Origin of the sequence: Herbaspirillum seropedicae (assembly GCF_001040945.1) — a bacterium.
In the GTDB taxonomy this organism is placed as follows: Bacteria; Pseudomonadota; Gammaproteobacteria; order Burkholderiales; family Burkholderiaceae_D; genus Herbaspirillum; species Herbaspirillum seropedicae.
The window spans coordinates 3,236,815-3,698,187 of sequence record NZ_CP011930.1; the positions used below are offsets into that span (position 1 = coordinate 3,236,815).

The following is a 461,373-nucleotide window of genomic DNA, read 5'->3' on the forward strand; positions in this document are numbered from 1 at the left end:
TGAGAATCTTGCCAGACCTCGCCGTTGACCTCCAGATAACCTCGGCTCGGACGCAGCAGGCCCGCCATGCAGCGCAGGAAGGTGGTCTTGCCGCAGCCGGAGGGTCCGCTCAAGGCGCTTACGCCCTGTCCCGGCAATGTCAGATCCAGGTCAAGCTGGAACTCGCCTGCGCCACCATAGCCATAGGCCATCTTCGCGATGATCCCGGGCTGTGCGATGCTGGGTCCAACCATGGCTTGCTTCATGTCGTCCTCCTGGTGGCATCGCCGGATTGTGCCGTCGCTTCCTGCGGTGCGCGGCCACTCTTGCCTGCCTTGAGCCTGGTCTTGCCGGCACGCCCCAGACGCATCATCACCAACAGCACAAGGAAGGAAAACACCAGCATCGCGCCCGCCAGGCGGTGCGCCTGGGCGTATTCGAAGGCTTCCACGTGGTCATAGATCTGCATCGACAAGACCCGTGTCTTGCCGGGGATGTTGCCGCCGATCATCAGCACCACGCCGAACTCGCCCACGGTATGGGCAAAACCGAGTACCGCTGCCGTCAGGAAGCCCGGCCCGGCCAAGGGTACGGCCACGGTAAAAAAAGCATCCAGCGGCGAGGCGCGCAAGGTGGCCGCTACTTCCATGGGCCTTTCGCCCACGGCCTCGAAGGCGTTCTGCAAGGGTTGGACCACGAAGGGCATCGAATAGAGCAGCGAGGCCAGCACCAGTCCGCCAAAACTGAAGGGCAGCAAGCCCAGCCCCAATGCCTGGGTGAGCTGGCCCACCGGCCCTTGCGGTCCCATGAGCACCAACAGATAGAACCCCAGCACGGCCGGCGGCAATACCAGCGGCAAGGCCACGACTGCGGCCACCCCATGGCGCCAGCCCGAGCGCGTGCGTGCCAGCCACCAGGCCAGCGGGGTACCCAGCAACAGCAGCAGCACCGTGACGATGCTGGCCAGGCTCAGTGTCAGGCGCACCGCGCTCCAGTCTTCGGCGGTCAACCACATGGCTGGCCTAGCGATCGAGCTCGTAGCCGTAGCCACGGATGACCTGGCGCGCCGGTTCGCTCTTGAGGTAAGTCATCAGCGCCAGCGCGGCCGGATGGTCACGGCCTTTTTCCAACAGGACTGCGTCCTGCAGGATCGGCGCATATAGGTCGGCCGGCACGATCCAGGCCGAGCCGTCGGCGATCTGTCCGTTCCTGACCACTTGCGACAAGGCCACGAAGCCGAGCAAGGCATTGCCGCTGGCGATGAACTGGTAAGCCTGGTTGACGTTTTCTGCCTGCACGATCTTGGGCCGCAATGCCTCTTCAAGCCCCAGCTTCTGCATCGTCTGCACGCCCGCCAGGCCATACGGCGCCAGCTTGGGATTGGCCAGCGACAGATGCTCGAAGGCGCCCTTCTTCAGGATCTCGCCCTGCGCGTCCACCACGCCCGGCTTGGCGCTCCAGAGCACCAGCTTGCCGCGGGCATAGGTGAAGCGCGTGCCGGCTACCGCGGTCTTCTGCTTTTCCAGCAGAGCGGGCGTGTCGGCGTCCGCCGCCAGCAAGATCTCGAATGGCGCGCCATTGTTGATCTGGGCATAGAACTGACCGGTGGAGCCGAACGCCGCCACCACCTTGTGACCGGTGGCCTGCTCGAACGCGGCGGCGATCTGCTTGAACGGCTGGGTGAAATTGGCCGCCACGGCCACGTGGACTTCCTCGGCATGGACAACTGGCATCAGCAGCCACAGCCAGGTACAGGCCAGCATCAGGGTGCGCAACATGGACTTGTTCCTTGAAAAAAGATGCGAATGAAGACGTCAGCGCCAGCTCAGTTCAAGCCGAGCAATGGATTGGCGTCTTCCGGACCGAAGCACTTGAGGTAATCGGAACAATTGCCGCAGCTGGGGGCCTGGCACAGCACCAGCCCTTCGCGTTCGCACAATTGCCGATAGAAGAACTTCTTCCACTTCATGTCGCTGACGTTGCGCTCGGCCAGGACGGAAAAGTAATGACTGATCAGCCGTGACAGGGCCGTGCGGTTGGGCAAGCCCATGTCTTGCCAGAGATGCTTGGATCCCATGCAGGCCGTGGCGACGGCGTGGGCCAGCCAGGTACTTTCCTGGTCGTCGTAGGTACGGCAATCCATCAGCATGGCCAGCAGGTCATCGAATTCGTCGATCGGTGGCGGCGCACAGGCTTCACCGGACAGTGCACTGCGGGCGCCATACAGAGGCGCCGTCAACTCCGGAAAATAGCGCTCACGCAAGGCCGCCAGGGCCTCGGCATCGAGGGCGGCGATGGGTACGTCATAGGGGGCCGGACGATGATCGGCCAGTGCGATCAGGCCGGCAAAGGCCAGCGTCACCACATGGTCCGGGTCGCGCGCTGCTTCCATCAATTCCACATAACCTGCCTGGCTGTAGCTCATTTTGGGGCCTCCTGGGTCGGTGTCAGAGAACGAAAAAAGCTTCAAAGGGAAATGGACGATCAGACCTGCGCGCTCCCATGGGTGTAGCACTTCTTGGGACAAATCCGTGAGCAGGCCTCGCAACCGATGCAATTGTCACGGTTGGCGATGGTCATGATCTTTCTTTCGTACTCCTCATCCTCGTCATCATCAGGATCGACCGCGATGCGCTGCCCCTCGTCATTGATACCGACCAGGGCCAGCACGTCGCGGCCGCATACCTTGAAGCAACGGCCACAGCCGATGCATTTGTCTTCATTGATCTGGCCGACGAACTGGGGCGTCCAGTCGGCACCGCCGGGAAGCTTGACCGTGAATGTCGTCATGGCTGTCTTTCCTTCTCATCCTCAAGTGCGCGCCGTGCCTGGGCCAGCGCGGCATGGGCGTCATAGGCCTTTTGCGCGACCTCCAGGATCTTTTCCCAGCCGGTCGGCAAATCCTCGGACAGATCGTGCAAATCCATCTTCAAGGCGGTGGCCTGCTGGTTGAGCTTCTTGACTAGCGCCTTGAGCGCTTCCCTGTCCTGCATATCCGTTCTCCTTGTGGCCGATGCCCTCAGCCGTAATTGACCACTTCGGGGAACTGCCGGATCATCTCGACCCCGGCCGTGACGATCTTGTCGCCCTCCTCGGCCAGCTTGTCCACGCTCTCGAAGCCGAAGCGATGCACATCCCGCAAGTGCTTGTTGACCACCACCAGGCGCCCGGCCATGAGCACCATGCGTCCGAAGCCCTCATGCGACATCTTCATCATCGGCGTGGCGATGCTGCCGGTCTGGCGCTCGATCGCCAGCCCCACGGCGTTGTAGAACAGTTCCAGGCGCCACAGGGTTTCAGGATCGGGGTCGCCGATGATGGGAATCTCGCGGCGCTGCTCGCGCGTGATGATGTAGGGTGCCAGCAGGTCGGCGTTGCTCTTGCCGTCCCAGGCGCCATGGGTATCCTGCGCCCGCCATTGCTTGATGAGCTCCTGCACGAATGGGCTGTCAATGGCGGCCGGGGCCTCTTGAGTGGCGATGGCAGTCATGGTTCACACTTCCTCTTCAAAGTTGATGTCGCGTTCCTGGCCCTTTTGCATGGCCTTGCGCAGCCACGGTGCTGGTGTGCCCTTGAGCACTTCCTGCAGCTTGTCGAGGATGTCCAGGATAGGTTCGGCCTGCGCCACCTTGACCGGGTGGATACGGTTGGCCACCACCCGCGCCGCGCCCGAGCCACCGATGGCGGCGACATACAGAATGGCGCAATCCTTGATGGCCTCGATCTTGGGGGCCAGCTTGTCTTCGTCGCCGTCCTCCTTGAGGTCGCCGTCGAAGCTGTGCGTCTGCACGAAGCTGTAGCCATTGGGCCAGACCTCGAACACCGCCAGGTTCTTGGCCCAGCCGAAATGCGCATCCACGCGTTGCAGATCCTGGGTTGCAAATGCCACTTTCATGAGCTTTCTCCTTGAACGGGCGTGGCCAGCGCCAGGGCATCGCGCGTGCTCTGCGGCAGCTGCCAGTCATCCGGGGTATGTGCATGGCCTGCGGCCAGCAACAGGTTGCCGATCTCGAAAATCAATCCACGTGTGCCGCGATAGCCGACCGAGAGACAGTGCCCGGCCCCCAGACGGTCGAACATGGGCAAGCCGGCGCGATGGAAGGGAATGTGCAGGCGCTCGGCCGCCTGGCGTCCGTGCGAATGCGTTACCAGCAGACCGGCGCTGGCCCGGCGCGCGCCCTGCTCCAGGTCTTCCAGGTCGCCGATCACCACCCTGGCTGCGGGAACGCCATCGAGCACCGGCGAGGTCGTGGTGGTCACGGCACAGCCGATCTCGCAGCCCATCTCGGCCAGCCATGCCGAGAGTGACAGCAACAGGTCCGGCTCGGCACCGATGGCGACCTTGACCCCGCCGAAGAAGAAATGGCCATCCAGCATGGCATCCTGCAGCTGGCTGCGCTGACGCCGATAGCGCGCCGGAATCGGCTGGCCCGACACATATTCCAGATAGGCCAGGAAACGGTCATTGGCCTGCAGGCCGGTGAGCCGGTCGAAGACCACATACGGCACTCCGCTCAACTCCTGCACGGCCTGGGCACTGGCGCGCATCTGTTCGCCGATGGCGATGCTGACGATGGAAGCACCGAGCGCACGCATCTCGGCCAGGGTGGTGCCGCCCATCGAGGTCGGGCTGAAATTGTCGGGAAGATGGCCATCGAGCGAACTGGACACATCCGGCAACACGATCGGTTCCAGTCCGAAGGATTGCACGATGTCGCGCAATTCCTCGATGTCGGCCGGTGTCAGATGGCACCCCGCCAGCAGATTGATCTGCTTGGCGCGCGTCTGCAGGCCCGGCTGCGGCTCTCCCAGCGCCCGGATCAATGCTTCCACGGCCTTGGCCCAGCCGTCCTGGAAGGCGCCCGTGTAGTCAGGCGTGGAGACATAGGCCAGTGCAGTATCGGCCAGGTCGGGATGCTTCTGGCGGATCAGTCTGAGATAGGCATTGACGTCATCGCCCTTGGTTTCGGTCAGCCCAGTGGAACAGATGGCGATGAGGTCCGGCTTGGCCCGCAGGCGGATGTTCAAGACCGCCTTTTCGATGTTCTCCATACCGCCCAGGATGCTGGAGACCTCGTTCATGGCGGTGGTCTGCAAGGGAATCGCTTCGCGGAAATGACGCACCAGCAATACCAGCCCGAAGGAGGTACAACCCTGCGAACCATGCATGACCGGCATGCAGCGGTTCATGCCCAGGAAGGCATAGGCCGCGCCCAACGGCTGGCTCATCTTGAGCGGGTTGACGGCCGCGGCCTTGGAGGAAGTCTCGATGATGGCCATGCGGCTACTCCCAGGGCGCCGGTGCGCGCACCTGCTCCCACACCGGGTTGTACAGGGCGCGATCGATTTCCGAGACCAGCGTGATCATGCCCTCATAACCGGCATAGGCGTGATGGCGCTCCTGGTTGATGTCCAGCCAGGGCATCTTGGCCTTGAGCGCGATGAATTGCGAACGTCCGCCCGAGAGCATGATGTCGGCGCGCGCCTCTTTCAACATGGCATACATCTCGCGCGGCGTCATGTCGTCGATCATGTGGGCTTCATCCCCCATGATTTCCTTGATGCGCTCCTTGTCCTCGCGCGTCGATTTCTTCACACTGGTGCCGACGATTTCGATGCCGACCTCCTGCAAGGCCGCCACCACTGACCAAGACTTCACACCGCCGGTAATCAACAGCACACGCTTGCCCGCCAGGCGTTTCTTGTAATGCGCCAGACGACTCCAGGCGCGCGCCTCTTCCACCGCGATCAAGGCTTCGGTGCGGTCCATCAATTCGGCTGGCGCCCCCTGCTGCACCAGCAGGCGCGCGATCTGGCGCAACGAATCGGAGACGTCGCCGATGCCATAGAAAGATCCTTCAAAGAAGGGAATCCCATAACGCTCCTCCATCTTGCGCGCCACGTTGATCATGGCCTTGGAACACACCATCATCGATGCCCGAGCCCGGTGTGAAGAGGCAATCTCGCGATAGCGCCCATCGCCGCTGATGCAGGAAAGTACCCGCACGCCCATGGCATCGAGCAAGGGCGTGATCTGCCACAACTCGCCGGACAGGTTGTATTCGCCGATGATGTTGATGTCGTAGGGCGTCGTGAATTCAGGTTCGACCGTCCCGATCACGTAATCGAGCAAGGCTTCGCCGGCCAGCTTGTTGCCCAGGTTCTTGACCCCGGCAAAGCCGGGCGAATTGACGGGGATCACCGGCTTGCCGAACTTGGCGCTGGCGGCCTTGCAGACGGCCTCGATGTCGTCGCCGGTCAGGGCGGTGACACAGGTCTGGTAGACGAACACCGCCGGCGGATCATATTTTTCGATGATTTCCTTGACCGCCTTGTAAAGCCGCTTTTCACCCCCGTAGATGACGTCGAGCTCATTGATGTCGGTAGTAAAACCGGTGCGATAGGTCTGGACACCGGACGAAGCCGCATGGCGGTTATCCCAGGAATTGCCTTCGCAGGCGATCGGGCCATGCACCAGATGGGCCACGTCCACGATGGGTTGCAAGGCGATCTTGGCGCCATCGAAGGCGCAGCCGCCGGCAGCTGCCCCCGGTGCCAGCTGCTTGCTGCAGCCGGCCTTGCGTTGCTTCTCCGTCTTGGCCTGGTTCTTCTCGCAGGCCGGTTCTTCGAAGACTTCCTGGATCTTCAGCTTCAAGGCCGTCATGATCGCTCTCCATGCTTACCGGGGTTGCTGCCGAGGTGCTACGCATCCCGCCTGGCAATCCTTCCGCCTGGCGGGACGTCCACCGCGCTCAGCGGATGATGTCGTAGGAATAATCGGTCTCGCCGGCCACCACCGTATTGGCATCCAGGGCTTCGAAGTATTCGTCGAGGATCATCACCAGCACGCGCATCGCACCGGCATAGCCCCAGATGGGGAAACGATGGTAGTGATGGCGGTCGAAGACCGGGAACACCAGGCGGATCAGCGGCACGCCGCAGTCGCGCTCGAGGTACTTGCCGTAGGTATTGCCGATCAGGAAGTCCACCGGCTCCGTGAACAGCAGGGAGCGCAGGTGCCACAAGTCACGCTTGGGATAGACCTTGCAGTCCTTGCCGAAGGGAGAGGCATCCAGCAGCGCCTGCACCTTGGCCGCCCATTCGGCGTCGCCGTTGGTGGACAGGATATGGGTCGGCTCGCAGCCCAGCTCCAGCAGGAACTGGGTCATGCCGATCATCATGTCGGGGTCGCCATACAAGGCAAACTTCTTGCCATGCAAATGCGCCTGCGAATCGGCGATGGCGTCGACCAGGCGGCCGCGCTCCAGCTCCAGTTCGGCCGGGATGGGCTGGCCGCTCAGGCGCGACAGTTCCATCAGGAACTGGTCGGTGCCGGCCACGCCCATCGGGTGGTTGAGCGTGACCACTTCCTGGCCCTTCTCGGCGATGTACTTGGCGGTCTTGAGCGTGCTGAATTCCTGGAACACCACGGTGGCCTTGGCGTCGAGGGCCTCGATCACTTCCTGCTTGGTGGTGCCGCCGCTGTACATGCGGAACTGACCATCGGTCGGGGTGTTCCAGACCTCCGAGGGATCACACACGATGGTGCCGTCCACGCCCATCAGCTTGAAGATGCGCTTGACCTCGGGCAGGTTACCCACCACGAAGCCATCGAAACCGCCGATAAAATTGATGCGCTCGTTGGGCTTTCTCTCCAGCGCCGGCACCGTACCGGCCTTGCCATCCCAGAAGTGCGTCAGGATGCCTTTCAGAGCATTGTCATAGCCGGTCACGTGGCTGCCGACGAAGGCCGGGGTATGGGCGAACGGCACGTCATATTCCGCCGGCACGCTGCCCTTGTCCTTGGCATTCTTGATGAAGGAGTCGAGGTCATCACCGATCACCTCGGCCATGCAGGTAGTAGAGACGGCGATCATCTCTGGCTTGTACAGGCTCAGCGCGTTGGCCAGGCCGTCGATCATGTTGTTGAGGCCACCGAAGACGGCGGCGTCTTCGGTCATCGATGACGACACGCAGGAGGTCGGCTCCTTGAAATGACGCGAAAAGTGCGAGCGGTAATACGCCACGCAGCCCTGCGAACCGTGCACGAACGGCAGCGTGTTCTGGAAGCCGACGGCGGCATACACCGCCCCCAGCGGCTGGCAAGCCTTGGCCGGATTGATGGTCAGCGCCTCGCGGGCGAAGTTCTTTTGCTGGTATTCCTTGGTCTTGGTCCATTCGGCCACGTCCTGCACCTTGTCCAGCGGAACGGCAAACTCGAACTCTTCTTTCTTGCGGGCGAACAGTTCGCGGTATTCCGGCTGGCGGAACAGATTCTCGTGGTCCAGAACGCTATCGGCGTTTTGCGGCATGATGATACCCCTTCAATTCAACTGATCAAATGATCCAGGCTCGGGTCGGATGGACGATGAGCGATCGACACAGTCCTGCGCCCATCCATCCCGAATCGATTCAGCTCAGGCCTTCCACGGAGCCTTGGCCATGCCCCACACCGGGCTGTTGATGGCCATGTCCATGTCGCGGGCGAAGATGGCGAAGCCGTCATAGCCGTGATACGGGCCCGAGTAATCCCAGGAGTGCATCTGGCGGAACGGCACGCCCATCTTCTGGAAGACGTATTTCTCCTTGATCCCGGAGCCAACCAGATCGGGCTCGATCTTCTCGACGAACTTCTCGAATTCATAGCTGGTCACGTCGTCGTAGATCAGCGTGCCGTCTTCCACGTAGTGGGTGGTGCGCTGGTAGTCGTCGTTGTGGCCGAATTCATATCCGGTACCGACCACCTTCATGCCCAGGTCACCATAGGCATCGATCACGTGGCGCGGGCGCAGGCCACCGACGAACAGCATCACGGTCTTGCCTTCCAGGCGCGGGCGGTACTTGGCGATCACGGCATCGGTGAGGGCCTTGTACTTGGCGATGACACGCTCGGCGCCTTCCTTGATCTTGTCGTCGAAGTGGCTGGCAATCTGGCGCAGCGACGCCTCGATCTGGCTGGGGCCGAAGAAGTTGTACTCGACCCAGGGAATGCCGAACTTCTCTTCCATGTGGCGCGAGATGTAGTTCATCGAGCGATAGCAGTGCAGCACGTTGAGCTTGGCCTTGGGGGTGTTTTCCATTTCGGCGAGGGTGCCGTCGCCGGACCACTGGGCGATCACGCGCAGGCCGATTTCTTCCAGCAGGATGCGCGAGGACCAGGCGTCGCCGCCGATGTTGTAGTCGCCGATGATGGCCACGTCATACGGAGTCGCCACAAACTGGTTCTTGTCCGGGTCCATCTTGTCCAGCACCCATTCCTTGATGGCGTCGTTGGCCACGTGGTGGCCCAGCGACTGCGACACGCCACGGAAGCCTTCGCAGCGCACCGGCACGATGGTATGGCCCTCGTATTGCTTGGACTTTTTCTTGGAGACCGCTTCGATGTCGTCACCGATGAGACCGATCGGGCATTCGGATTGCACCGAAATACCCTTGTTGAGCGGGAACAGTTCCTGGATCTCGTCGACGATCTTTTCCAGCTTCTTATCGCCGCCGAAGACGATGTCCTTTTCCTGGAAATCGGACGTGAACTGCATGGTCACGAAACTGTCGATGCCGGTCTTGCCAATGTAATAGTTGCGGCGCGAGCCCCAGGAGTACTGGCCACAGCCGACCGGACCATGGCTGATGTGGATCATGTCCTTGATCGGCCCCCAGACCACGCCCTTGGAACCGGCATAGGCGCAGCCGCGAATGGTCATCACGCCGGGGATCGACTTGATGTTGGATTTGACGTTGCAATCCGACTTGCCCTCTTCCTGGGTGGTCAGGTGCTTGGCGCGACGCTTGGCGGTCTTGTCCGGATAGGCCTTGAGGACCTCATTGATCAATTCCGTATTGCGTGCCGTGGTTTCTTCAACTGTGAGGCTCATGGGCCCTCCGATAAAAATTAGTCGCGGGGGACATACCCGGTCGTATGCCAGTCCGGTAAACAAACCTGCGCTACCCTTTTTCTTGCGGTCCCGGCTGCCTTCGCTTCTGAACACAGAGGCGCGAGCGGCCAGGACCTTGCAGCATCAACAGCAGGCAGACGACGATGCTCAGGCCGCTACTTCAGCCGACTTGCCCACCATCGATTCATCAACGACAGGCATCAGGCCATGCTGCATCAGCAGGTCTTCCAGCTCGTCCATGGTGATCGGGGTGGGGATGGTGCCGTTGCCGGCGTTTTCGTGGATCTTGTTGGCCAGGGTGCGGTATTCGCCAGCCTGCTTGGAATCGGGTGCGTATTCCAGCACCGTCATGCGGCGCAGCTCGGCGTGCTGCACGATGTTGTCGCGCGGCACGAAGTGAATCAGCTTGCTGTTGAGCTTGGCCGCCAGGGCGGTGGCCAGTTCCAGTTCCTTGTCGGTCTTGCGCTCGTTGCAGATCAGGCCGCCCAGGCGCACGCCACCGGAGTTGGCGTACTTCAAAATGCCCTTGGAGATGTTGTTGGCGGCGTACATGGCCATCATCTCGCCGGACATCACGATGTAGATTTCCTGCGCCTTGTTTTCGCGAATCGGCATGGCGAAGCCACCGCACACCACGTCGCCCAGCACGTCGTAGGACACGTAATCGGTGTCATCATAGGCGCCCTCTTCTTCGAGGAAATTGATCGAGGTGATCACACCGCGGCCGGCGCAGCCCACGCCCGGTTCCGGGCCGCCGGATTCGACGCAACGGATGTTCTGGTAGCCGATCTTCATGACGTCTTCCAGCTCCAGATCCTCCACCGACCCGGCATCGGCGGCCAGCGACAGGATGGTGTCCTGGGCCTTGGCGTGCAGGATCAGGCGGGTCGAGTCAGCCTTGGGATCGCAGCCGACGATGAGGATGCGCTGCCCCATCTGGGCCAGCGCGGCCAGGGTATTTTGCGAGGTGGTGGACTTGCCGATGCCGCCTTTGCCATAGAAGGCGATTTGTCTGAGTGAGGCCATTTGATTCTCCTAGAAATAAGCGGTGTAGCTCTGGTGTAAGAAATTAAGGTTTCGTTCAAAGCAGTTTTGTCATCACACTTGCAGCCGTTGGGGCGCCGCTTCGAAACTTTTATTGGTCTTCGTCTCAAGTCACGCATTCGGCAAGTCATCGTCGGTGCACACCTCTCTTTGCAAATGCCGTGCCACCATCAAAAAACGATTCCAAGCCATTGATTTAATTGGTGAAAACAGCATTTCGCGCAGCCTCTCGACCCACTTCTTTCTGGTGTTACAAACCGCACAAACGGCACCTGGTCTGTAGGGAACGATACAAGCCCGCATCCCCGACACAACCGTGTACCCAACCACCCTGTTGCACCCCTCTCGGCCCGCTGGCCCGCAGCCACGGGCCTTGTCACGCCCTGCTGAAGACAAGCAGAGGCGGCTCGCTGATAACGGGAACGATGTTTGCTATCGGGATGAATGGCAGGGCAAAGAAGGCTGCGCCAAGCGGCCCGGTCAGTGATCCACTCACGCAAGGAGCAAACCATGCAAATCGGTGTAGACAGCCAGCGCGCGGTCGACAACAAACGGGTCTTCATCGTCGACTGTGATGAAGTCAGCGGCTTGGCGCTGCAGTTCATGCTCGCCGACGAGTGCGAAGCGCATCTGCTGGCGGATGTGGACAATGCCTTGCGCAAGGGCCGGGATTGGCCGCCCGACCTGCTCTTGCTGGGCCAGGGCAATCTCGTCAAGGAGGGCATGGAGGTGCTGGCCCAATTGCGCCAGCAACATCCGGCCTTGAAGATCGTAGTGGTGTGCGACAGCGCCAATGACCGCCATGTTCGCCAAGCCCTGGCGCAAGGGGCCAACTCCACGCTGCTGCGCCCGCTTACGCTGGAGAGCGTGCGCCGCAAGGTCGATGCCCAACTGGGCCGACGCACGCCCTTGGGCCTGGGCATCGCGGTGACGGTGATGTAAGACCATGTGCGCGACTCGCATCCCCTTGAAGCTGCCGCATCGGGCTACCCCGATGCCGGGCGCATCGAAGTCTGCGCCGCTGGCCAATCCGCATTACCAGCAGATCGGCGGCGAGCCGGTCGTGCGGCAACTGGTCGACCGTTTCTACGCCCTGATGGACCAGTTGCCCCAGGCGGCCGTGGTACGCGCCATGCATCCGGGCGACCTGACCCCGGCCAAGCAGCGCCTGTTCATGTTCCTCTCCGGTTGGCTGGGCGGCCCGCCGCTGTATGCCGAGGCCTTCGGCCATCCGCGCCTGCGTCACGCACACGCGGGCTTTGCCGTCGATGCTGCCGCACGTGATGCCTGGATGGCCTGCATGAACCAGGCACTACAAGAACTGGTACCCGACGAGGTGTTGCGGCAGCAACTGGGTGCCGCATTTTTCAAGACTGCCGATTTTCTGTGCAACCAATAAGGAAACTTCATGAGCACTCTCGCAAATACCCCCCTGGCCGATCTCGACAATGATGGCCGTCTGCTGAGCCCGGTCTTCAAGGGCCCGACCAAACGCAATGGACGCGTCGCCTTCCGTGGCGAAATCGCGCTCAAATACCAGGCCAGCCTGGCCGATGAAAAGCGCCCCCCGGAAATCAAGCTCGACCAGGTGATGACGGTGGCCGACGTGGGCGCCACCACCATTCCTTTCCTGGCCGGCATGGCGCCTTCGCTGGAACATATCAAGCTGCTGTGCGAAGTGCTGGGGGACAAGCTGGCTGCCGATGGCAAATATTTCTTCTTTGCCTGCAACCTGGACATTTCGCTGCGGTTCCAGATTCCTTATGGCGGCGCCACCTTCTACGTGATGCCGCTGGACGAATCGACGGTCTATAACGAGCTGCTGGAATTGTTCCGCATCGAGCGTGGCGATCTCAAGAAACTCGACACCGCCGAAAAGATTCTGGCGGTGGCCGACGGTGCCCTGCGCTTCAAGGGCAAGTTCGAGGAGATCAGCTTCCAGCGCGGGCTGGAGGTGATGGGGCCGATCAAGATCAAGGAAAACCGCCCGGTATGACGTCACAGGGTCGGGCGGCAGCCAGCTATCAGGAATGCTGCCCCACCCTGCGCAAACGCCCCTTCAACACCAGCGAGCCGACCATGCCCCTTTTCGACTTTCTCTGTACCGCCTGCGACACCCATTTTGAAAAACTGGTCCGCGCCGGCGACACGCCAGCCTGCCCGAGCTGCGGCAGCCATGCAGTGCTCCGGCAGGTATCGGCGCCGCAAGCGCCGGGCAAGAGCGCCGGCATCCTGCAGCGCGCCCGCGCGCAAGCCGCCCGTGAGGGACACTTCAGCAATTACCGTCCGTCGGAACTGCGCAACAAACTGAAGTGAGCCATCACACCGGCACCCCCAGTTGCGCACACAGCAGGGTGGAGAAGTCCGCCGTGGCCATGGGCAGCACCTCGATACCATGTTCCTCCAGGAAGCGCTGTTCATTGCGCGATGGCGTCTCCGCCAGCACCGCCCAGTGCCGCGCCGACGAGCGCTTGGTGATCTGGTGCGCAAAACTGCGCTGCAGCTGATCGTTGAAGCGGCAGCCGATGAACAGGAAATGACGGCCGTGCCGCAGTCCCTGCACGTGTGCCGGAATCGGCGTCTGGATGTCGATCTCGGTGAGCACTTCGACGAAATCGGAGTCCGACACCAGATAGTTGGCGGCCGGTGCATGTGCGCCGATAGGCTGATACAGCAAGGTGTTCCAGCTCGACGCGATGCTCTCCTGAACTGCCTGGCCGGCGCCATCGTAATACTGGTACCAAGTACCGAAGTGCTCGGACTGCGACAAGCCCTGCACCTGTCCCCAGTCATCCCGCCCGCTGGCCAGCATGGCGCTGCGCATGGCATCGTCATACCAGAGTGCGACGATCATCGGGATCTCCGCCATGCCGGCCAGCACCTGCTGTAGCGGCAACGGCGGCACAGTGGCAGAGAATGCCCCCTGCATCAGTTGCACCAGGCTCTTGCGATGCTTGAAGTTCTCGATGAATTGCGCAGTCGCCGTGAGGCGGTTGCGGATCTTGTGCGGCACCGTGACCTGAGCGGCCAGCAGCGCCGCCAGTTTTTCCTGTGAATCCGGCAGCGGGCAATCCGGCGCCTGCGTCAGCAAGCCCGGCCCCAGGTAAGGAATGAGCTCCCCCTTGGCGAGTGCATCGAACAGGTCTTGCAAGGTGTCCTCAGTGGTAGGCATGGCGATGGCTCCTCGGCGCAGGTGTGCAGGCTGGTTCAGCGCCCGGAGGCGAAATTGAGCAATTCGAGGGTGACGTCTTCCTCGCCCACGATCACCTGGCAGGCCAGGCGCGACTTGGAACCGACGCCCACGATGCTGTCGAGCTTGGCGTTTTCAGACGGGGTGGTACGCGAGACGCTCTTGCGGCCTTCCAGCACGAAGATATGGCAGGCGCCGCACTCAGCCTTGCCCTGGCACTTGTTGGCAATGGCTTCGCCAGCCTTCATCACGGCGGCCAGCAGCGTGGTGCCGATGCTCACCTCGATGGTCTTGCCGGAGGGTTGGATAGTAACGACGGGCATGGTCAGGACTCCTTTGTGGTGGATGCGGTCAATGAGACCGGAGAGGAAAAATGGGACAAGGCGCGGGCCGCGCTCAGTAGATTGCCGCCCCCGCGCCGACATTGCTGGAGGCATCCTTGGCCGCCTGCACGATGAAGTGCACTTCATCGGTATTGAGGTGCCCGTGCAAGGGCAAGGCAATGCAGCGGTCAGCGATCTTCTCGGTGAGCAACAGATCTCCGCGCTTGCAGTCAAAACGGCTGTAGTAGAACTGCTGGTGCAGCGGCTGGCACCAGGCGGCGGCTTCGACTTCCTGGCTGGCCAGGTCTTCGATGATCTGGTTGCGCATGGTGCGGGTGAAGCGTGTGCCGAGGTGAACCAGGTACAGCATCCAGTACACCTCCTCGACATCGGGGCCGATATAGGGTGGCTTGATGCCCTCGAAGAATTGCACGTGCTCCAGGTAGTAGGCCTCGACCTGCTTGCGCCGCATCAGGATTTCATCGAGCCGCTCCAGTTGGGCAATGCCGATGGCGGCGCTCAGATCGCTCATCGAGCCCTGCATCGGCACCCGGCTGGCCACGGCGATGGACTGGCGATCGCTCAGGTTGCGGTTGCGCATGTAATGCAATTCACTGGCCAGTTCGGGATCATCGGTCACCAGCATGGCGCCCTCGCCACAGCACAGGGCCGAAGGCTGCGAAAAATCGAAGATGGCGATGTCGCCGAAATTGCCCACCACGCGGCCTTGGTAACGCGAACCAATGGCTTCGCTGGAATCTTCGATCAGGCGCAGGCCATGCGCCTGTGCCAGCTGGCGGAACTCGGTCCAGGCGGCCGGATGGCCGTTGCAATTGCCTACCACGATGGCACGCGTGCGCTGGCTGATCTTGTCGGCCACCTTGTGCGGCGCCAGATTGCCGCTCCAGTAGTCGATGTCGGCAAACACCGGGGTGGCACCGACCAGCGTGATGGCGTGGACGATCTGATGCCAGGAGTACGCGGAGGCAATCACCTCATCGCCGGCGCGAATGCCCATGGCACGCAAAGCCAGCATCAGCGCCACCGTGCCGCTGGCAGCGGCTACGCCATAGGTACGGCCGAGGTAGGAGGCGAATTCGTTTTCAAAGGACTCGACCACCGGGCCAGCGGACAGGCCCGACGAGACCAGCACCCGTGTGACGGCTTCCAGCTCGCGGGTGCTGACGTCGGGGTCCGACAATTTGATCCATTCCTGTTCCATGTGATGCACTCCTCCGGGTATTGGCTCAACTCAGGACAAACGGGCGACGACCACGCCACTGGCCTCATCCGGACCATCGACCACACGCCAGCAATGGGCATCGGTATCGACCAGGAACACGGCATAGCTGTGCCCGCGCCAGTAAGGTGATTCGCCGCGCATGTCTTCCTGGTCGCAACGGCTGCACACCAGGCCCGGCAAGGCACTGCGCAGGGTCGCCAGGACGTTGACCTGAGCGGCATCCTGCAGCACGTCCTGGATGGTGGCTAATTGCTGGGCCGACAGGCTCATCGCGGCTCCTCATTCGCCCAGACGGCGTGCATCGATGGTCACCGGCAATACGGTGGCCGCATCCATCACCGGCAACACCAGTTGCCAGCCATTGGCCAGGGTGACGTGGCCGCCCCACATGTCGGGCTTTTCCATCGCCACGATGGGTTCTTCCAGGTCTTTCTTGGGCACATAGGCCGACAGCAAGCCTGCCGAGTTCTTGCGGATCATCACTTTCACGTTGGGCTCCTGATGGGTTGGTCCGGTAAGGCTGCCTAGGCCGCTCTTGCCTGCAAGGGCTGGACGATCTGCAACAAGGCCGCCAGCACTGCATCGATCTCGTCCTCGCGGGTATCGCGGGAGAGCGAAAAGCGTATCGTCGCCACGGCCTGCTCGCTGGACATGCCCATGGCCATCAACACGTGGGAAGGCATGTCGCCGCTGGCCGTACAGGCCGACCCGCTGGAAGCGCAGATGCCCAGGCGGTCCAGGCGCTCCAGCACCAGCTCGGCATGGACCTGGCCGAAACGCACGCTGACCGTATTGGGCAGACGCGCTGCGCCCGCACCATTGATCTTGACCTGCGGCAGGCGTGCCAGACCGCGCTCGAAGCGCTGTCGTAATGCGCTCACCGCTTGCATCCGTGGCAGCGCCGCACGCGCCTGGGCCGCTGCCACGCCCAGCCCGACGATGCCCGCCACGTCCTCGGTACCGCCGCGCCGGCCGCGTTCCTGGTGGCCGAACAGCAAGGGCGGCAACTTGATCCCCTTGCGCACGTACAGGGCGCCGATTCCTTTGGGCCCGTGCAGCTTGTGCGCTGACAAGGACAGCAGATCCACGCCCAGGCCCGCCACGTCGCACGGAACACGGCCCACTGCCTGCACCGCGTCGGTATGGAACAGCACACCGCGCTGGCGCGCCAGTTCGGCCGCCTGGGCAATCGGAAACACCACGCCGGTTTCATTGTTAGCCCACATCAGGCTGACCAGGGCGGTATCCGGCGTGATGGCTGCTGCTAGTTCATCGAGTTGCAGCTGGCCATGCTCATCCACGGCGATCCAGCTGATGCGCACGCCCTGTGCCTGCAGATGCCGTAGCAGCAACAAGGTGGAAGGATGTTCGACCAGGCTGCTCACGATATGGCGCCGCTGCGGCTGCAGAGCCAGCGCGCCCAGGATGGCCATGTGATTGGCTTCGGTGGCGCCACTGGTGAACACCAGTTCGGCCGCCGAGGCCGCGAGCAAGGCCGCCACCTCCGCGCGGGCACTGTTCATGCGCTGGCGTGCAGCGTCGCCGACCCGGTGCTTGCTGGAGGGATTGCCCCAGGCTTCATCCTGGCAGGCCTGCATGGCCGCCAGTACTTCCGGTGTGGGCCGGGTGGTGGCGTTGTTGTCGAGATAGATGGTGGTATCCATGGGCGCCGCTCTCATTGCCAGAACAACCTTGCGGTGTCCCGGTTGATGCAATCCATCAAGACTTGCAGGCTGCGTTCGAGCATGAAGAATTCCCAGCCGCCTTCCGTGTGATCTTTGCGGAAAAGTTTCCATACCCCCAGCCCGGCGTCATATTCCAGCAACGCGATATCGACCATGCCGCCCTCGGCATCGATATTGCGCGAACAACAGGGGCTCTGGATCAGGTAGCCACTTGCCGTCATCTCCACGCGCGGCACGACATACAGGTAGCGTGCGCGCTTCTGCAACATGCGTTCGATACGCCGCAGATCCAGTTCATTGGGCTGCCAACTGCGGATGCCACCTGCGGTGGACATGCCATTGGCCTGGGCGATGATCTGGTTCATGCCGGCTCCAGCAAGACGATTTCTTCTTCCAGACAACCCACTACACGGTTGCCGGGAAACTCCACCAGATACACCGGGATGGTGGACTCTTCATGCATGCCCACCTGCACCACTTCGCCCGGCGTTCCCTGCGCCACCAGCAAGGCCTCGGCCTCGCAGTCCGGGTAAGAGCCATCGTTGAACAGGTCGATGCTGGCTTGCACCCGCTGTCCCCAGGCATATCTGGCCACGCGTGGTTCGATCATGTTGCCGCTCCTTGGATTCAGACTGCCTGCCCGGACGTGACGGGCTGGTCGAGCGATTGCAGCTCGCGCCCCTTCATGCCGACCCGGTAACCGTGTTCGACGAATTCGATGCCGTAGATGTAGAACTGCTGCAAGAAGGTGCCGATACTGGTCACATAGCCGATGTCGCCCTTCTTGACCAGAATGTCGCCGATCTCCCGGCCCGCGAAGGTGCCGTCGTTGCGGATGGTCTTGGTACTTCTGACCTTCTCGCCATAGCTGAATTGCGGCGGCCCGTCCAGTTCGACCCGGCCATCATCACGGTTGATCTTCATGGTCCCAGCTCCTGTTGCTATGTCATCGTGGTTCCGGTCAATCCACTGCGCTGGCGTGCCAGGGTGCGCACGGCCTCGTCTTCATCGTCCGCCAGCAAGCCCAGATGCGCTGCATCGATACGTTCGGCCACGCTGTAGCGCACGCGCCAGTCCGGGTCATGGCACAAGGCCACCAACTGCGCCGGCGCCAGACGCTGCGCCACCACCGTACGCACCGCGGCGTCTTCATCCTTGACCATCGCGCCCAGCAGCGCCGATCCCACCCTTGCTGCCACTACCCGGCGCACCTCGCGATCTTCATCGTGCAACATGCGCACCAGCCATTGCGGTTCGATACGCTGCGCCACGATCAGACGCACGCCATAATCGCCATCGCCCATCATCTGGTGCAGCTGCTCGACGTGCAGCCGCCGCGCCACCTGGATACGGACCTCGCGATCCGGGTCCTGCCGCAACATCAGCAGCTGGCGCTGCGGCAAGCGCTGCGCCACACTCCAGCGCACCGTGGCATCCGGGTCATCGATCATGCGCGGCAGGTAAAACACTTCCACGTGCTTGGCCGCTACCGCCCTCACCTCGAAATAGGGATGAGTGAGGAATTCCTTGGCCAGGGCCGGATTCCACGCAAAGAAACGGTCGATGCGCCGTGCATAACGATCATGCACGCAGGCCTTGGCCAGTTCGCACCGCGTGGAGGGGCGGCCCATCTGCGCGCAATCGGCACACGACAATGCCTGTCCCTGCCAACCGGTCGCCGCGAAGGGCTCCGTATCCAATTGCTCAAGCCTTGCGCCGGATGCTGGAGATCGACACTGCAGCCGTGGCTGGCGGCGCAGAGCCATGCGTCCCGCAACTGGCAGCCGGCGCATTCGGGTTGCGGAAGGTCAGCCCGGATTCACTCAGGGTGTCGGCAAAATCGATGGTCACGCCTTCCAGCAGCAGCCGGCTTTCGGCCGGCAGGAAGACGGCCAGGCCGTTGCAATCGAGGCTGACGTCGCCCGGCGTGGGCTGCGCCTGGACCGAGAATTCCGAACTCAGCCCGGAACAACCGCCTGCACTCACCTGCAGACGGAAGCCGGATTGGGCCGAACCGCCATTGAAGCGCACCATGCGGCGCATGAATTTTTCGGCGGCGGGGGTGATGGTGATGTTCATCGGCCCTCCCTACGCCTGGTAACGCGGCTGGGCATTGTCGATGACGCAGGTGCCATCGACCGGGCACACGGCCACGCATTGTGGTTCATCGAAATGTCCCATGCATTCGGTACATTTCTTGGGATCGATCACGAAGATCCCGTTCTTTTCGCGAATCGCCACGTTCGGGCATTCGGGCTCGCAGGCGGAACACCCTGTGCATTGCGAGGCAACGATCTTGTAGGCCATGCTTTTTCTCCTTGCGTGAAACTGATTGGCTGCTTACGCTGCGGCGGACGTCGACTGCACCGAGGTATACGCCCCCTGGCGGATATCGGCGTCGCCTCGTGGCCGATGCTCGATCTGTCCGCTGCGCACGCGTTCCAGGTAATCCATGAAGTAGGCGATGACGGATTGCTCGATGAATTCATGGGCATACCGGTCCACCGGCTCGATGCCCACCTTCTGCAGATCATCCTTGGGACAGCCGCCGATCTTGGCCACCAGCACTGCATGGCAGTCGTTGATGGCGCGGATGACGGTCTCCAGTGCATCCTCCTCGCCATAGCCGCCCTGACAGTACTGGTCCACGCGCCGGTGTCCGACGAACTTGCTGCCGGCGCTGCTGACTTCATAGATCTGGAATTCGCTGACGTGTCCGAAGTGCTCGTTGACGCGTCCCTGCCCCTTGGTCGCCACCGCCACCAGCAAGGACAGGCCGCTCTGGTCTGCCATCTGGGCCAGCTCCTGCTGCTCGGCGGCCTTGGCGGCCGACTTGGCCTGGCGTTCCTGTTCCACCAGCTCCTGGTAAGCCTTGCGGGTGGCGCCGTCATAGGCCACTTCCATGGCCTCGATCTTTTCGGTGGTGAATTCGGCGCTGCGGTCTTCACCCAGCAGGCCCACCGCATCGGCGCGGCACTGGCGGCAGTGGCGCATCATGTTCATCTCGCCTTCACAGGCATCCTGCAAGGCCTTGAGCTCCTGCGCGCTGGGGCCGCGCTGGCCGTTCAGGCCAAACACGGTGCCATGCTCGGGCGCTGAAATGAGCGGCATGATGTTGTGCAGGAAGGCACCGCGTGACTTGACGGCGCGATTGACTTCCACCAGATGCTGGTCATTGATGCCCGGGATCATCACCGAGTTGACCTTGCACAGGATGCCGCGCGCCGTGAGCATCTCCAGTCCCAGCATCTGCCGTTCGTGCAGGATGCGGGCCGCGTCGATACCGGTCCAGCGCTTGTTCTGGTAATAGATCCAGGGATAGATGTGCTGTCCGATCTCGGGATCGACCATGTTGATGGTGATGGTGACGTGATCGACGTTAAAGGCAGCAATGGTATCGATGTGGTCAGGCAAGGCCAGGCCATTGGTCGACAGGCACAGCTTGATATCGGGCGCGGTCTGCGAAATCAGCTCGAAGGTCTTGAAGGTCTTGGCCGGATTGGCCAGCGGGTCGCCAGGACCGGCAATGCCCAGCACCGTCATCTGCGGAATGGTCGAGGCCACCGCAAAGACCTTCTTGGCCGCTTGTTCGGGCGTGAGCTTTTCGCTGACCACGCCTGGACGCGACTCGTTGGCGCAATCGTATTTGCGGTTGCAGTAGTTGCACTGGATGTTACAGGCCGGTGCCACCGCCACGTGCATACGCGCATAGTGGTGATGAGCCTCTTCGCTGTAGCAGGGATGGTTCTTGACCTTTTCCCAAACCTCGGGCGCCATGTCGGCGGGACCATCGGATGAACCGCAACTGGCTTTGCCGCCTTCACTGCTGGTGCCACAGCCTTTGTGTTCGGCTACCTTGTCCAGCAAGGTGCCTAGCGATTTGATGTCCTGGATACCGACGTATTGTGTGGGCTGCATGGATAGTCCCTTTCAGGAAAGTGATGCCTGGGCCTTCTCCTGAGGACATAGCCAAAACCGTGCCAGACAAAATAATCAATCAATTCAATGACATAGCGGAGAATTGCGTCGTACGGCGATGTGAGGATAGCGACAATCGGCGATACATTGTGGGTGGCGCTTGTCATGAACACGACAATGCAGCACGGGCCGGCGCCTGCAATTGAGCGCGCCGCAATGAGCCTGACGCAGTGGAGAAGGAGAAGGAGAATGCGAGGACGTGCCAGCCGGGGAATCCATCAATACAACCGGCTGGCGCGACGCCGAAGAGACCGCGCGCGCAGGGCGAGGACGGCAATGAGAAAAAGACTTTGGATCTGGCAGCGTATTACGTCACGCTCGCAGATGAGTTTCAGAACTTCTTGACCTCGATATTGAATTTCTGCAGCGCATAGCCCATCTGGCGCGGCGAGATGTTGAGTGCGCGGGCTGCCTTGGCTTGCACCCAGCCACATTGCTCCATGGCCCAGATAAGACGTTCGCGTTCGGAGGTCGGGGGCGCGGCCGCCAGTGGCTTGTCCTTGGCCATCCCACTCGGCGAAGATGGCGCCGTATGCGCGGATATGCGCTCCAGCGGCACCACCACGACCGGTTGCTGCTGGCCGGGTTCATGCAAGACCTTGGTCAGGCATTTGTTCTGCTGACAGGAGAAATGCACCTCGGTGATCAGATCGCCGCGCATCATGGTGGCAGTACGCTCGACACAATTTTCCAGTTCCCGTACATTGCCCGGCCAGTAGCAATTCATCATGACCTTCATGGCCTGCGGTGACATGGCCACCATGGCGCGCTGGTTCTCCACACGGAATTTTTCCAGGAAGTGTTCCACCAGATAGGGAATATCCTCGCGCCGTTCGCGCAGCGGAGGAATGAAGATGCTGACCACATTGATACGGTAATACAGGTCGGCCCGGAACTCGCCCTTGGCCACGGCCTTCTCCAGGTCGCGGTTGGTGGCGGTGACCAGACGCACGTCCACCTTGATCGAACGCGACCCACCGACCCGCTCGAATTCACGCTCCTGCAATACCCGCAGCAGCTTGGCCTGGAAGGCCGGCGAGATCTCGCCGATCTCGTCGAGGAACAAGGTGCCGCCATGGGCGAGTTCGAAACGCCCCTTGCGTTCACCCTGGGCCCCGGTGAAGGCGCCCTTCTCGTGGCCAAACAATTCGGATTCCAGCAAGGTTTCCGACAAGGCCGCACAGTTGACCTTGATGAATGGCCCATCCTTGCGCGGACTGAGGTAATGGATGGCGCGCGCGATGACTTCCTTGCCGGTGCCGCTCTCGCCGCGCAACAGCATGGTCGAGCGCGAGGGGGCGGACTGGTGTACCTGCGCGAACACTTCCTGCATCGCCTTGGAAATGCCGATTACGTTATCGAGCTTGTACTTGCCCTGGAGTTGCCGGGACAGCTGGCGCTTTTCCTCTTGCAGCTGCTGGCGCTCGGCCGCTACGCTGCGATACAGCCGGACGGTTTGTCCGATCAGGTTGGCCACCATGGTCAGCAGGCGCACCTCATGGTCGACACTACGCGAGGGCGATTGTCCATCCCGAAAAACGCACAACACACCCAGCATTTCACGGGCAGCCTTGATCGGCACGCCCACAAAGGAAATGACTTCCCCGTCTTGCGACTGGCGCGGGCTGGTGCGAGCCAGGAACAGCGGCTCCTGGGCCAAGTCGCGCACCACGATGGGAGTTTCCGTCTGGAAGATCTTGCCGGTGATGCCCTCGCCGACCCGGTATCTGCCACTCTGGAATTCTTCGTAACTCAGGCCGATGGCGCTGACCAGTTGCAATTCACCGGAGTCCTGCATCAGACTCAGCAATACCCGTTTCGTTTCCAGGTGGGCGGAGAGGACGTTGAGGACTTCGCGCAAGGTCTTGGATAGATCCAGCGATGAACCCAATATCTTGCTGATCTCGTAAATCGTTACGAGTTCTAAATTCACACTGCGGTCGTCGAGAATAGTGGCCATCTGACTCTCCTAACGTGAATACTGGAACCCCATGCGCTGCCTGAGAGCGCTAGAACCCGCCTTGCTACTCTGTCGTGAGATCCGAGATCCTGAAAAACGGCAGAAAAAGCGCCGTGTAATTACCGAATAGTTACCTTGCTGGTCAAGCAAACTTCATGCCCAAGCAGATGCATGAATCGATCTCGCCAAGCAACCCCACACAATGCCGGCTTTCCTCGATGTCGCCTTGGCGGGTTGGCGACAACGGTGTCGTCTTTGTCGGATTTACGACAATCATCGCCACTGGCGCAGCAATCAGAAATCGTCGCTATCCCATTGATTTAAAAGAAAAATATTGTATGGCATGGTTTTGGCTATTCATACCTGCATCGGCCGCTCACCGGCCAAGCGAAACGACAAAGCAGAGCAAGCCGGTAGCCCAGCCAGCGTTATGTAGCGAGATATACAGACCTCCAACATCCACCATCGCCCACTATGAATGTGCCTTCGACTTCCGAACCCGGTGCACCACGTGCGTGCTGGGCGCCCTGCTCCCAGGCATGTTATCTGACCCTGAACTGGCCGGTCGCCGGCCCGGCGATGGCGCGCGGCACGCAACAGGTGATATGTGAGCCGCCACAATTACCTCAACCGGCGCACCGGTTGCTGGCGCTGTGTGATGAATCCGGCTTGCGCAAACTGGTGCTGCATCATATGCGGCGCCTGCGCCATTCCCCGCTGTTCGCACGTTCGCACAATTGTTTTGATTGCGTCAGCTCGCGCATCGCCGACTTCGTGGTGGAGTCATGCGGCGGTCCGCTCTACTACAGCCAACGCCATGCCCATCTGCAAGCGGGCGCAGGCTTGCCGTTGCTATTGGACGAAGCTGGGCGCGAACTGTGGCTGGTACAGCTTTGGCATACCTTTGACGATATCGGTTTCCCGCCCGCGCTGCGGGCCGACTTCTGGGCCTGGGCCGAACCCTTGTCGATTCATCTGCTGGTACGTCATGCGCGCGTCGAACCGCCGCGGCGCTACCCCTATGAGCTGGTACGCAGCTGGTTCCACTCGCCCGCCACCGACATGCTGCCGCCGATAGCGGATCTGATCCGGCCATCGGGAAGATCCGAATCATGACCTGCGCCATCCGGCATCGCATCCCCGCATCTGTTTCTTGATGCGGCCGGTCTGAGCGATGTCCAACTCTTTTTCCCGTGAACCTGCCATGCCGGATTACCCGCAACGCTACGGCGTCTTCCTCAATGTCGAAAATCCCCATGGCAACGCACGCGATGCGCTGTTGCAGACCGTCGATCATGCCGTCGTGGCAGAGGCCCTGGGCTATCACGATGTCTGGGTCGCCGAGCACCATTACAGCAGCTTCGCCATCGGCAGCGCCTTGATGGTGCTGCTGGCCCAGATCGCCGCACGCACTTCGCGCATCCGCCTCGGTACGGGCGCTTCGTTGCTGGCGCTCAATGATCCCTTGCGGGTTGCCGAGGACGTCGCCACGCTGGACCTGCTCAGCAACGGCCGGATGGAATTCGGCGTGGCACGCGGCGGCCCGTTTCCCGAGCAATATCGTCACGCCGGATTGAGCGGTGCCGATCAGGCGCGCGCACGCATGATTGAAGCACTGGACGTCATCCAGCGCGCATGGCAAGGCGTGCCATTCAGTACCGAGGGACGATTTTTTCACTACGACAGAGTGCAGTTGCAACCGCAGCCGCTGCAACGTCCCATCCCGGTATGGCTGGCCAGCATGAGCGAAGATTCGCTTGATCTGGCCGCACGCCAGGATTACGGATTGATGGCCACACCCTCCGCCGATCTTGAGCAGGTGCTCACGCGGGTGGCTGCACAGCGTGCGCAGCGCGGTCACTTCCCGTTTGCCATCGCCCGCTTTTTCCATTGCGAACCCGAGGCGCACAAGGCGCTTGCCCATGGTCTGGCAGGTGTGCGTGCGTATCCGCGCATGATGCAAGTGCAATTCGCGCCCGGTGGCACCCCGCCCATGTTCCAGGCCGATGCCTCCGATCAAGTCATCCTGGCCAACGCCATCATCGGCGACCCGGCGCAATGCGTGGCACGCATCGGCCAGCTGCAAGAAAAACTGGGGCCGCATCGCCTGCTGCTCAAGCCTGCCAGCCACGATCCCCAGCAAGCGCGCGCAGCCCTGAGCTTGCTGGCGGGCGCGCTGGGACTGCAGCCATCGGCAAGGACATGAGTACCTTGCCTGCCACCGATACCACCTTGTTGAGCAGCGAACTGAAACTGGTGCATCGCCTGGACCAGCGCTTCTTTGCCCTGCTCGACGCCATCGCGCAAACCGGCTCGATCAATCGCGCGGCCAGTACGGCGGGCTACAGCTACAAGGGCGCATGGATGCTGCTGGAGTCAGCCGGCAACCTGGTCAATGGCGCATTGATTGAAACGGTCACCGGCGGCAAAGGCGGCGGCGGCACCCGGCTCACGCCCGCCGCGGTGGAACTGCTGGCCGTGTGGCGCGAGCTGCAACGGCGCAATCTCGAATTCCTGCATCGGCAGGAGACATGGCTTAATCAACTGCCAGCCTTGGCTGGCCTGCTCAGGAGAATGTCAATGAAAACCAGCGCACGTAATCAATTCGCCGGGGTCATCAGTGCGATCGATACCGGCCCTGTCACTACGCAAGTCACCGTCACCATCGCCGGCGCGCAAGAGATCGTGGCCACCATGACTACGACCGCCGCCAATCGGCTCAAGCTCAGGATCGGCAGCAATGCGATTGCCCTGATCAAGTCCTCGGCGGTGGTGCTGGTCACCGATTTTGCCGGTTTTTCCCTCTCGGCACGCAATCAGTTTGAAGGCACGGTCTCGCGCGTAGAGCGTGGCGCGGTATCGTCGCTTGTGGTGTTGACCTTGCCTGGCGGCGCCTGTATGACCGCCAGCCTGACCAATGACGCCATCGATGCGCTGTCGCTGGCGGTCGGGCAGACCGCTACCGCCGTCTTCAAGGCGTATGCAGTGATGGTGGCCGTGCAGCAGGATTGATTACCTACTGCGGTCATCCTTCATTCTGGGTTGCTGACACCAGTGTGTCAGGGTCAAGTGCCGGATCCGATCACCACGCAGCGCTGCCATTTACGCAATGGCAGCTATTGGCAAGTTTCTTGTACAGGATTTGTGAGCCCGGAAACGAGAGGCACTCTGCCAATCCAATATATCTTCAGGAAAAAAACCTGATGGATTTGAAAAGAGCATCTTTATTCCTCGCTGCCGATGAGAAGCAGAGAGGAAAACATTGTTAAGCCAATAACGTAAGGAGTTTTCCCAACTTAATTTACGGGTTCCGAAATCTCAATCAGATTCAAATCCGGATCCCGCACATAAACCGACCGTATCTTCTGCGTCGCCCCCGTCCGCAGAACTGGCCCCTCAATGATAGGCCAGTTCATTTCTTCCAGGCGAGCGATCACCTTCTCCAACGGCACGGACGCCATGAAGCACAGGTCCAGCGCGCCCGGGACAGGTAGATGCGCTTTCGGCTCGAATTCCTTGCCGCGTACATGCAGGTTGATTTTCTGGTTACCGAAACGAAAGGCGATACGCCCTTGCCCGAAGGTCTCCAGCGTCATGCCCAGCACTTCCACATAGAAGTGGGTCGTGGCGTCGGGGTTGATCGAAGTCAGTACGAGATGGTCAAGATGGTCAATCAGGCTCATGTCAGGTCCGTGGAGTGTTCAGCCTCAAGCGGATAGAGCAGATGAGTGACCAATCCCTGCGGGGTCTTTCACGCTTCAATCCGCTGATATAGCCGCAGCAGATAAAAACAGGAACGATCGGGATTAATTAAAAAGCTGCAAAACTTTTTAACTCATATTAACTGGCACCGACCGATGCCGAGCGATGCGAACTGATATTAACTGATACCAGCTGATGCAATGATGGGAATATCCCATCCGGAAAAACAGGAAATAAGCGCCGATCTGGCCTGCAGATCGGAACGGGAAGAAACAAGAATGACCTCTCTCCCTTCCCGTTCTTTGTTTCAGCTTATTTCTGCATATTTCTGCTTGTTTCTCTTATTGCTGTTCCTGATCCTGGCTGATCAGGTATTTCTTTTTCAGGCGTTCGCTGACTTCGCCATTCTTGTCCTTGAGCCACAATGGAATACGGCCACGACCGCTCCAGGTCAGGCCATCCTCATTCTGATAAAGCGCGGGCAGTGTGGTTTTCCCGGCACTTGCCTTGCCCGCCTTGCCGGATTTCGATTTGAAACCCAATTCCTTGAGCGTGATGTTGTGAAGCGCGATCAAGGCCTTGATCTGCTCGATGATGGGCTCTCTTTCCTTGGCCCGTGCTTCTTCAATTTTCTGCGCCAATTCTTCTTGCTGCGCCAACAGTTTTGCCAATTCGCTATTTGCCATAGATCCTCCGGGGGGAAAAAATTCAGGTGGGACCGACAATAAGCCAGCTGGCAAACTAGAGCAACTATTTTTTCAATTTATTCTTTCAGGATGATAAAAAGACTTTTATCTGGCGCTGCTGCTGAGCTGATGTAAATTGCGGATAAGGCAATCCATTGAGCGTTCTTATCTTCATTCTGCCTGCGCAGAAAATAACAAAAGCAAATAAAAGCAAATAAAAACAAGAAGAAAGAATTCCAAAAAATCAGAAAGAAAGTCGGTATTGGCGCCCTTCCAAAAAGTTCCCCTTAACGGCTCACCATACCAGTTCGCCCCAGCGGGGTCGCGAAGACCCCGCGGAAGCTGCCTGCCGAAACCATTCACCATCCCACGAAACACCCACAGGTGCCGGCAGCAAGGCTGCGCCGGCTAGTGGGTCACCGTCAGCAAGACCTTGCCCTTGCTGGTCTGGCCATCGGTCCAGCTGGTCTGGGTGGCCGCGGGCGGGTCGAAGCTGGCCATGGCCTGCACCAGCTTGTCCACGTCGCTGTCGTAGAGCGTCTTGCCATCGGCAGTCTTGATGCGCTCGACGCGATTATCCGCGCCGGCATACCAATCCTTGACGGTGACCTGGTCAGTGCTTCCCAGCACGTCGATCTGCAAGTCCTTGCCGACCTGACTGAACCACAGGTTGGTTTGCCTGGCGTCGCTGAACTTGATCGTATCAATATTGCCCGCCGTGGCATCCTGGTCCACCACCAGATCGCGACCATCGCCCTTACCGAAGACGTAGGTGTCATTGCCCGCTTGCCCGGTCAGCGTATCGTTACCCTTGGCGCCGGTGAGGAGGTTGTTATCCTGATTGCCCACCAGGATGTTGTCGAGTTCGTTGCCGGTGGCGCTGCTGTCGCGATGGAGCAGCTTGGCCGGGTCCACGCTGTAGATGAGGGCTGATTCGTGCGCGTCCATGTTGCGCAAGTCCCCTACTGACAGGAAGCGGTTCATTTCGCTGTAACGTCCTGGTCCCGAGTCGGTGATATAGAAACCCAGCACCTCACCCGTCTTGGCCGAGCAAGCCACGCCGCTCACCGCCACCGCATGGAATCCCACTCGCTTCCCCGCAAGGTAGCCACTCATGTCCCGGAACACCGCGGCGTCCGCGCACAAGGTAACCACATGGCCGCCCTTGAGCAACTTGACCAGCCGTGCCTCGTCGTATCTGTAGTCGACCTCGCCAGCCACACCGAAGCTGCCCATCAACTCGGCCAGGTCATTGCAGGTGACTCCCCCGCGCAGTGTGATAGGCAGACTGGGATCGCTGTCGCACCAATCTCGATCGATGGCGCGCTGCAGCGTCTCTTTCTCGGTGACATTGACCCCGGCCATCGTCAGCATGTTGGCCACGCTGGTCACGCCGCAAGTGCCAAGGAAACCAGGGCGCGCGTCACCTTGGCGGTAGTCCATCAGATAGGATTTGGGCGTGCCGTAGATCAGGGCGTCCTGGCCGTAGATTTCGCCGTGGACGGGTGTCCTGGCATCCATCAGGGTCAGGTTTTCGACATTGGCGCCCAGGGTCATGCTCACGGTCGAATAGACGGTATCGATGCCTTCGCCGGCCTCTTCGATCACCTGGTCGCCGACGTTGTCGACGAAGTAGCGGTCGTTGCCCTGCCCGCCCATCATGGTATCGGCCCCGGCCAGGCCGTCCAGGATGTTGTCCTGGCTGTTGCCAGTGAGGCGATTGTCGAGGAAATTGCCGGTGCCGTTGTAGCTACCGCCTTCCAGCAGGCGCAAGTCTTCCACGTTTTCGCCCAGGGTAGTGCTCATACCGGCAAGGACCGTGTCGCGGCCGGCGTCGGCGTTTTCAAAGACCCCGTCGCCAGCGCTGTCCACAACGTAGATATCGTCTCCCGCTCCGCCGTACATGCGGTCATCGCCTGTGCCACCGTCCAGAAGATCATTGCCGACTCCGCCGCTCAGGCTGTCCTTGCCTGCGCCTCCGTAGAGCACGTCGTTATCGGTCTCGCCTCGCGCCAGCGCAGAGTAGGTCCCGCCGACCAGGGTGTCATCACCGTCACCGCCGTAGATCACATCGTCGCCCCCATTGCCATTGATCTCTTCGCCGTTGGTCGCGAACAAGACATCATTGCCGGCGCCGCCCTGGTTCTTTTTGCCGCTGGCCTGAGCGGCCGATCTCATCGCCTGCACTTGCTCGGGGGTGCGGAAGGAGGCGTTGCCTCGGAGATAGACCTGATAGTCCGCCACGCGCAGACCACTAGCGAGACCGGCGGCGGTCATGGCCGACGGCAGGCTAGTCAACTCACCGGCCTGGGCGATGCCGTCTTCGTTGAGGTCGGTCCAGGCGTGCAGGCCGGCCAGTTCGTCGCTGTCGAGGTGCGCGTCCTTGTTCTTGTCCAGGGCTGCCAGTTGTGCCTCGGTGAGCGGCTTGTCGGCACCGTCCAGGAAATGCAGCTTGCGGATCAAGGCTGCCTTGGCGCTTTCAGGGGCGGCGCGCGCCCAGCGCTCGACCTGGGTGCCGCGCACGGTCAGCGCTTCCGGGGTCAGGGCTTGAGGTCCGCTGGACGCCGTCGCCACGGCTGCCTTGCCGCCCGCTGACGAGGCGGCCGTGCTGCTCGGTTTGGCGGAATCTGTACTCTTGGGATCCAGTGGCTTGCTGGTGCTGGCAGCGATGTCGACGGCTGGCTTGACCGGGGCCGGTGTAGCAGTCGTGCTGCTCGGCTTGGTGGCGTCTGCGTTCTTGGGATCCAGCGGCTTGCTGGTGCTGGCAGCGATGTCGACCGCGGGCTTGGCCGGGGCTGGTGTAGCAGCCGTGCTGCTCGGCTTAGTGGTGTCTACGTTCTTGGGGTCCAGCGGCTTGCTGGTGCTGACCGCGATGTCGACGGCGGGCTTGGCCGGGGCCGGCGTGGCAGTCGTGCTGCTCGGCTTGGTGGTGTCTGCGTTCTTGGGATCCAGCGGCTTGCTGGTGCTGGCAGCGATCTCGACGACTGGCTTGGCCGGGGCCGGCGTGGCAGTCGTGCTGCTCGGCTTGGTGGTGTCTGCGCTCTTGGGATCCAGCGGCTTGCTGGTGCTGACAGCAATATCGACTGCGGGCTTGGCAGGGGCTGGCGTGGCAGCCGTGCTACCCGGTTTGGTGGTGTCTGCGCTCTTGGGATCCGGCGGCTTGCTGGCGCTGCCGGCAACGTCGGCAGCAGGCTTGGCCGGGGCCGGCGTGGTGGTAGTGTTGCTTGGCTTGGCGCCATCCGCACTCTTGAGTTCGGCAGGCTTGCTGCTGCTCGGGAGGTCCGCGGTGGATTTGGCTGGAGCGGTGGAGGAAGTGGACGTGCCAGTGGTGGTGGTGGCTGCCTTGCCGCCAGCGCCGGCAGAGGCTGGAAAGTTCTTGGTGATGGGCGGCAAGCTCTCCACCGTCAAGAAACTGATCCCCGGCCTGATCGGTGAAAACCGGACCTCCGTGCGGCTACCGGTCTGGATGCTGATGAAACGATCATCGATACGACGGATGACGGGGTGGTCGATCACAGCGGTAGATGTGCTCGCTGAACCGCTCTTGCCGTTGCTATTGCTGTTAATGCTGGTGGTCACGATATTCTCCCTGGAAAGTGCGCCCTTGACGGCGCTGGCATGCAGGGGAACGCCCATCCTTCTGCACCTTCCCCCGGGGACCTGTCGCCTGCAACGCAGTGTGGGGACACTGCGCCGCAAGTCTTCTGTTTTTTTGTCCCAATCCTCATTGAACCTGAGCCCGGAAACAGGGTAAATCGCCCCATGGGGACTTGTCCGCTGGGACAGCCAAGCAGCCATCCCCCGTCCCTGCTCCGGTAACCGTGTCAGTGATTCACGGTCAGCAGTACGGCTCCCTTTTCCTGCTGCCCATCGCGCCAGCTGGTCTGGGTGGCCGGGGGTGGCGCAAAGCTGGCCATGGCCTGCACCAACCTGTCGACATCGCTGTCGTACAGGGTCTTGCCATCGGCAGTCTTGATACGTTCGATGCGGTTGTCCGTCCCACTGTCACCGCCCACGTACCAGTCCTTCACCGTGACCTGGTCCGTCGTGCCCAGGACGTCGATCTGCAGATCCTGGCCGACCTGGCGGAACCACAGATTGGTCTGCCGGGCGTCGCTGAACTTGATCGTATCGATGTTGCCCGCCGTAGCGTCGTGGTCTGCCACCAGGTCGCGACCATCGCCCTTGCCGAAGACGTAGGTGTCGTTGCCTGCCTGCCCCACCAGGGTGTCGTTACCCTTGGCGCCGGTGATGAGGTTGTCGCCGCGATTGCCTACCAGGTGGTTGTCCAGTTCGTTGCCCGTGGCTTCCAGGTTCTGCTGGCGCAGCTTGATCGGATCCAGCGTGTAGACCATGCTGGCGCCGCGCACGTCGGCCATGGCCCGCAGTTCATCCGCACTCACGTAACGGGTCGCATCCTCGGCCAAGCCCCTGCCGGAATCAGCGATGTAGAAGCCGATGAGCTCGCCCTTCTCTGCGGCATAGGCCACGCCGGTCACGGTGACCACATGGTCGGTGAAGTTCAGTCCCTTGCCGCCCGACCAGAGCCGACGGCTGTCCACGGAGACCATCACGCCCCGCCCTTCCTTGACCAAGGCGGCCAGTTTGTCCTGGTCGTACTTGAGGGTGTATTCGGCCCGTAGGCCATAGCTTTCCAGCAGGCGTTTCTGGTCCAGCGCCGAGCTGCCGCCCTTGGCTGATGCGCTCGGTGCATCGGTGATGCACCATTTCTTGTCGATCGCCCTTTGCACCACCTCCTTCTCCGACACCCACTGGTCGGCCATGCGCAAGACATTGACCACGCTGGTTTCGCCGCAGGTGCCGTCGTAGCCGGTCACGCCATTGCCTTGCTGATAGTCCAGGTCATAGGCCTTTGGAGCCCCATAGATCAAGGCCGCCTTGCCCTCGACCGTGCCACGCAGCGGCGTGCCGCCATCCAGCAGGGTCAGGTTTTCGACGTTGGCGGCCAGCCGCATGCTGATCCGGCTGTAGACGGTATCCACGCCCTCGTCTGCAGCTTCGGTCACCTGGTCGCCCGCATCGTCGACGAAATAGCTGTCGTTGCCCAGGCCGCCGATCATGGTGTCGGCGCCGACGCCGCCATCGAGGATATTGTCCTGGCCATTGCCCACGATCAGGTTGTCCAGGGTATTGCCGGCGCCATTGAGATTGCCGCCTTCCACCAGGCGCAGGTCCTCGACGTTGGCGGCCAGGATGGTGCTGCAGCTGGCGATGACGGTGTCATGACCACCATTGATGGTTTCCACCACGCGGTCATCGCTGCTATTGACGATGTAGGTGTCGTCGCCATCACCGCCGTACAGGGTGTCCGCACCGAGGCCGCCATCGAGAACGTCATTGCCGTCGAAACCGAACAGCCAGTCCTTGCCATCACCGCCATGCAAGGAGTCTTCTCCGGTGCTGCCCAGCAACTGGTCATCGCCGGCCGTTCCGGCCTGGGGCGTGGCGGGGAGCACGAAGAAGAAAGCGCCCTGCCCCGACAACGTCGCCAGCAGCGACTTGAAGTTCCATTCCTGGCGCGGCCCCTTGCCCACAGTGTAGATGGAATAGTCGGTGGCGCGCAGGGTGTTGGGCAGCCCGGCGGCCTTCAGGGCATCCGACAGGCTGGTCAGTTCACTGGCCTGGGCCAGGTCGTCTTCGTTGCTATCGGTCCAGGCCTTGAGGTCGGCCAGTTCGCCGGCCTCCAGCTTGCCGTTGTGGTTCAGGTCCAGCGCGGCGACTTGCGCGGCGCTCATGGCCTTGCCGTTGTGGTCGAGGATGTGCAATCTGCGCGCCGCTGCCGAGCTCGTCGATTCAAGCTCGGGCTTGGAGGGACGCTCGTTGATGGCGCTGATCGGCAACAGGCTGTCGGGGCTGAGATTGATTGACTTGCCGGGCTCGGGCTTGCTGAGGTCCTGCTTGCCGGCGGCAGGCTTGGTGGTGTCAGGTTTGTCCTTGGCTGCTGTACTGGTACTGTCAGGCTTGGCGACATCGACCGTCACGATTGGGGCTGGCTTGGTGATCGCGACCGTTGGCGCGGCATCTGCCTTGGATGGGGTGGACGCAGCAGGCTGGGCGGCAGGTTTGCTAGCGGGGCTTGCCGGCACATTGGTGCTGACTGAACTGGTACTGTCAGGCTTGGCGACATCGACCGTAACGGGTGGAACCGGCTTGGTGATCGCGACCGTTGGCGCGGCATCTGCCTTGGATGGGGTAGCCGCAGCAGGCTGGGCGGCAGGTTTGCTCACCGGGCTTGCCGGCGCATTGGAGCTGACCGAGCTGGTACTGTCAGGCTTGGCGACATCGACCGCAACGGCTGGAACCGGCTTGGTGATCGCGACCGTTGGCGCGGCGTCTGCCTTGGCTGGAGTCGGCTTGGGGGTCGTGACAGCCGGTGTCGCATCGGCCTTGGACGGCGGCGGCGCACTCTGCGCGGCGGGAGGGTTGGCAGGCTTGACGCTGGGCGCGGGGAAACCCGCATCGAACAAGCCGAGCCCCGGCCGGATCGGCGAAAAGCGGACTTCCGAGACGCTGCCGGTCTGGATGCTGATGAAACGGTCATTGATGCGCCGGATGATGGGTTGCACGGTGCTCTGGGCAACGGATGCGGCTGCGCTGTCGCGCTTGATGTCAGTGCTGGTGGACACGCTGTTCTCCCTGGAAAATGCGCCATCAACGGCGCTGTAGCTCAGGGGAACGCCAACCGGTCTGCACCTTCCCCCGGGGACGTGTCGCTTGCGTACGCGGCCTTGAGCCTCGTGGTGCAAGTCTTGAGTTTTTTCTTGTCCCGCATCCATTGAACCTGACCCAAGGACCAGGGTAAATCGCACCATGGTGCCGTTGGCGCAATGACAGCACCGGCCTCGGCGAGGCCGATGCAAGCTGCGCCCGCAAGCACACCGCATCGGCCAAATGAAAGGGACGGGCCCCATTGCTGCAGGCCCGTCCCCTGGAACACGCTGTCTTGCGAGGCCTCCCTCCGGCAGGGCTGTCGGCCCCTTCCCCGCAAGCTGGATCGCGCGTCCCACTGCCATTGAAGCGCAGTCGTCCACATCGGTAAATCGCACCAAGGTGTGCTTGTGGCGATCGCCGCAACAGCGCGCCGGCGCTGCCTCAGCGCGCGTTACCCGCCACCGCCCAGCGCCCCATCCGACCGGCGTTGGCCAGCAGTCGCAAGCGCGCCGAACGCCAGTCCGACATGGCCTTGACGCGTTCCTGGTCGGCCTCGCTCAACGCCGTCTGGGCATTGAGCATCTCGACGATATCGGCGGCGCCCGCGTCGTACTTGCGCCGCACCGAATCCACCGCGCCCTGCGCGGCATCGAGCAACCTGCGCGAGGAGGACAGGCTGTTGAGCGCCGTCATCGCCTCGGCATAGGTACTGGCGATATCGCCCAGCACCTGGGTCTGCACCTCTTGCAGTTCGGCCTCGCGGGCTTCGATCTGGGCCTGGGCGCCGCCGACCTTGTAGTCCCGCGCAAAGCCCTCGAAGATCGGAACGGTCAGGTTCAGACCGACCATGCGTTCGCGGTCGCCCCGGTTGCCGGCCTGGTTGGGGCGGCCGTTGGCGTACTGTCTGGCGCTCAGGTCCAGCGTGGGCATGCCTTCGGAGCGGGCCACCTGCAATTTCTCGCGGGCCGCTTCCAGCTGGGCGCGCGCCGCCAGGATCGCCGGGTGGTATTGCCGCGCTGCCTGCAACCAGGCCGGCAGGTTCTGCTCCAGCCCGTCCGGATATTCTTCCTGCTCGGGGACCAGGGTGAGCACGGGGACATCCTGGGCCTCGCGCAACAGGCCCATGGCCGCCGCCAGCATGGCCTGCGCCTTCTTATGCTGACCGCTGGCGCGCGCCTGCTCCAGTTCGGCCTTGGCCAGGAAGGTGCGCGCCTGCAAGGTCTCCGGCAAGGAACCGACGCCGCGCTGTTCGCGCCGGATGGCCGTCTCCAGCAGCTGGCGCGCCAGTTGCTGGCTCTTCTCGCGGGCCTGCTGGCTGGCGCTGCTGCTCTGCACTTCGTAGTAGCTGGCGACCACGCTGGCCAGGGCCTTTTGCACGGCCGCGTCATGGCTGGCCAGAGCCGACTGCAACATGGCGTCGGCGGCGCGCTGGTTGGCGCTGCGGCCGCCGAAGTCGAGCAGCCGCCAGGTCAGCGTGGCATAGAGAGTGGTGAGCGAACGTCGGCCGCTGCCGCCTTCGTACTGGGTGGCGCTATTGAGCTTGCTGGCGCCGCTGGTGACGGTGGGCAGGTAGCCGGCCCGCGCCTCGCCCAACTGGGCGGCCTGGAGCTTGATGGCGGCCCAGGCGGCCTGGATCTGCGGCTGCTGGCACAGGGCCTGGTCGATGGCGTCGGCCAGGCTCAGCGCCTTGCCGGCTACATAAGGCGAGGCGGCGCACTCGACCCGCTGGTCGTCGCCGGGCAGCAGCCTGCCGGTGATCAGGTCGGGCGGGCGCGCCAGCAAGGGGTCGCCGATGCGCAGCGACTCGGTGTCCGCCGCCGCCACCGGTGCAACCGGGGCCAGCAGACAGATCAGCAGGATGGCCAGGGCCTTGCGTATCGCTGCTTCATCGCTCATGCAGAGCCTCCTTCTGGTGCCGGATCAGCGGCGAGAGCGCATATTCGATGACCCGGCGATTGCCCGTCTTGATTTCCACATTGGCGGCCATGCCGGCCGAGAGCTGCACCTTGCGCCCATCGACGATGAGGCTGCTCTGGTCCAGCACGATGCGGGCCGAGTAGAGCAGGCCTTTCTTTTCATCCTGGATGGCGTCGCGCGAGATGTGGACCACCCTGGCCGGGAGGGTGCCGTACTTGGTGTAGTCGAAGGCGTCGATCTTGACCTCGGCCGCCTGACCGATCTCGACAAAGCCCACGTCCTTGTTCTCCAGCATGGCCTCGACTTCGATCTGGCTATCCTGCGGCACGATCTGCATGAGCGGCTGCGCCGCCGGCACGACCCCGCCGATGGTATGCACGGTGAGTTGCTGCACGGTGCCCGTGACCGGCGCGACCAGCTTGAGCAGCTTGCTGTGCTCGTCGGCGCGGCGCTGGTCCTGTTGCGATGCCTCGATGGTCTTGTCAGCCTCGATGCGGCTGTCGTGGGCATCCTTGCGGGTCTGCGCCACCAGGGTGGCGCGCTGGTTGCGGGCGTCGTCGAGCTGGCCTTGCAGGTCCACCCTGGCCTGCTCCTTCTCCAGCCAGGCATGGCGCGACACGGTGTGGTCGGCCACCAGCGTCTGGTAGTCGCTGGCACGCTGGGTCGCCAGTTTCAAGGCAGCGCCATAGCGGCTGATCTCGTCATCGAGCCGTCCAAGGCGGGCGCGGAAATCCTGGTACTGCGCCACCAGTTGGCTGCGCACCGCTTCCCATTGGGCCTGCGCCACGCCCGGCACCTGCGCCAGCTCGGGCGTACGCAGGTTCTGGATGGCCTCCATCATGGCCTGCGCCCGCGCGGCCTGCAGACGCGCCTGGGCCACCGCGTCGGCAGCCTTGTCGCGCTCGGCGTCGCTGCTGCTGGAGTCGAGTTCGATGAGCACCTCTCCGGCCTTGACCAACTGCCCTTCGCTGACCAGGATGGCGCGCACCGCTGACACATCCACCGAGGCAATGGTCTTGGTGCGCGCCGAGGGGATCACCTTGCCATTGGCGCTGACCACGATATCGATGCGCCCCAGCAGCGACCAGAGCAGCGCAAAGATCACCATCCCCACCAAGAGCCGCGCGGTCCAGCGCAGGCTGCGCGAGTCCGGAGCTTCCTGCAGGGACAGCGCCGCCGGCAGGAATTCGGCTTCGTCCTTGTTGAAGAAATCGCTGCGATAGTGGCCGCGCTGTCTCCAGGCATGACCAAACACGCGCAGGTAGCGCCGCCACAGATCCGTCCAGGCTTGCCAACGATGACGCAGGCTCATGCCGTTCTCTCCTCGATGAGGCCCGCGTGACCGGCCTGGAGCCGGTGCAGATGGGCGTAGATGCCGCCGGGCAGGTCGATCAGTTCATCATGGCTGCCGCTCTCGGCCACGCGACCGCGTTCCATGACGATGATGCGATCGGCATCGCGCACTGCCGAGAGCCGGTGGGCGATGATCAACACGGTGCGGCCGGCGCAGATCTGGCGCATGTTGTCCTGGATGATCTTTTCCGATTCATAGTCCAGGGCGCTGGTGGCTTCGTCGAAGATGAGGATGCCGGGATTGGTGATGAGCGCACGCGCAATGGCGATGCGCTGGCGCTGGCCGCCGGAGAGGCCGCTGCCCTGCTCGCCCACCATGGTGTCGTAGCCCTCGGGCAGTTCGCAGATGAAGTCGTGGGCGCCGGCCAGCTTGGCCGCCTCGATGATCTGCTCGATGGGCGTGGAGGGATCGGCCAGGGCGATGTTGTCGCGGATGGAGCGCGAGAACAACGTGTTCTCCTGCAGCACCACGCCGATCTGCTGGCGCAGCGAGGCGGTATCGATGATGGCGATATCCTGCCCATCCACGCTGATGCGCCCGGTCTCGCAGATGTAGAGACGCTGCACCAGCTTGGCCAGGGTGCTCTTGCCGGAGCCGGAGCGGCCGACGATGCCGATCACCTCCCCCGGCCTGATCTGCAGCGACAGCCCGCGAATCACCTCCGGCGTTTCGGGGCGATAGCGGAATGACACCAGGTCGAAACTGATTGCGCCATTGACACGCGGCAAGCGGGTGCGGTTGCCCGCCACCTCGGTGCGCGCATCGAGCACGTCGGCCAGCCGGCTCATGGAAATGCCGATCTGCTGGAAGTCGTTCCACAGTTGCGCCAGCCGCAGGATGGGCGAGGCCACCTGGCCGGCCAGCATGTTGAAGGCCACCAGCTCGCCCACCGACATCTCGTTCTTGACCACCAGCAGCGCCCCCAGCCACATGATGCCCACCGTCACCAGCTTGCTCACCAGTCCCACTGCACCGCTGGCCAAGAGGCTGATGTTGGTCGTGGTCAGGCCGGCGGCGACATAGGCGGCCAGCTGCTTGTCCCACTTCTGCTGCCAGCGCGGCTCCACCGCCATGGCTTTCACGGTATCCATGCCGGTCAGGGTCTCGACCAGGAAGGACTGGTTCTCGGCGCTCTTGTTGAACTTGTCGTTGAGGCGCTCGCGCAAGAGCGGCGTAAAGACCAGCGAGAGCAGCACATACACCGGAATGGAAGCCAGCACGATCAGGCTCAGGCTCACGCTGTACCACAGCATCACGCCCAGGAAGACGAAGGAAAACATGATGTCCAGCACCAGCGTCATGGCATTGCCGGTGAGGAAGCTGCGGATGTTTTCCAGCTCGCGCACGCGGGCAATGGAGTCACCGGCGCGGCGTACCTGGAAGTAGCTCAGGGGCAGGCTCAGCAGATGGCTGAACAGGCGCGAGCCCAGCTCGACATCGATCTTGCTGCTGGCGTTGGCGAAGATGGCCGTGCGAATACCTGTCAGCACGGCCTCGAAGACGGTGGCGGCGATCAAGCCGACGGCGATGACATTGAGCGTCATCATGGCGTGGTTGACCAGCACCTTGTCCATCACCACCTGGAAGAACATCGGCGTGATCAGGCCGATCAGTTGCAGCACCAGGGAAATGAGCAAGACCTCGGCCAGGGTCTTGCGGTACTTCACCACAGCGGGAATGAACCAGGAGAAGTCGAAGCGCGAGGACTCCTGCGCGTAGCTGGCCTTGCTGGTGAAGAGGATCACCTGGCCCGACCAGAGCGCCTCGAAGTCCCGCTGCGAGAGCACCTGCGGCGCCTGTCCCGGCTGCTGCACCAGGATGCGCTGGCCGTGCGCGCTCTCGCCCTGGGCCTGCTCGACCTTGGCCAGCACGAAGAAGCGGCCATTGCGATCAATCCCGATCGCCGGCAGCGGCGTGCGTTCAAGCCGTTCGCGCTGCTGGTGCAGGCACTTGGCGGTCATGCCCAGCACCCGTGCAGCCAGCAAGATGGTCTGCATCTCGAAGGGCTGGCGGCCGAAGCGATGCTGCAATTGCTGCGCATCGGCGGCAATGCCATGCAGCCTGGCCATCATCATCAGGCACTGCAGGCCGCTGTCGATGTCAGCGGGCGGATGGTCCTTGTCGGTCTCGTTCATACTTTCCCGATTGGATGATGACGTGGTTCAACGGCGGCCTCGCAGCACCAGGCGCCGTGGCAATCACCGCGTCCGGCCCACGGATGCCGGACGCAGTCCCCTGCAGCAGGGGTCTCAGTGGGTGACGGTCAGCAAGACCTTGCCCTGGCTGGTCTGCCCCGGCGTCCACTCGCTCTGCAAGGCCGGCGGCGGGGCGAAGCTGGCCATGGCCTGCACCAGCTTGTCCACGTCGCTGTCGTAGAGGGTATTGCCGTCTGCGGTGCGGATGCGTTCGATATGGTTGTCGCTGCCGCTGCTCCCACCTTGGTACCAGTCCTTGATGGTGATGCGGTCGTTACCGCCCAGCACGTCGATGCGCAGATCATTGCCAGACTGGCTGAACCACAGATTGGTCTGGCGCAGGTCGCTCAGTTGCAGCGTATCGATATTGCCGCGCGTGGCGTCCTGGTCGGCGATGACGTCCTGGCCATCACCGCGGGCGAACACATAGGTGTCGTTGCCGGCCCCGCCGATCAGCGTGTCATTGCCGCGCCCGCCCCGGATCACGTTGGCGCCGCGGTTGCCGGTGATGACGTTGTCCAGCTCGTTGCCGGTGGCGTCGAGGTTTTCGTTGGGGACCTTGATGGGATCGACGGTGGCGACCATGTAGCCATCGGTGACGTCGGCCACCTTGCGCAGTTCGTCCTTGCTCAGGTAGCGGCAGGCGTCCTCCGGACGTCCACGGCCCGAATCGGCGATGAAGAAGCCCTGTGCCTCGCCGGTGCCGGGGTCGCAGACCACACCGGTGACCGTGATGACGTGGTTGCCATTGCCCAGCTGCACCGCGCCGGGGTTGTCCCAGAGCTTGCCCGCATTGACCGACACTAGCGCACCCCGGCCCTCCTTGAGCACCTTGACCAGGGCTTTCTCGTCGTAGCCATAGCCGGCCTTGGCGCGGATACCGTAGCTGGCCAGCAGCGCGACCTGGTCATACTGATTGCTGCCGCCGAGCTGGCTCTCGCCACTGGTGACGCACCAGCCATTGGCGATGGCGCGCTTGACCGCCTGGGCCTCGGTGACAGCCAGCCCGGCCATGAGGCACAGGTTGACCACGCTGGTCTCGCCGCAGGTGCCGGTATAGCCGGCCACGGCGTCGCCCTGCGAATAATCCAGCTCGGCATAATGCGGATAGCCATAGACCAGCATGTCCCGGCCATTGACGATCTCGTGCTGCGGCGTGGCGCTATCGAGCAGGGTCAGGTTTTCCAGGTTGGCGCCCAGGGTGGTGCTGATGCGGGAGAAGACGGTATCGACGCCTTCCCCGGCCTGCTCCACGACCTTGTCGTTGACGTCATCGACGAAATAGCTGTCGTTGCCGGTCCCGCCCATCAGGGTGTCCGCGCCCCGGCCACCGTCGAGGATGTTGTCCTGGCTGTTGCCGGTGATCAGGTTGTCCTGCGCGTTGCCGGTGCCATTGAACTGGCCGCCCTCGGCCAGCCGCAGGTCTTCCAGGTTACGGCCCAGCGTGTAGGAGCAAGAGGCGACGACAGTGTCATGCCCTTGGTCGGCGTCTTCCCTGATGGTGTCGCCGGCGCCATCGACGACATAGGTGTCATCCCCCAGCCCGCCGACCAGGCTATCATTGCCGCTGCCGCCATCAAGTACGTCATTGCCTGAGCCACCGAAGAGGCTGTCGTTGCCGGCGCCGCCATAGAGCAGGTCATCGCCACCGGTGGTGTCGGGCTGCATCCAGAAATACTCCATGTCGTCGCCGTAGATGAGGTCATCACCATCACCGCCCTGGATGACGTCATTGCCTTTGCCGCCGTAGATGTGATCATTGCCGGCTTCACCGTAGAGCTTGTCGTCGCCTTCATTGCCGTAGAGACCATCGTCACCGTCGCCGCCCCACATCTGGTCATTGCCGGCGCCGCCGAACATGCCATCCTTGCCGGCGCCGCCAAACATGATGTCGTCATCGGTCTGCCCGGCCGGCAGCGGCCTGCCGGTGTTGCTGACGTCGCTGCCCATCATCGTGTCGTCGCCATCGCCGCCCCACATCTGGTCGTTGCCCAGGCCACCGAAGAGCTGGTCGTCACCGGCGCCGCCGTCGAGCAGATCAAAGCCCTCGCCGCCCAGGAGCTGATCGTCGCCGTCTTCGCCGAAGAGACGATCATTGCCCTCGCGGCCGAACAGGGTGTCGTTGCCCGCGCCGCCCCATAGGGTGTCATCGCCCGTGGTCCCTACCAGCGTGTCCTTTCCGCTATTGTCCTTGCTGCCTGCGGGGCGCTGAGGTATTGGCGGCGGCGCCAGCGAGGCCACGGGAACAGCCTCGGGAATGGAGATCAGCGCCGCCAGCGGCTTGACCGCTACCGCAGCGGTTGCGGGTACCGGCGTGGCAGCCGCAGGAACGACCGCCGCCGGCGCAGGGGCGGCGGCCGGCGTGACCGGGCTCGCCACTGGCGGCGTGGTCGCCGGCGCTACCGATGGCGCGACGGATGGAGTGGAGGCAGGCGCGGGGGTGGGCGCGGGGGTGGCCGATGGTGTAACTGTCGGCGCACTTGCTGGCGCACTTACTGGCGCACTTATTGGCGCAATTACCGGCTTACTTGCCGGCGCGATCACCGGGGTGACCGTAGCGCCTCCTGCCGGGGCTACCGTCGGCGTAGCCACAGGCGCCGTGCTCACTACGGGTGAGGGTGCGGGCGCAGGTGTGGCTGCAGGCGTGGGCGACGAGGCGGACGGGGAAGGCTTGATGATCAGGTCCGGGAAGAGCCGCTTGATCAGGGTCGACAGCGGCACCGGGACGCAATCGCTGACGGAAATCTGCACGCCCGGTGGAAACGCCTCCGACAAGGGAACGCATTCGGACGTGCCGGGAAGGACCCAGACCGTCTCGGTCTGGTCGCACGGCGATGGCGTCACGTTCACCACAGGGCAGATGCTGGGCGGATTGGCAGCGGCCTTGCCGGAGCCGCCGGGATCGGCTGGCTGGACTGCACTGCGCAGCGGTGCTGCAATGGGCAGCAGGCAATCCTGCGTGGCAGGACAGGCGGGAGCAGATGTCACGACCATGGCGTCCTCCGCACGCAAACGCTTGATCGTGGGTGCGCTCTCTTGCGCAGACTTGGCCGATGGTGTTGCCGCTACGCTGGCGCTCTGGCCGCTGGCTGCTGCCGCCACGCTCATCGGCGCCGCAGGACTGGCGAGCGCCACTGGCAGGCTCTGTTGGTGCGGCTTGTTCACCGCCAACTCATGACGCGCCTGCACTACGGGTCTACGCACCGGGCAACACGAGATGATGGGCTGGAACGTACGCCAGCGCGCAGCGCTCCAGCCCTGCCAGGGTAGAAAGGCCGCCGTTGGCGTGATACCCTGCGCAGCCGCCACGGCGTGCCACCGGTTGCCCTGGAGCCACAGGGCCAAGGGGCCGGCACGGACCAGCCCTTCCCTCCTTTCCGCTGCGTCGTGCTGTGCAGCGCCCGAACCGCCAGGCACGTAGGCTTTGGCTGAAGCCAGCGTACTCATACGATTGATGGTGATGGTGATAGCCATGGCAAACTCCCTGTGTGTGATCATCTGTTGGCCCTCATCAGGATCGGTACCCGCGCCATTGGAGTGGTGGTGTCGTTTTCCTGTGATGCCAATCTTTTTTTCCCGACCCCATTGAATCGGAGCGCGCCAACGCGAGCAATCGCACAAAGGTGCGCCTCCGCGCAGCCGCGCACACGCCGCCTGGCCTTGCTTCGCCAAGCGATGTGAACGATTCTTCAAAGGGAAAAAGATGGATTTCCTCTGGCAAGGCAGAGGAATGGCAGGCGAAATGCAGGGAGATCTATATGAAGAAATATTCTGATCGGCAGGCGGAAGAAATCTTCACCTCTGCACCAAGAGACAAGGCTGCGCACGATCATCCGGCGCAGCGCCAACCGGTCAAATGGATGGGCTGCGCCGAGAGGGGAGTGTCACAGAGGGCTAGAACTTGTGACGCAAGCCCACCCGCAACACATTCTGGCTGCTGTCATCGGCCGGAGCGGAAGAATAGGCCGCGCTGATGATGCCCGGATTGAGCACGTCGCGCGCCTGCTGGCGGCTGGCCATGGCATAGACATCAGTGCGCTTGGAGAGCAGCAGATCCACGCCCAGGTTGACCTGGGTAGTGCTGCCACGAGTAGCGCCTCCGGCTGCCCGCGAGAGATCGGCGCGATCATGGATGACGCTGGCCAGCAGGTGCAGCTTGCTATCGAGCGCATAGTCCACGCCGACATCGAGCACATTGGCGCGCGTGGCGCTGGTGATGGCGACCAGGCCGCTGCTGGCCAGCGGCTGCTGGGTCGGGCGGCGGATCTGCGACCAGGCCGCAAACAGCTTGGCCGGTCCGGCCTGGTAGCTGGCGCCGAGGGTAAAGGTCTTGAGCTCCGTATCACCCGCACGGGCCGGCAAGGCGTCAGACGCCAGCTTGCTCTGGAAATAGGCCGCGCCGACGCCAACGTTCCCACGACGGAAATTGCCGCCTACGCCCAGCGATTGCCCGGACCTGGTCGAGCCGGCCACTTCGCCCGCACCATAGTAGAAACTGCCGCGCAGGCCGCCGTACTCGGCCGTATCGAAGCGCAGCGAATTGTTGCTGCGCGCCCCGGTGATGCGATCGAGGCTATTGAAGTGGGCCGCGCGCACGCCGCCACCGCCGAAGATCTGGAAGGACGTGTATTGCTGGCCGATCTCTTCCAGGTAATCGGTCTGGCGGCCCACCGTCAGGGTGCCGAAACGGCCGGCCAGGCCAACGACGGACTTGCGGTCGAACAAGGTACCGGGCGTGGCCATGGCGCCATCGTCGCCGGCAAAGCCGGTCTCCAGCTGGAAGATCGCTGCCAGGCCGTCGCCCAATTCTTCGCGGCCACGCAGGCCGATGCGGGAGGCCATGGCGTCGCCCGAGTCCAGGCTGGCCCGGCTGCCATTATCGGGACCGACCTTGCTGGTATAGACCAGGCTCATGTCGATGACGCCATAGACGGTGACGCTGGAGGAACTGGCCGCGCTGGCAGCTGCCGGAGATTGCGCCAGGGCCGCATGGGCAAAGGCATAGGCGCACAAGCTGAGTGAGATTTTTTTCATGGACAGGACATGCGGCGATGGGAATCACCGCTGAGGATGAAAGAGGGTATGGTGCAGAAAAGGTCAATGACGCTTTCTGCACATCGAGGGGGATTGGCACAGCACCGGCATGGTAGAAGCGCCGCCCGTGCCGCGACAATTACCTCTTGGGATAGTCCCGCAGGCGGCGTGGCGACTTGACCCCACGGCTGGCGCACTGCCCTGCCCTCATGCAATACTTGGCACTGACTGATGAAAAATTGACCGCTTTGGACAACAACGCCAGCTTCCGCCTCGATTCTGCCTCCCCTCCCGTGCTGCACGTGGAAGGTGACTGGACCTTGCGCAACTACCGCGCACTGTCGCGCCAGATCGCCCAGGCGCGCCCGGCCCTGGGCGAGCAGACGGTCCTGGAGTTTTCGGCACTGAGCGCCTTCGATACCGTGGGCGCCAAACTGCTGGTGGACTTGCTGGGCGTACCTGCCGCCCTGCGCCAGACGCAGGCCGACAGCACCCTCGCCCCGGCCTGGCGCGCGCTGCTGGCCGTGGTGGCCGAAGCCAAGGCCATTGCCATGCCCAAGCCCGCGCCGCCGCGCCAGGCCTGGATCACCGACATGCTGGAGCGGGTGGGTGCGGCCACCTTGAGCCTGCGCGCCTGCGCGCTGGGGCTGCTGGGCTTCATGGGATTGTGCCTGCAGACGCTCTTGAGCTCGTTCTGGCGTCCCTCGCGCTGGCGTGTGACCGCGGTGGTGGCGCAGATCGAGCAGACCGGGCTGGATGCGGTGCCCATCGTTTCCCTGCTGACCTTCATGGTGGGGGCGGTGGTGGCCTTCCTGGGCGCCACCGTGCTGGCCAATTTCGGCGCCAGCATCTACACGGTGGACCTGGTGGCCTTTTCCTTCCTGCGCGAATTTGCGGTGCTGCTGACCGCCATCCTCATGGCCGGACGCACGGCCAGTTCATTTACCGCCCAGATCGGCTCGATGAAGGCCAATGAAGAGATCGACGCCATCCGCGCCCTCGGGCTGGACCCGATCAAGCTGCTGGTGCTACCGCGACTGATCGCGCTGCTGGTGGCCATGCCCGCCCTGACCTTCATTGCCATGCTCTCGGGACTGTTTGGCGGGGCCATGGTCTGCGCCTTGTCGCTGGACATCAGCCCGACCATGTTCCTGTCGCTGCTGCAGCAGGACGTGGGCATCCGCCACTTCATCCTGGGCATGGTCAAGGCCCCGCTGTTCGCCTTCGTGGTGGCCGTGATCGGCTGCAACGAAGGCTTCAAGGTCAGCGGCAGCGCCCAGTCGGTGGGCCAGCACACTACCTCCAGCGTGGTGCAGTCGATCTTCGTGGTGATCCTGCTGGATGCGCTGGCCGCCCTGTTCTTCATGGAGATGGGATGGTGAGGCCACAGCATGCGCCTGCCACCCGCGGTGGCGACGGCGTCGATCCCATCATCGAGGTACGCGGCCTGCGCAACCAGTTCGGCACGCAGGTCGTGCATGAGCAACTGGACCTGCAGGTGCGGCGCGGCGAGATCCTGGGCGTAGTCGGCGGCTCCGGCACCGGCAAGTCGGTCCTGCTGCGCAGCATCGTCGGCCTGCTGCGCCCAGCAGCGGGTGAGGTCCGGGTATTCGGGCAAGACCTCACGGCCTTGTCCAGCGAAGCACGCTCTGGCTATGAACGGCGCTTCGGGGTGCTGTTCCAGCAGGGCGCACTGTTTTCTTCCCTGACCGTGCTGGAAAACATCGCCCTGCCCCTGACCGAATATGGCGGCCTCAACGCCGACGAAGCGCGCGGCGTGGCGGCCATGAAGCTGGCCCTGGCGGGCCTGCCCATCGCCGCCGGCGACAAGTATCCGGCCGCCCTCTCCGGCGGCATGATCAAGCGCGCCGCCCTGGCGCGGGCACTGGCGCTGGACCCGGACATCCTGTTCCTGGACGAACCCACGGCCGGGCTGGACCCCATCAGCGCGGCCGCCTTCGACCGCCTGATCCTGACCCTGCGCGATGCCCTGGGACTGACCGTGTTCCTGGTCACGCATGACCTCGATACGCTCTACGCCATCTGCGACCGCATCGCCGTGCTGTCGTCCCGGCGCGTGCTGGTGGCCGACCGCATCGAGGCGGTGGCCGCCTATGACGACGCCTGGATACGCCAATACTTTCAGGGCCCGCGTGGCCGCGCCGCCAGCCTGGCCGCGCTGCGCGCCCACCCAACGCAAGGACAACCGTAATGGAAACGCGTGCACATCACGTCCTCATCGGACTCTTCACCATCCTGGTCGCCCTGGGCGCGCTGGGATTCTGCCTGTGGCTGACCAAGGCCGGGCAGGACCGCGATGTCGACTACTACACCGTCATCTTCAACGAAGCCGTCAGCGGCCTCTCGCGCGGCAGCCCGGTGCAGTACAGCGGCATCAAGGTGGGCGACGTGGTCGGCCTGAGCCTGGACCCGGCCGATCCGCGCAAGGTGCGTGCACGCATCCGCGTGGTGGGCCGCGCACCCATCAAGGAAGACACCGGCGCCAAGCTGGCCCTGGCGGGCATCACGGGCACCGCGCTGATCCAGCTCACCAATGGCTCGCCGCAGAGTCCTAGGCTGGAATCCAAGGATGGCAGCGATCCCGTCATCATCGCCTCGCCCTCGCCGCTGTCGGCCTTGCTCTCCAATGGCGAAGACCTGCTGGGCAATGTCAATGAAGTGCTGATCAACGCCAAGCAATTCCTGGCCCCCGACAATGCGCGCCGCCTCAACGCCACCCTGGCCCATCTCGAAGAACTCACCAGCACCCTGGCCGCCCAGCGCAACAACGCCGGCGCCGCCATGCAGGAACTGGCCGAAGCGGCGCGCCAGGCCAACCTGGCCATGCAGAGCGCCAACCAGTTGCTGTCCACACGCGGCAATGATGCAATGAGTAACCTGCAACAAGCCATGCGCTCGCTGGCCGCCAGCAGCCAGCAAGTCGAAAGACTGATCCAGCAGAACCAGGCCGCATTGAACAATGGCGCGCAAGGCGTGGCCGAGATCGGACCGGCCATCGCCGAACTGCGCGCCACCCTGTCCTCGGTACGGGCGGTGAGCCGCAAGCTGGAAAGCAATCCCGGCGCCTATCTGCTGGGCCACGACAATGTCCAGGAATTCCAACCATGAACACCCTCTTGCTGCGCACCAGCCTGGTCGCTGCCAGCCTGATGCTGGCGGCCTGCTCCATCCTGCCCAAGCCGGACCCACAGGCGGTCTATCGCCTGCCCACCGCCACGGCCATGCCAGCCCAGGCATCCACGACAGCTGGCGACATCAGGCTGCGCGCCCTGCGCATCGCCACGCCCTACGCCAACCGCAGCATCGACAGCGAACGCATCCTGGTGCTGCCCGAGGGCGACGTGATCAAGTCCTATGCGGGCGTGCGCTGGAGCGATGCGGCTCCGCTGCTGTGGCGGGATCGGCTGCTGGAAGCCTTCCGCGCCGACGGGCGCTACCAGCGGCTCTCGTCCGATACCGGCAATATCGCCGCAGACATCGAGCTCGACGGCGCTCTGAGCGCGTTCCAGACCGAGTATCGCCACGGCGTGCCGACGGTAGTGATCGTCTATGACGCGCGCCTGATCGACACGGCCAATCGCCAGCAGTTGGCAAGCCAGCGCTTTGCCATCCAACGCGCCGTCGATGGCAGCAAGGTGCCGGAAGTGGTCAGCGCCTTCGGCCAGGCTTGTGACCAGCTTGCCAAGGAGGTGGTGAACTGGGCGGCAGCACAACGTTGAGCAAGGCCACCGCAATCGTGGCCGCTGCGCCATTATCCGAAGGTAGCATTACCTGCGCGGTGGATCCGTGGCACCCTTGGGCCGGTTTATTCGCTCATCTCGCCCAACGGAGTCGTCTTGGACAAACTGCAAGCCATGCAAACCTTTGTCGCCGTGGTGGAGAGCGGCAGCTTCGTGGCCGCCGTGGATGTCACCGGCCAGTCCAAGCCGGCCGTCTCACGCCAGGTCTCGGAGCTGGAACAATTTCTCGGCATCCGCCTGCTCCATCGCACCACGCGCCGGCTCTCGCTCACTGATGAAGGTCGCGTCTATTTCGCCCGCTGCAAGGAATTGCTGGAGACCATCCAGGACGTGGAGAGTGAAGTCGGCCTGAACTCCGACCAGGCTTGCGGCCGGCTACGCATCGGTGCGCCGCAGGATTTCGGTGTTGAACAGCTGGCGCCGCTGTGGGGCAAGTTCACCGAGCAGCATCCGCTGATCACCCTCAACATCACCCTCTCGGACCGCACCATCGACCTGCTTGAAGAAGGCTTCGACATGGCCATCCGCATCAGCGCCCTGGGTGACAGCCGCATGGTAGCCCGCCCGCTTGCGCCGGTGCGGATGATCGCCTGCGCCGCGCCAGAGTTCCTGGCCCGGCATGGCACACCCGGCACGCCGGCCGAACTGCGCGACTATCCCTTCATCTCCTACAGCTATCGCGCCGGCGGCGACGACTGGAGCTTCAGGCACGTGCATGGCGACACCTGCCAGGTGCGCGTGCGTTCGACGGTCTATGTCAACAACGGCGCCACCTGCCGCGCCATGGCCATCGCCGGGCAAGGCATTGCCATCCAGCCGGACTTCATCGTCAACGCCGCCATCCAGGCCGGGCAACTGGTGGAGCTGTTCGAGGGATGGAGCACCGGCGAACAGTTGGTGGTGCATACCTTGTACCCCACCCGTACCCATCTGCCACCCAAAGTGCAGCGCATGCGCGATTTCCTGATCGAGCAATTCAGGGTGCCGCCCTGGTGCCCCAGGCCGCAGGACAGCGCTGCCTGAAGCACGCCGCGGCTGCGCTATCGGCTGATCCTTCAGCCTATCCAGCGCAGCAGCAGCGGCATCACCACCGGCACCAGCACGGCCGTAAAGACCCCGTTCAAGCCCATCCCCAGGCCGGCGAAGGCGCCCATCTCAGCGCTGACCTGCAGGGCGCGGGCCGTCCCGATGCCATGCGAGGCCACGCCCAGGGCAAAGCCGCGCACCGGATGGCTATCGATACGCAGGAAATTCAGGATGAAGCGCACCAGCACCGCGCCCAGGATGCCGGTGCAGATGACCAGCACCGCAGTCAGCGAAGGCAGGCCGCCGAAACGCTCCGAGATCGCCATGGCGATGGGCGTGGTCGCCGACTTCGGGGCGAGCGAGACGATGACCTGGCGGGAAGCGCCCATGGCATAGGCGATGCCAATGGCCGACGCCACTGCCGTCACTGAGCCGGCGGCCAGGCCCAGCATCAGCGGCAAGGCCGAGCGGCGGAAATTGTGCCACTGCCGGAACAACGGCAAAGCCAGCGCCACGGTAGCCGGCCCCAGCATGAAGTGAACGAATTGTGCGCCCTCGAAATAGGTCTTGTAGGGAGTACGGGTGACGAAGAGGATGCTCACCACGATAGCGATGGCGATGAGCACTGGATTGGCCAGGGGATTGAAGCCCAGACGCCGGTAGACCTGCAGCGCCACGATATAGGCAGCCAGGGTCGTGGTCAGGCCCAGCAGTGGCGAGGCCGCCAGATAGACCCAGACATCGCTGAGACGGTCCAGGCCATGCATCAGCGCGACTCCTCGTCAGCGGGGCGGGAGAGCCGTTTCATGGCCGCCTGGGTCACCAGCGCGCCCACCGCGATGGCCAGCACCGTACTGACCACCAGCGCCACGACGATCGCCGCCAGATCCCCTTGCAATTGCCCCGCCGCTGCCATCACGCCTACACCGGCTGGCACGAAGAGCAGGGAAAGGTGCTGCAGGATACCCCAGGAAGTCGCCTCCATGAGGTCCGCCAGGCGCGGATAGGCCAGGAAGGACAGCAGCAGGAACAGCATGCCGATCACAGGGCCGGGAACAGGAAGGCCCAGCAACTGGGCGGCTCCTTCACCCAGGCATTGGAAGATGAGCAGGAGGGTCAGGGCGGTCAGGGTCATGGGGGCTCCGGAGTGAGACAAGCAGTGGCCGGCTGATTTTATGGGCTGGTCGCGATGTACGCCAGTGGAATACGACTTGCTGGCAAAACACGCCGCTGCCAGCTTGAACTTATCCGCACCAAGCCTGACGTTTTCTGCACCACACCCCTCGTTCCCACTCCCTAAGATGAGCGCTTTCAACCCCTTGTTTCAACGCTCACCGAGGACTTTCCATGACCCTGATCCGCCCCACCCTGGCCGCTGCCGCCCTGACCTTTTCCGCACTGACCCTGCCCGCACAGGCGGCCGAATTCACCCTCACCAGCAGCGACATCGCCGAGGGCCAGTCCCTGTCGATTGCGCAGGTCTTCAATGGCTTCGGCTGCATCGGCCTGAACAAGTCGCCACAACTGTCCTGGTCGGGCGCGCCCGCCGATACCAAGAGCTTCGCCATCACCGTCTACGATCCGGACGCGCCGACCGGCAGCGGCTGGTGGCACTGGACCGTCTTCAATATTCCCGCCAGCGTGCGCTCGCTGCCGGCCGGCGCCACTGCGCCAGGCAAGGGCCTGCCCGCGGGCAGCATCCAGGGACGCACGGACTTCGGCAGCAGCGGCTTCGGCGGTGCCTGCCCGCCCGAAGGCGACAAGCCGCATCGCTACCAGTTTGTCGTTTGGGCGCTGAAAACCGAAACACTTCCGCTGGATGCGCAGGCCAGCGGTGCTATGCTCGGCTTCTACCTGAATGCCCAGGCACTCGCCACGGCCAAGCTGACCGCCGTCTACGAACGCCAGAAACCCAATGTCAAGTAACAGCACACTCCCGCCCGCGCACGCGACTAACCCGCGTCCCGTTCTCTCGCGCATCCGCTGCCGTGAAGAACAGCAGCTGCGCCAGGTCTTCATCGGCCTGGCCAGCATCTGCCACGTGCGCCAGGGCAAGAAGCGCCTGCAGTGGCATCACCGCAATCTGCACTGCGGACCGGAAGGCCTGCTGCTCATTGCAGCGGGTACGCAACTCAACGTCGCCAACCTGCCCAGAAACGGCGAATACGCCGCTGACATGGTCTCGCTGCCGGCTTCGCTGATCGAGCGCTTCCGCCTGCACTACCCCGGCCAGGGCAGCCTGGCCTCAGCGCCGCCGGCGGTGTCGACGACCGCGCTGGCGCCCGATACGCTGCGCGCCTGGCGGCATCTGCACGCCTGCATGCAGGAAGACGCAGCGCCGGAGCTGCAATGCCAGGCCGCCGAAGGCTTGCTGCTGGCCCTGAGCCTGCAGGGCGCAGGTGCGGCGCTGCTGCGGGACCGCAGCGACGCCCTCAGCCATCGCATCGAACAGCAACTGCTGATGCTGCCGCCCGAACATCGCAGCCTGGAGCAGATCGCCGCCAGCCTGCATTGCAGCGTCTCCACGCTGCGCCGGCGGCTGGTGCGCGAGCAGACCGGGTTCCGCGAATTGCTCGACAAGGTGCAGCTAGGCCAGGCGCTGGAACAGTTGCAGGCCTCGTCGCTGTCGATTGCCGACATCGCCGCCCGTTGCGGCTATGACTCGCCGTCGCGCTTCGCGGTGCGCTTCCGCCAGCATTTCGGGCTCAGTCCCAGCCAGTTGCGGCAGACCCTGCAGTAGGCCTTGTCTGACCAGGGTCGGCCAGACTCAACAACATGCGCCGTCATCCGGGTACGAAATACACCGACATGCGTTTGAAGCGACGTCCGACTGTGGGCCTTGCCGCCAGCACCTACTATGGCTGCAACGTCTCGCAATCGCGGGACGCCCAGACTTCATACCCATACAAGGAGATAAGCATGTCCAAACCGACCCTGAAGTTCCTCGGTACCGCATTGGTGGTGGCCGCTTTCAGCACGGGCGCCATCGCCCAGAACTCTGGCTCTGGCACGGCCGGCGGCTCCGGCTCTGCGGGCGCCGGCGCAACCGGTGCAACCGGCTCGACCACGACCCCCGGGACGGGCGCCAGCGGTTCCGGCAGCAGCTCGTCTGGCAAAAGCATGCGCAACCACGACAGGTCCGACAAGAGCCACAGCAAGTCGCGCTCGGGGAATAACCCGAATGCGACCGAGATGAAGGACGGCCCGATGGGTACCTCGCCGGGCGGTGGTGGCGGCGGTAGCGGCAGCGGCGCCGGTAATGGCAGCGGCACGGGCACCGGTGGTGCTGGCGGCGCGGGAGCGGGCGGTACTGGTGCAGGCGGTGCTGGTGCAGGCGGTGCTGGTGCAGGCGGTGCTGGTGCAGGCGGTGCTGGCGCAGGCGGCGCAGGTGCTGGTGGCGCCGGCGGTGGCGGCAGCTGATGCGTCTGCCTGACATCCTTGAGAGTTTTGCGTGAAGCTTGAGCGCAGCATGGCGTAGTCTCCCATTCCTCCCGCCATGCCTGATTTGCCCCGCTGATACTGGCGGGGCTTTTTTACGTCCATGGGGCGACGTCAAAGGGATGGCCGAGCTTACCAGTTACAATCCCGGCTGATCTCAACCCGCTGTGCAGCCCATCTGCTGCCACCTGATGCCACCTGACGCCACCATGACCGATTACCTGGAAATCTTTCACCGCCTGCTCTTTGCCATGCTCATCGGGTGCGCCATCGGCATCGACCGCAACCTGCGCGGCAAGCCGACCGGGATGAAGACGCTGGGTCTGGTGGCGCTGGGGTCGGCGCTGGTGACAATGGCGGCGATGAATTTTGCGCTCGGTGCGGAAGACCACAACCGTGACGCCGTCAGCCGCGCCATCCAGGGCGTCATCACCGGCATCGGCTTCCTGGGTGCGGGCGTGATCATCCATGAGCAGTGGACCGAGAAGGTGCGCGGCCTGACCACGGCCGCCTCGATCTGGGTCACCGCGGCCGTGGGCATCGTGTGCGGCGCGGGCTGGTGGCAGGTGGCGCTGATGGCGACCGGCCTGATCCTGATCCTCTTCGTCATCGGCCGGCCGCTGGAGCAGTTCCTGCACCGCCAATGGATGCGCAAGAGCGATGACGAACGCGCCGACATCAGCGCCCGCGAAGAAGACTGAGCACCACCCTGGCCCTGATCTGCCCCATGAAGACCCTGCTGCTCTACCTCTGCACTGCGCTGGCCGAAATCGTCGGCTGCTACCTGCCCTATCTCTGGCTGCGGCAAGACCGTTCGGTCTGGCTGCTCTTGCCCGCCGCCCTGAGCCTGGCGCTGTTCGCCTGGCTGCTGAGCTTGCATGAAGCCGCTTCCGGGCGGGTCTATGCGGCCTATGGCGGCGTCTACATCGCCGTGGCGATGCTATGGCTGTGGGCCGTGGATGGCGTGCGCCCATCGGCCTGGGACTGGGCGGGCATGGCCGTCGCCCTGGCCGGAATGGGCATCATCGCCTTCCAGCCGCGCTGAGCGGATGCACCACGGCAGCGAGCGCACCCGGACGATGCACTGCACCACGAACGCGCAGCCTGCACTGCAATACATCACGCGATGATATATAACGGGCCGATCAGCTCATCAGCGCGGTTCCCCCTGCAAGCCCCCTTCCCTCCCGCAAACCCGCTCCAGGCCTGGACCTGCGGATAAACCCTGTTGCTGGCACGACCTTTGCTCAATGAGGGACAGGGTCGAGGATGACCCCACATCTGATGCCGATCCAACGAGGGATCAGCAGCGCACACGGACAATGGCGTCCGCTTGAACCGAGGCACGGCGCCTTGGGGTCAGGCGGGCGCCTTTTTGTTTTCAGGACACGCCATGAGCAAAGCCAATCGTATCGAGCTGTTTTCCCTGCGGTCGCCGCAGATGCGCGCCTTCCACCTGACCTGGATGGCCTTCTTCGTCTGCTTCTTCGCGTGGTTCGCCTGCGCTCCGCTGATGCCGGTGATCAAGGGAGAATTCCACCTCACACCAGGCCAGATCGCCAATATCAACATCGCCGCAGTCGCCGTGACCATCCTGGTGCGCCTGATCATCGGCCCCATGTGCGACCGCTTCGGCCCGCGCAAGACCTACACCGGCCTGCTGCTGGCAGGCGCGGTGCCGGTCATCGGCGTGGCCTTTGCGCAGAGCTACGAGAGCTTCCTGTTCTTCCGCCTGCTCATCGGTGCGGTGGGGGCGAGCTTCGTCATCACCCAGTACCACACCTCGGTCATGTTCGCCCCCAACGTGGTCGGCACCGCCAACGCCGCCACCGCTGGCTGGGGCAATGCTGGTGGCGGTGTGGCGCAAGGCGTGATGCCGCTGCTGATGGCGGCCTTGCTGATGCTGGGCGTCTCGCAGGGCTGGGGCTGGCGCGCGGCGCTGCTGGTGCCGGGCGTGCTGATGCTGGTGATGGCCGCGCTCTACTGGCGCTTTACCCAGGATTGCCCGGAAGGCAACTATGACGCATTGCGCGCCGCTGGCGTGACCATCGAAAGCGGCAAGCGCGGCGGCTGGGCCAGCTTCCGTGCGGCGGCCGCCAACTATCGCGTGTGGATGCTCTTCATTACCTACGGCGCCTGCTTCGGCGTGGAAATCTTCATCCATAACATCGCTGCCATCTACTACGTCGAACACTTCAAGCTCTCGCTGGAATCGGCCGGCATCGCCGCCGCCAGCTTCGGTCTGCTGGCGCTGTTTGCGCGTGCGCTGGGCGGCTTCATCTCGGACAAGGTGGCGCTCGCAGGCGGCCTGAATCGCCGCGCCACCCTGCTCTTCGTGATGATGCTGGGCGAAGGCCTGGGCCTGCTGTGGTTCGCTCATGCCGGCAGCGTCGTGGCCGCCGTCATCGCCATGCTGTGCTTTGGCCTGTTCACCCACATGGCCTGCGGCGCGACCTATGCGCTGGTGCCCTTCATCGACCGCAAGGCGCTGGGCGGCGTGGCCGGCATCATCGGTGCGGGCGGCAATGTCGGCGCGGTGCTGGCGGGCTTCCTGATGAAGGGCCTGGGCAACACCCAGCAGACCCTGTCCATGCTCGGCGTGCTGGTGACCATTTCGGCACTGTGCGCTGTGGCCATCCGTTTCACCGCGTCGGACAAGAGCGGCGAGGCCGTCCTGGCCGACAACAAAGTTGCAGCCTGAGGAGAGACCCCATGAAGATCATCGTCATCGGCCACGGCATGGTGGGCCACAAGTTCCTGGAGTGCCTGGCCGAGAGCGGCGCCGGCGACCTGCAGGTCACCATCCTGTGCGAAGAACCGCGTCCGGCCTACGACCGCGTCCACCTGTCCGAATTCTTCGCCGGCAAGACCGCAGAAGACCTGTCGCTGGTGGCGCCGGGCTTCTTTGATCGCGGTCGCAGCGCGGTGCAGTTCGACCTCAAGCTCAACGCCAAGGCCCAGCAGATCGACCTGGAACGCAAGCAGGTGCTGGTCAACGTGGCGGGCGTGGAAGAGACGATGTCCTATGACAAACTGGTGCTGGCCACCGGGTCCTATCCCTTCGTGCCCACCGTGGCGGGCAACCAGCGCAAGGATTGCTTCGTCTATCGCACCATCGAAGACCTGGAAGCGATGCTGGAATGCGGCAGCCGGTCGAAGATCGGTGTGGTCATCGGCGGCGGCCTGCTGGGCCTGGAATGCGCCAAGGCCCTGCGCGACCTCAAGCTGGAGACCCACGTGGTCGAATTCGCGCCGCGCTTGATGGCGGTGCAGGTCGATGAAAGCGGTGGCCGGGTGCTGCGCCAGAAGATCGAAGAGCTGGGCGTGACCGCCCACACGCAAAAGAACACGGTCGAGATCGTCGATGGCAAGCACCATACCCATCGCATGAACTTCGAAGACGGCTCGCACCTGGAAACCGACATGATCGTCTTCTCCGCCGGCATCCGCCCGCGCGACGAACTGGCGCGCCAGGCCGGGCTGAAGGTGGGTGACCGGGGCGGCATCGCCATCGACAACAGCTGCCTGACCTCCGACCCGGCGGTCTACGCCATCGGTGAATGCGCGCTGTGGAATGGCAAGATCTTCGGCCTGGTCGCACCGGGTTACGACATGGCCCGCACCGCCGCCAAGCACCTGCTCTCGCACCGCGACGAGGCCATCGAAGTGCCCGCCTTCAACGGCGCCGACATGAGCACCAAGCTCAAGCTCATGGGCGTGGACGTGGCCAGCATCGGCGATGCACACGGCAAGGAAGCCGGCAGCCGTTCCTATCAGTTCACCGACGAGCGCAAGCAGATCTACAAGAAGATCGTGGTTTCCGAATCCGGCAAGCATCTGCTGGGTGCGGTCATGGTGGGCGATGCTTCGGAGTACGGCACGCTCTTGCAGATGATGCTCAACAAGATCGAACTGCCGGAGTCGCCCGAATTCCTGATCCTGCCGCAATCCGACGGCAAGGCCAAGCCAGGCCTGGGCGTGGATGCGCTGCCGGAGTCGGCGCAGATCTGCTCCTGCAACAATGTCTCCAAGGGCCAGCTGTGCGCCGCCGTGGCCTCGGGCGTGACCAATATCGGTGAGCTCAAGGCCTGCACCAAGGCCGGCACGGCCTGCGGCGGCTGCGTGCCGCTGGTCACGCAGGTGATGAAGGCCGAGATGAAGAAGCAAGGCTTGGCCGTCAACAACCACGTCTGCGAACACTTCCCCTACTCGCGCCAAGAGATTCATCACCTGGTGCGCGTGGGCCAGATCAAGAGCTTCGACGAACTGCTGAGCAAGCATGGCAAGGGACTGGGCTGCGATGTCTGCAAGCCCATGGTGGCCAATGTGCTGGCTTCGCTGTGGAATGACTTCGTGCTCAAGAAGGAACACGCGGGCCTGCAGGATTCCAATGACTACTTCCTCGGCAATATCCAGAAGGACGGCACCTACTCCGTCGTGCCGCGCATGGCCGGGGGCGAGGTCACGCCCGATGGCCTGATCGCGGTGGGCCAGATCGCCAAGAAGTATGGCCTCTACACCAAGATCACCGGCGGCCAGCGCGTGGACCTGTTCGGCGCGCGCGTGGACCAGTTGCCCGATATCTGGGAAGAACTGATCGCCGCCGGCTTCGAGACCGGTCACGCCTACGGCAAGTCGCTGCGCACCGTCAAATCCTGCGTGGGCTCGACCTGGTGCCGCTATGGCGTGGGCGACAGCGTGGGCTTCGCGGTGCGTCTGGAAAACCGCTACAAGGGCCTGCGCTCGCCGCACAAGATCAAGTTCGGCGTCTCCGGCTGCACCCGTGAATGCGCCGAGGCGCAGGGCAAGGATGTGGGCATCATCGCCACTGAAAAGGGCTGGAACCTGTATGTCTGCGGCAATGGCGGCATGAAGCCGCGTCATGCCGAACTGATCGCCTCGGACCTGGACGAAGCCACGCTGACGCGCTACGTGGACCGCTTCCTGATGTTCTACGTACGCACCGCCGACCGTCTGCAACGCACCAGCACCTGGCGCGAGAATCTCGAAGGCGGCCTGGACTATCTCAAGAGCGTGGTCCTCGATGACAAGCTGGGCATCGCCGCCGAACTGGAGGCCGAGATGCAGCGCGTGGTCGATACCTATGAATGCGAATGGAAGAAGGCCGTCACCGATCCGGAGACGCGCAAGCGCTTCCGCCACTTCGTCAACAGCAAGGCGGCGGATGGCAACATCAAGTTCGTCGAGGAACGCGGGCAGATCCGCCCGGCCACGGTGGCCGAGAAGAAGCTGCTCGACATTCCTGTCGTCGTCGAGACCGTCTGATATCCGGCCGTAGTCGCGCCTTCGATACGCGGCGTTGCCGCTACTCAGGACGAACGGCTCTTTGTTCATTGACGACCGTTCGGACTGAGTAGTCGCGCCGCGACGTATCGAAGGCGCACCCGCCGTACAACCATGAGGAGCCCCGCATGCACAGCGATCAACAAATCAAGCACTGGACCCCGGTCTGCGAACTGGGCGAGATCGTCCCCAACACCGGCGTAGCCGCCCTGGTCGGCGACCAGCAGGTGGCCGTCTTCCACGTCATCGACCGCAGCCAGGGCGAGCCACAACCGCGCGTCTTCGCCGTCGGCAACTACGATCCCAACTGCGATGCCGCCGTTCTCTCGCGCGGCCTGGTCGGCAACCTGGGTGAACGCATCGTGGTGGCCTCGCCCATCTACAAGCATCACTTCGACCTGACCACCGGCGAATGCCTGGAAGAGCCCGCCAACTCGATCCCGGCCTGGCCGGCGCGCATCGCTGACGGCAAAGTCTGGATCGGAGCCTGAGATGGAGACCCAGGCCAACAAGAGCACTGCCCGCCCCTCCCTGGTGGTGGTGGGCAACGGCATGGCCGGCATGCGCACGGTGGAAGAGTTGCTCAAGCTGGCCCCGGACCTCTACGACATCACTGTCTTCGGCGCCGAGCCGCATGGCAACTACAATCGCATCATGCTCTCGCCGGTACTGGCGGGCGACAAGAGCATCGATGACATCATGCTCAATCCGCGCGCCTGGTACGACGACAACGGCATCACCCTGCATGCCGGCGACCCGGTCGTCCACATCGACCGCCGCCAGCGCACCGTGCACGCCAAGAGCGGCCTGACGGTGCAGTACGACCGCCTCTTGCTGGCCACCGGCTCCACGCCCTTCATCATCCCGGTGCCGGGTCATCAATTGCCGGGCGTGATCGCCTTTCGCGACATCCAGGACGTCGACGCCATGCTGCAGGCCGCCCGCACGCACCGCCACGCAGTAGTCATCGGCGGCGGCCTGCTCGGGCTGGAAGCCGCCAATGGCCTGATGCGCCAAGGCATGGACGTGACCGTGGTGCATGTCACCGACGCCCTGATGAACCAGCAGCTCGACAAGCCCGCCGCCGCCTTGCTGAAGAAGGCGCTGGAAGACAAGGGCTTGCGCTTCTTGCTCAATGCCCATACCGAAGAGATCGTCGGACCGGATCGTGTCACCGCAGTGCGCTTCAAGGATGGCAGCAGCATCCCCGCCGACCTGGTGGTGATGACGGCGGGCGTGCGTCCCAACATCGCGCTGGCCAAGGCGGCCGGCCTGCACTGCGAACGCGCCATCATCGTCGATGACACGCTGCAGACCTACGACCCGCGCGTCTATGCCGTGGGAGAATGCGTGCAGCACCGCAAGGCCACCTTCGGTCTGGTTGCGCCGATCTGGGACCAGGCCCGCGTCTGCGGTGCGCACCTCGCAGGCGCAGGGCATCGCCGCTATGTCCAGCAGGCCACTGCGACCAAGCTCAAGGTGACCGGCGTGGACCTGTATTCGGCGGGCGATTTCATCGGCGGCGACGATACCGAAGACCTGATCGTGCGCGACCCGCGCCGTGGCGTCTACAAGCGGCTGGTGCTGCGCGGAACGCGCCTGGTGGGGGCGGTGCTGTATGGCGACGTCAAGGATGGCCCGTGGTACTTCGACCTGATCCAGAGCGGACGCGACATCAGCAGCTTCCGCCGCGAACTGCCGTTCGGCCAGGCGATGTGTCAGCAGGCCGCCTAGGCATGGCATCTGGCCAGGGCAATTAGTAACAGAGGATACCAATGAATCTTTCCCAGACTCCGCTGGCGCTGGCCGTGGCCACCACATCGACTACCTGCCCCTACTGCGGCGTAGGTTGCGGCGTGAGCGCATCGATGAAGGACGATGGCCGCATCGGCATCCAGGGCGATGCCCAGCATCCTGCCAACTTCGGCCGCCTGTGCGTGAAGGGCTCGGCCCTGGGCGAAACAGTGGACCTCGACGGCCGCCTGCTGCATCCGCAACTGCGCGACGCCCAAGGCCAGCTGCAACAGCTTGCGTGGGACCAGGCGCTGGATCATGTGGCCAGCAAGTTCTCCGCCATCATCGCCGAGCACGGCCCGGATGCGGTGGCGCTGTATGTGTCCGGACAATTGCTGACCGAGGACTACTACATCGCCAACAAGCTCATGAAGGGCTACATCGGCAGCGCCAACATCGACACCAATTCACGCCTGTGCATGTCCTCGGCGGTGGCCGGCCACAAGCGCGCCTTCGGCGAAGACCTGGTGCCGGTCTGCTACGAAGACCTGGAACTGGCCGACCTGGTGGTGCTGGTCGGCTCCAATGCGGCCTGGTGCCATCCCATCCTGTTCCAGCGTATCGCCCGTCTGAAGGAAACCCGGCCCGCCCTGCGCCTGGTCGTCATCGACCCGCGCCGCACCGCCACCTGCGAACTGGCCGACCTGCACCTGCCCATCAAGCCCGGCACCGATGTCTGGCTCTTCAATGGGCTGATGAGCTACCTGGCCCATCGCGGGCTGCGCGACAACGCCTTCATCGAAGCGCACACCAAGGGCTTTGACGAAGCACTGGCCGTGGCCGACGCCGACTGCGCCGATCCCGCCACGGTAGCGCGCCTCTGCAAGATCGATCTCAAGGATCTGCTGGCCTTCTACGAGGCCTTCGCCAATACCGAGAAGGTCGTCACCGGCTTTTCCATGGGCGTGAACCAATCCTCGGCCGGCACCGACAAGGTCAACAGCATCATCAACTGCCACCTGGCCACGGGCCGCATTGGCAAGCCCGGCATGGGACCGTTCTCCATCACCGGCCAACCCAACGCCATGGGCGGGCGCGAAGTCGGCGGCCTGGCCAACATGCTGGCCGCCCACATGGACCTGGACCAGCCGCTGCATCGGCAGATCGTGCAAGACTTCTGGCAATCCCCACGCATCGCCGACAAACCGGGCCTGAAAGCCGTGGACATGTTCCGCGCCATCGAAGAGGGCCGCATCAAGGCGGTGTGGATCATGGCTACCAATCCCATGGTCAGCCTGCCCGATGCCGACCTGGTGCAGCGCGCCTTGCAGAAGTGCGAGCTGGTGGTGTCCTCCGACGTGATCACCCAGACCGACACCAATGCCCTGGCCCACGTGCTGCTGCCGGCGCTGGCCTGGGGCGAGAAGGATGGCACCGTCACCAACTCCGAACGCCGCATCTCGCGCCAGCGCGCCTTCCTCTCCGCTCCCGGCGAAGCACGCGGCGACTGGCGCATCATTTGTGACGTGGCGCGCCGCATGGGCTTTGACGGTTTCGACTTTGCCGGGCCGCATGAGATCTTTGACGAACATGCGCGCCTGTCGGCCCATCGCAATGGCGAAGCCGACGCCAGCCGCGTGCGCCGCGTCTTCAACCTGGCGGGTCTGACCGGCATGGACCGCGCCGCCTATGACGCCCTGGCGCCCATCCAGTGGCCGGTGCAGCGGCTCTCCGACGGCAGCGTCAGCGGCACCGCCCGCGTCCTGGAAGACCATCGCTTCAGCCACGCCGATGGCCGCGCCCGCTTCGTTCCTACGGCCCCGCGCAGCGCCGCCCACGCCGCCTGCGAAGACTATCCCTTGATCCTCAATACCGGCCGCGTGCGCGATCACTGGCACACCATGACCCGCACCGGCAGATCTGCCACGCTGGCCAGCCACATCCCTGAATCCTTCATCGACATCCACCCGCAGGACGCCCTGCTCTATGGTGTACGCGAAGGCGGCCTGGCGCGCATCAGCAGCCGCTGGGGCGCGATGGTGGCGCGCGTGCAGCACGGCGGCGGCATTGCGCGCGGATCGGTCTTCGTGCCCATCCACTGGAACGGACAATCGGCCTCCGACGCCCGCGTGGGAGCCGTCGTCAATCCGGTGGTCGACCCAGTCTCGGGCGAACCCGAGTTCAAGCACACCCCGGTGGCCATCGAGGAATTCCGGGTGTCCTGGCATGGCTTCATCCTGACCCGTCATGCCCTGGACCTGGACCAGGTGACGCACTGGACCCGCGTACAGGGGCGCGACTTCATGCGCTACGAACTGGCCGGCCGCAACCACATCCCCGACCACAGCGCCTGGGCGCGCAGCCTGCTGGGCGTGCAAGACCCGCAGGCCGACTGGCTGGAGTACGAAGACCTGAGCGACGGCAGCTATCGCGCCGTGCATGTGGTGGAGGACCGCATCGATATGTGCCTGTTCATGTCAGCGCGCCCCGACCTGCCCTCGCGCTCCTGGCTGGCCGGCCTGTTTGCGAAAGAGAAACTGGAAGAGGCCGACCGCGTCGGCCTGCTGGTGGGCCAACCCATCGAGAAAGGCGCGGACACCGGCCCGACCGTGTGCTCCTGCTTTGGCGTGGGGCGCAACACCATCTGCAACGCCATCCGCACGCAGGGGCTCAGTGAAGTGGGCCAGGTCACAGCCTGTCTAAAGGCCGGCGGCAATTGCGGCTCGTGCGTACCCGAGATCAAGAAGCTGATCGTCGAGGTCAGACTGCAGGACGCGGCCGAATTGCGGGAGGGGGCGAAGGCCGCCTAAAGGAGATTGAGGGAAAAAGCGATCGTGGTTGACCATCTGCAAGAGATGCTGTTATTATCTCGCTTCTCGGAGTGTAGCGCAGCCCGGTAGCGCACCTGGTTTGGGACCAGGGGGTCCAAGGTTCGAATCCTTGTACTCCGACCACTCATGAAAAACGGGCTGTCGTGGACAGCCCGTTTTCTTTTCTGGATCGTTGGCGGTAGCGCATCCGCGCAGCATCACGCCGCCAGCCACGCCGAACTGCCCTTAGCTCAACTGGATAGAGCAATGGCCTTCTAAGCCATAGGTCGGGGGTTCGAGTCCCTCAGGGCAGGCCAAGCTTCCTCGCATTTTTCCTTGCAGATCAGGCACTTAGCGGTTCATCAGGCGGGACGCATTCACCACGATGACCACTGTATTTTACACGCGCACTGCACCAGAACTGCACCAAGCGCAGTAACTTGATTAGCTTGCACGATTCGGCTACACCCACGGCGGAACAAAATCCTCATCCACGCTTTGGGGCGCCCGGCTTACCACGGCCACCTGGAATGCCTCTGGCGGGGATTCGCTAGCCAATGTTGTACGAACGACCTTAAGCCGTGCCTTGAGGGCTTGCCCCATCGTCGGGTGCATACTCGCAAGACGCCCCACTCGACTAGATGCGCTCGCCAAAGCTTTTACCAAATCTGCACCTCGGTCGCCCTCCAGAACTCTCCGCTCAATCGCAAATACTTGCGCACGGATGTTTTGTCGCGTCTCTTTAGGGAGTGCCACCCGCTTGTTTATCACGAGTTTCGTGGCCGTCATCCTTTTGGATCGGGTCGACACTTCGTGTTTGGTGCGCTTCGGACGCAGAGAATAACGTCCCAACATTCCGTAAATCTTTGCCACAACCAACGACTGAACCTCTTTAGTGACATGTTGGCGCGACGAGACGATTACGTCATCCACGTACCGCGTATACGTCAGACCCATAGCTGCCAACTGCTCAACTAGTCGCGGCTCGTAGTCCCAAAAAACAAGATTCGCCATGTAGGAGCTAGTTATAGCTCCCTGCGGAATTCCATCATCTTTCACTGTTAGCGCAGTCAATAGCTCAGAGACCTCGTCCGAAAATCGGAAAAAGTCTCGCCAAATACTCACGACGTGATCCCGCCCGACGCTCGGGAAAAAATTCTGAATGTCCTCGGAAATGGAAAGATGCGCGCCTTTATGAGACTCGGCGTTTAATCGGGGACTACGCCCCTTGAGGCTCCCCTGCAAGTAAGGAGGGAATTTGACCTTCTGCAGCAGTCGCTCTTTGATCTTTCTTTGAATCTCTTTTAGCTTGGGCTTAGCATCAAATGTTTGACGGATTGAGCCATCCGCTTTTTGCTCTTGAGCTGCAATCCGGTAAAGAACCTCGGCCCTACTCGCCACCGTCAGTAGTTGATCCTTGGGAACGGCCAGCACACGTGCTAGCGCATCAAGCGTTCCAATTCTTTGGTGGGGATAATTGGGAAACTCACTCGTCATGTCGCGTATTGAGCAGATTGAGAGCCGTATCCGCAAGCTGACCTGCTAGGTCTTTGTTTATTCCTGCCAGTTCACCCTCATCTGCACCCAAGAAGAACAGTATTTCAATGGGCACACCCAAAGCGCCTGCAATTGACTTTATTGTCGACAGCGTTGGGTCTCTCTTCGAGTTCTCTAGCATCGAGAGATAAGACACGGAGCAGTTTGCCTTCTCAGCCAAGGCGGACTGAGAAAGCCCCTGCTTTACCCTGCATAGTTGGATGGCGGAACCGAGATTCATAAAATAAAAATTTGATGGGCTTGCTGCGCCTACGGGCTGAACCTTCACTTAATTAGATCCTTGATGTTGCTAATCAAATTAAGCACTACAGCGATCACCTGAAGCGCACGCAAGCCAATTGACTCCAGCTGCGGGCCCTTCACTTGTGCGTCAATGCGCTCAAGTTCGCCGATCACACTATCCAGTTCAGCCACGACGCTAACGTCGAGTTGGCCGTGATGCGCGTCTCGCAGCTTTTTCAAAGTGCGAACGCTGCTCTCAAGAGAGTTGTACTGCATGATGCTGCTCCTTTTTCAATCCGGGCGAAATTGCCCAGTCCCGTTAAGCAAAGAGCCGGAAGGAGCCAACCCGACATAACAAGCCCATCACCAGTCGTACGTCTTAGAGCAGTCCCGATCGGATCGTCGTTCCGGTTTCTGGCACGATCAAAGCGCGGGGGGGGAGCTCGTTACGCTGCGCCATGTGGCACGCAGCTCAGACAACATAGCCCGCTTCTGGAAGAAGGCGGTCTCGGTAAAAAGACAGTTACGCAACTCTTACTTACTGAGAAAAAAGGATCTCTGAGAACACCTGAGCGATAACACTCAGCCGATACGTAGTAGACCATGTATTTCACCAACAGTCAAATAAATTTACTGACAGTGAAATTTGGAAGTAGTTATCGGCAGCTATGCCTGTCGCGATGGGTCGTGCCCGCCGAAACCCGAGGCTAAAATTTATCCCGATTATTTGCGAGCACAACGGCGCTACCTCGCGGCCATGTTGCCCCCTGCCCCCCCAACATAATCTCTCACCGCGCTTTGGACCACCTCAGATAGGCAGAACCATCCACAGAAGCCCCCTATCTGGAGAAAGTGGCACATCTCAGTATGACCTCGATAATCATGGTCAACGCACTGGAAATTAAACGACCGTTTCATTACCAGCCGCAACCCCGCCCAGAAGCGGTAATAAAGCCCTTGTAAACGCATTGATTACCAGACCGGCCAAAAGCTCAATCCGTACGAGCTTCATCTTATGTTGGATGTGTTCTTGCTTCACGGGCGGCTAGCATCTGCTGCTGCGTCTCATACCCAACTGTGACTTGGCAGCGGCCCGGATGGTCAGCGCGCCGCATCCATCGGCAATGCGGTTGAAGCCTTCCAACTTCGCGGCTTGCTCCTCCACCACAGCCTGCAAGGCCAGTTTCTCCTTCTCGGCATCCTTCGCCAGTTGGATCAGTTCCATGCGGGACAGCTCGGCGGGTACCGGCGCGGCCTTGGCCTTGGGCTCGCACTCGATGAAGTACAGGCGGGCCTCCTTGCCCTTGTCGTTACGCTCCACCATCGCCAGTTCCTTCGCCATGTCGAGGGACAGGTGGTACTCGATGCTGGGACGGCCTCCCGAGGTTTTCCCCAGTTTCGGGGAGAACTCCAGAACGTAGTCCACGCCCTCTGCGAAAGCGTACTTTCGGACGCGGTCCTTGATCAAAGTCGAGAAGTCCTTACTCGCCTGCAAGAATGCATGCAGGTCGCGGGCATTGACGGTCTGGACAAGAGAGAGCGGTTGATGTGGGTCGGGTTGATGGCGATCAGTAGAGGTAGCCAGCGCACCCGCCTTGCCCTGCTCCGCAAGGCCACGATGCAGTCGTCGCAGCGGGCGATTGATGCGCCGCGCCCTGCTCTATCTGTTGATTGCTTACACGCTGCTCGCGGACGTGGTGATTGCCTCGTACCTCGCCAGCGTTGCCATGCACAAGCACCTCCCGTCCTGCGCCTGGACGAAGCCTACCCATTAACACGACGGACGGTTTTTCGTCCGTCCTCCAAGGACACCTAATGAACGTACCTACTCTGATCGTAGCAGGCCCGACCATGACTACCGTTGAAATCGCCATGCTCACCGGTAAGCGGCACAAGCATGTGCTCTCTGACACCCGCAAGATGCTGGAGGAACTGCACGGCGCAAGCAATCTCCTCAAATTTGAGGCCACCTACCGCAATGAGCAGAACAAGGAGCAGCCTGCCTTCGCCCTGCCGTACCGTGAAACCATGATCCTCGTGTCGGGCTATAAGCTGGCCCTGCGTGCGAAGATCGTTGACCGCTGGCAAGAGCTGGAACAGCAGAGGGCGCAGCCGCTACCGCAACTCAATGACCCGGCGTTTCTCCGCTCCACGCTGCTGACCTACACCGAGAAGGTTCTGGAGCTGGAAGCCACCGTCGCAGAGCAGGCACCGAAGGTGGAGGGCTTCGAGTGCATCGCCAACAGCAGCGGGGCTATGACCATCCGGGCTGCTGCCAAGGCGGCGCAGATGAAGGAGATGTACTTCAGGGCGATGCTGATGGAAATCGGCTGGACGTTCAAGCAAGGCAAGAAGGTGCATGTGTAGGCGGCAAACCTGTTGCACAGCTACTGCGCGTTGAGATGACAAGCTGCGTGACGGAGCGAGAAAATTCCCAATTGATCAAAGAAAAGATTTCTTCTATTTGATATGTAGTATCCAAGTGCATTTGATTTTATGTTAATTTTCGATGGGGTAGTACATGCTTATACGTTTAATCCATTTCTCATAGGTTCGTATCGCTTGGTCGAATAGCGAACTGAGTAACTTAAGTTTTGGCGTGGGCAGGGAGGATAATTTTGTTTGCTTGAGGGGGGGCGGCATGACGAGTCTAAGAACGCCTGCGCGGTTGGGCGTTAGCATATATTTGCTTAAAGCATCAAAGGTAGGAGCGGCCAGAGAACAGATAGACGCACTTGGCGTCGGAAGCTTTCCGCTAACTGAAACGATTCCGGAAGGGAGATTCTTTGCGCTTCCATCTGAGGCGGAACCACCAAAATGGATGGCCGCAATTTCAAATTTGTTGCCGGCAGATGCTACGCCGCAACTTGAGAGTCAATCACCCGGAGGCCTACTTTGGATTCCTCGGAATGGGAAGACGTTCGTCTTCACCTTTGGTCATGGACACTCGAAGATCAAGGACGAGTGGGTAGAGCCAGAGTTTGGAAAGATTGTTGCCTTAGCCATCGTTCCTCAGGGGCAGGTTCGAGAGGTTAGAGCGGAGCAGGTATTTGCCAAACGCCATATTTCAAGCGAACGAGCTCCTCGCGCTTCCGCAGTTAGGGAGTTCGGTTTTGAAGCGGATCGCGACTTGGTATCAGCCGTAGAGGGGGTACCAGAACTTCTGTACAGGGGAGTGTTTGGCACAAAAGTACGCGGCGGAATGTCGATCAAGTTTGAAATCGACACAACGGCCATCTTGGCAACCTTAGATCAAATTATCGAGCGGTTTGATTCAAACGACCACCGTGTTAGATGGCCGCAAGCAAATAACTTAGTTCATGTGCGTGACGAGACAACGCTCTCCCATCTCGAAACATTGTTAGACGGTATTTTAGGTGGAAGGGACCCTCAAAGGGAGATTTCCCTCGCGGCCCCAGGTGAGCGCAGCGGGGATAAGCCTTATCCGCAGCATTTTGTCATTGGACGGATGAATGCCAATGCAGCTACATCACCATATCTCATGTTCGCTAGTTGGCAAGGTCATGCTCGATCTAAAGGCCAACCTCCAAATCTGGAAACAGCTAAATCCACTGCTGTTCATCTTCTGGATGAAAACAAAGAAGAAATTGGCGTATGTACGATCTACTCCTGTATGGGAGCAGAGATTACTCATAACGGAATAACGTATGTTTTGTCATCGGGATCATGGTACGTGGCGGATCAAAACTTTATCGTAGGTACAAACCGAGTTTTGGGACAAATTGATCCTCCAATGTTTGCTTTACAAGCTTGGAACTCCTTGGACCACGAAGGGCCATATAACGAAGCCGCTGCAGCTGCTGACGTAGATCTTTGGCTTTTTGATAAGGAGCTTGTTAGCTATGGTGGTGGAAGATCGCGATTTGAGTTTTGCGACATCATGCACCTTCCGAGCAAGACCCTGTATTTCGTGAAGCACCCCGCTGGTTCCGCTGGAGTTAGTCATTTATGTGAGCAGGTGCGTCGCACCGCTGAGACGTTTTTTGATACTGATCCGGCATATCGCCAAATATTAGAGAGTCGAATAGGTGCTCTTGGAAAAGGGTGGAACACTAGCTGGTTACGCGAAAGACCTAAGAGACACGAATGGAACCTGTGTTTGGTGCTAATGGGAAAGCAGCTTAATGAATTGCCATTCTTTGCCAAGTGCGGAATTTCACGTCTGGTCGGCGAATTGCAAAAACGTGGATTTAATCTTTCTTTTTTGGCAGTTTAGAGGCGTGGGGGGATGTATGACTTAGCTGTTTGGTATGCTGTTTTTGGTGGGGACTCTTGCCTTTGGAGTTGCGCAGTTCGTCGCTGGGTTCGCTGGGCGCGCCATGCTTCGATCCGGTAACGAGCTTCATGCAAGGTCGAGAACAAGTGGTCATTAAGGCATTCGTCCCTGAACCGACCATTGAAGCTTTCAATGTAGGCATTCTGCGTTGGCTTACCCGGCTGCGTAAATGCCAATTTCACGCCACGTCCAGCCGCCCAAGCATCGAGTGCCAGACTGGTAAATTCTGGACCGTGGTCAACGCGGATCATGGTCGGCAACGGCCTTTCCTGGGCGACTTTATCCAATACTCGGCCTAATCGTAATCCAGAGATCGATGTATCGACTTCAATGGCCACGCTTTCCTTGGTGAAGTCGTCGACGATATTCAGGCAGCGGATGCGACGTCCGTCGGCCAGGCGATCATGAACGAAGTCCATCGACCAGGCGTAGTTGGCCTGTTCCGGCAGCAGCAGTGGTAACCGTTCGGTCATTCCGATACGCTTTCGGAGGCGCCGCCGTACGCTCAAGCCAGCTTTGAAATACAGCCGATAGACCCGCTTCACATTGACCATCCAGCCCTCCGCAGCAGCAGAACATGAATGCGCCGATAGCCAAAGCGTCGGCGCTGGCCAGCCAGTGTAGTAATTCGCTCAGTCAGCGCCGCATTGTTATCGCCCCTGGCTTGGTAGCGAAGCACTGAGGTCGATATGTTCATCAGCCCACAACAGCGGCGTTCAGACAGCTGCCAGTTCGCTTTCAAAACAGCAACCGCTTCGCGCTTTTGCTGTGGGCTCACCACTTTCGGGAGACGACGTCTTTCAGAGCTGCATTGTCGAGCAACGCATCCGCCAGTAAACGCTTGAGCTTGCTGTTCTCGTTTTCCAGCGCTTTGAGCCGCTTGGCCTCTGACACGTCCATTCCACCGTACTTGGCCTTCCACTTGTAGTACGAAGCATCCGAGAAACCAAGCTTGCGGCACAGCTCAACGACCGGCAAACCTGAATCGGCTTCTTTCAGAAACCCGATGATCTGCTCTTCAGTAAAGCGTTTCTTCATGATCCAACTCCTTTCAGAATTGGATTCTACTCACTCTTGTTGCTAATCTTGGGGGCAGGTCAGTAAGGGTATGCACCCGGTAGTCGCCGAGGGCTCCATACAGGTGCTGCGAGCGGGATACGTCGGCCTTGTGGGAAGCCTTGGAGACGGACACCTCTTCGAGGTATCTCTTCAGGATTTCTCGGACTGTCATAGTCTGCCCCGAGGTAGAACCCACGAACTGCTGCCGGGCCATCTGGGACTCAACCTCGCGGCCCCATGCTTGGTCTTCGGCTTTGATAGTGAATGTTCTGCTCTGAGTTGGGAACCCCTCAATGCGGACCTGGCAACGCCAGTTGCTCCCGTTTTTGTAGATAGACACCATGCGACCCTCTTTCGGTCGCGTCCAATAAAGTCGCTGCACCAAAACTGCACCGAACCCCGCTCAACTGGATACAGCGCCGCGTCCCGTAAGGGATGCAAGCCAACGAGCAATGGCCTTCTAAGCCATAGGTCGGGGGTTCGCGTCCCTCAGGGCAGGCCAGTTCCTGATTCCATACGACCACCTTTCTCACTGCGGCTGTTGGATTGCCAACGGCTCAAGATCAAGCTTCGCATCCCTACACCAACGCGGTCACATTTCTTTCGGAAATCAGCAAGTTAGACGCCTTGCCAAGCGATAGTTAAGTGGAACATCCTCGCAAGATCGTGGACCACTGACCTCCCCCCTAAGCTTCAGCGCTGACATTTGATGAACGACAAATATCGGAAGCTCCTGATTTCCTTTTGCCTGCTGGCCTTGCCTATGCTCGGGCAGGCACAACATCGTTTTGTTTCGTTGGCTGAAGCCGATCGCACCACCGAGCCCCCTCAGCCAGGCATTTGCCATACCTACGACCAGCCCCTTAAAATGCCCTGCGTAGCAGACATCATATTCGCCTGATTGTCTTCTCCGTAACGCCTGACCACATCACAAAATAACAGGGGGAAAAATGAAAATAGTCCTTTCGGCATCTGCGTTAGCCTTGATCCTCACCGGCTGCGCCTCGCCCCAGCCGGGCAATGGGGCCGGCGACATCTCGGTGTTGGGACCTGGCGAGACCCTGGTCTGCAAGCGAACCACCGGTAAGGAAATTGCCGCATTGTTCGACCGCTGGAACCAATCGCTGCAAACACTCGAGCCCGAAGCGGTCGCGGCCAATTACGCGCCTCGCTCAATACTCTTGCCGACCGTTTCCAACAAGCCACGATTTACCAACGAAGAGCGTATCGATTACTTCGAACACTTCCTGCACAACAAGCCGGTAGGCAAGATCGATCAGCGTTGGCTTTCGATCGGCTGCAACACTGCGATCGACGCTGGCCTCTACAGTTTTACCTTTGGCACCACCGGCCAGGTCGTTCATGCCCGTTACACCTTTACCTATGAATGGGATGGCAAGCAATGGCTGATCAGCAGCCACCATTCGTCGGCCATGCCGGAGAAGTGATGCGGCATTGAGCGATGGCATGCAGTGGAACAGACGATGGTTCTGATCTACGCCGATGATGAAAGCGACAAGGGCGCAGAAATGCGCCCTTGTCGTTATGAAATCACTTAACCGCGAAAAATAATTCCATCAGACCATACCTTGCCCTCGATGCAAGCAACTGCCCTCATCGCTTGGGAAGCGGAGGATCCTGATAAGAGGTGTTTATCTTTTTTCCTGCGACAAGCGCCTGCGCCTCACGTTGGGTGCGCCTCTCATTGAGCGCTTTCCACAGCGACGGAAGTTCGTTGCGCCAGTTCGTTCTCGCCTTGGGCGGGACAAAGGCGCGGAAACCTTCGTTTTCACCCATCAGGTTCAGGACCAGGATGTAATGTCCGGGACGACTCACGTCCAATGCACCCTGGTCTCGCTGCATGGTCACGGTCAGAAAAACACCATCGGCATAGAAGGACCAGTGACTGAGATCTTCAAGACGCATCCACTCATCCAACGTGGGCACGTAATCGATATTGAGACCGCTGGCCGGGGATTGCCCGGTTACGTAATCGAAACGTTCTTTTCCCGTCAATCGTGGATCATCCGGATCAATCAGCACGCGCCAAGCTTTTTTCTCAAGTGCGGCCAGAATGGCATAGATCTTGTTCCTTGCCTGCTCATGACTCATCACGCTGCCACTGGACAGGCCGATATAGATCTTCCAATTCGCAATATGCTCTTCGGGAAACTGGGCATCCTCCTCCCCCTGCAGCACACGGACATCAGGAATCTGAACTGAAGCAGCACCGTGATGAATGTGGACATCTCCAAGCTGCGCACCACCCCATTGCATCAGATAGAAGTTGATGCCCGCCGGTTGCTTGATGACCTTGATGGCCGAAGGAGCCTGGTCAATGAACGCCTTACTGGGCTCATTGGCGCGAATGGCGATACTCGACGGCATCTGAATTTCGCTTCTCTGCGCATAGGTGATTGCTGGCAATGCCAGCCAAAACGTCATAATCAAAAAAAGGTAACGTGACATGAAGAGAACTCTATAGGCGGTAGATCTGGGGCGCCTTCAATACCGGAGACTCACTATCGTCCATGGTTACCCTGCCAGCCATGGTGCGCAACCCTGCCTCCATGTAATCAGGTTTCTGTTGCATCAATGAATGAAAACTATCAGCAGCGCGTTTAATCCACATCATCCGGCTTTCTACCCCTTCCAATACAGTATCATCCGCAGCCAGAGTGCCATTAGCTACTTACGCGGTCAATGCCAGCATAGCCGGCTGCTCCTGCACCGGCTCAGTCGATTCAGGTTGGGGCGCTTCGGCACTACGTTCCAGACGGAACACGGACACTGCCTGCGCCAGCCCCTTGGCCTGTTCGCGCAAGGATTGCGACGCGGCGGCGGCCTCTTCCACCAGCGCGGCATTCTGCTGAGTAGTCTGATCCATCATGCCGATGGCCTGGTTGACCTGGGCGATGCCGTCGCTCTGCTCGCCGCTGGCCACGCTGATATCGCGCACGATGCCGCTGACGCGCCGCACGCTAGTGACCACTTCTTCCATCGTGCTGCCGGCCTGCAGCACCAGGCGACTACCGCTCTGGACCTTGTTGACCGAGTCATCGATTAGCTCCTTGATCTCGCGCGCCGCCGAGGCCGAGCGCTGGGCCAGCGAGCGCACTTCGGACGCGACCACGGCAAACCCGCGCCCCTGCTCCCCAGCGCGAGCAGCTTCGACGGCGGCATTGAGCGCCAGGATATTGGTCTGGAAAGCAATGCCATCGATCACACTGATGATGTCCACGATCTTCAGTGAAGACGCATTGATCGCCTCCATGGTCAAGATCACCTCGTCAACCACCTTGCCCGCCTGCCCCGCCACGCCTGATGCTGACTGCGCCAGTTCGTCGGCCTGACGGGCGTTGTCGGCGTTCTGCTTGACGGTGGTAGTGAGCTGGCCCATGGCGGAGACGGTCTCCTCCAGCGAACCGGCCTGGGCTTCGGTGCGCGAGGAAAGATCCAGATTGCCGCTGGCAATCTCGCGGGTGGCTGTTTCAATGGTGGCGGCGCTGTCGTTGACCTTGCCCAGGATCTGCACCAGGCTGCCCGTCATCCGCTGCAGCGACAGCATCAACTGCGTGACTTCGTCACGTCCGCGCAAGACGATCTGCGAACTGAGGTCGCCACGCCCGATGGTGTCGGCCAGCTCCGTGGCGGCGTGCAGCGAATGACGGATATTGCGCACCAGCAGCAGGCTCAGCGCGCTGACCATCACGATCACCAGCGTAGCGGCGGCAATGGTCAGATAGATGGACAGCTGCAGATGCTCGTCAGCAGCTTCGGCGCCCTGCCTGCCGAGCTGCTCGTTGTAGTTCTTGTGTTCATTGAGCACGGCCATGAGGCGCTGGCCGGTAGGCGCCATCTTCTCTTCCATGGCAACGCGCAGCGCATCTTCCTTGCCGGCACTGCCGAGGTCGACCATGGCCATGCGGTGCTTCTCGTACTCGGCAAAAAAACGACGATCCGCTTCCAGCATGCGCCGGTCGGTGTCGTCGGAAATACAGCATCGCTCGAACTGGTCGAAGAAGTCCTGCGCCTTCTGATGCAGGGCGGCCATATTGGCCACGGTCTTCTCGCGTGCGGTCGGTTCGATCACGTAACGCGCGATGTTGAGCCGGATGCCATAGATGGCGTCGGTGGCGCCATTGAGCGCCAGCACGCTGGGAATGGTATCGGTCGCGGAATAGCCGGCTGAGCTGGCGATCCTGTGGCTCTGGTAGAGACCCACCACGGCCTGCATGATCACGCCGAGTACGACGGCAACGATCAGAAGATAAAGTTTTCTTGCTATGGTCATGTCCCCGACTCCCCCGGTATCTCCGCTGCGCCGGATGGCGCAGTCCACCATGCCAATGCTGGCGAGTCGAAACATAGCGCAAAAATACATCTTCAAAGATTACATTTGCTGACCTTTCCTGACCATTGCTGACCTCTGCCGAGCAATACCGCCGTGCTTATGCGGTCAATGCCAGCATGGCCGGCTGTTCCTGCACCGGCGCAACCACTGCAGGCTTGGCCGCCGCAGCACTGCGTTCCAGACGGAACACCGACACCGCCTGCGCCAGGCCCTTGGCCTGTTCACGCAGGGATTGCGAGGCGGCGGCGGCCTCTTCCACCAGCGCGGCATTCTGCTGGGTAGTCTGGTCCATCATGCCGATGGCCTGATTGACCTGGGCGATGCCGTCGCTCTGCTCACCACTGGCCACACTGATGTCGCGCACGATGTCGCTGACGCGCTGCACGCTCGTCACCACCTGTTCCATGGTGTTGCCGGCCTGCATCACCAGGCGGCTGCCGCTCTGGACCTTCTCCACGGAGTCGTCGATGAGTTCCTTGATCTCGCGCGCCGCCGAGGCCGAACGCTGGGCCAGCGAGCGCACTTCGGAGGCGACCACGGCGAAGCCGCGTCCCTGCTCTCCAGCGCGGGCGGCTTCGACGGCGGCATTGAGCGCCAGGATGTTGGTCTGGAAAGCGATCCCGTCGATGACGCTGATGATGTCCACGATCTTCAGCGACGAGCTGTTGATGGCATCCATAGTGTGCACCACCTCCTGCACCACCTTGCCGCCTTCGGAGGCCACCGACGAAGCGGAGCTGGCCAGGGTATCGGCCTGGTGGGCGTTGTCGGCGTTCTGCTTCACGGTGGCGGTGAGCTGTTCCATGGCTGAAGCAGTCTCTTCGATGGAGCCGGCCTGCGCTTCAGTGCGGGCCGACAGATCGAGGTTGCCGGAGGCGATCTCGGAGGAGGCGGACTCGATGGCTGCCACACTCTGGCGCACATTGCCGACGATATTGACCAGGCTGGCCGTCATCTCGCCGATGGCGTGCAGCAGCTGGCCGACCTCGTCCTTGCCGGTCATCTTGACCTTGGAACTGAGGTCGCCGTGTGCGATGGCGTTGGCCACGCGGATGGCGTCATCGAGCGAGACCGAGATCCCGCGCGAGATCAACAGGCTGGTCGCGCCCACTATCGCCGCCACCAGCAGGCTCACGAGAATGGCCTGGTAGGTCGAGGACTGCAAGATGCCCTCAGCGGTTTCCACGCCCTGGCGACCCAGTTGCTCCTTGTACTTGCGATGCTCGGCGAGCGCGGCGATGAGCTTGTCGCCGGGCGGCACCACCAGTTGCTCGATGGCGCGCAAGGCCTCTTCATTGCGGGACTCGGCGCCGATGCGCAGCACTACGGCGCGCTGCTTTTCGTAGTCGGCGAAGGCCTGGCGATCGGCCTCAAGCAGCTTGCGGTCGGTGTCGTCGGAAATGTCTTCGCGGGCATAGCGATCGAAGGCGGCCAGCACGCGGTCATGCTGTTCGGCCATGGCTTTTTCCAGGCGGGTGCGCGAGACCGGATCGGTGGCGGCGGCGTATTTCCAGATGCCCACGCGGATACCGAAAGCGGCTTCGCCTGCATCCCCCAGCGCGAGCAGGCTGGGGACGGTGTTGACGGATGAATAGCTGGCGGCCTTGGCCACTTCCCTGCTTTGATAGATGCCCAGCAATGACAGGCTGGCCAGACCGAGGATGACCGCGAGGGTCAGGAGATGGAGTTTCTTAGCGATGGTCATGTTCGACGTCCGATGCGCACATCCCAGATGATGTGCAGGTGTGTTCCATTAAGGTGCATCGAAATTATATGTCGCTCAAAAACTTAGAAACTCCGCATCTGGCCTTGGCTTGATGCGGATCATGTTCCACCTGCCGCGGCTTGCAGGACAGCAACATCGGCGGCGATGAGAAGCGCATGACCAACTTTAAGAATACGTAACTATCGCTCAAGCATCTTGCTCGGGACTCTTGTACGTCAGCATGGAGGAAAAGGATGGCCGTGGCCGAAGCGCCAGCGTTCAGGTCGCTCCGGCCAGGTGCAATGGTGCTCAGTCGGCGGAGCCGGTGCGGTAGATGTCAGGACGGGAAATGTGCCAGACGAAGTCGCCGCGATTGATCGCCTCGAAACCACAGCGCGCATACAGCCAGGGCGCGGTAGACGTGGTCAGCATCACGCGACGCAGTTTGAGCAGGGTCGGATGCTGGTTGCAGGATTCAATGAGCCAACGTCCCAGACCCTGGCCGCGCAAGTCTTCGAGGACGAACACATCGCACAGGTAGCCGAAGGTGGCGTGGTCGGTCACCACGCGGGCGAAACCGATCTGCCGGGCGCCGCGATAGAGGCCAAAGCAGAGGCTGTTGGCAATGGCCGTGCGCACGGTGTTGATGTCGATGCCGGGAGACCAGCTCGAATGGGTGAGAACGTCATGGATGAGGGGGATATCCAGCCGGTCGGGATCGGTGTCGATGAGAAAATCATCGCGCCGCCAGATCAGATGATGGCTCATGGTTTTTCCTTGTTGTGTTGATTGGCTGTGCGCCTTGGAAACAAGGCTATAAATAATTTACTGATACGGATACTGATAATCCAGTAATCCAGTTCCTTCGCGCGCCCTCCTCGCATCGACACTTCGGGCAGCGGCGCAACCCGTGAGCAGTCGACGCCATGGATGAGCGCAATCGCGTGGCCATTCATGATGCCACAGCCCGCGAGGGGCTGCGCTGATCTTGCACGACGGGAATGCTGATGGCAAGCAAGTGGCGCCGCTGAAACATCGCTTGCAATTCCGTTACACCTGCCTGAGACGTCCTGGCCGACCATAGCCCTCATCGTCCATGGTCGGCGTCGCTGTTCTTGTCTATGCTCAAGCTCATCCTTGCGCCGACCGCATCAAGAAGGAGAACGACGTGAACAAGTCAACCCTGGCCTGGGCCGCCTGCCTGGTCTTTTCGCTGGTCTCGGGCATGCCGGCGCAGGCGCAGAGCGCCTATCCCCCTGCCCCGGCCGTCTATACCCAGCAGCAGCTGGACCAGATGCTGGCGCCGGTGGCGCTGTATCCCGATTCGCTGCTGGCCCAGGTGCTGATGGCCTCGACCTATCCGCTGGAAGTGGTGCAGGCGCAGCGCTTCATCGAAGCGCGACCGGGCTTGCAGGGCGACGGGCTGGCGCGGGCGGTGGCGCCCATGCCGTGGGACCCTAGCGTGAAGGCGCTGGTGCAGTTTCCCTCGGTGCTGGCGATGATGAATGATCGCCTGGACTGGATGCAACAGCTGGGCCAGGCTTTCCTGGGCCAGCAACCGGCGGTGATGGATACGGTGCAGAACCTGCGCGAACGCGCTCGCATCGCCGGTACGCTCGAATCCAGTCCGCAGCAACGGGTGGTGGTGCAGGATGATTTCATCGAGATCGTGCCGGTCAATCCGCAGGTGGTCTATGTGCCCTACTACAATCCGGTCGTGGTCTACGGCGACTGGTGGTGGCCCTCGGCGCCGCCGGTGGTGTGGGCGCCGCCACCGCGTTATCGCCCGCCCAGCTACAACCCGGGGTTCTCGGCCAGCATCAGCTTCAGCACTGGTATCGGCGTGATGAGCGCGGTCTTTGGCGAGGCTCGCCCGGATTGGCGTGAGCGCCAGGTGATGGTGACCCAGACGCGCATCACCAACGTCAACAACATCAATAACAATGTGGTCAACAACCGCATCGTCAACAACAACGTCACCATCAACCGTAACGTGACCGTCAACCAGCGCCCGGTGGTATGGCATCACGAAGGGCGTTATGGCGCTGGGCGCGCTGTCCCGCCGCCGCCCGCATTGGCGGCACAGGCGGCGCCCCGTCCCTCGCCCCAGGGGCAGCCGCAGGCTGCGGCAGGCATGCCTTCCTGGCGTGACCATGGTCCGCAACCCGGCCCCGCGCGACCTTTGCCGGTGGCCGACAACCCGCAGCAGCGCATCGCCCAGCAAGACCAGATGCGCCAGCGCCAGGCCGTCGAGCAGCAGCGCCAGCGTGAACAACAGGCCAATGACCAGCAACGCCAGCGCGAACAGATTGTGCGCGAGCAGCAACGCCAGCACGAGCAGCAGGCCCAGGACCAGCGTCAGCAGCAACAGGCGCAGGAGCGCCAGTGGCAACAACGGCAACAACAGATGCAGATGCAGATGCAGCAGCAACACCAGCAGCAGATGCAACAACAGCAATTGCAGCAACAGCAACGTGAACAGCAGATGCGCCAGCAGCATCAGCAACAGGAACAGCAGCGCGAACAGCAACGCCAGCAGCAGATGATGAACCAGCAGCGCGAGCAGCAGCAGCGCCAGATGGAGCAGGCCCGCCAGCAGCAGGAGCAGATGCGCCGCGAACAGCAGGCGCGCCAGCAGCCACCGCGCGAGCCGCACCCGCGCCGGGAGGAGCGGCGCGATGACCGACGCGACGAGCGCTCCTGAACGCTGCTGAACGTGCAGGAGCACGGCCGCACAGGCATTGCCTGAAGGCAAACATGGGGAGGAGCAGGCCGCTTCAGTTATAATCTCGGGTTTTCCAGAGCTTTTGGAACATGCCTGCAGCGCCCGCCCCTGGGCGCGCAGGCAAGGCCTTGCGGGGCTGGATCGTCCAGCCCTTCGCCCAGCCCTTTGGCGGCCGCGTTCCCCCGACCTCCGACCCGATCGATCCGCCATGCAAGAACCCAGCAACGAACTCCCTGATGTCGCCAGCAGCGCTGCCGACGATGCCTCCGACGCCGCCAGCGGCAACCGCAAGGTCTCGACCGACCTGATCGCGCGTGAAGTCAAGCGCCGCCGCACCTTTGGCATCATCTCCCACCCTGACGCGGGTAAGACCACGCTGACCGAAAAGCTGCTGCTGTTCTCGGGCGCGATCCAGCTGGCCGGCACGGTGAAGGCGCGCAAGAGCGGCCGTCATGCGACCTCGGACTGGATGGAAATCGAAAAGCAACGCGGCATTTCGGTGGCCAGCTCGGTGATGCAGTTCGAATACCGCGACCACGTGGTCAACCTGCTCGACACCCCCGGCCACCAGGACTTCTCCGAAGACACCTATCGCGTCTTGACCGCCGTGGACTCGGCGCTGATGGTGATCGACGCCGCCAAGGGCGTGGAAGAGCAGACCATCAAGCTGTTGAACGTCTGCCGCATGCGCAACACGCCCATCATCACCTTCATGAACAAGCTGGACCGCGAAACCCGCGATTCGCTGGAGCTGCTCGATGAGCTGGAGTCGGTGCTGAAGATCCAGTGCGCGCCGGTGACCTGGCCGATCGGCATGGGCAAGAATTTCCGTGGCGTGTATCACTTGCTGCGCGACGAGATCATGCTGTTCAAGGCGGGGGAAGAACGCGCCAATGGCAACGTGGAAATCATCAAGGGCATCGACAATCCCAAGCTGGCCGAGATGTTCCCGCTGGAAATCGAACAGCTGAAGATGGAAGTGGAGCTGGTGCATGGCGCCTCGCATCCCTTCAACCTGGACGACTTCCTGGCTGGCGTCCAGACGCCGGTCTTCTTTGGCTCGGCCATCAACAACTTCGGCGTGCGCGAGATCCTGGATGCGCTGCTGGACTGGGCGCCAGGCCCGGGTGGACGCGATGCCACGGTGCGCGAGGTCAAGCCGACCGAAGAGCCCTTCTCCGGTTTCGTCTTCAAGATCCAGGCCAACATGGACCCGGCCCACCGCGACCGCATCGCCTTCCTGCGCGTGTGCTCGGGCCGCTTCGAGCGCGGCATGAAATTGAAGCACCTGCGCCTGAACCGCGATATCAAGGTGTCCTCGGTGGTGACCTTCATGGCTTCCAGCCGCGAACAGGTGGAAGAAGCCTATGCCGGCGACATCATCGGCCTGCCCAACCACGGCAACATGCAGATCGGCGACAGCTTCTCCGAAGGCGAGATGCTGCAATTCACCGGCATCCCCTACTTCGCACCGGACTTCTTCCGCGTGGCGCGCATCCGCAATCCGCTCAAGATCAAGCAATTGCACAAGGGCCTGCAGCAGCTGGGCGAAGAAGGCGCGGTACAGGTCTTCAAGCCCGTCACCGGCAGCGACCTGATCCTGGGCGCGGTGGGCGTGCTGCAGTTCGAAGTGGTGGCCAGCCGCCTGTTGAATGAATATGGCGTGGACGCGGTCTTCGAAGGCACCAGCATCAGCAGCGCGCGCTGGATCAGCTGCGACGACAAGAAGAAGCTGGCTGACTTCGAGAAGTCTTCGGCCGGCGCCAACCTGGCCATCGATGCCGCTGGCAACATGGCCTACCTGGCCAGCTCGGGGGTGAACCTGCGCCTGACCCAGGAGCGCTGGCCCGAAATCACCTTCCATGCCACCCGCGAACACGCGGCCAAGCTGGACTAAGGTGTTGCGCTTGGGCTGCGTACGCTCCTGCCGTTCGGGCTGAGTAGACGCGCAGCGTCGTATCGAAGACGCGACTACGGCGGGACATCCACTGAGGAAGCGCCCCTTCGCCAGGCTCAGGACAGGCTTCGATACGACCCATTCGGGCCTACTCAGTCCGAACGGTCAATTGAAGATTTTGCTCCACTGCAGCCCCCTCACCGTTCGGACTGAGTAGACGCGCAGCGTCGTATCGAAGACGCGACTACGGCGGGACATCCACTGAGGAAGCGCCCCTTCGCCAGGCTCAGGACAGGCTTCGATACGGCCCGTTCGGGCCTGCTCAGTCCGAACGGGTGTGCTTGGTAATCGACGGATCAAAAAACAATCGCCCGACAGGTTTGCGCCTGTCGGGCGATTTTTTCAGCTGCGCAGAGGCAGCGCGAAATTACTTGGCGTTCTTGTATGCTTCCACGCCCGCCAGGATTTCGGCGCGGGCGGCGTCCGGGCCTTCCCAGCCTTCGACCTTGACCCACTTGCCCTTTTCCAGGTCCTTGTAGTGCTCGAAGAAGTGCTTGATCTGGTTCAGGCGCAGTTCGTTCAGGTCTTCCGGCTTTTGCCAGTGGGTGTAGATCGGCAGGATCTTGTCGACCGGCACGGCCAGCAGCTTGGCGTCGATACCGGATTCATCGGCCATCTTGAGCACGCCGATAGGACGGCAACGCACCACCACGCCCGGGATCAGCGGGAACGGGGTGATCACCAGCACGTCGACCGGGTCGCCATCTTGCGACAGGGTCTGGGGGATGTAGCCGTAGTTGCACGGATAGTGCATGGCGGTGCCCATGAAACGGTCGACGAAGATGGCGCCGGTGTCCTTGTCCACTTCATACTTGATCGGATCGGCGTTCATCGGGATCTCGATGATCACGTTGAAGTCATTGGGCAGGTCGCGGCCAGCGGGGACGTTGTTCAGGCTCATGGGATTCTCACTTGGGAAAGAAACGGAAAGCGGTTTTTCGGATCGGCAACTCAACAGTGGGCAGGATCGCGGAAAGCCGCAATTATAGCGGCAATCTGGCGGCAATCGGCGCTTGCCGGGCATCTTGGCGGGTGCAACTTACGCCAACATGACAGTGCCTCCATGCGGCGCCAGGCCGGCAAAAAAAAGCGGAAGGGCTTGCGCCGCTTCCGCCTTGGTCTTTTCAGCTGCCCACAAGTTCAACGGATGGCTGTGGCCAGCGCGCATTGCTTGTAGTGGGCGGCGGCCTGGTCGGGCTGGTCCAGCGCTTCATGCAGCTGGGCCAGGGCCAGGTGCGATTCGCGCACGGTGCGCGGCTCGATGGCGTCCGACAGGGCTTGCTCCAGGTGGCGCTGGGCCTTGCCCCACAGCTTCTGGCGCAGGCAGAACATGCCCAGGGTCAGCGCCAGCTCGGCATCGGTGGGGTTCTTGGACAGCCAGGATTCGCAATGCTCGATCTGCGAGAGCAGCGCCGGCGAGCCGGCTTCGGCGGTCGATTCGCGGTAGGCGCGCAGCAAGCGGATATCCCAGTCAGCGGCCAGCCCGCGTTCCAGCAGGCTGCGCGCCTCGTCGTGCAGGCCGCGGCTGGAGAAGGCCTGGGCGGCGCGCACGGCGATGTAGGGCTTGAGCTTGTCGGCGCTGGGCACGGCGTTCCACAGCAGGCGGATCGACTCGGCGTCATGGGAGCGGTCCGACAGCAAGGCGTCGTAGGACATCTCGCGCAAGCGGTTCGACAGGGCCGGATGGAGGGCGTTGCGCTTGTCCAGGGTCTGCACCAGGCGCAGCACTTCGGGCCAGTTCTTGGCTTGCTGGTTGGCCTTCAGGGCCCATTGCAATGCCTGGATGTGGCGGGTGCCGTTGGCGTTCAACTCTTCCACCGTCTCCAGGGCCTGCTTGAAGTGGTGCTCGTCCACCTGCAGTTCCAGGGCGGTCATCAGGCGCGCGGCCTTGAGCGTGGGATCGACTTCGGTGCTGGCCAGCCAGATGTCACGGCGCTCGCCCTGGCGCATGCGATGCGCGGCGCGCGCGCCGATCAGGGCGGCGATGCCGGCATTGTCGGGCAGGTCCGAAGCCCGCGTGGCGGACTTCTCGGCCTGGCCGAAACGACCTTCGAAGTAGGCCTTCAGAGCGTCGCGCAAGGCCTTGTTGCTTTCGTTCTCGCGCTTGGCGCGGCGATAGGCGATCACGCGGCCCGGCAGCTTCTGGGTCAGGCGGATGGCGCGGATGACCACGTAGATCACCAGGAACACCGCCAGCACGGCGAAGATGAAGAAGTTCAGCGACAGGTCGATGCGGTACGGCGGGTAGAACAGCACCACATTGCCGGGATTGAAACGCGCCAGCACGGCCAGGCCGATAGCGGACGCGAAGAGGGTCAGAAGCCAGAGCAGTATTTTCATATCAGGTTCCCGTCAGCGGCTCAGTGGCGGGCCTTGTAGTTGCGCACGGCGTTGAGGCTCTCGGCCAGGGTCGGCAGCTGGATGGCCAGGTTGCTGCCCTGCACCTGCTTCAACAGCGCCTGGGTGGTCTGCACCTGCTTGGCGCGGGTATCGAAATACTTGGCGATGGTGTCCTGGGCCGAGGCGAGGTCGTTGCGGAAGGCGAACTCATTGCGCGAAAGCAGCGCCAGACGCGCATTCAACAGGCGCAGCTTGAGGTTTTCGCGGACGAAGTAGGCCTGCCCCGGCGAGAGCAGGATGGCTTCGGGCGTCTGCACTTCACGGATGCGCACCAGCTGGCGCAATTCGGCCCACATTTCGGTGCTCATGCTCTGCCAGGTCTCGCGCGCGCCGGCCAGCCATTGCGACCAGGCCGAGGCCGGGGCCTCCTCCGGGACGGCGGCGGCCGCCTTGCTCTTGGCGGGGGCGGCGCTGGCCTTGCCGGCTACCGCCGGGCTCACGCGCTGCGGCTTGGGTTCGCTGGCCGATTCCACTGGCTTTTCATCGACCAGCAGGGGCATGTTGTCGATCTGGCCGATGGCGCTGTCCAGGCGTACGGCGATGCCGGGGATGTCGACCGTGGGCAGTGCCTTGAGGCGGTCGATATCGCGCGCCAGGGCGCGGCGGATGGCGATGAATTGCGGCTTGTCCGAGCGCGACAGGCTCTTGTCGGCGTTTTGCAGGGCGATCAGCGCGCCCTGTACGTTGCCGGCCAGTTCCAGCTGCTGGTCAGCCGTGGAGAGCACTTCCTCGATCTCGGAGAGGGCCCAGTCGTCGCGGTTCTTGTTCAGGTCCTGGTACATCTGTTCCAGCGCCAGCTGCTGGCTCTGGGATTCGGCCTGCTTGCTGTCGAGCACGCTGACCCGCGATTGCAGTTCCTTGGTGCTTTCCTGCACGGCCTTCAACACGCCCTTCAATTCATTGTTGCTGTTGTCGCCGCTCTGCAGGCGCTGCGCCACTTCGCTGCGCAGGTCGCGCAGTTCGGCGTGGGAAACCCACCACTGTGCGCCCAGGCCGGCGATGACCAGCAGCAGCAGGACGGTCTGGGCGCGCTGGCGACGGCGCAGCGCAGCCGTGCCGTCCGGCGCGGTGAAGGTGTAGGAGGCCTGCGAGGCGGCCGCGCCAGCAGTCTGGCTGGCTTGCGGCTGGGGCTCCGGCAATTGGGGGGTGGATTGCTGTTCGGTCATGGGCAGGATTGTAACGCGGCAAATTAAACGGCCTATACGGCAGCGGGGGCAGCAAGTGCGGCAAGCAGGCGCTCATCGCCCGAACCGGTCAGGACCACCCGCTCGAAACCCTGCTCCCGAGCGGTCTCGGCGATCCTGTGATGCGAGACGAAAATGCGCTGCCGTTGCAGTTTTACCACACGTTCCTCGCCCCCGGCTAGTCTTGTCAAGTCGACCAAATTGCGCAAGGCCTCGGAACTGGTGATGACCCAGTCGGCCCCGCCATCGAGCAAATCCAGCAAGAGCGGGCCATTCTGGGCGTCCAGCCGGGGGGCGGTACGCCGATAGGCGGTGAGGTACTCGACTGTGACGCCCTGTTGTTGCAATGCTTCACTGAGGAAGTCGCGACCGCTCTGCCCGCGCACGATGAGGGCGCGCTGCCCGCGCAGCTGCGCCAGCGGCAGCGACTTGAGCAATTCTTCCGAATCCATCTTGTCGGCCCGCTGCGGTCCATAGAGGGTGGCGCAAGCGGCGTCCACGCCATGGGCGCGCAAGGCCAGCCGACTGCCCTCGCCGACGATGCCGATGGCGACCTTGGCCGGCCAGGGACGCCCGGCGGGCAACTGTGCAAAGGCTGCATCGATGGCGTTGGGACTGACGAAGACCACCAGCGCGAACTCTTCCAGCCGCGCCAGCATGGCCTGCAGCGTCGCCACATCCTCGACGGCGCTGATCTCCAGCAGCGGAAACACCACCGCCGGACGACCCAGCGCCTGGACGCTGGCGGCAAAGGCATGCGCCTGTTGCCGGGGCCGGGTCACGACCACCGGCAGCGCGGCGCCGGACTCAGGCAGAGGCGGCATCGGCCTGGGCCTTGCAAGCGGCCAGGATGTCATCGGCGCCACGCGCCTTGAGCAGCTCGGCGACCTGCGCACCCAGCGCCTCGGGGGCGGCCGCCGGTCCTTCGGCTTCGGCGGCGGCGGCATGCAGGCCGTCAGGGGTGGCGATCATGGCGCGCAGGTGCAGGCGCTGGCCATCCAAGGTGGCGTAGGCGGCCAGCGGGATCTGGCAGCTCGCGCCAAAGATGCGCGAGACCGAGCGTTCGGCCGCCGAGACCACGGCAGCGGGTTCGTCGTGCAGCGGGGCCAGCAGGCGCTTGATGTCCTCGCGGCCCTCGGGGATCTCGATGGCCAGCGTTCCCTGGCCGGGGGAAGGCAGGCTTTGCGCGGGGTCGAGGAAGGAGCGGATGCGCGCCTTGAGACCCAGACGGTTCAGGCCAGCCACGGCCAGGATGATGGCAGCGTAGTCGCCACGGTCCAGCTTGGCCAGGCGGGTGTCGAGATTGCCGCGCAGGGGCTTGACCACCAGTTGCGGATAGCGTGCAGCGATCATGGCCTGGCGGCGCAGGCTGCTGGTGCCGACCACGGCGCCGTCGGGCAGCTCGTCCAGCGCGGCGTAGTCGTTGGAGACGAAGGCGTCGCGCGGGTCTTCGCGCTCCAGGATGGCGGCCAGCTCGAAGCCTTCGGGCAGGTCCATGGGCATGTCCTTGAGGCAGTGCACGGCCAGGTCGGCGCGGCCTTCGGCCATGGCCACTTCCAGTTCCTTCACGAACAGCCCCTTGCCGCCGACCTTGGACAAGGCGCGGTCAAGAATCTGGTCGCCCCGGGTGGTGGTGCCGAGGATACTGATGCTGCACTGCGGATATAATGCCGCCAGACGGTCCCGCACGTACTCGGCCTGCCACATGGCGAGGCGGCTTTCACGCGAGACGATGACGATGTTGGAAGGAGGAAATTCTTTCAAGACGGGCTTTCCGATTCAGTCGTGGCACCCGCGGCAGAGGAGACAAGGAAAGCAGGAGACCGGCGAATCCAGACTGTAAGCTGATTAAAAAACGCAATTAAAAACAAAGTTCAGAGGCGACACGCAACCCATAAAAACGAGGCAAATTCTAGCACGCACACCCACGGCAATCCGATCCACAAGCACGACTTTCTCTCTCGAAAACCGCAGCAACCGTTGATCATGGCGACTACAAATCCAACTAAACGCAGTGCCCGTTCGGCTCCATCCACCTCCCGTTCCGCCGGCGCCAACCCCGCCGCAACCAGCATTACCCCCAGCAAACCCGCCCGCGGCGCCGACAAGGATGCGCCGCTCAAGGAAGACATCCGCCTGCTCGGCCGCCTGCTCGGCGAGGTGCTGCGCGAACAGGAAGGCGATGAGGTCTTCGAGGTCGTGGAAACGATCCGCCAGACTGCCGTGCGCTTTCGCCGCGAATCCGACGCCAAGGCCGGCGCCGAGCTGGACAAGCTGTTGAAGAAGCTGACCCGCGACCAGACCAATTCGGTGGTGCGCGCCTTCTCCTACTTCTCGCACCTGGCCAACATCGCCGAAGACCAGCACCACAACCGCCGCCGCCGCGCCCACCTGCTGGCCGGTTCCGAGGCCCAGCCGGGCAGCGTGGCCTATGCGCTCTCGCGTCTGGACGACGCTGGCGTCTCGGGTGCACAGGTGCGCAATTTCCTCAAGGAAGCGCTGGTGTCGCCGGTGCTCACGGCCCACCCGACCGAGGTGCAGCGCAAGTCCATCCTGGACGCCGAGCGTGAGATCGCCCGCCTGGTGGCCGAACGCGACCTGCCGCTGACGCCCCGCGAGCTGCGCCACAACACCGAACTCTTGCGCGCGCGCATCGCTACGCTGTGGCAGACCCGCATGCTGCGCTATACCAAGCTGACCGTGGCCGACGAGATCGAGAACGCCCTCTCCTACTACCGCACCACCTTCCTGCGCGAACTGCCGGCGCTGTATGAGGACATCGAAGCCGAGATCGACAGCCAGTTCCCGGCACGCGGCAAGAGCCGTCCCACCGAACTGCCGCCCTACGTGCAGATGGGCAGCTGGATCGGCGGCGACCGCGACGGCAACCCCAATGTCAATGCCGGCACCATGCAGCATGCCTTGCAGCGCCAGTCCACGGTGGTGTTCGACTACTACCTGGAAGAAGTGCATACGCTGGGCGCAGAGCTGTCCATCTCGACCCTGATGGTCGATGCCAGCCCCGAATTGCTGGCCCTGGCGGCGACCTCTCCGGATCATTCCGAGCACCGTGCCGACGAGCCCTACCGGCGCGCCCTCATCGGCATCTATGCGCGCCTGGCGGCTACTGCCCGCGCGCTGGGCGCGATCAACATCCTGCGCCAGGAAGTGGGCGCCGCTGCGCCCTACGAGACGCCCGAGCAATGCGTGGCCGAGCTGGACGTGCTGGTCAGTTCGCTGCAGGCGCATCACGGCGCTGCGCTGGTCAAACCACGCCTGGCGGGCTTGAAGCGCGCCGTCGAGATCTTCGGCTTCCACCTGGCCACGCTGGACATGCGCCAGAGTTCGGACATCCACGAGCGCGTGCTGGCCGATCTGTTTGCCAAGGCCCAGGTCGAGGCCGACTATGCCGCCCTGAACGAGGAGCGCAAGATCGCCCTGCTGCTGGGCGAGCTGTCGCGCCCGCGCCTGCTGCATTCGCCCTACCTGGAATATTCCGAGCAGACTGATTCCGAGCTCTCCATCCTGCGCGCGGCCCGCGAGATCCGCCGCCGCTATGGCGAGCGCGCCATCCGCAACTACATCATCTCGCACACCGAAACCCTGTCGGACCTGCTGGAAGTGCTGCTGCTGCAAAAGGAAACCGGCCTGCTGCACATCGAGGGCAACCAGTTGCGCGAACTTGAGCTGATGGTCATTCCGCTGTTCGAGACCATCCCCGACCTGCGCTGCGCCGCCGAGATCATGCGCGGCTGGCTGAGCCTGCCGCAGGTCAAGGGCCTCATCGCCAAGCACGGCAAGCTGCAGGAAGTCATGCTGGGTTATTCGGACTCCAACAAGGATGGCGGCTTCCTGACCTCCAACTGGGAGCTGTACAAGGCCGAGAACCAGCTGGTGGAACTGTTCAACGAAGCCGGCGTGAAGCTGCGCCTCTTCCACGGTCGCGGCGGCACCGTCGGCCGGGGCGGCGGCCCCAGCTACCAGGCCATCCTGGCGCAGCCGCCGGGTACCGTCAACGGCCAGATCCGCCTGACCGAACAGGGCGAGATCATCGCCTCCAAGTTCGCCAATCCGGAGATCGGCCGCCGCAACCTGGAACTGCTGGTGGCCGCCACGCTGGAGGCCAGCCTCATGCCCACCAATGCCGACGACAAGGAAGCCCGCAAGCTGGCCGAGTTCGAACGGGTCATGGAAGAGTTGTCCGAACGCGCCTATCGCGCCTATCGCAACCTGGTCTATGAGACCCCGGGCTTCACCGACTACTTCTTTGCCGCCACCCCGATTGCCGAAATCGCGCAACTGAACATCGGTTCGCGCCCCGCTTCGCGCAAGGCCACCCAGCGCATCGAAGACCTGCGCGCCATTCCGTGGGGCTTCTCCTGGGGCCAGTGCCGCCTGCTCTTCCCCGGCTGGTATGGCTTTGGCAGCGCCGTCTCGGGCTGGCTGGAAGACGCCGGCAATGCCAAGGAAGCAGCGCGCCGCCTGGCCACGCTGCGCGCCATGTGCAAGGAATGGCCATTCTTCGCGGCGCTGCTGTCGAACATGGACATGGTGCTCTCCAAGACCGACCTGGCCGTGGCCTCGCGCTACGCTGGGCTGGTGGCCGACCGCAAGCTGCGCAACGCCATCTTCGGGCGCATCACCGACGAGCACGAACGCACCAGCGCCATGCTCTCCACCATCACCGGCAGCAAGGAGCGGCTGGCAGCCAATCCGCTGCTGGCGCGCTCGATCAAGAACCGCTTCGCCTATCTCGACCCGCTGAACCACCTGCAGGTCGAGCTGATCAAGCGTCACCGCGCCACGGTGGCCGCCAAGCGCACGCCGGAAGAACGCGTGCAGCGCGGCATCCACCTGACCATCAATGGCGTAGCCGCCGGCTTGCGCAACACCGGCTAGCCCCCTGCCGCACGGCAAAGCTGCCAGGAAGGGCCGCCCGGGATGACCGGGCGGCCCTTTTTCCTTGGACGTGGGAATCAGGACAGCGCGCGTCAAAAGATGAAACGCCCCGTCTCAAGATCGCCGTTTGCATGCCGATAACCTATGGCTAGAATGGCATTTGACTGCCCGACAACTGTGTTGCAAACGGCGCACAGTCAGGCCCATTCCTGTGCCAAATCAACATTTTGCACTGCAGAAAAAACTATTGCCGAGCTCGCTTGTCTCAACGGTTTTGTAGAATAGAATCTGAATAGATCTTGTGCATGTAGCCGTTGCACCCGGTGAATGGAATTGCCTCGCATTTCCTTTCCCGGCGCGTGGGGACAACAGATGCGACGGCACGGCTTATATACGGGGAAACGACATATCATGCGTATCTGGGGAACACCTCTGGCCACATTTTGCGCTGCGGCATTCATGCTCGCGGCCAGCGCGCTGACACACGCCGCGCCCAACTCCGCACCGCCTGCGCCGCTGGAAGCGCGCCGCGTCGCACTGACCAGCGTGGATGGCAACGGCGGCAAGGCCACATCGCTCTATGGCGTGTGGATCAAGGCGCGCAAATCCCTCAACAGCAAAGGCCCCTATCCCACCGTGATCGCCCTGCATGGCTGCGGCGGTCTCTACAGCATCGTCAAGGATGGCCGCGGGGAATTCACCCCGCGTCACCTGGCCATGGCGCGGGTGCTCACCGATGCCGGCTACAACGTGCTGTTCCCGGACAGCTTCACCCCGCGCGGCCGCCGCTCGACCTGCCAGGATACCGTGGCCCAGCGCGAGATCAGCGCCATGAACCGTCGCTTCGATGTGCAGGCTGCCATGCGCTGGGTCACCACCCAGCCCGACGTGGACGTCAAGCGCATCGCCCTGCTGGGCTGGTCGCATGGCGCCTCCACGGTGCTGGCTTCGCTGAACCTGGCCGAGACCGACGTGGCGGTGCGCAAGATCCAGCCACGCGCCGCCGTGGCCTTCTATCCGGATTGCCGTCCCTACGCCAAGCCCAGCGAGCCCTTCAAGCCGGCCGCGCCGCTGCTGATCCTCATGGGCGAGAACGATGACTGGACCCCGCCGCAGGCATGCGAGGCGATCGAGCAAAAGATGCAGGGCAGCGATACCGAACTGGCCCTGCGCCTCTACCCCGACACCTACCACGACTTCGATGCGCCGGGGCTGCCGGTCCACGTGCGCATGGATGTGGCCGGCGTGGGCAAGCGCGGCGAAGGCGTCACCAGCGGCGCCAATCCGGACGCGCGCACCCAGGCCTATCGCTCCATGCTCAACTTCCTGGATGCCAAGCTCAATTACTGAGACTGAGTAGCGACGGCGCCCGTAGGCGCTTGCCACCATGAAAAATTCCGCCCGGGTTCAACCGGGCGGAATTTTTTTGGGACATGGGCGCGAACGGCTCAGGCGATCAGCTCCTGCATGCCCTCGCCCAGTTCCTCCAGCGGCGGCATTTCCTGGGTGAAGGTCTCCAGGCGCACTCCCAACCGCTCGGCGACCTCGGCGGGGAAGGTGGCGGCCAGTTCCTCATCCGAATACTGGTTCTCGTGCGCCCGGGCGCGCCAGGCGGCCAGGTGGACGATGGCTGCGAAGGGGTCGAACTCTCCCTGCAGCGGCTGCGGGAAGGCCTCGATGACCTTCGCGAACTCGTCCGGGAAGCGCCAGCGCCGCGCCAGCTCAGCGCCCACGTCGGCAAAGTCGTAGCCAAAGGACTTGCGCTCCACGTCCAGGCGGCGCGCATCCAGGGGGCCCGCCACCTTGTCCACCTGCAGCGCCTGTTCGGGCATGCCGGCGTGCATCACCAGCTGGCCGATGGCATGCATCAGCCCCACCGTGAAGGCAAAATCGGAATTGAGCTTGCCCCGCTTGGCCAGCCACTTGGCGACCAGGGCCGTATCCAGGCTATAGCGCCAGAACAGCTTCAGATCCACACCGGGCAGCTTCTTGAAGCTGCCTGCCATGCCGGTGCTCACCACCAGCGTGCGCACGGTCATGAAACCCAGCATCAGCACGGCATCATCGACCGTGCCGATGGTGCGCGAGACATGGTAATAGGATGAATTGGCCAGGCGCAGGATCTTGGCGCTCAGGACCTGGTCGGCGGCCAGCTTTTTGGCGATCTCTTCGATCGAGACCGATTCATTGTTGAAGCTCTCGATGACTTCCTGCACCACCTTCGGAATGCTAGGCAATGCAGTTTGCTGCTGAAACAGTGCTTCCAGATTCATGCTTCTCTCCTTTAAGACGACCCCCACACATCGACTTCATGAGCACTTACTGGACCACCCCCGTGGCATCTGCGACCGGATGACGCCACCCCTCAGTGTTGACATCGGCATCGTTTCCGGTTGCTCCATGGCGGTAGCCCCGGCTTTTCCGGCGACCGCGAGGTCGCCCGAATCAGTCATCGCGCTTCGAGTATAGCGGCAGGTTTTGTCAGCAGTACAAGTTATTTTGCGCCGCAGGAAGACTTGCGTAAAAACAACAAGCAAAAATGATGCCACATGGAAACAAGCGCTTCCCCGTAGCGGTTTTCGCGGCCGCAGCCATCGGCTGGGAAGTGAGGAAAAAAACGTGCAGCAAGCCGCAGCGGGAACGCGAAAAATCCGCGCGCCGCAGCATTTCCGGCTGCATGGCCGTGGCTTGGCGCAGTTGTGCTTGCTATAATCGCCCATTCTCCGGAATTCCCTATATGACAGACCAATTTGCTAAAAAGGGCGAAGCCTGGTCGGCTCGCTTTTCTGAACCCGTCTCCGATCTCGTCAAGCGCTATACCGCATCGGTGTTCTTCGACAACCGCATGGCCCAGGTCGACATCCAGGGCTCGCTGGCGCACGCCGAGATGCTGGCGCACCAGGGCATCATCAGCGCCGCCGACTACGCCGAGATCCAGCGTGGCATGGCCCAGATCAAGGGTGAAATCGAAGCCGGCCAGTTCGAATGGCTGCTGGATCTGGAAGACGTCCACCTCAACATCGAGAAGCGCCTGACCGAGCTGGTCGGCGACGCCGGCAAGCGCCTGCACACCGGCCGTTCGCGCAACGACCAGGTGGCCACCGACATCCGCCTCTACATGCGCGGCGCGGTGGACGACATCATCGGTCTGCTGCGCGAGTTGCGCCTGGCCCTGCTGGACTTGGCCGAACAGCATGCCGACACCATCCTGCCGGGCTTCACCCACATGCAGGTGGCGCAACCGATCACCTTCGGCCACCATGTGCTGGCCTATGTCGAGATGTTCGGCCGCGATGCCGAGCGCATGATCGACGCCCGCAAGCGCATCAACCGCCTGCCGCTGGGCGCGGCCGCCCTGGCCGGCACCACCTTCCCGATCGACCGCCTGCGCGTGGCCAAGACCCTGGGCTTCGACGACGTCTGCCGCAATTCGCTGGACGCCGTCTCGGACCGCGACTTCGCCATCGAATTCTGCGCCGGCGCCGCATTGGTGATGACGCACATCTCGCGCATGTCCGAAGAACTGGTGATCTGGATGAGCCCGCGCGTGGGCTTCATCGACATTGCCGACCGCTTCTGCACCGGCTCGTCCATCATGCCGCAGAAGAAGAACCCGGACGTACCCGAACTGGCGCGTGGCAAGACCGGCCGCGTCAACGGCCACCTGATCGCCCTGCTGACCCTGATGAAGGGCCAGCCCCTGGCCTACAACAAGGACAACCAGGAAGACAAGGAACCGCTGTTCGACACCGTCGACACGCTCACCGATACCCTGCGCATCTTCGCCGACATGGCCCGCGGCATCAGCGTCAAGCCGGAAGCCATGCGCGCAGCCGCCCTGCAAGGCTACGCCACCGCCACCGACCTGGCCGACTACCTGGTCAAGAAGGGCCTGCCCTTCCGCGACGCCCACGAAGCCGTGGCCCACGCCGTGCGTACCTGCGTGGACAAGGGTTGCGACCTGGCCGACCTGTCGCTGGCGGACCTGCGCGCCTTCTCCGACCTGATCGGTGAAGACGTGTTCGCCGTCTTGACGCTGGAAGGCTCGGTGGCTGCACGCGACCACATCGGCGGCACCGCACCCAAGCAGGTGCGTGCGGCCATTGCGCAATTGCGCAAGGAACTGAACTAACCGCTGAAACGAACGCGTGGCGCCATCGTTCACCCGTTCGGACTGAGTAGCGGCGCAGCCGCGTATCGAAGGCGCGCAGTCGCTGCGCCCTCGATACAGCCCTTCGGGCCTACTCAGTCCGAACGGGAACAGATGGTTTGCGCGACAGCATCAAAGAAGAGCACCACCCTTCGTCCGCAGGCCGGACGTTGTTCGCATGCCGCCGTGGCGCGCCCTACCCGGGTGCGTTGCAGCGGGTTGTAATTGCTGGCGCAGCCTGCCTTTTCGGGTATGCTGTGGCGGCTGTATCGAAAGAGACCGCAAAACGGTCTTCAGAGGATGGAGCACAAGTCCCGGCCATCCCGGGCGTCTTTTGCATCATCCTCGATGAAGGAATCGCCACATGACGTCGCGCCGCGCTGTTGCGCACGGCGCACCGTGATGCGGACGATTTCTACAATATCTAACTGAGGAGAGAACTCGATGCAATTCAATACCATGCTCAAGACCATTCCGGCCCTGCTGATCGGCGCCACCCTGTCGCAGGCGGCGCTGGCCGCCGACATCAAGCTGGGCGTGGCCGAAGCCCTGACCGGCCCGGCCGCCAAGTATGGCGTGGCCATCAAGAACGGCTTCACGCTGGCGTCCGAAGAAATCAACGCCAAGGGCGGCGTCAACGGCGACAAGCTGGCCCTGGTGATCGAAGACGAACAAGGCAAGAAGGAAGAAGCCATCAACGTCTTCAAGAAGCTGATCTTCCAGGACAAGGTGCTGGCCGTCTTCGGTCCCACCCTGTCGAACTCGGCCTTCGCTGCCGACCCGATCGCCAACGCCGCCAAGGTGGTGGTGTTCGGCACCAGCAACACCGCTGACGGCATCACCGCCATGGGGCCCTTCACCTTCCGCAATTCCGTGATGGAAGCCGACGTGCTGCCCGTCACCGTCAAGGCCGCCGTGAAGCACTTCGGCATCAAGAAGGTCGCCGTGATCTACGGTAATGACGATGCCTTCACCAAGTCCGGCTACGACGTCTTCAAGGCCACCCTGGAACACCAGAAGATCCCCGTCACCACCACCGAGGCCTATGCCAAGGGCGACGTCGACTTCAAGGCCCAGCTGACCAAGATCAAGGCCGGCAACCCGGACGCCATCGTCTGCTCCTGCCTGGCTGAAGAAGCCGCCAACATCATCCTGCAGACCCGCGCGCTGGGCATGAAGCAGCCCTTCATCGGCGGCAATGGCCTGAACTCACCCAAGCTGTTCGAGATCGCCAAGGATGCCGGCGACAACACCCTGATGGGCAGCCCCTGGTCGGCCGAGAACCAGACCCCGGCCAACAAGGCTTTCATCACGGCCTACAAGGCCAAGTTCGGTGCCGATCCTGACCAGTTCGCCGCCCAGGCCTATGACGCCATGTACATCGTGGCCGATGCGCTCAAGAACGTGAAGCTCTCCGGCAATCTGGCCAAGGACCGTGACGCCCTGCGCGCTGCGCTGCCGGCGGTCAAGATCGATGGCGCCACCGGCAAGTTCGCCTTCCGCGCCGCACCGGCGGTGGCAGGCAAGCAGGTCGGCTTCGATGCCGACCAGGAAGCCATCGTCAACATCGCCAAGGGCGGCAAGTTCGTCCTGCTGAAGTAAGCAGCCCAAGGCCGTAAGACGGTCGCAGCCGGGCAACCGGCGGCGACCGCCTGCAAGCGATCGCGCAGCGCGCGGCGCTGGCCATCTCATCACCTATTGCAGGTTCCCATGTTAGAACAACAGCTCATCAATGCCCTCTCGCTGGGCAGCGTGTACGCGCTCTTTGCGCTCGGTTTCACGCTGGTCTTTGGCGTGCTGGGCGTGATCAATCTTTCGCACGGCGCCATCTTCATGCTGGGCAGCTACGCCGCCCTGCTGCTGGTGGAGCAGATGGCCCTGCCCCTGTGGGTAGCGCTGCTGCTGGCCATGGTGGCCACGGGCCTGTTGGGCCTCATCATCGACGTGCTGGTCTTGAAGCCCTTGCGCAAGCGCAATGCGCCGCACCTGATCCCGATGATCGCCACCATCGGTGTGGCCATCATGATCACCAACATCTCGCAGGGCCTCTTCGGCGCCGAGAACAAGCGCTTCCCCCAGGGCACCATCCCTGAAGAGAGCGTGAGCCTGGGCAACCTGCACATCACCGCCGTGCAGGTGGCGATCATCGTGATCGCCTTCGTGCTGATGGTGGTGCTGCTGGGCGTGATGCGCAAGACCCAGCTGGGCCGCGCACTGCGCGCCATTGCCGAGTCGCCCAAGGCGGCGTACCTGCTGGGCATCAACGTCGAAGGCCTGTTCCTGCTGACCTCCTTTGCCGCAGCGGCCCTGGGTGGCGCGGCCGGCGTGCTGGTGGGCGTGTCCTTCAATGCGATCTCGCCCTTCATGGGGCAGCCGATGCTGCACAAGGGCATTGCGGTCATCATCCTGGGCGGCATGGGCGATATCCGTGGCGCCATGATCGGCGGCCTGTTCCTCGGCTTTGCCGAGGTGTTGACGGTGGCCTATATCTCCAGCGACTTCCGCGATGCGGTGGCGTTCGGCCTCCTGTTCCTGATCCTGCTGGTAAAACCCTCCGGCATGTTTGGCAAAGTGCTGGAAAGGAAGGCATAAGATGGGCTTCATGGAATGGTGGGATGGCTTCTGGGCCACCTACAACACGGTCATTTTCAGCATCGGCGTCAACGCCATGCTGGCGCTGTCGATCTACGTCACCCTGTCCTGCGGCCTGCTGTCGCTGGCCAATGCGGCCTTCATGGGCATCGGCGCGTACACCGCGTCGCTGTTGACGATGCAGTTCGAGATGCCCTTCCCCATCGCCCTGGCCGCAGGCGGCGTGCTGCCTGCGCTGGTGGCGCTGGTGATTGGCATCCCCACGCTGCGCCTGTCCGGTGTCTACCTGGCCATGGCGACCTTGGGCTTTGGCGAAGTGGTGCGCGTGATCGTCCTGAATCTGGACATCACCGGCGGCCCTATGGGCTTAAACGGCGTTCCGCCGATCACCGAGTGGTGGCACATCGTGCTGCTCCTGGGCGTGACCATCTATGTGCTGGCGCGCCTGCGCCGTTCCAAGATCGGCCGTGCCTTCGAGGCCATCAAGGAAGATGAAATCGCCGCGCGCCTGATGGGCGTGAACGTGGCCGGCTACAAGCTCCTGGCCTTCGTCATCGGCGCGGCCATCGCGGGCGTGGCCGGGGGCCTGAACGCGCACTTCACCTTCACCATCGGCCCCAACAACTATGGCTTCGAGAATGCGGTCGACATCCTGACCATGGCCGTCTTTGGTGGCACCAGCAACCTGATCGGCCCGATGATCGGCTCGACCATCCTCTCGCTGCTGCCGGAAGTGCTGCGTCATTTCAAGGACTTCCGCCTGGCCATCAATGGCCTGATCCTGATCCTGGTGGTGCTGTACCTGCCCAAGGGCATCTGGGACCCGCGCCGCATCCGCGCCTTCCTGGGCCGCAACGCTGAGAAGAAGGTGAAGTAATGCTTTTACAACTGAACGACATCAGCAAGAACTTCGGCGGCCTGCAGGTGCTGCAGGGTGTGAATTTCAACGTCAGACAAGGCGAGATCTTCGGCCTGATCGGCCCCAACGGCGCCGGCAAGACCACGGTCTTCAACCTCATCACGGGCCTCTTGCGCGCTTCATCGGGCAGCATCCGCTTCAATGACGACGACATCGGCGCGGTCGCTCCGCACAAGATCACCGAGCGCGGCATTGCCCGCACCTTCCAGAACATCCGCGTGTTCAAGGAAATGACGCTGCTGGAAAACGTCGTGGTCGGCATGCACGATCACCTGAACTATGGCGTGGCCAGCATGCTGTTGAACCTCGGCGGCTTCCGCAATGCCGAGAAAGAAGCCCGCGAACGCGCGCTGGAGCTGCTCTCCTGGGTGCGCCTGGACCACAAGGCGCACATGCTGGCCGACAGCCTCTCCTATGGCGAGCAGCGCAAGCTGGAATTCGCCCGGGCTCTGGCGACCAAGCCCAAGCTGCTGTTGCTGGATGAACCGGTGGCCGGCATGAACCCGGCCGAGAAGACCGAGTTGATGAGCGAGATCGTCAACATCAAGCAGCGCGGTTTCACCATCTTCATGATCGAGCATGACATGCGCTTCGTCATGGGTCTGTGCGAGCGCATCGCCGTGCTCAACTTCGGCAAGATCATCGCCGAGGGCACACCGGACCAGATCAAGAACAACCAGGAAGTGATCGAGGCCTATCTCGGCAAGGAAGAAGCATGAGCGCCAGCGGTAACAAGCAACCCATCCTGCAGGTCGAGGACCTGGCCGTGGCCTATGGCCACATCGAAGCGGTCAAGGGCATCAGCCTGTCGCTGAACGAAGGCGAGATCACCGCGCTGGTCGGCGCCAATGGCGCGGGCAAGAGCACGTCTCTGTTGGCCATCTCCGGCCTGGTGAAGGCGCAGCGCGGGCGCGTGCTGCTCCACGGGCAAGACCTGCTGCAGATGTCGCCGCACCGCATCGTCGAATCCGGCGTGGTGCAAGTGGCCGAAGGCCGCGCCACGCTGACCACGCTGACCGTGGAAGAAAACCTGGCCTTGGGCGCTTACACGCGCAAGGACAAGGACGGCGTGGCGCGCGATCTGGAGTGGGTGTATTCCCTCTTCCCGGTATTGAAGAACCGTGCGGCCGGACTGGCGGGCAATCTCTCGGGTGGCGAGCAGCAGATGCTGGCCATTGGGCGCGCGCTGATGGCCAAGCCCAAGGTCCTGTTGCTGGACGAACCGTCGATGGGGCTGGCGCCGTTGATCATCCAGGAAATCTTCCGCATCGTGCAGGAGATCAACAAGACCGGCATGACCGTGCTGCTGGTGGAACAGAATGTGCGCCAGGCGCTGCGCATTGCGCAACGCGGCTATGTACTGGAGACCGGCAAGATCGTGCTGGAGGATAGCGGCGCCAATCTGCTGGGCAATCCCAAGGTGGTGGAAGCCTACCTGGGTGGTTGATGGGATGGATGTGGATGTGGATGTGGCCTGGGAAAAATAATAAAGAATTTTTCAATTAGGTGTTGACCACCAGGCTGATAGGCCTTAATATGCAGCCTCTTTCAAGCACAGCAAGTTATCGCTGATGCCAGAAGGCCCACGTGGCGGAATTGGTAGACGCGCATGGTTCAGGTCCATGTGCCGCGAGGTGTGGGGGTTCGAGTCCCTCCGTGGGCACCAACATAGAAAAGGTCGATTGACGCAAGTCAGTCGGCCTTTTGTGTTTTGGGGTCCACGGATAAAGCGCCTACGCTTTGCTTTTCGCCCACTCATGCCCCCTCCCCGTTCGGACTGAGTAGCTGCGCCCTGCGCAGCGTATCGAAGGCGCGCCGTCCAACACATTCCGCCTTGCGGGCTTCTATCCCGATCACAAGCATCCGCGCGCCTTCGATACGATCCTTCGGATCTACTCAGGTCGAACGGTTGTCAGTAGCTTCAGCGATCCATGGAACCATCCCGCTGCATGGGATGATTTGATGACACCTAGATTATTTAGTTTTTAGGATCATCCATCCCTCTGCACAGGGCATTTTTTGCTTAGTTTTTTGGAGCATAAAAAACTTCAAAAAAAAGATGACAACACAAAATTTTGCCCTTAGAATGCAGCCTCTTTCAAGCAATGCAGTTTGATCGCATGTGCAGAAGGCCCACGTGGCGGAATTGGTAGACGCGCATGGTTCAGGTCCATGTGCCGCGAGGTGTGGGGGTTCGAGTCCCTCCGTGGGCACCAAAATAGAAAAGGTCGATTGACGCGAGTCAGTCGGCCTTTTGTATTTTGGGGACCACGAGCAAGGCGCCTGCGCGCCTTGCGGGAGGGACGAGAAAGTCCGGCCTTGCAAGGCCGGACGGGGTCGAGGGACGTGACCGAGTCCCTCCGTGGGCACCAAAATAGAAAAGGTCGATTGACGCGAGTCAGTCGGCCTTTTGTATTTTTTACCCTCAAAAAAACGTCAGCCGACTTTGCGGTAGGCTTAGGCTTCCTCGTCGTTATCCATCACCAGGGAGACTATGAAAACCACCATCACCTTGCTCACCGCCCTCCTCGGCGCGGCTGCCATGGAACAGGCCCACGCCGCCGGCGCGACACTCAAGCCAGCCGGCTATATCGAGCAGCTCGAGATCACCCAGACCGCGGACGCCTTTGGCGGGGCCACGCCGGCCGGCGCAGCCGGTCCCTACCAGCTGGTCTCGGGCATCGTGCATGGAAAGCTCGACGCCCATCATCCCGACAACGCGATGATTACCGATCTCGACAAGGCGCCAAGGGATGCCCATGGTTATGTCTCCTATACGACGGACTTCGTGATCCTGCGCCCCAAGTCAGCCGCCCAGGCGCGCCGCGTACTCTTCTATGACGTGGCCAATCGCGGTCGCAAGTTGGCCGAGGAATTCTTCATCGGCGGCAAATCTTTGCGCAATGGCCCCGCCCCCGGCGACAACTACCCTTCCCTGCTGCGAGCCGGCTATACCATCGTCTGGAGCGGCTGGCAGGGCGACCTGAAGCAATCAGGGGCAGCCATCGACGGCGCGCTGGGCACACGGTTCCCGGTGGTCGCCAACAAGGACGGCTCGGCCATCACCGGCTTGAGCCGCGAAGAATACATCCCCGATTTCCATCAGGGGCACAAGGAATTCAAGCTCGCCTACCCTCCAGCCTCCCTACGCGACAAGTCGCAGGTCAGCTTCACCGTGCGCCAGACCTGGCGCAACGGACAGGGCCAGCAAGACTACCAGGCGCCCTCCGCCCCCGTGACTGAGTGGCATTACGAGCCCAAGGCGGATGGCAGCGTGAGTGTGGTCTTCACGCCGCCCTCGGCAGTGCCCGGCCCGGCTGGCACAAGCGTGCCGGCCGACCAGGGCAGCATCTACAGTTTCGTCTATCCGGCCAGCCATCCCCGGGTGATGGCCATCGGTTTTGCGGCCGTGCGTGATCTGGTGAGCTTCCTGCGCGATGCGTCGGCCGATGCCAAGGGTGCGGCCAATCCCCTCAACGACATGAAAGACGCCGCCTGCGTCAGCCAGCAGGCTTGCACGGCGCACGACAAGCGTAATTTCGACTTGACCATTGGTGAAGGGATCTCACAGTCGGGCCGCTTCATGCGCGACTTCCTCTACATGGGATTCAACAAGAACGCGCAGGGAAACAAGGTCTTCGACGGGATGATCGCCATCATCCCGGGTGGACGCCGCACCTGGATCAATGAGCGTTTTTCGCAACCGGGCCGCTGGTCCAAGGGTCACGAAGAACACTGGATGCCGGGCGACCAGTTCCCCTTCGCCTACAACGTCATGCAAGATCCGGTCAGTGGCGTGACCGATGGCTTGCTCAAGCAATGCAGCGCCAGCATGACCTGCCCGAAGATCATGCAGATCGATGGCAGCTTTGAATGGTGGGGTGGTCGTGGCGCACTGGTGGTCACCGATGGTGCGGGCAAGGACCTGACCTTGCCGGACAACGTGCGCTACTACCTGATCTCCGGCACCCAGCATGCAGGCGGGCCTGGCATCAAGAACGGCGTAGTGAAGCAGAACGGCCAGGACAGCATGTGCCAATTCCCGCCTAGCCCGGTGACCCAGGCGCCAGTGCTGCGGGCCATGATTCCGGCGATGGAAAACTGGCTGGCGAAGGGACAGTTGCCACCGCCCTCGCGCTATCCGACCGTGAGTGACGGCACGGCGGTCACGCCTGACCAGGCCTCGGTCGGATTCCCTGCGCTGGACAATGTGCTGGCGCCACTGGCCAATGCCGCAGGAACAGTAAGGCCCACAGAACTGCATCTGTCCTATAGCGGCATCCACAATCCGCTCGCCGTCACCGACTATCGCGCTGCGATACCGGTAGCCGATCCCACGCGGCCGTATCGCATCCTGGTGCCGAAGGTCGATGCCGATGGTAATGAACTGGGCGGCATTGCCCAGCCTGAAGTGGCGGTCCCTCTAGCAACCTATACGGGATGGAACCTGCGCGCTGCCGGTCATGCGCAAGGGGAAACCTGCTCTTCTCTGGGCAGTGCGATTCCCTTCGCCGTGAGCGGCGCGACCAGGAGCAGCAGCGATCCCCGGCCTGCACTCGACCAGCGCTACCAGGGCCGCGCCGACTATGCTGCGCAGGTCAAGGCAGCCGGCGACAGACTGGTACAGGAAGGCTATCTGCTGCCACTGGATGCCGAACACATCTTTGCCGCGCACGCCAGGCAGGTATCACCGCAACTGATCCCGCAACCCTGAGCAGTTGCAAGCGTCCATGGGCGCAGGCTGGCCCATGGACCGCCTGTTCAGCGCCGCCGCTTCTCTTCCGGTCGGGCCACCGCCCCACGCACCTCAAACCGCACCCTATCCAGTTCCTGGCCGCCCTTGTCCTGCAACACCAGCACATGCTTGCCCGGCCAAGGCATCCAGTCAAAGCCCAGTTCTTCCTCACCCGAGGCCGATGCGTTGGTGCTGACCTTCTGCGCCTTCACCCTGCCCGCCTGCATGACTTCCTGCGGCATCAGCTTGCCATCCAGCACCCAACGGCTACCCGCTGGCACCCCCTGCGCGCGAAAACGGATGCGCTGCCGTGCCGGTGGGATATCCGGATCCAGCGCGGCCAGCATGCCTGCGGTCGGATAGGTAATGGCGGGACGGATGTCGCGCGCGTGGGCAAGCCGGATCTCGGCCTGCGCGGTACCGGGCAAGAAATATTCGGTGCGGGCGGCTTCCACCTCCTGCTCATATCGGATCATCTGCGCCTGCACGCCAGCGGGCTTGGCTGGAGGGCCGTTGCCGGCCTCACGTCCACCGTTGCGTCCGCGTTCATGCAGGTACTGCATCACCTCCTGCCACACCGGCGCGGCGCCCGTCACGCCCGAGACATCCCACATCGGCGCCCCCGATGCATTGCCGACCCATACCCCTACGGTATAACGCGTGGAGTAGCCAACACACCAGTTGTCACGCATATCCTTGGAGGTGCCGGTCTTGACCGCGGTCCAGATGCGCGTGGACAGTGCATTCTCCAGGCCGAAGGTCCGCGCACGCGCACTGCGGTCGGAGAGAATGTCGCCGACGATGTAGGCCGCGTCGGCGTCCATCACCTGCGTGGCGCGCGCTGGCGTGCGCGCTTCGTCGAGCCGCGTGCGCAAAGGTGTGTAGCGACCCTGGTTGGCCAGCACGCGATAGGCATTGGCCAGATTGGCCAGCGTCACGTCGGCACTGCCCAGCGCCAGGCTGTAGCCGTAGTAATCGCCACTCTCGCGCAGGTTGAAACCCAGTGCCTGAAGGCGACGGAAGAAACGCTCGGGCGTCACCATCACCAGCGTGCGCACGGCCGGGATGTTCAGCGATGAACCCAGCGAAGTGCGCAGGCTCACCAGCCCCTTGTATTGTTTGTCGTAATTCTGCGGAATGTAGAGCCCGGCGGAGGTGGCCAGATTGACGGGGGAATCGTCCAGCAAGGAGGCGGCCGTCAGCCATTTCTTTTCGATGGCCAGTTCGTAGAGGAAGGGCTTCAAGGTCGAACCTGCCTGCCGCTGCGCCACCACGCCATCCACATTGGCCGCTGCCGAGAGCGGGCCGCTGGAACCGACCCAGGCCAGCACGTCGCCCGTGGCGTTGTCGATGACGATGATGGCGCCATCCTCGATATTGCGATCGGCCAGCCCTGCCAGCTGATGGCGCAAGGCCTGCGTGGCAAAGCGCTGCAAGCGGGCATCGAGGGTGGAGCGCAATTGCTGCCCCGGTGCACTCAAGAGCTTGCGCGCCAGGTGCGGAGCCAGTTGCGGTGCGTCGCTGGTCCCGGGCAGATCGCGCTTGGCCGAGACCCGCGCCAAGGCCAGTTCGGTGCGGCCATCCATGCCATTGCACTGCTCGCCCGGGCCCTCTTCCTTCAAGATGGCGCAGGCGCGGTCGGCCACGCGGCGGGGCGTCGCATTGGGCGCACGAATCAGCGCCACTGCGATGGCGGCTTCACCCTGGTCGAGTCCACTCGGATGCTTGCCGAACATGATGCGCGACAGTGCATGCACGCCGACCAGCTCCCCCCGGAAGGCCACCAGGTTGAGATAGGCTTCCAGGATCTGGTCCTTGCGCCAGTTGCGCTCCAGCGATTGCGCAATCCACGCCTGCGACACCTTTTGCGTGAGCGAACGCGCCCCGGACTTGCGGCGCAGATCGTCATAGATCAAACCCGCCAGTTGCATCGTGATGGTGGAGGCGCCGCGTGTCTTCGAATTCCACAAATTACCCCAGGCCGAGGCTGCCACGGCGCTCCAGTCGATGCCGCTGTGCTGGTAGAAACGCCGGTCTTCCGAGGCGATCAGCGCATGGCGCAAGGCGGGCGAGACGTCTTCCAGCCTGACCCAGGCCAGCTTGCGCTCGTCCATGTTGATGCGCATGCGCTGCAGCAGCTCGCCGTTGCGGTCCAGCAGGCTGGCCTCGGACGGCAGGAAGTCGCGCTGCACTTCCTTGAACGAGGGCACGGCATGGGCCGCCACGGGCATGAGCAGCGCCAGCACCAGCGCACACAGTGCGCCGGTGCTGGACTTGCGTGCAGTCATGGCGCTCACTGCGCTGCCTTCACGACCAGCTTGCCATTGGGGACTTCCCCGAACATCTCGGGCGCATACATGGCTTCCACCCGCGTGGGCGGCATGTTGAATTCGCCGGCATTGTTCAGGCGCACGGTATAGCTGATGCTGGTGCGGCCCTTGGGCATGGCTTCGTAGTAGGCGCGATAGGCTTCGAAGCTGCGCTCTTCATAGGCCAGCCAGCCCATGCCGCGCTCACGCGGGGCGTCCTGCTTGCCCTGGGCGATGGCGGAGTCGCGGCCCAGGCCGGAACCCAGCAGCGTGGCGCCGCCCGGCACCGGATCGCTCACCACGACCCAGGTCATCTCGGCTTGCGCGTCGATATCCAGCGTCACGCGCAACACGTCGCCACGGGTGTAGACGCCGGCCTGCTTCTGCTCGATGGCCTCGACCTTGCGGGTGATGCGATAGCCGGCCGCGAAGGGCTGCTTGAGCGGCACTGCCGCCAGGCTCTGCAGGGTAACCCAGGGCTTGCCGTTACCCTCTTGCGCCAGACGCACGCTGCCACCCTGGGCATTGCCTTCCGGCCACGGCAGTTGCAGCTTGCCGCCATTGGGCGCGCCGCTCCAGGCCAGGCTTTGTGTCGCAGCGCTGGCGCCGTTCTGCTCCAGCGTAGCGCGGGTGGCGCCGGTGACCGGTTCCGATTCGAACTTGCGGGCGAATTTCTCCAGCGCCAGGCTGCCCCAGACGTTGGCGGTGGTGGTGCTCCAGTGACCGCGCTGCTGGCGGCCGATGGCGCCGGCGATCAGGCGCGGCATGTCTTCGCGCCAGGCCGGGTTGTTCAGCTCCAGCAGGATCAGGCGGTTGGCGTTGGCGTCGCCACTGCTCATGAGCCACCACCAGTAATCGCCTTCTTCATTGGAGAAGCCCATGCGCGTGCCCTGGAAATTCAAGCGGGCGCGCAGGATCTGGTCGGCTTCGTCCAGCTTCTTCTGGCGGTCGGGGATGGCCGGGACGCGCTGCAGGATGCCGATCCAGTCCAGCAGTCCCGAGGTCGGCCAGACATTGGGATTGATCTGGAGCGAACCCAGCATCGCCGGTTGCACGCGGTTGTAGCGCGACAGTGCTTCGAGGGCGGCCAGCTTGCGCACATCCAGGTCCTTCTGCGGTGACCAGAAATCACGCATCACCTTGCCTTCCACGAAGGCGGCCAGACCATCCAGCATCTTGTCGCGGCTGGCCTGCGGGATGGCATAGCCGGCTTCGTTGGTGGCGGCCAGCAGATAGGCCGTCAGCGTGTCGCTGCCACGGCGTGCGCCGCTGTCGCTGGGCGGGAAGTAATAGGCCAGGCCGTCGCCATCGAGATAGGTGGGCAGGTCGGCCACGATCTTCTGCCAGGCGGCTTCATCGCGCAGGCCGATGGCCTTGGAGGTCTTCTGTTCCAGGCAGGCGAAGGGATAGTTGACGAAGTAACGGGTCAGCGCATCGCTGCCACCAGCCAGGCTGGGCTTGAGCGAGATCGCCAGGCCGCCGCGTCCCGGCAGGCTGTCGGCGGGCCGGGCCACGTCGAGGGCGGCGTTCTTGTCCAGCTGGAACAGCGTGGCTTGCTGCACCGTGACCGGCACGGCAGGAACGACGCGCTGGGTGAACTTCATGGCGTCGCGCGCCTTCTGGCCGCCCTGCTCCTGGGCGCTGATTTCCCAGGCCAGCTGGTTGATGCCTTCCGGGGTCTGCACCGGCCACATCACTTCGGCGGACTGGCCGGCGGCAATCTTCACCTCGCGTTCAGGCAGCGTCAGCGTGCTCGCTGCCGTGCCGCCCTGGGCGCGCGCGGCGACCTTGATCGTCATGTCGTGCGTGGTGGTGTTGCGCACGGTCACGGCGCCGTTGAAGCTGTCGCCCTCGCGCACCAGCGGCGGCAAGCCGGAGATGACCTGCACGTCCTGCGTGGAGCGGATGCTGATACTGCCAGTGCCGAAATCACTGATGCCATTCTCGGCGATGGCGACGATGCGGAAGGATGTCAGCGCATCATTGAGCGGAACATCCAGTTGCGCCCTGCCCTCGGCATCCAGCGTGACATTGGGCTTCCATACCAGCAGGGTATCGAACAATTCGCGCGTGGGTGCGCGGCCCCCGCCGCCACCGGCGGGCGTGGCCTTCTTGCCATAGTGGCGCTTGCCGACCACCTGCATCTGCGCAGTGGAAGTTTCCACGCCATAGCTGCGCCGTTGCAGCATGGCGTGCAGCACGTCCCAACTGCCATTGGGCTGCAGCTCCAGCAGCGCTTCATCGACGGCGGCCAGGGCGAATTCGCCACCGGCGGCGGGCTTGCCGTTGGGCAGCTTCACCTGCACTTGCACCTTGGCGATGGCGCGGATGGGATAGGTCGGCTTGTCGGTACTGACCGCCACTTGCAGCCGATGGCCCGCATCGCCGACGTTGACTTCGGCGATGCCGAATTTCCAGGCTGGTTTGGAGAGATCGACGATGGGACCCGGTCCCTGGTATTCGCGGAACTCATGCCACCAGTTGATGGGCTCTTTCCAACCCCAGATGAAGAAGGAATACCACGGCACCTCACGCATGCGGCCGCGCACGGCCAGTACCGACACATAGACGTTGGGACCATACTCGGCCTTCATCGGCACGCTGATGGTCGGGTCCTGGCCTGACAGCTGCACGACGCGGGTGTCGATCACGCCCTCGCGCTCCACCGCTACCAGGGCGGTAGCAGAGCGGAACGGCATGCGCACCTGGAAGTTGGCGGTCTCGCCGGGCTGGTAATTCTTTTTCTCGGGCAGGATGTCGATACGATCCTGGTTCTCGCCATCGAACCAGACTTCGCCGCGCCCGGTCACCCACACCGAGGAGCGGGCGGCGGCGGCGTTGCCATTGCCATCCTTGGCGCTGGCGATCAATTCCACATTGCCTGCTTCGGAGAGTTCGGTATCGCAGGTGAACATGCCGTGCTGGTCGCTCTTGCCGGAGCAGAGCTTGCCCAGGTCTTGCTTGCTCTCATCGTTTTCATAGGCGTAGAAGCCGCCCACCATGCGCTTGCGGTGCGAATTGGTCTTGCGCGCGATGCCACGGATTTCCACCGGCACGCCCGCTTGCGGCTGGCCGGCGGTATTGAGGGTGACGGCTGTCAACGTAAGCTTCTTCTTCACCGACACCCAGTTGCCAGTGCGCAGGCCCACCACCACTGCCGAAGGCCACAGCGGCGTGACGTTGGAGATGGTCTGCACCTCGCCATTGGGATCGCTGTAGGTCATCTCGGTCAGCAGTTCCTGCGGGCGTTGCAGCGCGGGGAGCTTGCTGATCGTGGCGCGGCCTGCGCCATTCTTGTCGAGTGTGATGGCCAGCTTGTCGGCGACGATCTTCTGGTCATCGGCATTGCTGTCGTCATCGCTGCGCGGAGCATCGAAGGAGAAGCCATCGTAACCGGCGATGTTGAGCGAGCGCGAACGCAGCAGCGACGACACCTGCACCGCCTGGTTGGCGGCAGCACCGCCGTTGATGTAGTTCAGTTGCAGGTCCAGCGGCATTTCCTTGACGGCGACCTGCGCGCCCTTGGGTGGGGTGATGCGCCCTTGCATCAGCGGCAGGCGGAATTCTTCCACGCGGAAGCTACCGGTGACATAGGTGCCACGTCCGTAGCCGCCCTCGTAGTCGCCGTCGTCGGATTGCTCAGTGGGCTCGGCGCTGGCGTTCGCGTCCACCTTGCCCTGATCGAGCACGACCTCATAGCTGCCCAGCTTGGCCTGCTTGGGCAACACGAAGGTGGTCTCGGCGCTCTTGTTGCCACGCCAGGTCAGCGGGAACTGGTATTGCTGGCCGCTGCCGAGATGGCTGATGCGCACCCGCGTGGGCAGGTCTTCCTTGCGCATCAGGCCGAAGCCTTGCAGGGTCTCGGTGCGGATGACGTGCTTCATCGAGACGGTCTCGCCAGCGCGGAACAGGGTACGGTCGAAGACAGTGGTGGCGCGGACGGTGGCCGACTTGTCCATGTCGGTGGGCAGGTTGAAGCGCCAGGATTCGATGCCCTCGTTCCACGAGGTCAGCGCAAAGGCCATGTCCTGGCGGCCCTTCTCGTCGGTCTTGCGGGCGCTCACGAAGAGGCCGTTGATCTTGTCAGCATTGTCGGGACTGTAGCCACGGTTGGCGCAGGCATCTTCCAGGGCCGGCATCATGGCCACGCCGCTGGCGTTGGTCTTGCCCTGCCAGATCTGGGCGCCATCGCAATTGGAAACGCGGATCTCGGCATCGGCCACCGGCTTGGCGTCATCCAGCCGGGTCACCCAGACCGCGCCATTGGCACGGCCCAGCTTGACGTGGACAGACAGGTTGGTCACCAGCGCGCTGGTGCGCACATACATCGGCTGTGGCTTGCCCAGCAGCGAGGCGCCCAGCTTCTGCGATTCCAGTTCGACCACGTAGAAGCCGGGATCCTTCAGGGGAATACCGATCACTTCGAAGGGCCACTCGCCCTCCTTGGCGTCCTTCTGGGCGGGCAGGTCGAGTTTCTTTGCACCTGGTTCCTTGGCCAGCAGGCTGACACTGCGGGTATCGACCTTCTTGGGATCGCCCCATTTCTCATGGTACTTGTTCAGGCGTGTGAGCCAGGCGATGACTGCCTTGTCGCCATTGACCTTGAGGTCGGCGACCTGGCCGGGCATGGCGCGGCCATCCTTGCCGCGCACCTGCAAGCCGGCTTCCACGCGGCGCAGCGTGACCGGCAGCGTGGGATCGGCATTGAGCTCGATGATGCCAAAGGGCGCCGCCGGGAACTTGGCCAGCGGCGGGAAATCGGCCAGCGCCGACTTCAGCGGGAAGGCGCCGGCATTGGCCAGGGTGCGGCCATCCTCATCCTTGAAGCCAGACGGCAGGCTGATGGTGAAGTCGGATTTCTCCGGGAACGGCGGCTTGAAGCGCAGCTCGCGCACGGCTTCATCCTTGTCGCCTTCCAGGGTCGGCTTGATCTTGCCGGTGGTGGCGTTCATCACCACCTGCTCGGCCAGCTTGCGCGGCACGGGGGCAGAGAACGACAGGGTCACGGGCAGGATCGGCGAGCAGGCCGCATTGGCGTTCTCGCGCTGGCAGGACAGGCTGGCGGCAAATTCGCTGCGCACCTGGAAGTTGAAGACCTGCGGCTGCGACGTGACCACGGCGGGGGCATTGGCCGCCGCAATGCCGCGATCCCAGACCAGCTTCACGTGCGCTTCGTTGGGCAGGCGTTGCTGGCACTGCACGATGGTGACCGATGCGGGATCCACGCCCTTGGCGAATTGCTGCAGCAGGGCCTTGCGGTCGGCCTCGCCGACGGCCTTGGCGGGAATGCGTTCGTTGATGCCTTCGGCTTCGCAATACAGATGCTGACGCACGGAGGGCTCGGTGGCCGGTCCGTTCTGGAACAGGATGAAGGCCTGGTCTTCGGCGATCTGCGCGCCGCTATAGGGTTGCACCCGGCTCACGGCCGGACCGCCAGTGCTGAACTGGAAGCGGGTCTTGCCGCCCACGCTATTGCCGGCGACCGATTTCGCCTCTGCGCGCAGGGTGAAGCTGCAACGGGTGCCGGGCGGCAGGTCGCGCTCGAAGTCGTAGACCCAGTTCCGGTCATCGGCCCAGCGCGCGGTGCCGGCGACGGCGCAATCGGCGTCGAAGGGAGAGGCGGCCTTGGGGTCGCCGAACTTGACCATGGATTCCGAGAAGCGCGCCCGTACCTGGCGGATGCGCTGCACTTCGCCCTGCGGCGAGAAGGATTGCACGGTGGCGCTGGCGGCCTGGGCTGGCTTAACCGGCAGCAGGGACATGGTCGCGCCGAGGGCGAACGCCAGGGCTGCTGCGTGCATCGTGCGGCTGCCCCTGCTGATGCTGCTGATGCGGCCTATGGCGGATAGGAGGGTCGGGCGTTGGCGCGCACCGGTTTCCGTTGGTTTCATGTTCTTCTCCGGATCAATCTTGTTGTGATAACGGCCACAGGTCGTTTTCCCCCTTGCGGCGACGCTGGCGCTCAGACCTGGATAACGGCAAAACGTTTCCGATTTACAGCTTTTCCTGCAAAAAATCCAGGAAGCAGCTGATGCGGCGCGATAACTGGGTGCTGTAGTAGTAGACCGCCGATATCTTCTGGCGATAGCCGCTATCGGCCTGCGGCAGCAGACGCACCAGCCGGCCGGCGGCAATGTCGGCATCGCTCATGAAATTGGACAGGCAGGCAATGCCCTGCCCCTGCAAGGCCAGGTGGCGGATGGTTTCGCCGCTGGAGGCGCGGATGGCGGGCCGGGTCTGGTAGCGGTCACCGGCGCTGTGGCGCAAGGGCCAGTGATTGAGTTGATCCGGCTGGGAAAAGCCGATCAGCTGATGCTGTTCCAGCGCCTCCACCGACTCAGGCTCGCCATGGCGCGCCAGGTAGGCGGGACTGGCCACCACGTTCAGGCGCGCCGAGGAGAGTGCGCGGGCGTGCAGGCTGGAATCCTGCAGCTCGCCGATGCGGATGGCGATGTCGGCACGGTGCTCCACCAGATCGATGAAGCGGTCATTGGTGGTGAGCTCCAGTTCGATATCCGGATAGGCTGCGCGAAACTGGCCGACATGGGGAACCACGCAATGCAGCATGAAAGGCGCCGACGCATCCACCCGCAGCTTGCCCACGGGCTTGCGGGTGCGCAGGCGGATACTGTCCTGGGCCGACTCCATGGCCGCCAGGATGGCGCGCGCCTGCTCCAGGAAGGCGCGGCCTTCTTCGGTGAGTTCCATGCGGCGCGTGGTACGGGTCAGCAGGCTTGCGCCCAGCTTGTCTTCCAGCCGCGACAGTGCGCGGCTGACACCGGACGTGGTCTGGGCCAGCAATTCGGCGGCCGCCGACAAGGTGCCGGCCTCGACCACGGCCACGAAGGTACGCAATTCTTCCGATTGCAGGCTCATTGTTGACTCCAGATCAAAGATTCTTTGATTTTAAAGGCATTTTTCTCAACAAAGAGCAGGTGCACAATCCTTCACATTGCTGGCCGGGCCTCCCTCCGCCCTGATCACGCCGGCGCAACCGACCACCCTACAAGGATTTGCCATGCCAATTGCACTCTGGGCGCTGACCATCAGCGCATTCGCCATCGGGACGACCGAATTCGTCATCATGGGGCTCTTGCCCGAGGTCGCCGCCAATCTGGGGGTGAGCCTCTCCTCGGCCGGGCTGCTGGTCACAGGATACGCGCTGGGCGTGTTCGTGGGCGCCCCGCTGCTCACCGCCACCACCGGCCGCCTGCCGCGCAAGACCTTGCTGGTGGCCCTGATGGTGGTGTTCGTGGTGGGTAACCTGGCCTGCGCGATTGCGCCGGACTATACGACCTTGATGATAGGCCGCGTGGTGGCCTCGTTTGCGCATGGCGCATTCTTTGGCGTCGGTTCGGTGGTGGCCACGAGCCTCGTGCCGAAGGAGAAGCAGGCTTCGGCCATCGCCTTGATGTTTACCGGCTTGACGGTGGCCAATGTGCTGGGTGTGCCCTTTGGCACCTGGCTGGGCCAGAGCTATGGCTGGCGCGCCACCTTCTGGGCCGTGACCGTCATCGGTGTGATCGCACTGGCGGCTACCGCGGTGCTGGTGCCGCGCTCGCAGGGCGGCGAGGAAACCGACTTTGGCAAGGAAGTGCGCGTGCTGATGCGGCCGCAGGTGATGCTGGGGCTGTTGATGACGGTCCTGGGTTTTGGCGGCGTGTTTGCGGCCTTTACCTACATCGCCCCTATCCTGACCGACCTCAGCGGCTTCCCGGCCTCGGCGGTCTCGCCCATCCTGCTGCTGTTCGGCCTGGGACTGGTGATCGGCAACCTGGCCGGCGGCAAGCTGGCCGACAAGAAGCTCATGGCCACGCTGCTGGGCAGCCTGGTGCTGCTGGCGGCGGTGTTGGTGCTGTTTGGTCTCACCGTCGACAACAAGGTCGCCGCCATCATCGGCGTGGGCCTCATGGGCATGGCCGCCTTCGCCACCGTGCCGCCGCTGCAGATGCGGGTGCTGGAGAAAGCCACCGGCGCGCCGAACCTGGCCTCCTCGGCCAACATCGCCGCCTTCAACCTAGGCAATGCAGCCGGCGCCTGGCTGGGTGGCGTAACCATCGATCATGGTCCGGGCCTGCATGCAGTGCCTTATGTGGCGGCGTTGTTGCCGCTGGCCGGGATCGTGGTGGCGCTGGTGAGCTGGAAGATGGATGCAGGGCGCGCCACTGCGCAACACGGTTCATCCTCGGATACCGCCGCCTGCTGAAGCGACAATAATGACAGCGAAAAAAAAGAGCTTGCCGTGGCAAGCTCTTTTTACGTGGGCATTCACAAGCCGCAAGGCTGGCGATCAGGCCCCGCCCTTCTTGATCCAGGCCGCCAGCTGGTGCGGACCCAGACCGTCGTACTCTTCGAAGGGCTGGTGGATCCAGGGGTTGGTGGCCAGGTAGTCGATATGGAAATCGGGTTCCACCACCGAGCAGGCCTTCCACCACAACACCGCACTCTTGATCTCGGTGACCGCCGGATAGTGCTCCTTGAGGTGCAGCATCACCTTTTGCAGGGTGACGCCGGAATCGACCAGGTCGTCCACCAGCAGGATGCGGCCACCCAGGGTTCCCTTGGTGATGGTGATGTACTTGGCGATGTCCAGGGAGCTACGGATGGTGCCGGCGGCTTCGCGGTAGGAGCTGGTCGAGAGGATGGCCAGCGGGACATCGAAAATGCGGGACATCACGTCACCCGGGCGCAGGCCGCCACGCGCCAGGCACAGCACCTGGTCGAACTGGTAGCCGGATTCATAGACCTTCAGCGCCAGTCGTTCGATCAGGCGGTTGTAGTCATCCCAGGAGACCCAAAGGTCCTTGTCGTCAGAGATCTTCATATTATTGATTGCTTCGTGTTGCTTTGTTACATGTTACGGCGATAGCCTGCCGGTTTGCTTACTTGAACGGGTGACGCAGGACGATGGTCTCTTCGCGGTCCGGGCCGGTGGAGATCATGTCGATGGGCACGCCCACCAGTTCTTCGATGCGCTTGATGTAGGCGCGGGCGTTGGCCGGCAGTGCCTCCAGCGACTTGGCGCCGACGGTGGTCTCGGACCAGCCGGGCATTTCTTCGTAGATCGGCTCGCAGGCAGCGGCTTCTTCGGCGCCGACGGGGAAGATGTCGACGGTCTTGCCGTTCAACTTGTAGCCGGTGCACAGCTTCAGCGAATCCAGGCCGTCGAGCACGTCCAGCTTGGTCAGGCACATGCCGGAGACGCCATTGATCTGCACCGAGCGCTTCAGCAGCGCGGCATCGAACCAGCCACAACGACGGGCGCGGCCCGTGACGGTGCCGAATTCATGGCCCACCGAGGCCAGGTGCTTGCCGGTGCCGGCGTCGGTCGGCAGTTCGGCCGGGAACGGGCCGGAACCAACGCGGGTGGTGTAGGCCTTGGTGATGCCCATGATGTAGTGCAGCATGCCCGGGCCCACGCCCGCACCGGCGGCGGCATTGCCGGCCACGCAGTTGCTGGAGGTGACGAACGGGTAGGTGCCGTGGTCCACGTCCAAGAGGCTGCCTTGGGCGCCTTCGAACAGGATCTTGCCGCCGGCCTTGTGGATGGCGTACAGGTCGCTGGAGACGTCGGTGACCATGGGCTTGATGCGCGGCACGTTGGCCAGTGCTTCATCCAGGGTCTTCTGGTAGTCCACCGGCTGGGTCTTGAGGTAGTGGGTCAGGACGAAGTTGTGGTAGTCCAGGTTGGCCAGCAGCTTCTCGGCGAAGCGCTTTTCGTTCAACAGGTCAGCCACGCGGATGGCGCGACGGGCCACCTTGTCTTCGTAGGCCGGGCCGATGCCCTTGCCGGTGGTGCCGATCTTGTCGGCGCCGCGAGCGGCTTCGCGCGCCACGTCCAGGGCCACGTGATAGGGCAGGATCAGCGGACAGGCGTCCGACACCTTCAGGCGCGAGCACACTTCCACGCCGGCGGCTTCGAGCTTGTCGATCTCGCGCAGCAGGTCGGGCACCGACAGCACCACGCCGTTGCCGATGTAGCAGGCCACGCCTTCGCGCATGATGCCCGAGGGGATCAGTTGCAGCGCAGTCTTCTTGCCGCCGATGACCAGCGTGTGGCCGGCATTGTGGCCGCCCTGGAAACGCACCACGCCCTGGGCGTGATCGGTCAGCCAATCGACGATCTTGCCCTTACCTTCGTCGCCCCATTGCGTACCGATGACGACGACATTCTTTGCATTGCTGTTCTGTAACATGACTCAACCCAAGTTTTTGATAATCCAGTTTCCATTGCTGAAATCGAGTGCGCGATCGCAATCGAATTCGTCCTGATCGTGTTCGTGGCCGGGAAGGCTTTGGATCACGATCTCTCCCGCTTGCCGCAATTGCGCTATTTTCTCACGCAGACCGGCGTCCCTGCCCCAAGGGGCGAGGATGGCGCGTTTTCGTTCTGCGCCCGGCATCAGTCGTGCCAGTTCACGCAGGTCCAGGGAGAAGCCCGTCGCCGGCCGCGCGCGGCCGAAGGCTTCACCCACATGGTCGTAGCGGCCGCCGCGCACCACCGCATTGGGCAGGCCCGGCACATAGGCGGAGAACATCACGCCGCTGTGGTAATGGTAGCCGCGCAGGTCGGCCAGATCGATGGTGACGGCTGCGCCTTCATGGCCGGCTGCCAGTTCCACCAGCGCCTGCAACTCGTCCAGGGCCTGGGCGATACCGGGCAGCGCCGGCAAGGTGATGCGGGCGCGGGCGATGACCGAAATGTCGCCGTACAGGTTGGGCAAGGCCAGCAGTGCGGCGCGGGTGCCTTCCTGGTAGGTGGCGGTGATCTCTTGCAGGCCCGGCACGTCCTTGGCCTGCAGCAGCGCGAACAGTTGCGCTTCGTCGCGCTTGGCCGCTGCGTCGTTGGCGATGATGGCGCGCAGCACGCCCACATGGCACAGGTCCAGGCGGATGGTGCGCATGCCGGCCAGGGCCAGCGAATTCAGGGCCAGTTCCTGGATCTCGGCGTCGGCTTCCAGACCGGCATGACCGTAGATTTCAGCGCCGATCTGGATCGGCTCGCGGGTGGCGTGCAGGCCCGTGGGACGGGTATGCAGGACGCTGCCGGCATAGCACAGGCGGGTGACCGAGGCGCGGTTGAGCAGGTGGGCGTCGATGCGCGCCACCTGGGTAGTCATGTCGGCACGCACGCCCAGGGTGCGGCCAGACAACTGGTCCACCAGCTTGAAGGTGCGCAGGTCGGTGTCCTGGCCGGCTCCGGTGAGCAGGGATTCGAGGTACTCCAGCAGCGGCGGCATGACCATTTCGTAGCCGTAGAGGCGGAAATTGTCGAGCAGGCGGCGGCGCAGCTCCTCGATCTTGCGCGCTTCGGAGGGCAAGACATCGGCGATGTTTTCGGGAAGAAGCCAGTTAGGCATAAACAAGAGTGAAAGCAGAAAAAACGGTTTGCGTAACGAATTGCGGGGCTTGCATGCATTGCGAAACCAGGCGTAGCAGCCAACACCAAGGACAAGCCCAGGTACAGGTTGCGACAAACAGGTCCGCCAGACGAAAAACCGGGGCGGTCCGGGAAAACCTGCCGCCCCTCGTCTCACATTCCGGGAAAATTGCACACCGGAACATTCTGCGTCACAAAAAAAGGAAAGATGCCCTCTACCAGCGGCATCCGTCCTGTTCGCCCTCCCCTCCAGCCAGGCTGGCGGGGCGGACATATTCACATTATCGCTTGTTCAGCGGAATTTTACTTCTTGGAAGTGCTGGCGCTGCCTGCGCCGATGCCCTTGAAATACTTGAAGAATTCCGAGCTCGGGTCCACCACCATGACATCGTGGCGGTTCTTGAAGCTGGCGCGGTAGGCTTCCAGGCTGCGGTAGAACTTGAAGAACTCAGGGTTCTGGCCGAAGGCCTGGGCGTAGATCTGCGACGCCTTGGAGTCGCCAGCGCCACGGATCTTTTCGGATTCGCGATAGGCTTCGGCCAGGATCACCACGCGCTGGCGGTCGGCGTCGGCGCGGATCTTCTCGGATTCTGCCGCACCGGTGGAACGCAGCTCGTTGGCCACGCGCACGCGCTCGGACTTCATGCGTTCGAAGACGGAATTGTTGATCTGGTCAACATAGTCCACGCGACGCAGACGCACGTCGATGACTTCCACGCCGATCTGCTTGGCTTCGTTGGCCACGCGCGCCTGGATGGCGTCCATGACGTTGTTGCGCTGGCTGGAGATGACTTCGCGCACGGTGCGCTTGGTGATCTCGTCGTTGAGCGCAGCCTTGACGATCTGCGAGAGGCGGTCCTGGGTGCGGCGTTCGTCGGCGCCGAAGCTGACGAAGTACAGGCGCGGATCGACGATGCGCCACTTGACGTAGGCATCGACCAGCACGTTCATCTTCTCGGCGGTGATGAAGCGGTCGGCGTCCGGCGTATCCAGGGTCTGGATGCGCTTGTCCAGGTACATCACGTTCTGGAACGGCGGCGGCAGCTTGAAATGCAGGCCGGGTTCGGTGATGACCTGCTTGACTTCACCCAGGGCGAAGACGATGGCCGAGGAACGCTGGTCGACCACGAAGATCGTGGACGAGGCCAGCCAGATCGCCACCACGGCGACGATGACGGAAGTAACGAGGCGGCCCATCAGCGCACCTCCCTTTCGCGCGATTCGCGCGGATCGCGGTTTCTCATGTCACGCATCAGCTCGGAAGAATACACAGTGTCATTGCCCGCATTCGACGCGGGATTCGCAGCGCTGGCGGCCGGGGCCGCAGCCGAGGCGGCCGGCTTGCCCGCCGCAGCGGCTTCGGGGCCGGTCTGCTGGATCAGCTTGTCCAGCGGCAGGTACAGCAGGTTGCTGCCGGACTTGGCATCGACCATGACCTTGGTGGTGTTGGCGAAGATCTGCTGCATGGTTTCGATATACATGCGGTCGCGGGTGACGGCCGGGGCCTTGGCATAGGCTTCTTGCACCTGGGTGAAGCGCGAGGCGTCACCTTCGGCGTTGGCCACTACGCGCGAGCGGTAGGCTTCGGCTTCTTCCAGCAGGCGCGAGGCGGCGCCGGAAGCGCGCGGAATCACGTCGTTGGCGTAGGCCTGGCCTTCGTTCTTGAGGCGTTCGCGGTCCTGGCCGGCCTTGACGGCGTCATCGAAGGCGGCCTGCACCTGCTCAGGCGGTTGCACGCCCTGCATGGTCACGTTGGTGATCTGCACGCCCGACTTGTAGCGGTCCAGGATCTGCTGCATGCGCTGGCTGACGTCGAGGGCGACCTTTTCGCGGCCTTCATAGAGGACGAAGTCCATCTTGCTGCGGCCGACGATCTCGCGGATGGCGGTCTCGGCGACCTGGCGCACGGAGTCATCCGGGTCGCGGTTGTTGAACAGCCATTCGGCGGCGTTCTTGAGCTTGTACTGGACGGCAAACTGGATGTCGATGATGTTCTCATCATCGGTGAGCATCAGCGATTCCTTGAGCTGCTTGTTGCGCACGTTGCCGCGATAGCCGATCTCGGCGGTCCGCACCTGGGACATGTTGACGATCTCATGGCCCTGGATGGGATATGGCCAGCGCCAGTTGAAGCCTGGCAGCGTGGTATGGCTGTAGCGGCCGAAGGTGGTCACGACCGCGGTCTGGCCTTCCTGCACGATGAAGAAGCCGCTGGCCAGCCAGAGGAAGGCCACGATGACCGCAATGACGCCCACGCCGATACCGGCGCCCTTGACGTCGCCACGGTTGAAGCCGCCGCCATTGCCGCCATCGGACGAACCGCCACCGCCCTTGCGGCCGAACAGGCCGGACAGACGCTGATTGAAGTCGCGCCAGAGCTGGTCGAGATCAGGCGGACCGTCATTGTTGCCGGACGGTTTTTCTGGCCGTTTGTCGCCGTTATTTCCGTTATTCTGATTGTCGCGGTTGTCGTTTTGCGAACCACGTCCCCATTGGGGGTCGTTCAACGAAAACTTGACACCGATTTTCCTGAATAAAGACACAAGCATGCGTTTGCGATCCGGCTGTAGTGATGGATTAAGAGAATCTAGGAGGAATGCGCGCCAGGAACGGGCGAAATGCCGTCCCCTCGAACGGCTCAGGCGTGCATGTCTACGGAATCGACTGGCTCGGAACGGCTGCGACCCCTGGCCTCCAAGGCGGCCTTGAGCGAAGCGGCGATCGCTTCGCGCAGCAGATCCAGGCCAGCACCAGACTTGGCACTGACGAAAACCCGCTGGATTTTACCATACTCGTCATACTCGACCGTCGGCTCCAGGCCGGCAGCGTCGATCTTGTTCCAGACCAGGATCTGCGGCACGTGGTCGGCGCCGATTTCCTTGAGGACCAGGTTGACCTCCTCGATCTGCTCCATGCGCACCGGGCTGGCGGCATCGACCACGTGCAACAGGAGGTCGGCATGGATGGTTTCTTCCAGCGTGGCGCGGAAGGCTTCCACCAGCTGGTGGGGCAGTTCGCGGATGAAACCGACGGTGTCGGAGATCACCACATGCCCTACTTCACCCAGGTAGACGCGACGGGAGGTCGTATCCAGCGTAGCGAAGAGCTGGTTCGCAGCATACACGCCGGCCTTGGCCAGCGCATTGAAGATGGTTGATTTGCCGGCGTTGGTATACCCCACCAGCGACACCGAGAACGTCTCGTTGCGCCCCCGCGCACGACGCTGGGTGGCGTGTTGCCGGCGCAGCTTGGCCAGCACCGCACGCAAGGCCTTGACGCGCTCGCCCAGCAGGCGGCGGTCGGTTTCGAGCTGCGTTTCACCCGGGCCGCGCAGGCCGATACCGCCCTTTTGCCGTTCCAGGTGAGTCCAGCCGCGGATGAGGCGGGTAGACAGGTGCTGCAACTGCGCCAGTTCGACCTGCACCTTGCCCTCGTGGCTCTTGGCGCGCTGCGCGAAGATATCCAGGATCAGGCTGGTACGGTCGAGCACGCGCACCTTGAGCAGACGCTCCAGGTTACGTTGCTGGGCCGGGGACAGTGCGTGATTGAAGATGACCAGCTCAAGCTGGAGATCAGCGACGGCGTCGGCCACTTCCTGGGCCTTGCCGGTACCGATGAAGAGAGCGGCATCCGGACTGGCGCGGCGACCGGTGATGGTGATCACGGGTTCAGCGCCAGCGGATTTCGCCAACAGATACAGCTCATCCAGACTAGCGGCAAAATCGTTCTTGCCGAAGTCCAGGCCGACTAACGCGGCACGCATGTCAGAATGCCCACGGCGTCAAGCCGGCCAGGTAGACCATTATTCGTCGGACGAGGATTCGAGACTGAGGTTGACCGCACGTGCAGGCACGACGGTAGAGATGGCGTGTTTGTAAACCATTTGCGTAACGGTGTTACGCAGCAGGACCACGTATTGATCGAAAGACTCCACATGGCCTTGCAGCTTGATGCCGTTGACCAGGTAGATAGAGACGGGAACGTGCTCTTTTCTCAATGCGTTCAGAAATGGGTCTTGTAACAATTGCCCTTTGTTGCTCATGGCAGCTCCACGGTGTTGTTGTGATTAGGACTTGGAGGCACTTCAAGGAATATCAAGTGCTTTACCAATTTTATGCTATTCAATTTAAACGATTTTAGCTTCAACGCCAAAAACATTGATTCAATAGCGAACTTTTCGATTACTTTTCCTGCCGGATGAAAGGATTCTTGCCGGATCGGAACTCGATACGCAGTGGAGTGCCGACCAGGGAGAAAGTTTCCCGGAAGTGCTTTTCCAGATAGCGTTTGTAGTTGTCATCGATGGCTTCGAGGGCATTTCCGTGGATGACCACCACCGGCGGATTCTGGCCACCCTGGTGCGCATAGCGCAGCTTGGGACGGATCGAACCCTTGCGGCGCGGCTGCTGGTGCTCCAGCGCCTCTTCCAGCGCGCGGGTCAGGCGCGGCGTGCTCAGCTTGGCCATGGCCGCGGCGTAGGCGGAATCGATGGACTTCATCAGCGGGCCGATGCCGGTCGATTTCAGGGCCGAGATGAAGTGGAACTTGGCGAAGGAGAGGAAATTGAGCTTGCGCTCCAGATCCATCTTGATCTGGTTGCGCTGGTCGCTTTCCATGCCATCCCATTTGTTCACGCCCACCACCAGCGCCCTGCCCGACTCCAGCACGAAGCCGGCGATGTGGGCGTCCTGCTCGGAAATGTCCTGCTGGGCATCGAGCAACAGCAGCACGACATTGGCGTCGGAGATCGACTTGAGGGTCTTGACCACGGAGAACTTCTCGATGGCCTCGAACACCTTGCCGCGACGACGGATGCCGGCGGTGTCGATGAGGGTGTAATGGCGGCCCTCGCGCTCGAACGGGATTTCGATGGAGTCGCGGGTGGTGCCGGGCATGTCGAAGGCGATGACGCGCTCTTCGCCCAGGAGCGTATTGACCAGGGTGGACTTGCCCACGTTGGGACGGCCAACGATGGCGATCTTGGTGCCGCGCACGGCCGTTTCTTCCGGCTCCGGCTCGGGGGTGCGCTGGGCTTCGGCCACATCCAGGGCTTCGGTGACCAGATCGGCCACGCCGTCGCCGTGGGCGGCCGAGATCACGTAGGGATCACCCATGCCCAGCTCGTAGAAGTCGGCGGTGACCGAGGTGTACTTCATCCCTTCGGACTTGTTGACCACCAGCAGCACCGGCCGGCCGCACTTGCGCAGGAAGTCGGTGATGGTCTTGTCGTGCGGGGTCAGCCCCTGGCGGCCATCGACGATGAACACCACGACATCAGCCTCGACCACTGCCTGCTTGGTCTGCTTGGCCATCTCGTACATGATCCCGTCCTTGGCCACGGGTTCGAAGCCACCGGTATCGATCACCAGGAACGGGCGTTCGCCGACCCGGCCTTCGCCGTAGTGACGATCGCGCGTCAGGCCGGGCAGGTCCGCCACCAGCGCATCACGGCTGCGGGTGAGCCTGTTGAACAACGTCGATTTGCCGACGTTGGGACGGCCTACGAGTGCAATTACCGGTTTCATTTCTTTTCTTTAAGGGCCTGCGTCACTTATTCAGTGACAACGGAGACCACGGTTCCTGATTTGGTTTGGAAAACGACAGACGAGCCGGTCGAGACCGGCGGCGCCTGGATGGGGCTGCCGTCAGTGGACAGGCGAGCCACGAAGCTGCCATCCTCACGCGACAGGAAGTGAATATAACCCTCGTAGTCGCCCACCGCCACTGCCTTGCCAGCGCCGATGGGGCTGGAGAGCTGGCGATTCTTCAGGCGCTCGTTGCGCCAGACGACGGCGCCGGTGTCACGGGAGAATTCGGTGACGATACCACCGACGTCGGCCGCATAGACATACGAGTCGTCCAGCGTCACGCCGACATCGCTGGAGAATTCCTTGATCCAGCGCACATTGCCATTGAGCAAGTCAAAGCAGCCGATCCGTCCCTGGTAGGCCACGGCGCAGATATCGCGCGAACCCAGCGCCGGCACACCGGACACATCCGAAATGCGCTCCAGCTCGGTGGTGCCGCGCGGATCGCCGACCGGCACTTCCCAGCGCGGACCGCCATTGTTGAGCGCCAGCGCCGACAGACGGCCGCCCGGCAGCGCCACGAAGGCGGTCTGCGAGCCGATCACGATGCCAGGCGCATTGCGCAGCGTCAGCGAGGGCACATTGCGCTGGACCATCCAGCGCTGGTTGCCGCTGTCGGCGTCATAGGCGGTCACGCGGTTGTCGATGCTGCGAATGACCACCAGGCCCTCACCCACTGCCGGGGCGGACAGGACCTCGCTGGCGGCCTGGGCGTTCCAGGTCGGCTTGCCGGTGTTGGCGTCGAAGGCCTGGATGCGGCCCTTCTCACCCACCACCACGACGGTGCTGCCATCGCTGCCCACGCCGGCGGTCAGCGACATGTCGGTACGGGCGCGCCACAGGGTCTGGCCGGTCTGGGCATTGATGCGCACCACGGTGCCGTCATTGCCGGCGGCAAAGATGCTGCCGGCGGCGTAGACCGGGCTGAACTGGAAGTTGCCCGCCTTGCCCACCGAGACCGACCAGGCTGTCTGCACGCGCAGCTTCTGGGTGAACTCGACCAGCGGAGCCGGCGGGTTCGGGTTTTTCTTGCTGGAGAACCAGGAACAACCGGACAGTGCCACGACGGCGGCGACGGCGGCCAGTTTGAGCGCCATCTTGCCGGCACGGCGGGATCGGGCAATGGAGCTTGCCTGGGCAGCGGTGGCTGTCACACTACGCATATTCTTTTTCCTCTAAGCGATGGATGGGTTCGCGATGGGATTGCGATGATTGCGGTTCAATGCGGGGCTGCACGAAGCGCCCCACTGCGGCAAGGCGCCGGCCTGGGGCCGGCGTCACCGCGCTGGTCGGATTCAGGCCTTGGGCGCTTCGCCGCCGATGGCGTCGAGCTTGATCTGGATGAGCTGACGGCCCGGGTCCTTGGCATCGCTCTTTTCCAGCGCCAGCTTGTAGGCGCTGCGCGCTTCATCGCGCTTGCCCTGGGCCAGCAGCACGTCGCCCTTGCGGTCAGCGATGGCGCCGGCGAACTGCGCCGGGTAGTCGCCGCCCAGCACCTTGAGCGCCTCGTCATAGGCCTTGGCGTCCAGCAGGACACCGGCCAGACGAACCGCCGCGATGGCCTTGTATTCCTTGCCACGGCCGTGGTCGATCACCCATTGCAGCTGCTTCTTGGCAGTGTCGGCGTCATTGGCGTCGAAGGCCGACTTGGCCGCCACCAGGGCGCTCATCTGGGCGTAGGCGGTGCCGCTGAACTTGTCCTGGATATCCGCGGCGGCGCGCTGCACCTTGGCGTTGTCCTTGGCCGCCAGCGACTTCTGCTGCTCTTCATACAACACCGAGGCTTGCGCCGACTGGCGGCCCTGGTAGGTATTCCAACCGGTCCAGCCAGCATAGCCAGCCAGCGCGATGATCAGCACCCAGGTGACCAGGTTGCCGTATTTCGCCCACCAGGCCTTGATGGAGTCGAGCTGTTCTTGTTCTTCGAGATCGTATGCCATTTAACTCTGCAATAAGTAACTGTTCAATGGAGGCCGGGGAAGGCTTAGGGGTGGTAATGCACGTGGTCGTGATCGTGGTCATGATCACCGACGATCTGCTCCACGATGTAATCGACCACACCATCAAAGGGCAGGCTGTTCTGGTTGGCGCGCCCTTCTTCGGCATTGCCTTCGCGCATGTGCTTGACGGTGGCGGTGCCGCCCTTGAGCTCATCTTCGCCGATGATCACGGCGAAGGCGGCGCCACTGGCGTCGGCGCGCTTCATCTGCGCCTTGAACGAACCACCGCCGTTCGACGATGCGCAATGTAGCACAACATCGAGCCCGGCAGTCCGCAAACGTTCCGCCAGCACGAAAGATTGCAGCTGGGCATCTTCGCCCTGGTGCACCAGGTAGACATCGCACTGGTTGGGTGCGTACTGCTCGCCGCTGGCCTTCATCAGCTCCAGCAGACGCTCCACGCCCATGGCGAAACCGCAGGCCGGGGTCGGCTTGCCGCCGAACATCTCGATGAGCGGATCATAGCGGCCACCGCCGCAGACCGTGCCTTGCGAGCCCAGCTGGTCGGTCACCCACTCGAACACGGTGCGGTTGTAGTAGTCCATGCCGCGCACCAGGCGCGGGTTGATGGTGAAGGGAATATTGTTGTGGCGCAGGATCTTCTGCACGCCTTCGAAGTGCGCGCGCGACTCTTCCCCCAGGTAATCCAGCAGCTTGGGCGCCGCATTGACCATTTCCTGCATGGCCGGATTCTTGGTATCGAGGATGCGCAGCGGATTGGCATGCAGGCGGCGCTGGGCGTCGGTATCGAGCAAGTCCTTGTGCTGCTCGAAGTAGGCGATCAGGTCGGCGCGGTGCTTGTTGCGCTCTTCGGCGTTGCCGATGGAGTTGAGCTCCAGGCGGATGTCGGACAGGCCCAGGTCATCCCACAGGCGCTGGCACATCATGATCAGTTCGGCATCGATGTCGGGACCGCTGAAGCCCACGGCTTCGGCGCCCACCTGGTGGAACTGGCGATAACGGCCGCGCTGCGGACGCTCGTGGCGGAACATCGGGCCGACGTACCACAGGCGCTTGGGGCCGTCGTAGGTCAGGTTGTGCTCGAGGGCCGCGCGCACCACGCCGGCGGTGTTTTCCGGACGCAGGGTCAGGTTGTCGCCGTTCATGGAATCGGTGAAGGAATACATTTCCTTCTCGACGATATCGGTCACTTCGCCCAGGCCGCGTGCGAACAAGGCGGTCGGCTCGACGATGGGCGTGCGGATCTGCTGGAAACCGTAGCTCTTGAGCACCGATTGCACGGTGTTCTCGAACAGTTCCCACAGCGGCGCATCAGCGGGCAGGATGTCATTCATCCCTTTGACGCCAACGATTTTTTCGACTTTCTTTTGTTCTGACATACCGAATACCGGAGAGTGTGGTCTTGTTTATCTTGTTTATTCAATTGATTTGGCAGCCACGCGAAGCTCGCTTCACTCAGCCTGATAGCCGCCAGTGTACTGCATACGCTCGCGGCGACCGCCGCAACCGACCTGCGCTCAGGCTGGATGCCCCTGCCCGTAGTGCGATTCGACGTAGTCCAGCACCACCTTCTGGAATTCCTCGGCAATGTGTTCGCCGCGCAGCGTCATCTTCTTTTCGCCATCGATGAACACCGGCGCGGCCGGCGATTCGCCGGTGCCAGGCAGGCTGATGCCGATATTGGCGTGCTTGGACTCGCCCGGACCGTTGACGATGCAGCCCATGACGGCCACGTTCATCGCTTCCACGCCGGGATACTTGCCCTTCCACACCGGCATCTGCTCGCGCAGGAAGGTCTGGATCTTGTCGGCCAGGTCCTGGAACACGGTGGAGGTGGTGCGACCGCAACCCGGGCAGGCGATCACCATCGGGGTGAACTTGCGCAGGCCCATGGTCTGCAGGATTTCCTGGCCGACCACGACTTCCTTGGTACGGTCGCCGCCCGGTTCGGGGGTCAGCGAAATACGGATGGTGTCGCCAATGCCTTCCTGTAGCAGCACCGACAGCGCCGCCGTGGAAGCCACGATGCCCTTGCTGCCCATGCCGGCCTCGGTCAGGCCCAGGTGCAAGGGATAGTCGCAGCGGCGCGCCAGTTCACGATAGACCGCAATGAGATCTTGCACGCCCGAGACCTTGCAGGACAGGATGATCTTGTCGCCCGCCATGCCCAGTTCTTCGGCGCGCTGGGCGTTCTCGATGGCCGAGGTGACCAGCGCCTCATACATCACCGCCTGGGCCGACCAGGGTTCGGCGCGACCGGCGTTCTCATCCATGATGCGCGCCAGCAGCGCCTGGTCCAGGCTGCCCCAGTTCACGCCGATGCGCACTGGCTTGTCGTACTTGCAGGCCACTTCGATCATCTGGGCGAACTGGGTGTCGCGCTTGGCGCCCTTGCCCACGTTGCCGGGATTGATGCGGTACTTGGACAGCGCCTGGGCGCATTCCGGATATTCGGTCAGCAGGGTATGGCCGTTGTAGTGGAAATCGCCCACCAGCGGCACATCCACACCCATGCGGTCCAGCTGTTCACGGATGGCTGGCACGGCCGCCGCCGCTTCGGGGGTGTTGACGGTCAGGCGCACCACTTCCGAGCCGGCGCGGGCCAGGTCCTTGATCTGGATCGCCGTTCCGATGGCGTCAGCCGTGTCGGTGTTGGTCATGGATTGCACCATCACCGGCGCGCCGCCGCCGACCACGATCTCGCGCCCACCGTGGCTGATGACCACGCGGCGGCTGTTGCGGCGGACCAGCGGTCCGGAAGCGATCGGAGAGGAAGACATGGCGTTGGCTAGCTGTTAATTCAGGTTGATACGGGCGACATTGCTGCCGCCTGGCGTCTTCAGATCCAGCGGCTGGCCTCGCAGCGTCGCATCGACGCCGGCGGCATTGCCGATGGTCAGCGAGGTGGCGTCGGAGACATCGAAGGCTTCGGTGGTACCGGCCTTGAGCAGGCGCGAAATGATGGTGCTCTTGTCGGCGCGACGGATCTCGACCCAAGAATCCTCACGGAAGGTCAGGCGCAGCATGTCCTTGCTGTTGACGATGTTCAGGCCGCTGGGCACCGTGGTGCCAGAAGCCTGCGCCGGTGCAGGGGCCGACCCCGATGCAGCGTTGGCGGCGGACGCCGCGCTGGCCGGCACGGAGGCAGCTGGTGCATCAGCCGCATGGGCCGGCGCAGAAGCCGTTTCGGCAGCCGCGGGCGTAGCCGCCTGAGCGGGCGCCGCCTCCACCGCTGCAGCAGCGGACTTGGCCGCCTCGTCGCTAGCGGGCGTAATCGTCTCCACGCGGGCGTTGACGGGCGTCTCGCTCGATCCGGCATCGGCATTGGCAGGCAGCTCCGGCGCGGCAGCCGACTCGCTCTTGTGCGACTTCAGCCAGGCCAGTTGCGGCACATTGGCGCCCAGATCACTCCAGCGCACGGCCGCGCCGCCTGCCAGCAAGGCCACCACGACCACACCGGCAATGATGGGCAAGGGCGAACTATTGCCGCGGGTGCTCATCATCATGGCCGGCAGCGGCCCTTCCGAGAACGGCGTAGACAGCGAATGCTGCGGCACGATATGGTCGCGCTGCGCCACATCCGACTCCTGCGGCATGGCCGCGGTCAGCGCATTGGCGTCGAGCCCGACCACCTTGGCATAGCTGCGCACGAATCCGCGCGCCACCGCCAGACCCGGCAGGGCGGCGTAGTTGTCGGCTTCGATCGCCTGGATCTGGCGCGGCGCCAGCTTCACCAGACTGGCCACCTGCTCCACCGACCAGCCCTTCTTCTGACGTTGCGCAGCCAGCATCGCGCCCGGCAGGCTCGGCCCCTGAACAGGCTGAGCGCCCTCTGGCGATGGTTGCGATGGCACTTCGTTCATTTGTTGATCACTCATCAAATGCTCCACATGGAAAAGCTTTTTTTAGCCGGACCTGGCCGGATTCTTCTGGAGCGTCCCTGCGCGGCAAACGCCGCGTCCCTCCGGGGAAATTCGACAACTTCAGTGCGTCATGCCGACCTGCAGCATGGTTTGCAATCGTTTCAACAAAAACACAAAAAGGACGTACGACGAACGCGCCCCAGCGCGCCATCGACGACCTGACAGACAATTCGGAAAAGTGGTGCGCCACAGCCCTCTGCGCGAGGACCAGGGCCGGCGCAGCGCGGCCAGTGAAAACGTTCAGCAGGCCTGCCGTCACCCGGAGATCTCCACGATGCGGCCAAAATCCTTGCCGAACTTGTTCTGGTATTCGGCCATTTTCTGCATGCGCTCCTGCACCCGGGTGCGATCCTTGACCTCACCGGCCAACTGGCCGCAGGCGGCGTCGATATCGTCGCCACGGGTTTTGCGGATGGTGGTCACGATGCCGGCGTCCATCAGGATCTGGGCAAACGCCTTGATACGCGGATTGTGCGAACGCTTCAAACCCGACTCAGGGAAGGGATTGAAGGGAATCAGGTTGAACTTGCAGGGGATGGCCGTCTCGCCTTCCTTCACCAGCGCGACCAGTTCGCGGGCATGGGTGTCGGTGTCGTTGACGCCATCGAGCATGCAATACTCGAAGGTGATGAAGTCGCGCGGCGCGAATTCGAGGTGGCGCTTGCAGGCCAGCATCAGCTCGCGCAGCGGGTGCTTGCGATTGAGCGGAATGAGCGAATCGCGCAACGCATCGTTGGACGCGTGCAGCGAGACGGCCAGCGCCACCGGGCATTCCTGGGACAGCTTGCCGATCATCGGCACCACGCCGCTGGTGGACAGCGTCACGCGGCGGCGCGACAGGCCGTAGGCATTGTCGTCCAGCATCAGGCGAAGCGCCGTGACGGTGGGCTCGAAGTTGAGCAGCGGCTCGCCCATGCCCATCATCACCACATTGGTGATCTGGCGCTCGCCCTTGGGGCCGCCTTCGATGCCCTTGGTCTTGCGCAATTCAAACTCGGCCATCCACAACTGGCCGATGATCTCGGCCACCGAGAGATTGCGGTTGAAGCCCTGCTTGCCGGTCGAGCAGAAGCGGCAATTGACGGCACAGCCCGCCTGCGTGGAAACGCACAGCGTGCCGCGATTTTCTTCAGGGATGAACACGGTTTCCACCGCATTGCCCTGGCCCACGTCGACCAGCCACTTGCGTGTGCCGTCGGTGGAGGTATGGTCGCTGATGATGGCCGGCGCGCGGACTTCGGCGCGGGTCTTCAGCTTGTCGCGCAGCGACTTGGCCAGGTCGGTCATCTGATCGAAATCAGCGACGCCGAACTGGTGTATCCAACGCTGCAACTGCTTGGCGCGAAACGGCTTCTCACCCAACTCGCCACAGTAAGCGACGAGTTGCGCGGGATCCATATCCAGCAGATTGGTGAGAGCTGTATTCATGACGCATTCGGTCGGGACCAGGACAGAAAGGCGCTGCAGGGATTGCCGCGCCGGTTTCCGCCCGGATCCGGGAAACCGGTAAAAACTGGAAACAGATTAACGCGAATAGACGTTCAGCGCCGGGAAGAAGTAGGCGATTTCGACCTTGGCGGTCTCATCAGCGTCCGAACCGTGCACGGCGTTGGCGTCGATGGAGTCAGCGAAGTCGGCACGGATGGTGCCCTTCTCGGCCTTCTTCGGATCGGTAGCGCCCATCAGGTCGCGGTTCTTCAGGATCGCGCCTTCGCCTTCCAGCACCTGGATCATGACCGGGCCGGAAACCATGAAGTCCACCAGATCCTTGAAGAAAGGACGCTCGCGGTGCACGGCGTAGAAGCCTTCTGCCTCAGCGCGCGACAGTTGTGCCATGCGGGCGGCGATGACCTTCAGGCCAGCGTTTTCGAAACGGGTGTAGATCTGGCCGATCACGTTCTTGGCGACGGCGTCGGGCTTGATGATCGACAGGGTGCGTTCAATTGCCATGAGAAAAACTCCAATAAAAATAAAGGCTTAAAGCCAAGAATTGATAATTCGATGAACCTTGTATTTTAGCATGAAACCATTAGATATCATGTCAATTCACCTCCTTTGACATCCCATCTGCCGGACCTGGACGACATGCACCACAACGGAGCAGCGTCCATGCAGCCATCATTCATATATTGCTGCCGGATATCGAACCAGAGCGAGGGAAGACTTGTCTTAGCAATGAGCCGCCGTGCTATCCTGTGGCTCGCATTCAACGCCTTGGAGGACACATGAACAACCTGGACACGACCTTTGGCCACTCGACCACAAGTCTGGCCACCCGCAACCGCGTGCTGCGCAACACCTACTGGCTGCTCGCACTGTCGATGATTCCGACCGTGCTGGGGGCGTGGCTGGGCGTGCAGCTGCACTTCAGCCTCTTTGCCGGCAGCCCGATGATCAGCTTCGTGCTGTTCCTGGCGATTGCCTTCGGCTTCTTCTACGCCATCGAAAAGACCAAGAATTCCGGCCTGGGCGTGGCTTTCCTGCTGGGCTTCACGTTCTTCATGGGCCTGATGCTGTCGCGCCTGATCGAGTTCACGCTGGGCTTTTCCAACGGCGCCGGGCTGATCATGACCGCCTTCGGCGGCACCGCGATCATCTTCTGCGGCATGGCGACCATCGCCACCGTGTCCAAGCGCGACTTCTCGGGCCTGGGCAAGTGGCTCTTCGCGGGCGTGCTGGTGATCCTGGTGGCGGCGCTGGCCAACATCTTCCTGCAACTGCCGGCGCTGCAGCTGACCATCTCGATGGTCGCCATCGCGATCTTCTCCGCCTACATCCTGTTTGACGTGCAACAGGTAGTCAATGGCGGCGAAACCAACTATATCTCGGCCACGCTGGCGATCTACCTGGACGTCTACAACGTCTTCGCCAACCTGCTGTCCATTCTGGGCATCGTAGGCGGCAACCGCGACTGAACCTTGCCTGAACTGCAATAAACCGCAATAAAAAAGCCGGCGCAAGCCGGCTTTTTCACATCGGGCGAGCCCGGCTCATTCGGGCAAGTCAAAGACAGCGATCGACTCGACGTGCGCCGTATGCGGGAACATGTTGACCACGCCGGCATACTTGAGCGCATAACCGCCCAGATGCACCAGCATGCCGGCGTCACGCGCCAGCGTGGCCGGGTTGCAAGAGACATAGACAATGCGCTTGGGCTTGAGATGCTGCTGCTCGGGCGGCAGCTCGACCAGCGCCTTGCATACTTCCATGGCGCCCTCGCGCGGCGGATCGATCAGCATGCGATCAAACTTGCCCAAGGCGACAAAGTCCTCCGGCTTGGCCTCGAAGAGGTTGCGGCAATAGAAGCTGGTCTTGGCGTCCACGCCATTGACCTTGGCATTGTCCAGCGCCCGCTCGGTCAAGGCGGTACTGCCTTCGATCCCCACCACTTCGCGCGCCAGCGTGGCGATGGGCAGCGTGAAGTTGCCCAGCCCGCAGAACAGGTCTGCCACGCGGTCTTGCGGCTGCACGTCCAGCAGACGCAAGGCGCGCGCAACCAGCACCCGATTGATCTGGTGGTTGACCTGGGTAAAGTCGGTGGGCTTGAAGGGCATGCGGATGCCGAATTCCGGCAGCGTATATTGCAGGCGCGATTGCGCCGGATAGTACGGCGCAGCCGTATCCGGACCCTTGGTCTGCAGCCACCACTCGATCTTGTGCTCGTCCGCAAAGCTCTTGAGCAGGACCTCATCGGCCGGCGACAGCGCTTCCATGATGCGCAAGACCAGCACGGTCACCTTGTTGCCATCGTCCCCCTCACCCACGGCCAGTTCGATCTGCGGCATACGGTCCCGGATGGACAGCCCGGCCACCAGCTCACGCAGCGGCACCAGCATGGCCGAGACATTGGGCGGAAGGATTTCGCAGGTCTTCATGTCGGCGATGAAGGAAGAGCGCTTCTCGTGGAAGCCCACCAGCACCCCGCCCTTCTTGGCCACATGGCGCACCGAGATGCGGGCGCGGTAGCGATAGCCCCAGGTCGGGCCATAGATGGGACGCAGCATCACCTCGGCCTTGGTCTTGCCCAGGTGCCAGAGGTTGTCTTCCAGCACGCGCTGCTTCATGGCGACCTGGGCCGAGGGCTCCAGGTGCTGCATGGCGCAGCCGCCACAGGTGCCGAAGTAGTCGCAGCGCGGCTTGACCCGCAGCGAGGACTCGCTGTGCAGCGTGGTCATCACGCCGGCTTCCCACTTGGGCTTCTTGCGATAGGACTGGAAACTGACCCGCTCGCCCGGCAAAGCGCCTTCGACGAAGATGACCTTGCCTTGCGTGCCGTCCTCGTTTTCGAGGTGGCCAACGCCGCGCCCGTCCATGTCGAGCGACTTGATTTCGATGATGATGTCTTGTTGCATGAGGGAAACCACGAGGGTGGGACCGGAGTCCGCTGCCAAAAAACAAAAGCGGTATTGTCCGCGATCCGGCGGCGCGAGGGAAGCGCGATGCGCCTGTCGCAGCGCACCGTTCACGCAAAAGGTGATCAAACCGGAAAGAAAACAGCCGCGCCAGGCCGCCGCGCAGCTTAGAACAAGGCGTCGCGCCCCACCCCGCGCGACGTCAGCAGGCGCTTGAGCTTGATCAGCGCCTCCTGTTGCACCTGACGCACACGCTCGCGGGTGATGCCCATCTCGCTGGCCAACTGCTCCAGGGTGGACGGGTCGTCATTGTCCAGGCCGAAACGCCGCGCCACCACCACCCGTTGCTTTTCCGACAGGCTCTTGAGCCATTCGCGGATCAGCACGGCCATCTCCTGGCTCTCGGCACGGGTATCGGGATGCTCTTCCACGGCGCTGGGCAAGAGGTCCATGAGGCTGGCCTGCGGGTCGTTGTCCAGCGGCGTATCCAGGGAGGCGGCGTGCTCGGACAGGGCCAGCACGTCCTGCACCTCTTCCACCGGGCGATCGACCAGATGGGCGATATCCTCGGCGCTGGCGTCGCGACCGTCGCGCTGCTGCGCCTCCAGGTGATACTTGGCGCGCAGGATCTGGTTCAGTTCACGCACCATGTGGACCGGCAAGCGCACCGTGCGCGCCTGGTTCATGATGGCGCGCTCGATGCTCTGGCGTATCCACCAGGTGGCATAGGTCGAAAAACGGAAACCGCGCTCGGGCTCGAACTTGTCGATGGCGCGCATGAGGCCCAGGTTGCCCTCTTCGATGAGGTCCAGCAGGGCCACGCCGCGGTTGATGTAGTGCTTGGCAATGGACACCACCAGCCGCAGGTTGTGCTCGATCATCTTCTGGCGCGCCACGAATTCACCCGCCTTGGCCTGGGTGGCGAAATGCAACTCCTCGGCGGCCGTCAACAGGGGCTTGGCGCCGATCTTGTTCAGATAGTGCTGGGTGGTATCGGTGGAAAGCTCGGCGGCGAGCACCTTCTTGAGCTCGTCCACACCCTCGGCGGGCGCGGCTTCCTGGACTTCTTCGCCGGCATCGCCGTCGATCACTTCCGGTTCATCTATCTCATCAACAGAATCGTCCAATTCCTCTTCACGAGGGTCCTGGTCTGGCAAGTGATCGCGGCGATTGCTTGTCATACGCTAACGTGGCGGTAAGTATTTGGAAGGATCAACAGGCTTGCCCTGCTGGCGGATTTCGAAGTGCAGCTTGACGGTATCACTGTCGGACTTGCCCATCTCGGCGATCTTCTGCCCCTTGGTGACGCTCTGGCCTTCCTTGACCAGGATGGTCTGGTTGTGCGCATACGCCGACAACAGGTTGCTGGTGTGCTTGATGATGACCAGGTTGCCATAGCCACGGATGCCGCTGCCGGCATACATGACCTTGCCCGCACCGGCGGCCAGCACGGCCTGCCCGGCCTTGCCGGCGATGTCCACGCCCTTCTTGCCACCTTCGAAGGTGCCCACCACCTTGCCTTCGGCAGGCCACATCCACGAGACGCCTTCATCATCGGCCGCGGCCTGGCTGGCAGCGGCGGCCGGCTTGTCGGCTGCATGCGGCTGCTCGGCCTTGGCCGGGGCGGAAGGCGCGGCCGATGCAACCGATGTACCCGAGGCAGCCGGCGCGGAAGGCGCGTCAGGCTTTTCCAGCTCGGCCAGTGCGCTTTCCGAATACGGACGCTTGTCGCCGCGCGGACCGGTCTTGTTGCTGCCCACCGGCACCGGCGCTGCCGGCGCCGAGGTGCCAGGCGCGCCCAGCGGCTTGACCTCCAGACCCGCCGCCGGCGAAGCTGCAATCGCCGCGGTCTGGGCCGTACCCGGTGCGCGGTCCGGAGGGGCCACGCGCAAGGTTTGATCGACCTTGATGTCATTCGGGTTGGTCAGGTTGTTCCAGGCCACGATGTCGCGCCAGTTCTGACCTGCCTCCAGGGCGATACGGTACAGGGTATCGCCTTTCTTGACGGTATAGTACCCACGTCCCGACGGCGCAGGGGCGGCGGGCGCGGTCGCCGCATCGACAACCTTGCCAGTGCTGCTGGTGCGCTCCACGACGGGGGCCGGCTGCTGATTCGGTGTCGAGCCGCAGGCGGCCAGCAGACTCACGACACTCCCCAATACAGCCAAACGAATTTTCTTCATGCTCTTACGTTAGATTTTGTACGACGCTAGTTGACCCGCAGCCAGCGCCAGAAGTTCATCAGGGAAAGACAGCCCACCCTCTGCATGCGAGCGTCATCCGATGCGGCTTGACCTGCTTGTGCCTGGTGACGCCCATTCCCCGTATCGACGATTGCCGGCAGATCCCGGTCTGGACCGGCCCTGCCATTCATTTTAAATTGCCCATGCCGCCGAGGCTGGCCGCGCCATTACACGGTACCCGGGCGCAGCGGCACGAAATGGCATTGCTCCAGCGTGGTGCGGCGCCAGTCGCGCGGTCCTACCCGTTCTATCAACTCCAGTACCTGCTGCCGTTCACCCACGGGGGCGACCAGGCGGCCACCGACGGCCAACTGCTCCAGCAAGGCCTGCGGCACCTCCAGCCCGGCAGCTGCCAGGATGATGCCGTCAAAAGGCGCCACCTGCGGCAGGCCAAGCATACCATCTCCGTAATGCAAGCGGATGTTTGCCACCCGCAATGGACGCAGATTGGTCTTGGCCAGTTCGTGCAGAGGCTTGATGCGCTCGATGGAATACACCTCACCCGCCACCCGGGACAGCACGGCCGCCTGATAACCGCAGCCGGTCCCGATCTCCAGCACCCGGTCCAGCCGGCCGCCATGGCGGTTCTGGCGCATGATCTCGATCATCCGCGCCACGATATAGGGTTGGGAAATGGTCTGGTGATGGCCGATGGGCAAGGAAGCATCGATATAGGCCTGACTGGCCAGACCCGGCTCCACGAACATGTGGCGCGGCACCGCCTCCAGCGCCGCCAGCACCTTGGCGTCAGCTACCCCCTGCTTGGCCACGCGCGCCACCATGGCCTTGCGCACGGCTTCGGAAGCCAGCGGCGAGGCGTGATGGGAAGCGTTGGTCTGGGTCACCGTCATGACATTGCTGACCGCAGTGCGCGGCACCGGCGCGGCGCTCAGCAGGGGCTGGGCTGGCGGCACGGGCGCGCGCGGTGGCGCCGGAGGCGGGCGCAATGCCTGCGCCAGCCCCTGCTGCACCGGCTTGAGCGCAGCGCGCTGGGACGACTGGGCGGCATTCTTGGCGGCCGTCTGGGTGGTCGCCTGGGGGCGGCCAGCCGCGTCCCGCCCGACTCCTGCAGCCTTCTTCTTGTCCACCACCGAGGACAGCGAGAGCGGAAAGCGGCTGGTCTTGTCGCTCATGCAAGCGCTTTCTTCAGGTTGGCCAGTTGGGCGGTATGGGTCAGGTCGATCTGTAGCGGGGTGATGGAGACATACCCCTGCGCGGTGGCATGGAAATCGGTTCCCTCGCCGCCATCGCGGGCCGCACCGGCCGGGCCGATCCAGTACAGGTCGCGGCCATGCGGATCGGTCAGCTTGTGGACCGGCTCGGACACGTGGCGCTTGCCCAGCCGCGTGGCCTGAGTGCCCTTGATCTCTTCATAGGGCAGATTGGGAATGTTGACGTTGAGCAGATAGGGCTGCGGCAGCGCATCGAAGCGGCGCTCGACGATCTCGCGGGCGATGCGCGCAGCCGACTTCAGCTCGGCCCATCCCTTGTGCAATTGCGAAAAGGCGATCGAGGGGATGCCGAACAGGAACCCCTCGGTCGCGGCCGCCACGGTTCCCGAATACAGCGTGTCGTCGCCCATGTTCTGCCCCTGGTTGATGCCGGAGACGATCAGGTCGGGACGTTCCTTGAGCAAGCCCGTCAATGCGACGTGGACGCAATCGGAGGGCGTGCCGTTGAGATAGTAGAAGCCGTTGGCGGCCTGCTCCACCCACAGCGGACGATCCAGCGTCAGGGAATTGGAGCTGCCTGAGCGGTTGCTGTCGGGGGCCACTACGGTAATGTCGGCGATGGGCGCCAGCACCTCGGCCAGGGCGTTGATGCCGGGCGCGAGATAACCATCGTCGTTGCTGATGAGGATTTTCATGGGCTGAATTTTAACCGAAGCCGGGCCTTGGACAGCCCTCTCGCCAGACATTCTGATGCAGCCTCGCGCACCCGGCGGGACGGCCTATTCCTGCGCGCTCAGTTCCTGGTAGACGTAGGCCGACAACACCAGCTTGTCACGCACGGTCATGTTGGAAAATTCCACCCCGTACTGGTAGAAATCGGCCTCCCCCAGCGCTTCCACGGTACGCAGCACCACCCGCAGATCCAGGGTCAGTTGCTGGTCGGCTACAGAAGCCACAAAGCGCAGCCTGCCGACCACGCCCTTCTGCGCAGCCACCCTGCCAGACAAGGACGTCGCCACCAGCGACGCCCCGGCCAGGCTCAGGTCGATCACGCTGGCCGCCACGGGAGTATTACCGTCCACCTCCAGATAGCCCTCTGCCCCCACCGGCACCCGGGTGGCCTGGCGGATCACGGTGGAGCGGACCTCGCGCGGCATCGCCAGGTGCAGGTAGACGAAAGGCGTCTGCTGGTACTTCAGCAACTGGGACGAAAACGCATAGGCCCGGCGCCCCGTCAGGGCTCGCACCACGAAGGCCTGCCCATCGCGCATGAACAATTGCTTGCCATCCTTCTGCGGCGCGGTCACCAGGATACTGCGGCCGGGCAGGCAACCCACGAGGTTGACCGCATAGCGCTGGGCGGCGTCCTCAGCCAATTGCAGCCACAAGGTGTCGCCGATCTGCCAGCGCACTTCTTCCATGGTGATCACCGTCTGCTGGCCACGCGCAGCGGCAGCAGGCTTGACGGGCCGCTTGCCGCCGACCTTCTTGCGCAATACATCGCGCGCCTGGGGCAAGGGCACTGACTCGGTATCCGGCTCGGCCACCCAGCGGGCATTGCGGTAAAGACCATTCTCGATCAGGCCGGCCAGTTGGTCGGGCGTGTCGATCATGGTGCCGCGCGCCAGCAGCAGTTTGCCGACCTCGTTGTAAATGGGCCAGGGCGCGGGCTTGCCCAAGACCAGCTCGGTGGCGCGCACCGGCACCAGGGAAGTGTGATCAGCCATTTCAGTGTTGCTCCGGACCAGCGCCCTCGCCTGCAGCCGCCGCCCGGCGCGCATCCTGCTCGCGGAAGAAGGCTTGCACCACCTCCTGCTCGCGGGTGCGCTTGAACGGTGGCAGGCTCTGCCAGATGCGGCGGCCATAGTTCTTGGTAATGATGCGGGGGTCGCAGATCATCAGTACGCCCCGGTCGCCCTCGTCACGGATCAGGCGGCCCGCGCCCTGCTTGAGGTTGATGATGGCCGCAGGCAGTTGATGATGGACGAAGCCGTTCAAGCCCTGCTTTTCCATCTCGCTGATGCGCGCTGCCAGTACCGGGTCATCGGGCGGGGAGAACGGCAGCTTGTCGATGATGACCAGCGAGAGCGCATCGCCGCGCACGTCCACGCCTTCCCAGAAGCTCTGGCTGCCGATCAGCACGCCATTGCCGGCGGCACGGAAACGGTCCAGCAATTCGGTGCGTCCAGCCTCCCCCTGCACGAACAGCGGGAAGGCATGGCCGCGCGCCTCGAATTCGGCGCGCAGGCGTTCGGCCGCACGATTGACCGCGCGCAGCGTGGTACAGAGGAAGAAGCAGCGACCACCGGCCGCCTCGATGATGGGCAGCGCGGCGTCGATGACCGCGTCGGTGTATTCGAAGGAATTGGGTTGCGGCAGGTTTTGCGGCACGTACAGGATGCCCTGCTCGCCATAGTTGAACGGGCTGGGCCAGGACTGCGCCGGTGCATTCCACAAGCCCATCTGGGCGGCGTAGTGATTGAAATCCTTCTTCACCGCCAGCGTGGCCGAGGTAAATATCCAGGAACGCGGCGTACCTTCCCGCTGCTTGTTGAAGATGGGAGCGATCGACAGCGGCGTGCGGTGCAGTTGCAGGGAGGACTGGAAAGCCTCCACCCACAAGACGTAGAAGGGTTTCTGGCCAGACGGCTCCTGTTGCTCATCACCCGACTCCGCGCGCTTGGCTTCGGCAGGCTTGGCCGCCGCCTTGGCGGCCGCTTCGGCCTGGATCTTCTCCAGCTCCTCGGGCGTACCCCAGTTTTCCAGTTGGCGCAGCAATTCGTTGGCGCGGTCGCGACACTGCTCGATGGTCTCGGCGCGCTCGGCCTGCTTCTCCAGCACGGTGATCATGTCGTCCATGCAGTCCTTGAGCGTATCGAGGGCCGGGAAGAAGGTGCTGGAGGGTGCGATCTGGTTCAGCGCCAGGCGCACCGAGTCTTCGGAAAACGCCAGCCGCAGATCGCGCGCGGCACGCTCTACCGGAGCCACCAGACGCGCCCAGTCGGCGCCGTCACGGGCATGCGACAGGCCTTCGGCCAGCACGTCGCGGCACAGCTCCAGGATCTGCGAGGTCGAGATCGTCTCGCCAAAGAACAGCGTGGCGGTATCCGGCAACTGGTGGGCCTCATCGAAGATCACGGTATTGGCCGAGGGCAGCAGTTCGGCGATGCCGGTGTCCTTCAGGGCCACGTCGGCAAAGAAGAGGTGATGGTTGACCACCACCACATCGGCCTGCTGGGCTTCCTTGCGCGCCTTCATGACAAAGCAATCCTGGTAATACTGGCATTCCGCGCCAAAGCAGGTATCGCGGGTAGACGTCACCAGATTCCATACCGAGGCTGTTTCCGGCACCTTGGTCAGCTCGGCCTTGTCGCCGGATGAGGTGGATTTGACGAAGCGCGAAATCTCGCGCAGATAGCCCACATCCTCGCGCGCGGTCAGGCGGCCGTTCTGCAGCGTGCGCTCCAGGTGGAAATGGCAGACGTAGTTGCTGCGCCCCTTGAGCAAGGCCACCGAGACCGGTGCGTGCAGGGCCTTGCGCACGGTCGGGATGTCGCGGTTGAACAGTTGGTCCTGCAAGGTCTTGGTGCCGGTGGAGACGATGGTCTTGCCGCCCCACAGCAGCGCCGGCACCAGATAGGCGAAGGTCTTGCCGGTGCCGGTACCTGCCTCGGCGATCAGGGTCCCCTGGCCGGCGATGGCCGTGGCGATGGCCTTGGCCATCTCGGTCTGGGCATGGCGGGGCCGGTAGCTGCCCACGGCGCCGCCCAAGGGGCCGCCCGCGCCGAACAGACGGTCGATCTCGGCGTCGTGGACGCCCGGCGCCGCGACCGCAGCCGCGTCTTCGGGCGTTGCGGGAGTGAGGTCGCTGGCACTGCGATCGGGGATCTCGGCGGGGGCTTCTGGAGCAGTCACTGCGGCAAACCTGTAGAAAAGAGTGAGACAGCGCAGCCCACAGCAATGACTGCGCACGGCCCCTCAAAGGGAACAAGCCGCTATTTTACGCGGAGTCGGGCGCTGGCTCCGATATCGGTGCACAGGCGCTCCCTGCGTAGCAGGAATTCGGCATGGGGGTACGGCGCAGCGCGCCGACGGACAGGCTCAGGCGGGGATATCAGGGACCAGCTGCATCTTCAGCAGCGCGATATGGTCTTTCAGTTGCAGCTTGCGCTTCTTCAGGCGGCGCAATTGCAGGTCTTCCGAACGGGCATCGCGGATCAGCATATCGATCACGCTGTCGAGATCACGGTGCTCGACTTCGAGTTCGATGATGCGGCGCTGGATGTCTTCGCGATGCGTACTGGTCATGATGAGCTGGCTCGTTGCTGATGTGCTTGCTAGTGTAATGCACCCGCTTGCGCACGCCAATCGGCATGCGCAAGTCCTGATCGCAAAGTTGCCCGCCTAGCGGGCTGCCGGGGCGGTCGTCGGCGAGTCCTGCTGCTGGTTCTGCAGGTTCTGCTGGCGCTGGGCGCGTTCGCGCTCCTTCTCCGCCTTGTTGCGTTCTACCTCCAGGCGGTGCTGCTCGGCCTCCTGGATGCGGCGCTGGCGCTCGGCGGCATTGGCGGCGCGCTCCGGCGCACGGGCAGCGTCCTCGGCCCGCTGCTGACGCTGCTTGGCCTCGTGCTCGCGCACGCGGTAATCGGCGGGCACGTCCTTGTTGGCGTCGATGCGCTGCTGGACTTCACGATTCTTGGCGTTGCTTTCCTGCACCTTGCGGGCCGAATCGGCTTCCTTTTGCTTCTGCTCGGCCTGGCGGCGGGCGGCGTCTTCCTGATCCTTGGCGCGCTGGTCGGCCAGCGAACGGTCGCGGTCATCGACGTTGGCCTGGCGCTGGAACACATTGGCCTCGTACTCGGCCTGCTTGAGGTCCTTCTCGGCCAGGCGCTTGCGGTCCCTGGCTTCTTCCAGGCACTTGTTGACCAGGAACTTGGGGGCGCAGGCGCGCTGGTCGAGCACATAGCGCAGCTGGACCGCCTGGCGATCCTCGGCCACCTCATCGAGCACCGCCTGAGCCATTTCCACCGACTTGATCGAACCCGCAGGGTAGCGCTGGCGGATCGGCGTACGCGCCTCGATCTGCTCGAAGCGCTCGCGCGTCATGGGCGCAGCTGTCACAGGCGCCGGCGCTGCAGCGGTGGCGGCGCCGCCCGCTGGCGCTGCGGCCTGGCGGGTATCCGGTGCCTGGGCTGCGACGCCGCCAGCGGCCAGCATCAGCACCAGCGCGCACAGGGAAACGGAGACGCCCTTGGCATCGGCAAAGAAAACTTGCATGTCGTTCTTGATCATCGGTTGAGGGTTCAGGAGAGGCTGTCGGCGATGGAGCGGCGATCCGCATCCAGGTATTCCTTGGACTGCATCTCAATGATACGTGAAACGGTACGGTGGAATTCGTTGGACAGCGTACCCACGGTGTAAAGCTCGTCCGGTTCCACGGCGGCCGACATGATCAGCTTGACCTTGTGGTCGTAGAACACGTCGATGAGCCAGGTAAAGCGGCGCGCCTCCGACGACATGGCCGCCGACATGCGCGGAATGCCCGACAGGATCACGGTCTGGAAGCGGCTGGCCAGTTCCAGGTAATCGTTCTGCGAACGCGGCCCGCCGCACAGGGTGGCGAAATCGAACCAGATGGCGCTGCCGGCGCGACGCAAAGCGCGAATCTCGCGGGCTTCGATGTGCACGCGCGGATCCTCTTCCGTCGCCTCGGCCACAGCGGCAAAGGCGGCCCGCAGCTCTTCGTCGGTCTTGGCGTTCAGGGGCGTGTGGTAGACCTTGACCTGCTCCAGCACGCGCTTGCGGTAGTCGATGCCGGCGTCGATGTTCATGACGTCCAGCTTTTCCTTGAGCAGCGCAATGGTCGGCAGCATGCGGTCGCGGTGCAGGCCATCCGGATAGAGCGTGCTGGGCTCGTAGTTGGACGTCATGACGAAGGACACGCCGTGATCGAACAGGCCCTTCAAGAGGTTGTAGAGGATCATCGCATCGGCGATGTCGGAGACGTGGAATTCGTCGAAACAGATCAGGCGGTACTTCTTGGCGATGCGCTTGGCGACCTCGTCCAGCGGGTCGGCAATGCCCTTCAATTCATCGAGCTGGCGATGCACATCGCGCATGAATTCGTGGAAGTGCAGGCGCGTCTTGCGCACCACCGGCACCACCGAATAGAAGCTGTCCATCAGGAAGGACTTGCCGCGCCCTACCCCGCCCCACATGTAGACGCCGCGCGGCACGGCCGGCCGGCTGATCAGGCGCTTGAAGGTGGAGGCGCGCTGGGCCTTGTAGGCCACCCATTCCTCATAGGCGCGCTGCAGGCGCTCGATGGCGCGCAACTGCGCTTCATCAGGTTGGTAACCGCGCTGGGACAGCGACTGTTCGTAGAATTGACGGACATCCATGGTGTGGTCTTGTAAAACGACAATGGGCGAGCCAGGCTCGCCCATTGGGTTGGCATCTCAATGCGCACTATGCGGGCAACTCGAACGCGGCCAGCCCCAGGGGCTGGCCAGGCGTCGGCGACCCGTATTGTCGCACTGATCGCGCATCAGAAGTTCAATGCGCGCTTGTCGACGGCCAGAGCCGCTTCCTTGGTCGCTTCGGACAGCGAGGGGTGAGCGTGGCAGATACGGGCGATGTCTTCGGAGGAAGCACGGAATTCCATCGCCACGACGGCTTCGGAAATCAGCTCGGAGGCCATCGGGCCGACGATGTGCACGCCCAGGATCTCATCGGTCTTGGCATCGGCCAGGAACTTCACCATGCCCGAGGTATCGCCCAGCGCACGGGCGCGGCCGTTGGCCAGGAACGGGAAGGTACCGGCCTTGTACTGCACGCCTTCGGCCTTCAGTTGCTGCTCGGTCTTGCCGACCCAGGCGATTTCCGGCGAGGTGTAGATGACCCAGGGAATGGTGTTGAAGTTGACGTGACCATGCTGACCAGCGATACGCTCGGCCACGGCAACGCCTTCTTCCTCAGCCTTGTGGGCCAGCATCGGACCACGGACCACGTCACCGACCGCCCACACGTTGGGCAGGTTGGTCTTGCAGTCGCCGTCCACGGCGATGAAGCCGCGCTCGTCCAGCTTCAGGCCCACGCCTTCGGCGTTGAGGCCAATGGTGTTGGGGGTACGGCCGATCGAGACGATCAGCTTGTCGAATTCGCCGGTGTGGGCGTCGCCCTTGGCATCGGTGTATTCGACGGAAACGCTGTTCTTGCCAGCCTTGATGGCGCCGATCTTCACACCCAGGTTCACGGCCAGGCCTTGCTTGGTCAGCAGCTTCTGGGCTTCCTTGGCGATCTGCTCGTCCACTGCACCCAGGAAGGTCGGCAGCGCCTCCAGCACGGTCACTTCCGCGCCCAGGCGACGCCAGACCGAACCCATTTCCAGGCCGATCACGCCGGCGCCGATCACGCCCAGCTTCTTCGGCACTTCGGTGATGGACAGTGCGCCGGTGTTGGAGAGGATCAGCTTTTCATCGAACTCGGCGCCCGGCAGTGCGCGGGCGTTGGAGCCGGTAGCGACGATGACGTGCTTGGCGGTGATGGTTTCTTCGGCAGCACCCGCGACCTTGATTTCGTAGCCATTGGCGTCGCCCTTGACGAAGGAGCCGCGGCCGTGGAAGAAGCTGACCTTGTTCTTCTTGAACAGGTACAGGATGCCGTCGTTGTTCTGCTTGACCACGGTATTCTTGCGGCCCAGCATCTTTTCCAGGTTCAGGCCCAGGCCCTTGACTTCGATGCCGTGCTCGGCGAAGCCGTGGCTGGCGTGCTCATAGTGTTCGGAGGATTGCAGCAGCGCCTTGGAGGGGATGCAGCCGACGTTGGTGCAGGTGCCGCCCGGTGCGGGGCCGCCCTTTTCGTTCTTCCATTCGTCGATGCAGGCGGTGTTGAAGCCCAGTTGCGCTGCGCGGATGGCGGCGATGTAACCGCCAGGGCCGCCACCGATGACGACCACGTCAAAATTCTTGCTCATGTGTGTATTCCTGATTCGTTGTGCGCATCCGCTTCTAGCTCAACTTCCAGCCTGAAGCGGATGCAAAAAGGCGCTGAATGCCTGGGGCCGTTCAGCGCCTAGCTCACGCCGTGATGGCCGGTTGCTTACAGATCCAGCAGCAGACGGGCCGGGTCTTCCAGGGCTTCCTTGATCGCGACCAGCGACAGGACGGCTTCGCGGCCGTCGATGATGCGGTGGTCATAGGACAGCGCGAAGTAGTTGATCGGACGAACCACGACCTGGCCGTTTTCAACCACAGCGCGTTCCTTGGTGGCGTGGATGCCCAGGATCGCCGATTGCGGCGGGTTGATGATCGGGGTCGACAGCATGGAACCGAAGGTACCGCCGTTGGAGACGGTGAAGGTACCGCCCGACAGTTCTTCGATGGACAGCTTGCCGTCCTTGGCCTTCTGGCCGAATTCACCGATCTTCTTCTCGATGTCGGCAATCGACATCTGGTCCGCATCACGCAGGATGGGCACCACCAGACCGCGCGGCGAACCGACGGCCACGCCGATGTCGAAGTAGCCGTGGTAGACGATGTCGTTGCCATCGACCGAGGCGTTGACGATCGGGTACTTCTTCAGGGCATGCACGACCGCCTTGACGAAGAAGGACATGAAGCCCAGCTTGACGCCGTGTTCCTTCTCGAACTTGTCCTTGTACTTGTTGCGCAGGTCGATGACCGGCTGCATGTTGATTTCGTTGAAGGTGGTCAGGATGGCGTTGGTCGATTGCGACTGCACCAGACGCTCGGCCACGCGGGCACGCAGGCGGCTCATCGGCACGCGCTGTTCCGGACGGCTTTCCAGACCGGCCTTGACCGGGGCGGCGACTTGCGCCAGGGCCGGCTTGGCAGCGGCGGCAGGTGCGGCAGCAGGAGCCGACAGCGCGCCCAGCACGTCGCCCTTGGTCACGCGGCCATCCTTGCCGGTGCCGGTGACTTGCGAGGTCGACAGGTTGTTGTCGGCCAGCAGCTTGGCGGCGGCCGGCATGGCGACGTCGCCCTTGGAAGCCAGCTCGGGAGCGGCGACCGGGGTCGGTTCGTTGGTCGCTTGCGGTGCGGGAGCCGCCTTGACTTCGGTCGGGGCCACTTGGGCGGAAGCGTCGGTGTCGAGGATGGCGATCACTTCACCGGCCACGACGGTTGCGCCGTCGGCCTTGATGATCTGGGTGATCACGCCGGCGTCCGGCGAGGGCAGTTCCAGCACGACCTTGTCGGTCTCGATGTCGATCAGGTTTTCGTCACGGGAAACGGGTTCGCCAACCTTCTTGTGCCATTGCAGCAGGGTCGCTTCGGCGACGGATTCCGACAACTGCGGGACTTTTACTTCGATTTGAGCCATTTTCAGGATTCTCCGATTTTCGGGTGATTTCGTTCTTATGGAAACAGGGACGCCCTGCCCTCGCAGCGCGTCCCGTTTGCATCGATGATTACTTGGTCAGCACAAAGCCCTTGAGCTTGGCGAAGGCGGTTTCGATCAGCGCCTTTTGCTGTGCGTAGTGCTTGTCGTAGTAACCGACGGCCGGCGAGGCGCTGGCCGGGCGGCCTGCATAGGCCAGCTTCTGACCTTCGGAGAGATTCTCGAAGATGTTGTGCTGGATCTGCAGCCATGCGCCCTGGTTCTGCGGCTCGTCCTGTGCCCACACCAGTTCGTTGAAGTTGGGGAACTGCTTCAACGCGGCCGCGAAGGCCTTGTGCGGGAACGGATACAGCTGCTCGACGCGGATGATGGCGGTATCGGTCTGGCCACGTTCCTTGCGGGCGTTGACCAGGTCGTAGTACACCTTGCCCGAGCAGGCGACGATGCGCTTGACCTTCTTGGCGTCGATGGTCTCATCGACTTCCGGAATCACGGTCTGGAACGAACCCTTGGCCAGGTCGGACAGCGGGGAACCGGCATCCTTGTTACGCAGCAGCGACTTCGGCGTCATGATGATCAGCGGCTTGCGGAACAGGCGGATCATCTGGCGACGCAGCAGGTGGAAGATCTGCGCAGCGGTGGTGGGCTGCACGACCTGCATGTTGTTGTCGGCGCACAGCTGGAGGTAACGCTCGATACGTGCGGACGAGTGTTCCGGACCCTGGCCTTCGTAGCCGTGGGGCAGCATCTGCACCAGGCCCGAGGCACGGCCCCACTTCACTTCGCCGGAGCTGATGAACTGGTCCATGACGACCTGGGCGCCGTTGGCGAAGTCGCCGAACTGGGCTTCCCAGATGGTCAGGGTGTTCGGTTCAGCGGTCGAGTAGCCATATTCGAAGGCCAGCACGGCTTCTTCGGACAGCACCGAGTCGATCACGGTGAAGGTGGACTGGTTTTCCGCCACGTTCTGCAGCGGGATGAAGGTACCGGCATCCCAACGCTCGCGGTTCTGGTCGTGCAACACGGCGTGACGGTGGGTGAAGGTGCCACGGCCGGCATCCTGACCGGTCAGGCGCACGGCATAGCCGGACGAGACCAGGCTGGCGTAGGCCAGGTGTTCGCCCATGCCCCAGTCCAGGTTCATTTCGCCACGGCCCATGGCGGCGCGGTCGTTCAAGACCTTCTCGACCAGCGAGTGGACCTTGAAGCCTTCCGGCACGGTGGTGATCTTGGCGGCCAGGCGCTTCAATTCAGCCATCGGCACGGCGGTTTCGGCGGCGTCGGTCCACTTGCGGTTCAGGAACGGCAGCCAGTCGACGGCGTACTTGCTCTTGAAGTTGGTCAGCACCGGATCGATGGCGTGCTTGCCGGCGTCCATCGCGGCGCGGTAGGCCTTGACCAGCTCTTCGCCGCCATCGGCGGGGATGGTCTGCTGGGTCACCAGCTTGTCGGCGTAGAGCTTCCGGGTGCCGGGGTGCTGGGCGATCTTCTTGTACATCAGCGGCTGGGTCAGCGCAGGGGTATCTTGCTCGTTGTGGCCCAGCTTGCGGAAGCAGATGATGTCGACCACGATGTCCTTCTTGAACTTCATGCGGTAGTCGACAGCGATCTGGGTGGCGAACACGACGGCTTCCGGATCATCGCCGTTGACGTGCAGCACCGGGGCTTCGATCATCTTGACCACGTCCGAGCAGTACAGGGTCGAGCGGGAGTCGCGCGGATCGGAAGTGGTGAAGCCGATCTGGTTGTTGATGACGATGTGAACCGTGCCGCCGGTGCCGTAGCCACGGGTCTGCGCCAGGTTCAAGGTTTCCATCACCACGCCTTGGCCGGCGAAGGCGGCGTCGCCGTGCACCAGGATCGGCAGCACTTGCGAGCCATCCTTGTCGCCGCGGCGATCCATACGGGCCTTGACCGAACCCTCGACCACCGGGTTGACGATTTCCAGGTGGGACGGGTTGAAGGCCAGCGACAGGTGGACCGGGCCGCCAGGGGTCGACACGTCCGAGGAGAAGCCCTGGTGGTACTTGACGTCACCGGCCGGCAGGTCGTCAGCGTGACGGCCTTCGAATTCGGAGAACAGTTCCTGCGGGGTCTTGCCCAGGATGTTGACCAGCACGTTCAGACGGCCACGGTGGGCCATGCCGATGACGATTTCCTGCACGCCCTTTTCACCGGCGCGCTGGATGGTTTCGTCCAGCGAGGCGATGAAGGACTCGCCGCCTTCCAGCGAGAAGCGCTTCTGGCCGACGTACTTGGTGTGGAGGTAGCGTTCCAGGCCTTCAGCGGCGGTCAGGCGTTCCAGGATGTGCTTCTTCTTCTCGGAGGAGAAGCTGGGCACGGCACGGGTCGGCTCCAGGCGCTCTTCCAGCCAGCGCACTTCGGCCATGTCCGAGATGTAGGTGAACTCGGCGCCGATGGAGCGCGTGTAGGTGTCGCGCAGCATCTGCAGCAGGTCGCGCAGGGAGGCGGTTTCCGGGCCGAAGTAGGTGTTGTTGATGTTGAACACGATGTCCATGTCGGCATCGGTGAAGCCGTAGAAGGAGGGATCGAGTTCGGGGATATTGGGGCGTTCCTGGCGCTGCAGCGGGTCCAGGTTGGCGAAACGGGAACCGAGGTCACGGTAGCCGGCGATCAGTTGGGTGACAGCGACGCGCTTGCGGCCCATGTCGGAGTCGGCGGAAGCGATGACGGTGCGGATCGGGCCTTGCTTGGCGCGTTCGGCGAAGGAAGCGATCACCGGAGCGTGGGCCACGTCAGGACGGGTGGAGCCGTCGGTAGCGGGAACGTGTTGCACGGCGTCGAAATAAGCACGCCAGTTGTCGGGGACGGAGCCGGGATTATTCAGGTAGGCTTCGTACAGTTCTTCGATGTACGGAGCATTCCCACCGAACAGGTAGGAGTTGATGTTGTATTGCTCGTAGAGCTTTGTCATTTGCTCACCTTTCTTCGCGCTTCGCGAGATTAGCGGGTTTCTACACCTTCCGCGACACGGCCTGACCGGTTAGCGGATTGCATCAAGTTGTGGGGGAAGGACCTTGTCTACCTGAACTTCTGTACGTCATCCAGTCAGCGCTTCGGAATTATATCTCCTAATATCAAATAAAAAAGCGAATCCACAGGGATTCGCTTTTTTATTTGAAACCGGATGCGACGGGCGTTTCCTATCACCAACGCCCAGCCGCAAAGCCTTGCCGCACGGCCTTTCCGCCCTCCTCCATGGACTCCCGGAGACTAGGAACGGGTCGCTCCGCACGAACCGCCGTTGTCGGCCAGACAAGTCTGGCCGACAACGGCGGCGACCGATCAGCGCTTGTCGATCGGCGGCACGTCGCGACGCGGCGAGCCAACGAAGAGCTGACGGGGACGGCCGATCTTCTGTTCCGGATCCGAGATCATTTCGTTCCATTGGGCGATCCAGCCAATGGTACGGGCCATGGCGAAGATGCAGGTGAACATCGAGGTCGGGATGCCCAGGGCGCGCTGCACGATGCCCGAGTAGAAGTCGACGTTCGGGTACAGCTTGCGGGAGACGAAGTATTCGTCTTCCAGCGCGATCTTTTCCAGCTCCATGGCCAGCTTGAACAGCGGGTCGTCGTGCAGGCCCAGTTCGTTCAGGACTTCGTAGCAGGTTTCGCGCATCAGCTTGGCGCGCGGGTCGTAGTTCTTGTAGACGCGGTGACCGAAGCCCATCAGCTTCACGCCCGAGTTCTTGTCCTTCACTTGCTTGATGAACTCGGGGATCTTGTCCACGGAACCGATCTGTTCCAGCATGTTCAGTGCGGCTTCGTTGGCGCCGCCGTGAGCGGGGCCCCACAGGCAGGCGATACCGGCGGCGATACATGCGAACGGGTTGGCGCCGGAGGAGCCGGCCAGACGCACGGTCGAGGTCGAGGCGTTCTGTTCGTGGTCGGCGTGCAGGATCAGGATGCGGTCCAGCGCGCGCACCAGGACTTCATTGACCTGATACTCTTCGCACGGGTTGGCGAACATCATGCGCATGAAGTTGGCGGTGTAGGACAGGTCGTTGCGCGGATACACGAACGGCTGGCCGATGCTGTACTTGTAGGCCATGGCCACCAGGGTCGGCAGCTTGGCGATCATGCGGATGGCCGACACTTCGCGGTGGTTGGCGTTGGAGATGTCCAGCGAGTCGTGGTAGAAGGCCGACAGCGCGCCCACCGAACCCGTCAGCACGGCCATCGGGTGCGCATCGCGACGGAAGCCACGGAAGAAGAAGTTCATCTGCTCGTGGACCATGGTGTGCTGGGTCACGGTGTTGACGAAGACCTTCTTTTGCTCGGCATTGGGCAGCTCACCGTGCAGCAACAGGTAGCAGGATTCCAGGAAGTCGCAGTTCACCGCCAGCTGTTCGATCGGATAGCCACGGTACAGCAGCTCACCCTTGTCGCCATCGATGTAGGTGATGGAGGAGTTGCAGGAAGCCGTCGACATGAAGCCCGGGTCGTAGGTGAACTTGCCGGTGGCGCCGTAGAGCTTGCGGATATCGATCACATCAGGACCGATGCTGCCCTTGTAGACAGGAAAATCTACGGACGGAGACCCGTCGGAGAACGACAGGGTAGCTTTGATATCGGTGTTGGACATAGCTTTTCCTTTTGCTGGGATGGTGAAACCGTTAATCAAACGCCGCGACCGCAAGCCGGGCGGCATCATGGTTCGGATGCGCCGGGTGGCGAGATGGAACAGGCCGCGATCGGGCAAATCGGTCTGGCTTGTGGCCAGGCGCAACAAATAGGCAACAATCAGGCAAGAATCAGGCAGTACGCAGTTTCTTCAGCAACGCATGCACCTGGGGCAGATCAACCGCCGCCTCGGGCTCCTTGCGGGCCAGCAGCAAGTCCATCAGGTCATTATCGGTCAGGTCCATCAGGCGCGAGAATGCATCAACCTCGTCGTCGCTCATCTGCGCCTCATGGGCGTCGAGATAGCGTGTCAGGATCAGGTCGTTCTCCAGCAGCCCGCGGCGCGCACGCCAGCGCAGTCTTGCGCGTTTGGCCGGATCATCCTGGTGACGTTCAGCAGTCATGAACTCGCTCATTTCTTGTGTCTTCTCTTTCACATCAACCGGACCGGCACAGACCGGACCGGCCGCGGGGAGCCCTACTGCCCTGCTCCCCGCTGCGGCCCGCCGGCATGGCGGGCCTGGCTGGCATACAAGCCGATAAGACTTATACCGAACGGCGGACCATCAGTTCCTTGATCTTGCCGATGGCCTTGTTGGGGTTCAGACCCTTGGGGCAGACATCGACGCAGTTCATGATGGAACGGCAACGGAACAGGCGGTACGGGTCTTCCAGGTTGTCCAGACGCGCGCCGGTGGCTTCGTCGCGGCTGTCGGCGATGAAGCGGTAGGCTTGCAAGAGGCCAGCCGGGCCGACGAACTTGTCCGGATTCCACCAGAACGACGGGCAGGACGTGGAGCAGCAGGCGCACAGGATGCACTCGTAGACGCCGTCCAGCTCTTCCCGTTGCTCGGGCGACTGCAGACGCTCCTTCTCGGGCGGGATGCTGTCGTTGATCAGGTAGGGCTTGATCGAGTCGTACTGCTTGAAGAAGTTGGTCATGTCCACGATCAGGTCGCGGATCACCGGCAGGCCAGGCAGCGGCTTCAGAACGATGGGTTCGGTCAGCTCGTTCAGGTTGGTGATGCAGGCCAGGCCGTTCTTGCCGTTGATGTTCATGGCGTCGGAACCGCACACGCCTTCGCGGCAGGAGCGGCGCAGCGCCAGGGAATCGTCGACGTCGGACTTGATGCGTTGCAGGGCGTCCAGCAGCATCTTGTCGGTGGGCTTCAGTTCCACCGTCAGGTCTTGCATGTACGGCTTGTCGTCCTTGTCCGGATCGTAACGGTAGATCTTGAATTTCAGGGTGCGAGTCATGTTGCGACCTCTTAGAAAGTACGTGCTTTAGGTTTGAAAGTCTCAACAGTCAGCGGCTGCATGTTGACCGGCTTGTAGTCGAGACGATTCCCCTCGGAGAACCACAGCGTGTGCTTGAGCCAGTTCACGTCGTCGCGCTGCTCGTAGTCGCTGTGCGCGTGGGCGCCGCGCGATTCCTTGCGGGCTGCTGCAGAAGTGATGGTGGCCTTGGCGGTTTCGATCAGGTTGTCCAGCTCCAGCGCTTCCACGCGGGCGGTGTTGAAGACCTTGGACTTGTCCTTGAAGGAGACGTGCTTGCGGCGCTCGTCCAGCTCCATGATCTTGGTGTAGCCTTCTTGCAGCAGGGCGTCGGTACGGAACACGCCGCAGTACTTCTGCATGGTGGCGCGAATGTCGTTGGCCACGTCCTGCACGCGCTCGGAACCGGTGCTGCTTTCCAGGTGCGCAATGCGTTCCAGCGAACGGTCCAGGGCGCCGGCCGGGATCGGCTTGTGGCTCTGGTCCTGCAGGCGGCTGCCGACGATGTGGTTGCCAGCGGCGCGGCCGAACACCACCAAATCCAGCAGCGAGTTGGTGCCCAGGCGGTTGGCGCCGTGCACCGACACGCAGGCGCATTCGCCGATGGCGTACATGCCCTGCACCACTTCCTTCATCGAACCGCCCTTGGGGGCGACCACCTGACCGTGGATGTTGGTGGGGATGCCACCCATCTGGTAGTGGATGGTCGGCACGACCGGGATCGGTTCCTTGGTCGCATCGACGTTGGCGAACTTGTGGGCGATTTCCAGGATCGAGGGCAGACGCTTCTTGATGGTATCGGCGCCGATGTGGCGCAGATCCAGCAGCACGTGATCCTTGTGGGGACCGACGCCGCGGCCTTCCTTGATTTCCTGGTCCATCGAACGCGAGACGAAGTCACGCGGGGCCAGATCCTTCAGGGTCGGCGCGTAGCGTTCCATGAAGCGTTCGCCGTTGCTGTTGATCAGGATGCCGCCTTCGCCGCGCACGCCTTCGGTGATCAGCACGCCCGCGCCGGCCACGCCGGTCGGGTGGAACTGCCAGAACTCCATGTCCTGCAGCGGCAGGCCGGCACGTGCGGCCATGCCCATGCCGTCGCCGGTGTTGATGAAGGCATTGGTCGAGGCCGCCCAGATACGGCCGGCACCGCCGGTGGCGAACAGGGTGGTCTTGGCGTGCAGCATCATGATTTCGCCGGTTTCCATTTCCAGCGCGACCACGCCGAGGACGTCGCCCTCTTCGTTGCGGATCAGGTCCAGCGCCATCCACTCCACGAAGAAGTGGGTCTTGGCGCGCACGTTGCGCTGGTACAGGGTGTGCAGCAGCGCGTGACCGGTACGGTCAGCGGCGGCACAGGCGCGTTGCACCGGCTTTTCGCCCAGGTTGGCGGTGTGGCCGCCGAACGGACGTTGGTAGATGGTGCCGTCGGGGTTGCGGTCGAAGGGCATGCCGAAGTGTTCCAGCTCGTAGACGGCCTTCGGTGCTTCGCGGCACATGAATTCGATGGCGTCCTGGTCGCCCAGGTAGTCCGAACCCTTGACGGTGTCGAACATGTGCCAGTACCAGTTGTCTTCGGACATGTTGCCCAGCGAAGCGCCGATGCCGCCTTGGGCAGCCACGGTGTGCGAGCGGGTCGGGAAGACCTTGGACAGGACAGCGACGTTCAGGCCGGCTTCGGCCAGTTGCAGCGAGGCGCGCATGCCGGAGCCACCGGCGCCGACGATGACCGCGTCAAAGCGGCGGGTAGTGATGGCGGATTTGATTGCAGCCACGATTAGTTTCTCCACAGAATCTGCGCGGCGTAGCCAGCGCAACCGATCAGCCACACGATAGTGGCAACTTGCAGGACCAGACGAACGCCAACGGGCTTGACGTAGTCCATCAGCGCATCACGCACGCCGATCCAGGCGTGGAAGAACAGCGCCATGAACACGGCAAAGGTGGCGACCTTGAACCATTGATGCGAGAACAGCGCCGCCCAGCCCTGATAGCTGAAGTTGGTCGAAGTGAAGAAGCACACCAGCAGGATCACGGTGTACACAGCCATCACGACGGCGGTGGCGCGTTGCGCCAGCCAGTCACGCAGGCCATAGTGGGCGCCCACGACCAGGCGCTTGGGTCCGATGTTGTTATCAGCCATTTTCAGAAAGCTCCGAACAGTTTCAATGCGACCAGGACCATCAGCGCGATGCTGATCACCAGGACAGTTGCCGAGGACTTGCGCGCGCTGTCCTTGTCCAGACCGATGTGGTTGTCCATGATCAGGTGGCGGATGCCGGCGCAGAAGTGGTGGAGGTAAGCCCAGGACAGGGCCAGGATGACCAGCTTGACGAACCAGCCCGAGGTGAAACCCTTGAGGTAGTCGAAGGTACCTTCGGAGAGCAGGCTGCTGTCCAGCAGGTACAGGATGAAAGGCAGCATCAGGAACAGGAACAGACCGCTGATGCGGTGCATGATCGAGACGATGGCAGCCAGAGGCATGCGGTAACCGGCAATTTGGGTTAGGTGTATGTTACGAAATTGCGGCCGTTGTGGTTTAGCGGCTTCAGACATACAAGGTTCTCCTCAGATTAAAACAATCATGCAATTTTCGCCGATTTTCTAAATCACCATCAACATTTATTGCGCTTCGCAGCATGCCTGCCGGGTCTTGACCCGGCTTTGAATCCGCTCCCCTGCGCCGCGCAGGCCCTACCTGGCGGCACTCCGGGAAGAACCTCACCGGCCGCTCAGCTCAACTCGCTCTGGTAATGATGATTCGTCGTCAGGTACAGCCCGCGCCGCATTTCCACCGGCTTGTCGCCATAGGTGAATGAAGCCCGTTCCACACTCAGCAACGGCGTTTGGGGCGTTACGCCCAGAAACTCTGCCGCATCCGGATCCGCCCCGACGGCACGGATGCGCTCTTCGGCACGGATCATGCGCGTGCCGAACTCAGACTCGAACAGCCCGTACAGCGGGCCGCGGTATTCCACCAGGCGCTCGGCCGTCAAGCCCTTGAAGATGGCGCCAGGCAGCCAGATGTCTTCCAGGATGATGGGAACGCCATTGAACGATTTTACCCGGCGAATGAAAATGACCGAGTCGCCCGACTTCATATCGAGCTGACGGGCCACTTCGGCCGAGGCGCGTACGCGCTTGACTTCGATGATTTTGTTTTCGGGACGCTGCGGCTCGTCGCTGTCGGCCATCAACCGCAGGAAGCGGAACTGCGCCTGGGTCTCGTGATGGGTGGCCACGAAGGTGCCCTTGCCCTGGCGGCGCACCACCAGGTTTTCGGCCGCCAGTTCGTCGATGGCCTTGCGCACCGTGCCCTGACTGACCTTGAAACGACTGCCTAGCTCGACTTCGCTGGGGATCAGCTCACCGGGCTTCCACTCCCCCGCCTCCAGGCGCTGCATGATGAGCGCCTTGATCTGCTGGTACAACGGACTGAAGGTGGGCGCCGGACTGGCAACACCCGCCCCCGCGGCGTGCGCGTCAGCGTTGTTTGAATTGGGCAGGATCGAGCTCATAACCTCGAATTTCACCACAAAAGTCCTTCCGGCGTCCAGCAAAAACTAGGCAATAAGATGTCTTATATAAGACATAAGATATTGATTGACAGCCGACTTTCCCAGGCCTACACTCGCGAGCAAGCTGAAGACCGCCAACGCAGGCAGCAAGCGGATGACAGGCCGGCAGACGATAACGAGAATCGCTCTCATCCAGCACTCTCCGATCCGGCGTTTTCATGCAGGCAGAATCCAAGTTTGACAGGTTTTTGATTTGTCGGCAGGACCCGACCCGAAAGCAACTGACTCGCTGCGTTTTCGACGGTATCATGGCGGCCTAACAAGAATTCGAGGAAACCGCGCATTTATCATGCGCACCCCTGAAGCAACCGCTACACGGCCCTGCCGCGCCTTGCGCGACGTGACCGCAACGTACGCTTCAATGCAGTCTGAATGCTTTTTTTCATCACCTCTTTTGGAGATTCAACATGGCTAAAGCCCCCATGCGTGTTGCCGTCACTGGCGCCGCCGGTCAGATCGGTTACTCCCTGCTGTTCCGCATCGCCAACGGCGATCTGCTGGGCAAAGACCAGCCGGTCATCCTGCAACTGCTGGAAATCCCCGATGAGAAGGCACAGAAGGCGTTGAAGGGCGTCATCATGGAAATCGATGACTGCGCCTTCCCGCTGCTGGCTGGCGTGACCGCCCACAGCGATCCGATGACCGCCTTCAAGGACGCCGACATCGCCCTGCTGGTGGGCGCCCGTCCGCGCGGCCCCGGCATGGAGCGCAAGGACCTGCTGGAAGCCAACGCCCAGATCTTCACCGTGCAGGGCAAGGCGCTGGACGCCGTGGCCTCGCGCAACGTCAAGGTGCTGGTGGTGGGCAACCCGGCCAACACCAACGCCTACATCGCCATGAAGTCGGCCCCCAACCTGCCGGCCAAGAACTTCACCGCCATGCTGCGTCTGGACCACAACCGCGCCCTGTCGCAAGTGGCCGCCAAGATCGGCAAGCCGGTCTCGGCCATCGAAAAGCTGTGCGTCTGGGGCAACCACTCGCCCACCATGTACGCCGACTACCGTTTCGCCACCGCTGATGGCGTGTCGGTCAAGGACACCATCAACGACCAGGAATGGAACAAGAACGTGTTCCTGCCCACCGTCGGCAAGCGCGGCGCGGCCATCATCGAAGCCCGCGGCCTGTCCTCGGCCGCTTCGGCAGCCAACGCGGCCATCGACCACGTGCGTGACTGGGTGCTGGGCACCAACGGCAAGTGGACCACCATGGGTATCCCCTCCGACGGTTCCTACGGCATCCCCGAAGGCACCATGTTCGGCTTCCCGGTGACCACCGAAAACGGCGAGTACAAGATCGTCCAGGGTCTGGAAATCGATGAGTTCTCGCAAGAGCGCATCAACATCACGCTCAAGGAGCTGATGGAAGAGCGCGAAGGCGTCAAGCATCTGGTCGGCTAATTGACCACGGCGCGGTGGCAGGCTCCTGCTGCCGCGCCGGCTTTCCCGACATCGAACAATACGACAACCCCTACCCCAGTCTCATTCGCAGCAATGCATCCTTCCCAGGTCTTGTTCCCAGGTGCCCAGCAGCCGGTTTTGCTTCCGGTATGCGATCACTACGCCGGCTCCGAAAAGCTGATGCGCAAGTCGATGGCCCTGCAACAGGAGCTCGGCCCCTTGTTCGACATCACCTTCGACTGCGAAGATGGCGCTGCCGCCGGCAATGAAACCGCGCACGCCGAGCTGGTCGCCGCTCTCATCACTGGCCCTGACAATGTCCACCGCCGTATCGGCGCGCGCCTGCATGATGTGAGCCATCCGCACTTCGAACAGGATGTGGCCATCCTCTGCGGCGCCGCTGCGCGCGAGCTGGCCTATGTGATGCTGCCCAAGCCGGAAGGCATCGATGACGTGCTGCGCGCACTGGAAAGCATCCAACGCGCAGCCCGCGCCGCCGGTCGCAGCGACCTGCCGGTGCAGGTGCTCGTGGAGACCCATGGCGCGCTGGCCGATGCCTGGAAGATCGCCGCCCTGCCCCAGGTGCAGTCGCTGTCGTTCGGGGTGATGGATTTCGTCTCCGCCCATTACGGCGCCATCCCCGGCAGCGCCATGCGCTCCCCCGGACAGTTCGACCATCCGCTGGTGCGCCGCGCCAAGCTCGACATTTCCGCCGCCTGCCATGCGCACGGCAAGGTGCCGTCGCACAACGTGACCACCGACATCAAGAATCCCGCCGCCGTGGCCGACGATGCGTGCCGCGCGGCACAGGAATTTGGCTATACCCGGATGTGGAGCATCCATCCGGACCAGATCCGCCCCATCGTGCAGGCCATGTCCCCGGCCACCGAAGAAGCCGACCTGGCGGCACAGATCTTGCTCAAGGCGCAGGCGGTGCAGTGGGGACCGATCCAGCACCTGGGCAACCTGCACGACCGCGCCAGTTACCGTTATTACTGGAGTATCCTGCAACGCGCCCACGCCACCGGTGTGACGCTGCCACCGGAGACTGCAGTGTGGTTCGCCCCTGGCGACACCCCATCAACCCAGCCGTAAAGACCCTTACGACCGACGCCTATGAAAAAGCACCTGACCCTGATCGCCCTCCTGGGCGCCCTGTTCGCCACCGCCGGCATCACTGCGGCGCACGCTGAAACCGATACCAAACCGGCTGCCAAGAAAAAGGTAGTCAAGAAGGCGCCGGCCAAGAAAGCCGCAGCAGCAGCTGCCGCCGCACCGGCCGCCAAGATGCCCTTCTCCTCGGACGCCGAGGACGATGACAGCGAACCCGAGCTGGGCGGCACCCTGTCGGCCGACTTCCAGTGCGAAATGGGCCACAAGCTGACCATCTGGAAGAATGAAACCGACGACAAGCACATCGCCATCCGCTGGGACAAGCGCATCCACCGCCTGACCCGCGTGGAGACCACCACCGGCGCCAACCGCTTCGAGAACCGCAAGATGGGCCTGGTCTGGATCGGCATCCCGGCCAAGGGTCTGCTGCTGGACTCCAAGAAGGGCCAGCAACTGGCCAACGAATGCAAGAACGCCGACCAGATCAAGGCCGCCGCTGCTGCATCGGCAGCACCGGCAGCCACGGTCGCTGCGGCGCCTCACCAGAACTGAACCGGGAAGGCTGACATTCCCGACAGGACGTATCCGTAACAAAGAATCAAAGAATCAAAGAATCACAGAATCAGGCAGCACCCCGCAGTTCACCATTGCAGCGCAAACCGGATTCGACTAGCTAGCATCACTAAATTGCCAATTAAGGAGAAGAGGCCATGTCTCGCAACACATTGAACACCCTAAAGGAATTCAAGATTTCCGGTTCCAAGAAGGGCAAGTTCTACTCCCTGCCCGCCCTGCAAAAGTCGCTGGGCGTGAATATCTCGCGCCTGCCGGTGTCCATCCGTATCGTGCTGGAATCGGTGCTGCGTAACTGCGATGGCCAGAAGGTCACCGAAGAACACGTCAAGCAACTGGCCAACTGGGGCGCCAAGGCGGCCCGCGTAGATGAGATCCCCTTCGTGGTCGCCCGCGTGGTGCTGCAGGACTTCACTGGCGTGCCGCTCTTGGCCGACCTGGCCGCCATGCGCAACGTCGCCAGCAAGCTGGGCAAGAACCCCAAGAACATCGAACCGCTGGTCCCGGTGGACCTGGTGGTGGACCACTCGGTGCAGATCGACCACTTCCGCGAGAAGAAGGCTCTGGACCTGAACATGAAGCTGGAATTCTCGCGCAACAACGAGCGCTACCAGTTCATGAAGTGGGGCATGCAAGCCTTCGACACCTTCGGCGTGGTGCCCCCGGGCTTCGGCATCGTCCACCAGGTCAACCTGGAATACCTGGCGCGCGGCGTGCACAACAAGACCGGCGTCTACTACCCTGACACCCTGGTCGGCACCGACTCCCACACCACCATGATCAACGGCATCGGCGTGGTCGGCTGGGGCGTGGGCGGCATCGAAGCCGAAGCCGGCATGCTGGGCCAGCCGGTCTACTTCCTGACCCCGGACGTGGTCGGCGTGAACCTGACCGGCGCCCTGCGCGAAGGCGTCACCGCCACCGACCTGGTGCTGACCATCACCGAACTGCTGCGCCAGACCAAGGTGGTGGGCAAGTTCGTCGAATTCTTCGGTGAAGGCACCGAATCGCTGTCGCTGACCGACCGCGCCACCATCGCCAACATGGCGCCGGAATACGGCGCCACCATGGGCTTCTTCCCGGTCGACGACGCCACCATCGAATACTTCAAGGGCACCGGCCGCACCAAGGCCGAGATCGACGCCTTCGAAGCCTACTTCAAGGCCCAGGAACTGTACGGCGTGCCCAAGGCTGGCCAGATCGACTACACCCAGGAAGTGTCGCTGGACCTGGGCACCGTCGCCCCGTCGCTGGCAGGTCCCAAGCGTCCGCAAGACCGTATCGAAATCGGCAACGTCAAGTCGACCTTCTCCGATCTGTTCACCAAGCCGACCGCTGAAAACGGCTTCAACAAGAAAGCCGAAGACCTGGGCGCGTCCTACAAGAACGCCGACGGTGTGGACCTGCACAACGGTGACGTGCTGATCGCCGCCATCACCTCCTGCACCAACACCTCCAACCCGAGCGTGCTGCTGGCCGCCGGCCTGTTGGCCAAGAAGGCAGTGGAAGCCGGCCTGAAGGTCGCTCCGCACATCAAGACCTCGCTGGCCCCTGGCTCGCGCGTGGTGACCAAGTACCTGGAAGCCGCAGGCCTCTTGCCCTACCTGGAAAAGCTGGGCTTTGGCGTGACCGCCTACGGTTGCACCACCTGCATCGGCAACGCTGGCGACCTGACCCCGGCCATGAACGAAGCCATCGTCAAGAACGACGTGGTGGCGGCCGCCGTGCTGTCGGGCAACCGCAACTTCGAAGCCCGTATCCACCCGAACATCCGCGCCAACTTCCTGGCTTCGCCCCCGCTGGTGGTGGCCTACGCCATTGCTGGCAATGTCACCCGTGACCTGATGACCGAGCCGGTCGGCAAGGGCAAGGGCGGCAAGGACATCTACCTGGGCGACATCTGGCCGACCTCGCAAGAGATCGAAAAGCTGCTGAAGTTCGCCATGAACGCCAAGACCTTCAAGGAAAACTACGCCGATGTGAAGGGCGCTCCGGGCAAGCTGTGGGAAGCCATCAAGGGCGTCGCCAAGGGTGAAGTCTACAACTGGCCGAGCTCGACCTACATCGCCGAGCCGCCGTTCTTCGAGAACTTCAGCGAAGAGCCCAAGGCCGCTGCCGCTGGCATCACCGGCGCACGCGCACTGGGCGTGTTCGGCGACTCCATCACCACCGACCACATCTCCCCGGCCGGTTCCATCAAGGAATCCAGCCCGGCCGGCAAGTGGCTGCAAGCCAATGGCGTGTTGAAGGCGGACTTCAACTCCTACGGTTCGCGTCGCGGCAACCACGAGATCATGATGCGCGGCACCTTCGCCAACGTGCGTATCAAGAACCTGATGATCCCGGCCAAGGAAGACGGCTCGCGTGTGGAAGGCGGCATCACCATTCACCAGCCTTCCGGCGAAGAAATGTCGATCTATGACGCCGCCATGAAGTACGTGGCTGAAGGCACCCCGACCATGGTCTTCGGTGGCGAAGAGTACGGTACCGGCTCCTCCCGTGACTGGGCCGCCAAGGGCACCCAGCTGCTGGGCGTGAAGGCCGTGATCGCCCGTTCCTTCGAGCGTATCCACCGTTCCAACCTGGTCGGCATGGGCGTGCTGCCGCTGCAGTTCCTGGGCAACGACAGCGTGCAGTCGCTGGGCATCACCGGCGATGAAACCTTCGACCTGAAGGGCCTGGAAGGCGAAATCAAGCCGCAACAGGAAGCCACCCTGGTGATCCATCGCAAGAACGGCGAGACCAAGGAAGTCAAGCTGCTGCTGCGTATCGATACCCCGATCGAAGTGGACTACTACAAGCATGGCGGCATCCTGCCGTTCGTGCTGCGTCAGCTGCTGGCCGCCTAAGCAGAACAACGCAGGACCTCACCGCGGGCTTGCCCTGCGGCGCATGCAAGAGTGAAAACGCCGGATTCGTCCGGCGTTTTTTATTGCCCTTTGGACATGCACGCCCCGCCGGGTCGCTGACAGTGCTGCCAAATCATCTACAATAGACGGTTCCGTTTCCACCGATTACAGATTGCCTACATGCGTCGTCCCGCCAAACGTTCCTCCTCCAAGCTTTCTGCCGATAGCCAGCACCTGGTGACCTTTGCGCAAGCCATTGCCCAGGCCTCCAGCCGGCTCGAAGAGCGGGCCTGGCTGCAACCTCTGGACGCCCTGCTCAACAAGCTGCTGCGCACCGGCCACCAGGGCTTGATCGACGCCGCCCTGGATCACCTCTTCAAGGCTGACCTGGACGCCTACGACGTGCTGATCGAAGCCGTCGAGGCCGGCAGCGAAGCGACCTCGCTGGAACACGAAGGCCAGGACTACGATGTGCAGTTGCTGGTCCTGCCGGTGCTGGCCTGGACCCGCTTTGCCATCGCCTCCGGCCCCATCGCCAGCGAGATGCTGAGCGCCATCGGCGCCCACCTGCACGCCCATGTGCTGGCCAAGGATGCGCGCCTGGCGCTGGCGCCGGCCCTGTTCTCCATCGAACAGCTGCCACGCATGCACGCCGACGTCTTCGCCCTGACCCGCCAGATGGGCCAGACGGCGCTCAAGACCGGTCCGGTGCAACTGCGCGGCGAACAGCCACCCACCGCCGCCTTCCTGGCCGATACCCGCTACGTGATTGCCGCCGTGGTGGTGCCGGCCGGCGGCGCCCTGTTCCACTGGCAGGAAAGCGAACAGCAGAGCCACTTCTCGGCCAACAAGGCAGCCGCCTTCGAGGCCTGGAAACAGCAGGCCACGCCGCTGTTTACGCGCCTGCTGCCCGGCTGCAGCGTGGAGCTGCTGCTGCCGCAGGCCTACTTCTTCGGCTGCCGCGAAGCCGACAAGCGCATCCGCCCGGCCTCCATCCGCGCTGCGGACTACTTCCTGACCCAGACCCTGGACATCTCCTCGGCCGACCTGCACGCCAGCATCGGCGGCTTTTCCGAAGACATCAACGGCCAGATCGATGAATACCGCATCGGCTTTTCCATCGGCGGCGATCCTACCGTGGTCTATGGCACGGTATGGCCGCTCTACGAGCAGGAAAGCGGCGAAGACCTGCCCATGATGATCCCGGGCGGCGCAGGCCTGCTGGAGGGCTTGCCAGCCAGCCCGCTGCAGCAGATCCTGACGGTGCTGCGCGAATGCGGCATCGTCCACATCAAGCATCATGCCGAACGCTTCACGATGGAATTCTGCGATGACTGCGGCGCCCCGCTCTTCCCCGACCGCGAGGGCGAGCTGGTGCACGCCGAGATGCCGGAAGACACGCCCCCGCCGGTGGAGCACTTCCACTGAAGCACAGCGCCCCGTGCAGGCATGGACGGGGATCACGCGCAATAAAAAAGGCATCCACCTGAGGCGGATGCCTTTTTCTCTTTTGCATCGGGCTATCGAGCCCGTTTTTCCAGCGCTGCCGAATGACGATAGGCGTCAGATCCGGGCTGCGTCTCCTCCGGATCCCTTGCTGCCGGCCTCCTGTGGATCAGGCTGCCAGCTTTTCGATCAGACCCATTTCGGCGCTGGACATCAGCTTGTCGATGTCCACCAGGATCAGCATGCGCTGTTCCAGGGTGCCCAGACCGATCAGGTAGTCGGAGTCGAAGGTGGTGCCCATCTCCGGCGCCGGCTTGATCTGCTCCTGGGTCAGGGTGATCACGTCGGAGACGCTGTCGACCACCATGCCCACGACGCGGCCGCCGATGTTGAGGATGATCACGACCGTGAACTGGTCATAGGTCGGCTCGCCCAGCTGGAACTTGATGCGCATGTCCACGATGGGGACGATGATGCCGCGCAGGTTCACCACGCCCTTGATGAAGTCGGGCGAGTTGGCGATGCGGGTAACGGCTTCGTAGCCGCGGATTTCCTGAACCTTCAGAATATCGATGCCGTATTCTTCCTTACCCAGGGTGAAGGCAAGAAATTCGTTTCCGTTGCTGTCGGTCTTTTCGCCGAAGCCGGAAAGATTCTTGGATGCAGTGTCAGACATGTTGAGGCCCTTTAAAAATCAGGAAAATACAGATTCGTCATTCAGTTGGCGGCTGGATCGCAGCAAGGCTGCCACATCGACAATCAGGGCAACGCCGCCGTCGCCCAGAATAGTAGCACCGGAAATGCCAGCGACCTTCCGGTAGTTGGATTCCAGATTCTTGACAACGATCTGCTGTTGTCCGATCAGGTCATCCACGAAAAGTGCCGCCTTCTTCCCATCTGACTCCAAAATGACCACCAATCCTTGCGAGGGATCGGTGAATGAAGGTTCGATGTTGAAAATTTGATAAAGCGGAATCAGCGGCAGGTATTCTCCGCGTACGCGCAGCACCTGCCCCTGGCCGGAGATTTCCTTGATATCTTGCGCCAATGGCTGCAAAGATTCAACCACATATCCCAGCGGCAATATATAGACTTCTTCGCCAATGCGGATCGACATGCCATCCAGGATGGCCAGCGTCAGCGGCAGCGAAATCGAAATGGTGGTGCCAAAGCCCTTGCTGGAGCGGATGTCGACCGCCCCGCCCATGGCCAGGATGTTGCGCTTGACCACATCCATGCCCACGCCGCGGCCGGAAACATCCGTGACCTGCTCGGCAGTGGAAAATCCCGGCTCGAAGATGAGCTGCCAGACCTCGGCGTCGGAAAGGTTGTCGGTCACCGGCATGCCCTGCTGCTTGGCCTTGGCCAGGATCTTCTCGCGGTTCAGGCCGCCACCGTCGTCGGTGACTTCGATGATGATGTTGCCGCCCTGGTGTTCGGCCGACAGGGACAGCGTACCGGCCTCGCTCTTGCCGCTGGCGCGGCGGGCGTCCGGCAACTCGATGCCATGGTCGATGCTGTTGCGCACCAGGTGGGTGAGCGGATCGACGATGCGCTCGATCAAGCCCTTGTCCAGCTCGGTGGCGGCGCCGTGGGTGACGAATTCGACCTGCTTGCCCAGCTTGTGCGCCAGATCGCGCACCATGCGCGGGAAGCGCGAGAACACGTAATCCATCGGCATCATGCGGATGGACATCACCGATTCCTGCAGGTCCCGGGTATTGCGGCTCAACTGGCTGACGCTGTTGAGCAGGTGTTCGTGGGTCATCGGGTCCAGCTTGCCTACGCGCTGCTCGATCATGGCCTGGGTGATCACCAGTTCGCCCACCAGGTTGATGAGCTGGTCGACCTTTTCCACGCTGACCCGGATGGACGAGGACTCGTGGCCGGCAGCGGCAGCCGCGGCGGCCTTGGCGGCCTTCTTCTCGGCTGCGGCGTGTTCGGTCACGGCCAGCGGCGCATCGTCAGGATGCGGCTGGCTCAGGGTCTCGGCGTCGGGCTTCTTGGCACTGATGTCCAGCGGCACGAACGGCGCGAAGAAGCCGTATCCCTGCTCGCGCTCCTTGTCTTCGATGGCGGTATGGTTGTCGAAGAAACCGTAACCCTGGGTGCGTTCGCGCTCTTCCTGGGTCACGAAATTATCGAAGAAGCCGTATCCGCGCTCCTGGTCGGCCGATGGTGCAGACTCAACCGCCTGCGAAATCTTGAGGTCGGCCACATTGACGATGAAGGCGCAGATGGCGACCACGTCATCGAGCGGCTCGGCCGTATCGAGGATGAAGACCCACTGCCCCTCGGGTGACTTGGTCTTCTCGATCTTGCCCAGCATGGCCAGTTCATCGGCCAGGGCCTCGGCATCCTTGTCGGCGATGACGGGCATCTCGATCCGGTAGCGGCACACGCCGCCGGGAGCAACCGGCACGCCGCCGGCCGCAGGGGCTGCAGCCTTGGCCGGCGCGGAGCTCTTGCCCTGCGACAGCGCTTCGAGCAGGCGGCGCACATCGGCCACCGCGCCCTGATCGACATCGGCGCCATGCTTGTGACCGTCCAGCATGGACTTCAGTACATCCTTGGCGGCCAGGAAAGCATCCACGTGTTCGGAGGTCAGGGCCATCTGGCCCTGGCGGATGCGGTCCAGCAGCGATTCCAGCACGTGCGTGACCTCGGCGATATCCGTCAGACCGAAGGTCGAGGAACCGCCCTTGATCGAATGGGCGGCACGGAAGACCGCATTGAGGTCCTCCGGATCCGGCGAGGCCACATTGACGGCCAACAACAGCTTTTCCATTTCGGCGAGGCCTTCCTCGGCCTCGTCGAAAAAGACCTGGAAAAACTGGCTCATATCAATGCTCATGCCTGGGCTCCATCCTGGATCAGTTCATATCGTTATTCTTGTCCTGGCAGATCAGCCAATCACCTTCCTGACCACTTCGGTCAGGCGCTGCGGATCGAAGGGCTTGACCAACCAGCCGTTCGCGCCGGCGGCCTTGCCCTTGGCCTTCATCTCGTCGCTGAACTCGGTGGTCAGCATGAGGATGGGCACGCGTGCATAGCTGGTCAGCTCGCGCAAGGAGCGGATCAGGGTCAGGCCATCCATGCGCGGCATGTTCTGGTCGGTCAGAACCAGGTCGAAGGTCTGCGACTTGGCCTTTTCCAGCGCATCCACCCCGTCTACGGCCTCGGTGACGTTGTAACCCGCGGCCTTCAGACTGAATACCACCATCTGACGCAGTGACCCGGAATCATCTACTGCGAGAATCGTTTTGGACATCGTTACTCCCTGTTTCTTCAATAAGGCTCATGCGCTCTCGCATTATGCCGCACCCTTGGCTTCGGTCCTAATGATGAGCATGGACCGAAATGACCTAGTTCAAGCTTGTCCCACTCAGAACAACTCGATGTCGCCACTTTCCATGCGCGTCTGGCGCACAGCCTTCCACAACCCACTGTCCAGCACCGTCAGGCGCTCTTCCATTGCCTGCACCGTGCTGGCCAGCAGCTCCTGCAATTCATCGTTGCTCTGCCCCTGTTCCGGGACGATCTCGAAGCTGTTGGCGCTCAACACGCCCAGCGCTTCGCGCAGTCCGATCACGCGGCGTACGATACGCTCCAGCAACTGGCTGGTCATGTCCTGGAACTGCAGGCCGGTGACGGCCGCATTGACGTAATGGCTGACCTGCCCCTGGGTATCCTTCAACTGCTCGATGCTCTCGCTGTTGATCTCGCCGCTGCCGTTCATCAAGCCTTCGAGGATGGTCTGCTGCATCTGGACTGCACGATGCAACTCCATGAAGCTGGTGCCGAGCTTGCCGATGGCTTCGCCCAGCAGGATGTTGGTCTGCACCAGGTCCGACTCGACTTCCGTCAGCTGACGGCTGCCACCACTGGCAGTATCGAGCAACAAGCGCTTGAGCTCCTGCAGCATGGTCTTGGTCGGCATATCCGGCTCTCTTCCCTTGTTCAAATGGAAAACACGTACATCAATTCCGCGCAGGGACATTGAGGCCCTGCTGCACTTCACCATCGCTGGCGTCGGTGGGGACGTTGAGCGATCCGCTGTCCTTCTCCACCATTTCCTCGGCCTTCTTGTTCATGACGATGATGCTGATGCGGCGGTTGATCGGGTTGAACGGATCTTCCTTGTCCAGCAGCACCGCCGAGGACAGCCCCACCACCCGCAATACCTTGGATTCATCCATGCCGCCGATGATCAGCTCGCGCCGCGAGGCATTGGCGCGGTCAGCCGACAGCTCCCAGTTGCTGTAGCCCTTCTCGCCCTTGGAATAAGGGGTTGCATCGGTGTGGCCGGACAGGCTGATCTTGTTAGGCACATCGTTGAGGGTGCGACCGATCTCGTGCAGGATTTCCTTGGTGTAGGGCTGCAACTGCGCGCTGGCCAGGGCGAACATGGGACGGTTCTTTTCATCCACGATCTGGATGCGCAGGCCCTCGGAAGTGATATCGATCAACAGCTGGTTCTTGAACTGCTTGAGCGTAGGATTGGAATCGATCGCCTTTTCCAGCCGCGACTTCAATTCTTCCAGCCGGGTGCGCTCCATCTTTTCCAGCTCTTGCTGGGCCTGCTTGAGGTTCTGCTTGCGCGCCGTGACATCCGTCTCGCCCTTGCGCAGTTGTCCATCCTGGCGCGTCAGGTCCTTGCCGCCCCCGGGCAGCACGGTGTTGGCGTCACCGCTGCCGGAACCGCCAGCCATGGCCACCTTCAGCGGCGTCTTGAAGTATTCGGCGATGCCGTTCAAGTCACCCTTGGCGGTAGAGCCCAGCAGCCACATCAGCAGGAAGAACGCCATCATCGCCGTGACGAAGTCGGCGTACGCAATCTTCCAGGCGCCGCCATGATGGCCACCGCCGCCCTTCTTGATGCGCTTAACGATTATGGGACGTAGCCCTTCGTCGGCCATGCCTTACTCCTGCTTCAATGCTGTAGATGTGTATCGGTCTGCGGCCTGTGGACGCATTACTTGCCCCTGGCTTGCTTGACGTGTTCTTCCAGCTCCAGGAAGGTCGGACGCTCGGTCGAGAACAGGACCTTGCGGCCGAATTCGATCGACAGCGCCGGCGCATAGCCATTGAGGCTGGCCAGCAGGGTCACCTTGACGCACTGGTAGATCTTGGTCGATTCATGCAGCTTCTGCTCCAGGAGGCTGGAGAGCGGACCGACGAAACCATAGGCCAGCAGAATACCGAGGAAGGTACCCACCAGCGCGTGCGCGATCAGCATGCCCAGCTCGGAGGGTGGGATACCCACCGACTCCATGGTGTGGACCACGCCCATGACCGCCGCCACGATACCGAAGGCCGGCATGCCGTCGCCCAGCTTGGCGATGCAGTGGACCGGGATCTCACCCTCGTGGTGGTGGGTCTCGATTTCATTGTCCATCAGGTTTTCGATCTGGAAGGCATCCATGTTGCCCGACACCATCAGACGCAGGTAATCGGTCATGAATTCGATCAGGTGATGGTCAGCCAGCACGCCCGGGTACTTGCTGAAGATGGGGCTGCTCTCAGGTTCTTCGATATCGCCTTCGATCGACATCAAGCCTTCCTTGCGGGACTTGGTGAGGATCTCGAAGAGCAGCGCCATGAGCTCCATGTAGAGCGCCTTGGTGTAGGCGGAGCCCTTGAACACAGTCGGCAGGGCCTTCAGCGTGGCCTTGATCGCCTTGCCGTTGTTGCCGACCAGAAAAGCGCCCCCCGCGGCGCCGCCGATCATGAGCAGTTCGATTGGCTGGAACAGCGCCCCCAGGTGCCCACCCGCCATGGCAAAGCCGCCGAAGACGGACGCCATGACCACGATATATCCAATGATGACTAACAAGTGCCTACTCCCGTCCCTGTGGCGTTGAGTGTATTTTCACGTTCATCAGATTACAGGTATTCCAATCAAGCAAATGAGGGAATACATATCCGAAAAACGCTCTTCCTTTTTGATTTACGGTCAAAGATGGGCAAACTTAAGACGTTACGTCTCGCAGCCCCTCCCCCGGCCATCGGAACATCCGGAACATCCGCTACATCCGCCAGCCATGCAACACCGGCCCGCCCCCTTCTGGCTGGATCACCACGTCCGGCGTGGCACCAGGAATATGGAATTCATAGCTTAGCAACAGGGAACCGGGCCGCATCTCGGCGCGCGCCTTGCGCCACAGCGCCACCATCGCGGCGGGCGAGAGGTAGGCAAAAATCACGTCGTAGTCAGCAAAATCAAGTAACAGATAATCACCCCGCACGAAACGGCAGCGATGCCGCCCCAGTGCGGCGCGCAGGCGGCTGACCAGCCAGGGCAAGGGGGCGATCTCGATGCCGATGAATTCGCTCTCGGGGCGCCGGCGGGCCAGGTCCAGCACCGCGCCGCCCAGGCCGCTGCCGATATCCAGGAAGCGGATCGCCCGGTCCGCCGGCAGCAAGCCCGCTACCGCATCCCAGGCCGCCTGCCCCGAGGGATAGAACGGCACCTGGCTGCGGAAGGTGGACCAGAACAGCAGCAGCATGAACAGGAATACCGCCAGGAACAACCACGAGGGCAAATGCAGCCGCCCCACCCCCAGCGCCGCCAGCGGAAACACCAGCAGGATCACCCACCACCAGACCGCCATGCGGCGCAGGCGCGCGGCCAACGCGGCCAGTACGCCATGCAGCAGGGAAATCTCGATGGAGGAAAAAGCCGACAGGCCCATGCGCTGGCACAGCACATCGATCAGGTTGGCCCCGATCAGGCCCAGCACAAACAGCAACAGCGCCTGAATGGCCGGCGCCTGCCGCAGCGGACGGCGGCGTGCGCCGACGTGGTTCTGGTGTTCGGACATCAGTTCAAACGGCCCCTATTGCGGATGCGACCTGCCGGGGCCGTTGCAATGCGCAGCTCCCTCAGGCGACCGCAGCCAGCGGCACGGCCACGGGAGCAGCCAGCGGCCGTGCCGCTTCGGCCAAGCCCAGCACCACAGCGTCCTTGGCCTTCTTGGTCTTGCCAGCGCGCGAAGGCATGTGGCACAGACCGCACAGGTAATCCTGGTGCAGGTCCAGACGATGCACGACAAAGTGGCCATTGCACTTGCAGCAGGGCGTGGTCATGAGCATCTTGCTTTCGAAGAAGCGCACCAGCGTCCATGCACGGGTCAGCGAGAGCACCGGCTCACCGGCGTCGTTCTGGCCGACCTGTTCCAGATAGAGCTTGTAGGCCTTCATCACGGCTTCGATGCCACTGATGCGCGCATGCTCCACCAGGTAGCGGTGAATGTTGATGAACAGCGAAGAATGGATATTGGGCTGCCAGGTGATGAACCAATCCGTCGAGAACGGCAGCATGCCCTTGGGCGGCGAAACGCCCTTCAATTCCTTGTACAACTTCAAGAGACGCTCACGCGACAGCGACGTCTCGGACTCAAGCAACTGGAGGCGTGCCCCCAGGTTGATCAATTCTATGGCCAACTGAATTTCCTGCGCCTCTGTGACAACGCTTTTCTTAGCCATGCTGCTACCCCCCGGTGATTTCGTAACAAAACTGCCTGACCCCAACCCGCTGCTCTATGCAGCCAGCTTCAGGCTTTTATTCAAGACACAAACATCGAACTGCTACTGAACGTCTTCTCCCTCCGGCGCGTGTACATCCCCTAGACACGCCGGCCCTGCTCGTCTTGTTGTTTTACGAAATTTGTTCGCTGGGCTGACAGGCCATCAGGATGGCCGCATGCGACTGGGCCAGGCTCTTGTCCTTGTTGTAATTGGTCAGCATACCGAGGATGGCGCCATCGTCGAAACGGAAACGCGTCAACATCATGTTGGTCGCGGCCAGTTTCATGATCTGCACATTGGACAGGCCTTCGATCAGGTCGGCGATCTCCGCGCTGATGCCGAGGCGGAAAATCGCTGTCGGCTTGTCGGATCGGATCATCTGCTGCGCCAGCATGAGATAGCTCAGGTTGGCGTCGCGGATTTCCGCCATCATGTCGTTGGTATTCATTTGCACCCCACCTCGGTAAGAATCTTGCATCGCTTACAGTCGGTTACATTTACTTGACTGCAAGCCAATTCTGAGGGGGGCAGGACAGGCGGGAAATTAGACTTGGTCGGTATTTTTCGTCAGCGCCGAACCAGTGCGATTCGTAGGAATTTGTCCTACAAATTTGAGATTATTCCTATATATTTTTCTTATTTCTTCTGAACAATTCAGTCCGACTGTGACTTTCAGCGCCAATCAGGAATTTCCTGATCAAAAGATTTCTAGCCTGAAATGCCGTTTTAAACTTGTCTTCCCGATAACGAAACACAGTGTAAATTATGAGGCGATCCGGCTCGCTTGTTGTTGCAGGGCGACTAGCTCAGCCACAAAAACCTTGTTCCTGATGCATCAACAGCTGCGCTCAATGTACCGGCTGGGTCGCCAACACTTAAGAAAACTTGCGTTTTTTTACAAGCGCTTGCGCTTTTTCCGCCACAAATCCGACCGGCATCGAGAATGACTACCATTCTATGACCACACAGCCGGGCTTAAAACGACGATAAGAAGCAACATTTACCTTTATTCAATTTCTGGGCGGCAAACCCGCCGCCCAGCGAGCTGAACAGAACTGAACTGAGCTGAGCGGAGCAGACACAACGCCTTACAGCCGCGCCAGCGCCTGCTCGATATCGGCAATCAGGTCCTCGGGCGATTCCAGGCCGATATTGAAGCGCACCAGCTGTCCTTCGCGCATCCAGGCGCGCCGCATGCCCTTCATCCGGTACGGCACGCACAGGCTGTGCGCCCCGCCCCAGCTGTAGCCGATCTTAAACAGACGCAGGCTGTCGACGAAGCGGTCGGTCTGCGCCTCGACATAGCGCGGATCGAAGATGACCGAGAACAGGCCGCCTGCGCCGCTGAAGTCACGCTTCCAATGCGCATGGCCAGGGCAATCCTCGAAGGCCGGATGCAGCACCGCCACGATCTCCGGGCGCTGCTTGAGCCAGGCCGCCACCTTGCGCGCAGCGGCATCATGCGCCTCGAAACGCAGGCGCATCGACGACAGGCTGCGCAGCACCATATAGACGTCGTCCATGCCCACGCCGAAGCCCAGGCGCATGTGCGCCAGCTCCAGCTTTTCATTGAGCGCCTGGTCACGCACGATCACCGCCCCCATCAATACGTCCGAGCCGCCGGACTGGTACTTGGTGACGGCTTGCATGACGATGTCCACGCCGTGCTCGAAGGCCTTGAAGGCGATGCCGGCGGACCAGGTGTTATCGATGGCCACCAGCACGCCCTTGGCATGCGCCGCGCGGCACAGGGCCGGGATATCCGGCACTTCCATGGAGACGGAGCCGGGCGCTTCGGTCCAGACCAGGCGGGTAGTGGGGCGGATCAGTTCGGCCAGGCCCTCGCCTATCATCGGATCATAGAAGCGCGCCGTGATCTGGAAATCGCGTTCCAGCCACTGGCCCAGATCCTTGCTGGGGCCATAGACATTGTCGGGCAGCAGCACATCATCGCCACTCTTGAGGAAAGCGAAGTTGACCATGGCGATGGCCGCCAGCCCGCTGGGCGTGACGCGGCAATACTTGCCGCCTTCGATCTCGGCCAGGCGGGCTTCCAGCACGAAGCTGGTCGGTGTGCCATGCAGGCCATAGGTGTAACCGAGCTTTTCGCGCCAGTCGCGCGAGCGCATGGCGGCGACATCGGGAAAAAGTACGGTGGAAGCGTGGTGGATGCCCACCGGGAAGGCCTCGAAGCCATCCGGGGCGCGATAGCTGCTGTGCACCAGCGAAGTTTGCGGGGTAAGGGAAGTCTGCTTGGGGTCGGACACGAGTCTGCCTCTGGAAACGAGAGGCGCAGCAGGAAGCTGCGCGCAAAGGCTTCACTATACGCGCAGCGCGCCGGCGCCGGAAGGCGCTCGGCCCGGTAGAAACGCCCTCAGGCAGGACTCAGGGCAATTGCAGAGCGAAAGGCTTGGTGACCGCGCCGTCGGCGCTGGACCAGGTGCCAGTGATGGACTGGCCCTGGCGGCGCCCTTCCCACTGGCCAGAGACATCCTTGCCGTTGACCGACTCTTCCATGATGAGATCGTCGCCGTCGACCTCCCCCGCCACCAGGATCTCGGGGGAACCGCCGAAGAAGAAGTAGCGCCCTTCCAGGCCATCTTCATTCTTCTTGGGTTGCAGCGAGAGCTGGATCTCCCGCCCATCGATCTGACCGCGCAACACCAGGGCGTGCGTCATCAAGGTCTGCTGCAGGGAGCCCTCCGCAGCATTGGCCGCCGGGCCGGATGAAGCGGCCTCCGAGGGCGCGGGCGCCGTAGCGCTCACTAGCGCCAGCGCAGCCGCCAGCAGGCCACGCCGCAACATCAGACTCCCCATCACTCCGCCGCGCCCCACAGATCGTGGGCGTCGGCAGCGGTGATACGCACATCGACGAACTGGCCGACTTCCAGCTTGCGATGCGGCTCGAAAGGCGGCTTCACGTAGACCACGCCATCGATCTCGGGCGCATCCGAATAGGTGCGGCCGGTGCCGCCGTTGCGATCCACCTCATCGATGAGCACGCGCAGGGTCTTGCCGACCTTGGCTTGCAGGCGCTTCTTGGAGATTTCTTCCTGCAGCTGCATGACGCGACCGCGGCGCTCTTCGCGCACTTCTTCGGGTACCGGATTGGCGATCTCGTTGGCGGTCGCACCTTCCACGGGCGAATAGGCGAAGCAGCCCAGGCGATCGATCTCGGCTTCCTTCAGGAAGTCCAGCAGATACTCGAACTCGGCCTCGGTCTCACCCGGGAAGCCAGCGATGAAGGTGGAACGGATCGTCAGGTCCGGGCACATGGCGCGCCAGGCCTGGATGCGCTCGATGTTCTTTTCGCCGTTGGCCGGACGCTTCATGCGCTTGAGCACGTCAGGATGAGCGTGCTGCAGCGGCACGTCCAGGTAGGGCAGGATCTTGCCTTCGGCCATCATCGGGATGATCTGGTCCACGTGCGGATACGGGTAGACGTAGTGCAGGCGCACCCACGCGCCGTACTGCTGGGCCAGTTCGCCGAGCGCGCCGACCAGCTGGGTCATGTGGGTCTTGACCGGCTTGCCGTTCCAGAAGCCCGTGCGGAATTTCACGTCCACGCCATAGGCGCTGGTGTCCTGCGAGATCACCAGCAATTCCTTCACCCCGGCCTTGAAGAGGTTCTCGGCCTCCAGCATGACATCGGCGATCGGGCGCGAAACCAGGTCGCCGCGCATGGAGGGGATGATGCAGAAGCTGCAGCGATGGTTGCAGCCTTCGGAAATCTTCAGGTAGGCAAAGTGCTTGGGCGTGAGCTTGACACCCTGCGGCGGCACCAGGTCGATGAAGGGGGCATGCGGCTTGGGCAGGTGCTTGTGCACTGCCTGCATGACCTCGCCCACGGCGTGCGGGCCGGTCACTTCCAAGACCTTGGGGTGGATCTTCTGGATGATGTCATCGCCCTCGGCATCCTTCTTGGCGCCCAGGCAGCCGGTCACGATGACCTTGCCGTTCTCGTTGAGGGCTTCGCCGATGGCGTCCAGCGACTCCTGCACGGCGGCGTCGATGAAGCCGCAGGTATTGACGATCACCAGGTCGGCGCCGTCATAGGACTTGGCGGTATCGTAGCCTTCGGCGCGCAGCTGGGTCAGGATCTGTTCGGAATCGACCAGCGCCTTGGGGCAGCCGAGGGAGACGAAACCGACCTTGGGCAGGGCCGGGGTAGCAGGAGAAGACGGGTTGGACATGGCAGATGGCTCAATGAGACGGGCCGGGAAACGGCCGGAAAGACGGAAAAAGCGAAAAAGGCTTTAAAAATCAGGGCGCTATTGTACATCGTCCGCTACCCGGCGCTCGCTTTTGCCCGTTTCTGTCCTCTCTTGACGGCGATCGCCGTGGTCCCAGTCATGGGATTGGCCTAGGACGACCATGTAGACCTAGGGCCACATCAGCCATGCAGCCACGCATCAAATCTTATGAGCAACGTCACAATCGATACGGGTGTTGCACATGAGGGACGAGATGGTGGCACACCGCCAGTCTTGATGTGCCATCTTCAGTTTTTTGACATTCTTCAACTTGGCGTAGATGGGTTGCGGCATGTCCAGCGCCGGAATACCCGGGAAAATATCGATTGAGAGCCGGCGCATCCATAGCGTACTGCTGGTTTCACGAGAAAGATTATCCAGCTTGTACAACAGCACTTGTCCCAATTGAAGCCCAGCGGCAAAGCAACTCGACAGCGCCCAGCTCTCGGCCGTATTTTTGCGTTCCGGTGACACGATCGCAGAGGCGTTGAGCGCCCCCTGATTGAGCATCAGCTCATTGATGACGATCGCTTGTTTTTCCTGGCCGACGCCAAATTGGCTCCTACGCTTCTCGTGGAAAAAAACCAGACTGACTCTCATGCTGGAGATACCCATCTCCAGCACATAGGCACCCGGTCGGGCTTCCCGAATACTTCCATGGAGCGTGATCGCGTCCAGGGACTCTTCCACTGGCTCTTTTCCAGCGAACACCTCCATTTTTTCAACCAGTTCAAGGGAAAATTCATCTTCAGGAAAAACCTGACGAAATACGCTGCCCAGGCACAGGATGGCGAACTCAATGGCATCGATGCTGCTGAGATGGGGCTTTTGCCTGCTCTCCCCCTTTTCCGACCAGACTTCCGGCAGGAGCACCGAACCGATGCATGAGAAGTTCAGAACATCGTCCTTTTCCTCCAACGCAAAGTTCGACATCACCTGCCTAGTATTTACGTAGCCACACCCGAAATACCGCGATTCACGGGCGCCTAAAAATTCGTCGATCGATTGGTAGTAACTGAATGACATATTTGCCGTCCGCAAATAAAGGTAAATTACATGATCAGTTGGCTGTATCTGGCTTGGGCCATGGCGATCGCATCGGAGATAGGCATGACAGGCTTTCGTCCGAGAATGCTGGTGATGCGATTGGCGCGCTCTTCGATGGAACCGCCAATCATGTAATAAGGAATCGACAATTCGTCAAAAGTCGCCTTAAGCAGGTCATCCGACGCCGAACGAAATAGCTCATTGACTGGACGATGCCCGTCCTTGGCAAGTGGCAGTTCGTTAGGCAGGTGCACGAACAGGTCGAAGGATTTTTTCACGTGCCGCTTAAAGACCTTCCCTAACTCGGCCATGACCGCTTCAAAGTAGGCCAGTTCGTCGGTGCGTGCGACGCGCTGGCCGGGTTGCAGACTGATCGACGCATTCGGATTGATGCCATAGGCCACGCGCACGCTGCCGTAGATCCATTCCTGCAGCGAACATCCGTCCGATACAAAATCGGGTGACCGGTCATGCTCATGAACGACTCGCTCCATGTGACGAATCACAATCATCTGGATCAACTCCAGTGAGGTGCACTGGTCGAGATCCTTCCCTGGCGCTGCTTCGGGAAGGATCTCGCGCATGGTGCGCGCCTCAGTGCGCGGCAACGCCAGGTAGTGGCTGAGCACGAGCGAGGTCAGCGTCTTGCCTGACGAGTAGGTTCCTGTTATGCCCAGGCGCATGTGCTTGCCTCCGGGTCAGAAGTAGGAAGCGATACTGGCAGCCTGATGTTCCACTCGCCGCCGGATCCCCTCAAGATCAGCATTGACGACCGTAGGCGCATAATGAATCTGGTGGATATCTGCTTCCTCTATCCCCACGAACTTCAGCCAGTCGGTCAGATAGGGGGTACTAAAGTCCGATCCAAAGTTCGTCGGAATGCCAGGGTGATACACACCGCTGGCATGTATGATGCAAGCCTTCCTGTTCTTCAGCAGGCCGCTGTATCCATTCTCAAGATCGAAGCCGAATGCCCAGCCCGGCTGGGTGACGACATCGATGAATTGCTTGAGGACATAGGGCAGCCCGTTGTTCCAGAGGGGCACGTTGATCACATAGGCATCGGCAGACGCAAACCGATCAAACACAGCCTTGATGCTGGCCCATGCATGTTTTTGTTCAGAGGTCGCCTCGGCACCGGTAAACATCGCCATCTTGGCACCGACGGCCAGTTCGCCGAACGCCGGTAGCTCGCCGGAGAACAAATCGAAACGATCAACTTCAATGGCCTTGTGCTTTTCCAGCTCACGCAGGAACACTTCCGTAAGCTGTAACGAACGGCTGTCTGCACCACGAGACGACGAATTGATATGCAAAATCTTCATGCTGCAAATCCTCCTTGAATAAAATCGAGCCTTAACTTTAATGCAATGATTTCCTCGAAGGAATTCCCAAAAAAACGCCACTCTGTGTGCATAAATACCCCGATGAATACCTTGCAATGGGACGATGTCCGATACTTTCTGACCTTGAGCCGGGAGGGCAGTTTGTCCGCGTCGGCCAGGGTGCTGAAGGTCGAACATTCGACGGTCGCACGCCACGTTGGCAATCTCGAAAAGACGCTGAGAGTCAAACTGTTTGACCGCCTGGCGCGGGGATGGGTATTGACCACGGAAGGCGCCGAACTGTCCAAGCAGGCTGAACAGCTGGAAGTGGAAATGCATTCGCTGTGGCGCGCCGCTCTGGCGAACACAACGCTATCGGGCAAGGTGCGCGTGTCGGCACCACCTATCCTGATGAGCGATTTTCTCGTTCCGCGCCTTCCTGCTTTTCAGGAAAAATATCCCGATATCGAGCTGGAGGTCATCGGGGAGGCTCGAGGCGTCGACTTGACGCGCGGCGAAGCGGATATCGCGTTACGCATGGGCGAACCCGTCAGCCCGCTGCTGGTAGCGCGGATGTTGTGCAATGTGAGCTACAGTGTCTATGGCATTCCAGCGTGGCTGGAGCGGCCGGAATCAGAGCGCAGCTTCATCGGACTTGACCAGGAAAGCCCCTGTAGACAGAAGGCCTGGCTGGAGAGTCAGGTGGACCAACGCCGATATGCGCTGCGGACCAATGACATTCGCGCCATGTGTCACGCTGCGATGTCCGGGATCGGCCTGGCGCTTTTGCCGCGATTCATGGTGGCAGAAGACACTCGTCTGGTAGCTATTCCCATGCCGGAGACTCCACCACCCTGCCCTTTGTATCTGGTCATGCATTCCGACGTTCGCAGGGCGCCGCGCATCCGCGCGACGGCGGACTTTCTGATCGACCTGATTCAGTCGCAAGCCCACAACTTCTGAGCAGACCAACATTGTGCGGAATGTTTTCGTTCGGGTGAGTTACGCGTCGGCGCGAACTTGCTGGCGCGCTGTTTGCACTTCCGGAGCCTTTACCTGCTTTTATGCTGACGAGGCAGACAAGGAGCTTCACTACTCGAGGAAATGAACTAGTTGGCAATGCGGGCCTGAGAAATGCCATAAGATGGGGCCGATCACGGCAAGGTCATCGCTGCATCATGCTTCGCTTCAAGGTACTGAAGCTCTGCCGGCACCAACAGGTACCGGCAGAATGAAAGCTTACTTCTTCTGGTCCGGACCGGCGCCGGGATTGCCGAAGGGGAAGGTGCCGAACATGTTCTTGGTCTGGCTCTGCATCTGCTCCTGCATCTGGATGAACAGGTTCTTGCTCTGCTCGATGTAGTTGCTCATCATGCCCTGCATCATCGGCCCCTGTACGTTCATGAACTGGGTCCACATCTCCGGGCTGAAGGGCTTGCCCTCGTAGAAGCCCTTGGAGTTCTCGGCCAGCTTGTTCTGGATGTCGATGAAGGTCTGGATGTTCTTTTCCAGGTAGTTGCCCATCATGCCCTGCATGGCGTGGCCATAGTAGCGGATGATCTGCGAGAGCGCGCCGCTGGAGAACATCGGCACGCCATGCGACTCTTCTTCCAGGATGATCTGCAACAGGATGCTGCGGGTCAGGTCGTCGCCGCTCTTGGCATCGACGACGGTGAATTCCTCATTGTCCAGCACCAGCTGCTTGACGTCGGTCAAGGTGATGTAGGAACTGGTCTGGGTGTCGTAAAGACGGCGATTGGGGTATTTCTTGATCAAGCGATCTGCCGAATTTTTTGCAGTAGTCATCTGAAGTCCAGTCTCTCTCATTACAGCCGTTTGACGGCCTTGGTTTGCAGCGGTTGCGGGCCGCGTCGCTGCGTTCCCGACCCGCGGGCGTCCGGGGCATTGATCTTGCCCTCTCCTTGCTTCTTCTACTGTGTTGCCTGCTCTGTTGCAGCTTGCTCCGCCGTGGCGTAACTTGCCGCCTGCTTTTTGCAGGGCAGCAACGCAGGCCATTATAGGGGGGAAGACAAGAAAATGGGGAGCCCATTCATGCCTGGCGGAGAAAATCCCCGCCAGTGAGAAGCCGGATGCGGCGATGCACCGCGTCCGGCCCCATCCAGCTACGGCCGGTCAGCCCATGTAGAGGCCGCCGTTGAGGGAGAAGTCCGAACCGGTGGCGTAGCCGCCTTCGGACGAGGCGATCCAGGCGACGATGGAGGCGATTTCCTCCGGCTCGCCCAGGCGCTTGACAGGGATGCCCGAGACGATCTTCTCCAGCACTTCCGGACGGATCGCGCGCACCATGTCGGTACCGATGTAACCCGGCGAGACGGTGTTGACGGTCACGCCCTTGGTCGCCACTTCCTGCGCCAGCGCCATGGTGAAGCCGTGGATGCCGGCCTTGGCGGTGGAGTAGTTGGTCTGGCCGAACTGGCCCTTCTGGCCGTTGACCGAAGAGATGTTGATGATGCGACCGAAACCGCGCTCGCACATGCCTTCGATGACTTGCTTGGTGACGTTGAAGAGCGAGTTCAGGTTGGTGTCGATGACGGCGTCCCAGTCATCCTTGCTCATCTTGCGGAACTGGCCGTCGCGGGTGATGCCGGCGTTGTTGACCAGCACGTCCACTTCGCCGATCTCGGCGCGCACCTTCTCGAAGGCGGCCTTGGTCGACTCCCAGTTGGAGACGTTGCCTTCGGATGCATGGATATCGAAGCCCTGTTCGCGCATCGTGGCCAGCCACTTGTCCTTGCGCGTGGAGTTGGGGCCGCAGCCGGCCACCACGGTGTAACCGTCCTTGCACAGACGGGTGCAGATAGCGGTCCCGATGCCGCCCATGCCACCGGTCACATATGCGATACGCTTGCTCATTTGCTGCCTCCTTATTGGATGGTGATTATTGGGGTACTACCCTGCACCCCTGTTTCGCGTCTGCTGTGCGCCGCATTGGTCGGGAGGCCGCGTCTTGACTGGCTTCCCTGTATTGGTCCGACCTGCGCCGCCGCGGATGCGGCGCTGGCCGTCTCTCTCTGCCGGCGGCTCCGGAATGGCCGGGTCACCGCCCTCTTTTTTATCTCCGCCGGCTTCTGGTCCCTCCCCTGGCCGGCTGGCTGATTGCTTCAGGCCGCCAGCTGGTCGGCCTTGACCTTGACGTAGCGGCCCGGGGCCGGCTCGATGTGCTTGTAGCGCGTGGAACCGGCTGCCTTGGGCGCGGCCACCTTGCGCCCGCCATGCTTGGCCAGGAACGCCGCCCACTGCCCCCACCAGCTGCCGGGATGCTCGGTGGCGCCCGCCAGCCAGGCGTCGGCACCGCTGCCGGCCTTGGCCTTGTCGTTGATCCAGTAGTTGCGCTTGTTCTTGGACGCCGGATTGATCACGCCCGCAATGTGGCCCGACGCGCCCAGCACGAAGCGGTTGTTGCTGCGCTTGGCGGTGTTGATCAGGCCCAGCGAGGCATAGGCCGACTTCCACGGCACGATGTGGTCATCGCGCGAAGCGTAGATGAAGGCCGGCGCATTGATCTTGCGCAGGTCGATCTTCTCGCCGCCCACCGTCAGGCGACCAGGCTCCTTGAGCGCATTCTCCAGGTACATGTGCCGCAGGTAGTAGCAGAACATGGGGCCCGGCAGATTGGTGCTGTCGGCGTTCCAGTACAGCAGGTCGAAGGCGCTGGGCTTTTCGCCCTTGAGGTAATTGGATTCGACGTAGTTCCACAGCAGGTCATTGGGACGCAGGCTGGAGAAGGCGCTGGCAAAATCGCGCCCGGCCATCAGGCCGCGCTGGCCGATCATCTGCTCGCGCAGGGCCAGTTGCATCTCGTCGATGTAGACGTCGATGGCGCCGGTGTCGGAGAAATCGAGGAAGGTGGTCAACAGCGTGAGGCTGGCCACCGGGTCTTCGCCACGCGCAGCCAGCAGGGCCAGCGCGCAGGAAAGGATGGTGCCGCCCACGCAGAAGCCCAAGGCATTGATCTGCGGCTGCTTGCTGATTTCCTGGACGATATGGATGGAACGCACCACGGCGTCGTCCACGTACTGGTCCCAGGTGGCGGTCTCGACGGCGGCGTCGGCATTGCGCCAGGAGATCAGGAACACCGTATGGCCCTGCTCCACCGTATAGCGCACCAGCGAATTGTGCGGCTGCAGGTCAAGGATGTAGAACTTGTTGATGCACGGCGGCACGATCAGCAGCGGCACTTCGTGCACGGTCTTGGTCAGCGGCTTGTACTGGATCAGCTGGAACAGCTCGTTCTCGAAGATCACCGAACCTTCGCTGGCGCCGACATCGCGACCCACTTCGAAGGCGGTCTCGTCGGTCTGCGAGACGTGGCCCTTCTGCAGGTCGGCCAGCAATTGCGCGATGCCCTTGGTCAGGCTCTCGCCGCGCGTCTCGAGGATCTTCTGCTGGGCCACCGGGTTGGTGGCCAGGAAGTTGGCCGGCGACATCGCATCGATCATCTGCTGCACTGCAAAACGCAGCTTGTGGCGCACCTTCTCGCTACCCTGCACTGCATCGGCCAGGGCCAGCAGGAAGCGGGAATTGAGCTGGTAGGCGGCAGCCTGGAATGCGAAGTAGGGATGCTCCTGCCAGGCCGGGGCCGACAGGCGGCGGTCGGTGATGGCCGGTGTCTTGGCCGCCAGCATCGATTGCCACAGCGCACCGAACTGCTGGGTATAGTCCTGCTGCAGGCGCACCAGTTCGGCCGGGTCGATGGTCGCACCGTTGTCAGCGAGCTGCTTGAGGAACGCTGTCGGATCGACCTGGCTGCCGGCCGGCGGCGCGCCCATGGCGGCAAAGCCAGGGAAAGCCTGGGCCGGCGGCTTGAATGGGGCGAACTGGGATTGGAATTGCGACTGCAGAGCGGTCCAGAACTTCGGATCGGACATCTGTGCCAGCCACGCGGATACATCGGGAGAGGGTTGCTGCGGATTCTGCTTGTTCATGCTCGGATCTGCAATTTTCGCGTATCTTTACGGTTTGTATCGAAGCGCCATATCACCATGTACATCGTCGCTATCGCGTGGCTCTACGTCGTCTTCATGATGTCGATCACCGAACAGTCAGCAGTCGCTGGCGTAGCCACTTTCCTGCTGTACGGGATATTTCCCTTGACCGTTGTTTTATACCTGATGGGTACGCCGCAACGCAAGCGGAATCGTCAAAAGAAAGCGAAATTGAAAGCTGGCCGCAAGGAAGAGGCCGGATATGACAGCACGATGAAACGCGAGCACCAGGACGGCGGACAAGATACCGAGACACCGCCGCGCTGAATGGCGGGCAGTGATGGATAGTCCTAAAGACTAACAAAACTGCTGCCCGGCAATTGAGCGGCATACGTCCAAAGCCCTTGTCGCAGGCCGGTTTGCGCAGCGCAACATCCTCCGCCTTCGATCCAGAAACTCAGTTTTTCCTCAGTTCTTCCTCAGTTCTTCAGACTCCGCCGCAGGTCGATGCGACGATAGCGGTGTTTCAACACGGCAAGCATGTCGCGCAAGACGGCCGATCCGCGCCAGGGCGGTGAGACATAGGCCATACGTAACTGCACGATGTCACTTTCGCGTAATTCACAGTCAAGCATGGCGATCATGCTGCCCTCCAGGTAGGCATACACATGGACCTCGTTGGGCTGCCGCTCGCGCGGCCCCTCGATCTTCCAGGCCGCAGGCAGGGGCAAGGCGTTCACGCAGCACCTCCCTGGCGCAGCAGTGCCGAGGCCAGATGCAGGCCCAGCAGCAGCAATCCGATGAAGAAGCAGCGCCGAAAAGTCACCGCCTGCACCCGGCCGCGCACGCGCGCACCGATGGACATGCCCAGCAGCGCCGGCAGCAGCAGCACCAGCGAAGCCCAGCCTACGCCACCGCTGAAGGCTCCGCCCTGCCCGAGGTTGACGGCCAGCGCCAGCGTGGAGACCGTGAAGGACAATCCCAGCGCCTGGATCAGTTGCTCGCGCGGCAGTCCCAGCGCCTGCAGATAAGGCACGGCGGGAATGACGAACACACCAGTGGCTGCCGTCACCAGCCCGGTCGCCAACCCGACCGCCGGCGACCACCACTGCTCCTGCGCCGGACTCACGGACGGCGTCCAGGAAGCCAGTCCGGCCAGCGCATAGAGCACCAGCGCCAGGCCCAGCACGATGATGGCGCGGCGGCCGCCATCGGCATTCATGAAGCTGCCGCCAGCCAGCGTTCCCAGCACGATGCCGGCCAGCAGCGTCCACAGGCGCCGCACCAGCGCGCGCAAGGCGCCGCCGGTGAGCAACTGCCAGCCATTGGTCACCATGGACGGGACGATCAGCAAGGCCGCTGCCTGCACCGGCGGCATCATCAGGCTCAACAAGCCCACCGCCACGGTCGGCAAGCCCAGGCCGATGACCCCCTTGACGAAGCCGGCCAGCAGGAACACCGCCAGGCTGGCGGCCAGCACGGTAGCGCTCATGTCGATGCTGGAAAGGAAGCTGCTCATGACGAAAATGGAAAAGCGCCCTGCGGCGGAAAGGTTGAGAAGGCTTGGAAGGCTGGCACGTCTTCGAAGGCTTACCAGTCTGCCAGTCCTCGCGCCGACTGGAAATGTGGAATACACTTAGCCAGCCTTCGGCCAAGGCGAAGGCTGAAGGCTGAAGACTGAAGGCTGATCCCTCCCGTCCCTTCCTCCCCCCTCTTCCATGAGCAACCGATTCGAACTATCCGACCTGCGCCTGTTCCTGCACATCGTCGAGAGCGGCAGCATCACCGGCGGAGCGCAGCGCGCCCACATGGCGCTGGCCTCAGCCAGTGCGCGCATCCGCAACATGGAAGACGCGCTGGGCACACCCTTGCTGGAACGGGGCCGGCGCGGCGTGCAGACCACCGACGCCGGACGGGCGCTGGCGCATCATGCGCGCATGATGGCGCAGCAGATGGAACAACTGCGTGATGAACTGGGCCAGTACGCGCGCGGCCTCAAGGGCCACATCCGCCTGCTGTGCAATACCTCGGCCATGACCGAGTTCCTGCCGGAAGTGCTGGCGCGCTTCCTGGCGCGGCACCCGCATACCGATATCGAGCTGGAAGAAAAGCTGAGCTATGAAGTGGTGCAGGCCGTCATCGATGGCGTGGCCGACGTCGGCATCATTGCCGACTCTACCGACAGCGGCCCGCTGCAGACCTATCCCTTCCGCCAGGACCACCTGGTGGCAGTGCTGTCCAAGCGCCATCCCCTGGCGCGCCGCAAGTCGCTGGCCTTTGCCGAACTGCTGGGCGAGGATTTCGTCGGCCTCTCCGGCGACAGCGCCTTGCAGCAGCATCTCTCGGGCCACGCCACCCGCGCCGGCAAGCGCCTGCAATACCGGGTGCGCCTGCGCAGCTTCGATGGCATCTGCCGCATGGTCGAGCATCAGGTGGGCGTGGCCGTGCTGCCGGAGACAGCGGCCCTGGCCAGCACGCCCCACATGGATATCCGCGCCATCCCGCTCTCCGATGGCTGGAGCCGACGCCAGTTGCTGATCTGCGTACGCGGACTGGAGGGCTTGCCCGGCCCCACCCGCGAACTGATCCAGGCGCTGCAGGCCCATCCCTGAGCCCATGAAAAAAGGCGGCTGTGAAAGCCGCCCTCCGCCCTGATGATCGCTGCAGTCTTACCGGATCAGATCACTTCAGCCAGACCAGCGAGGCCATCCGCCCCGTGGTCTTGTCGCGCCGGTAGGAATAGAAGCGCGTATCGGCCACGGTACACAGGCCGCCGCCACTGACCTCGGTCACCCCCACGGCGGCCAGCCGCTGGCGCGCCAACTGGTAGATGTCGGCCAGGTACTTGCCGGGACGGCCCGGATAATCGCGGAAAGCGGCGGCCGCTGCGGCCTGCTGCGCCACGAAAGCCTGCCTGACCTCGCCGCCGACCTCGAAGTGACCCGGACCAATGGCCGGACCCAGCCAGGCCATGATCTCTTGCGCACCGCGCGCGCGCATGGCGGCCACGGTCTGCTCCAGCACTCCGGCCGCCAGCCCGCGCCAGCCGGCATGGGCCGCACCGACCACGCTGCCGGCGCGGTCGCAGAACAGCACCGGCAGGCAGTCGGCCGTCATCATCACGCACACCGCACCGGGGGTGCTGCTGATGCAGGCATCGGCGGTGGGCTGATCGGGCAGCGCGGCGGCGTCGAGCACGGTCACGCCATGCACCTGCGTGAGCCACGCCGGTTCGCTGGGCAAGAGCCGGCCCAGCAGCGCGCGATTGCGCGCCACCAGGGCGGCATCGTCTTCCACATGCAAGCCCAGGTTCAGGCCGGGGCCGCCCTGCCCGTCATCATAGGGGGCAGGACTGAAGCCGCCGGCGCGCAAGGTGGTCAGCGCGCCGATGTTGGCCGGCGCAGTCCAGTCGGGAAGAAGCAATTCCATGGGGCGGGCGCCTCAATAGTCGTCATCGAAGTCATCATCGCTGATGACCTCGTCGGGCTCGTCGCTCATCTCGGGGATGACCGCCAGCGCCGGGTCGATGCCGGCGCGTTGCAGCAGCGCCACGATATCCTCGGGCAGCGGCGCCGCCCACTGGCGGAACTTGCCCGTGCTCGGGTGCAGCAGTCCCAGGCGCCCGGCCAGCAAGGCCTGGCGGGGGAAGACCGAGACCAGGTGATGCTTGCCATAGAGCGCATCGCCCACCAGCGGGAAACCCAGCGATTGCAGGTGCACCCGGATCTGGTGGGTGCGCCCGGTTTCCAGGCGGCAATGGATCAGGCTGACCGGCTTGCGATCGATCTCGCCAGTGGCCAGGCGACGGTAATGGGTCACTGCGGGCTTGGCCCGCATGCTCTGCGACACCGCCATCTTGATGCGGTCACGCGGATGACGCGCCATGGGCGCATTGATGGTGCCGGAGAGCTGTGGCAGCCCCCACACCAGGGCCAGATACTGGCGCTTCATGCTGCGCGCCTGCAGCTGACGCACCAGATCGGTCTGGGCGGCCAGGGTCTTGGCCACCACCATGATGCCGCTGGTGTCCTTGTCCAGCCGGTGCACGATGCCTGCGCGCGGCACCTTGGCCAGCGCCGGGCAGTGGTGCAGCAGGCCGTTGAGGAGCGTGCCGCTCCAGTTGCCGGCGGCAGGATGCACCACCAGGCCGGCCGGCTTGTTCAGGACGATCAGGGCCTTGTCCTCGTGCAGGATGTCCAGCGCCATCGGCTCGGGGCCATAGGGCTGGTCGGACGGCACGGACTGCGGGGCCACCTCCACCAGCTCATCGCCCAGCATGGTCATCTTGGCCTTGGCCGGCGCGCCGTTGACGGTCACATGGCCATCCTCGATCCATTGCTGGATGCGGCTGCGGGAAAACTCGGGCAGCAAGCCCGAGAGCACCTTGTCCAGACGCTGCCCGATGACCTCGTCGTCCAGGCGCAGGGTGAGTGGCTCCAGGCCGGGGCCGATCTCGTCGCCATCGTGGGCGTCATCGAAATCGTCCGCCTGCGGGAGGTCGGTATGGACTGGCGTATCGCCATTTGTAATCTGAAGGGGTTTCTTACGTGACATCAGCTATAATCGCCGGATCGGGTTGATTGTATTTCGGGTATCGATGCAGCCGGCTCGGGTAGGCGCACAGCGCCATGCACAACTGATAAGTCCCAGACAAGCACACAAGAGTCATGCACAAAATCTTATTGAAGTTCTTCATCATCGGTTTTGCCCTCTCGCTGACCGCCTGCGGCCTCTTGCCGGAACAAAAGGACGAGACGACCGGCTGGTCTGCCGCGAAATTATACTCGGAAGCCAAGGACGAACTGAATGCCGGCGGCTACGACAAGGCCATCAAGTACTTCGAGAAGCTGGAATCGCGCTACCCGTTCGGCACCTACGCGCAGCAGGCCCAGATGGACATCGCCTATGCCTACTACCGCCAGAACGAGCAGGCGCAAGGCCTGGCGGCGGTGGACCGCTTCATCAAGCTGCACCCGAACCACCCCAATGTGGACTACATGTACTACCTGCGCGGCCTGATCAATTTCAATGACCGCACCAGCATCTTCGATACCTTCACCGACCAGGACAACACCGAACGCGACCCCAAGGCCATGCGTGACGCCTTCGACTCGTTCAAGCTGCTGGCCGAACGTTTCCCGGACAGCAAGTACACCCCGGACGCCATTGCCCGCATGAAATACCTGGTCAACGCCATGTCCCAGTACGACGTCCACGTGGCCAGCTACTACTTCCGCCGTGGCGCCTACGTCTCGGCCGCCAACCGCGCCCAGTCGGCCATCAAGCAATACCCGGACTCGCCGGCCAACGAAGAAGCGCTGTTCATCCTGATGCGCTCCTACGAGGCGCTAGGCCAGACCAAGCTCAAGGAAGACACCGAGCGCATCATCCAGGCCACCTACCCCAACAGCCCCTGGTACAACGGCGGTCCCAAGCCCAAGTCCAAGCCCTGGTGGAAACTCTGGTAAGCGCCCCTCGACCGGATTGGCCTGCCCCACAAAAAACCCCTGTCTGCCGACAGGGGTTTTTCGTTTCTGCGCGTGCCGCTCACCTCATGTGGCGCAGACTGGCGGCCGGCGATGCGCCCAGGGCGCGGCCTGCTCCAGTTGTGCGGCCACGGCCAAGAGCAGCGTGTCGTCGCCAAAGCCGGCGCAGAAGTGCGAACCGATCGGCAAGCCCTGGTCGTTCCAGTGCAGCGGCACCGACATGGCCGGCTGGCCGCTGGCGTTGCATAGCGCCGTGAAGGGAGAAAAACCATGGAAGGTGTGGATCAGCTCAGCCACGGACTGCTCCTCCCGCACGGTCAGGGCGCCGATGCGCGCCGGTGGCTGCGCCATGGTCGGTGTGAGGATCAGGTCATAGCGCTGCATCAGCTCGGCCATGCGGCGTCCGAATGCATGCAGGTAATCCACCGCCGCCGCATAGTCAGCCCCTGACAGCTGGCCCTTGTCGCGCAGGATGACGCGGTGGCGCGCTTCCAGCGCCTGCTCGTCCAGCGGCTGGCCCGCCATGCGCGCCAGCAGGTTCATCAGGTTGCGGGTCTGCGAACCGATGATGGTGAAGACGGTGTCGTAGAACTCCAGTCCATCCACTGGCAAGCAGGTCTCTTCCACATGATGGCCCAGTTGCTGGCACAGCGCCGCCGTCCTCTGCACGGCCTCGCTGCAGTCAGGATGGGTGGGCCAGGGCGGCAGATGCGTCACCAGGCCAATACGCAAGCCCTGCGGCGCAGCGCCGGTGGCCGCCGCCAGGAAACTCTGGCGGTAATGCGGCGCTGCATAGGGCGCGCCCAGATCGGCCCCCGCCAGTTGATCGAGCACGGCGGCGCTGTCACGCACCGACAGGCTCATGACATGGCTGGTGCTCATGCCCGCCCAGCCCTCGCCAGCCAACGGCCCCATCGGCATGAGTCCGCGCGAGGGCTTCAGCCCGAACACCCCGCAGGCCGAGGCCGGCACCCGTAGCGAGCCGCCGCCATCGTTGCCGTGCGCAATGGGCAGCACGCGCGCGGCCACCAGCGCCGCCGCCGCACCACTGGAACCACCGCAACTATGATCCAGCGACCAGGGATTGCGGGTGGCGCCGAACAGCCGCGACTCGGTCGTATAGGAGGTGCCGAATTCAGGCGACGTGGTGGTGCCGAAGATCGTAAAGCCGGCCTTCTTCAAGCGCGTCACCAGCTCGGCGTCGACCGGCATGACATTGTCCTTGAGCAGCAGCGAACCATTGCTCATCCTGGCGCCCGCCAAGGGCGTAAACAGATCCTTGGTCAGCAGCGGCACGCCACGGAAAGGCCCATCGGGCAAGCCCTGGGCCACGCTTTGCTCACCCAGGTGGTAGAGCTTCTCGGCAACGGCGTTGAGCGCAGGATTGACCTGCTCGAGGCGCTCGATGGCCTGCGCCAATGCCTCGCCGGGAGAAAGTTCACCCTGGCCGATGCGCTGGGCCAGATCAAGTCCATCCTGCGGACGGACCAGGGAAGAAGAAGAGACGGTATGCATGGATGGATCGCTTTCGTGCAAAGAGGTGCGCGACGCCCGGCGGACATCGCGCAACAGTGAAAGAAAACAGCGAAAAAAATCAGGAAATGCGCGCAAGCGCCTGCACTCAGTGCGCCACTGGCCCCGACTGCAGCCGCGCATGGCGCAGGCCGACCACCAGCCAGACCAGCGCCAGCACCATCGTCAGCAGGGCCCAGACCAGGATGGCGTTGGCCAGCCCGGCCGGCATGCCGCCCAGCGGCTGGGCGATGGCGGTGATGATGAGCGGACTGGCGAACTGGCCCAGATAGAGACAGGCGGTGAACGCCCCCACGCCGCGCGCCCGCAGATGCGGCGGCAAGCCCAGCAACAGCGGCAAGGATGCATTGGAGACCAGGAAGCCCGCGCCCACCCCCTGCAGCACCATCGCCGCCAGCACGACCGCATAGGACGGCGCCAAGGCCAGCACGCACAGCCCTGCGGCCATGCAACCCAGCAGCAAGGCATTGACGCCCGCCACGCCGATGCGCTCACGCACGAAGGGCCAGGCGATCGAGCCGATCAAGGTACACAGGATGGCCAGGCCGGCCGCCGCACCGATGAGCGAGGTCGAGGTGACGCCGCGCATGACCAGCACCGTGGGCGTCATCACCGTCACCACGAAGCAGGTCACCATGCCGGCAAAGATCAGGAAGCAGGCCGTCAACACGGTGCGCCGCACCCCGCCGTTCAGGGCAGGCGCGGCATGGCTGTCTTCCTGGCGCCGATCCGGCTCCCACAGCCAGGCGGCGATGGCGGGCAGCATCAGCAGCGGCGTCAGATACAGCAGGAAAGGCGTGCGCCACGAGCCCTCCCCGGCCACACCGCCAATGACGAAGAACAAGGCGCCCACCACGCCGATGGTGATCACCTGGCGGTTGATGTAGCGCATGCGCTCACGCGGCGGCCAGTAGTCGGCAATGAGCGTGGTGCAACAGGTCATGATGAGCGCTTCGGCGCAACCGAACAGCAGGCGGCTCAACAGGATCAGCCTGAGCTCATGCAGCAGCACCGGCAGCGCGCCGAACAGCGCATACAGCAGGCAACCCAGCAGCAGCATGGACTTGCGTCCGAAGCGGTCGGCCAGCATGCCGGCCACGGGCGCGAACAGGGCGATGGCCAGCGCCGGCCCGGCCACGATCAAGGGCGCCAGCGTGAGCGCGTCCGCTTCGACGGCGGCAAATTCGGCGGTGATCTTGGGCAGCATCGGGGCGATCATGACCGACCCCATGATGGTGAGGCTGCTGGCCAGCTGGATGACCAGGCCCTGCCGTGGTCCGGCCACGGAACGAGGGAACAGCGAGGCGTGCATGGTGATCCTCCTCAGAACGTCATGGCCAGGCGCAGCGCCAGGTTGTAGCCCTCGGCGCGATTGCGCGCACCGAACTCCTGATAGCCGTGCAGCGTGACCAGCGGCAGCCCAGGCTGGGCGAAACTCACCGCGGGTCCCAGCGCATAGACTCGGCCGCGATTGCCGTCCCCGGAACCGGGGCCGCTGTCATCGCTCAGTTGCCGGTAGACATACCCCGCCAGCCCTGCGGTCCAGGACTGGATGTGCTGGCCGATGGCGAACTCCTGGCGGTATTCGACGCCGCTGCGGTAGCGCGTGGCCGGGTTGACGGTATTCACATTGAGCGACACCTGGGTCGAGAGCTCCAGGCCGGAGGACGTGATGTAGGTCGCCCCGACAAAGGGGGAATAGGTCCAGTGATTGACCCCGGCGTTGAAGGCCTTGCTGGTGCTGTAGGCGCCGGTCGGCGCCTGGATCATCAGGCCGGCATTGACGAATACGCTGGGCGGCAGTTGCCAGGCCAGGATGAAGGGCAACACCTGCATGTCGCCCAGGCCGGAATCCCGGCCTGAGACCGACAAGGGGCCTGCGGGCGTGCCGACCTTGAGCCCGCCGCTGATGTCGATGAAGGGCAGCACGCCACCCACACCGAACCTGGCGCCGAGCACCTCGACATCGGTCATGTAGAAGTAGGCCAGGGCCAGCGTCTTGACGTCGATGTGGAAGTCATTGGGGATGGACTTGCCCGCGCCATCCTTGAGGGTCGAGGCCGAATAGTAGGACGCCCGCACGCCGACGGTGCCGAAAGGCGATGACGGCGGCAGCATGCCCGCGCCGAAATCGGTGATGCCGATGGGCGTGATGGTGGCGCCCCGCTCGACCGCCTGCGCAGGCAGGGAGAAGAACGCGCCAAGACAGACTACGGAGAGTGCGGAACAAGCGGCGGCGCTGGCGCGGCGCCCGGTGCAGCAGATGTCATTCATGTTATGCCCCAAACCTTTCTTGTGAAGTGGTTCGGGGATTCTAGAAAGAGGCTTCTGCGCGCCGTTATCCGTTTTGGGAAGTGATCCGTTGTGCAGCGCGGCGCGCCGCCGGCGGCGCGTAGGGCCGCAAGGTCTTGGAGGGCAGCTCGCCGAACATGTCGCGGTAGTCGGCGGCAAAGCGGCTCAGGTGCCAGAAACCCCAGTCGGCGGCGATATCACCGATAGAGACCTCCAGGCCGGCGCGACGCGCCTCTACCAGGGCCTTGCGCACCTGGTTGAGCCGTTCGGCCCGTACGAATTCAATGGCGGGAATGCCCACGGAGGTATTGAAGCAGGTCTGCAAGTGCCGCCGGCTCACCCCCAGATGGGCCGCCACCTGGGTCATGGTGGCGCGTTCGGGGGCGTCGCCGCGCATGAGCCGGCGGGCCTGGTCGATCAGGCGCTTGTGATCGGTCTCGCGCAGCGCTTCGACACGATGCACCGAACCCAGCACGTCCAGCAAGGCCTCCAGCACCATGTCCTCGGCCAGGCTGCCGCCGCCCGCGCTGGAGCGCGGCGCCAACGCGCAGTGGCCGATGGACGGGCTCGGCTGGCCCAGGCGCGCCTGGCCGGGCAAGAGCGGAAACAATCTGCGCAGCACCAGCGCGTGCTCATGCCATGCTGCGAAGCAGCGCAGGTCGCGTGCGCTGCCAGCGATCTGCCGGCTGGCGCCGTCGCCGATGCGCTCGCTGAGCCATTGCCGGTCTACTACGATGAACACCAGGTCCAGCTCTGCGGGGGTAATGATCTCGGGCAACGCTTCGCCATCGGCCACCAGGCTGGCCTGCGGATCGACCGCCCGGCCCGAGAGCCAGCCGCGCCCACGCGCCTGGACCACGAAGCTGAACACCAGCGAGCCCGGCCAGTTCACGCCGCGCTTGAGCAAGGGCTTGTCGGAACGTTCGCGATAGATCTGGATATGCCCCAGCTGGCTCATCGACAGCGAGTAATTGAGCTTGCCCGGCGACATCTGCAACAGATCGAGCTGGCCGGCCTTCAGGCTCAGGCGGGCCTCATCGAGCGAATAGACCGTGAAACTGCCTACCGGCAGCGGCGCGGCGAAGTACTGCGGCTGGGCATCATCGGGCTTGACGGTCACCATCGGCTTGGGGTCTCCGAACAACACCAGGCTGCCAGCCTGGACCTGGCAGCAACAAACCCGCGCACAGGACGGGGCTGGATTGCCACGGGTGCGGTGGTCTGCGCCGCCCTCACCCGTTTGCAGTGAGCATAGCGCAGCCAGTGTTCAAATGACCATAGGGAATGTGCCGGGGAAGGAAATACTGCGCATTTGCAACGCGGCACATCGTTGCAAATGATTTATATCTTTTACGCCATGATTGCCGGCAGGACAGGCCTTGCTTGCCCGCCGGCCGGCAATCATTTGCAGTCAGCTGCAGTCAACGACAGCCACCCGCGATCAGGCTTCCAGCTTGCGGCGGAACACCCAGTTCTTCTCGCTGGAGGCCTCGGGGGCGAAGGCATAGCCTTCCAGGTCGAAGGCCTTGAGCTTTTCAGGCTGGTTGATGTTGTTCAGGGCCGCATAGCGGGCCATCAGCCCGCGCGCGCGCTTGGCGTAGAAGGAGATGATCTTGTACTTGCCGCCCTTCCAGTCCTCGAATACCGGTGCGATCACCTGGGCCTTGAGCAGCTTGGGCTTGACCACCTTGAAATATTCCTCCGAGGCCAGGTTCACCAGCACCGGCGTCTTCTGCGCCACCAGCTCGCCATTAAGGGCCTCGGTGATCTCGCTGCCCCAGAAGGCGTAGAGGTCCTTGCCACCCGGATTGGCCAGCTTGGTGCCCATTTCCAGGCGATAGGGCTGCATCAGGTCCAGCGGTCGCAGCATGCCGTACAGGCCCGAGAGAATGCGCACGTGGCCTTGCAGGTAGTCGAGCTGGCGGGCGTTCAGGGACGCCGCATCCAGCCCTTCGTAGACATCGCCATTGAAGGCCAGCACGGCCTGCTTGGCGTTCTTGGTGCTGAACTTGCGCGACCAGCTGGCATAGCGGTTCACGTTGAGCACGGCCAATTGGTCGGAAATACCCATGAGGCTGCCGATCTCGGCCGGCGACTTGGTCTTGAGCACCTCGATCAGTTCAGCCGAGCGCGGCACGAAGGCCGGGGTGGTATGGACATCGGTGGTGGGGGGCGTGTCATAGTCCAGCGACTTGGCGGGAGACAAAACAATCAGCATGAGGCGTTCATCCAATGATCAGGTTGGGACAAGTTGGCCGCCATGATACCGAAAGCGGGCAGCTTGCGCCCACCGGCCCATCCGCAAGCGCGGCGATGCCCTGATCTGGCCAGCGAAAACGCAGCTGTCGCGCCTTTGCTGATGAGCTTGCAGCTTCTACACTGAAACAGGCATCAGGTGCATAGACCGCACCCCGCATGCACCAAAGCGGGGCGAGACCAGGGGATGAATCGCAGGATTCAAGTTCAAGCCGTAACTTGCCGTTAATCAACAGGAAATCAACAGGACAAGCAGGCAAGCGTAACTGGCCCGGCACTTCAGCCGCAAGCCGTTGTCCATACCAGCAGGAGCCGCGCCCCGCAGCTCCCCATACGCCAATACGCCCATGCCGCCAACACCGCCAATGGCAAGGAGGAGATCATGAAACGCGACAAAGCCCTCATGGGAGAAATCCTGAAGCAGCTGGCATCCTTCGGCACCCTCTACGGCGACGTCGAGAAGATCCAGAGCGCCCTGCCCGGCCAGGTGGCGCCGGAAGTGATCCTGCACCACCTGCGCCTGCTCTATGACCGTGGGCTGGCGGCGGTGGACATGCATAATTTCTGGCGCGTCACCGATCAGGGGTATGATGCGCTCGAGGCGGGCGGCGATCTCTTCAGCAAGCACGACGCGCCGCCGCCCGGCCACCGTGGCATCGACAACTAGTTTCATCCCTGGCATTCAATGAGCATCCTGGCAACACCCTCCGTCCCCGCCCCGCTTTCCCTCCCGCCGACCGCTGCCGCGCCCCCAGGGCGCCAGCGGGTGGTGCTGGACACCAATGTCTGCCTGGACCTGTTCGTCTTCCGCGATCCGCGCTGGGCCGCCTTGCTGCAGGCCCTGGAAGACGGCAGCGTGGAGGCCTACACCCGCGAGGATTGCCGCAGCGAATGGCTGGCCGTGCTGGAGTATCCGCACCTGCCGGTCACTGCCGAGAACAAGCCGGCCATCTGCGCCGACTTCGACCGCCTGCTGCACTGCCTGCCGCTGGCCGAGGTCAACACCTTCGGCCTGCCGCTCTGCACCGACCGCGACGACCAGAAATTCCTGGAACTGGCCCTGCAATGCCGCGCCCATGTCCTGGTGAGCAAGGACAAGGCCGTGCTCAAGCTCGCCAAGCGCACCCTCAAGCGCGGGCTGTTCGCCATCGTGCCGCCGCAGCATTGGCGCGCCGACGCCTTCCTCGCGCCGCCGGCCTGAACCGCGCCAGGAATCCGGCTAGAATATCGGGCTTGCGATCATCACAAGAACGAGCCCGCTGCCATGAGCACCCCCAACATCGTCACCAAGCTGCCCAAGGTGGGCACCACCATCTTCACCGTCATGTCGGCCCTGGCCAGCGAAAAAGGCGCGGTCAACCTGGGCCAGGGATTCCCTGACTTCCATTGCGACCCGGCCCTGGTGGCCGCCGTCACCCAGGCCATGCAGGAAGGGCTGAACCAGTACCCGCCCATGGCCGGCGTGCCGGTGCTGCGCGAAGCGATCGCCGAGAAGGTCGAGAAGCTCTACGGTCATCGCTATGACCCGGTCTCCGAGATCACCGTCACCGCCGGCGCCACCCAGGGCATCCTGACCTCGGTGCTGTGCGCGGTCCATCCGGGCGATGAAGTCATCGTCATCGAACCGGTCTACGACTGCTACGTGCCGGCCATCGAGCTGGCTGGCGGCGTGCCGGTGTTCGTGCAGATGGAAGTGGGGGCGCAGGGCTACAGCATCCCCTGGGACAAGGTCAAGGCGGCCGTCACCCCCAAGACCCGCATGATCATGGTCAACACCCCGCACAACCCGACCGGCAGCGTCATGCGCGCGGCCGACGTGGCGGCGCTGGCCGACATCGTGCGCGGCACCGACATCCTGATCCTCTCCGACGAGGTCTATGAGCACATGGTCTACGATGGCCAGCCGCATGAATCGCTGGCGCGCCATCCCGAACTGGCCGAGCGCAGCTTCATCAATTCCAGCTTCGGCAAGACCTACCACGTCACCGGCTGGAAGGTCGGCTATGTGGCCGCACCGGCGGCGCTCACGGCGGAGTTCCGCAAGGTCCACCAGTTCAACGTCTTCACCGTCAACACCCCCGTGCAATACGGCCTGGCCGCCTACATGAAGGACCCGGCCCCCTACCTGGACCTGCCGGCCTTCTACCAGCACAAGCGTGACCTGTTCCGCACCGGCCTGGCCAATACCCGCTTCGAACTGCTGCCTTCGCAAGGCACCTACTTCCAGTGCGTGAAGTACGGCGCCATCTCCGCGCTGCCCGAGGCCGAATTCTGCAAGTGGCTCACCAGCGAGATCGGCGTGGCCGCCATCCCGGTCTCGGCGTTCTACAACACGCCCAGGGAATCGGGCATCGTGCGCTTCTGCTTCGCCAAGAAGGATGAAACGCTGCAACTGGCGCTGGAGCGGCTGGCAAAGCTGTAAGGCCATCGCCCCGTAAATCATTTATATCATTTTCCGTTCCGTGACCTCCCCCCTCAACACGACACGCAAAAAAAGGACATCCATGATTGACGTCTACAGCTGGGCCACGCCCAACGGCCACAAGGTCCACATCATGCTGGAAGAATGCGGCCTGCCCTACACCGCCCACGCCATCGATATCGGCGCCGGCGACCAGTTCACGCCTGAATTCCTGAAGATCTCGCCCAACAACAAGATCCCCGCCATCGTCGATCCCGATGGTCCCGATGGCGAGCCGATCTCGCTGTTCGAGTCCGGTGCGATCCTGATCTACCTGGCCGGCAAGACCGGCCGTTTCCTGGGCGAGACCACGCGCGAGAAGTATGAAGTGCTGCAATGGGTGATGTTCCAGATGGGCGGCCTGGGACCGATGCTGGGCCAGGCGCACCACTTCCGCCTGTATGCGCCCGAGCAGATCGAATACGCCGTGAACCGCTACACCAACGAAGCGCGCCGCCTCTATCAGGTGATGGACAAGCAGCTCGGCCAGCACGCCTACCTGGCCGGCGAGCACTACACCATCGCCGATATAGCCTGCTTCCCCTGGACCCGTTCGCACAAGAACCAGGGCATCGATCTGGACGACTTCCCCAACGTCAAGCGCTGGTACGACGCCATCAGCGCGCGTCCGGCCGTGCAGCGCGGCGTGACCGTGCTGGCCGACAAGCGCAAGCCGCTGCATGACGACAAGGCAAAGGAACTGCTGTTCGGCAAGAGCCAGTACCAGAAACGCTGAACCCGCAGCTGACGGAGTCAGCGGGCGGCGCGATCAGCCGCTCCGGGCAGACCCAAAGGGCGCAAACTCGACACGGTTGCGCCCTTTTTCCTTGGCGCGGTACAAGGCGTCATCGCTGGCCCGCAAGACCTGCTCCTGACCGGCGCTGTCGGCCTGCATCAGGGCCACGCCGATGGACAGGGTCACCTTCACTTCGCGCTCATCATGGATCAGCGGCTGGCCGGCGAAGCGATTCTGCAGGCGTGCGGCAAAGTCCGCCGCCGCCTGCTGGTCAGCACCGGTCAGGATGATGGCAAACTCTTCCCCGCCCAGGCGACCGGCGGTATCACTCCGGCGCAACTGGCTCTTGAGCACGGTGGCGAAGTGCCTCAGCACCAGATCGCCGACGGCATGACCCAGGCTGTCATTGATGCGCTTGAAATGATCCAGGTCGCACATCAGCACCGCAGCGCCCGCCGTGACGCTGCGCTGGATGCGGCTGTATTCCTCTTGCAGGCGCTGCATGAAGTAACGGCGATTGGGCAACTGCGTGAGGTAGTCGGTCAGGGCGAATTCCTGCAGCTCCAGCTCGATGGCCTTGCTCTGGCTGATATCGCTGATGAAGCCGTGCCACAGCGTGGTGCCATCGTCGAGCCGGCGCGGCCTGGACTGGCCGCGCAGCCAGCGCACGCCCTGGCCCGGCGGCAGCACCCTGAATTCCAGCGTCCAGTGCGCCGCCCCACCCAGCACGGCCTCGCGCGCCGCCTCGTAGAGCGGCATGTCGTCCGGATGGATCACGGTATCGATGATGGCCGGGTTCTCCAGCAGTTGCTGGGGCGTCAGGCCATAGGTCTCGCGCGCGCCCTCGCTGACATAGGTGAAATAGCCGGGCGCACCCGGCGGCACCTTGAACTGGAACACCATGCCGGGAATTTCACTGGTGAGGTAGTCGAGCATGCGGCTGCTCTTGCCCAGCTTTTCGGTGAGCCGCTTGATCTCGGTGATGTCGGTGGTGGTGCCGATCATGCGCAGCGCATTGCCCTGTGCATCACGCGCCACCACCTTGCCGCGACTGCTGATCCACTTGTAGCTGCCATCCTGGCAGCGGATGCGGTGCTCGACCTCGTAGTGATCGGACCTGGCCTCGAAATGCTGGCGGATGGTCTGCTGCACGTAAGCCAGGTCATCGGGATGGATGCGCTGGTAGGCGTCGGCCAGGTGACTGGACAGCTCCCAGTCCTCGTAACCGAGGATGGCTTTCCAGCCGCGCGAGTAATACATCTCGCCGGTGACCGCGTTACGGTCCCAGATCCCGGTGCCGCTGCCCTCGATGGCCAGCGCCATGCGTTCGTAGGCCTGGTCGGGGGCGTCGCGCGGGGTGAGCACATGGCCCGGCACCAGCGCACGCTCGATGGCCAGCATGGCCATGGACACGGCCGCGCTGACCGTCTGCCGATAGGCCTGGTCTTCCTCGAAGCCGCTGTCGGCGTCGGTGGCCGCGATCATCATGAGGCCGGCAAGCTGCCCGGCAAAGGAACGCAGCGGCAGCATCTCGGCCAGGCGTACGCCATGGCGGCCCGCCAGCTCATCGAAACGCTGCCAGACATCGGGGGTGTCGGCGGCCTCGGCCGGCAAGTCCTGGATCTGCGCTACCAACGCCGGCGCCATGTACGGCACCGCGCCTGCCTGCATGCGGCGGGCCTGGTCATCGTAGAGGAAGATGGCGAGCCAGCGTTCGGGATAGGCCTGGGCAAAACCGACCGCGATGCGATCGAGCAATTGGTCCAGCGGTGCGCCGCGGGCGATATAGGTCAGCGTGAGCTGATGGTAGGCCAGCGCCTTCTCATGGAAGGCGCTGTCGGCACGGTGTGGAGGTCGTTCTGACGTCATGGCGGCTTCATCGACAAACACGCGGCAGTCCGGGGCACAGTTACCCGGCGGGTGCAGTGGCGCATCGTCGCCACATGCAATGGCACCTTAGCACCATCCATTGCCAGACTGCACGAAATGATTGGCTGCGCGGCAACGACGATGCAAGCAGGCCACAAACTCCGTGAGCATCTGCGAGGAATCCTGCGGCCATGCCGACTGGATTGCTCAATAGCGACGCACCAGGAACTCGGCCACGCAGACCGGCTTGTCCATGCCTTCGCATTGCACCGTCACTTCCCAGGCCAGCTGCACGCCGGCGGGGATGGCTTCCACCGACTGCAGCACGATCACGCCGCGCACGCGTCGTCCCACCGGCAGCGGCGCAGGAAAACGCACGCGGTTGAGGCCGTAGTTGAGCAGCATCTTGACGTCCGGCCCGAGGTCGATGGCCTCGGTGAGCATGCGCGGCAGCAAGGCCAGCGTGAGGAAGCCATGCGCCACGGTGCCGCCATAGGGCAAGGCGCGCGCGGCGCGTTCGGGATCGACGTGGATCCACTGGTGGTCGCCGGTGGCCTCGGCAAAGCGATTGACCTGTTCCTGGGTAACGGTGATCCAGTCGCTGGTGGCCACTTCCTGGCCGGCCAGCGCCTGCAGTTCGTCGAGCGTGGCGATGCTGCGCATGCGGTTTCTCCTTGGTATGCCGGTCCGTCTGGTCGGCTCAGCCGTCCTGCCAGACCACGCGATTGCGTCCTTGCTGCTTGGCCAGGTACAGACGGCGGTCGGCGGCCTCGATCAGCTCACGCAGCTCCTGTTGCTCCTGCGGCACCAGGGTAGCCGCGCCCACGCTCACGGTGAGCCAGGCGCTCACGCTGGAGCCTTCGTGCGGCACCTGCAGCGATTCGACCAGATGGCAGACCTTCTGCGCGATGGCGTGGGCGCCATCCAGACCCGTGCGCGGCAGGATCATGGCGAACTCTTCACCGCCAAAGCGCGCCGACAGGTCGGCCGGACGCTGGATGCTGCTATCGAGGGCCTCGGCGACCTGGCGCAGCACGGCGTCGCCGGCAACGTGGCCGTAGTTGTCGTTGTAGAGCTTGAAGAAGTCCACATCGATGAGCAAGAGCGCCAGGTCCAGGCCGTCGCGCCGCGCCCGCCGCCATTCCGCACCGAGGTAGTCGTCGAAGTAGCGGCGGTTGGCGATGCCGGTCAGGCCATCGGTATTGGTCAGGCGCTGCAGCTCGAAATTGCTCTTCTGCAACTGCTGCTGGCTTTCGCGCAGGGCGCTGTAGGCGGCGTCGCGCTGCAGCAGGTTGATGTAGGAACGCGAATGGTAACGGATGCGCGCCACCAGCTCGATGACGTCGGGCAGCTTGACCATGTAGTCATTGGCGCCGCCGGCAAACGCATCGCGCTTGACCACGGCGTCATCGCGCGAGGACAGCACGATGATGGGCACATTGACCAGCACGGCGCTGGCGCGGTATTGCCGCACCAGGGTCATCCCGTCCACCCCTGGCATGACCAGGTCCTGCAGGATCACGGTGGGCCGGGTCCTTTCAGCCACGGTCAGCGCTTCCTCGGCACGGGTGCAGAAATGGAAATCGATGTGCGGCTCATTGGCCAGGGCGCGGCGGATCGCCTCGCCCACCATGGGCTGGTCATCGACCAGCAAGACCATGATCTTGTATTCATCCGCCGGCAGCGCTGGACTGACCAACGGGATGTCGGTATGCACCGAACTCATGCTGTATTCCTTCAGACGATAATGGCTTGCAGCCGGGCGGCCATGCCGGTGACCGGCAGCACTTCCACGGCGGCATTGAGCGCAACGGCGGCCTTGGGCATGCCGTAGACTGCGCAACTTTTCTGGTCCTGGGCCATGGTGTGGGCGCCACTGTCGCGCAAGGCCTTCAGGCCAGCCGCACCATCGCGGCCCATGCCGGTCAGCAGGAGACCTGCAACCTTGCCTGGCCAGTGCCGCACGATGCTCTGGAAAAACACGTCCACCGAAGGCCGGTAGACGTCATTGGGCGCGCCCTCCACATAACCGAGCCGCCCGCCCTCCTTGACCACCAGATGGCGATTGCTGGCCGCCAGCAGCACCGCGCCGCGTTGCGGGGCCTGGCCCTCCTGCGCCAGCCCGACCTTGAGCGCCGATTGCTGTTGCAGCCACTGCGCCATGCCCGGCGCAAAGGCGGCATCGATATGCTGGACGATCACCACCGCCCCCGCAAAGCCCTGCGGGATCGCCTTGAGCAGCGTGGCCAGCGCTGCCGGCCCGCCCGCCGAGGCGCCCACGGCCACCAGCGGCGGCAGGCTGTCGGCACGCGCCGGCTGAGCCGGCGCCAGGGTCTCGGCACGGCCGCCGCGCACCGGCGGGCTGACCATTTCGGGAGAGAGGCGTCCGAGATTATCGATCTTTTCGATCAAGGCTGCTGCGTCACGCTTGCCGGCGGCCCCGATCAAGGCCGGCGTCTGGGTGGCGTCGAGGGCGCCATAGCCCATGGCCTCATAGATCTTGTCAGCCGAGGTATCCATGTCGGAGGTCACCACCAGAATCGGACAGGGGGTGGCTTCCATGATCCGGCGCGTGGCCTCGGCCCCATCGACCTTGGGCATGAGCAGGTCCATCAGGACCACGTCGGGCAATTGCCAGGCGCACATCTGCACTGCCTGTTCGCCATCGCGGGCGATCCAGATCAGTTCATGGCGGCCGCTCTCGGCGATGACCCGTCGCAGCACTTCCACCATCATGGGTGTGTCATTGACGATGCCGATCTTCACTATGTCGCCTCTCCAATCAAATCCGTGACGGCCTGCAACAGGCTTTCGTCGTGGAAGCTGCTCTTGGTGAAGTAATGGTCAGCACCGGCTTCCAGGCCGCGCTGCCGGTCTTCTTCACGGTCCTTGTACGAGACGATCATCACCGGCAGCGACTGCAGGTTCGCAGCGCCGCGGATGAGGCTCACCAGTTCGATGCCATCCATGCGCGGCATGTCGATATCGGTGATGACCAGGTCGAAGCTGTCGGCGCGCACAGCATTCCAGCCGTCCATGCCATCCACCGCCACGGTCACCTGATAGCCGCGGTTGGTGAGCAGCTTGCGCTCCAGCTCGCGCACGGTCAGCGAATCATCCACCACCAGCACTTTCTTGCGCGCCGCCGTGGTGGTCGGCGCTGCGCCATCCTGGTCCACCGTCTGCAGGCGGCCGGAGGAGGTCAGCTTCTCCACCGTGCGCAACATGTCGGCCACGTCCAGGATCAGCAAGGGCGTGCCATCTTCCATGAGCGCGCCGGCCAGCACATCGGCAATCTTGCCCAGGCGTGGATCCAGCGGCTGCACCACCAGCATGCGCTCGCCCAGGAAGGCATCCACCGCCAGCCCATAGGTATGTTCCTGCTCGCCGATGACGACCACGCAGACGCTGCCGTCGCGCGAGCGCCACTGGCCCTTCTGCAAGACCTGATGGGCGCTGACCAGCCCGACCTGGCGCCCGCCATGGCTGAAGTGCTGGTAGCCCTCCAGCGTCTGCAAGGCCTCGGCGGGCAAGCGTAGCGTACGATTGACGTAGGCCAGCGGAAACGCATAAGGTTCACCGGCGATGTCCACCAGCAGGCTGCGGATCACCGACAGCGTCAACGGCAGCTGCATCAGGAAGCGGCTGCCCTGGCCGGCCTGGGTGGTGATGCGGATGGTGCCGCGCACCTGCTTGAGCATGTCGGCCACCACATCCAGTCCGACCCCACGGCCAGAGATTTCGGTGACGGTGTCGCGCAGGCTGAAACTGGGCAGCAGCAGGAATTCCAGCAATTCGGCTTCCGACAGGCGCTCGGCGGTTTCCTGGTTGGACAGCCCGCGCGCGACCACGGCGCTGCGCACCTGTTCGATATCGATGCCGGCGCCGTCGTCGGCCACCTCGATCAACAGCATGCCGGCGCTGTGGCGCGCCTCCAGCCGGATCACGCCCTGCTCGGGCTTGCCCGCGGCGCGCCGCTGGGCGCTGCTTTCGATACCGTGGTCCACGGCGTTGCGCAGCAGGTGGCCGATGGGGGCTTCCAGTTTTTCCAGGATGTCGCGGTCGATCTGGGTGGTATTGCCCACGATGTCCAGCCGCACCGACTTGCCCAGCGTATTGCCGACATCGCGCACCATGCGCGCCAGTCCCGCCGTGCCATCGGCAAAGGGCCGCATGCGGCAGGCCAGCGCCTCATCGTAGAGGCGCTGCGACAGATTCACCGAACGGCGATCGAAGGCGTCCAGCGCGCTCAATTGCTCGCCCAGCAATTGCTGGTTCTGCTGCATCAACGTGCGCAGTTCGGCAAAGGCGGTCTGGGCGAATTCATCGAGCTGGGTGGTGGCCAGTTTCTGTTGCAGCAGGTCCAGCGCCTGCATGGCCTCGCGCTGTGTGCGCTTCATGCGCAGCATGCTGGCCGAAAAGGGCTTGAGCTGGCGTGACTCTACCAGCGACTCCCCGGTCAGTCCGAGCAGCCGGTCCAGGCTGTCGGCGCTCACGCGCACCGCGCGCGCACCGCTTGCGTTGGCCAGATGCGCGCCGGCCACCGGTGCTGCCGGGACGGGCGCAGGCTCGGCAAGCTCGGGCTCGGGGAGCTGGGCTGCTGCCGCGACAACGGGCTCGGCCGCCGCCGGGGCGGGAGCGGATGTGGCAGCGGATGTGGCCGCAGGCCAGGGAGCGGCGTCACCTCCGCTCATCACGCTGGGCAGCGCCACCAGGAAAGCCTGCACCTCGGCGCTGCCGGCATGGTCGGCCCAGGCCTCGTCGCCGTCTGGCGGCGCAGCGATGCGCGCCAGCAAGTCTGCTCCGCGCAGGAGCACGTCGATATGTTTTTTCTGCAACAGCAAGCGGCCCTGCTGGGCCAATACGAAACAATCTTCCAGCACATGGGCCACCTTGACCGCCGGCTCCAGGCCGACGATGCGGGCCGCGCCCTTGAGCGAATGGCCGGCGCGCATGCAGGCTTCCAGATGATCAGCCGCGGTGGGCTGCTGCTCCAGCGCCAGCAGGCTGGCGTTGAGCTGGGCGATCTGGCTTTCCGCTTCGAAGCGGAACAGGTCCAGCATGGACATCTGGCTCAAGTCGGGCGTACTCATGTCATGCTCCGGTTGAGTACATAGAACAGCAATTCGTGATCCAGCAGGCCGATGGCGTGGCCGCGCCATTCCAGCATGCCCCGGGTGTACTGGATGGCGGCCTGGGCCAGGGTGGTCGGCACCGGCCCCAGGCTGCCATCATGGCGATGGACCCCGGCCACCTCGTCGACCGGAAACACCAGCGTCTGGCCGTCATGCGAGGCCACCAGCAACTTGGGCGGCAAGGCCTTGGGCGCTGCCGCCCCGAACTGGAACAACTGCGCCAGCGAGACGCAGATACGCAAGGCTCCCCGGATGTTGAGCACGCCCAGGATAGCCGGATTGCGCTGGTGCGGCAGGCTGTGCACGACACGCGCCTCGGCCACTTCCTGCACCACCGTGGTGGCGATGGCCCACCATTCCACGCCGATGCGCACCACCAGCACCGAACTGCGTCCCGCAGCCAGTTCCGCAGCGGGCGCGGGGCTGGCCGGCTCCTGCCAACTGGGCAAGGCGTCGTTGGCCAGGCTCACGCGATCGAGCTGCTGGACCGCCGCACGGGCGAAGGTCGGGCAATTCAGGCAGCGCACATGCTGCTGCAATTGCGGACAAGAACCATCGCCCTTGATGCCGATGCGGTTCCAGCAATCGTCGATGGCCATCAGTGCGTTCTCAACCATGCGCGCCCTCCCCTGGCTTGGCCATGCGCTCGGCGCGCTGGCGCATGCGTTGTGCGCCGCTGGCGTCACCCTGGGCCTGCAGCAGCGCCGCCAGCTGCAGCAAGGCCGCCTGGTGCTCTGGCTCCAGATACAAGGCCTTGCGGTAGCAGCGCTGGGCCAGCTCTTGCTGGCCGCCGGCGTCGTGGATCAGGCCCTGCAGATAGAAGGCCTCGGCGCTGGGCCCTTGTTGCTGCACAGCTTGTTCACACAGCTCCCCCGCCTGGGCAAACCGCCCTTGGTCGGCCAGCGCGCGGGCGCGCTCCAGCAAGCCTGCCGGCAGCGCCGTGGCAGGCGATGCCGGACGGGCCGCAGTAGCGGTACCCACGGCGCCCAGGGCAGCCGAGGCAACAATGCGCCGCGCGGGGGCGCGATGTGCAGCGTCCGGCCTGACTGGCGTCGGCGCGGGCGGGGCTGCCTGCACCAGTGACGCCCAGGCAGGCGGCAACGGCGGCACAGCGGCCGCCACGCGCTTGCGGAAGCCGAAAGCCAGGGCGATGCCGGCCGACTCCATGGTCGGGCCCAGCAGGATGCCGCCCTCGGCGGGACCGACGAAGATGAGCGCATCGGGTTTCATCACCGACGCCAGCAATTGCACCACCTGACGCTGCACGTCGCGCTCGAAGTAGATCAGCACATTGCGGCAGAAGATGAAGTCATAGGGCTGGCTGTGCCGCAGGAAGTCCGGCGCGAGCAGGTTGCCGGGCGCAAAGCGCACCTGGCTGCGGATGCGCTCATGCAGCCGCCACTGGCCCTGCTCGAGGTCGAAATGACGGTCCCGGAACGCCAGCTCCTGGCCCCGGAAGGAATTGCGCCCATACAGGCCGGCTGCCGCGATCTCCAGGGAACGGGTGCGGATGTCATAGGCATCGATGACGAACTGCCCTGGCGTGAGGCCGGCATCGAGCAAGGCCATCGCCAGGGAATACGGCTCCTCGCCGGTGGAGCACGGCAGGCTGAGGATGCGTATGACGGCTGCCGGCTGGGCCGCCAGCTTGTCGCTGGCCAGCCGGGCTACCGCAAGAATGGCTTCGCGGTCGCGGAAGAACCAGGTCTCCGGCACCACCGCCAGTTCGATCAGGGCCTGCAATTCGGCCGCCGAGCTCAGCAACAGGGAGAGGTATAAGGCATCATCTTCCATCTCCAGCACCGCCATGCGTTCGCGCACCACGCGCTCGATCAGGCTGGCGCCCACCGTGGCCATGTCCAGCCCCATGGCGGCCTTGAGCTTGTCGGCGATGGCCTGCAGCGACTTCATGCATCCTCCCGGGCATAGAGCACGGCGCGCGTGGCCGCGTCCAGCAGCGCCGACACCTGCACCCGTTGCAGCAGGCCGCCCTGATAGGGCATCACCGGCCCCAGGTACGGCGTCTCGTCATGCGCCACCGTGGCGCGGACGAATTGCTGCTCGGCACAGCGCAAGGTATCGGTGGCCTGCTCCAGGATCAGGCCCAGCAAGGCCGGCTCGCCCGCCGGCGAACGGTCATGCACCAGCACCAGACGGGTGCTCACCCGCTGTGCGGCGGGGCGGCCCAGCGTACGCTGGCTGAGGTCGATCACCGGTACGTGGCGACCTTCATAGGGCAGCAGGCCGGCGACCCAGGCGGGCGCGCCAGGCAGCTGCTTGCAGGGCGTCAGCGGCAGCACCACGGCTACTTCCGCCACGGGCAAGGCATAGCGGTCCGCGCCTAGCGAGAACAGCAGGAACAAGGGATCAGTCACGACAGCCATGTCAGGGCGCGGATCAGTCCTGCACCTTGAAGCGCGAGACGCCGTTGCGCAACTCATTGGAGACCACGTGCAATTCCTCGATGGCCTGGCTGGATTGCTGCAGGGATTCCACGGTCTGCTGCGCGGCTTCGGACAACTGCACCAGCGCCTGGTTGATCTGTTCGGCGCTGTTGGCCTGGGCCTGCATGCCTTCGTTGACGATCTGGAAGCGCGGCGCCAGCGCCTGCACCTGGGCGATGATCTGCGAGAGCTGGCTGCCGGCCGTCTGCACGTCCTGCATGCCGCGCCGGACCTGGTCGGAGAACTTGTCCATGCCCATCACGCCAGCGGCCACGGCGGACTGGATTTCCTTGACCATGACCTCGATGTCATAGGTGGCCACGGCCGTCTGGTCGGCCAGGCGGCGGATTTCGGTGGCCACCACCGAGAAGCCGCGCCCATGCTCGCCGGCCTTCTCGGCTTCGATGGCGGCGTTCAGCGACAGCAGGTTGGTCTGGTCCGCCACTTTGGTGATGGTGGTGACGACCTGGTTGATGTTGCCGGCCTTCTCGTTGAGGATGGCCAGCTTGGCGCTGACCGAACCGGCTGCGTCCATGACGTTCTGCATGGTGTCTTCCATGCGCGTCAAGCCCGCCTGTCCATTGCCGGCCAGGGCGGAGGTCTGCTCGGAGACTACCGACACCTCGTTCATGGTGCGCACCAGGTCGCGCGAGGTGGAATGGATCTCGCGCGAGGTCGCGCCGATCTCGGTGGTGGTAGCGGCGGTTTCGGCGGCGGTGGCCTGCTGCTGGCGGGCGGTGGCGGCGATCTCGGTGACCGAGGTGGCCACCCGCGCCGAGGACTTCTGCGCCTGCGAGACCAGCGCGGTCAGCTCATCGGTCATGCGGTCGAAACCGCTGCCGAGGTGGCCGAACTCGTCATTGCGATCCAGCGCCACCCGGCGCGAGAAATCGCCCGAACGCATGTAGTCGAGGATGCCCATGAGCTTCTGCAGCGGCTCGTTGATGGCGCGCATCAGGAAGAAGCCGCATACCAGCGCCGCCAGCAGGGCCGCCATGAGCGAGCTGAGCATGGCGAACTGGGCCGAGGTGACAGCGTCGTTGATGCGGCTGGCAGCGTCATCGGCAATGCTCTTGTTGGTATCGACCATGCGCTGGGTCAGCTGGTAACCCTGGCGCCACTGCGGCCGGATCTGTTCATTGAACATCTTGTCGATGGGAGCGCGCTGGCTGAAATCCATCTTCAGGACTTCGCTGATCATGGCGCGGTACTTCTGGCGCGTTTCCTTGAACTGATCGAAGAGCTTGCGATCGCTATCGCTGAAGATGGTCTTGTCGTAGTCTTCCTGCAGGCGGTCCAGACGCTCGCCATTGCGGCGCAACAGGGCCAGGTCGGCCTGGCGTTCGGCTTCGTTGGTGTCGATCTGGGCGATCTGCTGGCTCATCAGCAGGTTTTCGTACCAGGCGGCATTGATCATGGTGCTGTAGTACAGTCCCGGCGTGGAATCCTGGCGCAGCGCAGTGGCGCCGTTCTCGATACGGCCCAGGTTGACGGCGGAAATCCCGGCCATCAAGGCCATCAGCAGCAAGATGAGGGCAAAGCTCCCCAGGATGCGTTGTTTGATCGTCCAGTTCTTCATGCGCAGGATTCCCCCTTGGATGGAATGCACACCTCGGTGCGCGCATTAACTGGCGCGCACGCGGAAGCGTACATTTAGTTCTGTCTAGTAATACTTCGACATTATCATTGAAATCTTTCAATATCACTATTATCCGCGCACAACTGAACAACGCTTCACCAAAATAACAAAATGACAACGGCGCCCGCTAGGGGCGCCGTTGCTCAATGGATCGTGGACCGTGGATCGATGCGGAAAGGGGAAACCGGCTCAGGTGGGCATGGGCTTGTTGTCCTGCAGGTCGAGGAAGCCCTTGATCAGACGATAGGCCTTCCAGATCCAGGCCAGCGTGAAGACCAGCACGGCCAGCGGGATGCCGATGACGGTGAGCCACAACGCGCCACCGGCGAACAGCCAGAACAGGTACCACCAGAAGGAGCGGATCTGCCAGCGGTGATGGCTGTAGAGGAAGGTGTCACGCACGTCCCCGCGCTTGAGGTAATTGACGATCAAGGGCAGCCAGGACAGCATGCCCAATGAAAACACCAGGCAGATGGCATGGGCCAGATAGAGCCACCAGACCAGGTCGCGGCCGGTCTGGGTCTGTGGATCGAATACCAGTTCCTGGTTCATTGCGTCTCCTGAAGTGAAGGAAAAGCCGCCCGACAATCAGGCCAGCAGATTCAAGATGCCGTCCAATCCCACGAAATTCAAGCCCACGCTGGCTTGAGCCCGCACCACCGGCTTGGCGCGGAAGGCCACCGACAGGCCCGAGATACCCATCATCCGCAGATCATTGGCGCCATCGCCCATGACGATGGCCTGGGTCGGCTCGGCGCCGATCTCGCGGCAGACACGCTCGACGGTAGCGCGCTTCTCGTCGGCATTGACGATGCCGCCGACCACCTTGCCGGTGAGCTTGCCATCGACCACTTCCAGCGTATTGGCGTGGGTATAGTCCAGGTTCAGGCGCGCCTTCATGCGGTCGGTGAAGAAGGTGAAACCGCCCGAGACCAGCAAGGTCTTCAGGCCGGCGGCCTGCACCGCCTTGAGCATGTTTTCCGCCCCCGGCGACAATTGCAGGCGCTCGTCATAGACGCGCTGCAGCGCGCCCGCATCCAGCCCCTTCAACAGCGCCACGCGGCGCGTGAGGCTTTCGTTGAACTCGATCTCGCCGCGCATGGCCGCTTCGGTGATCTCAGCCACCTGCGGCTTCAAGCCCTGCATGTCGGCGATCTCGTCGATGCATTCGATGGTGATGAGGGTCGAATCCATGTCCATGGCCACCAGGCGGAAGTCGGCCAGCTTGCGGTCTGCGTCGATGAAGGCGTAGTCCAGGCGCGCCTGCAGGCAGGCGGCGTCGACGCTGGCCTTGAGCGCCTCGTTCAGGCTCACCCCGGCCACGCGCCAGACGTCGGCATCGGGCACGCGCGCATCGCTGATGCGTTCGACGTCGCCGCCCGCCAGTGCGGCGATGGCCTCGATGGCGGAAGAAGACACGGCGTGTTGCTTGGGGGCTTGCAGGATCAGGTTCATATTGTTCTGTTGATTCATTGATGCGGTTGGATTCGGTAATGCCTGGCCGGCACAGTGGCTCAGCCGGTGAGCGCCTTCATGGTCGCCTTGACCTGCTGCACGCGGGCATTCAGATCGGGCATGCTGGCCGTGATGCGCAGCTTGTCGGGACCGTTGAGCTTGACCTGGCGGTTCTTCTGCACCAGCTCGATGATGCGCATGGCGTCGATCGGCGGATTGGGAACGAACTGCAGCAGCGCCGCTTCCGAATGCGCATCGATCTTGATGATGCCCAGCGGCTTGGCGGCAATGCGCAGGCGATGCGTTTCGATGAGCGCCTTGGCCGCATCGGGCAGCTTGCCGAAGCGGTCGATCAGCTCTTCCTGCAAGGCATCAATGGCGTCGGACTTCTCGCAATTGGCCAGGCGCTTGTAGAGCGACAGCCGCTCATGCACATCGCCGCAGAAGTCATTGGGCAGCAGCGCCGGAGCGTGCAGGTTGATCTCGGTGGTGGTCGACAGCGGCGCAGCCAGGTCGGGCTCGCGGCCATCCTTCAGGGCGCGCACGGCTTCGTTCAACATGTCGGAATACATCTGGAAACCGATCTCGTGGATCTCGCCCGATTGATGATCGCCCAGCACTTCGCCAGCGCCGCGGATTTCCAGGTCATGCATGGCCAGATAGAAGCCGCTGCCCAGTTCCTCCATCTGCTGGATCGCCTCCAGCCGGCGCTGCGCCTGCTTGGACAGGCCCTGCACATCCTGCACCAGCAGGTAGGCATAGGCCTGGTGATGCGAGCGCCCCACCCGGCCGCGCAACTGGTGCAGCTGCGCCAGGCCGAACTTGTCGGCGCGATGCATGATGATGGTGTTGGCGGTGGGCACGTCGATGCCGGTCTCGATGATGGTGGTGCAGAGCAGGATGTTGAAGCGCTGCGCCACGAAGTCGCGCATCACCTTTTCCAGGTCGCGCTCGTGCATCTGGCCGTGCGCCACGCCGATGCGCGCTTCCGGCAGCAACTGTTCCAGCGCGGCCTTGCGGTTGGCGATGGTTTCCACTTCGTTGTGCAGGAAATAGACCTGGCCGCCGCGCTTCAATTCGCGCAGGCAGGCTTCGCGGATGGTCGACTCCTGCTCGGCACGCACGAAGGTCTTGATGGCCAGGCGCTTCTGCGGCGCGGTAGCGATCACCGAGAAATCGCGCAGCCCTTCCAGGGCCATGCCCAGGGTACGCGGGATGGGCGTGGCGGTCAGCGTCAAGACATCGACCTCGGCGCGCAGCGACTTCAGGGCTTCCTTCTGGCGCACGCCGAAACGGTGTTCTTCATCGATGATGACCAGGCCCAGGCGCGAGAACTTCACTTCATCGGAGAGCAGCTTGTGGGTGCCGATGACGATATCGATGGTGCCATCGCCCAGGCCCTTGATGGCCTGCGTGACTTCCTTGCCAGTGCGGAAGCGCGACAGTTCGGCGATCTTGACCGGCCAGTTGGCGAAACGATCAGCGAAGGTGGCGGCATGCTGTTCGGCCAGCAGCGTGGTGGGGGCCAGGATGGCGACCTGCTTGCCGCCCATCACCGCCACGAAGGCGGCGCGCAAGGCCACTTCGGTCTTGCCGAAGCCGACGTCGCCGCAGATGAGGCGATCCATGGGCTTGCCGCCGGTCATGTCCTTGATGACGGCATTGATGGCGGCGGCCTGGTCGGCGGTTTCTTCGAAGCCGAAACTGTCGGCGAAGGCTTCATAGTCATGCGCCGAATACTGGAAGGCATGCCCCTGGCGCAATGCGCGGCGGGCATACAGGTTCAGCAGTTCGGCGGCGGTATCGCGCACCTGCTGGGCGGCCTTGCGCTTGGCCTTTTCCCACTGGCCTGAGCCGAGTGCGTGCAGCGGTGCGTCTTCCGGCGAAGCGCCGGAGTAACGCGAGATCACATGCAGTTGCGATACCGGCACGTAGAGCTTGGTCTCCTTGGCGTATTCCAGATGCAGGAATTCGGTCTCGCCCTCGCCCAGGTCCATGCTGACCAGGCCCATGTAGCGGCCGATACCGTGGCTGCTGTGGACCACCGGGTCGCCGATCTTCAGTTCCGACAGGTCGCGCACCATGTATTCCACATCGGTGGCGGCCTGCTGCTTGCGACTGCCGACCCGGCGGCCACTGCCAGCGTACAGTTCGGTCTCGGTCACCAGGGCCAGGCCAGCGGCGGTGACGAAGCCGGCATGCAGCGGCGCCACACCGAGCATCAGCGGCTCGTCGCTGGCAAGGAAGCCGTTCCAGTCCTCGCACAGGACTGGATGGAGGTCGTATTCGGCAAAGTATTGCTGCAGCGTTTCGCGTCGACCATTGCTCTCGGCGCAGATCAGCACGCGCTCGGCGCCCTTCAGCAAGAAGCTGCGCAGGTTGACCAGCGGGTCATCGGCGCGGCGGTTGACGGCGATGTTGGGCAGCGGGGCCGAGATGGCCGAGGGTGCATCGTCGGTCTTGAGCACCCAGCGGGCGTGGGGTTTCAGGAGCGTGAAGAAATCCTCATCGTCCAGATAGATGGCCTGCGGCTCCAGCACCGGGCGCTCGCGATCGGCATGGAGGAAATTCCAGCGCGAGCGGGTATCGCTCCAGAAGCGCTTGATGGCTTGCTCGATATCGCCCACGGTGGCGAACATGGCATTGGCCGGCAAGTACTGGAACAGCGTAGCCGTCTCTTCGAAGAACAGCGGCAGGTAGTATTCGATACCCGCCGAGGCGATGCCGTTGCCGATGTCCTTGTAGATGGCCGAGCGCGACGGATCACCCTCGAACACTTCGCGCCAGCGATTGCGGAAGGCCAGGCGCGACGCCTCGTCCATGGGGAATTCGCGGCCCGGCAGCAGGCGCACTTCCGGCACGGGATAGAGCGAGCGCTGGGTATCGGCGTCGAAGGTACGGATGGTTTCGATGGTGTCGCCGAACAGGTCCAGGCGGTAAGGCAACACCGAGCCCATCGGGAAGATGTCGATCAGGCCGCCGCGCACCGAGTATTCGCCGGGCGACATGACCTGGCCGACGTGGGTATAGCCGGCCAGGGTGAGCTGGGACTTCAGCTTGCCTTCGTCGAGCTTTTCACCCTGCTTGAAGAAGAAGGTATAGGCAGCCAGGAACTGCGGCGGCGCCATGCGCAGCAAGGCCGTCGTCGCGGGCACGATGAGCAGGTCGCACTGGCCGGACTGCACTTCATAGAGCGTGGCCAGGCGCTCGGAGACCAGGTCCTGGTGCGGCGAGAAGGCATCGTAGGGCAGCGTTTCCCAATCCGGCAGCAGATGGCAGCGCAGACGCTCGCCCTCGCTGGGCTGGAACCACGGGATTTCGGCCAGCAGGCGCTGGGCATCGGTGGCCCCGGCCACCACCACGGCCAGCATGCGGCCTTCGGCCTTCAGCGCCAGCGCGGCCTGGGCCAGCAGATAGGCATCGGCGGAACCGTGCACGGCAGGAGGCTGGAAACGGATACCTGCCTTGGGCAGGCTTTTTTTCGGATCAAAAGACATCAGGATCGGGAGGATCGGCTTGGTTGGACTTGATTCGGGTACAGCAACGGCGCAGGCCCGGCGGCGGCCATGCTGGCAGCGCCGCAAAATGCCGGTCGCTTGCAAGGGATTGGCATTAGAATTCAGCCTCTCATTATAAACGAAGGCCCCATCGCAGACCGCCGCCAGGCGGGTGCCGGGGCCAGGTGCCTGGCATGAACCCTTCGCCGTCCGCTTCTTCCCTGCCCCCTGCGCCGGCCTCGCCGCCGGCCCGCCATTTCGCGCTGATCCCCGCCGCCGGCGTGGGCGCGCGCATGGGAGGCCAGATCCCCAAGCAATACCTGCCGCTGGCCGGCCAGCCGATGCTGTTGCATGCGCTGCAGCGCTTCGCTGCCCATGCGCGCATTGCGCATACCTTCGTGGTGGTCAGTGCCGAAGATGGCTGGATAGACGCCCTGATGACGCCGGCCCTGCGGCAACGCGTGAGCATCCTCCGTGTCGGCGGGCCGACGCGCCAGGACAGCGTTTTCAATGGCTTGAACGCCCTGCGCGAGCAGCTCGCCGATGCCGACTGGGTGCTGGTGCACGATGCCGCCCGTCCCGGAGTGGATGCAGCGCTGATCGACAGGCTGCTCGACGCCCTCGCCCAGGATGAGGTTGGCGGCCTGCTGGCCTTGCCGGTGGTGGACACACTCAAGCGCGGGGACGGCGCCTCCTCCCCGCGCTCGCAGCAGACCGTGCCACGCGCCGGCCTGTGGGCCGCACAGACACCGCAGATGTTCCCCTACGCCCTGCTGCACCGCGCCCTGCGCCAGGCCCAGGAGCAAGGCCGGCTGGGCGAGATCACCGATGACGCCAGCGCCATCGAAATGCTGGGCCTGCGTCCGCGCCTGGTTGAAGGCAGCCCTCGCAATCTCAAGGTCACGCTGGCGCAGGACGCCGCGCTGGCCGAATTCTTCCTGAAAGGTCCCCATCCATGAGCCACCCCATTGCCTTCCGTATCGGCCAGGGCTATGACTGTCACGTCCTGGTCGAAGGCCGTCCGCTGATCCTGGGCGGCGTCACCATCCCGCACCATAAGGGCCTGCTGGGCCACTCGGACGCCGACGCCCTGCTGCACGCCATCACCGACGCCCTCTTCGGCGCGGCCGCGCTGGGCGACATCGGCCGCCATTTCCCCGATACCGACCCGCAATTCAAGGGCGCCGATTCCCGCGTGCTGCTGCGCGAAGCCGGCAAACGCCTGGCGGCGGCGGGCTACCGGGTGGGCAATGTGGACGCCACCATCATCGCCCAGGCGCCCAAGATGGCCCCGCATATTGGCGCAATGGTGATCCACATTGCCGAAGACCTCGGAATTTCCCCTCAACAAGTCAACGTAAAGGCGAAAACCAACGAAAAAATGGGATTTTTGGGGCGAGAAGAAGGGATTGCCACCGAAGCAGTTGCACTCATCTACCGCCCAGATGAAGGAAATTAACGCGTAGGAAGTCGCCCGACAGCCCTGCGTAGGACAATGCCCGACACCCGCAAAGCCGCACCAGACAAGGGATTGCGGGCGGCTTTCTGCACCATCGGGCGGCATTGAGCGAAATCTAAAGCACCCGAAAAAGTCATTAAATATTTAAATTGAAGTTTCGTGCCGAAAATCTCTTGCATTCTCGATTTAATGAGTATAATCGTCGCGTCGTTAGGATTCGAGCTGGTAGTGCGGTCATCTCGCTGTCATTCCTCCCGAGTAACGATAAAGAGCCGGGCGCAAGCCCCAATCAATTAAATTTAGGAGTCCGTAATGGCAACTGGTACCGTCAAGTGGTTCAACGATGCAAAAGGTTTTGGTTTCATCACCCCCGATGAAGGCGGCGAAGATCTGTTCGCTCACTTCTCCGCTATTCAATCGAATGGCTTCAAGTCGCTGAAGGAAAACCAACGCGTTTCCTTCGAAGTGACCACCGGCCCGAAGGGCAAGCAAGCTTCGAACATCGTTCCGGCTGCTTAAGCTTTTCAAGCTAAAAAAAATCCCCGACCTGTCGGGGATTTTTTTCGTCTGCTGCTTTTGCAGTCCGCCCCGGCGCTACCATGAAAAATCCCCGCCCTCTTGCGAGCGGCGGGGATTTTCATTCCTGCTGAAGTGAATCTGGAATCTCGAATCTGAATCAGATTTCTTCGTACAGCGGCAGCGTCAGGAATTCGGCAAAGGTCTCGGAAGTGGACATCTCTTCGAAGATCTTGGCGGCGCGGTCATAGGTCGGGCCATCGCCTGCCACTTGCTTCACCTTGGCCAGCTCTTCCGGAATCATTGCACGGACCATGTCGGCCGTGACCTTGCGGCCATCTTCCAGATTGCCCTTGGCGCTGCGGATCCACTGCCACACCTGCGCACGGCTGATCTCGGCGGTGGCCGCGTCTTCCATCAGGTTGTGGATGGGCACGCAGCCATTGCCGGCCAGCCAGGCGCCCAGGTAGTGGATGCCGACGTTGATGTTGTAGCGCAGGCCAGCCTCGGTGATCGGCGTTTCCGGCTGGAAATTGAGCAGATCGGCGGCCTTCACGTCCACGTCCGGACGCTGCTTCTCGAACTGGTTGGGCTTGTCGCCCAGCACGGCGACGAATTCCTTCATGGACGCCTCGACCAGGCCCGGGTGCGCGACCCAACCGCCATCGTAGCCGTCGGTAGCATCACGGCGCTTGTCGTTGATGATGCCTTGCATGGCGATGGCGTTCTTTTCCGGATCGTTCTTGATCGGGATCAGCGCGCTCATACCGCCGATGGCCGGGGCGCCGCGCTTGTGGCAGGTCTTCAGCAGCAGCAGCGCGTAGGCGCGCATGAAGGGCGAGGTCATGGTGACCTTGGCGCGGTCGGCCAGGCAGAAGTCCTTGTCGTTCTTGAACTTCTTGATGCAGGAGAAGATGTAGTCCCAACGGCCAGCGTTCAGGCCCGCGCTGTGCTCGCGCAGCTCGTACAGGATCTCTTCCATCTCGAAGGCAGCGGTGATGGTTTCGATCAGCACGGTCGCCTTGATGGTGCCTTGCGGCAGGCCGATTTCATTCTGCGCCATCACGAAGATGTCATTCCACAGACGGGCTTCCAGGTGCGATTCCATCTTGGGCAGATAGAAGTACGGGCCAGCGCCGCGCGCCAGCTGTTCCTTGGCGTTGTGGAACAGGAACAGGGCGAAGTCGAAGATGCCGCCGGAGATACGCTTGCCATCCAGGGTCACGTGCTTCTCATCCAGGTGCCAGCCACGCGGGCGCACCACCAGGGTGGCGATCTTGTCGTTGAGCTTGTAGCTCTTGCCGTTCGATTCCAGCGAGATGGTGCGGCGGATCGCGTCATACAGGTTGATCTGGCCGCTGATCTGGTTATCCCACACCGGCGAGTTGGAATCCTCGAAGTCGGTCATGTAGCTGTCCGCACCCGAGTTGAAGGCATTGATGACCATCTTGCGCTCGACCGGGCCGGTGATTTCCACGCGGCGGCACTTCAGCGCTTCGGGGATGGGGGCGATCTTCCAGTCGCCGGTGCGGATGGATTCGGTTTCCTTCAGGAAGTCGGGGCGCTCGCCGGCGTCCAGGCGCTTGACGCGCTCGGCGCGGGCGGCCAGCAGTTCCTGGCGACGGCCTTCGAAGGCGCGCGAAAGCTTGGCGACCAGCGACAGGGCTTCAAAGGTCAGGATGTTCTCGTAACCCGGCTTGATGTCGCCGGAGATTTCCATGCCGGTGGGCAGCTTCAGTTGCGTCATGCTGGACTCCTCAAAAAGAAAGATGGACAGGTTGATCTTGTTTTCATGATTGTGCCTGAGTCGGTGCCGCTTTTTGCATCGCATCAGACACTTTATGTAAGCAGTATATTTAAACTAAATCGATATGAGTGAAAGCTTTTATCAATTTATCTTTGCGTTTTAGTCACAAGTGAGCCGATAATCTCCCTGCCCACCCAGCCAACACCGGTGCGGCTTTGCCGCCTATCTGGCGGCCTATCGAGGAGACCCGCATGGACCAGTTCAAGCAGATTTCGACCTTTGCCGAGGTAGCCGCCCGCGGCAGCCTCTCGGCGGCCGCCCGCGCCGAGGGCATCGCCCCGGCCATGATAGGCCGCCGACTGGACGCGCTGGAGGAACGCCTGGGCGTGAAGCTGTTGCAGCGGACCACCCGCAAGATCGTACTGACCAACGAGGGCGCGGCTTTCCTGGAAGACTGCCAGCGCATCCTGGCCGACCTGGAAGATGCCGAATCGGCCGTCTCCGAACGCAGCGCCCGCGCCAGCGGCCAGCTGCTGATCTCGGCCCCGGCCGGTTTCGGGCGTCAGCACGTGGCGCCGCTGCTGCCGTCCTTCCTCGCTGAACATCGGGATGTCACGCTCACGCTGAACCTGAACGATCGCATTGCCGACGTCATCGGTGAAGGCATCGACGTCGCCATCCGCATCGCCACGCTGACCGATTCCAACCTGGTGAGCGTGAAGCTGGCCGAGAATCATCGCGTCATCGTCGCCGCGCCCGCCTACCTGCGCCGTCATGGCACACCGCAAAGCCCTGATGAGCTGATGCGCCACAACTGCCTGGCCATGAGCAGCGAAGGCAGCCAACGCGGCTGGACGCTCAGGCAATCGGGCAAGGTCAGTGTCTACAAGGTGGGCGGCAACATGGTCTGCAATGATGGTGAAGTGCTGCACAACTGGGCGCTGGCCGGGCGCGGCCTGGCGTGGCGATCGATGTGGGAAGTCGGCGCGGCCATCGAGGCCGGGGAACTGGTGACGGTGCTGGACAAGTTCGCCGCCCCCGCCCCTTCCATCTACGCGGTGTTTGCGCAGCGGCGGCACCTGCCGCTGCGCATCAGGGCTTTCGTGGATTTCCTCCGGCATGCGTATGCGCAGCCGGATTATTGGAAGAAAACCGGCTGATCCCGCCCCCTACCAGCTCCCATAGGCAGCCACCACCCCACGCCAGAGCGCATCGCGTTCCTGCCCGAAGTGGGTGCCGCTGGCGTCACCGGCGGCATCCCTGCCCACGCCGGTATGCACCATCACCAGCTTGAGTTCAGGATCGACGAACACGGCCTGCCCATAGATGCCCAGCAAGGCAAAACGCCGATGGCTGCCGGGCATGATCCAGACCTGATAGCCATAACCAAAATAGGTACGACCATGGCTGTCCAGCATGACACCGGGCCGGAAAGCCGGCGGCTGCCGCGCGGGATCCGTCATCGCCAGCACATGCTCGCGAGCAATCACCTGCTGGCCGTTGGCAACGCCGTCATTAGCCAGCAACATGCCCAGGCGGGCATAGTCGTAGACGGTGGCGTTGAAACCGCCCTGCGCCAGCGCCTGCTGGTCCACTGGATTGAGCAGCCAGGTCGCCTCGGCGGCGGCGCCCATGGGCTGCCAGATCTGCTCGCCTATCCACTGGCACATATCCTGGCCGGTAGCGGCCTGCAATACCAGGCCCAGTACCGAAGTCTGGGCGCCGGCGTAATTGAAGCGTTCGCCTTCGGGCGCAGCCCGTTCGCTGATGCTTTGCACGGCCGCCAGCGTACCTTCGCGACGCAGCTTGCGCACGAAGATGGCGCGGTCATCGTTGGAGGTATAGTCTTCGGTGAAACGCGCGCCAGAGGCCATGCGCAACAGGTTCACCAGCTGGGTTCGGCCGTACAGCGTCCCCTTGAGGGCGGGCACATAGTCTTCGGCGTGGTCGTCCAGCGAGGCAATCTTGCCCAGCTCCAGCGCCTTGAGGATGCCCAGCGCCACTACCGTCTTGGCCATGGAATTGGAGAGCATGCGCATCTGCGGCGTGCGCCCGTAGTTGAAGCGCTGCGCCACGATGCGGCCATCCTTGACCACCACCACGGCCGTGGCGCGCTGGTGCGCCATGTAATCGTCCAGCGTCCAGCTGCCATTGCGATAACGGTAATGGATCGTGGTTTCCGGATCCGCCGCCGGTAGCGGCACCGGCTGTGCTGCCGGCGCTTGTCGGCAGGACGGCGCGATACTGTCCATCGCGCTGAAGGAACCCACCAGATAAGGCTGCTGATAGGCCTGCTGGAGATTGGCCCCCGCCGGATAACCGGCCTCGCGTCCCAGCACTTGCTCATCCGGCGCCGCCAGCGCCGCTGCGGCAGACGTGGCCAGCCATGCGCTGGCCAGCAGCATGCGCACGGACATCACTGCGGCAGGACCGGGCTCGATGGCGTCACGTCGATTTCGCGCCGCACCAGCGGCTCGCGCTCGCTGAGGCGGAATACGCTGACCATCTGCATGAGCCTGCCGGCCTGGGTCTGCATGGAAGCCGCTGCGGCGGCGGCCTCTTCGACCAGCGCTGCATTCTGCTGGGTGACCTGGTCCATCTGGGTGATGGCCAGATTGATCTGCTCGATGCCATGGGTCTGCTCGGTGCTGGCTGCGCTGATCTCGGCCACGATGTCGGTCACGCGGCGCACGCTGCTGACCACTTCCTGCATGGTGTTGCCGGCCTGCTCCACCAGCCGGCTGCCATCGTCGACCTTCCCCACTGAATCGTTGATCAGTTCCTTGATTTCCTTGGCGGCTGAGGCCGAACGTTGGGCCAGCGTGCGCACCTCGGAGGCCACCACGGCAAAGCCGCGGCCCTGCTCCCCGGCACGGGCTGCCTCGACGGCGGCGTTCAGCGCCAGGATATTGGTCTGGAAGGCAATGCCGTCAATGACGCTGATGATGTCGACGATCTTGCGCGAAGACGCATTGATTGCTCCCATGGTATCGACCACCTGGCTGACTACGCCGCCGCCCTGCTCGGCCACGGCCGAGGCGGAGTTGGCCAGCTGGCTGGCCTGGCGGGCGTTGTCGGCGTTCTGGCGCACGGTGGAAATCAGTTCTTCCATTGCCGAGGCCGTCTCTGCCAGCGAACTGGCCTGCTGCTCGGTGCGCGAGGACAGATCGAGGTTGCCCGCGGCGATCTCCGAGGACGCCGTGCTGATGGTATCGGTGCCGCTGCGCACATTGCTGACGATGCCGCGCAGGCTCTGGTTCATGTCCTTGAGCGATTGCAGCAGTTGGCCGGTCTCGTCGCGGCTGGTCACCGCGATCTCGCTGGAGAGGTCGCCCTCGGCCACGCAACGCGAGACGTCCACTGCCCGGTGCAGCGGCTTGGTGATGCCCAGCGTCAGGTAGCGCGCAAAGACGATGCCCAGCAGCAGGATCAGCCCTTCCAGCACCAGGATCAGGGTGCGGCTCTTGGCGGCGATGGCGTCGATTTCCCGGGCGGTGTCATCCATCTCCTTGCGCTGGAAGTCGACCAGCTTGCGCATGGTGTCCTGGTAGGCGGTGGCATTGGGAACGAAGACCTGGTCGAGGATGCGCATGGCTTCTTCGGTGTTGCCGGCGGCCTTGGCCTTGTTGATCTCGTCGCGCGAGGACAGGTAGAGCTTGCGCAACTCGCCGATCTTCTGGAACAGCGCCTTTTCTTCGGGCGTGCTCAGCAAGGCTTCGACCTGCTTCTGGTACTCGCCCGAGCTCTTGGACGAGGCCGCTACTTCGGCGGCGAAATACGGTCCCAGCGCCGGATCGCTGCTCTTGGCGATGGCGATGGTGCGGCGGATGCCGGCCACCAGGTTGGTGTACCAGTCGGCCATGAGGCGCTCGGTCTTGAGCGGTTCGGCCATCATCTCGCGGGTGGCTTGGGCGACATGGTCCAGTCGCCACAGGCCGATACCGGCGATGATGATGGAAAAAGTGAGAATGAGTGCAAAGCCTAGCGTCAGGCGTCTGCCGATGTTCATGTTTCCGATGATGTTCATGTGATCCCCGTCCCGGACAGGAGCGCATGGCGCATACAGCATGCACCGCCCCCCTGTTGATATTGTTTCATTGTTTTTTTGCTACTTCAGGAAAATCCTGACGTAGTCTGACACTATGGCACTTCACCAACGGGCAAACAACCGAACTAAGCGAAGAATAAAAGGCGATTGGCCGCTCTCTTCCGGATGTGGTCAAACCGGGGAGGGAAATGCGCTCAGCGGGTGGCCTGGCGCTCCTGCGCTGCACGAATGTCCATCATCGCGTCAGCAAAGCGGGCATCGGCCAGCAGGCCCACATTGAAGCGCGACCAGGGCTGGGTCTGTTCGGTATCGACATGGAAGATGCTGCCCGGCGCCAGCACGATCTGGCGCTGCATCAACCGCTGCGCGAGCCGCTTGGCGTCCTCGAACCAGGGAAACCTGGCCCACAGGTACATGGCCTGCTGGGGCGCGCAGAACAGTTCGGCGCCCAGCCCTTCCAGCTGGGCGCGCGCCTGTTCGGTGGCCTGGGCCAGGCGTTCGCGCAGGCGTGCGGTGTGGCGGCTGAAATGGCCGTCCGAGAGAATCACGTCCAGGGTGCGCTCGCAATACTCGGAGCTGCTCATGTGGACCAGCATCTTGATGTCGGCCAGGTCGCTGGCCAGGTCACGGTGACAGGCGATGAAGCCCACCCGCAACGCGGCCGAGACCGACTTGGAAAAGCTGCCGACGTAGACAGTGCGGCGCAACTGGTCCAGGGTGGCGATGCGTGGTGCGGTGGCGGGCTTGAAATCGGCAAAGGCATCGTTCTCGACGATGATGGCCTGATAACGGTCGGCCAGTTGCAGGATGCGGTGAGCCTTGTGGGGCGAGGTGTCGGAGGCGGTGGGATTGTGCGCCAGCGACTGGGTGAAGAACAGCGGCGGCTTGCCGGGCCTGTGCAGCTCGCGCTCCAGCACCGCCACGTCAGGGCCATCGGGCAGGCGCGGGATGCCGATGATGCGCGCGCCGGAAAGCTTGAGCTTCCCGTAGAGCATGTAATAGCCCGGCTCGTCGACCAGCACCCGGTCACCGGGCCGGATGAAATGCCGGATCACGATGTCCAGCGCCTGGTTGGCGCCATGGGTCAGCACGATCTGCCCGGTGCCGGCCTCGATGCCGTGCTGGGCCAGCTTGTGGACCAGGTGCTGGCGCAGCGGCAGGTAGCCGAACCGGCTGCCATAGCCAAACAGCGCGCCGATGCCGGTGCGCACCACCTTCTGGTGGAACTTGTCCAGCCGCACATCGTGCAGCCACTCCACCGGCGGAAAACCATCGCCCAGGCGCAACTGCCCGGGGTCGTGCTTCAACTGCTCGCGCATGAGCCAGACCACGTCCATGGCGCGGCTCAGGTTGCCCTCCTCATCTTCCTTGGGACGCGGCGGGGCGACGCAGACGAAGAAGCCCGCGCCTCGGCGCGGCTCGGCCAGTCCTAGGGCCGTGAGTTCATCGAAGACATTGACGATGGTGTTCTTGGCGCAGCCATGGCGCGCGGCCATCTCGCGGATCGATGGCAAGCGGCTGCCGGGGGCATAGACGCCCTCGGCAATCTGTCGGCGGATCAGTTGCACCAGCGTGCTGGTGAGCGTGGTGCTGGCCTCGGCCATGAGGGCGGTCTCCCTGGAGGATGCGGTTCTTGTTGCAATGCATACCAATTGTCCTGGGTACAGTTGTCTCACTGTTGGCCCCTACTGTACCCATGCGCCATGGTACACGCTTGCTATCCTGCCTGCGCCCTATCCACCCTGATTCGGAGAGACGAGCGCATGTCCCAAGATGTCCACGCTGGCGCCACGCCAGATTCCCGCCTGCCGGGCTTTCGTACCTACACCCCCGCCCAGCGCCTGGCCGAAGTCGGCCGCCTGGCCCAGCTCGACCAGGCCGAGCAAGCCCTGCTGGGGCAGCCCGGCGCACTACCCCTGGGCACCGCCGACGGCATGATCGAGAACGTGGTGGGCAGTTTCCAGCTACCGCTGGGCGTGGCCGGGTATTTCCAGTTGAACGGGCGCGACGTGCTGGTCCCCATGGCGGTCGAAGAGCCCTCCGTGGTTGCCGCCGCGTCCTTCATGGCCAAGCTGGTGCGCACCTGCGGCGGCTTCCAGACCTCCAGCAGCCTGCCCCTCATGCGCGCCCAGATCCAGCTGACCGGCATCAGCGATCCGCACGGTGCGCGCCTGGCCATCCTCAAGGAAAGGCAGGCCATCATCGACATCGCCAATAGTCGCGACCAGTTGCTCCAGCAGCTGGGTGGCGGTTGCCGCGACATCGAGGTGCAGGTCTTTCCCGACACCCGACGCGGCGCCATGGTGGTGACCCACCTGATCGTGGATGTGCGCGACGCCATGGGCGCCAATACCGTCAACACCATGGCCGAGGCAGTGGCCAGTCATATCGAACGGGTCACCGGCGGCAAGGTGCGCCTGCGCATCCTCTCCAACCTGGCCGACCTGCGGCTGGCGCGGGCCCGCGTGAAGGTCTCGGCCGACGTGCTGAGCACCGCGCAGTACCGTGGCGAGGAAGTCATCAACGGCATCGTGGACGCCTATGAACTGGCCGCCGTCGATCCCTATCGCGCCGCCACCCATAACAAGGGCATCATGAACGGCATCGATCCGGTCATCGTTGCCACCGGCAATGACTGGCGCGCGGTGGAAGCCGGGGCGCATGCCTATGCCTGCCGCCACGGGCGCTATACCTCGCTGACCCACTGGGAGATCGCCGCCGACGGCGACCTGGTGGGCACGCTGGAAATTCCCATGCCGGTAGGCCTGGTGGGCGGCGCCACCAAGACCCATCCCGCTGCACGGGTGGCGCTGAAGATCCTGGGGGTGCAGTCGGCCCAGGCGCTGGCGGAGGTGGCCGTGGCGGTGGGCCTGGCGCAGAACATGGCGGCCCTGCGCGCGCTGGCTACCGAAGGGATACAACGCGGCCACATGGCCCTGCATGCGCGCAACATTGCACTGGCGGCCGGCGCCGAGGCCAGCGAGATGGACTGGCTGGTGCAGCAGATGGTCGCGCGCCATGACGTGCGGGTGGATTACGCCAAGGCGCTGCTGGCCGAGCGTCGGCGCGGCTGAACTGGTTCTGCAGGTAGTCGGATATTGATCATGTGCCGCCCTGCGGCGGCCGATAGAAAAACGAGGAGACAAGCATATGAGCACATCGACCCCGCTGCGCCGCCTGGCGGCAGCCTGCGCCATCGCAGGTATTTTTTCGGGAGCGGCGCTGGCCCAGGTATCCAATGACGCGGTGCGCATCGGCTTCATCACCGACATGTCCGGCCCCTATGCCGACACCGACGGCCTGGGTGGCCTGGAAGCCATCCGTATGGCGGTGGCCGACTTCGGCGGCACGGTGCTGGGCAAACCCATCGAGGTGATCTCGGCCGACCACCAGAACAAGGCCGACATCGCCGCCACCCGGGCCCGCGAATGGGCTGACGAGCGCGGGCTGGACATGTTGATCGGCGGCGTCAATTCGGCCACGGCCCTGTCGATGAACAAGGTCATGGCCGAGAAGAAGCGCGTCTACATCAACATCGGCGCGGGTACCGCGCGGCTGACCAATGAAGAGTGCACGCCCTACACCGTGCATTATGAATACGACACCGTGGCCCTGGCCAAGGGGACGGCCAGTGCGGTGATCAAGCAGGGTGGCAAGTCCTGGTTCTTCCTGGTGGCCGACTATGCCTTCGGCCATTCGCTGGCCAACGATACCAGCGCCGTGGTCAAGGCCAGCGGCGGCACGGTAGTGGGCTCGATCAAGCATCCGCCGCAATCCTCGGACCTGTCGTCCTTCCTGCTGCAGGCGCAGGCGTCCAAGGCGCAGATCCTGGGACTGGCCAATGCCGGGGAAGACACGGTCAATTCGATCAAGGCCGCCAAGGAATTCGGCGTGACCAAGACCATGAAGCTGGTGGGCCTGCTGATGGTGATCAACGACATCCACGCGCTGGGCCTGGCCAATGCCGAGGGCCTGATGATGACCGACAGCTGGTACTGGGACAAGGACGAGCCTTCGCGCAAGTTCGCCGAGCGCTTCTTCCAGAAGATGAAGAAGATGCCCAGCACCCACCAGGCGGCGGCCTATTCGGCCACCACCACCTATCTGAAGGCAGTGCAGGCCATCGGCACCGATGATTCCACCAAGGTGATGGCGCAGTTGAAGAAGACCCGTATCGATGACTTCTACAACAAAGGCTCTATCCGCGCCGATGGCCGCAACATCCACGACATGTACCTCTACCAGGTGAAGTCGCCGGCCGAATCGAAGAAACCCTGGGATTACCTGAAATTGCTGGAAACCATCCCAGGTGAACAAGCCTTCACCAGCGTGGCGGATTCCAAATGTAGCCTGCTCAAGCAATAAGACCTTGACAGTGGCAGCGGGAGGGCACAACAAAGGCCCATATCGTCAGACCTGACCGTCTCTGCTCAGTTGGCTTGCATGGCTTGCCTTCTACCCGGCTTGCGCCTACTCTTGCACACCTGCCCATACGTGCTGTGCCGGCTTGCTGCGCCTGAGCCTGAAGGGCGGCACAATATCGGCCAACGTCAGCCGTCTGCCAGTAATAGCGCCCTGCCAGGCGCGTGGCTGCGAGCAAGCGGCCAGCCCAGCCACTCGCCAAGGAGTTCCTTTGAATCATCCCGCCACACCCAGCCTCTCGCCGCCCGTCCAGGGATTTACCCCCTACCAGAAAATCGTCACCGGCCTGCTGGCCTTCCTGCAATTTGCGGTCATTCTCGACTTCATGCTGATGTCGCCGCTGGGCGCGCTGATCATGCCGTCCATGCAGATCACGCCGCAGCAGTTCGGGCTGGTGGTGTCCGCCTACGCTTTCAGCGCCGGGGCATCGGGCTTGCTGACGGCGGGCTTTGCCGACCGTTTCGATCGCAAGCGGCTACTGCTGTTCTTCTATGGCGGCTTCGTGCTGGGCACCGTCTGGTGCGGCCTGGCGCAGAGTTTCGAGAGCCTGCTGTTGGCGCGCATCGTCACCGGGCTCTTCGGTGGGGTGATCGGCTCCATCACGCTGGCCATCGCCACCGACCTGTTCGCGCCACATCTGCGCGGTCGCGTCATGGGCGTGATCCAGACCTCGTTTGCGGCCAGTCAGGTGCTGGGCATTCCGATCGGACTCTATCTGTCGAACCGCTGGAACTGGCACGTTCCCTTCCTGGCCATGGCGGCGCTGGGTCTGGCCGGCGGACTGGTGGTGCTGGTGCGCATGCAGCCGGTGGATGGCCACCTCACGCTCAAGCAGGAGCACAGCGCCTGGATGCACCTGTATCACACGCTGGCCGAACCGCGCTACCTGACCGCCTTCGCCACGACGGCCCTGCTGATGACGGGCGGGTTCATGCTCATGCCCTTCAGCAGCGCCTACCTGGTGGGCAACCTGGGCATCGACATGGCGCACCTGCCGACGATCTACCTCGTCACCGGACTGTGCACCATCGCTTTCGGCCCGCTCATTGGTCGCGCCGCTGACAAGCTGGGCAAGCTGCGTGTCTTCCTCTTCGGCGCGGTGCTCTCGATCATCATGGTGCTGATCTACACCCACCTGGGACGGGTGACCGTACCCATGATCGTGGCGGTCAATGCGGTGCTGTTCCTGGGGATTTTCTCGCGCATGATTCCCTTCCAGGCGCTGGTGTCTTCGGTGCCGGCGGCCACCCAGCGCGGCTCCTTCAACGCCATCAGCGCATCCATCCAGCAGCTCTCCGGCGGGGTGGCGTCGGTCATTGCAGGCCATATCGTCACGCTGGCGCCCGATGGGCGGCTGGGGCATTTCGATATCGTCGGCTTTGTCATTGTCGGCACGACCTTGCTGGCGTCGGTGCTGGTGTGGCGGCTGCACCGCGACCTCCAGGCGCGGGAAAGCGCAGCCGCAACGCCAGCCTAGCCGGTGGAGGGCTTCTTCTCGCGGCCTACATAGCTGGCCAGGCTGCGGAGGATCTCCCGCCCCTGGAGATCGACGCGGCAATAATGGTCTACCAATTGCCGCACCTCCTCATCCGTTTCCATCACGCCAGGTTCGCCCTCCTCTCCCGTGAGCAGCCAGTTCAGGTCTACCGAGAATTCACGGTGCAACTGCAACAACAGCTCACCGCCTGGCATGGCCTTGCCGGCTTCCAGCCAGCTGATGTGACCGGTGGATGTATCAAGTCGCTGCCCCAGCTCACGCTGGCTCAGCCCGTTGGCCAGCCGCACCTCCTTGATGCGGCCGCCGATTTCCTCGCTGAACATGTCCTCTCCTTGAACCCGGCGGCTCTGCGGCGCCTGTTTCCCTGACGATGGCGCTGATGGCGCCATCGCATCCATTCCCGTCATGCGCCCTGCCCCACCAGATAGGACGCCACCGCCATGATCAGCGACCTGCCGGCCTGCGATGCGCCGCCATAGTCGCTGACCAGAGACCGTACGTGAAGGCCGTAGCGCGGCGGCAGGCTGGGCTCCTGCCCGGTCAGCAACCAGTTGACGTTGACATCGAACTCGTGATGCAGACTGCGCAGGAAGCGACCGCCGGGCATGCTATGCCCCAGTTCCACGCAGCTGATGTAAGCCCCCGAGGTCTTCAGGCGCGCAGCGAAGTCGCGCTGGTTCATCCCCGCCAGAAGGCGCACGCTCTTGAGGCGCTCACCGATGGCGTCCTTGGAAATGCGCATGCCGGAGGTATCGGATTTACCGATGTGTTTTCCCATATCAGACTCCGAAAGGATAGGAGGCCATGACGCTGGCCTCCGGGGAGGCGGCCAGCGCGGCCAGGTGCTGGGCAGCAGCGCCCGGCCCATCGGGCGCGGAGGAATCATTGTTGAAGAAATCGAAGCGCTCGCTCTGTGTGAAGATCTGCTGCAAGGTCAGCACGCCATCGCTGAACTGCAGGCGACGCTGGGGATGCACCAGCGCCTCCAGCGCCCCCTCGCGCAAGAGGATCTGGCCGCCGCTGCTGAACACCAGCAACAAGTCGATGCCGAGACTGCGCACATCCTTGATCGATTCGATCGGGATCTTGCGCAGGGCGGTACCGGCCTGGGCGATGTCCAGCGTATAGGTGGTCTTGCCCGCCAAGGCTTCCTCGGCGGTCTGGGCTTCCTGAGACATGTTGCGCCCTCACTCCGATTTCTGGATGCGGATTTCCAGGCCTTCCACGCCGCTCTGGCTGGCCGCCTGCACCGGTTCGATACGCTGGCGGATGCGTGAGGCCGGCACGCCCAGGCTGAGCAGGTGGTTACGCACGGCCACGACCCGATAGAAGGCCATGCGGTTGGATTCGGACAGGCCTTCCACTGCCGTGGAGCTGATGGTGAAGGTCTGTTCGCGATTGGCGTTCCAGTTGAAATGGCTCACGAAGGTCTCGGTCATGCGCTTGGCCTCGATGCCGCTGAGGTCCACCGTACCGGGACGGAAGCGCACGATCAGCACGCTCGGACGCAGGGCCAGTGCTTCCAGCCCTTGCGGCAGGGAGCCGGCCGTGCCGCTGGCGTCAACCACGCGCTCGGCGGCGCCTTCCTTGGCCAGGTCGGCATCCGGAGTGGACTTGAGATTGTTGCCACGCTCCTTCTGGTTGGGCTTTTCAGTCTTGGACAAGCCTGAGGCCTTGAAGCGCAACTCGCTCTCGCGCAGCTTTTCCTTCAGTTCGGCAACGTCGGCCTTGTAGCGGATCTCGCTCTCATGCATGCTCTGCCGCAGGCGTTCCAGCTGGGCATGCAGCTCGTCCTCGGCGGCGATCTCCGGTTTGGCCTCATTGGGGCCGGGATAGGCCTTGGGATGCGGCTTGCCCAAGGCCAGCTTTTCGGTGGCCTTGGCGTCGACGGCCTCGTCGCGCGCCCGCATCGAGAAATACATCACCGCCATGGCCAGGATGGCGATGAGCAAGAGCAGGTACATGACCATGTTGACCATGGAGTCCACATAGCCCGGCCAGAAATTTTGTTCGTCGGAATCGACTGCTGCCATTTTTTTCTCCTTCATTTGTTTAAAGAAATACCGGATGGGCGCCCTGCTGGCCCCGTCCTGCGAACTTTGATGCGCCGGCCAACCGGCCGGCGCTTGCTACGATGCGACGCACTGCGGTGGGCTACCCGCTCATACGCCAAAGATCGTATGGGTATTGCTCTGGGCATACTGCACGTTCACCAGCAGCAGTGTGTAGGTCAAGCTGCCCGGCCCCGGGCCGTCCAGGTCGATGGACAGGATGGTCCCGTTCGCCGGGGCGGCCGAGGCCGTCACGAAGCGATCCAGGTTGGCCGCCGTCACGGTCTGGCCGGCCACGCTCACCTTGTCCATGCCGACCATGAAATCGGACACTCTGGCCATCAGCCGCGCCGAGTCGGTCGCACCGGAGGCGCCCACTACCAGCGTGTCCTTGCCCGCCCCGGTCTGCACCTCGGTGTTGTAGATGCCATTGGCGGTGGCGGCGGCGCCCAGCGGGATCATGTCATCCCCCGCCCCGGCGGTGAGGTTGGTCAGGCTCTGCGGCGCCCAGTACCAGCCCAGGGTCTGACCGCCAATGGCGGTGCTCTGGCCATTGGAAGGCCCGTCGGTGACATCGGTGGCGACGATGCTCAGATCTTTGTAGAACCCCGGTGCGAGCACGTTGGCCGGCGCCTCCAGCTTGAAGTCGCCCGCCGCGAACTGGTTGAACGCCAAGAGCTTGCCGCCCATACTGACCGTAACCAGGTAGCTGTGTCCCGAGCCTGCCGTCCCCACCGTGCCGGTGAAGCTGAGTTGATGCTGCAAGCCGCTGGAACCGGTCGAGTCACCGGCGGCTGCCGAGACCATCGCATAGCGCGTGGTGGAATCGTTGATTGCCTGGGCCGCCTGGCCGTCGCCAGAGACCTTCAGGTTGCTCAGCACTGGCGCCGTCGCCCCGCCCTGGACATTGAACACAATGTCATTGCCCGTCACCGTATTGCCGGCCACGTCGATGTACTTGCTGCTCAGAGTGTGCTGCCCCGCGCCCAGACTGCTGGCCGGAGTCAGGCTGAGCGTGACGTTGCTGCTGCCAAGGTCGGCGTCGCTCAGGGTGCGGCTGGCCAGGACCTGGCCCCCTTCCATCAGGCGGATGACATCCCCCGCTGCTGCTCGGGTTCCATCGAAGCTGACCTGGATGGTCGGCTGGGTATTGACATTGGCCGTGGGCGCCTGGAACAGCAGGCGCAGGTTGCCGATGTCGTAGCCCTTATCCATCGGCACGCCGTCAGGGTTGAAAGCGAAGACATCGGTATTGACGTCGTCAAAGCCGGCCTGTGCATTGAGGACCAGCGTCTTGGCGTCGGGAGCGGTAAAGAAGTAGCTCTCACCCATCACCAAGCGATTGTTCTGGTGGATCAGCCTGAAGCTGTGGTCGAAGCCTGGCGAGCTGGAGAAGCCGATCACGCTCCTGTCGTTCGGGTTGGTGGTATTGCCATTGCCGCTGAAGGCCAGGCCACCCCACTCGCCATAGATACCCTTGAGCGACGACAACAGGCTGACCGCGTCGCCACTGCCGGGCATCAGGCTGCTCAGATCCACGCTTTCACCATTGCTCAGGGTGTGCTTGTTGATCGGCCCCAGCACATCGGGAACCGACAACATCTTGTAGCTGAGCTGGTTGCCCGCTGCCAGCGTCGCCTTCAGCGAAGCCGGTACGGTGGTATCGACGCTGAGCTTGACGCTGGCCGTGCTCCTGTTGCCGGCCAGGTCGGTCAGGGTCAGGCTGGCGAGCCTGTCTCCGGCTTGCGGCGCGGCGTTCTTGAACTGGATGGCCTTGACGATGCTGCTGACCTCGTCGGATGTCATTGCGGTGCCAGCGGTCTTGCTGATGCTCAGGGTGCGGCTGGCGTCGTCGTAGCCATAGCTCAGTCCGGCCACGCCGCCTACCACGCGGTTGCCGATGGTGGTGGCGCTGGTGTTGAGATCAAGCGGCTGATCCAGCACCAGCTTGTCGCGCGCCAGGTCCAGCGCGGCGCCGCTCATGGCCAGCTTGATGCTGACGATGTCATTGGCCTGCTGGACCACGGTCTCCTGCGGGAACAGGCTCTCGCCCGCCGTCGCCCGCGCCGCACTGATGGACTTGCTGGCGCTGTTCTGCACACCCGGCAGCGCGCCATCCAGATCGACCAGCGGTGCGCGGGTATCGACCATCAGCGCAGCGGTGGAGGCGCCGCCGGTCTCGCCGGTGGTGCTGACCAGGGCGAAGCTGGCCGTACGCACTCCATCGCCCAGCGCTGCACCGCCCAGCTTGATGCTCTGCACCAAGGACTGCACCTGGCTGCCGCTGAGGGTGCTGCCATCGGTCTTGGCGATGTCCAGCGTGCGCGAGGCGGCGTCATAGGTATAGCTCAGGCCGGTGATGCCGGCCACGGTCCGGCCACTCACGGTGGCCAGCGACGCGCTCAGATCCAGCGGCGTATCCAGCATCAGCTTGTCGGACTTGGGATTCAGGCCAGCCCCGCCCAGGCTCACCCGCAGGAGGCGCGCGGTGGTGGCCGAGGGAGCGCCGACGTTGGCGTCGAAGGCCACGCCAGCTGCCAGCACGGCGGCGTCGGTGACGATCTGCGTGGCAGCGAGCTGCGCGCCAGTGGTCTTGGGATCGAGATCGATCAGCAGGTTGTCGCTGCTGATCGCCAGCGTGGCCTGCACCACTGGACTGGCCAGCTTGCCGGCATCGACCAGGCTGATGTCGATGGTGCGGCGGCCCGGCGTGGGGGCGACGTTCTGCAGCTTGATGTTCTCGACGATGGCCTCCACCTCCTGGCCGGTAAAGGTGCCGCCCAAGGTCTTGGTCAGCGACAGTGTCCGGGTAGCCGCGGTGTAGACGTAGCTGACGTCATTGACGCCGCCCACGGTCTTGCCCTTCACCGGCGCCAGGTTCTGGTCCAGCGCCACCAGGGCGTCCAGCAGCAACCTGTCGTCAGCCACGCGCAGCTCGGGGCCGCCAAAGACGACCTTGATGGTTGTGGTGCTGTTCTTCAACGGCGCGGCCACGTCGGCCAGGAAAGCCGTGCCGGCGCGCAGCTCGCTGTTGCTGGACTGGCGCAGCGCGGTGGTCTGGGTACGCGCTACTGCCGCGTCCAGGTCCAGCGTGGGCGGCGCGGCCGTCTCTACCAGCACGTTGAAGGTCGCACGCGGGCTGAGGTTGCCGGCCAGGTCGGTCTGCTCGACCCAGTAGGTCCAGGTGCGGGTGCGGGTGCCGTTGGAATTGATCACGGTCGCGCCCGGCTGCAGGGTCTGGCCGCTGCTCTGGCCGCCATTCTGCTGCGCCTCGATCTGGATCTGCGAGAAGGACATCGTCGCCAGGCCCCAGCTGCTCACGTCTTCCGGTTGCTGGATCTGTGGGGCTCCCACGTTCCATTGGAAGTACCACTCCTTGGCGTTGCCCTGCTGCGCGATCATGTAGCCGCCGTCCACAGTGGCGAACAGATACCAGCTCTGCGCGCCGATGGCCTTGGCGTAAGCCGGGCGGGACAAGTCCACCCGGCTCCCGTCGCCGGCAAATACCTCTACAACCAAGCTCTTCTGCAAGACGGCCAGATCGCTGGCCGACAGCAGGCGATACATGCCATTGGCGTCACTGTCGCTGCCGTCGTCGCGCTTGAGCCCGCTGACCTGCACGTTCCCTTTGATTTCCAGGGTCCAGCTGCCATTGGTGGTGGAGGCCTGCACCGAGCCCATGACCTGGCCATCGCTGCGCCGTACGGCCACCTGGGCGCCCTTCTCGGCCACGCCCGACAGCATGAAGCTGCCGTCGGTTGACACACTGGCGCCGTCGGAGGTCTTCCCTGCCGGGCTCATCATGTCCACCGTAGGCGCGTCGGCGCGGGTATCGAGGGTCATGCGCAGGGGATCGCTCTTGGGTCCGGTGTTGCCGGCCACGTCGATGGCGCGCACTACCACGCTCTTGTCGGCGTCGCCGCTGAGCTTGACACTGGCGCCGCTGCCATTGACCCAGCGCGAGCCGTCGTCGAGGCTGTATTGCCAGCTGGCGCCGGTTTCCAGGCCGCTGATGTTGAGCGTGCCATCGCTGGTGACGCCGTCGCTGGAGGAAGTCCCCGTATCGTTGGCCAGGGCCAGGCCCAGCTTGCCCTGCGGCAGGGTATCGAGGGTAAAGCTCAGCACAGCGCTGGCCTGGCCTTCGTTGCCAGCCACGTCCACCTGCCGCACCAGTACCGACTTCGGACCATCGGTATTGCTGCCGCCGTCGGCCGCGCCCTGCACCTTGAAGTTGTTGCCCACCGCATTGAGCCAGGTGACGCCGCCGTCCAGGCTGTATTGCAGGGTGGCGCCGCTTTCCATGGTGCTCACACCGACCGTGCCATCGTTGGTGATCCGGTCCGAAGCCGAGACGCCGGTGTCCTTCATCAGGCTGGCCGTGATCTTCGCCGGCGGCACGACATCGCGTATGAAGTCCAGCGGCTCGCTGATCGGACTGACGTTGCCGGCGGCATCGAACTGGCGGACATAGACGGTCTTGTGCGGATCGGCCACGATACCCTTTTCCGCATTGGCTTTTTCGTTCGCGGCAAAACCAGTCGGGCTATACCAGTTCACTTTATCCAGGCTAATCTCATAAGTGCCGTTGACTAGCTTGCCAAGGATGATGATGTCCCAGTCCTTGGTAATCTTGTCGGTCGAGGAAATCCCGGTATCGTTGCGTAATTGCAGGGTCACGGGGTCCGGCACGCGCGTGTCCAAGGTAAAGCCCAGGCTGTCACTGATAGGGCCGACGTTGCCGGCTGCATCGGTCTGGCGCACCTGGATACGCTTGTTGCCATCCCCGGTGAGCCGCACACTGGTGCCGCTGCCGGCGCTCCAGGTCAACCCGTTGTCGGTGGAATAGGTCCAGGTGGCGCCGCTGGCCAGGCCGCTGATATCGACGGTGCCGTCATTCGTCAGGCGGTCGGTGGCCGAAGACCCGGTGTCATTGCGCAGGGACAGGTCGAGCTTGGCCGGTGCGCCGGTAGCCAGCGTGAAGGTCAGCACGTCGCTGTCCGGGCTGGTCAAGCCGGCCGCGCTGGTCTGGTGCACGATGACGTTCTTGACGCCATCGGTATTGCCGCCACCGTCGGAAGCACCCTTGATGCGTACGCTCGTACCGGTGCCATTGAGCCAGTTGGCGCCGCCATCCAGGCTGTACTGCCAGCTGCCGGTCGGGTCCAGCTTGCCGATGTTGATGGTGCCGTCGCTGGTGATGAGGTCAGTGGCCGAGGCGCCGGTATCCCGGGCAAGCGAGAGCGTAGGCCGGTTCGGCAGTCCGCCGTCGAGGGTGAAGCTGAGCACATCGCTGACCGCCCCCAGGTTGCCAGCCAGGTCGGACTGGCGCGCCATGACGGCCTTGGGGCCATCGCCGCTGACCAGGAAGCTGGTGCCGCTGCCACGGCTCCAGTTCACCCCGCCGTCGGTGCTCCACTGCCAGCTGGCATTGGCTTCCAGGCCAGTGACATTGACGGTGCCATCGCTGGTGATCTTGTCATTGATGACGCCGGTGTCGCGCGCCAGCGCCAGGCTCAGCTTGGCCGGGGCCAGGGTATCGAGCGTGATGGCCAGGCTGTCGCTGAAGGCGCTGTTGTTGCCGGCCAGGTCGGTCTGGCGCACTACGATGGTCTTGTTGCCATCGAAATTGCCCACCCCATCGACTGCGCCCTTGATCTTGACGCTGGTGCCACTGCCGGCTGTCCAGCTACCGCCGTTATTGAGGCTGTATTGCCAGGTCGCGCCGTTTTCCAGCCCGGTCAGGTTGATGGTGCCGTCATTGGTGATCCTGTCGCTGGTGGAGGCGCCGGTGTCGCGCGCCAGCACCATGCTCACCTTGGCCGGAGCGGTGGCGTCCTGGACGAAGCTGAAGGATTCGCTGGCCGGTCCCTGATTGCCCGCCACATCCATCTGCCGCACGATCACAGTAGTGACGCCATCCGGCAGGCCCTTGAGCCTGACGCTGCTGCCGCTGCCGGCCAGCCAGGTGGTGCCGTTGTCGGTGCTGTATTGCCAGCTGGCGCCGGCTTCCAGCCCCGCTACGTTGAGGGTGCTGTCATTGGTGACGCGATCGGTCTTGCTGGGACCAGTGTCATTGGACAGCGACAAGCCCGGTGCGACCGGCGCAGTGGTGTCCAGCGTGAAGCTATAGCGGGCGGTGGGGGCGCTGGCATTGCCGGCCGCATCGACCTGGCGCATCAGCACGTTCTTGGCGCCATCGCTGCCGTCAGCACCATCGGCCGCGCCGGGGAACTTGACGCTGATGGCGCTGCCATCGATCCAGGTGGTGCCGCCATCGACGCTGTACTGCCAGCTGCTGGTGCCTTCCAGCCTGTCGATGCCGACCGTGCCGTCGTTGGTGATGCGGTCGCTGCCGCTGATGCCGGTATCCCGGCGCAGAGCGATGGCTGGCGTGCCGGGCGCGGTGGTGTCGAGCGTGAAGCTGAGCACATCGCTGACCGGGCCGACGTTGCCGGCCACATCGACCTGGCGCAGCACCACGTTCTTGACGCCATCAACGAATCCTGTACCGTCGGCCGCGCCCTTCACGCGTGCGCCTACGCCGACGCCATCGATCCAGCTGGTGCCGTTGTCTTCGCTCCATTGCCAGCTGGCGCCGGCTTCGATGCCATTGACGCTGAAGCTGCCGTCGCTGGTGAGGCGGTCGGTACTGCTGCTTCCGGTGTCCTTGACCAGCGCCGCGCTCAACTTGGCGGGCGCAGTCATATCCACGGTGAAGACCAGGGTCTGCTCGACACTGTCGTTACCCGCCTTGTCGGTCTGGCGCACCTTGACCGTGTGAGCGCCATCGGTGGCGACGTTGAAGCTGCCCCGGCCACCCGGCTGGTAAGGACCATCGTCGATGCGGTAGGACCAGTTGGCGCCGACCTCCACGCCGTTGACCAGCACCTTGCCGTTGTTGGTCACGCCATCGCTGGCGGACTGGCCCGAATCGAGCTCCAGCCGCACCGGCGCACCAAAGACCGGAATCGTCGTATCCAGCGTCACCGTATGGGTGACCTTGATCGAATCGATGCCCTTGACGTTGTTGCGCGACTGGATGCCGATGATCTTGTCGATGCCATTGGCGCCTTCCGCACCCAACGCCTTCCAGTCGGCGTCGCTAAGCGTATAGCTCCAGTTCCACACGCTGGTGCCAGTGCCGGAGTCACGCGTGACGATGCCGCTCTTCATGACCGAGCCATCCGGATAGAACAACGTCACCGTATCATCCTTGCCCGCCGTGCCGGTGAGGGTGACGCCAGCGTTGCGTTCGGCCAGGTTGATGATGTCATCGCCGGCAATGGTGTTGATGGCCGGCACGTTGGTGACGGTGAAGACGGCGTCGGCCAGGCGGGCCCAGGTATTGGTGTTGCTGCCGTCATCGGACTGGCGCGCCAGCTGGGCCAGCACCAGGGCCAGGTTGCCGTCGTTCACGCCGGTGATCTTCAGGGCGGCGAAGTCGGCCACGGTGGGGGGATTGCTGTTGTCGCCCTGCACCGTCAGCGCGATCTTGACCACCATGGCGGCAAAGGCGCTGATCTTCTGCGGCGTGTCGATGTCGGCGGCGGCGCGGCTATCGACAATGGAGCTCAGCAGCTTGACCGCGTTCTCGGTAGCGCCTGCGCCGCCGCCGTCGAGCCCGGCGAAACGGCCCAGGTCCACGCCGATGTTGGCGAAGTCGTCGGCGCCGGCCAGCTTGTCGTCGGCGGTATTGCTGGGCATGCCATCGGCTTGCCGCAACAGGCTGTTGTAGCTGTCCACCAGGGCTTGCACGGCCTTGACGGTGGAAACGTCGCTACCATCGACGGCGCCGGTGGCCAGCGCTGCATTGATGGCTTCCTTGTTGGCCGCTGCACCGACGTCGGCCACCCCGTGTACGCCAATGGCCAGGTAGTCGGCCACCTGGGGCGCATCGCCGGCATTGCGATCGGCATAGCCGATGATCTTGTTGATCGCGGCGCGCGCCGCCACCGCCATGGCCTGCAACTCGACCAGGGTATCCACATCGACCGGATTCTTCGATTGCAGTGCGGCGACGACGGCGTCGGTCTCGGGGGCCGACAGGTTCTTGATGCCCAGCGTGGCCAGGTCGGTGGCGCTGAGCGCATTTTCAGGCGCCACGGTGTCGCCGGTCTGCTGGGCGGCGATGTCCTGCACCTTGTTGGCAATGAAGGCCAGGGCGTTGAGGCTGTTGGGACTGTCGACGGCGGCCGCATTGGGCGCGCCATCGACCAGCTGGTTCAGCAACAGCAGGCGGCTGGGGTCACCCAGCTTGCCCAGCATTGCGCGATCCATGCCGATGTTGCTGTAGTCCTGCGCGGTGGGCAGGTCCGCCGGGGCCGCGTTGACCGCGCCATCGGCCAGCGCCAGGACCTTGGCATAGCTGTTGACGATGGCCTGCACCAGATCAGGCGAGCCGGCTTGGTCGGGGCCGACCGGACCCGAGGCCAGCGCCTTGTTGGCGGCGCTGAGGATGGCGGCGGCCACGGTAGCCGGGGCGGTGGGCAGGAGCACGCCCATGTCGGCGTAGTCCTGCGCGGTCGGTGCGGCATTGTTGCTATCGCCCGCGTAGGCGCGGATCTTGTCCTGCCCTGCCACGGCCTTGTCCACCAGCGCCTGCAAACCGGCCAGGGTGTTGATGCTGTCCAGCTTGTCGGCCGGCACCTGTTGCAGCTTGCGCTGTACCGCCGGCAGGTCGGCCTCGATGAATCCGCTCACCCCCAGTTGCAGCAGGTCGGCGCGCGTCGGCAGCACGACGCCGCCGCCGGCAGCGTCGAGCACCTTGGCCGCAGTCGTGGCCAGCGCCAGCCATTCGGCCGGCGTGTCGGCCTTGTCCGCCGTGAGCGGATCGATGACCGAATTGAGCAGGGTCAGGTAATTGCCCTTGTTGCGGGCCACACCGATGCCGTCCAGGTCGGCGCCCAGCAGGCGGTAATCCTCCTGGCCGGGGACGTTGGCGGACTGGTTGGCGCGGCCATCGGCCAGGGCCAGCACCTTGTTGGCGCTGTCCACGATGCCCTGCACCAGTTCGGCGGTGGCCGTACGTGCGCCATTGACGGGGGCGGAAGCCAGCGTCGAGAGCACCGTGAACAGGCCCTCTGGCATGGCGTCGGCACGGCCTGGCGTGGCTGCGCCGAACTTGTCCAGGCCACGCACGCCCATGTCAGCGAAGTCCTTGGCGGTGGGCGTGACAGCGTCGGCGCCGGCTTGGGCGACGTTGCCGCTGCTCTCGCGCTCGGCATAGCCGGAGATCTTGATCTGCGCAGCACGCGCAGCCAGGGCGACGGCCTTCAGTTCGGCCAGGGTATCCACTTCGGACGGACTGCGGGCCTTGATGGCGGCCATGAAGGCGCTGATCGAGGCCGCGGTGACCTCGGGATTGGCGCCCGTATTGCTCAGCCCCAGGGTGGTCCATTCGGCCAGGCTGATGCCGGCCGGCGCCTGATCGGGGCGCAGGTCGGCGTCGGCCTGGCGCATCACGCGGTTGACGATATCGACCAGGTTCAGCGCAGCGATCTTGGCCGGGTCGGAGACCGAGGCGAAGTTGGGCCGGGCGTTGAAGGCTTCGTTCAACAGCTTCAGGTTGGCTGGCGCATTGTCGACGGCTAGGCCGAGCGCGCGGAACTCATCGAAGGTCAGCGGCGCACCGGCGCGCGGCGTGCCATCGGCATTGGTGGCGTCGGCGGCGGGACGGTTGGCGTCGCTGATGATGCTGCCCGCCGAGGCCAAGCCGCGGATCTTGGCCGCTGCCGTGGCGGCGGTCTGCACCAGCCCCAGGGTGAGCTTGCCCAGGCCATCGCTGCCCAGGGTGCTCAGGCCGCCATTGATCAGGCTCATGGTGGAAGGCGTATTGCCATCGGTCTGGCCGAGGATATTGCGCACGCCCAGCATGCCCAGGTCGTTACCGCTGGGCGCAGTGGCCCCTGGCGCCCCGGCCACGTAGTTGGCGACCTGGGTAGCCAGGTCGGCCAGGTTGGCGATCTTGTCCGGCGTGGAGACAGCATTGCGGCTGGCCTGCGCATCCAGTGCCGTGACCAGCAAGGTCAGGCTGGCGCTGGCGCGGGCGCTCTCGGCCGGCAACAGGCCGCCGGCAACCGGATCGGGCAGCTTGGCGCCGGGCACGCCGATGCGCAGGAGTTCTTCGCGCGTGACCGGCTTGGGCAGGTTGCCGGCGATGCCATCGGCGGCCTGGAAGACGTGCTGGTAGGCATCCACCACGCCTTGCAGCTTGGCCTTGCTGTCGACCAGGTTGGAGCGACCCAGCGCCTTGACGGCGGCGTTGATGGAGGCCAGCGTATCGGCCCCCACGCCGACCACGCCGGCGCGGCCGTAGTTGTTCACCGTGGGGGTCAACACCGTTCCCACCGGGCCGAGGGTGGCGTCATTGTTGGCCACGCCATCGGCATAGTTGCGGATGATCTTGAGGTCTTTCAGCAAGCCATCCACCAGCGCCTGCAAGCGCGTGCTGCTGTCGATGCGGCCCACCTCGCTGGCCGCCACCAGCGCCTGGACATTGGTCAGGAAGGCTTCATCGAGCCCCTGCACGCCCAGGGCGGTGAAATCATCCAGGGTGAGCGCTGCGGCGAGGCCGGCATTGCCGGCTGCCGCCACCATCTTGCCCGCCGAGACATTGACGAGGTCGATCTTGGCCGGCGTGTTGACACGGTCCGCACTCAGCGCATCCAGAGCGGTAGTCAACAAGCTCACGCGATGGGCGTCGGTGGCGGCATTGACGCCCACCCCGAGGCTGGCCAGTTCGCCTGCCGTGGGCAGGTTGGCGCTGCCGACCGGGTCAGGAATGGCGCGCTGCCCATCGGCGGCGGCCAGCACCTTGAGATAGGCGCTGGCGATACCCTGCACCTGCGGCTGGGTGCCGGCGCGGCTGGCGTCCACCACCGTGGTGGCCAGGGCGGCGTTGATCGCGCCCACGCTGGCCGCGCTCACGCCGGCCACCCCCATGGCGGTATAGTCGTCAGCCGTGGGAGTGCCCAGGCTGGCGCCGGTGTTGTCCTGCGCATAGGCAGTGATCTTGGCCAGCGCCTTGACGGCGCGCTCGGCCAGGGCATTGAGGGCAGGCACGGAATTGATCTGCGCACCATCGGCGCCACTGGTGCCGATAGCGCCCAGGATCGCGCCCTGTTGCGCCACGCTGCGCGCACTGATGTCGATGCCCAGCAACTGCAGGTCGGCCACCGTGGGCGCGGCCACACCGGCCACGCCGGCGGCGTTGTCCATGAGCTTGTTGACGGTATCGACCAGGGCTTGCAGCTTGCCCACCGTGGCCACGCTGGCCGCCGGCATGCGGTCGATGGCGCTGCCCAGCAGCGCCGCCGCCGAACCGTCGGCGTCCTTGGCCGTGGCGGCATTGCCCATGGCCAGGCCGAGCGCGGCGAAGTCGTCGGCGCTGGGCCGCTCGGCCGCTGCGGTGTTGTCCGCGCCATCGGCCAGGGCCAGGATGCGAGCAACGCCATCGGCGGCCTTTTGCAGCACGGACTGGTCCTTGATGCGGTCGGCGCCGAGCTTCTGGATCACGCCATCGAGCAAGTCCTTGTTCTGCGCCGTGACGCTGGGCAGCCCCACCTTGAGGTAGTCGTCCAGGCCCGGCGCAGCGCCATTGGTCGCGCTGCCCTCGAGGATGCGGGTATAGGACTCGACGATGCCCTTGAGCTTGGCCGGATCACCGGCCTGCGGGCTATTGATGGTGTTGCTGGCCAGGGTGGAATTGAGTGCCACCAGCTTGTCCCCCGTGACCAGGACGCTGCCGTCAGGCTTGACCAGGCCTACGGCCAGGTAATCGACGGCGGTCGGGGCTGGCTTGCGGGCATCGTCGGCGTAGGCCGAGATCTTGACCTGGGCCTTCATCGCCAGCCCTGCCAGCGCCTGGACCTCGGCCAGGCTGTCGATCTTGCTCACGTCGGTCTGCGCAGACATCGCGCTCAGGGTGGCCGCTGCCGCGCCGGCGTTGGCCGCAGGCGGCAGGATGCCCAGCGCAATCAGGTCAGCCGCGCCCAGGCTGGGCGGCAGCCGGTCTGCGGCAAAGGTCTGCGCCGCACCGGCCAGGTTGAGCATGGATTGCACCGTGGTCAGCATGCCTTCCAGCTTGGCCGGGGTATTCATGACGCTGCGGTCGCTCTGCTGGTCCAGCGCGGTCTGCAACAGGTCCAGCGCGCCCGGCTTGGTGGCCGCATCGACACTCACGCCCACGGCCCCCAGGAGCTTGCCGAAGTTGGCGCGGGTGGTGTCGTTGAGCGCGGCGGTATCGGCGCGGCCATTGACCAGGGTAAAGAGCTGGTCCCAGCTGTCCAGGATGGCTTGCAGCTTGGCCGGGGTATCGATCTGGGCCGCGCCGATGACGGCGGTCAACAGACTGGCCGAGGCGCCCACCGCCTTGTCGGCCAGCACGCTGGCCGGCACCTTCAGGCCCATGGCCTTGAAGTCGTCGCCGGTAGGACGGCCGGCGTCGTCGGGGAAACCACCGGGGATGCTGCTCATGTTGGCGTAGGCCAGGATCTTGTGATACGCCGTCAAGCCGGTCGCCACTACGGTTTGCAGCCGGGCCAGGGTATTGACGTCATCACCGCTGTCGGCGCCGGCGCGGATGGCGTACAAGGCCGCCGCCACGGCCGCCGGGTCTTCGCTGGTCAGCACACCGCCATCGGCGGTGGTCACGCCCAGTTGCGCCAGTTCGGCCGCACTCACGCGCGCCGCATCATCGCTGGCCTGGGCCTGGCTGATCACTTTGTTGACCAGCATCCCCAGCGCATTGATCTTGGCCGGGGTATTCACCTCGGTGGGCAGCTTGCCGCCGATCACCGTAAAAAGCAGGGATTGCACTGCGCCATCGGTAGGCTTGCCGGTGTTGGTGGTGACGCCATCGATGGTCACGCCGATCGCCTTGAAGAAGCTGCTCTTGAGCGCAGCCGCATTGTCGGGCAAGGGGCCGTTGGCCGCATTCAGGATGGCCAGGTAGGCATCGACCACTTCACGCACATGGGCCGGCGTATCGGCCTGGGCGGCGTTGATGCTGGGCGTGCGCAAGGCAGCGTTGATGGCGGAAAGCTTGTCCGCCGTCACCAGCGGCGCGCGCACACCCACTGCGTCGGCCTGGCCGACCATGCCGATGTTCTTGTAGTCCTCCACCGTCGGGGTGGAAGTAGGATCGCCGTCGACGACCACATCGTCGGCATAGACGCGGATCTTGACCTGCGAGGCGTCGGCGCGGTTGACCAGGTTCTGCAGCTTCTCCAGGGTGTTGACCTCGGAGCCATCCTTCTTGCTGCCAGCAATGGCCGCGAAGATGGCGGGCCAGTTCTGCAGGCTGCCATCGGCATTGCGGCTCAGGTCGACGAACTTCACGCCCAGCTTGCCCAGCTGCACCGCATCCAGCGGCGGATTGGCCTGGCCGCCGGCGACCGTGACCATGAGCGACTGGATCAGGTTCAAGAGGCCCGCCAGCTTGTCGGGCAGTGCAATGGACTTGCCGTTCTCGTCGGTGGTCAGCGCGCTCAGGGTACTGGCATCGACCGTGTCGGCCAGCATCGCCACGCCGGTTGCACCGGCATTGTCGATCTTGGATTTGGCCAGACCCAGCGCCAGGAAGTCATCGGCGGTAGGCTTGGGCGAGGCATCGCCGGGATTGCCGTTGGCCGCATCCACCACGTGCTGGGCGGCGATCACCAGGCCCTGCAATTGCGCCGGGGTCTGCACCTGGCGGCCGGTAATGCTGTCCGAACGCAGGGCATCGTTGATCGCGCCCAGATAGGCGGCGCTGCTGCCGCTGCCGTCGGCGGGCAATTGCAGGCCCAGGGCGTCGAAGTCGGCCACGGCCGGGGCGGCGCCACCGTTATCCTGGGCGAACTGGACGATCTTGCGCTGGGCCGCGATGGCGGCGTCAGCCATGGCCTGCAGGCTGGCCACGCTCTGCGCGCCGCTGCCGTCATTGGCCGTGGTCTGCAACTTGCCCAGCAAGGCAGCGAGGGTGTCGCCATCCATGTTGCGCAGGCCCAGCGCGCTCAGGTCAGCCGGCTTCAAGGTGGAACTGGTGGGCGGGTACTGCACCGGATAGCGATCCGGCAGCGGCGCCACCGCGGCCACCTGCATCAGCTTGTCCACGGTGATGGCCAGGCGATTGAGCTCGCCCACCGAATCCACGCTGGCCGTGCTGGCCTGGGCATGCACGGCACTGTTGAGCAGTTCCAGAGCGCTGGCGGCAGTGGCCGGCAGCGCCTGCGGCAAGCTCACGCCAATGGCCTGGTAATCGGCCTGGGTCGGCGCATCGGCGGGGCTGCCTGCCCCGTTCACATAGGCCAGCACCTTGGCATAGCTGGTGGCGATGACGTTGAGCTGGGTGAAGCTGCGTACGCCACTGACGTCATGGGTGGCGGCGGTGTCGGGCGAGCTGGGCTGGCCGGTGACAGGGTCGCTGGCATTGCCCTTGAAGCGCACCGCATCGAGGAAGGCGTTCTGCGCGGCGCTGTTGCCCAGCGCAACCAGGCCGAGCGCCTGCAGGCTCTTCAGTCCCAGGGTGGTGCTGATGTTGCCGACCACCGGGTCATCCTTGCTCTCCTTGGCCAGACGGATCAGGTCGGCCGACGTGGCCGCCAGCGCGGCCAGCTTGTCGGGGCTGGAGACGCCCTCCTTGCCCTGCGCGCCGACCACGCTGTTGAACAGGGCCAGCTTGTCGGCGTCCGGATTGAGGATGGTCTTGCCGCCACCGGCCTTCTGGCTCACGCTGCCCATGCCGATCTGCGGCGCACCCAGCGCCACCCCGATGGAAAGATAGAGGTCGGGCGTGAGCGCCGCGCCGGAGCCATCACCATCCTTGCCATCGGCGGCGTCGAGGATGGCGTTGTAGGCGTTGATGATGACCTTCAGCTTGGAGCGCGCATCCACATCCTGGCGCGTCAGGCGCGCCACGGCGGCGTTGATCGCCCCGAGGTTGTCGGCGCTGACGGCGGCGGCATTGGGGCCTTTGTCCACGCCCACGGCCAGGTAATCGGTCAAGACCGGCGCCGGATTCTTGGCGCTGTCGGTGGCGTAGTTCATGATCACCAGCAAGGCCTGGTTGACGCTATCGACCACGCCCTGGACCTCGGCCACGGTATCGACATTGACCACGCCGATGCCGCTCAGGCGCGTCAACACCAGCTCCAGGTTGCCATCGGCGCCGGTATCCACGCCATTGATGCCCAGGGTGCGGAAGGTGTCCTCCCACTGGCTGCGCTGCTCGCCGGTGAGCGCCGGCTGCGGCGCTCCTGCGGGCAAGGCGGCGGCCTGCATGATCTGGTCGATGGCCAGACCCAGGCGGGTGATTTCGCTGACGGTGTCGACCTGGCTGCGGCTCTTGCGCTTGAGGCTATCGTCCAGCAATCCCAGGCGTGCAGCCTGGTCGGCGGCGTTGCCGGGGTTGACGGTCAGGCCGTTCAACTGTGCGCCGATGGCGGCGAAGTCGATCAGCAAGGGATCGCTGCCGGGGGTGGCGTCGGGTGTGCGGTCCTGGTTGGGAGAGGGGCTGCCGGCTGCCGGTTCGGCTTCGTTGGCTTCGGCCAGGATACGCGCATAACCGTCGATGAGGGCCTGCAATTTCTCAGGGGTAGAAATGCTGGCGTAGTCCACCGCATCGATGGCGTTGGCGGCCGCCTTGGCCACGGCGGCGTCGTTGATGGTCGCGCCGGCGGCCTGCAGGCTGGCCAGCGCATTGACGAACTGGTCCACCGCTGCGCCATTGTCGGCCACGCCATCGGCCAGATGGCTGATCTTGACCAGCGCATCGGCGCTGGCCTGCAGGTTGGCGGCGATGGCGGCAGTGGCCGGCTTCATCGCATCGAGCACCCGCTGCATATTGCTCACCAGCAGCGCCTGGGTCTGCGGCTCGTCAGCGGCCAGACCCGTCACCCCCACCTTGGCCAATACCTCGACGGTCAAGGCCAGCGCTTCGGCGCTGGGCTGCCCATCGGCGCCGGACTTGCCATCGGCCGCTGCCAGCACCAGGTCATAGGCGCTGGCGATCTCAGCCAGCTTGGTGGGCGGATTGACTTGCGCCGCCGTGACGGCGGGCATCTGCAAGACCGAGTTGAGCGCCTTGACGGCCACATCTGCGGTAGCGTTCTTGAACAGCGCGCCCAGGTCCAACCCCACGCTGCGGTAATCGGCGGCCACCGGAGCGGCGGCGCTGGGGATGCCGTCGGCATAGGCATCGATCTTGGCCTGCGCCAGGCGGGCATTGTCTGCCAGCGCTTGCAGCTTCAAGCCGCCGGCGGGCAAGGTGCCGATGATGCCGCTGCCATCGTCGGGACTGGCGGCGATGGCCGCCAGCACGGAACGGAAACTGCGCCCGTCCAGTCCGGTGATGCCCACGGCGCTCAACTGCGCCTGGGTCACCAGGGCGTCACCCATGCCAGCCTTGGCCTGGAAGATCAGGTCCTGGGCCGTATCGGCCAGACGCGCCAGCGCCACCAGGGTGTTGACGTTGCTCAGCGGCTGCGCATCGACCAGGGTATTGAGCATGCCCAGCACCGGCGAAGCGGCGCCGTTGGCCGCCGGCTGCAAGATCGCCAGCAGGTCCGGCCCCATGCCGATGGTCTGGTAGTCCTGCACGGTGGGCAGGCGCATGGCGTTGCCGGCGCGTCCATCGGCAGCGGCCAGGATCACGCCATAGGCGTTGACGATGGTCTGCACCAGGTCCGGGGAAGAAGTCTGCGCCGAGGTGACCGGGGTGCTGGCCAGGGCCGAGTTGATGGCGTCCAGGGTGGCTTCCTTCACGCCTGTCACGCCGATGGCGACATAGTCGCTGACCGCTGGCGCGGGCTTGGTGGCGTCGTCGGCGTAGGCATTGATCTTCTGCTGCGCGCGCGCGGCGGAATCGATCAGGGCCTGCAGCTTGCCCTGGCTGTTGATGTCGCTGCCATCGTCGGCGCTGGCCTTGATGGCGTTGATCACCGAGGGCGATTCGCCATCATTGAGATTGTTCACGCCCAGCAGCGCCAGCTTGCCTTTGAGGTCGGCCACGATCTCAGCCGAAGAAGTGCCGCTCAATACCGATGCATCTCCTGCGGCCAGGTTTTCCAGCGCATTGGCCGCCGCCACGAGTTGATTGAGCGTGGCGATGTTGGCCAGCTCCTGCGGCTGCTTGCCGGCCAGCACGGAGTTGACCAGAGCCTTGCCGTTCTCGTCACGCGGCGCGGTCGCGCCGATGGCGGAGTAATCCTTGAGCAAGGGATCAGGACGTGCGCCGGCCAAGTCACCCGCCTTGCCGAGGATGCGCAGGTAGGCGTCGGCCAGTTCCTGGACCTGGGAGGGCAGCGCGACGCGCTTGGCGTCCACGCTGGCCGTGGCCAGGGCGGCATTGAAGGCGCCCACGCGCAAATCGTCCTCGGCGCCCTTGATGCCCAGGTCGTGGTAATCCTGCTGGGTGGGGGCGGTGCGGCTGGCGTCCTCGGCATAGGCGCGGATCTTCTCGGAGGCCGCCAGGGCGCGCGCGGCGACGTCCGACAAGCGCGCCAGGGTGTTGACGGAAGAGCCATCATCGGCGCTGCCGGCAATACCCGACAGCACCGCCGGCAACTGCGCGGCCGTCAGCGGCGGATTCAGGTGCAACTGGTTGATCTCATCGAGCGTCAGCGTGACCGGCTTGCCGGCGGCCAGCGCCACCACCTTGGCGGCGATGGCGGCCAGCGTATCGAGCTTGGCCACGGTATCGATCTGGCCACGCGGGCTGGCATCGACGGCCTGGTTGAGCAGGCCAGCGACATTGCCCTGCAACGCGGCATTGTTGGGGAAGCTCTTCTTGATGGCGTGCACCCCCACGCGGGCATAATCGTCCAGGCTGGGCAACAGCGGTGCATTGCCGCCGACCCCGTCGGCGGCGGCCAGCACCAGGTTGTAGGAGCGCACCACCGAAGCCAGCAGGGTCCACGAGCCAATGCCATCGGCCCCCACTGCCTTGACGGCGTTATTGATCGTGTCCACGTTGGCCGCATTCACCTCGGCGCCGGCGGTGGCGGACAACAGCGGATGCTGGTAGTCGGCCACGCTGGGCTCGCTCTGCGAGGGTTTCAGCGGGTTGATCGGCACCAGGCCCTGCGCATAGTTGAGGATGGTCTGCAAGGAACCGATGCTCACGCCCACCACTGCCTTGACGTCGGCCAAGGTGCTCACCGCACCGGTGATCCCCAGGCTGTCGCGCACGGCCTGCGGCACATTGCTGAGACTGGCGGCGATCTGGGCGACATTGTCCACCGTCGCACCCGTCACGCCCAGGCTATTGAAATCGTCCGGCGTCAGCGGCGCAGCCAGGCTCTGGCCCGCCGGCAAGGCGATCTGCTCGGCGATGCGCTGGGCCGCCTGGGCCAGCTGCTTGATCTGGGCTACGGTGGCGACTTCGCTGGTCTGCTTGCCATCAATGGCCCCACCCAGGATGCGCGCACCGGTGCCATTGAGCAGCGGCGTCACGCCCAGGGCGGCGTAGTCGGCGGCAGTGGGCAGGCTGGCCAGTTCGGTATTGCCGGACTTGCCGTCGGCCAGCGTCAACAGCTTGGCGACCGCCCCTACCGTGGTCTGGATGGCGGTGATGGAATTGGACTGGTTCTGCGGCAGCGCCTTCAGGGCGTCATTGACCAGGGCCAGTTGCAGCGGTGTATTCACGCCGCTCACGCCCATGGCCTTGAAGTCGGCCTGGGTAGGCGCCGGGCTGGTAGGCGTGTCGCCATACAGCGAGGCCTTGAACACAGCGGCGTCGGCCGCATCGATGGCCTTGCGCACCAGCGCCTTGAGCGAGGCAGCGTCGTTGACCTTGGAAGCGTCGGCGGTCGCGGCCACCGCATTGATGATGGCCGGAATATAGGTCTTGTCCACGGGCGCCGCCAGGGTGGCGTCGAGCATGGTACTGCCGTCGGCATTGACCAGTAAGGCGCGGGCCGCGTCCACGGCGGCGTCTTCCGCCGCCTGGGCGCGCGCCAGGGCGGTCTGGGCGCTGGCCAGGACGCTCTGCTTGGCCGCCCTGCTGCCGGCGTCGGCGCTGTCAAAGGCGGCCTGGGCTTCCGCCACGGCGGCGCGCGCCTCGTTGACGGCCTTTTCGCGATTGGCCAGCAGCACGGTCTGTTCGATCAGTCCGGTGCTGTCGACAACGAAGGTCTGGATGTTCTCGCTGAAATTGCCGGCCGTATCGATCAGGCGCAATTGCAACTGCGCCTTGCCGTTGCCGGTGGCGGTATCACCGGCCAGCGAGAGGCGCTCGCCGGATTTGAGCACATACCAGGTGTCGGGCGTGAGCGAACGGGTCGCGCCGTCGGACGACACCAGCTGCACGGTGCGGCCATCGGTGCCGGCGCCGCCCAGTACGCGGTAATGCAGTTCCGCGCCCGACTCCATGGCCGAGGCAATCGCCAGTTGCACATCCTTCTGCCGCGTGATGCCATCGACTGCCGACAGGCCATCGTCCTTGCCACCAGAGATCTGCAGCTTCAGCTGGGGCGGCGCGACGCTGTCCATGTTGAACTGCAAGGCATTGGCGACCGTATTGGCATTACCGTAGCCGCCGGTGAACTGGCTGCCCACCAGCACCACACGGGCCTTGACCCAGTTGCTGCCGTTGGTCTGCGCCACTTCGCTGGCGATATAGCTGACCTGGCCCTTGGCATCGACCTGGCCCGGGGTGAGCTTGACCGCTTCCTTCCAGCCGCCGAAGATCGGATTGCCCTGGGCATCGGTGGACGTGGCCACGCTGAACTGCAAGCGCTCGTTGTTGGCCAGCGCCTTGGTCAACGTGACCTGGACACTGCCATCGTTGGTGATCTTGTCGCTGTTGCCGGCCTTGCCGGGTACGGCGTTAGGATCGTCTCGGCCCTTGCCGGTATAGACGCTGTCGGTGACCAGCATCGGCGCGGAAACGGCGAAGTTGCTCATGTCCGGCGGGGTATTCAGGTCCACCCGCACGTCGGCATTGTATTTCCAGACGGTGTAGTTGGTACGGTTGTTGAAGCCATCGGTCACGGTCACCTGGGCGCTGACCGGCTGGGCCGGGTCCATGCGGCTCAACAGGTCGGCCGTGTCGGCATCGGCCGACAGGATGGCGCGCCCGATCTCGTCGGCGCGGGCCTGCGGCAGGTTCACGGCCAGGTCGGCGCCTTGCACGTCGCGTCCGTTGATGATGACCTTGACGGTGGCGAAGGGAGGCGTCTTCACCTCCAGCCCGCCTTCCAGGAAATCGCCCTGGTCCAGCGCCAGCGTGGCGTCGATCGGCGCCAGTTGCCATTCGTCAGGATTGGTCACCACGGCCTGCTTGATGTAGACGATGGGATTGGCGATGGCCACATGGTTCAGTTGCAGATAATCAGAGACCTGTGTGCGGTCCGGCAGTTGCTGCAGGCTGGCCAGCAGTTTCTGCGCAGACTCGACGGCGTCGGCGCTGCTGGCGGGGTCATAGATGATCTTTTGCAGCGGTTCGCTGAACAGATGCGACTGCATCAGGTTGGCTGCCGGCAGGGCCTGGCCCTTTTCATTGGTGGCCCATTTCAGCGAAGCACCGGCGCCGTCCACGAACTGCAGTGCATCGGCCAGTTTCTGGATGGCGTCAGCCTGGGTGGGATAGTTGTTGCGATCCAGTTCGACCAGGTTGGCGATGGCCTTGAGCGCCGCGCCGTAGTTGTGCGCCTGGTTGCTGATGGCGTTGGTAAAGGCGGCATTGGAGATCACCTGGCCCTGCACGTTGACGGTGGAGGTAGGCACGACCTCACCAGCAATGGCATCGACCTTGAACAGGCCACCCACGGCGTTATTGGCGTTGTTGACGGCATTGACGTCCAGGCTGGCGGCACCAGGATTGACCTGGCCCTGGGCCAGGCCGGCCTTGATGGCGGCCAGCTCGGTGAGCGCGGTAACGTTGACGGTCTGGTTCACGCCGCCGGCCACGGCCAGGGCGCGCAGGGGAATGACGCCCAGGTCGGTCATGCGCAGCGAGGCCTCATCGCCGAAGTTGTCGGGGACGCCCGGGGTGTTGTCGCGGATGACCACCAGCAGCACGCCCTTGTAGCCGGGCGACTTCAGGGTCAGCGAATAGTGGCCATCGATCACCTGCACGGCGTCGCTGATGGCATTGCCCCGGCTGTCATAGGCGGTGGCGGTAGCGTTGTTCAGGGGACCGAGCATGGCCGCGCCGCTGATGACGGCGTTGATCTTCTCGGGCGTATCGGCCGGCGATGCGGCGGCAGCGGCGGCGCCAGCGCCCCCACCTCCTCCGCCGCCGGCTGCGGCGGCCAGCAGGGCCAGTACGCCGGCGGCAATGGGCCACTGTACACCCCAGTTCTTTTCGGAACGGGAGTTGATCTCCACGTCGGCCATCTGCTTTTGCATGTCCGGCGTCTTCACCGGCGAGGATTCGGGTTGGGCGATGTTGCCTGGAACGCCCGTATTGGGATCGGCCACTTCGGGCGCTTTCTCGCCCTGTTCGGCCACCACCGGCTTTTGGCTATCGTCTTCCGTCCGCTTGGCCTTGCTGGCCTTGATGGTGTTCTGGTTGTAGCGGGTGATTTCCTTGGAGCTGATGGTCAGGTTGGCTTCCGGCGACACATTGATCTGATCGATCTGCTGGAACATCCGACCCATCTGCAATTGGCCATCGGCAAATTGCAGCGGTGTCTCCGGTGCGTTGAGCGCCTGCATCGCTCCGCCGCTGATGATGATGCTGTCGCCATTGGCAAGCACGATCAGCAAGTCAACGTCGAGGGCACGCACATCCTTGATGTCGCGGATGGAAATCTTTTTCAGGAATTGGCCAAGTTCAGCCAGCTTCAAGACGGTGGTGGTCATTCTAGGTTCCCTCTCTTTTTTGATGACGTATAGAAATTAGATCGTCCTCATGTGGGCATCACGCTCACTTGGAAGACGTTGTAGTGCAAACGACTGACATCCAATGGCGGCGCGGCATCGGCCTGCAGATACGCGCCTGCTGCTCCGTGGTCGCCGCCGGACTTGCTCCACACCAGGTGGGAGCCAGCCGCCTGGCCCGGAGTGGACGTCCAGAAGTCCCCTCCTGCCACAGCGGCCTTGCCGTCGGCAGCGGCCATGCCCTTGCTGCCATCGGCTGAACCCCACTCCATCCGGGGCAGGCCGAACTTGGCCCAGAGCGCATCGTCGGCGCCCAACAACTTGGCGGTTCCCTTACCGCCGTCGATGTTGATGCGCATGCCGCCTTTGCTGTCCAGGCTGGTGATGTAGGAGGTGGCGTCGGCGCTGGTGATCTTGCCGTCGCCGTTGACGTCCAGGATGTAGACCGAACTGCCTGGATCGCGCGCGATGAGCTGCGCATGCTCGACCGGTTTCTCTGCGCCGGCAAAGCTGAGCTTGCCGACCTCGTAGCCCCGGCTCCAGCTCACCAGCGCGGGCGAAGAGGCGTCCACCGATTCGTGGTTGCCGTTCTTGTCGGTGTATTCCAGGGTCGCCGTGATGCGCTTGTAGAGCAGGTCGGCGCTGACGATGAGCTTGCTGCTGTCGCCACCCTGGAAGTGATCGCTGCTGATGAGCGTCTTTGTGCGGTCCAGGTCTTCGGCATACCACTTGACGTGGCGCGAGCTCTCGACGATGCCGTCGGCGTCCTTGATGTTGCCGATGTCAGCCGTGATCACGCTGCCCACCTTGGCGTTGTAGTCGCCGATGCCGAACTCGCCCTCCGGCGCGTGGTTCACCGATGCAGCGGCAGCCTTCTTGCCGCTGTCGGCCAGGTTGACCGGCGCTGGCTCTGCTGCGCCCTGGGCATGCGCGGCGGCGCGGGCCTCGCGGGAGTCCGTGACCTGGCCCAGCACCTGCTTGGCCACAAGGTCGAACTTCTCCGAGCTCAACAAGACCGGCTTGTGTGCGCTCAGGGCCTTGAGGCTGGCGACATCAGTGGGGTCCAGGACAGCGGTCACCATCTCCACCACAGACTTCTTGGAACTGTCAGCCACCTTGACAGGCGCGGGCTCCGCTGCGGCCTTGGAGGACGTCGCTGAGGTGGATGAGGTGGATGAGGTGGATGAGCTGGACGCCGCCGGAGCCTCGCCGGGGGCAGTGGCCTGGGCGAGCACTTGCTTGGCCACAATGTCGAACTTCTCCGAGCTCAACACGAACGGCTTGTGTGCGCCCAGGGCCTTGAGGCTGGCGACATCGGTGGGGTCCAGAACAGCGGTCACCATTTCCGCCACAGACTTCTTGGAACTGTCAGCCACCTTGACAGGCGCGGGCTCCGCTGCGGCCTTGGAGGGCGTCGCTGAGGTGGATGAGGTGGATGAGGCGGACGCCGCCGGAGCCTCGCTGGAGGCAGTGGTCTGGGCGAGCACCTGCTTGGCCAAGCTGTCGAACTTCTCCGGCGTCAGCGACACCGAATGGAAGGCATTGACCGCCTGGGCCGAGGCCTGGCCCGAATCGGCCGACGATGTACTGGCCGCCTGCGGCAGTGAGATGGTCAGCACCTCGCTGGCCTGGCCACGATTGCCGGCCTGGTCGGTGAATGCCCCATCCTTGATCTGCAGGCTGACCTTGCCGGCCTGCGCGCTACTGGGCTTGAAGACGCCGGTGTAAAGCATGCCGCCCGTCATGGCCTGCTTGACGTCGGTGAGCGTGCCGCCGGTGACGGCCACGTTCTTTTCCGAGAACGCCGCCGGCGCTTCGCCGAACAGGAACTTGACGGTGAAGGGCTTGCCGGCGACCAGCTTGTCGGTGTCAGGGCCGATGATCTCGACCCAGGGCAGTACGTGATCCCACTGCACACCGTCGAAGCTGGCGCCGGACGGTTTGGTCACGGCCACCACCTGGTCAGGCTTGCCGGCCACGGGCTGGCTGGCGCGGAAATGGCCAAAGCGGCCATTGAGCGCCGAGGTATCCAGGGTCAGGACGCCCTTGGCGTCCGGCACACCGGTGCCCAGCGTGAAGCTGCCCTTGACACCGTCCAGCAGGTCTGCCGCCAGGATGGTGACTGCCGCCCCCGGTTTGCCGCCGCTGACCTGGAAGCTCATGGTCAGCGCATTGGTCGGCCAGAAGCCATCGGGTTCGGACGTGGTGACGGTGAGCGGCTTGACATCGACAGTGGCCGTCTGGGGCACAGCCACAGGCTTGGTCGGCGCGACGGTGTCGGCCACGGCGGCCTTGGCGCTGTCAGCCGAGGCCGATGCGCCAGGGGCTGGTGCTGCGCCACCGGTGACGGCGAGATTGTTTTTTTCCAGCAGCACGCTCAGCAAGGGACTGCCCTCGCCGGCATTGCCCGCCGCGTCGGTATAGCCGCCCGACTTGACCTTGACGGTCACCTTGGCAGCGCTGGGGCTGCTGGGGATGAAGTCGCCGGTATAGACCATGCCGCTGGCGTCGCTGGCCTTGAGATTCTTCAACGTACCGCCGGTGACGACCACGCTCTTTTCACTGAAGCCCACCGGCGCTTCGCTGAAGCTGAACTTGACGTTGAGGGCATCGTCACTGGCCGCCGCCGGGTCGCGGAAAGGTCCGCTGACCTTGACGGTGGGCGCGACGTGGTCCCAATGGATGGCGCCGAAGGGCCCGCCCGCTTCGCTCTGCACGTCGGTGAACTGCCCCACCTTGCCATCGACGATCTGCTGGGCGCGCAGGTTTTCGAAATAGCCGTTGATGCGGCTGGTATTGAGCTGGATCACGCCCTGACTATCCGGCGTGGCCGAGCCCAGCACAAACAGCGTCTTGAAGCCATCCACGACGCTGTCGGCCACGATCTGCACCTTGGCGCCCGGTTCTGCTCCCTTGACGACCAGCCGCATGCTGGTGGCCGCCGTGGGAACGCTCCCTCCGGTAACGCTGGTGCTGACCGAAAAGGCATCGGCAGCGTGTGCTCCCAGGCTGTGCGCGCCGGGGAGATCTTCCTCATCGATCTTGCGACCGGTGAGCGATTGCAGGAACTGACGGCTTTGCGCCAGGTTCGTGGTTGCGGTTGTCATGTTGAATTCCCTCTTGTTTATAAAATTATTGGAACGTGTCGCAGAATCCAGGTGAGCATGACGCTGACCTGGGACACGGGTCGTCCACCCTTGCCGGGCCTGGCCTCCTTTCTCCATAGTGGTTGATCAATGAATGGGCACGCATGCGTTCACGCTGGCAGGACGCTGACCTGGAAGACGTTGAAGTGCAGGCGATTGGGATCGTTCATGTACGAGGCATTGCTCTGCTCATAGGCCCCCGGGGTGCCATCGGCGGCGCCGCTCTTGCTCCATACCTGATGGGAATCTGCCGCCGTACCCGCCGTGGAAGTCCAGAAATCGCCGCCGGTCACCGCTGGCTGGCCATTCCGGGCGGGTAAGCCAAAGACGCCATTGGCCGGTCCCCATTCCGCAGGCTGGGGCAGCAATGTCGCCCACAGCGGTGAGTTCGCGGCCAACAAGGTGGCCTTGCCGCGGCCGGCCTCGGTGGTGAAGCTGATGCTGCCGTTGGCGTCCAGGCTGGTGATGTAGGTGGTGGCGTCGGCAGCGGTGATCTGGCCATCGCCGTTGACGTCGAGGATGAAGACGTTGCTGGTCGGATGACGGGAGATCAGCTTGGCGCCACTGACGACCTGGGGTTGCGCCTCGAACTGGGCGTAGCTGAGATTGCCCAGCGTGACGGAGGTCATCCAGCCCGCGGTCTTGGCCGTAGCGGCGAGCACCTTCTCGTCGGTGCCCTGGCCATCGGTGTAATTCGCCTCCGCCTTCAAGGACTTGCCCACCAGGTCGCTGGTGATCAGCAGCTTGCTGGAGTCGTTATTGACGAACACCGGCGCGGTGATCAGATCGCCCTTGGTGGCGGCGTCGCCGCTGGCGAACCACTTGTAGGTGATCTGGCCGGGCATTCCGTCGGCATCGGTGATGGTATTGGACGCCGTGACCGTCGTACCCAGCTCGCCTGAGCCTGCGAGGGTGACGGCGCCAACCGGTGCGTTGTTGTTGGGTTGCTCGACACGGATAGCTTGGCTGGTCGGCGTTTCCAGCAGACCCTCGCCATCGGTGTAGCTCACGCTCACCTTGATGGCCTTGCCGCGATAGGCATCGATCAACTGCAAGTGCGACCCGGTCTGCCCGGGGATCACCGTGTCATTGGCATACCATGTGTAGGTCACGCCACCATTGCCGGTACCGTTGTCGTCCTTGACGATCGCGTGAAGCTCATCGCCTGATCGGTAAGGCGTGTTCGGCGGATTCAGTGCATCGAAGACCACCGTGCCGGGACGCTGGGGATATTTCAAGTAGGCATATCCCGAAACACGCTCGGATGTCCCATGCAGATCTGTATACTCCGCCTGAACCAGAATCTGAGTCGTTCCAAAGGAGTGTACATCCTCATCTTGAGCGATCTGGAACGTGCTTCCGGTGGCATTATCGGCGCCCTTCAGCGGACGTGCCAGCCTCTCGCCCCGCCAACTGTAGGTCACCCGCGCAGGATCGAAGCCATCCCCATCGCTCAAGACTGCCGTGACGTTATCGCCCAGGCGCACGACGGAGGTTTCCTGGCCGTTGACCGTGAACTTCAGCACGCCCGGCGCATTGGGTCCGGTCACGTTAGGGGTGCTTGCCGAGGACGAGACTTCAGCCAAGCCGAGGTTGTCGGTATAACGGGCCTCGACACTGATCGCCTTGCCCATTTGCGCATCGGTGAGCCTCAAGCTGGCCCCGGTCGCGCCGACAATGGCGACGCCACCGGCCTTCCAGACATAGGCAACAGGCACATCGCTCTTGACGCCGTCGGGATCACTGACAGTGGCCGTGAGGGTGTCGCCCAACTGCGGCTTGCCATCGGCGCTGGCTCCCGACACTGCCACTGCGCCGGCCCTGTTGAAGACGAGCTCCAGCTTGTTGCTGGCCGCGCCGGACTGGTTGTTCGGCTCGGTGTAGGAGCCATCCTTCACCTGGAACGTGGCGCGGGTGACCGTTGCATCCGTAGGCGTGAAGGTGGCGGAATACCGTTTGTTGTTAGAACCGAGCACGGGAGCAAATGCAGACAAGACACCACTACCGGTCACGGCAATATCATCCTGTGCAAAGCCGTTAGGTGCTTTGCTGAAGTCGAACTTCACCGTGAAAGGCGTACCGGGACGGGAATTCGCAGCAAGGTCGGTCGAGGCAGTGACCGAGATCGGCAGATGGTCCCAGGTGATGGTTCCCAGCGGTTGGGGCCCGGTGTTAGTCACCGTTGTGACAGCGACATTACTGATCCTCCCCGCATAATCCTGAGTAGCCTTGAAATTGCCATAGCTGCCATTGAACTGGCCAACCTGAAGCGTGAGCACGCCATTGCCATCCGGTACGCCCCGGCCAATTTCTTGCTGCGCCGCGATGAGCGTGCCGTTGTCATCCAAGCGGTCCGCCTTGATGATGATGCGTGCGCCAGTCTGACCGCCTCTGACGTTAAAGCTCATGGTGGCGGCGCTGCTCTCGCCAGCGGTCGCATTGGTGGTGACGCCGGTAATGTCGGGAACCGGCTTGTTATTGATCACCGTGATACCGCCGGCCCCCGAGCCGCTGGTTGCTCCCCGCGCCATCGGCACGGCCGTGCCATAGGTCCCGTACTTGCTCTGCAAGGCCAGCTTGATATCGGTATAGGGGCCATTGCCCAGTGCGTTTTCGGCAGCGACCTCGACGTAGTGACCGTTCAGGCCATTCCCGCTAGTGCCGGGCTGAAGGCGGTAGTTGGTGGCATTGGTCACACCGATGATCTGGCGGCCCAGCACCTGCTCGCCGGCATCCACCATGTTATTGCCGTTGGTGTCGCGGAACAGCACCGCGACCTCACCGTCATTGCCACCCTGGAAATTGAACTTGGGAGTACGGATCAGCGTGATGAAGTCGCGCGGTGCATTGGCTGGCGCACCTGTCTCCAGGGACGCCTCGGTCTGCAAATCCTGGTCGATATCGAAGACCAGCTGGCTCGCCACGCCCGGCGCGGCGGTGGACAGTTCCAGGCTGCCAGGCGTGGTCACGTTGCCCAGCAAGCGCGGCTGGCTGGCATTGCCGGAGGGCGAGGTCTGGATCACCGAGATATCGGTGTAGACGCCGTCAGTCAGCGGCGTGGTGAGTTTCTGATCTTGCGCGGTGGCGCTGGCGGTGAATTGCAGCAGGGTCTGGGTAACACCCTTGAAGGTACCGGTCACCGTCACCGTGGCGCCACGGACCAGCCCGTCGAAATGGAAGGTCGGCAAGACCTCGCTGATGAGCCCATCGTTGGGGCTGGCGCCACCGTCGCTGGCGGCGTCGAGTCTGAACATGGTCGGCTGCGGCGGCATCATGGCGTCGAGCACGATGGCGCGGTTGTCGCCCAGGTTCTTGCCGGCTGCGGGCATGGTAGTCAGCAGGTCGTTGCCGGCCAGGTCTTTGGCGGCCTGTGTAAAGCTGGTCACCGTCAGGTCGTTCGTGGATGGCTTGCCGCCGACAACGGTATAACTGCCTTCCAGCAGGGTCCGATTGCTGGCGTCACGGGTGAGCACGGCGGTGTCGCCGTTGTCGAGCGTGACCGTGATCTTCGCGCCGGGGCGCAGCTCCTCACTAGCCGTGGCGCGCAGGTTGATCACCTTGCCGATGTTGTAGGTGCCGTCAGGCGTGGTAGTGCTGAAGCTGAGGATGGTCGGTGCAGCGTTATCCACCTTGAACAACGGGTTGTCGGCCACGGCCACATGCGCCGGTGCGGCGGCGTTGCCAGCCTTGTCGGTCACGCCGGCAAGAGCCAGGCTGTTGGGGGCGATGGAGATGCCATTGCTATCGGCGTCAGCGGACTGCAAGGTATAGCTGAAACGCAGAGTGTTAGATGCTGCATTGGCCGTAGGGGTGACCAAGGTGGCGGTGCGACTATCGCCACCGACCATCAGATTCAGGCTGGCCTGGGCGTTGGGCGCAAGCTTGACCTCTTCGCTAAAGGTGACCACGGCGGTGATGACGTCGCCAGCACGATAGTTGCCTTCCGTGCCGCTGACGCTGGCGCTCTCTATCGCCACGGCGGTGACGGTGGGGGCGGTAGTGTCGATCTTGAAGGAAGCATTGGGCTGTACGCCACCCAGCGTGAGCACGGCGCGATTGCCGGACACATCAGTAATGCTCGCGCCATTGAGAACGAGCGGCGACGCCGGGATGGCGACGCCTGCCGGAGCGTTGTCACCCGAGAGAACGGTGTAGCTGAATTTCAGGACGTCCGGCGCATCGCCGGGCACCCTATCCACATAGGCTGCCGTGCGTTCATCACCTCCTATCGTGAGCTTGATCCGAGGCGCGCCTCCGGTCGTATTGATATCGACCGGCTCGCTGAACTTGGCCTGTACGGTAATGACGGAGCCAGCCTTGTAGATGCCGCTGCCATTGTCAGCGGTCATCTCGCTGACCTTGACCTCGGTCAGGGTAGGTGCGCTGTTATCGACCTTGTAGGCAGGATTGAGCGCCACGACACTGCTGTCCACCTTGGCCGCGTTGCCAGCCAGGTCAGTGATTCTCGCCCCGGTGGGCAACTGCAGCGCGTTAGCCGGAATGGAGATGCCATCGGTCGCCGTGTCGGCGGCTGTCAGCACATAGTCGAAGTAGGCGGTCTTGCCGTCGGTGCTAAGCGTCTTGTAGGAAGCACTACGGGTGTTGGCCCCGACTTGCAGGTTCAGCTTGGGCGTGCCGCTGACGGTAACGGCTTCGTCGAAGACGACGGCCAAGCGAACGGTGTCGCCGGCATGGACGTAGCCAGGCTTATCGGGGTTGCCGCTGGCAAGGGAGCGGCTGCTCACGGAGACACCGTCTGCGGTGATGCTGGGCTGCTGGACATCGATGATCTGGCGGGCGATGTTGGGCTGATCCCTGGCCGCATTGCCCAGGCTATCGGCGACGCCGGCGCTGCCCTGCCCCATCCGGATGTCGGCCACGGCAAAGAAATTCAGCTGGACTTCGTTGCTGTTGCCGGTCAGCTCGGCATTGGGCTTGACCGTGACGTTGTACTCCGTCCTGGACGCTCCCACCGGCTCAACCTTGGTGACCTTGCCATTGATGGCCTTGAAGTTGCCTACGCCGATGTTGCCCATCTGGGACACAGAGCCCATCTCATCGAAACGGACGTTGAAGACGATATCCTTGTTCATCGTCGGTGGCGCGGGCGGCGCATTGTCAGCAGGCACGGAGATGACGGTCGGTCCCCGCGTATCGATGGCCTGGGACGCGATGACCGCGCCGAGTTCGGCGGGATTGCCGGCCACGTCCAGAACGGGCGTAGCGCCATTGGCCTTGAGTTTGAGCTCGACCTTGTTGCCGGCAGGCATGTCGGGATTGGGCGTCACGAGGACGGTATAGCTATTGGCGTTTGTGTTGCCGGCACCGGTCACGGCTTCCACCTTGTTGACCGTGCCGTTGGTGGCGGTGAAGTTGTCGATTGTGACGGGGACGCGCAGCTTTTCGTTGAAGGTGACCACGAAGCTGATCTGCTCTTTCGTGACGGCGGGAGGCTGACCGCCACCCGTCGCCGTGACGCTGGCGCTCACGGCGGGCGCGGTGGTGTCCAGCGTGAACTTCGTCTCGGCTGCTGCTCTGACATTGCCCGCCGTATCACTGGCCATGGCGGTGACCGTGATGAGGCCGTCGCCCAGCTTGGCGATCTGCACGTCGGTCAGGTTGATGGTCTGGCCGGCGCCGGTAGCAGTCAATGGATCGAGGTTCTCGACTACGCCGCTGGCGTTGGTCAACTTGATTGCCAGCTTGGAGCCTACCTCACTGCCCCTCACCTTCAGCGGCTGGCCCTTGGCTACCTCTGCCGTGGCGCGTGCCTCGTGGGATAACAAATCGGCATCCAGCGTGAGTGCCGGGACGGGGGGGGCGACGGTGTCGATGGTCAGGCCGGCGCCAGTATATGGCTTGCTCATCCCAGGAACATCGCTGCCGGCCTTGTCTTCCAGCACGTGGCCTACGTTGATCAGGTCCCCAACCTTGTACTTCACGCCAGCTGGTGCATCATCACCAGCCCCCACCGTGTATTTGAAGGTCAGGACCTTGCTGCCGGGATCGGTAGTACCCTTGCCCAGGCCGCTTTGGTAAGTCGCTTTCAAGATCTTGGCAGCATTCGCGCCGGTGCCATCCTGGATCAGGTTCACATAAAGCTGGTCGGTCACCTTACCCTGCTTCAGGTAGACCTCGCGGTCGAAGGTGACCTGGACCTCGATCACATCGCCTGTGACGTAGAAGCCGTTGTGCGGGGCGGTGCTGGTGAGGGCGATATCCGCCCTTGCGTCCATGGGGAGCGGGAGCAGGACTTCAATCTGCTTCGATTGGATCTCGCTCTTGTTGCCAGCGGCATCGATCAACTGCACGTACACCGTATTGGCGCCGTTGACCAGGCCGGTGCCTCCGGTGAGCGCCACAGAAGCACTGTTGACGCTGCCGCCTGTCAGACTCTGTCCATTGCTGATGCGTCCTTCGCCCAACAGGCCCGTCCCGTCGGCATTGGCATAGACGCGCGCAAACCCGCCCGGTTCGCCACCCTCGATCTGGAGGGTCGGCTTGGCCATCGAAGTGATGCCGTCAGCGCGGGTGTCCGGAGCATCGTCGCGGCCGGTGTCGCTAGCCCTGTTGAGGGCGACCAGGCTGGGTTTCGCTGGTGCTTTCAGGTCGATCCAGATGTTGTCTACGCCACCTTCGGCAAAGTTCTTCAAGCTGCCCGGTACGCTCTGGTTACCGGCTTGGTCCACGACGACTGCGGAGAACGTGACCTTGTCTAGATCGGTCGTTGTTTTAAACCGGGTGATGAGTTGCTGGATATTTTCGCTGTAGCTGGCCGGATCAAAGGTCGCCGTCCAATTGCCGCCAGTATCCTTGCTCAGCGAGGCTGATGCAATTTCACGGCCTTGAGTACCTGGGAAATCGACCACCAGCTTGACCCTGTCCCCCTGCTTCAGTTGAGCGTTATCTGCCGCGTCGAAACTCACCTTGAAGGGAATCCGTGGCTCGTTGGTCACTACCGCGTGTTCACCAAACTTTGCGCCCGCCGGGGCGGCGTTAAGACTGCCGCTCACGGGCTTGGCATTGTCAGGGGCATAGTTGTTAGCGTCGAACGCCGGACGACCTGGCAAGGTCAGGCGAGGTGTGGGCGGCGGCGTCGTGTCAATGGAGAATCCGCTGTTGGGAAGTGCTGTATTGACGTTCAGGGCCGCGTCGATATCCGCGACAGCGCTCCCCTTGCTATCAATCCAGCTCCTGCCATCCTGAGTCTTGAACAAGGTATTGCCGGGAACATCACTCAAGATAGTGTCCGGAGAGAATTTAAGCGCATGTGCGGCCACGCTCAATGCGCCTTCCAGATTCTTGTTTGCGGGCTTGGTCAGATCCAGCTTGAATGTCAATACATCTGCATTACGACCCGACACCAAGGTGGCCTCCAGTGGCGTAGGGTGATTGGCCACCCTCACCTCCAGCGTGGGATCGGCGCCGCTCCAGTTGATCTTCTGCCCGATGGCGACGCTGAACCGGACGGTGTTACTGGCACCGGGAACTCCGGAGCCATTGAACAGTACGCCGCCGGTGGCGTTGGGGGCGGCTTCCACTCCGATGGACTGAGTGCTGATGTTGAGGGTCGCGCCACTGGCGAAAGCCCCCATCACCGCACCGGAAGCGCGCAACTGATAGCCGTACTCACTGTTGTTGATTCTATAGACGCCGTCGTTATTAACATCGAGCAACGAGGGCGCCGAACCGGGGGTGGAGGACGCCGTAGCAGTACGCAAGACGCTGGTCCTGGTGGCACTGAATTGGGCGGACTCATCGAAGGTAGGCACCACCAACGTGAAGCTGCCGATGCCGTTGTTGCTGGAATCGCCCGCGCTGAGGCGAACGGCTTCGGCATCCTTCTCGGTGTAGGTGTACTTGAACGTAAACGGCTTTGCCCCGCCGCCTTGCAGCCGGCCATTGGTGGTGTCCAGCGGAAGAAATTCCACCAGCAACTGATCACCGACCTTGGCCGACGCGGCCGGAGCCACCTTCAGGCTCAAGCCACCGTTGGTGAAGCTGGAAAAACTGACAGCAGCGTCGGCCCAGACAGGCTTGGTCTGGCCGGCGTAGGGCTTCTCTTGCGTCGTATCGACTTGCAGGTAGGGAACCTGGGCCCCCTTGATGGTGCTGGTGCTGTTGTTGCCGTCCTCCACCGCCGCTGCGTGCAGCTTGGCCGCACCGGCATCCAGGCCGCCATCGATGTTGCTACCGGTGATGAGGGACTTGCGGAGAGTCTCCAGCGCGAACGTGACATTGCCGCCATTGACCTGAATGGCCGACTTCAACAGATCCAGGGCGGCCTGCAGCGGGTTGGCGGCGCCAGCCTCACGCTGGGCCTGGGTCATGCCGGAGAGGATGCCCAGCGCCAGACCGTAATTGATCGCATCGGCGGAGGCGCCGGCAACGGGCCTGCCATTGAGCAGGATGGGAATGGTATGGAGCAGGTCGCCAGACTGGATGCCGAAGGCCTTGGCGATCGCCGCCTCGAACTTGGCGGCGTCGGCGCCGTAGGCCGGGGTGGTCGGGGCATTGGCAGCGGCGGCATTGACCGGAGCGCCAGCGCCACCCGCAGCAGGAGCATTGACCGGAGCACCCGCGTCACCCGCAACAGGAGCATTGACCGGAGCACCCGCGCCACCCGCAACAGGAGCATTGCCCGGAGCACCCGCGCCACCCGCACCAGGAGCACTGCCCGGAGCACCCGCGTCATTCACAACAGCACTATTCCCACGAGCGCCCCCTGCATTAGCCGCATTAGCCGCCTCATCCAGCTTGTGCACGACCATGGTAGTGAACGGGTTGATGGTGACGGCCATGTCGGCGTTCCATGCGCCCACATAGGCTTCCAGCTTGAGACCGCCCAAGGTTTGCGCTCCCGCCACCTCGTCCTTGTAGTCCTTGCCGGCGGGGTCGGTATCGCTCAGTTCCAGTCGGATGACATCCTTGGCAGTCAAGCTGCCTTTGGCGACCTTGAGCGTCATGCGGCCACTGGCGTCGACCGCGGTGCTATTGGCCACTTCCTGCCAGCTGCCGTCAGCCATGAGCTTCTTGGCGATCAGCTTGACCGTTGCATTGGGTAGGAAGACGCCGGCAGCAGGCGTGACGGTCATCAGCCATTCATTGCGCGGAGGTTCCACGGCGGGAGGTGGCGCTTCCGCAGCAGCTGCGCCGGAACTGCCGCCGCCACCGCCGCCGGACAGCGCCAGAAAGCCCAGCGCTGCCGCGCCCAGACCGACGGGCAAGGCCATGTCGCTCTCCAGCCAGTCGTCGAGCTGGTCGAGGAAGGAAATCTCACGGCTACGCGGCACCGGGGCGGCCTGGCGCAGCAGTTCCTCGCCCACGCTGCTGGGGGCGTCGCTGGCGTTGGACCTGGCTGCCGGGACGGCGGCGGCGTTGGAACTGGAATCGCTGTCGGCCTGGGCCAGTTGCATTCGCTCGGAGGAGTCCTCGCCGTCGGCTCGAGGTACATCGGCCTCTTCCTCGCTGACGTGGCGCGCCGACATGGCGGCTTCGGCGCTGGCCAGGGACTGCTCCTGGGACATCACCTCGTCGGCCGGCTGCACCCGTTCGCCCTGCCCTTCGTCAACCCGCTCCTTGCCGTCCACAGAGCGCGCTCGCACGAGCGCTTTCTTGCCGGATGACTTACCCGTCCCGGTCGCGGAGTGCGGCTGCGGGAGCGGTGAGGTGGCCGGCATGATCAACTGTACCGGGGAGTCGGTCGATTGCTTGTTGCTGACCGGATGGGTACCAGCTTTGATTTGATCATTAGACATACGGAGCGAGCTTTCTTAGAGTTAGAGACGAAGTCATGCGAACCATCCATGCGAACATCTGAGACGGTCACATCAACGGGACAACACCAGGACCACCTGCACGGTCCTGGGAGGGATTACGGAACGATCAACTGGCCGGTGCTTCAGGCGCGGGGCCAACCTCGCCCTGCTGCCAGCTGCCGCCCTTGGCGGCTTCCAGGCTCAGGTCGATCTTTTCGATACGGGCGATCAGGTCGGTGATCTGCTTTGGCAATTGCTCGCCCTGCTGGAGCAACTGCACGCCGGCGGTCTCGACGGCGACCACGACGCTGCGGGCGCTGCCCTGGATGCTGGCGATCATCTGGCCCTGCTCGCGCTGGTCGCGCAGGCTTTCATCCAGGCGCATGCCGATCTGATGGAGGTCTTCATGCAAGGTGGTGCGCAGCTGGTCGCTGTTTTCACGCAAGGCGTTGCGGCACAGCTCGCTCTGCTGCACGGTGATGCTGGAGAGCTCGGAGAGCTTGCGCGAGACATCCTGCTGCTGTTCGGTCTGCGCGCCGCTGGCCTTGGCCAATTCGCCCAGGTGGGTTTCCATGTTGCTCACGGCGCCCATCAGGCCCTGGTGCGCTTGCCGGGTTTCTTCGAACTTGTTCACCAGGCTGCCCAGGCGCTGTTCCATGGCGGCGGCGATCTGTTCCAGTTGCGGTCGATCCTGGGCCTGGGCGCTCAACTGCTTCTGCAGGGTTTCCAGTCCCTTGGCCAGGGGTTCGCTGGCCTGGCGCATGCGTGAGGTCGCCAGCAGGATGGCGTCGGTCTGACGACACATCTCACCACGGATGGTGCGGATCTCCTGCAACTGGCTTTCGGCCAGGGCTGTATCGCTCTTGGCGGCGCGGATCACGTCTTCGCTGTTGGTGCAGATGAACTCGGCGGCGTGCATGTAGAAGCCTTCGGCGCGAGCGCTGACCAGGCGTTGCAGCTTCTTGCAGGCCAGCAGCTGGACGTTGTTGACGATGGAGCCGCCCAGGCCCAGCAGCGAGGCGACGAAGGCGTCGCCCATGCCGGCCAGCGGGCCGCTCATGCGTTCGAAGAACTTGCCCATCATGTCGCTGCCGCCTTCGGTGCCAATGGAGCTGAACATGCCGATGAGCAGCGCCACTTCCTTCAGGGTCACGATCAGGCCCAGGAAGGTACCGAACAGACCCAGGCCGATCAGGGTGTTGGCGATGTACTGGGGCAACAGGGTGCGGCGCTGCAGGTCGCCGGCGAAGCCGTCGAACTGGTGCTGCAGCTGGGTACGATCAAAGCGGATGGTCCGGCCATCGGCATTCTTGAGCTGGCGCAGCAGACGGTCGATGTCGAAATTGCGATCCTCCTTCACCAGCTCCTGCTCCAGTGCGGCGCCCTCGGTGCGACCGTCGCGGGCGAAGGTCTTGACGCGGCCACTGAGCAGATCGACCTGACGCCCTTCGGCCAGGATGCGTTTGGCTTGCCAGATGGTGAGCACCTGGCCCAGCACGGTAATGACCACCAGCACTATCACGAAGAAGGGGTTGGCGGCATGGGCGATCAACTCCATGACGCGTTGGTACAACCACAGATTGACCAGCACGTAGGCCGCAAACACGGCCAAGGTGCCAAGCCAGGGGGCGAGATAGACCGGGTCTCCAGCGGAGGGCTTGTTCATTGAGACGGACTTCATGAGAGGTTCCTTCTTGTTTGGTTTATAGGCTTATCGTTCGCCCATCGACTCCTGCAATGTCTTGGCGATGGGCTTGGTGAGGAAAGACAGCACGGTACGGGTATTGGCCTTGATCTCGACGGTGGCGGTCATGCCGGGCTTGACCTGGATGGCGTCGGCCTTGCGGCCCTTGAAGACGGCCTCTTCCAGGGCGATGTGGACCCGGTAGTACGGCATGGCGCCCTGACGCGTCTCGTCGAGCAGGGTATCGGGGGAAACGTAGACGACGTGGCCGTTGAGGGTGCCGTAGATGGAGTAGTCGTAGGCATCCAGCTTGACGTTGGCGGCCTGCCCGACCTTGACGTAGGCCGAGTCGGCCGTGGAGACCTTGGCCTCGACGATGAGGTTGTCCACCGGCAGGATTTCCATGACCACGTCGCCGGAGCGCACCACGCCACCGATGGTGGTGACCTTGATGTTTTTGACCACGCCGTCGGCCGGAGCCTTGAGCTCGGTGTGCTCCAGCACCTGGGTGCGGTCTTCCAGCTGTTCACGCTGGGTGTTGAGGTCTTCCTGGACCTTGGTCATGTCCACCAGGGCTTCCTGGAAATACTTGTTGCGCTTGTTGTTGATCTGCGCGCGGATATCGGCCACGTTGCGCTGTAGCCGCAACACATCGGCCCGCCCGACGTCGCCGGTGCGTTCCAGCGACTTGTTCATCTCCAGTTCCTGGTTGGCCAGGCCCAGCATGTCTTGCAAGGAGGCCAGGTCCTGGTCGATCAGGATCTTGCGCTTGACGTAGAGGTCCTTCTGATTGGCGATGTATTCCTTGTAGTCGAGCAGATCGGGCTCGAAGTTCAGGGGATGGCCATACACCTCGGCACGCAGGCGCGCCAGGCTGATGCGCAGTGCGGCCACCTTGGCGCGGCTGTCGTTGAGGGAGGTCTGGACGCGGTCCTGCTCCAGCACCATCAGCAGTTGCCCTTGCTTGACGGCCTCGCCCTCCTTGACCAGGATCTGCTTGACCGGACCACCATCGGGGGCCTGCACCGACTGCGTGCGGGAGACTGCGATGACCTGCCCTTGTGCTCGGGTGACCTGGTCGATCTGGCTCACCGCCGCCCACAGCAGCAGGACCAGCACGCTGGCCATGGACAGGCGCAGGACCCATTGCGCACTGATCAGCGGATTTTTTTCGTTGTTCATTTCCATATCTGACTCCTGTTCATCCACCTTGCTTAAGCTTCTGCCGAGACGGCGGGCAGCGGCGCCTGCTGGCCGCGCAGGCGGGCCAGGATCACGTCGCGGGGGCCGTCAAGGACGATGCGGTTGCCGACCACCACGATGACGCGGTCCACCATGGGCAGGAAGGCAGGCTTGTGGGTGACCACCACCAGGGTGCGGCCGCCGGAGATCTCTTGATTGAGCACATTCAGGCAATGCCGCTCCAGGTCTTCATCCATGGAGGCGGTGGGTTCGTCGAGCAGGAAGACATTGGGCTGGCACAGCAACAGCCGGGTGAAGGCCACCAGTTGCTTCTGGCCGCCGGAGAGTCCGCGCCCGCCTTCCTGGATCGGCAGGTCCAGCCCCTTGGGGTGGGACGAGACCAGGCGCAGCAGACCGGTGCGCTCCATCACCTGGCGCAGCACGTCATCGCCGGGGTCGGGCAGGCCGATCAGCAGGTTCTCGCGCAGGCTGCCGACGAACAGGCGGTGATCCTGCTGCAGATAGCCGATGTGCTGGTTCAGGGTGAGACGGTTGATGTTGGCCATGTCCAGGCCATCGAGCAGGATGCGTCCCTGCTGCGGGCGATACAGTCCCGACAGCAGGCGCAGGATGGTGGACTTGCCGGCGCCGATCGGCCCCAGCACGGCCACGCGCTCACCTGCGTTGATGGTCAGCTGGTCGATGGTCATGGCGTTGAGCATGCTGCCGGCGTAGGTGAACTTGGCCTCTTCGATGCGGAACTCACCGCGCAGGTTGTCAGGGGTGAGCTGGCGCTCGCTGCCCTGGTCGGTCTGCAAGGCGTAGATCTTTTCCAGCCCGGCCAGCGTGGCCTTGGTGTGGGCGCGTTGCACCATCAGGCCGGGAATCATCGCTACCGGCGCCAGGATGCGGCCGCCCAGGATGGAACAGGCGATGAGCGCGCCCATGGTGATCTGGCCATTGATGACCAGGAAGGCGCCGATGATGACGGTGGTGGAATAGCTCAGTTGCTGCAAGGTGGCGGCGATATAGCCGGCATGGTCGCCGATGGCGCGCATGGCCATGTCGCTGCGGATGGATTCGGCGCTGACGTCGATCCAGCGCGAGAGGAACTTCCAGCCGCCGGAACCGGACTTGATGGTCTCGACGCCTTCCACCGTCTCCACCAGCAGGCCGGTCTTGAGGTTGGAGGCAGCCGCACTCTTGTCGGCCAGCCTTGCTACCTTGCGGTTGGAGAGGTAGCCGATCAGGATGGCGACCACACCGAAGACGGTCGGCACCAGCGCCATCCAGGGGCTGGCGATGAGGGCGATCACCAGTACGAACAGCAAGCCCAGCGGCAGGTCGACCAGGGTGAACAGGGTCTGCGAGGTGTAGAAGGAGCGGATCTGTTCATAGCCGCGCAGCTGGCCGGCCAGGCTGCCCACGGAACCGGGCAGTTGATCGACCCGCACGGCCAGCAGGCGCTCATAGAGCGCCTGCGACAACTTGGCGTCGAGGCCGGAAACCACCTTGTCCATGATGTGGGAGCGGGCGAACTTCATGCCCAGCTCGAACAGGATGGCCAGGCCCACGCCGATGGCCAGCACGATCAGGGTGGCCACGCCGTGGGTGGGGATGACGCGGTCATAGACCTGCATGGAGAAGATCGACGCGCCCAGTGCGATGATGCTCATCACCACCGAGGCCACGACGATCTCGATGAGCACCGGGCGGAACTCGCCGATGGCGTCCAGGAAGACCCGCTCGAAACCCTGCTGCCCCTTCTTGCCGCCCTGCTCGGTGAAGTCCAGGCGGTAGCCGCCGCCGACGATCTCGGCATCGCCCACCACGCTTTGGCCGGTGTGGCAGAGGAAGTCCCAACGCCCGTCAGGGCGCTGGTCCACCAGCAGCCCCCAGCCTTGCTCCTTGACCTGGCACAGCAACGGCAGGCTGGGGCGGTCGGGCTTGGCCAGGTGACGTGGGCGCGACAGGTTCAGCGCCCGGCACAGCTTGGGGATGTCGGGCGAACCGCCCTTGCCGACTGCGGCGGCGATGGCCGTGCCCAGACGCTGCGTATCGATGACGACGCCCTGGCGGCGCGCCGCCATGGTCAGGGCCCAGGACAAGCTGGTGCTGATCTCGCTCATTGTCCCTCCCCCGGCGTCGGGGCAACGCCCGCGCGGCAAGTGAGGTGGACCTGGTGACGACCTGGTCCGTCGTGGAGGACGGACTGGGATGAGCACCGGCAAGCTGGAGTTTTATTTCTCATGGCGATTTATGGATATCGTGAATCAAATAGGCCGGACGATCTTCCTGTTGCGGAACCGCGCCCGACCTCGTAGCACCAGGACAGGCGTCTGATCGACACGGAAAGCGAAAAACCAGAGAAACAGAACCCCTGAACGATTCGCTGGCGCTTGTCGGCTTGCGAATTTCTTCATCCATTCCCGGTAGAGGATTGAAAATACTGAGAAGAAATCGAGAGACAAAATTCCGGGAAAAGTCGTCATCGCCAATCGTTGGTAGGGCTATGATCTTTTAAAATATTTTTTTATTTAATTGTCCTCTTGGGCATTACGACAAGGTCTTCATTTATTGGAAAAGTTACGTCAAAAAAATCCTATAAATTCCTTATTTAACTAAGCGACCAGCGCTATACAAATCACTTCTCAAAATTATTTTTCGTAATTATTTAAAACCGCCAAAAAATAATTTTTACGATAATTTTTTTCACATCCATATGACTTCCTCACTCCTACCCTAAGGACAAAAAAAGCCCCTCAATTTCTTTCGAAAGAGAGGGGCCAGGGGGAATTCGCCACCGGGTTGACAGACAGGGGAGTCGTCGTCGATGACAGCGTTCCTCGACAGCGAAATCGAGGACGCACAATCACTTTATCCGTGTTCCATATCGATTTGAATTGTTTCTTAGTGCAGACATTTTGTGATTCCTGGTTAATCGATTGATGCCCAAAATAGACATGCCAGCCCTAAAGCTGGCATGCGTAGACAAAGACGATTGAGGCAAGGCGATGAGGTGTCATCGCCGCCGGGAGAATGAACACAGCCAAGGCTGCGCCAAAGGACGCTGCGCTCCTAGCGCACCTCGTCGAGGCCGTAGGCCCACAGGCGCAGCTTGTGGCCGTTGGCGATGATCATGGCCGTGACATCGGCGCGCTGCAGGTCGGCCTGCACCACTTCGCGCACCGCGTTCATCACATCCAGCCAGGAACGCCTGCCCGAGAGGTATTGGCGGGTGTAGGAAGAGAGCACCTCGTCGGCGGACAGCGCAACCTCTTCCAGGTTGCGGGAGCGCGCCAGGGCTTGCTGGTACTCGGTATAGATGCTGCCGACCTGGGAGACCAGTTCCAGCCGCGCCGCGTCCACGGCCAGCAGGGCTGCCTCGTAGCGTCCGCGCGCAGCGGCCACTTCGGAGCCCAGCGAGAGCCCCGCACCCAGTTGCATCTGCATGCCGATGAAGGCGCGGTTGTTGCTGGGCTGGTTGGGCACGCTGTAGTTGCCGCGCTGGTGCTCCAGCCGGGCATAGACCTCGGGCCAGTAGGAAGCCTGGCGGATCTTGATAGCCGACTCCTGCACCTGGGCGTCGGCGCGCAGGCGCTTGATGAGCGGGCTGCTGCCGAGGGTGCTTTCGGTCAGGGTGGGCAGATCGTCGCTCACTTCCATCTTGGCGACATCGGCGCGAATTTCCTCATCGGTCAGCGGCATGCCCACCAGTTGCTCCAGCTGCAGCCGGGCCGAGGAACGGCCGGCCTTGGCGCCCAGCAGGTCAGTCAAGGCCTGGTCGCGACGCCCGCGCACCAGGGTCACGTCGACCCGGGCAGCGGCGCCCTCGCGCTCGCGGCGTACGCTTTGTTCGAGGAATTTCTCCAGCTCTTGCAGGTTCTTGTCGTTGGCGCTGGCCGCCAGGTCAGAGCGCACCCACATGCTGTATTGCGAGATCACCTGTTCGGCCAGACGCAGGCGCTGCTCGCGCAGGGCTTCCTCGGCCGAGGCCTGGTTGTGTTCGGCCTGTTCCAGCTGCGCGGTCAGGCGACCGCCCGCCCACAGGGTCTGTTGCAGGCGCAGCGTCACCACGCTGGAGTCGCCGCCATAGGAAACGTCACGGGAATTCCTGCTGCTGGCGCGCTCGACCGAGATCGAAGGATTGGGGAAGAACTGCCAGCGCGCCGACGATACGCTCTCGCCAGCCGATTCCACCGCGCGCTGCCGGGACAGCGCGGCGGGGTTGTTGAAGGCGGCCTGCTTGACCAGCTCACCCAGTGTGACCGCCGCGACGTCTTCACCGGTCAGCGCCAGCGTAAGACAAAGCGCCAGGGCAGACATGAGCTTGCGCGCCATACCACCTTTGCCGCAAGCGTGGTTGCGCTGTGTCGGCTCCTGCTGAACTGCGTTGGATTTCATTTTCGATCACTCCCTGTTGATCTTGTCCGCTTTTGCCGTGGCGCGGCGTGGCCGTCCTCCCTAAGGAGGCGACAACATGGCGACAATGGCCGGCAAGCGTGACCAGGGCGGTCACCGCGCGTGCCGGCTCAAGCGCACACAGCAAAAAAGAGGAAGGGGCGGTACAAGAATTTGTGGGCTTGATGATCGTTGAATCGGCAAGGTTGGCGAATTGTCTCTTGGTGCGGAAACCGTGCTGCACTGTCGAAGTATTTCGAGTTATGAATAAAAAAACGCGTGGCACAGCCAAGCTGTCCACGCGTCCTTCTTTTCGCCATACCCAGGTCAGCCGGGCGATGCGCCGTGCACCGCGAGTGCGGCGCGCAGAGTGAGGATCACATCGTCCCAGGCGCCAGGCTGCTGTTGGCGGAACAGGCGGGCTGTGGGATACCACGGTGAATCGGCCGCATTGAGGAGCCAGCGCCAGTCTGGCGCGTACGGCAGCGCGATCCACACCGGGCAAGCCATGGCGCCGGCCAGGTGCGCGGCGGCGGTATCGACGCTGATGACGAGGTCCATGCCTGCCAGCACGGCGGCGGTATCGGCAAAGTCATTGATGGCTGCCCCCACCCAGTGCCAGCCGGGTTGTTGCTCGCACCATTGTCGATCGGCCTGGCGCAGGTCGGGCTGGATGACGAAGAAGTCCAGCTGCGGGCGAGCCAGGGCCAGCGGCGCAAAGCGCGAGAGTTCGATGGAACGGCGAGCATCATTGACATTGCCGGCATTGCCGGAACAGACCAGGCCGATGCGCATCCGTGCGGGACTGCGCGGCGCCAGGGTAGCCAGGCGTTCCTCCCACAAGATGCGGCGGGCAGGATCAGCGCAGAGATAAGGCACGGCCGCGGGGATGTCGTCGGCGCGGGTATTGCAGACCAGCGGCAGGCTCATCAGCGGCAACTGGAAGTCCACTTCCGGCAAGGGCTCGCCCATGGCCACCAGCGTCAAGGGGGTTGGCACTGCGAGGCTATGCATCAGCGCCAGCAGGCTGGCCGGCACTTCCAGGACGACCTGCGCGCCAGCTTGCAGGATGAGGGCCACATAGCGGCTGAACTGGATGGTATCGCCCTGCCCCTGTTCGGCCCACAGCAGGATGCGTTTGCCCGCCAAGGAGCTGCCGCCATTCCAGGCCGGGATCGTGGCGTGCCGGTAGGGATCGGCGCTACGCCCTTCCCAGCGCCACTCATAGAGGGGCCAGGCCTGTTCCAGCCGACCCAGCACCAGCAGCGAGAGGGCCAGGTTGAGGTGGGCGTCGGCGTCCTTGTCGTCGATGCGCAGGGCGCGCCGATAGCTGTCGATGGCTTCTTCATGCTGGCGCAGGCGCGCCAGCGTGGTACCGCGACTGACGTGGGCGTCCACCAACTCGGGGGCGAGGATGAGGGCCTGGTCGTAATAACGCAGCGCCTCCTCGAACTGTCCTTGCGCATGTTCCACCAGCCCTGCGGCCAGCCAGTATTGCGCACGCTGGTCATCCAGGCGCAAGGCCTGGTGGATGCATTGGCGGGCCGCGTCCCATTGGCGCGCGCGTTCGTGCAGCGCGGCCTTGCGGTGCCAGGTGTCGGCCTGGCCAGGATCACGTTGCAGCGCTTCTTCCAGCAAGGCCAGCGCCTGCGGATCGTTCTTGCCCGAGGGCGACATGCCCTGCAAGGCCGCGGCGGCGGCCACGAACAGCTCGGGCAGCTGCCAGCCGGATTCGATGAGTTCGCGATAGAGCAGGAAGGCATCCTCGAAACGCCCTTCTTCGTAGAAGGCGCGTCCGAGGCGGTAGCGCAGCGCCAGCGCTTCCTCGCTGTCCGGCGGCAGCAGCCGCAGGGCCTGCTGCCAGGCCAGCGCGGCCTCGGCAAAACGGCCCTGGGCCGCTGCCACACTGCCCAGCAGGTGCAGGGCGTCCTTGTCGCGGGGATGGGCGTCGAGCAGGGCGAAGAGCAAGGCTTGGGCCTCGGCGTAGTCTTCCTGGTCGAAGTGGGACAGGGCCAGTTTGAGCGTATCGGTGGGATTCATGGGGCAGGCTTGGACACAGACGGGGCGTATTGTCTCATCCCTGCCCGCGCCTGTGCCGGGCGCCTGCGCCTAGCGCTTGAAGACCAGCACAGGATCAGCGCGGTAGAGCGCCGGATACATCTTTTGCAGGTTGCCGATCTTGGGCAGGTCGTTGTAGGCGATATAGGGCTGGTTGGGATGCAGGGTGGCGTAGTCCTGGTGGTAATCCTCGGCGGCATAGAAGCCCTGCAGCGCGGTGACCTGGGTGACGATGGGCGCGCCATAGACCTTGGCCGCATTGAGCTGCGCGATATAGGCCTGGGCCGCCTCCTTCTGCTGCTCATTGGCGGTGAAGATGGCCGAGCGGTACTGGGTGCCCTGGTCCGGTCCCTGGCGGTTGAGCTGGGTGGGGTCATGCGCCACCGAGAAATAGATCTGCAGGAGCTGGCCGAAGGAGATCTTGCGCGGATCATAGGTCACCTGCACCGCTTCGGCATGGCCGGTGCTGCCCGAGCTGACCATGGCGTAGGTGGCGGTATCTGCCTTGCCGCCGGCATAGCCGGAGACGGCCTTGAGCACGCCCTGGGTATGCTGGAACACGCCCTGCACACCCCAGAAGCAACCACCGGCCAGCACCAGCGTTTCCGTCGGCGCGCTGGCGGCCAGCAACGCCTTGCCTACCGGCGCAGGCACGGCCACGGCGCGTTCGGCGGCATGAGCAGCGGCAAGGGTGGACAGGGCCAGGCAAAGCGCCAGGACGGCAGGTTTGAAGCGGGACATGGAAGGCTCCGGAATGGTCAGGATGGAAGGATGGATCGAATCAGGACGGCCGCGCCGCCCTGCCCTTGCGCCACACCAGGCGCAATACCAGCATGAGGCCCACCAGCACGGCAAAAAGCAGTGGCTGGGCGATCAGGTTCTTGCCCGCCTTGTCCCACCAGTAGTGCAGCACGCCCAGCGGCACGATCAGGTAGACCAGGCGGTGCAGGGCTTGCCAGCGCTTGCCGCCGAGGCGACGCACCATGCCATTGGTGCTGGTGAGCGCCAACGGAATGGACAGCAACAAGGCGATCACGCCGACGGTGATGAAGGGGCGCTTGAGGATGTCCTTCCAGATTTCACCCAGGTCGAAGAAGTGGTCGAACCAGACAAAGGTGGTGAAGTGCAGGCACAGGTAGAAGAAGGCCATGAGGCCCAGCATGCGGCGCATGCGCACCAGCCAGTTCAGGCCCGTGAGCTTGCGCAGCGGCGTAACGGCCAGGGTGAGGCAGAACAGGTAGAGCGTCCAGTCGCCGGTGCTATGAGTGATGAATTCCAGCGGATTGGCGCCCAGCCCGCCGGTGAAGCCCAGTATCACCAACCGTAGCAAGGGCAGGCAGGCCAGCGCCAGGAACAGCCACCATAACCCGGTGACGGTGCGTGGCTTGAGGTTGTGAAGGGCGACGGGAGCGAGCTGCATGGACGGTCCCGGTCAGAAGAACTTGCGCAGGTCCATGCCGGTGTAGAGACCCGCGACCTCGTTGTAGCCATTGAACATCAGGGTCTTGCGCTTGGGCGCGAAGAAGCCGTCCTCGCCGATGCGGCGCTCGGTCGCCTGTGACCAGCGCGGATGATCGACGCCGGGATTGACGTTGGAATAGAAACCGTACTCCTGCGGCGCGTACAGATTCCAGGCAGTCTTGGGCTCGTCCTTGACGAAGCGGATCTTGACGATGGACTTGGCCGACTTGAAACCATACTTCCACGGCACGATGATGCGCACCGGCGCACCGTTCTGGTTGGGCAGCACTTCGCCGTACATGCCCAGGGTCAGCAAGGTCAGCGGATGATTGGCCTCGTCCAGGCGCAGGCCTTCGCGGTAGGGCCAGTTCAGGATCGGGTCGGACAGGCCCGGCATCTGCTTCTTGTCGGCCAGGGTGACGAATTCCACGTACTTGGCGTTGCCAGTGGGCTCGGCCTTCTTGATCAGGGCCGACAGCGAATAGCCGATCCAGGGAATCACCATCGACCAGCCTTCCACGCAGCGCAGTCGGTAGATGCGCTCTTCCAGCGGGGCCAGCTTGGTCAGGGCGTCGAGGTCCAGGGTGAAGGGTTTCTTGACTTCGCCTTCGATGTCGATGGTCCACGGGCTGGTCTTCAGGGTGCCGGCGTTCTTGGCAGGATCGGCCTTGTCGGTGCCGAATTCATAGAAGTTGTTGTAGCTGGTGGCGTCCTTGTAGGCGGTCTGCTTGTCCATGACCGCGTAGGCGTTATTGAGCTTGGCCGGCAGCTTGCGGCCCTGCTGCGCAAACGCCTGGGGCAGCGCGCCCATGCCGCCGGCCAGCGCCGCACCGGCCGCCACCCGCGCCATGAAGCTGCGGCGGGACAGGTAGACATCCTTGGGTGTGATCTCGGATGCGGTCGGAATCTCGATCTGGTCGGGACGAATCTTGATCAGCATGGTGCGCTCCGGAAAATGAAAGTGGGTGACCAAGGCAAGACCTTGGCGAGTGAACAGCATGGTAAAAGCCGGGCGGTGACGTCCGGGTGGCAATTTGATGACAATTTTGTCATGAAGAAAAGTCCTGCGATTGCTAGAATCAAGCGCATTTTCCTGCATCCGCGCCGCTTTTGCAGCGCGCCCTTTCCCGATACAGCATGGCCATCCTGGTAATCGAAGACGACCCCAAGACCGGTGACTACCTGCGCAAAGGCTTGCGCGAATCCGGCTATGCCGTGGACCTGGCCCGCAATGGCGCCGATGGCCTGCACATGGCGCTGGAACAGGACTACGACCTGGTGGTGCTGGACGTGATGCTGCCCGGGCTGGATGGCTGGCAGGTCGCGCTTGCTGCGCAGTGCGCTCATGACCTGCCGGTGCTGTTCTTGACCGCGCGGGACCATGTGGACGACCGCATCCGTGGGCTGCAGCTGGGTGCGGACGATTATCTGGTCAAGCCCTTTTCCTTCACCGAGCTGGTGCTGCGCATCCGCACCCTGCTGCGCCGGGGCGTCACGCGCGAGGCCGAGGTCTACGAGATCGCCGACCTGCAGCTGGACCATGTGCGCCACAAGGTCACCCGCCAGGGCGTCAACATCGCACTGACCAACAAGGAATTCATGCTGCTGCACCTGCTCATCAAGCGTCAGGGCGAAGCGCTTTCGCGCAGCGTGATCGCCTCGCAGATCTGGGACATGAACTTCGACAGCGACACCAACGTCGTCGATGTGGCCATCAAGCGCCTGCGCGCCAAGATCGATGCGCCGTTCGACAAGAAACTGATCCACACCGTGCGCAGCGTGGGCTACATGTTCTCGGAAGAACCATGAGCCCCCCTACCCCGGCCGTGGGCGGCTGGACCCTGACCACCCGCGTCACCGCCCTGTTCGCCCTCATGACCAGCCTGGTGGTGACCGGACTGGGATTCTATCTCGACCGCTCCGCCGGCCAGGCTCTGTCGCAGCGTGCCGACCAGGCGCTGATCGGGCGCGTGGAGCACTTCCGCAACCTGATGCACGACCTCTACAACGTCGAGCAGATGGAGCAGCGCCCGGCGCTATTCGAAAGCATGATGGGCAACGAGCAGGACGTGCGCATCTTCCGCCGCCAGGGCGAAGCCCCCTTCATCCAGAGCAACCCAGACCATCTGGTACCGCCGGCCATGACGCCGCTACCGGTAGGCAGTCCGGTCAGTTCAGCCAGCCTGCGGACCAGCCAGCGCGCCGATGGCGTGCGGGTGCGCTGGGTCTCGGCGCTGGCCGATGTCGGCAAGGGCGGCGACACGGTCGAGATCGTCGCCGCCTACGTCATGGTCCAGGAAGCCCGCATGATGCGCAGCTACCGCTGGCGCATCGCCGGGGCGGCGGCAGCGGCCGTGGTGCTGACGGCGCTGCTGGGATTCCTGCTGCTGCGACGCGGCCTGCAACCGCTGGAGGCAATGAGCCAGCGCGCCGCCCAGATCACCCCGGATCATCTGTCGGCGCGGCTGGACCAGGAGGGCATGCCGGCCGAACTGCGGCGCGTGGCGCTGTCCTTCAACGCCATGCTGGACCGGCTGGAGGCGGGCTATGCGCATCTGGCGCAGTTTTCCGGCGACCTCGCCCACGAGATCCGCACTCCCATCAATGTGTTGATGGGACAGAGCCAGGTCGCCCTGGGACAGCGGCGCAGCCCGGAAGAATATGAACAGGTGCTGGAATCGAATGTGGAAGAGCTGCAGCGGCTCTCGCGCATCGTGGAGAACATCCTCTTCCTGGCCCAGGCCGATCATGCCGCCCTGGCCGTGGAGCGCAACGCCCTGGACCTGGCCGAAGAACTGGGCCGCATCACCGACTATTTCGAAGGCATCGCCGACGAGCGCGGCATGCGTTTCGACGTGCAGGCTGCCGGCCAGTGCCAGGCCAACCTGATCATGTGGCGGCGGGTGGTCAGCAACCTGGTCATCAATGCGGTGCGCTATGGCCGGGCCGAGAGCACCATCCGCATCCTGGCGGAAAGCGATGGCGAGGGCAGCCGCATCATGGTCGAGAACCGCAGCGAGGATGTCACGGCCCAGGCCATGGCGCGCATGTTCGACCGCTTCTATCGCGGCGACCGCTCACGCAGCGCCTTCACGGAATCCAACGGGCTGGGCCTGGCCATCGTCAAGGCCATCATGGCCCTGCATGGCGGCACGGCGGCGGTGGAGTGTCCCGCCCCGGGCTGGATACGCTTTAGCTTGCGCTTCCCGTCGGCGGCGGCGGTTCCGTCCTGAGCGCTTCCTGCGCGGCCAGCTCGGCTTGGCGCGCCTCGCTGGCGCGGCGCGCCTTCTGGGCCGCCGAAGCGCGGGTGAAGATGATCTTCAAGGCCGCCATCACCGGCACCGACAGGAAGATGCCGGCCACTCCGCCCAGCTGATCACCGGCCAGCAGGCCCAGGATCACCATCAAGGGACTGACCTCGACGCCTTCGCTCATCAGGTAGGGATTGAGCACATAGTCCTGGAAGACGCGATAGGCCACGATGAAACCCACCAGCCACAGCAAGTGGTCATAAGCACTGAAACCGGCCACCACCAGCGCAGCAGCGCTGGCGGCCAGGGGTCCGGCGAAGGGGATGAATTCCAGCACCGCCGCCAGCCCGGCCAGCAGCATGGCATAGGGCACGCCCATGAGGGAAAAGGCAATGCTGTAGGCGACGAAGGTGGCCACGGAAAGGAACAGCAAGGCCCGGACATAGCGGGACAGCAACACGTCCAGGTCGGTGACGATGCCATCCCAGAGCTTGCGGTTGGCACGGCTCATCCAGGACAGCATTTCCTCGCGCATGGCCGGCGCTTCCTTGATGAGCAGGAAACTGATCACCGGCACCAGCACCAGATAGATGAGATTACTGGCCGCATGCATGACGCCCACACCGAACTGCTTGGCCAGCGGCATGGCCTGGTCGGTGCCGGCCGCGAGCTGGTCGCGCACGAAGCCGAGGATACGCGCCCGCAAAGGTTCGGCAAAGCCCGGCAAGGGCAGCCGGGAGACCGCATCATTGGAGCGCAGCAGCGCCGGCAATTGCTCGGACAGGCGCAAGGCCTCCTCCTGGATGCGCGCGCCAAAGATGGTGGCCACGGTCGCCACGATGGCGATAGCCAGCACGAATACCAGCGCAATGGACACGGTACGCGGCACCCGTGGCGGTCGTACGCGCTCGATCAGTTCCACCAGCGGGTAGACCAGATAGCTGAAGAAGACGGCGAACACCAGCACCAGCACGGTGGCCGAAATGGTGTAGGTGACGTAGAGCAGCAGCGCCACCAGGAAGACGGTCCAGACGATCCTGGCCACACGCAGATCGAAACCCAGCATAAAGAGATTTCCTTGCAGATTGAGAAGGCTGCTGGCCCTACCCTGTACTTGCGCCCCATGAGCGAGGGCCTGCCCGCATGATCGGAACCACAACGCGAAACCACAACGCGGAACCACAACGCCCGGCCACCGCCACACCGACGAAGCGGGCTACGGCTGAGCTGATAGTTGGACCTTAGTTGATCCGCATCATGTTTCGTATCAGCCAAGCTCTTCTGGATGTGTAGGAAAGAGTGAAAATGTCTTCATGCAGCGCAACACAGGGCTGCATCTTGTGGAACCGGGAAGTCCACCAGATGCAATGCTTGCGCGACATTTCGTCGCACCCTGCCAGTGCCCTGCAGAGGACCTCGCCCCGCGCATGCGCGCCGGGCCTGGGTCATTCTCATCAGTGATGACTGTTATCAGCAAAAACGCGGGTGCATGACATTGCGATGCGGCAAGCAACTGCTTTAAATTTCAGTAATTACTGAAATTTCAAAAGATTCAAACATGGAAAACCAGGCTCTCAGCCCCCTGATGCAGCGCTTCATCGGCCACTTCGGCGAGATGGGCAGCCGCTGGGGCATCAATCGCACGGTGGGGCAGATCTACGCCCTGCTCTATATCTGCGGGCGCGCGCTCAATGCCGACGAGATCGCCGACTACCTCAGCTTTTCGCGTTCCAACGTGAGCATGGGCTTGAAGGAGCTGCAGTCCTGGCGCCTGGTCAAGCTGCTGCACAAGCCCAACGACAGGCGCGAGTATTTCGAGCCGCCCGGCGACATCTGGGACATCTTCAAGGTGCTGCTGGAAGAGCGCCGTCGGCGCGAGATCGAACCGACCCTGTCCATGCTGCGCGACGCCCTGCTGGAGCCGGCCGGCAACAAGGATGACAAGCAGGTGCAGCAGCGCATGCGCGAGATGTATGAACTCATCGAGCTCTCCAGTTCCTGGTTCGACGAGGTGCAGCGCCTCTCCCCGGAAACCCTGGTGTCGCTGATGAAGATGGGCGCCAAGGTCAAGAAACTGCTGGATGTGCGCGAGAAATTCCGTCTCGGCAGCCATCCCGACAAGGAGTAGCCATGCGACTGCCCAGGAAACTGCCGCGCCTGACCCAGCTGCCGCTGGGGGTGGAGATCACCCTGCTGCTGGTGATCAAGATCGCCCTCATCACGGTGCTGGCCAAGACCTTCTTCGCTCATCCCGAAGCCAAGCACATGCAGATGCCGGTGCAAAGCGTAGAGCAACGCATGCTGTCCTTCGCCCCGCCGCCTGCGGCCACCCCACAACAGCGCTATCAACACCAAGACCTATCCGCCAAACAACAACCGGAGTAACACCACATGGTTCCCATCGATGAAGTCGTCTCGCTGTCACGGCTGCAGTTTGCCGTCACGGCGCTCTATCACTTCCTGTTCGTCCCACTCACCCTAGGCTTGTCCTGGATCCTGGTCATCATGGAATCGGTCTATGTCATGACCGGCAACCAGATCTACAAGGACATGACCCGCTTCTGGGGCAAGCTCTTCGGCATCAACTTCGCCATGGGCGTGGCCACCGGCATCACGCTCGAATTCCAGTTCGGCACCAACTGGTCCTACTACTCGCACTACGTCGGCGATATCTTTGGTACGCCGCTGGCCATTGAAGGGCTGATGGCCTTCTTCCTCGAATCCACCTTCGTCGGCCTGTTCTTCTTCGGCTGGGACAAGCTCTCCCGCAAGCAGCACCTGATCGTCACCGTGCTGGTGGCGCTGGGCTCGAACCTGTCGGCGCTGTGGATCCTGATCGCCAATGGCTGGATGAACAATCCCGTGGGCGCGGAATTCAACTTCGAGACCATGCGCATGGAACTGGTGAGCATGACCGACGTCATCTTCAACCCGGTGGCGCAGGTCAAGTTCGTCCACACCGTGGCGGCGGGCTACGTGACGGCGTCCATGTTCGTGCTGGGCGTCTCGGCCTGGTATCTGCTCAAGGCGCGCGATACCGCCTTCGCCCTACGCTCCTTTGCGGTCGCCGCCGGTTTCGGCCTGGCCGCCACGTTGTCGGTGATCGTGCTGGGTGATGAATCGGGCTATACCGCCGGTGAAGTCAACAAGGTCAAGTTGGCCGCCATCGAAGCCGAGTGGGACACCCACCCGGCCCCAGCCGGCCTGACCCTGTTCGGCCTGCCCAACGACAAGGAAGAGCGCACCGACTACGCCGTCAAGATTCCCTACGTGCTGGGCCTGATCGCCACCCGCTCCGCCGACACGCAAGTGCTGGGCATCAAGGACCTGAAGAAGGAGCATGAAGCCCGCATCCGCAACGGCATGCTGGCCTATGCGGCACTGACCAAGCTGAAGTCTGGCGACAAGTCGCCCGAAGCCCGCGCCGAGTTCGACAAGCTCAAGAAGGACCTGGGCTATGGCCTGCTGTTGAAGAAGTACACCAACAAGGTCGTCGATGCGACACCGGAGCAGATCAGCATGGCCGTCAACGACACCATCCCCAAGGTGGCGCCGCTGTTCTGGTCCTTCCGTGGCATGGTGGCGCTGGGCTTCCTGTTCCTGTTCATCTTCTCGGCGTCGTTCTGGTTCCTGGCCAAGAAGCAGCTGGCCCCGCAACGCTGGCTGCTGCGCCTGGCCGTGATCTCGATCCCGCTGCCCTGGATCGCCGCCGAGCTGGGCTGGATCGTGGCTGAATACGGCCGCCAGCCCTGGACCATCGCCGGCATCCTGCCGACCCACCTGTCGGCGTCCTCGCTGCAGCCGGGCAGCCTCTACTTCAGCCTGGCCGGTTTCATCCTCTTCTACACCTTCCTGCTGGTGGTGGAGATGATCCTGATGGTCAAGTACGCCCGCCTGGGACCCAGCAGCCTGCATACCGGCCAGTACTACTGGGAAAACAAGGGCAAGGAAAGCGGCCCTGGCGATGTCCTGCCGCCGCCCCTGAATCCGTCGGCCAATGCCGGCAACCATCCCTAAGCCACCAGAAGAAATGAGGAAAGCAGAATGATCTTCGATTACGAAACACTCAAGCTGATCTGGTGGGCCTTCGTGGGCGTGCTCATCATCGGCTTCGCACTCACCGATGGCTTCGACTTCGGCGTGGGCATGATGCTGCCCTTCGCCGGCAAGAACGATACCGAGCGGCGCATCCTGATCAATGCCATCGGCCCCACCTGGGAAGGCAACCAGACCTGGTTCATCACCGCCGGCGGCGCCACCTTCGCGGCCTGGCCGCTGGTGTATGCGACGGCGTTCTCGGGCTTCTACATCGCCCTGATGGTGTTGCTGTTCTCGCTGTTCTTCCGTCCGGTGGGCTTCGACTACCGCAGCAAGGTGGCTGATCCGCGCTGGCGCAATGCCTGGGACTGGGGCCTGTTCATCGGTGGCTTCGTGCCGCCCCTGATCTGCGGCGTAGCCTTCGGCAACCTGCTCCTGGGCGTGCCCTTCCACTATGACGACACCATGCGGGTGGAATACACGGGCAGCTTCTTCGCCCTGTTGAATCCCTTCGGTCTGCTGGCCGGCCTGCTGTCAGTGGCCATGCTGCTGATGCACGGCGCCGCCTTCGCCTTCGTCAAGACCGAGGCGGCCGTGGCCGAACGCTCGCGCAAGACCATCATCGGCGCAGCCCTGGTGACGGTGCTGCTGTTCATCGCGGGTGGCTTCTGGGTGGCGCAGATGCCGGGCTACCGCATCGTCTCCATGCCGGACGCCAACAGCGCCTTCACGCCCCTGGCCAAGACCGTGGAAGTGGTCGCCGGCGCCTGGTTCGACAACTACGCCAAGTGGCCCGTGACCAAGCTGTTCCCGGCGCTGGGCGTGGCCGGCGCGGTGCTGGCGGCGCTGCTGGCGCTGGTGCGCAGTGCGCGCCTGGCCTTCATCGCTAGCGCACTGTCGGTGACCGGCATCATCCTGACCGCCGGCATGTCGCTCTTCCCCTTCGTGATGCCGTCCTCGCTGGACGCCAAGAGCAGCCTGACCTTGTGGGATTCGGTGTCCAGTCACAAGACCCTGGGCCTGATGTTCTGGATGGTGCTGATCTTCTTGCCGCTGATCATCGTCTATACCGGCTGGGTCTACCGCGTGGTCAAGGGCAAGGTCACCGCCCGCGACATTCATGAGAACGAACATACCGCGTATTGATTACGCGCAAACGCAATCTGGAACAAGGAGAACATCATGTGGTATTTCGCCTGGATACTCGGCATCGGCTTGGCCTTGGCCTTTGGCATCATCAACGTCATGTGGCTGGAAGCCAACTACGCCTTCGGCCGGCGCAATGCTGAGCAAACCCATGAGCGCTTTGCCAGCGCGCGAGCGGCCGAGAAGGCGCGGCGCGGCGGCAAGTAAGGCTGCCCGCGAGCCGACGGCATGCCGCCGTCGGCTTTTTTTTCGCCCTTTCCGGAGTCCGAGCATGCACGCTTCACGCCCACCGCAAGCCGAAGAGACCACCCCCGCACCCCGCCACTGGGCCTTGTTGCCGGGCGCACGCTTTGCCGACAGTTTCCGCATCCCGCTCACGCCCGAGCTGGCGCCGCTGGACACCACCGAGATCGCGGCCCGGATGATGGCCGAGCAACCCGGCTGGATCAGCGCGCTGATGCGAGTGCGCGATCTCCTGGTGGCGCCGCTGGGCCTCAAGCGCGCTGGCGATCATGGCGCGCCGGCGGGCTTTCCCTTGCTGCTGGCCGAACCGGCGCGGGTGGTCATGGGCCTGGACGACAGCCATCTCGATTTCAGGCTCTGCGTGGAAAAGCTGGAGGCTGGCGGTCGCGAGGGCAGCGCCGGCCCCGGCTGGCTCACGGTCACCACGGTCGTGCGCACCAAGCGCTTGCTGGGCAGCGTCTACCTGGCCGCCATCATGCCCTTCCACCGCCGCATCGCGCGCACCTTGCTGCAAGGCGTGGCGCGCAGTCATCCGGATAAACCGGCCGCATCCATGCAGCAATGACAATCGCCGCTGGGACCGAAGTCGCAGCAGCGATTTCTTACGCCTTCCCACCCGCATCAGGTAGAAAGCCGCACCATGCATTACACCAGGTTCAGGGTAACGTTGATGTTGTCGCGGGTGGCGTTGGAGTAGGGGCAGACTTGGTGAGCCTTGTTCACCAGGTCTTGCGCCACGGCACGGTCCACGCCCGGCAGCGAGATGTTCAGCTCAGCTTCGATGCCGAAACCGCCCGGGATCTGGCCGATGCCGACCTTGCCGGTGATGCTGGCGTCTGCCGGCAGGGCCACCTTGGCCTGGCCGGCGACGAACTTCAGCGCGCCCAGGAAGCAAGCCGAGTAGCCGGCTGCGAACAGTTGTTCCGGGTTGGTGCCGTTGCCGCCTGCGCCGCCCAGTTCCTTGGGGGTGGACAGCTTGACGTCCAGGACGCCGTCGGAGGACTTGGCCGAACCTTCACGACCGCCGGTGGCGGTAGCGGTGGCGGTGTACAGGGCTTTTTCGATCTTGTTCGAGGGCATGGTATTTCCTTTCAAGGATTCAGGTTAAGGCCCCTACGGGCGCACGGGGGTTGACTTCAATGACTTCAATGACTTCGGTTCACTTCACTTGCCACTAGCGCTAACTATCCTGCTTGTTCATCGCCGCAACGGCTTGCGATGAACGATATAAATAATTAACTATATTATTGCGCACAATCTAAATATCAAATCAGCCTAACGCTTTGTTACTTGTCTTCGGCATCCTGAAGACCTTTTCGTACCTGCTTCAGTTCCACCACCAGATTCTTCACCTGGTCCAGCGACGGCAACATGCAGCTCATCTGCAGCGGCACCGTCTTGGCCTTCTCCCGCAAGGCGCGTCCGGCCGGCGTCAGGCTCACCAGGACGCGGCGCTCGTCTTCGGCGTCACGCGTGCGGTGCAGCAGGCCCATGGCTTCCATGCGCTTGAGCAGCGGCGTGAGCGTGCCGGAATCGAGGAACAACCTGCCGCCCAACTCAGAGACGGTGACCTGGTCCTTTTCCCACAACACCATCATCACCAGGTATTGCGGGTAGGTGATGTCCAGCGGCGCCAGCAACTTCTTGTAGGCCTTGGTCATGGCCAGCGAGGCCGAATACATCGCAAAACACAGCTGGTGATCGAGCAGCAAAGCCTGATCGATCAGTTCTTCCGTCAGCAGCGGTGGTTGCGTGTTGTCCATGGGCTGCATATTAAACCGCACAAAATTAAATTGCAAGCGATTTAATTTCAGAAAATTTGAAGTCCTCGTTCAAGATCGTCCATGCTTCAACAAATCGGTATCATCGCGCATTTCCTCTTTCCTTCTTTGCCCTGAACGTGCGCATGTCTTCACCCGCCTCCCCTTTCCGCTCACTGGACCTCTTCTGCAAGGTGGTCGACAACTACGGCGACATCGGCATCTGCTGGCGTCTGGCGCGCCAGCTGGCGCGCGAGCATGGGATCGCCGTACGCCTATGGGTGGATGACCTGGTCAGCTTCGCCCGCATCTGGCCCAGCGTCGACACCCAGGCCCTGACCCAGCAGCGCGAAGGCGTGACCGTGCAGCACTGGCGTGGGCAGGATGATCACTACGAGGCCAGCGACATCCCCGATGTGGTCATCGAGTTCTTCGGCTGCGAATTGCCGCCGGCCTACGTCGAGGCCATGGCGCAGCGTCCGCTCAAGCCGCTCTGGTTCAACCTGGAGGGCCTCTCGGCCGAGCCCTGGGTCGAGGGCTGCCATACCCTGCCCTCGCCGCACCGCTCGCTGAAGCTGACCAAGTATTTCTTCTTCCCCGGCTTCAACGAACGCACCGGCGGGTTGAGCTTCGAAGCCGACCTGGAAGCGCAGCGGCAAGCCTTCCTCGCCTCAGGCCAGGGCGCGGCCTTCCTGGCCGGGCTGGGGGTGACGGCGCAGGAGGCGCAAGGCTGCAAGGTCTCGCTGTTCTGCTACGACTACGCACCCATTGCTGAATTGTTTGCCAGTTGGCAGGCAGCCCCTGCGCCAGTGACCTGCCTGGTGCCAGAGGGCGTGGGCCGGGCCGCTGTCGAGGCTTTCCTGGGCGCGCCCATGATGGCCGGGACAGCCGCCACGCGTGGGCAATTGAGCGTGCGCGTGCTGCCCTTCGTGCCACAGACCGATTACGACCGCCTGCTGTGGAGCTGCGACCTGAACTTCGTGCGGGGGGAAGATTCCTTCGTGCGCGCCCAGTGGGCGGGCAAACCCTTCGTCTGGAATATCTACCACCAGGACAAGAACCTGCACCACACCAAGCTCAACGCTTTCCTGAAGATCTACGATCCGGCCAGCGCCGCAGTGGCCGACCTCAACCGTGCCTGGAACGGGGCCTATCCGGGCGAGCTCGACTGGCGCGCCAACTGGCAGGATCTGCAGGGCGAACTGCCGGCATTGACGCAGGCGGCAGACCGGTGGCTGCACAAGATGTTGGCAAATGGCGACTTCATGGATAATTTGCTCCGTTTCGCCGCCCGGCTGCTAGTGGAAGAGCGCTGAAAATGGGGTAAAATAGCGGGCTATCGTTTTAACGCAGTTTGGAATTCAATCGTACGTGGGCTTGCGGTGAAGTTTTAGAAGTTTTACCAGTGGGCTACTGACAGTTTGAAAAAACCTACTTTTCACGACACATCGCTATGAAATTTGCAAAAGAAATCCGCGTCGGCAACATCATTATGGTCGACAGCAAGCCCATGATCGTCCTGCGCTCGGACGTCAACGGTTCTTCCCGTACCGGTTTCACCTACAAGTGGAAGATGAAGAACCTGCTGACCAACAGCCCGCTGGAAAGCGTCTTCCGCGGCGACGACAAGTTCGACGTCGTGGTCCTGGACAAGAAGCCGGTGACCTACTCCTACTTCGCTGATCCGCTGTACGTCTTCATGGACGAAGAGTACAACCAGTACGAAATCGAAGGCGAGAACATGGGCGACGCCATCGGCTACCTGAAGGACGGCATGCAGTGCGAAGCCGTCTTCTACGAAGGCAAGGCTATCTCCGTCGAAATGCCGACCACCATCGTGCGCAAGGTTGCCTACTCGGAACCGGCCGTCAAGGGCAACACCTCGGGCAACGTCCTGAAGGAAGCCAAGATCGAAAACGCCATCGAAGCCAACCAGATCACCGTGATGGTGCCGCTGTTCGTGAGCCAGGATGACGACATCGAAATCGACACCCGCACCAACGAATACAAGAAGGTCGTGCGCGGCTGATTGTTTGCCGATGCCCGTAAAAAAACGCTGCCTGGTGCAGCGTTTTTTTATGCCTGTTGGATGAGCGTTTGATGGCTGTTTGATGGCAGTTTGCCGGGCGCGCCACTGCCGCTCGTCCTGAGTAGCGGCATCACCGCGTATCGAAGGCGCGCCGAAACCTGTCCTGAGCTCGCCGAAGAGGCGCAGCGCAGTTTCACGGCCAGTGAACCCTTCGATACGACGCTGCGCGTCTACTCAGGGCGAACGGGTAGCCAGTGCGCGTTCGTCGATCTTTCATTCGGCTTATCCGGCTTATCCGGCTTATCCGGCTTATCCGGCTTACCCAGCATCCCTCACCCGCGCCAGATCCCGCGCCGCCGCCTGCCCTTCCGCGCTGGCCCAGAAGGCGCGATCCGCCGCCTGCAGGCGCTGGGCCGAATTCTCCATATGGCGCAACGCAGCCGCCCGCGCCGCCTCGGCATCCCCGGCACTGATCGCCTCGGCCAGGGCAGCGTGTTCAGCGCGCACCTGCTGCACGAACTCATTGCTGCGCGCCTCATTCATCCGCGCTACGCGAATGGCCGCATGCAAGAACTGGCTCAGGAACTGCACCAGCGAGGTATAGAGCGGATTGTGGGAGGCATTGGAAATGGCGGCATGGAAGGCAAAGTCTTCCGGCACCCCATCGCGACCCGCTGCTGCAGCCTCATCAATGGCCTGCAAGGCTTGCTGGATCGCCAGGTTCTGCGCGCTCGTGCGCCGTTGCGCGGCCAGCGCCGCCATCTCGCCTTCCACCCCGCGCCGCAGTTCGATCACCCGCAACACCGCCTGGATGGAGTCACGTCCGTCATCCACATCCAGATCCAGCCGGAACGGGGTCGCCGGATTGGCCGGCAGCACCACCGTACCGCTCCCGCGCCGCGAACCCACCAGCCCTTCCGACTTGAGCCGGGAGATGGCTTCACGGATCACCGTACGGCTCACCGAAAAGCGCTCGGTCAGCTCCATCTCCGAGGGCAGGCGCGTCTCGGGAGCAAATTCGCCAGCACGGATCTGCCGCGCCAGCACGCTGGTGACATGATCGGCCAGCGTCACCTTGCCGCGGGCCGATCCCGGCGCCGGTGGCACTGCCTGCGCAGCAGCGCTGGAGGAGGGGGAAGTCTTCATGGCGCGCATGATACAGCGCCCCCTCCCACTTGAGTAAATCGTTTCAAACAGCAATAAAGTTGTATGACAACTTTCTGCTATAATCCCTCCCGCAAGCGCCGGATCGCCCTTCCCTGCTATCCGGACCACAGATCAAGAGGAGAACACATGCATATCGTCATCACCGGCGGCGCCGGTTTCCTGGGCAGCCGTCTGGCGCGCCAGCTGCTGCAGCGCGGCACCCTGACCGGCCGCGACGGCCAGCCGCAAGCGATCAAGCGCATCACCCTGCTGGACGTGGCGCCGGCGCAGGGCTTCGATGATCCGCGCATCGAGGCGGTCACTGGCGACATTGCGGACGCCGCCGTGATCGAGCGGGTCATCACGGCCGAGACGCAGTCCATCTTCCACCTGGCGGCCATCGTCAGCGGCCACGCCGAGGCCGATTTCGACCTGGGCATGAAGATCAACTTCGACGCCACCCGCGTGATCCTGGAACGCGCCCGCGCCCTGGGCAGCAAGCCGCGCGTGGTGTTCACCAGCTCGGTGGCGGTGTTCGGCGGCGAACTGCCGGCGGTGGTGCCGGACAATACCCTGCTGATGCCGCAAAGCTCCTACGGCGCGCAGAAGGTGATGGGCGAATTGCTGGTGCAGGATTATTCACGCAAGGGTTTCATCGATGGCCGTGCGCTGCGCATGCCGACCATCTCGGTGCGTCCGGGCGCGCCCAACAAGGCGGCCTCCAGCTTCGCCTCGGGCATCATCCGCGAACCGCTCAATGGCCAGCCCTCGGTCTGCCCGGTCACGCCGGACACCCGCATGTGGCTGATGTCGCCGCGCCAGGCCATCGCCAACCTGATCCACGGCCATGAAATCAATGGCGCGGATCTGGGCCTGGCGCGCTTCCTGTCCATCGACGGCCTGTGTGTGACCGTCAAGGAGATGGTGGAGGCACTGGAACAAGTCGCCGGCAAGGAAGTGGTCCAGCTGATCGAATGGAAGGAAGACGAAGCGATCAAGCGCATCGTCAATTCCTGGCCCGGCGCCTTCGAGGCCAAGCGCGCCAAGGCGCTGGGTTTCACGGCGGACGCCAACTTCGCCGACATCATCCGGGCGCATATCGAAGACGAAGTGAAGAAATAAGCTTCACATCGGCATGAAAAAAGAAAGGGACAGCCCCGCAAGAGGCTGTCCCTTTTTGCTGCACTTCCGGATCGCGATTACTGCGCCTTGCCCAGCATGTTGAAGATGCTGGAGAAGTCCAGCTTGCCGGCGCCGTTCATGCTGTGGATGTCGTAGAGGTTGCGCGCAGTGGCGCCCAAGGGAATGGCGCAGTTGGTCGCCAACGCATTCTCGACGGCCAGCCCCAGGTCCTTGAGCATCAGGTCCACGCCAAAGCCGCCGGCATAGCCCTTGGAAGCCGGTGCGGTTTCCATCACGCCAGGACAAGGGTTGTAGACCTCCAGCGTCCAGTTGCGGCCCGAACTCTTGGACATGATCTCCGACAGTACCTTGGGATCCATGCCATTGGCCATGCCCAGGCGGATGGCTTCGGAGGTGCCGATCATCAGGATGCCCAGCAGCATGTTGTTGCAGACCTTGACGGTCTGCCCGCTGCCGCTCTCGCCCGCGTGATAAATGGCCTTGCCCATCTTCTGCAGATACGGCTGGGCCGCCTCGAAGGCCTCCTTGCTGCCGCCCACCATGAAGGTCAGCGTGCCCGCAGTGGCGCCATTGGTGCCACCGGAGACCGGCGCATCGAGCATCTCGAAGCCGCGCGCCTTGGCCGCTGCAGCGACCTTGCGCGCCGCTTCCGGGGCGATGGTGGAGCAGTCGATCAAGAGCGTGCCCGGCTTGGCCGAGGCCAGCACCCCGGCCTCGCCCAGGTAGAGCGACTCCACGTGTCGGCTGGCTGGCAGCATGGTGATGACCACGTCGGCCTTGGCCACCGCTGCCATGGAATCGGCTTCGGTCTTGCCGCCGACCTCCACCAGCTTGTCCACGCTGGCCTTGACCAGGTCATGGCCGCTGACCGAAAAACCAGCCTTGACCAGGTTCTGCGCCATCGGCAAACCCATGTTGCCCAGGCCGATGAAGACGATGTTGGCGCTCATGCTGCTCTCCTTACTTCAGGGTGATGGTGGTGTTGACCTGGCCGGCTTCTTCATCGGGCGCATACCAGCGTGCGGTGACGGTCTTGGTCTGGGTCCAGAAGGTCACGGCCTGCTTGCCGTTGGGGCCGAGGTCGCCCAGCTTGGACGCACGCGAACCGGTGAAGCTGAAGTAAGCCACGGGGACCGGAATCGGCACGTTGATGCCGACCTGGCCGACATCGATCTCGTTCTGGAACTTGCGCGCCGCATAGCCCGAGCTGGTGAAGATGGACGTGCCATTGCCGTTGGGGTTGGCGTTGATGAAGGCAATGGCTTCATCCAGCGTGTCCAGTTCGACGATGCACATGGCCGGGCCGAAGATTTCCTGGGTGTAGATGTCCATCTCGGGCTTGACGCCCGTGAAGACGGTCGGCCCCACGAAGTTGCCGTTCTCGCTGCCGGCCACCTTGCAGTTGCGGCCATCCAGCAGCAGCTTGGCGCCCTGCTCCACGCCGCTGGCGATCAGGCGTTCCACACGTTCCTTGGCCGCCTTGGAGACCAGCGGACCGACATCGGCCTTGCGGTCCGTGCCGGGGCCGACCTTCATGGCCTTGGAGCGTTCGACGATCTCGGGAATCCATTCACGCGTCTGGCCCACCAGCACCACCACCGAATTGGCCATGCAGCGCTGTCCGGCCGCACCGAAGGCTGCGCCCAGCAGGTTGTTGATGGCCTGGTCCTTGGGTGCATCGGGCAGCACGATGCAGTGGTTCTTGGCGCCCATCATGCACTGGGCGCGCTTGCCGGCCTCGCTGGCGCGGCGGTAGATATGGGTGCCGACGTGGGTGGAACCGATGAAGGAGACCGCCTTGATATCGGGATGGTCGCAGATCATGTTGGCCACGTCCGGGCCGCCATGCACCACGTTCAGGACGCCCGGCGGCAGACCGGCCTGGTTGGCCAGTTCGACCAGGAACAGCGAGGAAGTCGGATCCTGCTCGGAGGGCTTCAACACGAAGGTATTGCCACAGGCCACCGCAATGGGGAACATGAAGCAAGGCAGCATCACGGGGAAGTTGAAGGCGGTGATGCCCGCCCCCACGCCCAGCGGCTGGTAGAGCGTATAGACGTCCACGCCGCCGGCCACGTTCTCGGCCAGCTCGCCCAGTTGCAGCGAGGTGATCGAGCAGGCGTGCTCCACCACTTCCAGGCCGCGCATGACTTCGCCTTCGGCATCCGGCAGCGTCTTGCCGTGCTCGCGGGTGATCAGTTCGGCCAGCGGGGCGATGTTCTCGCGCAGCAGTTGCTGGAACTTGAGCATGATGCGCATGCGCTGGGCCAACGAGGTATTGCGCCAGGTCTTGAAGGTCTCCTTGGCGTTGGCCACGGCCCGGTCGACTTCTTCCTTGGTCGCGAAGGGCACGCGCGCCACCACTTCCTGGGTGGCCGGGTTCAATACGTCGCGCCACTCCTTGGAAGTGGACTGTACCTTTTCACCGTTGAGGTACAGGGGAACGTTGGGGATGTTGGCTTGGCTCATTGCAATTTCCATAGTGAAGAGGTGGGGAGAGCAAGGCCGGCAGCATCGCTCCCGGCCACAGGCATTACAGGGGCATTACTGCTTGACCAGCGGACAGGCTGCGTCCATGGGACGGAAGGCTTGCTGGGCCGGGATCACCGAGAGCAGCTTCAGGTAATCCCAGGGCCCCTTGGATTCAGCCGGGGTCTTGACCTGGTACAGGTACATGTCGTGGATCACGCGGCCATCGGGACGAATGGAGGCGTTGCGCATGACGGCGTCGGCGATCGGGATCTCGCGCATCTTCTGTGCGACCACCTTCCAGTCCGAGGTCTTGGCCGCCGCACGGGCCTTCAGGAACTGGTAGACGCTGGAATAGACGCCCGCCTGCACCATGGTCGGCTTGATGTTCTTGAACTGCGACTCGAAGCGCTTGGAGAAGGCGCGGGTCTGCTCGTCATAATCCCAGTAGAAGCCATCGGTGTAGACCAGGCCCTGCGCCGCCTCCAACCCCAATGCGTGCACATCCGAGAGGAACACCAGCAGCGCCACCAGGCGCTGGTCCTTGCCACCGACGGCAAAGGAGCGCGCCTGCTTGATCGCATTGACCACATCGGTGCCGCCATCGGCCAGGCCGATCACCTGGGCCTTGGAGGCCTGCGCCTGCAGCAGGAAGGAAGAGAAGTCCGACGCGTTCAGCGGATGGCGCACCGACCCCACCACGGTGCCGCCATTGGCCTTGACCACATCGGAGGCATCCTTCTCCAGCGAATGGCCGAAGGCATAGTCCACCGTCACGAAGTACCAGGACTTGTTGCCCAGCTTGGTCAGCGCCGCAGCCGCGCCGGCGGCCTGCGAGTAGGTGTCGAACATCCAGTGGAAGCCATTAGGCGCGCACTCGGCGGTGGTCAGCGCACCGGTGGCCGGGCCGCTGTACATGGCGATGCCGCCCTTGTCCTTGATGAGCTTCTGCACCGCCAGCGCCACCGAGGAATTGGTGAGGTCGGCAATGGCTTCGACCTTGTCGCGGTCCAGCCATTCGCGGGCGCGGGTAACGCCCACGTCCGGCTTGTTCTGGTTGTCTGCCGAGAGGATCTCGATCTTCATCCCCTTGCATTCATTCTTGAGGCAGTCTTCCACCGCCATCTTGGCGGCGACCACCGAACCCTGCCCGCCCATGGCCGAATACGGGCCGGACATGTCGGTGAGCACGCCGATCTTGACCGTATTGGCGTCCTGCGCCCATGCCGGGATGGCCGTAGCGGCCAGTGACACGGTACAGGCCACGGCGGCAGCCGTGAGCGAACGGCCCAAAGCGTTCTTGCGCATCTTGTCTCCTTGATCTTGTGATTGTTGTCGGACCTGCCCGCGTTACGTTGACGCTGGGTCTCGCCCTTGTTCCTGCCGGCCGCCTCTCTGCACCACAGCGGTGCCACGTCGGCCCCGCTATTCTGCATGTGCGTATTTATCGATACAATAACCACAAAGACAAAACGCTTTTGCATGAATGCAAAAGACAGCTAGGGAGACCACATGCTGGACTGGGACAACCTGAGGATCTTCCTCGAACTCACGCGCAGCCAAGGCCTGGTGGATGCGGCCAAGAAACTGGGCATCGACCATTCGACCGTCTCGCGCCGCATGAAGCGCTTCGAGGAACAGGTCGGCAGCCAGCTGTTCGACCGCAACAACCACGGCTACAAGCTCACCGCCGACGGCTACCGGCTGGTGGAATATGCTGAGCAGGTCGAAAGCACCCTCTACGCCGCCACCGAAGAGCTGGGCGGACATAACAGCAAGCTCTCCGGCCAGGTGCGACTGGGCGCCACCGAAGGCTTCGGCACCTTCGTACTGGCGCCGCACATTGCCCATTTCTGCGCCCGCAATCCGCATATCACAGTGGACATGCTGCCCATGCCGCGCTTCGTGAACCTGTCCAAGCATGAGGCCGACATCAGCGTCTCCATCGAGCGGCCCCTGTCGGGTAATTACGTGGTCACAAAACTGTCCGACTATGTCCTGAAGCTTTATGCTTCACGCGACTACCTGGCCCAGCATCCGCCCATTCACACCATGGATGACCTGGCGCAACATCACTTCATCGGCTATATCGATGACCTGGTCTTCAGTGAAGAATTGCGCTACAAGGATACGGTAGCGCCCGACGCCTTCCGGGCCTTTCGCAGCACCAGCGTGGTGGCGCAATATACGGCGGCCTGCGCTGGTCGCGCGCTGGCCATCCTGCCTTGCTTCCTGGCGCAGCAATCCGAGGAACTGGCGCCGGTGCTGCCGCAGCAGATCGCCATTACGCGCAGCTTCTGGCTGGTGGCCTCCAGCGAGCAGCGCCATGTGGCGCGGGTGTCGGCGCTGTGGAGTTACCTGCGCGAGTGCGTGGAGCTCAACCGCGATTTCCTGATGGGCCAGTCGCGCCGGATGCGCTGGCTGGAATGATGCGCCGGCCCGCGCCTGCACAACGAGACGTGTTTCAACCCGGCCGCCCGGCCCCTCCCCGCGCCGGCGGCCTTACCCCAAGGAGATGACGATGGCTGCAAAGAAGATCCTGCTGTTGACCGGTGATTTTGCCGAGGATTATGAAACCATGGTGCCCTTCCAGGCCCTGCAGATGGTCGGCCACACCGTCCACGCGGTCTGCCCCGGCAAGAAAGCCGGCGACAAGGTCAAGACCGCCATCCACGACTTCGAAGGCGACCAGACCTATACCGAAAAGCCGGGCCACCAGTTCGCGCTCAACGCCAGCTTCGACGACGTCAGCGCCGCCGGCTATGACGCCCTGGTGGTGGCCGGCGGCCGCGCGCCCGAATACCTGCGCCTGAACCCCAAGGTGATCGAGCTGGTGCAAGCCTTCGCCAAGGCCGACAAGCCCATCGCCGCGGTCTGTCACGGTCCGCAGGTGCTGGCGGCGGCCGGCGTGCTGGAAGGCAAGAAGGTGTCGGCCTATCCGGCCTGCGCGCCGGAAGTCAAGCTGGCCGGCGGCCAGTTCGCCGACATCGCAGTGGATGCCGCCATCACCGACGGCAAGCTGGTCACCGCCCCGGCATGGCCAGCGCATCCGGCCTGGCTGGCGCAGTTCCTGCAGGTGCTGGGGACTCGCATCGAGCTATAAGCCCCACGCGCGCTCACACCTATCTGCCCAGTGAGGCAGCATGCCGTCCGGTTACATCCCGGGCGGCATTTTTTTGGCCGCTCAGCATGATGAGCAGTCAGCGCAGCGCCGCCACCCCTCCCACCTTCATTCGCATATTCCCGTGATGAAGCAAGAGGAAGCGAACTCCCGTACTACCTCACTACATTCCCCCATGGCAAGATTGCCGAAATGAATTTTGCTCACGTATTGACATATCGCAAGCATCGCCGGCTGGCCTTCCCTGCATTCGCGTTATAAAGCTAGCAATTCTCGTTGCACAACGATTGCAGCGAGAAAATCCTCGTCCGAAAAGAGACGGCACACCAGTAGCTGGAGGAATGAATGATCGTAGTACACATCCTGGACGGCTGATCCAGCCAGGCCAGCCAGGCTAGTTCTTGCCGGTCCGCAGCAGCGGACAGCCAATTCCATTGACACCCCATGCCGTCCGCTTGCCCACCCGGCAAGCGGACAGGGCATCGCTTTGCCATCGCCTTGAACCCATGAAGATCAACGATTTGCCCCAGGACCTGCTAGCGCCCACCGACGCTGCCGTCCTGCCCGCCACCGTCCAGCAGCCCACCCCGGCGCAGCCACAGCCGCAACCCCTGCTTGCGAGCAGCGAGGACGAAGGCGGCTACCCCTACCCGGCGCAGGCCACCCTCATGTCCAGCACCGACACCAGCAGCGTGCTCACCTACGCCAACTCCAGTTTCGTCGAGGTCAGCGGTTTCCACCGGGAGCAACTGATCGGCCAACCCCACAACATCGTGCGCCATCCTGATATGCCGCGCGAGGCTTTTGCCGACATGTGGGCCACGCTGCGGCGCGGCGACGCCTGGACTGCCGTGGTCAAGAACCGCCGCGCCGATGGCCGCCACTACTGGGTGCGCGCCAACGTCACCCCGATCCGGCGCGGCGGCGGCATCACCGGCTTCCTGTCGGTGCGCACCCAGCCTGCCCCGCATGAAATCCGTGCTGCTGCAGCGCTGTACCGGCGCTTTCGCGAAGGCCGGGCGCGTGGATTGCGCTTCTGCCACGGGCTGGTGGTGCGTAGCGGCCTGCTCGGCTGGACGCGCCTGGAACAGGTGCTGCCGGTGCGCTGGCGGCTACGGCTGGCGCTGGCCGCGGGCGGCCTCACCGCGCTGGCCGGCGGCATCCTGGCCGGTGCGCCGTTAGCGCCGATGGCCGCCAGTGTGCTGCCGCCGCTGGCGCTGGCCTGCCTCTGGCTGGAACGCCGCCTGGCTGCACCGCTGGAATTGGTCCTGCAACAGGCCAAGGCCGTCGCCTGCGGCCAGCCGGCCCAGACCCAGGGCCTGGACCGCATCGATGAAATCGGCCTGCTGCTGCGTGCAGTCAATCAATCCGGCCTCAACCTGCGTGCACTCATTGACGACGTCGCCGCGCAAGTCCAGGGACTGGAACAGGCCAGCCGCCAGATCGCCAGCGACAATGCCGACCTGCGCCAACGCACCGCCGACACCCACGCCCAATTGCAGCAGACCGCCAGCGCCGCCGAACAGATGGCCACCGCCGTGCGCCACAGCGCCGACAGCGCCCAGGCCGCCCATGCCCAGGCGCGCCAGACCAGCCAAGCCGCCGCACAAGGGCGCGACATCGTCACCCAGGTCGTGCAGACCATGCACCAGATCGCCGACGCCTCCGGCCGCATTGGCGAAATCAACGGCCTCATCGACAGCATTGCCTTCCAGACCAACATCCTGGCCCTGAACGCCGCCGTGGAAGCGGCCCGGGCGGGTGAAGCCGGTCGCGGCTTCGCCGTGGTGGCGGCGGAAGTGCGCACCCTGGCCCAGCGCAGCGCCAGCGCGGCCCGTGAGATCAAGGCCCTGATCGCCCACAGCGTGGGCCAGAGCCAGGCCGGAGCGCAACGCGCCGAGCAGGCAGCAGCGGCCATCGAGAGCATCGTTGCACAAGCCCAGGACATGAGTACGCTCATCGGCGCCATCTCCACCAGCGCGGTCGAGCAGAGCCAGGGGGTGAGCCAGGTCAGCCAGTCGGCGCTGATGCTCGATGGCATGACCCAGCAGAACGCCGCGATGGTCGAGCATTCGGCCGCCGCCGTGGCAGCCATGCAGCAGCGCATGCAGACCCTGCAACAGGCCGTGGCCGTCTTCGAGCACGACTGATTCCTGATCCGCGCCGCCCGTGCTTGCCAGCCGCGGCCGAACCGCTAGAATTGCGGTCTGGCCGCGTTTTTTTCGCCGCTGGCACAATATTGGCGACGCTGCCCCGTCTTCAGGGCATGCAGCCCATTTCCCTTTCCTCCCCGATGAGCGACCAGGACCGCGAGATCACCGCTACCGTCATGCGCGAGCGCAGCCGGCTGGGCGGCTTCATCCGGCGCCGGGTGGCCGACGCCGGCGAGGCCGAAGACATCCTGCAGGAAGTGTTCTACGAGTTCGTCCAGGCCTATCGCCTGCCCGAGCCGATCGAACAGGTCAGCGCCTGGCTGTTCCGGGTGGCGCGCAACCGCATCATCGACCGCTTCCGCAAGAAGAAGGAAGAGCCCTTGCCCGAAGCCCACGACATTGAACAGGTCGATGGCGCAGACGACGCCTGGCGGCTCGACCTGGCGCTGCCCGCCAGCGCTGACGGCCCCGAAGCGGCCTATGCCCGCGCCGCCCTGATCGACGCCTTGCAAGAGGCGCTGGGCGAATTGCCCGAGGCGCAACGCGAGGTCTTCATCGCGCATGAACTCGACGGGCTCAGTTTCAAGGAAATGGCGGCTGCCAGCGGCACCAGCTTGAATACCCTGCTGGCGCGCAAGCGCTATGCAGTGCTGCACCTGCGCGAGCGGCTGCAGGCGGTTTATGACGAATTGGAGATGTAATGGATCAGAACGCAATCCCCCAGCCCGACCCTCAACCCGGCTCCCCACCCGGCCCTGAGCGCAACCCCGGACGCCGCCACGGCCACCGTGGTCACCGTGGCCGCTGGGGGTTCAAGCTGGCCCTGTGCCTGTTGTGCGTACCGCTGCTGGGCGTGGTGGTGATGCTGCTGTGGAACTGGGTGATGCCGCCGATCTTCCCTGGCGTGGCCGAGATCGGCTTCTGGCGCGCCCTGGGCTTGCTGGTGCTATGCCGGATCCTGTTCGGCGGCTTTCGCGGGCGTCATGGCGGCTGGCGCGACAAGCGCCACTTCATGCGCGCCCGCTGGGAAGCCATGACACCCGAGGAACGCGAGCGCTGCCAACTGCGCAGCCGCATGTTCTGCCGCGACGAACGCAAATGAACAAGGCGGCCCGCTGCCCCTGAATGGCTCAGCCCAGGGCAGACGGCTGGGGCGCCGCATGCCAGTCATGCTCGCGCAGACCGATGGAGGTGAAGGGATCGACCAGGGTGCCCGCCACCATCCTGGCCAGCAGTTGCGGCGCCGGCGGCACCACTGACAAGCGCGCCGCCAACTGATCACGCACCCAGGGCAGCCAGACCGAATCGGATTGGTAGAACGGCGTGAACATGGCCGACATGGCCTGGAAGGTCCGCACATGGCGTCGCCGCGACGCGGCATAGCGCGGCAGGGCCTGCTCCAACGTCTCCGACTGCTGCAAGGCGTGGCTCAACGCCCGTGCATCGAGCAAGGCCATGTTGGCGCCCTGCCCCAGCTGCGGGCTGGTGGAATGGGCCGCATCGCCGATGATGGCCAGCCGCTCACCGTAAGGCAGCGGCAAGGTGTGATGGCCATACCGCGCCAGCGTCATCTGCTCGAAGCCATCGATCTGCGCCAGATAAGGCGCGCACTCCGGCCAGAGGGCATGCACCCCATCCTTCCAGGCTGACAGCCCCGCCTGCTTGAGCGACTCCACCCGATCCGGCCGCGTACTCCAGAAGAACGCCACCATGGGCTCATCCTGCGGCGTCGGGCGACCGATGGGCAGCACACCGATCATGGTGCTGGCGCGGCGATAGCGCTGCACCAGTGAATTGTGGCCGAAGGACAAGCCCGGCTGGGCCCGCAACGAGACCCAGAAAGCGCCATAGGGCAAGGGCCGCGGTTCGCAGCTGTGCAACGCATGGCGACGCAGCGGCGAGCGCGCACCACTGGCGTCGATGACCAAGTCGAAGCCGCCGATGCGGCGGCCATCGGCGGCCGTCAGGCAGGCCTGTGCGCCGGTGTGCTCCAGGTTGCCGATATCCTGCCCGGTCTCCACTTCGATACCCTCCTGCTGCGCCGCCTCCAGCAACACGCCGAACAAGGCGGCCCGATGCACGGCAATGCCGTAGCGGCCACCGGCAATGGCGTCGTAACGCACGTCCAGCACCGTCTTGCCCGAGAGCGCGTCAGCGCCGTAGAGGCGGTCGATGCGTTGGCCCAGCGCGGCGATGCGGGAGAACAATCCCAGGTCTTGCAGCACGGTCAGCCCGGTTGGCTGCAGGATCAGCCCGGAACCGACCGGTGCGGCCTGCAGGAAGCGCTCCAGCAAGCTGACCCGATGTCCGGCGCGCTTGAGATAGAGGGCCATGGCCAGCCCGGCTGGACCGGCGCCGGCAATGGCGACGTGCAAGGGTGTCATGCCGCCCCCGACGTCGGCTGCTGGCGCGTCCAGGCCGGCGCATCCTTGTCCAGGAAGGCGCGCAGGCCTTCACGTCCTTCGGCAGAGGCGCGCAGGTCGGCGATGACGCCGGCCGTGTATTCGGACAATTCAGGCGTGACCTGCAAGGGATTGGCCACCTGTACCAATTGCTTGGCCGCGCGCATGGCCTGCGGGCCATTGGCCAGCAAGGTATCGATCAGTTGCGCCGTCCTGGCATCGAGCTCATCGGGGGGCGCCACTTCATGCACCAGGCCCATGGCAGCCGCGCGCGCGGCCGGGAAGCGTTCTGCCGAGACGAAGTAGCGGCGCGCCTGCGACACACCCATCTTGGCGATCACATACGGGCTGATGGCTGCGGGCGCCAGGCCCAGCTTGACTTCGGAGAGCGCGAAGAAAGCCGCATCAGACGCCACCACGATATCGCAGCAGGACACCAGGCCCACGCCGCCGCCCATCACAGCGCCTTGCACCTTGGCCAAGGTGGGGGTCGGGAAGCTGTTGAGCGTTTCCATCAGCAGCGCCAGCTTGCGGGCGTCGCGCAGGTTGTCTTCACGCGAGGCATCGGCCATGCGGCGCATCCAGGCCAGGTCGGCGCCGGCGGAGAAGGATTTGCCGGTCGAGGCCAGCAGCAGGAGGCAAGTCCGGGTATCGTCGCGCGCCTGGGTGAGCAAGTCGATCAAGTGGGCGATCAGTTGGTCGTCGAAGGCGTTGTGGATCTCGGGGCGGTTCAGGGTGATCGTGGCCAGGCCACGGGGGGTGATGTCGAGGTGGGCTGCGCTGCTCATTTGTGCTCCTTGGTTGGCCTTGTTATGCCCTGATGGGGGCTGCGGCTGTGCAGGGAGGATAGCGTACTGGGGGAGATATAGAAAAGCCCGCTTGCGCGGGCTTCCGATCGGCTGGCTTGGCTTGGATTGCGTCATGCGCGCGCTCTACCGCCCTCTAACGCTCGCTGCGCAAGCGAGGGATTCGCCCACGTGCCGCAGGCCCGGTTTCGCTTGCAAGCGAAACCTTTCGAATCCCCCCGCGATGTGCTCAAGCACATCGCTAGGGGCCACCAAACAAAAAAGCCCGCTTGCGCGGGCTTCCGATCGGCTGGCTTGGCTTGGATTGCGTCATGCGCGCGCTCCACCACCCTCTAACGCTCGCTGCGCGAGCGAGGGATTCGCCCACGTGCCGCGGGCCCGGTTTCGCTTGCAAGCGAAACCTTTCGAATCCTCCCCGCGATGTGCTCAAGCACATCGCTAGGGGCCACCAAACAAAAAAGCCCGCTTGCGCGGGCTTTTTTATTTGGCGTCCCCTGGGGGATTCGAACCCCCGTACTCACCGTGAAAGGGTGATGTCCTAGGCCTCTAGACGAAGGGGACAAAACGGTCACAACTACAATATTCCTCGAATCAGCTCTTCCGCCAATTCACCCCCACATATCCATGCGGGTCGCTGGTGGAGGTAAGCGGGATCGAACCGCTGACCTCTTGCATGCCATGCAAGCGCTCTCCCAGCTGAGCTATACCCCCTGCGAAAGGAAAAGTCCCAAACTACGGACTATCCAACCTCAAGGTAGCCTGACCGGTCTGATCAGACTACTTACTACCTGGCGTCCCCTGGGGGATTCGAACCCCCGTACTCACCGTGAAAGGGTGATGTCCTAGGCCTCTAGACGAAGGGGACACTGTACCGCTACATACCTGCGCTGCCTGCTGGGTGACAGCGCAGATATCGAAATCTGGCGTCCCCTGGGGGATTCGAACCCCCGTACTCACCGTGAAAGGGTGATGTCCTAGGCCTCTAGACGAAGGGGACAAGCAGGTACTTCACATTACTTCTTGCTTCTACACTTCAAGCTTCGCCTGAAATATCACCGCCAAACATCTGCGGGTCGCTGGTGGAGGTAAGCGGGATCGAACCGCTGACCTCTTGCATGCCATGCAAGCGCTCTCCCAGCTGAGCTATACCCCCGTTGCGAAGAAGCGAGATTATGCAATACCTCTTTTCAAAAGACAACAGCTTTTTCAAAAATAATTTCTATTTTTTAAAGATAGCCAGACAAACGTGCCTGTACAGCCTCACGGCCGAACAATTGCAGCACGGCGTCAATCGCCGGGGTCTGTAATTGGCCCGCCACGATCAGGCGCAAGGGCATGGCCAGCTGCGGCATCTTGATGCCGTGCGCGGCCAGCACTTCCTTGATCATCGGGGCGATGGCTTCCTTGGTCCATTCCACGGTCGCCACGCGCTGGGCGAAGTCGGCCAGCGCCGGCTTGATGGCCTCAGTGATGTGCTGCGCCACCAGCGCTGCATCCGGGGCGGGCTGACGGTAGAACATCAGGGCCGCCGCGGCAATCTCGTTGACGGTGTTGGCGCGGTCCTTCAGCAGCGCAATCACGGCCGCCAGATCAGGCGCTCCTTCGAAAACCGCACCCTGCGCTTCCAGCAGGGGACGCACCAGGCCAGCCAGGCGGGCATTGTCGGCCAGCTTGATGTAGTGGTTGTTGAGCCAGTTCAGCTTTTCCGGGTTGAATTGCGCCGGGGCCTTGGTCAGGTGGTCCAGGTCGAACCATGCGCAGAACTGCTGCATCGAGAAGATCTCGTCGTCGCCATGGCTCCAGCCCAGGCGCGCCAGGTAGTTCAGCATGGCTTCGGGCAGGTAGCCCTGGGCCGGGTAATCCATCACGCTGACGGCGCCATGGCGCTTGGACAGCTTCTCGCCATCGGCGCCCAGGATCATCGGCACATGGCCATACTCGGGCAGCGTGCCACCCAGAGCCTTGAGGATGTTGATCTGGCGCGGCGTATTGTTCACATGGTCGTCGCCACGGATGACGTGGGTGATCTTCATGTCCCAGTCGTCCACCACCACGCAGAAGTTGTAGGTGGGGGTGCCGTCCGGACGGGCAATCACCAGGTCGTCCAGCTCGCGGTTGGAAATCGTGATGGGGCCCTTGACCACATCGTTCCAGCTCACCTCGCCATCCTGTGGATTCTTGAAACGCACCACCGGCTTGCGACCTTCCGGAATGGCCGGCAGGGTCTTGCCCGGTTCCGGACGCCAGGTGCCGTCGTAGCGCGGCTTCTCGCCGGCCGCACGCTGGCGCTCGCGCATGGCTTCCACTTCTTCCGGGGTGCAATAGCAGTAGTAGGCCGTGCCCTGCTCCAGCATCTGTGCGATCACCTCGCGATAGCGATCCATGCGCTTCATCTGGTAGAACGGACCTTCGTCATGCTCCAGCCCCAGCCACTGCATGCCCTCGATGATGGCCTGCACCGCTTCCGGGGTGGAACGCTCGACGTCGGTATCTTCGATGCGCAACACGAAGGTGCCGCCGAAGCGGCGGGCGTAGGCCCAGGAGAACAGCGCCGTGCGGGCGCCGCCCAGGTGCAGGTAGCCGGTGGGACTGGGAGCGAAACGGGTGCGAACTTGAGTGGCAGTCATGATAGCGAGTAAAAACCAGGCCGGCCCTGGGTTGCCAGGGCCGGCCATCGGTGAAGCGAAAGAATTCGGAAAGGCGTCATTTTAACGCCTTTGCAGGCCGGCACGCCATGCGGGCGTCCCGCCCCGGGGTGGCATCAGTCGTTCTGCACGACGATGCTGGGGAACTTGCTAGACATGTCACGCGCCTTCTCGGCCACCTTCACGGCGACCTTGCGGGCGATGGCCTTGTAGATCTCGGCCACCTTGCCCTCAGGATCGGCCACCACGGTGGGCTTGCCGGAATCGGTCTGTTGGCGGATTTCCATGGTCAGCGGCAAGGCGCCCAGGAAGTCCACGCCAAAGTCGGCGCACATCTTCTCGCCACCGCCCACGCCAAAGATGGGCTCGGCATGGCCGCAGTTGGAGCAGACGTGCATACTCATGTTTTCGACAATGCCCAGGATGGGAATGCCGACCTTCTCGAACATGCGCAAGCCCTTGCGCGCATCCAGCAGGGCAATATCCTGCGGGGTGGTCACGATGACCGCACCGGTCACCGGCACCTTCTGCGACAGGGTCAGCTGCACGTCGCCGGTGCCGGGCGGCATGTCGACGATCAGGTAATCCAGGTCGCGCCAGTTGGTCTGGTCCAGCAATTGCTGCAAGGCCTGGGTGACGATGGGGCCGCGCCAGACCATGGGTTCGTCGGGGTCGATCATGAAACCGATGGAGGACACCTGCAGGCCGTGATTCTCCAGCGGCTCCATGGTCTTGCCATCCTTGGTCTCGGGCTGGCCGGAGATGCCCATCATCATGGGCTGCGAGGGACCATAGATATCGGCATCCAGGATGCCTACCCGCGCCCCCTCGGCCGACAGCGCCAGCGCCAGGTTCACGGCGGTGGTGGACTTGCCCACACCGCCCTTGCCGGACGCCACGGCGATGATGTTCTTGACGTTGCTCTTGAGCTTGATGCCGCGCTGCACCGCATGCGCCACGATCTTGAAGTAGACGTTGGCTTCCACGGCAGTCACGCCCGGCAACTTGCCCAGCGCCTCTTCGACCAGTTGGCGGATCGGTGCGACCTGGCTGGCCGCCGGATAACCCAGCTCCACGTCCAGCAGCACGCGGGGGCCCTCGACGCGGATATTGCGGGCTTCCTTGCCACGGATCATGTCCTTGCCGGTATTGGGGTCGATCACCTGCAACAGGGCCGCCTTGATCTCTTCCACGGTAATGCTCATTGGTTCTCCTTGCTCAGAACCCGCAAGTCTAAACCAATCGCGCCCGGGCCGCCCTGTGCGCGGATCAAAGCCCCTCGCACCACCGGCCAGTTTCATTGCAATGGAGCAACTACTGCGCCCAAGGCCCGCTGGCTGATAGAATGCCCCTCTTTCATGGCAGTTTTCTTGCAGCTTTCTTGCTATTTCGGCGCGCACGCGCCTTAACCTACTTGCATCGTCCGTATCGCCAATGAGCACTTCCGCACCTCGCCAACTCTTCGTCACGACCGCACTCCCCTACGCCAACGGCGCTTTCCACATCGGCCACATCATGGAATACATCCAGGCCGATATCTGGGTCCGGTTCCAGCGAATGCAGGGCAATGAGGTGCATTTCGTGGGCGCAGACGATGCCCACGGCGCGCCCATCATGATCGCCGCCGAAAAGGCCGGCATCACGCCGCAGCAGTTCGTGGCCAACATCGCCGCGGGCCGCAAGCAATACCTGGACGGCTTCCATATCGCCTTCGACAACTGGAGCTCCACCGACAGCCCGGAGAACCACGAACTGTCGCAAGAGATCTACCGCGCCCTGCGCGATGAAGCCAAGCTGATCTCCACCAAGACCATCGACCAGTTCTATGATCCGGTGAAGAACATGTTCCTGCCGGACCGCTACATCAAGGGCGAATGCCCCAAGTGCGGCACCAAGGACCAATACGGCGACTCCTGCGAGAACTGCAGTGCGGTCTACTCGCCCACCGACCTGAAGAATCCGTACTCGACCCTGTCGGGCGCCACGCCCGTGATGAAGTCTTCCGAGCACTTCTTCTTCAAGCTGTCGGACCCGAAGTGCGTAGCCTTCCTGCGCGAATGGGCGCTGGACAGCAACCGCCTGCAACCGGAAGTGGCCAACAAGGCCAAGGAATGGCTGGATGGCGAAGGCGGCCTGGGCGACTGGGACATCAGCCGCGACGCCCCCTACTTCGGCATCGAGATCCCCGACGCACCGGGCAAGTACTTCTACGTCTGGCTGGACGCGCCCATCGGCTACCTGGCCTCGCTGAAGAACTACTTCGCCAAGACCGGGCGCGACTTCGACGCCTTCATGGCCGATGACAAGACCGAGCAGTACCACTTCATCGGCAAGGACATCACCTACTTCCACACCCTGTTCTGGCCCGCCATGCTCAAGTTCGCCGGTCGCAAGACGCCCAACAACGTCTTCGCCCACGGCTTCATCACGGTCAGCGGCGAGAAGATGTCCAAGTCGCGCGGCACCGGCATCTCGCCGCTGCGCTACCTGGACATCGGCATGAACCCGGAATGGCTGCGCTACTACATCGCCGCCAAGTTGAACGCCAAGGTCGAAGACGTGGACTTCAACCCGGACGACTTCGTCGCCCGCGTCAATGCCGACCTGATCGGCAAGTACGTCAACATCGCCAGCCGCGCCGCCGGCTTCATCGCCAAGCGCTTCGAAGGCCGCGTCTCCACCCAGTGGGCCACCGCTGACGACGCCTTCCTGGCCAAGCTGCGCGGCGTGGCCGACGAGATCCGCAGCCTCTACGAGCAGCGTGAGTATGGCAAGGCCTTGCGCCTGGTGATGGAACAGGCCGACGCCATCAACGCCTACGTGGACGCCAACAAGCCCTGGGAACTGGCCAAGGACAGCGCGCGCGATGCGCAACTGCACGAAGTCTGCAGCCGCCTCTTGGAAGCCTTCCGCATCCTGACCGTCTACCTCAAGCCGGTGCTGCCGCAACTGGCTGCCCAGGTGGAAGCCTTCCTCCAGGTCCAGCCCTTCCAGTGGGGCGATGTGGCCATGCCGCTGGCCGATGGCCACGTCATCCATGCCTATTCCCACCTGATGCAGCGCGTCGATCCGAAGATGCTCGATGCCCTGTTCGAAGCGCCGGAAGCGCCTGCCGCTGCGGCCTCCGAAGCAGCCGCCGCAGAAAGCGCCATCGAAGACCTGGCCCCGGAAATCACCATCGACGACTTCGCCAAGGTCGATCTGCGCATCGCCAAGATCGTCAACTGCGAGGCCGTGGAAGGCTCCACCAAGCTGCTGCGCCTGACCCTGGACGCGGGCGAAGGCCGTACCCGCAATGTCTTCTCCGGCATTGCCTCGGCCTACAAGCCGGAAGAGCTGGTGGGCAAGCTGACCCTGATGGTGGCCAACCTGGCGCCGCGCAAGATGAAGTTCGGCCTCTCCGAAGGCATGGTGCTGGCGGCTTCGGCCAAGGACGAGAAGTCCCATCCTGGCATCTACATCCTCAATCCGTGGCCGGGCGCCGAGCCGGGCATGCGCGTGCGCTAAAGCGCATTCGCCGCCCTTGGCCTGAGCAGCAGGAGAGATCGTCATGAACCTGGTGATACGTGAAGCCACCTCGGAAGATGCCAGCCTGATCGCCGAGCTGACCCGCCACAGCTGGGCCAACAAGGTCGCGCCCAGCTCCTCGGGCCACCGCGAGGCGCCTGACCATGTGCAGGAAGACCTGCAGCACGGCGGCGCCTTCATCCTGCTCAGTGGCGAGACCCCTGCCGGCTCGGTGCGCTGGCTGCCGCTGGACACCGAAAGCGACGTCTGGGAAATCCGCCGCATGGGCATCGCCCCGGCCTTCCGGGGCGAGCGCCTGTCCCAGCACCTGATGGAAGCCCTGATCCACCGCGCCCAGTCGGCCGATGTGCGCGAGCTGCGGCTGGCGGTGCGCACCGATCAGGCGCAACTGGTGGACCTGTATGCCGCCTTCGGCTTCGAGATCGCGCCGGAACTGGAATATACCCGCGCCAATCCGCAGGAAGCGCCGCCCATCGTGATGCGGCGGGTCATGCGGCACTAAGCCCCTTTTCGACTTTCCCCCTGCCCTCTGCCTGAAAAGCGACGCCTGGTGCGTCGCTTTTCTTTTGTCCCGCCGTCGCCTCGGCGGGTGGGAACGTTTGTTCATCAAGCGGTAACAATCGCTCGCTACCATCGTGAAAACGTTGTCAGGAGGCCTTGCCCGCCTGGCCTGCCGGGGGGCAGTCCAGTGGCATGCGCCGTTGATTCACATTCACAGGTAAGCACAAGAACAATGGCCCAAGGGGATAGACAGGAAACCGCCTACATGGCGGTGCGCGTGGCGCGGCTCTACTACTTCCAGAACATGACTACCGCCGCCATCGCCGATGAAATCGGCACCTCGCGCGCGACCGTCTCGCGCCTGCTGTCCTTTGCACTGGAGCGCGGGCTGGTGGAAATCCGGGTGCACGATCCACAGCAGGTCTCCGGCAGCCTGGAAGCCGCCATTGCCAACCACTATCGCCTGCATTCGATCCAGGTGGTCCCGGTGGCCGCCGCCGCCACCGACAAGGAAACCCTGCAGCGCGTCACCTGCCACGCCGCCGCCTACGTCAATTCGCTGGTCACGCCCGGCACCATCATCGGCCTGGCCTGGGGCACCACGGTGGCGCAGATCGCCGACCAGTTGCTGCCGCGTCATGTGCATGATGTGGATGTAGTAGCGCTCAATGGTTCCGGCAGCGGCGCCAGCTTCATCAACAGCTTCAGCGAATCCATCGTCTCGCGCTTTGCCCAGAACTATGGCGCGCGCGCCCATCATCTGCCGGTGCCGGCCTTCTTCGACTATCCCGAAACACGCACGGCGCTCTGGCGTGAAAAAAGCATCAAGGCCATCCGCGACCTGCAGGAGCGCGCCTCCATCCTGCTGTTTTCCATCGGCGCCGAGGCCACCGGCAGCTATATCCATACCGCTGGCTACCTGGGTGAAGAAGAACGCCAGATCCTGCGCGACGAGGGGCTGGTGGGCGACATCGCCACCGTCTTCTTCCGCGCCGATGGCAGTTGGCGCGATGTCGCCTTCAACGCCCGCAACAGCGGCCCCGACATGGACTGCTTTACCCGCGCCGCGCATGCGCTGTGCGTGGTCTCCGGCGCCGGCAAGCTGCCGGGCCTGAAAGCCGCACTGCGCGGCGGCTTCATCAACGAACTGATCATCGACGAACCGAGCGCGCGCCTGCTGGTGGAGCAGATCCGCAACGGCGCGGCGGCGTGATCGCTGATCTCATCACCACGAGGAAACCAGCATGGCAGCCATCTCCTTGCAGGGCGTCTGCAAGCACTGGGGTGAAGCCCAGGCCGTCAGGAACATCGATTTCGAGGTGAAGGCAGGGCAATTCACCGTCTTGCTGGGCCCTTCCGGCTGCGGCAAGTCGACCACCCTGCGCCTCATCGCCGGGCTGGACAAACCCAGTTCGGGCAGCATCCACATCGGTGGACGCGACGTGACGCAGCTGCCGCCGGCGCAGCGCAAGATTTCCATGGTGTTCCAGTCCTATGCGCTGTTCCCGCACTTAAGCGTGCGCGACAACATCCTCTTCGGCGTGCGCGTGCGCAAGGAACCGCGTGCGGGTTACGAAACCCGCCTGAAGCGCGTGGCCGACATCCTGGGTCTGGCGCATCTACTGGAGCGCCGCCCCGCGCAGCTTTCCGGCGGCCAGCAGCAGCGCGTGGCGCTGGGCCGCGCCATCATTGCCGATGCGCCGGTCTGCCTGATGGATGAACCTCTCTCCAACCTCGACGCCCAGTTGCGCCAGGAAATGCGCCGAGAGATCCGCGCCCTGCAGCAGCAATTGAACATGACCATGGTCTACGTCACCCACGACCAGACCGAGGCCATGAGCATGGCCGACCAGGTGATCCTGCTGCGCGAGGGCCGCATCGAACAGGATGCCGCCCCTGCCGACCTGTATGCCCAGCCAGCGACCGCCTTCGCCGCCCGCTTCATCGGCACGCCCCCGATGAACCTGCTGCCGCTGGAGCCCCACGCCGAAGGATTGGTCATCAGCGGCAGCGACGTGATCCTGCGTGACCTCGGCCAGACGCCATGGCAACTGGGCCTGCGTCCGGAACACATCCGGCTGGCAGACGCCAGCGATTCCTCGGTCCCCGCCGTGGTCGAGACGGTCGAGTACTTTGGCGCCGACACCATCATCGGCGCCCGTATCGGCGCAGCCTCGCTGCTGGTGCGCGCGCCCGGCCAGCACAGGCTGGGCGCCGGCGATCCGGTGCGCCTGGCCTGGGACGCCCGCGACCAGTACTTCTTCGATCCCGCCAGCGGCCTGCGCCGGCCCTGATCCACATCACCGCACCACGATTTCCGCAGCAAGCCACCCTTCCACCTCATGGAGATGCATCATGCGTAGAACCGTCCTCAAGTCCCTGGCAGCACTGGCCGTCAGCGCTGCCTTCTGTACGCCGGTACTGGCCGCCAATCCGGTCGAGATCAGCTTCTATTACCCGGTCGCCGTGGGCGGCGCGGTCACCAAGACCATCGACAGCATGGTGGCCGACTTCGAAAAGGCCCATCCCGACATCAAGGTCAAGGCCATCTATGCCGGCACCTACCAGGAAAGCATCGTCAAGGCGCTGACCGCCTTCAAGGGCGGCACCCCGCCGACGCTGGCCGTGCTGCTCTCGACCGACCTCTTCACCCTGATCGACGAGAACGCCATCCTGCCCATCGACAGCCTGGCCAGCAGCGCCGAAGACAAGAAGTGGATCGCCGGCTTCTACAAGGGCTTCATGGAAAACAGCCAGACCGAGGGCAAGACCTGGGGCATCCCCTTCCAGCGTTCGACCATCGTGATGTACTACAACAAGGCCCTGTTCAAGGAAGCCGGCCTGAACCCCGACAAGGCCCCCGCCAACTGGAACGAGATGGTGGAAGCCGCCAAGAAGCTGACCAAGCGCGACGCTGCCGGCAACGTCACGCAATGGGGTGTGAAGATTCCTTCCACCGGCTTCGGCTACTGGATGTTCCAGGCCATGACCGCCTCCAATGACACCCTCCTCATGAACAGCGCCGGCACCAAGACCTACTTCGACAAGCCGGGTGCGGTGCAGGCCCTGCAGCACTGGGTCGACCTGACGACCAAGGAGAAGGTCATGCCCGCCGGTTCCATCGAATGGGGCACCACCCCCAAGGACTTCCTGGAGCAGAAGGCCGCCATGGTCTGGACCACCACCGGCAACCTGACCAATATCCGCACCAACGCCAGCTTCCCCTTCGGCGTGGCAATGCTGCCGGGCATCAAGCATCCGGGCAGCCCGACCGGCGGCGGCAACTTCTACGTCTTCAACAAGACCTCGCCGGCCGAGCAGCAGGCTGCCATGAAGTTCATCCGCTTCGCCACCGAACCGGCGCGCGCGGCGCAGTGGTCGATTGCCACCGGCTACGTAGCACCACGCCAGGATGCCTGGGACACCCCGGAAATGAAGAAATACCTGCAGGATGTGCCGGCTGCCGATGTGGCGCGCGAGCAGATGAAGTATGGCGTGGCTGAACTCTCCACCCACGACAACCAGCGCGTGACCAAGGCCCTGAACGACAACCTGCAGGCCGCCCTGTCCGACACCAAGACACCGGAAGCCGCATTGAAGGACGCCCAGCGTGAAGCCGAGCGCATCCTGCGCAGCTACGGCCGTTGATGCGCTCCTTGCACAAGGCCTGCCGATGAAACGCCTGCCCTCCTCCGTGCTGCCCTGGCTGCTGCTGTCGCCGGCGATGGTGCTGCTGATCGCCTTCACGCACTACCCGGCGCTGGCGACGCTCTGGCACAGCTTCTTTTCCACGCCCAAGGGAGTCCGGCCATCGGTCTTCGTCGGCCTGGAAAACTATCGCCTCATGGCGGACGATCCGGTCTTCTGGCAGGCCCTCTGCAACAACCTCTGGTTTGCTCTCGGCACCATCCCGCTGGCCATCGCCCTGGCCATCCTGATGGCGCTGTGGGTCAACGAGAAACTGGCCGGGCGCGGCGTGCTGCGCCTGGCCTATTTCACCCCGACGGTGTTGCCGATGATCGCGGTGGCCAATATCTGGCTGTTCTTCTATACGCCGCAATATGGCCTGCTGGAACAGATCACCGGCGCGCTCGGCCTGCCCTCGCACAACTGGCTGGGCAATCCGCAGACCGTGCTGGGTGCGCTGATGGTAGTGGCGGTGTGGAAGGAGGCTGGCTTCTTCATGATCTTCTACCTGGCCGCGCTGCAGCAGATCTCGCCGGTGCTGGCCGAAGCCGCCGCACTGGAGGGTGCATCGCGCTGGCAATACTTCTGGCGCGTGCAGTTTCCGCTGTTGATGCCCACCACGCTCTTCGTGCTCATCAATGCGCTCATCAACGCCTTCCGCCTGGTCGATCACATCGTGGTGATGACCAAGGGCGGGCCCGACAATGCCAGCTCCCTGCTGCTTTATTACATCTATGAAGTTGGCTTCGCCTTCTGGGATTCTTCCTACGCTGCAGCCCTGACGGTAGTGCTGCTGGCCCTGCTGGGATTGATTGCGCTGGTGAAGTTTCGTGTACTTGATCGCCGGACCCACTACCAATGATCGCGCCCACCTCGCCTTTCGCCGACCGCCATCGCGCGCTGGAAACCGTCTCTGCCTGGGTGCTGGCGCTGCTGTGGCTGCTGCCGCTGCTATATGCGCTGTGGACCGCCTTCCATCCGGCTGCCTTCGCCACCCGCTTCACGCTGGACGCTCCGCTGACACTGCAGAACTTCGTCAACGCTTGGCAGGCCGCGCCTTTCCCGCGCTATTTCCTCAATACGTTTTTACTGGTGACGATGATCCTGGCCGCGCAACTGGTGCTGGCCACGCTGGCCGCCTATGCCTTTGCCCGCTTCACTTTCCGGGGCAGCAATGTGATGTTCATGCTGGTGCTGCTGCAATTGATGGTGATGCCCGACATCCTGATCGTAGAGAACTACCAGACCATGAACCTGCTGGGCCTGCGCGACACCATCCTGTCGATTGGCCTGCCCTACTTCGCCTCGGCCTTCGGTATCTTCCTGCTGCGCCAGACCTTCAAGACGGTGCCGCGCGAACTGGATGAAGCCGCGACCGTGGAGGGCGCCTCGGCCTGGCAGATTCTGATGCAGGTCTACGTACCGCTGGCCAGACCGATCTATATCGCCTTCGGGCTGGTCTCGGTGAGCACCCACTGGAACAACTTCCTGTGGCCGCTGATCGTGACCAATTCGGTGGAATCGCGTCCGCTGACGGTGGGGCTGCAGGTGTTTTCTTCCACCGATCAGGGGGTGGACTGGTCCATCATCACGGCGGCTACGCTGATGACTTCGGCGCCTTTGCTGCTGGCGTTCCTGCTGTTCCAGCGGCAGTTTGTGCAGTCGTTCATGCGGGCGGGGATACGCTGACGCTGGCCGGGACTCAGTGCCCCGAAATCTCCGAAATAGAAGTCCGCACCACCTGCTTGGTATTCATGTCGAAATGTACGTTGAAGAGCCGGTCCTCGTGCACGTAATGGTATTTCCAGTCCCACACTTCCTCGTTCTTGCGGCCAAACTGCACCACGCTGCGGGGACGGCCGAACTGGCGGCGGATCTGCTCGGCAGTCATGCCCGCTCGGATGGTGTCGAAATGTTCCTGGGTCAGCACCTGCTGGTAGTCGATCAGGGTGCCGGAAGCGCCGATGCTGAACATCCAGGTGCGGATGCCTTGCGGCCCCTTGGGGTATTCCAGCGTGCGCGCGCCCTGGCCGTCGTCCCAGACGGTGTCGGGCTGGCCCATCACATCACGGACGTCGGCTTCGCTGGAAATGCCTTTTTGCAACTTGTCCAAACCAAACTCCTCGATGGGCTTGCCATTGCGGTCGCAGCCCAACATTGCCAGGGCAACAAGAAAAGCGCCGAATTTGCCGGCGTGGCGACGCAGGCGGGTAAAGAAAGGATCAGTCATGGAGCCTGTAGGTAATTGATTATCCCTGATGAAGACAAGGTAAAATACGCCCTCTGTGTAACATTTTGGCCTGAAATTATCATGCTCTTCGGAAAAAAAACCACCTACGTATCTGAAATCACCCAGTTCATCGACGAACTGAAGACGAAGAACCCGAAGCTGGAAGAATCTCAGCGCGCCGGTCGCGCCCTGCTGTGGGACAAGGAACCCCTGGACCTGGACAAGACCGCCCGTGACAAGGCCTCGCGCGTGGCGCAACAGCCCTACGTCTACCAGAGCCACTAAGCGTTCCGCATGACGGCCCAAGCAGGTGGCGCCGATCTGGCCGGCCAGCCCGGCGCGGAACCCAGCGCCGACGCCATCGACATCACCCCCGCCGGACAACAGGACAGCACGCCCGACGTGATCGACGGCGTGGCATTGGCGCGCCTGTACGGCGAGCCGCTGTTCCAGCTGCCCAATGACCTCTACATCCCGCCGGATGCGCTGGAAGTCTTCCTGGAAGCCTTCCAGGGGCCGCTGGACCTGCTGCTGTACCTGATCCGCAAGCAGAACTTCAACATCCTCGACATCCCGCTGGCGCAGGTCACCGCCCAGTACCTGGAATACGTCGACCAGATCCGCAAGCAGAACCTGGAACTGGCCGCCGAATATCTGCTGATGGCGGCCATGCTCATCGAGATCAAGTCGCGCATGCTGCTGCCGGCCAAGAAGGCGGAAAGCGGCGAAGAACCCGAAGACCCGCGCGCCGAGCTGGTGCGCCGGCTGCTGGAATACGAACAGATCAAGCTGGCCGCCCAGGAACTGGACCAGTTGCCGCAGGTCGGGCGCGACTACGTGCGCACCCAGGTCCATATCGAGCAGACCGTGGTCACCCGCTGGCCCGAGGTCAACATGGATGACCTCAAGGCGGTCTGGGCCGACATCCTCCGGCGCGCCAAGCTGACCCAGCACCACCATATCAGCCGCGAAGAGCTCTCGGTGCGCGAGCACATGACGGGCATCCTGCGACGGCTGCAGTCGGCGCGTTTCGTGGAGTTCTCCGACCTCTTCGATCCCTCGCGCGGAGTGCCGGTGGTGGTGGTCAACTTCATCGCCCTGCTTGAACTGGCCAAGGAAACGCTCATCGAGATCACCCAGGCCGAAGCCTTCGCCCCCATCTATGTCAGACTGTCGTACTCGCCCAGCTGAACCGGCGCAGCCTAGCGACAACCGGGGCCGCGCCGCGCATGCATGAGAACAACGCCGGCCAGCCCGCAACCAGAGAATCCGCATGAAAATCATTTCCTCGATCGAAGAACTTCGCGACCATCTGCGCGGCCAGTTGCGCACCGCCTTCGTGGCGACCATGGGCAACCTGCACGAAGGCCATCTCTCGCTGATGCGCCTGGCGCGCACCCACGGCGATCCGGTGGTGGCGTCGATCTTCGTGAACCGCCTGCAATTCGGCCCCAACGAGGACTTCGACAAATATCCGCGCACCTTCCAGGCCGACGTCGAGAAGCTGGAGAAGGAAGGCGTGTACGTGCTCTTCGCCCCGACCGAAAAGGACATGTACCCGGAACCGCAGGAATACCGCGTGCAGCCGCCCAATGACCTGGGCAACATCCTCGAAGGTGAATTCCGCCCCGGTTTCTTCACCGGCGTCTCCACCGTGGTGATGAAGCTGTTCTCCTGCGTGCAACCGCGCGTGGCGGTGTTCGGCAAGAAGGATTACCAGCAGTTGATGATCGTGCGCAACATGGCGCGCCAGTTCGCCCTGCCGACCGAAATCGTCGGCGCCGAGACCTATCGTGCCGAAGACGGCCTGGCGCTGTCCTCGCGCAATGGCTACCTGTCAGTTGAAGAACGCGCCGAAGCGCCGTTGCTCTACCAGGTGCTCAACGATGTCGCCAACGAAGTGCGCGGCGGCCAGCACAAGGTCGCGCAGGTCGAGCAACTGGCCATGGAGCGTTTGGCTGGACGTGGCTGGAAGCCGGACTACGTGGCCGTGCGCAAGCGCATCGACCTGCAGCCGCCTTCGGCCGCCGACATGGAGCAAGGCGCGCCGCTGGTGGTGCTGTCGGCCGCCAAGCTGGGGGCGACGCGACTGATCGATAACCTCGAGATCTGATGCGTGCGGCGCTGCTGCGGATGCGCGAGTCATCCGCAGCCAGCTCGCCACAGGCCCGCGTTAGCAGCAGCTAGCAGCAGCTCGCGCACCTGCCTGGTGTGCGCGCCGGATCGCTCAGAAGCGGTATCGCAGGCCGGCGGAAAAGAGGTTGAGATTGATCCTGGATTCCCCGGCCAGTTGTTGCAGACGCGTATAGCCCGCGGTCAGGCTGAGTTCCCGGCTCAGGTCCAGTTCATAGCCCAGACCCATCAGATAGCCGGCGCCTGAGCGGGAGAACGTGTGAGATTCCCGCACGCGCTGATTTTGGACCTCATCCAGCCGGCCCGATACGGTCGAGTGGATCAAGCCGCCTTTCACATAAAGACCAGGCAGGAACTGTGTCATCCGGTAGATGAGCGCCAGGTCAAACCCCTTGGCCTTGGCGGAAAAGTGGTCGTATTGGCCGCGCCCCACCTGCTCCTTCAGTTCGTAGGCCCCAGTGTGGAAATATCCTGCCTCCACGGCGAAATTCCGGTCGAAGCGATACCCGATGGCGGCACGCGCCACGCCTACATTGCTGGTTTCGGAAAGCACGGCTGCGCCAGCATCCAGATCAACATCCATATTGCCCACCCCACCCTCGACGCCCAGGTAGACGCCATAGTCGGAGTTGGCAGACTGTGCGGACACCGCCGCCGAGACGACCAGCAGGATACTGGCCGCCAGCATGTGCATTTTCTTCATTTGTCTCTCAGGAAAAAGATAAAACCTTGATCAAGCCCCAGGGCGTGCGATACGCCCATGCGGAACCAGCTAACTCCGAGACCTGACGACCTCGGCAGGAAAGCCGGGGCGGATGATAGAAGGCACAAAGCGAAGAGAGATGCGCAGCACGAAAACAAGGACGAAGGATCGTCATTTTCTGAGACCCAAGCCGAAGAAATGCGAGATAGCGAAATGAATGGGTGAGGTCAGAAGGCCACCAGTCAATGGTCGACCACAAAGCGGCGAAACGCAACGTCTCGCAAATAAACACCGGAGCCTGTCGGCCACGGCCCACAAAGCCCATCCGCCGTGGCGGGCATTGCAGCATCGGCGCCACAAGCAAGGCCGCAATCGATGATGTAAATCAGCACAACCCAGGCATGTGTATTGCTTTAGAGAAAAAGAACGTTAGAATTCCGTGTTGCATATAGATAGACGAAATATAGAAATATTTCGAAGAATGCTTCGCATCGCAGCCGGTCCGTTTTTGGCAATGTGAAGAAAAAATGGAACAAATGGGGGATTTCACTCGCTGTTTAGCCGATGAGATGGGAAGGGGAAGTCCTATACTCGGCGCCATGGCATCGTCGACCCGTGGACTGTCCTGTCCATCGGCCTCACCTGTCATCCCTGAATCGTTGTCGTGCTCTGCGGGCCTTCAGAGTCTGCGTCTGCCTGCCGATATGGCAAGCAACGCACTTGTGCGCCTTCCGTAACGACTCGTTTTTGATCCGCCTGAACGGGCAACTTTGCATAGATGTGCACATAAAAGCGCACTAAATTTGTTGGGAGAATCAGTAATCATGAGCGACGACGTTGATCTGGAAGCACTGTTTGACGAAATTTCCGCGCAGACACTGCCGGCCATGACCGCCACCGGCGAGGAAGCTGTCGCGCAGGCCGCCGACGGCGCGGCCGAGGCGGCCGCCCCTGAGGACCAGAGCGACAAGCCCATGTATGCGCGCCTGGGCGGCATCGTCCGCCTGCTGCACGACTCCATGCGCGAGCTGGGCTATGACCGCTCGCTCAATGATGTGGCCTCCCAGATCGGCGACGCCCAGAGCCGCCTTGAGCACATCGCCACGCTCACCGAACAGGCCGCCAACAAGGTGCTCAACGCCCTGGACTCGGGCATGCCCGCCCAGGACCGCCTGCAGGAACAGGCCAAGGACATCAATGACCGCTGGAGCCGCCTGTATGCGGGCCAGATGAGCATCGACGAATTCAAGCAACTGGCCGGCGATTCGCAGAAGTTCTCGGCAGCCGTGGTCGAATCGACCGAAGCCGAAAAGGCCCGCATGCTGGAAATCATGATGGCTCAGGATTTCCAGGACATCACCGGCCAGCTGATCAAGAAGATCGTGGGCATCACCACCACCGCCGAGCGCGAGCTGGCGCAGTTGCTGCGCGACAATGCGCCGCCCGAGGTGCGCGCGCAGATCGAAGCCGAAAAGCCGGTTTCCCTGATGAATGGCCCTGCCTCGCCTGGCACGGCCATGGGCCAGACCGATGTGGATGACTTACTCGATAGCCTGGGGTTCTAATGGATGACGAAATGCTCAAGGATTTTGTCGTTGAAGCGTTGGAGCTCGCCACCAACGTGGAAGAGCATCTGCTGACGCTGGAACGACATCCTGATGACCTTGAAATCCTCAACGCGGTCTTCCGCGCATTCCACACCATCAAGGGCGGCGCCGGGTTCGTGAACCTGCCGGCCATGGTGTCGGCCTGCCACCTGACCGAAAACCTGTTCGACGCCCTGCGGACCGGCAAAGCGCCGGTCACGCCGCTGGCGATCGAAGCGGCGCTGCAAGCCAGTGGCTTCGTGGCCGACCAGTTGAACGAATTGTCCAACGGCGCGGCCCCCGACAGCCTGGCGTCGATGCCGGGCGAGCTCAAGGACATCCTCACGCAAGCCATCGAGGGCAAGAGCGAGGCGCCGGCCGCGGCTGCGCCTGCTGCGGCCCCCGCGCCGGCGGCCCCCGCGTCGGCGGCCGGCGCAGCCCCGGTTGCCAGCGCACCCGCAGCGGCCGCCGTGGACGGCAGCGCCAATGTGATGCAAAACGGCGAGCTGAACTGGCCTGCGCTGTACCAGGCGCTGGTGCCAGGTGCGGCTGCAGCTGCACCGGTTGCTGGCGCTGTGGCTGAAGCCGCCCCCGTGGCGGCCGCATCGGCCCCGGCGGCAGCTGTCGCGGCCGCTGCACCGGCTGCCGACGGCGAACCCAAGGCGGCAGCACCGGCCCAGCACAACCGCCGCGCCAGCGATTCGCCTGGCGGCGCCAAGGAAGAAAGCATCCGTATCGATGCAGGCAAGCTCGACGCCCTGCTGGAAGTGGCCGGCGAATCGGTGCAGGCCGCCAACCAGGCCGCCGTGCTGCTGGAAAAACTGCAACAGTTCAAGTTCGAAGGCACCGCTGCGGCGCTGATGTCGACCCTGGCTGAAACCCTGGGACGCGCCTCGCGCTATTCCAGCGAATTGCAGCGCGCCACGCTGTCCACGCGCATGCAGCCGGTCGGCCGCCTGTTCCAGAAATTCCCCCGACTGGTGCGCGAACTGGCCAAGGACCTGGGCAAGGACGTCGACCTGGTCATCACCGGCGCCGAAACCGAAGTGGACCGGGTGGTGGTGGACAGCCTCTACGACCCGCTGGTGCACATGCTGCGCAACTCGCTGGACCACGGCATTGAAGTGGACCGCGTCGCCGCCGGCAAGCCGACCAAGGCCACCATCTCGCTCAACGCCTGGCAGGCGGGTAGCAGTGTCATGATCGAAGTCTTCGACGACGGCAAGGGCATGGACCCGGACATGCTGCGCAGCAAGGCGCTGGCCAAGGGCCTGATCAACGAACACCAGGCGCTGACCGCTGACGAGGCGTTGCAACTGGTGTTCCTGCCGGGCTTCTCGACCAAGGAAGTGGCCTCCAGCGTTTCCGGACGCGGCGTGGGCATGGACGTGGTCAAGACCGCAGTGGAAAAGCATCGCGGCACCATCCGCATCGAATCCACCATTGGCAAGGGCACCAAGTTCTCGATCCGCCTGCCCATCGAACTGTCGATCATCCCGACCATGCTGGTGCGTTGCGCCGGCGCGCCGCTGGCCCTGCCGATGGCGGTGGTCGAACGCGTGGTCGAGCTGCCGGAAAACTTCGACGAAGTGGGTGGTGCGCCGGTGCTGCGCGACCAGGGCCGTCCGCTGCCGGTCAATTCGCTGGCCGGCGTGCTGGGTTACGAGCCGGGCAATGAGCGCGTGGGCATCGTCATGGCGGTCCCCCACCCCTACATCCTGGGCGTGGAATCGGTGGAAGGCACGGCCGATCTGGTGATCAAGCCGCTGACCGCCATCCATACCGCCGGCATCACCGGTACGGCCCGTTCGGCCGAGGGTGAGCTGGTGCTGGTGGTGGGCTTGTCCTTCCTGCTCGATGGCTGTCGCGACATGGAGCGTACGGCAGTGGCGTAAGCTGCGGGCAATATGGGCAAGAAAGCAAAACGGCCGGATCTTCTACGATCCGGCCGTTTTGTTTCTACTCAGCCCCCATGCGCTTGTCAGAGCTCGTACATGTCCTTCTCGCCCTCCATCACCTGGGCGATCAGCTTGCGGTTGAGCGTGGGCGCCAGCAATTCGATGAAGGTATAGACGTATCCCCGCAGATAAGCGCCTTGCTTGAGGGCAACGCGCGACACATTCGTGCCGAACAGATGGCCGGCCGGAATAGCCCGCAGCCCGCGATCACGCTCGGCATCGAAGGCGATGCCGGCGATGATGCCCACCCCCATGCCCAGCTCCACATAGGTCTTGATGACGTCGGCGTCGATGGCTTCCAGCACCACGTCCGGTTTCAGCTGACGCAGGGAGAAGGCGTGGTCGATCTTGCTGCGGCCGCTGAAGGCGGAGTCATAGGTGATCAGCGGATTGGCGGCGATCTCTTCCAGGGTCAGGCTCTTGGACTGCAGCAAGGGATGATCCGGCGGCACCACCACCACGTGCTCCCATTGATAACAGGGTAGCGACACCAGCCCTTCGCCCGAGGCCAGCGCCTCGGTGGCGATGGCGATGTCGGCCTGGTCGTTGCGCACCATCTCGGTGATCTGCTTGGGATTGCCTTGCAGCAAGGAAAGATGCACCTTCGGATATTTCTGGGTGAAGGCCTGTACCACCTTGGGCAGCGCATAGCGCGCCTGGGTGTGGGTGGTGGCGATGGTGAAACTGCCGCTGTCGTGGGCGGCGAATTCCTTGCCGATGCGTTTCAAGCCATCGACTTCCTGCATGATCAGCTCGACCGAGCGCAGCACCGCCCGCCCCGGCTCGGTCAGGCCGCGGATACGCTTGCCGTGACGGGTGAAGATGTCCACGCCCAGCTCTTCCTCCAGCTCGATGATGGCCTTGGACACGCCTGGCTGCGAGGTATAGAGGGCCTTGGCGGCCTCGGTGAGGTTGAAGTTCTGCCGTACCGCTTCGCGCACGAAACGGAATTGATGAAGATTCATGAGGGAATTCCTTCGCTTCTACCTAGTATGGCAGCGCCCCGCGCCTGCCTTGCTGGCCTCCTCGGCCTGATTGCCTCGTTTGACGCATTTCCATATGCCAAAGGCGTATATAAGCAAATAAATACTATGTAGTTTGGTTTGAAACATAAGTTTATTACGATTCGCAGACTAATGGGCGAGGTGTTATGACTGTTTCTTATGTAGTAAGCGGATTTGCTGTAGGACTGCTGGTCGGACTGACCGGGGTCGGTGGCGGCTCGCTCATGACACCCCTGTTGACCTTGCTGTTTGGCATCCACCCTTCCGTGGCGGTCGGTACCGACCTGGCCTTTGCCTCGGCCACCAAGACCGCCGGCACCCTGGCCCACCGCTTCAAGGGCACGGTGCGCTGGGATGTGGTGCGCCGCCTGTCCTACGGCGCCCTGCCTGCCGCGCTGATCACGACCCTACTGCTCAAGCACTTCGGCGCCGTCAGCGACGGCATCGCCCTGACCATCCGCTATTCGATTGCCGTCTCGGTGTTCCTGACGGTGATCGCCCTGCTGTTCCGCTCGCGCATGCAAGCCTGGCTCAACGCCCATCCGCAGCGCCAGCTGCAAGGCGCCACGCTGGCCAACGCCACCATTGCCGCCGGCGCCCTGCTGGGCACGCTGGTCACCATTTCTTCCATCGGCGCAGGCGCGGTGGGCGCGACCTTGCTGGTCTTGCTGTATCCTCGCCTGTCTCCGGCCGAGATCGCTGGCACCGACATCGCCTACGCCGTCCCGCTGACCGCCATTGCGGCCCTGGGTCACTGGTGGCTGGGTTCGATCAACTGGGAATTGCTGGCCACCCTGTTGCTGGGGTCGGTGCCGGGCATCACCATCGGGTCGCTCGCAGCACGGGCGGTGCCGGAGAAATTCTTGCGCGGCCTGCTGGCCATTACGCTGACGAGCGTTGCAGTCAAGCTGATTTGGTAGGCTTATTTTCAATCGGGCGCACCCTGATCCGGGCGCCCATAAGACGTTAACAGGGAAGACAAGATGTACCGCTATGACCAATACGATCACCTGATCGTCAAAGAGCGCGTCGCACAATACCGGGACCAGGTGCGCCGGCGCCTGTCGGATGAGCTGGCCGAAGACGAATTCCGCATCCTGCGCCTGCAAAATGGCCTGTACCTGCAACGCCATGCCTACATGCTGCGCATCGCCATTCCCTATGGCATGCTGGCCTCCAATCAGCTGCGCAAGTTCGCCGAGATCGCCGTCAAGTATGACCGTGGCTACGGCCACTTCACCACGCGCCAGAACATCCAGTTCAACTGGATCAAGCTGGAAGAATCGCCCGAGATCCTGGAACAGCTGGCCAGCGTGGAAATGCACGCCATCCAGACTTCCGGCAACTGCATCCGCAACACCACCTCGGACGAGCTGGCCGGCGTGGCCGCCGACGAGATCGTCGATCCGCGCCCCTATGCCGAACTGATCCGCGAGTGGAGTACCTTCCACCCCGAGTTCGCCTACCTGCCGCGCAAGTTCAAGATCGCCATCAGCGGCGCCGCCGAAGACCGTGCCGCCACCGCCGTGCATGACATCGGCTTGCACGTCCTCAAGAACGAGGCCGGCGAAGTGGGCTTCCGCGTGCTGGTGGGTGGCGGCATGGGCCGCACGCCCATCCTGGGTAGCGTCATCCGTGACTTCCTGCCCTGGCAGCACGCCATGTCCTACCTGGAAGCCATCCTGCGCGTCTACAACCAGTACGGTCGTCGCGACAACATGTACAAGGCGCGCATCAAGATCCTGGTCAAGGCCATCGGCCCCGAGGAGTTCGCGCGCCAGGTGGAAGAAGAATGGGCCCAGATCAAGGACGGCCCCTCCACCCTGACCGAAGAAGAGTTGCAGCGCGTGGCCAAGTTCTTCACCGACCCGGCCTATGAAACCCTGCCGGCGGTGGACGCCGAATACGAACGCCTGAAGGCCGAAGATCGCGGCTTTGCCAACTGGATCAAGCGCAACGTCAAGGCGCACAAGAAGGCCGGTTATGCCGCCGTGGTCCTGTCGCTGAAGAAGCCGGGCGTGCCGCCGGGCGACATCACCGCCGACCAGATGAACTTCGTGGCCGACCTGGCAGATCAATACAGCTTCGGCGAACTGCGCGTGACCCACGAGCAGAACCTGGTGCTGGCCGACGTCAAGCAATCCGAGCTGTATGCGCTGTGGCAAGCCGCCAAGTCGCATGGCCTGGCGACCCCGAACATTGGCCTCTTGACCGATATCATCTGCTGCCCCGGCGGCGATTTCTGCTCGCTGGCCAATGCCAAGTCGATCCCGATCGCCCAAGCCATTGCCGAGAAGTTCGAGAACATCGACTTCCAGCATGACATCGGCGATATCGAACTGAACATCTCCGGTTGCATCAACGCCTGCGGCCACCACCACGTGGGCAATATCGGCATCCTGGGCGTGGATAAGGATGGTTCCGAGTGGTACCAGGTCTCGCTGGGCGGCGCCCAGGGCAACGAGTCTTCGGTGGGCAAGATCATCGGCCCCTCGTTCTCGGCCACCCAGATGCCCACCGTGATCGACCGCCTGCTGCAGGTCTACGTGCAGCAACGCACCGAAGAAGAACGCTTCATCGACACCGTGCGTCGCATCGGTGTGACCCCGTTCAAGGAATTCGTTTACGCAACGCCGATCCGTTCGGCCGAGTATGTCGCAGGAGAAGACGCAAATGCCTGAAATCATCAAGAACAAGACCGTCGTCAGTGACGACTGGACCGTCCTGCGCCTGGCTGAAGGCGAGACCGCAGAGACCGTGAACGTGCCGCAAGGCCGCGTGATCGTGCCGCTGAAGGTGTGGCAGGCGCAGGGCGAAGCCCTGAAGTCGCGCGCCGAGATCGGCGTCTGGTTGGCCAGCGATGAACGCCCGGAGGAACTGAAGGGCCAGTTGGACAGCTTCAAGGTCGTCGCCGTGGACTTCCCCAAGTTCGCCGATGGCCGCGGCTATTCCATCGCCTACAACCTGCGCGCCCGCCTGGGCTACACCGGTGAGCTGCGCGCCATCGGCGATGTGCTGCGCGACCAGCTGTTCTACATGCAGCGCGTGGGCTTCGACGCCTTTGCCGTGCGTGCGGACAAGAACATCCATGACGCCGTCAAGGGTCTGACCGACTTCTCCGAGAAGTACCAGACCTCCTGGGACGAGAAGAACCCGCTGTTCCGCCGCGTCAAGCGGGAAACCGCGCAGACGGCGGATTAAGCCTAGCCTGAACCACCGCCCGTTCGGGCTGGGTAGCGGCGCAGCCGCGTATCGAAGCCTGTCCTGAGCCTGTCGAAGGGACGCACAGACGGCGCGCCTTCGATACGGCCCTGACGGGGCCTACTCAGTACGAACCGGGAGAAGGAAAGAATACACATGTCGAACCAAGCCTTGCAGGAACTCATCGCCAAGACCCAGGCCACGCTGGAACGCATCGCCGCCGAGTACGCCCCGGCTGCGCTGGCCTCCAGCCTGGCTGCCGAAGACATGGTGCTGACCGACCTGATCCTGCGCGGCAAGCTGCAGGACCGTATCAGCATCTTCACCCTGGAAACCGGTCGCCTGCACAAGGAAACCGTGGGCATGATCGACCGCATCCGCGCGACCTACGATTACGAAGTCGCGCCCTACCGTCCGCAGCCCGAAGCAGTAGAAGCCTATGTGCAGAAGAACGGCGCCAACGCCTTCTACGACAGCGTGGAACTGCGCAAGGAGTGCTGCCACATCCGCAAGATGGAGCCGCTGAACCGCGCCCTGCAAGGCAAGGCCTCCTGGGTCACCGGCCAGCGCCGCGCCCAATCGGTCACGCGCGCCGAGCTGCACGTGCAGGAACGCGACGAAGCCCACGGCATGGAGAAGTTCAACCCCCTGGCCGACTGGTCGGAACAGGACGTGTGGGACTACATCCGCGCCAACGACGTGCCCTACAACCCGCTGCATGACCAGGGTTATCCGTCCATCGGCTGCGAGCCCTGTACCCGGGCCATCCAGCCCGGCGAGGATATCCGCGCCGGCCGCTGGTGGTGGGAGAACCCCGACTCCAAGGAATGCGGCCTGCACGTGGTCGATGGCAAGCTGGTGCGCATCAAGTCGCACGCAGCGAGCTGAACCAGAATTCAACCAGAGCAACAACAAGCAAAGCATCGGAAGGTCCGGCATGAACACAGCGGTAGACAAACTCTTTTTGGACAACGCCAGCAATCGTCACCTCGACTGGCTGGAATCGGAAGCCATCCACATCATGCGCGAGGTCGCGGCCGAGTGCAGCACCCCGGCGCTGCTGTTCTCCGGCGGCAAGGACTCGGTGGTGCTGCTGCGCATCGCCGAGAAGGCCTTCCGCCCCGGCAAGTTCCCCTTCCCGCTGGTGCACATCGACACCGGCCACAACTTCCCGGAAGTCATCGAATTCCGCGACCGCCGCGCCGCTGAACTGGGCGAGCGCCTGGTAGTGCGTTCGGTGGAGGACTCGATCAAGCGCGGCACCGTGCGCCTGCGCAATCCGCAAACTGATTCGCGCAACGCTGCGCAAGCCGTGACGCTCCTGGAAACCATCGAGGAATTCAAGTTCGACGCCTGTATCGGCGGCGCGCGCCGTGATGAAGAAAAGGCCCGCGCCAAGGAACGCATCTTCTCCTTCCGCGACGAGTTCGGCCAATGGAATCCCAAGGCCCAGCGCCCCGAGCTGTGGGACCTCTATAACACCCGCGTGCATCCGGGCGAGAACATGCGTGTCTTCCCCATCTCCAACTGGACCGAGCTGGATGTGTGGCAGTACATCGCCCGCGAAAAGCTGGCCCTGCCCTCGATCTACTTTGCGCACGAACGCGAGGTGATTCCGCGCAATGGCCTCCTGGTGCCGCTGACCGACCTCACCCCGGCGCGCGAAGGCGAGACCGTGGAAAAGCAGGTGGTGCGCTTCCGCACCGTGGGCGACATCTCCTGCACCTGCCCGGTCTCCTCCGATGCTGCTTCAGTCGAAGCCATCATCGCCGAGACCGCAGTGACCCAGATTACCGAGCGCGGCGCCACCCGCATGGACGACCAGACGTCCGAAGCCTCGATGGAAAAACGCAAGAAGGAAGGATATTTCTGATGAACGCCGCCGCAACCCAAGCACAACTGGCCCAGACCGCCGCCCCCTCGCACGAACGCGGCCTGCTGCGCTTCATCACCGCCGGTTCCGTGGACGATGGCAAGAGCACCCTGATCGGCCGCCTGCTGTTCGACAGCAAGGGCATCTTCGCCGACCAGTTGGACGCCATCTCGCGCGCCAAGCACAAGCGCACCGTGGGCGACACGGTGGACCTGTCGCTGCTCACCGATGGCCTGGAAGCCGAGCGCGAGCAAGGCATCACCATCGACGTGGCCTATCGTTACTTCGCCACGCCCAAGCGCAAGTTCATCATCGCCGATACCCCGGGCCACGAGCAGTACACCCGCAACATGGTCACCGGCGCTTCCACGGCCGACGCCGTCATCATCCTGGTGGACGTCTCCAAGGTGAAGCTGGGTGAGGATGGCAGCGTGGAACTGCTGACCCAGACCAAGCGCCACTCCACCATCGCCCACCTGCTGCAGATCCAGCACGTGATCGTGGCCGTCAACAAGATGGACCTGGTGGATTACGACCAGACCGTCTATGACCGCATCGTCGGCGCCTACCAGCAGTTCGCGCAGCAACTGGGCTTGCAGGATGTGCACGCCATCCCGCTGTCGGCCCTGGCGGGCGACAACGTGGTGGAAGCCAGCGCGCGCATGCCCTGGTACCAGGGTCCGACCCTGATCACCCTGCTGGAATCGCTGTCGGTGTATGAAGATGCGCACGAAGAAGCCTTCCGCTTCCCGGTGCAGCTGGTGGCCCGTCACAACGGCCATGAAGCCAATGACTTCCGTGGCTACATGGGCCGCATCGAAGCCGGCAAGGTCGCCCGTGGTGACAAGCTGGTGGTGCTGCCCAGCGGCCAGAGCGCCACCGTCAAGGACATCCAGACCCTGGACGGCTCGCTGGAATCGGCCTCGGCCGGCCAGTCGGTGACCATCCTGCTGGACGAGTACCTGGACATCTCGCGCGGCGACCTGCTGGCGTCGGCGGCCCAGCCTTCGACCATCCTCAAGACCGTCAACGCCGATGTGTGCTGGCTCTCCGAGGAACCGCTGGACCTGCGCCGCAAGTACTGGCTCAAGCACACCACCAAGCAGGTGGCGGCGCGCGTGGCCAAGGTCGATACGCTCTTGGACATCAACACCCAGGAACGCCGTCCCGCCGAGACCCTCAAGCTCAACGACATCGCCCGCATCAGCGTGAACGTGCAGCAGCCCATCGCCGCTGATGCCTACCAGGCTATCCGCGCCACCGGCGCCTTCATCCTGATCGACGAAGTGAGCCACCAGACGGTCGCCGCTGGTATGATTCGGATCGACTGATTTTCTTTCGATCCGCAATCGTATCTTCGACCAGGCCATGGCCACCCAACAGGCAGCGACTTCACACTCTTCTGATTCACCCGCCCCCAGCCCGGAACATCCGGGCATGGTGTGGCTGGTCGGCTCCGGCCCGGGCGCCGCTGACCTGTTGACGGTGCGTGCCGCACGTCTCCTGGCGCAAGCCGAGATCGTGCTGCACGATGCGCTGGTCACCCCGGACATCCTGGCGCTCTGCCCGCAAGCCGTACTGGTCTCGGTCGGCAAGCGCAGCGGTCAACGCTCCACGGCCCAGCCCGTGATCAACCAGAAGCTGGTGGAAGCCGCCCAGCAGTACCGCCGTGTAGTGCGCTTGAAAGGCGGCGACCCCATGCTCTTCGGCCGTGCCGATGAAGAGATGCGGGCGCTGGAAGAACACCACATCCCCTACGAAATCGTCCCCGGCATCACCGCCGCGCTGGCCGCCGCCTCGGCCGCCAAGCGGCCGCTGACGCGGCGCGGGATTGCGCGCAGCGTGTCGTTGTTCACCTCCAGCACGGGCGTGGACGAGCCGGACGAGGTGCGCATGCCCAATGGCGATACCCTGGTCCAGTACATGGGCGGGCGCGAAGCCACGGCCACGGCGCAACGCCTGCTGGCGCTGGGCCATGCGCCCGATACGCCGGTAGTGGTGGTGGAGAACTGCAGCCGCCCCGACCAGCATATCTACCATCTGCAACTGGCCGGCCTGGAAGCCGGACTGCAAGCCTGCAGCGGGCCGGTGCTGGTGATGATCGGACCGGCCCTGGCGGATCGCCACTGAGGACACCATGCACCTGCTCCATGACCCTGCCGCGCCACCGGCCGCCTCCATCGACTTCGACAGCTTCCTCAAGGTCGACATCCGCGTCGGCACCATCCTCTCGGCCGAGGCCTTCCCCGAAGCACGCAAGCCTGCCTTCAAGCTGAAGATCGATTTCGGCCCCGCGATCGGCGTGCGCCAGAGCAGCGCCCAGATCACCACCCACTACACGCTGGACCAGCTGGTCGGACGCCAGGTCGCAGCGGTGGTCAATTTCCCGCCACGCCAGATCGGCAAGTTCATGTCGGAAGTGCTGACGCTGGGCTTTCCGGACGCGCAAGGCGAGGTGGTGCTGTTCAGCCCTGATCAGGCCGTTCCCAACGGCGCGCGCCTGTTCTGATCGCGGACCGCCGCGCGGCACAAAAAAAAGCCCGTTCGGCATGAACGGGCTTCTTCCTTTACAGCGCTCCGGCAAGCTTCAGCTGCCGGCCGCTACGCAATAGGCGGCGATCGCCTGCAACACGGCCTCATCCTCTCCCACTGCCGGCACGGTCCGGATTTCCGCCTGCGGATGCGCCTGGCGCAACTGCTCCAGCAATTGCGGCAGATCGCGCCGCACATGGCCGCCCTGCCCCAGGAACACCGGAATGACGGTGATGCGCTGGCTGCCAGCGGCCACCTGCTGCGCCACCACGCTGGGCAGATCGGGCTGCATCAGTTCCAGGAAGGCCAGTTCCACGCTGGCCTGGGGCATGGCAGCGCGGGTCAGGGCCCGCAGGCGTTCAAAAGGCGCAGCCCAGGCAGGGTCGCGGGCGCCGTGGGCGAAGAGGATCAGACTTTGCATGAGGAGCTCAGGTCAGGTTGAAACAAGCGGTCAGGTCCGTTCCACCCACCACAGCGCCCCCGCCGCCAAGGCCATGAACAACAGGCTGGGCAGGGCCGCCGTGACGAAGGCCGGCCAGGTGTTGAGCAGGCCCAGGTGCGAAAAGAGGCTGTTGATGAGCTGGAAGCACACGCCGATCATGATGCCGGTAAAGATCTTCAGGCTCACCCCGCCGGCACGGAAGTGCAGGTAGGCGAAGGGCAGCGCCAGCGCCAGCATCACGAAGATGGACAGCGGATAGACGATCTTCTTCCAGAACGCGATCTCGTAGCGGTCGGTACGCTGGTTGTTGGCTTCCAGGTGCTTGGTGTAGGCCAGCAGGTCATAGGCGGACATGCGATCCGGGTCGGCGAAGAGTACCGAGAGGATTTCCGGCGTCACCTCGGAGACCAGTGTCAACTGGGCCGACTTGACGGTCTTGACCGGCTCGGTGATCTTGCGGTCGCTGCCGCCGGTGAAATCGGACTGGACCACGTCCGACAGCGTCCACTGGTGATTGCCGTCATACATGCCGGCCTTGGCTGTGACCATGCGGGCCATGTGGAAGTCGGAATCCAGCTCGTAGAGCTTGACGCCCTCGATGCGGCCGTCCGGCTGCACGGTGCGGATATTGATGAAGCGGCTGCCCACCACATTGCCTTCCAGGCCATGGTCACGGATCACGTCCTTGGCCCACATGCCGGAACGGAACTGCGACGACAGGGACGCGCCCTGGGCCTGCAGCTTGAGCTTCTCGGCCCATTCGGTGGCCTTGGGGGCGATCAGTTCGCCAAAGACGATGGTCAGCACGGCAAAGCCCACGCCGATGCGCGCCAGCACGCGTGCGGCCTGGCCGGTGGACATGCTGGAGACGCGCATGATGGTGAATTCGGAGCGCGCCGCCAGCTGCGACAGGGTGTAGATGGTGCCGATCAGCACGGCGGTGGGCATCAGTTCATAGACGTTGCCGGGCAAGCCCATCAACACGTAGAACACCGCCTGCTGCAGCTTGTAGCCATTGCGGCCGACCTGCTCGAGCTGCCCCATCATCTCGAAGAAGGCGAACAGCGCCAGGAAAGCCGCCAGCGCGAAGAGCACCGAGCGGGTGATCTCGGAAGTGAAGTAACGTTGGATGACACGCATCTCAGGCCTCGCGCTGGAACGTCATGGCGCGGCGCACACGGCTCCACAACCGGGATGGATGATAGGGATGGTTGATGTTCAGGCGCAGCGCGAACATGCCCACGATCAGCAGGACCACGACCACGTGGACCGGCCACCAGGCCATCATGAAGGTGGCGCGGCCCTGCGCCACCGAGGCCTGGAACACGCTGACCGTATTGCTGTAGACCACGAACAGCAGCAGCGCCACCAGGAGGCCCAGCGACCGTCCGGCGCGCGGATTGACGAAGGACAGCGGGATGGCCAGCAGCATCAGGGTCAGCGCCATGAAGGGCAAGGCGATGCGCCAGAGCAGTTCGCCGCGGGCGTAGCCGTCGTTCTTGGCCACCAGCTCATTCATCTGCAAGGCCCGCGCCGAGCGCTCGCCGGCAGCGTTCTGGGACTGGTTGCCGATCAGCAGCCCATAGCGTTCGAAGTCGACGATCTGGAAGTCCGGCAGGCCGGGCGAGCCGTCATAGCGGCGGCCCTGGTTCATGACCACGAACTTCTCGCCGTCGGGATCGATGACGGTTTCGCCTTCCTTGGCCACCACCACGCTGTTCTTGCCATCGGCGCCGATGGTATTGACGAAGATGTTGCGCACCTTGGAGGCGTCGCCCGAAATGCCCTCGACAAAGAAGATGCGGTTGGCCGCAGCGGACTCCTGGAACTTGCCCGGCGAGACCCGGGCGATGTCCTCGCGCTGCTCGAAGCGGCTGCGGTATTCGCTGCTCTGCTGGTTGGCCCAGGGCGTGGCCACGAAGGACAGCGCCGCCACCAGGGCCACGATGGGCCAGCCGAAACGCAGCACCGGAGCGATCCAGCGGGTCAGCGACATGCCGCAGGCGAACCAGACCACTATCTCGGAATCCTGGTAGCTGCGCGTCATCACCAGCAGCACCGAGATGAAACCGGTGAGGATGAGGATGATGGGCATGTAGTTCAGGGACTGGAAGCCGATCAGGGCGATCACGTCCTGGGAGGCGACCTGGCCGCCGGCGGCCTGGCCCAGTATCTTGATGAGCATCACGGTCAGGGTGATGGTGAACAGCGTCGTGAAGACCCCACCTGCGGTGCTGGTCAATTCGCGTCGAAGTGCGCGCTGGAAAATCATGGAAATGGCGGAAAGTCTCTGATGTCGGGTCAATGAATGCGGGCGCTGGTCCGAAGCGTCCTGTCCGGGCCGGCCCACCCGGCGAACTCATGCGCGCGTGGCGTCGAAATGGGCTCTATAATCGCCAGGTAATTCATACAAAGGACGAACGATGGACTTTAGCACAAAAACATTGGACGCAAAAAACGCCGTGACCGCCGTCAAGACCGGCGCACTGGTGGTTGGCATCTATGAAAACCGCAAGCTGTCCAAGGCCGCTGGCGCGCTCGACAAACTGGGCGCCATCAGCGCCGCCCTGAAGTCGGGGGACATTTCCGGCAAGCCGGGCTCCACCCTGCTGCTGCGCGGCGTCACCGGCATCGCTGCCGAGCGCATCGTGCTGCTGGGCCTGGGCGCCGAGGAAGAGATCGCCGACAAGAGCTTCGCCACGGCCAGCAGCGCGCTGGTGCGCACCCTGGCCACGCTGGGCTGCGACGACGCCGCCCTGGCCCTGCCCTTCGACGGCGTCAAGGGCCGCGACCTGACCTGGACCATCCGCAACGTCGTGCTGGCCGGCCGTGACGCGGTCTACCGTTCCGACACGATGAAGAGCAAGAAGGACCCCGCTCCCACTGGCGTGAAGAAGGTGACCCTGCTGGTCCCGGCCAGCGACAGCGTCACCGCCAAGGCGGCCCTGGCCGAAGCCGTGGCCCTGGCCAATGGCATGGCCCTGACCAAGGAGCTGGGCAACCTGCCGGGCAATGTCTGCACCCCCACCTACCTGGCCAATACTGCCAAGAAGCTGGCCAAGCAGTTCGGCCTGGGCGTGGAAGTGCTGGACCGCAAGCAGCTCCAGGCGCTGAAGATGGGCAGCTTCCTGTCGGTCACCAACGGCAGCGACGAGCCGCCCAAGTTCATCGTCTTGAAGCACATGGGCGGCAAGGCCAAGGATGCGCCGGTGGTGCTGGTGGGCAAGGGCATCACCTTCGACACCGGCGGCATCTCCCTCAAGCCCGGCCTGAACATGGACGAGATGAAGTACGACATGTGCGGCGCCGCCTCGGTGCTGGGCACCTTCCGCACCATCGCCGAACTGGGCCTGAAGATGAACGTCATCGGCGTCATCCCCACCTGCGAGAACATGCCCTCGGGCCGCGCCACCAAGCCGGGCGACATCGTCACCTCCATGTCCGGCCAGACCATCGAAGTGCTCAATACCGACGCCGAAGGCCGCCTGATCCTGTGCGACGCCCTGACCTACGTGGAACGCTTCAAGCCGGCCGCCGTGGTGGACATCGCCACCCTGACCGGCGCCTGCATCGTGGCCCTGGGTCATCACAACTCGGGCCTGTTCACCCGCGAGGACGAGGCGCATGACGCCCTGGCCAACGCCCTGCTGGCCGCTGGCCGCGACAGTGGCGACACCGCCTGGCGCATGCCGATCCAGGAGGTCTACCAGGAGCAGCTCAAGTCCAACTTCGCCGACATCGCCAATATCGGCGGGCAGCCAGCCGGCAGCGTCACCGCCGCCTGCTTCCTGGAACGCTTCACCCGCAAGTACACCTGGGCGCACCTGGACATCGCCGGCACTGCCTGGAAGAGCGGCGCGGCCAAGGGCGCAACGGGCCGCCCGGTGCCGCTGCTGACCACCTGGCTGCTGAACCAGGCGCGCGCCAAGGCGGCCCGCGCCTGATGACCGAGCGGCCGATGGCGGCGCCCGCCCTGGCAGGGCCGGGCCGGTGTGCCTGCGCACCGCAAGCTTCCGTCGGCTCGCCGCCGTCAACACAAGCAGCACAAGCAGCACGAGCAGTAGCGCCACCGCAGGCAGCCGGCCTGCGGTGGCTTTTTTTCGCCCTGGCCTGGCTGACGCTGCCGCTGGCGGCCCAGACACTGCCGCCCGCGCAGACCGTGCATTTCCCTTCAGCCGATGGACGCACCGAGCTGACCGCCTACCTCTTCACCCCTGCCGGCGCCGGACCACACCCCGCCGTAGTGATGCTGCACGGGCGCGCCGGCCCTTACTCCAGCCGGATCAATGGCGACTGCACCCGCATCGGTCCTGCCCTGCCCTCGCCCTGCGACGCCAGCACGCTCAGCCAGCGCCACCAGGCCTGGGCCGCCTATTGGATAGAGCGCGGCTACCTGGCCCTGCTGGTGGACAGCTATGGCCCGCGCGGGGTAGCCCATGGCTTCGGACGGCATACCCATGGCGCGCCAGAACGCGCCGAGGTCAACGAACTGACGGTGCGCCCGCTGGACGCCGAAGGCGCGCTGGCCTGGCTGGCGCCGCGCAGCGACGTCAACCCGGCGCGCATCCTGCTGCAAGGCTGGTCCAATGGCGCCAGCACGGCCCTGAACGTGATGCAGCGTCAGGCCAGCCGCCTGGGTGGCACAGCGCCCTCCTTTGCCGGGGCGATGGTGTTCTATCCCGGCTGCGGCCCCCAGGCCCTGCTCTCCTCCTCGCCTGAACTGGACCGGCCGGTGCAGGTCCTGCTGGGCGCGGCCGACCAGGAAGTCTCACCCCAGCGCTGCCTGCGCGTGCTGCGACAGGCCATCCCCATGCGCCGCAACAGTAGTCCGGTGGTCACTCTGTACCCCGGCGCAACCCACGACTTCGACGATCCCGGACGCCCCCGCCAGGCCATCCCGGCCAACCGGCAGGCCCGCGCCGACGCCCTGACCCGCCTGGGTCCGTGGGCCGACCAGGTGCCGCCGGCCACGCTGCCTTGATCCGCCGCAAGCGCAGCGCGTGCGCCTTCCGGCAGGCGGAATAATTCTCGACTAAACTCCTAGGTCTTTTCCGGAACACCGACGCCTGAGGGCGGTCGGTATGAAGGAACATGCATTGCAGCAACCGTCATTCCAACAGCCGGGCGCGCCGCCACGGGAAGCCCAGCGCAGCCCGGCTCCATTCATCCGCCAACGCGACAAGAAAGGATTTACATGAGTATCTCCAGCCAGAACAGCGACCTGTTCAAGCCTGTGCAACTCGGCGCGGTCCAGTTGCAGAATCGTATCGTCATGGCCCCGCTCACCCGCAGCCGCGCGCAAGCCGGTGACGTGCCCAGCGACCTGGCCGCCGAGTATTACGCCCAGCGCGCCGGCGCCGGCCTGATCATCGCCGAAGCCACCCAGATCTCGCCCGAAGGCAAGGGCTACGCCTGGACCCCGGGCATCTACAACGACGCCCACGTGGCGGCCTGGAAGAAGATCACCGACGCCGTCCACGCCAAGGGCGGTCGCATCTTCCTGCAGCTATGGCACGTCGGCCGCATCTCCCACCCCGACCTGCAACCGGGCCATGCCCTGCCGGTCGCACCGTCAGCGGTCCAGCCCGAGGGCCAGGCCTTCACCGAAAGCGGCTTCAAGCCCTTCGTCACGCCGCGCGCGCTGGAAGCAGCCGAGCTGCCCGCCATCGTCGAGCAGTACAAGAAGGCCGCCCAGCTCTCCATGCAGGCCGGTTTCGACGGCGTCGAAATCCACGCCGCCAATGGCTACCTGCTGGACCAGTTCCTGCGCGACAAGACCAACCAGCGCACCGATGGCTACGGCGGCAGCATCGAGAACCGTGCACGCCTGCTGCTGGAGGTGGTGCAGGCCGTGACCTCGGTCGTGCCCAGCGAGCGCGTAGGCATCCGCCTCTCGCCCATCAGCCCAGCCAACGATATCGCCGACAGCGATCCCAAGGCCTTGTTCAGCTATGTGGTGGAGCAGCTCAACCGCTTCAAGCTGGTCTACCTGCACGTGGTCGAAGGGGCCACCGGCGGACCACGCGAGGTGCCGGGCGGCTTCGACCTGCAGGTGCTGCGCGACCTCTTCAAGGGCCTCTATATCGCCAACAATGGCTACGACCTGGACATGGCCTTGCAGGCCCGCGCCAGCAACCGCGCCGACCTGGTGGCCTTTGGCCGGCCCTGGATCGCCAACCCCGACCTGGTGCAGCGCTTCCTGCATGGCGCTGAACTGGCCACCTTCAACCAGGCCACCCTGTATGGCGGTGGTGCAGCGGGCTACACCGACTATCCGCCGATGAAACAAGGCTAAGCCTGCTTGCCCGGCGGCATGATGCAGCATGATGCGGCACGGTGCGGCATGGTTGTCAACAACCATGCCGCGCTTGCGTTGTGACCGCTACAATGCGGTCTGCATCCCTTCAACTCCGAGATCATGAAAACAATATTCGCCACCCTGTCCCTCGCCTGCTGCGCCCTGCCCGCACTGGCCCAGCAAGCCGCGCCCCAGGATACCGATCCGCTGCAGCTGCAAGACCGCATCACCGGCGACATCGGTGGCGGCGTCTACCGCATGGACCGCAATGGGCTGGACCGCAGCAGCCGCACCACCGTGCTGCCCTATGCGTATTTCGACTATGGCCGCTTCTTCGCCCGGGTCGACACCTTTGGCGTAAAGACCGCGCGCATGGGTTATGGCTACCTGGAATTGGCTGGTCGCATCAACCTGGAAGGCTTCGACGCCCAGGGCGGCCTGCAGCGTCGCTCCGATCCCATCCCGCTGGGCCTGGGCAGCTTCCAGGAAACGCCTATCGGCGCCTTCTTCCTGAATGTCTTCCACGACTTCAACAAGTCGCATGGCACCTTGGCTGAGGCCATCTACGCCGCCCAGCTCGACGTCGGGCCGGTGAGCTTCTACCCGCAAGTGGGCGTGGAATATCGCGACAGCCGCTACAACGATTACTTCTACGGCGTCTCCGGCCAGGAGGCCAGCTCCAGCGGCTTGCCGGCCTATCGCGCGGGCTCCTCCACCAGCCCGCTGCTGGGCCTGGTGGCCGACATGCCCATCAGCGGCAACTGGCGGCTGAACCTGACCCTGCGCCGCAAATGGCTGGACAACGCCATCTCCGACAGCCCGATCATCCGCCGCAAGACCGATGACCTGGCCATCCTCGCACTGACCTACCGCTTCAAGTAATTCACCTCATCCCTGCTCTGCGCACCGGGCCATATCATCGGCCCGGCTGCCTTCGCACGCCTCCATCCCCCCTTTGCATGATGCTCGCCATCATCATTGCCAATCATCAATAATTGGCAAAATTGCGGCGCAGCAACGAATTGCCGCTACTGATCGGAATCCCTTTACCAGCAAGACTTCCAGGAGTCCTACAGCGCAACAAAAAGTAGCAAATTTGCGGCGAAAAATGTTGAGCTTTCGACCACAAGCAGCTACGCTCTCGAAGTCTCTTTCCAACAAAGTCTTGAAGACAAATACAAGCTGAGGCACACCACCGTTGCGGCCATCGGACAGGAGCGCCGCGACAACTCCCCCTGTTGTGCATTCTCGATGAATCAAATCCAAGAAAGAGGTGTGTCATGAAGAAACTCATTGGCGGCGTCCTGCTCGCGTCGGCCCTTTGCAGCGTTGGCGCCACGGCCAGCGCAGCGCAAATCAACGGCACGCAGGCGCTGACCTTCAACAACTCGTCCACGACGTCGTACTTCGGTTCGGAATTTGGCGCCGGCACCACCGGCAAGAGCTTCCTGGAGAACTTCACGTTCAGCTATTCCAGTCCCTTCACGGTGTCCTCGGCGGTGATCTCGATCGCCCTGGACGGCATCTCGCGCCTGAACCTCAACAGCCTCACCTTGAGCGGCAATGGCGGCACCTGGACCGGCGTGAAGACCACCGTGGGCAGCGCCCAGGTGTTTACGCTGCGTACTGATGGCCTGTCCTCCGGCAACTACACCCTGTCGGTGGGCGGCCTGGTCACTGGCGCCACCGGCGGCAGCTTCGGCGGCAACATCAGCATCGCCGCCGTGCCGGAAGCCTCGACGGTGGCGATGATGCTGGGTGGCCTGGCGCTGGTGGGCTTTGCCGCCTACCGTCGCCGTCGCACCGAAGGCAATGCGCAAGCACAGGATCGCTTGATGCCGGCCTGAGTCCGACCTCGCCAGCGCGGACAGATCAGTCTGCGCCATGGCAATGAACTGCCTTGCTCGGCAGTGCGGCCAGCCCATCGGGCTGGCCGTTTTCATTGCGCGACCCGCTCTATTTTATAAATTATTTACATCGTTTTTCCGGCTCATCCGGAATCATCCTGCGAGATACATTCCGCACTGCAAGATGCACGACGACTGACCCCACCAAGAAATCAAGCAGCTCATCGGAAAGCCTTTACCATGGCGGCTTCCAGAAATCCTACGACGCAACATCGATTACGCAAAATACGTAAAATTTAGTTGATATTTTTGCGCCGCACACCTAATCTCTGATCGTCTCTCCGAACAACAATGACAAACCGAGACACCCCCTGTTCCGACCTCGACAACACCAACAAGAAAGCGGCCGGCACAACTTCCCCCTTGCAGTGCTTTCTCAATCATTCGAACTGGAAAGAGGTGTGTAATGAAAAAACTCATTGGCAGTCTGCTGCTCGCTTCCGCCTTCATCGGCATGGCATCCACGGCCAGCGCTGCTGACCTGGAGCGGACGCGCTCGCTGATCTGGACCGACGCCACGTCGACCTTCAACGCCCGCTATGGTGAAGGCACCACCGGCCTGACCTTCCTGGAAAACTTCACCTTCACGGTTGACGCCGTGGGTTCGGCGGTTTCCTCTGCGGTGGTCTCCATCGCTCTGGACGGCCTGTCGCGCCTGGGCATCGACAGCTTCACGCTGTCGGGCAACGGCCGTACCATCACCGGTACGCCCTTGCTGGAAGGTGACACCCAGACCTTCAGCCTGCGCACCGATGGCCTGAGCACCGGTCTCTACACCCTGTCGGTGGCCGGTACCATCCTGGGATCGGAAGGCGGCAGCTTCGCCGGCAACATCAGCGTCGCACCGGTGCCGGAAGCCTCGACCACCGCCATGATGCTGGGTGGCCTGGGCATCATCGGCTTTGCCGCCTACCGTCGTCGCCGCAAAGCCGGCGAGGACGCACCGCAGCAACGCAATGATCAGCTGATGCCTGCGTAATCGTCAGCATGGAGGGGGCGCAGTCTTGCGCTCCCTCTCAGTTCCTCTCCTCCCTCCCCAGGCCCTCTCCGGCCCCGGCTGTTCCTTTCGGCCCCTCCCCCTGGTGAATGCGGTAAGATGGCGCCCGTTGCCCGCGACGGGCTAGTCTCGATTCACCACGTATTGTCCTCATGAAAATCGCCACCTGGAACGTCAACTCCCTCAAAGTCCGCCTGCCGCAAGTGCTCAAATGGCTGGAAGAAAACCCGGTGGATGTGCTCTGCCTGCAGGAAACCAAGCTCACCGACGACAAGTTCCCCGCTGCCGAGATCGCCGCTGCGGGCTACCTGGTGGAGTTTTCGGGACAGAAGACCTACAACGGCGTGGCCATCCTGTCGCGCCATCCGATGAACGATGTGGTCAAGAACAATCCCCTGTTCCCCGATGAACAGCAGCGCATCATCGCCGCCACCATCGAGGGGGTGCGCTATGTCTGCGCCTATATCCCCAACGGCCAGTCGCTGGAGTCCGAAAAGTATCCCTACAAGCTGAACTGGCTGGCCGCGCTGCATGAATGGCTGGCCCAGGAAAAAGCCAAGAACCCGCGCCTGGCGCTGCTGGGCGACTACAACATCGCCCCCGAAGACCGCGACGTGCATGATCCGGTGGCCTGGCAAGGCCAGGTGCTGGTGTCCGAACCCGAGCGCGAAGCCTTCCGCAAGCTGCAGGCGCTGGGCCTGACGGATTCCTACCGCCTCTTCGAACAGCCGGAAAAGATGTACAGCTGGTGGGATTACCGCCAGATGGGCTTCCGCCTCAACCGCGGCCTGCGCATCGACCATATCCTGCTGTCCGAAGAACTGGTGCCGCGCTGCACCGCCTGCGTCATCGACAAGGTGCCGCGCAAGTGGGAACAGCCTTCGGATCACGCGCCGGTGATTGCGACGCTGGCGGACTGAAGCCTGAAACTCGGGCAATCCGGAAATGATTTATATCATTTGCGGATGAGCCTGCCGCACCAGCCTGCTGAGCGCCACCTTCGGGTGGCGTTTATTCTTTCTTGTTGCGCATGTTCTTCTCGAACTGCACGTCCAGCTTGCTCACGCGCTTGGCCTTCTGCGGTCCCTGGGCATTGACAAAGCTGACGAAGTCGTCAAGTTCCATGGCCTCGTTGAGCTTTTCCATCGGCTGACCGGCCACGCGGCGCGTCAGGATGAAGCGTTCGTCGGACGTGCGCAGCATCGAATACTCGCGCGACTCGGTGCGGTTGTTCAGGCGCTCGATGGCGCTGGCGGCACGGGTCGATCTCATCATTGCACCTCTTGCAGTTTGAGTTGCCAGTATCCCATATCGATCCATCGCCCCATCTTGTAACCCACCTCGTTGAACACGCCGCACTTCACGAAGCCCAGACTCTCATGCAAGGCCACGCTGGCCGCATTGGGCTGGGCGATGCCGCCAATGACCAGGTGGATGCCCAGTGGCTTGAGCTCGGCAAACAATTGACGGTAGAGGCGCTTGCCGATACCGCGCCCACCCGCATCGTGGCGCAGGTAGACCGAGCTCTCGACCGACTGGCGATAAGCCGCGCGCGGTTTCCATTGGGTGGCATAGGCATAGCCCAGCACCTGGCCCTCTTCTTCATAGACCAGCCAGGGAAACTTCGCCTGCACCTCGGCAATGCGCGCAACCATGCTCTCTTCACTGACCGGTTCGGTCTCGAAGCTGATGGCGGTAGTGGCGACGTAGTGGTTGTAGATGCCGCAGAGGGCGGGAGCGTCGGCGGCAGTGGCCGGGCGGATGGAAGGCTGCATGGGCGGGACGGAATCGGCGAAATAGCGGAGAGATGCGGAAGCCGTCAGTGTAACCAAATTACGCCGGCAGCGGCGGCCCTGCACCAGGCAAGGCCGCTGCTGCTGCATGCTTCAGTCCTTGATCACCGCCCGCACCTGCTCCAGCGCCGCCGGATCTTCGATGGTCGGCAGATCGCCCGGATCGCGCCCTTCGCAGATGGACTGGATGGCCCGCCGCAGCAACTTGCCCGAGCGCGTCTTGGGCAGTCCGCTGACGAAGAAGACCCGCGCCGGTCGTCCCACTGCGCCGATCTGCTTGTCCACCACGGCCATGATCTCGGCTTCCAGCGCCTTGCGCTGTTCGGGCGTGGCGATGGTATAGGCCTGCTTGGGGATGGCGAAGGCAAAGGCGACCTGGCCCTTGAGCTTGTCTTCGACACCCACCACGGCCACTTCGGACACATTGGGATGGCTGGAGATGCTTTCCTCGATCTCGCGCGTGCCCAGACGATGGCCTGCGACGTTGATGACATCATCGGTGCGGCCCAGGATGAAGTAGTAACCGTCCTTGTCCCGGATGCCCCAGTCGAAGGTGGAATACACTTCGCGCGGCAGGCTGCGCCAGTAGGTATTGACGAAGCGCTCATCGTCGCCGTACACGGTCTGCATGCAGCCCGGCGGCAAGGGGCCTTCGATGGCGACCACGCCCTTCTGGTCCGGCCCGCAGGGCTCGCCAGTGGCTTCGTCGAGGATGGCCAGTCGATACCCCGGCATGGGCACGCCAGGGCTGCCCAGGCGCGTGGGCTTGTCATCGATGCCCTTGGCAATGGAGATGATGGGCCAGCCCGATTCGGTCTGCCAGTAATTATCGATGACGGGCACCTTCAGCGCGCCCGAGATCCAACTGGAGGTGGTCTCGTCCAGCGGCTCGCCGGCCAGGTACAAGGCCTTCAGCGAGGAGGTGTCATACCGCTCCATGCACTCGGGCGGTTGCTTCTTGAGTACGCGGATGGCGGTCGGCGCGGAAAACATCCGGGTGACCTTGTACTTCTCGACGATGCTCCACCAGATGCCGGCATCGGGACGGATCGGCAAACCCTCATAGAGCACCGTGGCCATGCCAGCGATCAGCGGGCCATAGACGATGTAGGAGTGGCCCACCACCCAGCCGATGTCGGAGGTGCAGAAATAGGTCTCGCCGGGCTGGCCGCAGAAGATGTGCTGCATCGACGAAGCCAGCGCCACTGCGTAACCGCCGACATCACGTTGTACGCCCTTGGGCTTGCCGGTCGTGCCGGAGGTGTAGAGGATGTAACTGCTTGCGTTGGATTCCAGCCAGGTCACCGGCACCTGCTGGCCAAGATGCTGCGTACGCAGCGGCGCGTAATCGACATCGCGCTGCGCCGTGCGCGCCATCGGGGCCAGTCCGCGGTCCACCAGCAGCACGTGTTGCGGCCGGTGCTGCGCCATGGCGATGGCTTCATCCAGCAAACCCTTGTAGGGGATGACCTTGCCGCCGCGCGAGCCGGCATCGGCCGAGACGATCAGGCGCGGCTGTGCATCATCGATGCGCGAAGCCAGGCTGTTGGAGGCAAAGCCACCGAACACCACCGAATGCACCGCGCCGATGCGGGCGCAGGCCAGCATGGCAAAGACGGCCTCGGCGATCATGGGCATGTAGATCAGCACCCGGTCACCACGCTGCACGCCCAGCGCCTGCATGCTCGCGGCCATGGCCATGACTTCCTGCTGCAGCTCGGCATAGGTGTAGACGCGCTCGCTGTTGGTCTCGGTGGAAATGGCGATGAGCGCGGCCTGCTGGGCGCGCTCGGGCAGGTGGCGGTCCACTGCGTTGTGGCACAGATTGGTCTGGCCATCGATGAACCAGCGCGCAAAGGGTGGGCGCGAATAATCCAGCGTGCGCGAGAACGGTTGCTGCCAGTGGATGCGTTGCGCTTCCTGCGCCCAGAAGGCCTCGGGTTGCTCGACGGATTGCCGATAGAATTGCTCGTATTGCATGACGTCTCCTCATGTCTCTCGAATTGGAACCCTTGCGTCACCCGCCTGCGGACTGGCCTGCAAGGCGACTATCGCGGAACTCTCATGCCGGCGCTCCAGAGGGATTGCCATGCGCGGTCCTCATGCGATCATCAATATCAGTCTTGCCCCTGAAACTTACTGGCGGCTGAATCCGGCCTGCGTGCGAGCCGGTGCGGGGCCTGCGCTTGACTTGCATCAAGCCGGGCATGGACAGGAAAAAGGCGAAGGGAGAGCAGACGGCGAACGCCGTCCGGGAGAGGCATTACAACAGAATGCGCCGCCAGCCCAGGCCAACGGCGCAGTCCGCGTCAACGGGTCCTGCAGTCGTTGGCCAGCTGCTGGCCGATCTTGGCGTTGAGCAGCATGGACTTCGACGGGATCTGTATCCACACCAGTCCCTCGCCCTTGTTTTCCAGGCGCACCGCGCCGGTCGACGTGCTGACCGGATTCATCATGTAATTCTTGCCCTTCCACACCAGCGTGACACCGTCGGTGACGCGGCCATCCATGCGCAGCTCGACCTTGTTGCCCATTTCACAACTGAAGGCCCCCGTCTTCAACTGGGTGGCCCAGGTCGGCTGGGTCGCCGCCGGGGATTGCAGCAGCTGCGGCAAGACCGGCTTGGTCTCGGTCACCGGCACTTCCTCGCGGGAAGCACAGGAAGCCAGCAACACGGCGGCCGACGCGGCCAGGCACAGCGGGCGGAACGAGGAACGGAGGGAATGAAGGGAAGCAATCATCGGAAAGTCCATCAAGGTCGTGGAGTGAGAGAAGACGGGGGGCTGAAAATGATCCGCCCGCATCTTAACAAGTAATCACGGCCTGCTCGACACTCTGTAACGCTTGTTACAAATCCGCTGCATCGGCTCGGCGGCGACCCACCGGGCCGCCCCCCCTCTTGCTTCCTCCTGCCCCCTTCTTGTCCCCTCTTGTCCCTTCCCTCCGGTGTCCCGGCGTCTTACTTGCGCTTGCTGATCGGCACGAACTTCAGGTCTTCCGGCCCCACGTAATTGGCGGAGGGACGGATGATCTTGTTGTCGATGCGCTGCTCGATGATGTGCGCGGCCCAGCCCGAGGTGCGGGCGATGACGAACAGCGGCGTAAACATCGCCGTGGGCACACCCATCATGTGGTAGGACACGGCCGAGAACCAGTCCAGGTTGGGGAACATCTTCTTGATGTCCCACATGACAGTTTCCAGGCGTTCGGCGATATCGAACATCTTGGTCGAGCCGGCTTCCTTGGAGAGCTTGCGCGCCACTTCCTTGATGACCTTGTTGCGCGGGTCGGAGATGGTGTAGACCGGGTGACCGAAACCGATCACCACTTCCTTGTTCTCGACGCGGCGACGGATGTCGGCTTCGGCTTCGTCGGGGTTGTCATAGCGCTTCTGGATCTCGAAGGCGACTTCATTGGCGCCGCCATGCTTGGGGCCGCGCAGTGCGCCGATGGCGCCGGTGATGGCCGAGTACATGTCCGAACCGGTACCGGCGATGACGCGGCCGGTGAAGGTGGAGGCGTTGAATTCGTGTTCCGCGTACAGGATCAGCGAGGTATGCATGGCCTTTTCCCAGGCCTCGGACGGCTTTTCGCCGTGCAGCAGGTGCAGGAAGTGGGCGCCGATGGAGTCGTCATCGGTCTCGACTTCGATGCGGTTGCCGTTGTGGCTGTAGTGGTACCAGTACAGCAGCATGGAACCCAGCGAGGCCATCAGGCGGTCGGCGATATCACGCGCGCCGGGGGTGTTGTGGTCATCCTTCTCTGGCAGCACGCAGCCCAGCGCCGAGACGCCGGTGCGCATCACGTCCATCGGGTGGGACGCGGCCGGCAGCCATTCCAGCGCCGCCTTGACGTTGGCCGGCAAGCCGCGCAGCGACTTCAGCTTGGCCTTGTAGGCGCGCAGTTCAGCAGCGGTGGGCAGCTTGCCGTGCACCAGCAGGTGGGCGATTTCCTCAAACTCGCAGCTGTCGGCCACATCCAGGATGTCGTAGCCGCGATAGTGCAGGTCATTGCCGGTCTTGCCGACAGTACACAGGGCAGTGTTGCCGGCGGTGACGCCAGACAGGGCAACGGACTTCTTGGGCTTGAAACCTGCGGCTTGTTGTTCGCTCATCGTGTTCTCCTCGTATTCGGCATTAGGTGAAAACTAATTATCGGAAGGGGTGGTTTACTTTTTACTTGTTCTTCTGCTGAGCAAACAGCGCATCCAGACGCTGTTCGTAGCTGTGGTAATCGATGCGGTCGTACAGTTCCATGCGGGTCTGCATGGTATCGACCACGTTCTTCTGGGTGCCGTCACGGCGGATCGCCTGGTAGACGTTCTCCGCGGCCTTGTTCATGGCGCGGAAGGCCGACAGCGGATAGAGCACCAGGCCCACATCCGCGCCCTTCAACTCGTCCACCGTGAACAGCGGGGTCGAACCGAACTCGGTGATGTTGGCCAGGATCGGCACTTTCACGGCATTGGCGAACTGCTTGTACATGGCCAGGTCGGTGATGGCTTCCGGGAAGATCATGTCAGCGCCGGCTTCCACGCAGGCCACGGCGCGCTCGATGGCCGCATCCAGTCCTTCCACGGCCAGCGCATCGGTGCGCGCCATGATGACGAAGTTCTCATCGGTGCGGGCATCCACGGCAGCCTTGATGCGGTCCACCATTTCCTGCTTGCTGACGATTTCCTTGTTGGGCCGGTGACCGCAGCGCTTGGCGCCGACCTGGTCTTCGATGTGCATGGCCGCGGCGCCGAACTTGATCATGGACTTGACCGTGCGCGCCACGTTGAAGGCCGAGGCGCCAAATCCGGTATCCACATCCACCAGCAGCGGCAGGTCGCAGACGTCAGTGATGCGACGTACGTCGGTGAGCACGTCATCCAGGTTCGAGATACCCAGGTCGGGCAGGCCCAGCGAACCTGCCGCGACACCGCCGCCGGAAAGATAGATCGCGCGAAAGCCCGCGCGCTTGGCCAGCAATGCGTGGTTGGCGTTGATCGCGCCGATGACTTGCAAGGGAGATTCTTCCTGGACGGCCTTGCGGAATGCTGCGCCTGCGGAATGGAGAGCCATGTTGGACACCTTCTGGATGGGTTGCTGGAGACGGCTGGTCGATGTCGGCCAGTGCGGCCGCTTGCCGGTGCTGATTGCAACGGCCGTGCCAAGTCTTCATGGAGATCGCCGGAGCATGCTGGGCACGCAGCAACAACTCCATGAAAATCAAGGACTTGACGCGCCATTACGGCATCCATCCGGATGCAATCGCACCGACACACCTGCCCGGCAAGCGGTGTTTAGATGTTTCAATAGTGTTACATTAACGTTTCATTGAAACACCATGAACGCCACCCATTGAAACATCGAGGCCCCTCATGAAACGTCCCGCCCCTGTCGATCGTCATGCCGACAAACCCGTGATCTGGACGGTGTCGGTGTCACGGCTATCCGAGCTGTTCCGCGACATCACGCTGGAATTCGACGCCCTGGCCGACATCGAGCCCATCCATCTGGGCTTTGACGACGCCGTGCGCGAGATCCGCGAACGCCTGGCGACCGAGCGCTGCGATGTGGTCATCTCGGCCGGCTCCAATGGCGCCTACCTCAAGAGCCGCCTGCCGGTGCCGGTGATCGTGGCGCGCGCCAGCGGCTTTGACGTGATGCAGGCGCTGGCGCGGGCTCGCCAGCTCACCCGCCGCATTGCGCTGGTGACCTATCAGGAAGCCATGCCGGCGCTGGCCGAGTTCGGCCAGCGCTTTGGCCTGGAGATCGTCCAGCGCACCTATGCCACCGAAGAAGACGCGCGCGCCGTCGTCAACGAATTGAAGGCCGCCGGCATCGAAGCCGTCGCCGGCGCAGGGCTCATCACCGACCTGGCCGAGGAGGCGGGCATGCGCGGCATCTTCCTGTATTCCGCCGCCACGGTGCGGCAAGCCTTCGAGGATGCGCTGGAACTGGCGCGACTGACGCAACTGGAAAGCACGCGCAGCCCCATCCTGCCGGTGGCCGACAGCCTGCGCGCGCGGCATCACCTCAAGGACCTGCGCGGCGACTCGGCGGAGATGGAAACGGTGCGCCAATCCATTACCCTGTTTGCGCGCTCGCCGGCCAATGTGCTGATCCAGGGCGAGACCGGCACCGGCAAGGAATTGGCGGCACAAGCCATCCACCGCGCTCATCCGCTGATGCAGGGCAAGACCCAGGCGGCGCATCCCTTCGTGGCCATCAATTGCGGCGCACTGGCCGAATCCCTGCTGGAATCCGAACTCTTCGGATATGAGGAAGGCGCCTTTACCGGTTCGCGCCGGGGCGGGCGTGCCGGCGTGTTCGAGGCAGCGCATCGTGGCACCCTGTTGCTCGATGAAATCGGCGAGATGCCCCTGCCCTTGCAGACGCGCCTGCTGCGCGTGCTGGAAGAGCGCGAGGTAGTACGCGTAGGCGGCACCCGGCCCATCCCGGTCCAGGTGCGCATCATCAGCGCCACCCACTGCGATCTCCAAGCGCGGGTGCGTGAAGGGCGTTTCCGCGCCGACCTGTATTACCGTCTCAGCGTGCTGTGCCTGCAACTGCCCCCGCTGCGTGAGCGCCGCGACGACATTGCGGCGCTGGCCGAATGGCATCTCAAGCACGCACTGGCCGCGCTGGATGTGCGCCCGCATGCCAACCTGGGCGCTGAGATCGTACGCTGCGCGCCGCTGTTGTGCCGCTATGACTGGCCGGGCAATGTGCGCGAGCTGCGCAATCTGATGGAAAGGCTGGCGCTGTTCCTGGCCGCCGAACCCTTGCAGGCCCTCACGCCGGCGCTGATCCAGCGCGTCGCGCCCGAGCTGGGGCAGGCGCCGCCCTCCCCGGCGGCACCCGATGAGGCTCAAGAAAACATCACGCCCGACAACGCAAGCATCGCCGCCGCACTGCGCCGGTTTCGGGGCAATCGTGCTGCGGCAGCCAGGTATCTGGGCATGAGTCGGACCACCTTGTGGCGCAAGCTAAAGGAAAGCGGCACCACCTGACTAAAAATCCGTAAACTATTTACATCCATCTTCGACATCGATCGCGCCCCCACCGTTTGTCCTGAGTAGCGGCAAAGCCGCGTATCGAAGGCGCCCCGTCCAGCACGCTTGAGAGCGCCTTCGATACGGCCCAAAGGGCCTACTCAGGTCGAACGGATAGTCGTTGGTTTGAGAACAGCCTCCGTTTTTTTCTTGCAGGCGTCCTGCGCTCTGATAATCCCCCGCATTGCGCCTTGACAGCGCCAGCACCCGCCGCCTATCCTCGCCCGCTACAGCGGCTACGGCCGCTGCCAGGAGCGTACAAGCAATGAACAGCCAGAGGCCGCCGCAAGCCCGTCCGGGTGAACGTGGCGAGCCGCTCCTCCATCCACATCGCAATCCATCAGGGAGTCCCCATGAGCAGCAACACTGCGGCGCCAGGCGCCGATATCACGCATCCGCAGGCGCGGCGTGCGATCATCTCCTCGTCCATCGGCAATGCGCTCGAATGGTTCGACATCCTGATCTACGGCGCCTTCGCCGTCGTGATCGCCAAGCAGTTCTTCCCCACCGGCGACGACAGCGTTTCGCTGCTGCTGACCTTCGCCACCTTTGGCGTGTCCTTCTTCATGCGCCCGCTGGGGGCGGTGGTGCTGGGCGCCTACTCCGACCGCGCGGGACGCAAGGCGGCGCTGATGCTGTCGATCATGCTCATGACCGTGGGCACGGCCATGATCGCCTTCATGCCCAGCTACGCCAGCATCGGCCTGCTGGCCCCGGCGGGTATCGCACTGGGCAAGATGATCCAGGGCTTCTCGGCTGGCGGCGAATTCGGCAGCTCCACCGCCTTCCTGGTGGAACATGCGCCGCACCGTCGCGGCTTCTTCTCCAGCTGGCAGGTGGCCAGCCAGGGTATCAGCCTGTTGCTGGCCGCGCTCTTCGGCGCAGTGCTCAACAATATGCTCACGCCGGAACAACTGGCTTCCTGGGGCTGGCGCGTGCCGTTCATCTTCGGTCTGCTGATCGCTCCGGCGGGCATCTATATCCGTCGCCACCTGGATGAAGCACCGGAATTCAAGGAATCCAGCGAGAAGACCAACGCGCCCCTGCGCGACACCTTCGCCCACCAGAAGATGCGCCTGCTGATCGGCGCGGGCAGCGTGATCATGGCGACCGTCTCGGTGTACCTGTCGCTGTACATCCCGACCTATGCCGTCAAGCAGCTGGGCCTGCCGGCCTGGTCGTCGTTTGCCGCGATGTCGGTGGCCGGCCTGATCATGTTCATCGGCTCGCCCCTGGTCGGTGCGCTCTCCGACAAGATCGGCCGCACCCCCTTCATGATCACCAGCAGCGCCCTCTACATCGTGCTGACCTATCCGATGTTCGTGTTCCTGACCAACTCCCCTGGCTTCCTGCAACTGCTGTTGCTGCAGACCGTCATCGGCGTGCTCATGACCATGTACTTCGCGGCCATGCCGGCGCTGCTGGCCGACATCTTCCCGGTGGCCACCCGCGGCACCGGCATGTCGCTGGCCTACAACATCGCCGTGACCATCTTCGGCGGCTTCGCCGGCCTGATCATCACCTGGCTGATCGACTTCACCGGCGACAAGCTGTCGGTGAGCTACTTCGTCATCTTCGGTGCTGTACTGAGCCTGATCGCGTCGCTGTCGGCGCGTCTGGTGCTGCGTCTGCGCTGATTTTTCCGGCCCGCCGTCGCTCAGGCGGCGGGTCGCCATGCGCTTGCTTTTCTTCCCGCTATTCCCTTCCCCTTATTCCCTTCTGGCCGTGTTCAAGCTCACTTGACCAGCGGTGCCGCCATCGACTTGCCTGCGCCGTTACCAATGGGCAACAAAAATCATATTGTGTTTGGGTAATGTCGCTATTAGAGTGCAATGCGCATCTCTAGCCCGGTATGCCATGAAGACGTCGCCCGACGACATCGCCGAAACGCCCAATATCCCATCCACAGAGATGACTGCTTCGCCGATGCGATGCCAGGAGCTTGCTGCTGGCCGAGGTGCGCTGCCGCAAGGCCATCCATGCCGGACCTCCGTCATCCACTGCGCAGGCCGCCTCCAATGCGCTCTGCCCTTTCCCCTCAGGTCAAATCGTGAACATCAGAAATACCAAAGTCGCCACTCAGCTCATGCTGGGCTTTTCCATCCTGATCCTCTTCATGGCTGCGCTGGGAGGAACGTCCCTCTACATCATGGGCAAGATCAACGCCCAGCTGGTCGACGTCCAGGGCAACTGGATGCCCAGCGTGACTACCGCGCAAACCATGCTGGCCGAGATGCGGGCGGTCAACCTGGCCCAGTACCGCGCCCTGACCGCCGACAATGCGCAGCGCATGCAAGACGCCCGCACCCGCATCACCGCTGCCCTGGGACGCTACACCAAGGCCAGCGAGCAGTACCGCCACCTCATCAGCTCGCCGGCCGAACAGAGCGCCTACGATGAACTGCAGGCCTTGCTGGCCCGCTATATCCAGATCGGCGACCAGTTGCCGCAAAGCGTGGAGCAAGGCAAGGAAGAAGAAGCCGCCAACACCATGAAGGACACGCTCTATCCGGTGCGTACCGCCATGGAAGCCAAGATCCAGCAGATCATCAAGATCAACCAGGAAGGCGCGGCGCAGGCGGTCGAACACGGCCAGGCCAGCTATGCGCAAAGCCACCTCACCATCATCGCCTTCACCCTGGCCGCGGCACTGGCGGGACTGGGCATTGCGCTGCTGATCAGCCGCCGCCTCACGCGCCAGCTCGGAGGTGAACCGGGCGAGGCGATGTGGCTGTCGGGCCAGATCGCCGCCGGCAACCTGGCGGCGCGGCTGGAACTCAAGAGCAATGACAACGGCAGCCTGATGCGCTCGCTGATGATCATGCGCGACCAGCTCAGCGGCCTGGTGGGCCAGATCCAGCATGCCAGCACGTCCATCCACGTGGCTGCCCAGGAGATCGCGCAGGGCAACATCGGTCTCTCGCAGCGCACCGAAGAACAGGCCGCCTCGCTGGAAGAAACCGCCTCCAGCATGGAAGAACTGACCAGCACTGTGCAACAGAATGCCGGTAACGCCAAGCAGGCCAGCAGCATGGCCAGCGCCGGTGCAGAAGTGGCGCGCCGGGGCGAGGCCGAGATCGCCGACGTGGTGGCGACGATGCGCGAGATGAGCGTGAGCTCGCACCAGATGTCGGACATCATCAGCGTCATCGAAGGCATTTCCTTCCAGACCAATATCCTGGCCCTCAACGCTGCCGTGGAAGCGGCCCGCGCCGGCGAGAACGGACGCGGCTTCGCCGTGGTCGCCTCGGAAGTGCGCGCGCTGGCCCAGCGCAGCTCGGCCGCGGCCAAGGAAATCAAGGACCTGATCGAAGACTCGGTGGGGCGCATCCGCAACGGCTCCCAACTGGTCGAAGCGGCCGGCGCGACGATTGCCGAGATCATGCAGTCCAGCGTGCGCACCACCGACCTGATGAAGGAAATTGCCGCGGCTTCCGAGGAACAGAGCGCCGGCATCGGCCAGGTCAATACGGCCATCGTGCAGATGGACCAGGTCACGCAGCAAAACGCGGCGCTGGTGGAAGAAGCGGCGGCAGCCGCGCAGTCCATGATGCAACAGGCGCAAGCGCTCACAGCGGCGGTGTCGGTCTTCAAGCTGGATGATCAGGCCTTGCGTACCCTGCCCGGCATGCCCGCCGCGCCCCAGCTGGGCCGTTCACTGGCCACGCCGGCGCTGTCTTGACGGCCGCCGCAATAGCGGCGCCGAGGCAATGAACAATGAACAATGAACAATGCAAATGGCCTGGATCGCAAGATCCAGGCCATTTGTTTTTCCAGCCACGCGCGGCCTGGAACCCGCCCTGCCCTGTGAGGCTCAGTCGTCTTCCGCGCCGCCGATGCCCAGCTCCTGGATCTTGCGGGTGATGGTATTACGTCCGATGCCCAGGCGCACGGCGGCATCGTTCTTGCGGCCATGGGTATGCTTCAGGGCGACCTTGATCAGCGCAGCCTCGAACTGGCGACCGAGGATGTCCATCACCTCGGGCTGTTCAGAGGCCAGCATCTGCGCGGCTTCGGTTTCCAGCAGCGTGATCCAGCTGGCGCCGGCAGCGCCATCGGCCGACGCGGACGCCACGCCCGGCGCAGGCTCGGTATAGGCCGTCGGAAGGGCTGCCGCCGATGCCGGAGCAGCCACGGTCTGGGCCGGTTGCGGCGCATGCACGCGCTCTTCCACCAGGTCTTGCGGCAGGTCCTTGATTTCCACGGTCTGGCCAGGGGCCATCACGGTGATCCAGTTGCACAGGTTCTCCAGCTGGCGCACGTTGCCGGGGAATTCCAGCTGCGACAGGAACTGCATGGCCTGCGGCGAGAGCCGCTTGGCTTCCACGCCGAGCTGGCGCGCGCTCTGCGCCAGGAAGTAGCGGGCCAGGATGGGAATGTCCTCGCTGCGCTCGCGCAGGCTGGGCAGGCGCAGGCGGATCACGTTGAGGCGGTGGTACAAGTCTTCGCGGAACAGACCTTCACGCACCCGTTGTTCCAGGTTCTGGTGGGTGGCGGCAATGACGCGCACATTGGCCTTCAGGGATTGATGGCCGCCGACGCGATAGAAGTGGCCGTCGGAGAGGACGCGCAACAGGCGCGTCTGCAGGTCCAGCGGCATGTCGCCGATTTCATCGAGGAACAAGGTGCCGCCCTCGGCCTGCTCGAAGCGGCCACGGCGCATGGCTTGCGCGCCGGTGAAGGCGCCGCGCTCGTGACCGAACAGTTCGGATTCCAGCAAGTCCTTGGGAATGGCCGCCGTGTTGAGCGCCACGAAGGGCTGGCTGGCGCGCGGGCTGTGCTTGTGCAGGGCGCGCGCCACCAGTTCCTTGCCGGAGCCGGACTCGCCGGTGATGAGCACGGTCACGTTCGACTGCGACAGGCGACCAATGGCGCGGAACACATCCTGCATGGCCGGGGCCTGGCCGAGAATCTCGGGGGTCTGTGCAGCGCCCTGCTCGATGTCGGTCTCGCGCAGGCTTTCGTCGAGGGCGCGGCGGATCAGCTCGACCGCCTTGTCGACGTCGAAGGGCTTGGCCAGGTATTCGAAAGCACCGCCCTGGAAGGCCGAGACGGCCGAGTCCAGGTCCGAGAATGCGGTGATGATGATCACCGGGATGCCCGGATGCTTGGCCTTGACGGTCTGCAGCAACTCCAGCCCGGAAGCGCCGGGCATGCGGATGTCGGAAACCAGTACTTGCGGCGTCCCGTTTTGCAGGGCGGCGATGGCATCGCGTGCGCTGGAAAAACTTTGTGTGGCGAGATTTTCCCGGGCCAGTGCTTTTTCGAGCACCCAGCGTATCGATTCGTCGTCGTCAACAATCCAGATTGGTTTCATAAATCACGTCTTCCTGCGTTGGTCTTGCTGTTGATGCTCCCGCGAGCCAGGCCGCTTCTGGCGCCCTGCCCGCAGCCCCCTTGGATGACGGGATGTCTTCCGTCATGTCGGCTTTGGCGCGCCGCCTGCGGCCATGCTCACGGCAGCGGTATAAGTATTCTGAAATCGGTACAACCTGGCCGGCTGTCGCATTCGATCACGCCCATGTGCTGATGGACGAATGTCTGCGCCAGGGTCAGCCCCAGTCCGCTGCCACCTTCCCGACCCGACACCAGTGGATAGAAGATTCTGTCCTGGATGTCGGGGGGGATGCCCGGACCGTTATCGATGATATGCAAGTCTAGTGCCAGCCGGTATCGGACCTTGGATAGCGTCACTTGACGGCTCACGCGAGTACGCAGGATGAGCTCGCCATCGCCGGCGCGGATGCGGTCGGCCAGCGCCTGGGCGGCGTTGTGCACGATGTTGAGCACGGCCTGGATGAGCTGCTCCTTGTCGCCGCGAAATTCCGGGATGGACAGGTCATAGTCGCGCTTGATGGTCAGCCCCTGGGGGAACTCGGCCATGACCAGGCTGCGCACGCGTTCACAGACTTCGTGGATGTTGACGTCGCCGACGATGTGCGGATGCCGGTGCGGCGCCAGCAGGCGATCGACCAGGGTCTGCAGGCGATCGGCTTCCTTGATGATGACCTGGGTATATTCGCGCAATTCCTTGAGGTGCCGCTCGGGCAGCTCCAGCTCCAGCAGCTGCGCTGCGCCGCGGATGCCGCCCAGCGGATTCTTGATCTCGTGGGCCAGGTTGCGGATCAGTTCCTTGTTGGCCTGGCTCTGGTCGAAGATGCGCTCTTCGCGGTCCAGCTTCAATTGCTGGACGTTTTCGCGCAGCTCCAGCAGCACCGGCATGTCGGGGTTGTCCAGCGGCGTGACGATGGTGTGGACCTGCAGCGGTTCGCGGTTGGCGCGTTCCAGCACCAGGTCCAGGCGCTTGTCGGCGAACTGGTGTTCGATGGCCTGGTAGAACAGGGCCGAGAGCTCCTTGCCGTTCAGGAAGAGCTCCGAGAGCTTCTGCTGCGAGAGCACCTTGAAGGAGCTTTCCAGCAGGTTCTCGGCGGCGGCATTGGCATAGACGATGCCGCCCTCGGCGTCGAGGATGATCACCGCCGAGGCCAGCAGGTCGAGACCTTCGAGGGAGGGGAACGGAGTCTTCATGGCGGTAGTCGGGGAGCCTGGATTCATGTCGTGGAGCAGAGTCGTTCGTGCGGGAACACTAGCAAGTTTCGGGCGCGCTCCCATGAGGATGCAAGGAATGCACACAACTCAGGGGACTTGCCGGCGCGCATAAAAAAAGGGGAAGCAAGCTTCCCCTTTTTGTCCGGATGCGGATTCGATTACAGCGAGTAGTACATGTCGAATTCGATCGGGTGCGTGGTCATGCGGAAGCGCTGGACTTCCTGCATCTTCAGATCGATGTAGGCATCGATCATGCTGTCGGTGAACACGCCGCCACGGGTCAGGAACTCGCGGTCCTTGTCCAGGTGTTCCAGCGCTTCGTCCAGCGAGGAGCACACGGTCGGGATCAGCTTGTCTTCTTCCGGCGGCAGGTGGTACAGGTCCTTGGTCGCAGCTTCGCCCGGGTGGATCTTGTTCTGCACGCCATCCAGACCGGCCATCAGCAGGGCCGAGAAGCACAGGTAGGGGTTGGCCAGGGGATCCGGGAAACGGGTCTCGATACGACGGCCCTTGGGGTTGGCCACGTGCGGGATACGGATCGAGGCCGAACGGTTGCGGGCCGAGTAGGCCAGCTTGACCGGGGCTTCGAAGCCGGGGACCAGACGCTTGTAGGAGTTGGTGCCGGGGTTGGTGATGGCGTTCAGAGCCTTGGCGTGCTTGATGATGCCGCCGATGTAGTACAGCGCGAACTCGGACAGGCCAGCATAGCCGTCGCCAGCGAACAGGTTCTTGCCATCCTTCCAGACGGACTGGTGAACGTGCATGCCGGAGCCGTTGTCGCCAACCAGGGGCTTGGGCATGAAGGTCGCGGTCTTGCCATAGGTGTGGGCGACGTTCCAGATCACGTACTTCATGGTCTGGGTCCAGTCAGCGCGCTCGACCAGGGTCGAGAACTTGGTGCCCAGTTCGTTCTGGCCAGCGCCAGCCACTTCGTGGTGGTGCACTTCGACGGGGATGCCCAGGGATTCAATGATCAGGGACATTTCCGAACGCATGTCCTGGAAGCTGTCGACCGGGGGAACCGGGAAGTAGCCGCCCTTGACGGTCGGACGGTGGCCGGAGTTGCCGCCTTCGATCTTGGCGCCGGTGCTCCAGGAAGCTTCTTCGGAGTCGATCTTGACGAAGGAACCGGACATGTCGGCGCCCCAACGCACACCGTCGAAGATGAAGAATTCGGGTTCCGGACCGAAGTAGGCGGTGTCGCCCAGGCCGGAGGACTTCAGGTAGGCTTCAGCGCGCTTGGCGATGGAGCGCGGATCGCGGTCATAGCCCTTGCCGTCGGACGGCTCGATCACGTCACATTGCATGAAGAGGGTGGTCTCTTCCATGAACGGGTCGATGTTGGCGGTGTTCGGGTCCGGGATCAGCAGCATGTCGGAGGCTTCGATACCCTTCCAGCCGGCGATCGACGAACCGTCGAAGGCATGACCGGATTCGAACTTGTCGATGTCGAAATGCGAAACAGGCACGGAAACGTGCTGTTCCTTGCCACGGGTGTCAGCGAAACGGAAGTCGACAAACTTGACTTCGTTGTCCTTCACCATCTTCAAAACCTCTGCGGCCGTCCTTGCCATGCGAATCTCCTAAAACGAGGAAGTAGTATAAATTGGGGTGTTGAGCCGTTTTCTGCGACTGGATCTTTGCATTTGATACAACGGTCTTGCGCCGAACTCAGTGGCGGATGATAGCAGATTCCATGCCACCAACCTTTAGGGTGCGCACAGGATGAGATATTTTAGGGAGGACGCGGCCTGCGGGCCGATCCCTGCGGTGCAGAGGCCGCCAGGGGATGCATTATTTTAGTGCGTTTTTATCTAAATGCACCATTAAAATGCACTAATGGAAGAAACAAGCTGAATTGCCCTGTTTTGGTGCCTGCGCTTTTCTGGGGCAGCGCTTGCTGCCGCAGCAGGTACGCACCAAAGCGGCCACATCATGCAACCGAAGCAACCGAAGCAAGCGAGGCCGGGGACGTGCGCCGGTTTGGATTTAGAATCTGAGCTCCCGGTGCGATTGCCTGTCGCGATATCCTGGGGGGCTTGCCCCGGCGCAACACGGCGATCCACGATCAACGATACCTGACACTTATACCTGACACTTGATAGCGAACCCAGCATGAGCACTCAAGATATCCTCTCCGCCGCCACCCAACGCGCCGTCGATGCACAGCTTCCCTATCGCGGCGCAGTCACGCCGGCCGAAGCACTGGCCCTGCTCGAAGGCGACAGCCGCATCAAGCTGGTCGATGTACGCACCCGCGCCGAGCGCGACTGGGTCGGCGTGGTCCAGATCGCGCCGGCGCAGCATCTAGCGGTGCAATGGAATCTCTACCCCGAGGGCAAGCCCAATCCGCAATTCCTGGAACAGCTGCGGGAAGTCACCAACCCTGACGATGTGCTGCTGTTCCTGTGCCGTTCCGGCGTGCGTTCCAAGCATGCGGCCAAGCTGGCGACCGAGCATGGCTATACCCACTGCTTCGACATCCTCGAAGGCTTCGAGGGCAACAAGGACGCCGCGGGCCACCGCAAGACCGTCGAGGGCTGGTGCAAGGCGGGCCTGCCGTGGGTGGGGGCCTGAGCGCCGGGCTGTGCGTCGGCCGGGATCGCTCCTAGCCCGGCGCCGCGCTTGCGGCCAATACCTTCTCCAGTGAACTCAACAAGAGGGAGATGGCGTCCTGGGTGTCGTAGTCGTCCTGCATGGCCTCTTCCAGGCACTCCAGCAGGGCCACGATCTCGCTGCGCTGCATGGTCAGCGCCGCGCCCTTCATGCGGTGCGCCAGCTTGCCCATGGTGGCCTGGTCGCCGGCCCGGTGGGCCTGTTGCAGGGCGGCCAGGTCGTGCTGCGAGGTGCTCAGGAACAAGCGCGCCAGGTCGCGTGCATATTCCTCGCGCGGGGGCAGCGCGGCGCCCTCGTCGCCACATTCATGATCGCACCAGAGCGAGAGCATCTTGCGCAGGTCGGCGGTCTGCACGGGCTTGTCGAGCATGCCATCCATGCCGCCGTCCAGGCATAGCCGTACGTGCGCCGCATCAGCCTCGGCGGAAATGCCGATCAAGGGCGTGTAGGGACGCTGCGGGTCCTCTTGCTCCAGGGCGCGCACCTGACGCGCCACCTCGTGGCCGGGCAGGTCCGGCAGAAAGCAATCCAGCAGCACCAGCCCCTGCGGCTGGGCGCGGATCGCCGCCAGCGCGGCGGCGCCGTCGGCCGCCACCTGGACCTGGCAGCCCAGCGATTGCAAACGGTTCTGCATCGCATAACGGATCGTCGCCGAATCATCGACGAGCAAGACCCTAGGCTCACTGCGGTTCATCTTCTGTCTCCTTGCTGGTCTTACAGGTCCTTGATCTGGTATTCGATCTTGAACAGCTCGTTGTCGCTGCGCACGCCCAGCTTGCGGAAGGCCGATTGCTTCTGGCCGCTGATGGTCTTGACGCTGCGGGCGAACTTGTCGGCGATGGCGGTGACGGAGAGGCCATCCAGGCAGCAGCGCAGCACTTCGCGCTCGCGTGGCGAGAGGCTGGGCATTTCCGAGAGCGAATCGCTGGAAGGCGGGCTGTTGCGCTTGCGGCGCGGGGGCCGCACCTGCGGCGGGCCCCCCTCGGGGGCCGGGGTGGGGCTGTCGCTGGCCAGCATGGCGGTCAGTTCGCGCGCCATGGCGGCATTGAGGTATTCACGTCCGACCGAGACAGTGCGGATGGCTTGCACCAGCTCGCCCAGCTCCTGCGACTTGCCCACGAAGCCGCGTGCCCCGGCCTTCATCGCCAGGGCCACGGTGGCCGGGTTGTTGTGGGCCGAGGTGACCAGGATCTTGCTGCGGGGGAAGCGTACGCGCAGGGCGCGGATCAGGTTCAGGCCATCGATGTCATTGCTGCCCAGCGAATAATCGATGAGCAACAGGTCGGCCGGCGAGGCGCGCAGCGCCGTCATCAATTCCTTGCTGGTGGCGAAGCTGCCGACCACTTCCAGGTCCGGCTCCTCGGCCAGGCGGGCGGCCAGGCCGTAACGGACCACCGCGTGGTCGTCGAGCAAGGCAATGCGCATCCTCGATGCCAGTGTCCATATCGTGCTGCTCATGCTGCTGTCCCGTCCCCGTTTTCTGTCGTGCTGCCTCGACGCCGGCCTCATGCCTGGCGATGCAACGCAGGCGTTATTGTCCTGTAGCATGCGCTTTTCCCGCATAGGAATCGTCTCAAAAAACCGAGGGGAAAGCGGCCTATATCCTCGGACCTGCATTCTGCCCTCCCACCTGGCAAGAGACTCCCAGATCATCACGGCTTCTCCTTTGCCCCCGCATGTATGAACTGGCAACACGCCCACGGCGGAGGGGAAGAAGATGTTTGCTTCACTTACCCTGCCCGTCATGACAACCAAAATGCCGGAGCCGGCGTTAAGCCGCCAGAACGCCGGCTGCGCCGCATTACACTTTCTTACAGCCGGGCTCACGGCCTTTGTCCATACTGGCCTCAACAAATGTCGAAAACTGCGAGGCTCATTGATGCGCCCGTTACGCCAACATCCGTCCGCCGCCCCTATGGCGCGCGCTCGTTGCCTGCTCACGCTGGCCCTGCTGGGACTGCTGGCGGGCCAATTGCCCGCAGCGCATGCCGCCGCCCCCACGCCGGCAGCCGCGCCGCTGTCGGAACAGGAGCGTGCGCTGCACGTCTTGAACCGCCTGGCCTATGGCCCGCGTCCGGGTGACCTGGAAGAAGTCGAGCGCATGGGCGTCAAGCGCTACATCGACCAGCAATTGCATCCAGAGCGCATCCCCCTGCCGGCGCAACTGCAGGCGTCGCTGGCAGCCCTGCCCGGCTTGCAGATGACGCCGGCGCAATTGTTCGTGGACTATGGACCGCCCTCCTTCGACAAGGAGGGCAGCAAGGAAGAAAAGCAGGCCGCCCGCCAGCGCGCCCCCCGCGAGCTGACGCCGCAGTTCCATATGGCGCGGCTGCTGCAGGCCACCGAGAGTCCGCGCCAGCTGGAAGAAGTGATGACCGAATTCTGGGCCAATCACTTCAATGTCTTCGAGGGCAAGGAATGGGTGCGCTATTGGGTAGGCGATTATGAAAAGAACGCCATCCGCCCCTATGCGCTGGGCAACTTCCGCGACCTGCTGGGCGCGGTGGCGCATCATCCGGCCATGCTCTACTACCTCGACAACTGGCTTTCCAGCGGCGCGGGCACCCGTGGAGCACGCGGGCGCTTCAAGGGACTCAACGAGAACTACGCCCGTGAGCTGATGGAACTGCATACCCTGGGCGTGGACGGTGGCTACCAGCAGGCCGACGTGATCACGCTGGCGCGCATCCTCTCGGGCTGGACCATTGACGTCAATGCGATGAAAGCCGGCGCGGCCCCGTTCTCCTTCGCTGCGCAGCGCCATGACCCTAGCCCCAAGGTCTTCCTCGGCAAGCCACTGGCGGCCACAGGCTACCAGGAGGGTGAAGCCGCACTCGACATCCTGGCCAACCACCCTGCGACGGCGCGCTTCATCTCGACCCAGCTGGTGCAGTATTTCGTGTCGGACCAGCCCGATCCGGCGCTGGTGCAGAAGCTGTCACAGACCTTCCTCTCCACGCATGGCGATCTGCGCGCGGTGCTCAAGACCCTGTTCGACAGCCCGCAGTTCTGGGCGCGCAGCAATTACCAGACGCAATTCAAGACGCCCTACCAGTTCGTGGTGTCGGCCTTGCGCGCCAGCGACATCCCGGTGCGCAACGCCAAGCCGGTCAATGGTGCGCTGGCGCAGTTCGGCATGCCGCTGTATGGCTGGCTCACGCCGGAAGGCTACAAGTATTCGCAGGCGGCCTGGCTCAACCCGGACGCGCTGCTGCGGCGGATCAACTTTGCCGGCAACCTGGTCAATGGCAAGTCGCCGATTGCCCGGCCCGAGGGCGAAGCACCTCCTTCCAACGCCGATGCGCGGCCCGTCGATGCGCAGCAGTTGCTGCGCACCCTGGGGCCGGCGGTCGCGCCGCAGACTGCGGCCAAGATCCTGGCCGCCCCAGAGAACGTGCAGGCTGGCCTGATCCTGGGCAGCCCCGATTTCATGAAACGCTGATCCCTGTCCAAGGACTTCCATGAACCGTCGCGATTTCATCCGCTACCTGGGCGCCGCCACCGGTGGCGCCATCCTGGTGCCGGTCGGCCTGTCCGGCTGCGCGGTCGCCCCCACCGGCGACAAGAGCATCAGCCGCGCCACTCCGGCGCGGTTGGCCTATGGCTCGCCGGCGCCCAGGGCGCACGCCAACGGCGATGGTGCGCCACGCATGATCGTGGTGTTCCTGCGCGGCGCGGTCGATGGCTTGAATGTGGTGGTGCCGCATGGCGACCCGGAGTATTACCGCGCCCGCCCCAGCATCGCCGTGGCGCGTCCCGGCGAACCCAATGGCGCACTCGACCTGACTGGCTACTTCGGCCTGCACCCTGCCCTCTCGCCGCTACTGCCATACTGGGAAAGCGGCCAGCTGGCCTTCGTGCATGCCTCTGGCTCCCCCGATGGCTCGCGCTCGCACTTCGAGGCGCAGGACTACATGGAGACCGGCACACCCGGACAGCACACCACCCGCGACGGCTGGCTCAATCGCCTCATGGGCTACCTGCCGCCGTCGGAATCGCCCCTGCAGGCGCTCAATGTGGGCGACGCCACGCCGCGCATCCTCAGCGGCCACAACGTCGTGGCCAACCTGCAGACCGGGCGGGCCGCCACGCGCCCCGGCCTGATCGACCAGCCGCGCATGATGCAGGCCTACGGCCCGCTCTATGAGGGCGACGACGCCATCGCCAAGGCCTACCGCGACGGCATCGCCGCGCGCCGCGAACTGATGGCCGAGATCAACAGCCAGGAACAGCAGATGGCCAACAACGGCGCGCCGCTGCCCAATGGGCTGTCGATGGATACGGCGCGGCTGGGCCGCTTGATGCGCCACGATCCGCGCATCCGCCTGGCCTTCCTGGCGGTGGGGGGCTGGGACACCCATATCAACCAGGGCAATGGGACTGGCCAACTGGCTGGACGGCTCTCCCCGCTGGGCGCAGGGCTGGCCACGCTGGCCCATGAGCTGGGGCCGGCCTTCAATGACACGGTGATCGTGGTGATGTCCGAATTCGGCCGCACCTTCCGCGAGAACGGCAATGGTGGCACCGATCATGGTCACGGCAATGCGATGTGGCTGATGGGAGGCAATCTGCGCGGCGGCAAGATCTATGGACAGTGGCCGGGCTTGAACCAGGCGGCCCTGAACGAGGGGCGCGATCTGGCCATCACCACCGATTTCCGCGCGGTGCTGTGTGCGCTGTCGGAGCGGCATATGCGCATTCCGGATCGGGCATTGGAGAAAATTTTTCCGCAATATGCAGCGGGTTCTAAAGGTGTGCCTGCGCTCTTTGTCTAAGATGGCGCAGGAATTATCGGGATGAATTTCCAACCCAAGTTTTGGATATTTTCGCCATCCCTAGTTCTCGACACTCTTTGCCGGGCCGGTAAACGAACTAACCTTTGCGTTGTATTCCAATATCAAGTCTTGCCTACCAGACATGTCGATGACCTCGCCATGAGCAACCGCCCCAAATAATTCAGTGGTAACCAACATGAAAACTATGTCTTGCTCTGAATAGTTAGCCTCAACCTTGCCACTGTTATGCCGTCGCGATACCTGGTGAAAACCCGTATGAGTAAATCCACTCATAGTTTTCAGGCGTGGGTCTTTAATGACGACAATACTTCCGAACGCCCTAGTTTTGGTTCGATGTCAGCGACGAGCTGCTTAAAGCTTCGGTCAATATCCCCAGTTTTGAATTTTCTGATTTGTTGATCAGTTGCGCATCGACGTAACCAGATTCCGCGTATCAGGGATTCCACCAGTACTTTAAGTAACGCGAAGGCAGATCCATATAGTTCAGATGAGCATAAAAGTGCTATTGCTGCTTGATGCTCAATAGCTACATCAAAACATCCAAGAGCGATCAATGATCGTTCGTCTACTGGCAGATCTAAGCCCGTCGACAAGCTATCGAGCCACATCATCTGCCTCATTAAATGCTCGAATTGTGCGACGGCGGTGCTCATTAGATTTTCTTGGTTCGAAGCTATTCCCACGTTTCTTTTCGCCTGACTTTCACAGGCTCGTCAGCAGGGTATCCCTGGAAGGGAGGTGGGCCTCCCAAGACGCGATGAAGCGCCCTTTGATGCGTTTTGCGTATGCGATTACCTCTTTAAATACCTTCTTCACCATAAGCAAATCCTCCTTTCTGCTGTTGGATAGCACTGCAATGAACTCTGCAACAACGAAGCCCACAAGGAAACCAAGTGGGCCAAAGATCATATGAACACAGCCAGCCATCATCAGTCTCAGGAGGCCACCTCTGAGAGACACCCTTTGAGGATGTTTCGGCTCGAATAGTCTAGCGCAAAGAACCAGCAGGCGTGATTTGCGCTTGATCGGGTTAATCCACCATCTCATGCTCTGAATCCAAAGACCGGTCAAGCCTGTTCCATAAACCAATGGACACAAGCAATGGTCTGTCTAGAAAATTCGAAGAGCCTGACGCCCGCTTTCTCCTGTTCAATCCCAACCACAACCGTCGGCGAGATAAAGATCATAGGGCGGCGACTTTATGGTGTAGCCGAAGGCCGTTTATTTGAAGTTGCTGTAGCCGCTCAGCCCCAACCTTGGAGAGATATGCAGACCAGAACCGTTAAGTTCTTTGGCCTAGCTCTTTTAGTTTCTCTTGCGCTAGGCTTGATCATTCATTTCACAAGACCCCACTACGGTCGCTGCGACTTTTACAATCGGCCGGACACGTTGGACGGTGGTGTAAAACTCTTGAACGGAACGTCATATCGATTCCAGATGTGTGGTACTGGCGGAAATGATCAGGACGGAACGGACGACAAAATCGAGCTGAAGGTGTTCAACGATCAAGGTACGCTGCTCGCCAGGAGGTATTTTTCAGTCAACTGGTATGCTGGCAAAGGCTTTCATCAGCCCTTGACCTACGAAAACGACTCCGTTCGGTATATCGACGTGACTGAAAACTCAGAATACGAAAAGCGCTTGAGTATCCCGCCAACAAAGTGGGATTGGATCCGAGCCAGATTGCCGTTGTTTTGACCGGGGGGTTGGTCACGATCGGCAATCTGGCTGATGTCATTCAGCCTCGGCAATCCAGGCTGCCTGGATCGCTTCCAGGATGCGCTCACCGGAACGGTTGGGATCATCGTCAAATCCATCCAGCTCCATCACCCAGCGATGCAGGTCGGTGAAGCGGATGGTCTTGGGATCGGTCTCGGGAAACTTGTCGTAGAGTTCCTCGGCGATCTGCTGGGTATCAGTCCATTTCATGTCGGTCTCCACGGCGCTGTGTGCGCCGGACGTACGCCTCAGTGGATCAGTGCGTCAGTGATTTTCCGAGGCGTGGTTGATGGTGTACTTGGGGATTTCGACGGTCAGGTCGTCTTCACCCAGCACCACCTGGCAGGACAGGCGCGAGGTGGCTTCCAGGCCCCAGGCCATGTCCAGCAGGTCTTCTTCCTTGTCGGTCGGATCGTCGAGCGTCTCGAAGCCTTCGCGGATGACGACGTGGCAGGTGGTACAGGCGCAGGATTTCTCGCAGGCGTGTTCGATGTCGATGTCGCTGTCCAGCAGCGCATCGCACAAGGTCTTGCCGGCGGGGGCGTCGATCACCGAGCCTTCGGGGCAAAGGACCGGATGGGGGAGGATGACGATCTGGGGCATGGTGGCTCTCGGGTCTTGTCTACAGTGTTCAGGTCAGGAAGCCGCTCAAGCGACTTCATCCAGTTTCTTGCCGGCCAGGGCGGCGTGGACGCTGCGGTCCATGCGGCGGGCGGCGAATTCCTCAGTACCATGCGCCAGCGCATCCACCGCGGCCTTGATGGCGAGGTGGTCGGTACCTTGGGCAGCGGCGCTTACCGCCTCCACCTGCGCTTCAATGGCCTGGCGCTCGGCTTCGGACAGCAGCGCGGCGTCCGCCTGCAGCGCCGAGCGGGTGGCCAGGACGATGCGTTCGGCTTCGACCTGTTCTTCACGCAGGGCGCGGCGTTGCATGTCTTCGTCCGCCGAGCTGAAGGACTCTTGCAGCATGCGGGCGATTTCGTCGTCGCCCAGGCCATACGAGGGCTTGACGGTGATGGAGGCTTCCACGCCCGAGGTCATCTCGCGCGCCGACACGGCCAGCAAGCCATCGGCATCGACCTGGTAGGTCACGCGGATACGCGCCGCGCCAGCGGCCATCGGCGGAATGCCGCGCAGCTCGAAACGGGCCAGCGAGCGGCAGTCGGCCACCAGCTCGCGCTCGCCCTGCACCACGTGGATGGCCATGGCGGTCTGGCCATCCTTGAAGGTGGTGAATTCCTGGGCGCGCGCGCAGGGGATGGTGGAATTGCGCGGGATGACCTTCTCGGCCAGCCCGCCCATGGTCTCGATGCCCAGCGACAGCGGGATCACGTCCAGCAGCAGCCAGTCGTCGCCCGGCGCACGGTTGCCGGCCAACAGGTTGGCCTGCACGGCCGCGCCCAGCGCGACGACCTTGTCGGGGTCGATGTTGGACAGCGGATTGGTCTTGAAGAACTCGCCCACGGCGCGGCGGATATGCGGCATGCGGGTGGCGCCGCCGACCAGCACCACGCCATCCACGTCTTCCACCGTCAAGCCGGCGTCGCGCAGGGCCTTGCGTACCGGGGCCATGGTCTTGGCCACCAGGTGCTGGGTGATCTCGTTGAATTGCGCAGCGGTGATCGACAGGTGGACTTCCTCGCCGGATCTGAGCACGGCATCGATCTGCACTTCGTCCTTGGTGGAGAGCAGTTCCTTGACCTCGCGGGCCTTGACCATCAAGAGGCGCGTATCTTCATCCGACAGCGGTTGCAGTTGCGCTTCGTGGCTGATCCAGCAGAACAGGCGATGGTCGAAGTCGTCGCCGCCCAGGGCCGAATCGCCGCCGGTGGCCAGCACTTCGAAGACGCCGCGCGTGAGCTTGAGGATGGAGATATCGAAGGTGCCGCCGCCCAGGTCGTAGACGGCGAAGACGCCTTCCGAAGAGTTGTCCAGGCCATAGGCGATGGCTGCCGCCGTCGGTTCGTTCAGCAGACGCAGCACATTCAGGCCTGCCAGTTGAGCGGCATCCTTGGTGGCCTGGCGCTGGGCATCGTCGAAGTAGGCCGGAACCGTGATGACGGCGCCGACCAGGTCGTCGCCCAGCGCGTCTTCGGCAGTCTGGCGCAGCGTGGCCAGGATCTGGGCCGACACTTCCACCGGGCTCTTCACGCCGGCCACGGTCTTGATCTGCACCATGCCGGGCTGGTCCTGGAAGTCGTAGGGCATGTTCTCGGCGTGGGCAATGTCCTTGAGGCCGCGGCCCATGAAGCGCTTGACCGAGACGATGGTGTTGCGCGGATCGGTGGTCTGGGCCGCCTGGGCCTTGTAGCCGATGTTGGCATGGCCATTGGGCAGGTAGCGCACCACCGAAGGCAGCAGCACGCGGCCGTCGTCATCGGCCAGCACTTCGGGAATGCTGTTGCGCACGGTGGCCACCAGCGAATTGGTGGTACCCAGGTCGATACCGACAGCCAGACGACGCTGGTGCGGCGCGGTGGACATGCCCGGTTCGGAAATCTGCAGTAAAGCCATAGGAATTGGACTCGTCGTGGAGCAGTGTTGAGCGACGTGACTCGCTGTTATTCAGGTAAGGCCATCCGGATGCCCAGGCCGATGAAGGCACAGCCTGCCAGGCGGTTCAGATGGACGGAAGCACTGGCGCGGCGGCGGAAATACGCGCCGACCGCGCCGGAAAAAAGTGCGATGGCGCTGAAGATGGCAAAGGCCTGCACAATGAACACCAGCGCCAGCACCAGCATCTGCAAGGCTTCATGACCCGCTTCCCGCTGCACGAACTGCGGCAGGAAGGCGATGAAGAACAGCGTCACCTTGGGATTGAGCATGTTGGCCAGCACGCTCTGCCAGTAGATACGGCGCAGCGGTACTGCGGCCGCGCCCTGCCCGTCTGCGGCCAGCGCCAGGCCTGCCGAGGCCGAGCGCAAGGTGCGCACGCCCAGGTAGGCCAGGTAGGCCGCGCCCGCATATTGCAGGGCGTGGTAGGCCGGCGGATAGGCCTTGATCAGGGCGGCAAAGCCCAGCACCGCCAGCAGCGTATGGAACACCAGTCCCGAGCAAAAACCGGCGGCGGCCACCAGGCCGGCCTTGCGGCCCTGGGCAATGCCGCGCGTGAGGACGTAGAGGTTGTCCGGGCCGGGGGCCAGGGTCAGCGTCATCGCGGCCAGCAGGAACAGGATCAGGTCAGGCATGGGCGGCTCCCGAGCTCAGCCTTCGATCAGGGCGAAGGCATCGCCGATCTCGGCGCCGAACTTGTCGAGGAACATCAGCTGGCGCACCAGCTTGCCGGCCGCGGCGTAGTCGCCGGTATCGAGCAGCGCTTCGATGCGGCCGATCTCGGCCTTCTTCTCGGCCAGCAGTTCGGCGTTGAGCTGTTCCAGGGCGTCGATGTCCTTGGCCGCCTTGGCGTCATCGAGGGTCTCGCGCCATTCCATCTGCTGCATCAGGAAGGCCGGGGCCATGGCGGTGTTGGATTCGGTCTGCAGGTCCACGCCGTGCAGTTCGCACAGGTAACGCGCGCGCTTCAAGGGATGCTTCAGCGTCTGGTAGGCCTCGTTGGCGCGCGTGGCCCATTGCATGGCCACGCGTTTTTCGGCATCGCTGGCGTGGGCGAACTTGTCCGGATGGGCCTGGCTCTGCACGCGATGGAAAGCCTGCTCCAGCGCCTTCAGGTCGATGGCGAAACGTTGCGGCAACTGGAACAGGTCGTAGTGGTTTTGCATGGCTGAAAAATAAAAAGCCTGTCGGACTGCAACAGGCTTGGCACATCAGGGACGGCGCGGTGACCGGGCGGCCCCGCATGGAGCGATCACGAGGCTGTCACAAGGCTATCACGAGCCGGCTAAGCACTGGCCGCCTGCACCGCAAAGCCGGCGCGACGGCATCGACAAGGATCAGGAAGACGACTCAGATGCGGAAGCTTTCGCCGCAGCCGCACTCGTCCTTGACGTTGGGGTTCTGGAACTTGAAGCCTTCATTCAAACCCTCGCGGGCAAAATCCAGCTCGGTGCCATCGATGTAGGGCAAGCTCTTGGGATCGACGAAGACGCGCACGCCATGCGACTCGAAGACGGTGTCTTCGGACGATTGTTCATCCACATACTCCAGCTTGTAGGCCAGGCCGGAACAACCGGTGGTGCGCACGCCCAGGCGCAGGCCGATGCCCTTGCCCCGGCGCTCCATGTAGCGGCTGATGTGTTTTGCTGCCTTCTCTGTCAACGTGATTGCCATGATGCTTGCCTTACGAAATCGAAAACCGCGAGTGCTGCTGTCGGAAAGGGCCGCTCAGGCAGCCTTCTGTTCCGCGCCGTGCTTGGCCTTGTAGTCCTGCACCGCTGCCTTGATGGCGTCTTCGGCCAGGATCGAGCAGTGGATCTTCACCGGCGGCAGCGCCAGTTCTTCGGCGATCTGGGTGTTCTTGATGGACAGCGCTTCGTCCAGGGTCTTGCCCTTGACCCATTCGGTCACCAGGGAAGACGAGGCGATGGCCGAACCGCAGCCATAGGTCTTGAACTTGGCATCCTGGATGACGCCATCGGCGCCCACCTTGATCTGCAGCTTCATCACGTCGCCGCAGGCGGGCGCGCCGACCATGCCGGTACCCACGGTCTCGTCACCCTTTTCGAAGGCGCCGACGTTGCGGGGGTTTTCATAGTGGTCGAGTACTTTTTCCGAATAAGACATGTTCTTGCTCCCTAGATGATGGTTTCCTCCATCGCCCTTGCCCTGCTCTACTGCGGCTGCTGGCGATGGCTGGCAAAGTCCTGGTTAGTGGGCCGCCCACTGGATGGTGGACAGGTCCACGCCGTCCTTGTACATGTCCCACAGCGGGGACAGCTCGCGCAGCTTGCCGACCTTGCTCTTGATCAGCGCGATGGTGAAATCGATGTCTTCCTCGGTGGTGAAGCGGCCGATGGTGAAGCGGATCGAGCTGTGCGCCAGTTCATCGCTGCGGCCCAGGGCGCGCAGCACGTAGGACGGCTCCAGGCTGGCCGAGGTGCAGGCCGAACCGGATGAGACGGCGATATCCTTGATGGCCATGATCAGCGACTCACCTTCCACGTAGTTGAAGCTCACGTTCAGGTTGTGCGGCACGCGGTGCTCCATGTCGCCGTTGATGTAGGTCTCTTCGATCTCTTGCAGGCCCTTGGCCAGGCGGTCGCGCAGCGCGCGGATGCGGGCCAGTTCGCTGTCCATCTCTTCACGGGCCAGGCGGAAGGCTTCACCCATGCCGACGATCTGGTGCGTGGCCAGGGTGCCCGAGCGCAGGCCGCGCTCGTGTCCACCGCCGTGCATCTGCGCTTCGATGCGCACGCGCGGCTTGCGGCGCACGTACAGCGCACCGATGCCCTTGGGACCATAGCTCTTGTGGGCCGAGAAACTCATCAGGTCGACCTTCCAGTTTTCCAGATCGATCTTGACCTTGCCGGTCGCTTGCGCGGCGTCGCTGTGGAAGATGATGCCTTTGGAACGGCAGAACTCGCCGATCTCCGGCACCGGCTGGATCACGCCGATTTCGTTGTTGACCAGCATGACCGAGACCAGGATGGTGTCCGGACGCACGGCTGCGGCGATCTGTTCGACCGTCACCAGGCCGTTGTCCTGCGGCTGCAGGTAGGTCGCTTCGAAACCGATGCGCTCCAGCTCGCGGAAGGTGTCCAGCACCGCCTTGTGCTCGGTCTTGACGGTGATGATGTGCTTGCCCTTGGACTTGTAGAACTGCGCTGCGCCCTTGATGGCCAGGTTGTTGCTCTCGGTGGCGCCGGAGGTCCAGATGATCTCGCGCGAATCGGCGTTGACCAGCTTGGCCACTTCTTCACGTGCCTCTTCCACGGCCTTCTCGGCGGTCCAGCCATACATGTGGCTGCGCGAGGCGGGATTGCCGAACTGCTCGCGCAGGTAGGGGATCATCTTGTCGGCCACGCGCGGATCGACCGGGGTGGTCGCCGAGTAATCCATGTAGATCGGGAAGTGCGGAGCCTTGATGGTCTCCAGCAGGCTTTTTTCCAGGGGTGCGTTCATGTGTGCTTGCTCCAAATCAGGCTGCGGCTTGCGGGCGGTGCATCACCACCACGCTCTGCGAGTCGGCGGCACGGTGTTCCGCCGGCTTGGGTTCTTTTTGCTGGTCGACCAGATCCTGGAGCGACACCGAATCCAGGTACTCGACCATCTTTTCGTTCAGGGTGGACCACAGGTCATGCGTCATACAGCGTGCGCCGCCGGGATGCGAAGCGCTGTGGCAATTTTCCTTGCCGCCGCACTGGGTCGCATCCAGCGGTTCGTCCACCGCGATGATGATGTCGGCCACCGAGACATCGGCGGCCTTGCGGGCGAGGTTGTAACCACCGCCAGGCCCCCTCACGGACTCGACGATCTGGTGCCGCCGCAACTTGCCGAACAACTGCTCCAGATATGATAAAGAAATTTCCTGGCGCTCGCTGATGGCCGACAACGTGACGGGACCCTTGCCCTGGCGCAAGGCCAGGTCAATCATCGCCGTGACGGCAAAACGACCTTTGGTGGTTAGACGCATGAATTCCGCTCCAGAAACAAGTGAACCGATTGGCCCTGAATTCCCGAATATTTGAGTCAAGTATAGCAAACCCGAGTAATTCTGTCAGGTACAAGCACCGACCCAGATCATCATTCCTTCATATTGCGGTGAAACTTGTCTGACCTCCTCCGCAAATTGCGCTAATCTCACGCTTTGGGCCGGCATGTTCAGGATTGGCCACTTATCGATCTGGTAAGATGTGCCGAACTTTTCCATCAGGCGTCATGCGGACTGACCGAACAACCACAAGCCCGGTCCGCGCCGCCACTCAAACTAGAACGATATGGATGTAAGCGATACCCCCAACCCCCTGCTGCGCCCGCGCCGCAAGCCACAGAGCCTGTCGCAGGAGGTGGTGGCCGCGCTGACCGCGATGATCAGCAATGGCAGCCTCACGCCCGGAGACAAGCTGCCCACCGAATCCGAGATCATGCAGACCCAGGGCGTGTCGCGCACCGTAGTGCGCGAAGCCATCTCGCGCCTGCAGGCCGCCGGCCTGGTGGAAACCCGCCACGGCATCGGCACCTTCGTGCTGGAGGCCAAGAAAGGCGGCAACATCAACATCGATCCGGCCACCATCACCACCATGCGCGACCTGCTGGCGCTGCTGGAGCTGCGCATCAGCCTGGAAACCGAAATCGCCGGCCTGGCCGCGGCCCGCCGCACCGAGGAACAGCTGCAGGAAATCCGCGAGGCGCTTGATCTGTTCCGCGCCAACCAGCAAGGCGGCGGCGACACCGTGGGGCCGGATTTCCGCTTCCACTTCGCCATCGCCAACGCCACCGGCAACCGCTACTTCATCGAGATCATCAGCCACCTGGGCATGGGCGTGATCCCGCGCAAGCGCATCAACACGGCCGAGCTGGCCCATGACCAGCAAGCCAGCTACCTGGACCGGGTGCAGCGCGAGCACGAAGACATCTATGAAGCCATTGCCCGCGGCGACGCCGAGGCCGCCCGCGCCGCCATGCGCAACCACCTCACCAACAGCCGCGAACGCCTGCGTCGCGCGCAACAGGAAGCCGAATCGGGCAGCGCCAGCGCGGCCTGATCGGCACACCCACGCTGCTCCGGTTCACCGCAGGACCGGGACAGCGTGGGACTTGGCAAGGTGCTTTCCTCCTGCATCTCCCCTTCAGCCTCCTTCCCCGGCCCTACCCCCTCCTGCCGCCTCTCCTGCCCAGGACAGCGCTCGTCATCCCCTCCATTAGCACGCATCAAAGCGCGGCAAAAAAGTGCTGGATTTCTGAAATCTTATGTTGTACGATGACTGATATCCTGATCGGATAGAGATCTAGAGACACACCGAGCAGCAGAGCAACAGAGCATTGGTAGCCATTCCAATCCTTCCCATTTCCAATTCTTAACGGCGTCGAGCGAAAACATGTCCCAGTACACTCCCCAAGACCTCAAACAGATCCTCTCTTCCGGCCTGCTGTCGTTCCCGCTGACCGACTTCGACGAGCAGGGCGACTTCCGCCCGAAGACCTATATCGAGCGCCTGGAATGGCTGGCTCCGTACGGCGCCAGCGCCCTGTTCGCCGCCGGCGGCACGGGTGAATTCTTCTCGCTGGTCCCGGGCGAGTATTCGGACATCATCCGCACCGCCGTCGACACCTGCCGTGGCAAGGTGCCCATCATCGCCGGCGCGGGCGGCTCCACCCGCGCCGCCATCGCCTATGCCCAGGAAGCCGAGCGCCTGGGCGCGCACGGCATCCTGCTGATGCCGCACTACCTGACCGAAGCCAGCCAGGACGGCATCGCCGCCCACGTCGAGGCGGTCTGCAAGTCAGTCAAGTTTGGCGTGATCATCTACAACCGCGCCGTCTGCAAGCTCAACGCAGACACCCTGCAGAAGCTGGCGGACCGTTGCCCCAACCTGATCGGCTTCAAGGATGGCATCGGCGAGATCGAGCCTATGGTCCACATCCGCCGCAAGCTGGGCGACCGCTTCACCTACCTGGGCGGCCTGCCGACCGCAGAGGTGTATGCAGCGGCCTACAAGGCGCTGGGCGTGCCGGTGTATTCCTCGGCGGTGTTCAACTTCATCCCCAAGACCGCCGTGGAGTTCTACCAGGCCATCGCCAAGGAAGACCATGACACCGTGGGCAAGCTGATCGATGAATTCTTCCTGCCCTACCTGGCCATCCGCAACCGCAAGGCTGGCTATGCCGTGTCCATCGTCAAGGCGGGCGCCCGTATCGCCGGCCATGACGCCGGTCCGGTGCGTACCCCGCTGACTGATTGCACGCCTGAAGAGCACGAAGAACTGGCCGCACTGATGAACAAGCTCGGCCCGCAATAAGCGTCTGCCGTAGCCGCAAGAACCAAGGGCCGCCAGAACAGGGCGGCCCTTTTTGCATCCGCTGCCTGGCTAGCGGACTTGACGGACCTGGCCGCATGGCAGGCAGACAGACGAAAAAAAACCTCCGCAGCAGGATCGCTGCGGAGGTTTTTACCTGTAGAGCAAAGACGCCGGGCTTAGAACTCTTCCCAGTCCTGGGCGTCGTCCTTGGCGCGGCTGCTGGCCGGCTTGGCTGCAGCCTTGGGAGGCGCTGGCGGCAGCTTGGGCGCGCTCTTGGGAGCTGACGCAGGAGAGGACGGCGCCGCCGCTGTCACCGCTGGAGCGGCAGGCGCCGCCACTTGCGGCGTCGTCACGGGCCGGGCCGCCGGGGCTGCGCGCGGCTTGGAAGCCGGCTTGCCCGCCGGCGCGACCTGGTGCGCCTCGATCTTGAAGATGCTCACTGCACCGACCAGGTTGGTCGCCTGCGCCTGCAGGGACTGGGCCGCAGCGGCCGCTTCTTCCACCAGCGCAGCGTTCTGCTGGGTCACTTCGTCCATCTGCGTGATGGCGCGATTGACCTGTTCAATCCCGGTGCTCTGCTCACGGCTGGCTTCGGCGATCTCGCCGACGATGTCGGTGACGCGCTGCACGCTGGTGACCACTTCACTCATGGTCGCACCGGCCTGCTCGACCAGCTGGCTGCCGGCCTCGACCTTTTCCACCGAGTCATCGATGAGCGACTTGATTTCCTTGGCGGCGGCCGCCGAGCGCTGGGCCAGCGAACGCACTTCCGACGCCACCACGGCAAAGCCGCGCCCTTGCTCGCCAGCGCGTGCCGCTTCCACGGCGGCGTTCAAGGCCAGGATGTTGGTCTGGAAAGCAATGCCGTCGATGACGCTGATGATGTCCACGATCTTGCGCGAGGAATCATTGATGGCCTGCATGGTATCAACCACCTGGGAGACCACCTCGCCGCCCTTGCTGGCGGTGGACGAAGCCGAATGCGCCAGCTGGTTGGCCTGCAAGGCGTTCTCGGCATTCTGCTTGACGGTGCCGGTCAGTTCTTCCATCGAGGCGGCGGTCTCTTCCAGCGAGCTGGCCTGTTGCTCGGTCCGCGAAGACAGGTCCATGTTGCCCGCCGCGATTTCCTTGGCGCTGGTGTCGATGCTGTCGGAGCTGCTGCGCACGCGCGAGACGGTGGTCAGCAAGGCTTGCTGCATGCTGCGGATGGCCGAGAACAGACGGCCGATCTCATTGCTGCTTGCCACTTCCACCTTGGTGGTCAGGTCGCCATTGGCCACCAGGTCCAGTAGGTGGACAGCGCGGTTGAGCGGTGTGAGGACGATGTTGCGCAACAGGAAATGCACGCCCACCACCAGGAACATGGCGCCGATCAGGCCGGTCACGACCAGCCAGACCACCAGGTTGTATTCACGCTGGCGTTGGGTAGTGACATTGTCATTGAGCTCCATCGCCCGCTTCTGGTACGCATCCAGGGCGGTCGAGAAACGCGCGCCACCCTTGCTGATGAAGTTGTTGTTGAGCTGGGAGTAGCCGGCCGCGTCGCCTGCCTTGAGCAGGTCGGTGGCCTTCTTCAGGACCTCGTTCAATGCCTTGGCGGATTCGAGGAGCTCGGTCTTGGTCGCCGGATCCTGTCCCTCCAGATCGGGCAGCTTGGCATACTCGTCGAGGTATTTCAGGCTGCGCTCATAAGTCATCTCTGCGCTCTTCAACGCAGAATCGATCACCGCCTGGTCACCCTTTTCCATCAGGGTCGCATACATGCGCCCGTGCGCTGCACGCGTGCGGGTGGTGTCCTTGTATGCATCGTTGATCAGCAAGGCGCGCTCGGTGATCTCATGGACATATTCCGTGGCGTGGTTGGCCCGGCCAAGGGCAAAGATACCGACCCCAGCGCCTACCACGATCATGCATGAAAACAGCGCAAGCGCGCTCATCAGGCTGAAGCGAACCGTCAGATTCCGCATTCCCTCTCTCCGCTTAGTTTTTGTACAACACAAGAAATGAATTATTGCCCCGACGATACATCAGCCCCCGTCTCCCCCATAAGACGGCAAACTGACCAAAACCACCCCTATTTCCCGGATAGGGCGGTCAGCGCCTGACCTTGCGCCATTGTGCAGCGGTCAGGAAGTGACCTGCCTGTTTTGGATCAAGCATATGAAAGATTGCACAAAAACAGACTTATCGGAAAGGCAAGTCCCTTCGTCCGCTCAGGGCCGGAACATGGCGGAGAGCCAACTCCGGCCCCGAGGCGATCAGGGCAGGTCGATGATCTCGACCCAATTCGGATTGCGGCCCAGGGTATAGCGGAACAAGGGCGTCAGCGTCCCGCTGGCGGCATCGATGGCATAACTGGTCAGGCCAGCCTTTTGCCCGACGGCGAGCAGGTAGCGCCCTTGCGGGTCGATGTTGAAAGCCCGTGGCTGGGTTTCGGTGGGGATGTTGAGGATGCGGGTCAGCTTGCCGCTGGCGCGGTCCACGCGGTAGCCGGTGAGGGTGTTGGAGGTGCGCTCGGTGGCATAGAGGAAGCGACCATCCGGGGTCAGGTGCAGGTCGGCAGCGGCCAGTTGTTCGCTGCTCTGGAAGCCTTCCGGCAAGGCCGAGTCACTGCCCAGCAGGGTCAGCGTGCCAGCCTGGCGGTCATAGGCATAGGTGCTGACGGTGGCGTCGAGTTCATTGGCGCAATAGAGGAAACGCTGGTCGGGCGAGAACACGAAGTGACGCGGACCGGCCCCGGCCTTGCTCGCCACCGAGGGCGGCGTATTGGGCGTGACCGCGCCAGAAGCAGGATCGAAACGGTATTGCAGGATCACGTCACTGCCCAGGTTGCTGGCAAAGACGAAGGCATTGGCAGGATCGACCTGCACCGAGTGGGCGTTCTTGCCAGTGGGAATCACCGCCAGCGGCGGCGTCTGCACGGCGCCGTCGCTGCCGATGGCATTGACCGAGATCTTGTTGCCGAAGTAGGACGCCGCCAGCAGGTAGCGACCGCTGCGGTCGGTGGCGATATTGGCCATGTTGTCGGCCAGCGGCGCCTTGGACAACGCCTTGAGCTTGCCGCTGGCGGGATCGATGGCATAGCTGGCCACCGCATACGGCTCGCGGCGCAGGGACGCATAGAGGTATTTGCGGTCAGGGCTGATGGCCAGCGGCATCACGGTGCTGCCGGTATCGACCTTGTCGATCAGGTTGACGCTGCCATCGTTGTTGAGTCGCAGGACGTAGATGTCCTGGCTGTCGGCATGGGAAACGTAGGCGATGGTGGCGGCACCGGCATGGCTGGTCGCCAGGCTGAGGGCGGAGGTGGCAATCAAGGTGGCGAGGCGGGAAGAAGGGGGAAGGCTGCTGCTCATGCTGTCTCCTGGCGAACCATATTGTTGTGGGCGTACGGATGAAACAAGTAACAAGTAGCAAGTGAAGAACAAAAAAGGACCCGCAAGCGGGCCCCAAGGGAGGATCAGGTCACCGGCGCCGGGTTGAACAGGGTCAGCGCATTGTGCAGCTTCCATTGCTCGGCCCAGGTGCGCTTCTTGCCGCTGGCCACGTCCAGCATCAGCTGGAACAGCTCCCAGCCGACATCTTCGATGCTGGCCTCGCCGCTGGCGATGCGGCCGGCGTTGACGTCCATCAGGTCATGCCAGCGCCGCGCCAGATCATTGCGGGTGGCGACCTTGATGACCGGCACCGCGGCCAGGCCATAGGGCGTGCCGCGGCCCGTGGTGAAGATGTGAAGATTCATGCCGGCAGCCAGCTGCAGGGTGCCGCAGATGAAGTCGGAGGCCGGCGTGGCCGCGTAGATCAGGCCCTTCTGCTGCAGCTTGTCGCCCGGCGAGAGCACGCCCGAGATGGGGCTGGAACCCGACTTGACGATGGAGCCCATGGCCTTCTCGACGATGTTGGCCAGGCCGCCCTTCTTGTTGCCGGGAGTGGTGTTGGCACTGCGGTCCACGCCGCCTTGCTTGAGGTAATTGTCGTACCAGTCCATCTCGCGGATCATGGCCTGGGCCACTTCTTCATTGACTGCGCGCGAGGTCAGCTGGTCGATGCCGTCGCGCACCTCGGTCACTTCCGAGAACATCACCGAGGCGCCGGCGCGCACCAGCAGGTCGGTGGCGAAGCCCACCGCCGGGTTGGCGGTCACGCCCGAGAAGGCATCGCTGCCGCCGCACTGCACGCCCACCACCAGGTCGGAGGCCGGGCAGGTTTCGCGGCGGCGCTTGTTGAGCTCGGTCAGGCGCGCCTCGGCCATGTTCATGATGGAATCGATCATGGAATTGAAGCCGACGTGTTCCGCATCCTGCAGACAGACCACATAAGGCTCGCCTTGCTTGTGGATGGGGATCATGTTTTCCGGCAGCAGGCGATTGGGCTGCAGCTTTTCGCATCCCAGGCTGACCACCATGGCCTGGCCGCCGAAGTTGGGGTTCAGGCTGATGTTGCGCAAGGTGCGGATGGGGATGCCGGCATTGGGCGCATCGATGGCCACGCCGCAGCCATAGGTGTGTTCCAGCGCCACCACGTCTTCCACGTTCGGATACTTGGGCAGCAGCTCGGCACGGATGCGCTTGACCGCATGTTCCACCACGCCTGCCACGCACTGCACGGTGGTGGTGATGGCCAGCAGATTTCGGGTGCCGACCGAACCATCGGCATTGCGATAGCCCTCGAAGGTATAGCCTTCCAGCGGCGGCTGTGGTGCAGGCTTTTTGGTCGCGATGGGGAGGTTGTCGAGCTCACGGGCGGGCGGCATCTGCACCAGCGATTCCTCGATCCAGCCGCCCTTGGGGATGTCGCGCACGGCATAGCCGATGGCCACGTCGTAGCGCACGATGGCTTCGCCCTGCTTGAGGTCGCGCAGGGCGATCTTGTGACCTTGGGGGACACGGTCGACCAGGGTCAGACCGTCCGGGAAGACGGTGCCGGCCGGCAGTCCGCCGTCGTTGACGACAATGGCGACATTGTCGGTGTCGTTCATCATGATGTAGCGCGGGGCGGATGCCTGGCTGGCGGAAGTATCAGTGCTCATGCTGGTTCCCATACGGCTGGATGCTCAAAAAACGAAATGGCGGCGCCGCCGATGCGGTCGCCGCCGTGGCAGGATTCAGGCGTCCTTGAGTTCGACGCGCTTGATTTCCTTGACGATGACAAGATAACTGATCACGGTGACCAGTGCATTGATGCCCACGAACACCAGCGCCCCGGAGAAGGAGCCGGTTTCCTTGACGATGTAGCCGATCACGATAGGGGTGGTGATGCCGGCGACATTGCCGAACATGTTGAACAACCCGCCCGACAGACCGACGATCTGCTTGGGCGCCGTATCGGCCACCACGGCCCAGCCCAGCGCACCGACGCCCTTGCCGAAGAAGGCCAGGGCCATGATGCCCACCACCATCCACTGCGCCTCGACGTAGTTGCACAGGATCATGGTCATCGACAGCAGCATGCCGCCGACGATGGGAATCTTGCGCGCCCAGGTGACCGACAGGCCGCGCTTGATCAGGCGATCCGAGATCAGGCCGCCGACCACGCCGCCGATGAAGCCGCACACCGCCGGGATCGAGGCCACGAAACCGGCCTTGAGGATGGACATGCCGCGCTCCTGCACCAGGTACACCGGGAACCAGGTCAGGAAGAAATAGGTGATCACGTTGATGCAGTACTGACCGATATACACACCCAGCAGCATGCGGTTCGACAGCAGCTGGCGGATGTAGCCCCGGCCCTTGGTGGAGGGCGCGGCGACCTTGCGGTTATCCATGTCCACCAGACCGCCGCCGGATTCGATGTGCGCCAGTTCAGCCTGGTTGATGCGCGGGTGGTCCTTGGGGCTGTAGATGATGCGGCCCCAGATCAGGGCCAGCGCGATACCCACCACGCCCATGACGGTAAAGACATGGTGCCAGCTGTAGGTGTGAACGATCCAGGCCATCAGCGGAGTGAACAGCACCGCGGCGAAATACTGCGCCGAGTTGAAGATGGCCGAGGCCGTGCCACGTTCCTTGGTCGGGAACCAGGCCGCCACGATGCGGCCATTGGCCGGGAAGGATGGCGCTTCGGCCAGGCCCACCATGAAGCGCAGCAGGAACAGCGAGGCCACGGCGGCGGCGGTGCTCATCCACGTCACACCGGCTTGCAGGAAAGTGAAGACCGACCACAGGGCGATGCTCCACATGTAGATCTTCTTGGAACCGAAGCGGTCCAGCAGCCAGCCGCCCGGCAATTGCGCCAGCACATAGGCCCAGCTGAAGGCCGAGAAGATATAGCCCATCATCACCGGATCGAGCGAAAGCTCGGTCTTCATCGCCGAACCGGCGATGGAGAGGGTGGCGCGGTCGGCGTAATTGACCGTGGTGACCACGAACAACAGGAAGAGGATCAGATAACGGACATGTGTGGGCTTGGCTACCTCACCCGCCAGTCCACTTTGCTTGCTTTGCGCCAATTGTGTTCTCCAGGTCTCGTCTCGCCGTCGAGCTCCCGCAACGCCACGCCGAACTGCGCCTTGCACACCGCCGACAGCGGCTGGGACAGGCGCGAGAGGATACGGCTGGGAAGGGATGTCTCTTGACGTATTGTTATTTGTTTGAAATTGGGTTGTTATAAGACGTCATACAACGATGGGCAGTATAACAGGACCGGTTGCATTGGCAAGCGTCATCTGCGATGCTCCACTCGGCCTGCCGCCCTACCCCGACCTGTAGCAAAGCAGGCAAGATACGCTCTCCCTGAGCGCGCGCCGCAGGGCTAATTTGCAGAACATGAGCCTGGAAGGAGGCAGAAATGCCCATCCTTGGGTATGATGCGCGCATTTCCTGTATGCAACTTGATCTGCCATGAGCTCATTCTCCTCTCCTACACCCACCAACAAGACCTCCGCCTGGCTCAAAACTCTGCTGTTCGCGCTGGTCGCGGCGGTCGGTCTGTACTACGTAAAATGGTCGCCCTACTACGCCAAGTCCTTCGTGGCCGCTGACAAGCACAGCATCGGCGCCTCCATCCTGGCCAACGCCCCGGCGGCGCCCTGGTCGGCTGCGCTGGAGTATGCGGAAATCTACTTCCTGGCCATCTGGAAAGCGGCCGTGCTGGGCATCGTATTGGGCTCGCTGGTGCAGGTGCTGATCCCGCGCGACTGGCTGCTGCGCATGTTCGGCCGCGCCGGCCTCGGCTCCACGCTGCGCGGCGGCCTGTTCGCCCTGCCCGGGATGATGTGCAGTTGCTGTGCCGCACCGGTGGTGGCCGGCATGCGCCGCCAGCAAGTCTCCGTGGGCGCCGCGCTGGCCTTCTGGATCGCCAACCCGGTGCTCAACCCGGCCACGCTGGTGTTCATGGGCTTCGTGCTGGGCTGGCATTTCGCCGCCCTGCGCCTGGTGGCGGGCATCCTGCTGGTGCTGGGCGTGGCGCTGATCGCGCAACGGGTGGCGCAGTCCGAAACCCTGCCGCAGGCAGCGATGGACGCGCTGGCCGCCGCCGAGTACGAGCCGCTGGAGGACGGGCGTCATTTCCTGGTGCGCTGGGGCAGCAAGCTCTGGCAATTGTTCTGGACCACGGCGCCGGTCTATATCGTGGCGGTGCTGGCGCTGGGCGCGGCCCGGGTGTGGCTGTTCCCGCAGGTGGATGTGGCCATGGGCAACAGCTTGCTGTGGATCGTAGCGCTGGCGGTGGTGGGAACGCTGTTCGTGATCCCCACGGCGGCCGAGATTCCTATCGTGCAGTCCATGCTGTCCCTGGGCATGGGCGTGGGTCCGGCGGTGGCGCTGCTGATGACGCTGCCCAGCATCAGCCTGCCCTCGCTGCTGATGCTGCGGCATTCCTTCACTTCGCGGGTGCTGACGACGGTGACGCTCTTGACCATGCTCATCGGCGCGGCCAGCGGGCTGGCGGCCGTGGCCTTGCTCTGAGCGGGCCTAGGGCCGGTACTGCCGAAGGAAGTCGACCACCTCGGCCTGCCGGCCCGCAAACAGCAGGCGGGAGCGCTTGGCCTCCCGCTGGAATGCATAGATAGGATCGTAGTATTGCGCCAGCAAGGCATCGATCCAGGCACGGTGCAAGTCGACCACGCCGTCCTTTTCCTGGCGCGCCAGCGCCGTTTCCATCAGTTGCACCAGTTGCCGATAGCGCTGGTCGCCCAGGCGTTTGACCAGCTTGCCCAGCGCCGCCAGCAGATGGGCGCGATAGCGTTCAAACCCGTGGCGCGGATCCAGCGTGACATATTCATCGCACAGACCGCTGACGTAATCCCGCAGGATGCGCTCCACGCGCCCTTCCCGGCTGTCTTCCAGCCATACCATCGGCAGACTCTGCATGCGCTGGTGCAAGGCCAGCGGCAAGGCGCAGGCGCCGATCAGGCGACTTTCGTCTTCCAGCGCAAACCAGTGATGCCCCTGCGCCTGCAGCTTGATGAGGGCAATCGCCAGGCGATGCTCGAAATCGATGGGCGATGGCTGCGGGCTGGCGCGCTTGCCGAAGCTGGAACCGCGATGGTTGGCATAGGCCTCCAGGTCCAGCGCATTGTCCAGCTGCAGCAGCACGTCGGTCTTGCCGCTGCCGGTCATCCCGCCCACCACCACGAAGGCGCACTCGGCCAGGGCCTGCTCGATGGCCTCCATCAGGAAGTGACGCAGCGCCTTGTAGCCACCGGCCACGCGGGGATAGGCGATGCCAGCCTCGCTCTTCAACCACTGCTGGGTGATCTGCGAACGCAGACCGCCGCGGAAGCAATACAGGCAACCGTCCGGATGCGTCCGCGCAAAGTCCGCCCAGGCGGCAATGCGCGCCTCCTTCACGGCGCCGCTGACCAGCTGGTGGCCCAGTTCGATCGCGGACTGCTGGCCCTCTTCCTTGTAGCGCAAGCCGACCTGATGCCGTTCGCTGTCATTCATCAGCGGCAGGTTGACCGCCGTGGGAAACGCGCCCTTGCCGAACTCCACTGGCGCCCGTGCATCCAGCATGGGCGTATCGGCCAGGAACAGGTCGCGGCTGGGCTGCAGATCGGCCATCAAAGCACCTCGACGGCGTAACGCTGTCGTTCCACCAGTTCGCCGATGGGGGCCAGTTCCAGCCCCAGCGCGGCGGCGGTAGCGAGGAATTCGGGATTGGCGTCGGGCCGTACCGCGACCAGCAGGCCGCCACTGGTCTGGGGATCGCAGAGCAGGTGCTTCTGGCTTTCGCTCAAGGGGCTGATCTTGCTGCCGTAGCTCTCGAAATTACGTCCGGTGCCGCCCGGCACGCAGCCCTCGGCCAGGTAATAGGGCACACCTGGCAGGCTGGGCACCAGAGCGTGCTGGATGCGTGCGCTCACGCCGCTGCCTTCGCACATCTCCACCAGGTGGCCCAGCAGGCCGAAGCCGGTCACATCGGTCATCGCTGTGACGCCTGCCAGCTTGCCGAAGCGGCTGCCCGGCTGGTTGAGCTTGCACATCCAGTCGCGCGCCGCGCCCACCTCTTCGGCACGCAGCTTGCCCTTCTTCTCGGCCGTGGTGAGGATGCCAATGCCCAACGGCTTGGTCAGATAGAGCAGAGAACCAGCGATGGCCGTGTCATTACGCTTCATGTGACGCTTCTCGACCACGCCGGTCACGGCCAGGCCGAAGATCGGTTCAGGGGCGTCGATGGAATGGCCGCCGGCCAGCGGGATGCCGGCCGCATCGCAGGCTGCGCGACCACCGCGCACGACGTCGCGCGCCACTTCCGGCGGCAGCACATTGACCGGCCAGCCGAGGATGGCGATCGCCATGAGCGGATCGCCACCCATGGCGTAGATATCGCTGATGGCATTGGTAGCGGCAATGCGGCCGAAGTCGAAGGGATCATCGACGATGGGCATGAAGAAATCGGTGGTCGAGACCACGCCGCGTTCTTCATCGATGGCATAGACGGCAGCGTCGTCACGGGAGGCATTGCCGACCCACAGCTTGGGATCGAGATGCTGGGCGCCGCTGCCCGCGAGGATCACCTCCAGCACCTGGGGCGAGATCTTGCAGCCGCAACCGGCGCCATGGCTGTACTGGGTCAGGCGAATGGGGGCGCTAATGGAGTCGCTCATGGAAAAATCCTGGCTGATCGGGGGATGCCGATTCTAGCAGCGTTTTTGTCTGCTTTTCGCTAGAAGACCCGGTACACCGTTCAACCTGAGCAGGCCCTTTCAGGGCAGTATCGAAGCCTGCCCTGAGCCTGTCGAAGGGGCGTGACGCCGGTGAACCTTCGATACGCGGCTGCGCCGCTACTCAGGACGAACGGGAGTCGATGCTCAGTGTTGACATGGCATGACGCAAAAACAAAAAAGCCCCGCAAGAAACTTGCGAGGCTTTCGTATTCTGGCTCCCCGACCTGGACTCGAACCAGGGACCTGCGGATTAACAGTCCGTCGCTCTACCGACTGAGCTATCAGGGATCAATTGAGGGCGCGATTATGAACGATTTTTTTCCGAATTACCAGAGAGGAAAACGAAAATTTTTTACATCGTTCTGCATCGTGGCGGCATAGCCCTGCCGCCCTTGCGCGAGACCCAAACTACCAGCCTCACACTAATTGAAAAGGCCCCGCAATTGCTTGCGAGGCCTTCGCATTCTTTGGCTCCCCGACCTGGACTCGAACCAGGGACCTGCGGATTAACAGTCCGTCGCTCTACCGACTGAGCTATCAGGGAACAGCTGAGAAAAAGATTATGACGTGGTTTTTATTTCATGTCAAAACTTTTTTCAGGGAAAGGCGCATTTTTTCATAGGAGAAAACGCCCTGCGCGACCCCATCCGAAGACGGGGCCGTACCTGCCAATTACAGCACCTTGGCAATAGCGTCGACCACCACGTCGATGTTCTTGGTGTTCAATGCCGCGACGCAGATGCGACCGGTATCGACGGCATAGATCGAGAACTCGTTGCGCAGGCGGTCCACCTGGGCCTTGGTCAGGCCGGAATAGGAGAACATGCCGCGTTGCTTGATGACGAAGTCGAAGTCATGACCGGGGGCCTTTTCCTTCAGCTTGGCCACCAGCAGCTGGCGCATTTCGCGGATGCGCACGCGCATCTCGGCCAGTTCGTCTTCCCACAGCTTGCGCAGTTCCGGCGACGCCAGGGCGGTCGCGACCACCTGGCCACCGTGGATCGGCGGGTTGGAGTAGTTGGTGCGGACCACGCGCTTCAATTGCGACAGCACGCGGGCAGCCTCTTCGGCGCTGGCCGCAGCAATCGACAGCGCGCCCACGCGTTCGCCATACAGCGAGAACGACTTGGAGAAGGAGTTCGACACGAACAGCGGGCCGCCGGCTTCGGCGAAGCGGCGCACCACCTGGCCGTCTTCGGCGATACCGTCGCCAAAGCCCTGGTAGGCCATGTCGAGGAAGGGAACCAGGCCGCGCGAGGTCACCACCTCGATGACCTGGGTCCACTGGTCGTCGGTCAGGTCCGCGCCGGTCGGGTTGTGGCAGCAGGCGTGCAGCAGCACGACGGAGCCGGACTTCATGGTCTTCAGGGCATCGAGCATGCCGGCGAAGTTCACGCCGCGGGTGGCGGGATCATAGTAGGGATAGGCGTTGACCTTGAAGCCGGCCATTTCGAACAGGGCGCGGTGGTTTTCCCAGCTCGGGTCGCTGATCCAGACTTCGGTGCCAGCCGGCGAGAAGTGCTTCAGGAAGTCAGCACCCAGCTTCAGGGCGCCAGTGCCGCCCAGGGCTTGCACGGTGATGGCGCGCTTTTCGGTCACCACGGCGCTGCCGGCGCCGAACACCAGCTCCTGCACGGCGCGGTCATAGGTGGCCAGGCCGTCGATGGGCAGGTAGGTACGCGGGGCCAGCTTGGCCGCCAGTTCCGCCTCGGCTTTCTTCACGCATTCCAGCAGGGGGACCTTGCCGTTGTCGTCGTAGTACACGCCCACGCCCAGATTGGTCTTGGCCGGGTTCTGGTCGGCGTTGTAGGCTTCGGTCACGCCCAGGATAGGGTCGCGCGGCGCCATTTCGATGGCGGAAAACAGGGAGGCGGAGACAGGTGCGTTCATCGTGATAACATGAAAAGTTAGCTGCAACAAAGCGCTGCAGAAGGAAATGGATGCAGGCCCACAATGGCCGGACATGCAGCTTTTTGCAACACTGCATTCTAACAAATGTGGACGGCCAATCACAGACACAGACAGGCCCAATTGCCTGCCGAATCTGCATGGGACCATGTCCAATCGACATAACCCGCCCCGCGCCAGACCGCCCTCCCCTCAGGATGAGCTGGCCGCTGACGCTGGTTTGCGTCCCGTTCTACAATGCGCGGGCCCGTCGATTGCGTCTTGAACTTCCACATCCAGGCAGCATTTGATGAATATTCACGCTACCACCTTGCCTGCGCGCAATGCCCCGATCCCGGGCCTTGCCGCTTTCCATGCACCGTGGCGGCCCACCCGGCAAATCCGCGACAAAGGCAATCCAGACCATGGCTGAACTGACCCCCATCAATACCGAGCTGGACGAGAGCAAGTTCGTCACCTTCCCCGACTCCCCCTTCAAGCTCTACCAGGTGTTCCCGCCGGCGGGCGACCAGCCGGCGGCCATCGACAAGCTGGTCGAGGGGGTCAACGACGGCCTGTTCTATCAGACCCTGCTGGGCGTGACCGGCTCGGGCAAGACCTACACCATGGCCAACACGATTGCCCGCCTGGGCCGCCCGGCCATCGTGTTCGCCCCCAACAAGACGCTGGCGGCGCAGCTCTACAGCGAGTTCCGCGAGTTCTTCCCGCACAATGCAGTGGAGTACTTCGTCAGCTACTACGACTACTACCAGCCCGAAGCCTACGTCCCGCAGCGCGACCTGTTCATCGAGAAGGATTCCTCGATCAACGAACATATCGAACAGATGCGCCTGTCCTGCACCAAGTCGCTGATGGAGCGGCGCGACGTGGTGATCGTGGCGACCGTCTCGGCCATCTACGGTATCGGTAACCCCAACGAATACCACCAGATGATCCTGACCCTGCGCGCCAAGGACAAGGTCTCGCAGCGCGACGTCATCGCCCGCCTGATCCAGATGCAGTACACCCGCAACGAAGTGGACTTCGGGCGCGGCACCTTCCGCGTGCGCGGCGACACCATCGACGTATTCCCGGCCGAACACGCCGAGCTGGCCGTGCGCATCGAGACCTTCGACGACGAGATCGACAGCCTGCAGTTGTTCGATCCGCTCACCGGCCGCGTGCGCCAGAAGATCCCGCGCTTCACCATCTATCCCGGTTCGCACTACGTCACGCCACGCTCGACCGTGCTGCGCGCCATCGAAACCATCAAGGAAGAGCTGGCCGAACGCCTGGAATTCTTCCGCAAGGAAAACAAGCTCATCGAAGAACAGCGGCTGGAGCAGCGCACCCGCTTCGACATCGAGATGATGACCGAGATCGGCTTCACCAAGGGCATCGAGAACTACTCGCGCCACCTCTCCGGCGCCAAGCCGGGCGATCCACCGCCCACGCTGGTGGATTACCTGCCCAAGGATGCGATCATGTTCCTGGACGAATCGCACGTCCTGATCGGCCAGTTGAACGGCATGTACAACGGCGACCGCGCGCGCAAGGTGAACCTGGTGGACTATGGCTTCCGGCTGCCCTCGGCGCTGGACAACCGGCCCCTGAAGTTCGACGAATTCGAAAAGAAGATGCGCCAGACCATCTTCGTCTCGGCCACCCCGGCCGACTATGAGAACACCCATGCCGACCAGGTGGTGGAACAGGTGGTGCGCCCGACCGGCCTGGTCGACCCCATCATCGCGGTGCGCCCGGCCACCACCCAGGTGGACGACCTGATGCAGGAGATCAACGACCGCATCGCCAAGGACGAACGCGTGCTGGTGACCACCCTGACCAAGCGCATGGCCGAGCAGCTGACCGAGTTCCTCTCCGACAACGGCATCAAGGTGCGCTACCTGCACAGCGACATCGATACCGTGGAACGCGTGGAAATCATCCGCGACCTGCGCCTGGGCACCTTCGACGTGGTGGTCGGCATCAACCTGCTGCGCGAAGGCCTGGACATTCCCGAAGTCTCGCTGGTGGCGATCCTGGATGCGGACAAGGAAGGCTTCCTGCGTTCCGAACGCAGCCTGATCCAGACCATCGGCCGCGCCGCCCGTAACCTCAACGGCATGGCCATCCTCTATGGCGACGTGGTGACCGATTCCATGCACAAGGCCATCGGCGAAACCGAGCGCCGCCGCGCCAAGCAGTTGGCCTTCAACGCAGCCAATGGCATCGTGCCGACCGGCATCAAGAAGGAAATCCGCGAGCTGATCGACGGCGTCTTCAACCCGGCCCAGGCGCGCACGGAATTGCTGGTGGCCGAAGAGAAGAAGAACTACGAATCCATGAGCGAGAAGCAGATCAGCAAGGAGATCAAGCGCCTGGAAAAGCAGATGCAGGAACACGCCAAGAACCTGGAGTTCGAAAAGGCCGCGGCTGCGCGCGACCAGTTGCATCTGCTCAAGCAGCAATTGTTCGGCGCTCCCGGCAGCGATACCGCCGTGGCCTGATGCAAACGGAAAGGCGGGAGCGCAAGGGCGCGGGGGCGGTATACAATGCCGCCACCTCGTCGACATGAGCACTTGCCTTTCCACCCATGCCCGCCCCTTCTGCCTCCCTGCCCGCCGCGCTGGCGGACCTGATCCCGACCGCCCATCCCTCCTGGCACGCCGCCCTGCGCGCCGGGCTGCAAGCCATCGCCCAGGCTGACCCCGTCTACCTGGACGTGCTTGCCACAGATCATTACCTGCCCACCGAAGGCCGCCTCTTCGCCGCCTTCCAGCAACCCATGGACCGCGTGCGTTACGTGCTGGTGGGCGAAGGCCCCTACCCGCGCGCGGCCAGCGCCACCGGGGTGTGCTTCATGGATGGGGCGGTCGGTTCGCTATGGTCGGAAAAGGGACTGTCCAAGCAGGTCAATCGCGCCACCTCGCTGCGCAATTTCATGAAGATGCTGCTGGTGGCCGATGGCCGCGTGCAGGCTGGACAGACCAGCGGCGATGCACTGGCGGACGTCGCCGCCCAGGCGCAGGCCGATGTGGCCGGCACCATCCAGACGCTGGCCGACCTGCAGGACAACCTGACCGCGCAAGGCTTCCTGCTGCTCAACGCCAGCCTGGTGTTCCGCACCCATGTCGCCCCGGTCAAGGACGCCAAGGCCTGGAAGCCCTTCTTCGAGACCGTGCTGCGGGCACTGGCCGAGCATGGCGCCAGCCAGGGCAAGACGCTGCCCACGCTGGTCCTCTGGGGCAAGATCGCCGAGCAGCTAGACAGTCTCCCGCTGGTGCAGGCCTTCCCGCGCGCGGTGGCCGAGCACCCCTACAACCTGAGCTTCATCGAGCACAGCGGGATGCAGGCGCTGTTCGGCGCCATGCATCTGCTGGACAAGCGCCACTGAGGCCACAAGAGGTTTAGAACTCTTCCCAGTCGTCACCGCCGCTGCTCTTGGGAGCCGCCTTGCCGGGCGCCTTGGGTGCTGCTGGCGGTTTGGCGGCCAGCGCCGGGGCGGATGCCGGCGCCGGGGCGGCAGCAGCTTGGGCCGCCAGGACCGGCTTGGCGGCTGGCTTGGCCTTCAGGGCGGCTGGCTTGGGCGTGACATTGACCGCCGCGCTGCGTGCCTGCGGCGCTGCCGGGGCTGCCGCAGGGGCCGGCGGCGGGCTCATGGGGTGCGCCGCGCCGCTCTCGTCGAGCTTGAATCCCGCCACGACCGCAGCCAGATGCGCGGCCTGCTCCTGCAGCGACTTGGCCGCTGCCGCCGCCTGCTCCACCAGCGCGGCGTTCTGCTGCGTGGCTTCATCCATCTGGTTCACCGCATTGCCCACCTCGGTGATGCCGGAACTCTGTTCCTGGCTCGCTGCGCTGATCTCGCCGACGATGTCGGTCACCCGGCGCACGCTGGAGACCACCTCTTCCATGGTCGATCCGGCCTGGGCCACCAGCTGGCTGCCGGTCTCGACCTTCTGCACCGAGTCGTCGATGAGACCCTTGATCTCCTTGGCGGCGGTGGCCGAACGCTGGGCCAGCGAGCGCACTTCTGATGCCACCACGGCGAATCCGCGCCCCTGCTCGCCGGCGCGGGCCGCTTCCACCGCCGCATTCAAGGCCAGGATATTGGTCTGGAAGGCGATGCCATCGATGACGCTGATGATGTCGACGATCTTGCGCGAGGATTCATTGATGGAGCTCATCGTCGCTACCACCTGCCCCACCACCTGTCCGCCATGCACGGCCACGTCCGAGGCCGACACCGCCAGTTGGTTGGCCTGGCGGGCATTGTCGGCATTCTGCTTCACGGTCGAGGTCAGTTCTTCCATGGCCGAGGCGGTTTCTTCAAGGGAGCCAGCCTGCTGTTCGGTACGGGCCGAGAGGTCCATGTTGCCGCTGGCGATCTCGCTGGAGGACACCTTCACCGATTCGGAAGCGCGGCGGATATCCAGCAGGGTGCGCGAGATCTTGTCGGCAAAATGATTGAAGGCACGCGAAATCTGCGCCAGTTCATCCTTGCCGCTGGTATCGAGGCGGCGCGTGAGGTCGCCATCGCCCGAGGCGATCTCTTCCATGGCATTGCGCACCACGCCCAGGCGGCGCAGCAGACGGGTGATGGTATAGCTCAGCAGGATGGCCGAGGCCACGATGGCCAGCACGGCCAGCACTGTCGAGAGGGTCATCAGTGCGCCGATGGCGTGGGTGGCTTCGCGGTAATCCAGCGCCACCACCAGCGACCAGTCGGTGTTGGCGATGGGCTGGGTGAAGAGCAGGTAGCGAATGCCGCCGATGGTGGCGCTACCGCCCTGCTTCATGCCCGCCAGCGATTGTGCCGACAGGGTCTGGTCGAGCGAAGAAACCGGCTTCAAGGCCAATTCCTTGTTGGGGTGGGTGATGATGACGCCATCCTTGCCGACGATGAAGGCAAAGCTCGACGGCGTGGGCTTGATGCCGGCCACGGTGCGCACCACGTTGTCGAGCTGCACGTCCGAGCCCAGCACGGCCTGCAGGTTGGACTTGTCGCCCACCGGTTCGGCAAAGGTGACCACCAGCTTGCCGGTGGTCGCGTCCACGTAGGGTGCGGTCAGCACGGGCTTGCCCGCCTCGACGGCCTGCTTGTACCAGGGCCGGGCAGTGGGGTCGTAGCCGGCTGGCATGGGATGCAGGGCCAGCATGCGCTTGTCCGGATAGCCGATGTAGGCGTCATCGAAGGAGCCGGCCTCCTGAGCGGCGGCCACGATGGGCAGCACATCGCTCTGCTTGAGGGCCTGCTTCATGGCGCCCGTGACGACGCGCTTGCTGCGCACCCATTCGCTGATGTTGGCCGCGTGGCTTTCGGTGAGTTGCTGGGTCTGGCTGGAAATGGCTTCCAGCGTATCGCTGCGGACCGTGAAGATATTGGCCGCGCTGAGGATGATCATGGCCAGGGCCACGATCAGGACGCAAATGAAAATCAGGCGCGCGCGCAGTGATGACAACATGATGAACTCCCCTTAGTAGATACTGGCCTGAACGGCCGACCCCATGAATACTTCCCCGGAGAACAATATAACAGCGTCAGATGTCGTCAGAATGTCATTTTTATCAGACAGCAGGAAGGCCATGCGAGGTGACGGAAGGCCGGGCCGTAAACGACAAATCCCCGCAAGGGCGGGGATGGGGAGCCGGGAATCCGGCGCCGGATCGTCAGGCGGATCGACGGCGCGCTTTCGGCAGGTGCTACAGGAACTACAGGGACTACAGCTATGGCTGGCGCTGCCAGTGACGCTGGTGATGCTGAAGCGGCCAGAGCAGATGATGCGGTTGGCTGCGGCTTATTACCGCCTGCGGTTCCGACGATACGGAACCGGTCTCGTCATTGTTTTCCATCAGGCGCATCGGCCTGGACTTGCAATCAGGCTTGCCAATCAGGCTCGCCAATCGGGCTCGCCAATGAGGCTCGCTTCAGATCTGCGACTGCAGCTTCCAGACGGCGTGCAGGTGGCTGTTTTCCAGCTGGCGCAGACGGTTTTCCATCTCGACGTGGTCGGTCACATCGGCGAAATAGGCGGCATCCTGCAGGTCGGTCGCGTCATTGCGGACCGGCTTCAAGGCGTGGGCGGCGATGACTTGCTGCACGGCAAACTTCACCAGCTCGACCAGCGAGCGCAAATTGTTAGAAAAACCGGCATCTTTTACCAATATACTCACGGAGTTCATGATCACTTCTTTCTGTTTGACGTTTCGGTGATTGAAGAATAAGGGCGGCCCAGCCTTTTGCAAAGCAACATTTTCCGACACCAATATAAGTTTTTCTTACATCATGCCTTCTTCCCTGCCCCCGCTCAAAGCGCTCAAGGTATTCGAAGCGGCCGTACGCACGCGCAGTCTGACGCTGGCGGCACATGAACTTTTCATCACCCATAGCGCCGTCAGCCAGCAGATCAAGTCACTGGAAGAGTATTTCGAACAACCGTTGTTTTTACGTCAATCGCGTGGCGTGGAACCCACAGAGGCGGCCCTGAGCTTCTATGCCGAGGTCAAGGCCAGCCTGGACCGCATTGCCCTGGCCGCCGAGCAGCTTGCGCTGGCGGGCAAGAGCCGCGTGGTGCGCCTGATCGCCGCGCCTTCGGTGGCGATGCGCTGGCTGATCCCGCGCCTGTCGCAGTTCCAGATCGACAACCCGCGCATCGAGGTGCGGGTGACGACGACCATGTCGGAGTATTTCGAGGATGTGAAGGATCCCTTCGACGTCATCATCTGGCGCAGCCCGCTGGAGCGCAGCGGATATGAATGCATGCGCTTCCTCGATGACGTCTCGGTGCCGCTGGCCTCGCCGCACTTCCTGGAGACCCACCCGATCCGGGTGCCGCGCGACTTCGTGGAGGTGCCGCTGATCCACCTTTCCAGCCGTTCAGCGGCCTGGTCGCAATGGCTGAGCAAGGCCGGCGTAGCGGTGCGGCGCAAGATGCCCGGGACGGTGTATGAACATTCCTTCTTGAGCCTGCAAGCCGCGGCGACCGATCAGGGCGTGGGCATGGGCACGCTGGCGCTGGTGGATGACGACCTGGCCGCCGGCCGGCTGGTGCGGCTGTTTCCCGAGATCGTGCTGCATGGAGAGGGATACCACATGCTGTGCCGCAGCGGCGCCGAGACCAATCCGGCGCTCAAGACCTTCATCACCTGGTTGAAGCAGATGGGACAGGCCTCGTCGTTCGATCCGCAGCGGACCTGGCCGGCTGACTTTCCTGGCGAGTACTAGAGCCAGCTTCCCTTGGCATTTCAAAATCAGACGGCCACCGTTCGACCTGAGTAGGCCCCGTCGGGGCCGTATCGAAGACGCGCACACCTGGCGCCAGGCGCCGGAGGGCCTTCGATACGCGGCTGCGCCGCTACTCAGGGCGAACGGTAGCCAGATGCGCGCCCCATGTCCAAGCTGCAGCCACGGGCTGGGTGTCTTGCTCGCAAACGAAGTCGCGCAAGACAGCCTGAAACCGCCTCAGTCAGCCGACTTCAGCACATGCACCTTGCGATCGGCGATCAGGTCCTTGGACTTCTCGCGGTAGTCGGTCATGTGCGGCAGGGTGAAGTGCAGGCGCAGTGCTTCTTCGTCCTTCCACTTCTCGACGAAGGCAAAGGTATCCGGCCCCATGGGCGCCTGGTTGGGACCGAAACCATCGACATCCACGACCAGGCCGTATTCGATGCAGCCAGCTTCGGCGCGCACTGCGGCCAGGTTGGCGCGGGCGATCGCCAGCAATTCTTCACGCTTGCCCGGCTTGGCGGTGATGATGGCGACGACGGTGATGGTGCTCATGCGGGTCTTCTCCTAGGTTGGGTCAGCGCCGCCGGGGCGGCGGCGCGGGCCACAAGCATACGCGATTTGACCGCACTCAGTTCAGGCGGATCTTTTCCAGCAATTGCGTGATGTTGTAGCGCATCAGGCTCAGGTAGTCCGGGGCCGGGCCATCGGCCTTGGACAAGGCATCGGCGTAGAGCTTGCCGCCCGGCGCCGTGCCGGCTTCGCGGGCGATCTGTTGCAGCAGCTTGGGGTTGCTCATGTTCTCGAAGAACAGGGCCTTGATCTTTTCAGTGCGGATCTGGCGGATCAGCGCGGCGATCTCGCGGGCGCTGGGTTCGCTGTCGGTGGAGACGCCCTGCGCGGCCAGGAAGCGGACCTGGTAGCGCGCGCCGAAGTATTCGAAAGCGTCATGCGAGGTGATCACCTTGCGCTTGGCGTCGGGAATCTGGGCAAACTGGCGGGCTGCCCAGGCGTCCAGGTCCTGCAGCTTGGCGATGTAGGCGTCGCCATTCTTGCGGTAGACCGCAGCGCCGGCCGGGTCCAGCTTGGCCAGGGCTGTCACGATGTTGCGGGTGTAGACGACCACGTTCTGCGGGTCCTGCCAGGCGTGCGGGTCATCCTTGCCGTGATGCTCATGGGCGGCGGCGTGGTCATGGCCATGCTCGTCCTCATCCTCGCCCACGCGCTCGCGCGCCTTGATACCGGCCGAGGCCACCACGATGGGACCGCGATAGTTGGCCGACTGCGCCAAGCGTTCCATCCAGCCTTCGAAGCCCAGGCCGTTGACCACCACCAGGCGGGCGCGCGAGACCGCCTTGATGTCGTCCGGGGCCGGCTGGAAGACGTGCGCATCCTCATCCGGGCCGACCAGGGTGGACACGGCAATGCGGTCACCGCCAACATTGGCGACCACATCGCCCAGGATGCTGAAGCTGGCCAGCACGGGGATGCGTTCAGCGGCCGCGGCCGGCACGTTCACTGCCAGGGCCAGGGCGGCCAGCAGCATGGAAAGGGGACGGTACAGTTTCATGGGGACTCCGGGGAAGGAAGCAAGGAAATTCAGGCCTGCAGGTGCGGCCGGCGCAACAGGCGCGGCAACCAGCCGCGCGGGGCGAACAGTAGCGAGAGCACGTAGAGCGCGCCGGCGCAGACGATGATCACCGGGCCCGACGGCACCGAGGCGTAATAGGAGACCAGCAGCCCGGCATACCCCGCCAGCGCGGCCTGGAGCACGCTGTTGCACAGTTGCGCCGGCAGGCTGTCATGCCACAGGCGCGCCGACACAGCCGGCAACATCATCAGTCCCACGGCCATGAGCGTGCCCAGGGTCTGGAAGGACGCCACCAGGTTCATCACCACCAGCATCAGGAACACCTGCTGGTAGATCGCCCCGCCGCTGCGCCCGCCGCCCACGGCCATGTAGGAAGGGTCGAAGCTCTCCAGCAGCAGTCCGCGATACAGGGCCGCAATGCCCAGCACGCTGGCGCTGGCCACACCGGCGATGAGCACCAGCCCCTCGCTGTCTACGCCCAGCACGTTGCCGAAGAGGATGTGCAAGAGGTCCAGCTGGGTGCCGTGCCGCGAGATCAGGATCACGCCCAGCGCCAGCGCCACCACATAGATGGCGGCCAGGCTGGCGTCTTCCTTGAGTTCGGTATGGCGGCTGATCCAGCCGGCCACTGCCACCACCAGCACCCCGGCGGCAAACCCGCCAATGGACAGCGCCGGCAGCGACAGGCCGAAGAAGATGAAGCCCACCGCCACCCCGGGCAAGACCGCATGGCTCAGCGCCTCGCCGAACAGGCTCATGCGGCGCAGCGTCAGCAGCACACCCAGCGGCGCGCTGCCCAGCGCCAGGGCGAAGGCGGCCACCAGGGCGCGCCGCATGAAGGAAAATTCCTGGAAGGGTTCGACCGCCAACTGGTGCATCAGGGACAACAGGCTCATTGCAAGCCTCCCTTGCCAGCGTGGGCGTGCTCATGGGTGGGCTCATGGGCATGGAGATGAGCATGGACGTGATCATGCGACTGCGACAACGCCAGCACATCGGCTTCGCTGACCTCGCACACGCCGGCCTGCTCGTCCACGGCCTCGGCCATGGCGCGGGCGCGCTGCAGGTTTTCCTCGCACATCACCTCGGCGGTCTGGCCCCACGCCACCACGTGGCGCGCCAGCAGCAGGGTCTGGGGAAAGGCGCGGCGCACCTGGTCATGGTCGTGCAGCACGGCGATGACAGTGCGGCGCTCGGCATGCCAGGCCGAGATGATGCGCAGCAGGTCGCCGGTGGTGCGGGCATCGATGGCGTTGAACGGTTCATCCAGCAGGATCACCTCGGCATCCTGCAACAGGATGCGGGCAAACAGCACGCGCTGGAACTGGCCCACCGACAGGCTGGCCACCGGACGGCCGGAAAAACCGTCCAGCCCCACTGCGGCCAGCGCCTGGCGCGCGCGCGCACACATGGCGGCGTCGATGCCGCCCCAGTTGCCCTTGGCCTGCCAATAGCCCAGCAGCACGCAATCCAGCACCGAGATGGGGAAGCTGCGATCGATCTCGGCCTGCTGGGGCAGGTAGGCGATGCGGCGGGCATCCACGTGGGTCAACACCCGCCCGTCATTGCAGCGGACCAGCCCGAGCATGCTCTTGAGCAGGGTGCTCTTGCCGGCGCCATTGGGCCCGACCACGGCGGTCAGCGAACCGCGCTCGAAAGCGCCGTTGACATGGTGCAGGGCCGGATGGCGGCGGTAGCTGACGGTGAGGTTTTCCAGGGAGATGGCCGCGTTCATGCGCCCTCCCCCAGCGCCCAGGCCACGCCCAGCCACAACACCAGCACCACCGGCAAGACCACCAGTACGCGCTGCCACCATGGGCTGGCGAGCACGCCCTGCTTCAACAGAAAACGAGAAAGAACCGACACGGCGGGAACCTGAAAGAATGGGACATGAGATAGACACAAGGCCAACATGGCCGCCCCGTCATCTGGCGCAAGCGGCGCAGCGCCTGGCTGACACCACAGGCTTACGCAACCCTGTTGCAGAAACGGGGAAAGTGGGCATTATAATGCAACGCTGTTGCAGAATGTAACAAGACTGATTTTTTGTCGCGAGCGGGTTCACAATGCCGCTGAGATATCTTCCCCTTTCCGTCATCAACAAGCATAAGAAAGCCGACCATGCCCCGTATGTCCGCCCTGCCCCTGCTGCTTCTGTCCCTGGCCAGCCTGCCCGCCCTGGCTGCCGATGACGCCCATGACCACCATGGCAACCATCCGGCCCATGTCCACGGCGTGGGCAAGCTGGACGTGGCGCTGGAAGGCAATACCCTGACCCTGCATCTGGACACGCCGCTGGTCAATGTGGTCGGTTTCGAGCATGCCGCCAGCAGCAGCAAGGACAAGGACACCGTGCGCGCCGCCGCCCGTACGCTGCGTGAAGTCAACCGCATCTTTGCCACCGACGCCGCCGCCCAGTGCAAGTCGGCCGAGATCCAGCTGGAATCGGCCGCGCTGTCGCCCGCCCTGCTGGGCGAAAAAGCCGCCGCCAGCGCGCAGGACGCCCCCAAGGACGGCCATGCCGACCTCGACGGCGACTTCACCCTGGTCTGCGCCAGCCCTGGCGCGCTGACGACGCTGGACCTCAACGGCCTGTTCAGCGCCTTCCCCGGCTTCCAGCGCATCGATGTGCAACTGGCCACCCCCAAGAAGCAAGGCGCGCTGCAGCTCACACCCGGCAATGCGCTCATCCCCCTGAACTGACCATGCCTGCTGTCTTGCTGACCTGCTCCCCGTAAGGCCAGCGACAGCCAGCCACGCTAACATCGGTGGTCCGCAGCTCTCACGCCACCTCGCCTGCCGTCATGACTTCGACGCTCTTTTCGCCTCCTCCGGCCGCCATTGATCTGCGCGACCTGCAGTTCACCTGGGCTGGCCAGCCCCACCCTGCCCTGGCGCTGACCAGCCTGCGCATCGCCGCTGGCGAACACGTCTTCATCAGCGGCCCCAGCGGCAGCGGAAAAAGCACGCTGCTAGCCGCCATCGGCGGCATCATCCTGCCCCAGCACGGCAGCGTCGAGGTACTCGGCAAGCGCCTGCACACCTTGCCCGCGCCGCAACGCGACCGCTTCCGGGTGGACCATCTCGGTTTCATCTTCCAGCAGTTCAACCTGTTGCCCTACCTCTCCATCCTCGACAACGTCTTGCTGCCCTGCCAGTTCTCGGCCTATCGCAAGCAGCGCGCGCTACAGCAAGGCGCGAACCTCACCGCCGCCGCCCAGGCCCTGCTGGCGGCGCTGGATCTGGCGCCAAGCCTGTGGCAACGCCCGGTCACCCAGCTCTCCATCGGCCAGCAGCAACGGGTGGCGGCAGCGCGGGCCTTGATCGGACGACCTGAGATCATCGTGGCCGACGAGCCGACTTCGGCGCTCGACAGCGACCGCCAGCAAGCCTTCCTGGAGTTGCTGCGACGGGAATGCGCGCAGAGCGGTGCGGCGCTGGTCTTCGTCAGCCACGACCTGCGCCTGGCGCAAGGCTTCGACCGCCTGGTGGCGCTGGAACAGGTCAATGACGCCGCCCGCCACGCCGGGGAGGCGGCATGAAGATCCTGCTGCGCCTGGCCATGCGAAGCGCCTGGAACCGCCGGTTCACCCTGGGCCTGATGCTGGTCGCCATCGCCCTGTCCACCACCATGCTGCTGGGTATCGAAAGGGTGCGCCATGAGGTGCGCGCCGGCTTTTCGCAATCGGTCTCCGGTACCGATCTGGTGGTGGGGGCGCGCACCAGTCCCATCCAGTTGATGCTCTACGCCATCTTCCGCATCGGCGGCGCCACCAACAACATAGGCTGGGACAGCGCCCAGGCGCTGGCGCGCAACCCCGCCGTGGCCTGGACCATCCCGATCTCGCTGGGCGACTCGCACCGGGGCTTTTCGGTGCTGGCCACCAATGGCGACTACTTCACCCACTTCCGCTACGGCAGCAACCAGCCACTGCGCCTGACCCAGGGCCATCCCATGGCTGGCGTCTTCGACGCCGTGCTGGGCGCCGACGTGGCCGCCAAGCTGCACTACCACCTGGGCGACATCATCATCCTCTCGCATGGCATGGGCGGGATGGGCCTGACCCAGCATGCCGACAAGCCTTTCCGGGTGGTCGGCATCCTGGCGCGCACCGGCACGCCCGTGGATCGCACGGTGCACATCGGGCTGGACGGCATGCAGGCCATCCACCTCGACTGGGAAGGTGGAGCCCCCTTGCCGGGCGTGCATATCCCGGCCGAATTCGTGAAGAAGTTCAACCTCACGCCCACCAGCATCACCGCTGTGCTGGTGGGCCTGAAGAGCCGCGCGCGGGTGTTCGCCCTGCAGCGCGAAATCGCCAGCGGCCAGGGCTACAAGGAACCGCTGATGGCCGTGCTGCCGGGCGTGGCGCTGGACCAGCTATGGGACGTGGTGGGCATCGGCGAGAACGCGCTGCTGGTGGTGTCGGGCATGGTGGTGGTAGTCGGCCTGGCAGGACTGGTGGCCGCCATCCTGGCCAGCCTGGGCGAGCGGCGGCGCGAACTGGCGATCCTGCGCTCGGTGGGCGCGCGTCCGCTGGATGTGCTGCTGCTGCTCTGTATCGAAGGCCTGGGCGTGATGCTGGCCGGCGTGGCCAGCGGCTTGCTCCTGCTCAGCCTGCTGGTGTGGACGCTGGGGCCGCTGCTGGCCGAGCAGTTCGGCATCGCCCTGCAGCCTGCCTGGCCCGCCGCTGGCGAATTACAATTGCTGCTCTGGACCGTGCTGGCCGGGCTGGTGGCCAGCCTGCTGCCGGCGTTGCGGGCCTACCGCCTGAGCCTGTCGGATGGGCTGACCCCGAGAATTTGACGTGGATGTAACGCTATGAAGACTCTTTACTGGATGGGCGGCATCGTCGCCGCCGGCCTGCTGGTAGGCAGCGGTGTGCGCCTGCTGGCCCATTCCGACGCCCAGGCCGCACCGGCCGCCGCCGCGCCGGCTCCGCACGCCGCAGCCCCCGGCGCACCGCTGGCCGGCGCGGTCCCGGCGGTCACCGCGCGCGCCGACGCCGGCAGCACCGTGCCGGGCGTGGCGGCGGCCACCAATGGCCAGTACCAGGTGGGCGACCAGCTCAAGCAAAGCCCGGCAGTGACGGACAAGCCCTACCAGGCCTCCGGCAAGATGGTCAACGGCTACCAGGAAATCGCCTGGGAAGCGCTGATCCCCAAAGACTGGGACCCGATGGCGCCCTTCAAGGGACTCAAGCTGGACCAGTTGACCGACGAAGATCCCCGCGCCGACGCCGCCTTGTGGAAGGCCAAGAAATACTGGAAGGATGCGCCGGTAGACGCCAGCATGGAAGGCAAGCCGGTGCGCCTGCCGGGCTTCGTCGTCTCGCTGGACCGTGAGGGCGAGGCGCTCAAGGAATTCCTGCTGGTGCCCTATTTCGGCGCCTGCATCCACGTACCACCGCCACCGGCCAACCAGATCATCCACGTGCGCAGCGCCAAGGCCGTCAAGAACGTGCGCACCATGGATGCGGTGTGGATCAGCGGGGTGTTGAAGGTGGAGCGCTCCGACTCTTCCATGGGGGCTTCCAGCTACAGCATGAAGGCCGTCAGCGTGGAACCCTATACCGCCCCCGACAACGGCTGAACCGGTTTATCCCCACTTTCACCCCGCCCTCGCTCGGGCGGGCGCGAATCCTCCCCTTATCCACATTTTTCGGGGGCAAGCTTGTGGACAAAGGCTTGACAAGCCGGCCAAGCCATTGATTTCAAAGTCTTTTCCCAATCCGCCACAGCAGCGCGCAAGCGCTGGGCAAACGCACTGCCGCCGACATGATGACGGCACTTATCCCCGATCATGGTCAGGATATCCACATTTTTTGGTAGCAAGCCTGTGGAGAAACGCTGGGTAAGCAGGCCAAGGCATTGATTCAAAAGGAAATTCCATTTCCGCACCTGGGACGGGCAAAAAACAGGCAGGAAGGAACCATGGCCCCTCCTGACATGCGCTGACGAACTATCCACATTTTCTGGTGGCAAGCCTGTGGAGAACGTCTTGACAAGCTCATCAAGACATTGATTTCAAACAACTTTTGATTTCCGCTTCGACCATGGGCAACACCCTGCCAACCACGTGCCGCCGCTGCCGGAAAGGGACAAATGCCGCCTCGACAATGGCCTGATGATCACTATCCACATGTTTTGGTGGCAAGGCTGTGGACAAGCGCTGGACAAGGGAGATAAGCCCTTGATTTCACTGGCGTTTCGCCTTGCGACACTTTAGCGGGCAGGCAAAAGGGTGCGCCGGCCCGGCCAGCGTCCCGGTCCGCTCTGCGGCGGATATCCACATCTTTTGGTGGCAAGCCTGTGGAAAAGCGCTGGAAAAGCCAGCCAAGTACTTGAATAGAAAAGGAAATTGGAAATCTGACACAGACTGGGCAGCGCCAGGAGCAGCGTCCGCTAGCTGCCAACAAGAGAGAGAGATACGCACCCCGCGCCGCGCACCGACCAGGCTTGCGCCAGTCGGGAAGGGAGGACCGCAGCTTCCACCACGTGTGCGTACTGCCGGGTTACAAGGCCACTGGCCGGCGTGGGCGTGAAGAGAACCGGGAAAAAAGGCCTGCGACACGCTCGCATCGCAGGCCAAAACATCTGCAACAGGTTACAGAGGAGACGGGGGGAAGTCTAACGGGGACGTATTACGCGGCCATGACATAAGAAGAAAAATTCACGCCGCCAGGTATTAAGCCATCGGCATCGGCTCAGCGGTCTTGTTCGTCCACGGCTAGCAGAAACGCCCTGGCCTGCCGTGGTTGACGAAATTCGTGCCATTGCAGATGCGCATAATGTGGATCCTCGCGCAGTTGCGAGAACTTGTGGCGGTTCTTCTCAAACGTGGTGTAGGCCCACAGGAGAATGGAATCACGCGACAGAAAGGCCATCCGCAGCGACTCGCGATTACCGTGCGAAAGCCGGGTGCGCAGCAAGCCCCGGCTGACCGTACGCCAAAACACGCGCGAGAACACGGTGGCGCGCCCGTAATTGAGCCAGATCACATCAGTGGCGCGCGACCACAGCAGTTCGCGCACCGCGCTGTAGTTGCCATCAGCAACCCAGCACGGTCCATGGCTGGCCTCTCGTACGGCGCTCTCGAACTGGCTGTGCGGGACCGCCTGCCAGGACTCACCCCAGTAAAATGCATCCAGCTCGATATAGCGCGCACCAAGCTTCGCCGCCAGCGCCTGGGCAAAGGTGGACTTGCCTGCGCCGCTGGTGCCGACGACCAGATAGCGCCGCTTCTTCGCCTCGGGAAGCGGTGGCTGATCCGCCATCACGCTGGATCGGCGCACCACACCGCCAATTCATACCCGTCGGGATCGATGAAGTGGAAGCGCTTGCCGCCTGGGAAGGAGAAGGTCGCGCGGCTGATGCGCGCGCCGGCGGCGAGGAGCTTGTGCTGGATGTCTTCCAGGTCGTCCGCATACAGGATCACCAGCGGACCGCCCGGCCTGACCGGCTCGCCGGTGGTGAAGCCGCCCGTCAGGCGGCCATCCTGGAACTCGGTGTAGGTCGGGCCGTAGTCCACGAAGCGCCAGCCGAATACGGCGCCGTAAAACGCCTTGCTGCGCTCGATGTCGGCCACGTTGAATTCGATGTTGTCGATGCGCAGATGCCTGCCTTGGTCTGTCATTGGCCTGTCCTATATGATGAAAAGAAGCGGCTGGTGCTGCCTCCGGGAGTCATCCTCGGCATAACTTCCGTAGCACATACCGTCTCCTCCCGATGACATCGAAAAATTTCGAGAAATTGCTATCAGAACGGCGCATGTCATGACATCGTCATATCCGCGCACTAAGATCCCAATCCTAGTGCGGTACATGCAACCGATATGCATGATCGTACGGTGTGTTGGACATACGTCCAGCACACCCTCCCTTCGGAGGCGTTCGCCTCACACCTTCCCTGGATGAAATTTCCGCTGCAAGCGCGCCTTACCAGACGCCGTCAATGGCCGTGGGCTGCAGGCTGATGCGCGAGATCTCGCCGTCCGCACCCTGCAATGCCAAGTCATCCGGCATGGCCTTGGGCGGCTTGCGGAACCATTCCTGGCAGAGCTGGGACAGATTGGTCAGGGCCTTCTTGGCCATGAACTGCTGCAGCAGTTCGCGCGTGAGCGCAAGGTCGGGGGCCAGGTAGAAGTCGCCCGGCACGCTCAGGGCCTGCACGCCCGAGCACATGCGCCCCAGATCCTTCTGGAACATGCGGCGCGGCACCGGCAAGGGATGCCCCGCCGAGCTCAGCAATTCCTGGAACAGCGGGGCCATGAAATCGATGGCATAGCCATCGCACTGCACCCAGGCATGGAAGGCGTCCTTGTCGCTGGCCACGCTCTGGCCGTCTTCGGCGAGCGTGCCGAAGGACAAGGCGCCGGCGCGGTCGGGATGGATGAGATAGAAGGCGGCGCCGGCCACCGGGAAGGCGTTGCGCTTGTAGAACTTCTTGAGGATCTGCGCGGCGGTGACGGAAAAGAAGAAACTGGCGGCCGGGATATCCGCTTCCACGCTATGCAGCACGGAATGGATGACGCGGAAGATGCGTTGGTAATCGGCCAGGGGAATCAAAGGGCGCAGGTTCTGCGCGGAGGAATGAGAGGTTTGCATGGCGCAATTTTCTCATGAAAAAGAACGGGCAAGCCGCCTGGCCGCTTCACGGGGCGTCGACTACCCGCTCCCGACACGTGACGCGCGCTTTGGAACAAAAGCGACCTCACGACTTGCCGTTCCACCCTCAAGAGATTTTTACTGCTACTGCCACTGCACTTGCTGCTCTGCTACGGTACTGCACCTGCAACTGCACACTTCTCCTGCACAGACTGCTTCACTGCAAAACTGCAACTTCTACAATTCCTGCCACTACTGCATCATTGCCACTTCTACTGCGTGCTACGGTACAACCCCCTACTTCCTTGTTACTTGCTACCTTCAACTCCCCACTTCCCCACTTCCCCACTTCCCCACTTCCACTTCACTTCCCCTACTACTCCCCACCCAGCTTTCCCCCAGGCATGTCATCCTGCTTGCGGACGCCCTGCATGAAGCAGTTGCAATCCACGTCGTGATACTGTGCGCAATGTTGCAGCGACGGCCGGGTCAGGCCGCTGTCGAACAGCGAGCGGTTTTCGGCATCGACGCTGGCGTACACCAGCGCGGCCTTGGCGGCAACGTGCTTGTCGCGCTGGCCCACCTCATCCAGCGACACTTCCATCTGGCCCCACTCGCGGTCAGTGCGGACGAAGAGGTACATCAGCACGGTGCAGAACACCAGATAACTGATGAACATCAGGGTGATTTCACCCGGGACGGAATCGGTGACGAAATGCATGGCAATACTCCTGGCAAGATCAGCATGAGGGTCTTGCGAGCCTGTCGGGATTTGCCTTCCACCTGGCTTCCGACGCCACAGACCGTGTTTCGATGGTTCCCATCTTAGGCAGTGACGGGCCGCGCGAACATCGGGGAATTCCTGAGCCTGGCGACGCCGTCCAAGTTTGGCAACACCGCGCCAGCTCTGCCTTGGCGGCGCTAACGGATGAATTGCGGTCACATGCTCGAACCCCGCGTGAGCCGTCGGCAAACGAGAAACGAGAAGCAAGAAAAAAGAAAACCCGCCAGGCTTGCGCAAGGCGGGTTCAAGCTCGAAGCGTTCCCAGTCCGGGAAGTCTGAGGAGACGTCCCCACTGTAACGCGGCTTGCCTACCTCGTGAAGGAAGCAATCGTCATTCGCTTATATGCAGTCCGAATAAGCGGGATGGTCGCGGCGATGCGCCCTCCTCACTCTCCCTGCAACGGCATCCAGCGTTCCACCAGCCGCGTCCAGTAGGCCGCGCCAATGGGAATGTTGGCGTCATTGAAATCATAGCCGGCGTTGTGCAGCATGGGCTTGCCCTGGCCATTGCCGACCCGCAGGAAGCAACCCGGACGTTGCCGCAGGAAGTAGGCAAAGTCCTCGCTGCCGGCAATCGGGCCGAAGGGGGCGATCACCTTCTCCGGCCCCACCAGTTCCTCGGCCACGCTGCGGGCAAAGTCGGTCTCGGCATCGCTGTTGACCAGCACCGGATAGCCACGCAGGTAATCGATCTCGGCCTGTGCGCCATAGCTCTGGGCATGCGTGCTGACCAGCGCACGGATGCGCTGCTCCAGCAGTTCACGCACCTCGGGCTTGAAGGAACGCACGCTCAGTTCCATCGTCGCGAATTCGGGAATCACATTGGAAGCCTTGCCGGCATGCAGGCTCCCCACGGTGACCACGGCGCTGTCCATCGGATCGATATTGCGCGAGACCACCGTCTGCAAGGCCATCACCAGGCTGGCGGCGACCACCACCGGGTCCACTGACAGGTGCGGGCGGGCGGCGTGGCTGCCGCGTCCGGTGATGCGGATCTTGACGGTATCGCAGGCCGCCATGAAGGGGCCGCTCCTGAACATGAAGGTGCCGGCTTCCACGCCCGGATGATTGTGGATGCCGAACACGGCCTCGCAAGGAAAGCGTTCGAACAAGCCATCGGCCAGCATCTTTTGCGCACCGCTGTCGAAGCCGGCTTCTTCGGCCGGCTGGAAGATCAGGTTCAGCGTGCCATCGAAGCGGCGGGTCCGGGCCAGATGGCGGGCCGCCCCCAGCAACATGGCGGTATGGCCATCATGGCCGCAGGCATGCATGGCGCCGGGCTTGACGCTGGCCCAGTCCAGGCCGGTCTCTTCCTGGATCGGCAAGGCGTCCATGTCGGCGCGCAGGCCGATGCTGCGCGCACTGCTGCCGACACGCAGCGTCGCGACCAGGCCATTGCCGCCGATGTGGCGTGTGACGGCATAGCCCCATTGCTCCAGGCGTTGCGCCACCAGCGCAGCGGTATCGACTTCCTCGAAGGAGAGCTCGGGATGCTGGTGCAGGTGGCGGCGGATGGCAGTGATCTCGTCCTGGATATCGTGCAGGTCGCCGACCTCGCACAGGTGGCCTGGATGCGCGTGACTCATGCCTGCCCCGCCAGCGCTTGGCGACGCGCCAGTACGGCCGCGCCCTGCTCGGCCAGATCCCAGAACAGGCCCGCCATCAGTTGCAGCGACTCGCGCGAGACGCTGGCCAGGATGTGTTCATTGGGGGCGTGCTGGGAGCAGGCCGGATAGGAATGCGGCACCCACAGCGTGGGCAGGCCCAGCGTCTCGGAGAACACATCATTGGGCAGCGAGCCGCCCAGGTTGGGCAAGAGCGTGGGTTCCTTGCCGCTGGTCTCCTGCATCGAGGCCAGGCCCCAGCGCACCCATTCATCATCGGGATCGAGGCGGGTGGCGGCGAACTGCACGCCGGCCAGGCTGACGTCGATATCGTCGTAGCCATGTTCATCCAGATGTGCGCGGATGTGCTCGATGAAATGGGCGTCATCGCTGCCCACCACGAAGCGGATCTGGCAATGCGCGCTGGCCTGCCCGGGGATGGCGTTGACGGGCGCTTCCGGATTGCCGGTCTTGAAGGCCAGCACTTCCAGCGTATTCCAGGCGAAGACGCGCTCGGCAGGGGTGAGGTCGGGTTCGCCCCAATCCGTATCGATCTCCGGATCGGTCGGGCCGCCGCCCAGCTTGACCTTGGCCAAGGCCTTGCGCACGCTCTGCGGCAGCGCGGAGGGCAACAGCGCCGGCACCCGGATCGCGCCGCGCTCATCGACCAGGCAGGCGATGGCATTGGCCAGGCGCACACCGGGATTGCGCAGCAAGCCGCCCCAGTTGCCGGAGTGATGGCCGCCATCGCGCAGATGGCACTTCAGGTCGAAATTGCAGCCGCCGCGCGAGCCGAGGAACATGGTCGGCGTGGGTGCATTCACACGCGGGCCGTCGGAGGCGATGAAGAGATCGGCCTTGAGCCGTTCGGCGTATTGCTGGCAGACCGCGTTCAGGCCGGGCGAGCCGGTTTCTTCGCCCATTTCCAGGATCAGCTTGACGTTGTAGCCCAGGCGGCCGCCGCGCACCTTCATCACTTCTTCCAGCGCAGCGAAGTTGATGGTGTGCTGGGCCTTGTTGTCGGCAATGCCGCGCCCGTACCAGCGCTCCCCTTCCACCACGATCTCCCAGGGTGACAGGCCGGCGCGCCATTGCTTGTCATAGCCGCGCACGACGTCGCCGTGGCCATAGGTGAGCACGGTGAAGGCGGCCTCGGCTTCGATGCGTTCGGCGATCAGGAAGGGGCTGCCCTCGGGCAGCGGATTGTCGACCACCTCGCAGGTGAAACCCAGTGCCTGCAGGTAGGGCGTGATTTCCTGGTGCAGGTAATCGTAGAGGATGGGACGGCTGGCCGGCTCCTGGCTTTCGGTGCGGATGGCCACGCGGCGCTTCAAGGTCTCCATGAAACGGCCGTCGTCGAAGTAGGCTTCCACACCGGCGATGGCTTGTGCTCTGCTCATGCTGCTGCTCCTGGTTGATGGGGGTAAGTGATTCAGGCGGCGGCCAGCGCCGGGATGCCCCGTCCCGGATCGGGCGTGAGGGCCGAGGCCAGCAACATGCGGGTATAGAGATGCTGGGGCTCGCTGAAGAGCTGCTCGCGGCTCTGCAGCTCGACGATACTGCCCTGGTTCATCACGGCCACGCGGTCCACCAGGTGTTCCACCACGCCCAGGTCGTGGCTGATGAACAGATAGGTCAGGCCGAACTCGGCCTTCAGGTCCAGCAGCAGGTTCAGGATCTGCGCCTGCACCGACACATCCAGCGCCGAGGTCGGCTCGTCGCAGATGAGGATGTCCGGACGCAGGATCAGCGCCCGCGCAATGGCCACCCGCTGGCGCTGGCCGCCGGAGAGCTGGTTGGGATATTGGGCATGGGTGCGCTCGGGCATGCCCACCAGATCGAGGATGTCCTTGACCTGGCGGTTGCGTTCGGCGGCATTGCCGATACCATGCAGCTTCAAGGGCAGGCCAACGATCTCGGCCACGGTCTTGCGTGGATTGAGCGAGGAATACGGGTCCTGGAAGATGGGCTGGATATGGCGCGCATGCGCTTTGCGCTCGGTCGGATCGACTTCCTGGCCATTGATGAGCACATTGCCGGAGGTCGGCGGCAGCAGGCCCAGCAGCATCTTGGCCAGGGTGCTCTTGCCACAGCCGGATTCGCCCACCAGCCCGAGCGTCTCGCCACGGTACAGGCGCAGCGACACGTCATTGACCGCCTTGAGTTGCCCGGGGGGCTGGAACAATCCGCGCTTGAGCGGATAGACCTTGGTCAGCGCGCACAGCTCCAGGGCGATATCGTCCAGCGGCGCCGGCGCTTGATGGGAATTGCTCATGCTGCCACCTCCATCGCATCCATCGCGACATCCAGTTTCAGGCAACGCGCCTGGTGCGGGGCAGTCACGCTGCCCTGCTGCACCATCTGCGGGTCACGTTCGCAACCGCTGTCGGCCTTGGCGCAGCGATTGCGGAAGGCGCAGCCGCTGACCTGGCCGACCAGGCTGGGCACCACACCGGGAATGGCTTGCAGGTGACTGCCCGGCAGCGTCTTGCCGCGCACCGGGATGCAGTTGAGCAGCCCCTGCGTATAAGGATGGCGCGGCTGAGCGAAGAGTTGCGCGACGTCGGTGGTTTCCACCACCTGGCCCGCATACATCACCGCCACCCGGTCAGCGATACGCGAGACCACACCGAGGTCGTGGGTGATGAAGATGACGGCGGCGCCGAATTCCTGCTGGAGCTCACGGATCATGCGCAGGATCTGCGCCTGGATGGTCACGTCCAGTGCGGTGGTCGGTTCATCGGCGATGATCAGGTCGGGATTGCACATGAGCGACATGGCGATCATCACGCGCTGGCGCAGCCCGCCCGAAAGCTGGTGCGGATACTGGCGCAGGCGGTCTTCGGCATTGCTGATGCCGGTACGATGCAACAGGTACAGCGCCCGCTCGCGCGCTTCGGCGCGGCTCACGCCGGGCTGCTGCAGCATCGCCTCGCACAGCTGGTTGCCCAGCGTATAGGAGGGATTGAGCGAGGTCATCGGCTCCTGGAAGATCATCGCCATGCGCTTGCCGCGCAGTTGCATCAATTGCTTGTCGGGCATGCCATGCAGATCGACGCCATCGAAGAGGATGTGGTCGGCGCTGCACTGCGCCTTGCGCGGCAGCAGCCCCATCAAGGCCAGCGAGGTCATGGACTTGCCGCAGCCCGACTCCCCCACCAGGCACAGCATCTCGCCCCGGCGCACCTGGAAATCGATGCCGCGCACGGCGTGCAGCATGCCGTTTTCGGTGGGCAGGTCCACCTTCAGGTTCTTCACGTCCAGCAATACGCTCATGGTGCTCTCCTACGAAGCGGTTCAGTTGCGGCCATCGGGCGCGTTGACATCGCGCAGGCCATCGCCGACCAGGTTGATCGCCAGCACCAGCAGGGCCAGCGCCACACCCGGGATGACGATCACCCAGGGCTTGAAGAACATGTAGGTCTTGCCTTCGGCCACCATCAGGCCCCAGGAAGGCGTGGGCGGCTGCACGCCCAGCCCGAGGAAGGACAGCGTGGCCTCCAGCAGGATGGCGTGGGCCATTTCCAGCGTCACCACCACGATCAGCGCCCCCATGATGTTGGGCAGGATTTCGCGCAGCAGGATGTAGGGCGTGGACGCGCCGATGGCCTTGGCGGCGGCGATGAATTCGGCGTCCCGCAACTGCTGCGTGGCCGAGCGCGTCACCACGGCGAAGCGGTCCCACAGCAACAGTCCCAGCAGCACGATCACCACCTTGAGCGAACCGCCCACCAGCGAGGCCATGGCCAGCGCCACCAGCACCACCGGCATGGCCAGGCGCGTGGTGATGAGGTAGCTGATGACGGCATCGGTGCGTCCGCCAAAGTAGCCGGCCAGCACCCCCAGGGTGGTGCCGATCAGGCCCGAGATCAGGGCGGCGGCCAGGCCGATGGTCAGCGACACCCGCGCGCCATAGATCAGCCGCGAGAAATAGTCGCGGCCCAGCTTGTCGGTGCCGAGGATATGCTCCCAGCTGCCTTGCGCCTGCCAGACCGGCGGAATCAGGCGCGCCGTGACATCCTGGTCGAAGGGATCATGCGGGGCCAGCAAGGGCGCAAAGATGGCCGCCAGCACGATCACCGCCAGCACGGCTGCGCCGATCATCAGGCCGCGATGGCCGAGCAGGCGGCGCAGCTTGCGGCGCCAGGCAGGCAGCGGCGGCAGCGCGCCCTGCAACAAGGGAGTGGGGGGCATGGTGGTGGTGGTCGCGCTCATGGCGGGCTCCCTGGCAATCAACGGGTACGGATGCGCGGATCGAGCAGCGCATTGATGACATCGGCCAGGAAGGTCAGGCCGATGTAGAACATGGCGATGATCAGCACCACGGCCTGCACCACCGGGTAATCATTGCGCGAGATGGCGTCCCAGGCGAGTTGTCCCAGGCCCTGCATCGAATAGACCGACTCGATCACCACCGAGCCGCCCAGCATGAAACCCAGCTCCACCGCGGCCAGCGCCACCACCGGGATGACGGCGTTACGCAGTGCATGCTTGAACACCACCCGCGACTTGGACAGCCCCTTGGCGCGCGCCGTGCGGATATAGTCCGAGCCCAGTACTTCGAGCATGCCCGAGCGGGTCAGCCGCATCATGGCCGGCATGGCGTAATAGCCCAGCGCCACCGCCGGCAGGATGAAGTGTTGCCAGCTCTCGTTGCCCGCCACCGGCAACCAGTGCAGGGTGACGGCGAAGATGAGGATCAGCGTCAGGCCGAACCAGAAGCTGGGCATGGCCTGCCCCACCACAGCGATGAGCAGCGCGGCGCGGTCCAGCCAGGTATCGCGGTAGATGGCCGCCAGCACGCCCAGCGGAATGGCGGTCAGCACTGCCAGCAGCAAGGCGCTGCCGCCCAGCTTGAAGGTGATGGGCAGGCGCTCGGCGATCATCTCCATCACCGGCCCCTGGAAGTAGAAGGACTTGCCGAAGTCCAGCTGCACCGCGCGTCCCAGCCAGTCCAGGTATTGCGTGGCCATGGGCCGGTCCAGTCCGAACTGGGTGCGCACCGACTCCACCTGGGCGGCCGTGGCTTCAGGCCCGGCGATGGAGACAGCCAGGTCACCCGACATGTGCAGCAGGGTGAAACTGACGACAGACACCGTGACTGCCACGCACAAGGCGATGGCCAGGCGGCGCAGGATGTAGATCAGCATGGCGATCCTTCCTTGAAGAAAATTACAGACCTCATCCCACCCTTCCCACAGCCACCGCTGTCCGTTCGGACTGAGCAGGCCCCACAGGGGCCGTATCGAAGGCGCTGGGACGGTGTGCCGTCAGGCTTACTTCCAGCTGGCCTCGTAGAAGCGCGGCAGCTCATCCGGATAACCCTGGAAGTTGAGCTGGGCGTTATAGGCGTAGTAGGTCGAATAGGAGAACATCGGCGCCACGTAGGCCTGCTTGGAGATCAGCTCCTGCGCCTTGCTGTAGTTGGCCTTGCGCACAGCCGGATCGATCGAGGTATCAGCCGTCTGCAGATACTGCTGCAGCTGCGGATCCTTGGTGATGTCATCCGCGCCGCCCTTGAAGTAGACGCCGGCAAAGGCCGAGGTATCGTTCATCGAGAACGAACCCCAGGAATAGAAGCTCATCGGCGTCTTGCCGCTGCGGTACTCGGTCTGCAACGCGGCAAACTTCATGTAGTGCAGGCGTGCGCGGATGCCGACCTTGCGCAGGTCGCCGATGATGGCTTCGGCGATCTCACGTTCTCGGTAGGCGTAGATGTCGGTGTCGAAGCCGTTGGGATAGCCGGCCGCGGCCAGCAACTCCTTGGCCTTGGCCGGGTTGTAGTCATACTTGATGGCGGCATTGCTGTCGCAGCCGAACTGGGTGCGGAAGCAGGCGGTATAGACCGGCTGGCTGCCGCCGCGCATGAGGTTGTCGGCATAGCCCTTGCGATTGATCGCATGGTTGACCGCCTGTCGTACGCGCACATCCTTGAAGGGCGAATTGGGCGCCGACGTGCCGGTGGTATCCAGGGTAATGAAACCGATCCGCATGGTCTCGCCGCTCTGCACGGCCAGCTTGGGATTGGTCTTGAGCGAATCGGCCTGGTCTGGCGGCACGCGCCAGATCCAGTCGATGGCGCCGGTCATGAGCTGGGCGGCGCGGGTTTCCGGGTCGGGGATGACGACGAACTTGATATTGCCGATGGTGGGCTGGCCTTGCGGACTATCCTTGAAGTAGCCAGGATTCTTGACCAGCGTCACGCCCTGCCCCGGGGTCACGCTGGTGACCTTGTAGGGACCGGTGCCGATAGGCGCCTTGGAAAAACCTTCCAGGCCCACCTTCTTGAAATAGGCCGCCGGGTAGATCGGCAAGGGGCCGGCCAGGTATTCCAGGGCGGCGGGGAACGGGCCTTTCAGGTTGATGCGCACCTTGTAGTCGGCCAGCTTGTCCACGCTCTTGATCCAGTCGGTGTTCTGGCGCGTGACCGCCTTCGATTCCGGCGAGACGGCATAGTTGAAGGTGAACACCACATCATCGGCGCTGAACTTGTCGCCGTTCTGGAATTGCACGCCCTGGCGCAGATCCAGCACCAATGCGGTAGGCGACTCCCACTTCCAGGCGGTGGCCAGTTGCGGCTTGTATTCGTTGGTCTTGGGGTCGCGGTAGATCAGCGTGTCCCAGATCAGGTGCGCCAGGATCACGCCTTCGCGCAGGTTGTTGTGATACTGGCTGATGTTCTCGACTTCGCTGTCGGAGGCATAGACCAGGGTGTCGTTGGCCTTGCCGGCATGCGCCGCGACCGCCGTCATGGCCCCTGCCGCCAACACTGCACATCGTGACCAGCCCAGGAGGGATTTGTGTAGTGCGTTCATTCCAGCCCCTTCGTTCGAGTAAGAGAAATGTGAAAAAACCGCGACGTCGAAGGGCATACTAGGCTACGATTTACCGATGCCACAATCATTAAATTTCTATGCCTGCGTTGCCGAAAGAAGAACGCAAAAATGCTGCACCACAATGTAGCTCCCCCCTGGAAATCCGCAACACTGCTGGGTTGGGGCCGTTGAAGCAGGTGCAGCATCGGGGGGCGCGCCAAGTGGCAAGGCGCTGCACCAAAGACGTGAAGCACGCACCAAATAATCCTGTTCATTTTCCTCTGGCGAGGCCTGAATGAAATCGCAGCAACTGCAAGATACCGCCCTGCGCTACTTCCTCGAAGTGGTGCGTTGCGGCTCCATCAGTGAAGCATCCCAACGGCTCAACGTGGCCAGCTCGGCCATCAGCCGGCAGATCAGCAGCCTGGAGCAGATCCTGGACACGGTCCTGTTCGAACGGCGGCCGCGCGGCATGGTGCTCTCGGCCGGCGGCGAAATGCTGGCCGCGCATGCGCGCAAGATGGCGCTGGAAGCCGACCGCGTGGTGGCTGACCTGCAAGCCCTGAAAGGATTGCGCAGCGGGCGCGTCAGGCTGTCGGCGTCGGAAGGTTTCGCCATCGACTTCCTGCCCCGGCTGATCAATGCCTTCCAGAAGAAATACCCGGGCTTCGTGTTCCAACTCTTCGTGGGAGCGCCGGCGCTGGTATCGCGCCAGGTGCGCGAAGGCAATGCCGATATCGGGCTGACCTTTGCGCGGCTGCCTGAACCGGAGATCAAGGTGGTACATCGGCAACCGGGGCCGATTGCCCTGATCATGCGCAAGGATCATCCGCTGGCGCGCTTTCGCCAGATCTCGGTGGGGCAGCTCAAGCCCTATCCCATGGCCCTGCCCGATCCCACCACGACGCTGCGGCAGCTCTTCGACATTGCCTGCAGCCGCCAGCAGGTGGTGATCGAGCCGGTCATGACCAGCAACTACATCCAGTCGCTGCACAACTATGTACTCGACAACGACGCCCTCTCCATCACCGGCGAGGTCACGGTGCGCTACCGCATTGCCACCGGCGAGCTGACCATGCGCCCGATCCGCGACTGTCCCGCAGATGGTCGCTTCGTCGAAGTGCAGACGCTGGCCGGACGGACGTTGCCGCGCAGCGTGGAGATCTTTCTTGATTATCTGGTGGCGGAATTGAGCAAGGACCTGTAGTGCAGCCTGCGGCTACTGCCATCGATTGCAATGTCGGAATCGCATGTTGCCGTCCTGGGCAAGTCGCTTGGACGCGATGTCCTGCGCTGTGCCGAAGGCGTGGATTAACGGCTGGCTGAGCAGAACAAACGTGAATGCGGCAAGGCGGCTCAGTCCTTCTGCATCGTCACCAGGGCCGCCCGGCCACGGCGAAACAGGCCGCGCTGTGCGGGCGGAACATCGAGCACGATCTGGACCGGCGCGCGCGCGACCACCTTGACGTTGGGACCCGCCTCGATGGTCGCCTCAGGACTCCCCTCGGCAGGCACATCGCCAAAGGCCTTGAGGCTGCCACTGAAGATCTGCTCCGAAGGACGATCCGTGTCACGCCTGCGCCCCTGGCGATCCGGCTCGATCACCTGCTCCATCAGTTGCACCTGGGCGCGCTGGCCCACGCGCAGTTGCTTGACCTCGTCCTCCTTGAAGCGGGCCACGACGATGAAGTCTCCGCTGGAGATCGCCAGGAGCGGCTGCTCAGGGACGATGGCCTGATCGGGCTTGACCAGCACATCGACCACCTGCCCCGCCGACTCGGCCCAGCGATTGGACTTTTCCCGCACATTGTCCTGATCGGCGCGCACTGCCGCCATCATGTCCTCCATGGTCGGACGTCGCGCCGGCATGCCCTCGTTCTGCTTCTGCGCGCCCGGATCGCCGAGTACGTTGCGAGTGACTTCCATCACGTGCGCCATCGGGTCGATCTCAGGATTCAAGGTAAGCAACAGAGCCCCCTCTTCCACCTGCTGCCCCGGCTTGACCAGCACTTCCTTGACGATGGCCTTGACCGGGGACGACACCACCTGGTAATCCGAAGCCACGCTGGCATCATCGGTGCGAGGCGGAGAACACGCCGCCAGCAGCAGCGCCAGCGGCAGCAGACAGCACAAGGGCCGGATACCGGGCCGGACAGGGAAGCGACTCGAGGCGGCGTCGATGACAGGTTTCATATTGAGCAAGTGTGACGGCAGCCGTCACGGTGGCGGGGGGAACCCTTGTGACTGCCGCGCTTGAGATCGGTTCCGTCGGCCAGCCCGGCCGGTCCCCTGGCAGGAAGCAGGACCGGCGACTGCTAGCGACCTCCGCCAGGGCGGCCGCACATGGATCAGAAGCGCCAGCTGGCCTTGAGCGCCGCCGACTGGTTGATGAAACCGCTGCGGCCCTCGGCATCCAGGCGCAGCGAAATATCAGCCTCAGTCGTCAGCTGGAAGCGATAGCTGACGCCGGCCTTGAACAACCATGCAGAGCGCGCCGAACCGGGTGCGGTGAACGCTTGCCCCGGCGTCCCGGCATAGGTCGCCACCAGATCGCCGCGGTCGTTGATGACATCGTAGCTGGCGCCGACATGGGTGCTGATCTGCGACGTCGTCGAGAGGGCGTAATTCAAGCGCGTTCCCACGCCCAGCAGCAAAGCCTGGGTGCGCTTGCCCTGCACTGAGAGGCTCAGGTCGCCTGCCCCGCTCTCCGCATAGGATGGGCTTTGCATGCGGGTGTAGTCGAGTTGCAGGGCAGGTACTACGCTCAATGCTTCACTCAAGGGCAGCGTGTGCGATACGTTTGCGCCCAGATGCGCGCTCCAGGTGTGATAACGGCTGCTGGCAATGCGATGCAGCCCGCCGAACTGCATCTCACGCGCCAGGCGGTTGCTGTTCCAGCCGGCGTCAGCCTGCCAGGACAGCGCCAGCTTGCCCAGCGGAACGCTGCCATAGAGGGCCACCAGATTGGATTCGATACGGCTGCGGCTGCCGGCGCCGGTGATGGCGGTATTGCCGCTGGCGCTGGTGCTGGCGTAGGCGTAGGAAAGGCCGACGCGTCCGCTGTCCCACGCCATCTCGGCGCCCGTGGCCATGCCCCAGGTGCTGGCGCTGAAACCGGAGTCGCCATCCCGGTCGCCCTGGTTGGTGCGCGATTCGAAGGGCATGAGCCAGACCTGGCGATCACCGCCGGCCTCGCCATAGCCCAGGCCGCTGCCCGTACCGGTAGCACTGCCGGCGAGGTTGCCGAGGTCGAGGCGGGTGGCGATGACGCGATCGAGCGAGGCCAGGACGCCACGGATGGCGTTGTCGCTGACGTTTCTGGGCAGGGTCTGGCTGGCGGCGCGCAGCACGCTGGCCGCGTCGGGCAGCCGGCCCAGCGCAGTGACGACCTGGGCCATGTCGGCACTGGACGGTTGCTGGATCTGACGGTCCAGTATCGGGGCCACCGTAGCGGCCGCCGTGGCGGCGGCGACAACGCTGGGGATCCTGGCCGCGGGCGCCACTGCCGGCACCACTGCCGGCGCTGCAGATGCGCTTGGAGCGGCTGTACTGGATGCGGGTGTACCGGAGGCTGGTGCGCTGGCTACCGGTGTGCTCGCAGCAGGTGTGTTGGACGCAGGCACGCTCACTACCGGCGTGCTTGCAACAGGCGTATTGGACACAGGCACGCTCACTACCGGTGTGCTTGCAGCAGGCGTATTGGACACAGGTACGCTCACTAACGGTGTGCTTGCAGCGGATGTATTGGACGCAGGTACGCTCACTACCGGTGTGCTTGCAGCAGGCGTATTGGACGCAGGTGCGCTCACTACCGGTGTGCTTGCGGCAGGCGTATTGGACGCAGGTGCGCTCACTACCGGTGTGCTTGCAGCAGGCGTATTGGACGCAGGTACGCTCACTACCGGTGTGCTTGCAGCAGGCGTATTGGACGCAGGTGCGCTCACTACCGGTGTGCTTGCGACAGGTGTACTGGACGCAAGTGCGCTGGCCACCGGTGTGCTGGTCGTAGCCGTATTCGCTGGCCCTTGAGCCTGCGCCAGCGTATCGAGGACCACCTTGTTGATGCTGACCGCGCTGACGATATCCAGATCCACGGCATTGCTCGCCACCACGGGCTGGAAGTCGAACAGCACCGAATTGTCGGACACGGCCAGGCGCGGCGCGCTGAGGCTGCCAGCGGTGATGACGCCGGCCAGCCTCTGCCCGTTGCCCAGGGTCGCGGCCTTGGCCACATCCACGGCCAGCGCAGCGTCCGAGGCGAAGCTGGCCGCACCGGTCACGGCCAGCTTGCCGTATTGGGTGGCGCTGGCGACCCCTACCGTCAAGATCTGGCCCGCTGTCTGGACATAGGTCGGCAGGCTCAAGGTACCCGCGGCGATGGTGGTGTTGCCGCTGTAGCTGACCGTGCCGAGCACTCGCAGGGTGCCCTCGCCCTGCTTGACCAGGCTGCCCGGGACGCGACCATCGGCAATGCCGTTGTTGAGCGTGAGATTGAAAGCCTGGGTATCGATCCTGCCCGCGCCGTTGATGCTCACTGCATTGTTCAAGGCCAGGTTGTCCGCGGCGGCGCGCAAGGTGACGCCATCGCTCATGGCCAGCCCTCCCGTGCCAAGGGCCGTGGACGACCCCACGCCCAGCGTGCCGCCCTCCAGGCGGGTGCCTCCCGTGTAGCTGTTGTTGCCCGACAGGGTCAGGCTGCCATCGCCGGTTTTGACCAGGCTGCCTACGTAGTCGGCGTCGGTCTTTTTCTGGGCGGCGGCAAGATAGACGGCCTGGCCGTTGTAGTTGCCCAGGGCCAGGTTGGCGGCCGCCACACCGGAGTCGACCGTGAGCATATAGGCCAGGAGCTGGTCCTTGCTCAGCAAGGCGCCGCTGCCGGACTGCTTGAGAATGGCCGCCGCCAGGGCATTGGCGGCCACGGCCTTGTCGGCGTTCTGGAAGGCGGTCTTGTCTTCTCTCTTGTTGCTGGACTGGTAGGCGGCGTTGAGCTGGGCGCGCGTCTGTACCAGCGCCAGGGCTGCATCATAACCGCTGTCGACCTGCGCCTTGACCTGCGCGCTCGCGCTGTCGACGGCAGACTGCAAGGTGCTTGCGGACAGTGCCTGCCACGCGGCCAACTGCGCCTTGTCTTCGCTCTTGCGCTGGACCAGGGCAGCCTCGGAGATGTCATTGCTCCAGGTATCGGTGCTGCCCGCAGCGATGTTGGCCTTGAACACACCCAGCAACTGGCCGGGGCCGTAGAGCGCCTTGTTCAGATCCGGCACCCCCCATCCGAACATGCTGTTGGGCGCGTCAGCCGCCCCCGTGCCCAGGTGCTTGGCGGTGCTCAGCAGGATGGTACGGATAGCCTGGTTGTCCAGGTCGGGATAGCGCTGCATCAGCACACCCAGCGCCCCGGTGACGTGTGGCGCCGCCATCGAGGTGCCGGAGGCATTGACCAGGGCGGTGTCGGAGGTGATGTTCAGGCTGGTGATGCCCGAGCCCGGCGCCGACACGCACCAGTACTTGGCCAGCCCGCACTGGTTGGAAAAACTGGGCAGCATCGAGCTGGTATTGAGGGCGGCCACCGCAATCCAGTTCTGCTCCAGCTCCGGCCTGAAATACGGCAGCGCCGAGCGGATGTTGACGTTGGCCTTGCTGGCATTGCCGGCGGCCCACACCAGCAGAGTATTGGAGGCTTGCGCCACATCGGCGGCGGCGTCCAGCCAGCTCTTCTTGCCACCGCCCTGCAGGCGCTGGTAGGCCGCCGCCACGCCGCTGATGCTGCCGAAGTCGTCGCGCGAATCAGGATTGCCCCAACTGCTGTTGATGGCGCGCACGCCCGCGCTGGCCAGGTTGCCGTAGGCCGCCTTGAAATAGTTGTAGTCCATGTTCACACCATAGACCGAGCTGTCGGTGCCGTTGGTGTTGGTGATGTAGTAGTCGCTGGCAAAGGCCACGCCCATGATGCCGTCGCCATTCTTGGCCGCCGCAATGGTGCCGGAGACGTGGCTGCCGTGCTTGTCGTTGAGGGGGCTCAGGGCGCCGGGGACGCTGAAGGCGTCGCCGGCTTTCCAGGCCTGGCTGCCGTCCTGGTACTGGTATCCATCGTTGGCATAGGCGCCGGTCACGGCCAAGGCCTTGACGTTGCGCCTGGCGAATTCATTGTGGGTCAGCAGCAGTCCCGAATCGACCGCGCCCAGCTTGATCCCCTGTCCGGTGTAACCCGCCACATAGGCATACTGGGCATTCATCGCGCCCAGGCCCCAGTCGGCCTTGAATTCGGCATGGCCGGTCCACGTGGCCAGGGCGGCGCTGGCGTCGGCGGTGCTGGCGCCATCGTAGTTCACGTAGCTCTGGGCGCTGGCCGGCGTACCCAGGGCCGGGCCCAGTGTCAGCAATACGGCGGCGTACAAGCCTTGTTTCCTGAAGACGGCCGACGTCGTCAGCGCGGCATTCTGTGGTGACTTCCTGCTTTTCTTCATATCCTGCTCCTAGGTCGATCGCGTGAAATTAGCCAGGAGACCGGGAATGATTGCCCGCCTCCGCGCCTGATTTCGCTGCCCTAGGAGCCGGTTGATACCGGCTTTTTTGTAGCGACGCAGTGTGGAGGGAAGCCCGCCTTCTGCACATTGTCTTTTGGTGCTGTCTGCCGTTTGCTCGCAGCAATGTGCAGCCCTCTACAGCGCGTCAGAGCGCGGTGAGCGCAAAAAAGGAAGAAATGACGAACAGGAAAAAACCGCAATGGCGGTCAAGCCACGAAACGAATTCGATGATCAGATGGCCGCATGAAAAACGCCGGCAGCGCACCAAGGCGCTGCCGGCGTGAGGATCGGCCAGGGCGGGCTCAGCCCTGCTCGTCAGACCACCCCAGCCCCAGCGCCTTCTGGATGCCCACGAAGCTGCGAGTGAGATTGGCCTCGGCCTGCAACAGGTTCTGCTGCGCAGTGATCTGCTGGCGCGTGGTGTCGAGCACCTCGATCAGCGTGCCGGTACCCGCCTGGTAGCGTTGCCGAGCCAGCGCCAGCGCGCGGTCGGCAGACAGCTTGGTGCGTGCGATGGTGGCCACGCTCACGCGGCCATAGCGGAAGCGTGAGAGTGCATCCTCGGCATCGCGCAGTGCCTCCAGCACGGACTGGCGATACTTCATCTCGGCCTCGTCGCGCACCCGTTCGGCTTGCGTGACCCGCGCCTTGGCGCGACCGAAGTCGAGGAAGTTCCAGCTCAGCATGGGCGCGCCCAGCGCCGCGAAATCATCCAGGCGCGTCAGGTCCGAAGGATGGGTGCCGCCCAGGCCGATCACACCGAAGAGCTTCAGGCTGGGATAGCGCGCCGCTTCGGCCTGGCCGATCTTGGCGGTATCGGCGGCCAACGTGCGTTCGGCGGCGCGCACGTCGGGCCGGCGGCGCAGCAGCGATACCGGATCACCGACGGCGACCTGCTGAGGCGGCAGCGGTACCGGGACGGTCGCCGCCAGCTCGCCGTCCAGCGTGCCGGGTTCCTGCCCCAGCAGCGTAGCCAGCTGGTTGAGGTAGGCATCGCGGTCGGCCTGCAATGGGACCAGGTCGGCGCGGCTGGCGTCGAGCTGGTTCTGGATGCGCAACTGGTCCAGCGAAGACGCGGTGCCGCGTTCGACGCGCTGGCCAGTCAGTTGCAGCATCTGCTCCTGCGCCTGTACCGCTTGCTGGCCCAGCGCCAGGCGCTGCTGGCGATCACGCAGGCTGATGTAGGCGTTGGCGACTTCAGCGGCCAGGCTCACCTGCACGTCGGCCAGCGAGGCCTGCGCCGCATCGGCGGTGGCCGTGGCGGCCTGCACGGCGCGGCGACGGCCGCCAAAGAGATCGATCTCCCAACTGGCGTCAAAGCCCAGGCTATAGAGGTTGGCGCTGGTCGGCGAGCCATTGCCGGAGCTGGCGCCGCCGGTCAGCGCGCCGAGGTTGGCCGGTGGCAGGCGCGCGTGCCCTGCCAGCGCCGAGGCGCCTACGCTGGGCGCAGCGTTGGCCTGCTCCAGCGCCAGCCCGGCGCGCGATTGCTGCAGGCGGGCGCGGGCAATGCCCAGATTGGGATTGGCCTGCAAGGCGCGCTCGATGAGGCTGGTCAGCTGGGCGTCACCCAGGCCTTGCCACCATTGGTTGATCGGCGCGGTAGTAGTGGCGCTGTCGCCGCCGCGCACGAACTGGCCGCCGTGCGCGGCTTGCGGCGCAGCCTCGGGCGGGCCAGCGTAGTCGGGGCCGAGGGCGCAGCCGGCCAGCAGCGCGGCCGCCGCCAGGGCGATCAGGCGCGCGGCCGGGAAGGAAGAAGAGGTCTTGTCCATGTTGATCATCAATGAGAAGCCACCGGTGCGGCATGGGTCGGCAAGGGGCGCAGGAACAGCACCAGCGGAGTCACGCAGAGAATGGCCACGCCCAGCATCCAGAACAGGTCGGCATAGGTCATGGTCAGCGCCTGCGACTGGATGGTCGCGCCCATGAGCTGGAGCGCGACATCCTGGCCGCCCAGCAGATGGCCTTGCGCAGTCATGCTGGACTGCACCAGGTCGGAATTGGCGTTGAGGCTTTCTTCCAGGCGGCGGCTGTGCAGCCACAGGCGCTGGTCCTGGATCACGGCGATGGCGGCCAGCGCCAGCGAGCCACCGAGATTGCGCGCGGCGCTGTAGAGGCCGGAGGCGTCGCCCGCCTGCGAGGGCGGCACCGAGCGGATCGCCGCCTGGTTCAGGAACAGCATGGCCAGCACCGTCCCGACCCCGCGCATCAGTTGCGAGGCCACGAAGGAGCCGCCATAGGAAAGCGGGCTCAGGTCGGTCTCGATGAAGGCTGACGCGGCCAGCAGCAGAAAGCCCGTGCCGACGGCAATGCGGATGTCCACCAGCCGCATCAGCAAGGGCGTGAAGGGCATCATCAGGATCATCGGCACGCCGGAAAGCAGCACGATCCAGCCCGATTGCAGGGAGTTGTAGCCGGCGATGCCGGAGAGGAACTGCGGGATCACGTAGGCCGTGCCATACAGCGCCACACCGACGATCATGGCCATCATCACCACCGAGCCGAACTGGCGGTCACGCAGCAGCCGCAGCTGGATCACCGGATGGCGTGCCCGCACCTGGCCGATGGCCAGCAGGATGAAGCCCAGCACGGACGTGGCGGCCAGCCAGCGGATGTCGGGCGAAGAGAACCACTGCTCGCGCTCGCCCTCTTCCAGCACCACCGTGAGCCCGCCCAGCCCCAGCGCCAGGCCGGCGATGCCGAACCAGTCGGCCTCGGCCAGTTGCTCGAACTTGGGACGCTCGTAGGGAATGGCCACCAGCAGCAAGGTGATGAGGGCCGCACCCACCGGCAGGTTGATGAAGAAGGCGTAGTGCCAACTGACGTTCTCGGTCAGCCAACCGCCCATCACCGGCCCCAATACCGGGCCAAGAATGGCGGTCGCACCGAACATGGCGTTGCCGACCGGCTGCTGGGAGCGCGGCAGGCGAGTGGCGATGATGGTCATGGCGGTCGGGATCAGCGCACCGCCGGTGAAGCCCTGCCCGACCCGGCCCACGATCATCATCGGCAGCGTGGTCGACAGGCCGCACAGCACCGAGAACAAGGTGAACAGGCTGGCGGCGGTCAGCAGCAGCACGCGCAGGCCCAGCAGCCGCTCCAGCCAGGCCGACATGGGGATGATGACGATCTCGGCCACCAGGTAGGCGGTGGCGATCCAGGTGCCTTCGGTGCCGGAGGCGCCGATCTCGCCCTGGATGGTGGGTAGCGAAGAATTGACGATGGAGATGTCCAGCGTGGCCATCAATGCGCCCAGCGTGCCGGCCGCGACCGCCAGCCAGGCGGCGGCGTCGGCTTTCTCGCCGTTGGCCCCGGCAGCGGCCATGGGCTTGGCGGGAGCGCTGCTCACTGCGGCTCCTTGCGTGTGGCGTTGGCCTCACTGCTGCGCTCGCGCAGGTCGCGCAACTCGTCCTTGGCGGCGATGGTGTTGACCTCCACCGTCACCGACAAGCCGGCGACGAAAGCGCGGGTCTCCTCGGGGGTGGCGTCGATGGCCACGCGCACCGGCACGCGCTGGACGATCTTGGTGAAATTGCCGGTGGCGTTCTGTGGCGGCAGCAGCGAGAACTGCGCGCCAGTCCCCGGCGAGAGGCTTTCCACATGGCCGTGGAATTCCACGCCCGGCAAGGCATCGACCTTGATGATGGCAGGCTGGCCGATGCGCATGATACCGATCTGGGTTTCCTTGAAGTTGGCCGAGACGTAGAAGCGGGTCGGCACCACGGTCATCATGCGCGTACCGGGCGAGACGAACTGGCCGACGCGCACCTGCTTGTCGCCGATGCGGCCATCGACGCTGGCGCGGATCTCGGTATAGCCGAGGTTGACGCTGGCAGCGTCGTACTGGGCCTTGGCCGTCTCACCCTGGGCTTGCGCCTGGCGCACCTGGGCCTGCAGCGAGCGCACCCGCAGCTGGGCGGCGTCAAGCGCGGCGCGGCGGGCAGCCACAGTGCTGCGCGCCTGGGCCTGCTGGTTGTGCAGGGTGGTCAGGCGTTCGCGGGTCTCGGCGCCGGAGGCGGCCAGGGGCGTGTAGCGCTCCACCTCGGCCGTGGCAAAGCGGGCATCCTCGTCGGCAGCGGCCAATTGTGCCTTGGCCTGGGCGATGGCGGCCTGCTGTTCGGCCAGTTGGGCGTTGGCGGCTTCTTCGCTGGCGGCGGCGGCGTCGATCTGGGCCTTGGCCTGGGCGGCCTGCGCCGAATAATCGCGGGCGTCGATGCGCACCAGCGGCTGGCCCGCCTTGACGATCTGGTTGTCAGCCACCAGCACCTGGTCGACATAGCCGCTGACCTTGGAGGACACCGTCACGCTGTCTGCCTGGACGAAGGCATCGTTGGTGCTTTCCAGATACTTGCCGCGGAACTGGTAGTACAGTACCCAGGCCGCCACGATCACCAGCACGACCACCAGCAAGGCGCGCAGGATGAAACGGGCGCGCGGATTCATGCGTTTTTTGGGGGCGCTGCCCTGCTTGTCGTCCGAGCGTGGCGCATCGGCCTGGTCCGGCTCGGCCGGGGTCTGGTGAGGAGTGGCGTCTGTCATTTTTTATCCTAGTGTCGGGGCAAGCCTTGGCAGGAATGCGCTTCAGTTTTGATCCGTTTCAACGAAACGGCAATTTAATGAGGTACCATATGATATGGCACAAGGAAAAACCATGTCTACTCCATTTACATCCGATCACACCGCCGCCGCCGATGCGCTGCGCGATTTCTATGTGCGCTCGCATCGCACGCTGGACAAGCTCATGGCCGGCGAAGGGGCTTCCCTGGCGCGTAACAAGATGCTTGGCCACATCGAGCGCAACAGTCCGGTGCGGGCTGCCGACCTGGCGACAGCCTTCGGCTTTGCCCCGCGCACCATCACCGAGGCCATCGATGCGCTGGAACGCGACGGACTGGTGCAGCGCACTGGCGACATCAGCGACAGGCGCGTCAAGCACATCGCTTTGACAGCGGCGGGCAGAGAAGTGCTACGCGCTTCCGAGCCGGTCAAGAAGAGCTTCATCGATGGGCTCTTCACAGCGCTCGATGCTGACGAGGTCCATACGCTTACCCAGGTGCTGGGCAAGCTCAACGTGCGTTTGGCAGAGCTGGAAGAAGCCTATTGCGCCAAGGGAGAGGCAGGCACGGAGGCAGCGCCGGGCAAGCGCGGCCGCCGAAAGGAATAGGACGAGGGGAAGATCGGGAGCGCACTGCTGAGTTCAGCAGTGCGTAAAGACAGGCGATTGGTGGCGACTGGCGGCGTCAAATCGCGCCGCCCGCATTGAAGAACATGCTCAGCGGTCGGCAAAATGATCGGTGGCCCTGATGAGCTGGTCCAGGATGCCCGGCTCATTGTAGGCATGACCCGCACTGTCGATCAGGTGCAGCTGCGAACCCGGCCATGCCTGGTGCAGATCCCAGGCCGACTTGGCCGGTGTAGCCAGGTCGTAGCGGCCTTGCACGATCACGCCGGGAATGCCTTCCAGCCGCGCTGCATTGGCCAGCAATTGCCCCTCTTCCATGAAGCCTTTGTGGAAGAAGTAATGGTTCTCGATGCGGGCAAAGGCCAGCGCGAACTGCGCGTCGTTGAAGGAATCGATCAGCCTCTCATCGGCCACCAACGTGATGGTGCTGGCTTCCCAGCGGCTCCAGGCGCGTGCGGCCTGCAGCTTGGCGGTCTCGTCATCGCCGGTCAGGCGCTGGCGATAGGCATGCACCAGGTTGCCGCGCTCGGCCACGGGAATGGGAGCAAGGAATTCATCCCAGCGATCCGGCGCCATCCAGGATGCGCCTTCCTGGTAGTACCAATCCAGCTCAGCCTGGCGCAACAGGAAGATGCCGCGCAGGATCAGCTCGGTCACGCGCTGCGGATGCGTCTGCGCATAGGCCAGCGCCAGCGTGCTGCCCCAGGAACCGCCGAAGACCTGCCAGCGTTCGATGCCCAGCATCTCACGCAAGCGTTCGATATCGGCCACCAGGTCCCAGGTGGTGTTGGCTTCCAGATTCGCGTGCGGCTGCGAGCGGCCGCAACCGCGCTGGTCAAACAGCACGATGCGATATTTCTCGGGATTGAACAGGCGGCGATGCGAAGGACCGCAGCCTCCTCCCGGACCACCATGCAGGAACACCACTGGCTTGCCCTTGGGATTGCCGCACACCTCCCAGTAGACGCGATGGCCGTCGCCCACGTCCAGCAAGCCATGGTCGTAGGGCTCGATGGGAGGATAGAAGGTACGCAGCGTTGTGGCGGAGGTCGTGGTCGCGGTGGAGGTCATCAGCAAATCCTTGAAGAGACGAACAAAGAAGAAAGTATAGAGCGTCGCTGAGGATTCTTCATTTCCCTCCTCGTCTTCCTCGTGCGCATCTCCTTCATTTCTATTCCACCACCAGCTCCGGATTGTTCTTCACTTCATTGAGGACGAAGAAGGACCGCAACTGGCGCACGCCCGGCAGGCGCAGCAGCGTATTGGCGTGCAGCCGGTTGAAGGCCTGCAGGTCCTTCACGCGCAGCTTGATCCAGTAATCGAATTCCCCAGCCAGCAGCAGGCACTCCTGGACGGCAGCAATGTCGCGCACCGCCTTTTCGAATTCGGCAAAGCTCTCCGGCGTGGAGCGGTCCAGCACCACGCCCACCGTCACCAGCACCGGCAGCCCCAGTTTTTCTGGATCGAGGATGGCGCGCACTTCCTTCACATAGCCCTCTTCCATGAGGCGCTTGGTGTGGTTCCAGCAGGCCGTGGCGCTCATGCCCAGCTTCTTGGCCAGCTCGGCATTGCCGATGCGGCCATCCTTCTGCAGCGCCTTGAGGATGCGCTTGTCCATGCGATCGAGTGACATGATGATTATTCCGTTTTAAATTATTTAATCGAATCAATATTTCGACGAATCATATTCCATCAACTTTATGAACCAAATAATGCCATAAATTCGGAAGCACCATTTTGTCGCCCAGGCGTAAAGTTGATCCCGTCGATTCGATATGAATCGGACCTCAACCCTGACCTGAATTCACCTGAACCGGAGCAACCCATGCTGGCATTAGACAAACTCTTCCCGCGCAAGACGCTGGGCTTCTTCCCCTCCCCCATCCACAAGCTGGAACGTCTCTCCGCCATGCTGGGCGTGGAAGTCTGGGCCAAGCGTGATGACGTGTCCTCGGGCCTGGCCTTCGGCGGCAACAAGATCCGCAAGCTGGAATGGCTGGTGGCCGACGCACTGGCCAAGGGCTGCGACACACTGGTCTCGATCGGCAACATCCAGTCCAACCACACGCGCCAGGTATGCGCGGCCGCTGCCGCGGTGGGCATGAAGTCCTATACCGTGCAGGAAACCTGGCTGGAATGGGATGACCCGGTCTACGACAAGGTCGGCAACATCCTGCTGACCCGCATCATGGGCGGCAATCCCATCATGGGCGGCTATGGTTATTCCACCACCGAAAAAGACACCTGGGCCCGCGCCCTGGAAGAAGTGCGCGCCAAGGGCGGCAAGCCCTATGCGATCCCGGCTGGCGCTTCCGACCACCCGCTGGGCGGCCTGGGCTATGCCAACTTCGCCGATGAAGTGGCGATGCAGGAACAGCAGCTGGGCGTCTTCTTCGACAACATCGTCGTGGCCACCTGCACCGGTTCCACCCAGGCCGGCATGGTGGTGGGCTTTGCCGCTCAGGAAAAACGTCGCCGCGTCATCGGCATCGACACCGCCGACGACGAAGCCATGACCCGCCGCGCCGTCACCAAGATCGCCAACGACACCAGCGAACTGATCGCCTCCAAGGGTGGCAAGCGCGTCATCGTGCGTGATGCCGACATCGAGATCATTCCCGACTACAGCGGCCCGGCCTATGGCCTGCCCAGCGAGCAGACCATCGCCGCCATCCGCACCGCAGCCGAGATGGAAGCCATGCTGACCGATCCGGTCTATGAAGGAAAATCCATCGACGGCCTGATCGACATGGCCAAGAAGGGACACTTCAAGGGCCAGCGCGTGTTGTATGCACACCTCGGCGGCGCACCGGCGCTCAACGCCTACTACAAGGCGTTTGAAGATCCGGAGAACCTGACCAAGCTGGCACGGGAAGCGCGCTACAAGGAATAAGGTCAGCGCGACTGCGCAGCACAACTGCCGGCCTTTACAGCACAACGGCCCGGACCTGTCATCGCAGGTCCGGGCCGTTCAGCTTTTGCCTCATCGGGGTGCAGCCATGGCCGCGCTTGATCGGCATCAAAGCCGGACAGCCACTTCACGCGTACCTTTCGCACATCCTCACTCGACAGGTAAAAACCGTGAAAAAAATCGTCACTATTGCTGCCGCTGCTGCGGCTTTCGCTTCCTCCTTCGCTGCCCCCGTCTTCGCCCAGGAGGCCCAGAGCCCATGGCTGGTGCGCGTGCGCGCCGTCCACCTGAGCCCGGAAAACAAGTCCGACCCCATCAACGGCCAGGGCGCTTCGGATCTGATCACGATCAACTCGAAGACCATCCCCGAAGTCGACATCAGCTACTTCTTCACCAAGAACATCGCCGCTGAACTGGTGCTGACCTATCCGCAAGAACAGGACGTGCGCCTGAACGGTTCCAAGATCGGTACCTTCAAGCACCTGCCGCCCAGCCTGCTGGTGCAATACCACTTCATGCCTGACTCGGCCTTCAGCCCCTACGTCGGCGCCGGTATCAACTACACCCGCATCTCCAGCGTGAACATCTCGGGCGGTCTGCAACTGGACAACAGCAGCTTCGGCGGCGCCCTGCAGATCGGCGCGGACTACAAGATCAACAAGAACTGGCTGATCAATTTCGACATCAAGAAGGTGCAGATTTCCAGCGACGTGAAGACTGCCGCCGGCGCCAAGATCTCCAGCGTGAAGATCGATCCGTGGCTCATCGGCGTTGGCGTGGGTTACCGTTTCTAAGGTATTCTTGCCGCACCCAAACGGCGCGATCCGTCATCCATGATGACCGGTCGCGTTGTTTTTTGGGAAGCACGCTAACGTCCGCCATCGGCGACACGCCGACAGCCGGCCATCCTTGCAAACGCCATCCGCCATTTGCAGCGTTAGCTGGAGCAGTCTCATGCGGCATGCTCCCCTGTCCAACGTTTCACTGTACGTAGAGGTAACCACGATGTCGACGACTTCGCAATCCCATAACCTGCCGGTCGCCCCAGGCGCACCGATGCCCCACCGCAAGGTGATCCGATCCTGGGTGATCCCCCTGAGCAAGCGCAGCACCGCCATCGCGCTGCTGCTCTCGGTAATCGATTTCGCACTGTTCGGCGCCAGCCTGGCCGCCATTGTCTGGGCGCCGTGGCTCCTGGCCAAGATCGCGCTGGGCGTGGTCAATGGCTTCATCATCGGCCGCCTGTTCATCCTCGGCCACGACGCCTGCCACCAGGCCTTCACGCCCAACCGCAAGCTCAACACCTGGCTGGGCCGCCTGCTGTTCATGCCTTCGCTGACGCCCTACAGCCTGTGGGCCGTCGGCCACAACGTGGTGCACCACGGCTACACCAACCTGAAGGGCTTCGACTTCGTCTGGCAGCCGCGTTCGCTCGAAGAGTTCAACGCCCTGCCGCGCTGGCGTCAGCGCCTGGAGCGCATCTATCGCAGCGGCTTCGGCCCCGGTCTGTACTACATGATCGACATGTGGTGGAAGCGCATGTATTTCCCCTCGAAGAAGCAGATGCCCACCCGCCGCGCCGAATTCATGTGGGATGGCGCACTGGTGACCGCCGTCGCTGCTGTCTGGGTCGGCGGCCTGGCCTGGGCCGCGCAGTCCACCGGACAATCGTTCTGGACCCTGCTGGTGACCGGCTTTGTCATTCCCCTGCTGTTCTGGAAGGCCATGATCGGCTTCGTGGTGTATGTCCACCACACCCATACTTCGGTCGCCTGGTACGACGACAAGGTCACCTGGGCCGCTGCCCAGCCCTTCGTCTCCACCACCGTGCACCTGACCTTTGGCCGTTTCTGGGGCGCCCTGCTGCATCACATCATGGAGCACACCGCGCACCACGTCGACATGAGCGTGCCGCTGTATCGCCTGAAGCAGGCGCAGAAGAAGCTGGAAACCATGCTGCCCGGTCGCATCGTCATCCAGCGTTTCTCCTGGCGCTGGTATTTCGATACCGCCCGTCGCTGCAAGCTCTACGACTTCAAGCGCCTGTGCTGGACTGACTACCGTGGCCGTCCCACCAGCCAGCCCCTGCCACTGCCGGAAATGAGCAAGAGCATGGCCGAAGCATGACCCCGCTGAGGACGCCCGTCCTCAGCACCGAAGTTTCACCGCCACGGAAGTTTCAATAACAAGACGGTCGCATGGAAGGGCAATCGCGGGTCCCCGGTAACCCCGCGACACCGCCCACTTTCCCCCATCAAGGCCGCTCCCCTACCCTCATTGCAGCCCCTCTCCTTCTGTCCGCTTGCATCGAATTTGTGTGGTATTTCCCACCTCAATCTGGCGGTCTTCCGGCCTTCCGTAGCGTTGCCGGCCGTTTAGTTCCGACATGTTTGATCTGGGACAAGAAATGCCGTCTGATTCGGGAATACTGTGCTTCCTATATTGTTCCGCGCACTTAAAATCGAGTCATTCGATTGCCACATGTCCGCCGGGAACATCGTATGAACCAGTCTTGCCACTCCACTCCGATCACCACGCCGGCTAACGCCGCTGCCCCCCTGACCCACTGCTCGTCGCTGACCGCGGCCCGCGAGGCTGCCGCCAGCTCGGCGCTGCGCAGCTGCACTGCCTGCGGCATGCACCAGTTGTGCCTGCCCATGGGTCTGGATGAGTCCGACATGAAGCGCCTGGACAAGATCATCGGTCGCCGCAAGGTCGCCCGCGACGATTTCCTCTATCGCATCGGTGACCGCTTCACGGCGCTCTATGCGGTGCGCGTGGGCCATTTCAAGACCTATCAGGAAAACCTGGACGGCGACCGCCAGATCACCGGCTTCCAGATGCCTGGCGAACTGCTGGGCATGGATGCGATCAGCACCGAACAGCATCAGTGCGACGCCGTGGCCCTGCAGGACAGCGAAGTCTGCGAGATCCCCTTCGCCCGCCTGGAACAGTTGTTCGGCCAGATTCCCCATCTGCTGCGCCACTTCCATCGCATCATGAGCCACGAGATCACCAGCGAACAGAACGTCATCATGCTGCTGGGGAACATGCGTGCTGAACAGCGTTTTGCCGCCTTCCTGGTGAACCTCTCTTCACGCTACGCCGCACGCGGCTATTCCTCCACGCGTTTCCAGCTGCGCATGACACGCCAGGACGTGGGCAATTACCTCGGCCTGACCATTGAAAGCATCAGCCGGCTGATCTCCAAGTTCCGCAAGCAGGGCTTGCTGGCCGTGGAGCAACGTGATGTGGAAGTAGTCGACCTGGCCGCATTGAAGCGCCTGGCCGCAGGCGTGGACGCCTGCACCGCGACGCCGACCCGCAGCACCAGCTGAGGGCTGGCCTCATCGGCCAGCGGGCCCGCAGTCAACGACCAACGGTCAACGGCCAACAGCGATCGGCCGCTAAGCGACGTGACGCAGACGTTCCCTGGGCAAGGTCTGCGTCAGCCTCACGGCCAGCAGGCCACAGATCGCAAAACTCACCCAGAAACAGAAGAACCCGACCGTGTAGGCGCCCAGCGCCTCCCACTCATGCCCGGCCGCCATGGCCAGGTCATCCGGGTTGAAGATGGAAAAGAATATTCCCTCGGCCGCCGTGGCCATCAGGAAAGCCACCCAGATCACGATGGCGATGTTGCGTTGCTGTTTGCGCATGGCTGTCTCCTTCAGTTATTTCTTCCGTAGACTGCCGATCTTTGCGTCGGCTCGGTGCTTCAGCTTAGCGCATTATTCGGCCGGTGCGTAGGCCTCGGCATTCATTTCCATGCTGCGCTGTTGCGGCCACGCCCAGGTGCCGTGCAGGCGCCACACATGGCTGCCGTCTTCGGCCACCAGACGCCAGCGGGCCTGTTCCATTTCCACCAGCGGGACCGAGAAACTGCCGTCGGCGGCCGGCTGCACCTGCAGCGTACGGTCCTTGGACGGCTGGGTCGGGTGCACCAGGTTCAGGATCAGTGTCCGGCTTGCCTGATCGGCAAGCTGGGACTGCGCCTGCGGGGCCGGCTGGCGCAGTTGCAGGCGGCCACGCAGTACGCCGGCCGCCGGGTCATAGGCGATGTCGATGGCCGCGCCTAGGCGCTGGGCCTCGTGATCGCGGCGCAAGTCCTTGTTGATGGCCTTGCCCTGCTTGTAGTAGTCGTCCGCCACCAGCGCATCGGCGCGCGAGATGGCCAGCCAGGCCGTAAAGACGCCCGCCACCACCACCACGGCCGGACCGGCCATCAGGAGCCAGGGCCAGCGATGGCGATACCAGGGAACAGCGGCAGCAGTGCTGGCGAACTTGGGAGACATGGTCTGCATGATTTCCTCTTTAGGTGAGATCGGGTCCGATCAGCGCCGGGGCACCAGGAACACCGCTTTTTCGCTGACATTGAGCGCAGGCTGGTCTTCGGCCTCCAGTTCAATGCGGATCTTGTTGGAGCCGACTTCGCCCGCACCGTGCGGCGCGCGCACGCGCACCGGCACCGAGACCGTCTGCGTAGCCGCCACCTCGATGGGAGTCGCCGGATCCACGCTCAGTCCGGCCAGGCCCTTGGCGCGTACGAGATAACGGTGCCCCCGTTCATCGGTGTTGATGATCTGCAGGCGATAGACGTTTTCGATGATGCCCTCTTCGACTTCGCGCCCCATCGAACCACGGTCGCGGATCACGTCCAGCTTCAGCGGGGTGCGTACCCACAGCGAACCGGCGAACAGGGCAATGACGGCGCCCAGGATGGCGCCGTAGATCAAGATGCGCGGGCGCACCAGACGACGCCGGATCTCCGCCGTGGAGAAGCCCTGCTCGACCGCATTCTCGGTGGAGTAGCGAATCAGTCCACGCGGCCGCTTGATCTTGTCCATCACGCTGTCGCAGGCATCCACACAGGCGGCGCAACCGATGCACATGTATTGCAGGCCCTGGCGGATATCGATCCCGGTGGGGCAGACCTGCACGCACATCGTGCAGTCGATGCAGTCGCCGGCACGGGCGCCGGTGTCCAGCTTGGCCGCCTTGGCGGCGGGCATACGAGGTTCGCCACGGGCCACGTCATAGGTGATGATGAGCGAATCACGATCGAACATGGCGCTCTGGAAGCGGGCGTACGGACACATGTACTTGCAGACCTGCTCGCGCATCCAGCCCGCATTACCATAGGTGGCGAAGCCGTAGAAGAGGATCCAGAAGCTCTCCCACGGACCCAGCGCAAAGCCGCTGATCTCGGGCAGCAGGTCGCGGATGGGCGAGAAATAGCCGACGAAGCTGATGCCGGTCCACAAGGCCACCGCGCCCCAGGCCAGGTGCTTGGCCGACTTGCGCCAGAGCTTGTCGAACGACCAGGGTTGGCGGTCCAGGCGCATGCGGGCGCTGCGATTGCCTTCGATGCGGCGCTCTATCCACATGAAGATTTCGGTATAGACCGTCTGCGGACAGGAATAGCCGCACCAGACGCGGCCAGCCACGGCCGTAAACAAGAACAGGCTGAAGGCGCAGATGATCAGCAGCGCCGCCAGCCAGATGAAGTCCTGCGGCCAGAGCACCAGGCCGAACAGATAGAATTTGCGGGAAGCCAGGTCGAACAGCACGGCCTGACGCTCATTCCAGTTGATCCACGGCAGTCCGTAGAACACCAGCTGCGTCAGAAAGACACAAAGCCAGCGCAGGCTGGCGAAACGTCCCTGGATTTCGCGCGGGTAGATCTGCTCGCGCGCCGCATACATGCGGATGACGGCATATTCATCCTTGCCTGTCTTGCTGTCACCGGTGTCGGGTGGCGGGTCCCCTTCCTTGTCCTGCCTGGGTTTCATCACGGCTTTTTCCATGGTCTTGCCTGATCTGCCTTCACTCTCTGTGCGCTCCTGGTCTTGTGGAGGGAGCGCGTTACCTACTGCGCCGGGACCGCGCCGATCTGTGTCAGCGTCGGCCCCGGCGGCGGAACTAGCACCTCATGCGCGGCATGAGGTCTTACTTGGCTGCCGCGTTGCTGGGCTTGTTGGAAAGACTCCACACATAGGCAGCCAGCACATGCACCTTGGGTTCACCGAGGAACTCGCCAAACGCCGGCATGGTATTGTCGCGACCCTTGTTGATGGTTTCCTTGATGGTGTCGATACTGCCGCCATACAGCCAGATCTTGTCCGACAGATTGGGGGCGCCCAGGGCCTGGTTACCCTTGCCGCCCGGACCGTGGCAGGCCATGCAGGCAGCGAACTTGGACTTGCCCAGCTCGGCCTTGATCGGATCATGGGTCGAATCGGACAGGCTGAGCACGTAGTTGGCGACGTTGTCGACATCCTTGTCGGTACCCACGGCTGCGGCCATCGGCGGCATGACGCCGTGGCGGCCCTTCATGATGGTTTCCTTGATGATTTCAGGGGTGCCGCCATGCAGCCAGTCGTTGTCCGTCAGGTTAGGGAAGCCCTTGTTGCCGCGGGCATCCGAACCATGGCACTGGGCGCAGTAGGTCAGGAACAGGCGCTCGCCGATGGCGTGGGCCTGGGAGTCGCCAGCCACCACCTTCAGGTCTTGCTTGAGATAGTGGTTGAACAGCGGACCATACTTGGCTTCAGCGGCCTTCACATCGGCATCGTGCTCGCCGGTGGAACGCCAGCCCAGGGTGCCGGGCAGGTTGCCCAGGCCCGGATAGGCCACCAGGTAGCCGATGGAGAAGAAGATGGTCAGGTAGAACAGCCACATCCACCAGCGCGGCAGCGGGTTGTTCAGCTCGGTCAGGTCTTCGTCCCAGACGTGGCCAGTGGTGGAACCGGCCGCCTTTTCCTCGCCCTTCTTGACCTTCCAGTTCGATTGCTGCCACAGCAGCAGCGTGCAGCCGACGATACCCAGCACGGTCAGCACGATGATCCAGATATTCCAGAAACCATTGGTGAAATCAGCCATGGCGCACCTCCTTGTCAACGCCTTCCTGGGCCGGCTGGCCGATGTCGCCATCGGCGAAGGGAATCATCTCGGCTTGCTTGAAGTCAGCGGGCTTGTGGCCGATGTAGGTCCACCACAGGATGCCGGCAAAGGTGATGAAGCTGATCAGCGTGATCAGGCTGCGTGGATCGGTAATCATTTCAATCATGGTCTTATCTCTCCGCCTTGATCAGCACGCCCAGGCCTTGCAGGTAGGCGATCAGCGCATCCTGCTCGGTCTTGCCGACCAGCTCGGCCGGGGCATTCTTGATGTCTTCTTCGGTGTACGGGTCGCCGATGCGCTTCAAGGCCTTCATGCGCGAGACGATGTCGTAGTTGTCCAGCTTGGCCTGCTCCAGCCATGGGTAGGCCGGCATGTTGGACTCGGGCACCACGTCGCGCGGATTGTGCAGGTGGGCGCGATGCCATTCGTCGCTGTAGCGGGTACCCACGCGGGCCAGGTCAGGACCGGTGCGCTTGGAACCCCACTGGAAGGGGTGGTCATAGACCGATTCGCCAGCCACGGAATAGTGGCCATAGCGCTCGGTCTCGGCGCGCAGCGGGCGGATCATCTGCGAGTGGCAGTTGTAGCAACCCTCGCGGATGTACACGTCGCGGCCAGCCAGGCGCAGGGCCGAATAGGGCTTCAGGCCAGCGATGGGTTCGGTCGTCGATTTCTGGAAGAACAGCGGCACGATCTCGGCCAGGCCGCCGATGCTCACCACCAGCAGCACCAGGCCGATCAGCAGCCAGGGGTTCTTCTCGATCCATTCATGCGAAAACTTCATCATTTCCCCCAAATCAGTGCGCAGCGTTGGTCACGGCAGGAATCGGTGCGACAGCCAGCTCGGTGCCGCGCATGGTGCGCCAGGTGTTGTAGGCCATCACCAGCATGCCGGACAGGTACATCAGGCCGCCCATCAGACGGATCACGTAGTACGGATAGGTTGCCTTGACGCTTTCCACGAAGGTATAGGTCAGGGTGCCGTCGGCATTGACCGCGCGCCACATCAGGCCTTGCATTACACCGGCGATCCACATCGCGGCGATGTAGAGCACGATGCCGATGGTGGCGACCCAGAAGTGGATCTCGATCAAGTCCTTGCTCCACATCTGGGTCTTGCCCGACAGACGCGGAATCAGGTAGTACATCGCCCCCATGGTGACGAAGCCGACCCAGCCCAGGGCGCCGGAATGGACGTGACCGATGGTCCAGTCGGTGTAGTGGGACAAGGCGTTGACGGTCTTGATGGCCATCATCGGACCTTCGAAGGTGGACATGCCGTAGAAGGACAGCGACACCACCAGGAACTTCAGGATGGGATCGGTGCGCAGCTGGTGCCAGGCGCCCGACAGGGTCATCATGCCGTTGATCATGCCACCCCAGGACGGCGCCAGCAGGATCAGCGAGAACACCATGCCCAGCGACTGGGTCCAGTCAGGCAGCGCGGTGTAATGCAGATGGTGCGGGCCGGCCCACATGTAGGTGAAGATCAGCGCCCAGAAGTGCACGATCGACAGACGGTAGGAATACACCGGACGGTTGACCTGCTTGGGAATGAAGTAGTACATCATGCCCAGGAAGCCGGCGGTCAGGAAGAAGCCCACGGCATTGTGGCCGTACCACCACTGGATCATCGCATCCTGCGCGCCGCTGTACATGGAGTACGACTTGGTCAGGGTGGCCGGCATGGTCATGCCGTTGACGATGTGCAGGATGGCCACGGCGATAATGAAGGCGCCGTAGAACCAGTTGGCCACGTAGATGTGCTGCACCTTGCGCTTGATCAGGGTGCCGAAGAACACCACCGCGTAGGCCACCCAGACGACGGCGATCAGGATGGTCAGGGGCCATTCCAGTTCGGCGTATTCCTTGCCACGGGTCAGACCGAGCGGCAGCGAGATGGCGGCGCCGACGATCACCAGCTGCCAACCCCAGAAGGTGAAGGCGGCCAGGAAGTCGGAGAACAGGCGCACCTGGCAGGTGCGCTGGACGACGTAATATGAAGTGGCCATCAGCGCACAGCCGCCGAAGGCGAAGATCACCGCGTTGGTATGCAGGGGCCTCAGCCGGCCGAAGCTCAGCCAGGGTACCCCCATGTTCAGTTCAGGCCATGCCAGTTGGGCGGCGATGATCACGCCGACCAACATACCGACTACGCCCCACAGGATGGTCGCCACGGTGAATTGGCGCACAACCGTGTAGTTGTAGCTATTTTCTTTGCTCACGAAACTCTCCCCACTATGTTGAGTACTGGTCAATGCGAGCTTACGGGGCGCAGCTTCCGGCAGCCTTGACGTGTATCAAAATGGGGAGAAGCGCGGGAACAAAGACGGGGAAACAACGGTCTGCGTCAACCGCAGTGCACACAATCACGCGCCGCCGGATGGCTCTTGCGGGACGGCGGCATCATCGTCGTGGAGGATGCGCATGGCAGGCCCTTCGAGGTCATCGAACTGGCCGCTGTCGGAGGCGCGGAAGAACACCCAGATCGCCAGGAAGACCAGCAGGGTGCTCAGGGGAATGAGGAGATAGAGCGCTTCCATCAGGCCGCTCCCGCCAGCGCGGGACGTACCGCCGCCGGCTGTGCTTCTGCAGCAGAACGCACCTGCCGACGGCTCAGGCGCAAGGCATTGCCCACCACCAGCAGCGAACTGAGCGACATGCCCACCGCCGACATCCAGGGATCGAGCAGGCCGAAGGCTGCTGCCGGAATGGCCAGGAAGTTGTAGGTCGCCGCCCACACCAGGTTCTGGCGCACGATGTGCATGGTCCGCTGCGCCATCGCCGCGCAATCGGCCACGGCCTGCAGGCGGTCACTCATGATGACGGCATCGGCACTGACCTGCGCCAGCGCCGCGCCCTTGCCCATGGCGAAGGAGACATCGCCGGCGCGCAGCATGGCCGCGTCGTTGATGCCATCGCCAACGATGGCCACCACCGCCCCGTCCCGCTGCAGATTGCGCACATAGTCCAGCTTGCCCTGTGGCGTGCAGGCTGCCTGCACCTCGCTGATGCCGGCTGCGGCGGCCACCTCGGCACAGACCTCGGGCTGGTCGCCGCTGAGCAGGATGGTGCGCAGGCCCAGTGCGCGGAAAGCCGCCACGGTCGCGACCGCATCCGTGCGCAAGGCATCGGCCAGGTCGAAGCGCGCCAGCCAACCATCGCTGCTACCCAGATAGACGCTGCCCGCCCCACTGGCAGCCGACTGCAACAGGACCGGTGGCAATGCAGTGCCCGCCAGCCCAGCGACGAAACTGCGCGAGCCGATGCGATAGAGGTCGCCCTCGATCATGCCCTGCATGCCCGCCCCCGTCACCGAAGTCAGTTGTTCCACCTCAAGGGCGTCCACCTGCCGGCGCGCGCCCTCCTCCACCAGCGCCTTGGCCAGCGGATGCAGGCTGCCGCGCTCCATGGCAGCGGCGATCGCCAGCGAGCGCTGGCAGTCCACATCCGACCACAAGGCGGTCAACTGCGGACGTCCCTGGGTGAGCGTGCCGGTCTTGTCGAAGACAATGGTGTCGGCGCGTTGCAGGGTTTCCAGCACATTGCCACGCACGATCAGCGTACCGGCCCGCAGCAGACGATCAGTGGCGGCCGCCAATGCCGAGGGTGTCGCCAGCGACAGGGCGCAGGGACAAGACACCACCAGCACCGCAATGGCGGTGGACCAGGCACGCGTCGGATCGATCAATTGCCAGGCCAGGAAAGTCGCCCCAGCCAGCAGCAGCAGCGCCACTACGAAGCGCGAAGCCACGACGTCAGCCCACTGGGCCAGCGCAGGCTTGCCCTGTCCGGCCTGCTCGGCCAGCCGGGTCAGCGCGGCCAGCGTACTTTCGCCGGTGGCGCGCACCACCCGCAGGAACACCGGCTGGCTCAGGTTGACCGCGCCGCCGGGCGCTTCCTGGCCGATCTGGAAAGACTGGGGACGGCTTTCGCCCGACAGCAGGGCCAGGTCGAACTCGCCCGCGCCCTCCAGCAGGCAGGCGTCAGCCGCGATGGTATCGCCCGGACGCGCCAGGATCACATCACCCTCGCGCAATTGCGCTGCGACCACCAGGGTGGTCTCGCGCTGCTCCGGATAGCCTGGCGCCAGCAGCGCCGAGGCCGGGAAGGCCTGCTGCATGCGCTCCAGCGCCGACGCGGATTTGCGGCGGGCGGCCGCCTCCAGGTAGCGACTGCCCAGCAGCAGGAAGATGAACATGCTCACGCTGTCGAACCAGATCTCGCCCTCGCCGCGCCAGGTGGCGATGGCGCTGGCCAGGAAGGCTGCTGCGATGCCGATGGCCACCGGCAGGTCCATCCCCGGTGCACGGGCGCGCAGTCCGGCCCAGGCGCCGGTGAAGAATGGCAAGGCCGAATAGAACACCGCAGGAATGGTCAGGAACAGGCTGGCCCAGCGCATGAGCGACATCATGTCGGGATCGATGCCCTCATGGGTCATGTAGACCGGCACGGCATACATCATCACCTGCATCATCGACAGGCCGGCGATGAACAACTGGCGGAACAGGCGGCGCGAGGCACGGCGCGCCTGTTCACCCTGGCGCAGGGGATCGAAGGGATAGGCGGTATAGCCCAGCCCGCGCAGGCCGCGCAGGATGGTGGCGGTGGAACACAAGGCGGGATCGCGGCGCAGGTGCAGCCGTGAGGTAGCCACGTTCATCTCGGCCATCTGCATGCCGGGCAGGCGCGCCAGGTATTTTTCGATCAGCCAGACGCAGGCCGAGCAGCGCAAGCCATCGATGGACAGGACCAGCTCCGCGCTGGCGTCGGCGGCATGGGCCTGATCCGGCGCTGGCTGCGGCTGCTCCAGCAAGGCCAGTTCGGGCGGGAGCAGTTGTTCGGGATCGACCCGGGCCGAAGGCGCCGTGCGGCGCAGGTAGAAGTCTTCGCAGCCGCTGTCCACGATCAGTCGCGCCACGCTCTGGCAACCGACGCAGCACAGCTCACGCCGCGCCCCGCCGATCTCCAGCGTCCACGCCTGTCCGGCCGGCACCGGCTGGCCGCAATGGAAACACAGTGTCCCCTCGCCGCTCCCGTCCCCGCTCCCTTCACTGCTCATCGTCATCCCCCATGCGCCGGACTGATGCAGAACACATCGATCCAGCCGCGTGCAATGCCCATGCCGCCGATCTCGGCGCCACGCAGCAAACCCATTATTCCGAAAGCCAGTACGACCACGCCGGCCGCCAGACGCACCGCCGGACGCTGCGCCAGCTGGCGCAGGCGCGCACCGGACAGGCCAGCCGCCAGCAACACTGGCAAGGTGCCGGCGCCAAAGGCCAGCATGGTCAATGCCCCCTGCATGGCGCTGCCGGCCATCAAGGCCGTCAACAAGGCGCTGTAGACCATCCCGCAGGGCAGCCAACCCCAGAGGCTGCCCAGCAGCAAGGCCTTGGCCGGCGTATCCACCGGCACCAGGCGCGCGGCCAGCGGGCGTACACGCACCCACAAGGCGCTGCCCCACTGCTCCAGACGCGCCAGCGCCGGCCACCATTGGGTCAGGTACAGACCCAGCAGGACCAGCACGATATTGGTGATCAGGTAAGCCACCCGCTGCGCGGGCGCCAGCCAGCCGAGCACATCGGCACCGCGCAGCAACCCTGCCGCGATACCGCCGGCCAATGCACCGGCCAGCGCATAGCTGGACAGGCGGCCCAGGTTGTAGCACAGCACCCGCACCAGATCCTGGGCCATGGCCTGGACCTGGACGCCACCGGCGGGATGAATGGGAATGATGCGCAGCAGTCGCGCGCCGTCATTGCGACCGGGCGCGGCCACCGACAGCAGGGGCGCAGCCGGCGTGGGCGTCGGACGAACGGGCGCCGCCGAACTGAGCGCGCCGACGATGCCGCCACACATCCCGATGCAATGGACGCTCCCCATCAGGCCTACCAGGAAGATCGGCAGCAGATTCACTCCCGCTCCCGCTCAGACCGTCTGCGAATATCGCTGCGGGGCATCCTTGTTCTGGCTGGCGGCCTTCTCGCGCTCCTGGTTCAGGTAGCGATCGAAGACCATGCAGATGTTGCGGATCAGCAGCCGGCCCTTGGGCTCGACGGTGATCCATTCCGGTTCGATCTTGATGAGGCCGTCTTCTTCCAGCTGCTTGAGCTTTTCCATCTCGCTGGCGAAGTATTCGCGGAAGACGATGGGATAGGCGATTTCCAGCGAGTTGATCGACAACTCGAAATTGCACATCAGGCGCTGGATGATCAGGCGGCGCAAGACATCATCCATGCCCAGCTGGATGCCACGGGCGATGGGCAGCGTGGAATTTTCCAGGCGGGCGTAGTAGTCGTCGAGGGTCTTTTCGTTCTGGCTGTAGCTGCCGCCCACCGCGCTGATGGCCGATACGCCGCAGGCCACGAGGTCGGTCTCCGAATGGGTGGAGTAACCCTGGAAGTTGCGGTGCAGACGACCCTGCTGCTGGGCAATGGCCAGGTCGTCAGTGGGCTTGGCGAAGTGATCCATGCCGATATAGACATAGCCCGCCGAGGTCAGCTGGCGGATGCACAGCGAGAGCATGTCGAGCTTGCTGTCGGCGCTGGGCAGGTCTTCTTCCTTGATCTGGCGCTGGGTCTTGAAGAGCTGCGGCATGTGCGCATAGTTGTAGACGGCGATGCGGTCCGGGCTGGCGGCGATCACCTTGGCCAGCGTGCGCGACATGGACATCACGTTCTGCTTGGGCAAGCCATAGATCAAGTCGATGCTGACCGAGCGGAAACCGGCATCGCGGGCGGCGCGGATGATCTCCAGCGTCTGCTCTTCCGACTGGACACGGTTCACGGCCAGCTGCACCTCGGGATCGAAATCCTGCACGCCCAGGCTGATGCGGTTGAAGCCCTGCTGGCGCAGCTTGTGGACGCGTTCCACCGACACCGTGCGGGGATCGATCTCGATGGAGTATTCGCCGACGTGGTCAGGTGCGAGCGTGAAGCAGTGGCGGATGTGGTCCATCAGGTCCGACATCTGCTCATCCGAAAGGTAGGTCGGGGTGCCGCCGCCGAAGTGCAGTTGCTCGACCTGGTTCATTCCCGAAAAGAGCGAGCCCTGCATGCTGATCTCGCGCTTGAGGTAGCTCAGGTAGAGCGCGGCCTTGGCGCGGTTCTTGGTGACGATCTTGTTGCAGGCGCAGTAATAGCAGATGGTGTCGCAGAACGGAATGTGCAGGTACAGCGACAAGGCGCGCCAGGCGCTCATGCTGCGACGGTCGGACACCGCATGGAGGTAGTCGGTGACGGCAAAGTCACTGGTGAAACGGTCTGCAGTGGGATAGGACGTGTAGCGCGGACCACGCTGGTCCATTCTGCGCAGCACGCTCTTGTTCATGCCGGCGAGACTGGCGGAAGACTGCAGGGTGGACGGATGGGCGACTTGCATGCGATGCTCCTGGCCGGCTGCCACGCCGGACTGACGCGGCGCGCACATGCGCTGGGCCGCGAGCCCACCGGGCGAGCTGGTATTGACTGGAGCTTGCAGGATATCGGCTCCCCCGCAAAAACACCTTGATGTGTATCAAAAGGCCTGACGTGGCAGGAATGCAGCATTGCGCCGCTTTTTTGCACCTGTCGCGCTTTACTTCCCCCAGGCAACTCCTTAGCCTCTGATCTGAACCGGCCCTGCATGCAAACTGACTACCGTTACTGATGAGTTGCAAGCAGATGAGCCCAAGATCATCAATGTTAAGACCACGGGGGAATCACCATGAATTTTTTGCGCACCACCTTGCCCTGCCTCGGCGCCGCCCTGGCCATCACCACCCTGCCGGCCCACGCCGCCGGCCTTGGCCTCTCGGGCGAGCTGGGCACGACCGGGGTGGGCGTCCACCTCAGCGTGCCGCTGGCGCCGCAATGGAATGCCCGCTTCGGGGTGAACTACTTCGACTATTCGTTCAGTTCCAGCACCAACAGCGTCAATTATGACGCCAAGGCCAAGCTGCGCACCTTCGACGCCCTGCTGGACTGGTTCCCGTTTTCCAATGGCTTGCGCCTCTCGACCGGCGTGATCTACAACGGCAATAAGATCGACGCCACCGGACGCCCAAGGAACAACGGCACCTACACCCTCAACGGCAATACCTACCTGGCGTCCCAGGCCGGGCAGGTGGACGGTCGCATCGACTTCAAGAAGTTCGCCCCCTACCTGGGCGTGGGTTACGGCAATGCGGTCGCACCTGACAAGGGCTGGGGCTTTACCGCCGATGCCGGCGTGATGTTCCAGGGCAATGGCTCAAGCTCGCTGAGCAGTTCGGGTTGTACTGCCTCCGCGCTGATCTGCGCGCGCCTGGCCAATGACGTGGCGGCCGAGAACGCGGAACTCAATGACAAGGTGCATGGCTACAATCTCTATCCGGTGGTGCGGGTGGGCGTGAGCTACAGGTTCTGAACTGCATCGGCCCGGGCAGACCCCGGCGCCGCCTTGCGGGTGGCGATCCAGCACAGGATGGAACCGGCGCAGACCAGCCCGGCCCCGATCCAGAACGCGCCTGGCAAGGGCGAGCGCAAGAGCAGCGCCGACAGCGCCGAGGAAAACACCGGAATGAAATAGGATGCGCCCGCCAGCACCGTGACATTGCCGTGCAGGATGCCCACATTCCAGGCCGCATAGCCCAGCCCCATGGCCGCTGCGGCCAGCAGCAGGTAGACCAGCGCCGGCAGGCTCATGCTGAGCTCGGCGAGGTGGCCGCCGGCCAGCACCTTGACCCACAGCACCACGGCCACCATCATGAAGAAGGGTGTCACGCCATTCATGCCAGCAGCGATGCGGGTGGTGACGGTACAGTAGGCAGCCCAGATCAGCGCGCCCGCAAAGGCCAGCCCATAGCTCAAGGGATTGTCGCGGATATTCTCCAGCATGCCGGCCACATCCAGCCCCTGGTCGCCGCCCAGCACCCAGCAGATACCCAGCATGGAGAGGACGAATCCCGGCGCCATCAGCCAGGTGGCGCGCTGCTTGCCGAACAGGATGGCGGCGGTCAGCGTGAAGGTCGGCCACAGATAATTGACCATGCCGACCTCGATGGCCTGGCGCGCCGTGTTGGCATAGCCGATGGACAGCGACAGGCACAGCTCATAGCTCACGAAGAGCAGGCTGCCCCAGAACAGATAGCGGCGCGGGAAGCTGCGCAGCCGGGGCATGCCCACCGTCAGCAGCAGGATCGCCGAGGCCACCGTATAGATCGCCGCTGCGCCGCCGGTGGCGCCCAGGTGTTCACTGACGCCCCGGATCAGGCCGACGATGGCGCTCCACAGGACCACGGCGGTCAGGCCGACCAGGGTTGCCTTCTTGCTGTTCATGAGATGTTCCTGCCGGCAAAACGCAGCAGTGTACCCCGAACGGGCCGTCCAGGCTGGCCGCCCGGCGCAATGGGCTATAATGGCGGGCTTCGCCTTGTGCCGTCGGCAAAGGCTGTTGCCATGGGTTCCCTCGCCCCCATTCATCAAAAAGGTTCATATGACGACTCTCGACCTGCGCCGCCATGCCGCGCTGCTGACCTGGCTTTCCCTGTTCCACCTGCTGGTGATCACGTCCAGCAATTACCTGGTGCAATTGCCCGTCGCCCTCTTCGGCCTGCATACCACCTGGGGGGCGTTCAGCTTCCCCTTCATCTTCCTGGCCACTGACCTGACCGTGCGCTTCTTCGGCGCACCGCTGGCCCGTCGCATCATCTTTGCGGTGATGCTGCCGGCGCTGTTCATTTCCTATGGCGTCTCGGCGCTGTTCTACATGGGGCAGTGGCAGGGCTTCGGCGCGCTGGCGCATTTCAATGTATTCGTGGCGCGCATCGCGGCGGCCAGTTTCATGGCCTATGTGCTGGGGCAAGTACTGGACGTGCAGGTCTTCAACCGCCTGCGCGCCTCGCGCCATTGGTGGCTGGCACCGTCGGTGTCGATGATCTTCGGCAATGCCAGCGATACCATCGCCTTCTTCTCCATTGCGTTCTGGCGCAGCAGCGATCCCTTCATGGCCGAGCACTGGATCGAGATCGCGCTGGTCGACTACGGCTTCAAGATCGCCATCAGCCTGCTGTTCTTCCTGCCGGCCTATGGCGCGCTGATGTCATGCCTGAAGAGCTGGTTTGCCCGTCCTCTCGCGGCCGATCCGGCCTGAGTCCTGCAACGATTTGCATCCAACGGTAAACTTGCGGCTTTGTTCGGCTTTGTGCGGCCTGTCCGCCGCGCCCCTCCTCCACCCCCTCCACCTGGACTGCGCATGAACTGGCCCCTGTTTGCCCTCGCCGTTGCCGCCTTTGGCATCGGCACCACCGAATTCGTCATCATGGGCCTCTTGCCCGATGTCGCCCGTGATCTGGGCGTAACGGCGCCGGCAGCCGGCATGCTGGTCTCCGGCTATGCCCTGGGCGTGGCCGCTGGTGCGCCCATCCTCGCCATCCTGACCGCCAAGTGGCCGCGCAAGCAGGCGTTGGTGGGATTGATGTGCCTCTTCATCCTGGGCAATGTGCTGTGCGCCCTGGCGCCCAACTATGTCTTCCTGATGGTGGCGCGGGTGGTGACGGCCTTCTGCCATGCGGCCTTCTTCGGCATCGGCTCGGTGGTGGCAGCCGAACTGGTCGCCCCGCAGAAGCGCGCCCAGGCCGTGGCGCTGATGTTTACCGGCCTGACCGTGGCCAACATCCTGGGCGTGCCGCTGGGCACCGCCTTCGGCCATGCCGCCGGCTGGCGCTCGACCTTCGGAGCGGTGACCGCCATCGGCGTGCTGGCCGCGATCATGCTGTGGACCATGCTGCCCAAGAAGATTCCCATGCAGGCGGGCAATATCTTCCAGGAATTCCGCTCCATCATCGACACCCGCGTGCAACTCTCGCTGCTGACCTCGACCCTGGCCTCGATCAGCATGTTCAGCGTCATCACCTATATCGCCTACATCCTGCTGGACGTGACCGGCTTCACCACCCAGCAGGAAAGCTGGGTGCTGCTGCTCTTTGGCGCCGGCATTACCGTGGGCGGACTGGTGGGTGGCAAGCTGGCCGACTGGAAGCTCATGCCGGTGATGTGCGGCGTCTTCCTCTGCATCGCCGTGGTGCTGGGACTGTTCTCCATCACCAGCCATTACAAGTGGCCGACGCTGGCGACCATGTTTGCCTGGGGTGCGTTTGCCTTTGCGGTGGTGCCGGGCGCGCAGATCCGCGTGCTCGATACCGCGCGCGGCGCGCCCAACCTGGCCTCCACGTTGAACCAGGGCGCCTTCAACCTGGGCAATGCCACTGGCGCCTGGGTGGGTGGCCTGGCCATCTCGGCCGGCCTGCCGCTGACCGACCTGCCGCTGATCGGCGCCTTCTTCGCCCTGCTGGGACTGGCCACCGTAGCCTTCTCGGCCTCGCTGGACAAGCGCGTGCGCGCGCCGGCCTGATTCGGCCTCGTAGAACGAAAAAGGCGCTTGTCCCGCTCAGGACAAGCGCCTTTTTCATTGCCCGCGCCGGATCAGACTGGCTGCAGATGCGCCGAGGCGATGAAGTTGTCGAAGAAGCGCTCGCAGCGCGCCAGCTGTTCCAGCGTCACGAACTCATTGGGCTTGTGCGCATGCGCAATGTCACCCGGCCCGCAGATCACCGCCGGCATGCCCGCCTGGCCGAAGAGCCCGCCCTCGGTGCCAAACCCGACCTTGCGCGCCCGCTCGCTACCCAGGATGCGCAGGGCCGACGTCACCAAGGGATCATCGGCTGGCGTACACATGCCGGGATAGGAAGTCAGCGTCTCGAACTCGATGCGCCCCTGCACGCCATCGATGCGCATCTGCGGCAGGATTTCCTGCTCCGCATAGGCCTTCACTTCCTCGAACACCTCGGCCGGATCGATGCCGGGCAGGAAGCGGTGCTCGAAGACGAACTCGGCCTTGTCCGGAATGATGTTGGGCGCATTGCCGCCGCTGGTGAGCGTGGTGGCAATGGATGAATACGGCACATCGAAGTCATCATCCTGCACCCCCGAATGCCGCACGCGCAAGGCGATCTCGCGGATCTTCAACTGCATCATGGCGGCAAAGTCGATGCTGTTGATGCCCAGGTGCGGGCAGGACGAATGCGCCGCATGGCCGTGCACCGAACAGCGATAGGAGCGCTTGCCCTTGTGCGCGATGACCGGCTGCATCATGGTCGGTTCGCCGATGATCACACCGGTGGGCCGGATGTCGTTCTGCTGCAGGTCGGCCAACAATTCGCGCACGCCCAGGCAGCCCACCTCCTCGTCATAGGAGAACGAGAAATGCAGCGGCGTATGCAGCCGCGCCAGGTCGATGGCGGGCAGGCGCGCCATGCAGATGGCGATGAACCCCTTCATGTCGCAAGCGCCACGGCCAAACAGCTTGCCATCGGCGACGTGCGCCACGAAGGGATCGGTATCCCATTTCTGGCCGGTCACCGGAACCACATCGGTATGACCTGAAAAGACCGTGCCAAAGCGCCCCGGCCCGGCATCGCCCAGGGTCGCAAACAGATTGGCCTTGCGGCGCTCGGCGTCATAGGTCAGGCGAGTGACCGCACCATGGCGCTCCAGGTGATCGCGCACCCATTCGATGAGGCCCAGATTGGATTCGCGGCTGACGGTATTGAAACCGATGAGGGTGGTGAGGATGTCCAGCGTCTGGCGGGTCGGTTGCGACGCCGCAGTAGTCAGTGATGCATTCATGATGATGTTTTGCCTGTTCGATTCAGGAACATGGTGCAAGGCTGCGCGGATGCAGCCTGCAAAGCACGTTCCGGCAACTTCTTCAGCAAGCCCCGTGCCACCGGCCACACTACACGGCATGCCGGCAATACCCCCACTCCTGCGCTCTCACAAGATGGGAACCGTGCCAGACGGAGACCTGCCTCCTGCAACCTCGCCTAGGTTACACCGCCCTGCCCGCTCGTGCGCAGCGGCCTTCATTCTCATCAGGAAAATCATGATAGGAGCGCCCCCGTAACTTTGTCAGACTAGCGCTGAGACTTCGTGTAGAGAGAACCGCCACGGCGGCACAAGACCACTCCGATCGCACAGGAATCAGGCTCAGGGCAACACGCTAGAGGAATCACAACATGAGACCGCCGATCATCCTGATGATTGAATCGAACGGCGAAGCAGTAGAATTGGCGCGCTTTGCGCTGTGGCGGAGCAATTTCCATTGCGTGCTGCAATGGTACGACGAGGCCGACGCCGCCATCGACGGCCTGCTGCATCGGCACCGCCTGGACGACGCACGCCTGCCGGACCTGATCCTGCTCGATCCCGGCATGATGGAAAACAACGGTGTCGATTTCATCCTCGCCATGAAGGCTGGACGGGATACCCGTTCGATCCCCGTGGTGGTCTTTCCCGACAGTGACTATCCACCAGAGATGCCCGACTTGCTCGAGGCCGGCGCCAGTGCCTACCTGCTCAAGCCCGAGACCGCTCCGCAATACATGCAGGCGGTGGTGGAATGCGCCCAACGCTGGGCGCGACCGCGACGGCGGCGCAGCGGATCCGGCGCCGCACGCCGCAAGCCGCCCACCTCCGCATGAGGGGCGGCCACGACGCCAGCGCCCAGGCCTGACGACGCCCAGCCGCCCGCAAGGCAGAGGCCAGGATTACTTCTTGACCCGGCTGCTGATGTGGGAATCAAATTCGCGCTGGGCCGCTTCGAGCTTCTTGAGCGCTTCCTGCCAGGGACGGTAATCCTCCTCGGTCAGCCAGGAATTGCCGGGGTTCTGCTTCCACTGTTCCAGCTTGGACGTCATCAGCTCGTACTCCTCCAGCTGCGCCACCAGGAGCACCTCCATCTGCGACTTCAGCTCCTCGGCGCGTTCGATCCAGGGATCTTGCGGTGACTGCTCCTGCGCTTGCTGCTGTTGCTGGTCTTGTTCCGACATGGGCATCTCTCTTTGGTGGTGAATGAAATTGAACTGCTGGCGATGCTAACACGAAGATAGTCGCAGATTTCCTCCCGGCAAGCGAAGGTGCGGTGAAGTTTGATGCTAAGTTTGATGCACTAATAGCGACAACAGATGAAACTTACTTCTGTTGAGCACGACCACGCTGTTATAGTGACGACAACCCGAGTGGAGCGCTCCGTGACGGGCGGACAGCCTCCGTGGGCATGAGGGATGCCCCGCCGGATATTGAATGTGATTGACATGCCACTGACCCAGCAGCGAATTGATGAATTCCACGGCCTGATCCGCCCTTTGTCGATCGGCCTGCAAGCAACGGGCTTCATCCTCTTTCTGACAGGGTGGGCGCTGGCCGCCCCAAGCTACGTCTACCCATGGTGGGAGGGTGCGGCGCTGACCGCAGGCGGTCTATTCCTGCTATACCTGGTAAGCCGGCCAGGCTGGCTGGTGCCCGCCTCGTTCATGATGATCTGGCTGCTTGCCGAAGGCTTCGCCATGCTCGCGCAGCCCAGTCCCAACCGGGCCTTCTTCACCTGCGCCCTGGGCATCACCTTCGCCCTGGTCAGCGCCCCCATGTTTGCGCGTACGCGTTACTACATGGTGGCCGTCTGCGGCATGTATCTGATCCTGGGCCGGGGCAGCTTCATCGATGCCGAGGTCGTCGGCGACGAACGATGGATGCTGCTGCTCACCCTGACCGTGCTGGGCCTGGGCAACTTCGTGAACCTGACCGTCAAGCGGCAGCACGTCGAAAGCCTGCGCCTGCGCAAGGAACTGGAATTCATCGCCTTCAAGGATCCGCTCACCGGCATCGACAACCGGCGCCGCTTCATGCAGCAACTACCCATCATCCTGCAGGCAGGACAACCGAGTGACGCCTGCTTCCTGATGATCGACATCGACAACTTCAAGAAGATCAACGACGACTTCGGCCACGCTAGCGGCGACGAGGCCCTGATCCTCACCGCGCGCGCCATGCAGAGCGCCCTCAGCGAGGGTGCGCTGGGACGCATGGGCGGGGAGGAATTCGGCATTGCCCTGAGCGGCGGCGGCCTGGCCCATGCGGAGCAAGTCGCCGCCAAACTGCTGCAGGAGGTGCGCCAGATCCACATCCATGCGCGCCCGCTGACGGTGAGCATCGGCATCGCCCGGGCCACCGACCACAGCTCCGTCTCCAAAGTGCTCAGCGCCGCCGACCAGGCCCTGTACCAGGCCAAGCGCGCCGGCAAGGACCGCTACGTCGTCAGCGCCTGAAGGAAAAGACGCGCCCGCCAGCCCCGTCAGAATATGTCAGGATTCTTTACACCCATGACTGACAGCGCGCACAAGGAAAGCGCTAAGCAACTGATTAAAAAGGATTTTCCTGCCCCCTGAAAAACTGGAACGGATTTTGCTGACCAGCCTGTTTTCAGACCAACACGGAGAATCCGATGCGCGCCAAATCCCTTCTCGGCGGAGCCCTGCTGGCAGGCCTGATGAGCCTGTCCACCGCCCACGCCAACACCATCACCCTGACCGGCACCGTACGCGACTTCAACTCGTACGGCACCACCCACAACGGCGTAGCCGGCCATCCCGATTTCGAGTCCCACGTGAGCGATGATCGCGGCATCGTCAAGAGCACCCTAGGTGCAGACGGCAAGCCGGTCTACAACTCCGCCGACTACAACCCGACCGTGAGCAGCGCCGCCTCGTTCTACCAGTGGTACCACGACGACGCTTCGGTGAACCGCACCGGCTCCGTGTCGATCAACCTGAACCAGATTGGTCCGAACCTGTACCAGTACAGCAGCAACTCTTTCTTCCCCATCGACAACCAGTTGCTGGCCCAGACGACCATGGGTCACAACTTCGGTTTTACCACCGAGTGGCACACCCAGTTCACCTACAACAGCGCCGCCAATTCCAACTTCACCTTCAAGGGTGATGACGACGTGTGGGTCTTCATCAACGGCAAGCTGGCCATCGACCTGGGCGGCGTGCACGGCGAAGAGACTGCCAGCGTGGACCTGAACAGCTTCGCTGCAGGTGCAGGCATGAACAATGGCGGCACCTATCGCCTGGACATCTTCCAGGCCGAGCGTCACACCTCCGGTTCCAACTTCACCATGACCACCTCGCTGGCCCTGGCCCCCAGCAACGTTCCCGAACCGGCCACCCTGGGCCTGATGGGACTGGGTCTGTTTGGCCTGGTGGCGGCGCGTCGTCGTCGTCGCGCGTGACTTCGGCTTGAACTGGACGCCGCTTGGCGGTGTCCGGGCTGTGAGAGGATATTCGAGCGGTTCACTTCGGTGAGCCGCTTTTTTTTGGGTGATGTTGGGCGGCATTGTTGCCGAGGGATTGACCTGCGGCGCTTGTGGCAACACGACATGCTGCATTGCTTGCATTGGCGATTGTTTGTGCTGAAGAGTCAGTTTCCTTTTGAAGATCAACCAAACAATTAATTAGAAAATTAATTAAAAAATTAATTAAAAGATTAATTGGAAAATGCCTCGTGGAAACAATGACGAACTATAAGTCATGCACTCAGGAGATCTACTCCTTCCTTTTCCGTTCTGCTGCCAGCCACAATGAAATCAAATGGAATTGACTGAGCGCAACATAAGCGCGTAAATGGCACGCGTTGGCGGATTCCAATCAACCTGATTACAACAAAAACTACCCCATCCAAAAAATAAATTTCGCAGGGATAGAGGCTCTATATTAGAGTGACAAAAAAATAACTCTGATGTTTTGGAATTAGTTTCTGTCGGGTGCAATAAGCCCTCTGACTAATTCTTTCTTCACGCCAAAAAAATACCTATGATAAACATAATCACAAAAAATCATGGCGGTGCAGTTCATGTTCAGGAACACTTCGAATATATCCGCTGCGGCCTCAACTACGTCGGGGAAAACGTAAAATACAGCCACGGAATCGATGGCGATCCGCTTTGGCTGGAAGATGGTGTCAACGTAGTTCTGGAATGTTTTGAAGAAGGCGAGATGATCGTCGAGCTGATCAAGCTCAAATTAAGATTTCCGAAGAGCAAATTGATCGTTGTGGTCACTGAAATGCTCAAGGACGGGATATTCAATTCGGCCATGGCGCCGGCGCAGGCAGAGGGACATTATTCGGACCTGTCCTACTGGCAGATCAGAAGCTACAACTTCTATCAGCTGATTCCCTATATTGACGGTCTGGTGCTGTACGCCGAGGCCTTGATTCCCGGTTACAAGGAATTCGGAAAGCCTATTTTCTATCTACCGCTCGCAGCGCCGCCCGGGCAGCCCCTGCGTCAGCATTTCCCCTTGAAAGACAAGAACATCGATGCTGTTTTCAGCGGCTCCATCACCCTCACACGGGCTGAGTTGATCGAACGTCTTCGCACAAGGAACTACAAGGTAGTCGCCCTTCCCAGCAAGACACCCGAGTACATCCGCGATAGCTACTATGCACGCTCCAAGCTTGTGCTGGGTCCCAAGCTGGGCCCGGAAACTACCCTCTTGTCGAAGTGGCGCGCTTATTACGTATTGGTCAATCGACACACACATATATTCGAACAGGTGTCAGAGCAGACCGACCTCGACGAGTACGTCTATTTTGCCAATCCACGCAGGACTTTCGTGGATGAGTGCATCGATCTCATCGAGCACCCGGACTCTTTCCCTTTAAGTCGTTTCAATCACTTCAAGGAAAGCCCTGAACTCAATTACGTTGATATCTTCCTCAAGCTCAAGCAATTCCTTACGACCAGCAAGGCGACATGGTTCACGACATGAGCGCACGGGGATCTATTTGATGGAATGTTCCAGCGAGCAATCAAGGACAACGAAAAAAATTCAATCACTCGGCTCGTCGCTGTCGGGTTGTTTACCGTTGATAGCGAAGCATCCACCTAATCCATTCCGATCTTCCCTATGAGCAGCACTCTGCCTACTCTCGGACTTCCTTGATCGCTCCCCTTCTATCGCCCGCTGAATGGACACCATCCGCTGGTCAAGTCCTTCCTGGAGAACAACGAAGCGATACGATCCTACGAGATCACCCGGACTTTTAATCCGCAGAACTCGATCGGCGCCGCTGTGGGTACAGCGTTGACACAGCATTGCGGCAGCATCGACGATAAAGGTGACCAGAAAAAATATATAGAGCACCTGCATCTGCTGGATCAGATATGCATTGAAGGGCAAGGGGATTCGTATGACGCGCTTTTCCTCCACACAGCCCCTCTCTATGCAGGCAGCAAGCCATGGATTTTTCACTTCGAGAGCTTCCCCAGCATTTTCTTTCCGTTCATTGATACCGGAGAGACGCGTAACCTGCAGCTGAAAGACAAGGGATACTTCAAGGACATCGAAAATGCCTTTTTGTCGGCGCAATGCCGGGCAATTTTCTCGCATGTGAAATCCAGCATCGAGGTGATGCAGCGCGTATTCGAGAGTGACGTCATCCGGCGAAAGCTTCACTACGTTCCTCTTGGAATCAACATCGAATCACCGACGGAAGCCTTACGCAAATTCGATACACCGAGCAGCCTGCATATCCTGTTCACCAACTCATTGCACCAGGATCCCCGCTCCTTTTATCTTCGCGGAGGGCATCATCTGTTAAGGGCATTCAGCACCTTGCGACGGCGGCATCCGAACTTGCACTTGACCATTCTCTCAAGCGTTCCCGAGGACCTCGGCAAGTGGTTCCAGCAAGCAGACCTCGATGGGGTGCGCTGGATCAATCACCGTATCAGTGATGATGAACTACGCCAGCTTTACTTCTCCCACCATATGTTTGCACTCCCGTCTGCGGGTCTGCATTCATTCAGCATTCTGCGCGCCATGGCTAGCGGCTGCGTTCCCATCGTCTCCGACGCGCTCGGCTATGAGGAATACCTGGCGCCGCAAGAAGACAGCGTGATGAGGATATTCGGGGTCCGTGAGTCCGTGTATTACGACCATCCGGAAGGGTGGGTCAGTGATGATTACCAGGGCTTCAGGCAGGCCATCCTGCCTGCGATGGTGGAGCAACTCGAACAACAGATTTCAGATCATCTGAACCCTGATCTTTTGCGTGCAATGGCGATGCGAAATATGTTCCATTGCGTAAGGCGGCAAACGGTAGCGAATTCCCATCAGCAGTTCGAGCAGATGTTGCGGCAGGTGTTCTTGTGAGGCATCGATCGCGTGACTGACCGCGAGACCACGGGAGGGTACGTGATGGCCACTGATATGGTTGGCGACTATGAGCTAACGTGATCGGTCGTCGTGGAGATGACTTGCGTCGGCAATTTCAGCCACTCAGGCAATGAGTCGGTTGTCATGACGCCGCGTCCACGCCAGCGGCGATGCCTCACCGGACGATCACACGCTGAAAAGAAAAAACCGCTACCAGCAAAGCTAGTAACGGTTTCTCGATATTTGGTTGCGGGGGCAGGATTTGAACCTACGACCTTCGGGTTATGAGCCCGACGAGCTGCCAGACTGCTCCACCCCGCGTCTGAAGAACACAATTATAGGACAGCTAAAATCGGAATGCAAACATTTTCTGCAATCTTTTTACAGTGATACACTTCTACCCTCCCGGACGGTTCCAGCGGCCTGTTTACCCTCTTATATAGGGAGTGCATGAAAAAACGCTGCAAACGGCCCGGTTAGCCGATCACATACCTATATAGACAGACAGATCCGAGCCCCTATGAAATTCTGTTCCGAGTGCGGTCAGACGGTATCACAGCTGATTCCTCCCGATGACACGCGCCTGCGCTATGTCTGCGGCAGCTGCGGGGCCATCCATTATCAGAATCCCAAGATGGTGGTCGGATCGATCCCGGTCTGGGAAGAAAACGGCCAGACCAAGGTCCTGCTCTGCAAGCGCGCCATCGAGCCACGCCTGGGTTACTGGACCCTGCCGGCGGGTTTCATGGAAAACGACGAGACCACCGAAGACGCCGCCCGCCGCGAAACCGAGGAGGAAGCCGGCGCCCGTGTGCAGCTCCATGAGCTCTTCTCGCTGGTCAATGTGCCGCATGTGCATCAGGTCCACCTGTTCTATCGGGCGACCCTGCTCGATCTGGATTACCACGCTGGCATCGAAAGCCTGGAAGTCGATCTCTATACTGAAGATCAGATCCCCTGGCAGGACATCGCCTTCCCGACGGTGGAGTTCACCCTGCGCGCTTTCTTCGCGGACCTCAAGAAGCTGCGCAGCGGTGAAGGCAGCTTCACGCTGCACACCGAAGATATCCGCCGTCGCATGATCTGAATGCAGGATCGAGGATGATCGCCTGGCTGGACCTGGACACGCCCTTCCCCGATGTCTCGCGCGCATTGAAAGATCCGCCGGGGCTGCTGGCGGCTGGGGCCGACCTGTCGCCGGCGCGACTGCTGGAGGCCTATCGCCATGGCATCTTCCCCTGGTTCTCCGAAGGCCAGCCCATCCTCTGGTGGAGCACCGATCCGCGCATGGTCCTGCGCACCGACCAGTTCGTGGTCTCCGACAGCCTCAAGAAAACCCTGCGCCGCATCGAGCGTAGCCGTCAAGGCGACGGCCTCTGGCAGGTCAGCTTCGATACCGCCTTCGAACAAGTCATGCAGGGTTGCGCCGGCCCGCGCCGGCATGAGCACGGCACCTGGATCTCGCCCGACATCATGCAGGGCTACCTCGGCTTGCACCTGGCCGGCTATGCGCACTCCGCCGAGGTCTGGCTCAATGGCGAACTGGTGGGCGGGGCCTATGGGGTCTCGATCGGGCGCATGTTCTACGGCGAGTCGATGTTTGCCCGGGTCAGCGATGCCTCCAAGGTGGCGCTGGCGCATCTGGTGTTCTTCCTGCGCAGCCATGGCGTGGAAATGATCGACTGTCAGCAGGAGACCTCCCACCTCGCGTCGCTGGGCGCACGTCCCATTGCCCGCAGCGAGTTCCTGCGCCACCTGCGCGCCGCCATCCAGTGGCCGCAGATCCGCGGCTGGGCGCCGCTGGACCTGCTGGCGGCGGGTATCCCGCCCATGGGGCGTCCCTGAGCCATGATCCAGCGCAGCTGTCTGCGCTATCCCGGTTCACCGGAGCTGACAAAATGGTGTAAATTGGAAGCTGACCCACGGACCGGTCGGCCCCTCAAGCGCGCCGCCGGCTTCCCGCAAGACAGGACAGGAGGCACATGACGCATCTCAAAGACTTGCCGTTCTCCACGTTGCAGTTCTATGCAACCGCGCCCTATCCGTGCAGTTATCTGGATGACCAGCAGGCCCGTTCGCAGGTGGCCACGCCTTCGCACCTCATCAATGCCGATGTCTATTCGGAACTGGTCAAGACAGGTTTCCGCCGCAGCGGCATCTTCACCTATCGGCCCTACTGCGATGGCTGCCACGCCTGCACGCCGGTGCGCATCCGGGTGGCGGACTTCCAGCGCAACCGCAGCCAGCGCCGCGCCTGGGAACGCAATCGCGGCCTGCAGACCCTGGTCACCAACCTCACCTACGCCCACGAACATTACGAACTCTACCTGCGCTACCAGTGCGCCCGCCACGCCGGCGGCGGCATGGACCAGGACAGCCGCGACCAGTACGCGCAGTTCCTCCTGCAGAGCAAGGTCAACACCCGCCTGGTCGAGTTCCGCGAGGCCGACGGTACGCTGCGCATGGTCAGCATCATCGATGTGCTCAATGACGGCCTGTCCTCGGTCTATACCTTCTTCGATCCGGACCTGCCGACGGCGTCCTTCGGCACCTACAACATCCTGTGGCAGATCGAGCAGGCGCGCCAGCTGGACATGCCCTATGTCTACCTGGGCTACTGGATCAAGGAAAGCCAGAAGATGGCCTACAAGACCAACTTTCAGCCGCTGGAAGCACTCTATGACGGCGAATGGTCGCCGCTGGAAGGCTAGAACCCATTTCATCAATAGGCGTGAGATGCGTTCTAGTTCGCCACTGTGGCGCATCGCCTGCAGATGGGGCGGCAAATGCGCCTGGGCGGGCCAAATTGACGGAAACAGGCGATGGCTCGCGTAGAATAGCGGCACTTTTTATCGCCATCCGCCTTTACCATCGTGTCCGACAAATTCCTTTACGCGCTTGCGCGTCCCCTGCTGTTCTCCCTCGAACCTGAAACGGCCCACCACCTGGTGCTGCCGGCGCTGCGTTGCGCGGCCCGCTACAGCCTGACCGACTTCCTGGGCCGGCGGCCAGCGGCCGATCCGCGTACAGTGATGGGCATCACCTTCCCCAATCCGGTGGGCATGGCGGCAGGCCTGGACAAGGATGGCGCCTACATCGACGGCCTGGCGGCGCTGGGCTTCGGCTTCATCGAAGTCGGCACTGTGACGCCGCGCGCCCAGCCGGGTAATCCGCTGCCGCGCATGTTCCGCCTGCCGGCCGCCAGCGCGGTGATCAACCGCATGGGCTTCAACAATGGCGGGGTCGATGCCTTCGTGGCCAATGTGCAGTCGTCGCGCTTCTATCAGGAACGCCAGGGCGTGCTGGGCCTGAACATCGGCAAGAATGCCGATACGCCCATCGAGCGCGCTGCCGAGGATTACCTGCATTGCCTGGAGAAGGTCTATCCCTATGCCAGCTATGTGACGGTCAATATTTCCTCGCCCAACACCAAGAACCTGCGTCAGCTGCAGGGCGCATCCGAGCTGGACGCCCTGCTGTCGCAGTTGAAGTCGGCCCAGCACCGCCTGGCCGACCGCCATGGCCGTTATGTGCCGGTGGCGCTGAAGATCGCGCCGGACATGGACATGGAACAGGTCAAGAACGTCGCCGATGCGCTGCTGCGCCATCAGATCGATGGCGTCATCGCCACCAACACCACCATCACGCGCGATGCGGTCAAGGGCATGCCGCATGGGGAAGAAGCCGGCGGGCTGTCGGGCAAGCCGGTGCTGGAGCTGTCCAACCAGGTGATCCGTGGCCTGAAGGCCGAAGTGGGCGACGCCTTGCCCATCATCGGCGTGGGCGGCATCTTCAGCGGCGCTGATGCGCGGGCCAAGATCGATGCCGGCGCATCGCTGGTGCAGCTCTATACCGGCCTCATCTACCAGGGACCGGCCCTGGTCCGGGAATGCGCGGAGGCGCTGCGCATGCCGGTTGCGGCCAGCGCGCATCACTGACGCGCTGGGTAGGCAATACCTAGGCAATACGTAAGCAATACGTAGGCAACTCGCTGCACAAACAAAAACAGCAGGCCGCATCACCGGGTCTGCTGTTTTTTCATCCTTGCCCATGGCGGGCGTGCGTGCATGATCGCGCGCCTCAATCCTTGGAAGACTCTTGCTTGAGGTTGAAGACCCGCCGCGCGTTGGCATCGGATTCGGCCTTCTTCTCGAAATCGGTCTTTTCGCAACCGGCCAGTACCACGCCGACGACCAGCGTCAGCAGCATGATGACGAAACGCATGATATTCCCCTGAAAAATCGGATGGCGGCCACTAGACTGGCAAACGGCCCCTGCCGTCGCCCCACCGCCTGTCGGCAGGCGCCATTTTATGCGCAAAAGACGGGAGTGCGAGAAGTCTGTCAGGAAAGATTTCGCCTCTATAATGACAGGCTTGCGATGGCCAAGGCCGTCATTCCGATTTACGTCCCATGTCCGTCAATACCATCGATCTCAACCGCCAGATGCGCCACTTCGACGACCATGCCAGCGTCTGGCTGTTCGGCTATGGCTCCATCATCTTCAAGGCGGACTTTCCTTACCTGGAACGCCGGCCAGCGCATATCAAGGGCTGGGCGCGGCGCTTCTGGCAGGGCTCGCACGATCACCGCGGCACGGCCGAAGCGCCGGGGCGGGTCGTCACCCTGGTGGCGCAGGAGGATGCGGTATGCGAGGGCATGGCCTATCTGATCACGCCGGAAGTCTTTGCCCACCTCGATCACCGCGAAAAGAACGGCTACCTGCGCCTGGTCACGCCCATCCTCTTCGGGTCGGGCCAGAGCGCTGAAGGACTGATCTACATTGCCTCGGAAGAGAACGAGGCCTTTGCCGGTCCGGCGAGCGAACTGGAGATCGCCCGGCAGATTGCCCACGCCGCCGGCCCCAGCGGACGCAACAGCGAATACCTGCTCAAGCTGGCGCAGGCGCTACGTGAGCTGGGCGCGCAAGACCGCCACGTATTCGAGATCGAGCATCACCTGCTGCAACTGGACCCTGGCGCCGCCCTGCCTGCATCAACCCATACCCCCTGATACCCCATGATTTCAACAACACAAGGATGAGGAACATGATCAAAGCTCTTGCCGCCAGCATCACCGTCGCCCTCGCCCTGGCTGCCTGCGCCACTCCGGTACAACGCACCGCCAGCGGTGATATCCCGCCCCCACGGGTCTACATCAAGAGCATGACCGAGCAGGCCGAGGGCCTTTCGCGGGTGCAGTTCCAGCGCCCGGGCGGCCTGCTCAACAACGACATGCTGGAATTGACCATCAATGACGTGACGCTGGCCCAGATCATCGGTGGGGAACACCTGACGATCTGGCTCAAGCCCGGCAGCTACGACCTGGGCGCCAAGCGCGTCCATACCCTCACCAACTCCTCGTCCAGCTCAGAGGACAAGCTGACCCTGCAGGTGCGCCCGGGCGCGTCCTATCAATTGCAGGTCGGCACCGACCTGGGCGGCGTGAAGATGAGAACAGGTACGCCCTGATCCGATCCTTCCGCGCCGGCTTGCGCCGGGTGACACCCCCTGCCCCTGTCGCACGGATGACACACCGTGCCACAGGGGCATTGTTTTGCTGGGATCAGCATCGACGGGCGGCCTCCGAGGAATGCACCCAAACCCTTGATTTAAAAGGAATTAAATCATCGCATTGCGACAGGAGAGGTAGCAGGAACACAGTTATTCATAAATTCGATAACTGGTATTGTCATTCAAAATTGGCGACGTGGCGGCGATACGAATATATTGCAATGCAACAGATCAATTTTTCTCACGGAGCTCACCATGAACATCGTCGCCGACATCCTGCCGTACACCCTGCTCATCGGCGCCATGGTCGCGCGCTACCTGATTTCGGTCAAGTAAGCAGCTTCCCTGGCCTGGCATCCTGCCTTCGCGTTCAAGCGGCGGCAAGGTGACCTGGGCAGAACCCGAAAAGCGGTGATTGTCGCATTGCAATGGCGACAATCACCGCTTTTTGTTTTGGTACTTCTACCTCTTTTTTGCGTTTGGTCACGAGACATTCCCTCTAACATCACCACGAGTGATATCAGATATGCGCACCCGCCATATCCTTGTCTTCGGGAAACATGAAAAGATGACCCCGGCCCCCTGGCTTGCAAAGCGCTGACGGCTCATTACACTTGAGCGTTTGCAAACTGGACCGAAAGTCACCGCATGAAGCGTCTTGCCTCCATCCTCGCCACCACCGGCCTGCTACTGGCCCTGCAAGGCTGTGCCTGCGCCCCTGGCTTCGTTGGATTCGACAGTCGTTGCCAGTTCATCAACACCCCCAGCGGGCAACCTTGAGTTGGAAAGTGTTGTCCCCCGCCCCCAAAATCCTCCTTTGGACGACTTTACAAGCGTAATTCCAGGTTAATTTCCGAACTCGCCCGGCCACTTCTTCAGGGCTGCGCCGACAATTGCGCCAGCCAATTGCGCAGATCCTGCATGGCCTGCGCCCGCAGGCTGGCTTCTTCATTGAAGATTTCGTGATAGGCGTGCTCGTACCAATGCAGCGTCTTGCGCCCGGACGGCAAGGCGTCGAAAAAGGCACGGCTGCCGCGCGGCGCGACGAAGGCGTCATCGCCGGCCACCTGCAGCAGCACTGGCCGGGTGAACTGGCCGGCCTCGCGCTCCACCTGCCGCATGGCATCGAGCATGAAATGCAACATGCGCGGGGCGATCTTGCCATGGTTCAGCGGATCCTTGCGGTAGGCGCGCACTTCATGCGGATCATGGGAAATGCGGCTGGCCGGCAAGGCCGTCGGCAGCGCCAATCCTGGCGCGATGGCCGTGGATACCGCCAGCAACAGCTTTTGCCAGCCCTTCATGTCCAACGCCAGCGCGGGCGAGGACAAGGCCAGCGCCCGCACCGGGCTGTAGCCGCCGGTAGCAAAGCGCGCCGCCACCAGTCCGCCCATGCTGTGCCCGAACAGCACGGGCACGCATTCGGTACGCCGACTGAAATCGTCGAAGCTCAGCTTGAGGTCGCGCAACAGGTCATCCGGCCGGATCAGGCTGCCCTGGACGCCGCCGGAATTGCCATGACCGCGCTGGTCACAGATGCGCACCGACAAGCCAGCCTCGTTGAACAGCCGGGCCAGCGAAAAATAGCGCCCGCCATGCTCGCCCAGCCCATGCACCATCTGTACTGCCGCCGTCGCGCCGGGCAAGAGCCAGTCACGGCAGAACAGGCGGGTGCCGTCGTCGGCGTCGATCCAGTGTTCCTGGGGGGCGATGAGGGGAATCATAGGTCTCCGGTCGGTGGATGCTGTTGGGCGTAACGGCGGCGTGCGCGCCATCCCTTGCGCAGGCGGCGGCTCTGGCGCAACGCCAGGTGCAGCGAGGCGGCCCAGGACAAGGGACGGGGATGCACCACGGCGCGCAGGGCGCGGGCATAGTCGAGCACCATGCCCGGTGTCCAGGCCATGGTGACGGCGCGCTTGCGGATGTGGCTGGCCACCCAGATCTCGGGCGTAAAGATCATCCGCAAGGCATTGGTCCAATGCCGGTTGCGCCCGCCGATCACGCCTTCCAGCGCAGACTCCAGGGCATTGGCCACGGTGCTGGAGCAATTGCGGTTGGTCAGGTTGTAGATCTCGGTCTGGCGGTAACGCTGCCAGAAACGGTCCAGACGCGCGCGGCAATAGTCGCGAAAGACGATCTTCTCGGTCGATTCACACCAGGAGGCGGCCTCGCTGGGATAGTCGCTCAGATAGCGGCCCTTGACGTCGTTGTCGGCGGTGGCGCGCAAGAGCCGGGCGAACTGGTCGGGCGAGCGGTCGATCTCCTCGGCCGGATACAGGCTGATGTAGAGGTCCGGCGGTATTTCCAGGGCAGCGTGGCCGGTGGAGATGACGCCATTGGTATCGACTGCGGCGATATAGCGGTCGATCACCGGCTGCCGGCGCGCCGGTCCCCGTGCGCTGCCCGCCGGCGTCCATACGTGCACCGTCAACGGCTGCGCCGCGCTGACGGCGGCCGCAGGCGTGGCCGGCGGCTGCCGCATTTCCTCCAGGGTGGCATCGTCGCGATGCACGCCGGCGTCGAAGGGGCGATCATCGCCGCTATTGCGGGCGGCCAGCATGTCCACCGAGACATCGGCCGGCAGCATGCGGGTGCGCAAGGCCAGCCAGATCATGTTCCAGCCGCCGAAGATCAGGCCCAGCGCCAGGCAGAACGGCACCGTGCCCTTGTAATGGGTGGGATAAGGCTGGAAGAAGAAGATGGCCAGCAGGATCTGCACGCCGCCGCCCACCAGCGCCGTGCGCCAGCGCGGAAAGCGCACCACCAGCGCCGAGGTGATCTGCAAGGCGCCGCCGATGGCGAAGGCAATGCCGAAGAGCATGGCCAGGGCCATATTGCTGGCCTGGTGCTGGGTGATGACCAGCACCGCAATGAGCAGGAACAGGGCGCCCTTGACGTAGCGCAGCGTCTTCTGCGCCCCGATGCCGCTGTTGGCCACCCACAGCGTGACCAGGCTTTCCAGCAGCAGCAGGTAGCCAAACAGGGTGAGGGGGAAGTTGAGCACGCCGTCCAGCGCGTCGATGGCCAGGGACACGCCGATGGCGCCCCAGCTCAGGCCGGCCAGGGCCAGCACATGCCAATTGCGACGGATGAAGTCCGCGCCCAGCAACAACAAGACAAGACGTATCACGGTTTTCCCCGGGCCTGCGCCCTTCCCTTTGCGATCCGGCATTTTGGGGGATTCCGTGACAGGAGGCAAATCCTCCCGACCACGCGATGACGTGGCGGCAGTAGATGAAACTGGACCAATGGCCGACAATGCCGGGATTGTCGACTTTCCTGTCTGCCTGCCCATGCCCCTGTCGGTCCTCGTCTCCGCCCTGGCCAGCACCCTGCTGCTGCCCCCTGTTTCCCCGCTGCTGCTGGCCCTGGCAGGGCTGCTCCTGCGACGTCATGCACCGCGCTGGCGGCGCTTCGGTCTGCTGCTCATCGTGCTGGGGGTGGCCACGCTGCTGGTGCTGAGCACGCGGGTCGGTTCGCTGCTGCTGATCGCTCCGCTGGAAAACAGCTATCCCGTGCTGCGCAGTCCGGGCCAGGCTCAGGCCATTGTCATCCTCGGTTCGGGCCGCATCGACCGCGCCCCGGAATATGGCGGCCTCGACGACGCCAACGCCATCGGCATGAAGCGCCTGCAATACGGCGCCTACCTGCACCGCCAGAGCGGCCTGCCGATTCTGGTGACGGGCGGCAATCCGGACGGATCGCCTGAGAGCGAAGCGGCCGTGATGGCGCGCACTCTGGAACGCGATTTCGCCGTGCCGGTGCGCTGGCAGGAGGGACGCTCCAACACCACCTATGACAACGCTACCCTCTCTGCGGCCATGCTCAAGGAAGCGGGGATCTCCCGCATCCTGCTGGTCACGGACAGCCTGCACATGCCGCGCGCCATGCAGGTCTTCGCCACCACCGGCCTGCAGGTGCAAGCCGCTCCCACCGTCTTTGCCGGTCAGGCGCGCACACGTGTGACCGACTACCTGCCCAATGCGGCCAGCCTGCAACTGGCCAGCTACGCCCTGCGCGAGTGGATAGGCCAGCTGTGGTACCGGGTCCGGCAATAGAGCGCAAGCATCCTAAGCCCGCAAGTAACCGGGCTTCCGCCCCCTGTTCCCGTCTTCGCCGACAGGGGGCGGGGGTAAAGTGCTAATGTCGCCCGGAGTTGCATTCGGGCGCTGTTCGAGCTGTTATCGCTTCAACCCGCCCCGCACAAGGCAATGCAGAGAACGCCTCTGCCATTGCACCGGCGCAAGGACGCCAGCGGGCAACTGACAATCTAGGGAGACCTCATCATGGGCCAGCTGTCCTTCAACAAGAAACTTTGGCTGCCGCTCGTCCTCAGCCTCATCGCACTGCTGGCAATCTCGATCTTCAGCGCAGTGATGGTCCGCAATATCCGGCTGGAGGAACGCAAGGCCGACCTCACCAATATCGGCCAGACCGCCCTCTCGCTGGTCAAGGGCTATGGCGCCCTGGCCGACAGCGGTGCACTCTCCAAGGAAGACGCGCAGAAACTGGCCAAGCAGGCCATCAAGAGCCTGCGCTATGGTACTGACGGCTACTTCTCCATTTCCACCTCGGGCCAGATCATCGTGATGCACCCGATCAAGACCGAGCTGGATGGCAAAGACCTGAGCAACTTCAAGGACCCCGCCGGCAACAATCTCTTCGTCGAGATCACCAAGGCCGGCAGCAAGCCCGAAGGCGGCTTCGTCCATTACCTGTGGCCCAAGGTGGGCGCCGCCGAACCGGTCCCCAAGACCTCCTTCGTGATCGCCTACAAGCCCTGGGACTGGAACCTCACCACCGGCGCCTACATGGATGACATCAACGCCGCCTTCCTGCGCACCCTGTGGCAGATGGCGCTGCTCTTTGCCGCCGTGTCGGCGGCGCTGGTGGCGCTGGTGATCGTCATCAACCACGGCATCCTGCGCACCATCGGTGGCGATCCGGCCCAGGCGGCCGAGGTCGCCAACCGCATCGCCCAGGGTGACCTCACTCCCAATATCGAGACCGCCCCGGGCGACAGCAGCAGCCTGCTCTACGCGGTGCGCAGCATGCGTGATTCGCTGCTCTCGACCATCACCAACATCAAGGCCTCCGCCGGCACCATCGCCTCGGCCTCGCAGGAAATCGCCAGCGGCAACCTGGACCTGTCGGGCCGTACCGAACAGCAGGCCGGCTCCATCGAGGAAACCGCCTCGGCCATGGAAGAACTGACGGCCACCGTGAAGCAGAACGCCGACAATGCGCGCCAGGCCAACCAGTTGGCCGAATCCGCGTCGGAAGTGGCGATCCAGGGCGGCAGCGTGGTCAGCCAGGTGGTGCAGACCATGGAAGGCATCACCGACAGCTCGCGCAAGATCGCCGACATCATTGGCGTCATCGATGGCATCGCCTTCCAGACCAATATCCTGGCGCTGAACGCGGCGGTGGAAGCCGCCCGCGCTGGCGAACAGGGCCGCGGCTTTGCGGTGGTGGCCTCGGAAGTGCGCTCGCTGGCCCAGCGTTCGGCCTCGGCGGCCAAGGAAATCAAGACCCTCATCGATGACTCGGTGGCCAAGGTCGACACCGGCAGCAAGCTGGTCGAACAAGCTGGCGCCACCATGACCGAAGTGGTGGCCAGCGTGCGTCGGGTCACCGACATCGTCGGCGAGATCAGCTCGGCCAGCCAGGAACAGAGCGCCGGCATCGCCGAAGTCGGGCGCGCCATTACGCAGATGGATGAAGGTACGCAGCAAAACGCGGCGCTGGTGGAGCAGGCTGCCGCTGCGGCGCAATCGCTGCAAGACCAGGCGGCCACGCTGGCGGGACTGGTCGGCCGCTTCCACGTCGATGGCAGCCAGGCCAGCATCGCCCCGACGGCGCCCCAGGCGGCCAAGCCTGCAACCCGCCCCGTCCAACCGACCACGCCACCGGCGACGCCCGCACTGCGCAAGCCGGCCGCTCCCCAGCCGGCTCGTCCGGCGCTGGCAGCATCCAAGGCCGCCGCTCCCAAAGCTGCTCCCAAAACCGCTGCCGCCCAGCCGGCCAAGGCCGAGGCCCCTGCCGCCAAGCCGACGGGCAAATCGCCATCGCGCTTGCCTGCCGGGGAAGATGAAGGCGATTGGGAAACCTTCTGAGGCATCCCTCGCCTGCCGATCAAGCCCGCCTAGTGCGGGCTTTTTCTTGGCCTGGGCAATCGCTGTGGAGCCGGCCTTGCGGGCCGATGGGGCGATGCGCCGGATTACCAGCGCAACAGGCGCGGCCCCAGCAGCAAGCCCGCCGCGGCCGGAATGAGGATGCCCAGGAAGTACCAGACGCCCCAGAACGGAACGCCCATCTCCGGACAATGCAGGCAATACACCATGGTCGCCGTGGCGCCCGCCAGCAGTCCGGCGATGGCGCCGGTCAGGCGTAACCGGGTCGGAGCCATGCCGCGCACGGCCCAAAAGATGCCGATGAACAGCGGAATGGACAGCAATGCGATATTGAAGGGGCAACTGCGCCAGCTGATACCCATCAGCAGCGGCAGACGCTGGGCGAGCGGCGCACTGAGCAGCACCAGCGCGCCGCCAGCCCAGACCGCCAGGCCCGGCAAGGCGATGCCCGCCCAGCGCACGCCAACACGCAAGCCCGGACGCATCAGGCGGCGCAGCACCAGCAGCGCACCCACTGCCAGCGTCGTGGGAAAGGCCAGCTTGATCCAGAACAGCGGCACGCCCAGCATCAGTCCCAGGTCGGGGCGCAGCCCATAGATCTTCAGCATCAGCAGCAGCGCGCCCAGGCCGCCCAAGAGCAGCGCTTGGGCCATCTGCTTGACCGGCAGGCGACGGTCCACCGGCGTCACGCCGCTGGCCATCATGGAAATGAGGTCGTCAGTCTTCATGCTTGCAGTTTCTCCCGGATCTTCAGGGCCAGGGCCTTGAGGCCACGATGGATGCCCACCTTGACGGCCGACTCCGACATCCCCGTCAGTTGCGCCGTTTCGGCCACCGACAGGCCCTCCAGCTTGACATGCACGATCGGCAGGCGTTGCTTGTCGGGCAGCTCCTCCAGCAGCGCGCCGACGTCGCGCCGCGCCTGCGCGGGTTCATCGTCGCAGATGGCCAGCAGGTCGTGCTCCTCTTCCAGCGGATCGAGGAAGGCGTCACGGCGTGAACGGGCGCGCAGGAAATCCATCAGCTTGTAGCGAGCAATGGCGTGCACCCAGGCTGTCAGCGGCTGGTCGGGACGATAGGTATGACGGGCGTTGTGGATGGCCAGCAGGGTTTCCTGCACCACATCCTCGACGTCATCTTGCAGATGAACCAGGCGCTTGCGCAGAAACGCGCGCAGGCGACCGCTCAGTTCGGAAAGGAAGTTCCGGTAGGCCACTGCGTCGCCATCGAGACCGGCCAGCAGCAAGGTGCGCAAGCGCTCTTCGGTAGGGTGCGCGGGCTTGCCGGGCAGACCCGCCAGGTCGTCCGGCAAGGGCGGGCCGCCAGTGGCCAACAGGTAAGGACTCTCAGTCATGGGAACGCCGCCAGATCACCAACGAAGCAGCCACGGGCCGCACCAGGCGCCAGCCGCCGTCGGCAGCGCCACTCCCAGTACATACCAGACGCCCCAGAACGGCGGCGCCATCTCCACGCAATAAAGTGAATAGACTAGCACGCCCTGCGCGCCCGCCACCAGCCCGGCGGCCGCCCCAGCTGCGCGCAATTGCGTGGGGGCCAGCCCGCGCAGGAACCACAGCATGGTCGCCAGGGTAGGCAGCGACAGCAAGGCCACATTGGCGGAACAGACTTCCCAGCTGCTGCCCAGCAGCAGCTCCAGGCGCTGCGAGGGCGGCGCCAGCGCCAGCCAGACGCCGCCGGCCAGCCACAGCACGCAAGGCGGCAGCAGCAGCGCCGCCGCCGGACCCAGGCCGATGCGCATGCCCGGCCTGGCCAGACGGGTCGCCGCCAATTGCCCCGCCGACAGCGCCGCCAGCGGGAACGACACCTTCATCCAGAACAGCGGCTGCTGCAGCAATGTGCGCAGATCGCTGCGCACACCGTAGAGCAAGGCCAGCAGCAAGGCCGCCCCCATCAGCCCGACGGCCAGCGCCACCGCCATCCGGGCGGCCGCATTGCGCGCCAGGCTGCGCTGCCCGGGGCCGGAAGAGTCTCCCGTCCCGGCGGCCAGCATGTTGACCAGTTCCATCGTTTTCATTCACATCCCCTGTATCGCCCGGCGGGCGGACTGCGCAATGGCGCGCTCTCCTGTGTATTCGTTTCTCAAGGGATTCTGGTTACAGCAGAGGCGAAAAATATTCTTTCGAAAATTTGCCGGCGCGCTGTAACCGGCCCGCGTCTGCCTGCGAATTAACCAACAGATCGGCCGCCTGGCTGCAGTTGCAGCACATGGGCTGGTACCGGTCAGTGTCATCTTCCCCATCATCCCTATTCAAGGAGCACAGCATGAA

The 461,373-nt window shown here is 63.3% G+C and carries 382 protein-coding genes, 13 tRNA genes, 1 other RNA gene and 1 pseudogene (2 of these 397 cut by a window edge); 148 read left to right on the forward strand and 249 right to left on the reverse strand.

What is annotated here, in order from left to right; translation table 11 throughout:
- From modC to nifH, 13 genes are all read right to left on the reverse strand, one after another.
- Positions 1–245: the 5' end (the start) of a molybdenum ABC transporter ATP-binding protein gene (gene modC, locus ACP92_RS14195; RefSeq protein WP_013234810.1), read on the reverse strand. Its footprint begins 874 nt before the window's first position; the window shows 245 of its 1,119 coding nt (coding positions 1–245); its start codon is at positions 243–245; the stop codon falls past the left edge of the window.
- Positions 242–994: a molybdate ABC transporter permease subunit gene (modB, locus tag ACP92_RS14200; RefSeq protein WP_013234811.1), complete on the reverse strand. Its 753-nt coding sequence runs from the start codon at positions 992–994 to the stop codon at positions 242–244. Before modB ends, modC begins: the two co-directional genes overlap by 4 nt.
- Before the next feature lie 7 nt (positions 995–1,001).
- Positions 1,002–1,757 (reverse strand): molybdate ABC transporter substrate-binding protein, encoded by a 756-nt coding sequence (modA, locus tag ACP92_RS14205; RefSeq protein ID WP_013234812.1) that lies wholly within the window; start codon positions 1,755–1,757, stop codon positions 1,002–1,004.
- Between the two features lie 47 nt (positions 1,758–1,804).
- Positions 1,805–2,404, reverse strand: a complete 600-nt coding sequence (locus ACP92_RS14210; RefSeq protein ID WP_013234813.1) for a nitrogen fixation protein NifQ — start codon at positions 2,402–2,404, stop codon at positions 1,805–1,807.
- 59 nt (positions 2,405–2,463) lie between these two features.
- Entirely contained in the window at positions 2,464–2,769 is a 306-nt protein-coding gene (gene fdxB / locus ACP92_RS14215) for a ferredoxin III, nif-specific (protein ID WP_006463098.1), read from the reverse strand.
- Complete coding sequence (locus ACP92_RS14220; protein WP_048348573.1) at positions 2,766–2,972, reverse strand: CCE_0567 family metalloprotein; 207 nt, start codon at positions 2,970–2,972, stop codon at positions 2,766–2,768. The genes fdxB and ACP92_RS14220 overlap by 4 nt, the downstream gene beginning before the upstream one ends.
- A gap of 26 nt (positions 2,973–2,998) precedes the next feature.
- A complete protein-coding gene (locus ACP92_RS14225; protein ID WP_013234815.1) occupies positions 2,999–3,469 on the reverse strand; it encodes a NifX-associated nitrogen fixation protein in 471 nt (156 codons plus the stop codon).
- Between the two features lie 3 nt (positions 3,470–3,472).
- Complete coding sequence (gene nifX / locus ACP92_RS14230) at positions 3,473–3,874, reverse strand: nitrogen fixation protein NifX (RefSeq protein ID WP_006463095.1); 402 nt, start codon at positions 3,872–3,874, stop codon at positions 3,473–3,475.
- The gene (nifN, locus tag ACP92_RS14235) at positions 3,871–5,259 is read right to left on the reverse strand and encodes a nitrogenase iron-molybdenum cofactor biosynthesis protein NifN (protein ID WP_013234816.1); all 1,389 of its coding nucleotides are present in this window, start codon (positions 5,257–5,259) and stop codon (positions 3,871–3,873) included. The genes nifX and nifN overlap by 4 nt, the downstream gene beginning before the upstream one ends.
- 4 nt (positions 5,260–5,263) lie before the next feature.
- Complete coding sequence (gene nifE, locus ACP92_RS14240) at positions 5,264–6,643, reverse strand: nitrogenase iron-molybdenum cofactor biosynthesis protein NifE (protein ID WP_013234817.1); 1,380 nt, start codon at positions 6,641–6,643, stop codon at positions 5,264–5,266.
- An 88-nt stretch (positions 6,644–6,731) separates the two neighbouring features.
- Positions 6,732–8,291: a nitrogenase molybdenum-iron protein subunit beta gene (nifK, locus tag ACP92_RS14245; protein WP_013234818.1), complete on the reverse strand. Its 1,560-nt coding sequence runs from the start codon at positions 8,289–8,291 to the stop codon at positions 6,732–6,734.
- A gap of 105 nt (positions 8,292–8,396) precedes the next feature.
- The gene (nifD, locus tag ACP92_RS14250) at positions 8,397–9,851 is read right to left on the reverse strand and encodes a nitrogenase molybdenum-iron protein alpha chain (protein WP_013234819.1); all 1,455 of its coding nucleotides are present in this window, start codon (positions 9,849–9,851) and stop codon (positions 8,397–8,399) included.
- 168 nt (positions 9,852–10,019) lie between these two features.
- Positions 10,020–10,898, reverse strand: coding sequence for a nitrogenase iron protein (gene nifH, locus ACP92_RS14255; protein ID WP_013234820.1), 879 nt, complete (start codon positions 10,896–10,898; stop codon positions 10,020–10,022).
- A 528-nt stretch (positions 10,899–11,426) separates the two neighbouring features.
- Here nifH and ACP92_RS14260 point away from each other — a divergent pair.
- Genes ACP92_RS14260 through ACP92_RS14275 form a run of 4 tightly spaced genes read left to right on the forward strand, consistent with a single transcriptional unit; the run spans position 11,427 to position 13,232 of the window.
- Positions 11,427–11,858, forward strand: a complete 432-nt coding sequence (locus tag ACP92_RS14260; protein WP_013234821.1) for a response regulator — start codon at positions 11,427–11,429, stop codon at positions 11,856–11,858.
- 52 nt (positions 11,859–11,910) lie between these two features.
- Positions 11,911–12,315: a group II truncated hemoglobin gene (locus tag ACP92_RS14265; RefSeq protein ID WP_013234822.1), complete on the forward strand. Its 405-nt coding sequence runs from the start codon at positions 11,911–11,913 to the stop codon at positions 12,313–12,315.
- Positions 12,316–12,324: 9 nt separating this feature from the next.
- Positions 12,325–12,912: a hypothetical protein gene (locus ACP92_RS14270; RefSeq protein WP_013234823.1), complete on the forward strand. Its 588-nt coding sequence runs from the start codon at positions 12,325–12,327 to the stop codon at positions 12,910–12,912.
- Positions 12,909–13,232, forward strand: a complete 324-nt coding sequence (locus ACP92_RS14275; RefSeq protein WP_041310896.1) for an FmdB family zinc ribbon protein — start codon at positions 12,909–12,911, stop codon at positions 13,230–13,232. Before ACP92_RS14270 ends, ACP92_RS14275 begins: the two co-directional genes overlap by 4 nt.
- Before the next feature lie 4 nt (positions 13,233–13,236).
- Here ACP92_RS14275 and ACP92_RS14280 read toward each other — a convergent pair whose 3' ends face one another.
- From ACP92_RS14280 to nifA, 14 genes are all read right to left on the reverse strand, one after another.
- Positions 13,237–14,088: an SIR2 family NAD-dependent protein deacylase gene (locus ACP92_RS14280; protein ID WP_013234825.1), complete on the reverse strand. Its 852-nt coding sequence runs from the start codon at positions 14,086–14,088 to the stop codon at positions 13,237–13,239.
- 35 nt (positions 14,089–14,123) lie between these two features.
- Complete coding sequence (locus ACP92_RS14285; protein WP_013234826.1) at positions 14,124–14,429, reverse strand: 2Fe-2S iron-sulfur cluster-binding protein; 306 nt, start codon at positions 14,427–14,429, stop codon at positions 14,124–14,126.
- A 73-nt stretch (positions 14,430–14,502) separates the two neighbouring features.
- Positions 14,503–15,651 (reverse strand): DegT/DnrJ/EryC1/StrS family aminotransferase, encoded by a 1,149-nt coding sequence (locus tag ACP92_RS14290; protein ID WP_013234827.1) that lies wholly within the window; start codon positions 15,649–15,651, stop codon positions 14,503–14,505.
- Between the two features lie 30 nt (positions 15,652–15,681).
- Entirely contained in the window at positions 15,682–15,942 is a 261-nt protein-coding gene (locus tag ACP92_RS14295) for a hypothetical protein (RefSeq protein ID WP_013234828.1), read from the reverse strand.
- Positions 15,943–15,951: 9 nt separating this feature from the next.
- On the reverse strand, positions 15,952–16,161 hold the full coding sequence (gene nifT / locus ACP92_RS14300; protein ID WP_026052155.1) for a putative nitrogen fixation protein NifT: 210 nt from the start codon (positions 16,159–16,161) through the stop codon (positions 15,952–15,954).
- Positions 16,162–16,196: 35 nt separating this feature from the next.
- The gene (locus ACP92_RS14305; protein WP_013234830.1) at positions 16,197–17,336 is read right to left on the reverse strand and encodes a cysteine desulfurase family protein; all 1,140 of its coding nucleotides are present in this window, start codon (positions 17,334–17,336) and stop codon (positions 16,197–16,199) included.
- Between the two features lie 11 nt (positions 17,337–17,347).
- Entirely contained in the window at positions 17,348–17,722 is a 375-nt protein-coding gene (locus ACP92_RS14310) for a DUF3024 domain-containing protein (protein WP_013234831.1), read from the reverse strand.
- Positions 17,719–17,967, reverse strand: a complete 249-nt coding sequence (locus tag ACP92_RS14315; RefSeq protein ID WP_006463078.1) for a nitrogen fixation protein NifZ — start codon at positions 17,965–17,967, stop codon at positions 17,719–17,721. The genes ACP92_RS14310 and ACP92_RS14315 overlap by 4 nt, the downstream gene beginning before the upstream one ends.
- A gap of 17 nt (positions 17,968–17,984) precedes the next feature.
- Positions 17,985–18,281 (reverse strand): nitrogen fixation protein NifZ, encoded by a 297-nt coding sequence (locus ACP92_RS14320; RefSeq protein WP_013234832.1) that lies wholly within the window; start codon positions 18,279–18,281, stop codon positions 17,985–17,987.
- Positions 18,282–18,298: 17 nt separating this feature from the next.
- Positions 18,299–19,057: a 4Fe4S-binding leucine-rich repeat protein gene (locus ACP92_RS14325; protein WP_013234833.1), complete on the reverse strand. Its 759-nt coding sequence runs from the start codon at positions 19,055–19,057 to the stop codon at positions 18,299–18,301.
- Between the two features lie 4 nt (positions 19,058–19,061).
- The gene (locus ACP92_RS14330) at positions 19,062–19,436 is read right to left on the reverse strand and encodes a HesB/IscA family protein (protein ID WP_013234834.1); all 375 of its coding nucleotides are present in this window, start codon (positions 19,434–19,436) and stop codon (positions 19,062–19,064) included.
- Between the two features lie 9 nt (positions 19,437–19,445).
- Positions 19,446–19,664 (reverse strand): 4Fe-4S binding protein, encoded by a 219-nt coding sequence (locus tag ACP92_RS14335; RefSeq protein ID WP_013234835.1) that lies wholly within the window; start codon positions 19,662–19,664, stop codon positions 19,446–19,448.
- 33 nt (positions 19,665–19,697) lie between these two features.
- Entirely contained in the window at positions 19,698–21,275 is a 1,578-nt protein-coding gene (gene nifB / locus ACP92_RS14340) for a nitrogenase cofactor biosynthesis protein NifB (RefSeq protein WP_006463072.1), read from the reverse strand.
- 391 nt (positions 21,276–21,666) lie between these two features.
- A complete protein-coding gene (gene nifA / locus ACP92_RS14345; protein ID WP_013234836.1) occupies positions 21,667–23,295 on the reverse strand; it encodes a nif-specific transcriptional activator NifA in 1,629 nt (542 codons plus the stop codon).
- Positions 23,296–23,769: 474 nt separating this feature from the next.
- On the opposite strand from nifA, the gene ACP92_RS14350 reads away from it, so the two are divergent.
- The 3 genes from ACP92_RS14350 (at position 23,770) to ACP92_RS14360 (ending at position 26,307) form a co-directional block, all read left to right on the forward strand.
- The gene (locus tag ACP92_RS14350; protein ID WP_013234837.1) at positions 23,770–24,411 is read left to right on the forward strand and encodes a globin family protein; all 642 of its coding nucleotides are present in this window, start codon (positions 23,770–23,772) and stop codon (positions 24,409–24,411) included.
- Positions 24,412–24,499: 88 nt separating this feature from the next.
- Positions 24,500–25,501, forward strand: a complete 1,002-nt coding sequence (locus ACP92_RS14355) for an LLM class flavin-dependent oxidoreductase (protein WP_013234838.1) — start codon at positions 24,500–24,502, stop codon at positions 25,499–25,501.
- Positions 25,498–26,307 carry a TOBE domain-containing protein gene (locus ACP92_RS14360; RefSeq protein ID WP_013234839.1) on the forward strand — a complete coding sequence of 270 codons (810 nt, stop codon included), beginning with the start codon at positions 25,498–25,500 and terminating at the stop codon, positions 26,305–26,307. Before ACP92_RS14355 ends, ACP92_RS14360 begins: the two co-directional genes overlap by 4 nt.
- A 284-nt stretch (positions 26,308–26,591) precedes the next feature.
- On the opposite strand, the gene ACP92_RS14365 is transcribed toward ACP92_RS14360, so the two are convergent.
- The 9 genes from ACP92_RS14365 to ACP92_RS14420 all read right to left on the reverse strand — a co-directional run bounded on the left by ACP92_RS14365 (position 26,592) and on the right by ACP92_RS14420 (position 44,855).
- Positions 26,592–26,978 carry a VOC family protein gene (locus ACP92_RS14365; protein WP_013234840.1) on the reverse strand — a complete coding sequence of 129 codons (387 nt, stop codon included), beginning with the start codon at positions 26,976–26,978 and terminating at the stop codon, positions 26,592–26,594.
- Between the two features lie 360 nt (positions 26,979–27,338).
- A complete protein-coding gene (locus ACP92_RS14370) occupies positions 27,339–27,683 on the reverse strand; it encodes an H-NS histone family protein (RefSeq protein WP_013234841.1) in 345 nt (114 codons plus the stop codon).
- 408 nt (positions 27,684–28,091) lie between these two features.
- Positions 28,092–31,262: a calcium-binding protein gene (locus tag ACP92_RS24065; protein ID WP_156181789.1), complete on the reverse strand. Its 3,171-nt coding sequence runs from the start codon at positions 31,260–31,262 to the stop codon at positions 28,092–28,094.
- Positions 31,263–31,507: 245 nt separating this feature from the next.
- A complete protein-coding gene (locus ACP92_RS24610) occupies positions 31,508–34,330 on the reverse strand; it encodes a calcium-binding protein (RefSeq protein ID WP_156181790.1) in 2,823 nt (940 codons plus the stop codon).
- A gap of 466 nt (positions 34,331–34,796) precedes the next feature.
- Positions 34,797–36,251, reverse strand: a complete 1,455-nt coding sequence (locus ACP92_RS14400; RefSeq protein WP_013234844.1) for a TolC family protein — start codon at positions 36,249–36,251, stop codon at positions 34,797–34,799.
- Entirely contained in the window at positions 36,241–37,584 is a 1,344-nt protein-coding gene (locus ACP92_RS14405; RefSeq protein WP_013234845.1) for an HlyD family type I secretion periplasmic adaptor subunit, read from the reverse strand. The genes ACP92_RS14400 and ACP92_RS14405 overlap by 11 nt, the downstream gene beginning before the upstream one ends.
- Positions 37,581–39,761 (reverse strand): type I secretion system permease/ATPase, encoded by a 2,181-nt coding sequence (locus ACP92_RS14410; protein ID WP_013234846.1) that lies wholly within the window; start codon positions 39,759–39,761, stop codon positions 37,581–37,583. Before ACP92_RS14410 ends, ACP92_RS14405 begins: the two co-directional genes overlap by 4 nt.
- Positions 39,762–39,875: 114 nt before the next feature.
- Entirely contained in the window at positions 39,876–43,295 is a 3,420-nt protein-coding gene (locus ACP92_RS14415) for a calcium-binding protein (RefSeq protein WP_013234847.1), read from the reverse strand.
- A 420-nt stretch (positions 43,296–43,715) separates the two neighbouring features.
- Positions 43,716–44,855, reverse strand: a complete 1,140-nt coding sequence (locus ACP92_RS14420; RefSeq protein ID WP_041310907.1) for a porin — start codon at positions 44,853–44,855, stop codon at positions 43,716–43,718.
- A 209-nt stretch (positions 44,856–45,064) separates the two neighbouring features.
- Between ACP92_RS14420 and ACP92_RS14425 the strand changes: the two genes are divergently transcribed.
- The 5 genes from ACP92_RS14425 to ACP92_RS14445 all read left to right on the forward strand — a co-directional run bounded on the left by ACP92_RS14425 (position 45,065) and on the right by ACP92_RS14445 (position 49,639).
- Positions 45,065–46,237 (forward strand): MlaE family ABC transporter permease, encoded by a 1,173-nt coding sequence (locus ACP92_RS14425; RefSeq protein WP_048348575.1) that lies wholly within the window; start codon positions 45,065–45,067, stop codon positions 46,235–46,237.
- Positions 46,231–47,067, forward strand: a complete 837-nt coding sequence (locus ACP92_RS14430) for an ABC transporter ATP-binding protein (protein WP_013234850.1) — start codon at positions 46,231–46,233, stop codon at positions 47,065–47,067. The genes ACP92_RS14425 and ACP92_RS14430 overlap by 7 nt, the downstream gene beginning before the upstream one ends.
- Positions 47,067–47,984 carry an MlaD family protein gene (locus ACP92_RS14435; protein ID WP_013234851.1) on the forward strand — a complete coding sequence of 306 codons (918 nt, stop codon included), beginning with the start codon at positions 47,067–47,069 and terminating at the stop codon, positions 47,982–47,984. Before ACP92_RS14430 ends, ACP92_RS14435 begins: the two co-directional genes overlap by 1 nt.
- The gene (locus ACP92_RS14440) at positions 47,981–48,595 is read left to right on the forward strand and encodes an ABC-type transport auxiliary lipoprotein family protein (RefSeq protein ID WP_013234852.1); all 615 of its coding nucleotides are present in this window, start codon (positions 47,981–47,983) and stop codon (positions 48,593–48,595) included. Before ACP92_RS14435 ends, ACP92_RS14440 begins: the two co-directional genes overlap by 4 nt.
- Before the next feature lie 117 nt (positions 48,596–48,712).
- Positions 48,713–49,639, forward strand: a complete 927-nt coding sequence (locus ACP92_RS14445) for a LysR family transcriptional regulator (RefSeq protein WP_013234853.1) — start codon at positions 48,713–48,715, stop codon at positions 49,637–49,639.
- Between the two features lie 32 nt (positions 49,640–49,671).
- Here the strand turns inward: ACP92_RS14445 and ACP92_RS14450 are convergent, their stop codons facing one another.
- Positions 49,672–50,409, reverse strand: coding sequence for an LrgB family protein (locus ACP92_RS14450; protein WP_013234854.1), 738 nt, complete (start codon positions 50,407–50,409; stop codon positions 49,672–49,674).
- Positions 50,409–50,777: a CidA/LrgA family protein gene (locus ACP92_RS14455; protein ID WP_013234855.1), complete on the reverse strand. Its 369-nt coding sequence runs from the start codon at positions 50,775–50,777 to the stop codon at positions 50,409–50,411. Before ACP92_RS14455 ends, ACP92_RS14450 begins: the two co-directional genes overlap by 1 nt.
- A gap of 212 nt (positions 50,778–50,989) precedes the next feature.
- Between ACP92_RS14455 and ACP92_RS14460 the strand changes: the two genes are divergently transcribed.
- From ACP92_RS14460 to ACP92_RS14515, 12 genes are all read left to right on the forward strand, one after another.
- Positions 50,990–51,568 carry a kinase inhibitor gene (locus ACP92_RS14460; protein WP_013234856.1) on the forward strand — a complete coding sequence of 193 codons (579 nt, stop codon included), beginning with the start codon at positions 50,990–50,992 and terminating at the stop codon, positions 51,566–51,568.
- Entirely contained in the window at positions 51,558–52,382 is an 825-nt protein-coding gene (locus tag ACP92_RS14465) for a helix-turn-helix transcriptional regulator (RefSeq protein ID WP_013234857.1), read from the forward strand. The genes ACP92_RS14460 and ACP92_RS14465 overlap by 11 nt, the downstream gene beginning before the upstream one ends.
- 519 nt (positions 52,383–52,901) lie before the next feature.
- Positions 52,902–53,075, forward strand: coding sequence for a hypothetical protein (locus ACP92_RS24965; RefSeq protein WP_156181791.1), 174 nt, complete (start codon positions 52,902–52,904; stop codon positions 53,073–53,075).
- A 214-nt stretch (positions 53,076–53,289) separates the two neighbouring features.
- The gene (locus ACP92_RS14475) at positions 53,290–53,781 is read left to right on the forward strand and encodes an MgtC/SapB family protein (protein WP_041312020.1); all 492 of its coding nucleotides are present in this window, start codon (positions 53,290–53,292) and stop codon (positions 53,779–53,781) included.
- A 17-nt stretch (positions 53,782–53,798) separates the two neighbouring features.
- Entirely contained in the window at positions 53,799–54,125 is a 327-nt protein-coding gene (locus tag ACP92_RS14480; protein WP_171941764.1) for a YnfA family protein, read from the forward strand.
- A 348-nt stretch (positions 54,126–54,473) separates the two neighbouring features.
- Entirely contained in the window at positions 54,474–55,781 is a 1,308-nt protein-coding gene (locus ACP92_RS14485; RefSeq protein WP_013234861.1) for an MFS transporter, read from the forward strand.
- Between the two features lie 11 nt (positions 55,782–55,792).
- On the forward strand, positions 55,793–58,366 hold the full coding sequence (gene nirB, locus ACP92_RS14490; protein WP_013234862.1) for a nitrite reductase large subunit NirB: 2,574 nt from the start codon (positions 55,793–55,795) through the stop codon (positions 58,364–58,366).
- A gap of 146 nt (positions 58,367–58,512) precedes the next feature.
- Positions 58,513–58,875, forward strand: a complete 363-nt coding sequence (gene nirD, locus ACP92_RS14495; protein ID WP_013234863.1) for a nitrite reductase small subunit NirD — start codon at positions 58,513–58,515, stop codon at positions 58,873–58,875.
- Position 58,876: 1 nt separating this feature from the next.
- Positions 58,877–60,118: an NAD(P)/FAD-dependent oxidoreductase gene (locus ACP92_RS14500; RefSeq protein ID WP_013234864.1), complete on the forward strand. Its 1,242-nt coding sequence runs from the start codon at positions 58,877–58,879 to the stop codon at positions 60,116–60,118.
- 41 nt (positions 60,119–60,159) lie between these two features.
- Entirely contained in the window at positions 60,160–62,928 is a 2,769-nt protein-coding gene (locus tag ACP92_RS14505; RefSeq protein WP_013234865.1) for a nitrate reductase, read from the forward strand.
- Between the two features lie 67 nt (positions 62,929–62,995).
- Positions 62,996–63,072, forward strand: a tRNA-Pro gene (locus ACP92_RS14510).
- Between the two features lie 96 nt (positions 63,073–63,168).
- Positions 63,169–63,245: transfer RNA gene (locus ACP92_RS14515), tRNA-Arg, on the forward strand.
- A 145-nt stretch (positions 63,246–63,390) separates the two neighbouring features.
- Here the strand turns inward: ACP92_RS14515 and ACP92_RS14520 are convergent.
- From ACP92_RS14520 to ACP92_RS14535, 4 genes are all read right to left on the reverse strand, one after another.
- On the reverse strand, positions 63,391–64,425 hold the full coding sequence (locus tag ACP92_RS14520) for a reverse transcriptase family protein (RefSeq protein ID WP_013234866.1): 1,035 nt from the start codon (positions 64,423–64,425) through the stop codon (positions 63,391–63,393).
- Positions 64,415–64,753 (reverse strand): helix-turn-helix domain-containing protein, encoded by a 339-nt coding sequence (locus tag ACP92_RS14525; RefSeq protein ID WP_232284846.1) that lies wholly within the window; start codon positions 64,751–64,753, stop codon positions 64,415–64,417. The genes ACP92_RS14520 and ACP92_RS14525 overlap by 11 nt, the downstream gene beginning before the upstream one ends.
- Positions 64,750–64,983 carry a hypothetical protein gene (locus ACP92_RS14530; RefSeq protein ID WP_013234868.1) on the reverse strand — a complete coding sequence of 78 codons (234 nt, stop codon included), beginning with the start codon at positions 64,981–64,983 and terminating at the stop codon, positions 64,750–64,752. The genes ACP92_RS14525 and ACP92_RS14530 overlap by 4 nt, the downstream gene beginning before the upstream one ends.
- A 769-nt stretch (positions 64,984–65,752) precedes the next feature.
- Positions 65,753–66,352 (reverse strand): antA/AntB antirepressor family protein, encoded by a 600-nt coding sequence (locus ACP92_RS14535; protein WP_330995615.1) that lies wholly within the window; start codon positions 66,350–66,352, stop codon positions 65,753–65,755.
- A 206-nt stretch (positions 66,353–66,558) separates the two neighbouring features.
- Here ACP92_RS14535 and ACP92_RS14540 point away from each other — a divergent pair, with 206 nt between their 5' ends.
- Positions 66,559–67,074, forward strand: coding sequence for a Rha family transcriptional regulator (locus tag ACP92_RS14540; protein WP_198136707.1), 516 nt, complete (start codon positions 66,559–66,561; stop codon positions 67,072–67,074).
- A gap of 274 nt (positions 67,075–67,348) precedes the next feature.
- Complete coding sequence (locus ACP92_RS24315; RefSeq protein ID WP_013234872.1) at positions 67,349–68,944, forward strand: TIGR04141 family sporadically distributed protein; 1,596 nt, start codon at positions 67,349–67,351, stop codon at positions 68,942–68,944.
- On the opposite strand, the pseudogene ACP92_RS24620 reads toward ACP92_RS24315, so the two are convergent.
- Positions 68,941–70,042 (reverse strand): annotated as a pseudogene (locus ACP92_RS24620) (IS3 family transposase). The gene ACP92_RS24315 and the pseudogene ACP92_RS24620 overlap by 4 nt on opposite strands.
- A gap of 421 nt (positions 70,043–70,463) precedes the next feature.
- On the opposite strand from ACP92_RS24620, the gene ACP92_RS24625 reads away from it, so the two are divergent.
- The 3 genes from ACP92_RS24625 to ACP92_RS14570 all read left to right on the forward strand — a co-directional run bounded on the left by ACP92_RS24625 (position 70,464) and on the right by ACP92_RS14570 (position 71,511).
- Positions 70,464–70,565: transfer RNA gene (locus tag ACP92_RS24625), tRNA-Arg, on the forward strand.
- Positions 70,566–70,772: 207 nt separating this feature from the next.
- The gene (locus ACP92_RS14565) at positions 70,773–70,964 is read left to right on the forward strand and encodes a hypothetical protein (RefSeq protein WP_041310915.1); all 192 of its coding nucleotides are present in this window, start codon (positions 70,773–70,775) and stop codon (positions 70,962–70,964) included.
- A gap of 49 nt (positions 70,965–71,013) precedes the next feature.
- Positions 71,014–71,511 (forward strand): DUF4440 domain-containing protein, encoded by a 498-nt coding sequence (locus tag ACP92_RS14570; RefSeq protein WP_013234874.1) that lies wholly within the window; start codon positions 71,014–71,016, stop codon positions 71,509–71,511.
- Between the two features lie 166 nt (positions 71,512–71,677).
- On the opposite strand, the gene ACP92_RS14575 is transcribed toward ACP92_RS14570, so the two are convergent.
- The 5 genes from ACP92_RS14575 to ACP92_RS14590 all read right to left on the reverse strand — a co-directional run bounded on the left by ACP92_RS14575 (position 71,678) and on the right by ACP92_RS14590 (position 76,890).
- Positions 71,678–72,532, reverse strand: coding sequence for a hypothetical protein (locus ACP92_RS14575; RefSeq protein ID WP_013234875.1), 855 nt, complete (start codon positions 72,530–72,532; stop codon positions 71,678–71,680).
- A gap of 10 nt (positions 72,533–72,542) precedes the next feature.
- The gene (locus ACP92_RS25300) at positions 72,543–72,719 is read right to left on the reverse strand and encodes a DUF2515 family protein (protein ID WP_374726405.1); all 177 of its coding nucleotides are present in this window, start codon (positions 72,717–72,719) and stop codon (positions 72,543–72,545) included.
- A gap of 36 nt (positions 72,720–72,755) precedes the next feature.
- Positions 72,756–74,357: a methyl-accepting chemotaxis protein gene (locus ACP92_RS14580; protein WP_041310917.1), complete on the reverse strand. Its 1,602-nt coding sequence runs from the start codon at positions 74,355–74,357 to the stop codon at positions 72,756–72,758.
- 157 nt (positions 74,358–74,514) lie between these two features.
- Entirely contained in the window at positions 74,515–76,122 is a 1,608-nt protein-coding gene (locus ACP92_RS14585; RefSeq protein WP_013234877.1) for a methyl-accepting chemotaxis protein, read from the reverse strand.
- Positions 76,123–76,431: 309 nt separating this feature from the next.
- Positions 76,432–76,890 carry a GNAT family N-acetyltransferase gene (locus tag ACP92_RS14590; RefSeq protein ID WP_013234878.1) on the reverse strand — a complete coding sequence of 153 codons (459 nt, stop codon included), beginning with the start codon at positions 76,888–76,890 and terminating at the stop codon, positions 76,432–76,434.
- Positions 76,891–77,290: 400 nt separating this feature from the next.
- On the opposite strand from ACP92_RS14590, the gene ACP92_RS14595 reads away from it, so the two are divergent.
- Both ACP92_RS14595 and ACP92_RS14600 read left to right on the forward strand, forming a co-directional pair.
- The gene (locus ACP92_RS14595) at positions 77,291–78,826 is read left to right on the forward strand and encodes a DUF3300 domain-containing protein (protein ID WP_013234880.1); all 1,536 of its coding nucleotides are present in this window, start codon (positions 77,291–77,293) and stop codon (positions 78,824–78,826) included.
- Between the two features lie 229 nt (positions 78,827–79,055).
- Positions 79,056–80,744, forward strand: a complete 1,689-nt coding sequence (locus ACP92_RS14600; RefSeq protein ID WP_041310919.1) for a peptide chain release factor 3 — start codon at positions 79,056–79,058, stop codon at positions 80,742–80,744.
- A gap of 427 nt (positions 80,745–81,171) precedes the next feature.
- Here ACP92_RS14600 and ppa read toward each other — a convergent pair whose 3' ends face one another.
- From ppa to hemC, 5 genes are all read right to left on the reverse strand, one after another.
- Positions 81,172–81,705, reverse strand: a complete 534-nt coding sequence (gene ppa / locus ACP92_RS14605; protein WP_013234882.1) for an inorganic diphosphatase — start codon at positions 81,703–81,705, stop codon at positions 81,172–81,174.
- A 239-nt stretch (positions 81,706–81,944) separates the two neighbouring features.
- Complete coding sequence (locus tag ACP92_RS14610) at positions 81,945–83,144, reverse strand: heme biosynthesis protein HemY (protein WP_013234883.1); 1,200 nt, start codon at positions 83,142–83,144, stop codon at positions 81,945–81,947.
- 20 nt (positions 83,145–83,164) lie between these two features.
- The gene (locus ACP92_RS14615; RefSeq protein ID WP_013234884.1) at positions 83,165–84,370 is read right to left on the reverse strand and encodes a uroporphyrinogen-III C-methyltransferase; all 1,206 of its coding nucleotides are present in this window, start codon (positions 84,368–84,370) and stop codon (positions 83,165–83,167) included.
- A gap of 32 nt (positions 84,371–84,402) precedes the next feature.
- Positions 84,403–85,212 carry a uroporphyrinogen-III synthase gene (locus ACP92_RS14620; RefSeq protein WP_013234885.1) on the reverse strand — a complete coding sequence of 270 codons (810 nt, stop codon included), beginning with the start codon at positions 85,210–85,212 and terminating at the stop codon, positions 84,403–84,405.
- A complete protein-coding gene (gene hemC / locus ACP92_RS14625) occupies positions 85,196–86,152 on the reverse strand; it encodes a hydroxymethylbilane synthase (protein ID WP_013234886.1) in 957 nt (318 codons plus the stop codon). Before hemC ends, ACP92_RS14620 begins: the two co-directional genes overlap by 17 nt.
- Positions 86,153–86,374: 222 nt before the next feature.
- On the opposite strand from hemC, the gene ppc reads away from it, so the two are divergent.
- Both ppc and ACP92_RS14635 read left to right on the forward strand, forming a co-directional pair.
- Positions 86,375–89,287 carry a phosphoenolpyruvate carboxylase gene (gene ppc, locus ACP92_RS14630; protein WP_013234887.1) on the forward strand — a complete coding sequence of 971 codons (2,913 nt, stop codon included), beginning with the start codon at positions 86,375–86,377 and terminating at the stop codon, positions 89,285–89,287.
- A 459-nt stretch (positions 89,288–89,746) separates the two neighbouring features.
- Positions 89,747–90,637, forward strand: coding sequence for a dienelactone hydrolase family protein (locus tag ACP92_RS14635; protein WP_231944330.1), 891 nt, complete (start codon positions 89,747–89,749; stop codon positions 90,635–90,637).
- Between the two features lie 98 nt (positions 90,638–90,735).
- Here ACP92_RS14635 and ACP92_RS14640 read toward each other — a convergent pair whose 3' ends face one another.
- A complete protein-coding gene (locus tag ACP92_RS14640; RefSeq protein ID WP_013234889.1) occupies positions 90,736–91,560 on the reverse strand; it encodes an HDOD domain-containing protein in 825 nt (274 codons plus the stop codon).
- Positions 91,561–92,024: 464 nt separating this feature from the next.
- Here ACP92_RS14640 and argH point away from each other — a divergent pair, with 464 nt between their 5' ends.
- The 9 genes from argH to ACP92_RS14685 all read left to right on the forward strand — a co-directional run bounded on the left by argH (position 92,025) and on the right by ACP92_RS14685 (position 101,662).
- Positions 92,025–93,419: an argininosuccinate lyase gene (argH, locus tag ACP92_RS14645; RefSeq protein ID WP_013234891.1), complete on the forward strand. Its 1,395-nt coding sequence runs from the start codon at positions 92,025–92,027 to the stop codon at positions 93,417–93,419.
- Positions 93,420–93,881: 462 nt separating this feature from the next.
- On the forward strand, positions 93,882–95,039 hold the full coding sequence (locus tag ACP92_RS14650; protein WP_013234893.1) for an ABC transporter substrate-binding protein: 1,158 nt from the start codon (positions 93,882–93,884) through the stop codon (positions 95,037–95,039).
- Between the two features lie 108 nt (positions 95,040–95,147).
- Positions 95,148–96,029 carry a branched-chain amino acid ABC transporter permease gene (locus ACP92_RS14655; RefSeq protein WP_013234894.1) on the forward strand — a complete coding sequence of 294 codons (882 nt, stop codon included), beginning with the start codon at positions 95,148–95,150 and terminating at the stop codon, positions 96,027–96,029.
- 1 nt (position 96,030) lies between these two features.
- The gene (locus ACP92_RS14660) at positions 96,031–96,906 is read left to right on the forward strand and encodes a branched-chain amino acid ABC transporter permease (RefSeq protein WP_041310922.1); all 876 of its coding nucleotides are present in this window, start codon (positions 96,031–96,033) and stop codon (positions 96,904–96,906) included.
- Complete coding sequence (locus ACP92_RS14665; protein WP_013234896.1) at positions 96,906–97,667, forward strand: ABC transporter ATP-binding protein; 762 nt, start codon at positions 96,906–96,908, stop codon at positions 97,665–97,667. Before ACP92_RS14660 ends, ACP92_RS14665 begins: the two co-directional genes overlap by 1 nt.
- A complete protein-coding gene (locus tag ACP92_RS14670) occupies positions 97,664–98,395 on the forward strand; it encodes an ABC transporter ATP-binding protein (protein ID WP_048348579.1) in 732 nt (243 codons plus the stop codon). The genes ACP92_RS14665 and ACP92_RS14670 overlap by 4 nt, the downstream gene beginning before the upstream one ends.
- Positions 98,396–98,529: 134 nt before the next feature.
- Positions 98,530–98,614 (forward strand) — tRNA-Leu (locus ACP92_RS14675).
- A gap of 465 nt (positions 98,615–99,079) precedes the next feature.
- A tRNA-Leu gene (locus tag ACP92_RS14680) sits at positions 99,080–99,164 on the forward strand.
- 278 nt (positions 99,165–99,442) lie between these two features.
- Positions 99,443–101,662: an alpha/beta hydrolase domain-containing protein gene (locus ACP92_RS14685; RefSeq protein ID WP_013234898.1), complete on the forward strand. Its 2,220-nt coding sequence runs from the start codon at positions 99,443–99,445 to the stop codon at positions 101,660–101,662.
- Positions 101,663–101,709: 47 nt separating this feature from the next.
- Here the strand turns inward: ACP92_RS14685 and pbpC are convergent, their stop codons facing one another.
- The 3 genes from pbpC to ACP92_RS14700 all read right to left on the reverse strand — a co-directional run bounded on the left by pbpC (position 101,710) and on the right by ACP92_RS14700 (position 110,868).
- The gene (gene pbpC / locus ACP92_RS14690) at positions 101,710–103,971 is read right to left on the reverse strand and encodes a penicillin-binding protein 1C (RefSeq protein ID WP_013234899.1); all 2,262 of its coding nucleotides are present in this window, start codon (positions 103,969–103,971) and stop codon (positions 101,710–101,712) included.
- A gap of 5 nt (positions 103,972–103,976) precedes the next feature.
- The gene (locus ACP92_RS14695) at positions 103,977–109,793 is read right to left on the reverse strand and encodes an alpha-2-macroglobulin family protein (RefSeq protein WP_013234900.1); all 5,817 of its coding nucleotides are present in this window, start codon (positions 109,791–109,793) and stop codon (positions 103,977–103,979) included.
- 193 nt (positions 109,794–109,986) lie between these two features.
- Complete coding sequence (locus tag ACP92_RS14700) at positions 109,987–110,868, reverse strand: LysR family transcriptional regulator (protein WP_013234901.1); 882 nt, start codon at positions 110,866–110,868, stop codon at positions 109,987–109,989.
- 142 nt (positions 110,869–111,010) lie between these two features.
- On the opposite strand from ACP92_RS14700, the gene ACP92_RS14705 reads away from it, so the two are divergent.
- The gene (locus tag ACP92_RS14705) at positions 111,011–112,198 is read left to right on the forward strand and encodes an MFS transporter (RefSeq protein WP_013234902.1); all 1,188 of its coding nucleotides are present in this window, start codon (positions 111,011–111,013) and stop codon (positions 112,196–112,198) included.
- A gap of 84 nt (positions 112,199–112,282) precedes the next feature.
- Here ACP92_RS14705 and ACP92_RS14710 read toward each other — a convergent pair whose 3' ends face one another.
- The 15 genes from ACP92_RS14710 to ndk all read right to left on the reverse strand — a co-directional run bounded on the left by ACP92_RS14710 (position 112,283) and on the right by ndk (position 128,794).
- Positions 112,283–112,816, reverse strand: coding sequence for a phosphoribosyltransferase (locus tag ACP92_RS14710; RefSeq protein ID WP_013234903.1), 534 nt, complete (start codon positions 112,814–112,816; stop codon positions 112,283–112,285).
- Positions 112,817–112,874: 58 nt separating this feature from the next.
- Complete coding sequence (locus tag ACP92_RS14715; RefSeq protein ID WP_013234904.1) at positions 112,875–114,188, reverse strand: adenylosuccinate synthase; 1,314 nt, start codon at positions 114,186–114,188, stop codon at positions 112,875–112,877.
- A gap of 3 nt (positions 114,189–114,191) precedes the next feature.
- Positions 114,192–115,352: an ATP phosphoribosyltransferase regulatory subunit gene (locus tag ACP92_RS14720; RefSeq protein WP_013234905.1), complete on the reverse strand. Its 1,161-nt coding sequence runs from the start codon at positions 115,350–115,352 to the stop codon at positions 114,192–114,194.
- 323 nt (positions 115,353–115,675) lie between these two features.
- Positions 115,676–116,569, reverse strand: a complete 894-nt coding sequence (hflC, locus tag ACP92_RS14725; protein WP_013234906.1) for a protease modulator HflC — start codon at positions 116,567–116,569, stop codon at positions 115,676–115,678.
- Complete coding sequence (gene hflK / locus ACP92_RS14730; RefSeq protein ID WP_013234907.1) at positions 116,569–117,921, reverse strand: FtsH protease activity modulator HflK; 1,353 nt, start codon at positions 117,919–117,921, stop codon at positions 116,569–116,571. Before hflK ends, hflC begins: the two co-directional genes overlap by 1 nt.
- A gap of 89 nt (positions 117,922–118,010) precedes the next feature.
- Complete coding sequence (gene hflX / locus ACP92_RS14735) at positions 118,011–119,135, reverse strand: GTPase HflX (RefSeq protein WP_013234908.1); 1,125 nt, start codon at positions 119,133–119,135, stop codon at positions 118,011–118,013.
- A gap of 39 nt (positions 119,136–119,174) precedes the next feature.
- Positions 119,175–119,414: an RNA chaperone Hfq gene (hfq, locus tag ACP92_RS14740; RefSeq protein ID WP_006463311.1), complete on the reverse strand. Its 240-nt coding sequence runs from the start codon at positions 119,412–119,414 to the stop codon at positions 119,175–119,177.
- Between the two features lie 139 nt (positions 119,415–119,553).
- Entirely contained in the window at positions 119,554–120,897 is a 1,344-nt protein-coding gene (gene der, locus ACP92_RS14745) for a ribosome biogenesis GTPase Der (RefSeq protein WP_013234909.1), read from the reverse strand.
- Positions 120,898–120,923: 26 nt separating this feature from the next.
- A complete protein-coding gene (bamB, locus tag ACP92_RS14750) occupies positions 120,924–122,123 on the reverse strand; it encodes an outer membrane protein assembly factor BamB (protein ID WP_013234910.1) in 1,200 nt (399 codons plus the stop codon).
- Positions 122,124–122,255: 132 nt separating this feature from the next.
- Positions 122,256–122,900 carry a YfgM family protein gene (locus ACP92_RS14755; protein ID WP_041310927.1) on the reverse strand — a complete coding sequence of 215 codons (645 nt, stop codon included), beginning with the start codon at positions 122,898–122,900 and terminating at the stop codon, positions 122,256–122,258.
- A 44-nt stretch (positions 122,901–122,944) separates the two neighbouring features.
- A complete protein-coding gene (gene hisS / locus ACP92_RS14760) occupies positions 122,945–124,300 on the reverse strand; it encodes a histidine--tRNA ligase (RefSeq protein ID WP_013234912.1) in 1,356 nt (451 codons plus the stop codon).
- A 138-nt stretch (positions 124,301–124,438) separates the two neighbouring features.
- On the reverse strand, positions 124,439–125,701 hold the full coding sequence (ispG, locus tag ACP92_RS14765; protein WP_013234913.1) for a flavodoxin-dependent (E)-4-hydroxy-3-methylbut-2-enyl-diphosphate synthase: 1,263 nt from the start codon (positions 125,699–125,701) through the stop codon (positions 124,439–124,441).
- Positions 125,702–125,716: 15 nt separating this feature from the next.
- The gene (locus ACP92_RS14770) at positions 125,717–126,799 is read right to left on the reverse strand and encodes a helix-turn-helix domain-containing protein (RefSeq protein WP_013234914.1); all 1,083 of its coding nucleotides are present in this window, start codon (positions 126,797–126,799) and stop codon (positions 125,717–125,719) included.
- Between the two features lie 300 nt (positions 126,800–127,099).
- Complete coding sequence (gene rlmN, locus ACP92_RS14775) at positions 127,100–128,272, reverse strand: dual-specificity RNA methyltransferase RlmN (RefSeq protein WP_048348580.1); 1,173 nt, start codon at positions 128,270–128,272, stop codon at positions 127,100–127,102.
- Positions 128,273–128,368: 96 nt separating this feature from the next.
- On the reverse strand, positions 128,369–128,794 hold the full coding sequence (gene ndk, locus ACP92_RS14780; RefSeq protein WP_013234916.1) for a nucleoside-diphosphate kinase: 426 nt from the start codon (positions 128,792–128,794) through the stop codon (positions 128,369–128,371).
- 275 nt (positions 128,795–129,069) lie between these two features.
- Between ndk and ACP92_RS14785 the strand changes: the two genes are divergently transcribed.
- Complete coding sequence (locus tag ACP92_RS14785) at positions 129,070–129,759, forward strand: Bax inhibitor-1/YccA family protein (RefSeq protein WP_013234917.1); 690 nt, start codon at positions 129,070–129,072, stop codon at positions 129,757–129,759.
- Positions 129,760–129,834: 75 nt separating this feature from the next.
- Here ACP92_RS14785 and rlmD read toward each other — a convergent pair whose 3' ends face one another.
- The 20 genes from rlmD to ACP92_RS14885 all read right to left on the reverse strand — a co-directional run bounded on the left by rlmD (position 129,835) and on the right by ACP92_RS14885 (position 153,404).
- Entirely contained in the window at positions 129,835–131,196 is a 1,362-nt protein-coding gene (rlmD, locus tag ACP92_RS14790; RefSeq protein ID WP_013234918.1) for a 23S rRNA (uracil(1939)-C(5))-methyltransferase RlmD, read from the reverse strand.
- 167 nt (positions 131,197–131,363) lie between these two features.
- Positions 131,364–132,377 carry an RNA polymerase sigma factor RpoS gene (gene rpoS, locus ACP92_RS14795; protein ID WP_013234919.1) on the reverse strand — a complete coding sequence of 338 codons (1,014 nt, stop codon included), beginning with the start codon at positions 132,375–132,377 and terminating at the stop codon, positions 131,364–131,366.
- 3 nt (positions 132,378–132,380) lie between these two features.
- Positions 132,381–133,379 (reverse strand): peptidoglycan DD-metalloendopeptidase family protein, encoded by a 999-nt coding sequence (locus ACP92_RS14800; RefSeq protein WP_013234920.1) that lies wholly within the window; start codon positions 133,377–133,379, stop codon positions 132,381–132,383.
- 227 nt (positions 133,380–133,606) lie between these two features.
- On the reverse strand, positions 133,607–134,572 hold the full coding sequence (locus ACP92_RS14805; RefSeq protein ID WP_013234921.1) for a protein-L-isoaspartate(D-aspartate) O-methyltransferase: 966 nt from the start codon (positions 134,570–134,572) through the stop codon (positions 133,607–133,609).
- Entirely contained in the window at positions 134,569–135,306 is a 738-nt protein-coding gene (surE, locus tag ACP92_RS14810) for a 5'/3'-nucleotidase SurE (RefSeq protein ID WP_041310929.1), read from the reverse strand. Before surE ends, ACP92_RS14805 begins: the two co-directional genes overlap by 4 nt.
- Before the next feature lie 84 nt (positions 135,307–135,390).
- Positions 135,391–136,338 carry a flagellar brake protein gene (locus ACP92_RS14815; protein WP_013234923.1) on the reverse strand — a complete coding sequence of 316 codons (948 nt, stop codon included), beginning with the start codon at positions 136,336–136,338 and terminating at the stop codon, positions 135,391–135,393.
- A 1-nt stretch (position 136,339) separates the two neighbouring features.
- Complete coding sequence (locus ACP92_RS14820) at positions 136,340–138,412, reverse strand: DNA repair helicase YoaA (protein ID WP_171941763.1); 2,073 nt, start codon at positions 138,410–138,412, stop codon at positions 136,340–136,342.
- A 300-nt stretch (positions 138,413–138,712) separates the two neighbouring features.
- Complete coding sequence (locus ACP92_RS14825) at positions 138,713–138,919, reverse strand: YdcH family protein (protein WP_006463294.1); 207 nt, start codon at positions 138,917–138,919, stop codon at positions 138,713–138,715.
- Between the two features lie 96 nt (positions 138,920–139,015).
- On the reverse strand, positions 139,016–139,885 hold the full coding sequence (locus tag ACP92_RS14830) for a hypothetical protein (protein WP_232284849.1): 870 nt from the start codon (positions 139,883–139,885) through the stop codon (positions 139,016–139,018).
- A 26-nt stretch (positions 139,886–139,911) separates the two neighbouring features.
- Positions 139,912–141,009, reverse strand: coding sequence for a cell division protein ZapE (gene zapE, locus ACP92_RS14835; RefSeq protein WP_013234926.1), 1,098 nt, complete (start codon positions 141,007–141,009; stop codon positions 139,912–139,914).
- A 146-nt stretch (positions 141,010–141,155) separates the two neighbouring features.
- Positions 141,156–142,583 carry a dihydrolipoyl dehydrogenase gene (gene lpdA, locus ACP92_RS14840; RefSeq protein WP_013234927.1) on the reverse strand — a complete coding sequence of 476 codons (1,428 nt, stop codon included), beginning with the start codon at positions 142,581–142,583 and terminating at the stop codon, positions 141,156–141,158.
- 125 nt (positions 142,584–142,708) lie between these two features.
- On the reverse strand, positions 142,709–143,950 hold the full coding sequence (gene odhB / locus ACP92_RS14845; protein ID WP_013234928.1) for a 2-oxoglutarate dehydrogenase complex dihydrolipoyllysine-residue succinyltransferase: 1,242 nt from the start codon (positions 143,948–143,950) through the stop codon (positions 142,709–142,711).
- 88 nt (positions 143,951–144,038) lie between these two features.
- Positions 144,039–146,903, reverse strand: coding sequence for a 2-oxoglutarate dehydrogenase E1 component (locus tag ACP92_RS14850; RefSeq protein ID WP_013234929.1), 2,865 nt, complete (start codon positions 146,901–146,903; stop codon positions 144,039–144,041).
- A 371-nt stretch (positions 146,904–147,274) separates the two neighbouring features.
- Positions 147,275–148,576 carry a citrate synthase gene (gene gltA, locus ACP92_RS14855; protein WP_041310932.1) on the reverse strand — a complete coding sequence of 434 codons (1,302 nt, stop codon included), beginning with the start codon at positions 148,574–148,576 and terminating at the stop codon, positions 147,275–147,277.
- Between the two features lie 169 nt (positions 148,577–148,745).
- On the reverse strand, positions 148,746–149,030 hold the full coding sequence (locus ACP92_RS14860; RefSeq protein ID WP_013234931.1) for an FAD assembly factor SdhE: 285 nt from the start codon (positions 149,028–149,030) through the stop codon (positions 148,746–148,748).
- Positions 149,031–149,160: 130 nt separating this feature from the next.
- Positions 149,161–149,871 carry a succinate dehydrogenase iron-sulfur subunit gene (locus tag ACP92_RS14865; protein WP_006463281.1) on the reverse strand — a complete coding sequence of 237 codons (711 nt, stop codon included), beginning with the start codon at positions 149,869–149,871 and terminating at the stop codon, positions 149,161–149,163.
- A gap of 11 nt (positions 149,872–149,882) precedes the next feature.
- A complete protein-coding gene (gene sdhA, locus ACP92_RS14870; protein WP_008329930.1) occupies positions 149,883–151,661 on the reverse strand; it encodes a succinate dehydrogenase flavoprotein subunit in 1,779 nt (592 codons plus the stop codon).
- A 2-nt stretch (positions 151,662–151,663) separates the two neighbouring features.
- Entirely contained in the window at positions 151,664–152,029 is a 366-nt protein-coding gene (gene sdhD / locus ACP92_RS14875) for a succinate dehydrogenase, hydrophobic membrane anchor protein (protein ID WP_041310935.1), read from the reverse strand.
- 2 nt (positions 152,030–152,031) lie between these two features.
- Positions 152,032–152,442: a succinate dehydrogenase, cytochrome b556 subunit gene (sdhC, locus tag ACP92_RS14880; protein WP_013234932.1), complete on the reverse strand. Its 411-nt coding sequence runs from the start codon at positions 152,440–152,442 to the stop codon at positions 152,032–152,034.
- Positions 152,443–152,618: 176 nt separating this feature from the next.
- On the reverse strand, positions 152,619–153,404 hold the full coding sequence (locus ACP92_RS14885; protein ID WP_041310937.1) for a GntR family transcriptional regulator: 786 nt from the start codon (positions 153,402–153,404) through the stop codon (positions 152,619–152,621).
- Between the two features lie 467 nt (positions 153,405–153,871).
- Here ACP92_RS14885 and ACP92_RS14890 point away from each other — a divergent pair, with 467 nt between their 5' ends.
- The 5 genes from ACP92_RS14890 to ACP92_RS14910 all read left to right on the forward strand — a co-directional run bounded on the left by ACP92_RS14890 (position 153,872) and on the right by ACP92_RS14910 (position 160,824).
- Positions 153,872–154,861, forward strand: coding sequence for a malate dehydrogenase (locus ACP92_RS14890; RefSeq protein WP_013234934.1), 990 nt, complete (start codon positions 153,872–153,874; stop codon positions 154,859–154,861).
- Positions 154,862–154,954: 93 nt separating this feature from the next.
- On the forward strand, positions 154,955–155,956 hold the full coding sequence (locus ACP92_RS14895) for an HpcH/HpaI aldolase/citrate lyase family protein (RefSeq protein ID WP_013234935.1): 1,002 nt from the start codon (positions 154,955–154,957) through the stop codon (positions 155,954–155,956).
- Positions 155,957–155,977: 21 nt separating this feature from the next.
- Entirely contained in the window at positions 155,978–156,526 is a 549-nt protein-coding gene (locus tag ACP92_RS14900) for a hypothetical protein (RefSeq protein WP_013234936.1), read from the forward strand.
- 158 nt (positions 156,527–156,684) lie between these two features.
- The gene (acnA, locus tag ACP92_RS14905) at positions 156,685–159,396 is read left to right on the forward strand and encodes an aconitate hydratase AcnA (RefSeq protein WP_013234937.1); all 2,712 of its coding nucleotides are present in this window, start codon (positions 156,685–156,687) and stop codon (positions 159,394–159,396) included.
- Positions 159,397–159,576: 180 nt separating this feature from the next.
- A complete protein-coding gene (locus ACP92_RS14910) occupies positions 159,577–160,824 on the forward strand; it encodes a DUF2863 family protein (protein WP_013234938.1) in 1,248 nt (415 codons plus the stop codon).
- Positions 160,825–161,011: 187 nt separating this feature from the next.
- Here the strand turns inward: ACP92_RS14910 and ACP92_RS14915 are convergent, their stop codons facing one another.
- From ACP92_RS14915 to ACP92_RS14985, 15 genes are all read right to left on the reverse strand, one after another.
- Positions 161,012–161,518 carry a chemotaxis protein CheW gene (locus ACP92_RS14915; protein WP_013234939.1) on the reverse strand — a complete coding sequence of 169 codons (507 nt, stop codon included), beginning with the start codon at positions 161,516–161,518 and terminating at the stop codon, positions 161,012–161,014.
- Positions 161,519–161,536: 18 nt separating this feature from the next.
- On the reverse strand, positions 161,537–163,696 hold the full coding sequence (cheA, locus tag ACP92_RS14920; RefSeq protein WP_041310940.1) for a chemotaxis protein CheA: 2,160 nt from the start codon (positions 163,694–163,696) through the stop codon (positions 161,537–161,539).
- 51 nt (positions 163,697–163,747) lie between these two features.
- Positions 163,748–164,113 (reverse strand): response regulator, encoded by a 366-nt coding sequence (locus ACP92_RS14925; protein ID WP_013234941.1) that lies wholly within the window; start codon positions 164,111–164,113, stop codon positions 163,748–163,750.
- A 114-nt stretch (positions 164,114–164,227) separates the two neighbouring features.
- Positions 164,228–164,782, reverse strand: coding sequence for a hypothetical protein (locus ACP92_RS14930; RefSeq protein ID WP_013234942.1), 555 nt, complete (start codon positions 164,780–164,782; stop codon positions 164,228–164,230).
- A 40-nt stretch (positions 164,783–164,822) separates the two neighbouring features.
- Complete coding sequence (motB, locus tag ACP92_RS14935; protein WP_013234943.1) at positions 164,823–165,761, reverse strand: flagellar motor protein MotB; 939 nt, start codon at positions 165,759–165,761, stop codon at positions 164,823–164,825.
- A 56-nt stretch (positions 165,762–165,817) separates the two neighbouring features.
- Positions 165,818–166,678, reverse strand: coding sequence for a flagellar motor stator protein MotA (motA, locus tag ACP92_RS14940; RefSeq protein WP_013234944.1), 861 nt, complete (start codon positions 166,676–166,678; stop codon positions 165,818–165,820).
- A gap of 193 nt (positions 166,679–166,871) precedes the next feature.
- Entirely contained in the window at positions 166,872–167,666 is a 795-nt protein-coding gene (locus ACP92_RS14945) for a class I SAM-dependent methyltransferase (RefSeq protein WP_048348581.1), read from the reverse strand.
- A gap of 61 nt (positions 167,667–167,727) precedes the next feature.
- Positions 167,728–168,330, reverse strand: coding sequence for a flagellar transcriptional regulator FlhC (gene flhC, locus ACP92_RS14950; RefSeq protein WP_013234946.1), 603 nt, complete (start codon positions 168,328–168,330; stop codon positions 167,728–167,730).
- Positions 168,331–168,502: 172 nt separating this feature from the next.
- Entirely contained in the window at positions 168,503–168,820 is a 318-nt protein-coding gene (gene flhD / locus ACP92_RS14955; protein ID WP_008329990.1) for a flagellar transcriptional regulator FlhD, read from the reverse strand.
- Positions 168,821–169,460: 640 nt separating this feature from the next.
- On the reverse strand, positions 169,461–170,639 hold the full coding sequence (locus ACP92_RS14960) for a cystathionine beta-lyase (protein WP_013234947.1): 1,179 nt from the start codon (positions 170,637–170,639) through the stop codon (positions 169,461–169,463).
- Between the two features lie 118 nt (positions 170,640–170,757).
- Positions 170,758–171,189 carry a hypothetical protein gene (locus tag ACP92_RS14965; protein WP_013234948.1) on the reverse strand — a complete coding sequence of 144 codons (432 nt, stop codon included), beginning with the start codon at positions 171,187–171,189 and terminating at the stop codon, positions 170,758–170,760.
- Positions 171,189–172,565: a 30S ribosomal protein S12 methylthiotransferase RimO gene (gene rimO, locus ACP92_RS14970; RefSeq protein WP_013234949.1), complete on the reverse strand. Its 1,377-nt coding sequence runs from the start codon at positions 172,563–172,565 to the stop codon at positions 171,189–171,191. The genes ACP92_RS14965 and rimO overlap by 1 nt, the downstream gene beginning before the upstream one ends.
- A 219-nt stretch (positions 172,566–172,784) precedes the next feature.
- Positions 172,785–173,651, reverse strand: coding sequence for an AvrD family protein (locus ACP92_RS14975; protein WP_013234950.1), 867 nt, complete (start codon positions 173,649–173,651; stop codon positions 172,785–172,787).
- Positions 173,652–173,677: 26 nt separating this feature from the next.
- Positions 173,678–174,355, reverse strand: coding sequence for an AAA family ATPase (locus tag ACP92_RS14980; RefSeq protein WP_013234951.1), 678 nt, complete (start codon positions 174,353–174,355; stop codon positions 173,678–173,680).
- Positions 174,356–174,370: 15 nt separating this feature from the next.
- Complete coding sequence (locus ACP92_RS14985) at positions 174,371–174,997, reverse strand: FMN-dependent NADH-azoreductase (protein ID WP_013234952.1); 627 nt, start codon at positions 174,995–174,997, stop codon at positions 174,371–174,373.
- 102 nt (positions 174,998–175,099) lie between these two features.
- Between ACP92_RS14985 and ACP92_RS14990 the strand changes: the two genes are divergently transcribed.
- Positions 175,100–175,960 (forward strand): LysR family transcriptional regulator, encoded by an 861-nt coding sequence (locus ACP92_RS14990; RefSeq protein WP_048348582.1) that lies wholly within the window; start codon positions 175,100–175,102, stop codon positions 175,958–175,960.
- 276 nt (positions 175,961–176,236) lie between these two features.
- Here the strand turns inward: ACP92_RS14990 and phaR are convergent, their stop codons facing one another.
- From phaR to ACP92_RS15005, 3 genes are all read right to left on the reverse strand, one after another.
- On the reverse strand, positions 176,237–176,803 hold the full coding sequence (gene phaR, locus ACP92_RS14995) for a polyhydroxyalkanoate synthesis repressor PhaR (protein WP_013234954.1): 567 nt from the start codon (positions 176,801–176,803) through the stop codon (positions 176,237–176,239).
- Between the two features lie 327 nt (positions 176,804–177,130).
- A complete protein-coding gene (locus ACP92_RS15000; protein ID WP_013234955.1) occupies positions 177,131–177,871 on the reverse strand; it encodes a 3-ketoacyl-ACP reductase in 741 nt (246 codons plus the stop codon).
- 248 nt (positions 177,872–178,119) lie between these two features.
- A complete protein-coding gene (locus tag ACP92_RS15005; protein ID WP_041310942.1) occupies positions 178,120–179,943 on the reverse strand; it encodes a PHA/PHB synthase family protein in 1,824 nt (607 codons plus the stop codon).
- 57 nt (positions 179,944–180,000) lie between these two features.
- Between ACP92_RS15005 and ACP92_RS15010 the strand changes: the two genes are divergently transcribed.
- Positions 180,001–180,270 carry a hypothetical protein gene (locus ACP92_RS15010; protein ID WP_041310944.1) on the forward strand — a complete coding sequence of 90 codons (270 nt, stop codon included), beginning with the start codon at positions 180,001–180,003 and terminating at the stop codon, positions 180,268–180,270.
- A gap of 152 nt (positions 180,271–180,422) precedes the next feature.
- Here ACP92_RS15010 and ACP92_RS15015 read toward each other — a convergent pair whose 3' ends face one another.
- Both ACP92_RS15015 and ACP92_RS15020 read right to left on the reverse strand, forming a co-directional pair.
- On the reverse strand, positions 180,423–180,683 hold the full coding sequence (locus ACP92_RS15015; protein WP_041310946.1) for a hypothetical protein: 261 nt from the start codon (positions 180,681–180,683) through the stop codon (positions 180,423–180,425).
- Positions 180,680–181,462 (reverse strand): sulfite exporter TauE/SafE family protein, encoded by a 783-nt coding sequence (locus ACP92_RS15020; RefSeq protein WP_048348583.1) that lies wholly within the window; start codon positions 181,460–181,462, stop codon positions 180,680–180,682. The genes ACP92_RS15015 and ACP92_RS15020 overlap by 4 nt, the downstream gene beginning before the upstream one ends.
- A gap of 199 nt (positions 181,463–181,661) precedes the next feature.
- On the opposite strand from ACP92_RS15020, the gene ACP92_RS15025 reads away from it, so the two are divergent.
- Positions 181,662–182,555, forward strand: coding sequence for a LysR substrate-binding domain-containing protein (locus ACP92_RS15025; protein WP_013234958.1), 894 nt, complete (start codon positions 181,662–181,664; stop codon positions 182,553–182,555).
- A gap of 70 nt (positions 182,556–182,625) precedes the next feature.
- On the opposite strand, the gene pgeF is transcribed toward ACP92_RS15025, so the two are convergent.
- Both pgeF and ACP92_RS15035 read right to left on the reverse strand, forming a co-directional pair.
- Positions 182,626–183,372 (reverse strand): peptidoglycan editing factor PgeF, encoded by a 747-nt coding sequence (gene pgeF, locus ACP92_RS15030; protein WP_013234959.1) that lies wholly within the window; start codon positions 183,370–183,372, stop codon positions 182,626–182,628.
- Between the two features lie 12 nt (positions 183,373–183,384).
- Positions 183,385–184,497, reverse strand: a complete 1,113-nt coding sequence (locus tag ACP92_RS15035; RefSeq protein ID WP_013234960.1) for an RluA family pseudouridine synthase — start codon at positions 184,495–184,497, stop codon at positions 183,385–183,387.
- Positions 184,498–184,610: 113 nt separating this feature from the next.
- On the opposite strand from ACP92_RS15035, the gene ACP92_RS15040 reads away from it, so the two are divergent.
- Positions 184,611–185,411 carry an outer membrane protein assembly factor BamD gene (locus ACP92_RS15040; RefSeq protein ID WP_013234961.1) on the forward strand — a complete coding sequence of 267 codons (801 nt, stop codon included), beginning with the start codon at positions 184,611–184,613 and terminating at the stop codon, positions 185,409–185,411.
- 84 nt (positions 185,412–185,495) lie between these two features.
- Here the strand turns inward: ACP92_RS15040 and ACP92_RS15045 are convergent, their stop codons facing one another.
- From ACP92_RS15045 to yaaA, 5 genes are all read right to left on the reverse strand, one after another.
- On the reverse strand, positions 185,496–186,944 hold the full coding sequence (locus tag ACP92_RS15045; protein ID WP_013234962.1) for an amidase: 1,449 nt from the start codon (positions 186,942–186,944) through the stop codon (positions 185,496–185,498).
- Between the two features lie 106 nt (positions 186,945–187,050).
- Positions 187,051–188,274, reverse strand: coding sequence for an MFS transporter (locus tag ACP92_RS15050; protein WP_216666011.1), 1,224 nt, complete (start codon positions 188,272–188,274; stop codon positions 187,051–187,053).
- 11 nt (positions 188,275–188,285) lie between these two features.
- Positions 188,286–189,236, reverse strand: coding sequence for a SphA family protein (locus tag ACP92_RS15055; RefSeq protein ID WP_048348585.1), 951 nt, complete (start codon positions 189,234–189,236; stop codon positions 188,286–188,288).
- A gap of 64 nt (positions 189,237–189,300) precedes the next feature.
- On the reverse strand, positions 189,301–190,401 hold the full coding sequence (locus ACP92_RS15060) for a helix-turn-helix domain-containing protein (RefSeq protein ID WP_232284852.1): 1,101 nt from the start codon (positions 190,399–190,401) through the stop codon (positions 189,301–189,303).
- Between the two features lie 294 nt (positions 190,402–190,695).
- Positions 190,696–191,472 (reverse strand): peroxide stress protein YaaA, encoded by a 777-nt coding sequence (gene yaaA / locus ACP92_RS15065; RefSeq protein ID WP_048348586.1) that lies wholly within the window; start codon positions 191,470–191,472, stop codon positions 190,696–190,698.
- 420 nt (positions 191,473–191,892) lie between these two features.
- On the opposite strand from yaaA, the gene ACP92_RS15070 reads away from it, so the two are divergent.
- From ACP92_RS15070 to ACP92_RS15085, 4 genes are all read left to right on the forward strand, one after another.
- Positions 191,893–192,177, forward strand: a complete 285-nt coding sequence (locus ACP92_RS15070) for a hypothetical protein (protein ID WP_013234967.1) — start codon at positions 191,893–191,895, stop codon at positions 192,175–192,177.
- A gap of 18 nt (positions 192,178–192,195) precedes the next feature.
- Complete coding sequence (locus ACP92_RS15075; RefSeq protein ID WP_013234968.1) at positions 192,196–192,711, forward strand: putative toxin-antitoxin system toxin component, PIN family; 516 nt, start codon at positions 192,196–192,198, stop codon at positions 192,709–192,711.
- Positions 192,712–192,774: 63 nt separating this feature from the next.
- The gene (locus ACP92_RS15080) at positions 192,775–193,932 is read left to right on the forward strand and encodes a pyridoxal phosphate-dependent aminotransferase (protein WP_013234969.1); all 1,158 of its coding nucleotides are present in this window, start codon (positions 192,775–192,777) and stop codon (positions 193,930–193,932) included.
- An 82-nt stretch (positions 193,933–194,014) separates the two neighbouring features.
- On the forward strand, positions 194,015–194,707 hold the full coding sequence (locus tag ACP92_RS15085; protein WP_013234970.1) for a glutathione binding-like protein: 693 nt from the start codon (positions 194,015–194,017) through the stop codon (positions 194,705–194,707).
- Positions 194,708–194,740: 33 nt separating this feature from the next.
- Here the strand turns inward: ACP92_RS15085 and ACP92_RS15090 are convergent, their stop codons facing one another.
- The 12 genes from ACP92_RS15090 to mfd form a co-directional block, all read right to left on the reverse strand.
- Positions 194,741–196,576, reverse strand: a complete 1,836-nt coding sequence (locus ACP92_RS15090) for a sensor domain-containing diguanylate cyclase (RefSeq protein WP_013234971.1) — start codon at positions 196,574–196,576, stop codon at positions 194,741–194,743.
- 207 nt (positions 196,577–196,783) lie between these two features.
- A complete protein-coding gene (locus tag ACP92_RS15095; RefSeq protein WP_048348587.1) occupies positions 196,784–197,239 on the reverse strand; it encodes a MaoC family dehydratase in 456 nt (151 codons plus the stop codon).
- A gap of 37 nt (positions 197,240–197,276) precedes the next feature.
- On the reverse strand, positions 197,277–198,302 hold the full coding sequence (locus ACP92_RS15100; RefSeq protein WP_013234973.1) for a GGDEF domain-containing response regulator: 1,026 nt from the start codon (positions 198,300–198,302) through the stop codon (positions 197,277–197,279).
- 11 nt (positions 198,303–198,313) lie between these two features.
- Positions 198,314–199,342, reverse strand: a complete 1,029-nt coding sequence (cheB, locus tag ACP92_RS15105; protein ID WP_013234974.1) for a chemotaxis response regulator protein-glutamate methylesterase — start codon at positions 199,340–199,342, stop codon at positions 198,314–198,316.
- Positions 199,342–201,669, reverse strand: a complete 2,328-nt coding sequence (locus ACP92_RS15110) for a hybrid sensor histidine kinase/response regulator (protein ID WP_013234975.1) — start codon at positions 201,667–201,669, stop codon at positions 199,342–199,344. Before ACP92_RS15110 ends, cheB begins: the two co-directional genes overlap by 1 nt.
- A complete protein-coding gene (locus ACP92_RS15115; RefSeq protein WP_048348588.1) occupies positions 201,666–202,328 on the reverse strand; it encodes a chemotaxis protein CheW in 663 nt (220 codons plus the stop codon). The genes ACP92_RS15110 and ACP92_RS15115 overlap by 4 nt, the downstream gene beginning before the upstream one ends.
- The gene (locus ACP92_RS15120; RefSeq protein ID WP_013234977.1) at positions 202,321–203,622 is read right to left on the reverse strand and encodes a CheR family methyltransferase; all 1,302 of its coding nucleotides are present in this window, start codon (positions 203,620–203,622) and stop codon (positions 202,321–202,323) included. The genes ACP92_RS15115 and ACP92_RS15120 overlap by 8 nt, the downstream gene beginning before the upstream one ends.
- Entirely contained in the window at positions 203,619–204,095 is a 477-nt protein-coding gene (locus ACP92_RS15125; protein ID WP_013234978.1) for a chemotaxis protein CheW, read from the reverse strand. Before ACP92_RS15125 ends, ACP92_RS15120 begins: the two co-directional genes overlap by 4 nt.
- 13 nt (positions 204,096–204,108) lie before the next feature.
- Positions 204,109–205,734: a methyl-accepting chemotaxis protein gene (locus tag ACP92_RS15130; protein WP_013234979.1), complete on the reverse strand. Its 1,626-nt coding sequence runs from the start codon at positions 205,732–205,734 to the stop codon at positions 204,109–204,111.
- 249 nt (positions 205,735–205,983) lie between these two features.
- Positions 205,984–206,346 carry a DUF4870 family protein gene (locus ACP92_RS15135; RefSeq protein WP_013234980.1) on the reverse strand — a complete coding sequence of 121 codons (363 nt, stop codon included), beginning with the start codon at positions 206,344–206,346 and terminating at the stop codon, positions 205,984–205,986.
- 36 nt (positions 206,347–206,382) lie between these two features.
- Positions 206,383–207,249 carry a phosphoserine phosphatase SerB gene (gene serB / locus ACP92_RS15140; RefSeq protein WP_171941761.1) on the reverse strand — a complete coding sequence of 289 codons (867 nt, stop codon included), beginning with the start codon at positions 207,247–207,249 and terminating at the stop codon, positions 206,383–206,385.
- A gap of 59 nt (positions 207,250–207,308) precedes the next feature.
- A complete protein-coding gene (gene mfd, locus ACP92_RS15145; protein WP_013234982.1) occupies positions 207,309–210,746 on the reverse strand; it encodes a transcription-repair coupling factor in 3,438 nt (1,145 codons plus the stop codon).
- 194 nt (positions 210,747–210,940) lie between these two features.
- Here mfd and ispD point away from each other — a divergent pair, with 194 nt between their 5' ends.
- From ispD to ACP92_RS15160, 3 genes are all read left to right on the forward strand, one after another.
- Positions 210,941–211,705, forward strand: a complete 765-nt coding sequence (ispD, locus tag ACP92_RS15150) for a 2-C-methyl-D-erythritol 4-phosphate cytidylyltransferase (protein ID WP_013234983.1) — start codon at positions 210,941–210,943, stop codon at positions 211,703–211,705.
- The gene (gene ispF, locus ACP92_RS15155; protein ID WP_013234984.1) at positions 211,702–212,205 is read left to right on the forward strand and encodes a 2-C-methyl-D-erythritol 2,4-cyclodiphosphate synthase; all 504 of its coding nucleotides are present in this window, start codon (positions 211,702–211,704) and stop codon (positions 212,203–212,205) included. Before ispD ends, ispF begins: the two co-directional genes overlap by 4 nt.
- A gap of 312 nt (positions 212,206–212,517) precedes the next feature.
- Positions 212,518–212,724, forward strand: coding sequence for a cold-shock protein (locus ACP92_RS15160; RefSeq protein WP_006464465.1), 207 nt, complete (start codon positions 212,518–212,520; stop codon positions 212,722–212,724).
- A gap of 157 nt (positions 212,725–212,881) precedes the next feature.
- Here the strand turns inward: ACP92_RS15160 and aceB are convergent, their stop codons facing one another.
- Positions 212,882–214,468, reverse strand: coding sequence for a malate synthase A (aceB, locus tag ACP92_RS15165; protein WP_013234985.1), 1,587 nt, complete (start codon positions 214,466–214,468; stop codon positions 212,882–212,884).
- 251 nt (positions 214,469–214,719) lie between these two features.
- Here aceB and ACP92_RS15170 point away from each other — a divergent pair, with 251 nt between their 5' ends.
- Complete coding sequence (locus ACP92_RS15170) at positions 214,720–215,628, forward strand: LysR family transcriptional regulator (protein ID WP_013234986.1); 909 nt, start codon at positions 214,720–214,722, stop codon at positions 215,626–215,628.
- Between the two features lie 9 nt (positions 215,629–215,637).
- On the opposite strand, the gene ACP92_RS15175 is transcribed toward ACP92_RS15170, so the two are convergent.
- The 3 genes from ACP92_RS15175 to ACP92_RS15185 all read right to left on the reverse strand — a co-directional run bounded on the left by ACP92_RS15175 (position 215,638) and on the right by ACP92_RS15185 (position 220,120).
- Entirely contained in the window at positions 215,638–216,885 is a 1,248-nt protein-coding gene (locus ACP92_RS15175; RefSeq protein ID WP_013234987.1) for a serine hydrolase domain-containing protein, read from the reverse strand.
- The gene (locus tag ACP92_RS15180; RefSeq protein WP_013234988.1) at positions 216,885–218,495 is read right to left on the reverse strand and encodes a methyl-accepting chemotaxis protein; all 1,611 of its coding nucleotides are present in this window, start codon (positions 218,493–218,495) and stop codon (positions 216,885–216,887) included. The genes ACP92_RS15175 and ACP92_RS15180 overlap by 1 nt, the downstream gene beginning before the upstream one ends.
- Positions 218,496–218,710: 215 nt before the next feature.
- Positions 218,711–220,120 carry an aminotransferase-like domain-containing protein gene (locus ACP92_RS15185; RefSeq protein WP_013234989.1) on the reverse strand — a complete coding sequence of 470 codons (1,410 nt, stop codon included), beginning with the start codon at positions 220,118–220,120 and terminating at the stop codon, positions 218,711–218,713.
- Positions 220,121–220,219: 99 nt separating this feature from the next.
- Here ACP92_RS15185 and ACP92_RS15190 point away from each other — a divergent pair, with 99 nt between their 5' ends.
- From ACP92_RS15190 to ACP92_RS15200, 3 genes are all read left to right on the forward strand, one after another.
- On the forward strand, positions 220,220–221,590 hold the full coding sequence (locus ACP92_RS15190; protein ID WP_081441914.1) for a hydroxymethylglutaryl-CoA reductase, degradative: 1,371 nt from the start codon (positions 220,220–220,222) through the stop codon (positions 221,588–221,590).
- Between the two features lie 76 nt (positions 221,591–221,666).
- Positions 221,667–222,881, forward strand: coding sequence for an ABC transporter substrate-binding protein (locus ACP92_RS15195; protein WP_013234991.1), 1,215 nt, complete (start codon positions 221,667–221,669; stop codon positions 222,879–222,881).
- A gap of 268 nt (positions 222,882–223,149) precedes the next feature.
- On the forward strand, positions 223,150–224,415 hold the full coding sequence (locus ACP92_RS15200) for an MFS transporter (RefSeq protein ID WP_013234992.1): 1,266 nt from the start codon (positions 223,150–223,152) through the stop codon (positions 224,413–224,415).
- Here the strand turns inward: ACP92_RS15200 and ACP92_RS15205 are convergent.
- From ACP92_RS15205 to msrP, 15 genes are all read right to left on the reverse strand, one after another.
- Positions 224,412–224,759 (reverse strand): helix-turn-helix domain-containing protein, encoded by a 348-nt coding sequence (locus ACP92_RS15205; RefSeq protein WP_013234993.1) that lies wholly within the window; start codon positions 224,757–224,759, stop codon positions 224,412–224,414. The genes ACP92_RS15200 and ACP92_RS15205 overlap by 4 nt on opposite strands.
- An 80-nt stretch (positions 224,760–224,839) precedes the next feature.
- Positions 224,840–225,214: a helix-turn-helix domain-containing protein gene (locus ACP92_RS15210; protein ID WP_013234994.1), complete on the reverse strand. Its 375-nt coding sequence runs from the start codon at positions 225,212–225,214 to the stop codon at positions 224,840–224,842.
- A gap of 1 nt (position 225,215) precedes the next feature.
- Complete coding sequence (locus ACP92_RS15215; RefSeq protein WP_013234995.1) at positions 225,216–225,614, reverse strand: hypothetical protein; 399 nt, start codon at positions 225,612–225,614, stop codon at positions 225,216–225,218.
- 9 nt (positions 225,615–225,623) lie between these two features.
- Entirely contained in the window at positions 225,624–226,469 is an 846-nt protein-coding gene (locus ACP92_RS15220) for a hypothetical protein (RefSeq protein WP_013234996.1), read from the reverse strand.
- 129 nt (positions 226,470–226,598) lie between these two features.
- Positions 226,599–248,273 carry an Ig-like domain-containing protein gene (locus ACP92_RS15225; RefSeq protein WP_156181792.1) on the reverse strand — a complete coding sequence of 7,225 codons (21,675 nt, stop codon included), beginning with the start codon at positions 248,271–248,273 and terminating at the stop codon, positions 226,599–226,601.
- A 47-nt stretch (positions 248,274–248,320) separates the two neighbouring features.
- Entirely contained in the window at positions 248,321–251,398 is a 3,078-nt protein-coding gene (locus tag ACP92_RS15230) for an Ig-like domain-containing protein (protein ID WP_048348589.1), read from the reverse strand.
- A gap of 149 nt (positions 251,399–251,547) precedes the next feature.
- On the reverse strand, positions 251,548–261,042 hold the full coding sequence (locus ACP92_RS15235) for an Ig-like domain-containing protein (RefSeq protein WP_156181793.1): 9,495 nt from the start codon (positions 261,040–261,042) through the stop codon (positions 251,548–251,550).
- A gap of 280 nt (positions 261,043–261,322) precedes the next feature.
- Entirely contained in the window at positions 261,323–262,876 is a 1,554-nt protein-coding gene (locus tag ACP92_RS15240; RefSeq protein ID WP_013235000.1) for a centriolin protein, read from the reverse strand.
- Between the two features lie 30 nt (positions 262,877–262,906).
- Positions 262,907–264,061, reverse strand: coding sequence for a beta-barrel domain-containing protein (locus tag ACP92_RS15245; protein ID WP_041312046.1), 1,155 nt, complete (start codon positions 264,059–264,061; stop codon positions 262,907–262,909).
- A gap of 32 nt (positions 264,062–264,093) precedes the next feature.
- A complete protein-coding gene (locus tag ACP92_RS15250) occupies positions 264,094–266,190 on the reverse strand; it encodes an ATP-binding cassette domain-containing protein (RefSeq protein ID WP_041310954.1) in 2,097 nt (698 codons plus the stop codon).
- A 949-nt stretch (positions 266,191–267,139) separates the two neighbouring features.
- Complete coding sequence (locus ACP92_RS15255) at positions 267,140–268,465, reverse strand: TolC family protein (RefSeq protein ID WP_013235003.1); 1,326 nt, start codon at positions 268,463–268,465, stop codon at positions 267,140–267,142.
- 324 nt (positions 268,466–268,789) lie between these two features.
- Positions 268,790–270,502 (reverse strand): tetratricopeptide repeat protein, encoded by a 1,713-nt coding sequence (locus tag ACP92_RS15260; RefSeq protein WP_013235004.1) that lies wholly within the window; start codon positions 270,500–270,502, stop codon positions 268,790–268,792.
- A 69-nt stretch (positions 270,503–270,571) separates the two neighbouring features.
- The gene (gene msrA / locus ACP92_RS15265; RefSeq protein ID WP_013235005.1) at positions 270,572–271,261 is read right to left on the reverse strand and encodes a peptide-methionine (S)-S-oxide reductase MsrA; all 690 of its coding nucleotides are present in this window, start codon (positions 271,259–271,261) and stop codon (positions 270,572–270,574) included.
- Positions 271,262–271,301: 40 nt separating this feature from the next.
- Positions 271,302–271,940: a protein-methionine-sulfoxide reductase heme-binding subunit MsrQ gene (locus ACP92_RS15270; RefSeq protein ID WP_048348591.1), complete on the reverse strand. Its 639-nt coding sequence runs from the start codon at positions 271,938–271,940 to the stop codon at positions 271,302–271,304.
- 12 nt (positions 271,941–271,952) lie between these two features.
- Entirely contained in the window at positions 271,953–272,921 is a 969-nt protein-coding gene (gene msrP / locus ACP92_RS15275) for a protein-methionine-sulfoxide reductase catalytic subunit MsrP (RefSeq protein WP_013235007.1), read from the reverse strand.
- Between the two features lie 197 nt (positions 272,922–273,118).
- Between msrP and ACP92_RS15280 the strand changes: the two genes are divergently transcribed.
- Positions 273,119–273,790, forward strand: a complete 672-nt coding sequence (locus ACP92_RS15280) for a heavy metal response regulator transcription factor (protein ID WP_048348592.1) — start codon at positions 273,119–273,121, stop codon at positions 273,788–273,790.
- Positions 273,787–275,214: a heavy metal sensor histidine kinase gene (locus tag ACP92_RS15285; RefSeq protein ID WP_013235009.1), complete on the forward strand. Its 1,428-nt coding sequence runs from the start codon at positions 273,787–273,789 to the stop codon at positions 275,212–275,214. Before ACP92_RS15280 ends, ACP92_RS15285 begins: the two co-directional genes overlap by 4 nt.
- Here ACP92_RS15285 and ACP92_RS15290 read toward each other — a convergent pair.
- Positions 275,174–276,298 carry an AI-2E family transporter gene (locus tag ACP92_RS15290; protein WP_013235010.1) on the reverse strand — a complete coding sequence of 375 codons (1,125 nt, stop codon included), beginning with the start codon at positions 276,296–276,298 and terminating at the stop codon, positions 275,174–275,176. The genes ACP92_RS15285 and ACP92_RS15290 overlap by 41 nt on opposite strands.
- Positions 276,299–276,790: 492 nt before the next feature.
- Between ACP92_RS15290 and ACP92_RS15295 the strand changes: the two genes are divergently transcribed.
- From ACP92_RS15295 to ACP92_RS15320, 6 genes are all read left to right on the forward strand, one after another.
- Positions 276,791–277,360 carry a GbsR/MarR family transcriptional regulator gene (locus ACP92_RS15295; protein WP_013235011.1) on the forward strand — a complete coding sequence of 190 codons (570 nt, stop codon included), beginning with the start codon at positions 276,791–276,793 and terminating at the stop codon, positions 277,358–277,360.
- A gap of 2 nt (positions 277,361–277,362) precedes the next feature.
- Positions 277,363–277,617, forward strand: a complete 255-nt coding sequence (cydP, locus tag ACP92_RS15300) for a cytochrome oxidase putative small subunit CydP (protein WP_013235012.1) — start codon at positions 277,363–277,365, stop codon at positions 277,615–277,617.
- Positions 277,618–277,623: 6 nt separating this feature from the next.
- Entirely contained in the window at positions 277,624–279,249 is a 1,626-nt protein-coding gene (locus ACP92_RS15305) for a cytochrome ubiquinol oxidase subunit I (RefSeq protein ID WP_013235013.1), read from the forward strand.
- Positions 279,250–279,276: 27 nt separating this feature from the next.
- A complete protein-coding gene (gene cydB, locus ACP92_RS15310) occupies positions 279,277–280,416 on the forward strand; it encodes a cytochrome d ubiquinol oxidase subunit II (RefSeq protein WP_013235014.1) in 1,140 nt (379 codons plus the stop codon).
- Positions 280,417–280,452: 36 nt separating this feature from the next.
- Positions 280,453–280,623 carry a cytochrome bd-I oxidase subunit CydX gene (cydX, locus tag ACP92_RS24320; protein WP_041310957.1) on the forward strand — a complete coding sequence of 57 codons (171 nt, stop codon included), beginning with the start codon at positions 280,453–280,455 and terminating at the stop codon, positions 280,621–280,623.
- A gap of 64 nt (positions 280,624–280,687) precedes the next feature.
- Positions 280,688–281,224 carry a DUF2867 domain-containing protein gene (locus ACP92_RS15320; protein ID WP_013235015.1) on the forward strand — a complete coding sequence of 179 codons (537 nt, stop codon included), beginning with the start codon at positions 280,688–280,690 and terminating at the stop codon, positions 281,222–281,224.
- A gap of 80 nt (positions 281,225–281,304) precedes the next feature.
- Here the strand turns inward: ACP92_RS15320 and ACP92_RS15325 are convergent, their stop codons facing one another.
- On the reverse strand, positions 281,305–281,739 hold the full coding sequence (locus ACP92_RS15325) for an organic hydroperoxide resistance protein (protein ID WP_013235016.1): 435 nt from the start codon (positions 281,737–281,739) through the stop codon (positions 281,305–281,307).
- Positions 281,740–281,945: 206 nt separating this feature from the next.
- Positions 281,946–282,431, reverse strand: coding sequence for a MarR family winged helix-turn-helix transcriptional regulator (locus tag ACP92_RS15330; RefSeq protein WP_041310959.1), 486 nt, complete (start codon positions 282,429–282,431; stop codon positions 281,946–281,948).
- A gap of 134 nt (positions 282,432–282,565) precedes the next feature.
- Here ACP92_RS15330 and earP point away from each other — a divergent pair, with 134 nt between their 5' ends.
- The gene (gene earP / locus ACP92_RS15335; protein WP_013235018.1) at positions 282,566–283,735 is read left to right on the forward strand and encodes an elongation factor P maturation arginine rhamnosyltransferase EarP; all 1,170 of its coding nucleotides are present in this window, start codon (positions 282,566–282,568) and stop codon (positions 283,733–283,735) included.
- A 137-nt stretch (positions 283,736–283,872) separates the two neighbouring features.
- The gene (locus tag ACP92_RS15340) at positions 283,873–284,448 is read left to right on the forward strand and encodes an elongation factor P (RefSeq protein WP_013235019.1); all 576 of its coding nucleotides are present in this window, start codon (positions 283,873–283,875) and stop codon (positions 284,446–284,448) included.
- A gap of 318 nt (positions 284,449–284,766) precedes the next feature.
- Here the strand turns inward: ACP92_RS15340 and ACP92_RS15345 are convergent, their stop codons facing one another.
- Positions 284,767–285,603, reverse strand: a complete 837-nt coding sequence (locus tag ACP92_RS15345) for a FadR/GntR family transcriptional regulator (protein WP_013235020.1) — start codon at positions 285,601–285,603, stop codon at positions 284,767–284,769.
- Between the two features lie 138 nt (positions 285,604–285,741).
- Here ACP92_RS15345 and denD point away from each other — a divergent pair, with 138 nt between their 5' ends.
- Complete coding sequence (gene denD, locus ACP92_RS15350) at positions 285,742–286,716, forward strand: D-erythronate dehydrogenase (RefSeq protein ID WP_013235021.1); 975 nt, start codon at positions 285,742–285,744, stop codon at positions 286,714–286,716.
- A gap of 77 nt (positions 286,717–286,793) precedes the next feature.
- Here the strand turns inward: denD and mmsB are convergent, their stop codons facing one another.
- The 3 genes from mmsB to ACP92_RS15365 form a co-directional block, all read right to left on the reverse strand.
- Positions 286,794–287,687 (reverse strand): 3-hydroxyisobutyrate dehydrogenase, encoded by an 894-nt coding sequence (gene mmsB, locus ACP92_RS15355; protein WP_013235022.1) that lies wholly within the window; start codon positions 287,685–287,687, stop codon positions 286,794–286,796.
- 10 nt (positions 287,688–287,697) lie between these two features.
- Positions 287,698–289,206: a CoA-acylating methylmalonate-semialdehyde dehydrogenase gene (locus ACP92_RS15360; RefSeq protein ID WP_048348593.1), complete on the reverse strand. Its 1,509-nt coding sequence runs from the start codon at positions 289,204–289,206 to the stop codon at positions 287,698–287,700.
- Positions 289,207–289,281: 75 nt separating this feature from the next.
- Positions 289,282–290,514, reverse strand: a complete 1,233-nt coding sequence (locus ACP92_RS15365; RefSeq protein WP_013235024.1) for an ABC transporter substrate-binding protein — start codon at positions 290,512–290,514, stop codon at positions 289,282–289,284.
- A gap of 204 nt (positions 290,515–290,718) precedes the next feature.
- Between ACP92_RS15365 and ACP92_RS15370 the strand changes: the two genes are divergently transcribed.
- From ACP92_RS15370 to ACP92_RS15390, 5 genes are all read left to right on the forward strand, one after another.
- Positions 290,719–291,636, forward strand: a complete 918-nt coding sequence (locus ACP92_RS15370) for a LysR family transcriptional regulator (RefSeq protein WP_013235025.1) — start codon at positions 290,719–290,721, stop codon at positions 291,634–291,636.
- A gap of 91 nt (positions 291,637–291,727) precedes the next feature.
- Positions 291,728–292,309, forward strand: a complete 582-nt coding sequence (locus ACP92_RS15375; protein ID WP_041310961.1) for a DJ-1/PfpI family protein — start codon at positions 291,728–291,730, stop codon at positions 292,307–292,309.
- Positions 292,310–292,833: 524 nt separating this feature from the next.
- Positions 292,834–294,477 (forward strand): methyl-accepting chemotaxis protein, encoded by a 1,644-nt coding sequence (locus tag ACP92_RS15380; protein ID WP_156181794.1) that lies wholly within the window; start codon positions 292,834–292,836, stop codon positions 294,475–294,477.
- Positions 294,478–294,593: 116 nt separating this feature from the next.
- The gene (locus ACP92_RS15385) at positions 294,594–295,181 is read left to right on the forward strand and encodes an RNA polymerase sigma factor (RefSeq protein WP_013235029.1); all 588 of its coding nucleotides are present in this window, start codon (positions 294,594–294,596) and stop codon (positions 295,179–295,181) included.
- Positions 295,181–295,582, forward strand: a complete 402-nt coding sequence (locus ACP92_RS15390) for a hypothetical protein (RefSeq protein ID WP_013235030.1) — start codon at positions 295,181–295,183, stop codon at positions 295,580–295,582. Before ACP92_RS15385 ends, ACP92_RS15390 begins: the two co-directional genes overlap by 1 nt.
- 28 nt (positions 295,583–295,610) lie before the next feature.
- On the opposite strand, the gene ACP92_RS15395 is transcribed toward ACP92_RS15390, so the two are convergent.
- The 9 genes from ACP92_RS15395 to apbC form a co-directional block, all read right to left on the reverse strand.
- Positions 295,611–296,864 (reverse strand): FAD-dependent oxidoreductase, encoded by a 1,254-nt coding sequence (locus ACP92_RS15395; RefSeq protein ID WP_013235031.1) that lies wholly within the window; start codon positions 296,862–296,864, stop codon positions 295,611–295,613.
- A complete protein-coding gene (locus ACP92_RS15400; protein WP_013235032.1) occupies positions 296,861–297,670 on the reverse strand; it encodes an enoyl-CoA hydratase-related protein in 810 nt (269 codons plus the stop codon). The genes ACP92_RS15395 and ACP92_RS15400 overlap by 4 nt, the downstream gene beginning before the upstream one ends.
- A gap of 503 nt (positions 297,671–298,173) precedes the next feature.
- Positions 298,174–298,249: transfer RNA gene (locus tag ACP92_RS15405), tRNA-Glu, on the reverse strand.
- Between the two features lie 74 nt (positions 298,250–298,323).
- Positions 298,324–298,399, reverse strand: a tRNA-Ala gene (locus ACP92_RS15410).
- A 78-nt stretch (positions 298,400–298,477) separates the two neighbouring features.
- Positions 298,478–298,553, reverse strand: a tRNA-Glu gene (locus tag ACP92_RS15415).
- A gap of 56 nt (positions 298,554–298,609) precedes the next feature.
- Positions 298,610–298,685 (reverse strand) — tRNA-Glu (locus tag ACP92_RS15420).
- A gap of 80 nt (positions 298,686–298,765) precedes the next feature.
- A tRNA-Ala gene (locus tag ACP92_RS15425) sits at positions 298,766–298,841 on the reverse strand.
- Positions 298,842–298,914: 73 nt separating this feature from the next.
- Positions 298,915–300,315, reverse strand: a complete 1,401-nt coding sequence (gene gltX, locus ACP92_RS15430) for a glutamate--tRNA ligase (protein WP_041310965.1) — start codon at positions 300,313–300,315, stop codon at positions 298,915–298,917.
- 134 nt (positions 300,316–300,449) lie between these two features.
- Positions 300,450–301,538 carry an iron-sulfur cluster carrier protein ApbC gene (gene apbC / locus ACP92_RS15435; RefSeq protein WP_013235034.1) on the reverse strand — a complete coding sequence of 363 codons (1,089 nt, stop codon included), beginning with the start codon at positions 301,536–301,538 and terminating at the stop codon, positions 300,450–300,452.
- Positions 301,539–301,767: 229 nt separating this feature from the next.
- On the opposite strand from apbC, the gene metG reads away from it, so the two are divergent.
- The 7 genes from metG (at position 301,768) to ACP92_RS15470 (ending at position 309,738) form a co-directional block, all read left to right on the forward strand.
- Positions 301,768–303,840: a methionine--tRNA ligase gene (gene metG, locus ACP92_RS15440; RefSeq protein WP_013235035.1), complete on the forward strand. Its 2,073-nt coding sequence runs from the start codon at positions 301,768–301,770 to the stop codon at positions 303,838–303,840.
- A gap of 43 nt (positions 303,841–303,883) precedes the next feature.
- Complete coding sequence (locus ACP92_RS15445) at positions 303,884–304,363, forward strand: GNAT family N-acetyltransferase (protein WP_013235036.1); 480 nt, start codon at positions 303,884–303,886, stop codon at positions 304,361–304,363.
- A gap of 231 nt (positions 304,364–304,594) precedes the next feature.
- Complete coding sequence (locus ACP92_RS15450) at positions 304,595–305,575, forward strand: sugar-binding transcriptional regulator (RefSeq protein ID WP_013235037.1); 981 nt, start codon at positions 304,595–304,597, stop codon at positions 305,573–305,575.
- Positions 305,576–305,606: 31 nt separating this feature from the next.
- Positions 305,607–306,656, forward strand: a complete 1,050-nt coding sequence (locus ACP92_RS15455) for an ABC transporter ATP-binding protein (RefSeq protein ID WP_013235038.1) — start codon at positions 305,607–305,609, stop codon at positions 306,654–306,656.
- 61 nt (positions 306,657–306,717) lie between these two features.
- Positions 306,718–308,010, forward strand: a complete 1,293-nt coding sequence (locus ACP92_RS15460; RefSeq protein ID WP_013235039.1) for an ABC transporter substrate-binding protein — start codon at positions 306,718–306,720, stop codon at positions 308,008–308,010.
- A 25-nt stretch (positions 308,011–308,035) separates the two neighbouring features.
- Positions 308,036–308,911: a carbohydrate ABC transporter permease gene (locus tag ACP92_RS15465; RefSeq protein ID WP_013235040.1), complete on the forward strand. Its 876-nt coding sequence runs from the start codon at positions 308,036–308,038 to the stop codon at positions 308,909–308,911.
- On the forward strand, positions 308,908–309,738 hold the full coding sequence (locus ACP92_RS15470; protein WP_013235041.1) for a carbohydrate ABC transporter permease: 831 nt from the start codon (positions 308,908–308,910) through the stop codon (positions 309,736–309,738). The genes ACP92_RS15465 and ACP92_RS15470 overlap by 4 nt, the downstream gene beginning before the upstream one ends.
- A 13-nt stretch (positions 309,739–309,751) precedes the next feature.
- On the opposite strand, the gene bamE is transcribed toward ACP92_RS15470, so the two are convergent.
- Positions 309,752–310,279 carry an outer membrane protein assembly factor BamE domain-containing protein gene (bamE, locus tag ACP92_RS15475; protein ID WP_013235042.1) on the reverse strand — a complete coding sequence of 176 codons (528 nt, stop codon included), beginning with the start codon at positions 310,277–310,279 and terminating at the stop codon, positions 309,752–309,754.
- 81 nt (positions 310,280–310,360) lie between these two features.
- Here bamE and ACP92_RS15480 point away from each other — a divergent pair, with 81 nt between their 5' ends.
- The 3 genes from ACP92_RS15480 to panC all read left to right on the forward strand — a co-directional run bounded on the left by ACP92_RS15480 (position 310,361) and on the right by panC (position 312,392).
- On the forward strand, positions 310,361–310,564 hold the full coding sequence (locus ACP92_RS15480) for a DUF3460 family protein (protein ID WP_008330239.1): 204 nt from the start codon (positions 310,361–310,363) through the stop codon (positions 310,562–310,564).
- 9 nt (positions 310,565–310,573) lie between these two features.
- Entirely contained in the window at positions 310,574–311,470 is an 897-nt protein-coding gene (locus ACP92_RS15485; protein WP_013235043.1) for a segregation and condensation protein A, read from the forward strand.
- 82 nt (positions 311,471–311,552) lie between these two features.
- Positions 311,553–312,392, forward strand: a complete 840-nt coding sequence (panC, locus tag ACP92_RS15490; RefSeq protein ID WP_013235044.1) for a pantoate--beta-alanine ligase — start codon at positions 311,553–311,555, stop codon at positions 312,390–312,392.
- A gap of 114 nt (positions 312,393–312,506) precedes the next feature.
- Here panC and ACP92_RS15495 read toward each other — a convergent pair whose 3' ends face one another.
- On the reverse strand, positions 312,507–313,115 hold the full coding sequence (locus tag ACP92_RS15495) for a porin family protein (protein ID WP_013235045.1): 609 nt from the start codon (positions 313,113–313,115) through the stop codon (positions 312,507–312,509).
- A gap of 824 nt (positions 313,116–313,939) precedes the next feature.
- Here ACP92_RS15495 and ACP92_RS15500 point away from each other — a divergent pair.
- Both ACP92_RS15500 and ACP92_RS15505 read left to right on the forward strand, forming a co-directional pair.
- A complete protein-coding gene (locus ACP92_RS15500) occupies positions 313,940–314,680 on the forward strand; it encodes a protein phosphatase CheZ (RefSeq protein WP_013235046.1) in 741 nt (246 codons plus the stop codon).
- A complete protein-coding gene (locus ACP92_RS15505; RefSeq protein WP_048348594.1) occupies positions 314,680–316,596 on the forward strand; it encodes a chemotaxis protein CheA in 1,917 nt (638 codons plus the stop codon). The genes ACP92_RS15500 and ACP92_RS15505 overlap by 1 nt, the downstream gene beginning before the upstream one ends.
- Positions 316,597–316,682: 86 nt before the next feature.
- Here ACP92_RS15505 and ACP92_RS15510 read toward each other — a convergent pair whose 3' ends face one another.
- On the reverse strand, positions 316,683–317,624 hold the full coding sequence (locus ACP92_RS15510) for a CysB family HTH-type transcriptional regulator (RefSeq protein ID WP_008330266.1): 942 nt from the start codon (positions 317,622–317,624) through the stop codon (positions 316,683–316,685).
- 185 nt (positions 317,625–317,809) lie between these two features.
- On the opposite strand from ACP92_RS15510, the gene ACP92_RS15515 reads away from it, so the two are divergent.
- The 8 genes from ACP92_RS15515 (at position 317,810) to ACP92_RS15550 (ending at position 325,246) form a co-directional block, all read left to right on the forward strand.
- Entirely contained in the window at positions 317,810–318,583 is a 774-nt protein-coding gene (locus tag ACP92_RS15515; RefSeq protein ID WP_013235048.1) for a sulfite exporter TauE/SafE family protein, read from the forward strand.
- 63 nt (positions 318,584–318,646) lie between these two features.
- Positions 318,647–320,344, forward strand: coding sequence for a nitrite/sulfite reductase (locus ACP92_RS15520; RefSeq protein ID WP_013235049.1), 1,698 nt, complete (start codon positions 318,647–318,649; stop codon positions 320,342–320,344).
- Positions 320,337–320,864, forward strand: coding sequence for a DUF934 domain-containing protein (locus tag ACP92_RS15525; protein ID WP_013235050.1), 528 nt, complete (start codon positions 320,337–320,339; stop codon positions 320,862–320,864). The genes ACP92_RS15520 and ACP92_RS15525 overlap by 8 nt, the downstream gene beginning before the upstream one ends.
- A 150-nt stretch (positions 320,865–321,014) precedes the next feature.
- The gene (locus tag ACP92_RS15530; protein WP_414091965.1) at positions 321,015–321,752 is read left to right on the forward strand and encodes a phosphoadenylyl-sulfate reductase; all 738 of its coding nucleotides are present in this window, start codon (positions 321,015–321,017) and stop codon (positions 321,750–321,752) included.
- Positions 321,753–321,801: 49 nt separating this feature from the next.
- On the forward strand, positions 321,802–322,737 hold the full coding sequence (cysD, locus tag ACP92_RS15535) for a sulfate adenylyltransferase subunit CysD (RefSeq protein WP_013235052.1): 936 nt from the start codon (positions 321,802–321,804) through the stop codon (positions 322,735–322,737).
- A complete protein-coding gene (locus tag ACP92_RS15540) occupies positions 322,737–324,068 on the forward strand; it encodes a sulfate adenylyltransferase subunit 1 (protein ID WP_013235053.1) in 1,332 nt (443 codons plus the stop codon). The genes cysD and ACP92_RS15540 overlap by 1 nt, the downstream gene beginning before the upstream one ends.
- A 37-nt stretch (positions 324,069–324,105) precedes the next feature.
- Positions 324,106–324,867, forward strand: coding sequence for a uroporphyrinogen-III C-methyltransferase (cobA, locus tag ACP92_RS15545; RefSeq protein ID WP_013235054.1), 762 nt, complete (start codon positions 324,106–324,108; stop codon positions 324,865–324,867).
- Positions 324,868–324,874: 7 nt separating this feature from the next.
- Entirely contained in the window at positions 324,875–325,246 is a 372-nt protein-coding gene (locus ACP92_RS15550; RefSeq protein WP_013235055.1) for a tRNA-binding protein, read from the forward strand.
- A gap of 78 nt (positions 325,247–325,324) precedes the next feature.
- On the opposite strand, the gene ACP92_RS15555 is transcribed toward ACP92_RS15550, so the two are convergent.
- From ACP92_RS15555 to lptF, 3 genes are read right to left on the reverse strand one after another with little or no spacing between them, the layout of a single operon-like run.
- On the reverse strand, positions 325,325–325,690 hold the full coding sequence (locus tag ACP92_RS15555; RefSeq protein WP_013235056.1) for a sirohydrochlorin chelatase: 366 nt from the start codon (positions 325,688–325,690) through the stop codon (positions 325,325–325,327).
- A 30-nt stretch (positions 325,691–325,720) separates the two neighbouring features.
- Positions 325,721–326,851, reverse strand: coding sequence for an LPS export ABC transporter permease LptG (gene lptG / locus ACP92_RS15560; protein ID WP_013235057.1), 1,131 nt, complete (start codon positions 326,849–326,851; stop codon positions 325,721–325,723).
- 1 nt (position 326,852) lies between these two features.
- Complete coding sequence (gene lptF, locus ACP92_RS15565) at positions 326,853–327,983, reverse strand: LPS export ABC transporter permease LptF (RefSeq protein WP_013235058.1); 1,131 nt, start codon at positions 327,981–327,983, stop codon at positions 326,853–326,855.
- Positions 327,984–328,134: 151 nt separating this feature from the next.
- Here lptF and ACP92_RS15570 point away from each other — a divergent pair, with 151 nt between their 5' ends.
- From ACP92_RS15570 to xth, 7 genes are all read left to right on the forward strand, one after another.
- On the forward strand, positions 328,135–329,655 hold the full coding sequence (locus ACP92_RS15570) for a leucyl aminopeptidase (RefSeq protein ID WP_013235059.1): 1,521 nt from the start codon (positions 328,135–328,137) through the stop codon (positions 329,653–329,655).
- A 215-nt stretch (positions 329,656–329,870) separates the two neighbouring features.
- Complete coding sequence (locus ACP92_RS15575; protein ID WP_232284855.1) at positions 329,871–330,692, forward strand: dienelactone hydrolase family protein; 822 nt, start codon at positions 329,871–329,873, stop codon at positions 330,690–330,692.
- Between the two features lie 213 nt (positions 330,693–330,905).
- Positions 330,906–332,006, forward strand: coding sequence for an alkene reductase (locus tag ACP92_RS15580; protein ID WP_013235061.1), 1,101 nt, complete (start codon positions 330,906–330,908; stop codon positions 332,004–332,006).
- A 123-nt stretch (positions 332,007–332,129) separates the two neighbouring features.
- A complete protein-coding gene (locus ACP92_RS15585) occupies positions 332,130–332,891 on the forward strand; it encodes a MipA/OmpV family protein (protein ID WP_013235062.1) in 762 nt (253 codons plus the stop codon).
- Positions 332,892–333,289: 398 nt separating this feature from the next.
- Complete coding sequence (locus ACP92_RS15590; protein WP_041310969.1) at positions 333,290–333,856, forward strand: FxDxF family PEP-CTERM protein; 567 nt, start codon at positions 333,290–333,292, stop codon at positions 333,854–333,856.
- A gap of 466 nt (positions 333,857–334,322) precedes the next feature.
- Entirely contained in the window at positions 334,323–334,895 is a 573-nt protein-coding gene (locus ACP92_RS15595; RefSeq protein WP_013235064.1) for an FxDxF family PEP-CTERM protein, read from the forward strand.
- A gap of 170 nt (positions 334,896–335,065) precedes the next feature.
- Entirely contained in the window at positions 335,066–335,833 is a 768-nt protein-coding gene (gene xth, locus ACP92_RS15600) for an exodeoxyribonuclease III (RefSeq protein WP_013235065.1), read from the forward strand.
- A 91-nt stretch (positions 335,834–335,924) separates the two neighbouring features.
- Here the strand turns inward: xth and ACP92_RS15605 are convergent, their stop codons facing one another.
- The 6 genes from ACP92_RS15605 to prpB form a co-directional block, all read right to left on the reverse strand.
- Entirely contained in the window at positions 335,925–336,185 is a 261-nt protein-coding gene (locus ACP92_RS15605) for a hypothetical protein (RefSeq protein ID WP_041312061.1), read from the reverse strand.
- Entirely contained in the window at positions 336,185–336,688 is a 504-nt protein-coding gene (locus ACP92_RS15610) for an arsinothricin resistance N-acetyltransferase ArsN1 family B (RefSeq protein ID WP_013235066.1), read from the reverse strand. The genes ACP92_RS15605 and ACP92_RS15610 overlap by 1 nt, the downstream gene beginning before the upstream one ends.
- 111 nt (positions 336,689–336,799) lie before the next feature.
- A complete protein-coding gene (locus ACP92_RS15615; RefSeq protein WP_013235067.1) occupies positions 336,800–338,686 on the reverse strand; it encodes a propionate--CoA ligase in 1,887 nt (628 codons plus the stop codon).
- 329 nt (positions 338,687–339,015) lie between these two features.
- Positions 339,016–339,447, reverse strand: a complete 432-nt coding sequence (locus ACP92_RS15620; RefSeq protein ID WP_013235068.1) for a hypothetical protein — start codon at positions 339,445–339,447, stop codon at positions 339,016–339,018.
- A gap of 218 nt (positions 339,448–339,665) precedes the next feature.
- The gene (gene prpC / locus ACP92_RS15625; RefSeq protein WP_013235069.1) at positions 339,666–340,820 is read right to left on the reverse strand and encodes a bifunctional 2-methylcitrate synthase/citrate synthase; all 1,155 of its coding nucleotides are present in this window, start codon (positions 340,818–340,820) and stop codon (positions 339,666–339,668) included.
- Positions 340,821–340,881: 61 nt separating this feature from the next.
- On the reverse strand, positions 340,882–341,772 hold the full coding sequence (gene prpB / locus ACP92_RS15630) for a methylisocitrate lyase (protein ID WP_013235070.1): 891 nt from the start codon (positions 341,770–341,772) through the stop codon (positions 340,882–340,884).
- A 299-nt stretch (positions 341,773–342,071) separates the two neighbouring features.
- Here prpB and prpR point away from each other — a divergent pair, with 299 nt between their 5' ends.
- From prpR to ACP92_RS15645, 3 genes are all read left to right on the forward strand, one after another.
- Positions 342,072–343,706 (forward strand): propionate catabolism operon regulatory protein PrpR, encoded by a 1,635-nt coding sequence (gene prpR / locus ACP92_RS15635; protein ID WP_013235071.1) that lies wholly within the window; start codon positions 342,072–342,074, stop codon positions 343,704–343,706.
- Positions 343,707–344,101: 395 nt separating this feature from the next.
- Positions 344,102–345,385: an MFS transporter gene (locus ACP92_RS15640; RefSeq protein WP_013235073.1), complete on the forward strand. Its 1,284-nt coding sequence runs from the start codon at positions 344,102–344,104 to the stop codon at positions 345,383–345,385.
- Between the two features lie 413 nt (positions 345,386–345,798).
- Positions 345,799–347,430: a methyl-accepting chemotaxis protein gene (locus tag ACP92_RS15645; RefSeq protein WP_048348726.1), complete on the forward strand. Its 1,632-nt coding sequence runs from the start codon at positions 345,799–345,801 to the stop codon at positions 347,428–347,430.
- Between the two features lie 132 nt (positions 347,431–347,562).
- Here ACP92_RS15645 and ntrC read toward each other — a convergent pair whose 3' ends face one another.
- From ntrC to glnA, 3 genes are all read right to left on the reverse strand, one after another.
- The gene (gene ntrC, locus ACP92_RS15650; protein ID WP_013235075.1) at positions 347,563–349,065 is read right to left on the reverse strand and encodes a nitrogen regulation protein NR(I); all 1,503 of its coding nucleotides are present in this window, start codon (positions 349,063–349,065) and stop codon (positions 347,563–347,565) included.
- 137 nt (positions 349,066–349,202) lie between these two features.
- Positions 349,203–350,276: a nitrogen regulation protein NR(II) gene (gene glnL, locus ACP92_RS15655; RefSeq protein WP_041310972.1), complete on the reverse strand. Its 1,074-nt coding sequence runs from the start codon at positions 350,274–350,276 to the stop codon at positions 349,203–349,205.
- Between the two features lie 179 nt (positions 350,277–350,455).
- On the reverse strand, positions 350,456–351,871 hold the full coding sequence (gene glnA, locus ACP92_RS15660) for a type I glutamate--ammonia ligase (RefSeq protein ID WP_013235077.1): 1,416 nt from the start codon (positions 351,869–351,871) through the stop codon (positions 350,456–350,458).
- Between the two features lie 541 nt (positions 351,872–352,412).
- Between glnA and ACP92_RS15665 the strand changes: the two genes are divergently transcribed.
- A complete protein-coding gene (locus ACP92_RS15665; protein WP_013235079.1) occupies positions 352,413–352,874 on the forward strand; it encodes a rhodanese-like domain-containing protein in 462 nt (153 codons plus the stop codon).
- Positions 352,875–352,905: 31 nt separating this feature from the next.
- On the opposite strand, the gene ACP92_RS15670 is transcribed toward ACP92_RS15665, so the two are convergent.
- Together ACP92_RS15670 and ACP92_RS15675 are read right to left on the reverse strand one after the other, a co-directional pair.
- A complete protein-coding gene (locus tag ACP92_RS15670) occupies positions 352,906–353,607 on the reverse strand; it encodes an Hpt domain-containing response regulator (RefSeq protein ID WP_013235080.1) in 702 nt (233 codons plus the stop codon).
- Between the two features lie 20 nt (positions 353,608–353,627).
- The gene (locus tag ACP92_RS15675) at positions 353,628–354,371 is read right to left on the reverse strand and encodes a response regulator transcription factor (RefSeq protein ID WP_269147537.1); all 744 of its coding nucleotides are present in this window, start codon (positions 354,369–354,371) and stop codon (positions 353,628–353,630) included.
- A 457-nt stretch (positions 354,372–354,828) separates the two neighbouring features.
- On the opposite strand from ACP92_RS15675, the gene ACP92_RS15680 reads away from it, so the two are divergent.
- Both ACP92_RS15680 and ACP92_RS15685 read left to right on the forward strand, forming a co-directional pair.
- A complete protein-coding gene (locus ACP92_RS15680) occupies positions 354,829–356,355 on the forward strand; it encodes a DUF1800 domain-containing protein (RefSeq protein WP_231944335.1) in 1,527 nt (508 codons plus the stop codon).
- A 19-nt stretch (positions 356,356–356,374) separates the two neighbouring features.
- The gene (locus tag ACP92_RS15685) at positions 356,375–357,688 is read left to right on the forward strand and encodes a DUF1501 domain-containing protein (RefSeq protein WP_013235083.1); all 1,314 of its coding nucleotides are present in this window, start codon (positions 356,375–356,377) and stop codon (positions 357,686–357,688) included.
- 299 nt (positions 357,689–357,987) lie between these two features.
- Here ACP92_RS15685 and ACP92_RS24630 read toward each other — a convergent pair whose 3' ends face one another.
- Both ACP92_RS24630 and ACP92_RS24325 read right to left on the reverse strand, forming a co-directional pair.
- Positions 357,988–358,362: a DUF6988 family protein gene (locus tag ACP92_RS24630; protein ID WP_013235084.1), complete on the reverse strand. Its 375-nt coding sequence runs from the start codon at positions 358,360–358,362 to the stop codon at positions 357,988–357,990.
- A 261-nt stretch (positions 358,363–358,623) separates the two neighbouring features.
- Positions 358,624–358,689, reverse strand: an RNA gene (locus ACP92_RS24325) — hammerhead ribozyme type II.
- Between the two features lie 121 nt (positions 358,690–358,810).
- Here ACP92_RS24325 and ACP92_RS25085 point away from each other — a divergent pair.
- On the forward strand, positions 358,811–359,407 hold the full coding sequence (locus ACP92_RS25085) for a hypothetical protein (RefSeq protein ID WP_013235086.1): 597 nt from the start codon (positions 358,811–358,813) through the stop codon (positions 359,405–359,407).
- A 36-nt stretch (positions 359,408–359,443) separates the two neighbouring features.
- Here ACP92_RS25085 and iscX read toward each other — a convergent pair whose 3' ends face one another.
- From iscX to iscR, 9 genes are all read right to left on the reverse strand, one after another.
- Positions 359,444–359,638: a Fe-S cluster assembly protein IscX gene (gene iscX, locus ACP92_RS15705; protein WP_013235087.1), complete on the reverse strand. Its 195-nt coding sequence runs from the start codon at positions 359,636–359,638 to the stop codon at positions 359,444–359,446.
- Positions 359,639–359,692: 54 nt separating this feature from the next.
- The gene (fdx, locus tag ACP92_RS15710) at positions 359,693–360,031 is read right to left on the reverse strand and encodes an ISC system 2Fe-2S type ferredoxin (protein ID WP_013235088.1); all 339 of its coding nucleotides are present in this window, start codon (positions 360,029–360,031) and stop codon (positions 359,693–359,695) included.
- A 45-nt stretch (positions 360,032–360,076) separates the two neighbouring features.
- A complete protein-coding gene (gene hscA, locus ACP92_RS15715) occupies positions 360,077–361,942 on the reverse strand; it encodes a Fe-S protein assembly chaperone HscA (RefSeq protein WP_013235089.1) in 1,866 nt (621 codons plus the stop codon).
- Positions 361,943–361,989: 47 nt separating this feature from the next.
- The gene (locus ACP92_RS15720; protein ID WP_013235090.1) at positions 361,990–362,616 is read right to left on the reverse strand and encodes a LysE family translocator; all 627 of its coding nucleotides are present in this window, start codon (positions 362,614–362,616) and stop codon (positions 361,990–361,992) included.
- A 15-nt stretch (positions 362,617–362,631) separates the two neighbouring features.
- Complete coding sequence (gene hscB, locus ACP92_RS15725) at positions 362,632–363,147, reverse strand: Fe-S protein assembly co-chaperone HscB (RefSeq protein ID WP_013235091.1); 516 nt, start codon at positions 363,145–363,147, stop codon at positions 362,632–362,634.
- Positions 363,148–363,331: 184 nt separating this feature from the next.
- Positions 363,332–363,655 (reverse strand): iron-sulfur cluster assembly protein IscA, encoded by a 324-nt coding sequence (gene iscA / locus ACP92_RS15730; RefSeq protein ID WP_006712826.1) that lies wholly within the window; start codon positions 363,653–363,655, stop codon positions 363,332–363,334.
- 54 nt (positions 363,656–363,709) lie between these two features.
- Positions 363,710–364,108, reverse strand: a complete 399-nt coding sequence (gene iscU / locus ACP92_RS15735; RefSeq protein ID WP_008330359.1) for a Fe-S cluster assembly scaffold IscU — start codon at positions 364,106–364,108, stop codon at positions 363,710–363,712.
- An 84-nt stretch (positions 364,109–364,192) separates the two neighbouring features.
- Positions 364,193–365,446 carry an IscS subfamily cysteine desulfurase gene (locus tag ACP92_RS15740; RefSeq protein WP_013235092.1) on the reverse strand — a complete coding sequence of 418 codons (1,254 nt, stop codon included), beginning with the start codon at positions 365,444–365,446 and terminating at the stop codon, positions 364,193–364,195.
- 16 nt (positions 365,447–365,462) lie between these two features.
- Positions 365,463–365,957 (reverse strand): Fe-S cluster assembly transcriptional regulator IscR, encoded by a 495-nt coding sequence (iscR, locus tag ACP92_RS15745; protein ID WP_013235093.1) that lies wholly within the window; start codon positions 365,955–365,957, stop codon positions 365,463–365,465.
- A gap of 304 nt (positions 365,958–366,261) precedes the next feature.
- Between iscR and ACP92_RS15750 the strand changes: the two genes are divergently transcribed.
- Both ACP92_RS15750 and kdgD read left to right on the forward strand, forming a co-directional pair.
- Positions 366,262–367,029: a FadR/GntR family transcriptional regulator gene (locus ACP92_RS15750; RefSeq protein ID WP_048348595.1), complete on the forward strand. Its 768-nt coding sequence runs from the start codon at positions 366,262–366,264 to the stop codon at positions 367,027–367,029.
- A 333-nt stretch (positions 367,030–367,362) separates the two neighbouring features.
- Positions 367,363–368,283 carry a 5-dehydro-4-deoxyglucarate dehydratase gene (gene kdgD, locus ACP92_RS15755; protein WP_013235095.1) on the forward strand — a complete coding sequence of 307 codons (921 nt, stop codon included), beginning with the start codon at positions 367,363–367,365 and terminating at the stop codon, positions 368,281–368,283.
- Positions 368,284–368,459: 176 nt separating this feature from the next.
- Here kdgD and ACP92_RS15760 read toward each other — a convergent pair whose 3' ends face one another.
- From ACP92_RS15760 to ACP92_RS15775, 4 genes are all read right to left on the reverse strand, one after another.
- Positions 368,460–370,250, reverse strand: coding sequence for a methyl-accepting chemotaxis protein (locus tag ACP92_RS15760; protein ID WP_013235096.1), 1,791 nt, complete (start codon positions 370,248–370,250; stop codon positions 368,460–368,462).
- A gap of 291 nt (positions 370,251–370,541) precedes the next feature.
- Positions 370,542–371,639, reverse strand: a complete 1,098-nt coding sequence (locus tag ACP92_RS15765) for a lactonase family protein (RefSeq protein ID WP_013235097.1) — start codon at positions 371,637–371,639, stop codon at positions 370,542–370,544.
- A 104-nt stretch (positions 371,640–371,743) separates the two neighbouring features.
- Positions 371,744–373,312, reverse strand: a complete 1,569-nt coding sequence (garD, locus tag ACP92_RS15770) for a galactarate dehydratase (RefSeq protein ID WP_013235098.1) — start codon at positions 373,310–373,312, stop codon at positions 371,744–371,746.
- A gap of 75 nt (positions 373,313–373,387) precedes the next feature.
- Complete coding sequence (locus ACP92_RS15775; protein WP_041310981.1) at positions 373,388–374,731, reverse strand: MFS transporter; 1,344 nt, start codon at positions 374,729–374,731, stop codon at positions 373,388–373,390.
- A 391-nt stretch (positions 374,732–375,122) separates the two neighbouring features.
- On the opposite strand from ACP92_RS15775, the gene ACP92_RS15780 reads away from it, so the two are divergent.
- Complete coding sequence (locus ACP92_RS15780; protein WP_013235100.1) at positions 375,123–376,187, forward strand: permease; 1,065 nt, start codon at positions 375,123–375,125, stop codon at positions 376,185–376,187.
- 6 nt (positions 376,188–376,193) lie between these two features.
- Here ACP92_RS15780 and mnmH read toward each other — a convergent pair whose 3' ends face one another.
- The 5 genes from mnmH to ACP92_RS15805 all read right to left on the reverse strand — a co-directional run bounded on the left by mnmH (position 376,194) and on the right by ACP92_RS15805 (position 380,281).
- Positions 376,194–377,285, reverse strand: a complete 1,092-nt coding sequence (gene mnmH, locus ACP92_RS15785; RefSeq protein WP_013235101.1) for a tRNA 2-selenouridine(34) synthase MnmH — start codon at positions 377,283–377,285, stop codon at positions 376,194–376,196.
- Entirely contained in the window at positions 377,285–378,331 is a 1,047-nt protein-coding gene (gene selD, locus ACP92_RS15790) for a selenide, water dikinase SelD (protein WP_013235102.1), read from the reverse strand. Before selD ends, mnmH begins: the two co-directional genes overlap by 1 nt.
- A 272-nt stretch (positions 378,332–378,603) precedes the next feature.
- A tRNA-Asn gene (locus ACP92_RS15795) sits at positions 378,604–378,679 on the reverse strand.
- A gap of 180 nt (positions 378,680–378,859) precedes the next feature.
- A tRNA-Asn gene (locus ACP92_RS15800) sits at positions 378,860–378,935 on the reverse strand.
- A gap of 128 nt (positions 378,936–379,063) precedes the next feature.
- Entirely contained in the window at positions 379,064–380,281 is a 1,218-nt protein-coding gene (locus ACP92_RS15805) for an amino acid aminotransferase (RefSeq protein ID WP_013235103.1), read from the reverse strand.
- 422 nt (positions 380,282–380,703) lie between these two features.
- Here ACP92_RS15805 and uvrB point away from each other — a divergent pair, with 422 nt between their 5' ends.
- Positions 380,704–382,785, forward strand: coding sequence for an excinuclease ABC subunit UvrB (gene uvrB / locus ACP92_RS15810; protein ID WP_013235104.1), 2,082 nt, complete (start codon positions 380,704–380,706; stop codon positions 382,783–382,785).
- A gap of 86 nt (positions 382,786–382,871) precedes the next feature.
- Positions 382,872–383,672, forward strand: coding sequence for a uracil-DNA glycosylase family protein (locus tag ACP92_RS15815; protein WP_013235105.1), 801 nt, complete (start codon positions 382,872–382,874; stop codon positions 383,670–383,672).
- 13 nt (positions 383,673–383,685) lie between these two features.
- On the opposite strand, the gene ACP92_RS15820 is transcribed toward ACP92_RS15815, so the two are convergent.
- Both ACP92_RS15820 and ACP92_RS15825 read right to left on the reverse strand, forming a co-directional pair.
- Positions 383,686–385,740, reverse strand: a complete 2,055-nt coding sequence (locus ACP92_RS15820) for a methyl-accepting chemotaxis protein (RefSeq protein WP_013235106.1) — start codon at positions 385,738–385,740, stop codon at positions 383,686–383,688.
- 463 nt (positions 385,741–386,203) lie between these two features.
- Positions 386,204–386,458 carry a hypothetical protein gene (locus tag ACP92_RS15825; protein WP_216665938.1) on the reverse strand — a complete coding sequence of 85 codons (255 nt, stop codon included), beginning with the start codon at positions 386,456–386,458 and terminating at the stop codon, positions 386,204–386,206.
- A gap of 103 nt (positions 386,459–386,561) precedes the next feature.
- On the opposite strand from ACP92_RS15825, the gene ACP92_RS15830 reads away from it, so the two are divergent.
- Positions 386,562–387,500 (forward strand): LysR substrate-binding domain-containing protein, encoded by a 939-nt coding sequence (locus ACP92_RS15830; protein ID WP_013235108.1) that lies wholly within the window; start codon positions 386,562–386,564, stop codon positions 387,498–387,500.
- Between the two features lie 237 nt (positions 387,501–387,737).
- Here ACP92_RS15830 and ACP92_RS15835 read toward each other — a convergent pair whose 3' ends face one another.
- The 5 genes from ACP92_RS15835 to ACP92_RS25230 all read right to left on the reverse strand — a co-directional run bounded on the left by ACP92_RS15835 (position 387,738) and on the right by ACP92_RS25230 (position 390,957).
- On the reverse strand, positions 387,738–388,055 hold the full coding sequence (locus ACP92_RS15835; RefSeq protein WP_013235109.1) for a putative quinol monooxygenase: 318 nt from the start codon (positions 388,053–388,055) through the stop codon (positions 387,738–387,740).
- Between the two features lie 76 nt (positions 388,056–388,131).
- Positions 388,132–389,070, reverse strand: a complete 939-nt coding sequence (locus tag ACP92_RS15840; protein WP_013235110.1) for a metal ABC transporter substrate-binding protein — start codon at positions 389,068–389,070, stop codon at positions 388,132–388,134.
- Between the two features lie 29 nt (positions 389,071–389,099).
- Entirely contained in the window at positions 389,100–389,987 is an 888-nt protein-coding gene (locus ACP92_RS15845; RefSeq protein WP_013235111.1) for a metal ABC transporter permease, read from the reverse strand.
- Positions 389,984–390,826 (reverse strand): metal ABC transporter ATP-binding protein, encoded by an 843-nt coding sequence (locus tag ACP92_RS15850; RefSeq protein WP_013235112.1) that lies wholly within the window; start codon positions 390,824–390,826, stop codon positions 389,984–389,986. The genes ACP92_RS15845 and ACP92_RS15850 overlap by 4 nt, the downstream gene beginning before the upstream one ends.
- Positions 390,823–390,957 (reverse strand): hypothetical protein, encoded by a 135-nt coding sequence (locus ACP92_RS25230; RefSeq protein ID WP_257785537.1) that lies wholly within the window; start codon positions 390,955–390,957, stop codon positions 390,823–390,825. The genes ACP92_RS15850 and ACP92_RS25230 overlap by 4 nt, the downstream gene beginning before the upstream one ends.
- A 255-nt stretch (positions 390,958–391,212) precedes the next feature.
- Here ACP92_RS25230 and ACP92_RS15855 point away from each other — a divergent pair, with 255 nt between their 5' ends.
- The 4 genes from ACP92_RS15855 to ACP92_RS15870 all read left to right on the forward strand — a co-directional run bounded on the left by ACP92_RS15855 (position 391,213) and on the right by ACP92_RS15870 (position 394,684).
- Positions 391,213–391,794, forward strand: coding sequence for a DUF2796 domain-containing protein (locus ACP92_RS15855; protein ID WP_013235113.1), 582 nt, complete (start codon positions 391,213–391,215; stop codon positions 391,792–391,794).
- A 101-nt stretch (positions 391,795–391,895) separates the two neighbouring features.
- Positions 391,896–392,633, forward strand: coding sequence for an ABC transporter ATP-binding protein (locus ACP92_RS15860; protein WP_013235114.1), 738 nt, complete (start codon positions 391,896–391,898; stop codon positions 392,631–392,633).
- Positions 392,630–393,898: an ABC transporter permease gene (locus ACP92_RS15865; protein ID WP_013235115.1), complete on the forward strand. Its 1,269-nt coding sequence runs from the start codon at positions 392,630–392,632 to the stop codon at positions 393,896–393,898. Before ACP92_RS15860 ends, ACP92_RS15865 begins: the two co-directional genes overlap by 4 nt.
- A gap of 15 nt (positions 393,899–393,913) precedes the next feature.
- Positions 393,914–394,684 (forward strand): DUF3299 domain-containing protein, encoded by a 771-nt coding sequence (locus ACP92_RS15870; RefSeq protein WP_013235116.1) that lies wholly within the window; start codon positions 393,914–393,916, stop codon positions 394,682–394,684.
- Between the two features lie 1,114 nt (positions 394,685–395,798).
- On the opposite strand, the gene ACP92_RS15875 is transcribed toward ACP92_RS15870, so the two are convergent.
- The 11 genes from ACP92_RS15875 to ACP92_RS15925 all read right to left on the reverse strand — a co-directional run bounded on the left by ACP92_RS15875 (position 395,799) and on the right by ACP92_RS15925 (position 406,900).
- Positions 395,799–396,368 (reverse strand): AAA family ATPase, encoded by a 570-nt coding sequence (locus ACP92_RS15875; protein ID WP_013235118.1) that lies wholly within the window; start codon positions 396,366–396,368, stop codon positions 395,799–395,801.
- A complete protein-coding gene (locus tag ACP92_RS15880; RefSeq protein ID WP_013235119.1) occupies positions 396,368–396,727 on the reverse strand; it encodes a VOC family protein in 360 nt (119 codons plus the stop codon). The genes ACP92_RS15875 and ACP92_RS15880 overlap by 1 nt, the downstream gene beginning before the upstream one ends.
- Positions 396,728–397,028: 301 nt before the next feature.
- Positions 397,029–397,697, reverse strand: coding sequence for a DUF2026 domain-containing protein (locus ACP92_RS15885; protein ID WP_013235121.1), 669 nt, complete (start codon positions 397,695–397,697; stop codon positions 397,029–397,031).
- 376 nt (positions 397,698–398,073) lie between these two features.
- Positions 398,074–398,418: a hypothetical protein gene (locus tag ACP92_RS15890; protein ID WP_041310986.1), complete on the reverse strand. Its 345-nt coding sequence runs from the start codon at positions 398,416–398,418 to the stop codon at positions 398,074–398,076.
- 449 nt (positions 398,419–398,867) lie between these two features.
- Complete coding sequence (locus ACP92_RS15895; protein WP_013235123.1) at positions 398,868–400,067, reverse strand: M20 aminoacylase family protein; 1,200 nt, start codon at positions 400,065–400,067, stop codon at positions 398,868–398,870.
- Positions 400,064–401,485 carry a M20 family metallopeptidase gene (locus tag ACP92_RS15900; protein ID WP_013235124.1) on the reverse strand — a complete coding sequence of 474 codons (1,422 nt, stop codon included), beginning with the start codon at positions 401,483–401,485 and terminating at the stop codon, positions 400,064–400,066. Before ACP92_RS15900 ends, ACP92_RS15895 begins: the two co-directional genes overlap by 4 nt.
- A gap of 32 nt (positions 401,486–401,517) precedes the next feature.
- Positions 401,518–402,360 carry an ATP-binding cassette domain-containing protein gene (locus ACP92_RS15905; RefSeq protein ID WP_013235125.1) on the reverse strand — a complete coding sequence of 281 codons (843 nt, stop codon included), beginning with the start codon at positions 402,358–402,360 and terminating at the stop codon, positions 401,518–401,520.
- Positions 402,357–403,361, reverse strand: coding sequence for an ABC transporter ATP-binding protein (locus tag ACP92_RS15910; protein WP_013235126.1), 1,005 nt, complete (start codon positions 403,359–403,361; stop codon positions 402,357–402,359). The genes ACP92_RS15905 and ACP92_RS15910 overlap by 4 nt, the downstream gene beginning before the upstream one ends.
- 21 nt (positions 403,362–403,382) lie before the next feature.
- A complete protein-coding gene (locus tag ACP92_RS15915; RefSeq protein WP_013235127.1) occupies positions 403,383–404,300 on the reverse strand; it encodes an ABC transporter permease in 918 nt (305 codons plus the stop codon).
- 17 nt (positions 404,301–404,317) lie between these two features.
- Entirely contained in the window at positions 404,318–405,235 is a 918-nt protein-coding gene (locus ACP92_RS15920) for an ABC transporter permease (RefSeq protein ID WP_013235128.1), read from the reverse strand.
- 126 nt (positions 405,236–405,361) lie between these two features.
- Positions 405,362–406,900, reverse strand: coding sequence for an ABC transporter substrate-binding protein (locus ACP92_RS15925; RefSeq protein ID WP_013235129.1), 1,539 nt, complete (start codon positions 406,898–406,900; stop codon positions 405,362–405,364).
- Positions 406,901–407,195: 295 nt separating this feature from the next.
- Between ACP92_RS15925 and ACP92_RS15930 the strand changes: the two genes are divergently transcribed.
- Entirely contained in the window at positions 407,196–408,107 is a 912-nt protein-coding gene (locus tag ACP92_RS15930) for a LysR family transcriptional regulator (RefSeq protein ID WP_013235130.1), read from the forward strand.
- A 149-nt stretch (positions 408,108–408,256) separates the two neighbouring features.
- On the opposite strand, the gene ACP92_RS15935 is transcribed toward ACP92_RS15930, so the two are convergent.
- The 5 genes from ACP92_RS15935 to ACP92_RS15955 form a co-directional block, all read right to left on the reverse strand.
- Positions 408,257–409,093 carry an HlyD family secretion protein gene (locus ACP92_RS15935; protein ID WP_156181796.1) on the reverse strand — a complete coding sequence of 279 codons (837 nt, stop codon included), beginning with the start codon at positions 409,091–409,093 and terminating at the stop codon, positions 408,257–408,259.
- A gap of 155 nt (positions 409,094–409,248) precedes the next feature.
- Complete coding sequence (locus tag ACP92_RS15940; RefSeq protein ID WP_013235132.1) at positions 409,249–413,364, reverse strand: S8 family serine peptidase; 4,116 nt, start codon at positions 413,362–413,364, stop codon at positions 409,249–409,251.
- A 362-nt stretch (positions 413,365–413,726) separates the two neighbouring features.
- Positions 413,727–415,202, reverse strand: coding sequence for an efflux transporter outer membrane subunit (locus ACP92_RS15945; RefSeq protein WP_013235133.1), 1,476 nt, complete (start codon positions 415,200–415,202; stop codon positions 413,727–413,729).
- Positions 415,202–416,746: an MDR family MFS transporter gene (locus tag ACP92_RS15950; RefSeq protein ID WP_013235134.1), complete on the reverse strand. Its 1,545-nt coding sequence runs from the start codon at positions 416,744–416,746 to the stop codon at positions 415,202–415,204. Before ACP92_RS15950 ends, ACP92_RS15945 begins: the two co-directional genes overlap by 1 nt.
- A 20-nt stretch (positions 416,747–416,766) precedes the next feature.
- Positions 416,767–417,960 (reverse strand): HlyD family secretion protein, encoded by a 1,194-nt coding sequence (locus ACP92_RS15955; protein WP_013235135.1) that lies wholly within the window; start codon positions 417,958–417,960, stop codon positions 416,767–416,769.
- Between the two features lie 112 nt (positions 417,961–418,072).
- On the opposite strand from ACP92_RS15955, the gene ACP92_RS15960 reads away from it, so the two are divergent.
- A complete protein-coding gene (locus tag ACP92_RS15960) occupies positions 418,073–418,585 on the forward strand; it encodes a MarR family winged helix-turn-helix transcriptional regulator (protein ID WP_013235136.1) in 513 nt (170 codons plus the stop codon).
- A 108-nt stretch (positions 418,586–418,693) separates the two neighbouring features.
- Here ACP92_RS15960 and pip read toward each other — a convergent pair whose 3' ends face one another.
- Positions 418,694–419,674 (reverse strand): prolyl aminopeptidase, encoded by a 981-nt coding sequence (gene pip, locus ACP92_RS15965; RefSeq protein WP_013235137.1) that lies wholly within the window; start codon positions 419,672–419,674, stop codon positions 418,694–418,696.
- Between the two features lie 100 nt (positions 419,675–419,774).
- Positions 419,775–420,236 (reverse strand): Lrp/AsnC family transcriptional regulator, encoded by a 462-nt coding sequence (locus ACP92_RS15970; protein WP_013235138.1) that lies wholly within the window; start codon positions 420,234–420,236, stop codon positions 419,775–419,777.
- 192 nt (positions 420,237–420,428) lie between these two features.
- On the opposite strand from ACP92_RS15970, the gene ACP92_RS15975 reads away from it, so the two are divergent.
- From ACP92_RS15975 to fnr, 4 genes are all read left to right on the forward strand, one after another.
- A complete protein-coding gene (locus ACP92_RS15975; RefSeq protein WP_013235139.1) occupies positions 420,429–421,496 on the forward strand; it encodes a 1-aminocyclopropane-1-carboxylate deaminase in 1,068 nt (355 codons plus the stop codon).
- Positions 421,497–421,684: 188 nt separating this feature from the next.
- Complete coding sequence (locus ACP92_RS15980) at positions 421,685–422,308, forward strand: OmpW/AlkL family protein (protein ID WP_013235140.1); 624 nt, start codon at positions 421,685–421,687, stop codon at positions 422,306–422,308.
- 262 nt (positions 422,309–422,570) lie between these two features.
- Positions 422,571–423,641 carry a fatty acid desaturase gene (locus tag ACP92_RS15985; protein ID WP_041310993.1) on the forward strand — a complete coding sequence of 357 codons (1,071 nt, stop codon included), beginning with the start codon at positions 422,571–422,573 and terminating at the stop codon, positions 423,639–423,641.
- A 374-nt stretch (positions 423,642–424,015) separates the two neighbouring features.
- The gene (gene fnr, locus ACP92_RS15990; protein ID WP_013235143.1) at positions 424,016–424,852 is read left to right on the forward strand and encodes a fumarate/nitrate reduction transcriptional regulator Fnr; all 837 of its coding nucleotides are present in this window, start codon (positions 424,016–424,018) and stop codon (positions 424,850–424,852) included.
- A gap of 69 nt (positions 424,853–424,921) precedes the next feature.
- Here the strand turns inward: fnr and ACP92_RS15995 are convergent, their stop codons facing one another.
- From ACP92_RS15995 to hemN, 11 genes are all read right to left on the reverse strand, one after another.
- Positions 424,922–425,173, reverse strand: coding sequence for a hypothetical protein (locus ACP92_RS15995; protein ID WP_013235144.1), 252 nt, complete (start codon positions 425,171–425,173; stop codon positions 424,922–424,924).
- Positions 425,174–425,245: 72 nt separating this feature from the next.
- On the reverse strand, positions 425,246–425,818 hold the full coding sequence (locus ACP92_RS16000; protein WP_013235145.1) for a FixH family protein: 573 nt from the start codon (positions 425,816–425,818) through the stop codon (positions 425,246–425,248).
- A 30-nt stretch (positions 425,819–425,848) separates the two neighbouring features.
- Positions 425,849–427,321 (reverse strand): cytochrome c oxidase accessory protein CcoG, encoded by a 1,473-nt coding sequence (gene ccoG / locus ACP92_RS16005; RefSeq protein WP_041310996.1) that lies wholly within the window; start codon positions 427,319–427,321, stop codon positions 425,849–425,851.
- A 142-nt stretch (positions 427,322–427,463) separates the two neighbouring features.
- Positions 427,464–428,396 carry a cytochrome-c oxidase, cbb3-type subunit III gene (ccoP, locus tag ACP92_RS16010; RefSeq protein WP_013235147.1) on the reverse strand — a complete coding sequence of 311 codons (933 nt, stop codon included), beginning with the start codon at positions 428,394–428,396 and terminating at the stop codon, positions 427,464–427,466.
- Complete coding sequence (locus tag ACP92_RS16015) at positions 428,389–428,583, reverse strand: cbb3-type cytochrome oxidase subunit 3 (RefSeq protein ID WP_041310998.1); 195 nt, start codon at positions 428,581–428,583, stop codon at positions 428,389–428,391. Before ACP92_RS16015 ends, ccoP begins: the two co-directional genes overlap by 8 nt.
- 4 nt (positions 428,584–428,587) lie before the next feature.
- Complete coding sequence (gene ccoO / locus ACP92_RS16020; protein WP_013235148.1) at positions 428,588–429,202, reverse strand: cytochrome-c oxidase, cbb3-type subunit II; 615 nt, start codon at positions 429,200–429,202, stop codon at positions 428,588–428,590.
- A 13-nt stretch (positions 429,203–429,215) separates the two neighbouring features.
- Positions 429,216–430,643, reverse strand: coding sequence for a cytochrome-c oxidase, cbb3-type subunit I (gene ccoN, locus ACP92_RS16025; protein ID WP_013235149.1), 1,428 nt, complete (start codon positions 430,641–430,643; stop codon positions 429,216–429,218).
- 144 nt (positions 430,644–430,787) lie between these two features.
- Complete coding sequence (gene ccoS, locus ACP92_RS16030) at positions 430,788–430,961, reverse strand: cbb3-type cytochrome oxidase assembly protein CcoS (protein WP_013235150.1); 174 nt, start codon at positions 430,959–430,961, stop codon at positions 430,788–430,790.
- Positions 430,961–433,480 (reverse strand): heavy metal translocating P-type ATPase, encoded by a 2,520-nt coding sequence (locus tag ACP92_RS16035; RefSeq protein ID WP_013235151.1) that lies wholly within the window; start codon positions 433,478–433,480, stop codon positions 430,961–430,963. Before ACP92_RS16035 ends, ccoS begins: the two co-directional genes overlap by 1 nt.
- A gap of 2 nt (positions 433,481–433,482) precedes the next feature.
- Positions 433,483–434,337 carry a sulfite exporter TauE/SafE family protein gene (locus ACP92_RS16040; protein WP_013235152.1) on the reverse strand — a complete coding sequence of 285 codons (855 nt, stop codon included), beginning with the start codon at positions 434,335–434,337 and terminating at the stop codon, positions 433,483–433,485.
- Between the two features lie 12 nt (positions 434,338–434,349).
- Entirely contained in the window at positions 434,350–435,801 is a 1,452-nt protein-coding gene (hemN, locus tag ACP92_RS16045) for an oxygen-independent coproporphyrinogen III oxidase (protein WP_013235153.1), read from the reverse strand.
- Between the two features lie 324 nt (positions 435,802–436,125).
- Between hemN and ACP92_RS16050 the strand changes: the two genes are divergently transcribed.
- On the forward strand, positions 436,126–436,806 hold the full coding sequence (locus ACP92_RS16050) for a hypothetical protein (protein ID WP_253909687.1): 681 nt from the start codon (positions 436,126–436,128) through the stop codon (positions 436,804–436,806).
- Here the strand turns inward: ACP92_RS16050 and yddG are convergent.
- A complete protein-coding gene (gene yddG, locus ACP92_RS16055; protein WP_013235155.1) occupies positions 436,794–437,717 on the reverse strand; it encodes an aromatic amino acid DMT transporter YddG in 924 nt (307 codons plus the stop codon). The two genes, ACP92_RS16050 and yddG, sit on opposite strands and share 13 nt — an antisense overlap.
- 157 nt (positions 437,718–437,874) lie before the next feature.
- Between yddG and ACP92_RS16060 the strand changes: the two genes are divergently transcribed.
- A complete protein-coding gene (locus ACP92_RS16060; protein WP_013235156.1) occupies positions 437,875–438,531 on the forward strand; it encodes a 7-cyano-7-deazaguanine/7-aminomethyl-7-deazaguanine transporter in 657 nt (218 codons plus the stop codon).
- Between the two features lie 102 nt (positions 438,532–438,633).
- Positions 438,634–439,791, forward strand: a complete 1,158-nt coding sequence (locus ACP92_RS16065) for an MFS transporter (RefSeq protein WP_013235157.1) — start codon at positions 438,634–438,636, stop codon at positions 439,789–439,791.
- 71 nt (positions 439,792–439,862) lie between these two features.
- Here ACP92_RS16065 and argE read toward each other — a convergent pair whose 3' ends face one another.
- A complete protein-coding gene (gene argE, locus ACP92_RS16070) occupies positions 439,863–441,065 on the reverse strand; it encodes an acetylornithine deacetylase (RefSeq protein WP_013235158.1) in 1,203 nt (400 codons plus the stop codon).
- Between the two features lie 389 nt (positions 441,066–441,454).
- Between argE and ACP92_RS16075 the strand changes: the two genes are divergently transcribed.
- On the forward strand, positions 441,455–441,919 hold the full coding sequence (locus tag ACP92_RS16075) for a response regulator (protein WP_013235160.1): 465 nt from the start codon (positions 441,455–441,457) through the stop codon (positions 441,917–441,919).
- A gap of 66 nt (positions 441,920–441,985) precedes the next feature.
- Here ACP92_RS16075 and ACP92_RS16080 read toward each other — a convergent pair whose 3' ends face one another.
- Positions 441,986–442,267, reverse strand: a complete 282-nt coding sequence (locus ACP92_RS16080) for a hypothetical protein (RefSeq protein ID WP_156181797.1) — start codon at positions 442,265–442,267, stop codon at positions 441,986–441,988.
- A 264-nt stretch (positions 442,268–442,531) separates the two neighbouring features.
- Here ACP92_RS16080 and ACP92_RS24075 point away from each other — a divergent pair, with 264 nt between their 5' ends.
- The 4 genes from ACP92_RS24075 (at position 442,532) to ACP92_RS16100 (ending at position 447,436) form a co-directional block, all read left to right on the forward strand.
- Positions 442,532–443,542 carry a GGDEF domain-containing protein gene (locus ACP92_RS24075; protein ID WP_049788075.1) on the forward strand — a complete coding sequence of 337 codons (1,011 nt, stop codon included), beginning with the start codon at positions 442,532–442,534 and terminating at the stop codon, positions 443,540–443,542.
- Between the two features lie 176 nt (positions 443,543–443,718).
- Positions 443,719–444,510, forward strand: coding sequence for a fibro-slime domain-containing protein (locus tag ACP92_RS16090; RefSeq protein ID WP_013235163.1), 792 nt, complete (start codon positions 443,719–443,721; stop codon positions 444,508–444,510).
- A 580-nt stretch (positions 444,511–445,090) separates the two neighbouring features.
- Entirely contained in the window at positions 445,091–446,050 is a 960-nt protein-coding gene (locus ACP92_RS16095; RefSeq protein ID WP_013235164.1) for a hypothetical protein, read from the forward strand.
- 303 nt (positions 446,051–446,353) lie between these two features.
- A complete protein-coding gene (locus ACP92_RS16100) occupies positions 446,354–447,436 on the forward strand; it encodes a glycosyltransferase (protein ID WP_013235165.1) in 1,083 nt (360 codons plus the stop codon).
- Positions 447,437–447,683: 247 nt separating this feature from the next.
- Here ACP92_RS16100 and ACP92_RS16105 read toward each other — a convergent pair.
- A tRNA-Met gene (locus tag ACP92_RS16105) sits at positions 447,684–447,760 on the reverse strand.
- Positions 447,761–447,959: 199 nt separating this feature from the next.
- Between ACP92_RS16105 and ACP92_RS16110 the strand changes: the two genes are divergently transcribed.
- The 4 genes from ACP92_RS16110 to ACP92_RS16125 all read left to right on the forward strand — a co-directional run bounded on the left by ACP92_RS16110 (position 447,960) and on the right by ACP92_RS16125 (position 451,377).
- On the forward strand, positions 447,960–448,526 hold the full coding sequence (locus ACP92_RS16110) for an NUDIX hydrolase (RefSeq protein ID WP_013235166.1): 567 nt from the start codon (positions 447,960–447,962) through the stop codon (positions 448,524–448,526).
- A gap of 14 nt (positions 448,527–448,540) precedes the next feature.
- On the forward strand, positions 448,541–449,284 hold the full coding sequence (aat, locus tag ACP92_RS16115; RefSeq protein ID WP_013235167.1) for a leucyl/phenylalanyl-tRNA--protein transferase: 744 nt from the start codon (positions 448,541–448,543) through the stop codon (positions 449,282–449,284).
- Between the two features lie 137 nt (positions 449,285–449,421).
- On the forward strand, positions 449,422–450,150 hold the full coding sequence (locus ACP92_RS16120) for an arginyltransferase (protein WP_013235168.1): 729 nt from the start codon (positions 449,422–449,424) through the stop codon (positions 450,148–450,150).
- A 162-nt stretch (positions 450,151–450,312) separates the two neighbouring features.
- Positions 450,313–451,377: a quinone-dependent dihydroorotate dehydrogenase gene (locus ACP92_RS16125; protein ID WP_013235169.1), complete on the forward strand. Its 1,065-nt coding sequence runs from the start codon at positions 450,313–450,315 to the stop codon at positions 451,375–451,377.
- 142 nt (positions 451,378–451,519) lie between these two features.
- Here the strand turns inward: ACP92_RS16125 and ACP92_RS24640 are convergent, their stop codons facing one another.
- Complete coding sequence (locus ACP92_RS24640) at positions 451,520–451,663, reverse strand: hypothetical protein (protein ID WP_156181798.1); 144 nt, start codon at positions 451,661–451,663, stop codon at positions 451,520–451,522.
- Between the two features lie 188 nt (positions 451,664–451,851).
- Between ACP92_RS24640 and ACP92_RS16130 the strand changes: the two genes are divergently transcribed.
- The 3 genes from ACP92_RS16130 (at position 451,852) to ACP92_RS25235 (ending at position 453,731) form a co-directional block, all read left to right on the forward strand.
- The gene (locus tag ACP92_RS16130; protein ID WP_013235171.1) at positions 451,852–452,451 is read left to right on the forward strand and encodes a gamma-glutamylcyclotransferase; all 600 of its coding nucleotides are present in this window, start codon (positions 451,852–451,854) and stop codon (positions 452,449–452,451) included.
- 35 nt (positions 452,452–452,486) lie between these two features.
- Positions 452,487–452,909, forward strand: coding sequence for an NAD-GH domain containing protein (locus ACP92_RS16135; protein WP_232284856.1), 423 nt, complete (start codon positions 452,487–452,489; stop codon positions 452,907–452,909).
- 690 nt (positions 452,910–453,599) lie between these two features.
- The gene (locus ACP92_RS25235; RefSeq protein WP_013235175.1) at positions 453,600–453,731 is read left to right on the forward strand and encodes a hypothetical protein; all 132 of its coding nucleotides are present in this window, start codon (positions 453,600–453,602) and stop codon (positions 453,729–453,731) included.
- Positions 453,732–453,826: 95 nt separating this feature from the next.
- Here the strand turns inward: ACP92_RS25235 and ACP92_RS16140 are convergent, their stop codons facing one another.
- Together ACP92_RS16140 and ACP92_RS16145 are read right to left on the reverse strand one after the other, a co-directional pair.
- Positions 453,827–454,675: an alpha/beta hydrolase gene (locus ACP92_RS16140; RefSeq protein WP_013235176.1), complete on the reverse strand. Its 849-nt coding sequence runs from the start codon at positions 454,673–454,675 to the stop codon at positions 453,827–453,829.
- Complete coding sequence (locus tag ACP92_RS16145; protein WP_013235177.1) at positions 454,672–456,123, reverse strand: HdeD family acid-resistance protein; 1,452 nt, start codon at positions 456,121–456,123, stop codon at positions 454,672–454,674. The genes ACP92_RS16140 and ACP92_RS16145 overlap by 4 nt, the downstream gene beginning before the upstream one ends.
- Before the next feature lie 76 nt (positions 456,124–456,199).
- Here ACP92_RS16145 and ACP92_RS16150 point away from each other — a divergent pair, with 76 nt between their 5' ends.
- Both ACP92_RS16150 and ACP92_RS16155 read left to right on the forward strand, forming a co-directional pair.
- Positions 456,200–457,009 carry a YdcF family protein gene (locus ACP92_RS16150; RefSeq protein ID WP_013235178.1) on the forward strand — a complete coding sequence of 270 codons (810 nt, stop codon included), beginning with the start codon at positions 456,200–456,202 and terminating at the stop codon, positions 457,007–457,009.
- 228 nt (positions 457,010–457,237) lie between these two features.
- Positions 457,238–459,067, forward strand: coding sequence for a methyl-accepting chemotaxis protein (locus ACP92_RS16155; protein WP_013235179.1), 1,830 nt, complete (start codon positions 457,238–457,240; stop codon positions 459,065–459,067).
- 104 nt (positions 459,068–459,171) lie between these two features.
- Here ACP92_RS16155 and ACP92_RS16160 read toward each other — a convergent pair whose 3' ends face one another.
- Genes ACP92_RS16160 through ACP92_RS16170 form a run of 3 tightly spaced genes read right to left on the reverse strand, consistent with a single transcriptional unit; the run spans position 459,172 to position 461,120 of the window.
- Positions 459,172–459,813, reverse strand: a complete 642-nt coding sequence (locus tag ACP92_RS16160) for an NrsF family protein (protein ID WP_013235180.1) — start codon at positions 459,811–459,813, stop codon at positions 459,172–459,174.
- Positions 459,810–460,439: a sigma-70 family RNA polymerase sigma factor gene (locus ACP92_RS16165; protein ID WP_013235181.1), complete on the reverse strand. Its 630-nt coding sequence runs from the start codon at positions 460,437–460,439 to the stop codon at positions 459,810–459,812. Before ACP92_RS16165 ends, ACP92_RS16160 begins: the two co-directional genes overlap by 4 nt.
- Before the next feature lie 15 nt (positions 460,440–460,454).
- Positions 460,455–461,120, reverse strand: a complete 666-nt coding sequence (locus tag ACP92_RS16170; RefSeq protein ID WP_041311005.1) for a DUF1109 domain-containing protein — start codon at positions 461,118–461,120, stop codon at positions 460,455–460,457.
- A gap of 248 nt (positions 461,121–461,368) precedes the next feature.
- On the opposite strand from ACP92_RS16170, the gene ACP92_RS16175 reads away from it, so the two are divergent.
- Positions 461,369–461,373, forward strand: partial view of a BufA1 family periplasmic bufferin-type metallophore gene (locus tag ACP92_RS16175; protein ID WP_013235183.1) — the start only. It continues 274 nt past the right edge of the window; 5 of the gene's 279 nt are visible here — the first part of the coding sequence; it begins with the start codon at positions 461,369–461,371; its stop codon lies off the right edge, out of view.

Bases quoted from the DNA above. Each gene is read 5' to 3' on its own strand.
- ACP92_RS14945 (WP_048348581.1), bottom strand. From the start codon at position 167,666: ATGTCCGAACACCAGAACCACGTCGGCGCACGCCGCCGTCCGCTGCGG.
- sdhD (WP_041310935.1), bottom strand. From the start codon at position 152,029: ATGGCTGATAACAACATCGGACCCAAGCGCCTGGTCGTGGGCGCCCAC.
- ACP92_RS15680 (WP_231944335.1), top strand. From the start codon at position 354,829: ATGGCGCGCGCTCGTTGCCTGCTCACGCTGGCCCTGCTGGGACTGCTG.
- ACP92_RS14415 (WP_013234847.1), bottom strand. From the start codon at position 43,295: ATGGCTATCACCATCACCATCAATCGTATGAGTACGCTGGCTTCAGCC.
- ACP92_RS15095 (WP_048348587.1), bottom strand. From the start codon at position 197,239: ATGCGCAGCATCGCCACGCTCGACGAACTGCAGGCGCTGGCCGGCCAG.
- ACP92_RS16145 (WP_013235177.1), bottom strand. From the start codon at position 456,123: ATGCCGGATCGCAAAGGGAAGGGCGCAGGCCCGGGGAAAACCGTGATA.
- ACP92_RS15620 (WP_013235068.1), bottom strand. From the start codon at position 339,447: ATGATTGCTTCCCTTCATTCCCTCCGTTCCTCGTTCCGCCCGCTGTGC.
- ACP92_RS15460 (WP_013235039.1), top strand. From the start codon at position 306,718: ATGCGTAGAACCGTCCTCAAGTCCCTGGCAGCACTGGCCGTCAGCGCT.
- pbpC (WP_013234899.1), bottom strand. From the start codon at position 103,971: ATGACTGCACGCAAGTCCAGCACCGGCGCACTGTGTGCGCTGGTGCTG.
- ACP92_RS15045 (WP_013234962.1), bottom strand. From the start codon at position 186,944: ATGCATACCGTCTCTTCTTCTTCCCTGGTCCGTCCGCAGGATGGACTT.
- ACP92_RS16160 (WP_013235180.1), bottom strand. From the start codon at position 459,813: ATGAAGACTGACGACCTCATTTCCATGATGGCCAGCGGCGTGACGCCG.
- ACP92_RS15270 (WP_048348591.1), bottom strand. From the start codon at position 271,940: ATGCAGCTCGCTCCCGTCGCCCTTCACAACCTCAAGCCACGCACCGTC.
- ACP92_RS15975 (WP_013235139.1), top strand. From the start codon at position 420,429: ATGCTGGCATTAGACAAACTCTTCCCGCGCAAGACGCTGGGCTTCTTC.
- ACP92_RS15750 (WP_048348595.1), top strand. From the start codon at position 366,262: ATGGATGTAAGCGATACCCCCAACCCCCTGCTGCGCCCGCGCCGCAAG.
- ACP92_RS14860 (WP_013234931.1), bottom strand. From the start codon at position 149,030: ATGAGCGAGTTCATGACTGCTGAACGTCACCAGGATGATCCGGCCAAA.
- ACP92_RS15925 (WP_013235129.1), bottom strand. From the start codon at position 406,900: ATGAACGCACTACACAAATCCCTCCTGGGCTGGTCACGATGTGCAGTG.
- ACP92_RS14285 (WP_013234826.1), bottom strand. From the start codon at position 14,429: ATGCCCGTCGTTACTATCCAACCCTCCGGCAAGACCATCGAGGTGAGC.
- ACP92_RS15130 (WP_013234979.1), bottom strand. From the start codon at position 205,734: ATGAAGAACTGGACGATCAAACAACGCATCCTGGGGAGCTTTGCCCTC.
- hemN (WP_013235153.1), bottom strand. From the start codon at position 435,801: ATGCAAGTCGCCCATCCGTCCACCCTGCAGTCTTCCGCCAGTCTCGCC.
- cysD (WP_013235052.1), top strand. From the start codon at position 321,802: ATGAACACAGCGGTAGACAAACTCTTTTTGGACAACGCCAGCAATCGT.
- ACP92_RS16035 (WP_013235151.1), bottom strand. From the start codon at position 433,480: ATGAGCAGTGAAGGGAGCGGGGACGGGAGCGGCGAGGGGACACTGTGT.
- ACP92_RS15915 (WP_013235127.1), bottom strand. From the start codon at position 404,300: ATGAGCGCGACCACCACCACCATGCCCCCCACTCCCTTGTTGCAGGGC.
- nirB (WP_013234862.1), top strand. From the start codon at position 55,793: ATGAAGATCATCGTCATCGGCCACGGCATGGTGGGCCACAAGTTCCTG.
- ACP92_RS15850 (WP_013235112.1), bottom strand. From the start codon at position 390,826: ATGAACGCGGCCATCTCCCTGGAAAACCTCACCGTCAGCTACCGCCGC.
- ACP92_RS16050 (WP_253909687.1), top strand. From the start codon at position 436,126: ATGAATTTTTTGCGCACCACCTTGCCCTGCCTCGGCGCCGCCCTGGCC.
- cobA (WP_013235054.1), top strand. From the start codon at position 324,106: ATGGCCACCCAACAGGCAGCGACTTCACACTCTTCTGATTCACCCGCC.
- ACP92_RS14930 (WP_013234942.1), bottom strand. From the start codon at position 164,782: ATGCCGACCAAGACCATGCTGCAGGAGCTCAAGCGCTTGTTGCTCGAT.
- hscA (WP_013235089.1), bottom strand. From the start codon at position 361,942: ATGGCTTTACTGCAGATTTCCGAACCGGGCATGTCCACCGCGCCGCAC.
- ACP92_RS15995 (WP_013235144.1), bottom strand. From the start codon at position 425,173: ATGCGCAAACAGCAACGCAACATCGCCATCGTGATCTGGGTGGCTTTC.
- fdxB (WP_006463098.1), bottom strand. From the start codon at position 2,769: ATGACGACATTCACGGTCAAGCTTCCCGGCGGTGCCGACTGGACGCCC.
- ACP92_RS15640 (WP_013235073.1), top strand. From the start codon at position 344,102: ATGAGCAGCAACACTGCGGCGCCAGGCGCCGATATCACGCATCCGCAG.
- ACP92_RS14290 (WP_013234827.1), bottom strand. From the start codon at position 15,651: ATGGAACAGGAATGGATCAAATTGTCGGACCCCGACGTCAGCACCCGC.
- ACP92_RS14800 (WP_013234920.1), bottom strand. From the start codon at position 133,379: ATGAAGAAAATTCGTTTGGCTGTATTGGGGAGTGTCGTGAGTCTGCTG.
- ACP92_RS24965 (WP_156181791.1), top strand. From the start codon at position 52,902: ATGGCAGCGGCACGGGCACCGGTGGTGCTGGCGGCGCGGGAGCGGGCG.
- ACP92_RS14710 (WP_013234903.1), bottom strand. From the start codon at position 112,816: ATGAAGATCTCTGACGACAAGGACCTTTGGGTCTCCTGGGATGACTAC.
- ACP92_RS14565 (WP_041310915.1), top strand. From the start codon at position 70,773: ATGAACGACAAATATCGGAAGCTCCTGATTTCCTTTTGCCTGCTGGCC.
- ACP92_RS14700 (WP_013234901.1), bottom strand. From the start codon at position 110,868: ATGAGCCTGCAATCGGAAGAATTGCGTACCTTCGTGGCCGTGGTCGAG.
- ACP92_RS14655 (WP_013234894.1), top strand. From the start codon at position 95,148: ATGTTAGAACAACAGCTCATCAATGCCCTCTCGCTGGGCAGCGTGTAC.
- ACP92_RS15935 (WP_156181796.1), bottom strand. From the start codon at position 409,093: ATGAAACCTGTCATCGACGCCGCCTCGAGTCGCTTCCCTGTCCGGCCC.
- ACP92_RS15500 (WP_013235046.1), top strand. From the start codon at position 313,940: ATGAGCGACGACGTTGATCTGGAAGCACTGTTTGACGAAATTTCCGCG.
- ACP92_RS15870 (WP_013235116.1), top strand. From the start codon at position 393,914: ATGAAGACTCTTTACTGGATGGGCGGCATCGTCGCCGCCGGCCTGCTG.
- ACP92_RS14890 (WP_013234934.1), top strand. From the start codon at position 153,872: ATGGCTAAAGCCCCCATGCGTGTTGCCGTCACTGGCGCCGCCGGTCAG.
- ispG (WP_013234913.1), bottom strand. From the start codon at position 125,701: ATGTCTTCCTCTCCGATCGCTTCCGGACCGCTGGTCCGCCGCAACAGC.
- ACP92_RS14485 (WP_013234861.1), top strand. From the start codon at position 54,474: ATGAGCAAAGCCAATCGTATCGAGCTGTTTTCCCTGCGGTCGCCGCAG.
- msrP (WP_013235007.1), bottom strand. From the start codon at position 272,921: ATGCTGATCAAGATTCGTCCCGACCAGATCGAGATTCCGACCGCATCC.
- argH (WP_013234891.1), top strand. From the start codon at position 92,025: ATGACAGACCAATTTGCTAAAAAGGGCGAAGCCTGGTCGGCTCGCTTT.
- denD (WP_013235021.1), top strand. From the start codon at position 285,742: ATGCATATCGTCATCACCGGCGGCGCCGGTTTCCTGGGCAGCCGTCTG.
- nifX (WP_006463095.1), bottom strand. From the start codon at position 3,874: ATGAAAGTGGCATTTGCAACCCAGGATCTGCAACGCGTGGATGCGCAT.
- ACP92_RS15515 (WP_013235048.1), top strand. From the start codon at position 317,810: ATGACTGTTTCTTATGTAGTAAGCGGATTTGCTGTAGGACTGCTGGTC.
- ACP92_RS15445 (WP_013235036.1), top strand. From the start codon at position 303,884: ATGAACCTGGTGATACGTGAAGCCACCTCGGAAGATGCCAGCCTGATC.
- ACP92_RS16120 (WP_013235168.1), top strand. From the start codon at position 449,422: ATGACGCATCTCAAAGACTTGCCGTTCTCCACGTTGCAGTTCTATGCA.
- ACP92_RS15000 (WP_013234955.1), bottom strand. From the start codon at position 177,871: ATGAGCAAGCGTATCGCATATGTGACCGGTGGCATGGGCGGCATCGGG.
- ACP92_RS14895 (WP_013234935.1), top strand. From the start codon at position 154,955: ATGCATCCTTCCCAGGTCTTGTTCCCAGGTGCCCAGCAGCCGGTTTTG.
- ACP92_RS15495 (WP_013235045.1), bottom strand. From the start codon at position 313,115: ATGAAGAAAATGCACATGCTGGCGGCCAGTATCCTGCTGGTCGTCTCG.
- hscB (WP_013235091.1), bottom strand. From the start codon at position 363,147: ATGCAAAACCACTACGACCTGTTCCAGTTGCCGCAACGTTTCGCCATC.
- ACP92_RS14370 (WP_013234841.1), bottom strand. From the start codon at position 27,683: ATGGCAAATAGCGAATTGGCAAAACTGTTGGCGCAGCAAGAAGAATTG.
- ACP92_RS14770 (WP_013234914.1), bottom strand. From the start codon at position 126,799: ATGAGTGATCAACAAATGAACGAAGTGCCATCGCAACCATCGCCAGAG.
- ACP92_RS16110 (WP_013235166.1), top strand. From the start codon at position 447,960: ATGAAATTCTGTTCCGAGTGCGGTCAGACGGTATCACAGCTGATTCCT.
- rpoS (WP_013234919.1), bottom strand. From the start codon at position 132,377: ATGACAAGCAATCGCCGCGATCACTTGCCAGACCAGGACCCTCGTGAA.
- ACP92_RS14410 (WP_013234846.1), bottom strand. From the start codon at position 39,761: ATGAACGAGACCGACAAGGACCATCCGCCCGCTGACATCGACAGCGGC.
- ACP92_RS15295 (WP_013235011.1), top strand. From the start codon at position 276,791: ATGGAAAACCAGGCTCTCAGCCCCCTGATGCAGCGCTTCATCGGCCAC.
- ACP92_RS14335 (WP_013234835.1), bottom strand. From the start codon at position 19,664: ATGGCCTACAAGATCGTTGCCTCGCAATGCACAGGGTGTTCCGCCTGC.
- ACP92_RS14225 (WP_013234815.1), bottom strand. From the start codon at position 3,469: ATGACTGCCATCGCCACTCAAGAGGCCCCGGCCGCCATTGACAGCCCA.
- ACP92_RS15895 (WP_013235123.1), bottom strand. From the start codon at position 400,067: ATGAGTCACGCGCATCCAGGCCACCTGTGCGAGGTCGGCGACCTGCAC.
- nifB (WP_006463072.1), bottom strand. From the start codon at position 21,275: ATGCAGCCCACACAATACGTCGGTATCCAGGACATCAAATCGCTAGGC.
- flhC (WP_013234946.1), bottom strand. From the start codon at position 168,330: ATGGCTAAGAAAAGCGTTGTCACAGAGGCGCAGGAAATTCAGTTGGCC.
- ACP92_RS25085 (WP_013235086.1), top strand. From the start codon at position 358,811: ATGGTCTGTCTAGAAAATTCGAAGAGCCTGACGCCCGCTTTCTCCTGT.
- ACP92_RS15070 (WP_013234967.1), top strand. From the start codon at position 191,893: ATGAAACGCGACAAAGCCCTCATGGGAGAAATCCTGAAGCAGCTGGCA.
- ACP92_RS15905 (WP_013235125.1), bottom strand. From the start codon at position 402,360: ATGAGCAATTCCCATCAAGCGCCGGCGCCGCTGGACGATATCGCCCTG.
- ACP92_RS15205 (WP_013234993.1), bottom strand. From the start codon at position 224,759: ATGTTCAGCGAGGAAATCGGCGGCCGCATCAAGGAGGTGCGGCTGGCC.
- ACP92_RS16000 (WP_013235145.1), bottom strand. From the start codon at position 425,818: ATGCAGACCATGTCTCCCAAGTTCGCCAGCACTGCTGCCGCTGTTCCC.
- msrA (WP_013235005.1), bottom strand. From the start codon at position 271,261: ATGTCCCGCTTCAAACCTGCCGTCCTGGCGCTTTGCCTGGCCCTGTCC.
- ACP92_RS15345 (WP_013235020.1), bottom strand. From the start codon at position 285,603: ATGCGCGCCATGAAGACTTCCCCCTCCTCCAGCGCTGCTGCGCAGGCA.
- ACP92_RS14815 (WP_013234923.1), bottom strand. From the start codon at position 136,338: ATGGCTGATCACACTTCCCTGGTGCCGGTGCGCGCCACCGAGCTGGTC.
- rimO (WP_013234949.1), bottom strand. From the start codon at position 172,565: ATGTCCAACCCGTCTTCTCCTGCTACCCCGGCCCTGCCCAAGGTCGGT.
- ACP92_RS14540 (WP_198136707.1), top strand. From the start codon at position 66,559: ATGACTACCGTTGAAATCGCCATGCTCACCGGTAAGCGGCACAAGCAT.
- selD (WP_013235102.1), bottom strand. From the start codon at position 378,331: ATGAGCGACTCCATTAGCGCCCCCATTCGCCTGACCCAGTACAGCCAT.
- ACP92_RS24630 (WP_013235084.1), bottom strand. From the start codon at position 358,362: ATGAGCACCGCCGTCGCACAATTCGAGCATTTAATGAGGCAGATGATG.
- ACP92_RS15225 (WP_156181792.1), bottom strand. From the start codon at position 248,273: ATGACCACCACCGTCTTGAAGCTGGCTGAACTTGGCCAATTCCTGAAA.
- ACP92_RS14475 (WP_041312020.1), top strand. From the start codon at position 53,290: ATGACCGATTACCTGGAAATCTTTCACCGCCTGCTCTTTGCCATGCTC.
- ACP92_RS15370 (WP_013235025.1), top strand. From the start codon at position 290,719: ATGCTGGACTGGGACAACCTGAGGATCTTCCTCGAACTCACGCGCAGC.
- ACP92_RS14430 (WP_013234850.1), top strand. From the start codon at position 46,231: ATGGTGAGGCCACAGCATGCGCCTGCCACCCGCGGTGGCGACGGCGTC.
- ACP92_RS14705 (WP_013234902.1), top strand. From the start codon at position 111,011: ATGCCAATTGCACTCTGGGCGCTGACCATCAGCGCATTCGCCATCGGG.
- ACP92_RS15260 (WP_013235004.1), bottom strand. From the start codon at position 270,502: ATGAATCCCACCGATACGCTCAAACTGGCCCTGTCCCACTTCGACCAG.
- iscA (WP_006712826.1), bottom strand. From the start codon at position 363,655: ATGGCAATCACGTTGACAGAGAAGGCAGCAAAACACATCAGCCGCTAC.
- garD (WP_013235098.1), bottom strand. From the start codon at position 373,312: ATGAGCACTGATACTTCCGCCAGCCAGGCATCCGCCCCGCGCTACATC.
- ACP92_RS14270 (WP_013234823.1), top strand. From the start codon at position 12,325: ATGAGCACTCTCGCAAATACCCCCCTGGCCGATCTCGACAATGATGGC.
- ACP92_RS14315 (WP_006463078.1), bottom strand. From the start codon at position 17,967: ATGATCGAACCACGCGTGGCCAGATATGCCTGGGGACAGCGGGTGCAA.
- ACP92_RS15380 (WP_156181794.1), top strand. From the start codon at position 292,834: ATGAAGATCAACGATTTGCCCCAGGACCTGCTAGCGCCCACCGACGCT.
- ACP92_RS15610 (WP_013235066.1), bottom strand. From the start codon at position 336,688: ATGCAGCCTTCCATCCGCCCGGCCACTGCCGCCGACGCTCCCGCCCTC.
- ACP92_RS15765 (WP_013235097.1), bottom strand. From the start codon at position 371,639: ATGAGCAGCAGCCTTCCCCCTTCTTCCCGCCTCGCCACCTTGATTGCC.
- gltX (WP_041310965.1), bottom strand. From the start codon at position 300,315: ATGACTGCCACTCAAGTTCGCACCCGTTTCGCTCCCAGTCCCACCGGC.
- ACP92_RS15950 (WP_013235134.1), bottom strand. From the start codon at position 416,746: ATGGCCGCTGCCGGGGCCAACGGCGAGAAAGCCGACGCCGCCGCCTGG.
- ACP92_RS14455 (WP_013234855.1), bottom strand. From the start codon at position 50,777: ATGACCCTGACCGCCCTGACCCTCCTGCTCATCTTCCAATGCCTGGGT.
- glnL (WP_041310972.1), bottom strand. From the start codon at position 350,276: ATGAAGACTCCGTTCCCCTCCCTCGAAGGTCTCGACCTGCTGGCCTCG.
- ACP92_RS15025 (WP_013234958.1), top strand. From the start codon at position 181,662: ATGAGCAACCGATTCGAACTATCCGACCTGCGCCTGTTCCTGCACATC.
- ACP92_RS16135 (WP_232284856.1), top strand. From the start codon at position 452,487: ATGATCAAAGCTCTTGCCGCCAGCATCACCGTCGCCCTCGCCCTGGCT.
- ACP92_RS14295 (WP_013234828.1), bottom strand. From the start codon at position 15,942: ATGAGCCTGTCGGCCCAGCAATTAGCCACCATCCAGGACGTGCTGCAG.
- ACP92_RS14400 (WP_013234844.1), bottom strand. From the start codon at position 36,251: ATGAGCGATGAAGCAGCGATACGCAAGGCCCTGGCCATCCTGCTGATC.
- ACP92_RS14980 (WP_013234951.1), bottom strand. From the start codon at position 174,355: ATGCGCCTGGGCATAACAGGAACCTACTCGTCAGGCAAGACGCTGACC.
- modA (WP_013234812.1), bottom strand. From the start codon at position 1,757: ATGTTGCGCACCCTGATGCTGGCCTGTACCTGGCTGTGGCTGCTGATG.
- ACP92_RS15390 (WP_013235030.1), top strand. From the start codon at position 295,181: ATGGATCAGAACGCAATCCCCCAGCCCGACCCTCAACCCGGCTCCCCA.
- acnA (WP_013234937.1), top strand. From the start codon at position 156,685: ATGTCTCGCAACACATTGAACACCCTAAAGGAATTCAAGATTTCCGGT.
- ACP92_RS15365 (WP_013235024.1), bottom strand. From the start codon at position 290,514: ATGCGCAAGAACGCTTTGGGCCGTTCGCTCACGGCTGCCGCCGTGGCC.
- ACP92_RS15985 (WP_041310993.1), top strand. From the start codon at position 422,571: ATGCCCCACCGCAAGGTGATCCGATCCTGGGTGATCCCCCTGAGCAAG.
- ACP92_RS15945 (WP_013235133.1), bottom strand. From the start codon at position 415,202: ATGATCAACATGGACAAGACCTCTTCTTCCTTCCCGGCCGCGCGCCTG.
- ACP92_RS16140 (WP_013235176.1), bottom strand. From the start codon at position 454,675: ATGATTCCCCTCATCGCCCCCCAGGAACACTGGATCGACGCCGACGAC.
- ACP92_RS15220 (WP_013234996.1), bottom strand. From the start codon at position 226,469: ATGGCAGCAGTCGATTCCGACGAACAAAATTTCTGGCCGGGCTATGTG.
- panC (WP_013235044.1), top strand. From the start codon at position 311,553: ATGAAAATCATTTCCTCGATCGAAGAACTTCGCGACCATCTGCGCGGC.
- ACP92_RS14850 (WP_013234929.1), bottom strand. From the start codon at position 146,903: ATGACAAAGCTCTACGAGCAATACAACATCAACTCCTACCTGTTCGGT.
- yaaA (WP_048348586.1), bottom strand. From the start codon at position 191,472: ATGCTGATTGTTTTGTCTCCCGCCAAGTCGCTGGACTATGACACGCCC.
- ACP92_RS15820 (WP_013235106.1), bottom strand. From the start codon at position 385,740: ATGTTGTCATCACTGCGCGCGCGCCTGATTTTCATTTGCGTCCTGATC.
- aceB (WP_013234985.1), bottom strand. From the start codon at position 214,468: ATGACGCAACTGAAGCTGCCCACCGGCATGGAAATCTCCGGCGACATC.
- ACP92_RS15245 (WP_041312046.1), bottom strand. From the start codon at position 264,061: ATGAACAACGAAAAAAATCCGCTGATCAGTGCGCAATGGGTCCTGCGC.
- ACP92_RS14585 (WP_013234877.1), bottom strand. From the start codon at position 76,122: ATGACCATCGCTAAGAAACTCCATCTCCTGACCCTCGCGGTCATCCTC.
- ACP92_RS14220 (WP_048348573.1), bottom strand. From the start codon at position 2,972: ATGCAGGACAGGGAAGCGCTCAAGGCGCTAGTCAAGAAGCTCAACCAG.
- bamE (WP_013235042.1), bottom strand. From the start codon at position 310,279: ATGACTGATCCTTTCTTTACCCGCCTGCGTCGCCACGCCGGCAAATTC.
- ACP92_RS15470 (WP_013235041.1), top strand. From the start codon at position 308,908: ATGATCGCGCCCACCTCGCCTTTCGCCGACCGCCATCGCGCGCTGGAA.
- ACP92_RS15010 (WP_041310944.1), top strand. From the start codon at position 180,001: ATGTACATCGTCGCTATCGCGTGGCTCTACGTCGTCTTCATGATGTCG.
- gltA (WP_041310932.1), bottom strand. From the start codon at position 148,576: ATGTCCAACACCGATATCAAAGCTACCCTGTCGTTCTCCGACGGGTCT.
- ACP92_RS16075 (WP_013235160.1), top strand. From the start codon at position 441,455: ATGAGACCGCCGATCATCCTGATGATTGAATCGAACGGCGAAGCAGTA.
- hflX (WP_013234908.1), bottom strand. From the start codon at position 119,135: ATGCGTGCCGCGTTAGTCGGCCTGGACTTCGGCAAGAACGATTTTGCC.
- ACP92_RS15830 (WP_013235108.1), top strand. From the start codon at position 386,562: ATGCCTTCTTCCCTGCCCCCGCTCAAAGCGCTCAAGGTATTCGAAGCG.
- ACP92_RS25235 (WP_013235175.1), top strand. From the start codon at position 453,600: ATGAAGCGTCTTGCCTCCATCCTCGCCACCACCGGCCTGCTACTGGCC.
- nirD (WP_013234863.1), top strand. From the start codon at position 58,513: ATGCACAGCGATCAACAAATCAAGCACTGGACCCCGGTCTGCGAACTG.
- ACP92_RS15075 (WP_013234968.1), top strand. From the start codon at position 192,196: ATGAGCATCCTGGCAACACCCTCCGTCCCCGCCCCGCTTTCCCTCCCG.
- ACP92_RS15910 (WP_013235126.1), bottom strand. From the start codon at position 403,361: ATGAGCGTATTGCTGGACGTGAAGAACCTGAAGGTGGACCTGCCCACC.
- ACP92_RS14580 (WP_041310917.1), bottom strand. From the start codon at position 74,357: ATGACCATAGCAAGAAAACTTTATCTTCTGATCGTTGCCGTCGTACTC.
- lptG (WP_013235057.1), bottom strand. From the start codon at position 326,851: ATGCGTGTCATCCAACGTTACTTCACTTCCGAGATCACCCGCTCGGTG.
- ACP92_RS16130 (WP_013235171.1), top strand. From the start codon at position 451,852: ATGTCCGTCAATACCATCGATCTCAACCGCCAGATGCGCCACTTCGAC.
- ACP92_RS14830 (WP_232284849.1), bottom strand. From the start codon at position 139,885: ATGCAAGTTTTCTTTGCCGATGCCAAGGGCGTCTCCGTTTCCCTGTGC.
- ACP92_RS15665 (WP_013235079.1), top strand. From the start codon at position 352,413: ATGAGCACTCAAGATATCCTCTCCGCCGCCACCCAACGCGCCGTCGAT.
- ACP92_RS14570 (WP_013234874.1), top strand. From the start codon at position 71,014: ATGAAAATAGTCCTTTCGGCATCTGCGTTAGCCTTGATCCTCACCGGC.
- surE (WP_041310929.1), bottom strand. From the start codon at position 135,306: ATGAAAATCCTCATCAGCAACGACGATGGTTATCTCGCGCCCGGCATC.
- ACP92_RS16170 (WP_041311005.1), bottom strand. From the start codon at position 461,120: ATGAAAACGATGGAACTGGTCAACATGCTGGCCGCCGGGACGGGAGAC.
- ACP92_RS15835 (WP_013235109.1), bottom strand. From the start codon at position 388,055: ATGAGCACCATCACCGTCGTCGCCATCATCACCGCCAAGCCGGGCAAG.
- ACP92_RS14720 (WP_013234905.1), bottom strand. From the start codon at position 115,352: ATGCCTAACTGGCTTCTTCCCGAAAACATCGCCGATGTCTTGCCCTCC.
- ACP92_RS15760 (WP_013235096.1), bottom strand. From the start codon at position 370,250: ATGCGGAATCTGACGGTTCGCTTCAGCCTGATGAGCGCGCTTGCGCTG.
- ACP92_RS14450 (WP_013234854.1), bottom strand. From the start codon at position 50,409: ATGCATGGCCTGGACCGTCTCAGCGATGTCTGGGTCTATCTGGCGGCC.
- ACP92_RS15005 (WP_041310942.1), bottom strand. From the start codon at position 179,943: ATGAACAAGCAGAATCCGCAGCAACCCTCTCCCGATGTATCCGCGTGG.
- iscX (WP_013235087.1), bottom strand. From the start codon at position 359,638: ATGAAATGGACTGATACCCAGCAGATCGCCGAGGAACTCTACGACAAG.
- ACP92_RS16150 (WP_013235178.1), top strand. From the start codon at position 456,200: ATGGCCGACAATGCCGGGATTGTCGACTTTCCTGTCTGCCTGCCCATG.
- ACP92_RS14670 (WP_048348579.1), top strand. From the start codon at position 97,664: ATGAGCGCCAGCGGTAACAAGCAACCCATCCTGCAGGTCGAGGACCTG.
- ACP92_RS15525 (WP_013235050.1), top strand. From the start codon at position 320,337: ATGCCTGAAATCATCAAGAACAAGACCGTCGTCAGTGACGACTGGACC.
- ACP92_RS15170 (WP_013234986.1), top strand. From the start codon at position 214,720: ATGGACCAGTTCAAGCAGATTTCGACCTTTGCCGAGGTAGCCGCCCGC.
- mfd (WP_013234982.1), bottom strand. From the start codon at position 210,746: ATGTCTTTTGATCCGAAAAAAAGCCTGCCCAAGGCAGGTATCCGTTTC.
- ACP92_RS15160 (WP_006464465.1), top strand. From the start codon at position 212,518: ATGGCAACTGGTACCGTCAAGTGGTTCAACGATGCAAAAGGTTTTGGT.
- ACP92_RS15035 (WP_013234960.1), bottom strand. From the start codon at position 184,497: ATGTCACGTAAGAAACCCCTTCAGATTACAAATGGCGATACGCCAGTC.
- ACP92_RS14665 (WP_013234896.1), top strand. From the start codon at position 96,906: ATGCTTTTACAACTGAACGACATCAGCAAGAACTTCGGCGGCCTGCAG.
- ACP92_RS15585 (WP_013235062.1), top strand. From the start codon at position 332,130: ATGAAAACAATATTCGCCACCCTGTCCCTCGCCTGCTGCGCCCTGCCC.
- mnmH (WP_013235101.1), bottom strand. From the start codon at position 377,285: ATGGCCGATCTGCAGCCCAGCCGCGACCTGTTCCTGGCCGATACGCCC.
- ACP92_RS14915 (WP_013234939.1), bottom strand. From the start codon at position 161,518: ATGTCTGACACTGCATCCAAGAATCTTTCCGGCTTCGGCGAAAAGACC.
- der (WP_013234909.1), bottom strand. From the start codon at position 120,897: ATGAAACCGGTAATTGCACTCGTAGGCCGTCCCAACGTCGGCAAATCG.
- nifD (WP_013234819.1), bottom strand. From the start codon at position 9,851: ATGAGCCTCACAGTTGAAGAAACCACGGCACGCAATACGGAATTGATC.
- ACP92_RS15480 (WP_008330239.1), top strand. From the start codon at position 310,361: ATGCTCTTCGGAAAAAAAACCACCTACGTATCTGAAATCACCCAGTTC.
- ACP92_RS15085 (WP_013234970.1), top strand. From the start codon at position 194,015: ATGATTGACGTCTACAGCTGGGCCACGCCCAACGGCCACAAGGTCCAC.
- ispF (WP_013234984.1), top strand. From the start codon at position 211,702: ATGAGCCACCCCATTGCCTTCCGTATCGGCCAGGGCTATGACTGTCAC.
- ACP92_RS15890 (WP_041310986.1), bottom strand. From the start codon at position 398,418: ATGCATTTCGTCACCGATTCCGTCCCGGGTGAAATCACCCTGATGTTC.
- glnA (WP_013235077.1), bottom strand. From the start codon at position 351,871: ATGGCAAGGACGGCCGCAGAGGTTTTGAAGATGGTGAAGGACAACGAA.
- ACP92_RS14650 (WP_013234893.1), top strand. From the start codon at position 93,882: ATGCAATTCAATACCATGCTCAAGACCATTCCGGCCCTGCTGATCGGC.
- ACP92_RS15875 (WP_013235118.1), bottom strand. From the start codon at position 396,368: ATGGCGGATCAGCCACCGCTTCCCGAGGCGAAGAAGCGGCGCTATCTG.
- ACP92_RS14965 (WP_013234948.1), bottom strand. From the start codon at position 171,189: ATGGGGAGTCTGATGTTGCGGCGTGGCCTGCTGGCGGCTGCGCTGGCG.
- ACP92_RS14610 (WP_013234883.1), bottom strand. From the start codon at position 83,144: ATGAAAATACTGCTCTGGCTTCTGACCCTCTTCGCGTCCGCTATCGGC.
- ACP92_RS15740 (WP_013235092.1), bottom strand. From the start codon at position 365,446: ATGAACGCACCCCTGGAAAAAAGCCTGCTGGAGACCATCAAGGCTCCG.
- ACP92_RS14640 (WP_013234889.1), bottom strand. From the start codon at position 91,560: ATGAATCTGGAAGCACTGTTTCAGCAGCAAACTGCATTGCCTAGCATT.
- ACP92_RS15780 (WP_013235100.1), top strand. From the start codon at position 375,123: ATGAGCTCATTCTCCTCTCCTACACCCACCAACAAGACCTCCGCCTGG.
- cydB (WP_013235014.1), top strand. From the start codon at position 279,277: ATGATCTTCGATTACGAAACACTCAAGCTGATCTGGTGGGCCTTCGTG.
- ACP92_RS14465 (WP_013234857.1), top strand. From the start codon at position 51,558: ATGTCAAGTAACAGCACACTCCCGCCCGCGCACGCGACTAACCCGCGT.
- ACP92_RS14330 (WP_013234834.1), bottom strand. From the start codon at position 19,436: ATGAACATCACCATCACCCCCGCCGCCGAAAAATTCATGCGCCGCATG.
- nifH (WP_013234820.1), bottom strand. From the start codon at position 10,898: ATGGCCTCACTCAGACAAATCGCCTTCTATGGCAAAGGCGGCATCGGC.
- ACP92_RS14530 (WP_013234868.1), bottom strand. From the start codon at position 64,983: ATGCAGTACAACTCTCTTGAGAGCAGCGTTCGCACTTTGAAAAAGCTG.
- fdx (WP_013235088.1), bottom strand. From the start codon at position 360,031: ATGCCCCAGATCGTCATCCTCCCCCATCCGGTCCTTTGCCCCGAAGGC.
- ACP92_RS14805 (WP_013234921.1), bottom strand. From the start codon at position 134,572: ATGAGCGACAAGACCAGCCGCTTTCCGCTCTCGCTGTCCTCGGTGGTG.
- ACP92_RS15110 (WP_013234975.1), bottom strand. From the start codon at position 201,669: ATGAGTACGCCCGACTTGAGCCAGATGTCCATGCTGGACCTGTTCCGC.
- ACP92_RS16015 (WP_041310998.1), bottom strand. From the start codon at position 428,583: ATGATTGAAATGATTACCGATCCACGCAGCCTGATCACGCTGATCAGC.
- ACP92_RS15050 (WP_216666011.1), bottom strand. From the start codon at position 188,274: ATGCACGCCTCGCTGTTCCCTCGTTCCGTGGCCGGACCACGGCAGGGC.
- ACP92_RS15325 (WP_013235016.1), bottom strand. From the start codon at position 281,739: ATGCCCTCGAACAAGATCGAAAAAGCCCTGTACACCGCCACCGCTACC.
- ACP92_RS15040 (WP_013234961.1), top strand. From the start codon at position 184,611: ATGCACAAAATCTTATTGAAGTTCTTCATCATCGGTTTTGCCCTCTCG.
- ACP92_RS15590 (WP_041310969.1), top strand. From the start codon at position 333,290: ATGAAGAAACTCATTGGCGGCGTCCTGCTCGCGTCGGCCCTTTGCAGC.
- ACP92_RS15865 (WP_013235115.1), top strand. From the start codon at position 392,630: ATGAAGATCCTGCTGCGCCTGGCCATGCGAAGCGCCTGGAACCGCCGG.
- ACP92_RS14590 (WP_013234878.1), bottom strand. From the start codon at position 76,890: ATGAGCCATCATCTGATCTGGCGGCGCGATGATTTTCTCATCGACACC.
- ACP92_RS14685 (WP_013234898.1), top strand. From the start codon at position 99,443: ATGAAAACCACCATCACCTTGCTCACCGCCCTCCTCGGCGCGGCTGCC.
- bamB (WP_013234910.1), bottom strand. From the start codon at position 122,123: ATGCGTAGTGTGACAGCCACCGCTGCCCAGGCAAGCTCCATTGCCCGA.
- ACP92_RS14925 (WP_013234941.1), bottom strand. From the start codon at position 164,113: ATGTCCAAAACGATTCTCGCAGTAGATGATTCCGGGTCACTGCGTCAG.
- sdhC (WP_013234932.1), bottom strand. From the start codon at position 152,442: ATGTCTGAAGCCGCTAAACCACAACGGCCGCAATTTCGTAACATACAC.
- ACP92_RS15845 (WP_013235111.1), bottom strand. From the start codon at position 389,987: ATGAGCCTGTTGTCCCTGATGCACCAGTTGGCGGTCGAACCCTTCCAG.
- ACP92_RS14265 (WP_013234822.1), top strand. From the start codon at position 11,911: ATGCCGGGCGCATCGAAGTCTGCGCCGCTGGCCAATCCGCATTACCAG.
- ACP92_RS14260 (WP_013234821.1), top strand. From the start codon at position 11,427: ATGCAAATCGGTGTAGACAGCCAGCGCGCGGTCGACAACAAACGGGTC.
- lptF (WP_013235058.1), bottom strand. From the start codon at position 327,983: ATGATTTTCCAGCGCGCACTTCGACGCGAATTGACCAGCACCGCAGGT.
- ACP92_RS15825 (WP_216665938.1), bottom strand. From the start codon at position 386,458: ATGAACTCCGTGAGTATATTGGTAAAAGATGCCGGTTTTTCTAACAAT.
- ACP92_RS14435 (WP_013234851.1), top strand. From the start codon at position 47,067: ATGGAAACGCGTGCACATCACGTCCTCATCGGACTCTTCACCATCCTG.
- ACP92_RS14975 (WP_013234950.1), bottom strand. From the start codon at position 173,651: ATGTCATTCAGTTACTACCAATCGATCGACGAATTTTTAGGCGCCCGT.
- ppa (WP_013234882.1), bottom strand. From the start codon at position 81,705: ATGAGCCTGAACAACGTCCCCGCTGGCCGCGACCTGCCCAATGACTTC.
- ACP92_RS14825 (WP_006463294.1), bottom strand. From the start codon at position 138,919: ATGACCAGTACGCATCGCGAAGACATCCAGCGCCGCATCATCGAACTC.
- ACP92_RS14425 (WP_048348575.1), top strand. From the start codon at position 45,065: ATGCAATACTTGGCACTGACTGATGAAAAATTGACCGCTTTGGACAAC.
- ACP92_RS14715 (WP_013234904.1), bottom strand. From the start codon at position 114,188: ATGTTACAGAACAGCAATGCAAAGAATGTCGTCGTCATCGGTACGCAA.
- ACP92_RS15510 (WP_008330266.1), bottom strand. From the start codon at position 317,624: ATGAATCTTCATCAATTCCGTTTCGTGCGCGAAGCGGTACGGCAGAAC.
- ACP92_RS14305 (WP_013234830.1), bottom strand. From the start codon at position 17,336: ATGGATACCACCATCTATCTCGACAACAACGCCACCACCCGGCCCACA.
- ACP92_RS15485 (WP_013235043.1), top strand. From the start codon at position 310,574: ATGACGGCCCAAGCAGGTGGCGCCGATCTGGCCGGCCAGCCCGGCGCG.
- ACP92_RS14660 (WP_041310922.1), top strand. From the start codon at position 96,031: ATGGGCTTCATGGAATGGTGGGATGGCTTCTGGGCCACCTACAACACG.
- nifA (WP_013234836.1), bottom strand. From the start codon at position 23,295: ATGGCCACTATTCTCGACGACCGCAGTGTGAATTTAGAACTCGTAACG.
- argE (WP_013235158.1), bottom strand. From the start codon at position 441,065: ATGAATGCATCACTGACTACTGCGGCGTCGCAACCGACCCGCCAGACG.
- ACP92_RS15395 (WP_013235031.1), bottom strand. From the start codon at position 296,864: ATGACACCCTTGCACGTCGCCATTGCCGGCGCCGGTCCAGCCGGGCTG.
- ndk (WP_013234916.1), bottom strand. From the start codon at position 128,794: ATGGCAATTGAACGCACCCTGTCGATCATCAAGCCCGACGCCGTCGCC.
- ACP92_RS15685 (WP_013235083.1), top strand. From the start codon at position 356,375: ATGAACCGTCGCGATTTCATCCGCTACCTGGGCGCCGCCACCGGTGGC.
- motB (WP_013234943.1), bottom strand. From the start codon at position 165,761: ATGGCCGACGAAGGGCTACGTCCCATAATCGTTAAGCGCATCAAGAAG.
- hfq (WP_006463311.1), bottom strand. From the start codon at position 119,414: ATGAGCAACAAAGGGCAATTGTTACAAGACCCATTTCTGAACGCATTG.
- ACP92_RS15100 (WP_013234973.1), bottom strand. From the start codon at position 198,302: ATGAGTTCGGTGCATACCGACATCCCGTTGGTCAGTCCAGCGCTGCCG.
- ACP92_RS15720 (WP_013235090.1), bottom strand. From the start codon at position 362,616: ATGCCTGACCTGATCCTGTTCCTGCTGGCCGCGATGACGCTGACCCTG.
- ACP92_RS14885 (WP_041310937.1), bottom strand. From the start codon at position 153,404: ATGAGCTCGATCCTGCCCAATTCAAACAACGCTGACGCGCACGCCGCG.
- rlmN (WP_048348580.1), bottom strand. From the start codon at position 128,272: ATGAATACAGCTCTCACCAATCTGCTGGATATGGATCCCGCGCAACTC.
- ACP92_RS15090 (WP_013234971.1), bottom strand. From the start codon at position 196,576: ATGACGTCAGAACGACCTCCACACCGTGCCGACAGCGCCTTCCATGAG.
- ACP92_RS15135 (WP_013234980.1), bottom strand. From the start codon at position 206,346: ATGAACCAGGAACTGGTATTCGATCCACAGACCCAGACCGGCCGCGAC.
- apbC (WP_013235034.1), bottom strand. From the start codon at position 301,538: ATGAGCATTACCGTGGAAGAGATCAAGGCGGCCCTGTTGCAGGTGATC.
- ACP92_RS15210 (WP_013234994.1), bottom strand. From the start codon at position 225,214: ATGGGAAAACACATCGGTAAATCCGATACCTCCGGCATGCGCATTTCC.
- ACP92_RS14910 (WP_013234938.1), top strand. From the start codon at position 159,577: ATGCGTCGTCCCGCCAAACGTTCCTCCTCCAAGCTTTCTGCCGATAGC.
- ACP92_RS15400 (WP_013235032.1), bottom strand. From the start codon at position 297,670: ATGAGCAGCGCAGCCCACCTCGACATCACCCCCCGTGGCCTGGCCACG.
- metG (WP_013235035.1), top strand. From the start codon at position 301,768: ATGAGCACTTCCGCACCTCGCCAACTCTTCGTCACGACCGCACTCCCC.
- ACP92_RS15815 (WP_013235105.1), top strand. From the start codon at position 382,872: ATGCCCGCCCCTTCTGCCTCCCTGCCCGCCGCGCTGGCGGACCTGATC.
- ACP92_RS15020 (WP_048348583.1), bottom strand. From the start codon at position 181,462: ATGAGCAGCTTCCTTTCCAGCATCGACATGAGCGCTACCGTGCTGGCC.
- ccoG (WP_041310996.1), bottom strand. From the start codon at position 427,321: ATGGAAAAAGCCGTGATGAAACCCAGGCAGGACAAGGAAGGGGACCCG.
- ACP92_RS15940 (WP_013235132.1), bottom strand. From the start codon at position 413,364: ATGAAGAAAAGCAGGAAGTCACCACAGAATGCCGCGCTGACGACGTCG.
- ACP92_RS14785 (WP_013234917.1), top strand. From the start codon at position 129,070: ATGAACAACCTGGACACGACCTTTGGCCACTCGACCACAAGTCTGGCC.
- ACP92_RS14365 (WP_013234840.1), bottom strand. From the start codon at position 26,978: ATGAGCCTGATTGACCATCTTGACCATCTCGTACTGACTTCGATCAAC.
- cheA (WP_041310940.1), bottom strand. From the start codon at position 163,696: ATGAGCATTGATATGAGCCAGTTTTTCCAGGTCTTTTTCGACGAGGCC.
- ACP92_RS14620 (WP_013234885.1), bottom strand. From the start codon at position 85,212: ATGCCGCCTCTGCCTGAGTCCGGCGCCGCGCTGCCGGTGGTCGTGACC.
- ACP92_RS15455 (WP_013235038.1), top strand. From the start codon at position 305,607: ATGGCAGCCATCTCCTTGCAGGGCGTCTGCAAGCACTGGGGTGAAGCC.
- ACP92_RS15125 (WP_013234978.1), bottom strand. From the start codon at position 204,095: ATGGCTGTCGTGACTGATCCCTTGTTCCTGCTGTTCTCGCTAGGCGCG.
- phaR (WP_013234954.1), bottom strand. From the start codon at position 176,803: ATGACTACTGCAAAAAATTCGGCAGATCGCTTGATCAAGAAATACCCC.
- nifK (WP_013234818.1), bottom strand. From the start codon at position 8,291: ATGCCGCAAAACGCCGATAGCGTTCTGGACCACGAGAATCTGTTCCGC.
- ACP92_RS15180 (WP_013234988.1), bottom strand. From the start codon at position 218,495: ATGAACATCATCGGAAACATGAACATCGGCAGACGCCTGACGCTAGGC.
- ACP92_RS15120 (WP_013234977.1), bottom strand. From the start codon at position 203,622: ATGAAGTCGCTGCAGGCCATCGCCGACAAGCTCAAGGCCGCCATGGGG.
- ACP92_RS15250 (WP_041310954.1), bottom strand. From the start codon at position 266,190: ATGAGCGAGATCAGCACCAGCTTGTCCTGGGCCCTGACCATGGCGGCG.
- ACP92_RS15555 (WP_013235056.1), bottom strand. From the start codon at position 325,690: ATGCAAAGTCTGATCCTCTTCGCCCACGGCGCCCGCGACCCTGCCTGG.
- ACP92_RS15285 (WP_013235009.1), top strand. From the start codon at position 273,787: ATGAGCCCCCCTACCCCGGCCGTGGGCGGCTGGACCCTGACCACCCGC.
- earP (WP_013235018.1), top strand. From the start codon at position 282,566: ATGTCTTCACCCGCCTCCCCTTTCCGCTCACTGGACCTCTTCTGCAAG.
- ACP92_RS14575 (WP_013234875.1), bottom strand. From the start codon at position 72,532: ATGTCACGTTACCTTTTTTTGATTATGACGTTTTGGCTGGCATTGCCA.
- ACP92_RS15115 (WP_048348588.1), bottom strand. From the start codon at position 202,328: ATGGTTGAGAACGCACTGATGGCCATCGACGATTGCTGGAACCGCATC.
- ACP92_RS16080 (WP_156181797.1), bottom strand. From the start codon at position 442,267: ATGTCGGAACAAGACCAGCAACAGCAGCAAGCGCAGGAGCAGTCACCG.
- ACP92_RS16155 (WP_013235179.1), top strand. From the start codon at position 457,238: ATGGGCCAGCTGTCCTTCAACAAGAAACTTTGGCTGCCGCTCGTCCTC.
- ACP92_RS15675 (WP_269147537.1), bottom strand. From the start codon at position 354,371: ATGAGCAGCACGATATGGACACTGGCATCGAGGATGCGCATTGCCTTG.
- fnr (WP_013235143.1), top strand. From the start codon at position 424,016: ATGAACCAGTCTTGCCACTCCACTCCGATCACCACGCCGGCTAACGCC.
- hflC (WP_013234906.1), bottom strand. From the start codon at position 116,569: ATGGGCCGCCTCGTTACTTCCGTCATCGTCGCCGTGGTGGCGATCTGG.
- aat (WP_013235167.1), top strand. From the start codon at position 448,541: ATGATCGCCTGGCTGGACCTGGACACGCCCTTCCCCGATGTCTCGCGC.
- ACP92_RS24075 (WP_049788075.1), top strand. From the start codon at position 442,532: ATGCCACTGACCCAGCAGCGAATTGATGAATTCCACGGCCTGATCCGC.
- ACP92_RS14405 (WP_013234845.1), bottom strand. From the start codon at position 37,584: ATGAGCCTGCGTCATCGTTGGCAAGCCTGGACGGATCTGTGGCGGCGC.
- zapE (WP_013234926.1), bottom strand. From the start codon at position 141,009: ATGGATGTCCGTCAATTCTACGAACAGTCGCTGTCCCAGCGCGGTTAC.
- ACP92_RS15605 (WP_041312061.1), bottom strand. From the start codon at position 336,185: ATGAGATCGACCCGTGCCGCCAGCGCCATCGAGCGCCTGAACAACCGC.
- ACP92_RS14310 (WP_013234831.1), bottom strand. From the start codon at position 17,722: ATGAACCAGATCATCGCCCAGGCCAATGGCATGTCCACCGCAGGTGGC.
- hflK (WP_013234907.1), bottom strand. From the start codon at position 117,921: ATGCTTGTGTCTTTATTCAGGAAAATCGGTGTCAAGTTTTCGTTGAAC.
- ACP92_RS15580 (WP_013235061.1), top strand. From the start codon at position 330,906: ATGAGTATCTCCAGCCAGAACAGCGACCTGTTCAAGCCTGTGCAACTC.
- ACP92_RS15215 (WP_013234995.1), bottom strand. From the start codon at position 225,614: ATGTCTCAGGAAGCCCAGACCGCCGAGGAAGCCTTGGCGGGCAAGACC.
- ACP92_RS15900 (WP_013235124.1), bottom strand. From the start codon at position 401,485: ATGAGCAGAGCACAAGCCATCGCCGGTGTGGAAGCCTACTTCGACGAC.
- ACP92_RS14600 (WP_041310919.1), top strand. From the start codon at position 79,056: ATGCAAGAACCCAGCAACGAACTCCCTGATGTCGCCAGCAGCGCTGCC.
- ACP92_RS15550 (WP_013235055.1), top strand. From the start codon at position 324,875: ATGCACCTGCTCCATGACCCTGCCGCGCCACCGGCCGCCTCCATCGAC.
- ACP92_RS15320 (WP_013235015.1), top strand. From the start codon at position 280,688: ATGCACGCTTCACGCCCACCGCAAGCCGAAGAGACCACCCCCGCACCC.
- ACP92_RS16165 (WP_013235181.1), bottom strand. From the start codon at position 460,439: ATGACTGAGAGTCCTTACCTGTTGGCCACTGGCGGCCCGCCCTTGCCG.
- ACP92_RS15615 (WP_013235067.1), bottom strand. From the start codon at position 338,686: ATGCAATACGAGCAATTCTATCGGCAATCCGTCGAGCAACCCGAGGCC.
- nifE (WP_013234817.1), bottom strand. From the start codon at position 6,643: ATGACGGCCTTGAAGCTGAAGATCCAGGAAGTCTTCGAAGAACCGGCC.
- ACP92_RS15195 (WP_013234991.1), top strand. From the start codon at position 221,667: ATGAGCACATCGACCCCGCTGCGCCGCCTGGCGGCAGCCTGCGCCATC.
- ntrC (WP_013235075.1), bottom strand. From the start codon at position 349,065: ATGAAACCAATCTGGATTGTTGACGACGACGAATCGATACGCTGGGTG.
- serB (WP_171941761.1), bottom strand. From the start codon at position 207,249: ATGAACCTGATCCTGCAAGCCCCCAAGCAACACGCCGTGTCTTCTTCC.
- ACP92_RS15860 (WP_013235114.1), top strand. From the start codon at position 391,896: ATGACTTCGACGCTCTTTTCGCCTCCTCCGGCCGCCATTGATCTGCGC.
- ccoO (WP_013235148.1), bottom strand. From the start codon at position 429,202: ATGAAGTTTTCGCATGAATGGATCGAGAAGAACCCCTGGCTGCTGATC.
- odhB (WP_013234928.1), bottom strand. From the start codon at position 143,950: ATGGCTCAAATCGAAGTAAAAGTCCCGCAGTTGTCGGAATCCGTCGCC.
- cydX (WP_041310957.1), top strand. From the start codon at position 280,453: ATGTGGTATTTCGCCTGGATACTCGGCATCGGCTTGGCCTTGGCCTTT.
- lpdA (WP_013234927.1), bottom strand. From the start codon at position 142,583: ATGAGCAAGAATTTTGACGTGGTCGTCATCGGTGGCGGCCCTGGCGGT.
- modB (WP_013234811.1), bottom strand. From the start codon at position 994: ATGTGGTTGACCGCCGAAGACTGGAGCGCGGTGCGCCTGACACTGAGC.
- ACP92_RS15955 (WP_013235135.1), bottom strand. From the start codon at position 417,960: ATGACAGACGCCACTCCTCACCAGACCCCGGCCGAGCCGGACCAGGCC.
- ppc (WP_013234887.1), top strand. From the start codon at position 86,375: ATGGCGACTACAAATCCAACTAAACGCAGTGCCCGTTCGGCTCCATCC.
- prpC (WP_013235069.1), bottom strand. From the start codon at position 340,820: ATGAGCGAACAACAAGCCGCAGGTTTCAAGCCCAAGAAGTCCGTTGCC.
- ACP92_RS15080 (WP_013234969.1), top strand. From the start codon at position 192,775: ATGAGCACCCCCAACATCGTCACCAAGCTGCCCAAGGTGGGCACCACC.
- ACP92_RS15570 (WP_013235059.1), top strand. From the start codon at position 328,135: ATGGACTTTAGCACAAAAACATTGGACGCAAAAAACGCCGTGACCGCC.
- ACP92_RS14460 (WP_013234856.1), top strand. From the start codon at position 50,990: ATGACCCTGATCCGCCCCACCCTGGCCGCTGCCGCCCTGACCTTTTCC.
- ACP92_RS15330 (WP_041310959.1), bottom strand. From the start codon at position 282,431: ATGCAGCCCATGGACAACACGCAACCACCGCTGCTGACGGAAGAACTG.
- ACP92_RS15185 (WP_013234989.1), bottom strand. From the start codon at position 220,120: ATGGCCGAGGCCAGCACCACGCTCACCAGCACGCTGGTGCAACTGATC.
- xth (WP_013235065.1), top strand. From the start codon at position 335,066: ATGAAAATCGCCACCTGGAACGTCAACTCCCTCAAAGTCCGCCTGCCG.
- ACP92_RS15840 (WP_013235110.1), bottom strand. From the start codon at position 389,070: ATGAAACTGTACCGTCCCCTTTCCATGCTGCTGGCCGCCCTGGCCCTG.
- prpB (WP_013235070.1), bottom strand. From the start codon at position 341,772: ATGGCTCTCCATTCCGCAGGCGCAGCATTCCGCAAGGCCGTCCAGGAA.
- ACP92_RS15880 (WP_013235119.1), bottom strand. From the start codon at position 396,727: ATGACAGACCAAGGCAGGCATCTGCGCATCGACAACATCGAATTCAAC.
- ACP92_RS14990 (WP_048348582.1), top strand. From the start codon at position 175,100: ATGAATACCTTGCAATGGGACGATGTCCGATACTTTCTGACCTTGAGC.
- yddG (WP_013235155.1), bottom strand. From the start codon at position 437,717: ATGAACAGCAAGAAGGCAACCCTGGTCGGCCTGACCGCCGTGGTCCTG.
- ACP92_RS15920 (WP_013235128.1), bottom strand. From the start codon at position 405,235: ATGCTGATCTACATCCTGCGCCGCCTGGCCATCGCCTTGTGCGTGGCA.
- ACP92_RS15505 (WP_048348594.1), top strand. From the start codon at position 314,680: ATGGATGACGAAATGCTCAAGGATTTTGTCGTTGAAGCGTTGGAGCTC.
- ACP92_RS14900 (WP_013234936.1), top strand. From the start codon at position 155,978: ATGAAAAAGCACCTGACCCTGATCGCCCTCCTGGGCGCCCTGTTCGCC.
- ACP92_RS14210 (WP_013234813.1), bottom strand. From the start codon at position 2,404: ATGAGCTACAGCCAGGCAGGTTATGTGGAATTGATGGAAGCAGCGCGC.
- ACP92_RS24640 (WP_156181798.1), bottom strand. From the start codon at position 451,663: ATGCGTTTCGTCATCATGCTGCTGACGCTGGTCGTCGGCGTGGTACTG.
- ACP92_RS14505 (WP_013234865.1), top strand. From the start codon at position 60,160: ATGAATCTTTCCCAGACTCCGCTGGCGCTGGCCGTGGCCACCACATCG.
- ACP92_RS15970 (WP_013235138.1), bottom strand. From the start codon at position 420,236: ATGTCACTCGATCGCATGGACAAGCGCATCCTCAAGGCGCTGCAGAAG.
- ACP92_RS15255 (WP_013235003.1), bottom strand. From the start codon at position 268,465: ATGAAATCCAACGCAGTTCAGCAGGAGCCGACACAGCGCAACCACGCT.
- ACP92_RS14355 (WP_013234838.1), top strand. From the start codon at position 24,500: ATGCCGGATTACCCGCAACGCTACGGCGTCTTCCTCAATGTCGAAAAT.
- ACP92_RS15240 (WP_013235000.1), bottom strand. From the start codon at position 262,876: ATGAAGTCCGTCTCAATGAACAAGCCCTCCGCTGGAGACCCGGTCTAT.
- ACP92_RS15930 (WP_013235130.1), top strand. From the start codon at position 407,196: ATGAAATCGCAGCAACTGCAAGATACCGCCCTGCGCTACTTCCTCGAA.
- ccoS (WP_013235150.1), bottom strand. From the start codon at position 430,961: ATGGAAGCGCTCTATCTCCTCATTCCCCTGAGCACCCTGCTGGTCTTC.
- pip (WP_013235137.1), bottom strand. From the start codon at position 419,674: ATGACCTCCACCGCGACCACGACCTCCGCCACAACGCTGCGTACCTTC.
- ACP92_RS14420 (WP_041310907.1), bottom strand. From the start codon at position 44,855: ATGAAAAAAATCTCACTCAGCTTGTGCGCCTATGCCTTTGCCCATGCG.
- ACP92_RS14695 (WP_013234900.1), bottom strand. From the start codon at position 109,793: ATGCACGCAGCAGCCCTGGCGTTCGCCCTCGGCGCGACCATGTCCCTG.
- ACP92_RS15375 (WP_041310961.1), top strand. From the start codon at position 291,728: ATGGCTGCAAAGAAGATCCTGCTGTTGACCGGTGATTTTGCCGAGGAT.
- ACP92_RS15230 (WP_048348589.1), bottom strand. From the start codon at position 251,398: ATGACAACCGCAACCACGAACCTGGCGCAAAGCCGTCAGTTCCTGCAA.
- ACP92_RS16060 (WP_013235156.1), top strand. From the start codon at position 437,875: ATGACGACTCTCGACCTGCGCCGCCATGCCGCGCTGCTGACCTGGCTT.
- ACP92_RS15595 (WP_013235064.1), top strand. From the start codon at position 334,323: ATGAAAAAACTCATTGGCAGTCTGCTGCTCGCTTCCGCCTTCATCGGC.
- ACP92_RS15855 (WP_013235113.1), top strand. From the start codon at position 391,213: ATGCCCCGTATGTCCGCCCTGCCCCTGCTGCTTCTGTCCCTGGCCAGC.
- iscU (WP_008330359.1), bottom strand. From the start codon at position 364,108: ATGTCTTATTCGGAAAAAGTACTCGACCACTATGAAAACCCCCGCAAC.
- ACP92_RS14500 (WP_013234864.1), top strand. From the start codon at position 58,877: ATGGAGACCCAGGCCAACAAGAGCACTGCCCGCCCCTCCCTGGTGGTG.
- mmsB (WP_013235022.1), bottom strand. From the start codon at position 287,687: ATGAGCGCCAACATCGTCTTCATCGGCCTGGGCAACATGGGTTTGCCG.
- ACP92_RS15385 (WP_013235029.1), top strand. From the start codon at position 294,594: ATGCAGCCCATTTCCCTTTCCTCCCCGATGAGCGACCAGGACCGCGAG.
- uvrB (WP_013235104.1), top strand. From the start codon at position 380,704: ATGGCTGAACTGACCCCCATCAATACCGAGCTGGACGAGAGCAAGTTC.
- ACP92_RS14520 (WP_013234866.1), bottom strand. From the start codon at position 64,425: ATGACGAGTGAGTTTCCCAATTATCCCCACCAAAGAATTGGAACGCTT.
- ACP92_RS14865 (WP_006463281.1), bottom strand. From the start codon at position 149,871: ATGACTCGCACCCTGAAATTCAAGATCTACCGTTACGATCCGGACAAG.
- ACP92_RS15540 (WP_013235053.1), top strand. From the start codon at position 322,737: ATGAACGCCGCCGCAACCCAAGCACAACTGGCCCAGACCGCCGCCCCC.
- prpR (WP_013235071.1), top strand. From the start codon at position 342,072: ATGAAACGTCCCGCCCCTGTCGATCGTCATGCCGACAAACCCGTGATC.
- kdgD (WP_013235095.1), top strand. From the start codon at position 367,363: ATGTCCCAGTACACTCCCCAAGACCTCAAACAGATCCTCTCTTCCGGC.
- ACP92_RS16065 (WP_013235157.1), top strand. From the start codon at position 438,634: ATGAACTGGCCCCTGTTTGCCCTCGCCGTTGCCGCCTTTGGCATCGGC.
- ACP92_RS14635 (WP_231944330.1), top strand. From the start codon at position 89,747: ATGCTCGCGGCCAGCGCGCTGACACACGCCGCGCCCAACTCCGCACCG.
- ACP92_RS14320 (WP_013234832.1), bottom strand. From the start codon at position 18,281: ATGAAGATCAACCGTGATGATGGCCGGGTCGAACTGGACGGGCCGCCG.
- ACP92_RS15190 (WP_081441914.1), top strand. From the start codon at position 220,220: ATGGTACACGCTTGCTATCCTGCCTGCGCCCTATCCACCCTGATTCGG.
- flhD (WP_008329990.1), bottom strand. From the start codon at position 168,820: ATGAATACCAACGACATGATGGCGGAAATCCGCGACGCCAACCTGAGC.
- ACP92_RS15305 (WP_013235013.1), top strand. From the start codon at position 277,624: ATGGTTCCCATCGATGAAGTCGTCTCGCTGTCACGGCTGCAGTTTGCC.
- iscR (WP_013235093.1), bottom strand. From the start codon at position 365,957: ATGCGTCTAACCACCAAAGGTCGTTTTGCCGTCACGGCGATGATTGAC.
- ACP92_RS15960 (WP_013235136.1), top strand. From the start codon at position 418,073: ATGTCTACTCCATTTACATCCGATCACACCGCCGCCGCCGATGCGCTG.
- ACP92_RS15055 (WP_048348585.1), bottom strand. From the start codon at position 189,236: ATGAATGACATCTGCTGCACCGGGCGCCGCGCCAGCGCCGCCGCTTGT.
- ACP92_RS15520 (WP_013235049.1), top strand. From the start codon at position 318,647: ATGTACCGCTATGACCAATACGATCACCTGATCGTCAAAGAGCGCGTC.
- pgeF (WP_013234959.1), bottom strand. From the start codon at position 183,372: ATGGAATTGCTTCTTCCCGACTGGACTGCGCCGGCCAACATCGGCGCG.
- ACP92_RS15450 (WP_013235037.1), top strand. From the start codon at position 304,595: ATGGCCCAAGGGGATAGACAGGAAACCGCCTACATGGCGGTGCGCGTG.
- cydP (WP_013235012.1), top strand. From the start codon at position 277,363: ATGCGACTGCCCAGGAAACTGCCGCGCCTGACCCAGCTGCCGCTGGGG.
- ACP92_RS14275 (WP_041310896.1), top strand. From the start codon at position 12,909: ATGACGTCACAGGGTCGGGCGGCAGCCAGCTATCAGGAATGCTGCCCC.
- ACP92_RS15340 (WP_013235019.1), top strand. From the start codon at position 283,873: ATGAAATTTGCAAAAGAAATCCGCGTCGGCAACATCATTATGGTCGAC.
- ACP92_RS14350 (WP_013234837.1), top strand. From the start codon at position 23,770: ATGAATGTGCCTTCGACTTCCGAACCCGGTGCACCACGTGCGTGCTGG.
- ccoP (WP_013235147.1), bottom strand. From the start codon at position 428,396: ATGGCTGATTTCACCAATGGTTTCTGGAATATCTGGATCATCGTGCTG.
- nifN (WP_013234816.1), bottom strand. From the start codon at position 5,259: ATGGCCATCATCGAGACTTCCTCCAAGGCCGCGGCCGTCAACCCGCTC.
- ACP92_RS16090 (WP_013235163.1), top strand. From the start codon at position 443,719: ATGCGCGCCAAATCCCTTCTCGGCGGAGCCCTGCTGGCAGGCCTGATG.
- ACP92_RS16095 (WP_013235164.1), top strand. From the start codon at position 445,091: ATGATAAACATAATCACAAAAAATCATGGCGGTGCAGTTCATGTTCAG.
- ACP92_RS15290 (WP_013235010.1), bottom strand. From the start codon at position 276,298: ATGCTGGGTTTCGATCTGCGTGTGGCCAGGATCGTCTGGACCGTCTTC.
- ACP92_RS15805 (WP_013235103.1), bottom strand. From the start codon at position 380,281: ATGAACGCACCTGTCTCCGCCTCCCTGTTTTCCGCCATCGAAATGGCG.
- ACP92_RS15360 (WP_048348593.1), bottom strand. From the start codon at position 289,206: ATGAGCCAAGCCAACATCCCCAACGTTCCCCTGTACCTCAACGGTGAA.
- ACP92_RS14755 (WP_041310927.1), bottom strand. From the start codon at position 122,900: ATGGCATACGATCTCGAAGAACAAGAACAGCTCGACTCCATCAAGGCC.
- ACP92_RS15670 (WP_013235080.1), bottom strand. From the start codon at position 353,607: ATGAACCGCAGTGAGCCTAGGGTCTTGCTCGTCGATGATTCGGCGACG.
- ACP92_RS14440 (WP_013234852.1), top strand. From the start codon at position 47,981: ATGAACACCCTCTTGCTGCGCACCAGCCTGGTCGCTGCCAGCCTGATG.
- hisS (WP_013234912.1), bottom strand. From the start codon at position 124,300: ATGTCAGAACAAAAGAAAGTCGAAAAAATCGTTGGCGTCAAAGGGATG.
- ACP92_RS15465 (WP_013235040.1), top strand. From the start codon at position 308,036: ATGAAACGCCTGCCCTCCTCCGTGCTGCCCTGGCTGCTGCTGTCGCCG.
- rlmD (WP_013234918.1), bottom strand. From the start codon at position 131,196: ATGCAACAAGACATCATCATCGAAATCAAGTCGCTCGACATGGACGGG.
- ACP92_RS14280 (WP_013234825.1), bottom strand. From the start codon at position 14,088: ATGCCTACCACTGAGGACACCTTGCAAGACCTGTTCGATGCACTCGCC.
- ACP92_RS15885 (WP_013235121.1), bottom strand. From the start codon at position 397,697: ATGCAAACCTCTCATTCCTCCGCGCAGAACCTGCGCCCTTTGATTCCC.
- ACP92_RS15175 (WP_013234987.1), bottom strand. From the start codon at position 216,885: ATGTCCGTGCGCATGCTGCTGGCCAGCGCATGGCTGGCCACGTCTGCC.
- ACP92_RS24315 (WP_013234872.1), top strand. From the start codon at position 67,349: ATGACGAGTCTAAGAACGCCTGCGCGGTTGGGCGTTAGCATATATTTG.
- ispD (WP_013234983.1), top strand. From the start codon at position 210,941: ATGAACCCTTCGCCGTCCGCTTCTTCCCTGCCCCCTGCGCCGGCCTCG.
- ACP92_RS14360 (WP_013234839.1), top strand. From the start codon at position 25,498: ATGAGTACCTTGCCTGCCACCGATACCACCTTGTTGAGCAGCGAACTG.
- ACP92_RS14615 (WP_013234884.1), bottom strand. From the start codon at position 84,370: ATGACCGAACAGCAATCCACCCCCCAATTGCCGGAGCCCCAGCCGCAA.
- ACP92_RS14985 (WP_013234952.1), bottom strand. From the start codon at position 174,997: ATGAAGATTTTGCATATCAATTCGTCGTCTCGTGGTGCAGACAGCCGT.
- ACP92_RS15280 (WP_048348592.1), top strand. From the start codon at position 273,119: ATGGCCATCCTGGTAATCGAAGACGACCCCAAGACCGGTGACTACCTG.